The 461373-nt window shown below is 30.3% G+C and carries 417 protein-coding genes, 17 tRNA genes, 15 rRNA genes, 10 riboswitches and 1 other annotated feature (2 of these 460 running past the window's edge); of the genes, 54 read left to right on the top strand and 395 right to left on the bottom strand.

Annotated elements, in window-relative coordinates; genetic code table 11:
* From M2214_RS02510 to M2214_RS02475, 8 genes are all read right to left on the bottom strand, one after another.
* A protein-coding gene (locus tag M2214_RS02510) for a response regulator transcription factor (RefSeq protein WP_248482499.1) crosses the window boundary here: on the bottom strand, window positions 1-382 show its 5' portion. Its footprint begins 314 nt before the window's first position; only the first 382 of its 696 coding nucleotides appear in the window; the start codon lies at window positions 380-382; its stop codon lies beyond the left edge, outside the window.
* A complete protein-coding gene (locus M2214_RS02505) occupies window positions 360-1844 on the bottom strand; it encodes a sensor histidine kinase (protein ID WP_248482496.1) in 1485 nt (494 codons plus the stop codon). The genes M2214_RS02510 and M2214_RS02505 overlap by 23 nt, the downstream gene beginning before the upstream one ends.
* 100 nt (window positions 1845-1944) lie before the next feature.
* Complete coding sequence (locus tag M2214_RS02500; RefSeq protein ID WP_248482494.1) at window positions 1945-5010, bottom strand: efflux RND transporter permease subunit; 3066 nt, start codon at window positions 5008-5010, stop codon at window positions 1945-1947.
* Window positions 5011-5024: 14 nt separating this feature from the next.
* Window positions 5025-6131, bottom strand: a complete 1107-nt coding sequence (locus M2214_RS02495) for an efflux RND transporter periplasmic adaptor subunit (RefSeq protein WP_248482491.1) — start codon at window positions 6129-6131, stop codon at window positions 5025-5027.
* A gap of 401 nt (window positions 6132-6532) precedes the next feature.
* The gene (locus M2214_RS02490) at window positions 6533-6859 is read right to left on the bottom strand and encodes a hypothetical protein (RefSeq protein WP_248482489.1); all 327 of its coding nucleotides are present in this window, start codon (window positions 6857-6859) and stop codon (window positions 6533-6535) included.
* Window positions 6860-7286: 427 nt separating this feature from the next.
* The gene (locus tag M2214_RS02485) at window positions 7287-7778 is read right to left on the bottom strand and encodes a prolyl-tRNA synthetase associated domain-containing protein (RefSeq protein WP_248482487.1); all 492 of its coding nucleotides are present in this window, start codon (window positions 7776-7778) and stop codon (window positions 7287-7289) included.
* 103 nt (window positions 7779-7881) lie between these two features.
* Complete coding sequence (locus M2214_RS02480) at window positions 7882-9051, bottom strand: MalY/PatB family protein (RefSeq protein ID WP_248482485.1); 1170 nt, start codon at window positions 9049-9051, stop codon at window positions 7882-7884.
* A 304-nt stretch (window positions 9052-9355) separates the two neighbouring features.
* Window positions 9356-9580: a hypothetical protein gene (locus tag M2214_RS02475; RefSeq protein ID WP_248482483.1), complete on the bottom strand. Its 225-nt coding sequence runs from the start codon at window positions 9578-9580 to the stop codon at window positions 9356-9358.
* A 216-nt stretch (window positions 9581-9796) separates the two neighbouring features.
* Here M2214_RS02475 and M2214_RS02470 point away from each other — a divergent pair, with 216 nt between their 5' ends.
* The gene (locus M2214_RS02470) at window positions 9797-11218 is read left to right on the top strand and encodes a rhodanese-like domain-containing protein (RefSeq protein WP_248482481.1); all 1422 of its coding nucleotides are present in this window, start codon (window positions 9797-9799) and stop codon (window positions 11216-11218) included.
* A 124-nt stretch (window positions 11219-11342) separates the two neighbouring features.
* Here M2214_RS02470 and M2214_RS02465 read toward each other — a convergent pair whose 3' ends face one another.
* The 11 genes from M2214_RS02465 to M2214_RS02420 all read right to left on the bottom strand — a co-directional run bounded on the left by M2214_RS02465 (window position 11343) and on the right by M2214_RS02420 (window position 21093).
* Window positions 11343-12083, bottom strand: coding sequence for a DeoR/GlpR family DNA-binding transcription regulator (locus M2214_RS02465; RefSeq protein WP_248482479.1), 741 nt, complete (start codon window positions 12081-12083; stop codon window positions 11343-11345).
* Between the two features lie 207 nt (window positions 12084-12290).
* Window positions 12291-13373, bottom strand: coding sequence for an RNA ligase RtcB family protein (locus M2214_RS02460; protein ID WP_248482477.1), 1083 nt, complete (start codon window positions 13371-13373; stop codon window positions 12291-12293).
* Window positions 13374-13655: 282 nt separating this feature from the next.
* Window positions 13656-14114, bottom strand: a complete 459-nt coding sequence (locus M2214_RS02455; RefSeq protein ID WP_248482475.1) for a YbaK/EbsC family protein — start codon at window positions 14112-14114, stop codon at window positions 13656-13658.
* Window positions 14115-14290: 176 nt separating this feature from the next.
* Window positions 14291-14416: a hypothetical protein gene (locus tag M2214_RS18115; RefSeq protein ID WP_256466697.1), complete on the bottom strand. Its 126-nt coding sequence runs from the start codon at window positions 14414-14416 to the stop codon at window positions 14291-14293.
* A gap of 13 nt (window positions 14417-14429) precedes the next feature.
* On the bottom strand, window positions 14430-15344 hold the full coding sequence (locus M2214_RS02450) for an anti-sigma-V factor rsiV (protein WP_248482473.1): 915 nt from the start codon (window positions 15342-15344) through the stop codon (window positions 14430-14432).
* A 15-nt stretch (window positions 15345-15359) separates the two neighbouring features.
* Window positions 15360-15896 (bottom strand): sigma-70 family RNA polymerase sigma factor, encoded by a 537-nt coding sequence (locus M2214_RS02445; protein ID WP_248482471.1) that lies wholly within the window; start codon window positions 15894-15896, stop codon window positions 15360-15362.
* A gap of 136 nt (window positions 15897-16032) precedes the next feature.
* A complete protein-coding gene (locus tag M2214_RS02440) occupies window positions 16033-16452 on the bottom strand; it encodes a hemerythrin domain-containing protein (protein WP_248482469.1) in 420 nt (139 codons plus the stop codon).
* Window positions 16453-16601: 149 nt separating this feature from the next.
* A complete protein-coding gene (locus M2214_RS02435) occupies window positions 16602-17510 on the bottom strand; it encodes a DMT family transporter (RefSeq protein WP_248482467.1) in 909 nt (302 codons plus the stop codon).
* 39 nt (window positions 17511-17549) lie between these two features.
* The gene (locus M2214_RS02430; protein ID WP_248482465.1) at window positions 17550-18989 is read right to left on the bottom strand and encodes a trimethylamine methyltransferase family protein; all 1440 of its coding nucleotides are present in this window, start codon (window positions 18987-18989) and stop codon (window positions 17550-17552) included.
* A 172-nt stretch (window positions 18990-19161) separates the two neighbouring features.
* Window positions 19162-19806, bottom strand: a complete 645-nt coding sequence (locus tag M2214_RS02425; protein ID WP_248482463.1) for a cobalamin B12-binding domain-containing protein — start codon at window positions 19804-19806, stop codon at window positions 19162-19164.
* A 12-nt stretch (window positions 19807-19818) separates the two neighbouring features.
* Window positions 19819-21093 carry a PocR ligand-binding domain-containing protein gene (locus M2214_RS02420; RefSeq protein WP_248482461.1) on the bottom strand — a complete coding sequence of 425 codons (1275 nt, stop codon included), beginning with the start codon at window positions 21091-21093 and terminating at the stop codon, window positions 19819-19821.
* Window positions 21094-21253: 160 nt separating this feature from the next.
* Between M2214_RS02420 and M2214_RS02415 the strand changes: the two genes are divergently transcribed.
* Window positions 21254-21622 carry an HsmA family protein gene (locus tag M2214_RS02415; RefSeq protein ID WP_248482459.1) on the top strand — a complete coding sequence of 123 codons (369 nt, stop codon included), beginning with the start codon at window positions 21254-21256 and terminating at the stop codon, window positions 21620-21622.
* A 73-nt stretch (window positions 21623-21695) separates the two neighbouring features.
* On the opposite strand, the gene M2214_RS02410 is transcribed toward M2214_RS02415, so the two are convergent.
* The 19 genes from M2214_RS02410 to M2214_RS02320 form a co-directional block, all read right to left on the bottom strand.
* Entirely contained in the window at window positions 21696-22256 is a 561-nt protein-coding gene (locus M2214_RS02410) for a class I SAM-dependent methyltransferase (RefSeq protein WP_248482457.1), read from the bottom strand.
* 42 nt (window positions 22257-22298) lie between these two features.
* Complete coding sequence (locus M2214_RS02405; protein WP_248482455.1) at window positions 22299-22829, bottom strand: (Fe-S)-binding protein; 531 nt, start codon at window positions 22827-22829, stop codon at window positions 22299-22301.
* Window positions 22830-22841: 12 nt separating this feature from the next.
* On the bottom strand, window positions 22842-23990 hold the full coding sequence (locus tag M2214_RS02400) for an aminotransferase class V-fold PLP-dependent enzyme (protein ID WP_248482453.1): 1149 nt from the start codon (window positions 23988-23990) through the stop codon (window positions 22842-22844).
* 214 nt (window positions 23991-24204) lie between these two features.
* Window positions 24205-24918, bottom strand: coding sequence for a metallophosphoesterase family protein (locus tag M2214_RS02395; protein ID WP_248482451.1), 714 nt, complete (start codon window positions 24916-24918; stop codon window positions 24205-24207).
* A gap of 15 nt (window positions 24919-24933) precedes the next feature.
* Window positions 24934-25245 (bottom strand): ArsR/SmtB family transcription factor, encoded by a 312-nt coding sequence (locus M2214_RS02390; RefSeq protein ID WP_248482449.1) that lies wholly within the window; start codon window positions 25243-25245, stop codon window positions 24934-24936.
* Window positions 25246-25400: 155 nt separating this feature from the next.
* Window positions 25401-27143: an arsenical pump-driving ATPase gene (gene arsA / locus M2214_RS02385; protein ID WP_248482447.1), complete on the bottom strand. Its 1743-nt coding sequence runs from the start codon at window positions 27141-27143 to the stop codon at window positions 25401-25403.
* Between the two features lie 19 nt (window positions 27144-27162).
* Window positions 27163-27525, bottom strand: coding sequence for an arsenite efflux transporter metallochaperone ArsD (arsD, locus tag M2214_RS02380; protein WP_248482416.1), 363 nt, complete (start codon window positions 27523-27525; stop codon window positions 27163-27165).
* 29 nt (window positions 27526-27554) lie between these two features.
* On the bottom strand, window positions 27555-28604 hold the full coding sequence (gene arsB, locus M2214_RS02375) for an ACR3 family arsenite efflux transporter (RefSeq protein ID WP_248482414.1): 1050 nt from the start codon (window positions 28602-28604) through the stop codon (window positions 27555-27557).
* A gap of 226 nt (window positions 28605-28830) precedes the next feature.
* A complete protein-coding gene (locus M2214_RS02370; RefSeq protein WP_248482412.1) occupies window positions 28831-29013 on the bottom strand; it encodes an SHOCT domain-containing protein in 183 nt (60 codons plus the stop codon).
* 55 nt (window positions 29014-29068) lie between these two features.
* A complete protein-coding gene (locus M2214_RS02365) occupies window positions 29069-31513 on the bottom strand; it encodes a heavy metal translocating P-type ATPase (RefSeq protein ID WP_305879805.1) in 2445 nt (814 codons plus the stop codon).
* Between the two features lie 43 nt (window positions 31514-31556).
* Window positions 31557-31835, bottom strand: coding sequence for a metal-sensing transcriptional repressor (locus M2214_RS02360; RefSeq protein ID WP_330651535.1), 279 nt, complete (start codon window positions 31833-31835; stop codon window positions 31557-31559).
* Window positions 31836-31914: 79 nt separating this feature from the next.
* Window positions 31915-33666: an urease accessory protein UreH domain-containing protein gene (locus M2214_RS02355; RefSeq protein WP_248482410.1), complete on the bottom strand. Its 1752-nt coding sequence runs from the start codon at window positions 33664-33666 to the stop codon at window positions 31915-31917.
* 271 nt (window positions 33667-33937) lie between these two features.
* Window positions 33938-35284 (bottom strand): sigma-54-dependent transcriptional regulator, encoded by a 1347-nt coding sequence (locus tag M2214_RS02350; protein WP_305879804.1) that lies wholly within the window; start codon window positions 35282-35284, stop codon window positions 33938-33940.
* The gene (locus M2214_RS02345) at window positions 35259-36716 is read right to left on the bottom strand and encodes a two-component system sensor histidine kinase NtrB (RefSeq protein WP_248482407.1); all 1458 of its coding nucleotides are present in this window, start codon (window positions 36714-36716) and stop codon (window positions 35259-35261) included. Before M2214_RS02345 ends, M2214_RS02350 begins: the two co-directional genes overlap by 26 nt.
* Before the next feature lie 115 nt (window positions 36717-36831).
* A complete protein-coding gene (locus M2214_RS02340) occupies window positions 36832-37116 on the bottom strand; it encodes a hypothetical protein (RefSeq protein ID WP_248482405.1) in 285 nt (94 codons plus the stop codon).
* 281 nt (window positions 37117-37397) lie between these two features.
* Window positions 37398-37745: a four-helix bundle copper-binding protein gene (locus M2214_RS02335; protein WP_248482403.1), complete on the bottom strand. Its 348-nt coding sequence runs from the start codon at window positions 37743-37745 to the stop codon at window positions 37398-37400.
* 171 nt (window positions 37746-37916) lie between these two features.
* Window positions 37917-38624, bottom strand: coding sequence for a DUF421 domain-containing protein (locus M2214_RS02330; RefSeq protein ID WP_248482401.1), 708 nt, complete (start codon window positions 38622-38624; stop codon window positions 37917-37919).
* An 11-nt stretch (window positions 38625-38635) separates the two neighbouring features.
* Complete coding sequence (locus M2214_RS02325; RefSeq protein ID WP_248482399.1) at window positions 38636-39334, bottom strand: YetF domain-containing protein; 699 nt, start codon at window positions 39332-39334, stop codon at window positions 38636-38638.
* Window positions 39335-39410: 76 nt separating this feature from the next.
* Window positions 39411-39863, bottom strand: a complete 453-nt coding sequence (locus M2214_RS02320) for a spore coat protein (protein ID WP_248482391.1) — start codon at window positions 39861-39863, stop codon at window positions 39411-39413.
* A gap of 170 nt (window positions 39864-40033) precedes the next feature.
* On the opposite strand from M2214_RS02320, the gene M2214_RS02315 reads away from it, so the two are divergent.
* On the top strand, window positions 40034-40237 hold the full coding sequence (locus M2214_RS02315) for a DUF1657 domain-containing protein (RefSeq protein WP_099191844.1): 204 nt from the start codon (window positions 40034-40036) through the stop codon (window positions 40235-40237).
* A 238-nt stretch (window positions 40238-40475) separates the two neighbouring features.
* Here M2214_RS02315 and M2214_RS02310 read toward each other — a convergent pair whose 3' ends face one another.
* The 5 genes from M2214_RS02310 to M2214_RS02290 all read right to left on the bottom strand — a co-directional run bounded on the left by M2214_RS02310 (window position 40476) and on the right by M2214_RS02290 (window position 43849).
* Window positions 40476-40829: a NusG domain II-containing protein gene (locus tag M2214_RS02310; RefSeq protein WP_248482389.1), complete on the bottom strand. Its 354-nt coding sequence runs from the start codon at window positions 40827-40829 to the stop codon at window positions 40476-40478.
* 402 nt (window positions 40830-41231) lie between these two features.
* Entirely contained in the window at window positions 41232-41642 is a 411-nt protein-coding gene (locus M2214_RS02305; protein ID WP_248482387.1) for a hypothetical protein, read from the bottom strand.
* Between the two features lie 266 nt (window positions 41643-41908).
* Window positions 41909-42730 (bottom strand): ATP-dependent sacrificial sulfur transferase LarE, encoded by an 822-nt coding sequence (gene larE, locus M2214_RS02300; protein WP_248482385.1) that lies wholly within the window; start codon window positions 42728-42730, stop codon window positions 41909-41911.
* A 14-nt stretch (window positions 42731-42744) separates the two neighbouring features.
* Entirely contained in the window at window positions 42745-43503 is a 759-nt protein-coding gene (locus M2214_RS02295) for a tRNA threonylcarbamoyladenosine dehydratase (RefSeq protein WP_248482383.1), read from the bottom strand.
* A 115-nt stretch (window positions 43504-43618) separates the two neighbouring features.
* Window positions 43619-43849: an SHOCT domain-containing protein gene (locus M2214_RS02290; RefSeq protein WP_248482381.1), complete on the bottom strand. Its 231-nt coding sequence runs from the start codon at window positions 43847-43849 to the stop codon at window positions 43619-43621.
* Between the two features lie 457 nt (window positions 43850-44306).
* Between M2214_RS02290 and M2214_RS02285 the strand changes: the two genes are divergently transcribed.
* Window positions 44307-44732 carry a SoxR reducing system RseC family protein gene (locus tag M2214_RS02285; RefSeq protein ID WP_248482380.1) on the top strand — a complete coding sequence of 142 codons (426 nt, stop codon included), beginning with the start codon at window positions 44307-44309 and terminating at the stop codon, window positions 44730-44732.
* Window positions 44733-44803: 71 nt separating this feature from the next.
* Here the strand turns inward: M2214_RS02285 and M2214_RS02280 are convergent, their stop codons facing one another.
* The 18 genes from M2214_RS02280 to ablB form a co-directional block, all read right to left on the bottom strand.
* Window positions 44804-45013 carry a heavy-metal-associated domain-containing protein gene (locus M2214_RS02280; protein WP_248482378.1) on the bottom strand — a complete coding sequence of 70 codons (210 nt, stop codon included), beginning with the start codon at window positions 45011-45013 and terminating at the stop codon, window positions 44804-44806.
* A gap of 40 nt (window positions 45014-45053) precedes the next feature.
* Entirely contained in the window at window positions 45054-45341 is a 288-nt protein-coding gene (locus M2214_RS02275) for a DUF2933 domain-containing protein (protein ID WP_248482376.1), read from the bottom strand.
* 12 nt (window positions 45342-45353) lie between these two features.
* The gene (locus tag M2214_RS18110; protein WP_256466696.1) at window positions 45354-45482 is read right to left on the bottom strand and encodes an LDCC motif putative metal-binding protein; all 129 of its coding nucleotides are present in this window, start codon (window positions 45480-45482) and stop codon (window positions 45354-45356) included.
* A 230-nt stretch (window positions 45483-45712) separates the two neighbouring features.
* Window positions 45713-46780, bottom strand: coding sequence for a DmpA family aminopeptidase (locus tag M2214_RS02270; RefSeq protein WP_248482374.1), 1068 nt, complete (start codon window positions 46778-46780; stop codon window positions 45713-45715).
* Between the two features lie 27 nt (window positions 46781-46807).
* Window positions 46808-47056 carry a hypothetical protein gene (locus M2214_RS02265; protein ID WP_248482372.1) on the bottom strand — a complete coding sequence of 83 codons (249 nt, stop codon included), beginning with the start codon at window positions 47054-47056 and terminating at the stop codon, window positions 46808-46810.
* 108 nt (window positions 47057-47164) lie between these two features.
* Window positions 47165-47881, bottom strand: coding sequence for a gamma-glutamyl-gamma-aminobutyrate hydrolase family protein (locus M2214_RS02260; RefSeq protein ID WP_248482370.1), 717 nt, complete (start codon window positions 47879-47881; stop codon window positions 47165-47167).
* Between the two features lie 27 nt (window positions 47882-47908).
* On the bottom strand, window positions 47909-48877 hold the full coding sequence (locus M2214_RS02255) for an ABC transporter ATP-binding protein (protein WP_248482368.1): 969 nt from the start codon (window positions 48875-48877) through the stop codon (window positions 47909-47911).
* A 3-nt stretch (window positions 48878-48880) separates the two neighbouring features.
* Window positions 48881-49867: an ABC transporter ATP-binding protein gene (locus M2214_RS02250; RefSeq protein WP_248482366.1), complete on the bottom strand. Its 987-nt coding sequence runs from the start codon at window positions 49865-49867 to the stop codon at window positions 48881-48883.
* Window positions 49868-49889: 22 nt separating this feature from the next.
* Window positions 49890-50789 (bottom strand): nickel transporter permease, encoded by a 900-nt coding sequence (gene nikC, locus M2214_RS02245; protein ID WP_330651534.1) that lies wholly within the window; start codon window positions 50787-50789, stop codon window positions 49890-49892.
* A 16-nt stretch (window positions 50790-50805) separates the two neighbouring features.
* Window positions 50806-51726: a glutathione ABC transporter permease GsiC gene (gene gsiC / locus M2214_RS02240; protein WP_248482364.1), complete on the bottom strand. Its 921-nt coding sequence runs from the start codon at window positions 51724-51726 to the stop codon at window positions 50806-50808.
* 65 nt (window positions 51727-51791) lie between these two features.
* Entirely contained in the window at window positions 51792-53372 is a 1581-nt protein-coding gene (locus M2214_RS02235; protein ID WP_248482362.1) for a glutathione ABC transporter substrate-binding protein, read from the bottom strand.
* A 41-nt stretch (window positions 53373-53413) separates the two neighbouring features.
* On the bottom strand, window positions 53414-54424 hold the full coding sequence (locus M2214_RS02230; RefSeq protein WP_248482360.1) for an asparaginase: 1011 nt from the start codon (window positions 54422-54424) through the stop codon (window positions 53414-53416).
* A gap of 222 nt (window positions 54425-54646) precedes the next feature.
* On the bottom strand, window positions 54647-54787 hold the full coding sequence (locus M2214_RS02225) for a hypothetical protein (protein ID WP_256466719.1): 141 nt from the start codon (window positions 54785-54787) through the stop codon (window positions 54647-54649).
* A 57-nt stretch (window positions 54788-54844) separates the two neighbouring features.
* On the bottom strand, window positions 54845-56203 hold the full coding sequence (locus M2214_RS02220) for a diadenylate cyclase (RefSeq protein ID WP_248482352.1): 1359 nt from the start codon (window positions 56201-56203) through the stop codon (window positions 54845-54847).
* 226 nt (window positions 56204-56429) lie between these two features.
* Window positions 56430-57968 (bottom strand): glycine betaine ABC transporter substrate-binding protein, encoded by a 1539-nt coding sequence (locus tag M2214_RS02215; RefSeq protein WP_248482343.1) that lies wholly within the window; start codon window positions 57966-57968, stop codon window positions 56430-56432.
* Between the two features lie 33 nt (window positions 57969-58001).
* Window positions 58002-59114 carry a betaine/proline/choline family ABC transporter ATP-binding protein gene (locus M2214_RS02210; RefSeq protein ID WP_248482341.1) on the bottom strand — a complete coding sequence of 371 codons (1113 nt, stop codon included), beginning with the start codon at window positions 59112-59114 and terminating at the stop codon, window positions 58002-58004.
* Window positions 59115-59550: 436 nt separating this feature from the next.
* A complete protein-coding gene (gene kamA / locus M2214_RS02205) occupies window positions 59551-60807 on the bottom strand; it encodes a lysine 2,3-aminomutase (RefSeq protein WP_248482339.1) in 1257 nt (418 codons plus the stop codon).
* Between the two features lie 31 nt (window positions 60808-60838).
* The gene (gene ablB, locus M2214_RS02200) at window positions 60839-61705 is read right to left on the bottom strand and encodes a putative beta-lysine N-acetyltransferase (protein ID WP_248482324.1); all 867 of its coding nucleotides are present in this window, start codon (window positions 61703-61705) and stop codon (window positions 60839-60841) included.
* A 233-nt stretch (window positions 61706-61938) separates the two neighbouring features.
* Here ablB and M2214_RS02195 point away from each other — a divergent pair, with 233 nt between their 5' ends.
* The gene (locus tag M2214_RS02195; protein ID WP_248482322.1) at window positions 61939-62295 is read left to right on the top strand and encodes a L,D-transpeptidase; all 357 of its coding nucleotides are present in this window, start codon (window positions 61939-61941) and stop codon (window positions 62293-62295) included.
* Window positions 62296-62364: 69 nt separating this feature from the next.
* Here M2214_RS02195 and M2214_RS02190 read toward each other — a convergent pair whose 3' ends face one another.
* The 4 genes from M2214_RS02190 to M2214_RS02175 form a co-directional block, all read right to left on the bottom strand.
* Window positions 62365-63039: a 4Fe-4S binding protein gene (locus tag M2214_RS02190; protein WP_248482320.1), complete on the bottom strand. Its 675-nt coding sequence runs from the start codon at window positions 63037-63039 to the stop codon at window positions 62365-62367.
* Between the two features lie 25 nt (window positions 63040-63064).
* Entirely contained in the window at window positions 63065-64456 is a 1392-nt protein-coding gene (locus M2214_RS02185; protein WP_248482318.1) for a Na+/H+ antiporter NhaC family protein, read from the bottom strand.
* Between the two features lie 124 nt (window positions 64457-64580).
* Window positions 64581-65456, bottom strand: coding sequence for an AraC family transcriptional regulator (locus M2214_RS02180; protein ID WP_248482316.1), 876 nt, complete (start codon window positions 65454-65456; stop codon window positions 64581-64583).
* Window positions 65457-65619: 163 nt separating this feature from the next.
* Window positions 65620-66642 carry a LysM peptidoglycan-binding domain-containing protein gene (locus M2214_RS02175; RefSeq protein ID WP_248482313.1) on the bottom strand — a complete coding sequence of 341 codons (1023 nt, stop codon included), beginning with the start codon at window positions 66640-66642 and terminating at the stop codon, window positions 65620-65622.
* A 223-nt stretch (window positions 66643-66865) separates the two neighbouring features.
* On the opposite strand from M2214_RS02175, the gene M2214_RS02170 reads away from it, so the two are divergent.
* The 3 genes from M2214_RS02170 (at window position 66866) to M2214_RS02160 (ending at window position 69765) form a co-directional block, all read left to right on the top strand.
* Window positions 66866-67453 (top strand): L,D-transpeptidase family protein, encoded by a 588-nt coding sequence (locus M2214_RS02170; RefSeq protein WP_248482311.1) that lies wholly within the window; start codon window positions 66866-66868, stop codon window positions 67451-67453.
* A gap of 183 nt (window positions 67454-67636) precedes the next feature.
* Complete coding sequence (gene mnmA, locus M2214_RS02165; protein ID WP_248482302.1) at window positions 67637-68731, top strand: tRNA 2-thiouridine(34) synthase MnmA; 1095 nt, start codon at window positions 67637-67639, stop codon at window positions 68729-68731.
* An 89-nt stretch (window positions 68732-68820) separates the two neighbouring features.
* Window positions 68821-69765, top strand: a complete 945-nt coding sequence (locus tag M2214_RS02160; RefSeq protein WP_248482294.1) for an L-lactate dehydrogenase — start codon at window positions 68821-68823, stop codon at window positions 69763-69765.
* A gap of 50 nt (window positions 69766-69815) precedes the next feature.
* On the opposite strand, the gene M2214_RS02155 is transcribed toward M2214_RS02160, so the two are convergent.
* The 7 genes from M2214_RS02155 to M2214_RS02125 all read right to left on the bottom strand — a co-directional run bounded on the left by M2214_RS02155 (window position 69816) and on the right by M2214_RS02125 (window position 76900).
* Window positions 69816-70592, bottom strand: a complete 777-nt coding sequence (locus M2214_RS02155; RefSeq protein ID WP_248482292.1) for an ABC transporter permease — start codon at window positions 70590-70592, stop codon at window positions 69816-69818.
* Window positions 70593-70595: 3 nt separating this feature from the next.
* Entirely contained in the window at window positions 70596-71210 is a 615-nt protein-coding gene (locus M2214_RS02150; protein WP_248482289.1) for an ABC transporter ATP-binding protein, read from the bottom strand.
* Window positions 71203-71529, bottom strand: a complete 327-nt coding sequence (locus tag M2214_RS02145) for a PadR family transcriptional regulator (RefSeq protein ID WP_248482287.1) — start codon at window positions 71527-71529, stop codon at window positions 71203-71205. The genes M2214_RS02150 and M2214_RS02145 overlap by 8 nt, the downstream gene beginning before the upstream one ends.
* Before the next feature lie 152 nt (window positions 71530-71681).
* Window positions 71682-73556: a molecular chaperone HtpG gene (htpG, locus tag M2214_RS02140; protein WP_248482285.1), complete on the bottom strand. Its 1875-nt coding sequence runs from the start codon at window positions 73554-73556 to the stop codon at window positions 71682-71684.
* A gap of 159 nt (window positions 73557-73715) precedes the next feature.
* Entirely contained in the window at window positions 73716-74870 is a 1155-nt protein-coding gene (locus M2214_RS02135) for an MFS transporter (protein ID WP_248482283.1), read from the bottom strand.
* A 253-nt stretch (window positions 74871-75123) separates the two neighbouring features.
* Window positions 75124-75573: a rhodanese-like domain-containing protein gene (locus M2214_RS02130; protein WP_248482281.1), complete on the bottom strand. Its 450-nt coding sequence runs from the start codon at window positions 75571-75573 to the stop codon at window positions 75124-75126.
* A gap of 178 nt (window positions 75574-75751) precedes the next feature.
* Window positions 75752-76900, bottom strand: a complete 1149-nt coding sequence (locus M2214_RS02125; protein WP_248482279.1) for an aminotransferase class V-fold PLP-dependent enzyme — start codon at window positions 76898-76900, stop codon at window positions 75752-75754.
* Between the two features lie 173 nt (window positions 76901-77073).
* On the opposite strand from M2214_RS02125, the gene yedE reads away from it, so the two are divergent.
* The 3 genes from yedE to M2214_RS02110 are packed head-to-tail and all read left to right on the top strand — an operon-like array spanning window position 77074 to window position 78610.
* A complete protein-coding gene (yedE, locus tag M2214_RS02120) occupies window positions 77074-78150 on the top strand; it encodes a YedE family putative selenium transporter (RefSeq protein ID WP_248482277.1) in 1077 nt (358 codons plus the stop codon).
* Between the two features lie 2 nt (window positions 78151-78152).
* The gene (locus tag M2214_RS02115; RefSeq protein WP_248482275.1) at window positions 78153-78359 is read left to right on the top strand and encodes a sulfurtransferase TusA family protein; all 207 of its coding nucleotides are present in this window, start codon (window positions 78153-78155) and stop codon (window positions 78357-78359) included.
* 14 nt (window positions 78360-78373) lie between these two features.
* Window positions 78374-78610 carry a DUF3343 domain-containing protein gene (locus M2214_RS02110; RefSeq protein WP_248482273.1) on the top strand — a complete coding sequence of 79 codons (237 nt, stop codon included), beginning with the start codon at window positions 78374-78376 and terminating at the stop codon, window positions 78608-78610.
* A gap of 262 nt (window positions 78611-78872) precedes the next feature.
* Here M2214_RS02110 and M2214_RS02105 read toward each other — a convergent pair whose 3' ends face one another.
* The 25 genes from M2214_RS02105 to M2214_RS01990 form a co-directional block, all read right to left on the bottom strand.
* Window positions 78873-79976 (bottom strand): ABC transporter ATP-binding protein, encoded by a 1104-nt coding sequence (locus M2214_RS02105; protein WP_248482271.1) that lies wholly within the window; start codon window positions 79974-79976, stop codon window positions 78873-78875.
* A gap of 11 nt (window positions 79977-79987) precedes the next feature.
* Entirely contained in the window at window positions 79988-80938 is a 951-nt protein-coding gene (locus tag M2214_RS02100) for a DMT family transporter (protein WP_248482269.1), read from the bottom strand.
* Window positions 80926-81669, bottom strand: coding sequence for an HAD family hydrolase (locus M2214_RS02095; RefSeq protein WP_248482267.1), 744 nt, complete (start codon window positions 81667-81669; stop codon window positions 80926-80928). Before M2214_RS02095 ends, M2214_RS02100 begins: the two co-directional genes overlap by 13 nt.
* Complete coding sequence (locus tag M2214_RS02090; RefSeq protein WP_248482265.1) at window positions 81659-83173, bottom strand: CehA/McbA family metallohydrolase; 1515 nt, start codon at window positions 83171-83173, stop codon at window positions 81659-81661. The genes M2214_RS02095 and M2214_RS02090 overlap by 11 nt, the downstream gene beginning before the upstream one ends.
* A gap of 23 nt (window positions 83174-83196) precedes the next feature.
* The gene (locus M2214_RS02085) at window positions 83197-84510 is read right to left on the bottom strand and encodes an ABC transporter substrate-binding protein (RefSeq protein WP_248482264.1); all 1314 of its coding nucleotides are present in this window, start codon (window positions 84508-84510) and stop codon (window positions 83197-83199) included.
* A gap of 29 nt (window positions 84511-84539) precedes the next feature.
* Window positions 84540-85427 carry a carbohydrate ABC transporter permease gene (locus M2214_RS02080; protein ID WP_248482262.1) on the bottom strand — a complete coding sequence of 296 codons (888 nt, stop codon included), beginning with the start codon at window positions 85425-85427 and terminating at the stop codon, window positions 84540-84542.
* Between the two features lie 17 nt (window positions 85428-85444).
* Complete coding sequence (locus M2214_RS02075) at window positions 85445-86332, bottom strand: carbohydrate ABC transporter permease (protein ID WP_248482260.1); 888 nt, start codon at window positions 86330-86332, stop codon at window positions 85445-85447.
* Between the two features lie 206 nt (window positions 86333-86538).
* Window positions 86539-87303 carry a DeoR/GlpR family DNA-binding transcription regulator gene (locus M2214_RS02070; RefSeq protein WP_248482258.1) on the bottom strand — a complete coding sequence of 255 codons (765 nt, stop codon included), beginning with the start codon at window positions 87301-87303 and terminating at the stop codon, window positions 86539-86541.
* Between the two features lie 251 nt (window positions 87304-87554).
* Window positions 87555-89222, bottom strand: a complete 1668-nt coding sequence (locus M2214_RS02065; RefSeq protein ID WP_248482256.1) for a methyl-accepting chemotaxis protein — start codon at window positions 89220-89222, stop codon at window positions 87555-87557.
* Between the two features lie 152 nt (window positions 89223-89374).
* Window positions 89375-90022 carry an alpha/beta fold hydrolase gene (locus M2214_RS02060; RefSeq protein WP_248482254.1) on the bottom strand — a complete coding sequence of 216 codons (648 nt, stop codon included), beginning with the start codon at window positions 90020-90022 and terminating at the stop codon, window positions 89375-89377.
* Window positions 90023-90248: 226 nt separating this feature from the next.
* Window positions 90249-90443 carry a YwbE family protein gene (locus M2214_RS02055; RefSeq protein ID WP_248482252.1) on the bottom strand — a complete coding sequence of 65 codons (195 nt, stop codon included), beginning with the start codon at window positions 90441-90443 and terminating at the stop codon, window positions 90249-90251.
* Window positions 90444-90573: 130 nt separating this feature from the next.
* Complete coding sequence (locus M2214_RS02050) at window positions 90574-91713, bottom strand: stalk domain-containing protein (protein WP_248482249.1); 1140 nt, start codon at window positions 91711-91713, stop codon at window positions 90574-90576.
* 96 nt (window positions 91714-91809) lie between these two features.
* Window positions 91810-93495 carry a sensor histidine kinase gene (locus tag M2214_RS02045; protein WP_248482247.1) on the bottom strand — a complete coding sequence of 562 codons (1686 nt, stop codon included), beginning with the start codon at window positions 93493-93495 and terminating at the stop codon, window positions 91810-91812.
* Window positions 93495-93899, bottom strand: coding sequence for a hypothetical protein (locus tag M2214_RS02040; RefSeq protein WP_248482245.1), 405 nt, complete (start codon window positions 93897-93899; stop codon window positions 93495-93497). Before M2214_RS02040 ends, M2214_RS02045 begins: the two co-directional genes overlap by 1 nt.
* 69 nt (window positions 93900-93968) lie before the next feature.
* Complete coding sequence (locus tag M2214_RS02035) at window positions 93969-95609, bottom strand: sensor domain-containing protein (protein WP_256466718.1); 1641 nt, start codon at window positions 95607-95609, stop codon at window positions 93969-93971.
* Between the two features lie 204 nt (window positions 95610-95813).
* On the bottom strand, window positions 95814-96722 hold the full coding sequence (locus M2214_RS02030) for a cache domain-containing protein (protein WP_248482243.1): 909 nt from the start codon (window positions 96720-96722) through the stop codon (window positions 95814-95816).
* A 441-nt stretch (window positions 96723-97163) separates the two neighbouring features.
* Window positions 97164-98399 carry a serine/threonine transporter SstT gene (sstT, locus tag M2214_RS02025; RefSeq protein ID WP_248482241.1) on the bottom strand — a complete coding sequence of 412 codons (1236 nt, stop codon included), beginning with the start codon at window positions 98397-98399 and terminating at the stop codon, window positions 97164-97166.
* Window positions 98400-98550: 151 nt separating this feature from the next.
* Window positions 98551-98703, bottom strand: a complete 153-nt coding sequence (locus tag M2214_RS02020; RefSeq protein WP_248482239.1) for a hypothetical protein — start codon at window positions 98701-98703, stop codon at window positions 98551-98553.
* Window positions 98704-99360: 657 nt separating this feature from the next.
* Entirely contained in the window at window positions 99361-99483 is a 123-nt protein-coding gene (locus tag M2214_RS18105; protein ID WP_256466695.1) for a hypothetical protein, read from the bottom strand.
* Between the two features lie 547 nt (window positions 99484-100030).
* The gene (locus M2214_RS02015; RefSeq protein WP_248482237.1) at window positions 100031-101026 is read right to left on the bottom strand and encodes a Gfo/Idh/MocA family protein; all 996 of its coding nucleotides are present in this window, start codon (window positions 101024-101026) and stop codon (window positions 100031-100033) included.
* Between the two features lie 255 nt (window positions 101027-101281).
* Complete coding sequence (gene rlmD / locus M2214_RS02010) at window positions 101282-102640, bottom strand: 23S rRNA (uracil(1939)-C(5))-methyltransferase RlmD (protein WP_248482235.1); 1359 nt, start codon at window positions 102638-102640, stop codon at window positions 101282-101284.
* A gap of 24 nt (window positions 102641-102664) precedes the next feature.
* Window positions 102665-103408, bottom strand: a complete 744-nt coding sequence (locus M2214_RS02005; protein ID WP_248482233.1) for a phosphatase — start codon at window positions 103406-103408, stop codon at window positions 102665-102667.
* 12 nt (window positions 103409-103420) lie between these two features.
* Window positions 103421-104143: a pseudouridine synthase gene (locus M2214_RS02000; RefSeq protein ID WP_248482231.1), complete on the bottom strand. Its 723-nt coding sequence runs from the start codon at window positions 104141-104143 to the stop codon at window positions 103421-103423.
* 9 nt (window positions 104144-104152) lie between these two features.
* Window positions 104153-105478: an RsmB/NOP family class I SAM-dependent RNA methyltransferase gene (locus tag M2214_RS01995; protein ID WP_248482229.1), complete on the bottom strand. Its 1326-nt coding sequence runs from the start codon at window positions 105476-105478 to the stop codon at window positions 104153-104155.
* 12 nt (window positions 105479-105490) lie between these two features.
* The gene (locus M2214_RS01990) at window positions 105491-105820 is read right to left on the bottom strand and encodes a DUF1904 domain-containing protein (RefSeq protein WP_248482227.1); all 330 of its coding nucleotides are present in this window, start codon (window positions 105818-105820) and stop codon (window positions 105491-105493) included.
* Window positions 105821-106217: 397 nt separating this feature from the next.
* On the opposite strand from M2214_RS01990, the gene fba (M2214_RS01985) reads away from it, so the two are divergent.
* A complete protein-coding gene (fba, locus tag M2214_RS01985) occupies window positions 106218-107081 on the top strand; it encodes a class II fructose-1,6-bisphosphate aldolase (RefSeq protein ID WP_248482225.1) in 864 nt (287 codons plus the stop codon).
* A 383-nt stretch (window positions 107082-107464) separates the two neighbouring features.
* The gene (gene fba, locus M2214_RS01980) at window positions 107465-108406 is read left to right on the top strand and encodes a class II fructose-1,6-bisphosphate aldolase (protein ID WP_248482223.1); all 942 of its coding nucleotides are present in this window, start codon (window positions 107465-107467) and stop codon (window positions 108404-108406) included.
* Window positions 108407-108440: 34 nt separating this feature from the next.
* On the opposite strand, the gene M2214_RS01975 is transcribed toward fba (M2214_RS01980), so the two are convergent.
* The 7 genes from M2214_RS01975 to M2214_RS01945 form a co-directional block, all read right to left on the bottom strand.
* Window positions 108441-109424: an ABC transporter substrate-binding protein gene (locus M2214_RS01975; protein ID WP_330651533.1), complete on the bottom strand. Its 984-nt coding sequence runs from the start codon at window positions 109422-109424 to the stop codon at window positions 108441-108443.
* Window positions 109425-109582: 158 nt separating this feature from the next.
* On the bottom strand, window positions 109583-110338 hold the full coding sequence (locus M2214_RS01970; protein ID WP_248482216.1) for an ABC transporter ATP-binding protein: 756 nt from the start codon (window positions 110336-110338) through the stop codon (window positions 109583-109585).
* Window positions 110325-111206: an ABC transporter permease gene (locus M2214_RS01965; protein ID WP_248482213.1), complete on the bottom strand. Its 882-nt coding sequence runs from the start codon at window positions 111204-111206 to the stop codon at window positions 110325-110327. The genes M2214_RS01970 and M2214_RS01965 overlap by 14 nt, the downstream gene beginning before the upstream one ends.
* A 431-nt stretch (window positions 111207-111637) precedes the next feature.
* Complete coding sequence (locus M2214_RS01960) at window positions 111638-112366, bottom strand: hypothetical protein (RefSeq protein ID WP_248482212.1); 729 nt, start codon at window positions 112364-112366, stop codon at window positions 111638-111640.
* 446 nt (window positions 112367-112812) lie between these two features.
* Window positions 112813-113298, bottom strand: a complete 486-nt coding sequence (locus tag M2214_RS01955; protein ID WP_248482210.1) for a hypothetical protein — start codon at window positions 113296-113298, stop codon at window positions 112813-112815.
* Between the two features lie 11 nt (window positions 113299-113309).
* Window positions 113310-113873, bottom strand: a complete 564-nt coding sequence (locus tag M2214_RS01950) for a 5' nucleotidase, NT5C type (protein ID WP_248482208.1) — start codon at window positions 113871-113873, stop codon at window positions 113310-113312.
* Between the two features lie 229 nt (window positions 113874-114102).
* Entirely contained in the window at window positions 114103-114834 is a 732-nt protein-coding gene (locus M2214_RS01945) for a hypothetical protein (protein ID WP_248482207.1), read from the bottom strand.
* A 220-nt stretch (window positions 114835-115054) separates the two neighbouring features.
* Here M2214_RS01945 and M2214_RS01940 point away from each other — a divergent pair, with 220 nt between their 5' ends.
* Complete coding sequence (locus tag M2214_RS01940) at window positions 115055-115216, top strand: hypothetical protein (protein WP_248482205.1); 162 nt, start codon at window positions 115055-115057, stop codon at window positions 115214-115216.
* A gap of 96 nt (window positions 115217-115312) precedes the next feature.
* Window positions 115313-116239, top strand: a complete 927-nt coding sequence (locus M2214_RS01935; protein ID WP_248482203.1) for a DMT family transporter — start codon at window positions 115313-115315, stop codon at window positions 116237-116239.
* A gap of 407 nt (window positions 116240-116646) precedes the next feature.
* On the opposite strand, the gene M2214_RS01930 is transcribed toward M2214_RS01935, so the two are convergent.
* The 12 genes from M2214_RS01930 to M2214_RS01875 all read right to left on the bottom strand — a co-directional run bounded on the left by M2214_RS01930 (window position 116647) and on the right by M2214_RS01875 (window position 131589).
* Entirely contained in the window at window positions 116647-117087 is a 441-nt protein-coding gene (locus tag M2214_RS01930; RefSeq protein WP_248482201.1) for an S-ribosylhomocysteine lyase, read from the bottom strand.
* A 13-nt stretch (window positions 117088-117100) separates the two neighbouring features.
* Window positions 117101-117772 carry a hypothetical protein gene (locus tag M2214_RS01925; protein ID WP_248482198.1) on the bottom strand — a complete coding sequence of 224 codons (672 nt, stop codon included), beginning with the start codon at window positions 117770-117772 and terminating at the stop codon, window positions 117101-117103.
* A 16-nt stretch (window positions 117773-117788) separates the two neighbouring features.
* A complete protein-coding gene (locus M2214_RS01920; protein WP_248482196.1) occupies window positions 117789-120161 on the bottom strand; it encodes a homocysteine S-methyltransferase family protein in 2373 nt (790 codons plus the stop codon).
* 5 nt (window positions 120162-120166) lie between these two features.
* Entirely contained in the window at window positions 120167-121024 is an 858-nt protein-coding gene (locus M2214_RS01915; RefSeq protein WP_248482194.1) for a methylenetetrahydrofolate reductase, read from the bottom strand.
* Between the two features lie 93 nt (window positions 121025-121117).
* A riboswitch (SAM riboswitch) is annotated at window positions 121118-121222 on the bottom strand.
* Window positions 121223-121303: 81 nt separating this feature from the next.
* Complete coding sequence (locus M2214_RS01910; RefSeq protein WP_248482192.1) at window positions 121304-122803, bottom strand: glycoside hydrolase family 26 protein; 1500 nt, start codon at window positions 122801-122803, stop codon at window positions 121304-121306.
* Between the two features lie 108 nt (window positions 122804-122911).
* A complete protein-coding gene (locus M2214_RS01905) occupies window positions 122912-124219 on the bottom strand; it encodes a 2-hydroxycarboxylate transporter family protein (protein ID WP_248482190.1) in 1308 nt (435 codons plus the stop codon).
* Between the two features lie 104 nt (window positions 124220-124323).
* Window positions 124324-125496, bottom strand: a complete 1173-nt coding sequence (locus M2214_RS01900) for an NAD(P)-dependent malic enzyme (protein WP_248482187.1) — start codon at window positions 125494-125496, stop codon at window positions 124324-124326.
* Window positions 125497-125832: 336 nt separating this feature from the next.
* Entirely contained in the window at window positions 125833-126507 is a 675-nt protein-coding gene (locus M2214_RS01895) for a response regulator (protein WP_248482185.1), read from the bottom strand.
* Window positions 126504-128090 (bottom strand): ATP-binding protein, encoded by a 1587-nt coding sequence (locus M2214_RS01890; RefSeq protein WP_248482183.1) that lies wholly within the window; start codon window positions 128088-128090, stop codon window positions 126504-126506. The genes M2214_RS01895 and M2214_RS01890 overlap by 4 nt, the downstream gene beginning before the upstream one ends.
* Before the next feature lie 264 nt (window positions 128091-128354).
* Window positions 128355-128867 (bottom strand): methylated-DNA--[protein]-cysteine S-methyltransferase, encoded by a 513-nt coding sequence (locus M2214_RS01885; RefSeq protein ID WP_248482181.1) that lies wholly within the window; start codon window positions 128865-128867, stop codon window positions 128355-128357.
* 20 nt (window positions 128868-128887) lie between these two features.
* Complete coding sequence (locus M2214_RS01880; RefSeq protein ID WP_248482179.1) at window positions 128888-130615, bottom strand: ABC transporter ATP-binding protein; 1728 nt, start codon at window positions 130613-130615, stop codon at window positions 128888-128890.
* Between the two features lie 236 nt (window positions 130616-130851).
* Window positions 130852-131589: a PLD nuclease N-terminal domain-containing protein gene (locus tag M2214_RS01875; RefSeq protein ID WP_248482177.1), complete on the bottom strand. Its 738-nt coding sequence runs from the start codon at window positions 131587-131589 to the stop codon at window positions 130852-130854.
* Window positions 131590-131759: 170 nt separating this feature from the next.
* On the opposite strand from M2214_RS01875, the gene add reads away from it, so the two are divergent.
* Window positions 131760-132755 carry an adenosine deaminase gene (gene add, locus M2214_RS01870; protein ID WP_248482175.1) on the top strand — a complete coding sequence of 332 codons (996 nt, stop codon included), beginning with the start codon at window positions 131760-131762 and terminating at the stop codon, window positions 132753-132755.
* Window positions 132756-132838: 83 nt separating this feature from the next.
* On the opposite strand, the gene M2214_RS01865 is transcribed toward add, so the two are convergent.
* The 7 genes from M2214_RS01865 to aguB all read right to left on the bottom strand — a co-directional run bounded on the left by M2214_RS01865 (window position 132839) and on the right by aguB (window position 141940).
* Window positions 132839-134278: a methyl-accepting chemotaxis protein gene (locus tag M2214_RS01865; RefSeq protein ID WP_248482166.1), complete on the bottom strand. Its 1440-nt coding sequence runs from the start codon at window positions 134276-134278 to the stop codon at window positions 132839-132841.
* Between the two features lie 108 nt (window positions 134279-134386).
* On the bottom strand, window positions 134387-135706 hold the full coding sequence (locus M2214_RS01860) for a sigma-54 interaction domain-containing protein (RefSeq protein ID WP_248482164.1): 1320 nt from the start codon (window positions 135704-135706) through the stop codon (window positions 134387-134389).
* Window positions 135707-136027: 321 nt separating this feature from the next.
* Complete coding sequence (arcC, locus tag M2214_RS01855; RefSeq protein WP_248482162.1) at window positions 136028-136966, bottom strand: carbamate kinase; 939 nt, start codon at window positions 136964-136966, stop codon at window positions 136028-136030.
* Between the two features lie 84 nt (window positions 136967-137050).
* Window positions 137051-138427 carry an APC family permease gene (locus M2214_RS01850; RefSeq protein ID WP_248482160.1) on the bottom strand — a complete coding sequence of 459 codons (1377 nt, stop codon included), beginning with the start codon at window positions 138425-138427 and terminating at the stop codon, window positions 137051-137053.
* Window positions 138428-138478: 51 nt separating this feature from the next.
* The gene (aguA, locus tag M2214_RS01845; protein WP_248482151.1) at window positions 138479-139609 is read right to left on the bottom strand and encodes an agmatine deiminase; all 1131 of its coding nucleotides are present in this window, start codon (window positions 139607-139609) and stop codon (window positions 138479-138481) included.
* A gap of 143 nt (window positions 139610-139752) precedes the next feature.
* Entirely contained in the window at window positions 139753-140799 is a 1047-nt protein-coding gene (gene argF, locus M2214_RS01840; RefSeq protein ID WP_248482149.1) for an ornithine carbamoyltransferase, read from the bottom strand.
* Window positions 140800-141064: 265 nt separating this feature from the next.
* Window positions 141065-141940, bottom strand: coding sequence for an N-carbamoylputrescine amidase (aguB, locus tag M2214_RS01835; protein WP_248482147.1), 876 nt, complete (start codon window positions 141938-141940; stop codon window positions 141065-141067).
* 349 nt (window positions 141941-142289) lie between these two features.
* On the opposite strand from aguB, the gene speE reads away from it, so the two are divergent.
* Entirely contained in the window at window positions 142290-143147 is an 858-nt protein-coding gene (gene speE / locus M2214_RS01830; RefSeq protein WP_248482145.1) for a polyamine aminopropyltransferase, read from the top strand.
* Window positions 143148-143564: 417 nt separating this feature from the next.
* Here the strand turns inward: speE and M2214_RS01825 are convergent, their stop codons facing one another.
* The 15 genes from M2214_RS01825 to M2214_RS01755 all read right to left on the bottom strand — a co-directional run bounded on the left by M2214_RS01825 (window position 143565) and on the right by M2214_RS01755 (window position 161607).
* Entirely contained in the window at window positions 143565-145223 is a 1659-nt protein-coding gene (locus tag M2214_RS01825) for a glycoside hydrolase family 13 protein (protein ID WP_248482143.1), read from the bottom strand.
* 11 nt (window positions 145224-145234) lie between these two features.
* Window positions 145235-146047 (bottom strand): carbohydrate ABC transporter permease, encoded by an 813-nt coding sequence (locus tag M2214_RS01820; protein WP_248482136.1) that lies wholly within the window; start codon window positions 146045-146047, stop codon window positions 145235-145237.
* Window positions 146047-146910, bottom strand: coding sequence for a carbohydrate ABC transporter permease (locus tag M2214_RS01815; RefSeq protein ID WP_248482134.1), 864 nt, complete (start codon window positions 146908-146910; stop codon window positions 146047-146049). Before M2214_RS01815 ends, M2214_RS01820 begins: the two co-directional genes overlap by 1 nt.
* Window positions 146911-147011: 101 nt before the next feature.
* Window positions 147012-148310 carry an ABC transporter substrate-binding protein gene (locus M2214_RS01810; RefSeq protein WP_248484727.1) on the bottom strand — a complete coding sequence of 433 codons (1299 nt, stop codon included), beginning with the start codon at window positions 148308-148310 and terminating at the stop codon, window positions 147012-147014.
* 153 nt (window positions 148311-148463) lie between these two features.
* Window positions 148464-149483: a LacI family DNA-binding transcriptional regulator gene (locus M2214_RS01805; RefSeq protein ID WP_248482132.1), complete on the bottom strand. Its 1020-nt coding sequence runs from the start codon at window positions 149481-149483 to the stop codon at window positions 148464-148466.
* A gap of 131 nt (window positions 149484-149614) precedes the next feature.
* Window positions 149615-150727 (bottom strand): ABC transporter ATP-binding protein, encoded by a 1113-nt coding sequence (locus tag M2214_RS01800; protein WP_248482130.1) that lies wholly within the window; start codon window positions 150725-150727, stop codon window positions 149615-149617.
* Window positions 150728-150746: 19 nt separating this feature from the next.
* Complete coding sequence (locus M2214_RS01795) at window positions 150747-152414, bottom strand: glycoside hydrolase family 13 protein (protein WP_248482128.1); 1668 nt, start codon at window positions 152412-152414, stop codon at window positions 150747-150749.
* A 303-nt stretch (window positions 152415-152717) separates the two neighbouring features.
* Window positions 152718-154190, bottom strand: a complete 1473-nt coding sequence (locus tag M2214_RS01790; RefSeq protein ID WP_248482126.1) for an amino acid permease — start codon at window positions 154188-154190, stop codon at window positions 152718-152720.
* A 511-nt stretch (window positions 154191-154701) separates the two neighbouring features.
* Window positions 154702-155406 carry a FadR/GntR family transcriptional regulator gene (locus tag M2214_RS01785; protein WP_248482124.1) on the bottom strand — a complete coding sequence of 235 codons (705 nt, stop codon included), beginning with the start codon at window positions 155404-155406 and terminating at the stop codon, window positions 154702-154704.
* A gap of 238 nt (window positions 155407-155644) precedes the next feature.
* Window positions 155645-156745 carry an NAD/NADP-dependent octopine/nopaline dehydrogenase family protein gene (locus M2214_RS01780; protein ID WP_248482122.1) on the bottom strand — a complete coding sequence of 367 codons (1101 nt, stop codon included), beginning with the start codon at window positions 156743-156745 and terminating at the stop codon, window positions 155645-155647.
* 403 nt (window positions 156746-157148) lie between these two features.
* On the bottom strand, window positions 157149-158564 hold the full coding sequence (locus M2214_RS01775; protein ID WP_248482120.1) for a sodium:solute symporter family protein: 1416 nt from the start codon (window positions 158562-158564) through the stop codon (window positions 157149-157151).
* 298 nt (window positions 158565-158862) lie between these two features.
* A complete protein-coding gene (locus M2214_RS01770; RefSeq protein WP_248482118.1) occupies window positions 158863-159591 on the bottom strand; it encodes an ABC transporter ATP-binding protein in 729 nt (242 codons plus the stop codon).
* Window positions 159572-160567, bottom strand: a complete 996-nt coding sequence (locus M2214_RS01765) for an ABC transporter substrate-binding protein (RefSeq protein WP_248482116.1) — start codon at window positions 160565-160567, stop codon at window positions 159572-159574. Before M2214_RS01765 ends, M2214_RS01770 begins: the two co-directional genes overlap by 20 nt.
* A gap of 1 nt (window position 160568) precedes the next feature.
* Window positions 160569-161342: an ABC transporter permease gene (locus tag M2214_RS01760; RefSeq protein WP_248482114.1), complete on the bottom strand. Its 774-nt coding sequence runs from the start codon at window positions 161340-161342 to the stop codon at window positions 160569-160571.
* Complete coding sequence (locus M2214_RS01755; RefSeq protein WP_099191607.1) at window positions 161314-161607, bottom strand: thiamine-binding protein; 294 nt, start codon at window positions 161605-161607, stop codon at window positions 161314-161316. Before M2214_RS01755 ends, M2214_RS01760 begins: the two co-directional genes overlap by 29 nt.
* Window positions 161608-161687: 80 nt before the next feature.
* Window positions 161688-161797: riboswitch (TPP riboswitch) on the bottom strand.
* 249 nt (window positions 161798-162046) lie between these two features.
* On the opposite strand from M2214_RS01755, the gene M2214_RS01750 reads away from it, so the two are divergent.
* On the top strand, window positions 162047-162694 hold the full coding sequence (locus M2214_RS01750; protein WP_248482106.1) for a 4Fe-4S binding protein: 648 nt from the start codon (window positions 162047-162049) through the stop codon (window positions 162692-162694).
* Window positions 162695-162774: 80 nt separating this feature from the next.
* Here the strand turns inward: M2214_RS01750 and ilvB are convergent, their stop codons facing one another.
* The 9 genes from ilvB to M2214_RS01705 all read right to left on the bottom strand — a co-directional run bounded on the left by ilvB (window position 162775) and on the right by M2214_RS01705 (window position 173678).
* Window positions 162775-164421: a biosynthetic-type acetolactate synthase large subunit gene (ilvB, locus tag M2214_RS01745; RefSeq protein ID WP_248482104.1), complete on the bottom strand. Its 1647-nt coding sequence runs from the start codon at window positions 164419-164421 to the stop codon at window positions 162775-162777.
* A 24-nt stretch (window positions 164422-164445) separates the two neighbouring features.
* Window positions 164446-166095: a dihydroxy-acid dehydratase gene (ilvD, locus tag M2214_RS01740; RefSeq protein ID WP_248482102.1), complete on the bottom strand. Its 1650-nt coding sequence runs from the start codon at window positions 166093-166095 to the stop codon at window positions 164446-164448.
* 27 nt (window positions 166096-166122) lie between these two features.
* On the bottom strand, window positions 166123-167115 hold the full coding sequence (gene ilvC, locus M2214_RS01735; protein WP_248482100.1) for a ketol-acid reductoisomerase: 993 nt from the start codon (window positions 167113-167115) through the stop codon (window positions 166123-166125).
* 124 nt (window positions 167116-167239) lie between these two features.
* Complete coding sequence (locus M2214_RS01730) at window positions 167240-167461, bottom strand: ACT domain-containing protein (protein ID WP_248482098.1); 222 nt, start codon at window positions 167459-167461, stop codon at window positions 167240-167242.
* An 89-nt stretch (window positions 167462-167550) separates the two neighbouring features.
* Window positions 167551-167813: a binding site (T-box leader), on the bottom strand.
* 202 nt (window positions 167814-168015) lie between these two features.
* Window positions 168016-169707, bottom strand: a complete 1692-nt coding sequence (locus M2214_RS01725) for a putative bifunctional diguanylate cyclase/phosphodiesterase (RefSeq protein WP_248482096.1) — start codon at window positions 169705-169707, stop codon at window positions 168016-168018.
* A 413-nt stretch (window positions 169708-170120) separates the two neighbouring features.
* A complete protein-coding gene (locus M2214_RS01720; protein ID WP_248482094.1) occupies window positions 170121-170813 on the bottom strand; it encodes a metallophosphoesterase in 693 nt (230 codons plus the stop codon).
* Between the two features lie 177 nt (window positions 170814-170990).
* Window positions 170991-171785, bottom strand: coding sequence for a GTP pyrophosphokinase (locus M2214_RS01715; RefSeq protein WP_248482092.1), 795 nt, complete (start codon window positions 171783-171785; stop codon window positions 170991-170993).
* Between the two features lie 116 nt (window positions 171786-171901).
* Window positions 171902-172804 carry an MBL fold metallo-hydrolase gene (locus tag M2214_RS01710; RefSeq protein WP_248482090.1) on the bottom strand — a complete coding sequence of 301 codons (903 nt, stop codon included), beginning with the start codon at window positions 172802-172804 and terminating at the stop codon, window positions 171902-171904.
* 151 nt (window positions 172805-172955) lie between these two features.
* Complete coding sequence (locus M2214_RS01705) at window positions 172956-173678, bottom strand: YkgJ family cysteine cluster protein (protein WP_248482088.1); 723 nt, start codon at window positions 173676-173678, stop codon at window positions 172956-172958.
* 77 nt (window positions 173679-173755) lie between these two features.
* Between M2214_RS01705 and M2214_RS01700 the strand changes: the two genes are divergently transcribed.
* The gene (locus M2214_RS01700; protein ID WP_248482086.1) at window positions 173756-174001 is read left to right on the top strand and encodes a hypothetical protein; all 246 of its coding nucleotides are present in this window, start codon (window positions 173756-173758) and stop codon (window positions 173999-174001) included.
* Complete coding sequence (locus M2214_RS01695; protein WP_248482084.1) at window positions 174001-174915, top strand: diacylglycerol/lipid kinase family protein; 915 nt, start codon at window positions 174001-174003, stop codon at window positions 174913-174915. The genes M2214_RS01700 and M2214_RS01695 overlap by 1 nt, the downstream gene beginning before the upstream one ends.
* 148 nt (window positions 174916-175063) lie before the next feature.
* Here the strand turns inward: M2214_RS01695 and M2214_RS01690 are convergent, their stop codons facing one another.
* A complete protein-coding gene (locus M2214_RS01690) occupies window positions 175064-175252 on the bottom strand; it encodes a hypothetical protein (RefSeq protein ID WP_248482082.1) in 189 nt (62 codons plus the stop codon).
* Between the two features lie 231 nt (window positions 175253-175483).
* Window positions 175484-176125: a hypothetical protein gene (locus M2214_RS01685; RefSeq protein WP_248482080.1), complete on the bottom strand. Its 642-nt coding sequence runs from the start codon at window positions 176123-176125 to the stop codon at window positions 175484-175486.
* A gap of 138 nt (window positions 176126-176263) precedes the next feature.
* Here M2214_RS01685 and uvsE point away from each other — a divergent pair, with 138 nt between their 5' ends.
* Window positions 176264-177172 carry a UV DNA damage repair endonuclease UvsE gene (uvsE, locus tag M2214_RS01680; protein WP_248482078.1) on the top strand — a complete coding sequence of 303 codons (909 nt, stop codon included), beginning with the start codon at window positions 176264-176266 and terminating at the stop codon, window positions 177170-177172.
* Window positions 177173-177208: 36 nt separating this feature from the next.
* Here the strand turns inward: uvsE and clcA are convergent, their stop codons facing one another.
* From clcA to M2214_RS01665, 3 genes are all read right to left on the bottom strand, one after another.
* Complete coding sequence (clcA, locus tag M2214_RS01675; RefSeq protein ID WP_330651532.1) at window positions 177209-178801, bottom strand: H(+)/Cl(-) exchange transporter ClcA; 1593 nt, start codon at window positions 178799-178801, stop codon at window positions 177209-177211.
* Window positions 178802-179010: 209 nt separating this feature from the next.
* Entirely contained in the window at window positions 179011-179343 is a 333-nt protein-coding gene (locus M2214_RS01670) for a hypothetical protein (protein WP_248482074.1), read from the bottom strand.
* A gap of 11 nt (window positions 179344-179354) precedes the next feature.
* On the bottom strand, window positions 179355-180167 hold the full coding sequence (locus tag M2214_RS01665) for a hypothetical protein (RefSeq protein ID WP_248482072.1): 813 nt from the start codon (window positions 180165-180167) through the stop codon (window positions 179355-179357).
* A gap of 68 nt (window positions 180168-180235) precedes the next feature.
* Here M2214_RS01665 and M2214_RS01660 point away from each other — a divergent pair, with 68 nt between their 5' ends.
* Window positions 180236-181396 carry a hypothetical protein gene (locus tag M2214_RS01660; RefSeq protein ID WP_248482070.1) on the top strand — a complete coding sequence of 387 codons (1161 nt, stop codon included), beginning with the start codon at window positions 180236-180238 and terminating at the stop codon, window positions 181394-181396.
* A 24-nt stretch (window positions 181397-181420) separates the two neighbouring features.
* On the opposite strand, the gene M2214_RS01655 is transcribed toward M2214_RS01660, so the two are convergent.
* On the bottom strand, window positions 181421-181927 hold the full coding sequence (locus tag M2214_RS01655) for a hypothetical protein (RefSeq protein ID WP_248482068.1): 507 nt from the start codon (window positions 181925-181927) through the stop codon (window positions 181421-181423).
* Window positions 181928-182043: 116 nt separating this feature from the next.
* Between M2214_RS01655 and M2214_RS01650 the strand changes: the two genes are divergently transcribed.
* Window positions 182044-183006: a DMT family transporter gene (locus tag M2214_RS01650; protein WP_330651531.1), complete on the top strand. Its 963-nt coding sequence runs from the start codon at window positions 182044-182046 to the stop codon at window positions 183004-183006.
* Window positions 183007-183061: 55 nt separating this feature from the next.
* Here the strand turns inward: M2214_RS01650 and M2214_RS01645 are convergent, their stop codons facing one another.
* The 8 genes from M2214_RS01645 to M2214_RS01610 all read right to left on the bottom strand — a co-directional run bounded on the left by M2214_RS01645 (window position 183062) and on the right by M2214_RS01610 (window position 188791).
* Window positions 183062-183838, bottom strand: coding sequence for an ABC transporter permease (locus M2214_RS01645; RefSeq protein WP_248482066.1), 777 nt, complete (start codon window positions 183836-183838; stop codon window positions 183062-183064).
* Window positions 183828-184526, bottom strand: a complete 699-nt coding sequence (locus tag M2214_RS01640) for an ABC transporter ATP-binding protein (protein WP_248482064.1) — start codon at window positions 184524-184526, stop codon at window positions 183828-183830. The genes M2214_RS01645 and M2214_RS01640 overlap by 11 nt, the downstream gene beginning before the upstream one ends.
* A 12-nt stretch (window positions 184527-184538) precedes the next feature.
* Window positions 184539-184898 carry a GntR family transcriptional regulator gene (locus M2214_RS01635; protein WP_248482062.1) on the bottom strand — a complete coding sequence of 120 codons (360 nt, stop codon included), beginning with the start codon at window positions 184896-184898 and terminating at the stop codon, window positions 184539-184541.
* 85 nt (window positions 184899-184983) lie between these two features.
* Window positions 184984-185304, bottom strand: a complete 321-nt coding sequence (locus M2214_RS01630) for a heavy metal-binding domain-containing protein (RefSeq protein WP_248482060.1) — start codon at window positions 185302-185304, stop codon at window positions 184984-184986.
* Window positions 185305-185465: 161 nt separating this feature from the next.
* Window positions 185466-185987 carry a CPBP family intramembrane glutamic endopeptidase gene (locus M2214_RS01625; protein ID WP_248482058.1) on the bottom strand — a complete coding sequence of 174 codons (522 nt, stop codon included), beginning with the start codon at window positions 185985-185987 and terminating at the stop codon, window positions 185466-185468.
* Between the two features lie 18 nt (window positions 185988-186005).
* On the bottom strand, window positions 186006-186332 hold the full coding sequence (locus M2214_RS01620) for a hypothetical protein (protein ID WP_248482056.1): 327 nt from the start codon (window positions 186330-186332) through the stop codon (window positions 186006-186008).
* Between the two features lie 9 nt (window positions 186333-186341).
* Entirely contained in the window at window positions 186342-187286 is a 945-nt protein-coding gene (locus M2214_RS01615) for a TIGR01212 family radical SAM protein (RefSeq protein ID WP_248482054.1), read from the bottom strand.
* Between the two features lie 194 nt (window positions 187287-187480).
* On the bottom strand, window positions 187481-188791 hold the full coding sequence (locus tag M2214_RS01610) for a stalk domain-containing protein (protein WP_248482051.1): 1311 nt from the start codon (window positions 188789-188791) through the stop codon (window positions 187481-187483).
* 196 nt (window positions 188792-188987) lie between these two features.
* Between M2214_RS01610 and M2214_RS01605 the strand changes: the two genes are divergently transcribed.
* Window positions 188988-189272, top strand: a complete 285-nt coding sequence (locus M2214_RS01605) for an ArsR/SmtB family transcription factor (RefSeq protein WP_248482049.1) — start codon at window positions 188988-188990, stop codon at window positions 189270-189272.
* A 63-nt stretch (window positions 189273-189335) separates the two neighbouring features.
* Window positions 189336-191804 (top strand): CoA-disulfide reductase, encoded by a 2469-nt coding sequence (gene cdr / locus M2214_RS01600; protein WP_248482037.1) that lies wholly within the window; start codon window positions 189336-189338, stop codon window positions 191802-191804.
* Window positions 191805-191846: 42 nt separating this feature from the next.
* Here cdr and M2214_RS01595 read toward each other — a convergent pair whose 3' ends face one another.
* The 11 genes from M2214_RS01595 to M2214_RS01545 all read right to left on the bottom strand — a co-directional run bounded on the left by M2214_RS01595 (window position 191847) and on the right by M2214_RS01545 (window position 201868).
* The gene (locus M2214_RS01595; RefSeq protein WP_248482035.1) at window positions 191847-192779 is read right to left on the bottom strand and encodes a DMT family transporter; all 933 of its coding nucleotides are present in this window, start codon (window positions 192777-192779) and stop codon (window positions 191847-191849) included.
* 165 nt (window positions 192780-192944) lie between these two features.
* Window positions 192945-193934: an ornithine cyclodeaminase family protein gene (locus M2214_RS01590; RefSeq protein WP_248482032.1), complete on the bottom strand. Its 990-nt coding sequence runs from the start codon at window positions 193932-193934 to the stop codon at window positions 192945-192947.
* 411 nt (window positions 193935-194345) lie between these two features.
* A 5S ribosomal RNA gene (gene rrf, locus M2214_RS01585) occupies window positions 194346-194462 on the bottom strand.
* 15 nt (window positions 194463-194477) lie between these two features.
* Window positions 194478-194553 (bottom strand) — tRNA-Phe (locus M2214_RS01580).
* Window positions 194554-194562: 9 nt separating this feature from the next.
* Window positions 194563-194639: transfer RNA gene (locus M2214_RS01575), tRNA-Ile, on the bottom strand.
* Window positions 194640-194647: 8 nt separating this feature from the next.
* Window positions 194648-194733 (bottom strand) — tRNA-Tyr (locus M2214_RS01570).
* Window positions 194734-194739: 6 nt separating this feature from the next.
* Window positions 194740-194814: transfer RNA gene (locus tag M2214_RS01565), tRNA-Thr, on the bottom strand.
* Window positions 194815-194850: 36 nt separating this feature from the next.
* Window positions 194851-197246, bottom strand: a 23S ribosomal RNA gene (locus M2214_RS01560).
* Window positions 197247-197378: 132 nt separating this feature from the next.
* Window positions 197379-198893 (bottom strand): 16S ribosomal RNA (locus M2214_RS01555).
* The 16S, 23S and 5S rRNA genes sit together here with 4 tRNA genes alongside, the layout of an rRNA operon.
* Window positions 198894-199423: 530 nt before the next feature.
* Window positions 199424-201184 carry a M3 family oligoendopeptidase gene (locus tag M2214_RS01550; protein ID WP_248482030.1) on the bottom strand — a complete coding sequence of 587 codons (1761 nt, stop codon included), beginning with the start codon at window positions 201182-201184 and terminating at the stop codon, window positions 199424-199426.
* A gap of 99 nt (window positions 201185-201283) precedes the next feature.
* Window positions 201284-201868, bottom strand: coding sequence for a DUF4230 domain-containing protein (locus M2214_RS01545; RefSeq protein ID WP_248482028.1), 585 nt, complete (start codon window positions 201866-201868; stop codon window positions 201284-201286).
* 74 nt (window positions 201869-201942) lie between these two features.
* Between M2214_RS01545 and M2214_RS01540 the strand changes: the two genes are divergently transcribed.
* Window positions 201943-203538: a putative manganese-dependent inorganic diphosphatase gene (locus M2214_RS01540; RefSeq protein ID WP_248482027.1), complete on the top strand. Its 1596-nt coding sequence runs from the start codon at window positions 201943-201945 to the stop codon at window positions 203536-203538.
* Between the two features lie 29 nt (window positions 203539-203567).
* Here the strand turns inward: M2214_RS01540 and M2214_RS01535 are convergent, their stop codons facing one another.
* From M2214_RS01535 to M2214_RS01500, 8 genes are all read right to left on the bottom strand, one after another.
* Complete coding sequence (locus M2214_RS01535; RefSeq protein WP_248482018.1) at window positions 203568-204089, bottom strand: peptidylprolyl isomerase; 522 nt, start codon at window positions 204087-204089, stop codon at window positions 203568-203570.
* Between the two features lie 71 nt (window positions 204090-204160).
* The gene (locus M2214_RS01530) at window positions 204161-205174 is read right to left on the bottom strand and encodes a hypothetical protein (RefSeq protein ID WP_248482016.1); all 1014 of its coding nucleotides are present in this window, start codon (window positions 205172-205174) and stop codon (window positions 204161-204163) included.
* A gap of 16 nt (window positions 205175-205190) precedes the next feature.
* Window positions 205191-205808 (bottom strand): metallophosphoesterase, encoded by a 618-nt coding sequence (locus M2214_RS01525; protein ID WP_248482014.1) that lies wholly within the window; start codon window positions 205806-205808, stop codon window positions 205191-205193.
* Between the two features lie 112 nt (window positions 205809-205920).
* Complete coding sequence (locus tag M2214_RS01520; RefSeq protein WP_248482012.1) at window positions 205921-206511, bottom strand: AAA family ATPase; 591 nt, start codon at window positions 206509-206511, stop codon at window positions 205921-205923.
* An 81-nt stretch (window positions 206512-206592) separates the two neighbouring features.
* Window positions 206593-207393: a patatin-like phospholipase family protein gene (locus M2214_RS01515; RefSeq protein ID WP_248482010.1), complete on the bottom strand. Its 801-nt coding sequence runs from the start codon at window positions 207391-207393 to the stop codon at window positions 206593-206595.
* Between the two features lie 52 nt (window positions 207394-207445).
* A complete protein-coding gene (locus tag M2214_RS01510) occupies window positions 207446-208744 on the bottom strand; it encodes a M18 family aminopeptidase (protein ID WP_248482008.1) in 1299 nt (432 codons plus the stop codon).
* A 26-nt stretch (window positions 208745-208770) separates the two neighbouring features.
* The gene (gene pcrA, locus M2214_RS01505) at window positions 208771-210939 is read right to left on the bottom strand and encodes a DNA helicase PcrA (protein WP_248482006.1); all 2169 of its coding nucleotides are present in this window, start codon (window positions 210937-210939) and stop codon (window positions 208771-208773) included.
* Window positions 210940-211130: 191 nt separating this feature from the next.
* Complete coding sequence (locus M2214_RS01500; RefSeq protein WP_248482004.1) at window positions 211131-211601, bottom strand: DUF456 domain-containing protein; 471 nt, start codon at window positions 211599-211601, stop codon at window positions 211131-211133.
* A gap of 269 nt (window positions 211602-211870) precedes the next feature.
* Here M2214_RS01500 and M2214_RS01495 point away from each other — a divergent pair, with 269 nt between their 5' ends.
* A complete protein-coding gene (locus tag M2214_RS01495) occupies window positions 211871-214213 on the top strand; it encodes a sensor histidine kinase (protein WP_248482003.1) in 2343 nt (780 codons plus the stop codon).
* A gap of 290 nt (window positions 214214-214503) precedes the next feature.
* On the opposite strand, the gene rrf (M2214_RS01490) is transcribed toward M2214_RS01495, so the two are convergent.
* The 4 genes from rrf (M2214_RS01490) to M2214_RS01475 all read right to left on the bottom strand — a co-directional run bounded on the left by rrf (M2214_RS01490) (window position 214504) and on the right by M2214_RS01475 (window position 219419).
* Window positions 214504-214620, bottom strand: a 5S ribosomal RNA gene (gene rrf, locus M2214_RS01490).
* A gap of 58 nt (window positions 214621-214678) precedes the next feature.
* Window positions 214679-217599, bottom strand: a 23S ribosomal RNA gene (locus M2214_RS01485).
* Window positions 217600-217757: 158 nt separating this feature from the next.
* Window positions 217758-217833: transfer RNA gene (locus M2214_RS01480), tRNA-Ala, on the bottom strand.
* 70 nt (window positions 217834-217903) lie between these two features.
* Window positions 217904-219419, bottom strand: a 16S ribosomal RNA gene (locus M2214_RS01475).
* 260 nt (window positions 219420-219679) lie between these two features.
* Between M2214_RS01475 and M2214_RS01470 the strand changes: the two genes are divergently transcribed.
* Window positions 219680-219904, top strand: a complete 225-nt coding sequence (locus M2214_RS01470; RefSeq protein ID WP_248482001.1) for a hypothetical protein — start codon at window positions 219680-219682, stop codon at window positions 219902-219904.
* Window positions 219905-219912: 8 nt separating this feature from the next.
* Here the strand turns inward: M2214_RS01470 and M2214_RS01465 are convergent, their stop codons facing one another.
* The 17 genes from M2214_RS01465 to M2214_RS01385 form a co-directional block, all read right to left on the bottom strand.
* On the bottom strand, window positions 219913-222240 hold the full coding sequence (locus M2214_RS01465; RefSeq protein WP_248481999.1) for a heavy metal translocating P-type ATPase: 2328 nt from the start codon (window positions 222238-222240) through the stop codon (window positions 219913-219915).
* A gap of 27 nt (window positions 222241-222267) precedes the next feature.
* A complete protein-coding gene (locus M2214_RS01460) occupies window positions 222268-222633 on the bottom strand; it encodes an ArsR/SmtB family transcription factor (RefSeq protein ID WP_248481997.1) in 366 nt (121 codons plus the stop codon).
* Between the two features lie 113 nt (window positions 222634-222746).
* On the bottom strand, window positions 222747-222899 hold the full coding sequence (locus M2214_RS01455) for a methyl-accepting chemotaxis protein (RefSeq protein ID WP_326521604.1): 153 nt from the start codon (window positions 222897-222899) through the stop codon (window positions 222747-222749).
* Window positions 222900-222978: 79 nt separating this feature from the next.
* Entirely contained in the window at window positions 222979-223686 is a 708-nt protein-coding gene (locus tag M2214_RS01450; protein ID WP_248481995.1) for a cobalt-factor II C(20)-methyltransferase, read from the bottom strand.
* A gap of 16 nt (window positions 223687-223702) precedes the next feature.
* A complete protein-coding gene (locus M2214_RS01445) occupies window positions 223703-224437 on the bottom strand; it encodes an ABC transporter permease (protein ID WP_248481993.1) in 735 nt (244 codons plus the stop codon).
* Window positions 224438-225286 carry an ABC transporter ATP-binding protein gene (locus tag M2214_RS01440; protein WP_248481991.1) on the bottom strand — a complete coding sequence of 283 codons (849 nt, stop codon included), beginning with the start codon at window positions 225284-225286 and terminating at the stop codon, window positions 224438-224440.
* A 15-nt stretch (window positions 225287-225301) separates the two neighbouring features.
* On the bottom strand, window positions 225302-226750 hold the full coding sequence (locus M2214_RS01435; protein ID WP_248481989.1) for an ABC transporter substrate-binding protein: 1449 nt from the start codon (window positions 226748-226750) through the stop codon (window positions 225302-225304).
* Window positions 226751-226805: 55 nt separating this feature from the next.
* On the bottom strand, window positions 226806-227711 hold the full coding sequence (locus tag M2214_RS01430; RefSeq protein ID WP_248481987.1) for a sirohydrochlorin cobaltochelatase: 906 nt from the start codon (window positions 227709-227711) through the stop codon (window positions 226806-226808).
* 46 nt (window positions 227712-227757) lie between these two features.
* Window positions 227758-228513, bottom strand: coding sequence for an ABC transporter ATP-binding protein (locus tag M2214_RS01425; RefSeq protein WP_248481985.1), 756 nt, complete (start codon window positions 228511-228513; stop codon window positions 227758-227760).
* Between the two features lie 17 nt (window positions 228514-228530).
* On the bottom strand, window positions 228531-229595 hold the full coding sequence (locus M2214_RS01420) for a FecCD family ABC transporter permease (RefSeq protein WP_248481982.1): 1065 nt from the start codon (window positions 229593-229595) through the stop codon (window positions 228531-228533).
* A gap of 104 nt (window positions 229596-229699) precedes the next feature.
* Window positions 229700-229877: riboswitch (cobalamin riboswitch) on the bottom strand.
* 203 nt (window positions 229878-230080) lie between these two features.
* The gene (ahbB, locus tag M2214_RS01415; RefSeq protein WP_248481980.1) at window positions 230081-230563 is read right to left on the bottom strand and encodes a siroheme decarboxylase subunit beta; all 483 of its coding nucleotides are present in this window, start codon (window positions 230561-230563) and stop codon (window positions 230081-230083) included.
* A gap of 6 nt (window positions 230564-230569) precedes the next feature.
* The gene (ahbA, locus tag M2214_RS01410) at window positions 230570-231022 is read right to left on the bottom strand and encodes a siroheme decarboxylase subunit alpha (RefSeq protein ID WP_248481978.1); all 453 of its coding nucleotides are present in this window, start codon (window positions 231020-231022) and stop codon (window positions 230570-230572) included.
* Window positions 231015-232013, bottom strand: coding sequence for a radical SAM/SPASM domain-containing protein (locus M2214_RS01405; RefSeq protein ID WP_248481970.1), 999 nt, complete (start codon window positions 232011-232013; stop codon window positions 231015-231017). Before M2214_RS01405 ends, ahbA begins: the two co-directional genes overlap by 8 nt.
* Window positions 231988-233184: a radical SAM/SPASM domain-containing protein gene (locus M2214_RS01400; protein WP_248481968.1), complete on the bottom strand. Its 1197-nt coding sequence runs from the start codon at window positions 233182-233184 to the stop codon at window positions 231988-231990. The genes M2214_RS01405 and M2214_RS01400 overlap by 26 nt, the downstream gene beginning before the upstream one ends.
* 130 nt (window positions 233185-233314) lie before the next feature.
* A 5S ribosomal RNA gene (gene rrf, locus M2214_RS01395) occupies window positions 233315-233431 on the bottom strand.
* Between the two features lie 58 nt (window positions 233432-233489).
* Window positions 233490-236410, bottom strand: a 23S ribosomal RNA gene (locus M2214_RS01390).
* A gap of 87 nt (window positions 236411-236497) precedes the next feature.
* A 16S ribosomal RNA gene (locus M2214_RS01385) occupies window positions 236498-238013 on the bottom strand.
* A 270-nt stretch (window positions 238014-238283) separates the two neighbouring features.
* Here M2214_RS01385 and M2214_RS01380 point away from each other — a divergent pair.
* Together M2214_RS01380 and M2214_RS01375 are read left to right on the top strand one after the other, a co-directional pair.
* The gene (locus M2214_RS01380) at window positions 238284-239555 is read left to right on the top strand and encodes a YjiH family protein (RefSeq protein WP_248481966.1); all 1272 of its coding nucleotides are present in this window, start codon (window positions 238284-238286) and stop codon (window positions 239553-239555) included.
* A gap of 206 nt (window positions 239556-239761) precedes the next feature.
* Complete coding sequence (locus M2214_RS01375) at window positions 239762-240229, top strand: S1 RNA-binding domain-containing protein (RefSeq protein WP_248481965.1); 468 nt, start codon at window positions 239762-239764, stop codon at window positions 240227-240229.
* Window positions 240230-240273: 44 nt separating this feature from the next.
* Here M2214_RS01375 and hemL read toward each other — a convergent pair whose 3' ends face one another.
* From hemL to M2214_RS01270, 21 genes are all read right to left on the bottom strand, one after another.
* Entirely contained in the window at window positions 240274-241569 is a 1296-nt protein-coding gene (hemL, locus tag M2214_RS01370; RefSeq protein WP_248481962.1) for a glutamate-1-semialdehyde 2,1-aminomutase, read from the bottom strand.
* Between the two features lie 15 nt (window positions 241570-241584).
* Complete coding sequence (gene hemB, locus M2214_RS01365) at window positions 241585-242550, bottom strand: porphobilinogen synthase (protein WP_248481960.1); 966 nt, start codon at window positions 242548-242550, stop codon at window positions 241585-241587.
* 2 nt (window positions 242551-242552) lie between these two features.
* Complete coding sequence (cobA, locus tag M2214_RS01360) at window positions 242553-244061, bottom strand: uroporphyrinogen-III C-methyltransferase (protein WP_248481958.1); 1509 nt, start codon at window positions 244059-244061, stop codon at window positions 242553-242555.
* Complete coding sequence (gene hemC / locus M2214_RS01355) at window positions 244049-244954, bottom strand: hydroxymethylbilane synthase (RefSeq protein WP_248481956.1); 906 nt, start codon at window positions 244952-244954, stop codon at window positions 244049-244051. Before hemC ends, cobA begins: the two co-directional genes overlap by 13 nt.
* Entirely contained in the window at window positions 244932-245528 is a 597-nt protein-coding gene (locus M2214_RS01350) for a precorrin-2 dehydrogenase/sirohydrochlorin ferrochelatase family protein (protein WP_248481954.1), read from the bottom strand. Before M2214_RS01350 ends, hemC begins: the two co-directional genes overlap by 23 nt.
* Window positions 245529-245543: 15 nt before the next feature.
* Window positions 245544-246779, bottom strand: a complete 1236-nt coding sequence (hemA, locus tag M2214_RS01345) for a glutamyl-tRNA reductase (RefSeq protein ID WP_248481952.1) — start codon at window positions 246777-246779, stop codon at window positions 245544-245546.
* A 62-nt stretch (window positions 246780-246841) separates the two neighbouring features.
* A complete protein-coding gene (locus tag M2214_RS01340) occupies window positions 246842-247606 on the bottom strand; it encodes a cobalt-precorrin-6A reductase (protein WP_248481949.1) in 765 nt (254 codons plus the stop codon).
* Window positions 247603-248328, bottom strand: a complete 726-nt coding sequence (gene cobJ / locus M2214_RS01335) for a precorrin-3B C(17)-methyltransferase (RefSeq protein ID WP_248481941.1) — start codon at window positions 248326-248328, stop codon at window positions 247603-247605. Before cobJ ends, M2214_RS01340 begins: the two co-directional genes overlap by 4 nt.
* On the bottom strand, window positions 248325-249359 hold the full coding sequence (cbiG, locus tag M2214_RS01330) for a cobalt-precorrin 5A hydrolase (RefSeq protein ID WP_248481939.1): 1035 nt from the start codon (window positions 249357-249359) through the stop codon (window positions 248325-248327). Before cbiG ends, cobJ begins: the two co-directional genes overlap by 4 nt.
* Window positions 249343-250095, bottom strand: a complete 753-nt coding sequence (locus tag M2214_RS01325) for a cobalt-precorrin-4 methyltransferase (protein ID WP_248484725.1) — start codon at window positions 250093-250095, stop codon at window positions 249343-249345. Before M2214_RS01325 ends, cbiG begins: the two co-directional genes overlap by 17 nt.
* Window positions 250095-250619 (bottom strand): decarboxylating cobalt-precorrin-6B (C(15))-methyltransferase, encoded by a 525-nt coding sequence (locus M2214_RS01320; RefSeq protein WP_248481937.1) that lies wholly within the window; start codon window positions 250617-250619, stop codon window positions 250095-250097. The genes M2214_RS01325 and M2214_RS01320 overlap by 1 nt, the downstream gene beginning before the upstream one ends.
* Window positions 250620-250644: 25 nt before the next feature.
* Entirely contained in the window at window positions 250645-251253 is a 609-nt protein-coding gene (locus M2214_RS01315) for a cobalt-precorrin-7 (C(5))-methyltransferase (protein ID WP_248481935.1), read from the bottom strand.
* On the bottom strand, window positions 251250-252359 hold the full coding sequence (cbiD, locus tag M2214_RS01310) for a cobalt-precorrin-5B (C(1))-methyltransferase CbiD (RefSeq protein WP_248481933.1): 1110 nt from the start codon (window positions 252357-252359) through the stop codon (window positions 251250-251252). The genes M2214_RS01315 and cbiD overlap by 4 nt, the downstream gene beginning before the upstream one ends.
* Before the next feature lie 25 nt (window positions 252360-252384).
* Window positions 252385-253017 (bottom strand): cobalt-precorrin-8 methylmutase, encoded by a 633-nt coding sequence (locus M2214_RS01305; protein WP_248481930.1) that lies wholly within the window; start codon window positions 253015-253017, stop codon window positions 252385-252387.
* Window positions 252992-253891, bottom strand: a complete 900-nt coding sequence (locus M2214_RS01300) for a GHMP family kinase ATP-binding protein (RefSeq protein WP_248481928.1) — start codon at window positions 253889-253891, stop codon at window positions 252992-252994. Before M2214_RS01300 ends, M2214_RS01305 begins: the two co-directional genes overlap by 26 nt.
* A 1-nt stretch (window position 253892) precedes the next feature.
* The gene (locus M2214_RS01295) at window positions 253893-254954 is read right to left on the bottom strand and encodes a pyridoxal phosphate-dependent aminotransferase (RefSeq protein ID WP_248481926.1); all 1062 of its coding nucleotides are present in this window, start codon (window positions 254952-254954) and stop codon (window positions 253893-253895) included.
* Window positions 254951-255424: an ECF transporter S component gene (locus M2214_RS01290; protein WP_248481925.1), complete on the bottom strand. Its 474-nt coding sequence runs from the start codon at window positions 255422-255424 to the stop codon at window positions 254951-254953. Before M2214_RS01290 ends, M2214_RS01295 begins: the two co-directional genes overlap by 4 nt.
* A complete protein-coding gene (cbiB, locus tag M2214_RS01285; protein WP_248481923.1) occupies window positions 255421-256368 on the bottom strand; it encodes an adenosylcobinamide-phosphate synthase CbiB in 948 nt (315 codons plus the stop codon). Before cbiB ends, M2214_RS01290 begins: the two co-directional genes overlap by 4 nt.
* Complete coding sequence (locus tag M2214_RS01280; protein ID WP_248481921.1) at window positions 256365-257723, bottom strand: cobyrinate a,c-diamide synthase; 1359 nt, start codon at window positions 257721-257723, stop codon at window positions 256365-256367. The genes cbiB and M2214_RS01280 overlap by 4 nt, the downstream gene beginning before the upstream one ends.
* A 95-nt stretch (window positions 257724-257818) precedes the next feature.
* Window positions 257819-258002: riboswitch (cobalamin riboswitch) on the bottom strand.
* 104 nt (window positions 258003-258106) lie between these two features.
* Window positions 258107-258835 (bottom strand): DUF1638 domain-containing protein, encoded by a 729-nt coding sequence (locus M2214_RS01275; protein ID WP_248481919.1) that lies wholly within the window; start codon window positions 258833-258835, stop codon window positions 258107-258109.
* A gap of 16 nt (window positions 258836-258851) precedes the next feature.
* A complete protein-coding gene (locus tag M2214_RS01270; protein WP_248481917.1) occupies window positions 258852-260588 on the bottom strand; it encodes an ASKHA domain-containing protein in 1737 nt (578 codons plus the stop codon).
* Between the two features lie 322 nt (window positions 260589-260910).
* On the opposite strand from M2214_RS01270, the gene M2214_RS01265 reads away from it, so the two are divergent.
* The 7 genes from M2214_RS01265 (at window position 260911) to M2214_RS01235 (ending at window position 267372) form a co-directional block, all read left to right on the top strand.
* On the top strand, window positions 260911-262107 hold the full coding sequence (locus tag M2214_RS01265; protein ID WP_248481915.1) for a phosphotransferase enzyme family protein: 1197 nt from the start codon (window positions 260911-260913) through the stop codon (window positions 262105-262107).
* Window positions 262108-262188: 81 nt separating this feature from the next.
* The gene (locus tag M2214_RS01260; protein WP_248481913.1) at window positions 262189-263184 is read left to right on the top strand and encodes a DMT family transporter; all 996 of its coding nucleotides are present in this window, start codon (window positions 262189-262191) and stop codon (window positions 263182-263184) included.
* Between the two features lie 5 nt (window positions 263185-263189).
* On the top strand, window positions 263190-263471 hold the full coding sequence (locus tag M2214_RS01255) for a hypothetical protein (protein WP_248481911.1): 282 nt from the start codon (window positions 263190-263192) through the stop codon (window positions 263469-263471).
* 166 nt (window positions 263472-263637) lie between these two features.
* Window positions 263638-265074, top strand: coding sequence for a trimethylamine methyltransferase family protein (locus M2214_RS01250; RefSeq protein WP_248481909.1), 1437 nt, complete (start codon window positions 263638-263640; stop codon window positions 265072-265074).
* Window positions 265075-265228: 154 nt separating this feature from the next.
* Complete coding sequence (locus M2214_RS01245; RefSeq protein WP_248481907.1) at window positions 265229-265852, top strand: corrinoid protein; 624 nt, start codon at window positions 265229-265231, stop codon at window positions 265850-265852.
* Between the two features lie 53 nt (window positions 265853-265905).
* Entirely contained in the window at window positions 265906-266703 is a 798-nt protein-coding gene (locus M2214_RS01240) for a methyltetrahydrofolate cobalamin methyltransferase (RefSeq protein ID WP_248481905.1), read from the top strand.
* Between the two features lie 51 nt (window positions 266704-266754).
* Entirely contained in the window at window positions 266755-267372 is a 618-nt protein-coding gene (locus M2214_RS01235) for an HAD family hydrolase (RefSeq protein ID WP_248481904.1), read from the top strand.
* A gap of 75 nt (window positions 267373-267447) precedes the next feature.
* On the opposite strand, the gene M2214_RS01230 is transcribed toward M2214_RS01235, so the two are convergent.
* Window positions 267448-268803: an S-layer homology domain-containing protein gene (locus tag M2214_RS01230; RefSeq protein ID WP_248481902.1), complete on the bottom strand. Its 1356-nt coding sequence runs from the start codon at window positions 268801-268803 to the stop codon at window positions 267448-267450.
* Window positions 268804-268984: 181 nt separating this feature from the next.
* On the opposite strand from M2214_RS01230, the gene M2214_RS01225 reads away from it, so the two are divergent.
* The gene (locus M2214_RS01225; RefSeq protein ID WP_248481900.1) at window positions 268985-269380 is read left to right on the top strand and encodes a hypothetical protein; all 396 of its coding nucleotides are present in this window, start codon (window positions 268985-268987) and stop codon (window positions 269378-269380) included.
* A gap of 141 nt (window positions 269381-269521) precedes the next feature.
* Here M2214_RS01225 and M2214_RS01220 read toward each other — a convergent pair whose 3' ends face one another.
* On the bottom strand, window positions 269522-270469 hold the full coding sequence (locus tag M2214_RS01220; protein WP_248481898.1) for a calcium/sodium antiporter: 948 nt from the start codon (window positions 270467-270469) through the stop codon (window positions 269522-269524).
* Window positions 270470-270548: 79 nt separating this feature from the next.
* Entirely contained in the window at window positions 270549-271628 is a 1080-nt protein-coding gene (locus tag M2214_RS01215) for a hypothetical protein (RefSeq protein ID WP_248481896.1), read from the bottom strand.
* A gap of 253 nt (window positions 271629-271881) precedes the next feature.
* On the opposite strand from M2214_RS01215, the gene M2214_RS01210 reads away from it, so the two are divergent.
* The gene (locus M2214_RS01210; protein ID WP_248481894.1) at window positions 271882-272607 is read left to right on the top strand and encodes an HAD family hydrolase; all 726 of its coding nucleotides are present in this window, start codon (window positions 271882-271884) and stop codon (window positions 272605-272607) included.
* Window positions 272608-272731: 124 nt separating this feature from the next.
* On the opposite strand, the gene M2214_RS01205 is transcribed toward M2214_RS01210, so the two are convergent.
* From M2214_RS01205 to M2214_RS01115, 18 genes are all read right to left on the bottom strand, one after another.
* Window positions 272732-273226 (bottom strand): hypothetical protein, encoded by a 495-nt coding sequence (locus M2214_RS01205; protein ID WP_248481892.1) that lies wholly within the window; start codon window positions 273224-273226, stop codon window positions 272732-272734.
* 9 nt (window positions 273227-273235) lie between these two features.
* The gene (locus M2214_RS01200) at window positions 273236-273814 is read right to left on the bottom strand and encodes a J domain-containing protein (RefSeq protein WP_248481890.1); all 579 of its coding nucleotides are present in this window, start codon (window positions 273812-273814) and stop codon (window positions 273236-273238) included.
* Window positions 273798-274640, bottom strand: a complete 843-nt coding sequence (locus tag M2214_RS01195; RefSeq protein WP_248481888.1) for a DUF5685 family protein — start codon at window positions 274638-274640, stop codon at window positions 273798-273800. Before M2214_RS01195 ends, M2214_RS01200 begins: the two co-directional genes overlap by 17 nt.
* A gap of 164 nt (window positions 274641-274804) precedes the next feature.
* Window positions 274805-276169 carry a flavodoxin gene (locus M2214_RS18245; RefSeq protein ID WP_326521603.1) on the bottom strand — a complete coding sequence of 455 codons (1365 nt, stop codon included), beginning with the start codon at window positions 276167-276169 and terminating at the stop codon, window positions 274805-274807.
* 424 nt (window positions 276170-276593) lie between these two features.
* Window positions 276594-276740: a FeoB-associated Cys-rich membrane protein gene (locus tag M2214_RS01180; protein WP_248481887.1), complete on the bottom strand. Its 147-nt coding sequence runs from the start codon at window positions 276738-276740 to the stop codon at window positions 276594-276596.
* 17 nt (window positions 276741-276757) lie between these two features.
* Window positions 276758-278752: a ferrous iron transport protein B gene (gene feoB, locus M2214_RS01175; RefSeq protein ID WP_248481885.1), complete on the bottom strand. Its 1995-nt coding sequence runs from the start codon at window positions 278750-278752 to the stop codon at window positions 276758-276760.
* A gap of 152 nt (window positions 278753-278904) precedes the next feature.
* Window positions 278905-279189, bottom strand: coding sequence for a FeoA family protein (locus M2214_RS01170; RefSeq protein ID WP_330651529.1), 285 nt, complete (start codon window positions 279187-279189; stop codon window positions 278905-278907).
* A gap of 208 nt (window positions 279190-279397) precedes the next feature.
* Window positions 279398-279781: a transcriptional repressor gene (locus M2214_RS01165; RefSeq protein ID WP_248484721.1), complete on the bottom strand. Its 384-nt coding sequence runs from the start codon at window positions 279779-279781 to the stop codon at window positions 279398-279400.
* A 185-nt stretch (window positions 279782-279966) separates the two neighbouring features.
* On the bottom strand, window positions 279967-280395 hold the full coding sequence (locus M2214_RS01160) for a flavodoxin (RefSeq protein ID WP_248481883.1): 429 nt from the start codon (window positions 280393-280395) through the stop codon (window positions 279967-279969).
* A gap of 329 nt (window positions 280396-280724) precedes the next feature.
* Window positions 280725-284492: a phosphoribosylformylglycinamidine synthase gene (locus M2214_RS01155; RefSeq protein WP_248481882.1), complete on the bottom strand. Its 3768-nt coding sequence runs from the start codon at window positions 284490-284492 to the stop codon at window positions 280725-280727.
* Between the two features lies 1 nt (window position 284493).
* On the bottom strand, window positions 284494-285747 hold the full coding sequence (purD, locus tag M2214_RS01150; protein ID WP_248481880.1) for a phosphoribosylamine--glycine ligase: 1254 nt from the start codon (window positions 285745-285747) through the stop codon (window positions 284494-284496).
* 23 nt (window positions 285748-285770) lie between these two features.
* Window positions 285771-287303, bottom strand: a complete 1533-nt coding sequence (gene purH, locus M2214_RS01145; protein ID WP_248481878.1) for a bifunctional phosphoribosylaminoimidazolecarboxamide formyltransferase/IMP cyclohydrolase — start codon at window positions 287301-287303, stop codon at window positions 285771-285773.
* Complete coding sequence (gene purN / locus M2214_RS01140) at window positions 287296-287886, bottom strand: phosphoribosylglycinamide formyltransferase (RefSeq protein ID WP_248481875.1); 591 nt, start codon at window positions 287884-287886, stop codon at window positions 287296-287298. The genes purH and purN overlap by 8 nt, the downstream gene beginning before the upstream one ends.
* On the bottom strand, window positions 287880-288908 hold the full coding sequence (gene purM / locus M2214_RS01135) for a phosphoribosylformylglycinamidine cyclo-ligase (RefSeq protein WP_248481873.1): 1029 nt from the start codon (window positions 288906-288908) through the stop codon (window positions 287880-287882). The genes purN and purM overlap by 7 nt, the downstream gene beginning before the upstream one ends.
* 1 nt (window position 288909) lies before the next feature.
* Complete coding sequence (gene purF / locus M2214_RS01130; RefSeq protein ID WP_248481871.1) at window positions 288910-290268, bottom strand: amidophosphoribosyltransferase; 1359 nt, start codon at window positions 290266-290268, stop codon at window positions 288910-288912.
* Window positions 290269-290298: 30 nt separating this feature from the next.
* Entirely contained in the window at window positions 290299-290997 is a 699-nt protein-coding gene (gene purC / locus M2214_RS01125; protein WP_248481863.1) for a phosphoribosylaminoimidazolesuccinocarboxamide synthase, read from the bottom strand.
* A 29-nt stretch (window positions 290998-291026) separates the two neighbouring features.
* A complete protein-coding gene (gene purE / locus M2214_RS01120) occupies window positions 291027-291503 on the bottom strand; it encodes a 5-(carboxyamino)imidazole ribonucleotide mutase (RefSeq protein ID WP_248481861.1) in 477 nt (158 codons plus the stop codon).
* 109 nt (window positions 291504-291612) lie between these two features.
* Entirely contained in the window at window positions 291613-292962 is a 1350-nt protein-coding gene (locus M2214_RS01115) for an NCS2 family permease (RefSeq protein WP_248481859.1), read from the bottom strand.
* Between the two features lie 85 nt (window positions 292963-293047).
* A riboswitch (purine riboswitch) is annotated at window positions 293048-293149 on the bottom strand.
* 297 nt (window positions 293150-293446) lie between these two features.
* On the opposite strand from M2214_RS01115, the gene M2214_RS01110 reads away from it, so the two are divergent.
* Window positions 293447-294049: an accessory gene regulator B family protein gene (locus tag M2214_RS01110; protein WP_248481857.1), complete on the top strand. Its 603-nt coding sequence runs from the start codon at window positions 293447-293449 to the stop codon at window positions 294047-294049.
* A complete protein-coding gene (locus M2214_RS01105) occupies window positions 294033-294179 on the top strand; it encodes a hypothetical protein (RefSeq protein WP_248481849.1) in 147 nt (48 codons plus the stop codon). Before M2214_RS01110 ends, M2214_RS01105 begins: the two co-directional genes overlap by 17 nt.
* A gap of 16 nt (window positions 294180-294195) precedes the next feature.
* Here the strand turns inward: M2214_RS01105 and M2214_RS01100 are convergent, their stop codons facing one another.
* The 6 genes from M2214_RS01100 to larB all read right to left on the bottom strand — a co-directional run bounded on the left by M2214_RS01100 (window position 294196) and on the right by larB (window position 301196).
* The gene (locus M2214_RS01100) at window positions 294196-295476 is read right to left on the bottom strand and encodes a sensor histidine kinase (protein WP_248481848.1); all 1281 of its coding nucleotides are present in this window, start codon (window positions 295474-295476) and stop codon (window positions 294196-294198) included.
* 190 nt (window positions 295477-295666) lie between these two features.
* A complete protein-coding gene (gene guaA / locus M2214_RS01095; protein WP_248481846.1) occupies window positions 295667-297202 on the bottom strand; it encodes a glutamine-hydrolyzing GMP synthase in 1536 nt (511 codons plus the stop codon).
* 1 nt (window position 297203) lies between these two features.
* A complete protein-coding gene (guaB, locus tag M2214_RS01090; protein WP_248481844.1) occupies window positions 297204-298670 on the bottom strand; it encodes an IMP dehydrogenase in 1467 nt (488 codons plus the stop codon).
* 357 nt (window positions 298671-299027) lie between these two features.
* Window positions 299028-299129: riboswitch (purine riboswitch) on the bottom strand.
* Window positions 299130-299224: 95 nt separating this feature from the next.
* The gene (gene larC2 / locus M2214_RS18390) at window positions 299225-299653 is read right to left on the bottom strand and encodes a nickel pincer cofactor biosynthesis protein LarC2 (RefSeq protein WP_456300431.1); all 429 of its coding nucleotides are present in this window, start codon (window positions 299651-299653) and stop codon (window positions 299225-299227) included.
* A gap of 8 nt (window positions 299654-299661) precedes the next feature.
* A complete protein-coding gene (larC, locus tag M2214_RS18385) occupies window positions 299662-300426 on the bottom strand; it encodes a nickel pincer cofactor biosynthesis protein LarC (RefSeq protein ID WP_408648298.1) in 765 nt (254 codons plus the stop codon).
* Between the two features lie 20 nt (window positions 300427-300446).
* The gene (gene larB / locus M2214_RS01080; RefSeq protein ID WP_248481842.1) at window positions 300447-301196 is read right to left on the bottom strand and encodes a nickel pincer cofactor biosynthesis protein LarB; all 750 of its coding nucleotides are present in this window, start codon (window positions 301194-301196) and stop codon (window positions 300447-300449) included.
* A 153-nt stretch (window positions 301197-301349) separates the two neighbouring features.
* On the opposite strand from larB, the gene rocF reads away from it, so the two are divergent.
* Window positions 301350-302252, top strand: a complete 903-nt coding sequence (gene rocF / locus M2214_RS01075) for an arginase (protein WP_248481835.1) — start codon at window positions 301350-301352, stop codon at window positions 302250-302252.
* Between the two features lie 14 nt (window positions 302253-302266).
* Here rocF and M2214_RS01070 read toward each other — a convergent pair whose 3' ends face one another.
* From M2214_RS01070 to M2214_RS01025, 10 genes are all read right to left on the bottom strand, one after another.
* Entirely contained in the window at window positions 302267-303472 is a 1206-nt protein-coding gene (locus M2214_RS01070; RefSeq protein ID WP_248481833.1) for a SpoIIE family protein phosphatase, read from the bottom strand.
* A gap of 255 nt (window positions 303473-303727) precedes the next feature.
* On the bottom strand, window positions 303728-305359 hold the full coding sequence (groL, locus tag M2214_RS01065; RefSeq protein ID WP_248481831.1) for a chaperonin GroEL: 1632 nt from the start codon (window positions 305357-305359) through the stop codon (window positions 303728-303730).
* 34 nt (window positions 305360-305393) lie between these two features.
* Window positions 305394-305678, bottom strand: a complete 285-nt coding sequence (groES, locus tag M2214_RS01060; protein ID WP_248481830.1) for a co-chaperone GroES — start codon at window positions 305676-305678, stop codon at window positions 305394-305396.
* A gap of 264 nt (window positions 305679-305942) precedes the next feature.
* Window positions 305943-307433, bottom strand: coding sequence for a cardiolipin synthase (gene cls, locus M2214_RS01055; RefSeq protein ID WP_326521602.1), 1491 nt, complete (start codon window positions 307431-307433; stop codon window positions 305943-305945).
* 3 nt (window positions 307434-307436) lie between these two features.
* Window positions 307437-308315 carry a DNA-3-methyladenine glycosylase family protein gene (locus M2214_RS01050; protein ID WP_248481828.1) on the bottom strand — a complete coding sequence of 293 codons (879 nt, stop codon included), beginning with the start codon at window positions 308313-308315 and terminating at the stop codon, window positions 307437-307439.
* Window positions 308316-308568: 253 nt separating this feature from the next.
* Window positions 308569-310131 (bottom strand): BCCT family transporter, encoded by a 1563-nt coding sequence (locus M2214_RS01045; RefSeq protein WP_248481826.1) that lies wholly within the window; start codon window positions 310129-310131, stop codon window positions 308569-308571.
* Between the two features lie 33 nt (window positions 310132-310164).
* Window positions 310165-311940, bottom strand: a complete 1776-nt coding sequence (locus M2214_RS01040; protein ID WP_248481824.1) for a choline/carnitine O-acyltransferase — start codon at window positions 311938-311940, stop codon at window positions 310165-310167.
* Between the two features lie 31 nt (window positions 311941-311971).
* Window positions 311972-313135: a UxaA family hydrolase gene (locus tag M2214_RS01035; protein WP_248481822.1), complete on the bottom strand. Its 1164-nt coding sequence runs from the start codon at window positions 313133-313135 to the stop codon at window positions 311972-311974.
* Between the two features lie 28 nt (window positions 313136-313163).
* Window positions 313164-313514: a UxaA family hydrolase gene (locus tag M2214_RS01030; RefSeq protein WP_248481814.1), complete on the bottom strand. Its 351-nt coding sequence runs from the start codon at window positions 313512-313514 to the stop codon at window positions 313164-313166.
* A gap of 334 nt (window positions 313515-313848) precedes the next feature.
* Entirely contained in the window at window positions 313849-315237 is a 1389-nt protein-coding gene (locus M2214_RS01025; protein WP_248481812.1) for a sigma-54 interaction domain-containing protein, read from the bottom strand.
* 492 nt (window positions 315238-315729) lie between these two features.
* Window positions 315730-315904, top strand: a riboswitch (cobalamin riboswitch).
* A gap of 108 nt (window positions 315905-316012) precedes the next feature.
* On the opposite strand from M2214_RS01025, the gene cobT reads away from it, so the two are divergent.
* Window positions 316013-317059: a nicotinate-nucleotide--dimethylbenzimidazole phosphoribosyltransferase gene (gene cobT / locus M2214_RS01020; RefSeq protein ID WP_248481810.1), complete on the top strand. Its 1047-nt coding sequence runs from the start codon at window positions 316013-316015 to the stop codon at window positions 317057-317059.
* Window positions 317060-317063: 4 nt separating this feature from the next.
* On the opposite strand, the gene M2214_RS01015 is transcribed toward cobT, so the two are convergent.
* Window positions 317064-317420, bottom strand: coding sequence for a response regulator (locus tag M2214_RS01015; RefSeq protein WP_248481808.1), 357 nt, complete (start codon window positions 317418-317420; stop codon window positions 317064-317066).
* Between the two features lie 223 nt (window positions 317421-317643).
* Between M2214_RS01015 and M2214_RS01010 the strand changes: the two genes are divergently transcribed.
* Window positions 317644-318300: a deoxynucleoside kinase gene (locus M2214_RS01010; RefSeq protein ID WP_248481806.1), complete on the top strand. Its 657-nt coding sequence runs from the start codon at window positions 317644-317646 to the stop codon at window positions 318298-318300.
* Complete coding sequence (locus M2214_RS01005; RefSeq protein ID WP_248481804.1) at window positions 318300-318974, top strand: deoxynucleoside kinase; 675 nt, start codon at window positions 318300-318302, stop codon at window positions 318972-318974. Before M2214_RS01010 ends, M2214_RS01005 begins: the two co-directional genes overlap by 1 nt.
* 141 nt (window positions 318975-319115) lie before the next feature.
* On the opposite strand, the gene M2214_RS01000 is transcribed toward M2214_RS01005, so the two are convergent.
* From M2214_RS01000 to M2214_RS00950, 11 genes are all read right to left on the bottom strand, one after another.
* A complete protein-coding gene (locus M2214_RS01000) occupies window positions 319116-320027 on the bottom strand; it encodes an amidohydrolase family protein (RefSeq protein ID WP_248481803.1) in 912 nt (303 codons plus the stop codon).
* Between the two features lie 260 nt (window positions 320028-320287).
* A complete protein-coding gene (locus tag M2214_RS00995; RefSeq protein WP_248481801.1) occupies window positions 320288-320527 on the bottom strand; it encodes an HPr family phosphocarrier protein in 240 nt (79 codons plus the stop codon).
* A 38-nt stretch (window positions 320528-320565) separates the two neighbouring features.
* Window positions 320566-322419, bottom strand: coding sequence for a sensor histidine kinase (locus tag M2214_RS00990; RefSeq protein WP_248481799.1), 1854 nt, complete (start codon window positions 322417-322419; stop codon window positions 320566-320568).
* A 398-nt stretch (window positions 322420-322817) separates the two neighbouring features.
* Window positions 322818-324188, bottom strand: a complete 1371-nt coding sequence (gdhA, locus tag M2214_RS00985; protein WP_248481796.1) for an NADP-specific glutamate dehydrogenase — start codon at window positions 324186-324188, stop codon at window positions 322818-322820.
* 153 nt (window positions 324189-324341) lie between these two features.
* Window positions 324342-325145 (bottom strand): Asp23/Gls24 family envelope stress response protein, encoded by an 804-nt coding sequence (locus M2214_RS00980; protein ID WP_248481794.1) that lies wholly within the window; start codon window positions 325143-325145, stop codon window positions 324342-324344.
* Between the two features lie 201 nt (window positions 325146-325346).
* Window positions 325347-325712, bottom strand: a complete 366-nt coding sequence (locus tag M2214_RS00975; protein ID WP_248481791.1) for a DUF1667 domain-containing protein — start codon at window positions 325710-325712, stop codon at window positions 325347-325349.
* Between the two features lie 2 nt (window positions 325713-325714).
* Window positions 325715-326956 (bottom strand): NAD(P)/FAD-dependent oxidoreductase, encoded by a 1242-nt coding sequence (locus M2214_RS00970; protein ID WP_248481789.1) that lies wholly within the window; start codon window positions 326954-326956, stop codon window positions 325715-325717.
* A complete protein-coding gene (locus M2214_RS00965; protein WP_248481787.1) occupies window positions 326946-328400 on the bottom strand; it encodes an NAD(P)/FAD-dependent oxidoreductase in 1455 nt (484 codons plus the stop codon). The genes M2214_RS00970 and M2214_RS00965 overlap by 11 nt, the downstream gene beginning before the upstream one ends.
* 248 nt (window positions 328401-328648) lie before the next feature.
* Window positions 328649-330172, bottom strand: a complete 1524-nt coding sequence (gene glpK, locus M2214_RS00960; RefSeq protein ID WP_248481785.1) for a glycerol kinase GlpK — start codon at window positions 330170-330172, stop codon at window positions 328649-328651.
* Between the two features lie 16 nt (window positions 330173-330188).
* Window positions 330189-330992, bottom strand: a complete 804-nt coding sequence (locus M2214_RS00955; RefSeq protein ID WP_248481783.1) for an MIP/aquaporin family protein — start codon at window positions 330990-330992, stop codon at window positions 330189-330191.
* Between the two features lie 276 nt (window positions 330993-331268).
* Window positions 331269-331823 carry a glycerol-3-phosphate responsive antiterminator gene (locus tag M2214_RS00950; protein WP_248481781.1) on the bottom strand — a complete coding sequence of 185 codons (555 nt, stop codon included), beginning with the start codon at window positions 331821-331823 and terminating at the stop codon, window positions 331269-331271.
* 216 nt (window positions 331824-332039) lie between these two features.
* A riboswitch (Fluoride riboswitch) is annotated at window positions 332040-332111 on the top strand.
* Window positions 332112-332184: 73 nt separating this feature from the next.
* On the opposite strand from M2214_RS00950, the gene M2214_RS00945 reads away from it, so the two are divergent.
* Window positions 332185-333498, top strand: a complete 1314-nt coding sequence (locus M2214_RS00945) for a voltage-gated chloride channel family protein (RefSeq protein WP_248481779.1) — start codon at window positions 332185-332187, stop codon at window positions 333496-333498.
* 57 nt (window positions 333499-333555) lie between these two features.
* On the opposite strand, the gene M2214_RS00940 is transcribed toward M2214_RS00945, so the two are convergent.
* Window positions 333556-334737, bottom strand: coding sequence for a cation:proton antiporter (locus tag M2214_RS00940; RefSeq protein ID WP_248481777.1), 1182 nt, complete (start codon window positions 334735-334737; stop codon window positions 333556-333558).
* Between the two features lie 392 nt (window positions 334738-335129).
* On the opposite strand from M2214_RS00940, the gene M2214_RS00935 reads away from it, so the two are divergent.
* Complete coding sequence (locus M2214_RS00935) at window positions 335130-335300, top strand: 4Fe-4S binding protein (protein ID WP_099189927.1); 171 nt, start codon at window positions 335130-335132, stop codon at window positions 335298-335300.
* Window positions 335301-335343: 43 nt separating this feature from the next.
* Here the strand turns inward: M2214_RS00935 and M2214_RS00930 are convergent, their stop codons facing one another.
* Complete coding sequence (locus tag M2214_RS00930; RefSeq protein WP_248481775.1) at window positions 335344-335973, bottom strand: redox-sensing transcriptional repressor Rex; 630 nt, start codon at window positions 335971-335973, stop codon at window positions 335344-335346.
* Between the two features lie 214 nt (window positions 335974-336187).
* Here M2214_RS00930 and abc-f point away from each other — a divergent pair, with 214 nt between their 5' ends.
* A complete protein-coding gene (abc-f, locus tag M2214_RS00925) occupies window positions 336188-338098 on the top strand; it encodes a ribosomal protection-like ABC-F family protein (RefSeq protein WP_248481773.1) in 1911 nt (636 codons plus the stop codon).
* A gap of 66 nt (window positions 338099-338164) precedes the next feature.
* Here abc-f and tsaD read toward each other — a convergent pair whose 3' ends face one another.
* The 18 genes from tsaD to M2214_RS00835 form a co-directional block, all read right to left on the bottom strand.
* Window positions 338165-339184: a tRNA (adenosine(37)-N6)-threonylcarbamoyltransferase complex transferase subunit TsaD gene (gene tsaD, locus M2214_RS00920; protein ID WP_248481771.1), complete on the bottom strand. Its 1020-nt coding sequence runs from the start codon at window positions 339182-339184 to the stop codon at window positions 338165-338167.
* A 2-nt stretch (window positions 339185-339186) separates the two neighbouring features.
* The gene (gene rimI, locus M2214_RS00915) at window positions 339187-339645 is read right to left on the bottom strand and encodes a ribosomal protein S18-alanine N-acetyltransferase (RefSeq protein ID WP_248481769.1); all 459 of its coding nucleotides are present in this window, start codon (window positions 339643-339645) and stop codon (window positions 339187-339189) included.
* Complete coding sequence (tsaB, locus tag M2214_RS00910) at window positions 339635-340351, bottom strand: tRNA (adenosine(37)-N6)-threonylcarbamoyltransferase complex dimerization subunit type 1 TsaB (RefSeq protein WP_248481767.1); 717 nt, start codon at window positions 340349-340351, stop codon at window positions 339635-339637. Before tsaB ends, rimI begins: the two co-directional genes overlap by 11 nt.
* Entirely contained in the window at window positions 340351-340803 is a 453-nt protein-coding gene (gene tsaE, locus M2214_RS00905) for a tRNA (adenosine(37)-N6)-threonylcarbamoyltransferase complex ATPase subunit type 1 TsaE (RefSeq protein WP_248481765.1), read from the bottom strand. The genes tsaB and tsaE overlap by 1 nt, the downstream gene beginning before the upstream one ends.
* A gap of 114 nt (window positions 340804-340917) precedes the next feature.
* The gene (locus M2214_RS00900) at window positions 340918-341586 is read right to left on the bottom strand and encodes a hypothetical protein (protein ID WP_248481757.1); all 669 of its coding nucleotides are present in this window, start codon (window positions 341584-341586) and stop codon (window positions 340918-340920) included.
* A gap of 170 nt (window positions 341587-341756) precedes the next feature.
* Entirely contained in the window at window positions 341757-342293 is a 537-nt protein-coding gene (locus M2214_RS00895; RefSeq protein ID WP_248481755.1) for a YcdB/YcdC domain-containing protein, read from the bottom strand.
* Between the two features lie 109 nt (window positions 342294-342402).
* A complete protein-coding gene (locus tag M2214_RS00890; RefSeq protein ID WP_248481753.1) occupies window positions 342403-343179 on the bottom strand; it encodes a hypothetical protein in 777 nt (258 codons plus the stop codon).
* A gap of 96 nt (window positions 343180-343275) precedes the next feature.
* Window positions 343276-344685, bottom strand: coding sequence for a sensor histidine kinase (locus M2214_RS00885; protein WP_248481751.1), 1410 nt, complete (start codon window positions 344683-344685; stop codon window positions 343276-343278).
* A 5-nt stretch (window positions 344686-344690) separates the two neighbouring features.
* Window positions 344691-345353, bottom strand: coding sequence for a response regulator transcription factor (locus M2214_RS00880; protein ID WP_408648297.1), 663 nt, complete (start codon window positions 345351-345353; stop codon window positions 344691-344693).
* Window positions 345354-345540: 187 nt separating this feature from the next.
* Complete coding sequence (locus M2214_RS00875; protein WP_248481747.1) at window positions 345541-346143, bottom strand: ECF transporter S component; 603 nt, start codon at window positions 346141-346143, stop codon at window positions 345541-345543.
* 89 nt (window positions 346144-346232) lie between these two features.
* Window positions 346233-346349, bottom strand: a riboswitch (FMN riboswitch).
* Between the two features lie 91 nt (window positions 346350-346440).
* Window positions 346441-347595, bottom strand: a complete 1155-nt coding sequence (locus M2214_RS00870) for an amidohydrolase (RefSeq protein WP_248481745.1) — start codon at window positions 347593-347595, stop codon at window positions 346441-346443.
* A complete protein-coding gene (locus M2214_RS00865) occupies window positions 347583-349163 on the bottom strand; it encodes a sensor histidine kinase (protein ID WP_248481743.1) in 1581 nt (526 codons plus the stop codon). Before M2214_RS00865 ends, M2214_RS00870 begins: the two co-directional genes overlap by 13 nt.
* A 10-nt stretch (window positions 349164-349173) precedes the next feature.
* Entirely contained in the window at window positions 349174-351234 is a 2061-nt protein-coding gene (locus M2214_RS00860) for an ATP-binding protein (protein WP_248481741.1), read from the bottom strand.
* Between the two features lie 5 nt (window positions 351235-351239).
* On the bottom strand, window positions 351240-353384 hold the full coding sequence (locus tag M2214_RS00855; RefSeq protein WP_248481739.1) for a Tex family protein: 2145 nt from the start codon (window positions 353382-353384) through the stop codon (window positions 351240-351242).
* Between the two features lie 262 nt (window positions 353385-353646).
* Window positions 353647-354111 carry a flagellar export chaperone FliS gene (locus M2214_RS00850; protein ID WP_248481737.1) on the bottom strand — a complete coding sequence of 155 codons (465 nt, stop codon included), beginning with the start codon at window positions 354109-354111 and terminating at the stop codon, window positions 353647-353649.
* 16 nt (window positions 354112-354127) lie between these two features.
* A complete protein-coding gene (locus M2214_RS18225; RefSeq protein WP_305879803.1) occupies window positions 354128-356086 on the bottom strand; it encodes a flagellin N-terminal helical domain-containing protein in 1959 nt (652 codons plus the stop codon).
* Between the two features lie 67 nt (window positions 356087-356153).
* Window positions 356154-356282 (bottom strand): hypothetical protein, encoded by a 129-nt coding sequence (locus M2214_RS18100; RefSeq protein WP_256466694.1) that lies wholly within the window; start codon window positions 356280-356282, stop codon window positions 356154-356156.
* Window positions 356283-356293: 11 nt separating this feature from the next.
* Complete coding sequence (locus M2214_RS00835; protein ID WP_248481735.1) at window positions 356294-358993, bottom strand: DUF6240 domain-containing protein; 2700 nt, start codon at window positions 358991-358993, stop codon at window positions 356294-356296.
* 198 nt (window positions 358994-359191) lie between these two features.
* On the opposite strand from M2214_RS00835, the gene M2214_RS00830 reads away from it, so the two are divergent.
* A complete protein-coding gene (locus M2214_RS00830) occupies window positions 359192-359638 on the top strand; it encodes a YaaR family protein (protein WP_248481733.1) in 447 nt (148 codons plus the stop codon).
* A gap of 38 nt (window positions 359639-359676) precedes the next feature.
* Here the strand turns inward: M2214_RS00830 and prfB are convergent.
* The 37 genes from prfB to M2214_RS00645 form a co-directional block, all read right to left on the bottom strand.
* Window positions 359677-360781, bottom strand: a protein-coding gene (gene prfB / locus M2214_RS00825) for a peptide chain release factor 2 (RefSeq protein WP_248481732.1) whose coding sequence is annotated in 2 segments (ribosomal slippage) — window positions 359677-360705 and window positions 360707-360781 — 1104 coding nt in all. Because the reading frame shifts where the segments join, the coding sequence is not laid out codon by codon here.
* 12 nt (window positions 360782-360793) lie between these two features.
* On the bottom strand, window positions 360794-363469 hold the full coding sequence (secA, locus tag M2214_RS00820; RefSeq protein ID WP_248481730.1) for a preprotein translocase subunit SecA: 2676 nt from the start codon (window positions 363467-363469) through the stop codon (window positions 360794-360796).
* Window positions 363470-363630: 161 nt separating this feature from the next.
* Complete coding sequence (hpf, locus tag M2214_RS00815; protein WP_248481727.1) at window positions 363631-364164, bottom strand: ribosome hibernation-promoting factor, HPF/YfiA family; 534 nt, start codon at window positions 364162-364164, stop codon at window positions 363631-363633.
* Window positions 364165-365259: 1095 nt separating this feature from the next.
* A complete protein-coding gene (locus tag M2214_RS00810) occupies window positions 365260-365457 on the bottom strand; it encodes a YjfB family protein (RefSeq protein WP_248481725.1) in 198 nt (65 codons plus the stop codon).
* A gap of 14 nt (window positions 365458-365471) precedes the next feature.
* Window positions 365472-365972: a flagellar export chaperone FlgN gene (gene flgN / locus M2214_RS00805; protein WP_248481723.1), complete on the bottom strand. Its 501-nt coding sequence runs from the start codon at window positions 365970-365972 to the stop codon at window positions 365472-365474.
* An 8-nt stretch (window positions 365973-365980) separates the two neighbouring features.
* Complete coding sequence (gene fliS / locus M2214_RS00800; RefSeq protein ID WP_248481721.1) at window positions 365981-366361, bottom strand: flagellar export chaperone FliS; 381 nt, start codon at window positions 366359-366361, stop codon at window positions 365981-365983.
* A 25-nt stretch (window positions 366362-366386) separates the two neighbouring features.
* Window positions 366387-368027 carry a flagellar filament capping protein FliD gene (gene fliD, locus M2214_RS00795; protein ID WP_248481719.1) on the bottom strand — a complete coding sequence of 547 codons (1641 nt, stop codon included), beginning with the start codon at window positions 368025-368027 and terminating at the stop codon, window positions 366387-366389.
* 11 nt (window positions 368028-368038) lie between these two features.
* Complete coding sequence (locus M2214_RS00790) at window positions 368039-368401, bottom strand: flagellar protein FlaG (protein WP_248481717.1); 363 nt, start codon at window positions 368399-368401, stop codon at window positions 368039-368041.
* A gap of 218 nt (window positions 368402-368619) precedes the next feature.
* Window positions 368620-368769 carry a hypothetical protein gene (locus M2214_RS00785; RefSeq protein WP_248481716.1) on the bottom strand — a complete coding sequence of 50 codons (150 nt, stop codon included), beginning with the start codon at window positions 368767-368769 and terminating at the stop codon, window positions 368620-368622.
* Between the two features lie 196 nt (window positions 368770-368965).
* Window positions 368966-369319, bottom strand: coding sequence for a hypothetical protein (locus M2214_RS00780; RefSeq protein ID WP_248481714.1), 354 nt, complete (start codon window positions 369317-369319; stop codon window positions 368966-368968).
* A 541-nt stretch (window positions 369320-369860) separates the two neighbouring features.
* Complete coding sequence (locus M2214_RS00775) at window positions 369861-370067, bottom strand: hypothetical protein (RefSeq protein WP_248481712.1); 207 nt, start codon at window positions 370065-370067, stop codon at window positions 369861-369863.
* A 132-nt stretch (window positions 370068-370199) separates the two neighbouring features.
* Entirely contained in the window at window positions 370200-370619 is a 420-nt protein-coding gene (locus M2214_RS00770; RefSeq protein WP_248481710.1) for a DUF2920 family protein, read from the bottom strand.
* A gap of 37 nt (window positions 370620-370656) precedes the next feature.
* The gene (locus tag M2214_RS00765) at window positions 370657-370854 is read right to left on the bottom strand and encodes a hypothetical protein (RefSeq protein ID WP_248481709.1); all 198 of its coding nucleotides are present in this window, start codon (window positions 370852-370854) and stop codon (window positions 370657-370659) included.
* A 407-nt stretch (window positions 370855-371261) separates the two neighbouring features.
* Entirely contained in the window at window positions 371262-371972 is a 711-nt protein-coding gene (locus M2214_RS00760; RefSeq protein WP_248481707.1) for an acylneuraminate cytidylyltransferase family protein, read from the bottom strand.
* A gap of 4 nt (window positions 371973-371976) precedes the next feature.
* Window positions 371977-373149, bottom strand: a complete 1173-nt coding sequence (gene neuC, locus M2214_RS00755) for a UDP-N-acetylglucosamine 2-epimerase (RefSeq protein ID WP_248481705.1) — start codon at window positions 373147-373149, stop codon at window positions 371977-371979.
* Window positions 373146-374144, bottom strand: a complete 999-nt coding sequence (neuB, locus tag M2214_RS00750; RefSeq protein ID WP_248481703.1) for an N-acetylneuraminate synthase — start codon at window positions 374142-374144, stop codon at window positions 373146-373148. The genes neuC and neuB overlap by 4 nt, the downstream gene beginning before the upstream one ends.
* On the bottom strand, window positions 374145-374780 hold the full coding sequence (locus tag M2214_RS00745; RefSeq protein WP_248481701.1) for an acetyltransferase: 636 nt from the start codon (window positions 374778-374780) through the stop codon (window positions 374145-374147).
* A gap of 1 nt (window position 374781) precedes the next feature.
* Window positions 374782-375834 (bottom strand): nucleotidyltransferase family protein, encoded by a 1053-nt coding sequence (locus M2214_RS00740; protein WP_248481699.1) that lies wholly within the window; start codon window positions 375832-375834, stop codon window positions 374782-374784.
* 12 nt (window positions 375835-375846) lie between these two features.
* Complete coding sequence (locus M2214_RS00735; protein WP_248481697.1) at window positions 375847-377022, bottom strand: LegC family aminotransferase; 1176 nt, start codon at window positions 377020-377022, stop codon at window positions 375847-375849.
* Between the two features lie 33 nt (window positions 377023-377055).
* Window positions 377056-377532, bottom strand: a complete 477-nt coding sequence (locus M2214_RS00730) for a hypothetical protein (RefSeq protein ID WP_248481695.1) — start codon at window positions 377530-377532, stop codon at window positions 377056-377058.
* A gap of 17 nt (window positions 377533-377549) precedes the next feature.
* Entirely contained in the window at window positions 377550-377846 is a 297-nt protein-coding gene (locus M2214_RS00725; protein ID WP_248481693.1) for a hypothetical protein, read from the bottom strand.
* Between the two features lie 71 nt (window positions 377847-377917).
* A complete protein-coding gene (locus M2214_RS00720) occupies window positions 377918-378895 on the bottom strand; it encodes an NAD-dependent 4,6-dehydratase LegB (protein ID WP_248481691.1) in 978 nt (325 codons plus the stop codon).
* A 15-nt stretch (window positions 378896-378910) separates the two neighbouring features.
* Entirely contained in the window at window positions 378911-380083 is a 1173-nt protein-coding gene (locus M2214_RS00715) for a glycosyltransferase family protein (RefSeq protein ID WP_248481675.1), read from the bottom strand.
* A gap of 173 nt (window positions 380084-380256) precedes the next feature.
* A complete protein-coding gene (locus M2214_RS00710; RefSeq protein ID WP_248481674.1) occupies window positions 380257-382128 on the bottom strand; it encodes a motility associated factor glycosyltransferase family protein in 1872 nt (623 codons plus the stop codon).
* 10 nt (window positions 382129-382138) lie between these two features.
* A complete protein-coding gene (locus M2214_RS00705; RefSeq protein ID WP_248481672.1) occupies window positions 382139-384010 on the bottom strand; it encodes a motility associated factor glycosyltransferase family protein in 1872 nt (623 codons plus the stop codon).
* 85 nt (window positions 384011-384095) lie between these two features.
* Complete coding sequence (locus tag M2214_RS00700) at window positions 384096-384956, bottom strand: flagellin N-terminal helical domain-containing protein (RefSeq protein ID WP_248481671.1); 861 nt, start codon at window positions 384954-384956, stop codon at window positions 384096-384098.
* A 115-nt stretch (window positions 384957-385071) separates the two neighbouring features.
* Window positions 385072-385293, bottom strand: a complete 222-nt coding sequence (gene csrA / locus M2214_RS00695; protein WP_248481669.1) for a carbon storage regulator CsrA — start codon at window positions 385291-385293, stop codon at window positions 385072-385074.
* Between the two features lies 1 nt (window position 385294).
* Window positions 385295-385720: a flagellar assembly protein FliW gene (gene fliW, locus M2214_RS00690; protein ID WP_248481667.1), complete on the bottom strand. Its 426-nt coding sequence runs from the start codon at window positions 385718-385720 to the stop codon at window positions 385295-385297.
* Between the two features lie 310 nt (window positions 385721-386030).
* Window positions 386031-387353 carry a flagellar hook-associated protein FlgL gene (gene flgL, locus M2214_RS00685; RefSeq protein WP_248481665.1) on the bottom strand — a complete coding sequence of 441 codons (1323 nt, stop codon included), beginning with the start codon at window positions 387351-387353 and terminating at the stop codon, window positions 386031-386033.
* Window positions 387354-387366: 13 nt separating this feature from the next.
* Window positions 387367-389097, bottom strand: a complete 1731-nt coding sequence (gene flgK, locus M2214_RS00680; RefSeq protein WP_248481664.1) for a flagellar hook-associated protein FlgK — start codon at window positions 389095-389097, stop codon at window positions 387367-387369.
* Window positions 389098-389112: 15 nt separating this feature from the next.
* Window positions 389113-389601, bottom strand: a complete 489-nt coding sequence (flgN, locus tag M2214_RS00675; RefSeq protein ID WP_248481662.1) for a flagellar export chaperone FlgN — start codon at window positions 389599-389601, stop codon at window positions 389113-389115.
* A 1-nt stretch (window position 389602) separates the two neighbouring features.
* Window positions 389603-389884 carry a flagellar biosynthesis anti-sigma factor FlgM gene (gene flgM, locus M2214_RS00670; RefSeq protein WP_248481660.1) on the bottom strand — a complete coding sequence of 94 codons (282 nt, stop codon included), beginning with the start codon at window positions 389882-389884 and terminating at the stop codon, window positions 389603-389605.
* Between the two features lie 72 nt (window positions 389885-389956).
* Window positions 389957-390349, bottom strand: a complete 393-nt coding sequence (locus tag M2214_RS00665) for a flagellar protein (protein ID WP_248481658.1) — start codon at window positions 390347-390349, stop codon at window positions 389957-389959.
* Window positions 390350-390363: 14 nt separating this feature from the next.
* Window positions 390364-391080, bottom strand: coding sequence for a ComF family protein (locus tag M2214_RS00660; RefSeq protein WP_248481656.1), 717 nt, complete (start codon window positions 391078-391080; stop codon window positions 390364-390366).
* Window positions 391077-393299 carry an SF1B family DNA helicase RecD2 gene (recD2, locus tag M2214_RS00655; protein WP_248481655.1) on the bottom strand — a complete coding sequence of 741 codons (2223 nt, stop codon included), beginning with the start codon at window positions 393297-393299 and terminating at the stop codon, window positions 391077-391079. The genes M2214_RS00660 and recD2 overlap by 4 nt, the downstream gene beginning before the upstream one ends.
* A 179-nt stretch (window positions 393300-393478) precedes the next feature.
* Window positions 393479-394663, bottom strand: a complete 1185-nt coding sequence (gene metK, locus M2214_RS00650) for a methionine adenosyltransferase (protein WP_248481653.1) — start codon at window positions 394661-394663, stop codon at window positions 393479-393481.
* Between the two features lie 113 nt (window positions 394664-394776).
* Window positions 394777-394882: riboswitch (SAM riboswitch) on the bottom strand.
* 69 nt (window positions 394883-394951) lie between these two features.
* Window positions 394952-395395, bottom strand: coding sequence for a COG2426 family protein (locus tag M2214_RS00645; RefSeq protein WP_248481651.1), 444 nt, complete (start codon window positions 395393-395395; stop codon window positions 394952-394954).
* A 204-nt stretch (window positions 395396-395599) separates the two neighbouring features.
* Between M2214_RS00645 and M2214_RS00640 the strand changes: the two genes are divergently transcribed.
* The 3 genes from M2214_RS00640 (at window position 395600) to yyaC (ending at window position 399091) form a co-directional block, all read left to right on the top strand.
* Window positions 395600-396334, top strand: coding sequence for a tRNA 2-thiocytidine biosynthesis TtcA family protein (locus tag M2214_RS00640; protein WP_248481649.1), 735 nt, complete (start codon window positions 395600-395602; stop codon window positions 396332-396334).
* A 5-nt stretch (window positions 396335-396339) separates the two neighbouring features.
* The gene (locus tag M2214_RS00635; RefSeq protein ID WP_248481647.1) at window positions 396340-398367 is read left to right on the top strand and encodes a phosphodiester glycosidase family protein; all 2028 of its coding nucleotides are present in this window, start codon (window positions 396340-396342) and stop codon (window positions 398365-398367) included.
* A gap of 214 nt (window positions 398368-398581) precedes the next feature.
* On the top strand, window positions 398582-399091 hold the full coding sequence (gene yyaC, locus M2214_RS00630) for a spore protease YyaC (RefSeq protein WP_248481646.1): 510 nt from the start codon (window positions 398582-398584) through the stop codon (window positions 399089-399091).
* A gap of 116 nt (window positions 399092-399207) precedes the next feature.
* Here yyaC and M2214_RS00625 read toward each other — a convergent pair whose 3' ends face one another.
* From M2214_RS00625 to M2214_RS00565, 13 genes are all read right to left on the bottom strand, one after another.
* Window positions 399208-400146, bottom strand: a complete 939-nt coding sequence (locus M2214_RS00625; RefSeq protein ID WP_248481644.1) for an AEC family transporter — start codon at window positions 400144-400146, stop codon at window positions 399208-399210.
* Between the two features lie 521 nt (window positions 400147-400667).
* Entirely contained in the window at window positions 400668-401099 is a 432-nt protein-coding gene (fabZ, locus tag M2214_RS00620; protein ID WP_248481642.1) for a 3-hydroxyacyl-ACP dehydratase FabZ, read from the bottom strand.
* 95 nt (window positions 401100-401194) lie between these two features.
* Complete coding sequence (locus M2214_RS00615) at window positions 401195-401497, bottom strand: rod-binding protein (protein ID WP_248481641.1); 303 nt, start codon at window positions 401495-401497, stop codon at window positions 401195-401197.
* A gap of 13 nt (window positions 401498-401510) precedes the next feature.
* Window positions 401511-402305, bottom strand: coding sequence for a flagellar basal-body rod protein FlgG (gene flgG, locus M2214_RS00610; protein WP_248481639.1), 795 nt, complete (start codon window positions 402303-402305; stop codon window positions 401511-401513).
* Window positions 402306-402320: 15 nt separating this feature from the next.
* Window positions 402321-403421 (bottom strand): flagellar hook-basal body protein, encoded by a 1101-nt coding sequence (locus M2214_RS00605; RefSeq protein ID WP_248481637.1) that lies wholly within the window; start codon window positions 403419-403421, stop codon window positions 402321-402323.
* 106 nt (window positions 403422-403527) lie between these two features.
* Window positions 403528-404532 carry a rod shape-determining protein MreB gene (gene mreB, locus M2214_RS00600; protein WP_248481635.1) on the bottom strand — a complete coding sequence of 335 codons (1005 nt, stop codon included), beginning with the start codon at window positions 404530-404532 and terminating at the stop codon, window positions 403528-403530.
* Window positions 404533-404633: 101 nt separating this feature from the next.
* Window positions 404634-404897, bottom strand: a complete 264-nt coding sequence (gene spoIIID, locus M2214_RS00595) for a sporulation transcriptional regulator SpoIIID (RefSeq protein WP_248481634.1) — start codon at window positions 404895-404897, stop codon at window positions 404634-404636.
* Between the two features lie 94 nt (window positions 404898-404991).
* A complete protein-coding gene (locus tag M2214_RS00590) occupies window positions 404992-405759 on the bottom strand; it encodes a peptidoglycan DD-metalloendopeptidase family protein (protein ID WP_248481632.1) in 768 nt (255 codons plus the stop codon).
* Between the two features lie 85 nt (window positions 405760-405844).
* Window positions 405845-406822, bottom strand: a complete 978-nt coding sequence (gene spoIID / locus M2214_RS00585) for a stage II sporulation protein D (RefSeq protein WP_248481630.1) — start codon at window positions 406820-406822, stop codon at window positions 405845-405847.
* 56 nt (window positions 406823-406878) lie between these two features.
* Window positions 406879-408132, bottom strand: coding sequence for a UDP-N-acetylglucosamine 1-carboxyvinyltransferase (murA, locus tag M2214_RS00580; protein ID WP_248481628.1), 1254 nt, complete (start codon window positions 408130-408132; stop codon window positions 406879-406881).
* A gap of 16 nt (window positions 408133-408148) precedes the next feature.
* Window positions 408149-408922 (bottom strand): YwmB family TATA-box binding protein, encoded by a 774-nt coding sequence (locus tag M2214_RS00575; protein WP_248481626.1) that lies wholly within the window; start codon window positions 408920-408922, stop codon window positions 408149-408151.
* 65 nt (window positions 408923-408987) lie between these two features.
* Complete coding sequence (locus M2214_RS00570; protein WP_248481624.1) at window positions 408988-410559, bottom strand: glycoside hydrolase family 26 protein; 1572 nt, start codon at window positions 410557-410559, stop codon at window positions 408988-408990.
* 149 nt (window positions 410560-410708) lie between these two features.
* Window positions 410709-411884, bottom strand: coding sequence for a class I SAM-dependent methyltransferase (locus M2214_RS00565; protein WP_248481622.1), 1176 nt, complete (start codon window positions 411882-411884; stop codon window positions 410709-410711).
* A 164-nt stretch (window positions 411885-412048) separates the two neighbouring features.
* On the opposite strand from M2214_RS00565, the gene M2214_RS00560 reads away from it, so the two are divergent.
* Window positions 412049-412357: a hypothetical protein gene (locus M2214_RS00560; RefSeq protein WP_248481620.1), complete on the top strand. Its 309-nt coding sequence runs from the start codon at window positions 412049-412051 to the stop codon at window positions 412355-412357.
* Window positions 412358-412453: 96 nt separating this feature from the next.
* Here the strand turns inward: M2214_RS00560 and M2214_RS00555 are convergent, their stop codons facing one another.
* The 36 genes from M2214_RS00555 to M2214_RS00380 form a co-directional block, all read right to left on the bottom strand.
* Window positions 412454-412903: a Fur family transcriptional regulator gene (locus M2214_RS00555; protein WP_248481618.1), complete on the bottom strand. Its 450-nt coding sequence runs from the start codon at window positions 412901-412903 to the stop codon at window positions 412454-412456.
* A 564-nt stretch (window positions 412904-413467) separates the two neighbouring features.
* Window positions 413468-414730: a DUF4179 domain-containing protein gene (locus tag M2214_RS00550; RefSeq protein WP_248481616.1), complete on the bottom strand. Its 1263-nt coding sequence runs from the start codon at window positions 414728-414730 to the stop codon at window positions 413468-413470.
* Window positions 414731-414858: 128 nt separating this feature from the next.
* Complete coding sequence (locus tag M2214_RS00545; protein ID WP_248481614.1) at window positions 414859-415170, bottom strand: hypothetical protein; 312 nt, start codon at window positions 415168-415170, stop codon at window positions 414859-414861.
* 290 nt (window positions 415171-415460) lie between these two features.
* The gene (locus tag M2214_RS00540) at window positions 415461-415964 is read right to left on the bottom strand and encodes a superoxide dismutase family protein (protein WP_248481612.1); all 504 of its coding nucleotides are present in this window, start codon (window positions 415962-415964) and stop codon (window positions 415461-415463) included.
* Between the two features lie 144 nt (window positions 415965-416108).
* Window positions 416109-417935, bottom strand: a complete 1827-nt coding sequence (glmS, locus tag M2214_RS00535) for a glutamine--fructose-6-phosphate transaminase (isomerizing) (protein WP_248481610.1) — start codon at window positions 417933-417935, stop codon at window positions 416109-416111.
* Window positions 417936-418201: 266 nt separating this feature from the next.
* A complete protein-coding gene (gene glmM / locus M2214_RS00530; RefSeq protein WP_248481607.1) occupies window positions 418202-419548 on the bottom strand; it encodes a phosphoglucosamine mutase in 1347 nt (448 codons plus the stop codon).
* A 170-nt stretch (window positions 419549-419718) separates the two neighbouring features.
* Window positions 419719-420558 carry a YitT family protein gene (locus M2214_RS00525; protein ID WP_248481606.1) on the bottom strand — a complete coding sequence of 280 codons (840 nt, stop codon included), beginning with the start codon at window positions 420556-420558 and terminating at the stop codon, window positions 419719-419721.
* Between the two features lie 452 nt (window positions 420559-421010).
* Window positions 421011-421553, bottom strand: coding sequence for a 2-oxoacid:acceptor oxidoreductase family protein (locus tag M2214_RS00520; RefSeq protein WP_248481604.1), 543 nt, complete (start codon window positions 421551-421553; stop codon window positions 421011-421013).
* Window position 421554: 1 nt separating this feature from the next.
* Window positions 421555-422301 carry a thiamine pyrophosphate-dependent enzyme gene (locus M2214_RS00515; protein ID WP_248481602.1) on the bottom strand — a complete coding sequence of 249 codons (747 nt, stop codon included), beginning with the start codon at window positions 422299-422301 and terminating at the stop codon, window positions 421555-421557.
* A complete protein-coding gene (locus M2214_RS00510; RefSeq protein WP_248481601.1) occupies window positions 422301-423359 on the bottom strand; it encodes a 3-methyl-2-oxobutanoate dehydrogenase subunit VorB in 1059 nt (352 codons plus the stop codon). The genes M2214_RS00515 and M2214_RS00510 overlap by 1 nt, the downstream gene beginning before the upstream one ends.
* 29 nt (window positions 423360-423388) lie before the next feature.
* Entirely contained in the window at window positions 423389-423601 is a 213-nt protein-coding gene (locus tag M2214_RS00505; RefSeq protein ID WP_248481599.1) for a 4Fe-4S dicluster domain-containing protein, read from the bottom strand.
* A gap of 92 nt (window positions 423602-423693) precedes the next feature.
* Window positions 423694-424371 carry an ATP-binding protein gene (locus tag M2214_RS00500; protein ID WP_248481597.1) on the bottom strand — a complete coding sequence of 226 codons (678 nt, stop codon included), beginning with the start codon at window positions 424369-424371 and terminating at the stop codon, window positions 423694-423696.
* Between the two features lie 12 nt (window positions 424372-424383).
* Complete coding sequence (gene buk / locus M2214_RS00495) at window positions 424384-425457, bottom strand: butyrate kinase (RefSeq protein WP_248481595.1); 1074 nt, start codon at window positions 425455-425457, stop codon at window positions 424384-424386.
* Between the two features lie 50 nt (window positions 425458-425507).
* Window positions 425508-426413: a phosphate butyryltransferase gene (ptb, locus tag M2214_RS00490; protein WP_248481593.1), complete on the bottom strand. Its 906-nt coding sequence runs from the start codon at window positions 426411-426413 to the stop codon at window positions 425508-425510.
* Window positions 426413-427498: a butyrate kinase gene (buk, locus tag M2214_RS00485; RefSeq protein ID WP_248481591.1), complete on the bottom strand. Its 1086-nt coding sequence runs from the start codon at window positions 427496-427498 to the stop codon at window positions 426413-426415. Before buk (M2214_RS00485) ends, ptb begins: the two co-directional genes overlap by 1 nt.
* 115 nt (window positions 427499-427613) lie before the next feature.
* Window positions 427614-428810: a CdaR family protein gene (locus tag M2214_RS00480; RefSeq protein WP_248481589.1), complete on the bottom strand. Its 1197-nt coding sequence runs from the start codon at window positions 428808-428810 to the stop codon at window positions 427614-427616.
* Window positions 428807-429625 (bottom strand): diadenylate cyclase CdaA, encoded by an 819-nt coding sequence (gene cdaA / locus M2214_RS00475; RefSeq protein ID WP_256466693.1) that lies wholly within the window; start codon window positions 429623-429625, stop codon window positions 428807-428809. Before cdaA ends, M2214_RS00480 begins: the two co-directional genes overlap by 4 nt.
* A gap of 237 nt (window positions 429626-429862) precedes the next feature.
* Window positions 429863-429939 (bottom strand) — tRNA-Arg (locus M2214_RS00470).
* Window positions 429940-429948: 9 nt separating this feature from the next.
* A tRNA-Gly gene (locus M2214_RS00465) sits at window positions 429949-430023 on the bottom strand.
* Window positions 430024-430036: 13 nt separating this feature from the next.
* A tRNA-Leu gene (locus M2214_RS00460) sits at window positions 430037-430120 on the bottom strand.
* Between the two features lie 5 nt (window positions 430121-430125).
* Window positions 430126-430200: transfer RNA gene (locus M2214_RS00455), tRNA-Thr, on the bottom strand.
* Window positions 430201-430267: 67 nt separating this feature from the next.
* Window positions 430268-430344 (bottom strand) — tRNA-Asp (locus M2214_RS00450).
* Window positions 430345-430351: 7 nt separating this feature from the next.
* Window positions 430352-430427, bottom strand: a tRNA-Val gene (locus tag M2214_RS00445).
* 9 nt (window positions 430428-430436) lie between these two features.
* A tRNA-Glu gene (locus M2214_RS00440) sits at window positions 430437-430511 on the bottom strand.
* Window positions 430512-430515: 4 nt separating this feature from the next.
* Window positions 430516-430591 (bottom strand) — tRNA-Met (locus M2214_RS00435).
* 6 nt (window positions 430592-430597) lie between these two features.
* Window positions 430598-430686 (bottom strand) — tRNA-Leu (locus M2214_RS00430).
* Window positions 430687-430694: 8 nt separating this feature from the next.
* Window positions 430695-430769, bottom strand: a tRNA-Asn gene (locus M2214_RS00425).
* Window positions 430770-430773: 4 nt separating this feature from the next.
* Window positions 430774-430890: ribosomal RNA gene (gene rrf, locus M2214_RS00420) — 5S ribosomal RNA — on the bottom strand.
* 3 nt (window positions 430891-430893) lie between these two features.
* Window positions 430894-430967 (bottom strand) — tRNA-Gly (locus M2214_RS00415).
* Window positions 430968-431015: 48 nt separating this feature from the next.
* Window positions 431016-433936 (bottom strand): 23S ribosomal RNA (locus M2214_RS00410).
* 104 nt (window positions 433937-434040) lie between these two features.
* Window positions 434041-434116: transfer RNA gene (locus M2214_RS00405), tRNA-Ala, on the bottom strand.
* Between the two features lie 103 nt (window positions 434117-434219).
* Window positions 434220-435735 (bottom strand): 16S ribosomal RNA (locus M2214_RS00400).
* 625 nt (window positions 435736-436360) lie between these two features.
* Entirely contained in the window at window positions 436361-436897 is a 537-nt protein-coding gene (nrdG, locus tag M2214_RS00395) for an anaerobic ribonucleoside-triphosphate reductase activating protein (RefSeq protein WP_248481587.1), read from the bottom strand.
* Window positions 436898-436911: 14 nt separating this feature from the next.
* Window positions 436912-439266 (bottom strand): anaerobic ribonucleoside triphosphate reductase, encoded by a 2355-nt coding sequence (locus M2214_RS00390; protein WP_248481585.1) that lies wholly within the window; start codon window positions 439264-439266, stop codon window positions 436912-436914.
* Between the two features lie 220 nt (window positions 439267-439486).
* On the bottom strand, window positions 439487-440215 hold the full coding sequence (locus M2214_RS00385; protein ID WP_248481583.1) for an AIR synthase related protein: 729 nt from the start codon (window positions 440213-440215) through the stop codon (window positions 439487-439489).
* A gap of 3 nt (window positions 440216-440218) precedes the next feature.
* Window positions 440219-441748, bottom strand: coding sequence for a cobyric acid synthase (locus tag M2214_RS00380; protein ID WP_248481581.1), 1530 nt, complete (start codon window positions 441746-441748; stop codon window positions 440219-440221).
* A gap of 228 nt (window positions 441749-441976) precedes the next feature.
* On the opposite strand from M2214_RS00380, the gene M2214_RS00375 reads away from it, so the two are divergent.
* The gene (locus M2214_RS00375; RefSeq protein WP_248481579.1) at window positions 441977-443158 is read left to right on the top strand and encodes a pyridoxal phosphate-dependent aminotransferase; all 1182 of its coding nucleotides are present in this window, start codon (window positions 441977-441979) and stop codon (window positions 443156-443158) included.
* Window positions 443159-443868: 710 nt separating this feature from the next.
* On the opposite strand, the gene rrf (M2214_RS00370) is transcribed toward M2214_RS00375, so the two are convergent.
* From rrf (M2214_RS00370) to M2214_RS00285, 18 genes are all read right to left on the bottom strand, one after another.
* Window positions 443869-443985, bottom strand: a 5S ribosomal RNA gene (gene rrf, locus M2214_RS00370).
* A gap of 58 nt (window positions 443986-444043) precedes the next feature.
* A 23S ribosomal RNA gene (locus M2214_RS00365) occupies window positions 444044-446963 on the bottom strand.
* Between the two features lie 87 nt (window positions 446964-447050).
* A 16S ribosomal RNA gene (locus M2214_RS00360) occupies window positions 447051-448565 on the bottom strand.
* Between the two features lie 190 nt (window positions 448566-448755).
* A complete protein-coding gene (locus M2214_RS00355; protein ID WP_248481577.1) occupies window positions 448756-448938 on the bottom strand; it encodes a hypothetical protein in 183 nt (60 codons plus the stop codon).
* A gap of 200 nt (window positions 448939-449138) precedes the next feature.
* Window positions 449139-450635, bottom strand: a complete 1497-nt coding sequence (gene lysS, locus M2214_RS00350) for a lysine--tRNA ligase (RefSeq protein WP_248481576.1) — start codon at window positions 450633-450635, stop codon at window positions 449139-449141.
* Between the two features lie 17 nt (window positions 450636-450652).
* The gene (gene greA / locus M2214_RS00345; protein WP_248481574.1) at window positions 450653-451132 is read right to left on the bottom strand and encodes a transcription elongation factor GreA; all 480 of its coding nucleotides are present in this window, start codon (window positions 451130-451132) and stop codon (window positions 450653-450655) included.
* A 223-nt stretch (window positions 451133-451355) separates the two neighbouring features.
* Window positions 451356-452324, bottom strand: coding sequence for a tRNA dihydrouridine synthase DusB (gene dusB, locus M2214_RS00340; RefSeq protein ID WP_248484921.1), 969 nt, complete (start codon window positions 452322-452324; stop codon window positions 451356-451358).
* Between the two features lie 87 nt (window positions 452325-452411).
* Window positions 452412-453182, bottom strand: coding sequence for a type III pantothenate kinase (locus M2214_RS00335; RefSeq protein ID WP_248481572.1), 771 nt, complete (start codon window positions 453180-453182; stop codon window positions 452412-452414).
* Window positions 453183-453198: 16 nt separating this feature from the next.
* Window positions 453199-453780, bottom strand: coding sequence for an ECF transporter S component (locus tag M2214_RS00330; RefSeq protein WP_330651527.1), 582 nt, complete (start codon window positions 453778-453780; stop codon window positions 453199-453201).
* Between the two features lie 165 nt (window positions 453781-453945).
* Window positions 453946-454902 (bottom strand): P1 family peptidase, encoded by a 957-nt coding sequence (locus M2214_RS00325; protein WP_248481570.1) that lies wholly within the window; start codon window positions 454900-454902, stop codon window positions 453946-453948.
* Window positions 454895-455869, bottom strand: coding sequence for a biotin--[acetyl-CoA-carboxylase] ligase (locus M2214_RS00320; RefSeq protein WP_248481568.1), 975 nt, complete (start codon window positions 455867-455869; stop codon window positions 454895-454897). The genes M2214_RS00325 and M2214_RS00320 overlap by 8 nt, the downstream gene beginning before the upstream one ends.
* 110 nt (window positions 455870-455979) lie before the next feature.
* Window positions 455980-457209 (bottom strand): sodium ion-translocating decarboxylase subunit beta, encoded by a 1230-nt coding sequence (locus tag M2214_RS00315; protein WP_248481566.1) that lies wholly within the window; start codon window positions 457207-457209, stop codon window positions 455980-455982.
* A gap of 23 nt (window positions 457210-457232) precedes the next feature.
* The gene (locus tag M2214_RS00310; protein ID WP_248481564.1) at window positions 457233-457646 is read right to left on the bottom strand and encodes a biotin/lipoyl-containing protein; all 414 of its coding nucleotides are present in this window, start codon (window positions 457644-457646) and stop codon (window positions 457233-457235) included.
* Window positions 457630-458052, bottom strand: a complete 423-nt coding sequence (locus M2214_RS00305; protein ID WP_248481555.1) for an OadG family protein — start codon at window positions 458050-458052, stop codon at window positions 457630-457632. Before M2214_RS00305 ends, M2214_RS00310 begins: the two co-directional genes overlap by 17 nt.
* 17 nt (window positions 458053-458069) lie before the next feature.
* Complete coding sequence (gene mmdA, locus M2214_RS00300; RefSeq protein ID WP_248481553.1) at window positions 458070-459614, bottom strand: methylmalonyl-CoA decarboxylase subunit alpha; 1545 nt, start codon at window positions 459612-459614, stop codon at window positions 458070-458072.
* Between the two features lie 15 nt (window positions 459615-459629).
* Window positions 459630-460040: a methylmalonyl-CoA epimerase gene (gene mce / locus M2214_RS00295; RefSeq protein ID WP_248481551.1), complete on the bottom strand. Its 411-nt coding sequence runs from the start codon at window positions 460038-460040 to the stop codon at window positions 459630-459632.
* Window positions 460041-460311: 271 nt separating this feature from the next.
* Window positions 460312-461244 carry a methylmalonyl Co-A mutase-associated GTPase MeaB gene (gene meaB / locus M2214_RS00290; protein WP_248481549.1) on the bottom strand — a complete coding sequence of 311 codons (933 nt, stop codon included), beginning with the start codon at window positions 461242-461244 and terminating at the stop codon, window positions 460312-460314.
* A gap of 15 nt (window positions 461245-461259) precedes the next feature.
* Window positions 461260-461373 carry the end of a cobalamin B12-binding domain-containing protein gene (locus M2214_RS00285; RefSeq protein WP_248481539.1) on the bottom strand. 291 nt of this gene lie beyond the right edge of the window, so the window shows 114 of its 405 coding nt (coding positions 292-405); its start codon lies beyond the right edge, outside the window; the stop codon is at window positions 461260-461262.

The following is a 461373-nucleotide window of genomic DNA, read 5'->3' as shown; positions in this document are numbered from 1 at the left end:
TGCTTACTTTTTCAGTGAGCCTTTTATATCTATTTAAATGTGATTTTACCCTTGCTACTAATTCACTTGGACTAAACGGCTTGGTTATATAATCATCAGCTCCAAGTCCAAGCCCCCTTATTTTATCAACAGATTCACCTTTTGCAGATACCATCAATATTGGTATTTCTTTTACTTTTCTAATACTTTTACATATTGAAAACCCATCTATTTCAGGAAGCATTAAATCAAGTATTATTAAATCAAAATTTTCTTCACTAGCTTTTTTTAGCCCCGCAAGTCCTGTAGTCTCTATTTCAACATCAAAACCGTTTATTTCTAAATAATCTTTTTCAAGTTCAGCAATGCTTATATCGTCTTCAATTATTAGAATTTTTTTCATACTCATCATTCCTTTTGTATTTTTTTAATGTGAATAAAATACTTGTACCTACATTTGTTTCACTTTCAGCCCATATACATCCTCCATGTGATTCTATAATCTGTTTACAAATAGAAAGACCTAGTCCACTTCCACTTATAGAAGTATTTCTTGATTTATCTGCTCTATAGAATCTGTCAAATATAAAAGGTATACTTTCTTCTGGAATTCCCATTCCATTATCCTTAATTTCAATTATTACACATTCTTTGTTATCTATTAGATTGATATCAATTATTGGATTTTGCTTATCCATATATTTCATTGAATTTTCTACAATATTTACGATAACCCTTTTTAGTTTTTGTAAATCAGCAGTAACAAATATATTTTCTTTTTCATTATTGAAACTTATCTTTGCATTCTTTTTTTCTAAATCAAAACTCAAATCTTCAACACAGTATTTTAAGTAATCAACAATATTTATAGTTTGAAAGTTAAATGAAACCTTTTTTAAATCCAACTTTGAAAATAAAAATAATTCATCAATCAAAACTTCCATATCTGTAGCTTTTTTATAAATTGTATTTATATATTTGTCCATTTTTTCAGGAGAATCTGCAACTCCGTCTTTAATTCCCTCAATATATCCCTTTATAGACATTATAGGGGTTTTTAAATCATGCGATATATTTGATATTAAATTTCTCCTATTTTCCTCATACTTAAATTGTATATCCAACGACTCTTTAAGTTTAATTCTCATTTTCTCAAAATTAATACTCAAGTCACCAAATTCATCTTTTGAGTGTTCTTCAATTTTATAATTTAGATTTCCACTTTTTATTTCCTTAGAAGCATATTTTAGTTTATCTAATTTTTTTATAATATCTCTATAAATTGTAAAAGTCAAAACATTTGATGTTACTAATATTGAAATTATTATTATAGCAGAAAGTAATGTTCTAGCTTTCTTTATATCTTTTTGTAATAAATTAATGTTAAAAGCATAAAATACACTTCCTTTTGATCCATCATTAAAATAAAAATCATTTTGTGAAAAGATAACATATCCATTTTTTAAAAAAATATAATTATCTATATTATAATCAGAATTAAATTTTGGAAGTTCATTTAAAAATAAATCATTTTTTAGAATTTCTGAAGAATATAGTATTTGATCATCTCTTCTCAAAATAATCCCACTATAAATTCCATCTAATTCATTATCTAAAGATTCAAGGAAAGAAGTATCTTTAATTTTATCGCTATTATTAATAATATTTAAGTTTACTTTTCTTGAAATTTCACTATATTTTGTGAATACTTTTCGAGTAAAATGATATGGATTAGCTGCATTTACAATACTTTTATCATCTTCCCAAAAATACTTATCAAACATAAAATTAAAAATTGTAATCAAAATAACAGGTATAACAATCATTCCAAAAAATGAAAGTATTAATCTAGATTTGATAGACATAATTTCCCACCTTTAATAATTTAATAGGGTAAGTAAAACTTACCCTATTAAATCTTATATTATTATATTATCAAATTCAAATTATTATCATTAAAAATATTTAAAGTACAGTTTTAGTGTGTTTTTTCTCTTTTCTTCCTTCAACCATACTATAAACAGTCGGAACAACAACCAGTGTTAATAAAGTAGATACTATTAATCCACCTATTAAGGCAGTTGCCATTGGTCTAAACATCTCTCCTCCCCCTATTAATAGGGGTATAAGTCCAATTACAGTAGTTGTCGTACTTAAAATTATTGGACTAAATCTTCTATCAACAGCTTTTTTACATGCTTCATTTACACTTTCTCCATCTAGTCTTGCTCCATTAATATAGTCAATTAATACTATGGCATTATTAACAACTATACCTATTAAACTCACAACTCCCAGCATTGCAGTAAATGATAATGGTTGATTTAAAACAAACAATCCAAAAACAACTCCTATTAAAGCAAGTGGTACTGTAGATATTATAATAAGCGGCTGCATATAAGAATTAAACTGATATACTAGTACCCCTATTATTAATATTATTGAGAATATAGCCAAAACACCAAGTTCAGAAAAACTACCTTGTATATTACTCATTTCTCCGTCAAAATCAATTGTTACATCACTTAAATCTGATAAGCCTAATTCTCTGATCTTATTCTTCAATTGTTTTTCAACCTTACCTGGTGCATATCCATTTAATAAGTCACTTGAAACAACTGCACTTCTTTCACGGTTATATCTTGCAATACTTGGATGCAGTCTTTCAATATCAACAGTTGCAAGATTTCTTAATAATACTTTTTCTCCTGTCATAGATGATTTTATTGCTAGATTTTCTAATTCTTCTTTTGTTTCTATATCACTCTTAACTACAATATCATATTCATTTCCATTTTTTCTAAATGTAGATGAGTTTTTACCTCTTAGTGCAGTACTTACTTCTTTTTGTACATCATACTTTGAAATTCCATACATACTAGATTTATTTTCGTCAACATTTACACTAAATTGATATTCTTTATCTACGAAATCACTATCTACATTAATTGTTCCTTCAATTTTTTCTAATTCATCTACAATCAACTGAGTTACTTCATCTAATCTTTCCATCTTTTCTGCACTAACTCTAATTTGAATTGGACTTCCCCCGCCACTACCAGCATCTAATAAACTAGAAATAGCACTTCCACCTACAACATTCTTATCCAACTCCATTTGTATATGATTAAGCAGTTCTTCCTTAGTCTTAAATCTTTTGCCCTTCTTTAAATCAAATTCTACAAGAACCTGAGCAAAATCATTTGATGGAGATCCTGTTTTCACTGTCATATAGAATTTAGGAAGTCCATCTCCTACAGCTTGAGAATAACTAACTACTTCAGGTTGATTTTTTATAATTTCTACAACACTATCAGTAAGTCTTTCAGTTATATCAATATCTGATGCATTTTCTGATTTTATATTTATATACATAAGATTTTTATCTGCCTTTGGAAACATACTAACATCTAATTGTTTAACAAATACTCCTGTTATAAGAAACCCTATCATACAAACACTGATCATAGCCCATTTTTTCTTCATAGCTAACTGCTGAAGATTATCGAAAAATTTTCGTACTTTAGACGGTTCTTTATTCTTTTTCGGTTTGCTTTTTTTAAAGAATATATATGCTAAAGTTGGTGTAGTAATTATTGCACAAATATATGAACATATTAATGCTATAATAACAACAGATGGAACTCCAAAAACATATTCTCCTATTGATGACCCTATTAATAATAGTGGAGCAAATGCAAATACAGTTGTTAATGTAGATGTTAACATTGACATTGCAACATCCTTTGTACCTTTTACACATGCATCTAGTTTATTCATATCTTCATCAATATAGCTTTGGATTGAATCACTAACAACAATCGCATTATCAACTAACATCCCTAAAGCTATAATCAAAGCTGATATAGACATCTGCTCTAGTTTAATACCTAGTCCATACATAATAGTAAACGTCATACATATAGATAATGGAATAGTTGTAGAAACAATAATAGCATTTCTAGCACCCATACCAAAAAACACAACAGCAATAACAAAGAATATAGCTTCTATAAGGTTTATTATAAAATCATTTATTGATTTTTTAACATCATCTGGCTGAAATATTACTTGGTTAAATTTAATATCCTTTGGTAAATCACCTTTTAATTCTTCTAATTTTTCCTTAACTTCATCTCCCACTAGTACAACATTTTGACTATCTTCAAAATAACCAGAAAGTAATACAGATTTTACTCCATTATCTTTATATTTAGGTGATGAATTGTCTACTTCATAATATATATCTGCAACATCTTTTAAACGTAAAACTGTTTCATTTTGAGGTGAAACAGTAATAACAGTATTCTTTATTTCCTGAATTGATTCATAAGTTCCGTTAGATTTCACAGAAATTTTTGCCTTTCCATCGTCAACACTGCCAGAAGGTATATTTATATTTTGAGACTGGATAATGCTTGAAATATCATTTAAAGAAAGCTTATAATAGTTAAGTTTATCCACATCCGCTTCAACCATAATTTTCTTTTCTAAATCTCCATCTATTTCAAATTTTGATACCCCATCAATTTTACTTAACTCATTCTTAAATACCTTAGCATAATCAGCAAGTTCTTCATAAGAATAATTATCACTTGACATACTTATAATCATACCTACTGTATCTGTTAGGCTTGTATTAATTTGTATGTCCAGACATTCACTAGGTAATTCGCCTTGTACAGGCTGTAGTTTTTCTTTCAACTCATCCCATGCTTCATCTGGGTTTATATCACCTTTTATAAACATTGTGACTACTGATACTCCGTTTTTAGACTTGGAACTAGAATAATCATATCCCTCAACCTCTACAATTGCATCTTCAATTTTTTCTGTTACTAGTGACTCTACATCCTGTGGTGATGCCCCTGGATAAACAGTTGTTATAAGCGCAACAGGAGCACTTACATCTGGAGACTCTTGTCTTGGTAACATATAATAGCTATATAACCCAAAAATCATAGCAAATATAATTAGAAGTACTGTCATCTTCTTATTTTTTATAGAACCATAAGTTATTCCCTTATTCATTTAATCACCTTCTTCTATTTATTATTTGCTAATGTATTGTCGTTTATATTTACTAAAGCACCGTTTTTAACAGACTTCATTCCATTAAAAATTAATTTTTCTCCCGCTTTAAGTCCTTTAACCTTAGCTTGACTTCCTTTTGTTTTTTCTATAGTTACGGTCTTCTTAACAGCTCTGTCATCTTCAACAACATATACATAATCTATATTTGAAGATAAAATAGTATTAATAGGAACCCATATACCGGTTTCTTCACCAATACCAAACTTTACATTTACAATAGTTTCTAAATAATAGTTTGTTTCATCAAGTGAAATTTCTACATCATATGTCCTAGTTGTTTTATCAGGAAGTTTAGATATATTTGTTACTCTTCCCTTTGTTTCTTTATCATTAAACTCTATGTTTACTTCTTTTCCTAAACTAATTTTATCTAAATCTTTTTGAGTAACACCTGTTTTTACTATTTTTTTATCATTTCCTATAGTAATAATTTGTGCTCCTGGTGAAATCATTTCTCCTTCTTCATATTTAATATCTAATACATAGCCATCTATATCTGAAACAATAGTAGCATCATTAACCATTTTTAGCTTACTGTCATAGTCTATTTTTAGAGTTTCATAGTTTGATTTAGCTTGATTATAAATAGTTTTTGATGTATCAAATTCTAATTTAACCTTATCATAATCATCTCTTGATACAGCTCCGTACTCATACATTTCTTCAGTCTTTTCAAATAAATCCTTTTTGTAAATATAAGAGTCCTCCGCTTTTTTAATATCTAATTGTGCTGTATCTAATTTTGATTTTGTAGCGTTTAATTGTAAATTTAAATCTGCTTTATCTAACTCAACTAATCTCTGTCCTTTTTTTATGTGATCTCCCTTTTCAACATAAATGTTTAAAATTTTACCTGACGATTTAAAAGAAATTTCTTTCATTTCATCAGATTTAACTATCCCTGTATACTCAAGTTCAACAGGAGTAGTTTTCTGTTGTAAAACCTCCACATCTACCTTTTTAGATATCTCCTCAACTTTTTCAGCTTCTGCCTTTGTGCATGCAGATAAACTTAATAATAAGCATCCTAATAATAATATTAATGATATTTTCCTCATAATTATCCTCCCTAATAATAATTTCAATGTATTTTCTAAACTGATTTTTAACCTCATCATCTACTCTTAATATACTAAGATCTAATTCTAAATTAATAAGAAACAAATTATTAAATTTTTATTAACAAAATATAAACTATTTATTAATAAAAATTCGCTTTATGCTACCGCATAGCTCATGTCGCCAACGAGTCCTATGGACTCCGTTGCTCAAAATAGTTGCAAGTGTAGATTTTTAATCAATGTTATGTGTAACTTAAGAATCATATAATGTTCTATATATTAAAAAAGAGATATTCTTTCACAGAATCGTGAAAAAATATCTCTTTTTATTTTTATAGTATTATTTTGCTTATAATGAAGCAATAACACATTAGATTAAAAGATATATGCAACAATGACTAATCTATTTTAGTAGGTTTAGTTTTTTTAATATATTTATCCCTAAATACTGCACTACACAACAAAAATATAATCATAAGTATATCTATTATAATTCTAAATGATATTTCTTCCTCAGGAAAAAATAATGATAACAAAATATAAATCAAATTTATAATTCCTCCAAAAAAATAAAGCTTTCCAAAACATCTACATGCCTCTTCTAAATTTTGAATCTCTTGATTTCTTTTCAAAAACACAATGGTTTTATGCTTAAAAGCCTTATACGATGCTACAAATAGCATAATAACTGCAAATGTAGCTAGTATATTTATAAAAACCTCCACGTCTTACTCACCTCATTATTTATTGTTTTATTTTTTATTTAGCATTTTATAATCCCATTCTTAAAGATAACATTCTTTTTCATAGTTAATTATAATAGATTGTGTGTGTTTTGTTGTAATAATTTTGTTTTTTCACATTCATGTAATATAAATTACTTCTAAACTCAACTTCTTTATTAACAATACAAACTAAAAATGGATCTTATTGAAATGTTAGCTACTTTTAGGTCAATATTTTACTATGAAACTTAGATTACATCTACTAAATATACGTTAGAAACTTTTTTGTTTGACCATAGGGAGTTTAAAAGTTTTAGTATATTTAGTAAGTGTAGTCTTTAGTTTTATTAAGATATTGACTAAGTAGCGGTATTTCAATGAGACCCATTTTTCGCTTAACCACCAATTTTTTTTATAATTAAATAAACTATACTTCAATATAATTTACTTCATTACCTATAAATTCTAAAAATTTCTCAAAATCCTCATAAGAAATCGTAACAGTTGCAGTATTTACATTAGGATGAAAGCTTATATACTCAAAATTTTTTAAATCTTTATCTATCAACAGCTTCACATGCTTGTCCTTATCATTTATAAGTCCAAATGCAGTTACTGAGCCAGGCTTTAACTTTAAATATTTAAAAAGTCTTTCTTCTGATGCAAAACTTAAATTTGTGCTATTTATATCCCATGATAATTTCTTTAAATCTACCTTTTTGTTGTCTTCTATAATTATAAGATAGTGTTGTCTTCCTTTTCTATCTCTAACAAACAGGTTCTTGCAATGAGCTCCTTTTATATCTAAATTTAAATTGTCAGCTTCCTCTATCGTATATACAGGAATATGAGTGTACTTTTCATACTCAATACTTAGTTTCTCTAATATATCGTATACTGCTTTTTCATTTTCTATCATAATTCCCTCCTCGTTATAGTCTATAAATTATATACCGTTATTATATAACAAGTTCCTATATCAGAATATTAAAATATTTAAAAAGGTAGCCATTGGCTACCTTCTATTTAAACACAGATTCTAATCTTTTAAGAACCTCTTCTATCATAACTCTCGGACAAGCTACATTTATTCTTTGGAATCCTTCTCCCTCTTCTCCAAACCAAAGTCCATCATCAAAAGCAATTTTTGCTTCTTCTATAATTTTTCTTTCTAACTCACCTTTAGAAAGATCGTAATCTCTAAAATCAAGCCATGCAAGATAAGTTCCCTCAGGTTTTCTAACTTTTATCTTAGGAATATTTTCTTTTATATATCCTATCAAGTAATCTATGTTTTCTTCTAAATAAACTAATAATTCCTTAAGCCATGGCTCTCCTTTTTCATAAGCTGCCATGGTAGCTACTAAACTAAAAGGGTTGTTTCTTTTTAAATCGATTCTTCCTAAAGCTTCTTCAAATATATCTCTATCCTTAGAATTTGGAAACACTATAAAAGAAGAGTAAAGCCCTGCTATATTAAAAGTCTTAGTAGGAGCAAAACAAGTGATAGTATTTTCCTCAAATTCTTTTCCTAAGCTAGCAAAAGGCATATGCTTATTTTCTTTAAATATTAGATCCGAATGTATCTCATCAGATATAACCTTAACTCCTTTTTCAAAGCATATCTTTCCTAATTTCTCAAGTTCTTCTTTTTTCCAAACCCTACCTACTGGGTTATGTGGATTGCATAGAATTAAAAATTTAACATCATCATCTATTTTAGATATTAAATCCTCATAATTCATTTCGTAATATCCTCTTTCAGTTTCCTTCAAAGGGTTTAGAACTACCTCTCTATTATTTTCTTCTATAACATTATAGAAAGGATAGTATACAGGTGATTGAATAATTATCTTATCTCCTGGTTTTGTAAATTCCTGTATTATAATACTAAGAGCAGGTACAACCCCTGGACTGTAAGTTATATTTTTAGTTGAAACTTCCCAACTGTGTCTTTTCTTTAACCAATTACAAGCTATTTCATAGTATTCATCTGACCTATTAACATAACCAAATATACCGTGCTCAAGCTTTTCCCTCATAGCTTCTGTAATTTCTGGAGCTGTCTTAAAATCCATATCTGCTATCCACATAGGAATAAGATCATTCGTTCCAAATTTTTTATCCATCTCTCTCCATTTAGCAGAATGGTGTTCTTTTCTATCTATTACCTTGTCAAACTCATAATTCATGTTAATTCCTCCCTATTTATTATAAAATTTTTCTATATGAATAATAACATGTATTATTTATATCTATTTGTATTTCATTACATATAATGTTATTATTTGTCTGATAGTATCGATTAAAACAAATTTCTATAATTAGAAGGTGATAAACCATGATAAAAAATAAATATTATATAAGCTTAATATTTTTAATATGTTTTGCTTTAAATATTCTTACTGAATGTATGAAAACTTTCTCTAGTTTTCCAAGTATAATATATTCTAATATAGTAGGAACTACTCTGGCTGCAATAACACTTGGTCCTATTTATGGTTCACTTGTTGGAGGATTATCTAGCTTATCTTTAAGCACTATAGGTATTGGTAACTCTTCTTTTAGCATATTTTTTATAGTTAATATATTTGAAGGTTTTCTAATAGGTATAATTGCTTTTAAAAATAAATATTCAATAAAGGCAGCATTATTAACTTCAATATTTTTAACACTTACTATTCCTTTTATAGGTATCTTAATTAGCTCGTATCTATTCAATAGCATACCGAGTTCTGGATTTATATATATGTACAACCTAATTGTAAAATCAGCTCATTCATACATATTATTTTTAAACAAAAATTTTATTACAACATTTTTTAAATATATATCATCTTACATAATTTCTTTAATAATCCTGAAAACGTTTTCAAGAAATACTGTAATATATAAAAAAAGTAATAATAGTTAATTTTAAAAAGGAGGAAAAAAATCATGAGAAAGCTTATATCATTATTATTGGCAATAATTTCTATTTATTTACTTGCAGCATGTTCTGATACTAATATTAGCACTAATTCTAACGACCATCAATCTATCAAAATAAAACAAGCTCAAGAATTTTTATCAAAAGAAGATATTTTATTTGTAGACTTGAGATCTGAGGAAGAATATATAGGGTGGCCTATTGATATTGAAAGAGGAGGTCATATAAAAGGGGCTATTGATTTTCCACAAGAATGGTTTTCTTTATTAAAAAATGATAAAGAGCTTAGTAAGGAATTAAAAAGGAGAAATATAATAACTGATAAAAAACTTGTTCTATATACTAAAAATGGTGAAGTATCTAACGATATAATTCAAAGATTATCTTCCCTTGGATATAGTGATATTTCAGTTCTAGAAGAAGGTGTTCAAGCATGGGCTAAAGATGCTACACTTCCAATGGATAAAATGAAAAATTACGAATTGCTAGTTTATCCGAAATGGGTTCAAGATCTTGTAGATGGTAAAAATCCACATACATATGATGGTAAAGAATATAAAATTGTAGAGCTAAGCTTTGGAAAAGATGAATCAAAGTATAAAGAAGGTCATATAAAGGGAGCTATACATATAGATGATAAATTAAATCATGTTCCTGGCTCAAGAGTTTTAGCTGATTATGAATTTATACCAAAAGAAGAACAAGAAAAATTTTGGAATAGACCTGATGATAAGAAAATAGAAGAAACACTGTTAAATCTTGGAATAACAAAAGATACTATGGTAATTCTTTACGGTCCAAATACAACGGCAGCTTCTAGATGTGCAGCTGTGATGATGTATGCTGGTGTTGAAGATGTAAGAATATTAAATGGTGGAATAGATAGATGGAATATGGATAAAATGCCACTTGAACAAGGTGTAAATAATCCTAAACCTGTAGATACATTCGGAGTAAAAATACCTGCTAGACCAGATGTCCTTATAGATTTAGACGAAGAAATGGATATCGTAAACAATCCAAATTCAATAGTTGCATCTATAAGAAGTTGGCCTGAGTATACAGGTGAAATAAGTGGATACACTTATATCGGAGAAGCTGGAGATATACCTAATTCAAGATTTGGATATGCAGGATCTGATCCTTATCATATGGAGGATTATAGAAATATAGATAATACGATGTTTAATTACCATATGATTGCTGCTAGATGGGCTGATTGGGGAATAGTTCCGGATAAAAAAGTTTCATTCCATTGTGGCACAGGATGGAGAGCAAGTGAAACTTATATGTATGCACTTGCTATGGGATGGAAAAATATCACTATATACGATGGCGGTTGGTATGAATGGCATCTAAGTAAGGATAGACCAAGAAAAGAAGTCGGAGTACCAGATGATGCTCCTGAAATTCCAACTTTTAATTATTAAAAATTCATAACTTCCTTAGATATAAAAAAGCAAGGTAAATATTAAATATATTAATATTTACCTTGCTTTTAACAATCATTGTCACGCCCAAATAGGTAACGCCAATGAGTTGTATCTAATTATTTTATGGAAATACAACAGTTATTTTGTTCTCTTCAAAGATGTCCATAAAGTCTTTATCAGGAATTTTATCAGTAATTATTAAATCTATTTTTGATAAATCAGCAACTTTGAAGAATCCACTTTTTCCAAACTTTGTGCTATCTGCTAATACTATAACTTGTTCTGCTTGTTCAATCATTTTCCTTTTAACAAATCCATCTTCATTATCTTCATTCATTATCCCATTTTTTGTTATACCACCAATACCTATAAAGGCTTTGTGAGTATAATAATTAGAGAGCATTGATATAGTTTCTGTTCCATATAGATAACGATGTTTCTGATTTAATTTACCACCAACTAAATGTATATCTACATTTTTATTATTTGATAATATATCAGCTACATTTATTGAATTTGTTATAACTGAACAATCCTCTATGTCACCTAATAATTCTGCACATAACTGCATTGTTGTAGATGTATCCATAATTATTCTATCTCTACTTTTAATCAATGCTGCTGCTAATTTTGCAACTTCTTTTTTTGGCTTTAAATCTTGTTGAAGACGTTCTTCATAATTCTTAATTTTATTTTGAACCTTAGATAAAATTGCACCACCATGGGTTCTAAGTATCTCTCCATTTTTCTCTAGCTTTACTAAATCTCTTCGTGCAGTATCTCTTGAAACACCACATAAATTACAAATTTCTTCTACACTAATTCTTTTGTTAGTTTTTAAGTAATTTAGGATTACTTCCATTCGTTCTTGTTGGTACAAATATACCACCCCAATATTTAATTTATAATTTAATTATAATTGTTTTTAAGTTATTTTTCAAGTTATTTAATTGTTTTTATTTATTTATGCACTTTTTACTTATTTTTTTCTATATTCTCTTTATATTTTAAGTATTTAGTTTAAAGATAGTTAAAAATAACTCCGTAAAAAACGGAGTTATTTTATAAATTACCTTTTATAAGTTATCAACGGCTTTAGATTAGCTACAACCTTAATCATCTTCTCATCCACCATATCCTGTATTACTCTTTCTATATTCTTATAGGCCTCTGGAGCTTCTTCGTATATTAAATTTTTATCACTATATATCAAATTACACTTCATATTGTTTTGTCTTACATATTTTTTAGAATAAACTTTTTCAAGCTTTTCTTTACATCCAAACCTACTCCACTTTCTTCCCGAACCATGAGATATTGAAAAACAATAATCAAAAAGATTATCCATTGGTTTTACTATATAAGAGTTACTTCCTCTGGATCCAGCTACTACAATATATCCTATATCAGACGGTGCTGCTCCTTTTCTATGAATATAGTATATATCATCATCGATTTTCTTTTCAGTTATACTATTATGAACACTACCTAAAATCTTTCTACTTTCTTTTCCGTTTACACAACTCAAAATCTTATGAGCTATGATTTCTCTATTTAAATTTGCAAATTCAACAGCTTTGTTATGTTCACTCATGTATTCATTAAATGCATCAGTACCTAACTCTAATCCATTTTGACAAGAATATTCTTTAATATATTTGTTCAATATATACTCACCATATCTTCTTGAACCACTGTGAACTAATAAGTATATCTCATTCTTTTTTATTTCTATTTCATTTAAAACTTTTTCATCATATACCTTATTAATTTCCTCAAACTCTGCAAAGTGATTACCAGACCCTATTGTTCCTAACTTTTCTTTAAAAGGAAAATCAGTATCTTTAATAAAGTCATTTATATTTTCAAGGCTACTTAATTTTTCTAATTTTTTCATAGTCTTATCTATTTTAAATTTGCTTTTTTTAAGTCCAGTTGAAAATATACCTATTCCACATCCTATATCATTTCCTATTATATGAGGATATATAATATCCTTAGTCATATAGCTTGCTCCAACAGGAGTCTTTCCAACATGTAAATCTGGAAGTCCTACCGCATTAATTATTCCTTTAAGTGCCGCTATCTTTTTAAGCTGATCCACAGCATTGCTTTCTATCCACGATTTTTCGCTTTTTACTATCTTTATCATTATTATATTCTCTCCTCCATATTATCGTATCCTATGGCAAGAGAATAATACTATAACCTATATATATTCTCCCACCTCATATTTTAATAACATCATATCAATCACATCCTTTCAAAAATATTTATCCGAAAGCTAAAAGTTCTAAAACTCCATTCTTTTAAAGATGAAGTTAAGAACTTAACAGCTTCTGGATTAGTTCAACTAAAAATTCAATTGAAGTAAAAACTTCATCTGAATTAAGTTTCACTTTATACAATCATTTTATTATATTTTTAATAATCTTTATTTACATACATCAACCCATATTCCATTAGTTATTTCCTCTAATTCACTCGGCTTAATCTTTATAGATGAATTAACCGATCCTGCAGCAGGATACACATACTCAAAATCTTTAATGGAAATATCTAAATATATATCTAAAGGATTTTTTAATCCAAACGGACATACTCCACCAACTGGATGTCCAGTTATATCTAAGACTTCATCATACTTTAGCATCGTACACTTTGTCTTAAACTCATCCTTATACTTTCTATTATCTATCTTTGCGTCGCCTTTAGTAACTATAAGAATATCTCTATCTTTTAACTTAACAGCTATAGTTTTTGCAATAAGTTCAGGGGCTACTCCATGTGCTTTAGCCGCTAATTCTACTGTTGCTGTACTTTCCTGCATTTCAAATATCTCAAATTTCAAATCATTCTCTGTTAAAAAATCTCTAACATTTTCTAAAGACATTTCAATCAACTCCTTAACACTAAAAATAATTTATTAAGACACATTATATAACATAAAACAATATTGTAATACAGTTTTTTTATAATTTTACAATAAATTCAAAGACACTCATGAAAAATGAGTGCCTTCTTAATCTTATTTTGCAAATTTATCTAATTTTTCTTGTAGCTGTTCAGCTAGATCATCTTTAACGTTTTTTCTAATAATTCTTGATACAGTGTAAATATCTCGATCATCTTTCTATTTTCATCATGAAATATATTTTTAATCCATTCCATGGCTTTTTTAATATAACTATTCAATTATTCTCATATCCTATTTCAAATATCCTAAGTCAGAAATGTTATTTCCAAAAACAGAAGTATCAATTATAAATTCAGGCATCCCCATATAACCAGCTGATATTTCATATTCATTAAAAACTATCACGAGTTTGCCATTTTTATTTATATAAAAATTAGTCTTGTCATCTATAGTTTTGAATTCTTCTGGAAAATACCCAGCATCTTCTTTTTCTATTTCTTCTTTCATTTTCATTACTATTTCGTTATTTATAACACTTATATAATCATAATTCTTATTAAATAAACTACTTATATTGAGTAATTTGCTGTTTTTCAGATCAACATTATAAAAGTCAGCTGTTTCATAACCACTTGCTTTTATTTGAGTTGTCACAACCTTAAAAGACAATATATCATCACTGTTTCTAATTAATGTATAGCTTTGATCTACTATCTCAGGCATGAATGTCAAAAATCCTTTTTTCTGTGAATCTTCTTTTATTTTCTCCGAATTTTCAAGAGCCTTATCATAAACAGCTATAGCACGTTCTTTTAAAATACTGTTTATTTCCTTTTGAACTTCATTATCTTCAAGTCCTTCAATAGATGGTATTTCTATATTTATCTCCTTATATTTATCATACAGTGCCATTTTATTAACGGTTACAAGATTTACAATATCACCTATTACTGGAACATCCAGTAGATTTGCGGCAAATGCATTATCTATATTTACCATTCCTACAAAAACAGCACATATACAAGCAGCTGTTGTAAGACTTCTAATAATTATTTTTTTGGACTTACTCGCTCTCTTCATAGTTTTTTTTCTGAATTTATTTTTTATATTATTTAAATTTTCATTTGTAAACTCAGGAAGTTCACTTACAATCATATCAATATTTTCTTCGCTAAACTCAGATATCAGGTTATCATATTTTTTCATAGTTATCCTCCTAATTTATAATTTAATTTTTGTAAGCAAAGATTTTCTGCTATAGTATAGTCTATTACTCACTTCTTTCGATGTAATATTTAATTTGTCAGCAATTTCTCTAGGTTTTAACTGATAAAAATATCTAAGTAAAAAAATTTCACTATCCATTTGTTTAAGGCTCTTTGCAAAATTATAGATATCATTGATCATTTGTTTGTTCACTAATACTTCCTCTATATCATCAGTTTCTGCCTTTAAATCTTCATCATATGGAAGAGTTGTCCTTTTGTTTATTTTTCTTACTTTATCTATTGCTTTACTTTTTGTAATAAGACATAAGTATGATTTAATACTTCCCCTTTTGTGATCGTATTTTTCAGGATGCTCCCATAAATATGTAAAACATTCTGCTACACAGTCCTCAATATCTTCTCTACTTCCAACATTTTTAAGTACACCTGAAGCAATGATCCAAAGCAACTTACTATATTCATTAATTAGAAAATCATAAGTTCTAGGATTGCGATTGTGTATATCTTGTTGCAATTTCTCATCTATCATCTAGTATATTACCTCCCTGTTTTATATTGATTATAATCGATTACATAAAACAATACGAATAAAAAAGTGTTTTGACTTAAAAAACCGGGCTCAATATTTTATCTAATATTGCACCCGGTTTTTATCTTTATTTTTCTTAATTAACTTTTTCCAACAATGGATATAAATCTATATCTTCTTTATGTATTCTCTTTTGTATCATATCAAATGTATAATTAGATTCTTTTATAAATTCATCTAAATTATTTGTGATTTTACTTTTTGTATTAAATCTATTTTTATACTCAATAAATATTTTACATATATTACCCATTTCATCTATGTATTTATTTGCTTTGTCTTTTACTTCAGTACTGTCATGTTTTATTAATTTAGGATATAAAAATTTATCTTCAGTATCTAAATGTATTTTTAACTTACCTGAAAGCATGCTTATATTTTTTGCTATATCACTTGAATATTTCTCAAAATCATTATTTTTTATAAGCTTATCTATAATTTTTATAGTATCTATAACTTCAATATGTTGTCTTTTTAAATTTGATATATTAGCCATATTATCTATCCCCTTTTTCTATTTTATATGTAAATTATAACAATTAATCAATACGATTTATGTACCATATGTTACATTTCAATTTGAATAAAATTTTGCTTCATATATAAAAAAATAGACCCCTTAAAACAGGGATCTTAAACTGTATTTTAGTTATTTAACTCCTCTATTCTTTCTATATTATTTTGGTCTTTATTTAACAATAGTACTGAGGTTATTATTATAATCCCTCCTACGACCTGATTCATTGATGGTATTGTTCCATATAACAATAAAGATAATATTATAGTGATTACTGGCAAGAAATTCATAAATAAATTGGATAAAGTTACTCCTATATTTTTTATAGCATATATATTCAAGAAATACGCTATTGTAGAGTTGAATACTCCTAAAATTATCAGATTTATTATAACTTTTCCCATCATTAAGTGTCCCATACTTACTGGATAAACGAATATAAACGGTAATGTTGTTACAGCACCCACTGCTGCTTGATAGTTTAACATTACTGTTTTATCATATTTATCGGAGACCTTATCAGACAAGAAGCAATAAACTACCCATGATATTATACTAAGAAGGGTCAGTGAATATCCTTTAAAGTTAGTGGAAGCTAAATCATTAAAGTCTATTCCCATAAGAATATATACGCCTATCAAGGAAACAATCACACTAACAATACTCAACTTCGTTTTTGGTCTTTTAAAGAATATTGTATCTATTAATAATGAAAATACTGCCGCGAATCCAAATAATAGTGACGATACAGTAGGTCCAATAGCAGTTATACTTAAAACTGTTAATACATGAAAAAATGTTGTTCCAAATAAACCTGACAAGCATATAATAAATATATCTGATTTTTCTATTTTAAAATTATACTTTTTCACAACATTATATATAGTGAAAAGAACAGCCATAATAGTAAGTTGAAATCCAACTATTACTGTTGCATGCATATAATCATCAATAACATCTCTAGAAATATATGAAACTCCATATATTGTTACCACTATAATTATAGCAATCAAACCAAGGACTTTGCTTTTATTCATATTTTGCTCACATCCTTAATATTTTTTATGCATGATTTTTTATCTTACTATATCCTTTGCTTTTTCTATAGCCGCTTCAGCTATAGCATCTATTTTATCTTGTATATCCCTATCTAAAAGTTCTACATTTTTTGTTTCTTCAAGAATTTCACGAACTTTTTCTAAAGATTTTTGTGCTATATCTTTTTCTCCTTCATCTTTCCAAGATCCATAATTTCCTCTTTCCGTTAATTCACCTCTCCATAGCTCTTTTCTGAAGTAACGAACTGTATGTTTTGAACCTAAGAAACTTCCACCATGTCCAGTTTTTTCTATATTATCTAAATCTATTCTCTTGTTATTAAAATCTAATGCTCTTACTAGCCTTTGCAGCTGAGACATACATTCATTAGAGTATGGAAGATCTGCATAATCGACTACTAAATCCATATCTAATTGCATTGCTACTAAGAAGTCTGTTGTTAAAGCTCCAATAGTTCCAACCATACCTGTTTCAAATCCAGTTTGTGCATCTAGAACTTTTGAGTCACGTAAATTACATGGCATCTTTGTTGGAAGATCTAAGTAAAGTCCTAATTCTGCCATACAACTCTTCATTATGGCCGATTCTGGGCTAGACATTGCGACGCTTAGTGTTTTCATATCCATACTACGTACATAACTTGAATATATTACAGGTGCTCCAGGGTTAACCATCTGAGATAGTGCTATACAAGCAAGTGTTTCTGCATGAGTATGAATTATTGCACTTTCAATAGTTATAGGTGAAGATATTCCAAGTATTCCTCCAGAACTTATCACTGAAGGTATTTTATATTTACTAGCTTCCATAAGTACATTTAAAGTATTCTCATCTACTTTCATTGGAGGCATAGTTAGTACCCAAACAGATATAAACGGTCTTCTTAAAAATTCTTCTTCGCTACCTACTGCTAGTGATGCCATTTTTACTGCATCTCTAACGCCTTCTTTACCAACTACTCCACCTGTTATATGTTTTGTAGTATTCTTTATTGTTGTTGCCCAAGTATACCAATCAGAAGCTTGAAGAGGCACATCTTGAGGTGTAACAAGTCCACTTGCAATTGTTACGTTATCCAAAGTTTCTAATATTTTAGTAAGTTTAGCTAAATCTTCATTAGTAGCAGGGCGTCTTTCTCTTGTCTCAGGATCAATAACTGCTGTTGCCATAGTCATAGCTGCTAATGTTGGAGGTGCTTCACTTATTTTTACGTCATTTTCTGGTGTTCTTCCATAAAGTACAAATTCGTCTCTCTTTGGAACAGTTTCAAGTGCTCTAGCTATTAATTCTCTAGGAATTTTCACAATTTCACCTTCAACTGTCGCTCCTTCTTTTTTCAATATTTCACGTGCTTCTTCTGAGCATAGCTGCATACCCATATTTTCTAACATATCTAAAGCCATATTATGAACATTTTTTAAATCTTCATCAGAAAGAAATCTTAATAATGGTTTCATATTATTTTCACATCCCCTTAGTTTTTTTATAATTTCATTTGTTTAATACTATGAAAATATAACTTAATATTTAATAGCTTATTCCTGCTTTTTTTTGCTCGATCGTGCTTTTATTAATTTTATTCAAAATATATTAAAAGATAACAAAAAAAATCCCCTTTAAACGGGGTAATTATTCAATCACAAGCTTATGTAAATTTTTTTCTAAAAAACTTCTCAATTTAAATACATCTTCAAAGTAATAATCTGCTCCTATTCTATTTGCAAAAGTTTCTGTTACAGGAGTTCCACCAACAACGACTTTTACACTTTCTCTTAACTCTTTATTTTTTAGTTCTTCTATGACTTCTTTCATAGCTGGTAAAGTTGTAGTTAACAGAGCTGACATCATAAGCATATTAGGTTTTTCTTTATATACTGTATCTATAAAATCTCTTGTAGATACGTTTACTCCTAAATCAATTACATCTGCTCCATTAGCTATAAGTATAGTTTTCACCATATTTTTACCAATATCATGCAAATCTCCGGCAACTGTTCCTAATACAATTTTTACTTTATTATTTCTTTTATACTCTTTAAAATATGGCTGCAATATAGAAATTCCTGCATTCATAGCTCTAGTGGAAAGAAGCACCTCAGGAACTAATACCTTATCTTTACGAAATTTTTTAGCAATTTCATTAATTCCTAAAATTAAACCTTTTTCTAATATATACTCAGGTGGATATTTCTTAGCTAAAGCCTCTTTTGTTAATTCTATTACTGCTTCAGTATCTCCATTTATTATACATTCGCTTATTTTTTTATAGTACACTCATACTCCCCCTTAGAATAATTTATTTCTATATACAACTGGGTTAACATCGATATGTTTTTTAAATACCTTTGTAAAATAACTTTGACTTTTAAATCCTACACTAATTGAAATATCTTTTATACTTAATTCTCTTTTTTTCATTAATTCAACTGCTTTCTCTACTCTCACTCTTGTAATGTAGTCATTTACTGTGCAATCTAGTTCTTTGCGAAATAACCTGCTTAAGTGAGATTTACTTATAAAAAGATATTGTGCTACATCCTCTATTTTTATGGTCTTAGAATAGTTCTCCATAATGAAATTTCGTGCTTTTTTTAATAAACTAATATGCTTTTTATCTCCTAAAATAAATATTTTATCTAAAAAATCTCTCGTTATATCATATATTTCATAAAAAAAGCATTCTATATTATCAACTTTACAAATTTCTTTATTAAAATCTTCCATCATAGTCATTGCAATTTCTGCATCTAACCCTCCATCTACTGCAGCCCTTGAAATCAAAGATGCTAATTCTAGAATACGTAATTTTATTATATTTTTATCCCCTCCTGTTTTAACATAAAGGTCCCCCAAAAGATTTAGTAAAGTATTTTTTATCTTTACTTTATCTCCCAATCGAATATAGCTTAATAATTTTCTCTCTTTTTTTAAATAACTATTGTAATCATCATTTTTATGAAAATCAGATTTTTTTCTATCCTCTAATTCCTGCCTAATTTTTTGCATCAATAACCGTGAAGAATCTTTATTTTCTAAAATACAAATATTTCTTTTAACTAAATAATTAACTACTATAAATAATGTATCTGCTACTGCCTGAGTTTTATTCGGAGATACTATTTCAAGATTCATAGCTTTTTCTTTTAATGTTTCAAATTCTTCAATATATGGATTAAATTCTTTTAGTTCTTCAAAGAAAAATTCATCGGGCTCCCACATTAAGACTTGACCACACATTATACTTCCTACACTAACACCTTTAATTATAATAGGTACAGCCCAAATTACTATTCCAGCATGACATCTAAAAAAATATGGTTCTTCCCATTTCCCTGCTTCAATACTTGCTACTTTATACGATTCTTTGCATTTTTCATTACATCTATCATGGCTTCGAATAAACTTACAAAACTCACTTCGCTCTACATTATTTGCTTTAAAATAGCTTTCTCCTTCGTTATTTACAGCATCAATATATAAACCTGTAGCCTTAGAAAAACTGGACAAAACATCTAATAAATAGTTTTTATCTATATTTGCATCTTCTACATTTTCGTTCATGAATATCACCTTTCTAAATTTCAACCTGTTTCTATAAATTATATTTATATAGTTTGAAAATATTTCAAAAATAAAATAAACTGTTTAATATATCAGTTCTAGGGAAAAATATAACTTATATATTTGAATTTTAATAATTTATCTAGGAGGTATTAATGACATGTTAATGTATGCAATCATTTGTATGAATTTGGCTCTTTTATTTTATACAATAGGGGTTTGGAGTGAAAAAAAACAAGGCGAACTAAAAAGATGGCATCTAATAGTATTTTATACAGGACTTGTGTTTGATACGCTTGGAACGATAGTTATGGGTAAGATAGCTAGTGGAGGTTTTAAATTGAATTTTCATGGCATAACAGGTTTATTGGCAATACTATTAATGCTTTTACACGCACTTTGGGCAACAATTGTTTTAATAAAAAATAATGAAGAAATGAAAATCAAATTTCATAAATTTAGTATTGTAGTATGGTCTATTTGGTTGATTCCATTTATATCAGGTGCAATTTTTGCTATGACAAAATAAAAAACATACCAAGATTCCTTAAACAACTCGAAGGATTTTTGGTATGCTTTTATAATAATTAGTTTATTTAAATCTATACAATTCCTACAATTCCATAAAAACAATCTTCAAATTCAAGTTCTTTCTTTACCTCTAATTTCAAATAACCAAATAAATTTTCTATCTCTTCTTTAGAAAGTCTGTGATCAACAGGAGGGCCCATCTCAGTTACTTTTTTATCCCATTCAATTATAGCTATTTTAGAACCTTTTTTTGATATTCTAATTATTTCTTTCAATAATCTTTTTTTATCTTCAATCTCATGTAAAACATTCACTAAAATACTAAAGCTTACAGATTCATTCTCTATCTTTAAATCGTATTCATCAGTTTTCACTATTTGTACATTATCTATATTTAACTCGCTAGATTTTTCTTTGACATCCTCTAACATCTCATTAGAAATATCCATTGCATAAACCGTATCACTAATCTCAGACGCTGGTATTGTAAAATATCCTATTCCACATCCAATATCAGCAACAATATCATTTTTAGTTAATCCTAGTTTCTCAAGAGTTTCTTTAGGTGGCATTATATTTCTTCTCCACTCATTATCAAGTTTTTTTCTATTCTTTGCCTGAAACTTATGCATATATACTCCTCCTAAAACTAAATTTAATTAATTATACCATTTTTATTCATACCCCATAATCTGCAACATATTCTCTACCTTATCTAAGTTTTCCCTATTAGCTTCTTCATAAATATGTCCACATTTTTTTATTTTTTGTATACCCGATAGAAGTTTTGATGCAAATGCAAGACATGTTGATTCTCCACATTTTTTACAGTTTAATTTTGGTAAATATTTGTATACCTGTAAAATATCTGGTTTTTCTCTCATTTCATATAAAGGCTCTATTTCGTCTTTTCTTTCATAGGTCTTATTCACTAAATCTTTTACTAAATCCATTATTTCATAAGCTTCTGATTCATTAATCGCTTTAGATACAGCTAAATTAGTTCCATAAATCGTAATAATTCTAAATTCTTTTCTTATTGTTAAACTCTGAACCTTCTTATTATATATAGCATCTTTCACAACAGCATTTATATACGGTAATATTTCTGAAATATCGGTTGAAAATTTAGCCTTAAATCTTATTCTTGCAGCATCAGCTGTACAAGGTTGTATAAAATTCATTTTAACTTCTTCTAAGTACAAAAAATCTCCTCCCTAATTTTGATTGTTTATTTTTTTAAGTGCATCTACAAATAAATCAATATCTTCTTTTTCATTAAAATACCCTATTCCAATTCTCGCTGTTCCTATTTTTTTTGTTCCTATTACATTATGAGCACTTGGAGCACAGTGAAGACCTGCTCTTATCATTATCCCATGATTTTGATCAAGTTCATAAGCTACCTCTTCTGCAGATTTATCTTTTAAATTAAATGTAATTACACTTACTATTTTTTCAATATTCTTTGGTCCATAAATAGATATATCTTCCACTTCTTCTAATCTTTTAAATGCATATGATAATACTTCTTTTTCTTTATTTAAAATAGTATCTATCCCTTCGGCTTGTATAAATTTTATAGCTTCTAAAAGGCCCACTATTCCACCAACATTAGGTGTTCCAGTTTCTAATCTATTTGGAAAATAATTTGGCTGATATTCATAAGATGAATCTCCACCTGTTCCTCCAGATTTTAAAGGATTTATATCCTTGTCCCAATTTACAATAAGCCCTCCAGTCCCCATAGGCCCAAGTAAACTTTTATGCCCTGTAAAAGCTAATAAATCAATATTATCTTTTTTTACATCTATAGGGTATACTCCTGCTGTTTGAGCTGCATCCACTAAAAAAGGAATTTTATATTTTCTAGCAATAGCTCCTATTTCTCTTATTGGCTGTATTGTTCCAAGTACATTAGAAGCATGTGTAAAAATAATAAGTGCTGTATTTTCTTTTATGTATTTTTCAATATCGCTTGGATTTGTATATCCTTCTTTTGTACATGGTACTGTAGAAATACTTATTCCAATATCTCTTTCTAAAGTTTTAAGAGATCTCCATACTGCATTATGTTCAAGAGAACTTGTAATTACATGGTCTCCCTTTTTCAAGATTCCTTTTATAGCTAGATTTAATGATTCTGTTACATTTAATGTGAAAATAACTTTTTTAATATCATCTTGTTTAAACAAAGATGCAATATGTTTTCTTGTTTCGTAAACTAACCTGTCTGATTCCATAGCACTTTCATAAGCCCCTCTTCCAGATGTTGCTCCAATATTAACCATAAAATTATATACTGCATCTGCTACCTGTATTGGCTTTGGAAAAGAAGTTGCTGCGTTATCTAAATATATTCCCATATATTATCCCCCTTTGCCATTTATTCTATAAAATTCATATACTATTTATTTTTTTATTACATTTCTTTCCTACTTTTATTATACCTATTTAATTCTATTGTTACTATGATTTTCCAATTGAAGGATACTAAATATGGTAGAGAAAACTAAATCTCTACCATTTTCATTTAATATAATATTAAGTTGATTTTCACCTTATCTTTTGCAAATAATCTTATGCTCTACCCGTTCTTATAATTTCTGCAAATTCATTAGGTAATACACTTTCTTCTATAGCCTTTGCTGTTTTTTCAAAATCATAAGCAACTTCCACTATATCTATCTTTACATCATCTTCTTTAATATCTATTATTACATAGTTTGCGTCTGGGCTTCCTGTTTTAGATTTACCTACGCTTCCACTGTTTACAAGCATTTTATCTTCATACATTTTGTAATACGGTTTATGAGTATGTCCGCATACTAAAATATCTCCTGTGAATTCTTCCATAACTTCTTTAGCTTCTCTAGAATCCTCTTTTAAGTATTCATTTAACATTCTTGGGCTTCCATGAACAAATGTAATAGTCTTTCCTTCAAATGTCAAAGTCATCTCTTTTGGAAGATTTGCTAAAAATGCTTTATTTTCTTCACTTGTATTTTCAATACTCCACATAAGAGATTTTGTTGCATTTTCAGCATCCTTAGGATCTGGATAATCACATCCACATATAAATCTTATGTTTCCTACTGCATCATCATAGTTTCCCATCACAGTTAGTATGTTTTCATTTCTGATTAAATTTATAACTTCATTTGGAAATGTAGCATACCCTACCAAATCCCCAACACAAACTGCTAAATCTAAGTTTTTTTCTTTTATATCATTTACTACTGCCTCTAATGCATAAATATTACTATGAACGTCTGCTATTATTGCTATTTTCATATTAATTCCCTCCATTTAGTCATTACAATCTTTTTTTATTCCTTTACAAATACAATCTTCTTTAGGTGATGAAAGTATGTTTATATAATCTATTGATTTTTTTATAACTTCTAAATTTAAAGAATATCTCATCCACTTTCCTTCTTTTTTTACATTTACTAAATTTGCCTTTTGTAAAATCTTCATATGATGAGAAATAGTCGGTTGAGTTAAGTTTAATCCTTCTATAATATCGCAGGCACATAATTCTCCACATGAAAGCATATCTAAAATAAGGAGTCTATTTTTATCAGATAAAGCTTTAAATATTTCAACCATTTTGTCCATATTTTGTTTAACCTCCATATATGTATTTAAATCTATATATGAAGTATATCCATATAAAATTTAGTATGTCAACATAATTTTCCTATATATATAATAGTTCAATAAAAAAATCCACTATTAGAAAAATATTATTTTACTTATAGTGGATGTTTTGTTTACATTAGTAAATCTAATAACTTTTCACCTTTAATCTCTTCGTTATTCCATTTAATAACTGCAAGACTACCTTTTGAAATTTCATTAACTTTATTTATCCAAACTATTTCATTACTTGCTTTTGCTTTAAGAATTTTATTAGTTGTATCTGTAGCGAATAAACTTGAATTAATTATCCACCACTTGCTATTTATTCCTGCACGATTTAAATCATCTTGCAACCTCATAGCTTCATATACTGGCGTTGCTTCAGCTAAAGTTACTATTATAACTTCTGTTTCTTCTTCATTTCTCAATCTTGGTAAAAGTTTTTTTACTGATTTAGGAATATTGCCCTGTGAACGCTCAATTTCTTTATGATAGCTTTGAGTTGAATCTAAAAGTAGAAGCGTATGTCCAGTTGGTGCTGTATCTATTACGACAACTTCATTTTCGCATCTTTCAACTATCTGTGCAAAAGCTCTGAATACAGCTATCTCTTGAGTACAAGGAGACCTTAAATCTTCTTCTATATAAGCAAGATCTTCTTCTCCTATAGTTTCTCTTGCTTTGCTCAATACTTCCTTTTTATACTTTTCAAGTTCTTTTTTCTCATCAATATGGCTTAATGTAATTCCATAGCTTTCATCAAGTATAAATTTTAAATGAGCTGCTGGGTCAGTAGTTGTTAGATGAACTTTTTTACCTTTTTTAGCAAGGCCAAGTGCAATGGTAGCAGCTATAGTTGTTTTACCAACGCCACCTTTTCCCATTGTAAAAATAACCTTTTTATTAGAACTATATAGATTTTCAACAATATCCTTTAACTTAGGTATAACCTCTATGTTTAGAGTCTCATTACTATACTTAACATTATCTTCTTTTAAAAATGCTCTTATATTTTCTATACCAGTAACATTATATGGCCTAAGTGGAATTTCAAATATTTGTAATTCACTTAAATGTCTTGATATATTTTGTAACGCCTCTTGCTGTTTCTTAAAAATATTTGTAGATAAGTCATCATCAGAATCTTTAAGTAATCCATTTATTATAAGGATTTGATTGTTTATTTCTAAATCTAAAAGCTCCTTTGATGCTCTTTCCGCTTCCTTTAAAGGAGATTCTTCTGGACGAGAAACTAATATCAGAGTTGTTAAGTTTTTATTTGCTAAGATATCTACTGCATTTTTATAAACCTCTCTTTTACTCTCAAGTCCTGCTAATTGACCTAAGCATGATGCACCATGCTTATTGTCACTAATAAAATTACTCCAAGCCGATGGAAGTTGCAGCATTCTAAGAGTATGACCTGTTGGTGCAGTATCAAATATAATATGGTTAAATTCTTCTTTTGCTTTTTTATCCGTTATGAAATTTGAAAATTCATTGAATGCTGCTATTTCAACTGTGCATGAACCAGAAAGTTGTTCTTCCATATTTTTTATTACTACATCAGGTAGCTTTCCTCTATAAGGGCCTACAACACTTTCTTTATATTCTTTTGCAGCCTCCTCTGGATCAAAATTAGCTACTACTAGATTTGGAACTTCTTTTATCTGAACACCTTTATTATTTAAATCAGTATTGAATACATCCTGTAAGTTTGAAGCTGGATCTGTACTTATAAGCATAACCTTTTTACCTTGATCCGCTAAAGTTATGGCAGTAGCACAAGCTGTTGATGTTTTCCCAACCCCACCTTTTCCTGTAAAAAATAAGTATTTAGTTAAATCTATTTTATTAGGATTAAAGCTAGTCATCTATATCGCTCCTTTATAATTAGCAACATCCATCTTTACAATTGCATCCATTAGGTTTCGAAGCTTTAGATACATCATTTGCTAAATCTAATAATTTATAAAATTCCTCAGTTTTAAGATATTCCTTAGTCTTAACTACCTTATCATCTATAATTGTCACGGGTAAAATACCTACGCCTTCACTATTTAATAATTCATTTATCATTTTATTATCTACAAATGCCTGTGGTTCACTTGATAAATTATATCTTTCAACCATTACTCCATTATTTTTCAAATTATTAATAATCGTTGATACTCTCAGTAATTCTGGATCTACTGAAGGTCCACAAACTCCTGTTGAACAACACATTGCTGGGTCAAATATAATCATTTTTTTCATAAAAACTACTCCTTTTTATTAATTATTTTTTACTTAAACCAATGTTTAGTTTTATTTGCTATTTTAACAAGAGCAAGCATTAAAGGAACCTCAACTAATACTCCAACGACAGTTGCAAGAGCTGCTCCAGATTGTAAACCAAATAAAGATATTGCAACAGCTACTGCTAATTCAAAAAAGTTACTTGCTCCAATCATTGCTCCAGGTGCCGCTATATTATGAGGTAGTTTCCACTCTTTTGCCCAAAAATATGCAATAAAAAATATAAAAACTGTTTGAATTATAAGCGGTACAGCTATTAATGCAATATGCATTGGATTGTTAAGTATTACCTCTCCTTGGAAAGAAAATATTATAATTAAAGTAAGCAACAACCCTATTATTGTTATATTGTCAAATTTTTTAAGAAATATATTTTCAAAATACTCTATTCCTTTGTTTTTTATAATATATTTTCTAGATAAATACCCTCCAACCAAAGGAATAACTACAAATAAAGCAACTGATAAAAATAATGTATCATACGGTACTACTACATCACTTACTCCAAGTAAAAATGCAACTATAGGTGTAAATGCAAATAGTAAAATTAAATCGTTTATAGCAACTTGAACTACTGTATAAGCAGGATCCCCCTCTGTTAAATGGCTCCAAACAAATACCATAGCTGTACAAGGTGCTGCTCCTAAAAGTAATGCTCCCGCTAGATAATCAGATGCTAGATTTGCTGGAATTAAGTTCTTAAAAACTATTTTCAAGAAAAATCCTGCGATTAAATACATAGTAAATGGTTTTATTAGCCAGTTTGTAACGCAAGTTACTGTAAGTCCTTTTGGTTTTTTCGTAGCATTTACAATGCTTGAAAAATCAATTTTAAGCATCATAGGATAAATCATAATCCATATAAGTATAGCTACTGGAATTGATACTTTTGCATATTCAAATTTGCTTAATGCCCTAGGAAAAGCAGGAAAAATTTGACCTATAGATACTCCTACTATTATGCATATAGTCACCCATATTGTAAGATACCTACCAAAAAAGTCTAACCCTACATTTTTTTTGTTTTTTTCTTTCATTATAGAAATACCTCCTTCTTGTGTTTCATTTATAAAATTTATTTTGTGTTCTAATTTATATCCTTTTTATATAGATACATTTAAATATATCTATATACAGTATATGCGTATGTTCTTTAATGTGTCAATATTATTTTTAAAATATACAGTTTTTTATTAACAAATAGCCCAGTACTTTTTATACTGGACTATTTGTTATAGGTAAAGCAATTATACAATTTTCAATCTATGAATTTAATATTTTAAGTTTATGCTTATATTCTTCTTCTGTAATTTCACCTTTTGCATATTTTTCTTTTAGAATTTCTATAGCTTTATCGCTTTCATTATATCTTTTATTGTATGATAAACTATTGTTATTTAGTAAGTATATAATTAATACTACAATAAATAATAAAAATACCATCATATAATTCACCTATCTTTTAGCTATATTTTTAGATATAACTATCTAAATTTTCATATTATGCTTTAAATTTTCTCAGTCTTAAAGCATTAGTTACTACAGATACAGAACTTAAAGCCATGGCCCCTGCTGCAAACATCGGATTAAGCTTCGGTCCACCTAGTGCATAAAACACTCCTGCTGCAAGAGGTATTCCTGCAGTGTTATATGCAAATGCCCAGAATAAATTTTGCTTAATATTTCTTATAGTACTTTTGCTTAATTTTATAGCTGTAACAACATCTACTAAATCACTTTTCATAAGAACTATATCTGCTGATTCCATTGCTACATCTGTACCAGAACCAATAGCAATACCTATATCTGCTTGAGCTAAAGCTGGAGCATCATTTATACCATCTCCAACCATGGCTACAACTTTATTTTTTCCTTGAAGCTTTTTAACTTCATTTGATTTATCTTCAGGAAGTACTTCTGCTAAAACTACATCTATTCCAACTTGCTTTGCAATAGCACTAGCAGTTTTCTTATTATCACCTGTAATCATAGCAACTTCTATTCCCATATCATGAAGCATATCTATAGCTTTTTTACTACTTTCTTTTACTACATCTGCAACAGCGATAATCCCTTCTAGTTTATCGTCAACAGCCATATACATCGGTGTTTTTCCTTCACCTGCAAGCTTATCAGATTCTTCTTTCAAGCTTATGTCTATATTCTTGTCTCTCATTAATTTTTCATTACCTAAATATATTTGTTTGCTTTTTATTTCAACTTCTATTCCATGACCAGGTATAGCATAGAACTTATCCAAATTTAATAAAGAAATATTTTTTTCTTCTGCTCCTCTTACAATAGCTTCCCCTAATGGATGTTCTGATCCTTTTTCAGCAGAGGCTGCAATTTGAAGTAGTTCTTCTTGTGCGTAATTATCTAAAGTGATTATATCTGTAACTTCTGGCTTTCCTTCTGTTATAGTTCCCGTTTTATCAAATACAATTGTTTCTATTTTGTGAGCTGATTCAAGTGCTACTCCACTTTTAATTAAAACTCCATTTTCTGCTCCTTTTCCTGTTCCAACCATTATAGCTGTTGGAGTTGCAAGTCCTAACGCACATGGGCAAGCTACAACTAGAACAGATATGAATATAGTTAAAGAGAATATTAAAGACTCACCCGAAATATACCAAGCAACTCCTGATATTAAAGCAATTCCCATAACTATAGGAACAAAATAACCTGCTATTACGTCTGCAAGCTTTGCAATAGGTGCTTTACTTCCTTGTGCCTCTTCTACTAACTTAATAATTTGAGAAAGAGCTGTATCTTTTCCTACTTTAGTTGCCTTAAATTTAATTACACCATTTTTATTAATACTCGCTCCTACTACCTTATCTCCTGATTTTTTCTCAACTGGAATACTTTCTCCTGTAAGCATAGATTCATCAACAGAAGTATGACCTTCTATAACAACTCCATCAACAGGAATCTTTTCTCCAGGTTTTACTAGTACTATATCTCCTTCTTCAACTTCTTCAATAGCAATAGTTATTTCCTCCCCATCTTGAATAACTATTGCAGTTTTAGGCTGCATACCTACAAGCTTTTTTATAGCCTCTGAAGTCTTTCCTTTTGAAACTGATTCTAAGTATTTTCCAAGAAGTATTAGAGTTATAATAACTCCTGCTGTTTCAAAGTACAAATCCTTTGCATACTCTACATTTCCATTAATAATTTGATATATAGCATATAAACCATATACGATAGCTGAACTTGTTCCTACAGCTATTAGCGAATCCATATTTGGGCTTCCTCTAAATAGCGACCTAAACCCTACAGTATAAAACTTATACCCTGCTATTACTACAGGTATAGTTAAAAGTATTTGAACTAATGCAAAATTTAGTGGGTTATGCATAGGATCAATAATATTAGGTAGCGGTAACCCAATCATATGGCCCATCGCAATATAAAAAAGAGGTGTTGTAAATATAGCAGATAAGATAAACTTTTTAAACAATGTTTTTATTTCTTTTTCTTTTTTTTCTTTATCTTGATCTTGTATTTCCTCAGCTTCTATATCTAAAGGTGTATATCCAGCTTTTTCGATTGCATTTTTTATTTCTGAAATTCTTACCTTATCTGCATCATAAATCACTTTTGCTTTATTAGTAGCGATGTTTACATCTACAGATTTTATTCCGTCTAATTTGTTGATAGCCCTATCAACAGCACTTACGCAAGATGCTCAAGTCATTCCTTGTACTGGAATAACAATTTCTCTTATATTTTCATTAGTAATTGCTTTAAATCCAGCCTTACTTACAGCCTCTACGATTTCTTGTTCAGAAATAACATCTTCTTTATATTTTATTTCCATTTTATTTGTTGCTAAGTTAACGCTAGCTTCTTGTACTCCTTCCAATTTATGCATTGCTTTTTCTAGAGCATTTACACAAGAAGCACAATGTAGACCCTCTATATTAAAACTTTTATTCATAGCTAATCTCACTCCTTTTAATTAAATTTCATTATGCCCAAAACTACTTTCCTATAATTCGCTCTATTATTTTAGATACTTCTTCTATTTTTTCATATTCGTCATCTTTAAAAGAGTTTTTTATACAACTATTTAAATGATTTTTTAATATAGTCAAATTTGCCTTTTTTAATAAAGATTGAGCTGATATTATCTGATTTGATATATCTATACAATATCTTTCATCCTCTATCATTTTTAGAATTCCATCGATTTGACCTCTAGCCGTCTTTAAATTATGTACAGCAACTTCTTGGTTCTTATCCAAAAGCAACACCTCCATACCCCACCCCCCTATGAGGGGTGGTTGTAATTCCATTTAAACATATGCAGATATTCTTGTCAATACCATTAAATAAAAATTAATTTCCACAGCAGCCTCCACCATTTTGAATATTTTGATTTGCTGTTTCCTCTAATGATTTTAAATCTACATTATTTATATCATCTACTACAACTATTTTACCGCCTAGCATACCCATCCAGCATGTAAATTCAATTTCACCAGTTTCATTTGGTGTGAATTTCAATCCACTTTTTCCTTCTTTAACCTCTATTTTTGAATCAGTTCCTTTAATTATAATTGAGTTATTGCAATAGGTAACTTCCTCTCCATTTATAACCCAAGTAACAGGTATGTCCTTTTGTACAACTAAAATATTAGGACTATACCCACTAGAATTTACATTCATCTCAATAACTTGATTATTGTCCTTTATATCTGCAATTACAGCTTTATTTTCTGATTGAACGCTGCAAAGACCTGAACCACTAAATCCTTCATTATAGTTTTCTTTTGAATCAAATTCATTATTATTAACATCACTTAAATCATTAACTGCATACAATTTTGTTGTAATCATTCCCATCCAACAGCTTATAGTTATAGGGCCTTCTGTATCAGGTATAAATTCAATACTATTATCTTTGGTTAAATCTTTTTCTATTCCATATTTTGAAATTACAATTGGATTGTTACATCCATTTAAGCTTTCTATATCTAAATTTATTTTTACCGGTTCTCCTACTTTAACTACTTTAGAGTCTGGTATATATTGACTACTCTTAACCGTTAAATTAACTACTTGTTTTCCATTCTCTATTTTTGCTAGTTGCATATCTTTTTTTGAGTTTTCAAATCCTGGCATATCTAATGCTAATCCTGATAACGCTAGCCCTCTATTTGCCATTATTATACCCAATACTATAACTAATATAGAACTAATTTTTAATATTCTTTTATTAGATCTAGAATCTATGATTGAAGTTATCGCTCCAAAACCAAGCATAAGAGGAACTGTACCTGAACTAAATAAAAACATTGATAAAGCTCCTTTTACAAAACTTCCTGTTCCTAACGCATATAATTGCATCGTTTGAAGAGGTCCACATGGCATAAATCCATTAGCAATACCTATAAAAAAAGGTGTGAGAGTATTATTTTTATTTATATTATTAGTTATAAACTTTGGCATTACTACTTTAAATTTAAAAAACCTAGGAATATAAATTATATTTAGCATTTTTAAACCTAATAAAATCATAAATATTCCTGCAAAAACAGCAACGATACCCTTAAATTGACCTGAAGGTGTTATTATTTGTCCTAACCCACCAACTATACCTCCAATTAAAGTATATGAAATTACTCTTCCTATATTATAAAGTATAGAACTTCTTACTTTATTATTTGAATTACTATTTACACTTTGAGATAGAGCAATTCCTCCACACATGGCAATGCAGTGAATAGAAGTTAAAAGTCCAACTATAAAAATCAATCCATATCCCATTTCTTCATTTACTTCTGGAATGTAGTTGAATCCTACTGTATTTTTTACAATATAAAATATACTAAAAATTAATATTAACAACCCAAAAGTAGATTTTTTTGAATCATTCGGTTTTTCAATAACTTCATATCCTTCATTTTTAATAGTTTTCTTTAAGGTTTTCTCATTTACTTTGTTTTCATCATAAGTTATCTCAACATTAGAATTTTTAAATACTACATTAACTTTGATAACTCCATCAACTTCTAACAAAACATTTTCTATAATATTTTCACAGCTATTACAAACCATTCCATCCACATATAACTTAATTACTTTCATAACATCTCTCCTTCATTTTTTAATATCCTTTCTGTTTGTTATGTATTTAATATTATGTTATTAGCAATTAATGTCTGAAATATATTTACAGCAATTTCTGTGCCAATCTTTAATTTTTTATTTAAATAGTTCCAAATATTTGTAATGCTTAATTTTTAGATAATATTCTAATTAAATTTTTATAAATACGATTTTATATGTGTGATATGCTACACAGGATGTGTTTTCTAACACAATTAAAAATGAGAATCCTAATATTAGGATTCTCATTTTAGGTTATATTGTATTTTTCCATTCTATATATAAGAGTATGTCTTGTCACACCTAAAAGTTTAGCTGCTTTTGTTTGATTATAATCGCATATTTTTAAAGCTTGTAGTATAAAGCTTTTTTCTATTTCTTCTAAATTTATTCCGCTCGGAGGTAATTTAAACTGAAACTCTCTACTGCTTTCATATAGTATTTCTCTAGGTAAATCATTTTTATCAATCAATTTACCTTCGCTCAATATAACCAATCTCTCAATTATATTTTCAAGTTCTCTTATGTTTCCTTTGAAGCTATAATTAGTTAAAGTATTTATTGCCTCTGTACTAATCGTCATACTATCTCTTCCCATTTCTCTACTGTATTTTTCTAAAAAATACTCGACTAATAATTTAATGTCTTCCTTTCTTTCTCTTAGTGCAGGTAGTCGTATAGGTATAACATTTAATCTATAATACAAGTCCTCTCTAAATGTACCTTCTTCAACCATTTTTTTTAAGTCCTTATTTGTTGCGGCAATAATTCTAACATCTACATCAATCGTCTCAGTTCCACCTACTCTTTCTATCTGTTTTTCCTGCAATACTCTTAAGAGTTTTACTTGAACAGATAGACTTAATTCTCCTATTTCATCTAAGAAAATAGTTCCTTTATTTGCTCTTTCAAATCTTCCTAACTTTTTACTTACAGCTCCAGTAAAGGATCCTTTATCATGTCCAAATAACTCACTTTCAAGTAAGGTTTCAGGAAGAGCTCCGCAATTTACTGTTATATAGGGTTTATCACTTCTATCACTGCTATAATGAACAGCACTTGCTATTAATTCTTTTCCCGTTCCACTTTCTCCTGTTATTAATACCGTTGCATTAGTTTTTGAAACACGTTCTACTATTTCCATTACTCTTTTCATATGAGGACTATCACCTATTATTGGTTTTCCTGTAATATTTCTTATTTCTTCTTTAAAAAAATCTATTTGTTCCTTCATATCTCCAATTTCAAGCGCTTTTTTTATTTGAATTTTTAACTCATCTATATCAAATGGCTTTGAAATATAATCTAGAGCTCCAATTTTCATAGCCTCAATAGCAGATTCCATTGTGCCATGGGCTGTTATCATAATAACAGGTATTTTTGAGCTTATATTTTTTATTTCTTTTAAAACGTTCATACCATCCATTTTGGGCATTTTAAAATCTAAAAGTACAAGATCAGGTTCATGTACCTTAAACTTTTCTAGTGCTTCTAATCCATCTGGCGCTGTAATAATTTTATATTCTTTACCTTTTAATGCCCTTTTTATAGCCCAAAGCATATTTTGCTCATCATCTGCAATTAATATCTTTTTCAATTTTTTTATCTCCTTTCTCATTCTTAGATGGAATATAAATATCAAGTTTTGTTCCTTTACCAATTTCACTTTCTATATTTATATATCCCTTATGTTCTTCTATAATTCTATGAGTAATAGATAATCCAAGCCCTGTTCCTATATCTTTTGTAGTGTAGAAAGGTTCAAATATTTTTTCTAATTTATCCTTAGGTATACCAGTTCCCTCGTCTTCAAAAGATATGTTAACCCAATCTTTTTGTATACATAAGCTTATATTTAGATTTCCTCCACTTTGCATAGCATGTACAGAATTAAATATTATATTTACAAAAGCTTGTTTTAATTTTTCTCCATCTATTAATATATTTTTGTCTTCTTTGCAAATGTAGTTTATTTTCACATTTTGCTGCTTTGCATACTTATTAGTAATTAGTACTATATCTTTTAATAGTTTATCAATGCTTTGAACTTTTATCTGACATACACTTGGTTTTGCAAAATCTAGTAAACCTTTAATTACAGAATTGGCTCTATCAATCTCATGAATAATAATACCAATACCTTCTTTTATTTCTTCCTCTTCTATATTATCATCTTTAATATCTTCATTAATTGTTTGAGATATAGTTTTTATTATGCCTAATGGATTTCTAATTTCATGTGCTACTCCTGATGCTAACTCTCCTACGGCAGAAAGTTTATCTGCTCTTCTTACTTGATTTTCAAGTTTTTTAATTTCTGATATATCTTCTATTACAAGTACTAGCCCCTCTATTTTTTCTGTAGTATTTTTAAGAGGATATACAAGCAATTTCACATCTAAAATATTTCCATTTTTACCCTTACATTTAGTTTCAATATTTAACATTTTTTTATTTTCTTCAAGTACATCTGTTAGATCTTTCTCAACTTTTTTACAATCAACAAATAACTTATCTAATTTTTTTCCTAAATAATGTTCATCTAAATTAAATAATTCTTTGCCTTCCTTATTTATAGACTTTACTTTTAACTCTCTATCTACCGAAATAAGTCCATTCGTTATACTATTTAATATGTTTTGTGTATAATTTTCAAGATCTGTTATTTTTTTTATTTGGATTCGTAGCATTAATTTCTTTTTGAAATCTGATTCTGCTAAAAACCCTGTTATGCTACCTATAACAACAAACATTACTATTTCCAAAACCTGATTTAAACTGGCCATATTAATCTCTCTAAAATAAATTAGCATATGAGGAGCATAAAATAAGAAAACAATTAATGAAGCAAATATACCCCCTCTTAACCTAAATTTATAAGCAGATACAATTATTGGGATATAATATAGTCTTCTATAAAAATCATGGATATCCCATTTTGTAGCTGTAGTAAAATAATGAAGTAATGTTATAATGACTATATTTAGGCCAATAAAAATTAAATCTTTTTTGTTATTTTCATTTACCATATTATGTCTCCTTGTAATTTGTTATTATGTTTCTATTTTATCACTTAAATTATTGATATAACTATTTTTTTTAATGTCAAAAACTCTGGTAAATAGTTTTGTTACCAGAGCATATCTATTTGTCTAATTTATTTTCACAATAAGGACATACATTCCATGTTTCATGAACATTTGATTTACAAAAAGAGCATTTTTTTTCTTCTTTCTTAAAATACATTATAAAGACTAGCGCTATAATCGCTATTACAGCCAAATAATATAATCCCATATACTTTAATCCATGCATACCACTACCACACATACCGTTACTATATAAAAAATAATTTTGATTATAATACAATGATATAAATAATAAAATAATACATACAGTTATTGCCATTACAAATGTTTTTTTCTTCATAGCCATCCCTTCCTAGTCTAGAATATATAATATATGTAAAGCAATTATTGTGCCATTTTTATAATTATCAGCTAAAAATAAAATCTTAAAACCTTATAATTATTGTAACTTCTAATATTATTTATTTTTACTTTATTATGTTTTCGTTAGTATTAAAATTATTTGAAATTAAATATTGTAATATATCGTGATTTAGGTGTGTTAAATGCTACATCTTAAAAATTTCATAATTTCGTTATATTAAAAAGAACAGGATTTTAATCCTGTTCTTTTTAATATATTTATCCAGCCATTTTCTTACACTCATCTGCACATGTACGACAGATTTGTGCGCACTTTTTACAATGTTCTTGTGTAAACATTTCACATTCTTTAGCACAAGCTTCACATATTGCTGCACATTCTTTGCAAATATTCATTGCATGTTGACTTCCTCTTGACATATATTTTATTGATAACACACAAATATCAATACAATCTTGAAGAATTTGTATACAATTAATTCTATTTGCCACATCTGCTTCTTTTAAACATAAAGTAAGACATTCTTCACATGCTTGCAAACATTTCATACATTCATCTATGCATTTTTGCATATTTTCATTTCCTACAGTACCAACTAAACCCATAATTTTGTACCTCCATATTATCCATATTTATTGCTTACCTAAAACTTATTATTTCCTTCTAGATACAATTTATTAAGAAATTATTAAAATTCTTATATAAATAATTTTTAATAAAAATATATATTATATAAAAAACAAATTAATTTTATTTGTTTTCCTTTATTTTTTTTATTAATATTTTTTAGCAACATATATTTTCTTAAAACTATCTATAGTACAAAGATAAATATTTTTTATATCATCTATATTATACATAGCAAGATTATTCATAAGCCACGTTCTATCTACTCCTGATTTAACTAAATTTTCTTCAAATAATTTGCCATCATTTATAATAACTAAAGGTAAATCTGAAGGCTTAGCAAATAAATTAACATCTACAGGAGTAACTGGCCTATGTGATTCTTTTTTTATAATACTAAAATGACCATTTGGCTCTAAAATTGCATACTTAACTTCTGAAATATCAAAAATATTTTTAATTCTTAATTCACTCAAAAGCAAATCAATATTTATAAAGTGCTTTTTCATATTTTTTCTTATTATTTTTCCATTATCAACCATAATTATAGGTTTTCCATTGAAAAGTGAAGCTATTTTTCTATTTTTTAAAGATATATAATTAAATATAGAGTGCCATAAAAATAAAGTTAATAATGGGACAATTATATATGTAAATGAAATTTCTCCATCTAGTAATGGTGCAACTGTAAGAGCACCCAATATCCATGCAAGTACAAAATCATATGCAGTTAGTTGATTTATAGTTCGTTTTGGTATATATCTTCCTACTAAAAAAACTATACCACCTACTATAAAAGCTCTTATAACAAATCCAAATAGTGTTATTTCTTTTATAACCCCAAAAATCTGTGGCATTAAATTCCCTCCTACATATTTATATATAACTTTTTATTTGGAGTTAAAATTCCTAAATAAACATTTTCTATGTTGTTTATATTATTCAATTTAAGCTCGTTAATAATCCAATCATAATTTAGATTGTTATTGCTAAGAATTTTTCTATCTATTTTTCCCTTATAAATCAAAATTTGAGATAAAATATCTTGCGACGGTTCTATTCCCATATCTTTTTTTATTACAGGAAGAGTATTGTTATTTAATGCTAAACTGAAATCACCCGTTGATTCAAATATTAAATATTCTACTTTTTCAATATTAGAAGCATCTTTTTGTCTTAATATAGAAAATAGATTATCAATTGTTAACTTTGCTTTTGAAAGATTATTCTTTACTATTTTTCCATTTTTTATTAATATAATTGGTTTTTGAGAAACAATAGATGGAGCTTTAAAATATAAATATGATATAAATAAATTAATCAAAGTATATACAACAATTATAGACATTGCATCTACTAACCTTGCTTTTGGATTTACCATACGAGCAGCTGCAATATGACTAATTCCTGCTGCCATTAAAAAATTATATGAAGTTACTATTCCCGGCTGACGGAACCCCATCACTTTAGCCGATCCAAACAACATAAAATATAAAATAGATGTTCTAATAAATAACTCTAATATACCAAATTTTTCTCCTTCAAAGAAAATAGTATGTATATCCATAAAATCACCTTTTGTATAAAATTTATTTAAAAATAAGCTTAATAAAAATATTAAGCTTATCTTCAAACATTAAAATTTATTTAACACTATACATTCCATGACTATTCATATAATTGAAAAGTTCTTCTCCATGTCTTTGTTCATCTTGTTGAATATGTTGAAAAGCTTGTCTAACTGCTGGATTAGCAGATTCAAAAACAGCTGTATCATAAGTACTTGAAACATATTTTTCTGTAGATAGTAAATCTCCACAAAGATTTTTATCATTTTCATTATTCATAGTATCTTGAGAAGCAGTTTGATTTTGTTGCTGTTGAGGATGTGCCATATTTGGCTGCTGACCTTGAAGTAACTGATTAATCATGTCAAGATGATGCTGCTCCTCTGTAGCAATTTTATTGAAAAGCTGTTTTAATTGCTGTCCCTGAGCTTGTTGAGCATATTTTTGATATTTTTGAACACAAAGTCCCTCTTGAACTTTTCCATCTTCTAAGTACATTCTTTCTTTTTGACTAAGTTGTATTTGCATAATTACACCTCCTTATTATATTTTTATCAAAAATAAACATATTATTCATATAAAGCCAAATTTAATAGTAGGAAAACTGTTGATCATGGGATAAATTTCATCTCATTTTGAATAATTAAATAATTATATTTGCATATAATAATCATAAATATTATATAGGAGGAATTTATATGGCTACAGTTAATAAACTAGAACAAGCTTTAGCAAGTGCTCAAGGATTATCATCACAGCTTAAAACATTTTCTATGGATACAAATGACCAGCAAGCTAAACAACTTTTTAACCAGTTAGCACAAACTACTCAAAATACAGCTCAATCACTTCAAAGCAGACTTGATTTTGTAAAATCTGAAGAACCCCAATATAGAGAATAGTTATAAAGAAAAACAGCCCAGCATATACGATGGACTGTTTTTCTTTATACTAGGTCTACTTCTATTTTTTATGTCATTTGAAAATTCTTAGTTTAGAATAATTTCTATTACTACTAATATTCATTTTTTCTTCCTCATCTCCATTTGTAATTCCAATATATAAATTTAAGCAATTATTATACTAACTTCATTTTGAATATAATACAAAAAAATAAGAATGCCTATTTATAAAGCATTCTTATGTACTCTCAATCTTTACTAAAATTTTATTTGGTAAACAAACAATACTTTGGTATTTCTTATCTATCCATCCAATTTCAGAACAAATTTTTCGCGGACATATTCTTTTATCCATCTCAAGCATTCTTGCCCTTCCATTTTTCACTTCAACATATCCATCCTCATTATTAAACTTAAATTTATATATTCCTTCTGTTTTATTATCAACTAAAATCCTTTGTACTGTTTTATTTTCGACTTTTATTACTGCATACTTTCTATCCATACCCACACTTACTTTGTTAACAAATATCATTCCTCCAATACTAATAATTACTACTAATAAAATAATAATTATATCTCCTCTTTTCATTCTGTATAACTCCTTTTTATTATATCAAATATATTATATTTGTAAGTTTTCCAACATTAATTGATCTATATCCTACATAACATATAAAAATTCATCTTATTTTGACTATATATTTTTTATCTCATAAAATAAAAGATAGAAATTATCATTACGCCCATAGCTAATAATGTAAATTTAAAAAAATTTATGATCTTATTATAATTACTTTCTTTTTGATACTCCATTACAATACCTCCCTGTTTTTAAATCTATTGTGTTAAATCCACTAAAGATTGTAGTATATAAATCAGTACTACTTAATTATCCATAAAAATATTAAACCCAGCATATTAAAAATATACTGGGCCTATAAATAATATGAACTCTACTAGTGTAATATCATAATTTATTTAATTTTTCAAATTAAAAACCTCCCATCATATTATTATTGTATCCATGGCATGATTCTGATCCACCCATAGCGTTATGCATTTCTATCATATCTTCTCTGCTAACAGATTCCATCATGTTTGCCATAGACTCATATCCACCGTTTCTCATGATTTCAATCATTTTTTGATAATCATCGTTTGTCATGTTATTCATAAATTCATCCATCGCTTCATAATCTTTCTTTTCTAAAGCTTTTGCTGCATCTTTAAAATCATTTTTCTTCATAATTTTGATCATTTCTTTTTCATCTAATTTTTCTTCGATTCTTGATTTGTTTTCTTCTTTAACAATATTAGTTTTTGAATTAGCATATGAAAAACCTGTTATACCTCCAACCATTAGAATTCCTGATAATACAAATACGATCCCTCTTTTTTTCATAATTCTCCACTCCTTTTTATTATTTTTTATACATTTTTATATTAAGCAATATATATGCCATTTTTGTATTTTCTATAAAAAATTCGTCTAATTGCTACGCGCTGACTCATATCGCCAACAATCCTTAACGGGCTCCGTTGCTTAAAATAGTTGCAAGTGTAGTCCTTCCATCAATGTCATCCATAGAACGAAAATTTTATAATCCCTTAGTATAAAAAAAAAGTCGCTAGCTTTATATAACTAACGACTTTTTTACAAAATTCATATTATATTTTATCTTCTTCTTTTAAAACTTCATTCATGCTACCACTTCTATAACCAAGTAAATCTAAGGTCACATAATTAAAACCTATATTTTTAAATTTATTACCTATTTCATCCATTATTTTCAAATCAAAAATCTTTGTTCTTTCATCTGATGATATCTCTATTCTCGCAATATCTCCGTGATGTCTTACTCTAAATTGCTTAAATCCAATGTCCCTTAAGTAATTCTCAGCTTTATCTACCATTGAAAGTTTTTCTAAAGTAATTTCTTGCCCATATGGAAATCTAGAAGATAAACAAGCAAAAGCTGGTTTATCCCATGTTGCTAAATTTAATTTCTTAGATAAATTTCTTATATCGTCTTTAGTTAAACTGGCTTCTTTAAGAGGACTTATTACTTGTAACTCTTTTGCGGCCTTCATACCTGGTCTATAATCTCCTAAATCATCAAAGTTAGATCCATCCAAGACATATTTTACTCCATGTTTTTGAGCTACTTCTCCTACTTTAGAAAAAAGTTCATGTTTGCAATAATAACATCTATTTGGAGGATTTTTTCTAAATCCGTCTATTTCAGTCTCTTCTGATACAATTACAATCTGCTTTATACCTATTTCATGTGCTAGTTTTTGTGATTCTTTGAATTCTCTTTCTGGATAAGTCGATGACTTTGCTGTTACAGCTATCGCTTTGTCTCCTAGTACATCTTTACATACTTTAGATAAAAAAGTACTATCTACTCCTCCAGAAAAAGCTATTGCTACACTTTCTAAATTTTTAATAATATCTTTAAGTCTTATATATTTCTGTTCTAGATTCAATGTCTACCCCACCTTTAATTTTCTGTATATCCTATTATGTCTTTTACAACTTCTGATGCAATAATAAGCCCTGCAACAGATGGAACAAAAGATACGCTTCCTGGAATTTGTCTTCTTTCTACGCATGTTCTATCTTTATTTGGGCAAATACAGTTTGTTTTACAATCTCCACCTACTACTTTTGGTGTTATAGGCTTTTCCTTAGAATATATAACCTTTAATTTCTTTATCCCTCTTTTTCTTAGCTCACTTCTCATTACTTTTGCTAGTGGGCACATTGATGTTTTATATATATCTGTAACTTCAAGTCTAGTCGGACTTAACTTATTTCCTGCCCCCATACAGCTTATAATCGGTATATTTTTGTTAGTACATCTTTCTATTAGATCTAGTTTTGCAGAAACCATGTCTATAGCATCTATAACATAATCATATTCATTAGAAAGTAACCTTTCAGCGCTGTCTTTATTATATAGTTCTTTAAATATTCTCACTTCTACTTTAGGATTAATTTCTAACATTCTTTCTTTCATCACTTCTACTTTTGATTTGCCAACAGTCTTTCTCGTAGCATGAATCTGTCTATTAATATTTGTAAGACAAACATCATCATCATCTACTAATATAAATCGTTCAACACCACTTCTAACTAATCCTTCTATTGCAAAAGTTCCTACTCCACCTACTCCAAATATAGCTACAGTGCTCTTCTTTAATTTATCTAATTCTTCTGTCCCAATTAACATTTCTGTTCTAGAAAATTCATGTAACATTTTAACACCTCTTAATTTAGCTTTTGTCTTTTTATCATTTTGATAAAAAGATTATCATATTTGTTTATTTTAGTCAATTATATGTTATTGTAATCATTTCCCATAATTATAACCTTTAGCTTTTTTGACTAAGAATTTCTCTTTTCGTCTTATATTCATCTTCATCTATTTCACCATTTGCATATCTTTGACTTAATATTTCTATACCAGCATTACTTTTTTTATAATCTTTTTTAATCATATTTGCAATAAACCAAACAACTCCTATAATAAATAAAAACCTTAGTCCGATATATAAAAAGCTCCATGGCCCTCCTAATGTATATCCAAATCCACAATCAAACATATCTACTCCTCCTTATATTAGTTTTTATTTATATATAGCAATAATAATGCCAAATATTATAGTATGTTTAAATTACCAGGCAACAATTAAAAATTTTATTTTACTCTTGTTACTTGTCTTGATATAATCAGTAAAAAGCAATAAATGTAATTTATCCTAAAGCTAAAAGTTCTAAAACTCCATCTGAATTAAGTTTCGCTTCATTATTAGATATATTTCAGTTATTAAAGGAGTGCTCACGATTATTTTTACTGATTGTAGGTTTTGACACAGTTCTTGTGGCATATTCTTTATTTCTTTGTAAAAAATACTTAGTAATTATTTTTATTTTAATTCTTCTTATTATTTAAGTATCTTTATTTTTATAGGCTTCACTTTTAATAGCGCACATTCTATTTGTATTTTATTGACTTGGCATAATTTTTGCATATAAACTTATATAGAAAGGAGTGTTTTTATGGAAAACATAGGAAGAGTTGTGGAGACGAAAGATGATTTTGCAAAATTAGAAGTAAGAAGGGCAAGTGCATGTGGTGAAAAATGTTCTAGCTGTAAAGGTGGATGCAGTACTACTGGAATATATATAAATGTAAAAAATCCTATAAATGCTAAACCTGGTGACTTTGTGAAAGTCGAAACAGAAACAAAATCTATTATGAAGGTAGCATTTATAGTTTACCTGTTTCCTTTATTTATGCTTATATTAGGTATTTTTTCTAGTTCTTTTATCTATAAACAATTTAATATCACATTTTCATCAGAAATATTTAGTTTCCTAGTTGGGTTACTTTTTATGGGCATATCCTATATAATAATTAGAATTGTAGACTTAATATATCAATCTAAAGGAACACTTCAATATAAAATGATAAAAAAATTATAGATTTGTTATATAAATAAAAGATGGAATTAATTTAACAATATAAATTAATTCCATCTTTTTAATTCTGTTTTTTATTCTATTCCTACTACTTTATAACCAGCTTCAACAACTGCTTCTTTTAACTTCTCATTATCTACTTCATTTGCTAATTCTACTACTGCTTTTTTTTCTTCAGCACTTACCTCAGCACTTTTAACTTCACCTATACTCTCTAACTCTTTTTTTACTCTACCTGCACAATGTCCACAGCTCATTCCTTCAATATTAATAATTTTTTTCATTTAAATAACCTCCTTATTAATTACTAGTTTTTTTATATTATTATTTATTTTCTATTACTTTATAATCTTTCCCTTCTAATTCTAGGTATTCTTTATTTTCTTTCTCATAGCAATCTTTATTATTATGAGATTTTTTCATCATAAATATCATTCCAATATGCATTAAAGGACATAAAAGAAATGCGAATGATGAAAAAACACCTCCATTTATTCCAAACAAAGGTAATCCTAAAATTATCAATATAGGCAGCATACAGCATAGCATCATCAAAGCTCCATACTTTAACAGACCTTTACTATTTTTATCATTATTATTTGAACAATTCATAAATAAGTTCTCCTATTGTTTTTTGTTATGACTATTCTTACCTTTTTTATTTAATTCACAACAGTCTAATTTTCCATTACCAAAATTCTCTTTGTTAGCTTTTTCTAGTTTTTTTAAAAATTTCTCAAATAATTTTTTCATATTTATCACTTCCTATTTATAATCTATAATAATATAAAGCAATAACCATGCCATTTTATACTTATAAATAAAAAAGCAGAAGCTATAACACTTTTTAATGGTTATAGCTTCTGCTATTATTGATATTATTATGTTTTCTTCCAATATAAAAATCATATATATTATAGTTAAATACTTTAATATTATATATATCATAATTTTAGTGTGTTAAATACTACACCTTGTGTATGTTATGATTTTGACTTTTTAATAATTATATCAAGGTAGTCCTTTAATGAATATCTAACATTTTTACCTCTACCTACTGTTGTATTTGCAGTAATCATAGAATTTAAAACAGCTTCTTCTGTACACTCAGCAACAGCTCTAAAAGCTAAGTCCATATAATTTTCATTTAACATTTTTATATCTATTATTTCTTCTTTTTCATAATGTGAAACTCTATTAGCAGTAGAAAATGCAATAACTATTTCACCACTTCCATTACCTATATATGATCCTGTCCTACCAAGTCCTACTACTGACCTTTTTGAAATTCTTTTCAGCTGTCTTTCTGTCATTGGTATATCAGTAGATAGAATAATGATTATTGATCCTTTGTCGCTTTCTTCATCATTTAGACCATCTTTTTCAGATATTATTTTTCCAGCAGGAGTTCCATTAATTATTAAATCTTCTTTCTTCCCCATATTGGTTAAGGCTAATGACCCAATTTTGTATTCTTTATTATCAAATTTAAGTACTCTTGATGCTGTACCTATCCCACCTTTTAGCTTATAGCACGACATGCCCATTCCTGCTCCTACTGATCCTTCTTCAAATTCATCATCTGCACTTTCTATAGCTTTAAATATGTGCTCTTTTTTTATATGGCTTCCTCTTATATCATTTAAGTATGCATCATTACATTCACATACTATTGGATTAACTGTTCCTGTAGTTAACCCAATATCCTCATTATTATTTAGCATATATTTAATTAACGCATCACTAGCTGCACCTATACTTAGAGTATTTGTTAATATAATTGGAGTCTCAATCGTTCCTAATTCTTCTATCTGAATAGTACCCATTGTTTTTCCAAAGCCATTGATAACATGTGAAGATGCAAATACTTTTTCCTTAAATAAATTTCCGCTATGAGGTAAAATTGCTGTTATTCCTGTTTTAACACTATCTTTATTAATTGTAAAATGTCCTACTTTTACACCTTCAATATCCGTAATAGAATTTTTTTCCCCAGTATCCATATTTCCTATAGTAATTCCATAATCTCTAATTCTTTTTTGATTTTTCATTGAATCGTCTCTTTTCTATTTATTAGTTTATTGAATGACACCTTTAAGTGATAGTTCAATATTCTTGTTATTATAAATTTGAATAACTATATTATTATCCATTGTCTTAAAGCTTTTAATTTCATCTATAGAACATATTTCTCTTGTTTTCCATACTAGAGTTTTATGATAAAGTAAACCATCTTCAACAAAAAATCTACTTAAATTATTCTTCATTGTTTTTTCACTTAGATTCTTTATAGCTTTTTCAAGATTCTTTCTTTCCATCATATACATTAACTCAATTCCCCTTTTTCAATATATTTTTTTAAATATTGTATAGTATATTTTTGTTTTATTCTGTATGTTACTATTTTAGTCAATAAATAACCTATATATATTTGCTTAATACTGTGTACACGCTTGAACCAAAGCCTTAAATAACTTTAAAAAATCTGGATATTTAGTTGCCAAATCCTCTGGATGCCATTGAACACCTACTGCAAAATCTTTACTTATATGCTCTATTCCTTCAACAACTCCATCTACTGACCAAGCAGTTTCCTTGAGATTATTTCCAATCTTTTTAATAGACTGATGATGAAATGAATTTACACTTATCTTTTCTTCATCAAATATATCAAAAAGTATACTTTCGTTATCTATTTTCACTTGATGATAAAGGTTATTTACTGGTGTATCCTTTTGATAATGCCCTAAAGAATTTTCTATTTGTGTATTTATATCTTGATATAATGTTCCTCCTAATGCAACATTCATTACTTGTAGTCCTCTGCAAATTCCTAATACTGGTATGTTCAATCTAAGAGCTTCTAAAAAAAGTTCTTTTTCAAATATATCTCTTTGCTCACATATTAATTGGACTTTTTCCATAGGATTTTCTCCATAAATTAATGGCGATACATCTTCTCCCCCTGAAAGTATGATTCCATTTACTGATTTTAAATAGTTGTTTACTACTTTTTCATCTTCAACTAGTGGAATCAAAACGGGGATCCCTCCAGCTGAATAAACGGATTTTATATAATTATGACTAACTGAGTCATATGATTTTTTAGCCTTTTCTTCCCAAAATGTTGTTATGCCAATAATCGGTTTCATATTACATCTTCCTCTCATTTATTATTTTTAGTATAGATGACAAGCAACACTATGACCAGGTGATACTTCCTTTGATGTTGGGCTTATTTGTTTACATATATCCTTACAATATCTACAACGAGTGTGGAAAGTACATCCACTAGGAGGATTCAGTGGACTCGGTATACTTCCTTCTAATATTATTCTCTCCTTTTTCATTCTAGGATTTGGGATTGGTACTGCTGATAGCAATGCCTGTGTATACGGATGCAGCGGCTTTTCGTATAATATATCTTTATCTGCAATTTCAACTAATCTTCCTAAATACATAACTCCAACCCTATCACTAATATGTTCAACAACGCTCAAATCATGAGCTATAAATAAATATGTAAGACCTAGTTCATTTTGTAAGTCTTGCATTAGATTCAAGACCTGAGATTGAATCGATACATCTAATGCCGATACTGGTTCATCAGCAATTATAAGTTTAGGCTCAACAGCTAATGCTCTTGCAATACCAATTCTTTGTCTTTGCCCTCCACTAAATTCATGAGGATATCTTATAGAATGATACGAGCTAAGACCTACCATATTAAGAAGTGTATGTATTCGTTTTTTCATAGATTCTTTATCTTTGTACATCCCATGTACTATAAGCGGTTCAGCAATTATTTCACCAACTGTCATTCTAGGATTTAGTGATGCATAAGGATCTTGAAATATCATTTGAATATCTTTTCTAAGTGGTCTAACTTCATCTTCTGTCATTTTTGTTATATCTTTTCCTTTAAATAGTATTTCTCCATTACTAGATTCTATTAATTTCAATAACATTCTTCCTGTTGTTGATTTCCCACATCCACTTTCGCCAACAAGCCCTAATGTTTCTCCTTCATTTATTTGAAATGATACTCCATCCACTGCCTTGACATATTTTGTTGTCTTTTTAAAAAACCCTTTTTTTACTGGAAAATGCTTTTTTAGATTATCAACTTTTAATAGAGGCTTTTCCATAGACTATACCCCCTCGTGCAGATTTTCACATAGCCAGCATTTGCTCATGTGATTTTCTTCTATGCTATAAAACGAAGGCTCTTCTTTCCAACATTTATCCATAACTTCACCGCATCTAGGTGCAAATTTGCATCCTTTAGGCATATTTTTAGGGCTTGGCACATTCCCTGGTATAGAATCTAAACGATCAACTTTTTTACGAAGTACAGGAATTGACTTTAAAAGACCTTTTGTGTATGGATGCTTTGGGTTCTCAAAAATTTGAAATACATCTCCTTTTTCCACTACTCTTCCTGCATACATAACAGCAACTCTATCACACATTTCTGCAACTACTCCTAAGTCATGAGTTACAAACATTATTGCAGTTCCTACTTCTTTTTTTAGTTTTCTCATTAGATCCAGTATTTGAGCTTGTATTGTAACATCTAATGCTGTTGTAGGTTCATCTGCTATTAATAGTTTGGGATTGCATGACATGGCCATGGCAATCATTACCCTCTGTCTCATACCACCCGATAGCTGAAATGGATATTCAAAGTAAATACTTTCAGCACGAGGAATTCCAACTAGCTTTAACATGTTTATTGTATGTTCTTTAGCTTTTTGTTTATCATATTTTAAATGAAGCTCAATAGCTTCTTGAATTTGTTCCCCTATTTTTAATACTGGATTTAGAGAGGTCATTGGCTCTTGAAAGATCATAGCTATATCATTTCCTCTTATGTCTCTCATATCATCTTCTGTTATATCTAGTAAATTCTTATCTTCAAATCTAATTGTTCCATCTACTACTTTTCCTGATGTATCTTGAAGTAGACCCATAACCGAAAGAGATGTTACACTTTTCCCACTTCCCGATTCTCCTACTATTCCTAATGTTTCTCCCTCATTAACATAAATATCTACACCGTCTACCGCTTTTACAGCTCCATTGTCACTAAAAAAATATGTCTTTAGATTATTTATTTCTATTATTTTTTTAGGCAACACAATTACCTCCCTTCTATAACTAGTTATCTATTTTAGGATCTAATGCATCCCTCAGTCCATCACCTAATAAATTAAATGCTAGAACAGTAATAAATATTGCAAGCCCTGGGAAAAATGTTATATGTGAAGCAACCCCCAAATAGTCTCTTCCTGAACTTAGCATAGCTCCCCATTCTGGAGTCGGAGGTTGGGCTCCCATTCCCAAAAAGCTTAAGCTTGATGCTGTCAATATAGAAGTTCCTATTCTCATAGTGAAATACACTATTATGCTTGAAAAAGTACCAGGTAATATATGTTTGAACATTATTCTCTTATTCTTAGTACCTATGCTCTTAGCTGCTTCAACATATACTGTTTCTTTCATTGAAAGGGTACTACTTCTAACTATCCTTGCAAACATAGGTGTACTAAATACTGCTACTGCAAGTACAACGTTATAAAGCCCAGGTCCTAGTATTGCTATAATTCCTATAGCTAGTATAATTCCTGGAAAAGCAAATAAAACATCAGCTATTCTCATAATTACACTATCAATCCATCCTCCGTAATATCCACTTATAAGTCCTAAAATAGTACCTAATATAGCACCAAACGTAACTGAACTTAATCCAACAGCTAAAGATATTCTTGCTCCAACTATTACTCTACTGAATATATCTCTACCATAAGCATCTGTTCCAAACCAATGTAAGCCAGATGGACCTTCTAATATATGATCATAATCTGGTTGAACTGGATCATAAGGTACTACTTGGGGACCAATTATAGCAGTTATAATGAATAAGCATATAAATATCCCTGCAGCAATAGCTGTCTTCTGTTTTTTGAACTTTCTCCAAAATTCAGAAAAAGGAGATCTTATATCTTCCATCTCTTCTTTTTCTTCATAATTTGTTTTTTCTTCTACATACTCAGTCAATCTAATCCCTCCCCTACTACTTATAACTTATTTCAGGATTCAGTACTGCATACAATAGATCTATTATTAAATTGATAATTATAAACTGGAATGAAAAAATAAGTATCTCTGACTGTATTATTGGATAATCTCGAAATGCAACAGAATCTATTAATAAACTTCCCATACCCGGCCAACTAAAAACTGTTTCTACAACTACAGATCCTCCTAATAAAAAACCAAATTGTAATCCAACTATAGTAACTACAGGAATAAGAGCATTTCTTAATACATGTTTCCATACAACAATTTTTTCTCTTAATCCCTTTGCTCTAGCAGTTCTTACATAGTCTTCTTTTAAAATATCCATAATTGATGATCTAGAAAACCTAGCCATAACCGCTGCAACACCAGCCCCCAATGTTATAGATGGTAAAATATAATGTTTTAAAGTCCCATATCCACCAGTAGGAAGCCACCCTAACTTAACAGCAAAAATCTGTATCAGCATAAGTCCAAGCCAAAATGAAGGAAGAGAAATACCTGAGACAGCAGAAAACATCCCTATGTAATCTTGCCATTTACCTCTATTTACCGATGAAGCAACGCCTATCATTAGCCCAAAAATACCTGCCCAAAATATACTTGCAATAGCTAGAGTCATTGTTGGAACGAATCTATTTGATATTTCTTCAAGTGCAGGTTTTTTAGTTTTTAAAGATACTCCTAAATCTCCATGCATTATGCCTTTCATATAGTCAAAGTACTGAACGTATAACGGTTCATTTAACCCTAATTCTTCTCTAATAAGTTCAACATCAGCAGCAGTCGCATCTTCACCAGCAACAAGTCTAGCCGGATCACCAGGGATCATATGTATAAATAAAAACACAAAAATAGATATCAATATAAGAGTGGGTATAACACCAAGTATTCTTCTTATAAAATAATTTGCCACTTAATCTCCCCTCCTTTTTCAAGAATATAAGATAAGCACCTTACAGTGCTTATCTTATAAAAGTATTATTTAATTTCTGCTTCTTCTACGCTAAGAGCTCCATCTGGTAATAAATATACTCCTTCCAAGTAATCTTGTTTACCAGACATAGTTAAGTTAACACATAAGAATGCCCATGGAGCATCTTCCCACAAGATTTCTTGAGCTTTAGCATAAGCCTCTTTTCTATTTTCAGGATCTGCTGTAGCTATACCCTCTTTTATCCACTTATCAGCTTCTGGATTGCTGTAATATGCTGTGTTATATGAATATGGAGGGAATGAATCACTTGCAAGTAACGGTCTTATTCCCCAGTCAGCATCGCCAGTAGATGGAGACCAGCCCCCGTAATACATTTGAAGCTCTGCATCTTCTGGATTTTGTACACTCCATATTTTTTCAGCTCTTGTACCTGATTCCATAGGAACTACTTTTGCTTTTATTCCTATTTGAGAAAGTTGTTGTTGTAAAAACTCCATACCTTTTACAGTAGTATTGTTGTTATTTCCCCAGATTTCAGTTTCAAATCCATTTTCATAACCTGCTTCTTTCATAAGCTGTTTAGCTTTTTCTAAATTAAAATCATATGTTTCATCTTGTTTTGAATAATATTGTGTATTTGGAGCTAAAATAGAATCTATTTTTTCAGTATATCCATCATAAACTACCTTTGAATATGCTTCTTTATTAATTGCATAGTTTATAGCTTTTCTCACTCTAGCATCATTAAAAGGCTTTTTCATAGTATTCATTGATAAATATCTAGCTATAATTGATGGTTTAGTTTCTATGACAACACCATCTTTACCATCAATTGCTTTAATTTGCTCTGCTGGCACTGGATAAATAAAATCTGCTTCTTTAGTTTGTAACATTGCAATTCTACTTCCATTTTCTTTTACTGGTTTAAATGTAACAGAATCAACCTTTGGATAATCAGCTTTCCAATAGTTTTCATTTTTAACTACTTTTATATGATTCCCTGGAACCCACTCACTAAATACAAATGGTCCTGTACCAACAGGATTACGAGATACTTCTTTTCCATATTCTTCTAATGCTTTTGGGCTGTGCATCATAGCAGCTGGATGTGCAAAGTTATTTATCATAGCACCAAAAGGCTCTTTTAGAACCACCTTAACTGTATAATCATTAACTACCTCTGTTCTATCTACTAATGCAAATAAACTATGTCTTTTTAATTTGTTTTCTGGATTTGCCAAACGGTCAATATTAACTTTGACAGCTTCTGCGTTAAAGTCTGTTCCATCATGGAACTTAACTCCCTTATGTAATTTAAATGTGAACTCTGTTGCCTCTTCATTACTCTCATATTCTTCTGCTAGTACTGGAACAACATTCATGTCTTTATCAAAACCTACTAACCCCTGCATCATTGTCTTTTGAGCAGAATAAGACAATGTATCATTAGTATCATGTGGATCCATACTAACAAATGTATCCGCAACTGCTATTACTAGATTTTTATCCTCTTTTTTAGCCTCTTCACCAGTTTGTTGTTGTTCTTGATTTGTTTGACCACAACCAACTAAACTACCTACAATTAAAGCTAGGATAGTTAATAAAACAAGCAATCTCTTTAGCATTTAAAGTCCCCCTTGATATTATGTAATTTTATACAAAGCACCTAGTGCTTTTGCAGATTAAAAGATGTAATGATTTTTCCTACTTCTTCTTTACGGTTGTTATATATTTTTGGTGTATAATGATCTTTTAATTTTTCTAGTTCTTCTTTTTTAATCATATTTAATTGTTTTAATACTTCAACTGCAGTAGGATATACTGCTCTAAAATTTCCATCTTCAATTTTAATTGCAATTCCTATGCCTGTATCTTTATCTCCAATTGCATAAACTGCTTCAGCTCCTGCTTTTCCAACGAATCTTCCATTAGTGGCCTTCATAAAGTCAGTACAGAATCGTCCTGTTCCACCAACCATTTCAGGATACTCAGTCATAGCTGTAGTAATTCTTTTACACGCTTTAGCTCTTTTTAATCCAAAATTTTCAGGACATGCTAATCTAGCAAATGCATAAGCCAAATTATAAAGAGGTAGTGAATGTACTGGTACTCCACAACCATCTATACCTATTTCAATATCTTCAATTCTACAACTAGTCATTTGAGAAATGACATTTAAGATTCTTTGTTGTACAGGATGATTTATTTCATAATAATTTTCTATTGTTTCTCCCATATGTTTAGCTGTTAAAAGCATTCCTGTATGTTTACCTGAACAATTACTATACACAGGAGTAAGTTTTTTCCCTTTAACAATTAAATTTTCATATACATTCTTACCTCGCGGGATATGAGTTCCACATTTTAACATATTTTCTTCCATTCCATTTCTGTCCAATATTTCTAAAACCTTATTAGTATGCTGAGGTTCGCCACTATGTGATGCACACATTAATGCTAATTCATCATTACTTAATCTATATTTATTTGCTGTGCCAGTTTCTATTACAGGAATTACTTGGATTGGCTTTATTGAAGAACGTGCATATGTTATTCGATTAGGATCACCAGCAGAATACAATAGTTTTCCATTTGAATTTACAACTACTACGTGTCCAAAATGAGAACTCTCTACTTTCCTACCACGATATACATCAACTAACTTAGTAATATTCATCATTATCCCCCCTTTTCATTTTGATAAAATCTTAATATTTAAATATTATATAAATCAAGATAGTATAATATTACTCATTTTAAATATTAATTATTTTTTGTATACAATTTATTTTATACTGTACTATTATTGTAGTTTTTTTACATGCATCTTCTGTATATGCATAAAAAAAATAGAGGCATTATTTAGCCTCTATTTATATAGTTTTCTACCACCTATAAATTAATCTTCTAACTCAATATATATTCTTTTATTAATTTTACATTTACTTTTATAATCTACAACTCTTATTTTTCCAACCTCAATAGTATTCTTCATATGAGTTCCTCCATCTACTTTAAGGTCTAATCCTTCAATTTCAATAATTCTAACTTCACTAATTCCTTGTGGAAGATGATTTAAAAATATTAGTTACATTATTTAACCGATTTTAACCAATAATTTTCCTTTATTATATATGGTTATAGGCCCATCTTCTGAGATTTTAATTGAAGTTCCATATATACTTGAATTCCATGCTGCCGTACTTCTAGCCCCAGAAAAACGCCTTAAATTATTTATACCAAATAAACTCATATCCTCTTTTCTAGGTTCGGCAACCATGCATGCTACATCTAAAACTATTCCTTCTTTTGAAAGAACAAGTGCTCCATCAATTTTCGCTGCAGCCATTATTATTTGCCTATGCATTAATATATTTACATTTAATCCTTTAACTGAATTACGTACATCTTTATTAACTTTTTCTTTCTTAACATGATCAGGAACCATTTTTTCTATAAATTGATTTTTATCAGGTATAATAATTAATGCACCATGCCTCTCAAAACTCAAATCAAGAGATAATCTAAGTAATGAATATGCAAACTCTTCATCAAATAGTGTTGATAATATATTATGCACATGTATATAATTTAAATAATGCCACCTACCCTGTGTTTTATGAAAAATAGCACCATTTGGAAGCATTATATATATATCTCCATTAGCTGTAGTAATAAACAGTGCAGTACCAGGTACTAAAAAGTGACGTATTGCTCTCATGCTTTCATGTGGTGCAAAACTCAAACTGTCTCTATCTTCAGTTTCTGATGGTATATTAAATATTCCAATCAAATCTCCTTCATGGCCTAAACCAACCAAACCAACCCTATTCACATCTACAGCAGACCTTACCCATTTTTCTGATAGTAGTCCTTTTTCTAACTTAATAGATTCTGCAAATTTTACAAATCTATCCCTCAAAGCTTTTTCTATCCATTTTTCTTCATTAATCATAAATAAACAATACGTAAATGGATTTCCTTCATAACTAAGAGCTGTACTACTTTCAACTATTTGCATCCACTTTACCATAGGTGTAGTTATGAATGTGGAAAATTTAGCAATTGCTCTTTGAAACTGTGTTGGCCTAAGTGCAAACCAAAGGTCAGAATGTGTATGTGTATTTGAAATTGTTCGTATATCCTCATTAAAAACCCTACAAAAACAATTTCCGAAATCTATATCTAGCTGCTCAGGTCTTTGAATAACATCTAGCAAAACCCCACCTAATAGTTGTTCTTTGTTTTCATAGGAATAAATAACTGCAACTATGCACTTATGAGCTTCGTCCCAAAATAAATAAGGATTTTGAGATTCAATTTCATCTTTTTCATTCCAATATTTAATAATATCACGTTCATTAAGATATTTATGTTTATTAAATGCAAATATATTTGATAAAGAATTACGAAGCTCCTTTTTGATATCGTCACTAAAAACCCTTATACCTCTCATCATGCCTCATACATTCCTTCCCTATTATTTATATTTGTAAATATTTTCCACGATGGTTATTGTTTAAATATATACAGTTCAATCATAAAATAATATTCCTATTCATATAAATGTTAACCTTACAGCTAACAAAATATTCTAAATTTGCAATCCAATGCCCAAATTTCTTATATATAAAAAAGTCCTTTCCATTTACTGGTAAGGACTTTTTTAAAGTTATATTGAATTATTTAATTAAATTTTTACTTTTTAAGAAATCTGTAGCTATTGAATTTAAATCTTCTTTTTTAACATCTGCTCTATAATTTAATTTTTGCATTTCTTCATCATTTAAAATATTTTCCAACTTTTCTAAAAGTGGTCTAATTTCACTATTTTCTTCTAAAGTTTTATTATTAACTAAAGGTACAGCATAATATGGTGGAAAATAATCTTTATCATCTTTTAATACCACAAGACCTAATTCTTGCAATTTACCATCTGTAGAAAAAGCATCTATGACTTGAACCGAATTATCTTCAATAGCATTATAACGAAGTCCTGGATCTAATGCTTTTATGTCCTTAAAATTAAAATTATATAATTCTTTTAAACCAGGAAAACCATCTGGACGTTCTAAAATCTCTGCTGTTGCACCTAAAATGAACTTATCAGAGTAATTTGTCAAATCAGAAAAAGTTTTTAAATTGTATTTTTGAGAAATTTCTTTTTTTACTGATAAAGTATAAGTGTTATTAAATCCTAAAGGATTTAACCAAGTCAATCCAAATTGTTCATTATATTCTTTCTTTACAGTATCGTATACTTCTTGAGATGAAGGTATATCACCTGTCTTTTTAAGTATTGTAGTATATGCTGTTCCTGTATATTCTACATACATATCAATATTTTTTGATTGAATGGCTTTAAAAGTAGGTAGTGTCCCACCTAATTCAGATATTTCAGTTTTCAAATCTGTATTATTTTCAATATATACAGATAGCAACTCTCCCATTAAACGAGATTCCGTATAATTTTTAGTTCCAATCCTAATGACTTCATCTGATTCCATTGATTTGATGTAAGATATACTTCCTATAGCAATTATAGGTATAAGAGTAGCAACTAAAGCTCTTTTCATTATTTTTTTATTTGTTATTACATGTCCTATAGTACTAACTGGTAATTTATTTTCTACTAATCCCAATATAAAATCTACAGATAAAGCTAAAACTGTAGTAGGAACAGCTCCTGCTAAAATTATCCCTGTATCACTCATAGATATTCCTCTAAAAATAAAATCTCCTAGTCCTCCAGCACCTATTAATGAAGCTATAGTTGCTGTTCCTATATTGATAACAGTAGCAACCCTAATACCTCCCATAATTATAGGAAACGCCAAAGGAAGTGTTACCATAAGTAAAATTTGTCTAGAAGTCATTCCCATACCTCTAGCAGATTCAATAACTGCATTATCTATACTGTTAATTCCTATATATGTGTTTTTTATTATAGGAAGAAGTGCATATAAAAATAACACGATTACTGCAGGCTTATAACCTATTCCTCCTATTATAGGTAATGGTATAATGAATCCAAACAAAGCTAAACTAGGAATTGTCTGAAATACATTAGCTACTCCCAATATTAATTTTCCTAATTTTTTACTCCTCGATACAATAATACCTAAAGGTACTCCTACAACAACAGCAAATAGTACCGCAATCAAAGTAATTTGCATATGTTCTATTAATTTTTGTATAACTAATCCCATATTATTTAACATATAATCTAAAATCAATTAATATCAACTCCTTTGTTAATCTGTAATAATTAAATCTGATATAACATTTAATAAACTGCTCTTTGTAATTACTCCTTTAACTATGTTTTCACTATTTACTACAGGAAGAAATTTAACATGCTTGTTCTTCATAATATTAATAACTTCAACCATATTTAAATCTTCATGAACAGGTTCAATACTTGTATTTTTTATATCTTTCATTTTTACTTTAGATGCTTTATCTTTTAATTCTTTTATCGTAACATACCCTTCATAATTACCTTGTTTATTTACAACAGTTAAAAACTCTAACTTCTTTTCTTTCATTTTTTCTATAGCTTGGGCTGGAGTTCTGCTCAGTAAAACTTTTGGATAATCTTTTATCATTATATCTTTAGCTAGTAATAATTCTGGTTGTCTCCATAGACGATCTTTTCCAACGAAATTTTCTACAAATTCATTAACTGGATTAATTAAAATTTCTTCTGGAGAATCGAATTGAATTACTTTACCATTATCCATTACTGCTATTTTGTCTGCAAGTTTTATAGCTTCATCCATATCATGAGATACTAGTACAATTGTTTTACCTAACTCTTCTTGTAATCTAGTCATTTCATCTTGTAACTGTTCTCTTGTAATTGGATCAAGTGCTGAAAATGGCTCGTCCATTAATATAATATCAGGATTAACAGCAAGTGCTCTAGCAATACCTATTCTTTGCTGCTGTCCTCCACTTAGTTCGTGAGGATATCTATCGTAATATTCATTAGATGGAAGTCCCACTAAATCTAAAAGTTCTTTTGATCTTTTATTTCTTCTCTCAATATCCCAATGTTTTAGTAAAGGAACTAATTCTATATTTTCACCTACAGTCATGTGAGGGAATAGACCAACCTTTTGTATTACATATCCAATATTTTTACGAAGTTCGATAGGATTAACCTTAGATATATCTTTGCCATTTATATATATCTTTCCGTCAGTAGACTCTATAAGCTTGTTAATCATTTTCATTGTTGTAGTTTTACCGCATCCACTTTCTCCAATTAATACAACAAATTCGCCTTCTTTTATTTCTAAATTTAAATTTTCAATTACTACATTTTTTTCAAAAGCTTTTTTTACATTTTCAAATTTAATCAATATTTGTACCTCCTTTTTTTAACATAATAAAAAGCGCAAAATAAATATATATCTGCGCAAACAAATATTTTTCTATACACTATAAAATATTGCTCATAATGAACAATATAGGCTTTAAGAATATTAACTTTCAAAATTCATAAAACTATATATGAAAATATTATTCAAGTCTATATAAGCATTGTGAAAACTTCCAGAAATAACAACACATCAATTCTAACAACTTTATTATATCATACAAGTTGTTTGTTGTAAAATTTCTTTTATATTATTTTTATATTTCTTATTATAATATTTTCAATATAATTTTAGATTATTCTATAGAGCTGCATAGAACAAATCCAAAAAAATTCTAAAGCAATACTTAATTTTAACTTCATCAAAGAAACCCTCTTTTTTTAGTAGCTTACTATAGAGGGTTTCTTTTTTTATATATTTAAACAGGCTTTTTTGCTCTTATTTTTCTTTCTAAGTCTTTTGGTTCTATTGTCATTTTTTGATTATTAAGTAACCCTGAAACACCTAAAAGCGATTCTTCTTTTTCACCTTTACAAATTTCACAGCTGCACTGAGGATTATAATTATCGGGCTCTTTGTATGTTGTGATTACTCCTTCAAAATTTCTTAGTATAACTTTATTATGACTTTGAGAAACTACATAGTTTGGCATTACAGGAATCTTGCCTCCCCCTCCTGGAGCATCAACTACAAATGTAGGAACGCAGTATCCTGATGTATGTCCTCTTAATCCTTCAATTATTTCAATTCCTTTAGATACAGTTGTTCTAAAGTGCTTAAGTCCCATTGAAAGATCACACTGATATATATAATAAGGTCTAACCCTTATATTTACTAGTTCATTTACAAGTTTTTTCATTACATGAACACAGTCATTTACTCCTTTTAAAAGAACAGATTGGTTTCCAACAGGAATACCTGCATTTGAAAGCATTTCACATGCCTTTTTGGAGTCTGGTGTTATTTCATTAGGATGATTGAAGTGAGTATTTAGCCAGATAGGATGGTATTTTTTAAGCATATCTACAAAGTCCTTAGTTATCCTCTGAGGCATAACTACAGGTACTCTACTTCCTATTCTTATAATTTGAACATGCGGTATTTCTCTTAACCTTTTAATTATATATTCTAATTTTTCATCAGATAGTAATAGTGGGTCTCCTCCTGATATAAGCACATCTCTAATTTGTGAAGTATTTTTAATATAATCTATTGCATTGTCTATTTGATTCATAGGAAGAGCGGAATCCTTTTGTCCTGCAAATCTTCTTCTAGTGCAGTGTCTACAGTACATTGAGCATTGATCTGTAACTAATAAAAGTGCTCTATCTGGATATCGGTGAGTAAGTCCTGGAATAGGTGAATCTTCATCTTCGTGGAGTGGATCTAAAAGATCTGATTTTGACTTTTGTAATTCTAAAGAAGTAGGAATTGCTTGCTTTCTTATTGGATCATCTTTATCATTTAAATTAATTTGTGATAAATAATAAGGAGTTATAGACATCCTCAAGCTTTTTAAACACTGTCTAGCTCCCTTTTCTTCCTCTGATGTTAAGTTAATATATTTTTTCAATTCATCTACACTTTCAATTCTGTTTTTAACTTGCCATTTCCAGTCATTCCATTCTTTATCTGTAACATTTTTAAATAATTCTAATTTTTCGTTTATAACCATCTAATCCCCCCTAAAATAAATTAATAAAAACTTATATTACACATTCCATATCATTTTCTTCTTGATTAAGAGATTTATACCAAACATTCATTGTTTCTAAATCTCCTGATATATTAGTATTTTTTGTTAATGTACCTGTATAAATATATCCTAATTTTGAAAATGTAATATTCATTGCATAAGAAATAGAACGAGCTATTGTATAAGCTGTTTTTATACCTCTTTTTCTCATAGACTGCTCCATTTTATTTAAAAGAAATAAAGCAAATTTATTACCTCTATATTCTGGTAAGGTTGCAAAATCTGTCATTTCTACATTTAGATTTTTTAGATCCATTTCACAAGATGCTAAGGCAATAATATTCCCTTTATGCCATATTCCAAAATATTCAACATTTTCATTCATAGTTTCTTTAATGTAGTTTGGATCTTTAATTGGGAATGGATAAGTTTCAAAAACTTTATCATATAATCTAGCCATATCAGCTGCATCTTCTAATCTACATTTTCTATAATTAAATTCTTTATTCAAACCAGAAAATTTTTTATAATCATCTTTTTGTATTGCTGTTTTTAATATTTTATTAATCTTTCCTTTATTTTTTTTTGCTTCTCTATCCTTACAAAAATATTTTGCCATAAAAAATGCATCTTCTTTTCCTTTATAAAATTTAGGAATATGTGCCTCTATTATATAGTTCTTGTTTAAAAAAAACTTTGTTGCATAAGAAGGTACTTTAGCAAAGATTTTAGTATAAAAAAATTTTTTTGACATCTCATCTAATTTAGAAATAATATTTGGTAAATCACTTTTATGAAGTTTCATTAAATAAATGCGATCATTTTCTTTTCCATGTTGAACAATAGATTCTCCTATTTTTAAGATTTTATCACCCACTATTACCACCCCATTTTATTTTTTATATCTCAATAACAAACAACTTCATATTATCATCAAAGTTGTATCTCTGTCAAATAAGTTTTTATTAATTAGCTAATTATCTAAAAAACCCATATAATAAATTAAATGTAAAAAATTCGTCTAGTTGCAAGTTTAGCTCTTCCATCAATGTTATACACAGAATAAAAATTTTATAATCCTTTAGTATATAAAATAAGGTGGTGGCAATAATGTTTTTCTTTTCATTTAGAGCTCCAAATTATAAAATAAATGTCAACACAGCTCAACGAAGACTTACTTTATATCAAGATGGTAAATGGTTCAAATCATACCTTATAGCTGTAGGAAAACCTTCGACCCCTACCCCAAAAGGAACATTTACAATTGTAAATAAAGCAATCAACCCTGGCGGCCCTTTTGGTGTAAGATGGCTTGGTCTCAGTAAACCACATTACGGTATTCACGGCACAAACAATCCTTCTTCTATAGGAAAGGCTGTATCTAATGGTTGTATAAGAATGTATAATAAAGATGTTCTTGAACTTTCTAATTTAGTTCCAATTGGAACAGTTGTAGAAATCATATAATATATACAAAAAAGAGAAGAATAATAATATCATTACTCTTCTCTTTGAAATCAATCTACTTTATTTATTTTAAAAAGTTAATGGCTTTTCGATAGCTCCCACTGGACAGGCTACATAACATGAACCACATTCATCACAGCGCTCTCCTTTAATTTTATATGGTGATCCCTTTTCTACTGCTTTAAATGTACATACTTCATAACATTTTCCGCACTCTACACACTTATCATTAATAGAGCATCCTGCATTATTATAAGTCATTCCACCAAAGGAAAATCTTGTTCTTAACAGCTTATGATCACGTTTTTCTGACTTAAAATCATAGTCAAAAACTTCTCCCTTTCCTTTGTATATGCAAAAGCATCTTGTTGCAGGGTATTTATTAATATCATATACTGCCGTTTTAAAATCTGGATTGGTTTCGGCTTTTAATGTTACTTCTTCCATAGTTAATTCTTTAATATCTCCCGTAATCCTCAAAGTATATCCAGCTACAAAATCAGGTACTCCCTTATCATTATGACCTAATAGCTGTGTTGATGGATACATACCAGAAACAGTTACATTTTTACTTGTCTTTAGTTGATGATAAAATGGTTTAATAGTCATTGTTCTAAAGTATAACCCCTCATCATCAAATGCGAAAAAATGTGCAATCCTAGATTGTACATATCCATTATCTATTGTTGAAAAAGAAACGCATCCTATTTTATCAATATACTCATATATTTCATTCATATTCATTATTAAACCCCCCTTATAATATATTTTATCCAATTATTCCAATTGTTAAAAATCCAATACTCGCTATAACAGCAGATATAAGTGCATATGGCATTTGTGTTTTTACATGAGACATAACATCTATTTCAGCAATCATTGATGCCAATATTGTAGAATCTGATATTGGTGAACAATGATCTCCAAATACCGCTCCAGAAATAATAGCACCTAATACCAATGGCATATTTACCCCAAGTGCTGCTGCTAATGGCACTGCAACTGGAATTAATACTGACACAGTTCCACCACTTGTACCTGTTGCAAATGACATAAACATCCCTAGAATAAATATAATGAATGGAATCAACGATTTGCTAACACTATCACTAACGCCAGCTATATATGCTCCAGTCCCTAATTGACCAACCAAGCTACTTAAAGCAAATGCTAATGTTAGAATAACTGTTATCTCAAGATAACTAGCCATCCCATTCATTACCCATTTAGCATAGTTATCAATAGATGTTACTCCCTTTATCAAATAGTAAATTCCTGTTGAAATTAATGTAATAAGTACACCAATGTATATGCTTGAAGATCCATCACCTTTTAGTAAATTGCCATTACCTGTAATCATTAATATTCCAAATATACTTCCAACCAATATAATCAATGGTACTAACATGTTACTCGCATTTGGCTTAATATTTTTACTATCATAACTCCCAGTAATATCATTCTCTTTAATTTTAAATGTTTCGATTCCCAGTTCTGCTTCTATATCATTAAAATCTTTCTTTAATAAAATTGTTATTCCAACAATCAATATTGATACAATTCCATAAAATTGATAAGGCATTGCTGCTATTATTAAATTCATTGGATCTGCATCTATAAAACCTAGAGAAACTTGGCTGCTAACCATCGCCATTAAAAATGCTCCCGCTCCATTAAACGGAACTAACCAAGCTATCGGCGATGATGTTGAATCGGTAATATAAGCCAGTTTTGCCCTTGAAACATTAAATCTGTCAAACAAAGGACGTGAAGCAACTCCTGATATTACAATAGAGCTTGTTCCATCAATAAACATCAATAAACCTATTATATAAGCCACTAATTCCGCTCCTAGTTTTGACTTAATCATTTTCTTACGCTCTGTTAGTAAAATTACCATGCCATGAACACCGCCAGATGCCTCAATAACATAAACAAATGCACCAATCATTAAACAAAATAATATGGATTTTGCTGCCCACTCATCTTGAAATACCTTATATATGCTGTTTAATCCAGAAAATAATTGACTATCTTGAATATCAATAATAATACCTGCCGAAATGATACCGGATAATAATGCAACGAAAACATTTTTAGTAGTAAAGGCTAAAACAATAGCTAATACTACTGGTATCAATACTATCCAACCAAGTTCCATAATCTCACCCCTTAGCAATTCATCGTGTGTAATTAATTGTATTCTTATTTTCTATAATTCGACAGGTAAATTCGGATTCAAAAACTGTAAAAATGGCACCTTAATATTAAGGTGCCATTCAATGTTAAATATATATTTGCTGTTTTTTCCTAAACTCAGATGGAGTCAATCCTTCATAACGTTTAAAGAATTTTGTTAAGTTTGAAGGTTCATCAAACCCAGTAATTTCAGCTATCTCATTAACTGTTAAATCTCCTTGTGAAAGGTATCTTTTAATCTCCAAAATAACACGATCAATTATAAATTGTTTCGCAGATAAATCAACTGCCTTTCTAGTAATTGAGTTCACAGTTTTCTTTGAAACATACATAAGATCTGCATATTCTTGAACCGTCTTTTTATGTTTAAAATTATCTTCAACTAAATTCATAAATGTAATAAACTTTTCGTAAGTGTGAGCATCTATATTATTTTGATTTTCTAAACTATTTCTTTTAATCAACAACATCAATGTTCTTAGATGAGATTTTAAAATTTCAGGCTTTAACACATTGTTTTTATCAATATAGTATTTATATAGTGTATCCAATTGAATTCGTTCAAACCCATCACTATTATTATCAAATTTTACAATAGGATGAAGATAAGTAGATTGAAAAGGCTCTAAAAACTCAGATATATTTGAATGTAGATGACGATATAAAAAAGTATCTGTAAATAATATTAAATACCCATCAATATCTCCTTTTGGATAAAATCGTTGTACTTGATTTTTAGATATCAGCAGAATATCGCCTGCTTTATAAGGATATAGTTTAAAGTCAATTTCATGCTGACTTTTCCCTGAAGTTATACACAATATATTATAGAAATTAAGTCTATGAATATGAGTAATATATTTTATGTATTTATCTCCAAAAAAATCTTTTAATCGTATAATCTCAAAATCAAAGTTCTTATTTTTGTTTTTATAAAATTCAATTCTCTTGATTGTATCCATATCTACTCCTCAAATTATGTCTTTTTATTAGATATCTATCTCATCTATTTAAATAATATCAATTGAATATTTAATTATCAAGGGGTATTATCTAATATAAAAAAGCAAGTAGATTGTTAACAATCTACTTGCTTTTTTATATTAGATTAAATTTTTATTGAAACTAGAATTTACCGCTATTATTTTTCCACTCTTCTTTATTAGGAATATTTTCGATTACATCCCAATGCTCTGCTATTTTTCCATTTTCAACTCTAAATAAATCATAGTATGCTACCTTCTGTCCTCCGAAAGTTCCTTCACTTACTGATAAAACAAAATTACCTTGACCTAGTATCATATGATTTTTCTCATATACCATATTAATTCCTTGCTTAGCCATGGCTTCTATAGCTTGGCCTAAACCTGATAACCCGTCTGTAATTTGAGTATTATGTTGGATATAGTTATCTCCATCAAAATATTGTCCCATTGTTTCATATTTACCTTCTACTAATACGTTATTAACAAAGTCTTTAACTAATGCTTTATTTTTATCTGTATTCTCTAAATCAGTAACTTTAGTTTCTCCATCAAGTTGTGTTCTTCCACTTGGATTAGGATTTACACTTTTTTCAGCTAAATTATCCCAATGCTCTACTATTAAGCCATTTTCAAATCTAAATATATCAAACCCAACTTTTGGTCCAAAGAAGTTATAATCTGTCTGAGTTATAACATAATCTCCATCTTCAAATACTCTAACTACATCTACTGATGCACTTCCTTTAGGAAGCTTGCTAAGTAATTCTCCAAAACCTGCTAATCCATCTCCAGCAGATAAATTATGTTGAATATACTTTTCTGGATTAATATATGCAATTGCTGATGTATCACCTGTTTCAATACTATTTAATACTGCTACTACTTTTTCTGAATTTTTCATCTCTTTATTATTCTTAACTTCTTTAACCTCAGTTTTTGCTTCTTCATTAGTATTAATCTTTATTATTTGACCAGGGAAAATCAGATTTGGATTCTTAAGTTTGTTTATTTTTGCTAACTCCTGCCATGTTGTATCATGTTTATTTGCAATTTTCCATAGTACATCTCCACTCTTAACTGTGTAAGATGATTCAGCAAATGCATTAACTGATAAACTCAAAGCCATAGTAAGTCCTAAAGCTAAACTCATTCCTTTTTTCATAATTATTACCTCCGTTTTCTATTTTATATATATTTTTTAATCAAAATGTATCATTGCTTAGTATTATTTTACATTCATATATCTTGAAAAAAAATATTAAAAAGAACCATAAAAAGGTAATAATGAAACCTTTTTTAATTTTTTCCTAAGTGGTATAATACAATTTAACATTAAATCAATCTTTTTTTTGTAAATAATTGTAATAGGAGGAGATAAAGTATTTATGAAATTTTTTAAAATGAACAAATTTACAGGAATGTTATTAGTATTTGGTTTTATCTTTTCTGCTTTATCAGCATATTTATTAACGAATTCTAGAGATACTTTTGAAGAAATTGAAGTTGATCCACAAAATACTTTAATAAAGATATTCAAAAAAGAAAGAGTATTAGAATTATATGCTGATGGTCAATTAGTTGATAAATTTAATATAGGTCTTGGTTCTGCTCCTGTAGGTGATAAGAATAAAGAAGGAGATAGAAAAACACCTGTTGGAAAATATTATGTTTGTACTAGAAATGATAAAAGTAGATTTACTCTTTTCTTAGGACTAAGTTATCCTAATATCGAGGATGCTAAAAGAGGATTAGACAGTGGTCTTATAGACCAAGATACATTTAAAAAAATCGAAGAAGCAAATATAAACAAAGTACGACCACCTTGGAAAACTCTGCTTGGAGGAGAAGTTGGAATACACGGTGGTGGAAGTTCTTCAGACTGGACTTGGGGATGTATAGCATTATCTGATAAAGATATTAAAACACTTTGGAAATATGCTAAATTAAAAACTCCAGTTGAAATCTATGAATAATGATGAAAAATTTCTAGCTCTATATAATTAGTTCTTAAAATAAACATTCTCTTTCATAATATTAGTTCTTAATTTTGATTTTTTCATAATACCCGTTTATATTCTATAAAAATTCCAAAGAATATTAGTATATAACAAGTAAAACGAAACATTATTAATAAATAGAATAGAAAGGTGATATATATGGAAAAATCTCCTGAAAATACAAAAATAATATTAGGTATGTCTGGAGGAGTAGATTCTTCGGTAGCTGCTTTATTATTAAAAAAACAGGGTTATGATGTAATAGGATTGTTTATGAAAAATTGGCATGAAGAAGATGATGAAGGAGTTTGTACTACAACTACAGATTATGAAGATGTTCAAAAAGTATGCAATCAAATAGGCATTCCATACTATACAGTAAACTTTGTTAAAAAATATTGGGATAATGTATTTGAATATTTCTTGAAAGAATATAAAAACGGTAGAACTCCCAATCCAGATGTTCTTTGTAATAAAGAAATAAAGTTCAAGGCCTTTTTAGATTATGCATTAAAATTAGAAGCAGATTATATCGCCATGGGTCATTATGCACAAGTTGATTTTAATGATGGTAAATATACTCTTTTACGTGGAGCTGATCCTAATAAGGATCAAACTTATTTCTTATGTGGTTTAAATCAATATCAATTATCTAAGGCTATGTTTCCCATAGGTCATTTAACTAAAGACAAAGTAAGAAAACTTGCTGTTGAAGCTAATCTTGCAACTGCTAAAAAGAAAGATAGCACAGGTATATGTTTTATTGGTGAAAGAGATTTTGATGAATTCCTAAGTAGGTATCTGCCAGCCCAACCAGGGAAAATCATGACTTATGATGGAAAAGTCCTTGGGAATCATCATGGCCTTATGCATTATACTATCGGTCAAAGAAAAGGAATTGGTATTGGCGGAATAGGTACAGATGAGCCTTGGTTTGTTGCTGAGAAAGATATAAAAAATAACATATTATATGTAGTTCAAGGAGATAAGAATCCTAAGTTATTCTTTAGTGGATTAGTTTCTAATGATATAAACTGGATAAGTGGAGAAATTCCAAATGATTCTTTTGAATGTACTGCTAAGTTTAGATACAGACAAAGAGATGTAGGAGTAATCGTACATCCCAAATCTGATGGTAGTTGTACAGTAGAATTTAATCACCCAGCTAAAGCTATTACAGAAGGTCAATTTGTTGTCTTTTACCAAGGAGAAAAATGTTTAGGTGGAGGAATTATAGATAAGGCGGTAAGATGAAATAGTCAAAAAAGTTTAACCTTCATAAATAAAATTCCAAATAAAATATATACTAAAACCATACGTATAATTTAGAAGGGAAGATATTTATGAATAAACAAACTAATAAAGTTATTATTATAGGTACCGGATTTGTAGGTTCTACTACAGCTTTTACTTTGATGCACTCTAGTTTAATATCTGAGATAGTTCTTATTGATATAAATAAAGAAAAGGCAGAGGGAGAAGCCATGGATTTAAATCATGGTGTATCTTTTGTAAAGCCGATGGAGATAAGAGTTGGAGATTACTCTGATTGTAAAGATGCAGATATTATAATAATTACAGCGGGTCCTAGTATACAACCTGGTGAAACTAGGCTTGATCTTGCTAATAAAAACAGTAAAATCATAGAGAATACAATGAAAGAAATAGTTAAATATACAGAAGATGCCTTAATCATAATAGCAACAAACCCTGTTGATGTACTAACTTATGTAGCAGTAAAAAGTGTAAATTATGACAAAAACAAAGTAATTGGTACAGGTACTGTGCTTGACAGCTCAAGATTTAGATATTTACTTAGCAATAAATTTAACATAGATACTAGAAATGTACATGGCTATATAATAGGAGAACACGGTGATAGTGAGGTTGCAGTTTGGAGTCTTACTAATGTAGCTGGATCTAGAATTGACAAATCCTGCCCTCTTTGTATAAATAGCTGTGATATTAATACTCAAAAAATATTTGAACAAGTAAGAGATGCAGGATATGAAATTCTAAAAAGAAAAGGTGTTACTCAATATGGAATATCACTAGCAACAAGAAGAATTGTAGAAGCTATACTTAGAAATGAGAACTCTGTTTTAACGGTCTCAAGTGTTCTAAATGGAGAGTACAGTCTTTCAGATGTTGCACTAAGTATTCCTACAATAGTAAATAGACACGGAGTTAGTAAGAAATTAGATCTTAATCTAGAAGATGAAGAAATGAATAACTTAAAAAAATCATCTGATAAGTTAAGAGGTATTTTAGATAGTATAAATTATTAATCAAATATAAGTATAGAAATAGCTTCTATTTCTATACTTATATTTTTCTTTTATCTAATTGTTAAAATATCATATTCATCAAACATTTTTAAACCAGTAAGAATTAATGCTAAAATAGATCCAAAATACCTTACTATTAAAATAGCTATCATTATAGCTATCTGGTACTTTATTGCTGTTAATGGTATTGCCCCACCTAAAATCTGTCCTGTCATCATTCCTGGCAAAGACACCAATCCTATTGTTTCTATAGACGCTATTGTAGGATTTACAGAAGATAAAACAGCATTTTTAAAATATGGTTTCAAAGCTTCTATCTTATTTCCACTAATACTTAAAAAATAATAATACTCTTCTTTATTTTCTCTTATACTATTGTGAAAATTGTTTATACATATAATATTACCGCTTAAATTATTACCTAATAACATTCCTGCAATAGTAATCATATATTGAGCATTAAACACATTCTCCGTTCTTATAACAAAAACATTAAAAAACATTAATACAATTATATTTGGAATTATAAATGATGAAAATAATGGAATGATGAACTTTTTTATATTCAAACCACAAGATTTAACTGTTGAAAAACTAGCAATAAATATCATAAAAACTAAATAAGAAAAATTTAAATAAGGATTATTAATATCAAAAAGGTATTGCAAAAACACCCCAACTAAAGTAAGCTGTATTACCATTCTGCCTATAGAAAAAAACATTTTTTTATTTATATTAATACCCAACTTATTGTTTATTAGAATAATTGGGATTATAAAAAAAACTAAGCTGGCTATAGATAAATAAGAAATTTCATGTACATTCATTATTTACCACTCCTCTATTCTGACGATATTATTTTCACTCCAAATATTATCATGTGAAACTATTAAAACTGTCTTATCCAGCTTTAAAACATAGTCTACTACTCTTTGCTTCATATCTTTATCAAGTCCAGAAGTTACTTCATCTAAAAGCCATACTTTTCTATCTAATAATATACATATAACAAGACCTAATCTTTGTCTTTCTCCGCCTGAAAGCTCTCTTGCTTCCTTTTTTATGATATCTTTTGGTAGATCAAAATAATTTGCAACATCTAAAAACTTCTCTTTAGTAATTTTTATATTCTTATTATGTTTATAAGAAAAGACCTCAACAATTAAGTCCCAAATATTTTGATTTCTTAATTCAACATCTTGACTTAAATAAGCTATGTTAGTTCTAAAATACACAAGATTATTCTTCTCTAATTTCCTAGAATCAAATAATATTTCTCCTGAGTTTATCTTGTGAAATCCCAAAAGTAATTTAAGTAATGTTGATTTTCCTTTACCTGAAGGAGATTTTAAAAGTATTTTTTCCCCGTCCATAACATCCATATTAAAATTTTCAAATATAACCTTATCATCAAATCTTAAATTTATATTTTTAAATTTAATCAACGTCATCACCCTTTTCTTCTATTTCCCCAAATAGTTCACCTGCTTTCTCTTTTGCTTCATCTAAAATTTCTTCTCCTAGTTTTGTTGTCGTATAAAACTTTATTATTCTCCCGTCAACATTTTCTTCTGTTTTTAATAATAGACCTTCTTTTTCCATTCTATTTAACATAGGATATAAGGTCCCTGGACTAGTCTTATATCCATGCTCTTGCAATTCTTCCATAATCCATGTTCCGTATATAGGCTTTTCTTTAGCATGATGAAGTATATGTATTTGCATAAAACCTAAAAACAATTTTCTTAATATCTTATCTTTCATTTTTCTCTCCTTGTATAATTCATTTCGATATCGAACTACGATATCGTTTTATGATATTATTGTATTAAAAAAAATATATAATGTCAATTAACTTTCGGATAAAATAATAAACTCCTTGAATAAAATTCAAGGAGTTTATTATTTTATCATATCTATTTCATTATCTTACACATGTTATTAGTAAACTCTACAGGATCTTCTATAGGAAGTCCTTCTATAAGAAGAGCTTGGTTGTAAAGTAATCCTGTATATAACTTAAACTTATCTTTGTCATTTTCATAAGCATCTTTTAAAGATTTAAATATATCGTGATTTACATTTATCTCTAATACCTTATCCGCTTTTACACCTTGGCTCTCAGGCATAGCATTTAGTATTTTTTCCATTTCTATACTAAGATCCCCTTCATTTGATAAGCATACAGGATGCTTCTTAAGTCTCTTAGATGCTTTAACATACTTAACCTTATCAGCTAAAGATTCTTTCATAAAGTTAAATAAATCTTTGTTTTCATTCTCATCAACTGAAGTTTCACTATCATCTGATTCTATTCCTAAATCTTTACTAGATACAGACTTGAACTCTTTTTCTTTATAATTCATAAGAACTCTTATAGCAAATTCATCTACATCATCTGTAAAGTAAAGTATTTCATATCCTTTATCCTTTATAAGATCAGTTTGTGGTAGTTTATCAATTCTATCAATAGACTCTCCAGCAGCATAGTATATATACTTTTGATCCTCAGGCATTCTAGATACATATTCATCTAAAGTAACCATCTTCTTCTCTTTTGATGAATAGAACATAAGTAAATCTTGAAGTACTTCTTTATTAGCTCCAAAATCACTATAAACCCCATACTTTAAGTGTCTTCCAAATGATTCATAGAACTTCTCATACTTTTCTCTTTCATTCTTTAATAAGTTCTTTAACTCATTCTTTATTTTATTCTTTATATTCTTAGCAATAGACTTTAATTGTCTATCATGTTGTAGTATTTCTCTTGATATATTTAAAGATAAATCTTCAGAGTCTACTATACCTTTTACAAATCCAAAATAATCTGGAAGTAAATCAGAGCATTTTTCCATAATCATAACTCCGCTCGAATAAAGCTCTAAACCTTTTTCATACTCTTTAGTATAAAAATCAAATGGAGTTTTCTCTGGAATATATAAGATAGCATTATATCTTATCATACCATCAACACTAAGGTGAACATGCTTTAGAGGCTTATCAAATCCATAATGCTTTTCTGCATAAAAGTTTTGATAGTCTTCATCTTTAAGCTCATTCTTATTCTTTCTCCATATAGGAACCATGCTATTTATAGTTTCTTCTTGTACAACGTCTTCGAATTCACCTTCAGTTCCTTCTTTAGGCTTTTTAGTAGTTACATCCATCTTAATTGGGTATCTTATAAAATCAGAGTATTTCTTGATTATAGATCTTATTGTATACTCTTCTAAATACTTATCAAAATCTTCATCTTCTGTATTTTCTTTTATCTTAAGTGTAATTTCTGTTCCTACACTATCTTTAGTACATTCTTCTATAGTGTAACCTTCCACCCCTTTAGACTCCCACTTATAAGCTTCATCAGACCCAAAAGATTTACTTACAACAGTTACACTATCAGCTACTAAAAATGCTGAGTAAAAACCTACTCCAAATTGACCTATTATATCATGTCCATCTTTTATTTCATTATCCTTTTTGAACTGTAATGATCCACTCTTAGCTATAACCCCTAGATTATTTTCAAGTTCATCTTTATCCATTCCAATACCAGTATCTGATATTTTAACTACTCTATTGTCCTTGTCAACATCTATGCTTATATAGTAGTCGCCTTTATTAAATGTTATATTATCATCAGTCAATGCCTTGTAGTATATCTTATCTATAGCATCACTCGAATTCGAAATAAGCTCTCTTAAAAAAATCTCCCTGTGAGTATAAATTGAGTTGATCATAAGATCTAGTAATCTCTTAGATTCTGCTTTGAATTGTTTAGTTTCCAAATTTATCTCTCCTTTCACCCTTATGTATATAATCATTTTGTTAGCACTCTAAGTTGTCGAGTGATAACTCCTATCTTTTATATATCATATTTGAATTTTTATGTCAATATTATAGCGGCGGAATTCATCAAAATTCCGTCGCTATATAATTAATAACTTTTAATCTTTCATCTTATAAACTATAATCCCAACTATAGGTATAAGTACTCCCCCTATAATTCCAAATGCCGTTGCTATTCCAAAACTTTGAGCCATCAATCCAACAATCGGGAATAATACTAGCATAAATATGCTAAAACATACAGAATCAAATGATAGTATAGTTGCTCTATATTGTGATGGGATTAAAGAGTTTATATAATCACTAAAAATAGGTATCGTAAATCCACTTATCATACAAGATAATAAAAAGATTATAATAGAAAAATATCCTTTAAATACTGAGAATCCAATTAGTATAAAAATATTTGCAATACAAAGCATTGTAATAATAGTTTTCTTATTTAATCTTTTCTCTACAACATAAGCATACTTAGAGCTTATAGCTCCTAATACATTGGTTACTCCATAGATAATAGCTATTGAAGTTCTAGATATACTCATATTCTCAAAGTGCTTTTGACAATAAAAGTATACTGTAGTATCTATCGTAGATATAAAAGCGTAAAATAAAATCAAATATAGAGCTATTTTTCTTTCCTTTAATATCTTAAAGCTTTCTTTTAATTGATGTATAAATACATTTTCATTGTGACTCTTATGCTCTATATTAGGTTCAACATAAAATGTCGCACTACTTAATGCAAATATATCTATAAACAAGGCTAAACCATACGCATACACAAATCTAAAGTCAGAAAGTATTCCTCCAAGTAATATAGCCAATCCTCTTGCGATTTCCATGTAAAAGGATATTGATCCGTACGTCTTTTTGTATTCACCTTCTTTATTCAAAAGCTTCATGCTATCGTATATTATAGATTCTGCTGCTCCAGAATGTAGGTTATACGATAAAGCTGAAAATACAAAACTAAAAGCATACCCAGTAAAACTATCTGAACAAATCATAAGAACTGTTGATATAAAGCTAAAAATTCTACTTATTATAATACTTGTTTTTCGTCCATATATATCTGCAATAGCTCCAGTTGGAATTTCACATAAAAAGCTAGTTAAATGAAATATAGATTCTAATAAACCTATTTCTACCAAGGTAAGTCCTTTGAAGCTTAGGTATAGTACCCAAATAGCTGATGTTATATTAAAACTAAAGAAAAAGTTGTATACGTAACTTAATTTAATATTTTTTTGCATAAAAAATCACTCCTAATTTTGTATTGTTAAACATCGATAATTAGGAGTGTGCGTCTTTATATAAGGATTAAAAAATTACGACCTTATACTCGTAGTTTCTTAACAATGAACGCACTTCTCCCGTAAAAAAGAGATACGCCATTTTTTGAAACTGAACAACTATAAGCCATAATCTTCATTCTTAATCCTCCTTTACAATAGTATTTCCTTTATTATATATTATTTTGAATTTTTTTACAATTACATTTCTTTTCTATTTTTCTAAAAGCTCATCATAAGGCCATCCACCTTGACCATTTTCAAGTATGAAAAGTCTTTCAGCCTTTACACCACTTTTAATAAGATGGTCTATAGTTCTTTGAGCTCCACCTTTACCTCCTGGACACACTACTATTATCGGATTATCTCCTTCAAGTTTAGGTATTACAGCATCAACCTTAGCTCTTTCTTCATCAGTTTTAACTGGATAGGCTTTTGTAGATATAGCTCCTTTTATATGATGCGCATTCCACTCTTCTTCAACCTGTATATCCACAAGTGTTATATCATCACCATTTTCAATTGCTTCTTTAACCTGTTCTGCGGTATAGTACTGATACGTCTTTTCTTCTCCTGTATTTTCTTGTACCTCATTTGATCCACATCCTACTACAGATACAGCAAGGATCATCATTAATAACAATGCTAAAATTTTCTTTTTCATAGTCTTGTCCCCCTTTAATAGTTATCTTTCTAACTCGATATTATGTACAACTCACTTCATCTAAAGTAACGTCATGCTTATTATATAACCAAATTGTATATTTTTGTTATAAAAAAACTCTATGCTATCAATCATCGTGATAGAGTTTTTTTATTTGTTATAAATAAGTTTTTTACATCTATTTTAAGCACTTAACTATACTATTAATAGTGTAATTAACTTCATCAATAGTATTAAAATGACTAAAGCTGAATCTTACTGTGCCATCAGGAAAAGTTCCTAAAGTTTTATGTGCAAAAGGAGCACAATGAAGTCCGCATCTTGTCATAATACCAAAATCTTCATAAAGCTTATATGATATAGCTGCATTATCATACTCTTTAAAATCTATAGAAACTAAAGCTGTTCTTCCCTCTATTCCGCTTTTCCCTATTACCCTTATATTTTCTATATTATTAACTTTTTCTAAAAATACATTTAAAAGATTTAATTCTTTTTCTCTTATTGAATCTATTCCTTCTTCAAACAAATATTTCAAAGAAGCATTAAGTCCATATATTCCAGGAATATTCAAAGTACCTGCCTCGAATTTATCCGGCATATAATCTGGTTGAATTTCATGTTCTGATAAGCTTCCTGTTCCTCCTTCTATAAAAGTACTCATTTCATCTACTAATTTATCACTTACAACAAATCCTCCTATTCCCTGTGGTCCTAAAAGTGATTTATGTCCTGTAAAAGCTATAGCATCAGCATTTAACTTTTTATAATCTACATTTAAAAATCCAGCTGTTTGAGCAGAATCTATAATGAAAAATATATTATTATCTCTGCAAATCTTACCTATTTCTTCAAGATTTAATATTGTTCCACATACATTAGAAGCATGTGTCATAATAACGGCCTTTGTATTGGGCTTTATATTTTTTATTAAATCACTAGCATTTAATTCTCCAAATACACTACACTGTACCCTACAAAATTCTACACCTTGTTTCGTTAATGAATTAATAGGTCTCATAACAGCGTTGTGCTCCATAGAAGATACTATTATATGATCTCCTTTTTTTATTAATCCTTTTATTAATACATTTAAACTCTCTGTTACGTTTTTTGTAAAAACTACATTTTCTTCTTTATCAAAGTTAAATAACTTACAAATTAATTCTCTAGTTTCAAATACTATATTTTCTGCTTCAAATGAAGAACTATAAGCTCCTCTATTTACATTACAACCTATATTATCTAAGTAATTTAGAATACTTTTTGAAACACCTATAGCTTTTGGAAAAGAAGTTGCTGCATTGTCTAAATATACTGATTTCATATATATCCCTCCTATGTTTAATATACCTTTATTTTATAACATTACTTATTTTTACAATAATAGAAAATTATTATATATTTATGACAAATTATACATTTTTTCTATTTAACTTTATTTCAATATTCTGATAAAATCATGTTTGCAATATATTACATTTAAGGAGGTTTCGTAGAATGGAGTCAAAAAAAGGTATTATATTTACAGGTGCCATTGTTGGTATTATCGCTGTACTTCTAGTTAAACTTGGAAATCCAAAAAACATGGGTTTTTGTATAGCATGTTTTGTAAGAGATATCTCAGGAGGACTTGGTTTTCATAGAGCTGCAGTTGTTCAGTATTTAAGACCTGAAGTTATGGGACTAGTTTTAGGTTCTTTCGCAGTAGCTAGTTTGAAAAAAGAATTCAATGTTAAAGGTGGATCTTCTCCATTTATTAGATTTACCTTAGGTGTTACTGTAATGATAGGAGCTCTAATGTTTTTAGGATGTCCTCTTAGAATGGTTTTAAGACTTGCAGGAGGGGATTTAAATGCTATAGTTGGAATTATAGGTTTTACTTTTGGTATTATTTTAGGTATTGCTTCATTAAACAAAGGATTTTCTCTTAAAAGAAATTATAAATTACCTAAATCAGAAGGTTATATATTCCCTATAATGAATATATTCTTAGTAATTTTACTAATATCAGCTCCAAGCTTTATATTCTTTAGTGAAGAAGGACCTGGAGCTATGCACGCACCAGCTCTTATTGCTTTAGCTTGTGGATTAATAGTTGGTATTTTATCTCAAAGAACTAGACTTTGTATGGTAGGTGGAATAAGAGATTTAATATTATTTAAAGATACATATTTAATATCTGGATTTATAGCTATACTTGTATTTGCATTAATAGGAAATATTGCTTTAGGATACTTTAACATAGGGTTTGAAGCTCAACCTATTGCTCATTCCGATGGACTTTGGAACTTCTTAGGAATGGTTTTATGTGGATGGTCTAGTGTATTACTAGGTGGATGCCCTATGAGACAATTAATTTTATCTGGTGAAGGTAATACAGATTCAGCAATTACAGTTATGGGACTGCTTATAGGTGCTGCCATTTGTCACAACTTTGCTTTAGCTGCAAGCCCTAAAGGACCTTCTCCTAACGGCAAAATAGCTGTTATAGTTTGTCTTTTAGTTGTTGGCCTAATATCTTACTTAAATTCTGATATGGTTAATCTAAAATCTAAAGGTAAAGGAGTTGCTTAAAAGTGGTTAAAGTTGATGTAAGAGGTATGTCTTGTCCTCAACCTGTTCTTATAACAAAAAATGCTGTAAGTTCTAATCCAAAAGAAATTGAAATCGTTGCAGATGATAATACTGCAGTAAATAATATATCTAGGTTCTTAAAAAGCTCAGGATATAAGTATGAAGTAAAAGAAATCGAAGAAGATTATATTATAAATGCCCAAAAATAGAGCGAGGTAATACAATGAATGAATATATAGCAATATTTTTTACCCATTCAGGAGCCATTAAATTCGATAGATTCTGTAAGAAAAATAATATTAAAAGTGAACTAATGCCTGTCCCAAGAAAGTTAAGCTCTAACTGCGGCATATGTTCTAAGTTTTGTTATAATGATAAAATTGATAATTTAATTTCTAATGAAATTGAAAAAATATATGAAATAAACGAAAAAGAATATGTTTTACGTTATGAAGAATAATCAATAAATCAAAATGACGCTTGTTAACAAGCGTCATTTTATATTTATTAAACCTTAACTTTATAAAATTATGCATTTGTCCATGCTTGAATTTATTCTTCAGTGGCTAAAACATAATGTCCTTCACTCATAAGGTAAGATTCACCCAAGCTATAATCTATTCCACTTTTTTTATAATCATAATGTAGTGAAATTGAATTTCTTTCAATTTCTACTAAATTACCTAAATATATTACCCCTATTCTGTGTGAAATATATTTAACTATTGAAATATCCTTTCCTTAGTTTCAAATTCAAATAAATGAATCTTATCTAAATTAAAGTATAAACTAGATACTTGTCCTATTTTATTTATAGAAGATGATACTTTAGCTGTATATTTATTTTCATCTGACTTTAAGTATAAATATGTCTCTGAACCTAGGTTTTCAATATTATCAATTTTAAGCTTAATTTCTTCACTTAAGTTTAAGTCATTATTAGCCTTTTCATAAATATCTTCTGGTCTTATTCCTAAAATAGCTTTCTTATTTACATACCCTTTTTTTATTAATAAATCCGACATTTTATTAGAAAGTTTAAATTTAAAATCTTTAGATGAAATATATATCCCATCTTCTTCAATAACATCAACTTCTATTAAATTAATTTGCGGACTTCCTATAAATCCTGCTACAAATGTATTTTTAGGTTTTTCATATATTTCTATAGGGGATCCAACTTGCTGAACTATTCCTTGATTTAATACAACAATTTTTGTACCCATAGTCATTGCTTCTGTTTGATCATGAGTTACATATATAAAAGTTGTATTTAGTTTTCTATAAAGCTTACTTATTTCATATCTCATTGTTACTCTAAGCTTTGCATCTAAGTTAGATAATGGTTCATCCATTAAGAAAACCTTTGGATTTCTAACTATTGCCCTTCCTAAAGCTACACGCTGTCTTTGTCCTCCAGAAAGTTGCTTTGGTTTTCTTTTTAATAGACTTTCTATTCCTAATATCTGTGCAGCCTCTTTTACTTTTTGATTAATCTCTTTTTTATCAACTTTTTTTAATTTTAAACCAAATGCCATATTTTCTTCCACACTCATATGAGGGTAAAGTGCATAATTTTGAAATACCATTGCTATATCTCTATCTTTTGATGATACATCATTTACTAACTTATTATCTATATATAATTCACCTTCTGATATATCTTCAAGTCCAGCAATCATTCTTAGAGTAGTTGACTTTCCACACCCAGATGGACCTACTAAAACAACAAATTCCTTATCTTGTATTTCTAAATTTATATCCTTTACTGCATGATATCCATCTTCATAGTATTTATTTATATTTTTTAAAACTAATTCAGCCATTTGTAGACCTCCTAAACTTTTTTGACTATAAATCTATATTTTAAATTTTCTAGTTTTTTATTGTCAGAAATTAATACCGAAGTAATTATAAATACTGCACCTAAAATTTTATTTAAACCAATACTTTCATTTAAAATAAATACACCCGCTAAAAGGGATACTACTGGGATTAGATTCATATAAAGTGAAGACCTACTAGCTCCTATTTTTCTAAAGCCATATAAATAAAGATAATAAGCAATAGCAGATCCAAATATACTCAAGAATAATAAGTTTAATATTACTAATTGTATGTTATTTCCTTCTTTAATCCATGAAATCAAATTAAATTTCTCAATTAACAAAGATGGAGCTAAACAAATACTTCCCGCTATACTTTGATATGTTATAAGACTCAGTGATGAATATTTCTTCTCTAATTTTTTTGTAAATATAGTATATATAACCCATGAAAAGCACCCTATAACCATAAAAATATATCCATACAACTGACTTATTCCATATTTAAATTCTAAGTTTCCATACACTATTAGAAAAATTCCAGTTGTAGAAAGTGAAAATATAAATATATCTATTGTAGATAGCCTCTTTTTATTTACTATAGAATCTACAAATAAAGTCATTATTGGTATAGTTCCTGAAATTAATCCCGCTGTTGAAGCATCTACATACAAAAGGCCCAAGCTTTCAAAGTAATAGTATACTGATATTCCAAGTGCTCCCGTTTTTAAAATAATTAATAAATCTTTTTTATCTATTTTTGATTTTGGTTCCAAAACTCTTAGTAAAATTATCAAAATTATTGAAGCTAGTGAAAATCTAATAAAATTAGCTGTCATTGGTGGAAAATAAGTTACTATTACTTTTAAACTAACAATTGCAACCCCCCAGATTATTACACTAAACATAATTGATATTTTAGATAATAAAATAGAGTTTTTCATTTTTTCTACCTTTCCCATAACAGTTGATCATCTACTATAATCTCATCTACTGATTTAAATATAACATCCGATGTATCTATTAAGTCTTTTTCATCACTAACTCCAGATAATACTCCTATTGCCATGGCCGCTCCAGCATTTTTTGCAAACTTCATATCATTTTTTGTATCTCCTACGACTACAATTTGATTTTTCTGAATATCGTATTCTTTGCAAAACTTTTCTAAAATCTCTGGATGTGGCTTTGGCTTTATATATCCATCATCAGCTCCAATAAAATCAAAATAGTCAATTATTCCAAGTTTATTTAAACAAAATTCAGTTGCCACTTTTGTATCAGCAGTTGCAGTTCCAATTAATAAACCCTTCGATTTTAAATTATTTAAAAGAGATTTTAAATCAGCTAATTCTTTAAATTCAATAGAGCTATGCGTTGAATAATAGTCAAAATAATATTCTGTTAATTCTATTACTTTATCAAAATCTATACTATACCCATTTTTAGATAAGATCTTTGCAAATGCTTCTCCTGAATAGCTAGATGTATTACATGCTAATATTCCATGAGGATCAACTTTATCATTATCTATTCCTATTGAATTCAAAAGCTCATAAGTTAGTTCTGTCGTAGTTTCTATATTCAAATCTATTAATAAATTTTCAACAACTCTATTTGATATTTCAATCCATACAGAGTGAAAATCTATTAATGTTCCATCTTTATCAAAAAGTATTCCTTTAATTTTCATCGTTTACTTCCTCCAATGTATTTAATAAGTCTATCCATGTTTTTAGTTTAGATTCTTTTTCATTTAAGTATATTGGATTAACAAAGGAAACAAACTCACCTTTATCATTTCTTATTTCAATTCTAGCCCAATTATATTTACTTTTGTCCCATAACCTTTTAAATAAAACTTTTCCAGGCTTGTTTACTTCTTTTTTATCTACAACTTTTCCATTTTCAATAAATAAAATATTTAGTTTATCATTTAAATTATTTATTTCAACTTCATAATTTATCTCAATATCATTCAATTCTTTATTGAGACAATCTATTTTTGAACCAGGATAATATACACTATCATCTTGAGTTATTTTCAAATCCAAATTTATACCTCTTGAAATATAAACTCTTCCATTTTTAACTGAATTTAATATTGAATTAGCACTTAACCCATCTGCAAATACATATGTCCCTGGATCTCCAATTAGAGAAGGATCTTTTGAATTTTCATATATTTCATCTGGTAATAAGTGTGAATCACTTCCACCTACTCCCCATATTTTATGCCCATCATTCCATAGAATATCAAATAGTTTTATAGCCATATCATTTGATTTAGAGCTTGTATTATAAGTAGGATCACAACATATTTCAATAGTATTTATATTATCTAGTTTTGTATCTTTAAATTGCCAATGCCATGGATTCATCATACAGTGATTAACGCTACAAAGAGAATTCATATCTCTTGATTTTTCCATTATCATATCAATTGTTTCCTGAGTAAATATTTCTGTACCTTTAAACTTATCTCTTACATCTATATATTCTTTTATTCCAAGTATATTAAAATGCCCTTTAGTTGTAGTAACCTCCATACCTGGAATTACAACTGTATCTCCTTTTTTCCATCCTGTTGATACTATATTGTGTTCAGTAGTTACTAAAAAATCTAGATTCATTAATTTTGCTTGATTCATTGCCATTTCATTTGTCATACTTCCATCAGAAAGTTTAGTATGAGTGTGAAAATCTCCCTTGTACCATCTCTTTTGATCTGATATTAATTTATCCCAATCGTACTTATTTAAAGTAAGTATTTTATCTTCAAGCTCATAATCAACCCATAAATCTTCACCAAGGTTTAAAATTTTAGAACTATCTAAATTGGTATTATCCGAAATTGTAATTCTATATTCACCAAATAAATCGTCATCTGAATTTTCATTCATTTCTTTTGATGAATAATAAATAACATCTATTTTCCACTCTCCAGATACTATTTTTCCTGGATATGTTCCTATGCTTGAGTTTTCAATTTTCTCTGAAATAACTACTGTTTTATTAGCAACACCACTCAAATGTTGAACTCTTAATATTCCTCTTGAATCCCAAACTAAAAACATTAGTTCATGTTCAGTATCTATATTAAATTGGAGGGCATTAAGCCCTCCCTCAACACTAAACTTATGTATAAAGGGAACAGGCTTAGTCATATTTATTTTTCCTATTATTTTTTTATTCATTATTTCCCCTCCTTGATATATCTCTATTTATTAAGGATCTTATCTAATTCTCTTTGAGCGGTCTTTTGTGCTTCATCTAAAGCCTCTTTAGCAGATATGTTTTCAATTTGAACTTTATCTACAGCTATACTAATAGCATCATAAATTTTACCACCAGTTGGATCTATCCAACGTTTAGATGCATGTGTAGCTTGTTTTAGTGGGACTAATGCTTGTGGATTTTCCTGAGCATAAGTTTTAAAATCTTCATCATCAGTTGCTGATTTTCTAACTGCTATATATCCAGTATTCATAGACCATTTAGCTGTATTTTTTGTTCCTGTAAAGAACTTCATAAATTCATATGCACATTGCTTTTCTTCTTCACTTAATCCTATTGGTATAGCTAAATTTTGAGCCTCAGCAATAGGTCTTGCCTCATGTCCTTTCCATGCTGGTTGTTCATGTGCAGCAAGCTTATTAAAATCTAAATCTCCTTGATCTCCAGAAGAACCTGTATATCCTGCTGCTCTATCTTGCATTACATCATCAATTGTTGAATACCAATATTCCCATCCTTGTCCACCATAGTGTATTCTCATTATTTTATCATCATGCATCCACTTTCTAAATGACTCTAAAACATGCATCCATTCAGATGAATTTATCATAACTTTAGTTCCATCTTCACTTAAAAATTTTGCTCCATTGCTTAATGCTGAATCTATCATATTTAATCTTCCCCACATAGGTTCCCAACCGTAAAATACTACTTCATCTCCTTTTTTTACAGTTAACTTTCTTGCAGCATCAGCAAGACCTTCCCATGTATTTAAAGAATCTTCGGATATGCCAGCTTTTTCAAAAGCTTCTTTGTTGTAATATAATACCTGAGTAGTTCCATAAGCTGGAAGTGCATATAATTTATCACTATATCTTCCCTGATTTATAAAAGCCTCTACAAAATCATCTTCATTGAAACTATCATCATTTTTAACAAATTCATTTAGATCTTCAAGTAAACCTTTATTTGCCAAAGTATTAGTATAAGCATTGTCAAGTAAAACTACACCGGGAGCATTACCTGATGCTATAGATGCTTGAAGTGATTGATATGTTTCTGAATAACTTCCTTGAGCTATTCCTTTTATTACATATTTATCTTGTGATTTATTGAATTCATTAATTGCAGCTGCCATATTTTCTCCAAGCTTTCCACCTAATCCATACCAGTATTCAATTTCAATTTTTCCATCAATTGTTTTAGCTTCCTCTTTAGTTGAACATCCACTTAGTACACCTAATAAAATTGCTACTACTACTGATAAGCAGATAACTTTTTTAAATAAATTTTTCATCCCACTCTCTCCTTTATATTAATTATTGGTTATCCTTTAACACCTGTATCAGAAAATCCATTCATAAACCATTTTTGAGCTACTAAGAACAATATTAATAAAGGAAGTACTGTAAATGTACTTGCAGCCATAACTACTGGCCACTCAGTTCCATAAGCTCCTTCTTGAATAAAGAACTGTCTAAGTCCCATAGAAATAAGATTTAGTTCTGGATTTTTAATTATTAATGAAGGCCATAGATAGTTATTATAATTAGTAACAAAGCTTATTAACCCAAAAGTTATAAATGAAGGTTTCGTTAAAGGGAATAATATTTTCCAAAGTATTTGCCAGTGATTTGCTCCATCTATTTTTGCTGCTTCTACTAAGCTTTTATTTACTTGTAAAAATGCTTGTCTTATCAAAAATATTCCAAATATATTGACTGCATTTGATATTATTAATCCTGTATATGAATTTAGAAGATTTAACTTTGATAAAATTATATAACTAGGTACAAATGTTGCTGCACCTGGAAGCATATAAGTTCCAAGTATTATTCCAAATAAATATTTTTTCCCTTTAAATTCAAGTTGTGTTAATGCATATGCTATCATTGCAGAATTAACAACCTGTATCGCAACAATTGCAATTGCTGTAAATGTACTATTAAACATATATAATCCAAAAGGTGCTGAACCAAATGCTTCTATAAAGTTCTGCCACTGTGGAACTTGTGGAATCAATGACGGTGGAAACTGCCACATTTCTTCTTTTGTTTTAAGAGCACTTACTATCATCCATATAAACGGGAATATCATTATAATACTGAAGAATATAAGACTTAAATGAGTAAATAATCCTTTAATATTTAGTTTTCTTTTAGTTATATTTTTTTCTCTTGCCTTTAACCCTATATACTTTTGCACTACTTCCATATAAATACCTCCCCTCTTTAATAATGAACCCATTTTTTAGATGCAATGAATTGAATTAAAGATAATATTGCTGTTATAATAACTAATACTGTAGCTACTGCCGTTGCTTGCCCTATATTAAAGTTTTCAAATGCACTTTGATAATACATATAAAGTATTGTTCTTGTACTTCCAGCAGGTCCACCTTGAGTTAATATTTGTATCTGATCATAAGCTTGAAGTGCATTTATAGTTGTAATTATTGTTAAGAAAAAAGTTGTAGGTGATATCATTGGTAAAGTTACATTTTTAAATTTCTGCCATGAATTTGCTCCATCTATTGAAGCTGCCTCATAAAGTTCTTTTGGAACTTTTTCAAGTGCTGAAAGATAAAATATCATTGCCCACCCTATTCCCTTCCAAACTGTTACTACTATTATTGCTAACATTGCAGTTTCAGAGCTATGTGTCCACTCTAGCTTTGGAAGATTTAATAAACTAAGTATCCAGTTGGCAAGTCCATATCTTGGCTCAAATATCCATGACCATACAATTGATATTGCAACTGTTGGAGTAATCCATGGAGAAAATAATAGGGTTTTATATACTCCTGATCCACTTATTTTATTTTTTAAAATTAATGAGAGACAAAGACCTCCAACTATTGTTGGAATAACAGTACCAACAGAAAAATATAATGTATTTTTTAAAACTTTATAAAATTGAGGGTCAGTAAATAAGTCTATATAATTTTGAAATCCAACAAAGTTATAATCAATACTCATATAATCCCAATCTGTAAAACTTATATATACAGAATTAATCATTGGCCATATCCAAAATAATAAAAGAGGTATAAAAGCTGGCAATATATATATAAGTGCAGTCGTCTTTTCATTATTTTTTAACTTAGATATAAATTCCACAAAATCACTCCCTATTTCAATTTTTTATTTGTTATTTACTACAAGTTTATTTTAATATACTTTTGTTTGAATTTTATTAAGGTCTAGTTAAGTAAATGTTAAATTGCTATTAATTACACATAATCACACAACAATACAACTTGTAAAGTAATATTATTTATTATAAACAAATAAAAAGACCAGTGAAATAGTTCACTAGTCTTCTCCTATTTGTTTATAATATCAACACCTAAATCAAGATATTTTTGAAGTATATTTTTATTAAGTTTTGAATCAGTTATTATCATATCTATATCATCAAACGTTGCTACATTTAATAAACATGCTACATCAAACTTTGTACTCTGTGCAAGTACAATAGTTTTTTGTCCTATACAGATCATTTTCTTCTTTACTCCAACTTCTCCAAATCCATAATCCGTTAATTGTGCATTCACTGAAATTCCGCTCATACTTAAAAATGTTGTATCTATATGAAATTCATCTAATAAAGTTTCTGCTAAATTACCAACTAAACATCTTTCTTCATGTCTTAGCAATCCACCTACTAGAACTATATTATAGTTTTTCATATCAGACAGTTCCAAAGCTATATTAATCGAATTTGTAATAATAGTTAGATTATTAAAGTGATTTTTAAGTTCCTTTGCAAATTCATGATTTGTTGTTGAAACATCTAATGCTATTGAGTCTCCTTCTTTTACATACCTAGTAGCTATTTTTGCAATCTCTTTTTTCAAATCAACATCTTTAATCTCTCTTACTTTAAAATTTAACTCTTTACTATTTACTTCTTCTAATACTGCTCCACCATATACCCTTTTTAATAATCCTTCTTTTTCTAAATACTCTAAATCTCTTCTAACAGTTTCTATTGATACATTAAATAATTCTATTAATTTAGAAACTTTTATAGATCCTTGTTGATTTAACCTTTCTAATATTTTATTTTGTCTATCTCTTGCTAACAATATATCACCTACTTTTTAGCATTATTTTGTGATTTTAAGTGTTTATTTGGAATTTATTTTCTGTGAATACTATTATACCAAATAATATAAATAATTTAACTTTACTATAAATAATTTCACAAAAATTTAAAATAAAAAGCTTACTTAATCTATTTAACTTGAATATATATTAATATTATAGTAAAAAAAATATACAATAAAAAATATCCTATTATTTCTATAGGATATTTTTTATTTCATTCTAATAATAATTAAACCTTAAATTTATCTGATAATTTTTTCAATTGATTTGTCTGCATATTTAATCTAGTAATATTTTCTGTAATTGTTGTAAAACTCCTTGCTTGATTCACAATGATAGAGTTTATTTCATCTACTGATGCAGCATTTTCTACAGAAGTTTGAGTTACTTGATCAGTAGCATTTGAAATTTCTTCTGTTATTCGAGCTTGTTTATTAGATAATTCAGCTGATTCTCGTGAGAATTCTTTAATTTCATAAACAGATTCTAAGATTTTTTCAAACTGCTCTTTAGCTTCTTTTGCACGCTCAACAGAATTATTTGATTTAACATTTCCATCTTCTATAGCTTCAACTGCTTTTATAGATGCATCTTGGATATAATCTATTGCTTCAACAATAGATTGAACTGATGTTTTAGATTCTTCAGCCAATTTTCTCACTTCTTCTGCAACTACAGCAAAACCTTTCCCCTGCTCGCCTGCTCTTGCTGCCTCAATCGAAGCATTTAAAGCAAGAAGATTCGTTTGTTCAGCAATAGATTTAATTAAAGTGACAACATCTCCAATATTCTTACTTGATTTTCTAAGTTCGTTAATAATTTTTTTAGTATTTTTATTAGATTCCATAACTAAATTATTTGATTTTAGCACTTCCGTTACAGACTGATCTCCTAATCTTGTAAACTTCTCTACTTCTTGACTCTTTTTGGCATTTTCATTCATTTGGTCAGATATATTTTTAGCATTATGCTCTAATTCTACAATACTAGCATTTACTTCTTCTGATACACCAGCATTTGTTTGAGCAACATCAGATACCTCATTAACTTGATTAGATATATTATTGATACCATCATTAACTAAATCACTTGCTCCTTGTATATCATAAGTAGCAGTAGATATAAATTCAATATCTTCCTTCAGTTTATTAATAAGTATTTGGATTTTTTCTACAAAAATATTGAATGCATTTCCCAAGCTTTCAAGCTCATCCCCAGTATTAATATTTACTCTTGAAGTAAGATCGCCTTCTCCCTGAGCAATATCATTCATTTTAGATAGCAAATTATTAACCGGTGTAGTAATAAGCTTTTTACTAAACATAACACTAACAAAGAAAATAACAAATCCAAAGATCAACATACTAGCTTCAACAATTTTTAGCCACTTAATCTTATTATCATAACTTTTTTGATACATTAAAACTATATCATTAATTTCATTTTTTAATGGTGATGCATTAGCTATAATATGCTCTCTCAAATCCTCAGATATATTTCCATTTATTGCATTTTCAATAGGTTCAATATAATTATAAAGATTTTTATCTGCACTAATTACTTCATTTACAATATCTTGATTTGAATTCTTATTTAATCCAAGGGTTTTATCTCCCTCTACAAGACCATCCATAATCTTCTTATATTTTTCTAACTCAGCTGTCAATATTTCTTTTGATTTTTCTGTATTTTCTCCTCTTTCTATATCATCTAAATAATCTAATGTATACATACCTAACAGCATAGTTCTCATCCTCTGGCTGCCAGAAAGATTTATTGCAACACCATCATTTTCTAAATCTTTTAAAGTAGTAAATAAAAACATAACATTTAAAATAAATGGTACCATCAATAATAATAATATAAAAATAATTTTTCTCTTTATTGTTCTTAGCATAACTTCCCCCTATTTAAAAATTCTTATAATTGTTTTATTAACATGCTTTTTATTCATTATGCCAGATTTTTTCTATATATATAGTTTAATCTTTCGGAATCTATTTTCCTTATATACCCATTGATAATTAATATATTCAGATTTTGTGCTTTTTATTTATAAAAGGTACCATATTTTAGAAACGAATCAATCAATTCAACAGTTTCAAGTTGATAATGAATATCTTTATGTCCATAGGGAAGTTTGACAAAATCCTTTAAACCGTCAAACTTAACAGAGCTTATTGTAACTCTACCGTCGTTTTCTCCAGCTAGAAATTTGCCTAAAAATAGATTTTGTTTATTACCCGCTATTGCCCCAATTTCAATCTCATGATTATCTTTAAGGTTTAAAGCTTTTACATTTTCACTTTGAATAGATTTTAAAGTTTTAAAAATATTTGTAAATATTCTCATAGTGTTACCAACAATATCTGCTAGTTCACTCCCATTATTTGGTGTTGCTATTAATACACATTTATCTATTTTATCTAAGTACTTAGTAGTAGATAGCAAATGTCTTATAATTAACCCACCTGTACTATGTCCAACAAGATGTATTTTTTCATCTTCTTTTATATCTTTTGACATTTCAGAAATGATACTTTCTAATATGTTAGTAGAGTGTTCAATTTCTTTGAAGGTAAGTGGTAGATCTACTAAGGCACCTTCGTATCCAAGCTTTTCTAAATTATTCTTTAAGACCTTCATATCTTTAGATTTTTTATTATATCCGTGAATCAAAATAATTTTTTGTTTCATCATTACCACCTTTATATTAATCAAATTATTATATCGCTAAAAAAATTCGTCTAGTTGCTACTCACTGAGTCATGGCGCCAACAAGTCTAGCGACTCTGTTGCTTAGAATAGTTGCGAATGTAGTTCTTTCATCATTGTGATCTACAATTTGAAAATAATATAATTCCTATTAGTTATAAAAAACACCTAGCTTCTCAGCTAGATGCTCATTATTATAGTTACTTATTTAATTTAATATTTCTTTAACTCTACCTACAATCCCACTTTCAAGCATAACTTTAATCCCATGAGGATGTGTAGGTGATTTTGTAAGAATCCTTTGAACCACACCTTCTGTTAATTTCCCAGATCGCTGATCTTGTTTTTGAACAACACTTACCTTTATACCTGGTTTTATATCCGCTCTCTTCTGTCCATTCATAATAACTCACCTCTTTATCTATAACTTAACATATGATGATAGTATATCATATATTATCCTTATATATGAAAAGACGTTAAACTTCTTATATAAGAGGCTTAACGTCTTTATTAATTTATCTGTTTAGCTTTTATTTATTATTAATTGTAATTACACCAGTTTCATCCATTGATGCATCAGCTTGTAAAATATCAGATACAAACTTAAATGGTACATAAGTTGTAGAATCTTTAATTTCTGGAGCTGCTCCTAATGATCTCGGAGCCATTTTTGCGAAGAAATACTTATCTTCCCCTGGCTTAACACTTGTATACTGAGCTCCTTTTTTTATTTCTACTGATCTATCATCTTCATTCCATTTAACTTCGTATCCTAATTTTTCAGAAACAACTCTTAATGGTATCATAATAGTTCCATCTTCTTTTTGGTACACATTAGCTTTAATTCCTTCATTATTTACAACAAGTGCAAAGTTAAACTCTCCAATAGAATCTTGTGGCATCTCTATTTTGAATTCAGGATTTCCTGTAGCTCCAGGGGCTATTTCATATTTATCAAATACTATTACTGCATTACCATTTTCATAGTAGAATTTTTGATTATCTGAAATTCCTTTAAATCCATTTTCTCCATCAAAGTACTTATCTTTATTTTGCTCTATTTGATTTTTTATTTGCTCATCTGATATTTCTTTGTATTTTTCTCCAAGTAAGTCTTTAAGAGTTACTTCCTCTGCCTTATCTTTATTTGAAATATTATAAAAATCTATATCTGGGTTTCCAGTTCCACCGTTATTAAAAGCTTTAATAACTTCTAAAGAAACTATTGAATTATCTATTGCTGAATTATCTTTTAACTCAAATTGTACTGTAACTGTATTCGGTCTTACTTCCCAACCATTTTCTTTACAATCTTCAGCAAACTGCTTAGATTCTTTCTCAGCTTCATTTATGTATGCCATGGCCTCTTTCATTATAGTTTCATTTAAAGTTAATTGATATACACCATCTTTTAGTCCTTGTAACTGAGGTATTCTAGCATTCACATTTAAGTATTCACTTTCTGTTTTTATTTCTTGAACATCAACTTTAACAGTTTGAGCACTAATTGGAACAGCTGCTACTTCATCTTTTGCAAGCATTATTGTTGGTTTTGTAGGATCTAATTTTGAATAATCCATATTTGGATCATATATTGCATAAGAAGATGTAATTCCTCCTAATAATATACAACTAGTTAATCCTAAAGTAACAATTTTTTTCATTTTCATAATTAAACGCCTCCTAAATTTTAATTCTATACTTATTAGACGTTTAAGTTATATAAAAAGTTTACTATTTTTAATAAAAATTTTATTTTAAAAGCGTTAATATATGTCAGAAAATTCAATATTTGCTTTATCAATAATATCTGTAATTAATATATCTTTTTCTATTATTGAATCTTCTTTATAAAATTCTTTGTTAGGAAAACTAATTGTAAATTCACTCCCAATTCCTTCTTCACTTTCTAAAGTTATTGTACCCCCTTGTAATTCTACAAATGCTTTGACAAGCGATAACCCAATTCCACTTCCTTCACATTTTCTAGTAAATGATCTATCTTCCTGTATAAACCTGTCAAAAATAGTATTTTGCTTGTTTTTAGCAATACCAATACCGTCATCTTTTATACTAATATCTACTTTAGAATCTTTATCATAAATATTAATATATATATTCCCATCACTTTTTCCATACTTGATAGCATTGGATAAAAGATTAAGCATAATTCTTTTAATAAGATCAGTATCACATTCTATATATTTTTCTTCAACTTCAGTATCAAAAACTACATTCATATTATTTAATTTAATATACGGTGATACAGAAAATGTTATTTCTTCTATCAAATTAACTATATTGTGTATATTTAAATTTGATTTAAAACATCCTAAATCGATTTTAGTAATATCTATTAAATTATTAATAACCCTTATCAATCTATAACAATTTTGTTTAATAATTTTATTGTATTTTCCAATTTTATCTATATGTTTTTGATTATAATCCCTTTCAATAACTTGAACTGCACTATATATAATATTTACAGGTGTCCTAAGCTCATGTGAAATATTTGAAAAAAATTCTGTCCTTAATCTATCAGTTTCAATTTCCTTTTGTAATTGCATTTTGATTTGATCAGATTTTATTTTGTCAGTTATATCTTTCATAATCAAAAGTATGTATTTTTCACCCTTAAATTCTGTAAATGTTGAGGAAAACTCTAAATATAATTTATCCCCATCTAATCTAGTAATACTCCCTTGTACTCCCCTGACAAAACCTTTTTCCTCTACACCTTTTATGATTTCATTTAAATTTATATTGTCACAATATTTTATTATGCTTAACATATCCGTTCCTATAATATCCTCTTTTTTGTCTATAGCTAACAATTTATATGCAGCTTCATTTGCAGATTTAATTTTATTATCTTTTATAAGTATATTAGCTTCTGGCATAACTTCAATAAGCTTTTCATATGCTTGTCTATTTTTTTCCAACTCATTAACCTTTTCTGTAATTTCATACTGATATATAATATTTCTTAAATCCCCCTCAATAATATCCTTAAATTGATATATAAGTTCCTTATAAACTGAGGAATACTCTCTTTCTTTTGTATCTAATATACATATTGTTCCAAAAATATTCCCGTCAGGCCACTTAATAGGAATTCCCAAATATGATATCATATTATATTTTAAATCAGGATTATTTATCCATCTCTCATCTTCTAACGCATTTTTTATATGTAAAATATTCTTAGTATTAATCACTTCTTCACAATATAATCCACTAAAAAGCTTCATTTTATCTTTTATATTATATGGATTTCCTTCTGTTTTGCTACTAATAAGAACTTCTAATGATTCTTCATCTTTTTTCATTATTAGTCCTGCAGGAACATTATAAAGTTTAGCCATCATATCAACAGTTTTCTGCCATTTATCTAAAAAATTATTCAATATATATTTATCTATAAAGCTGTCAGTATTTAAGTTATTCATCATATCCCCCTTAAACTATGAATATTATATATTTCATATGAATCTTTTCCTTCTATATCAAATAAAATACCTCTATTTGTTATGTCATTTAATAATTCTAAAATAACCTTTCCATCTTCAACTTTTATTGGGATTGCTGTAAGCATATAAACTTTATCCCCATTATATTCAATCTTTATAAAACGTTCATCCTCGTTATAAGCTCTTACAGAAACGCAATTTTGGCATACCTTATTTTGTTTCCAAAATTTATAACATCCAGCATTAGTAGTTTTTATGTTATCTTCACTAAAGTCAAGCACCTTCTTTTTTATAGGATCAATAATTCTTATAACATCATATAATTTATTTAAACTACTAATACTATTAATTAGATTATTCAGATTTATCTCTTCTTTTTTCATTATATCACCTATCCTTTTTAGAGGTTTTGTCCTTTTGTAATTATAAATAAATCTCTTATTTATTAATTTTTAAGCTTGTGAATTCTCCATACTTTCTATATATAACTTTTCAAAATCACTTTTTAAAGCAGGAGGGCTATAATAATAACCTTGCACTTCATCACTTTTATTTTTCTTTAAAAATTCTAATTGTTCTTTAGTTTCTACACCTTCTGAAACAACCTTAAATCCTAAATCATGTGCCATATTAATAATTATTTTAGACATTAATCCATTATCTTTTTCTGGGTAGTTTTTTATAAATATACGATCTATTTTCAACTTATCTATAGGTAGATTTTTTAAATGAGCTAAAGAAGAAAATCCTGTACCAAAATCATCTACAGAAATAATAACTCCCATTTTTTTTATATCTAATAGTTGTTTTTTAACATCATCTAATCTATCCACTAATAGAGTTTCTGTAATTTCAACCTCTAAATACTCTCCATCTATATTATATTTTTTTAAAGTATTTTGTATTAAATTAACCATATCACTGTTCTTAAATTGAAGCGGAGATATATTAACAGCTACGCTTAAATTATCTAAACCCTTTTCATGCCAAATTTTTAACTGCTTACAAGCTTCTTCTAAAACCCACTCTCCTATTTGTATTATTAACCCTGTCTTTTCTGCAATAGGTATAAATCGTTCAGGCGAAACATACCCTAGTTTACTATTTTTCCATCTAATCAAAGCTTCAATACCAGATATTATTTCTGTATTGTTATTGACTTTGGGTTGATATGTTAAGAAAAATTCATTTTTATCTAAAGCAGTTCTAAGTAAATTTTCAAGTTCAATTTCATCAATATAAATTTCTTTAATTTTATTATTAATAAACAAATAATCATCTATCCCCTGCTTTATAGCATATTCTTTTGCTATATTTGATTCCTTTATCAAAACATCAATACTTTTGGTATCTTCTGGATAAATTGCAATACCTGCCTTTAATCCAAAATATATCTCTTGTTCATCGATTATAGTACTTTGTTTTGTCTTAATAAATAAATTATCTAGAAATTCTATTATTTCTTTTCTATTTTTTGCATGATTCAAAATTAGCATATACTCATTTTTACCCGTTCTTGATAATACATCCCCATTTTTTAATAACCCTTCTATTATATGAGAAATTTTTAAAATCAATTTTTCTCCAGCATCAAAACCAAACTTTTCATTAATAAATGTGAATTTATCGATTGTAAAAGATATAACTGAAAAGAATTCAGATCTTGAATAAATTCTATTGTTTAAAATTTCATAAAACAATTTTTCATTTGGTAAATTAGTCAGTGCATCATAATTTCTAAGTTTTATTATATTTTCTTCAGTTTTTTTTCTTTCTGTAAGATCTTCAAAAATTCCTATGTAAATAATATCTTTATCTAGATTTACCTTATTAATTGTTAAATATTTTGGATAAAGTTTACCACTTTTATTTTTATCCCAAATCTCACCACTCCAAGCATATTTTTGATTAATATCTTCCCACATTTTTCTATAAAAATCTTTAGAATGCTTACCCGATTTGAATTGTGCTGTTTTTTTCCCTAAGACATCTATTCTTTCATATCCTGTAATTCTACAATATGCATCATTTACATAAATAATTTTAGTTTCTTTATTTGTAATTAAAATAGCTTCATTTGTATTTTTAGATATTGACTCTGATAATTTTAATATTTTAGAACTTTCTTTTCTTTTTTCTATTACAATAGAAAAAAGAAATAATATTAATGTTAAAAGTACTATAATTAAAAATTCAATATTTATTATTTTTCTAAATTCTTTATTATTAAATATATGTAATTGCTCATAATTATAAAAAGATACAACTTTAAAAGAAAAATTATTTTTACCTACAACTTAGTAATTACTCTCTTTTTTTTCAAAGCTATGTAATGGATTAATTGTATTATAATAATAAATTATATCGTTATTATAAATAGTTCCTTGTTTTGATGAAACAATAGAATTCCATAAATATTTAAATTCATTTTTAAAAGATATATCTTTTTTATCTTCATACATAAATGCAAAATCTTTTTCAATGTTGTCACTTTTAATCCAATATCCATCATTATTCAATAACATAATATTTAAGTCTTTATTGTTTTTTATAAAAAGCTCAACTAAATTTAGTATATCTTGTGCTTTATAATTCAGTACTATTACTCCCTTTTTCTCACCGCTATCAGAAAAAACTGGTGCTACAAATCTAATAACTTGATTTATAGGATTTTGTATTCTACCATTTTCTATATTAAGATCAATAGGCGATATATAGATTTGACCTTTATTTAAATTCAACCCACTTTTAATGTAGTATCTATCACTTTTATCCTGTAACTGTTTTTCATCTATAATATCTGCATTTCCATTATTATCTGCATTAACTCTTAAAATTTCCATTCCTTTAATATCTAATAATCTAATTTGATCATATATTCTTTTAGACTCTGAAAAATTTACAAAGGTTTCTATTAATTCATCACCTTTTTTATTTTGAAATGTTTGAAAATAATTATTTACACTATTGGAATTACTTAAAAATATTAAATCAGAAACAACATCATATAACATCTCATCTATAATGCTTTTAAGAACTCTTACTTCATTTTTCTGCTTAATCGATACTATCTCTTTTTCTTTTTTTATTTGCCAATTAAAATACAATCCAAAAACAATTAAAATAATTCCTATAACGGGAATAAATAATCGAACAAATCGATATAATATATTTTTTCTTTTATTGCTTTTTATATCAATATTCATTGAAACCCTCCCTCTCAATTCGAATTCGCCACAATATACTTACCCCATATTAGTTATATTAAAAACTCTTATGATATATACTTAATGTAAATTAAGTGTATTTAGACTAGAAATAAAATATCTAAGCATAAATATCTATATTTCCTGAGAAATAATTATTATATAATAAATTTATACAAAATAATTCATCATATAATCTCATTTATTTTGGTTTTAAAGTTTTTTTAGGACTTTAAAATAAAAATGACGATTATTGAAATGTCTTTTCTAATATTTCAATGATCGCCATTTTTAATTGCCATTCTTAATCCTGCCATTAATTCATTTTACCAAGAAGCATAACAGCGTCCATATAATTAAGAATTTATAAAAAAATAAGCCCTCTATCGTAGTTTCATAACTACAATAGAGGACTTTATCAGGTGTCTAAGCACCATATTATTATTGTTTAGTTATAGCAATTTCCTTTCCTTCTTTTCTCCACTGTGCAAATTCAGCAACAGCAGTGAAAAGTGCATCTGTTGAAGAGTTAAGTGCAGTTTCGCAAGAATCTTGAATAACTCCTACAACGAAACCTACTCCAACTACTTGCATTGCTACATCATTTGGAATACCAAATAAACTACATGCAAGAGGAATTAGTAGTAATGAACCACCAGCTACTCCAGAAGCTCCACAAGCACTTACAGCTGAAAGTATGCTTAGGATTAATGCTGTACCCATATCTACCTTAATACCTAAAGTGTTAACTGCTGCAAGTGTTAATACAGATATTGTAATCGCTGCACCAGCCATATTTACAGTAGCACCTAGTGGAATTGATACTGAGTAAGTATCCTTATCTAAACCTAGTTCTTCACACAGTGTCATATTAACTGGAATATTCGCAGCTGAACTACGTGTAAAGAATGCTGTAATACCACTATCTTTTAAGCACTTTAATACAAGTGGGTATGGATTTTGACGAATAGCAACAAATGTAATAATAGGATTTACAACAAATGCCATAAAGAACATACATCCAACTAGTACAGCAAGTAACTGTCCGTAGCTAAGTAAAGATCCAATACCATTTGTAGCAATTGTATCAAATACTAGACCCATAATACCAAGTGGTGCAAAGCTTATTACCCATCTTACTACTTGAGCTAAAGCATCTGCAAAATTAGTAATCATTGTTTTTGTAGTGTCAGGTGCATTCTTTAATGCAAGTCCAAGAAGTAATGCCCAAGCTAAAATACCTATATAGTTAGCATTAGAAAGTGCTGTTACAGGGTTAGAAACTATATTCATAAGTAATGCTTTTAATACCTCTGAAACTCCTCCTGGAGGAGATACATTCTCAACTCCTGCTCCAAGTTCTAATGTTACTGGGAACACGAAACTTGCTACAACAGCAACAAGTCCTGCTAAAAATGTTCCGAAAAGATAAAGAATTACGATTGATTTCATATTAGTTTTCTGACCACTCTTATGTTGAGAGATAGCAGACATTACTAAGAAAAATACTAATATAGGTGCAACTGCTTTTAATCCACCTACGAATAATGATCCAAAAAGGCCTATTGGTTTTGCTGCCTCTGGAGCTACCATAGCTAAAATAATTCCGACGATTAAGCCTATAATGATTCTCTTAACTAAACTTAACTTATTCCATTGCTTTAACAAGTTTGTCATTATGATTCCCTCCTATGACTTTATTAAAATATGTTTGTCATAAATCAGAATGTATTCAAGTTAATTAGAAGATTTTATAATTCCAGTAAACGTTTTCCTTTTTTCATTGAATACTTCTAAAATTCTGACTACATTGACATCTTACCACAATTTATACTTCATTACAAGAAAATTTAATCATTATTTTTGTTTTTATAGACTTTTTCACACATTTTTCTGTATTTTTTTCATTATCAGAATAGTCTAAATTATTCTTTTTCATAGTTATTATATAGTCAATATCCATATAATAAAATTTATACATAATATTAATTTTATTATATGTTCAATCCATTCAAATCAGAGGATCTCAGACAATCTTTTTCCATAAATAACAATACACTTTTAGCCCATTCTGATGTATTCTAATCTATATTAAACGCTTGTAATAAGTTTATTTCTTCTTCAATTTCATAATTTCATTATTTTGTATATATCTTATGCACAAAAGGTATGTTTTCAAGTTACTCCAGACTTATTTAATATCAAAAATAATTTTAAATACTCAAAAAAATAAATTAAATTTTTAATTAAATTTATTAGCAAATTTATCACCATTTATATTTTAATTGTAGATTTAGTTAATCTAATTAATATTATTTTTGTAGAAATTATTTGCATATTAAAACAACCTAGAAAATATTGTATTTCTAGGCTATTCTAGTATTATCCAACAATATAAATGTATATATCTAAACTAATATCTACTGCTCTTTCTAATATATACATATTTATCTTACCTTTTTATTAGATATAGAAGATATCCACTTCTCATTAATATTAAATTAGTAAAAATTTTTGCGATTCTTTCATCCTCCTCTAACATCAGTCTTTTTTATCCATTTTTTTACAACGTGAAAAATATTATATAATCTTGATATTTAATGGTAGGCATTGAATAAGACCTATAGCTTAATTTATTTTAATCCATATCAAATTCTTTCACTTCTAATTTCACTATAAAATTCCTAGTTTTTTCATTATCTGTTACATAATTGAGAGAAAAATAAAGGTTATTTTTAATAATATTTATATATTTCTTCATATTTTTACCTCTTTTAATTCACAATATAAAACTATTTTCTTTTGGGCTTAATAATAAAATTAATTATAATTCTCATCATGTTAGTTATAGTTCCTATTATAGCAGAACTAATAAATGCACCTAGAAATAAACTTCCAATGTTATCGGTGCCATCATTTGAATTTCATAAAGTATAATGAATATAAAAAATGCAATTATATAATCTAATTTTCTAATCTTCAAAGTTATCACTTCGTTTCAAAGTTGCTATACATAATTCTATTATTACGAAATAGATAATAACTAGAGTTTATGTATTACCATAGATCTTTCTGTATTTCATGATAAATAAACCTTTATATTTCCCGAGAAATTAACATTATATAAAAAAATTATACAAAATAATTTATTGTAAAAGCTTATTTATCTTACTTTTAAAGCATTTCTCATATCTTTAGATAAAAATTTGTAAATACTACATATTAAGTCTGAGAGGTATTTTATTTTGATCCTAGCTTATTCTAGTCAAATAAAAAAACTAAGAACTCATTGAGCTCTTAGTTTTTTATTACTCATTAAATTGCTTACTATCTGCTGCAAATACAATTCCAGCATCTTTTCTCCCCATTACTACTGTGTCTACAACGCTTAAAGAATGTTCTAATAATTTATAACACTTTTTCAAATCATTATTATAATACATATTTATAAATTCTATTACCTCATAAACCATCCTATTTGAAAATTTCTGTTCGTTATAAGTTTTAACTTTATCACCAATCCCAATTTCAAATGAAAGACATTGATTAGCAGGACTATTTAATTTTATGTATCCCTTTGTTCCTTGAATAATAACAAAGCTTGGACTATATGAATCTTTAGCTCCTACACACTCACATACAAAATCATCATATCTTAAAGTAGCGATCCCAGATGTATCAATTCCATTTTCAGCGATATTAGCAATATATTTTACTTCCTTTGCTTTTCCAAACATTCCAGTTACAAAGTGTAAATTATAAATATTAATATCTGCCAATGCTCCCCCAGAAAATACAGGATTGAATACATTTGTCACTATTCCTTCTAAAAACTTATCATATCTACTTGAATACTGAGAATAATTACATTGAACTAATTTTATTTCACCTAAAGTTTCAATCTGTTCTTTAATCTTATTATAGTTTGGCAAATGTAATGTTGTAATTGCCTCAAATAAAAACAAGCTCTTTTCTTTCGCTAATTCTATCAATGTTCCTGCTTCTTCAACAGTTGATGTAAATGGTTTCTCACAAATAACATTTTTCCCATTTTGTAATGCTTTTAAAGCATATTCATAATGCATACTGTTTGGAGATGCTATATAAACAAAATTTACGTTTTCATCTTTAAGTAATTTATCATAATCCGTATATATTTGTTTTATATTATAATTATCTGCTAACACTCTGGCTGTTTCTTCCTTTCTTGAATAAACAGCTGTACATTCAACATTTACTACTTCCTTTACTGCATTTAAAAATTCCTCTACAATTACACCTGTTCCTACTGTTCCTATTTTCATAATGCTTTCCCTTTCTTTATACATCATAAGTCTATATCTTATTTTTCACTTTATAACTTAATTTTATAATATTATTTTTAGAAGTGTAAATATAAATTCAGTTTTTTTAAAATCTACTTTCTAATATATAAAAATCAAAACAAAATATAAAGCTTATTAAAATATTAGAAAATGATTTAAATGCTTTATAAAAACATTTAATACATTTGTGGTATTTTAATAAGCTTTATTTGGATTTAAGCACTATACAATTTTCTAATTCTTTTTACGAAGAAGTACAACAGTCTCCATATGAGGCGTATTAGGGAACATATCCATTCCTTTAACCTGAACTATTCCATATCCCCCATCTTCAAATCCAACCAAATCCTTAACCAAAGTCTTAGGATTACAAGATATATAAAGAATCTCTTTAGAATTAAATCCTACTATATCCTTTAAAGCATTCTTGTGAATACCTGGTCTTGGTGGATCAACTATAATTAAATCTGGTTTTTCCTTTATAGATTTAACCTTCTGAGCCACATCACCTGCTATAAACTCACAATTAGTTATATTATTTATTCTAGCATTTTCCTTAGCAGCCTCTACAGCCTCTTCAACAATCTCAATACCTATAACCTTCTTAGCACTCTTTGATATCATTTGAGCTATAGTTCCAGTTCCACTGTATAAGTCAAATACAACCTTATCCTTTTGATCTCCTATGAATTCAGAAGCTATTTGATAAAGTCTTTCTGCACCCTTTGTATTAGTTTGGAAGAATGAAAATGGAGATATCTTAAACTTAAGTCCAAGTAACTCTTCATATATATAATCTCTTCCATGAAGTACATTCAACTTATCACACTGAACCGCATCCGCAAGTCCATCATTTTCTGTGTGAAGAATACTTACCATCTCACCATCAGTATCAAGACCTAATAACATATCCTTATACTCAGTCATATCGAAATCAGCTTGAGTAGAAGTTACTATATTAACCATTATCTCTTTAGTATTAAGTCCTTTTCTAACAACTAAATTTCTAAGATAGCCTGTATGCGGCATAGTCTTATAATATGGAAGACCTTTCTCTGCAAAATATTCTACAGTACTCTTAAGTATCTTTCTATAATCTTCATCTATTAAAATACAAGTATCAACCGTTATTATATCAAGAGCTCTTCCCTTTTTGTGAAAACCAAGTGTTAAAGGTCCATCTTTTTGCTCATCACCAAAAGTATACTCCATCTTGTTTCTATACTCATGATTCTGAGGACTTCCTTCAACTCCTAAAAACTTAAATCCAACAAAATCTTCTTGTGAGAATAAATCAAGTATTTGCCCCTCTTTTATTTCAATTTGCTCTTCATAAGGAACAGAAAGCATTGAACATCCACCACAAAATCCAAAATGCTCACAAGTATCACAAGTCTCCATATCAGACTTCTCTATTAATCCAAGTGACTTTCCTTCTATCTTATTCTTTCTAATTTTCTTTATTAAAACCTTAAGAGTCTGTCCAGTAATACCACCCTTAACATCAACTCTTTCACCTTCAATAAATCCATATGAATTTCCACCAAAATCCATACCCTCAATCTTAAGTTGCACTATATCTCTCTTTTTCACACCTAACCTCCACCGTACAGTATTTTAAATAAGTTCTTTGAAATCCTTAATATTTTTCTTTCCTTTAGAATCTAAATAATCTATAAAACTCTCCAAAGAGTTATTTACCACAAGCTCATCAGGAATTCCAGCTTCCTTAAATACTTCCTTAACATGATCAAATCTTCCTATTTGGAATGCTATATGAGTATCTGTTCCTGCAACTAATTTGACGTTCATCTCTTTAGCCATCTTAGCTATTTTGATACAGTTTTCTCTACTTCCAGGTCTACTCTTCCCAAATGAACTGTTGTTTATCTCTATTAGTACATTGTTGTCCTTTGCAGCTTGTAAAACTCTCTCTGCATCTATATCAAATGATGGGTTTCCAGGATGTCCTATTATATCTACATACTTGTTTTCTATAGCTTTAATAAGTGCATTAGTGTTCTCTTCCTTAGTTCCAGGCTTTATACAAACATCATGAAGACTTGCAAGCACTAAATCAAGCTCTGGTAAAAACTCTTCATCCATATCTAACTTTCCGTTATAGTCGATAATATTCGCTTCAACTCCTCTTAAAACGAATACTCCATCTATAACTCTAGGTATTACTTTTTGATTAGCTATATGGTATACATGTGGTCCACCTGGCATTGCTGGTGCATGATCTGTTAAAGCAAACATCTTAAGGCCTACATTTTTAGCCTCTCTTGCTAAATCATGAACCGTACTATATGCATGTCCACTGGCAATCGTATGACAGTGTGTATCAAATTCAAACTTCATAATTATCAGCTCCTATTTAGTCTCTAGTAATTCTAGTTCTTCTTTAGTTAACTCTCTGAATTCTCCAAGCTCTAAACTTTCATCTAATTTTAATTTACCCATTTGTATTCTCTTTAAATATACTACTTTTTTGCCTACACTTTCAAACATTCTCTTAACTTGATGAAACTTTCCTTCATGTATAGTTAGGTTTATCTCAGATATATCATCACTTTTTAATATTTCAAGTTCTCCTGGTAAAGTCTTATATCCATCATCTAATACTACGCCTTCTTTAAAAGCTTCAATATCTTCATTTGTTACCACTCCATCAATCTTTGCATAATACGTTTTTGGAACGTGCTTTTTAGGAGATAATAATCTATGAGATAGTTTTCCATCATTAGTAATTACTAAAAGTCCTTCTGTATCCTTATCAAGTCTTCCAACTGGAAAAGGATCGAATGCTATTTGTTCCCTATCTAATAAATCAATAACAGTTTGATCCCACTTATCAGTTGTTGCTGAAATGCAACCTGCTGGCTTGTTCATTATTAAATATATAAATTCTCTATAATTGATTTTTTCTCCGTTAAATAATATCTCATCATTTTCTGGATCTACTTGAGTTGAATTCTTTTTTACAACCTCTCCATTAACGACAACTAATCCTCTTTTGCAAGATATATTAATCTCCGTTCTGCTTCCATATCCGATATTAGATAATACCTTGTCGATTCTCATTTTTTTAGCCATAATATCCTCCTACACCCATCTCCATGATTTTTCATATCCGTTCTTTAAAGTACCTCTATTTAATTTTCCAAATCCAAGTGGGTATCCATTTACACATATCAGGTTGAACCCATTCTCACCATCTGTAAATATTGTTTCTCCCTTTAAATACTTTATAACGTTTGGATCGCCCACGTCTAAGTTTATCACTCTTTTAAAATCTTCTTTTTTAAGTGCCATAGCAAGCGCCTGTGACGGCTTAAATCTATTCTTAACCACTTTACCAAGTAAAAGACCTGTTCTAACAGCTTTTAAATTCTTAGTCTGTATCATATCCTTTGGAGCTAAATATAGATTGTCATTTATAGTTATAAAGTTCCCGTTTAAAGTTGTATTCATGTTCTCTTTTTCAAATTCTTCAAAGCACTCAGGCTTCTTCTTATCCTTTAAGCTCTTGTACTCTTTATTTTCTCCATCTGTCTTTTGTAAAAGAGCTAAGAAATGTCCTTCTCCATTTAACTTATGAGGCCATAATCTTCCAACTTCTTCAAGTCCTAAACCTTCAGAAATTTCACCGATTTTTTCTATATTAAGTAACTCAAAGTTATCGTTATTATCTAAGAACTCTTGTATCATATTTTCATTTTCATCTTTATTAAAAGTACAAGTAGAGTATACTAACTTTCCTCCAACCTTTAACATCTTGGCTGCTTCATCTAGTATTTCTCTTTGCATATCAGGGTATATACTTATATCGTCTTTTTCCCAACTCTTTATGAGTTTTTCATCTTTTCTAAACATACCTTCACCAGAGCAAGGTGCATCTACTAAAACTCTATCAAAGAATCCTTCAAAGTTTTTGCAAAGTCTATTTGGAGAATCATTAACAACTAATACATTAGATACTCCATACATTTCTATATTCTTAACAAGAGGTTTTACTCTACTTGAATTTATATCATTAGTTACAAGCATTCCCTCACCTTGAAGTCTTGATGCTATTTGAATACTCTTTCCACCAGGCGCTGCACATAAATCCAGTACTTTATGTCCTCTTTTAACATCTAAAAATTCAACAGGAGACATAGCAGATGGTTCTTGTATGTAATATAGCCCTGAATTATAAAAAGGCGATTTAGCAGGTCTTACATCTTCTTCGTAGTAAAATCCATCTCGGGTCCAAGGAATTTTACTCAAATTAAAAGGAGAAATCTTCAAAAATTCCTCCACTGAAATTTTAAGTGTATTTACTCTAAGTCCATAATACCTTTTTTCGTCATAGCTTTTTAAAAAAGCATCGAATTCATCATTTAGTATTTCTTTCATATTGTCTAAAAACTTAACTGGTAATTTCATATATATCTTCTCCTAGAAATGCTCAGCATTTTCATAGTATTTTTCTTTTTCAAATGTAGTAAAAGCTAAGTCTAAACTTTCAACGTTAAGACCGTCTCTTATACTATCAGTTATAATCTTTGCTACCTTATCTTGAGTCTCTTGTCCTCTATCAAACCAAGCAATCTCTATAAACGGATACACCTCTTCTATTTGTCCATTTCTTATAGCTACTGATTGAATGCACTCTATCTCAAAATAATCTCTTGGGCACTTAACAACTTCAACTAATTCATCTACCATTTTCTCACTTATTTTACAAACCTCATTGGCTTGAATTCCTCTTATCTTAATTTGTGGCATACTTTTTTCCTCCTACACACTCTATATCAATTATTGTCAAATATTATTATACTTTTTATTCTCGATGATTACAATATAAGCGACCTTTATCCGAAAGCTAAAAGTTCTAAAACCCAAGTCTCTTAATACTGGAGTTAAGAACTTAACATCTTCTGGATTAGCTCAGCTAGAAATTCAGTTGGAGTAAAAGCTCCATCTGAATTAAGTTTCGCTCTATCTCAGTTTAAAATGATTTTTTCAAATGAATTTTCTATTTTTCTATTTTAAAATTTAAAAATAAAAAATTTTATATTTCATATTTTATAATTTTAGATTATAATATTGAATATAAAGAGAATAATACATATATATTGTTTTCTATTAAATCTATTTAAATTCAAAATTATGGAGGTATTCTATGTTAGTTTCAGCAAAAGAAATGTTAGTTAAAGCTAGAGAAGGTAAATATGCAGTAGGTCAATTTAATATCAATAACTTAGAATGGACTAAGGCGATTTTATTAACTGCTCAAGAGAATAACTCACCAGTTATACTTGGTGTATCTGAAGGTGCAGGTAAATATATGGGTGGATTTAAAACTGTAGTTGGAATGACTAAAGGTTTAATCGAAGAATTAAGTATCACTGTTCCTGTTGCAATTCACCTAGATCACGGTAGCTATGATGGTGCTCTAAAAGCTATGGAAGCTGGTTTTTCTTCAATAATGTTTGATGGATCTCACTATGATATAAAAGAAAATATAGCTAAGACTAAAGCGATAATAGATATAGCTCACAATAGAGAACTTTCAGTAGAAGCTGAGGTTGGTTCTATAGGTGGAGAAGAAGATGGTGTTGTAGGTTCTGGTGAGATAGCTGATGCTGCTGAGTGTAAGGCAATAGCTGAATTAGGTGTTGATATGTTAGCAGCTGGTATTGGTAACATTCACGGTAAGTACCCAGAAAACTGGTCTGGACTTAACTTTGAAGCTTTAGGAAATATTCAAGATGCTACAGGAAACATGCCTCTTGTACTTCACGGCGGAACTGGTATCCCTGAAGATATGATAAAAGAAGCTATCTCTTTAGGAGTTGCTAAGATCAATGTTAATACTGAATGTCAATTATCATTCGCAGCAGCTACTCGTAAGTACTTCGAAGCTGGTAAAGACTTAGAAGGTAAGGGATTTGATCCTCGTAAAATATTAGCTCCTGGATTTGAAGCTATAAAATCTACAGTTAAAGAAAAAATGGAGTTATTCGGATCTGTAAACAAAGCTTAATTAACATATAACAAGCATAAGAATTTCATAATTATATTTCAAGAGCATAGAATTTATTTTCTATGCTCTTTTACTTTTCCTAATTTAGGTGTATAATGTTTAGTTGTAATTCAAATTCCGTATAAAATGGGTTTAGAATTTAAATTCATTCTTTACAATACGAATTAAAATTTTATATATTAAAAAATTATAAAAAAGTCTTTCTTTGAAAGATTCTAAATGTAGACTTTTTTGAAACTCATAACGGAATTTATATCTATCCACAATTTAAATATGAATATAATTTCCTATTCGTTATAAAATTTTAGTTTTATAGATATCTTTGATAACACAACTGCGTTTTTAATTATTTAAACTACATATATTAAAGGAGGAATTTTATTATGCCATTAGTTACTACTAAGGAAATGTTCAAGCTTGCTTATGAAGGAAATTTTGCTATAGGTGCATTCAATGTTAACAACATGGAAATAGTTCAAGGAATAATTGCTGGTGCAAAAGAGGAAAACGCTCCCGTAATTCTTCAAGCTTCTGCTGGAGCTAGAAAATACGCTAATTCTATATTCTTAAAGAAGTTAGTTGAAGCTGCTATTGAAGAAAGTGAACTTCCAATTGCTCTTCATCTTGATCATGGTGATAGCTTTGAAGTATGTAAGCAATGTATAGACGATGGATTCTCATCTGTTATGATAGATGGATCTCACCTTCCATTTGAAGAAAATATAGCTCTTGTTAAAAAAGTTGTAGATTATGCTCATGAAAGAGGCGTTGTAGTTGAGGCTGAGCTTGGAAAATTAGCTGGTGTTGAGGATGATGTTAATGTAAGTGCTGAAGATGCTACTTATACAGATCCTGCTCAAGCTGTTGAGTTTGTTGAAAGAACAGGTGTTGATTCACTTGCTATAGCTATAGGTACTAGCCATGGTGCTTACAAATTCAAAGGTGATGCTAAACTTGACTTTGCAAGACTTGAAAAAATAACAAACTTACTTCCTAACTTCCCATTAGTTCTTCACGGTGCTTCTTCTGTTCCTCAAGAATACGTTGAAATGTGTAATGAATTCGGAGGAAGTATACCAGGAGCTAAAGGTGTACCAGAAGAAATGCTAAGAGAAGCTGCTAAATACGGTGTATGTAAAATAAACGTAGATACAGATCTTAGACTTGCTATGACTTCAGCTATTAGAAAAGTATTAGCTGAAAATCCTTCTGAGTTTGACCCAAGAAAATACTTAGGACCAGGTAGAGATGCTATCAAAACTATAGTACAACATAAAATAAAAGATGTATTCGGTGCTTCTGGCGCTGCTTTAAAATTAAAATAATTATAGTAAGGGTGTCTATTTAGACACCCTTTTATTATAATGAATTTGTATTTATATAAACAATTCTTTCATCATCTGGTTTTTTTATAGAAAGATCTTTCAAAGTATCTTCATTTATAATTATTTCCATTTCTTTTCCTTCTTTTACAGGCATTTTAGAAATATCTTCTCCTTTTAGAACCTCAACTGCCATTTTTCCTGATTCATATCCTAGTTCATAATAATTAATACCACAAGTTGCTAATGCTCCTAATTCCACTGACCCTTTTTCAGATGCTATAATTGGAATTTTCTTTTCTAAAGTTTTTTGAACTATAATCGGCATTGAAGATACTACTAATTGATCTGTTGGTGCATATAATACATCTACTTTACTAACTAAACTACTTATAGCAGTATTTACTTCATTAGTGCTAGTAACTCCCGCTTCAACAACAGAGTAACCATATTCTTTACAGTATTTTTTTAATTCATTTACTTGAACCTCAGAATTAACTTCACTAGTATTATATATAACCCCTATTTTTTTAGCATATGGAATAAGAGTTTTTACTAATTCTAACTGCTTATTTACAGGTACATAATCACAAGTTCCTGATATATTTGTATTAGGTTCTTCTAAAGACTTAACAAGTCCAGCTGAAACTGGATCTGTTACAGCACTAATTACTATCGGTATATCTTTAGTTGAATTATAAGCTGCTTGTGCTGAAGGTGTTGATATAGCGAAAACTAAATCCTTATTTTGAGATACGAAATTTTTAGCAATAGTTTGTGTTGTAGATATGTCCCCTTGAGCATTTTGGAAATCTATATCTATGTTTTCTCCATCTTTGTACCCATTGTCTTCAAGTGCTTTAATGAATCCTTCTCTATTTTCATCAAGCGCACTGTATTCTACTATTTGAGTAATCCCTATTTTAATTTTATCATCGTCTTTTGTTCCACATCCAGTTAAAACAGTAATTCCTACTAATCCCATTAAAATCATGTTTTTTATTAATTTTGTTGTTTTCATAAATATACCTCCCTAATATAATTTATAATTCTATATGAAACTATAACTTTGTTTTCTGAATAACCTGTTAGAATAGCTATGCTTGCAACTATTTTTAAGCAACGGAGCCCGTAGGACTCGTTGGCGACATAAGCTATGCGATAGCATAAAGCGAATTTTTATACTGCATACTCAAATTTTTTGAGTATATCTTCGATAGTTAATCTCTTTTTCATTTCTTCATCTGCGTCTAATATTATCTCCCCCTTATGTAGCATAATTAATCTATTTCCATATTTAAGTGCGTGACTTAGGTTGTGTGTTACCATTAATGTTGTTATATTCTTTTCTTTTACAATCTTATTTGTTAACTCCATAATCTCATTAGATGTCTTTGGATCTAAAGCTGCTGTATGTTCATCTAAAAGAAGAAGTTTTGGATCGTTTACACAAGACATAATAAGCGAAAGTGACTGTCTTTGTCCTCCTGATAAATATCTAGCTTCTACATCTAAATATCTTTTTAAATCAAGTGATATATCCTTTAAAAGAAATTCTAATTTCTGATTATCATACCTAATACATTTTTTGAAGTTCAATAAATCCCCTTTGTTTAAAGCAATAGATAAATTTTCTCTAACTGTCATTGAAGGGCATGTTCCCATCGATGGATTTTGAAAAACTCTGCTTATAATTTTAGTTTTCTCATGCTCTGGTTGTGATGTTAAATTTGCATCTTCTAAAAAAATTTCTCCTGAAGTTTCTTTTAAAACACCTGAGATAATATTTAATAATGTCGACTTTCCTGTTCCATTACTACCTATGATACTTACAAAATCTCCTTTATTTATTTCTAGTGAAAGATTTTGAAATAATTTATTATCTTGGCCATATGGATTTTGAAAACTTTTAGATAATTTCTTAATTCTTAGCATATACTCCCCTCCTTAAAATAGATATTTTTTGTTTACTTATAGGATTTTTAAACTCACCCACAGATAAGAATAAAATTATTATAAAAGAAGTAATAAGTTTTAAGTCTGTTGCAGTTAAACCTGCATTTAAAGCTACATATATAACAAGTTGATATAAAATAGTTCCTAAAATAATTATGCTAGTTTCTTTAATTTTGAATATTTTACTTATAAAAGACTGACCTATAATAATACAAGCAATTCCTAAAACAAGAGTTCCTATCCCCATAGATACATCTGAAAATCCTTGATATTGAGCCATAATACATCCTGAAAAACTAACTAATCCATTAGATATCATAAGTCCTAAAATTTTAATTTTCCCAACTTCTATACCAAGTGATTGAACCATTTGCGAATTATCTCCAACAGCCTTTAATGTATATCCAAGTCCTGTTTTTAAAAATAAATCTAATAGAATTTTGCATATAAATATAATTGCTAAAGAAATTATTATCGAAGAAAAACCTGATTTAAATATATGATTCGTGTTGAATAAAGCAACATTCGCCTTTCCCATAATTCTTAAATTAACTGAATATAAAATTCCCATTACCAATATTCCTGAAAGTAAATTTGAAATTTTTAATTTAACATTTAAAATTCCAGTTAAAAAGCCTGCTATTAAGCCACCCCCAATTGCTAATAAACATCCTGTAATAGGCGAAAAACCATTTTTTAAGGATACAGCTATAATTGCTCCTCCTAGTGAAAAACTTCCATCTACAGATAAATCTGGAAAATCTAATATTTTATAACTTATATACACCCCCAATACCATAATTCCTAAGATTAAGCTTTGTGTAACTACTCCAACTAATGCATCCATATACATTCTCCTTTCTTTTTTATATTTTTATATACAAAAAAACCGCATGGACTTTTTCATGCGGCTTTGGCTTTATATAATAATGGATATAAAAAAGCCGCATAGATTATCTATGCGGCTTTTATTCATATATCAAGAATGAATAATTTTTCAACTCTAATAGCCTACATAGATACAAACCCTAATGTTTAATCAATTTCGTTTTCGTACGAATTCGGGGCTTGCATCTATGTTTTTATTTTAAACTAGATACAAACCCTGTCTAAATTGGCTATTAAAAAAGAAACTATTTTTTATATTTACTAAATTATTCATTCTTCATCTCTCCTCAAATATTTTTCTCAAATTTATTTAACATTGATTCTATACTCGAACAAATCATTTGTCAAGATTTTTTTAGAATTTAATTAAACCGAAATAAGAAAATACTATCATCTTCCTAATTCAACCCCGAAAAAATTCCTATTACCTATTCTAACTTTATCGCCCTTATCACTAGTCAACACAATCTCATCAACAATGCCACTTCCAGATCCACTTCCAAAATTTCTATCCCAAATAACATTATAGTTATCTAAATTTAATAAAAATGATTTAGTCTCATTCCCTCGTAACTCAAAAACTACTCGTTTTCCATCAAAAGTATAAAAACTAATAGGCTCTATTCCATCTTTTCTGTGAAAATGATTATCAATACTCAAATAAAAAGTCTTTTTTTCATCACTATAATTCGTTAGTTCGAACTGAGCTGTAAATTCAACAAACTTATTATCTTCATAGCTGTAATTTATGTTACTATGCTTAGGATTATATCCTATTGTTAATAATCCTGAAGAATTCTTCTTGATATTGCTTGCCGTCATTCCTGTAATTGAATAAAACACAGTAGTTAATACTACAAAAATCAAAAATACACTCCTTCCTCTAATATTCAAATCATCTATAACATGCTTTTCTACTAGATGTAAACATATCATAAAAAGTATTCCAAAATATATTACAGTTAAATGTGTTCCACTATAATCACCAGTCCATGATCTTAATCCTATAAATTCCAATATGTAATCCCCTAAAGCACGAGTATACGAAGTTGTAAGCATCATATAAAAAGTAATTGACATTAAAAATATTAGAATTCCCGCTTTTATCTTATTATTCATTCCCACACCATCTTTCCATAAGCTAATTGCATAATTAAGTATATGTTACTATAAAACACCAAGTTATTTCAATTAATTTCCATATAATCGAAATATAATTAAGTTCTCACCCTCCAAAACTCATTTAGAATGGTTGTACTTGCGTTAGCATATGGTAGTTTAAAATTGATTACGGTAAGAATAGTATCCTTAAAACTTTCTATGAAAATGTTAGTAAATGCTTTTAGATATTTTGACTAATACAACTTAGATTTTATCGTTTAATAATACGTTTAAAAATTTATGTGTTTAACCGTAGGGAGTTCTTAAATTTTAGGGTTATTAATAAGATAAAAACTTAGTTGTATTCAAAATATCGTTGTATTTACGGTATTTTCATAGGAGGTTTTCGATAACCCACAGAACCAAAAATAAAAAATAGGCATCTCTAAAGAGATACCTATTTTCTAGTTGAAATACTTTGAAGAACCTTTTAATTGTCTTTTTGAAACTATTCTAGCTAGGTCGACTAACTTTGCAGTTTCTATATTTTTAAATGAAATACAAATTACAAACTTAACATCTGTAAAAGTTTCATCTAAATCGTAAATTTCATATTTGCATTTTATATCTTCATACTTGTATTCTTCTTGAAGATCATCTGCTACATCATCACATATTTCTTTTAAGTACATTTTTATATCTTCAAATAAAACTTGTAAGTACTCTTCTTGATCTACATCATATTGCTCATACTCTTCTTCTTCTAAAAATTCAAATTTAAAAACAGATTTATCTAATTTACAATCAAACACCATAATATCTTTTTGATTTATAGAATCTGATATATCCTTTACATATCCAAAGTCAGCCTTTAAAGTTAATATTTCTTCTACTGATTCACTTTTAACAGTTCTTGAGCCTTCTTTATTTTCAAAAGTTATCTCTATCAAAACTTTCCCTCCTATAAAGACATGTCATCTATTATATTTTTTATTTCCTTCCAGCTAGTAACTCTTGTTACATTTTCTAAATCTATATCCTTGTTATAATTTGCGTCCATTAAAAGTACTTGTATTCCAGACTGTGCCAAGTCTTCAGTATTATGAGGGTTATCTTCTATGAATAAATCACAGTCTAGCTCTTTAGCCTTATCAACCTTGTAATATCCTCCTAAATAATATACATCTATTTTAGGAAAATTATTAACTTCCATCCATTCCTCTGTTACATCCTTTAATCCTTCATTTCTAGCAGTTACAAAGTACAAATTATGCTTTTTATTAAGCTCATGCATAATTTCGCTGGCTGAATCTAGTGGACTTGCACTAAGATGTATATCATAACCTTTATAAGTATAAAATTCAAGTATTTCTTCAAGAGTAGTCTCATATAAATCTTCTAGTTTACATGTGTTCATATCTTCTTCTTTTAAATCTTTATTAAAATGCTCGTTAAAATATTCTATAAAATAATATGGATCAGTAATTGTTCCGTCTATATCTATACAAATGTTTAATTTCTTCATCTACTACCTCCGTAAAACGAACCTTAATTCAGATGACTATTTTACTCCAGCTGAATTTTTACTACTTATTATATTATTGTCTATTTTGATATAAAAATCAAGTAAAACAAAGACTCTTCTTATTTTTTAATATTTACTTATTGAGTAATATCTTGGAATCTATTTAAAATCTAAAAATTCAGACGGAATAAATGCTCCATCTGAATTAAATTCAGCTTTATATTGATTTTTATTTTTTTAAATTAGACTTGATCTTATTCACGTTATCTGTAAAACTGTGCACTAATTTATCTGATAGTTTTAAGCTGTCTTTTATTTTAATTATATACTTTGGATTTTTATTATCTAAAAACTCTATACCATAATCCATGGCCTTCTTCCTTATATAAAAAGCCTTCTGTATATCTAATTTTGCATCCTTTAAAAGTTTTGTATTTTCTTCGTCTTTAAACTCAGGTACCTTTAAATTTCTATACATTAATTCTACTTGATCGCATTTTTGTCTACTGTTTTGAGCTTCTTTCATCAACTCATTCATATCTGCCTTGCCCTTTTGCATTTTCTTTAAAACTCCATAACATTTTCTAAGTGGAACAAGACCCTTTTTCTCTATATCCTGCACTTCTTTTTCAAAGTCATTAAGTACTTTTAGCTCATCAACTTCTTCATTCTCTTCATCAGCCTTATTATTTAAGCTATCAACAACTTCTATTTGATCTTTATTCAAATTTTTATTGTTCGTTTTATCTATATTAATAACCTGTACATGAGAATTATCATCTTGAACTTTTTTTTCTAAATTTTCTTGGTCAAAGTTTATATTCTCATCTATTTCTTGTTTGGAGACAATCTTTTTCTCTGTATTTTTTTTATCATCTGTTTTTTTATTTATGTTATTTATACTCATCATAATTTTTATTTTATCATTTTTGTATTTAATAGCTTGTATGTTATCATTCATATCTGTATTCATGGAAAAAATTGACGAAACCGTCAGTATATATATTAGTGTAAACATATATTTATTTTTATTTTTATATGTTAAAATTATAATTATAGGAAATAAGTATACTATAAATAATAAAATTTTATTCATAAAATTTCACCTCTTAATATTTTCTAAGTATTCCTTTATTATTGTTTTATAGATGAAATTTTATACACTTTCAGGAGGTCTTATGATGAATGTTTCACCTATATATCAAATATTAAGTATGATTCTCTTAATATATATTATCTATTTCTTTATAACTAAAATAATTAAACTGCCTACAAGAGTATATAATTATTTAGATAATATGGACAAAATAGAAAATGACGTAGACTATTCACGAAAAAAATAGATATTTCAAATAATTGCCTCACTTGTATTTATTTATATTTTTAGATATAATATTTTAGTTTTCATATATCTGTATATTTACAAGGGAGGTTTTTAGTTGAACAATGACAACAAGCTTGGGTATTTAGCTGTTATTTTAAGCAATATAATTATTGGGCTTGCTTTTTTATTTACAAAAAAAGCTGTAACTGCTACTGATCCTATAACTACTTTATTTTTAAGATTCTTTATATGCTTTATAGTGATATCCTTAACTATTTTATTTAAAATAGTTAAAGTTAATTTAAAAGGAAAAAACTTAAAAAATCTCATTTTTATGTCTATATTTTTTCCAAGTGGATTTTTCTTATTTCAAAGCTTCGGACTTAAATATGCCTCATCATCTGAAGCTGGGATTATAAGTGCTTTAACACCTGCTATAATATTAATTCTTAGTATTGTATTTTTAAAAGAAAAAACAAATATAAAACAAATACTATCTATTATTCTTTCAATATTTGGAGTTATATATATTTTTTCAATGAAAGGTATGTCCTTAAACTTAGATAACTTCTTAGGAATACTCCTCATTTTTATTTCTTGCATATGCTTCTCTATATTCAGTATCTTATCAAGAAAATTTTCAAATGAGTTTACTCCTGTTGAGATATGCTTTTTTATGCAGTTGTTCGGATTTATGGTGTTCTTATTTCTGTTCATCGTAAACAGAAATAGTTTCAGCAGTGCAGTTTCATTGTTTAAAGATTTATCATTTATAGGTCCAATACTGTATCTATCTGTTTTATCAACACTTATAAGTGCTATTCTTAATAACTATGCTTTATCTAAAATTGAAGCCTCAAAGGTAGGAGTATTTTTTAATATATCTACTATAGTATCAATAGCAGCTGGAGCATTAATACTTAATGAGAAAATATTTTATTATCACATAATCGGATGTACTCTTATAATAATAGGAATAGTTGGAGCAAATTACTTTTCTCCTAATATAGATACCAAAAATACATCTAAAAAATCAGCATAAATCCTAACGTACTTTGTTCTTCAAGTAAATACATCAACTCTTTTGAGTGACAAAATGCTGGATATTAAAATACCGCAACTGTGTTAAATATTTTAATATCCAGCATTTTAAATTAGTTCAAATTTGCTATATATTTTCTGCTATCGCATTCTTCTTAAATTCATGTAACCTCTAACACTAAATCTAAAAAAGAGGGTTATTGAAATGTTAGCTACTTTTGGGTTAATGTTTTTCCATACACCTTAGATTATGTCTACTGAATATACGTTAAGAAACTTTTTTGTCTGACCATAGGGAGTTTAAAAGTTTTAGTATGTTTAGTAGACACAATCTTTAGTTGTATAAAAATATTGACTAAGTAGCGGTATTTCAGTAATCCTCTTTTTTCGCTTACCCCATAGATTCACTTATTTAAGCTTCTCTAAAACCCCCTTAGCATATTCCTTAGCTCCAAACAGTGACATATCTCTATAGTTACCACACTGTATTTCGTTAACTGCTGGAATCTCATCAGCTTTTAGTACTTTCTCAAGACTATTTATAAGTGCTTTTAAAACAGTTTCCTCATCTATATCACCAACTAGTATAAGGTAAAATCCTGTTCTGCATCCCATAGGAGACAGATCTATAACATCATCTAGGTCCTCTCTTATGAATCCAGCCATAAGATGTTCTATAGCATGAATTGACGCAGTTGGAATAGCCTCTTTATTAGGTTGAGTAAACCTCAAATCAAACTTACTTATTATATCCCCTTTAGGAGTTTGAATTCTTCCACATTTTCTCACAAACGGAGCTTTTACTTTAGTGTGATCCATTGTAAAACTTTCAACTACAATATTTTTCATATTAAATCCCCCTTTATTTTTTACATGCCCAAGTTCTACAATTTGAACATGAGTTTATTCCTTTACATATTTCTTTTTTATATCCAGTTGGATAATTTCTTTCTTTTATTTGATATGACCATCCTATAATTGCCGTTACTGATTTTATAGGTTGTAATAAAAAGTTGGAACTTACATTTATATCTTTATGAGTTTTTAATATATCTAATATATTTTTTTGATATCTTAAATCCCAGTCTCCATATCCAGGACTAAATCTTAAAGACGAATGAATTCCGCTTAAAATATTTTTGCTTATCAAATAATTATGAAATTTATCTATTAGTATTTCAACTGCATGTGAACCCAAGATATCGGCTACAGAGCTTTTTTTAAACTCTAAGCTATGATATTTTTCTTTAGAATATTTATTAAGATAATCTCCTATGCTAAGAACTATTAATGTTATCTTATGACATCCAGAAAGACCTTTTGCTAAATAAGCGCTGTCTATCTCAATTTCATCTAGTACTACCTTATCCTTTTCTATGCTTTTTATATTAATATCTTTATAATAAATACAAGGCTTTATATATTTTTTAATTTCTAAAACATCATCTTCTAACCCTTTTAGTTCATCTACCCTTTGACATATACTATCAATTTCTTTTTCTATATTAAAGTTATATAAAACATTTACGTCCATAAAATTTCTCCATATATCATATTAATGAATCTACAAGCCTAACAGCACCAACTGCATCTTCACTATATCCATTTGCACCAGATTTTTTTGCAAATTCCTCTGTAACTACTGCACCTCCAGCTATTATTTTGATATCTGGAAGTTCTTTTCTTATACAATCTATAGTAGTAGTTATTTCAGGCATAGTAGTTGTCATAAGAGCACTTAAAGATATTACATCTGCATTTTCTTCTTTAGCTGTTTTTAAAAACTTATCTGCTGATACATTCTTTCCTAGATCCACAACCTTATATCCATGGGATCTTAACATAACGCTTACCATGTTCTTTCCTATATCGTGTACATCTCCTTTAACAGTTCCTATAACTACAGTTCCCTTAGTTTTAATATCAAATCTTAAGGTATTCTTTATAATATCAAATATCTTTTCAACTATTTCTGCACTAAGCATTAATTGTGGCAAGAAATACTCTTTGTTTTCAAATTTTTGACCAACTATATTAAGTGCTTTTATAAGACCTTCATCTATTATCTCTGACTTATCTACTTTATTATCTAAAAGTTTTTTAGCTATATCTATTGCTTTATACGAACCGTTTACTATGCATTTTTTAAGTTGATCAACTGATATAATATCACTTGGTTCATCTATTTCAGTTTTTGAAATACTTTTTTTACTGTTTAAGTTTATATAATTAATAGCATTTTCATCTCTATTTGATAAAACAGATGCTGCTTGATAAGAATTCATAATATTTTCATCTAATGGATTGAGTATTGCAAGGTCTAATCCATTTAAAATAGCCATGGATAAGAATGAACTATTTAACTTACTTCTGCTTGGAAGCCCAAACGATATATTACTAACACCTAAAACTATGTTTACATCTAGTTCTTCCTTTATAATTTTTATAGATTTTAAAGTTTCAATAGCTGCGTTATTATCTGTAGATACGCTTATACATAGTGGGTCTATGTATATGTCTTTTTTAAGTATATTATAAGCAATACATCTATCTACTATTTTCTTAGCTATTTCAAGCCTTTCTTTTGCACTATTTGGTATCCCATTTTCATCAAGAGTAAGACCTATAACCCCCGCTCCATATCTTTTGACTATAGGAAGTATAGATTCAAGGCTTTTTTCTTCTCCATTAACAGAGTTTACTATCGCTTTTCCGTGATAGTTTTTTAAAGCTTCCTCTAAAACATCTTTATCTGTTGAATCAATTGATAAAGGTGCATTTACATTCTTTTGAATCAAGTTTACAATGTTTTTCATAACATCTACTTCATCTATTCCATCAACCCCAACATTAACATCTATCACGTGTGCTCTGTTTTCAACTTGAATTTGCGCTTCTTCTTGCGCTATTAAAAAATCTCCATCTTTTATCTTCTGAGCTAGTTTTTTATTAGCTGTAGGATTTATTCTCTCCCCTATTATTTTTGGAAGATAGTTTTTGCCTGTCTTTACTATTTCTTCTCTACTTGCAAGTGTTGATACTTCTTCTAATTCTCTTTTTACAGGTTTGAAATCTTTAATTCTTTCTTTTATAAACTTAGTATGATCTGGTGTTGATCCACAGCATGAACCAAATATATTAACTCCTATCTCAAAATATGGTTCAATCTTTTTTATGAAATCCTTACCGTCTAGTGGATAATATATGCTGCCATCTTTCACAACAGGAAGTCCTGCGTTTGGTTGGACTATGACAGGTAATGAAGTATTTTTACATATCTTTTTAGTGACTTCTATTAATTCCTCTGGTCCTCCCGAACAGTTTACTCCAACAGCACTTGCTCCTAAAGATTCTAAAACTATTGCCGCTGATTCTGGGCTAACTCCTGTTAATGTTCTATCTCCCTCATAAGTTAAGCTGCATATAACTGGTATATCACAAACATCCTTTGCAGCTAAAAGAGCTGCTCTTATCTCTCCTAAATCATTGAATGTCTCAAGAAGTATAAAGTCTGGATTTTTACTTGATAAAGCTTTTATCTGCTCTTTAAATATTTCATATATTTCATCAAAACTATTATTCCCTATAGGCTCTACAAATTTTCCAGTAGGTCCAACAGATGCAGCTACATACTTATTGTATTTACAAGCTATTTTTTTAGCTATTTCTACTGCTTTTGTATTAATCTCATAAACTCTATCTTCAAGACTGTACTCTTTAAGCTTTACACTACTTCCACCAAATGTATTGGTAGTTATGACATCTGCTCCTGCCTTCAAATATTTTTCATGTATTTTAATAACCTTATCTGGATAATCTACATTCATAAGTTCGGGACAGTGACCGGGCTTTAATCCCTCCTGCTGTAACATAGTTCCCATGGCACCATCAAACACTAATAAACCTTCTAAAATCTTATTCATATCTATCACCCCTGTAATAATTCTATAGTCAAATCATAATCCTTCATAGGGAATATATGAACCCCTTTTGATACACTCTTTATATGCGAATGTATCTCTTTTAATATTTTAATTTTTTCTGTTTTACAATCTTTATCAAGTCTATCTATGAGTTTATTAGGAACATCTATTCCTGGAACATTATTATTTAGATACCTTGCAAACTTTACTGACTTTAAAGGCATGAGTCCATACAATATTGGAATATCTATATGTTCAACTTTTTTTGTGAATTTTTCTAGTTTTTTAATGTCAAATATAGGCTGAGTTTGAAAGAAGTTTACTCCACTTTCTATCTTTTGGTGAAACTTATCTATCTCTTTTTCTAAATCATCGCTACATGGATTTACTACTCCCCCAATAAAAAAATCAGTTTTTTCTTCTAATTTATTACCACTAAAATCAAATCCACTGTTTAACTTAGATACAACTTGAGTAAGACCTATAGAATCAGTGTCAAATACTCCTGTTGCATTTTTGTGATCTCCAACCTCTGGTTTATCTCCTGTTAATGTTAATATATTTTTAACACCTAAGGCATTAGCTCCTAGTAATTCTGATTGGATAGATATAATGTTTCTATCCCTACATGCAAAGTGAAATATAGCTTCAAGATCAAGCTTACTTTGTATTATGTTTCCTAAAGCTATAGGACTCATTCTCATATTCGCCATAGGATTATCTGGTATATTAACTCCGTCTATTAAGTGAGCTAATTTTTGTATCCTATCTACCTCAGATTGTGAACTACCCGATTTTGGTGGTTCTATCTCTATAGTGGTTACAAATTTGTTTTGTTTAATTTTTTCCTTCAATGTCTTCATGTTAATCCTCCCTATCTTATTAAGATCAAAGAGATAAGAGTCCTAATAAACAAAAAAACCTCTTTCAACTGAAAGAGGTTACAATCCATAGAAAACTTATCTTTCAGCTAATTAGCTGCTGGATTTAGCACCGATGCACATTCGTGCCGGTTGCCGAGATTTCACTGGGCCAGATCCCTCAATCTCTCTTGATAAGAGTTTATTTTGTTTTTTTACATACTATATCATCTTGAAATATATGTCAAGTGTTTTTCAGAATATTTTATTCTTTTTAATAATTTATCTATACTTTTTAAGACCTTCTTTAAAAGCATTAATAGTATCTTCATTTTCATCTAATCTATATACCCTTGCCGGATTCATGTTGCTATCCCAGTCGATTCCGTTCCACCATATAGCAACCTTTATGTTTTTGAAATATTTAATATTCCTAAACATTTCGTCCATCCATTTTACTTTATCTCCTCCCACACTATTACATCCAAACTCTGTAATCATAAATGGTTTATTAAAGTTTTTAATATATTCATTATAAAGAGGTATATATATTTCATTAAAATTTCTCCACTTTTCCCCTTCATAATATGTTCCAGCATTATATCCTGTAAGACCTATTATATCTACATACTCGTCTCCAGGATAATAATTCAAGCAGTTATTCCACTTAAAATCCGGAAAAGATACATCATGTGGATTCCATACCCAAAGGACATTGTCTACTTCATTAAACTCAAATATCTTATATACATATTTATATACTTCTTTAAATATGTCTGTATCCTTAGAATAATAGTAACTAGAATATGTACACCAATCTCCATTCATCTCATTATTCAACCTAAACATTATAGGATGGTTAAATTTTTTTATTTTTTTTGCATAATCATTTAGAAAATCATCGTATTTGCCATTTAATATATCATACATAGCAGATGGATTATCTTGTTTATCTAAATACATAGTTTGAAGTGTTAACAATACATATCTATCATCATTGTATGCATTTAATATCTCATCCATAGGGAAAGATTTGCTAGAAAAAGATTGATAGCTAACTAAAAATTTAAAATTATAATCTAGCTTTTTTTCAAGAGAATTTAGAAAATCAAGACTTTTAGGAGCATTCTTTTCAAAAATTCCCCATTTCAATTCTTTGTTTTCTGAAAAATATTTTTCGTAAAACAGCATAGTTTCTTCATTTAAATTTCTATTCTTTAAAGCTTCAAATGTTTTTAAATGACTACTTCCATCTAAAATCTTAAAGCTACTTATAATCTTCATATAATCTCTAGGATGCTCAAATGGTTTTGATGATTTAATAATTATTGTATAAACTTCATTTTCATTCTTTATAAATTCTGCACTTACATAATAGTTTTTATCATTTTTTAATTTTGAAAGCTTTTCACGCCTCCACTTTAATAAATGCACCTTAATATTATTTATTTTTAAATTTTTATCAAGCTCTATTATATGGTTTTTATTATTTGCAAATTTATTACTATAATTTATGTAAGCTGTAGGTGAATTTATACTGTTTTTAAAATCATCATGGTATATTTCTATCTTTGTGTTTTTGTCATATATAACTGTTCTGATATTTTTTAAAGATTTGTCTATATGCATATTTTTAGAATATTTTAATGTGTACAAATTATTAGAATCTACATAATCAATGTATTCATCATCAGCATAATTTTTATATCTTGCAAAATTAAAAATAGTTAAAACTGATATTGTAAATAAAAATAATATAATTAATATTTTCCTTATATTCAAGTTATCCCCCCAGTTTTCATATTCTTAATTAATTTTATTTAAAATGGGGGGTAAACATTCCATAAAATGAAAGGAAGTACTTTTTCGTTATAATTTTAATATTATAATTTATACAAATAAAGATAATAAACTAGTCGCTAAAATCAACATAAATGCTCCACCAATACGTGATGAAATCTGAGCAAATGGCATTAATTCCATTCTCTTACTTGCAGAAAGTACTGCTACATCACCAGTTCCACCCATATTTGCCATACATAAACCTCCAGTTATAGATGCTTCTATAGGATAAAATCCAAGTAAGTGTCCCACAACGCCTGAGCCTACTGTAGCACCTACAACTGTAGTAAATACTAATATTATATATATTAGTGATAATGAGCTTATAACTGCATTTAAATCAGTATATGCTACACCAATTCCTACTAATAGTGCTGGTGTAAAGTTTGTCATAACAAACCTAAACCACTGAAATGCACCTTTTTCATACTTTTGAGGCACAATACCTAATACTTTTACAATGGCTACACTTATAATCATTAAAGCATAAGAGTGTATTGGAATAAACTTAGCAAGTATCTTACCCCATACGAAAAAAGTAGTAGAAAGTAATATTCCTATTCCCATCAATTTATAATCAAGCTTTATAACTTCTTTTGATTCTTCTTTAATATCCTCTTGTGACTTCATTAACTTTCCATGTCCAGTTAAATTCTTTCTTTTCTTACCTATTTTATCTAATAAACCAGCAACAACAATTGCCATGGCATTTCCTAACGCAAGGGCCGGAACCATCTTTGACATCATATTAGCAGGATCAACATCTAGCACCTGTCCAAACATTTCTGCTAGTGGAACTGCTCCTGCTCCCATACCTCCACCCATAATAGGTATAGCTATATAAAGTATTGCTTCCTTAGCTCCATATCCCATAATCATACCAACAAGTCCTGTTAATCCTAATGCTGCAATAACCCCTCCAATAATAACAGGTAAATATCTTATAGATGCGCTAATTAAAAGCTTTCTATCCATTCCCAAAATACTACCTGTTATAAGTGCTGCAATGTAAAAACTTAAAAATCCTTCACTTTTCATAAAGTTAGTCATAATTTCTTTTGAACTTTCAGGAAGTATTCCGTATGTTACTAATGCTGCAGATGCAAATATGATAACAATTGCACCTCCACCTAAATAATCTTTTATTATAGGTAAACGATTTCCTAATTCGTTCAGTGATGCACCTATAATCATCATAAGAGGTAGTGCTCCAATTATACCTTTAGGAAGTACTCCCATATAAGTTGCTGTTAAAACAACAATTGATAAAATTATAAACATAGGAAGTGAAATTCCCATTATCTCAAAGCCTTTATTTCCTGTCATATTTTTATCCTTACTTAAAGATGCTGACATACTATTTCCTCCTTCTTCATTTTATATAGACTCATATAATTTTTGAATTGTATATAACATTGATAAAAAACAGAAATGAGTTGTGCGTTAGCATAAAGCGAATTTTATATTCTTGAAATTCCAGTGTCTACAGCAGCCTTTTCAACTGCATTTGCAACAGCTTTCACTATTCTTGTATCAAAAGGTTTTGGAATAATATACTCCTCATTTAATTCACTATCTTGTATTATTTCTGCAATAGCATTAGCTGCTGCAACCTTCATTTCTTCATTAATATCACTTGCTCTTACTGCCAAAGCTCCCTTGAATATCCCTGGAAATGCTAAAACATTATTTATTTGATTTACAAAGTCAGATCTTCCTGAACCTACTACTCTTGCTCCTGCTTCCTTTGCTAAATAAGGCATAATTTCAGGAATAGGATTTGCCATAGCGAATACAATTGCATCCTTATTCATAGAAGCTACCATCTCTTTTGTTACAACATTTGGAGCTGAAACTCCGATGAATACATCCGCATTTTTCATAGCATCTTCTAATTTTCCTTTTTCGTTCTTAGGGTTTGTAATTTTAGCTATTTCTTCTTTTAATTCATCATTAGTTTCTTTACCTTCGTATAGTATTCCATTTATACCACATACTAAAATATTTTTAGCATTCATATTCAGTAACATCTTAACAATTGCTGATCCTGCTGATCCTGATCCATTTACTACAATTTTTATATCTTCCCATTTTTTATTTACTAATTTTAACGAATTTATTAACCCTGCAGTTGTTACAATAGCAGTTCCATGCTGATCATCATGAAATACTGGAATATCTAATTCATCTTTAAGTCTTCTTTCAATTTCAATACATCTTGGAGCTGAAATATCCTCAAGATTAATTCCCCCAAATGTAGGAGCTATTTTTTTTACCAAATCAACAATTTCATCTACATCCTTTGTATCAACACATATAGGGAATGCATCTACTCCTGCAAACTCTTTAAAAAGTACAGCTTTTCCTTCCATTACAGGCATTGCAGCCTCAGGCCCAATATCTCCAAGTCCAAGTACAGCAGTTCCATCACTTACAACTGCAACTAAATTTCCCTTTGAAGTATACTTATATACATCATCCTTATTTTTTGCAATTTCCCTACATGGCTCTGCAACACCTGGTGTATATGCTACACTCAATTCGTCCTTGTTAGCTACAGAGACCTTAGATATTACACTAATTTTTCCTTTATATTCTTCATGAATCTCTAATGCTTTTTTAGAATAATCCATATTTTCATCTCTCCTTTACATTTCCAAATTAGTTATACGTGTTCTTTTGTGTTAATTTAAATGGTATGTTTTTTCGTCATTATTTTCAATATTTACAACTTATTCTAAATATTTTGTGAATTAAAAATATATTGTTATTTTTTTTTCAAACTTAAAATCTCTTATACGCATTAAAAAACTCTTATTGATAATATATTATCAATAAGAGTTTTATTTTTTTTATAACGAATAGGAAATTATATTCCTCTTTAAATTGTGGATAAATATAAATTCCGTTATGAGTTTCAAAAAAGTTTACATTAAAGATTCTTTAGAGAATAACTTTTTTATTTCACTTTATTTATATTTATAGAGATATGAAGGCCTTCCCCTAGAACCATATTCTATCTTTTTATCAATACTTCCTATTTCATCTAGATAGTCTAAATATCTTCTAATAGTAACTTTTGACATCCCCATATTTTCTGATATAACTTCGCTAGATAGTAACTCATCTTTATTTTCTTTTAAAAAATTCATTATTCTATTTAAAGTAAATTTATGCAGTCCTTTTTTTAGATCTTTTTCCTTATTTTCATTGTATGATTTCATAAATAACTTGTCTATTTCCTTTTGTTCTACAAACGGTCTTTTTATTAATAGATTTTTTCTATCTTTATAATTTAATAATGATTTTTCTAATCTCTCAAATTCAAATGGCTTTACCAAATAATCTACTGCACCTAATTTTAATGCTTCGTTAATCTTATCTGTATCATTTGCAGCAGTAACCAATATAAAGTCTATATTTTCATTTTTATTTCTAACCATTCTAAACAGTTCCATACCATCGATTTTAGGCATATAAATATCTAATATTACTAAATCAATTTTAATATCATCTATTTTTTTAATAGCATCTTCTCCATTATTTGCAATACATTTAACCTTAAATCCATCTATTTTATCAATAAATCTTTTATTTAATTCTGCCAACATAGGATCATCTTCTACTACAAGTACATGAATCATCCTTTTTCCTCCTTAGGTATTCTAACTAAAATACTTGTCCCTTCTTTATACTTAGAGTCTATAAGTAGTTCACCGTTTAACTGGTTAATACTCTTTTTAACTAAGAATAATCCTATTCCACCTTCTCCCTCTTTTGTAGTGAAACCTCTTCTGAAGATTCGTTCTATATTTTCATCTTCTATACCAATTCCATTATCATGGACCTCTATTTCTATAAAATCATCAACATCTTCTATTCTAAAATATACTTCTCCATCTTCTCCTTTTCTCACGATAGCTTCCATAGCATTATCTAGTAAATTTCCAATAATAGTAAGTAAATTTTCATTTTGAATGTTTTTATAGTATTTTTCAAGATAACAATTTTCACATAATTCCATATCTACATTCAATTCTTTCGCTCTATTCAACTTACCTAATATAATTGCTGATATAGTTGGATTCTTTATATTTTTCGTGAGGAAAAACCTTATTTGCTCTTGTTCTTTTACAATATCTTTAATATAAATTCTTAATTCATCTATCTCATTTAGCTTTACAAGTCCTAATATAACATGTAATTTATTCATAAACTCATGCGTATTTGCTCTTAGTGCTTGGATGATTTGTGTTACCCCTGTAATCTCTTCTGCTAATCTCTTAACCTTTGTTCTATCATTAAAAGATGCCATAGCTCCTATAATTTTATCTCCATCCTTCATAGGGACCCTATTAGTTAATATAACTGTATCATTGATAATTTGTTCTTCGTTGTACTCACATTCTCCACTTTTTAAAACTTCTAATAATCTACTTGTTGGAAATACATCTAATACATATTCTCCTATTACATTTGGTTTCTTTATATTAAGTATTTTTATGGCATAATCATTAACTAAAGTAATCCTTCCCTTTGAATCAATAGCAATAATCCCTTCTATTATAGATTCAAGCATAGCCCTGTTTTCCTTATATAAATATACAATTTCATAAGGCTCTAAGCCTAAAAGACTATCTTTTGTTTTTTTCGCAATTATTAATGCACCTATTATTCCTAAAATTATTCCAAACAAAGTAAATCCACATATAGTTATGAGTGCATCTTCTCTAAATTCTTTAATATCCTCATATAGTACTCCAACCATTACAAACCCAATTTGCTCTTTTTTATAAAAAATAGGCTCAAAAGCTCTGATTGAAATTCCAAGTGTTCCCTTAGCTTGAGATATATAACCAACACCTTCATTTATAACCTTTACTTCATCTCCTCCTACAAAGCGTTTTCCAATCTTGTCTGGATTTGGATGAGCATACCTTATTCCATTCATATCAGCTATAGTAATAATATCTACTCCATCTAATTCATCTAATAATTCATGTGTGCTACTTTGAATTTTTGTAAAGTCCTTCTCCTTCAATGCATTCTGGATGTCAGGGGAATTGGCTAATATTACTGATATATTTTTTATATTATCTTCTACCTTATTTTGTATATTATCTAATGACCATTTTCCTACAAATAAAATACTCATACCTATGGATACAAGAATTAATACGATTATTAACATAGTAATCTTAGTTTGAAAAGAAATATTTTTCTTCATAATTAGCCCCTTATTAATTCTATAATTACCTATTATTAAGTTTATTACAATAATTCTTAAAAATCAAACAATTGCTCAATTAAGATTTATCTAACTACTATTATCCTTGTTCTAATATTTGTTCAGAGATATGAGTTTTATTTTTTTATAAGCAAAAACACACCATAGAATAACCTTTCTAAGCTCTAATCTATTAGTGTGTTTCTTATTAGTTTAATTGTATTTAATGTTCATATCCTCTCCAAATCTTCAATTTATAAAGATCTAAATACTCTTCTCTAATTTAAGAAGATTCTTTTTTAATTCTATACCTCCTACAGAAGAGAATCCTGTCATTTTTCCGTTACTTCCTATTACTCTATGACAAGGAACAATAATAATTATAGGATTCTTCCCAACTGCACCACCTACAGCACGGCTCTTTTTTGAATCTCCCAATTTTATAGCCATGTCTTTGTAGGTTAAAAGCTCGCCATATGGAATTTCTTCAAGTAGACTCCAAACCTGCTTTTGAAATGTAGTTCCTAATATGTCCAAAGTTAAATCAAAGAACTTTCTGTCTCCTTTAAAATATTCTTGTAATTGATTATAAGCATTTATATTTTTATCTTTATCCTTATAAATATTATCTTCATGAAAGTATTTGTTTAACCAAGATAGCTGTGTCTCATAATTCTCATCAACAAAATTAGCTATACATACTCCTTTATTAGTAGAAGCTATAAACATTTTTCCGAATGCTGTTTCAAATGTATAGTAATATACATTAGTTTTCATATAAAAAGTCCCCCTCTTAATTAATATTCATATACATCCTCGAACTGTAGCTTATAAAGATCACTGTAAATTCCTTCTTGTCCTATAAGATCCTCATGACTTCCACACTCTTTTATTCCATCCTTAGTAAGAACTATTATCTTATCTGCATTTTTTATAGTTGTAAGCCTGTGCGCTATTACTAATGTTGTCCTATTTTTAGAAAGATCATATAGAGATTTTTGGATAATTCTTTCTGTTTGAGTATCAAGTGCAGATGTAGCCTCATCTAGTATCAAAATAGGAGGGTTTTTAAGGAATATCCTAGTTATAGCAATTCTTTGCTTTTGACCTCCAGATAATCTTACTCCTCTTTGACCTATGTATGTATCGTATCCATTTTCAAGAGCTAATATAAACTCATGTGCATTAGCTTTTTTAGAAGCCTCTATTATTTCTTCATCGGTTGCACCGTACTTTCCATAAAGTATATTTTCTTTTATAGTACCTGAAAATAGGAATACATCCTGCTCTACAACCCCTATATTTTTTCTTAAATCGCTTATCTTCATATCCTTTATATTTATTGAATCTATCTTTATGTCTCCACTGCTTACCTCATAAAATCTAGGTATTAATCTTAAAAGTGTAGTCTTTCCAGCTCCAGAAGGTCCAACTATAGCTATTGTTTGTCCAGATTTAACACTCATATTTATTTCTGTAAGTACGCTTTTGTTGTTATTATATCCAAAGCCCACATTATCAAATTCTATGTTTCCTTTTAACTCCTCAATATCTACTGTATATTGCTTTTCTTGAATTTCAGGGTCTATGCTCATAATCTCTATAAACCTTCCAAAGCCTGCCATGCCTCTTTGGTAATTTTCGATTAATGTCGTTATCTTTCGTATAGGCTGTAAAAACATGGATACATATAATAAAAATCCTACTAAATCGCCTGTTGAAAGTTCGTTGTTGTATATAAGATATGATCCATACATTAGTACGACAAGATTTATAATATTTGAAAAAAATGTTATACCACTGAAAAATTGCCCTAATACCTTGTATGAATTTTGTTTTGTCTCTTTAAAGCTTTTATTTCCTATATCGAATTTATCTTCTTCGTATTCTTCATTGTTAAAAGCTTTTACAACTCTTATTCCAGATATAGAATCCTCGGCTTGGGCGTTTATCTCTCCGATCTTTACTCTTAAATCTCTAAATGATTTTTTTAATTCTCTATTTTTACTGATTGCGAATATGAGCATTATAGGGATTATAGAAAATATTACCAGAGTCATTTTGACATTTAATGTAAGCATTATAACGAATGAACCTAAAAAAGTTACGAGAGCTATAAATAAATCCTCAGGTCCATGATGTGCAAGTTCTGATATTTGATTTAAATCATTTACAAGCCTTGACATTATCTGTCCAGTCTTTACTTTATCAAAATACGAAAATGAAAGCTTGTTTATATGCTTAAATAATTCCCTTCTCATATCGTACTCTATTCTAACCCCTAGAGTATGTCCCCAATAATCTACTATAAATTGAAGTATGGCTCTTATTATGTACAGCGTTAAAAGCAATATCCCAAAGTACATAATCATTTTCATATTTTTATTTGGTAATAAATCGTCTATTATTTTTTTAGTCAATACAGGGAATACAAGATTCATTAAAGACATTATAAATGCACAAGTGAAATCGAATATAAATAAAGCACGATGAGGTTTGTAGTACTTAATAAACTCTCTTATCATCAAATCACTCCTTTCATAGTCTTTATTCTATTATAACAAAGTCTTTATTCTAAAGATTTTAGTTGTAGACTTTTTTGAAATTCGTAACGGAAATTATACATACAATTCAAATAAGAATATAATTTCTTACTCATTATAAATCTATTTTTATAAATGTGGTCTATATTTATTCATATATATTTCCTTAAATTCAAAATGCCATTGCTTTAATCAAAGCCATGGCATCTAATCTACTATTATTCCTCAGGTTCAAACTCCCAATCCACTTCATAGTACCCTTTAGTGTTTTCTCCAGTAGCAATAAGTCTATATATAGTATCTTTCTTAATAGGTATAACTATACTAGATTTTTCATTTGTTTTAAAAGTTTTAACTACTTCTCCATTGTATTTATAAAGTCCTATTCTCAAAGATCCTTTTTTAACCTTGGATGAATAATCTATTTTTAAATTTCCCTCCTGATGATACCTTATTTCAGTTTCTTCGCTTGAATTAAAGTTCAAATAACTACTCTTAAATGTATTCCCTGTCTTAATAACTTCACCATTAACAGCTTTTTTATAACTGTCAATTCCTCTATGTATCATCTTGACTGTTAATAATGATCCTCCAGCTAGTACTATAATTAAAATAAATATAACCAATATTTTTTTTACTATTTCTTTATCAATTTTTATACTTTTAGGCATATTTTTATTTTGTGAATTATATTCCACCTCATTGTAAAATCTATTATTATGACTAATTATCAGATATGCAAGAAACCCCAAATGATATGGCACAAATACAGTAGTTATAACCCAAAGTATAGTATCCAACCCTTTATTCTTACTATCTTTATATACATAAACAACTGTAAATATCCAAAATAAAAGTTTACATATGCTAATTATAATACTTACTCCAGCTAATAAAGATACACTTTTCATTGTATCTAAAACTATACCATCACTAAAATTAATATTATCGTACATTAAAATCACTCTTTCTTAATTTTCATCATATAATTATTATACACCAATTGTATATTTATGGTAATAAAATTGTTTTATATTTCTTTTCACAATTTTCTTTTAAAAACATATAGTATGAAACCGATTCCTATGGTACAATATCCTATAATATGAGTTAAGGGGTGATGTTGATGGATTTAAATAAAATACCTAAAATAGAGCTGCATTGTCATCTTGATGGAAGTGTTAGACCTAGTACAATATTAGATATTGCTGATAAAGATAATATAGATATTCCAACTAATGATATAGATGAACTAAAAAAATATATCACTGCTCCTAAAGAGTGTCACTCTTTAGACGAATACTTAGCTACATTTGATATAGCTAATAAAGTTATGCAGACAAAAGAAAATATCAAAAGGATTGCATATGAACTTCTTGAAGATGTTTCAAAGTACAATGTAAAGTATATAGAAATGAGATTTGCTCCTTTATTTCATATGGCAAAAGGGCTTAAATTTGATGAAATAGTTCAAAGTGTTTTAGATGGGATTAAAGAAGCTGAAAGCAAATTTGATGTAAGAGCAAACGTAATACTATGCTGCATGAGACATATGAGTGCTGATGATGCTATATTCGTAATAGAAGAAGGTAAAAAATTTTTAGAAAAAGGCGTTGTTGCTGTTGACCTTGCAGGTAGCGAGAGCTTATACCCACCTGAAAAGTTTAAAGAAGCATTCGATCTTGCTAAAAGTTATGGATATAATATAACAATTCATGCAGGAGAAACTGGAATTGGTGAGAATGTATTTAAATCTATTGAGATGCTTCACGCTCAAAGGATCGGCCATGGAGTATTCGCTAAAGACTGTACTAAATCATATCAAATGCTAAAGGATATGGGAGTAACACTTGAGATGTGCCCAACTAGCAACGTTCAAACAAAAGCAGTTAACGCATACGAAGAACATCCTATAAAAGATTTCTTAGATGATGATATAAGAATTAGTGTAAATACAGACAATATGACTGTATCTGATATAGATTTAGATAGAGAGTTTGAAATATTAAGCGAGGTTAAAAACTTGACTGAAGAAGACTTTAAGAGAATTTATCTATACAGCGTAGATGCATCTTTTGCATCTGATGAGGTTAAGGAAGAATTGAGAAAGTATGTGGATTAGAATAATTTTTTCGTAATTATATAAATAACAAAAACACTCGTGTATAATCCTATAGGATTATACACGAGTGTTTAAATATCTTTTTATATATCTTTCGTTATTTTAACCTTACGAAGTTTTTGATTTAATTCTTCAGCCATGTTCTCCAATTGACAAACTTCTTTAACAATACCCTGTATAGAATCTACTTGTCTTTCTAACACATCTAAAACACCCTGATTCCCTTGAGAAATATCTTTAAAATCTGAAGAGATTTTATGATTTAACTGGACTAAATCATCTCTTTTTTTGGAAATTTTGTCTAATACAAGTAACTGTGAGTTTGTATTTTCTGTAAATAAATCATAATCCTGATATAATTTTTCACAATATATTTTAAACTCTTCAATTATTTTCATAGATATGTTATTATTACTTTTATTATCCGAATTCAATATTATAGTATTAAACTTACATAAACATTGTAATATATTCTCTAAGCTATCTTTAGTTGTTTCAATAGAATTTAAAACATCTTTATACTCCATGGTAAAAGCTTTAGAAACTTCTTTATATAAAAGAAGTTCATTTAAACTTGTATCAAAAGATACTGAAGCATTTTTGTGTATATTGTACATCTGCTCTACAGCTGAAGCAATAATTTGACTTGAAGTATCCATTGTACTAATAAGTTCTAATATTTCATTACATTTAATTTCTAAATCTGTAGAATTTTTAGTTATAATTTCTATTAAATATCTAATACGCTCTGCCATTTTATTAATCGTCTCTTCTAGATCTTTCATCTCCCTAATTACAAATAATTTGTTATCATTAGTTACTGTTAAATCTCCCTCTCCAATTTTCTTTAAATCTGATACGAGACTTTTATAGTTATTACCTATTAATTTAGCAACTAAATATACTAATAGATTGCCTATTAAAATACATACGAAAAATAATAATATTGTTTTTTTAATTATTTCTCTCCTCATTAATTTAACTCTACTATTTTGAATGTCTACACCTATAATTGCATTAATTTCACCTTTTGAATTATAAATTGGTGCATACGCTGTATAGAATGTACCATAATTATCCGTAAAAGGCTTATCAGTAACACTTACCTTTCCATTAAATGCTTCTCCCATTTCTTTTCTATATATAGTAGATTTCATAAATGAACTTTTAGCATCATAAGATGCTAATACAAACTTAGGATTTAATTCATCGGTCTTTATCATTGTATAAACATCATAAACTCCAACTTTTTCTCTATATTTAGCTAAAATATTACACATATCCTTATACTCTTTAGAGTCCGCATCTGTTAAATTTTCATGCATATCACCATCTATTATATATTGAGCTGATATAGCAACCTTCTGTAATAAATCTTGTATATCTTCTATTAATATTTCTGATGAATACATATAGTACATACTTCCAAATAAACTAAGTGTAATTATAATAGTTAACAAAAATCCTATTTGTAGAAATGTTGTAAATGTTATTCCTTTCTTTTTAAATTTAATTAGTCTCATTATATCTTCTCCTATCATTTATCCTTTATGCTATTATAACTTTTTAGAAATTTATTAATTATTCATCTTGATCTCTTAAAATTATCATAATAAGTTTTTTATATTTAACTATTTATTAACCTTTCTATATATAGATGATCTGCTAATGCCTAATACTTCTGATGCTTTTTGTTTACCTTGCTCATCCCATCCAAAATAATCTAAAGCTCTCTCAATTGCTTTCTGTTCAAGTTCCTCAATTGTTTTGAATTTCATATCAGTTTTAATATTAGTATTATTTGAGAAGAATTGCTCAGGAAGGTTTTCTTTAGTAATATAACTACTTTCTTCAAAATTCATTGCATATTCAATTGTATTTCTAAGTTCCCTTACATTTCCTTCCCATTCATAATTTAAAAATATCTCAGCTACTTCTTCAGATAATCCTAATATCTCCTTTTTCATCTTATTCGAAAAAATTCTTATAAAGTGTTTACTTAATAGTAAAATATCATTACTTCTTTCTTTTAAATTCGGAATATTTAATTTAACTATGTTTAATCTAAAATATAAATCCTTTCTGAACTGACCTTTATTAACCATTTCTTTAAGATTGTAATTTGTTGCTGCTATTATTCTTATATCTAATGGTATTTCATCTAACCCACCAACTCTTGTTACTTTTCTATCTTCTAAAACTCTCAGTAATTTCATCTGTAAAAAGGTTGACATATTTTCAATTTCATCTAAAAATATAGTTCCTCCATTAGCTTGTTCAAACTTACCTTGCTTACCCTTTTGATTAGCACCTGTGAAAGCACCTTTTTCGTAACCAAATATTTCACTCTCAATCAAAGTATCAGGAATAGCTCCACAATTAATAGCAACAAAAGGTTTATCACTTCTTGTAGATATTCTATGTATTGCCTTTGCAAATACTTCTTTTCCTGTACCTGACTCACCCATAAGCAAAATTGTTGAATCTGTTTTTGAGGCTTTCTTAATTTTTTTCTTTAATTCAACAATCTCTTTGCTATTACCTATTATATCTTTGAGTATCATTTCATCCATTTTATTATGATCATTTAATTCATTTGATAAAAAAACCTCTTCAATAGTACAAATAATATATTTTATTTCCTTTTTCTCTTTTATCTTCTTTAAAGAAACTCTAATTTTCGTATTAAAATCGTTTATATAAATTTCTTCTTCAGTATTATTTAATAGAATTTCATCTTTTCTTATTTTATTCATAAAGTTTGTTATTTTTTGATTATCTTTATTAATTTCAAAAATCTTTTCTATAACTTCATTTATATATACTTTATCTGTAAACAATTCAAATATTAAAATGCCTTTATTATAGCTATTCATTATATTAATATAATCACTTATTAGCGGATTCATATTTGAATATTCTTTATCTCTAGCGTAAATTATATTGTACATATTTCACCTACTTATTGAATATTCTAAAGTCAAAATCAGGACTACAATTCTAACGGGTTATTTGTTCGAACTCTATAAGGTCATATTACATTCTTCGTCTTAAGACACTATAAATAGCCTGTCAACCTCTGTATCTTCTCAGTCTGCTTCTAAAGGGTTTATTTTTTCTTGCAATTGATTTTTTATATACTCTGATATTACTTTTCTATTGAATACAAATAAATATTTATTTATTTGTATTCAATAGAAAAGGTTTAATTCCTTCAATAAGTTATGTTAGCTACTTAAAAGAAGAGACCTAATTTTAGGTCTCTTCTGTTTTTACATGGAAATTAAAGTACCGGTTCTACCTTCGATTCCATATGCAGCCTTTTCTAAAGATGTAATTAAAGCTTTTCTACCTTCTTTAGAGTTAGCAAACTTAAGGGCAGCTTGTATCTTAGGAAGCATTGATCCTGGTGCAAAATGTCCTTGTTCAATATATGTTTCTGCTTCTTCAACAGATATTTTTTCAAGCCACTCTTCGTTCTCTTTTCCAAAGTTTATAGCAACTTTTTCTACTGCTGTAAGTATTATTAAATAATCTGCATCTAATATTTCAGCTATCTTTTCACTAGCAAAATCCTTATCTATAACAGCAGGTACTCCAACTAAAGAATTTCCTTCTTCTACAACAGGTATTCCCCCACCACCAACAGTAATTACAATGTGTCCTTTGTCAACAAGAGTTCTAACTGTTTCTTTTTCAGCAACATCTATTGGCATTGGAGATGGAACAACTCTTCTATAACCTCTTCCTGCATCTTCTTTTATATTATATCCTTTTTTAGCTTCAAGTTTTTTAGCTTCTTCTTCAGTATAAAAAGCACCTATTGGCTTTGTTGGATTTTCAAAGGCAGGGTCGTTTTTATTAACTATAACTTGAGTTACAACAGTAGCTACCGGTATATTCATATCTCTATTTAATAATTCTTCTCTTATAGCATTTTGAAGATGATATCCTATATATCCTTGACTCATAGCTCCACATTCAGGGAATGGCATTTCTGGAGTTTTAGCTTCTGATTTAGATGATGTTTCCATACCTAAATTTATCATTCCAACTTGAGGTCCATTTCCATGAGCTATTATTACTTCATTTCCTGCATCTATTAAATCAACTATTGGCTTAGCTGTATTTTTAACTAATTCTAATTGTTCTTTAGGGTTTTTCCCAAGAGCATTTCCTCCAAGAGCTACTACTATTTTTTTCTTATTCATAATAAACTCCCCTTTGTCTAATTACTTTATAATTTTCAAATAGTGTTTTTCAATAAATCTCATTAAACTTATTTACTAGACAATCTATTTAGCTACTTCAGCCTTAGCTCTATTCTTAACACCTCTAAACACAATAATCTCTTGAAGTATTATTGATATAATTACTCCTATTGTCAGTGGTATTTTTGTACTAAGTTCTTCAGGAGATGTACTCATTGGAACTACAGTAAATATAAGAGATGAAATAAGAAGTACCATTGGAATATAAGTTATTAACTTTAATTTAATACCACTGCCTTTTACTTTGAAAGGTCGTTCAGCATCAGGATCAATTCTTCTTAGCTTTAAAAAAGCAGGGAACATTGGAATATATGATGCAACCAATGTAACCGCACTTACTCCAAAGAAACTCCAGAAGATATCCTGACTAGGCATAAATGGTGATATTATTACCAAAATTCCTGCAAAGATACCATTAAATATTGTTGCATTAGTTGGTATTCCTGTTTTTTCACTTGTTTTACTGAATATTTTAGGCATATCATTGTTATCTGCTGCATATTTGACAACATAATTTACCCCATATGACCATGATACTAAATTTGCAAACAAAGTGAATATGAACATAATGCCAAGAATAGTTACAAGTATTCCTCCCCCAGTCAAATATCTTATACTGTCAAGAAATCCACTAGAAGCACTCAATTCATCAAGTGGTATTGCTACTCCTATTCCAAATGCAGAAAACATATAGAATATTGCTATAATAATTCCACCAAGTAACAAAGCTTGAGGAATTTGTTTTTGTGGGCTATCCATTTCAGGTGCCAAGGAGGTAATAATCTCTGCTCCACAAAAGTTAAAAATTATAACGGATATAAATGAAAGTCCTACAAGATCTAAACTAGGCAACATAGATTCTATTGTAAATTTTGTTGCCATACCTTTAGTTGCTGCAGTATATATTCCAAGTACACCAATAGAAAGCATTATTAGTACCTTAAATACTGCTGCTGTATTAATAATCCATTTACTTTCGCTTATTTTAAATAAACTTAAAGTTGTAACAATAACTATAAATAACAATTTCAATAATATTTCTACTCCAGTATTGATTTGTAAACCTGTTAATCCAACAAGTAAATCACAAAACAACACAGCCAATGAAGCCATCCAAAGTGGGAAATTAATCCAGTAGTTCCATGCGACTCTAGAAGCCCATTTATTCCCATATGCAGTTTTTACCCAGTCATAAAGCCCACCTTCACAATCATAAGTTGTTCCAAGCTCTGATGAGATTAAACCATATGGAATAAAGAATCCAACCAACATTACTATCCACCAGAAAAACTGTGAATTTCCTATTGATGCTGCTGGTGCAGCAGATTCAGCAACTAATATAATACATACAGATGCCATAACCGCATCAATTAATCTAAATTTTTTCTTTTTCTCAGGCATAGTACCCTCCATTCTGATGCACAATAGTACAACATTATACTGAATAAAAACTTAACTGTAACTTACTTGCTCACATTTATTTTCACCTAATGGTTGCTGCTGTGTAATACAGTGAATATTTCCTCCACCTAGAATGATCTCACGAGCATAAACTCCTACAACTTTTCTGTCTGGAAAAATTTCTTTTAGTTTTTCTTCAGCCAACTTATCGTATTTTTCATCATTGAATAACGGGAATATAATTGCACTATTTGCAATATAGAAGTTTACATATGAAGCCGCTTGACGATCTCCTTCTTCTCTAGGAAGAGTACCATCTACTGAATCTACACCTTCACTTTCTTCTTTTGTAATTACAATTGGATTTGGAATATAAAGTTTGTGAATTTTAAGTTTTCTACCTTTTGCATCAGTCTCATTAATAAGCAAATCATATGCTGATTTTGATCTACTATATTGAGGATCTTTCTCATCATCAGTCCAAGCAAGTATTATCTCCCCAGGTCTAGCAAAGCAACAAATATTATCTACATGCCCATTGGTTTCGTCATTATAAATTCCATCTTTAATCCAAATTACTTTCTCTACATTCAAATATTCCTTTAATGTTTCTTCAATCTCTTCCTTACTTAATTGCGAATTACGTCCTGCGCTTAGTAAGCACTCTTCTGTAACAATACATGTACCTTCTCCATCTACATGAATTGATCCGCCTTCTAGAATAAAACCATCTGTTCTATACTCATCAATATTCTCTATTTCACATACTTTTCTTGCAACGTTATCATCTTTGTTCCATGGGAAATACAAACCATCTACTAGTCCTCCCCACGAATTAAATTCCCAATCTATAGCACGAACTTCACCTTCGTCATTTACTAAAAAAGTAGGTCCAACATCACGCATCCAAGAATCATTGTTAGCCATTTCTACAACTCTAATACAATCTGGTAACATTTGTCTTGCATTAGAAAATTGTTCATCAGAAACAGCCATAGTTACAGGTTCAAATTCTGCAATTGCTGATGCAATCTTAACAAATGCATTTTGAGCAGGCTTTGCACCCAAACGCCAGTTATCTGTTCTTTCAGGCCAAATCATCCAACAACCATCATGTTCTTCAAATTCACCTGGCATTCTAAATCCATCTTTTTTTGGTGTAGAACTTAATTTTCTTGACATTTTTTCCACCCTTCCTTATACCAATTATTTAATTTTCAATAAGAAACCTAATGTAAATTAGGTTTCTTATTGATTTTGCTATAAATTAGAAAATGAATAGAATTTTTTGCATGAATTTATGTCCTTGAGCCTGTCAAAAATGCTTATAGAGTCTTTAAAAATCCTTCTATTCTATTTTTGTGTTTTACTAATGTTTCCTCAGTTGGCACAATATCAAACTTGTGAGTAAAGTAAACTAAAATTGCCATTTGTGCAGTTAAACGGTTTTCTGCTTGATCAAAAGCAACACTGTTGTTTCCTTCTAAGGCTTCACGAGTAACTTCTTCTTTGTCATTTGCTGGTAAACAGTGCATTAAAATTGCACCCGGAGCAGCTTTATCCATTAATTGTTTTGTAATTACATAGTCTGGCATAAACGTAGCTAAACGTTCTTCCTTCTCATCTAATTGTGTTGTCCAGTAAAAACTATCTCCGTAAATTACATTACATTCAGATACTTTTGAAATATCATCTGTAATTTCATATGTAGCTCCAGTTTCAGCACAGTTTTTATCTGCCACTTTTAACCATTCTTCTTGCATTTGATATTTCTTAGGTCCTATTTGTTTGAAGTTCATTCCATATTTAGTACATGTTAATAGTAATGAACGACATACATCTGTTGCATCTCCCATAAAAGCTACTGTTAAATCAGATAATTGTTTACCTTCTGGCATATGTTCCATCATTGTAAAAATATCAGCTAACATTTGTGTTGGATGATATACACAGTCTAATCCATTGATTACTGGAACAGTAGACATTTTCGTTAATGCTTCAGTTGTCTCACCAGAGTTTGTACGTGCCATAAGAATGTCACACATTCTTGATAATACACGAGCAGTATCGTCAATTGATTCTTTTCCACCTAAGTGAATATCACGTGGTGATAAGAATAAGGCGTGTCCGCCTAGCAATGTTGCTGCTGTCTCAAATGATACTCTAGTACGAGTTGAACCTGCTTCAAAAATCATTCCTAGCGATTTATTTTTAAACAAATGTGGTATAGCGTTATCACGTCTCGCATCTTTTAATAAGGTCATTAACTCTAACATATCGTCCATTTCTTTTCTTGTGAAATCATTCATGGTAATCATATGTTTCATATCTTTTTTGTTTAGATTCGTAGCACTTGAAGATGGTAATTTCATAACTTTATTCCTCCTAAATTGTATTTTTTATTATTAATATTGCTTTCAATAAATTATAAAAGCAATTTCTATGCCAATTTTTAGGAATGGCTTAAATACTAGAGTTTATAATTCTGAATATTTATTTTTTTCATATTTTTCTAAATCTTGTTTCATTTTGAAATATATCTTGTTTCATTTTGAAATAAAATTTCGCAAAAAAATAGAACTACAAAACTGCAGTTCTTAAAATTGCTTTTTAATTATATTAATCTCATCTGTTTTATTAAATTGAAGTAAGTCCATCATTAGTTAAGATAACTTTATATAGTTCTGGTCTTCGGTCTCTAAAAATACCCCAGTCTGCTCTTATCATATCAAGCTCATCCAAATCAAACTCTTCAATTAAAATCATTTCATCCGTACGGTTAGCTTCTATAATAATCTGACCTTGAGGTCCAGATATAAAAGATGATCCAAAGAAAGTAATCTCATATTCATCTATCTGTTCCTTTCCTATTCGATTAGATGCTACCACAGGAATAAGATTCGCAGCAGCATGCCCTTGCATACATCTTTGCCAATGATCCTTAGCATCTACAAATACATCTTCTGGTTCAGAACCTATAGCTGTTGGATAAAATAAAATTTCTGCTCCCATTAAAGCCATACAGCGAGCTGTTTCAGGAAACCATTGATCCCAGCAAACTCCTACCCCTATTTTAGCATAGCGAGTATCCCAAACCTTAAATCCTGTATCTCCTGGATTAAAATAGAATTTTTCCTCATATCCAGGTCCATCTGGAATATGACTCTTTCTGTATACTCCAAGTAATTTTCCATCTGCATCAATTACAGCTATAGAATTATATCTTGCATTATTTTTTCTTTCATAAAAACTAATAGGAAGCACTACTTCTAGTTCTTTTGCAATTTTTTTAAAATGTTTAATTGCTTTGTTATTTTCTACTTCTAGGGCATATTTATAAAACTCTTTTTTTTCTTTTTGACAAAAATAAGGCGTTTCAAAAAGCTCTTGCAGTAAGATAATTTGTGCTCCTTTAGAAGCAGCTTCCTTTACAAGCTTTTCTGCTTTTTGAATATTTTCTTCAATATTAGACGAACAACTCATTTGTGTTGCTGCTACTTTGACTTTTCTCATGTTTACATACCTCCATACTCAAAAAGATAAAAATTTATCTAGTATTTATACTAATATCATCATATATATCCCATTATACAATAATTATAGTCTCTTTCAATATTAGCTAAATACATATTTATAAATATAACTTATATTTTTTTAAGCAAGTTCACTTTGAATACCAAATATCTTCTTCTGCATAATTAATAATTATTGGCCATTAATGAAAATAGTAATGATGATAAATTTTCATAATATTTTTAATTGAAAAATAATTACATAAATCGTATAATAAAAGATAATATTCTTACAAAATATTATCTTTTATTATATCAATCAAAAATAAATTTATTAAGGTGGTATAAAAATGGAGCTTTGGTATACTCAACAGCAAACAGAAAACATTCGATTTTCTATGAAGGTAAAAGAACATCTTTTTACAGGAAAAAGTTATTATCAGCAAATAGATATATTTGATAGTGATGAAATGGGAAGATTTTTAATTATTGATGGTATTGTTATGCTTACATCTAAGGACGAATTTATTTATCATGATATGATTGTACATGTACCTATGGCCACAAATCCAGATATTAAGAAGGTTCTTGTGATTGGCGGTGGAGATGGAGGAACCGTTAGAGAACTTACTCGATACACAGGAATTGAAAAAATTGATATGGTAGAAATTGACCGTATGGTAGTGGAAGCTTGCCAAAAATATCTTCCTCTTACTGCAAATAAATTAGATGATAAGAGAGTTCAACTATTTTTTGAAGATGGAATTGAATTTGTTAGAAGATCTAAAGAAAAATATGATTTAGTTATCGTGGATTCTACAGATCCTATCGGTCCAGGAGAAGGATTGTTTACTATGGAATTTTATACATGCTGTTATAATTTGCTTAGCGAGGATGGTATATTAGTAAATCAATGTGAAAGTCCATTTTATGAAAAAAACGCAAAAGAAATGAGAAAAGCGGTACAAAAAATCAAATCATTATTTTCTATCTGTAAAATGTATCAGTATAATATGCCTACATATCCATCCGGTCACTGGTTTTTCGGTTTTGCATCAAAAAAATATGATCCAATTAAAGATTTCAAACCTGAAAAATGGGAATCTCTTGGATTGGAAACAAAGTATTATAATAAGAATATACATGTTGGTTCATTTATGCTTCCTACTTATGTAGAAAAAATGATTGAAGTTGTAGATAAAAAGTAATTTCAGAAAAAATCATTGAATATTCTAAACTTAAAAAAGTGTTTAAAAACTATTTTACAAGAAAATACAACGAGACTGATGTCTAAAGACATAATATATCTAATATAATGAGGTCAGGTTAAATTTTTCTATATAGTAAGATTATTATTAAAACTATCTATGAAAATATTAGCGAATACTTTTAGATATTTTGACTAATATAACTTAGGTTTTATTGTTTAATAATACGTTACGAAATTTATGTGTTCGACCGGAGGGAGTTCGTAAATTTTAGGATTATTAATAAGATAAAACCTTAGTTATATTCAAAATATCGTTGTATTCGCGGTATTTTTATAGGAAGTTTTTGATAACCCACAGCCCCTAAAAAATAACCTAGATTTCGTATATACGAAATCTAGGTTATTTTTTTAAATATTAAACAATCTTATAAACTCTAGCCTCATAAGGCTTTAACTTTATAACATCTGAATCAATCTCATCTACATCATAATTACTAATACATATCTCAAATCTTTTACCCTTATACTCATCAGGTATCTTAAACTCAACTTCCTTATCAAAGAAATTAAGTATAACTAAAACAACTTCATCATCTAATCTTCTAACATATGAGAATATATTCTCATCATCTTTATATATAACATCTAAATCTCCGTATACAATAACAGGATTTTCTTTTCTAAATTTGATAAGCTTTTGATAATAGTAAAATACTGAATTTTTGTCTTCTAGAGATTTCTTAACATTTATCTCTTTATAATTAGGATTGGCATTAATCCAAGGTGTTACATAACTAAACCCTGCATTTTCACTATCATCCCATTGAATAGGAGTTCTAGCATTATCTCTTGATGTTGGCCTTATTCTCTTTAGAAGTTCATCATGTGATACTCCTGCATCTATTTTTTCTTTATAGTAGTTTAGAGTCTCAACATCTCTATAATCCTTCATATCATCAAAATAGACGTTAGTCATACCTATTTCTTCACCTTGATATATATATGGAGTTCCTTGGAATGTATGAATTAAAGTAGCTAGCATCTTAGCAGATTCTACTCTATACTCTTTATCATTTCCAAATCTCGATACCATTCTAGGCTGGTCGTGGTTGTTCATAAATAGTGAATTCCAACCTCTATCCTTTAAGTCTTCATACCATCTCATAAATATATCTTTTACATCCTTTAGCTTCCAATTAGAATCTAAGAATTTATCACTTGGATTGTTAGGCATATCCATAAGATCAAAGTGAAATATCATGTTAAGCTCTTCTCTGTTCTCATCTACGTATAAGTGTCCCATAGAAGAAGGTACACAAGGAGCTTCTCCTACTGTCATCATATCGTATTTACTAAATACTTCTTTATTCATCTCTTTTACATAATCGTGTATCTTTGGTCCGTTTATATATATTCCATCAGGGCTATCTAATACATCTGGAAACCCTTCTTTTTTTGAATACATATTGAATACATCCATTCTAAACCCATCTATCCCTTTATCAAGCCAGTACTTCATCATCTTGTATATATCATTTCTCATATCTTCATTTTCCCAGTTTAAATCTGGTTGTTTCTTAGTGAATAAATGTAGATAATATTGACCTGTTTCTTCATGATACTCCCAAGCACTTCCTCCGAAGAATGATTTCCAATTGTTTGGATAACTTCCATCTTCTTGTGGATCTCTCCATATATAATAGTCCCTATACGGATTGTCTTTTGAAGAACAAGCTTCTACAAACCACTTGTGTTCATCAGAACAATGGTTCACTACTAGATCCATAAGTATCTTTATTCCTCTATCGTGTGCTTCCTTTAATAACCTGTCGAAGTCCTCCATAGTTCCAAACTCATCCATTATATCTTGATAATCGCTTATATCGTATCCATTATCATCATTTGGTGATTTATATACAGGAGATAGCCATATTACATCTATTCCAAGTAATTTTAAGTAATCTAGCTTTTCTATTATTCCATTTAAATCTCCTATTCCATCTTGGTTTGAATCTTTAAAGCTTCTTGGATATATTTGATATACTACTGCTTCTTTCCACCATGTTCTTTTCATATATATCTCTCCTATTTTATACTTCCAGCTGTAACACTCTTTATAATATGTTTTTGAGCTATAAAGTAGAATATTATAACTGGTATTATAGTTAATGTAAGTCCTGCTAGAGCTAAGTGCCACTGCTTAGTGTACTCTCCAAAGAAGAAGAATGTTCTAAGTGGTATAGTGTGAGTTTCTGGTCTATTTATAATTAGAGATGGAAGTAAGAAGTCATTCCATATCCAAACAGTATTCAGTATTGATACTGTTATAGTTATAGGCTTTAATATAGGGAATATAATGTACCAGAAAGTCTGCCACTTGCTACATCCATCTATAGTAGCTGCCTCATCTAATTCCTTAGGTATACCCTTTACAAATCCATGGTATAAGAATATTGAGAGACTGCATCCAAATCCTAAATACGTGAACATAAGTCCTGGTATGTTTAACATGTTAAGTTTTCCCATCATACGTATAAGCGGTAACATTACAGCTTGGAATGGTATTAACATCGCTGCTATAAATGCGAAGAATATAAATCCACTTAACTTTGTTTTTGTTCTCTCAAGCATCCATGCTGCCATTGCTGAACATATAACTATAAGTATTATACTTCCAACTGTTATAATAAGAGAATTTAAAAACACATGGAAGAAATCTAATCTGTCTAGTGCCTCTACGAAATTATCGAAATTTAATGACTTTGCCAATCCTAAAGTATCTTGGAATAATTCTTTTTTAGTCTTAAAAGCATTAACAACTATAATATAAAAAGGTGAAAGATATATTAATCCAACAATAGCACCTATTAATCCTAAAAGTAGTTTTCTAGTCTTCATTACATTTCCACCTCGCCTTTTTTAGTGATATATACTTGGCTTAATGTTATTCCCCCTATAACTAAGAAGAATATAACCGCTTTAGCTTGTGCTACACCCATGTTGTTGAATTTAAAAGCTGTATTGTAAATATTCATAGCGAGCATTTGAGTAGAGTTTGCAGGTCCTCCTCCTGTTAAAGACAAGTTTTGATCGTATAACTTGAATGAGTTTGAAAGAGTTAAGAACAAACTAACTGTAAATGCTGGTCTTACAAGTGGGAATATTATATTCTGCACTCTTTGCCAAGCATTAGCTCCATCTATTCTAGAAGCTTCTATCAATTCTTGAGGTATATTTTGAAGTGCTGCTATATATATAATCATTAAATATCCTGACATTTGCCAAGACATAAGTATTACAAGTCCCCAAAAGCCTGTTTCAGTATTAGATAACCATCCTAAAAGCCAAGTATGTCCAGTAGCTTCTCCTAATGCTGCAAAAGCTTTTGTAAATATAAACTGCCATATAAACCCTAATATAAGCCCACCAATTAAGTTTGGCATAAAAAATATTGTTCTAAGAACATTGCTCATTTTAAGCCCTCTAGTAACTAATAATGCTAGAGAAAAACCTATTATATTTATAGTAATCACAGAAGCTATAGTGAATTTAGTTGTGAATATAAATGAGTCTAAAAATCCCGTATCCTTAAATACTTCCATGTAATTTTCGAATCCAATGAATTTAATATTTGAACTTATTCCATTCCAATCTGTAAATGAATAATATATTCCGAATAAAAGTGGTATTACAACTATTAATGTGAAAGTAAATACTGCTGGCCCTACGAAGCCCCAAAATGCTAGTCTATTCTTTTTCATAAAATTCTCTCCTTTACTATGAACTTCAAGCCACCTATTTTTTTTACTTCTTTTTTAAAATAGGAAAGTCTAATTAGACTTTCCTATTTATATTTTATTATCTATTGTCTTGCTTTAGCCCAAGTAGCTTTAGCATTTTCAACTAATTCATCCCAAGTCATATCTCCTGCAACATATTTTTGTATATCTGCTCCAAGATTATCCATTCCCCAAGCTGATGGATATCCCATGAATACCCAAGGCATAGTTTTTCCTTCGTTAGAGTATCTTATTATTTCCTTAGCTAATGTATCTTTTGGTTGTAAATTATCTGCATCATATCCTTTTAATGCTGGTATAAACTTAAATTCATTTATTATTAAATCTTTTCCTTCATCAGAAGTATATAGCCAATTTAAGAAGTCTTTTGAAGCTTTCTTAACTTCTTCATCTTTACCATTATTTATTGACCAGTACATTGGAACTCCAACTGGTATAGAATCTTCTTTTACTCCTTCAAGAGGCATAGGAAGCATTCCTATATTAGCTGCTAATTCTTCATCAATACCTGCTACACTTCCATAAGCCCAGTTACCTTGTTGTATTATAGCAACTTGACCTAAAGAGAATAGTTCTTCAACTTGAGTTGAGTAATCAACACTGTTTAAAGAAGCTTTCTTTCCATCTGGCATATATGCATAATCAGCTTGTAGATCTAAAAGTTTTTTCAATGAATCAGCATATTTAAACTCTATTTCCTTTGCATTAAATGTATTAGTTATATCTCCAAATTCATTTGAGAAAGCAACATTTGATAAATGAAGTCCAGTTACCCAAGTTTCTTTTGCTGGGAATGCAAATACAGATTTAAGACCTAATTCTTCTTTTTTAGAATCAAGTAATTTAACTGCTTTTTCTAAATCAGCAAATGTCTTTATAGATTCTGGATCTATTCCAGCTTTTTTGAATAATTCTTTGTTATATATAAATCCATATCCTTCTTGATTGAATGGCATACCATATATTTTTTCATCTCTAGTTACAGGAGCTAAAGTTCCATCATACGCCTGAGATACCCAAGATTCAGTCGATAAATCTTCCAGCTTTTCACTCCAGTCGATCATATCTTGAGGTCCACCTATATTGAATATTGCAGGTTCTTCTCCAGATGCAAACTTAGATTTTAAAGCTGCACCATAGTCATCTCCTCCACCTACTGTTTGAATATTGATTTTTACATTAGGATTTTTCTCCATATACATATCAGCTGCTTTTTCTAAAGCATCTTTAGCTTCTACTTTGAATTGGAAAATATCTACATTAACTTTATCACTGGCACTATCTTGAGAAGAACCACAAGCAGTTAATGACAGCATTAATGCTAAAACACATGCAAATACCGAAAATACTTTTTTCTTCATTTTCACCTTTCACCACTCCTTTTGTAAAATTTAATAAATTCTTTGTGCAATCGTTTGCACTAGATTGTAAAAAAATATAGGCTATAGACTTATTGATCCATAGTAATCTATCTAAACCGAATAAAGTTTTTAAAAACTTTATTCGATTTAAAACTAAATTGATTTTGTAGAATCTCTTTCTATTATTTTGTGAGATATAATCTCTTTTTTAAATTCATTTTCATTTCCTTCTAATATGCTAAATAGTTTTTCACAAGCTCTCTTTCCAAGCTCAGTAGAGTTAATATCTATTGAAGTTATAGATGGATTTGAGTACTTTGCCAAGATACTGTTATTAAAACTGGCAAGCATTATATCCTCTGGAACCTTGTAATTTTTCTCTTTTATCTTCTTCATAGCTCCAAGACTCATAAGATCATCGGCAACTATAATAGCATCTGGAACATCATCTAAATTTAAAAGTTTATTAGTAAGTTTATATCCACTTTCTTCTAAGAATTTATCGAATATAAGATATTCATCTCTAAATTCTATATTATTATCTTTTAATGCCTTTTTATATCCTTCGAATCTGTTTTTGATAACTACTGAGTGAAGCTCTCCTCCTATAAAAGCTATTTTTTTTCTTCCTTTTTCTATTAAATAAGAAGTTAATTCATAGGATGCTTTCTCATTATCATTATCTACACTAGGTATATCATCATATTCAAGACAAGAACCTATAAGTACGAATGGAAATTTATTATCTCTTAAATATTTTATGGCTTCATCATGCTCATTAGAACGAGTAAGTATCAACCCATCAACTTTATTTCCTTTTATTAAGCACTTTAATATATCTATTTCATCTTCATTTTTATGACTTGTAGAAATTAATATATCATAGCACTTTTCAGATGAAACTATGCTTATACCTCTTAATGATTCTTGAAAAAATGGATTCATTAATATATCTTCTGTTCCATACGGCATTACAACACCTATAGTATCAGTCTTTTTATTTGCAAGTCTTCTGGCTATAGAATTTGGATAATAGTTAAGCTCTTGCATAACCTTTATAACTTTCTTCTTTGTATTTTCACTTATTCTAGTATCGTTTGATATAACCCTTGAAACCGTTGAAGGAGATACCCCTGCTTTTTGAGCTACATCCTTTATAGTAATACTCTTCATTCTACTACTCCTAACAAACTATTTTTAAGCTGTGCAATCGTTTGCATTAGTCTTTGTAGTGTCATTTTATCACTTATATTTTTTAAAATCAAGAATTAATTTTTAACTTTTCAGATTTTTCTACAAAGTTTTTACAATAGTATATTTTCTTCAGTTTCTATATCAAACAAGTGTATTTTATTACCATCCATAGCTAAAACTACTTCTTCATCATCCTCTATCTTGTATCTACCATTTATTCTAGCTGTTACACTTTCTCCATCTACATTTAAATATGCATATATTTCTGCTCCCATATTTTCCTGTATTTCAACTTTTGCATTAAAAGATGTCTCCTTAGACGCTTCTATAAACACATTTTCCATGTGAATATCTTCTGGTCTGATTCCTAAAATTACCTTCTTGCCTATATATCCTTTTTTCTTTAATACTTTACCTTTACCCATAGGTATACCTATTTTAACATCATTATATGAAGCTACTATATTTTCATTCTCTTCACTAATATTAACTTCTATTAAATTCATTTGAGGTGCTCCAATAAATCCTGCCACAAACATATTCTTCGGATTTTGATAAAGCTCTTGTGGAGTATCCATTTGCTGTACAACTCCATCCTTCATAACTACTATTCTATCCCCCATAGTCATAGCCTCAACTTGATCATGAGTTACATATATAAATGTAGTTCCAAGTTTTTTGTGAAGTTTACTTATCTCTGTTCTCATCTGAGTTCTAAGTTTTGCATCTAAGTTAGATAAAGGCTCATCCATTAAGAATACCTTTGGCTCTCTAACTATAGCTCTACCTAATGCTACCCTTTGTCTTTGTCCTCCTGATAATGCCTTTGGTTTTCTAGTTAATACGCTTTCTAAACCAAGTATTTTAGCGGCTTCTTTAACTTTCTCATCTATTTGAGCTTTAGGAACTTTTCTAAGCTTTAAAGCAAATGCCATATTGTCATAAACAGTCATATGAGGGTATAGCGCATAATTTTGAAAAACCATAGCTATATCTCTATCCTTTGGTGGAAGATCATTAACCACTTTATCTCCAATCTTAAGTTCTCCTGAAGTTATCTCTTCAAGTCCTGCTATCATTCTTAAAGTAGTAGACTTCCCACATCCAGAGGGACCTACTAAAACAACAAATTCCTTCTCTTTTATGTCTATATCTACGCTTTTAACCGCCTTATATCCATTGTCGTATTCTTTACATATATTATTTAATGTTACGTTCGACATAAAACCATCTCCCTTAAGTTTATTTAGCAACCTTATATAATCTCGCCTCATATGGCTTTAAGTTTATAGTAGATGTATTATCATGATGTTTTACATCATAATTAGATAATAAAAGCCCATCATAACTTAAATCAAAGTCATTGTATTCATATAAAGTATTAGTATCTTTTAGGTTACATATAACTACTACTTTTTCATTTCCTAAAGTACGAGTATATGAATATATTTTATCATGATTTGGTAAAATAATGTCATATTTTCCATATGTGAATATTTCATTTTCTTTCTTTATATTTATCATTTTTTTGTAAAAGTTTAACACTGATTTTGGATCATTCAACTGCTTAGCTACATTTATGTCCTTATAGTTAGAATTAACACCAATCCAAGGCTGTTCAGTTGTAAATCCTGCATTTTCTGTATCATCCCACTGCATAGGAGTACGGGAGTTATCTCTTGAAGTTGCCCATATAAGCTCCATTATTTCATTATGAGACATACCTTCATTTATTTTTATATTATACATATTTCTAGTTCTAACATCGTTATATTCATCTATATTTTTAAATGCTACATTAGTCATCCCAATTTCTTGACCTTGATAAATAAATGGTGTGCCCTGCATCATAAAATACATAAGTGCTAGTGATGTTGAACATTCTCTTAGATATTCTTTATCATTTCCCCAAGTAGATACGACACGTGGTATATCATGATTTTCAATATATAGTGCATTCCATCCCTTATCTTCAAGACCTTTTTGCCACTTACTAAGTACTTTTTTAAGCTCTACTATATCTAATTCTTTATTAGTTTGAGCATCCCATAAGTCTAAGTGTTCAAATTGGAATACCATGTTGAACTTACCTTGCTTTTCACCAACCCAAAGCTCTGCATCTTCAGTTTTAACTCCATTTGCTTCTCCCACAGTCATAATATCGTATTTTGCAAAGGTGTTGTCTCTTAGCATTTCGAGATACTTATGAATTCCATCTACATTCATATGCTTATCAAATGAAGGTACATATCTAAGACCTTCTTTATTAGGCATATCCTTTAATCCTTTTTCTTTATTTATATGGCTAATAGCATCTACTCTAAATCCATCAATACCCTTATCCAGCCACCAATTTATCATATTGTATACTGCTTGTCGTGCATCTTCATTTTCCCAATTCAAATCTGGTTGTTTTTTAGAGAATAAATGTAAGAAATATTCATCAGTCTTTTCATCATACTCCCAAGCTGATCCTCCAAAAATACTCTCCCAGTTGTTTGGTTCTTTTCCATCTTTGCCTTCATGCCATATGTACCAATCACGTTTCGGACTCTCTTTTGAAGATTTTGATTCTATAAACCATGGGTGTTCATCACTTGTGTGATTCACAACCAAATCTATTATTAGCTTCATATCTCTGTTGTGAACTTCATTTAATAAATTATCAAAATCATTCATTGTTCCGAATTCATCCATTATATCTTGATAATCACTTATATCATATCCATTGTCATCATTAGGGGATTTATACATTGGACAAATCCAGATTACATCTATTCCTAAATCTTTCAAATAATCTAATTTACAAATTATACCATTTAAATCGCCTATTCCATCTTTATTTGAATCCATAAAACTTCTTGGATATATCTGATAAGCTACCGCCTCTTTCCACCATACTTTTTTCATGTAGAACCCCCCTCAATATAATTTTATGCAAACGATTGCATAAACATTAAAAAAATATATTTGCTTACTAAGTTTATTATTAACTCTTTGTGCAAACGGTTGCATAAATGTGTAAAAAATATATCGAATTTTATACTTATTTGTAACTAATTTTCTTATTATAAGAATATTATAAATTTATAGATTCGTCAAGCGTTTTCCTTTAAATTTATAATATTTTTTAAATTTTCATTCAAATTTTAGTTATTATTTTCCTATAAAGAAAAAAATAGCTAAAGCTCTAAAGCTTTAGCTATTTTAATTTTATGCTATAACATCTTCACTTTCTGAACTATTTAAATCATCTGTGCTGTTTGTTCTCTTTGCTATTATAGGTAAGATTAATCCTAATCCTATAAGAATAAATGGAGTTAACACGTTAAGAGTAATTTGGAAGTACCACTGAGATGTATATGTTTCTACACCTTTTGGGAACATACCCATAATACATACAAATGCAGTAAATGCAAAACACCATAAACCAATTCCAAATCCTAACTTAGAATTCTTTACAAATTTATATTCTGAAGAATATTTTCCAGCAGCAGCTTTTCTTAAAGCCATATATGCTAAGAATACCCATAAATATCTCATTGGCATAACAACTGAATTTAAGTCTAATAACCAGTTATACAGTGAATTCATATCACCTATACCTAATGCAGGTATGATTATTAAAATACCAACTAAAACAGTAACCATTTTGTATCCATTAATTGGAGCTCCATATTTATTAGTTTTAGTTAATGCCTTAGGAATATATTTTGAATCAGCATCTGCTAATAATACTTTTAGTGGAGCATCGATTGATATCATTAATGCAGATATTTGAGCTGTTGTATTAGATAAAGCATATAAAATTAAGAATATATTTCCTAAACCATAATACTCACCTAATTTTTTAAATGCATAATATTGTCCATTCATCTTTAAATCTGAAGCAAGATTATTTGCATCAAACATCATTCCCATTGCATATGAACCTAATAATGCTGATATTGCTACCATTACCGCTAATGCAATCATTCCCTTTGGGAATCCCTTAGATGGATTTTTCATATTATTAATGTAAGGAGCTATTTTTTCTGATCCACCTACTGCAAATACTAGCATAGATATTGTAGTAAAGTATGCAAAGTCAAAGGTTGGAATAAATGTTTTAAAACTCATATCTGTTGTTGCAGGCTTAATACCTGTAATTGCAGGTGCCGTAATCATTAATAATATGTATAGTAGCGACATTACAAATACTGATGAACCTGCTATAGTTCCTATTCTCTTTAATGAAGTAATACCTCTTGATGCAATCCATACGAAACATATAAATACAAGTAATGAAATTGTTTGTAAAATCAACGGATCAATGCTTTTAACTATACTTCCATCTTGGAATACAGCCCAACTAAGTGCTATCATTACACTCTGAGGTTTCTGTGCTAAATAAGGTACATGCACAACCCAATAAGTCCATCCTGCTAAATAAGCTAATCTGCGACCCATTGTAGTTCCTATCCATGAGCTTACTCCACCTTTTCCCTCTCTAAAAGTAGATCCTAACTCTCCTACCATTAATGCATATGGGATAAAATACATTCCAATAATTAATATCCATGATACAATTACTTGTAATCCTTGATTAGCAAAGTTGTTAACAACATTACCAAATCCCCATACAATAGCGAAACACATCAAAGCGAGATTGCGCCACGTCATGTTTTTAGATTGATTATCACTCATAATATAAATTTCCTCCTGTCTAATTCAATTCTTGAAATCGTTTTCACGCACTATATGCTTTATTCGTTTTTCTATCCTCTTGATATTCCTTTTTAAGATTATCATTATTTTAACTGTTTTACAATCATTTTTTGCAACTTCGCTTGCATAACTTCACTCTTTATTGCTGTCTAAATTGCATTTTTTCTTAAGAATCTGCTTGAATTCCTTCTAAACCCCCTCATTTTTCACCTTTTTCTGAATTTTAACCAATTATATTTTAAATTATCATTTTTTGATTATTTGCAATTTATATTGCATATAATATTCAAAACTTGCATTTAATGAACTAATAGTTTTGTTAAACATAAAAAAACACCTGGTATTTTTCACAGGTGCTTAACTACTGAATTATCAAATTTTCATAGATTCTATTGTAACATTCATAAAATATTTTTTATTCTTTAAGAATATTATAATTTTCTTACATATAATAAAAATTATATGTAATTACCCATAACTTTTTAACATATTATTTTGAAAAATCATCTTTTATTAATTGTATTCTATTATTAATATGTGCATATATGCAATCCTGTGCTTTTTTTCCTTCTCCATTTTTTATGTACTCAAATATCTTTTTATGCTCTATAACTTCATTCGAAAGTATCTTGTAGTCAACATAATCATTAACATACATAAACCTTTGTGCATTAAGTTCATTGGTTATAGAGTGTAAAAATTTACTAAGTGTCTTATTTTTAGAGATTTCTGCAAGTGTCATATGAAATTCATGACCCATTTTTACAGTATATGATTTATTTTCTACAGCATTAATACTTTTTTCCAATATATTTTCTAATATTTTTATATCATCTTGATTGGCACGCTCAGCTGCTAAAAACGCTAATTGAGGCTCAATTATTAACCGTGTTTCCATAAGTTCAATAATTGAGCTATCACTTTTAAGTGACCACAACAAGTCCATCATAGCTATATTTTTTAGAGAATCTAAAGTCAAAAATGTTCCTCTCCCTGGTTTAGCTTCTACAACCCCTGATAATTCCAAAGATTTTAATGCTTCCCTTATAATATTTCTACTTACATTAAATGACTCAGATAAGGATAATTCACCTGGTATTTTATCTCCTGGAAGCCATTGACCCTCCTTTATCATTCGTATTATTTCCTTTATAACCTCTTCATACAAAGTTGTTTTACTGACTGGTTTTATCATTTAACTCCCTCCCCCTATTTAGTATATTATTTCTATTTTAATTACATGTCCAATTGTCATACATTAGCCTCATTAAAATTATAACATATTTTTTTGAATATTAGGAATTTTTTCCAAAATCAATATTCATATTTACTCACTCAAAAATAACTTATCCTTTACCTTTTGTTTAATTTTAAAAATACAGGTTAAAGGATAAGTACTCTTTATAATATATATACTAATTTAATTTTTATTCTTATTTTTTTATTCCTGTTTCTACATACTCTATAAGTTCATCAACTGATAAATCTTGTATTCCAACATTTTCAAGGGTTCTTCCCTCTTGAATATCATCTCCAAGCATATGTTTCGCAAGCTTTACTATCGTTTCCATTTTATCTACATTCACACCTGTCATCTTTCCTAGTGAAACTATAGGCAATAATGAGTTTGGAATATCTTCAAGTATATATCTAGTTTTAAGTGTTTTTTGACCCTTTATTCCATCGTACGCCTTAGTTGTTCTAACTAGTTCAGTAAGAGTTTCTCCTTTTGCATCATACATTTCCCTATATTGATCTTTTATAGGTGTTATTTTTACTCCAAACGCCTTTCCTATTTCAACTCTTTCCTTATCCATTTTTTCTACATATGCTCCAATTGATGGAGTAATTCCATCATAATAGTATAACCAATCTTCCTGTGATTCAATTTTAGATGTATTAAGAAGAGATGGACCTGGATGCATCATCGCATTTGTATTTTCAAGACTTGTTTTAATAACATTTTTTACTTCTTTAAACTGAGGAAATACTATATTTAAATTATCAATAACCCTTTTATTCTCTGTTGCTGGAAGCGCTGCTGTCATTACAGAATTTTTAACACCAAAAATATATGCACGACCGGGTTCTGTTGCTCTACAAGCATATAAAAGTGTATGAGCTTCTGCTACTACTACATCTGCACTACATTTTTCTTGTTCTAGGACATGTTTAAATTCCAATGCACCTAAAGTTGATCCTGGATGAATAAGAATTATTTGACCATTTTTTAGATGTGGTGCACATTTTCTTGCTATACTTGCATGATATAGAGAAGGAAGTACAACAACTACTATATCTGAATCTTCAAGTACCTTAGAAATATCTGTACTTGCTAAATCAACCTTTCCAAAGCCTTTAACTGCTCCATCAACATATATACCACCCTTATCATTTATAGCTTCAGTTGTCTCTTTATTTATATCATATAATTTTACTGGAAAACCCTTAATTCCTATATGTCCTGCCATTGACTGTCCTCCATTACCTCCACCTATAATAGCCCAATTAAGTTTTTTATTATTATTTTTCATTATAAAAACTCCCCCCTATATAAAGTGAAACTTAATTCAGATGGAGTTTTTACTCCAACTGAATTTTTAGCTTTTGGATAAATATGATTTAATTAAATAATTGTATGTATGTATAAATGTCCTACATTTACTAATAAAAAAATTCGTCTAGTTGCTACGCACTGACTCATGTCGCCAACAAGTCTCACGACTCTGTTGCTTAAAATAGTTGGAAATGTAGTTCTTTCATCAATGTTATCTACAATTAATCAATCATATAATTCACTTATAAGTAAAAAATATACAATTGTTTTATTGTTCAGTTGTATTACATTTATAATCATAAATAGTTATATAGATCATATTCAATTTTCCACATTATAAGTGAACATCTTAATTGACAAGTCTTATTTAATTGTCAGTTTTACTCAGCATCTATAATAGACTCTTCAGGACCTTTTTTTCTTGTTAATGCACTTATTATGATAAGTCCTAAAAAAGAACCAACAATACCAAATGCAGCATACGGTATTTGAGAGTGTATAATATTTCCATATACACATCCTATGGCTCCGCAGAACATACTTCCTATTGCCCCTTGAACTGTAAGGAATCCCTTATTTCTAAAAAAATAACCTACAAATATAGGACATAATAGTCCTGCAGCTGAAAAAGCATACGTAGCTACAAGCCATTTTAATGCATGTGGATAATATATTGCTAATGCAACAGCTGTGAACGTAACTACTACTGATAATACTCTTGAAAGAGTTACCATTTTCTTCTCATCACAATTCGGATTAATTATTTTGCTATAAATATCTCTTGTAAGATTTACAACTATAGATTGAACAGCACTATCTGTTGTAGACATTATTGTAGCAACAAGAAAACCTGAATATATAGCCATAAACCAGCTAGGAACCTGAGTTAAAAACCACCCTGCAGCCATTTCAGGCGCTAAATTTGGATTCATTGCTCTTATTGATAATCCCATAAATGATGACCATATATCTGCTGTCAAAATAACAACTGCACTTATTAAAAGACTCTTTTTTACCATACTAACTTTATCAACAGCATAAATACGTTGATAATACATTTGGTTTGTAAGACCACCTGGAAGAATAGATAAAGACCAAAGCAATACTGTGAATCCACCAACCGCTCCCATGCCCTTTGGAAATTCCCAAATTTCTGCCGGTACATTAGCAGCTATATTACTAATACCTCCACCCATTTTTATAGTGAATATAACAGATACTACTGACATTAAAAGCATCAAACATCCAAATATAAAATCTGTCCAAGCAACTGATGTTAAACCTGCTGGAAGGACATATGCCAAGCTTATTACTGCGAATACAGTAATTAATACTGGCATTGAAAAACCTGTCAGAGATGAATATAGCTTACCAAATGCAACTAACTGTGTGCATATCCATCCAAAAGGTACTATTACAGTCATAAATGTTGCCATTCCTAAAAGAAGCTTATTCTTTCCATATAACCTTTCTAATATTTCTGGAACTGTAGTAAAGTTTTCTTTTCTAAGCCATTCAGCTATTAAAGTAAGTATAACCAGTGTTGCTGATACTAAAAGTCCATATGTCAGTGCGGACCATCCACTTTTGTATCCAATTCCAACGTGAGCAACTAACATACCACCTCCCATGGCAGTAGCATATTGAGTCCCTACAATTACATACATTGGAAGAGAACGTCCTCCGACAGCCCAGTCTTCACCAGACTTTGTCTTTTTCCCCATGAAAAACGAGAGTAAACCTGTTCCAGCTAATACTATAGCTGTACTTATTGTCATTAACACTATAGGATTCATATAATTACCTCCAATCTGTTTTTTTATTATTAAGTTTTATATTTAATTGTACTACAACCATACATTAAATATTCCTTATTTTTTTAAATATTTTAAATTTTCAGAATTTGCATAAGCAAAAAAAAGATATTTGAATAACTTCTTTATCTAATAACAAACAATTATTTATTTTTATCCGAAAGCTAATACCCTAGGGGGTATATGATATATGAGTAGTATTGCCAAAAATTCACTTCTAAAATCAAAAAAAGGAGCATAAAAAACTTTTTTGAAAAGTTTTTTATGCTCCTTTAAATCCCTACATTATATCAAGAATGTATTTTTTTATCTCATTAAATCTTTTAGAAGTAACTATATCTTTACTCCTCTTTTTATCAAGATCTACAATTATCTCTTCTTTTACACTTGCAGGCTTATCAGATAGAATATATATTCTATCTGATAAGAGTATTGCTTCTTCAACATCGTGAGTTATAAACAATACTGATGTATTGAACCTTTCTAATACATTCAACAGCCATTCATGCATATTGGATTTTGTTATAGCATCTAATCCTCCAAATGGTTCATCAAGCAGCATTATATCCTTTGAGTTTATATAGGTTCTCATAAATGCTGCCCTTTGTCTCATTCCTCCCGATAGTTGAGATGGATATTTATATTCATATCCATCTAATGAGAATGCTTTAAAATAATCTTTTACTTTATCTCTAGCATTTTTTTTGCTATATCCTCTTATTGTAAGAGGTATAGATACGTTGTCTATTATTTTTTTCCACGGAAGAAGCAAGTCCTTTTGAGGCATATAGCTAACTCTTGAATCAGTATCTATTAAAACTTCACCTTCATTAGGCTTTATAAGTCCAGATATTATATTAAATATCGTACTTTTACCACTTCCACTAGGTCCTAATAACGATACAAATTCGCCTTCTTTTAGGTTTATATTTATATCATTTAATATTATTTTATCGTCAAAGTATTTTTTTATATTTTTTAATTCTATTTTATTTTGGTAAGTATTCATTTGTAAAAGCCTCTTTTACATCTAATTCGTTCTCTATTAATTTCTTTTCATACATCCAATTAGAGTAATTAGCCCATACACTATCCTTCATTTCTCCCCATCTATTAGCATCTGCTTTATATTCTTTAGCTAAATATTTTTGACTTTCAACAGCTATAGTCTTATCTATTTCAGGACTTTCTTTTAATAAAGATTCAACTGCATCTTCAGGGTTATTTATTGAGTATTCATATCCTTTAGTTGTAGCTTTTAAGAATTTTTTAACCATATCTGCATCATTATTTAATGTATCTTCATTTGATATTATAACAGGTGTATAGTAGTCAAGATTTTCGTCTAGGTCTTTAATAGATATAAAGTTTATAGGAATATTTTTCACATTTGCTGCTACTCCATCCCATCCATAGTATATCCATGTAAAGTCCACATTATTTTGAACACTTGTAAAGAAATCTTGCGATCCTATATCTACCATTTCAAGCTTGTTGTAATCTCCACCATCTTTTGTCATCAAACTCTTTATCATCTCTTGTTCTACTAAAGATCCCCAACCACCGTATTTCTTTCCTTCAAAGTCTTTTGGAGATTTTATATTTTTATCTACAAGTGATGCAAATCCAGAAGTATTATGTTGTATTATTGTAGCTACTGCTTTTATTGGAAGTGGATTTTTACTAGTTCTTGCATAAGTTACTTCTTCTTGATAACTTATCCCAAAATCAGCTTGTCCAGCTGCAACTAGTGCTGCTGCTCCACCTTGAGATGGTTGAATTATCTCAACATCTAGTCCTTCTTCTTTAAAGTATCCTTTATCCTTTGCAACGTAAAGTCCTGTATGGTTAGTATTTGGAACCCAATCAAGCACTACTGTAACTTTTTTAAGTTCATTATCTGAAGTTTTCTTATCTGCACATCCTGTTACTGAGATTATAATTAAAGTCATTATGCATATAATTGATATTAATTTTTTAATCATTTTATTTCCTCCTATTATTGTTTTTTTGCCATGGCATTAAAGCCTCCTGAACAACATCTATTACTTTAAACAAAATTATGCTAAGTACAACAATTATAAGAATAACTGCAAACATCTTATCTAAATTATACGAATGCTTAACCCTTAGCATATATACCCCTAAACCATAGCTTCCTCCTAACCATTCTCCAATAACAGCACCCATTATACTGTAGGTTGCAGCTACCTTAATTCCAGAAAAAAAGCTAGTCATAGAAGCTGGAAATTTAGCTATCTTAAATATCTGCATTTTAGATGCTCCCATAGTTTTTAACAGATTTATAATATCCTCATCAACAGATTCAAGCCCATCTAATAAGCTTATAACTATTGGAAAAAAGCAAACTAGAACTACCACTATAACCTTTGGCATAATGCCAAAGCCAAACCATATTACAAAAAGAGGTGCTATAGCAACTATAGGAACAGTTTGAGATACTATAACTAAAGGATACAAAGCTTTTTTTATTATCTTAAAATTATCCATAAGTATAGCTAAAACTAAAGAAAATGCTATAGCTATTATAAATCCTAAAAAAGCTTCATAAAGTGTAGTAACTATATGTACCTTAATACTTGGCATTATATCTATTAAAGCTGATATTACATCTGTTGGAGATGGCAATATATATCTTTGTACTATTCCTTTGTCTACGACAATCTGCCATATAAATAATATACTTATAAAAAATATAGCTGGGATAAATTTATTTTCTGTATTTCCCAATCTTTTCATGCATAGTCACACCTTTTGGCTTATAGTCTATTTTTACAATAGAAGCAACTCTACTAGCTCCTTCTTTTACGCATATCTCTTGAACTTCTTTTACAATATTTAAAAGAGTGTCCAAATCTCCTTCCATAGTAGTCTCCATAGGCCCAACCTCGTATTTTATATTACATGAATCAATGTACTCAATAACCTTATCAACGACATAATAAGTTTGTTCATCTGGTACCTTAGGTATAACTTGAATACTTACATTTGTAACTACTGACATAAAATCATCTCCTTTTATACTTTCCTTCATACATAAAAAAACCTTTACCCACATAGGATAAAGGTTTTATATACAAATAAACTTTACGAATATACATTCCCTACGCTGGCATTATCCATTTCAGGTTATAAGGGTCGAAATAACGCAACTTCCTCTCAGCCAAATTAATTTAGCTCCCCTCATTATTTAATTCATACTCATTTTATATATAAAATCATATTTAGTCAATATTAATATAGCTTTATTCAAAACCAAATCATACCAAATTCATTTAACTATATAAAAGTACAATTTAACTTAATATTAAAGGCTACTCTGTTGTTTAGTTTGTGTTTAATCAGATTAACTTATGCAAAATCATGTGTAACATTTAGAAGAAAACGAACATATTATTTAGTATACCCAGGTATGGTATATCAATAATAAAGGAGATGAGAATATGAATAATCTTTTAAGAGTTTGGAAGAAATACGGATATATTTTATTATTAATTTTTATAGTAGCTGGATTATTTGATAAACGAATTGCGTTAGCTGCAGTAATTTGTATGGTAGGACCTTTAGTCTTTGCCTTTTTTAATAAAGGAAGATTCTGGTGTGGAAATATCTGTCCTAGAGGAAGTTTTTTTGATAATATTATTTCTAAATTCAGTAATAATAAACCTGTGCCTAAACTTTTAAAATCAAATATCTTCAGAGTATTAGTTATTATTTTTCTGTTCTATATGTTTGGGAGTGGAATATATAAAAATTGGGGGAATACTGCAGGTATTGGAATGGTGTTCTATAGAATTATAGTAGTTACTACTTTAGTTGGAATATGTTTATCATTTTTTTATAACTATAGAAGCTGGTGTAATTTCTGCCCTATGGGAAGTATGACTGCATTTATATCTTATTTAAAGAAAGATAAAGAGGTACTTAATGTATCTTCATCCTGTGTTTCTTGTAGATTATGTGAGAAAAAATGTCCAATGGGTATTGTTCCTTATAATTATAAAGAAAATAAGTTAGATCACCCTGATTGTATTCAATGTGGGAAATGTATGACATGTTGTCCTAAAAATGCTATAAATTATAAACTATAACCAAACTGTCTACTCTATAGAGTAGACAGTTTAGTTTCATCAATATATTTTTAAATACATAGCAAAGTTTCAAATATATATTAAGCTTCTACCAGCTCATCTATATTTTTACCAGGTGGAACTATTGGATATACTCCAAAATCCTTATCTATATTACACTCTATAAACACAGGATCTTTTCCTAAATTACAATCACTTAAAGCTTCGTCTAGCTCCTCAATAGAATCTACGCTATATCCCTTCATACCGTATACCTTAGTAAGCAGTTTATAATCAGTATTAAAATCATTATCAGTTTCAGCGTATCTTTGGTCACAAAATAAATTTTGCCACTGTCTTACCATTCCAAGAGTTTTGTTATTTAAAAGAACTATTATAATTGGCAGCTTATATTTTGCTATAGTTAATAGTTCATTACAGTTCATATTGAAGCTTCCGTCCCCAGTAACTAACATAACCTGTTTATTTTTATTAGCTACTTGTGCACCTATAGCAGCTCCAAGCCCAAATCCCATAGTTCCAAGACCACCCGATGTTATAAATTGTCTATCATTTTTAAAATTGAAATACTGTGCAGTCCATAATTGATGTTGCCCTACATCTGTTGCTACTAATACATCTTTATCTAATTTCTTATTTAATGAACTAAATATATTTTCAGGATGAAATAAATCTTTGTCGACTCTATATTCTGACTTATAGTTTCTAATATTTTCTTTCCAATTTGTATTATCCTTTGCATGTACATATTTAGTAAGTTTTTGTAGTATTTTTTTTACATCTCCTACAACATGGTACTGAGATTTTTTATTTTTATTCATCTCAGTAGCATCTATATCTATATGTATTATATTAGCTTTAGGTGCAAATCCTTTAGAATTGCCTATAACTCTATCACTGAACCTTGCCCCTATAGCTATTATCAAATCGCTATTCGTTACAGCTAGGTTATTCTCTCTAAAGCCATGCATGCCTACAAGACCAAGTGATAATTCAGATTCTCTATCTATACTTCCAAGCCCCATTAAAGTATTTACAACAGGGGTATCCAATTTGTTTGCAAACTCGTTAAACTCATTGCTAGCATTTGCTATTTTAATACCTCCGCCTGCATATATAACAGGCCTTTTAGATTCGTTTATTATCTTTACTACATCTGTTAAATCCAAATCCTCTTCATATTCTTTAATCTCATCCTCATTTAAATTATCAAATAAACATTCTTCGTATTCTGCCAAGAATATATCTTTTGGAATATCTATAAGTACTGGACCCGGTCTTCCTGTAATAGCAATTTTGAAAGCCTCTTTAATTATTTCAGGTATATCCTCTACATTTCTAACTAGGTAGTTATGCTTTGTTATAGACATTGTGACCCCTGTTATATCTATCTCTTGAAAAGAATCTCTACCAAGCAATGTTGTTGGAACTTGACCTGTTATTACAACAAGCGGAATAGAATCCATAAAAGCTGTTGCAATACCAGTTACAGTGTTAGTAGCACCTGGTCCTGATGTTGCAATGCATACTCCTACCTTACCACTACTTCTTGCATATCCATCTGCTGCATGAATTGCTCCTTGTTCGTGGGCAGTTCTTGTATGATTAAAATGTCCATATTCATATAATGCATCATAAAACGGAATAACAGCCCCTCCAGGATATCCGAATAGTGTATCTACACCTTGCTTTTTTAGACAGTCAAGCAATAATCTAGCTCCATTCATAGTTTATCTCCTTCCCTTAATTATTTAAATACATACAGCTCCTTTTGAAGCACTCTGAACTATCTTTGAATACTTGCCAAGATACCCACTATAATTTTTAGTCTTTAAGTTCAAGCTTTCTCTTCTTATATTTAATTCTTCATCATCTACTTTAAGCTCAATAATACCTTTATCTATATCAATACTTATCAAATCATTGTCTTTAACTAAACCTATAATTCCGCCGTCTATAGCTTCTGGACAAACATGACCTATTGCCGCGCCTTTAGTTCCCCCCGAGAATCTACCATCTGTTATAAGTGATACACTATCATCAAGTCCCATTCCAACTAGTGCCGATGTAGGTGTTAGCATTTCTCTCATTCCAGGACCTGCCTTTGGTCCTTCATATCGTATTACTACTACATCTCCCTTTTCTATTTTTCCACTTAAAATACTTTCAACAGCCTCTTCTTCACTATCAAATACCTTTGCAGTAGATGCTGTTTTCATCATGCTATCTTTAACTGCAGATTTTTTTACAACTGCACCTTCCGGAGCTAAATTACCGAATAATACCTTTATTCCACCATCTTTACTGAAAGGATTATCTATATCCCTTATAACTTCACTGTTTTTTTTATCTTTTAATATATTTTTTAAAGGCTTTGAACTTACTGTAGGTACATTTAAATTTATTAAGTTTTTCTTTGACAGTTCATTCATCACAGCTAAAACACCACCTGCATTATCAAGATCTTCTATATGATAATTTCCAGCAGGGCTTAGTTTACACAGATTTGGGGTTTTAGAGCTTATGTAGTTTATATTATCTAAATTAACATCTATACCCGCTTCATTTGCTATTGCAGTTAAATGTAGAACTGTGTTAGTTGAACATCCAAGTGCCATGTCTACAGTTAATGCATTTTCAAATGATCTTTTTGTAAGTATATCTCTTGGAAGTATATTCTCTTTTAACAAATTCATTATTTGCATACCAGTCCTTTTTGCAAGTCTTTTTCTACTAGAATATACTGCTGGTATTGTAGCATTTCCATCAAGCGCCATTCCCAAAGCTTCTGTCATACAGTTCATAGAGTTTGCAGTAAACATTCCAGAACAAGATCCACAAGTTGGACATGCACTTTCCTCTAGACACTTTAATTCTTCCTCGTTCATTTTATTCGAACACACCTTACCAACACCTTCAAATACAGTTGTTAAATCTGCCTTTTCATTATTAAATCTACCTGCAAGCATAGGTCCACCGCTTACAACAATGCTAGGTATATTAATTCTTGCAGCAGCCATCAACATTCCTGGAACTACCTTATCGCAGCTAGGTATTAAAACTAACGCATCAAGACCGTGCGCCTTCGTCATTATCTCTATACTATCTGCTATTATTTCTCTACTAACAAGAGAATACTTCATTCCTTCATGGTTCATAGCAATACCATCACATACTGCTATTGATGGAAACTCAAGAGGGGTTCCTCCCTCCATTAGAACACCTCTTTTTACAGCTTCTGCAATCTGTCTAAGTTCAACATGTCCTGGTACTATTTCATTAAATGAATTTACAACTCCAATAAGAGGCTTATCTATTTCTTCATCTGTAAGCCCTGCTGCTTTAAGTAGTGATCTATGTGGTGCCTTAGTTATCCCCTGTTTTACTTTATTGCTATTCATATATAACCCTCCTATTTAGCTAATCTATTACTCTTCTATCCAAGACATCATACTTCTAAGCTCTTTACCAACTTCAACAATAGGATGCTCTAGTTCTCTTTTCTTAAATGAATTAAATACTGGTCTGTTTAGTTTATTCTCCATTATCCAATCCTTTGCGAATGCTCCAGTTTGTATTTCTCTTAAAACGCCTTTCATCTCTTCTCTAGTCTTATCTGTTACAATTCTTCTTCCAACCATATAATCTCCATACTCAGCAGTATCACTTATACTGTGTCTCATCTTCTCAAATCCACCTTCATATAAAAGGTCTACTATAAGTTTCATTTCATGAAGACATTCAAAGTATGCTACTTCCTTTTGGTAACCTGCATTAACTAATGTTTCAAACCCAGCTTTTATAAGCTCAGTTACTCCTCCACAAAGTACAGCTTGCTCTCCGAATAAATCTGTTTCTGTCTCTTCTTTAAAAGTAGTTTCAAGTACTCCAGCTCTTAATGCCCCTATTCCATAAGAATAAGCAAGACCTAACTCTTTAGCCTTTCCTGTATAGTCTTGATACACTGCAAGAAGTGCTGGAACTCCTTTTCCTTCTTGATAAACTCTTCTAACTAAATGTCCTGGTCCTTTAGGCGCTACCATAAATACATCTACATTTTTCGGAGGTACTATTTGGCTAAAATGTATATTGAATCCATGAGCAAATGCCAATGCATCTCCTTCATCTAAATTCGCCTTAACTTTTTCATCAAACACTTCTTTTTGCTTTGTATCAGGAACTAACATCATGATAACTTGACTAGCCTTAACAGCATCATCAACATTCATAACCTCAAGCCCATCTGCTTTTACTTTATCTCTTGATCTACTTTTTCCATGTAAGCCTACAACAACATCAACGCCGCTATCCTTTAAATTAAGTGCATGAGCATGCCCTTGACTTCCATATCCTAAAACAGCAACCTTCTTTCCCTTAAATACCTCTAAACTAGAATCCTTTTCATAATACATTTTACTCATCACAATCTCCCCTTTTCTTATAACGAATAGGAACTTATATTCATTTTTAAATTTTGGATAAATATAAATTCCGTTATGAGTTTCAAAAAAGTCTACATTTAAAATCTTTCAAAGAAAGACTTTTTTATATAACTTTTATCTCTTTTACATCTGCAAGCTTAGACATCTGCTTAACAACACTTCCAGTCAATCCTTCATCATATACAACTATATCCAAATCTATATGACTACTTTGAGACTTCATGTTAATCTCTTTTATATTAAATTCTTTTCTTCTAAGCACACTAGTTACTCTTATAAAAGAATCTATCCCCTGATTTAATCTCGCACAAACTCTACTTTCCACTTTATACACACCCTTTCTTTTTTATTAATTTAATATAATCTTAAAAATAAAAAAATCTTCCGTCCCTATAAATACATTTATTATGTATTTATAGGGACGAAAGATTATATTCGCGGTACCACCCTACTTGCAATCTCAAAAATTGCCTTCTCGATTCAGGTCGACCAAAGCTAAATACTTTAGTGAACCCTAACCATATATCGGTGGTAACCGTCCTTATTTACTCGAAAAATTTCTTTCAACTTAGCAACTCAGGAGTGATCATTACATACTCTGTTTAATCCAACTCTCAGCAAACGTTGGTTCTCTGTAATTAAACTACGAATATTTTTGTCTCCATCTTTGTTTTGAAATATTAACTTGTTTTGTGTTAATATGAATTATAAATGCTTTAACATTTAATGTCAATCATATTGTTTAATTTTTTTGAAAAAATATTATTTTATGAATTATCTGTATATTCATCATGCGAAATCAAATTTAATGACAACTTAGCTTTAACTACTCAAAGTTCTTTTTAGAATATAGAAAAAATAAAAGCAATCCAACTTAAGTTAAATTGCTTCTGTTTTTTCTATATTTTCAATTAGCATAATTTCAATTTTATCTACAGGAAGTGGTTTGCTAAATAAATACCCCTGGTATTCTTCACAATTTAGATCTTCTAAAAGTCTTAATTGTTTTTCTGTTTCGACCCCTTCTGCCAATACTTTTAGATTTAATGCTTTAGCCATATCAACTATAGCTCTCATAATAGAACTATCTATATTATTATAGCAAATCTTATCAACAAACGATTTATCTATTTTTAATATATCTATTGGAAAATACTTTAAATAACTTAATGATGAATATCCTTTTCCAAAATCATCTAATAGTATTTTTATTCCTTTCTCTCTTATTTGTTCTAAAACCTTATAAGCATATTCCTTATCTTTCATAGCTGCCGTTTCAGTAATTTCAATACTTATAAACGATGAGTCAATTCCAGTATTTTTCAATGTATATTCTATTTTTTCAAGAAAGTCATTTTCATAAAATGTTTTTCCAGAAATATTTACCGAAATATTTGGCGAAGTTATACCTTTATTTAACCACTCTTTAATTTGTAAACAAGATAATTCTAATATGTATTGATCAAGTTTTTTGATTAAACCTGTTTCTTCTGCTACTGGTATAAAATTATTTGGATAAATTAATCCTTTTTTAGGATGTTTCCACCTTACTAAAGCTTCTAATCCAGTAACTTTGTTTGTTTTAATATTTACCTTAGGTTGATAATGAAGAATAAATTCTTTTCTCTCTAATGCAACCCTAAACCTTTGTGCTATTTCAAGTTTTTTATCCATTTGCTCACTCATTATATCGTTATAAAATTCATAATTATTTCTTTGATTTTCTTTAGATTTATACATTGCTATATCAGCATTCTTAAATAAAGTTTCTACGTTATTTCCGTTATCAGGGAATATTGAAATTCCAATACTACAATTAATATCGACTTCTTTTTCTTTTAACGTAAAAGGGGTTTCAAAAATATCTATAATATTTTTAACTATATCTACTATTTCATTTAATTTATTAATCTCATTTAATATTAATACGAACTCATCTCCACTTGAACGAGCAATTGCATCTTCTTCTCTAATAATTACTCTTAATCTATTAGCAACTTTTTTTAAAATATAATCCCCAGCACTATGCCCTAATGAATCATTTATTAACTTAAATTTATCTAGGCCAATAAATAAAATTCCTACTTTAGCATTGTTTTTTGATGTTTTTTCAATAGATTCTGATAGTTTATTTTCTATAGCTCTTCTATTAAGTAAATTGGTCAATGGGTCACTAAATAGCAAGTAGTTTAGTTCTTTCAAAAGGATATTTTTTTCTTCAATAGCTTTATAAAAACCATATACAATTAATGCTATTCCTAATCCCAAAAAAGCTTTTTCAAATATAATGTTTTGCCACTCTGGAAATGAAATAAACTTAAGTTCATCAAGAGAATCATTGAATATTGAAATTGCAAAAACTGCAAACCCAATACTTAATGGTTTTACTTTAAATTCCAGTAAAATAATAAAACCAATTATAACTATAATAAAACAAATTCCTTCAAATATAAAATCACCAATATCTATATCCAAATTATTTTTTACTAATATAAAAGCTATTAATAAAAATAATGATATTAAAAAAACAAATATTTTTACAATATTTTTTTTATAATTTTTGTTATCCATAGACATTCTCCCATACCAAATTTAACATTATTAATTAAGTTAAATTTATAACAAATTCCAAAAGACTATTATCATATAAGATTCTAACTAACTAATTATATCAAATTCAACCAATAAAGACCATATAGAACAAATTTATACATATAATATAGTTAAAGTATTAAAACTTTTTTACATATTTCACAACTCAGAGATATGACAGTATATCACCAATCCATATATCAGATAATACAGTGATTGATCCTATTAAATGAGGAATTTTTTAACAACGCCATTTATTAAATCCAAAACAAATGTTTAAACAGCCACATTAAAAATCACGCCTATTGAAACGCTAACCAAGTAGCGTTATTTCAATGAGCGTGATTTTTCGCTTAAGTATTAAACTTTAGTTATTAAGAAAATAGTTTTCTCTAATCCATTATTTTAACTAATTTAAAATCCGTATAATCACATGATACCAAATGATACTCTATATTGTTTCTCACACCTCTAAGCCCTGCCTTAAAAGATTCTGTTCCATGTAGATGTCCATATATAACCCTTTCAACATTATACTCTTCATATATCTTAGTAAATTCAGATTCTTCTAGCTTGTCATTAGTTGGTGGATAATGAGTTATCACTATAAATTTTTCAAATCCAGCTTTTTTAGCACTGTCAAGAGATAACCTAAGTCTTTTAGCTTCTCTTTTATATACTTTTTCATCATCTTCATCAAATTTCACTTCATTAGGACAAAGCCATCCTCTAGTTCCACAAATTGCATATCCTTTATATTCATAAAAATTATTTTGTATAAATTTCATATTATCATAAAGCTTATTTAACTTGCTTATCGTGCTCCACCAATAGTCGTGATTTCCTTTTACTAATATTTTGTTACCTTCAAGTTCATTTATATCATCAAGATCTGGAATAGCTTGATTTAAGTTCATTCCCCAAGAAGTATCTCCAACTATAAGTACAGTATCCTCTGGATTCACCTTTTCCTTCCAATCAGCTATTATCTTTTCTTTATGTCCTATCCAGTTATCCCCGAATATATCCATTGGCTTGTCTACTACCTTACTAAGGTGTAGGTCCCCTATTGCATAAATAGCCAAATTTTATCACTCACCTTTTTCCATATTACGTCTTTATTATGAATTTAAAAGACCTTTTATTATTTTTACTACTATTCGTTTATATTATCCATTAAAAATTTTACTAAGTACTTTACATCTTGTCCAGTGCTTTTATAATAAAAATGTGCTTATAAGTTACTTATAAGCACATTTTTATTAGCTTTTATTGTATTTATCTAATATAGAATCTATCTCACTTCTTAACATTATGATTTCTTTTATATCCTCTATATCGTTTATCTTATCAAGTCTTACTTGGAAATCTAAAGCTTTTTCAGTTTCTCCTAAAATATACAGCTTTTTAATACTGTCTAGTATGTCTTTAACCGTAAGCGACTTCATTTCAAACATAACTTGAGCTCTCATTATCTCTTCTCTTATCTCACTCATTTCTTGATCAAGTAAAAACGCTGCATCTCCTGCACGTCTTAATCTATTAGCTATATCTTCAGGTATATCCTGTTGATATTTATATTTTAAAGAATGCTCTATAGTCCCCCAGAAATTCATAGCAAGAGTTCTTATTTGAATCTCAGCTAAAATTTCTTTTAATCCCATGGCAGTCTGTATAGGATATTTTATAATTATATGATAGCTTCTATAACCACTATTTTTATAATTTTTGATATAATCCTTTTCATATACTACAGTCATGTCTTGTCTACTGTTAATCAAGCTTACAAGACTATATATATCTTCAACGAACTGGCACATAATCCTAATACCAGCTATGTCTTCTATCTTTTCTTCTATTTCATCCATATGAACATCAAGTTTTTTTGCTTTTGCTATAATAGATGATATCTTTTTTACTCTCCCAGTTACGAATTCTATAGGAGAATATTCTCCATTATTTCTAAGCTCTTTTCTAATATTTTTGAATTTAACCTTTAACTCCTCTACTGCATATTCATATGGAGTTAATATGGTTTTCCACTCTCTTAATTCCATCAGCATCACCCTCTAGTCTGTATTTTCATAGTTGTGATTCCCCAATATATTTTAACATAAAGTATATAATGTTAACTACAATTACTTAAAATTTCCCATTATAATTTAGAAGATCATTACTTCATAAAATAATACATCTTCCCATTTTCGAATTGATAATCTATTTCTCCACCTTCCACAAGATATGAAATCATAGAAGATAGTGTAGAATTTGAAAAATAATATTCTTTATAGTTTAGTTTAAGCTCGTTGTATTCTATAATATCTTTTAACAAATCCTCTCTAGTATATGGCGTAGTCAAAAAATCTCTTATTTGATTTAAATATTTGTATATAACCTCTTTATTTATCTCTATTAATTTCAAAGCCTCTTCTTTATCTAGTAAAGCCTTTGAATGACCCATAACACAAAATTCAAAATCAATTTCCTTTATTTTATCTAGAGTATTTAGCTGCTCAGATATATCGAATAAAAAAGGGAAATTATATTTTTCTAAGATACTTTCATTAAATAAAGAGTCTCCAAGATATAATACCTTATCTTCTGTTAATACACCAATTGAACCTATACTATGTCCTTTAAGATCTATTATTTTAAACTTTTCGTTGTTTAGCTTCGTTTCACCTTCACAAACTACATCGTCTATACTAAACTTATTTTCTCTATTTTTAAAATAATCATCAAGTAATTTATTAGATCTTCCACCATATACATAAGTCGAAAACAAATACGGATTATCTATAAAAGTTTTTGCATCATTTGATGCTATAGACTTAGCTCCAGCATAATGATCTAATAATACTTTACTTGCTCCATAGTGATCTGAGTGTTCATGAGTATTAAATACATACTTTACACGAAGACCCTTGCTATCAAATAACTTTATAAGTCTATGAGCCCTAGAATTTGAAAGACCTGGATCTATAACAAGTACATATTTATCCTTAAATACATAAATCCCCGAATTAGTTCCCCCTTTTACATAATAGCTATGTCCTTTGATTTTCTCTAGTTCCATACTACCCCTCTTTTCTTAAAACAAAAAATTCGTCTACTCGCTAACGCGGTGACTCATGTCGCCAACGATCCTTACAGGCTCCGTTGCTCAAAATAGTCGCAAGTATCTCTTTCTTGACAAGTTCTCCATAAAACAAAAATGTTATAATTTCCTATAGAACAAGAGCCTTAACTCTTTTTAGTACTTTATATGAATTCTTCTTGGTTATATTCATTCTTATATTACTTGCAACATTGTTAAAAAAGATAGATTCTATAAAATACTCTACAATTCCTCTATCCCTAAAATCAATACCCATTATTCCCTTAGAATAAAGCTTCGAATCTATAACTATCCCCTTATCATAATAGTCCATTCTCTCATCTTTGTTCATATAATTTAAACTCGGTTTAAACTTTTCACAATACTCTATTTTGTAATTTAATATATTTTCATCTATCTTAATGTTATGCTCATCATTCATATATTTTGCAAACTCTATATTATCTTTTTTTATTCTGTCATAATTTTTATTGTAATCTTCTTTTGTCCAATGTCCATATATTCTACAATTAAGAGGTCTAACATCATATATTAAACACCTATTGTTTGAATCTTTAAATGGACATGGCATCTTCTCCTTGTACTCTAAGAAATAATAATCTAGTATTTTTTGCATGACAATATTATTTATATCTTTATTTTCATTTAAATAATTATATATATTTAAAAATTCTACTAAATTTGCACCAACAGATTCCATACAACATTTTCCACATCCTATACAGTCTCCGTTGGGTATACTATTATATAAATCATTAAGTTCTTTAAAAAGATCGTTTTTTAAGCAATAATCTATTCCTAAGTTGATATCACTCTTTTTTATACTAGGCATTAGACTCTCTCCTTGATATAATATTTTAATAACCTAAAATATTATATCAAATTTTAATTTACAATTGGAGGTATTTCATGAATAGGTACACAAAAGTAATAAGACCAATTGGTTCTTATTTCACTAAAGACTTTGAAAAAAAGAAAAAAGATTTAATAAAAGTAAGAGAAATTAAGGAAAGTACAGTAAAAAAATTCTTTTTAAATGGGGATTGTGAAGTTTTGGTTTATTTTGAAGAAACGGGTAAAGAAATTTTGATAGACTTCTTTAGTTCTAAAGAAGATATCAAAAAATATCTAGGCACTTCATTTATAAATAGATAATGAAAGTTAAAATAATAAACAACCCCTCTTCAGGAACCCAAACACTTCAAAAGAATTTAGAAATTATAGTCGGGAGATTAATACTTGATAATACATTAAAAGAAGTTGACAAAGTAGACACTACTATAGATTTTGACTACTCGGGTGAAGTTTTAAAAATGAAAGATGAAAATTACGATTTATTGATAATAGTAGGAGGAGATGGAACTGTAAATAATGTTATAAATGCAGTAGCAAAAAATGATATAGATGTTCCACTCTTAATCCTTCCAGCAGGAACTGTAAATGATCTTGGAAAATATTTAAATCTTCCAACTTCAATTGAAGGGGTATGCTCTATTATTAAAAATCATACAGTGAAGGAAGTAGACATTTGTAAGGTCAATGATAAATATTTTATAAACGTTGCAGCTTCTGGACTTTTAGCAGATATCGCTATTAAAACTCCAGTTAAATCAAAGACTGCATTCGGAAGCTTTGCATATTATGCACAAGGTATAAAAGAGGTCCCAAAGCAATTGTTTGAAACACTCAAGTTCAGATTTGAATATGACGGTGAAGCTCTAGAAACTGAAGCATTATTATTTTTAGTTTTAAACTCTAAATCAGCAGGAGGATTCTCAAACTTCGCACCAAAGGCTGATATAGACGATGGATTATTCGATGTATGTATAATCAAAAAATCTTATCCTTTAAATGCAGCAGGAGTATTCTTAAAGATATTCTCAGGAGAACATATAAACGACCCTAATGTAATATATTTACAAACTGATAACTTAAAGGTAGATTGCTTGAACAAAGAAAATTTACTTATAGACGTAGACGGCGAACACGGAGGTACATTCCCTGCTACATTTGAAATAAATAAGAGAGCTTTAAAGGTTATAGTCGGATCTAACAATAAACAAGAATAATAAATCCATAACTTATTCAAATTATGAATGGAACAAGAATTTAAAGAGCGAATCTATTTTTAGAATGGACTTGCTCTTTAAATTAATCAATTAGTAACCCCATTGATAAAGAGTCATAAAATTTATTATCAATTAAAAAATCTCTTTTTTAAACCCCTTCTCCAAAAGTTAAGCAATCTGATTCTTTACTAACTGAGTTAAGATAATTTACTAATTCATTTGCATCGGATTTTACAGCTTTTCTAATTATAATTTTCCTATTTTTTATTTGTACTTCTCCCATAATAGAGTTTCCTACTATCAACGGTTTAAATTTTTCTGATTTCGATACCCTCATATTTAATATATAGCCTCAGTCTGAATATTTTAGTTTCTAGTTTTTGTAGAACTATAAAGTCTCCTGGAACAAATTTATTTAGCATACCAATCACCCTTTTGATTTATAATCTTTTAAAACTATACACTAGAATGTAATTATATATGTTTTCTTGAATTCCTTTATAGAATCTAGATAGCTAAATTTAAAAATGCTGCTTAAGAAACCCTATATACTTTTTTTATTTATTCTTTATTTAATATTTTCTTCCCCATCAGCAGCTATAAAATCCTCAAGCTTTAAAAGCTCTTTTTTACCTCTGCTCCCTTTCGTTGTTTTCATAACCCCATTTTCATCCACTTTTTTTTCTATAAATTCTCCTGTTAATAAGTTGTAGTCTATCTCTTGTGTATACTCATTTGTGGAAGTATGAAAAGAACCTATTGTTGCTCCAATTAGATACCAATCATTATCTTGATATCTGAATCTATAATTACCATACCATCTCCAATTACTACCACCATAAAAACTAATTAAAATATATCCTTTATCTACTGATATTCCTTCAAATGGATCTCCCCAAACGCCACCCTCATCAGCTCTTAATATTGCACTTTTAGCTTTTATTGAAAGTGTATATGTACCATCTTTGTTTCCAAAAGCTATTAACAATTCCCTATTTGGAGCTTCATCCTCTATCTCACTAATTCCTTCTATTATAACTGCTATATCATCTATATTATCTTCATTTAAATCTCCTTTTACTTTTTCAAGTATATGCCAACCTTTTGGAATCAAATCAGATATTTCACTTCCATCATTCCTTTTAGTTGTATATGATGTTAAAATAGCGCACGCTATTAAAATTAATACTATATATTTTTTTCTATTCAATAAGCTCACTCCTCATATAATTCAAAAATTCACCATTAAAACATATCATAATTTAATTTGGATTTTGAAATTCTCCTTATATTATATTGTTTTTGTAGTAAACTAAGACTTAATCTAATTAAATAAGTAGGTGATAAAATGATTCAAAAGATAGGATATGCTTGTATAAATACACATTTAAAACCTAGAAGATTCAATGATTGTAGATTAAATTCAGTTTATAAATATGGAATAGATTATCTAAGAGATAAAATAATAAATAATCTATATCTAGTAAAAGATATTCTCCTTTGGAATATACAAAACGATATATATATGTATAGAGTGAGTAGTAGATTGTTTCCACTTGTAACTCATCCTGATGTTATAAATGATTTTGATTGGAATTGGAAACAAGATGATGAAATATTAAATATAATGAAAGATATATCAGACATAGTTAAAAGCCACAATGTAAGACTTTCAATGCATCCAGACCAGTTTACAGTCTTAAATAGTCCTAATGAAAAAGTAGTCAAAAATAGTATTATAAACATAAAATATCACTACGATATACTCAAAAGATTATCTGGAAATGATATGATAATTCACGCAGGTGGAGTGTACAACGATAAAGAATCTGCTACGAAAAGATTTATAGAAGTTTTTAATAAATTAGAGGATGATTCAAAAAATATGATAAGACTTGAAAATGATGACAAATCATTTACAACTGAAGATGTTCTTTATATAAGTTCAAAAACAAATATTCCAATAGTTTTAGATATACATCATCATAAATGCAACAATCCTAATGATATAGATATTCAAACTTATATATCTGATATAGTAAGCACATGGAAAAATACAAATCTAATACCTAAACTTCATATAAGTAGCGGCCGTGATAATAACTTCGATAAAAAGCACAGCGATTATATAAACAAAAAAGATTTAAGTCACCTTTTAAAAGTTATGGATACATTCGACTTTGATCTTATGGTTGAGGCAAAGCAAAAAGATAAAGCTGCACTTGATATAATGAGTATATTAAAAGACATTCCTTAGAACAATAAGGAATGCCTTTTATATGTATATAAACTCTTAACAGCTACTTATATTTTCTATATCGAAATTTCCTGCCATTGCTTTCAACTTCTGTGTTATTTCTGGAGCTTCGTCTTCATTTACAAGGGCTATTAAATAATCCCCTGCTGAAATAGTAGTTTTCCCTTTTGGTATTATTTCTACTTCTCCTCTTTTTATGGCTACTAATAAAGTATTGTGAGGCCATTTTATTTCTTTAACCATTTTACCATCAAGTTCAGTACCTAAGCATACTGCAACTTCTAAAAGTATTTTTTTAGATTTATCTCCTCGGAACTCATTCTTTCCTCTTTTATGCAAAGCTCTATCAAGTAATAATTCATATATAGGTTCTGAATTTAATATATCAATTACAATATACGATACTATAGAAACAATTGTTAAAGGAAGTAGGTGACTAAAAGATCCTGTCATTTCTGTAATCAAAATACTACCTGTAATAGGTGCCTTAACTATAGCTGTAAAATATCCTGCCATGGCTAATATTATAAAATTAGTTATATATCTACTATCTACATTTAAGTACTCGACAATAATAGTTCCATATAAATCTCCAGTTAAGGCTCCAATTACTAGTAAAGGTAAGAATATTCCTCCAGGTGCTCCCGATCCATAGCTTAGCATTGTAAAAATAAATTTAATTACTAAAATAATAAATATCATACTTTTTGTATACTTGCCTTCTACTACTGACCCTATAAGCTCATGTCCTCCTCCTAATACTTGTGGTAAAAATAATCCTAGTACTCCTGCTATTAAAAATGGTATCATAGGTCTAAATTCAACAGGAAGCCACTTTTTATTAATATAAAAATCCTGAGTTTTTATAAGAACTTTATTGAAAAACATCCCAAATATACCCAATACAATCCCTAATATAATTAGATATATATATTGATTTAGAGGCAAAGCATGAAGACTTCTAAAATCAAAAACTGGTTTTAGTCCAAAAAAGTTTTTAGATATAAAATCGGCTGTAAGTGACGCAGACATAGATGACAATAAAACTAATGGATAAAAGTTCTTATGAACTTCCTCTAGTGCAAAAATCACTCCAGCTAAAGGTGCATTAAATGCAGCAGCAAGACCTGCACTAGCCCCACTAGTAATTAAATATTTTTCTTCTATCTTCACTCTTTTGAAAACTCTTGAAAACCCTTGCCCAACAGATGCTCCTATTTGAACTGAAGGACCTTCTCTTCCTAAAGACAAACCTGCTCCTATTGATAAAACTCCTCCTATAAATTTCCCAATAATTACTCTAAGCCAATTTACATTCAACTTTCTAAGTAAAACTCCTTCTACTTGAGGAATTCCACTTCCACTAATCATTGGTTCTTTCTTTACCATAACTCCAACTATATACGAAAGCAAAGCTAATGTCATAAACCATATAGGAACTAGATAACTTTTTTGTGTTTGTAAAATATAAATCTTATGAGCTAAATTTCCTGCTTCTTCTAATAAGAATCTGTATAGTACTACTAACAAGCCAGATAAAACTCCTACTAATATACCTTGCATAACAAGCCTCAAACGAAAATTATGCCAATGAAATAGGGTATTATAAGTACTATTCCTATTTTTCATAATCATACACCTTTCTTTCTAATATTTTAAAATAAAAGATTCACTTTATGCTGTTACATAGCTCATGTCACCAACAAGTCTTATGACTCTTTTGTTATAAATAATTTATACTGTATACTTTAATCAACATTATCTATATCTTACAAATTATACAGCTTACTTATGAATGAAAAATGATCTATAATTAAATCCTATCTAAATCTTATGAGTTATTTATCAATCTTTTCTCTTATATACCTAATGTCTTTAGCCATCATAGGAATTATGCCTATATAATTAACCATAAATAATAATACAATATAAAAAGGTACCATTACTATCAAAAGAATAGGACCTACAACTATCAATCCTATTAATATCATAGGTATTACTATTTTAACTATGAATCTTAAAATAGACACCATGTCTTCACCATATTTAATTCTTTTTTCAAACTCTTCTTTTGAATCTAAAAAATCCTTACAATTTAAACAAACTTCTTCTCCGTTATATATTTCTTTTTCAATATGTTTTATCTCTTTTTTGCATCTAGAACAGTTCATACATCTTCTCCTTAAACGTAATAATCAATATGTTCTCCCTGTGCTTTTTTTGGCTTTTTTAAGTTTTTATAAATTTCAAATACAGATTTATTCACACATACTCCAAAATAATTTACTATGAAAATACTATATATTATTCCAAAGTCATCTAATACACTTATACAATATAGTGCAACACTTATAGGTAAATATAGTACTCCACATTGAAACATCATTTTTATAGTTAGCCCCAAATTATCCTTTAATACATTAAAACTTTCCTTTAAAGCTGAAATTAATGATATATCCTCTGCTACCATTATGTATTTTACATAGAGAAATGGTGTATATAAAATATATATCCATATCAAGTTTTGACTTATAAAGAATAATAGAAATGGTATAAAATTTATTATATCTAATATAAACAACCTATCCCAAAATCTATTTCCAAAAATTATAAAGTCCTTAAAAGAAGTTCTTTTATCACTCATATTGTTGATACTTCCTAAATATCCTCCCTTTATAAAACTCATAAGACATATTACTGTAAGAAAAAGAAATATATTAAACAATGTAAGTTCATTTATAATTCCAAGAAATGCTCCATTTTTATATTCAAATAAAGGGCTAGGAAAATTTTTAATTAAATACCTAATACTCGGAGGTGCAGATATTATAGAAAACTGAAATGAAGTCATACTAACATTAGGTATATAATCCGTATTAAATATTTTTTCATATGTAATTAAGCTTAAAATATCTATAATACAAGGCACTAATATTACCCATATAGACTTGTTTATACTTTTCACAGATTCTTTAAATATTTCTTTTAAATTCATTATTCACCTCTTGTTATAAAAATCTATATCAAATATAATCTAATTATACCATTAATTGGAGGAGAACTATGAAAAAGTACAGTTTTTTAATAGCATTTACACTACTCTTATTTTTAACTTTTTTATCTTATTCATATCAAAGAGAAAACTATGAAGATGTAATTAAACCTCATGTAAATATAGAATCTAAAAAGCTTGGTAAAATAACTAATATAGACTTTTGTAAGACTTATAAAAATCCTTGTTTAGTCATTACATCTACTAAATACGAAGATGATGTGCCTTATTCATACATATACCTACTAGATTTAAATACTGATGAAATAACGCAGCTTAATAAGTATAAGTCTCATAAATATTTAAATGATTTTCTAACTTTTGATAGTTTTGCATCAGATGATATAATAACTGCTTGCAATTACGGAGTAGTTCAAACAGAAGTAAGATATGATGATGATGGCTTAATTAAATTTAATTCAGAAAAACAAGATATATTTAAATTTGAAAATGCAGATAGCATGGATTTTAAAAATGGATCATTATTTTTTTCAAGCAAAGATGATGATTTAATATATAAACAAACCTTACACAATGATTTTTTCTCATCTTTTACAAACAATAATGCACCTAAACATCAAACTTTTTATAAAAAACCTCTATACATAGTCAACGCAAATTCACTTGATAATTGTTTATCTTATACTAAGATAAATAAAGACAAGCTGGACCTTTATAGAATGTACTATAGTGGAGAATATATAGATAAATTTAATGGACCTCTTATTAAAAACATAGTAAATGCTAGAGGACTATATAATGGTAATGGATTTATCGGTATGAATATAAATTCTAACTCTAAATTAAATATATTCATGAACAGAAATCAACGTAAAGATCAAGATAATTATAAAATTGATACTATTGACTACAATACAGATATGTTCGGGGCAGTTCCATCTATTGATTCACTAACATTTAACGAAGATTATACATTAATATATACATCGTATGACGAAAATCATAAAGGTAAGATACAATCTGTAGGATATAATAAAAATATTGAAACTGTTTTAGAAGATGAAAATTTATATGGGCCTGTTAGAATAGAAGATTTTAGAATAGATGATAATAAGATTAAGAAGATTATGTATTTTACATATGAAAATGGCTCTGCAAAAGTTAACATATGTGATATAAATGGAAATAAAATCAAAAGCATCATTTTATAAACTGATGCTTTGCTTTTTTATATTTTAATTATTAATTGCAATAATTCCATATTTAGATAAATCTTCTGATGAACCAAACCATATTTCTCCATTACCTACCATTACCCCTTGGTAATTTACGAATGTATCTTTAACATCTTGGTTTAAAAGAGCCTCTTTTACTTCCTTAGTAAATATGTTATCATAGTTTTTTGTAAATTCATCTGGAGTGTTAATTTCTCTGCTAGATTTATCATGATTTACTCTTAATGGATAAATAACATACTCAGAAATTTTATTTTTATCATCTTCAGATACTATTTTTTTCACTTCATTAAATATTTTTTCAAATTTAGCAGGATCATCAATTCCTCCTACATAGTATCTATTATCCTTATACGGATCATCATTTAAACTTTCATTATCAGTGCTTTCAGAAATAACTACATCATCTTTAGATATATCCAAATCTGATTTCTTCTCCTTATCGCACCCTACTAAAAAACTTATACTACATATACTTATTAAAATAATACTTATAATTTTATTCATATTATACCCCCTGTCAAAATTAATCAATTTTAATCACTTAATATTATCTTTATTTACAATTCTTCCCAAATATGTTTACTAATCTAGTATAATAACAATAACGTATAGAAACAAGTATGAATATACTGTTTTTATATTACACTCAAAACGATTTTACAAAATACGATAATTATTATACAATTGTATACACAATGCAATATTATTCGAAAGGACTTGATTTGATGAACAATAAATCAAAAGCAATTCTTTATATGCTTTTTTCATCGTTTTGCTTTGCTTTAATGGGGGCATTAGTTAAACTGGCCGGAGATGTTCCTACTATAGAAAAGACTTTTTTCAGAAATCTTATAAGCACTTTTGTAGCTGCATTCTTAGTTATTAAGAACAAGAAAAATTTCTTTGGTAAAAAAGAAAATCAAAAACATCTGATTCTAAGATCTATTCTTGGAACTATAGGTATGATTGCATATTTCTACACTATAGACCATATGTTACTTTCAGATTCTTCAATGTTAAATAAGTTGAATCCCTTCTTCGTAACATTATTTGCTCTATGGTTCTTAAATGAAAAGCCATCTCCTATACAAATACCATCTTTAATAGTAGCTTTTTTAGGTGCTCTATTTATAATAAAGCCACAATTCAATATAGAAGCATTTCCTGCGTTTGTAGGTATTATATCTGCTATATTCGCAGGTGCGGCTTATACTATGGTTAGGCTTCTTGGAGATAAAGAAGAATTTTACACTATAGTTTTTTATTTCTCATTTGTATCATCGTGTATAATGTTTCCTTTGATGATGATAAATTTTAAGCCTTTAAGCTTACATCAGTTTCTTATACTTATGATGACTGGAATAGTTGCATCCCTTGCTCAATTTAGTTTAACTTTAGCATATAAACTTGCACCAGCTGGTGAAATTTCAATATACAATTACACTAATGTAATTTTTTCAGGACTGTTAGGATTTATACTTTGGAGCGAACTTCCCGATGCTTTTAGCTTTATAGGCTATACATTGATAATAGGTTCTGGATTTGCTATATATTTATATAATATAAAACAAAAAAATGGATAAGACATCTTATCCATTTTTTATAATTAATAGTAAACTATATTTACATTTTATCTGATTATATTTCTATCTTTTTGTCATATATTTTGCATGTCACAAAATAAATAATACCTGCTAATAATAAAAGTATCAAAGAAGTTTCAAGAAACCCTAAACCAACTCTTTGTAATACCTCCATGATATCTTCTGCATTTATATATTCGCCTCCTTGAATAACAGTGAACATTGTTTTTTGCAAAGACTTAACTATAAAATCTATTACTCTTCCTCCTATAATTAAAATAGTAAAAAATAAGCCGAAACTGACTAATTTAGAATATTTTTTAAACATCTTTCCTGTTAAAGATGATAAAAATATTATACTAATTATATATATAAGCCCAGCTACCGAAAGAATATAGAAAAAACTTCCCATACTAAAAAGTCTTATATCAAATAACTGTTTCATTTCTTCAGCGTGAGGACTTCTATGAAAAAAGATCAAAAATTGAATACCAGTAATAGCAATTATCGATAAACTTGATACAGCATATTGAACTGTTACAGCTAAGAATTTACTTAAAAATATCTTTTCGCTAGATACAGGCAAACTCATAGTAAGATAAATAGTATTGTCTTTCCATTCTTGACCTATAAGCTTAGAACCTGACAGCAATAATGGTATTAAAAATGCTATTGGAAATAAAAATATATTAATAGCAACTGCAGACTCTATGTTCCACCCATTATAAGTTTTATAAAGAAAAAACATATTTATTATTAAAACTAAACCTAAAAATATTATAGTTTCTTTTTTAAATTTGATTAAATCTTTTTTAAATAAACTAAATAGCATTTCTATACACCTCTTTCATAACTTCACTTAAGGACATATTGTATTTCATTTTTATGTCATCTACATTTCCAGAAAGCTTTACTTTCCCTTTTTCCATAAATATAACATCTTCAAATATGTTTTCAGTTTCTGATATTTCATGAGTAGAGAATATTATAGTTTGTTCTCCTTCTCTATAATCTCTTATTACAGCTTCAACTATTTCTTCTCTTGTCAATATGTCAATTCCAGATAAAGGTTCGTCTAAAAGTATTATTTTTGCATTTCTAGAGAAAGCTAGTAAAAGTTTTATTTTTGCTCTCATACCTTTAGATACTTTTCCTATTATCATATTTTCTTCTAATTTCAAAACTTTAAGTAACTCTTCATATTTATTGAAATCCCAGTCATAATAAAATGAAGATATAAATTCTGCCATTTGTTTTATATTCATATTTGAATGTAAATAATCTATTTCTGGAAGATATGCAATGTCTTTTTTTGTATCAATACAAGGTTTCTGCCCACAAATTACTATTTTACCACTATCAGGTCTATTTAATCCTGCAATCATTTTTAATGAAGTTGATTTACCAGAACCATTAGGTCCTAATAGTCCTATAATTTTCCCTGTTTCTATTTTTAAATTTAAATCATCTAGAGCTTTTGTTTTTTTGAAAGTTTTATTAACATTTATAAATTCTATCATTATTCGCACCTCCTATAGTTTCTGTTGCCATTCTTTTATTAAATTTATCATTTCATCATCTTTAAATCCTAAAGATCTCATTTCTTGAATGAATTTAATAAGTATTTCACTCGCCATATCATTCTTTATTTCTACCAAAACATCTGTTTCTTCAGTTATAAATGTACCTTGCCCTCTTAATGTTTTTACAAGACCCATACTTTCCATCTCTCTATATGCTCTTTGAACTGTGTTAGGATTAACTTTTATTTCTTTAGCAAGTTCTCTTTGAGAAGTCATTTTATCTCCTAATTTTATATCTCCTCTAATTAACTTCTTTTTTATATCTTCGATTATTTGAGTATATATAGGCTTACTATTATCAAAGTTCATATCAACCCTCCTTTTAATTCAATTAGTATAAAGACTACTACACATATGAATTAATAGTTTAAGTAGCCTTTACTATCTATAGATTTTATTCAAAAACAACTGCCGTTCCTGAAACAGTAACCATAATCATTCCTCCGTTTTGGCCTAAAGTTTCATAATCCACTTTTAATCCAACTACTGCATTTGAGCCAAGAGCTGTAGCTTTTCTTTTTAGTTCTTCTATTGCTTCTTCTCTTGATTTTCCTAGTGTATTTTCATAGGCTTTAGACCTTCCTCCAACTATATCTCTAACTCCTGCCATGAAATCTTTTATTATATTAACACCTACTATAACTTCTCCAAATACTATTCCCTTATATTCTTTTATATTCTTTCCTTGTATTGTATTAGTTGTCGTAATTATCATATATAATTCCTCCTTGTAAATCTCATCATGTCTATAGTAATAATATAGTGCACTAATTAATTAGTACACTATAACAATATCGTTTATTTTGATTTTTGTCAATATTTTTCATAAAAAAAAAGATGTTAAAAACATCCTTTCAATCATTTAAATATATTTTTTTATATAATCATAAGAGCTATAAAGTTATTAATGGCATGAATACAACATACTACCCAATACGGATGCTTTTTCTTTTGCTTATATATAGTGTAAGCATATGCCCATATACTTCCTATCACAAACATATGAACTATATACCGAGGACTATAAGTATGTCTTGATCCAAATATTGCTCCAGATGCTAGAATTCCAATATACTTTCTATTATTAAACCACTTTATCTTATCGCATATATCGATAATAAGTTTTTGATATATAAGAGTTTCAAACAAAGGAGCCATGATAACTCCTACTATAAATATAACCTCCTTTGCTTCATTTCCATCAAAAGGAGCAGCTGCGTTATTATCGGGAAAGAGCATAATCAAAGGGCTAACAATTATAACAGATAAATACTGCATAAGTATTATAGATAAAATAAAAGTTACTACATCCATATTGTATAAATGCCTATTCAGTCTCAAAAACATATCTTTTATCTTATCAAGTATAGACTTTTTACAACTACTACATTCCCCCACTTCAAACCCTCCTCATAATTAAATACTAAACTCAACCCTTTCTTCTATCTGCTTTATATTAACAACCTTATCCTTATATTCTATTTCAAAGTTACTAAATGCAGAATATAAATCTATATCTCTTAACATATGGCAAGTCATTCTCGTTCCATTTTTGCTAAACCTTAAAAGCACAGCCCTTACCATTTGAAACTGTATCCTAGATATATTTAAATCATTATTTCCTATATTAAGATCTACACTTCTATAATTTATATCTATAAATAAATCCACATCCAATTCATCTTCTCTTATAACTCTTATTTCAAAATCACTATCTAGTTTCAAATTTCCATTTATATACATAGTATTCTCCTAAACAAATTTTTTGACACTTTTTCCATTTAAATAATCACACTTATCGCCTTGGTGTATATCATTATTATCCATATATTCATCTATCATATCTTTTATTTTCCACCAAGAGGTATTCCAATTGCAAAATAGTGTATCTTCTTCAGGTGCCCTACCTATAAGTCTGTGTATAACTACATCTTTTGATGTATACTGTAAAAATACACAAACTCTTTTTACATACTCTTCTAATTCTATCATTTCTATTTCTTCATTCTTGTACTCACAAGCCATCTTAGTTCCCTTCGCTATATAAAGTGAATGAAGCTTGACTCCATCTACTTTAAGCGCAGATAATACCTTAGCATTTTCTATTACATCATCCATATTATCATTTGGAAGATTTAGTATTAAGTGAACTGTAGTTTCAAATCCATATTTTTTTATTCTTATAACTGCATCTATTAACTCAGCTAGCGTATGTCCTCTGTTTATCTTTTTAAGTGTATGGTAATTTACTGTTTGAAGTCCAAGCTCTATAGATATGTTTACACCTTTTGATTCTATATTTTTTAATATTTTTAAATACTCATCATTTATAGCATCTGGCCTTGTAGAAACTGATATCTCAACTACATCATCAATAATCGCTTCATTCATATAGTTTCTAAACTTATCAATCTCCATATAAGTATTAGTGTAGTTTTGAAAATATGCAATGAACTTATTTGCCTTATATCTTCTTCTTATATAGTCCATATTCTTTTCTAACTGTTCTTTTACTGAGAGTGTATTCTCTAAAGACTCAAATCCAGCTCCAACATCTGCACAAAAACTACATCCTCCAACCCCAGCGGCTCCATCTCTATTAGGACAAGTCAACGGTAGATTTAGAGGAAGCTTGTACACCTTTTCTCCGTACTTTTCCTTTAAATATTTTGAATAAATTCTATATCTATCTTCCATAATATCCTCCAATTAAATTAATATCTTATTCATTATAACAAAATCTATATTTTAAAATATTCTAGTATGTAGATTTTGTTGAAATTCACTATAAAAATTATCTATATATATTCTCAATGGTAAATAATTTTATAGTTCATTATAACAAAAAAATAGCAGGAACATTCCTGCTATTTTTTGTTTAAATCTATTTATTATTCAACTATTATCTTAGTTGCATTTGTAATTGGAGGTAAACTTCTTGTCATAGCTCCACCGTGATATGCTACTACCTTGCTTCCTTCTTTGATGTCTGATTTTGATAATTCTTTTCCTTCTTTATCAACTATCTTAGTTTCATCAGTTATATTGAATTTTATTTGATCGTATAGTCCTTCACCTTCAACTAATATAGAATTCTTTTGTATAGTTTTAACATTACCTGTCATAGTATATACCCCTTTAACTACTATCTTCTTTGCACTAGTTATTGGAGGTAAGCTCATAGTCATTATATTTCCATAATATACTTCAACATCTGCTCCTTTAGTTAAAGCATCAGATGTTAATTTTTGCTCAGCTTCATTAACTATTACAGTTTTATCAGTTATGTTAAAGTTTATTCCATCATTCATGCTTCCTACAAGGAACATCTTTCCATTCTTTACATCAGTTATTTGTGATATCTTTCCATCCTTTACATTCAAATCAGCAACTACTATTTTTTGAGCGTTTGCTATAGGAGGTAAGCTTCTTGTCATCTTTTGATCATGATAAACAATTATTTCGCTTGCATCCTTTATATCGTCTTTTGATAATTTCATCCCATCTAAATCTACTATTTCAGTATCTTCATTTATATTAAATTTTATTTGATTATATAATCCTTCACCTTCAACTAATATAGTATCATTTTCTATATTAGTAACATTTCCAAACATTTTGTAAAGTCCTAACTCTTCATCAAAGTACTTGCTTCCTCCTGTATAAACATTATCATCTTTTTTATTTAATTTTACTGTGTCAGTTTTATCATCCCAAGAAACATCATATCCAAAAGTTTCGCATACAAATCTTAAAGGTACGAAAGTTCTGTTGCTTATTAATTTAGCTGATGAATCAAGTTCTACTTGTTCTCCATCTACTTTAGCATATTTTTTATTAACAGGTAGTTCAACTTTCTTACCATCTAGTTTAATCATAGCTGTCTTTGTATCCTCATCCCAAGAAACTGTTCCTCCTAGGTGTTCAGTTATAAATCTTACTGGAACTATAGTTCTTGATTCAGCTTTTATTAATATAGGTTTTTGGTCTGGGAAAGTTACTATTTTCCCATCTATATTTACATTTACACTCTTATTAGGTGCATTATTAATAAGTACTGGAACTGGCTTTTCTGCTGATATTAATACAGGTTTTAAATCCTTATCTTTATGTGGATTTTCATTTGCAAATACAGGCATCATATTTGTTAATAAACTTGCCCCTATTAAAGTTGTAGCTATTGCTTTATTTCTAATTTTCATTTTAAATTTCTCCCTTCATTTTGTTGTCTATACTCATTAGACGATACACAATTAAAAAAGTTCCATAAAAAATAAAAAAAATTTAATTATATTTTTATAATGTGTTTTGGTAATAATATCTATAGTAACAAATATAGATTGACAAATATATATTAATATCGTAATATTATAATATAACGTACTACAGGAGGAAGTCATGGAGAATTATAAAACTAACCCAGAATTATTTGATGAGTACTCAGAGCTTTTAAAAGCATTAGCTCATCCAGTAAGGCTTTGTATAGTTAAAGGTCTTTTGGAGGCAGGCTCTAGTAATGTATCTAATATGCAAAATTGTCTTGATATGCCACAATCAACTATATCCCAACATGTTTCAAAGTTGAAATCAGCAGGTATAATAAAGGGAGATAGAAATGGCCTTGAGATAATTTATAGTGTATCAAATGATAAAGTTAAGAATATAATAAAGGCATTATTTTAATATGTCTTTTTTTGAAATTTATATCATAATATTTTAATATATAAATATTGAAGGAGGTTTAATATGAGCAAGAAGATAGTTATAGTTGGAGGAGTTGCAGGAGGTGCTTCTACTGCTGCAAGACTTAGAAGATTAGATGAGAATGCTGAAATTATTATGTTTGAAAGAGGAGAGTATATTTCTTTTGCAAATTGTGGTCTTCCTTATTATATAGGGGAAACTATAACTGAAAGAGATGCTCTACTTGTTCAAACTGTTGAAGGTATGTCTAAGAAATTCAATATGGATATTAGAAATTTAAGTGAAGTTGTGAAGATAAATAGATTAGATAAAACTATTACAGTTAAAAATTTAAGAACTGATGAATCTTATGAAGAAAGTTACGATGTATTAGTGTTATCTCCTGGTGCTAGTCCAATTAAACCTCCAATTGAAGGTATAGATGATGCTAAAAATTTATTTACTCTTAGAAATATACCTGATACTGACAGTATCAAAAATTTTGTAGATAATAACCATCCTAAAAAAGCAGTTGTTGTAGGTGGAGGATTTATAGGTATTGAAATGGCAGAAAATCTTCACGATAGAGGTGTTCAGGTTACTTTAGTTGAAATGAGTAATCAAATAATGGCTCCAGTTGACTATGAGATGGCTAGTATTCTTCACTCTCATATAAAAGATAAAGGTGTGAATTTAATTCTTGAAGATGGAGTTAAGGAGTTTAAAAACAACGGAAAACAAATCGTACTTTCAAGCGGTAAGACAATAGATACAGATATGATTATACTATCAATAGGTGTTAGACCTGAAAGCTCACTTGCAAAAGATGCAGGTCTTGATATCGGTGAACGTGGAACAATAAAGGTAGATGATACACTTAGAACTTCTGACAAAAGCATATATGCTATTGGTGATGCTATAGAAGTTAAAGATTATATAAATAAAAAGCCAACTATGATTCCTTTAGCTTGGCCTGCTAATAGACAAGGAAGACTTACAGCAGATCACATAATGGGCAGAAATGTTAAATACAATGGAACTTTAGGAACATCTATAGCAAAAGTATTTGATATGACAGTTGCTTCAACAGGTAATAATGAAAAAACTTTGAAAAAACTAGGTGTTAAATACAAGGCTATACATGTACATCCAAATTCTCATGCTGGATATTATCCTGGAGCATTTCCTGTATCTTTAAAATTAATATTTGATCCAACTAATGGTAAAATATTCGGTGCTCAAGCTGTGGGATATGATGGAATTGATAAGCGTATAGATGTTATAGCTACTGCTATTAAGGGTGGTCTTAATGTTTTAGATCTTCCAGATTTAGAACTTTCATATGCTCCACCTTATTCATCAGCTAAAGATCCTGTTAATATGGCTGGATATGTTGCTTCTAATATAATTGAAGGCTTGGTTGATGTAGTTTATTGGGATGAAATAGATAAAATAGTTGAAAACGGAGGTCTTTTAATAGATGTTCGTGAGGCAATTGAAAGAGATATGGGATATATAAAAGGTTCTATAAATATACCTTTAGGAGAAATAAGAAATAGGCTTGATGAAATACCTAAAAATAAAGAGGTATATATAACTTGCCAAGTTGGACTTAGAGGATATCTAGCTTGTAGAATATTATCCCAACATGGATACAAAGTTAAAAACCTAGATGGAGGTTATAAGACTTATTCATCAGTATTTGAGCCAAGTTCTTCTAGTAGTTGTGACTGTGGTGTTACAGATTCTGGAACAACTAATATAGAGGAGGATTGCCTTATGGAAATAAAACCTACTGTATCATTAAATGCTTGTGGACTTCAGTGTCCAGGACCTATTATGAAGGTATATCAAAATATAGAAAATATGAAAGATGGAGAAGTTTTAGAAATAAGTGCAAGTGATCCTGGATTTGCAAAAGATATTGCTTCTTGGTGTGATAAAACTGGAAATACTCTTTTAAAATCTGATTTTGAAAACAACTCATTTAAAGCTTTAATCCAAAAAGGTCAAAGCGGTAATTTAAATAGACTAAATGATTCTAGTATGCTAACTGAAACAAAAGATGGAGCTACTATGGTTGTATTTAGTGGTGATTTAGATAAGGCTATTGCTTCGTTTATAATAGCTACTGGAGCAGCTTCTATGGGTAAAAAAGTTACTATGTTCTTTACATTCTGGGGATTAAATGTTCTAAGAAAGCATGATGCTCCTAATGTTGAAAAAGATACTCTTGAAAAAATGTTTAGCATGATGATGCCAAAAGGTCCTTCTAAGCTTCCTTTATCTAAGATGCAAATGGGTGGTATGGGTCCTAAAATGATAAATCATGTTATGGCAAAGAAAAATGTTGACTCACTTGAGACTTTAATGAAAAATGCCATGGATTTAGGTGTTAAAATAGTAGCTTGTTCTATGTCTATGGATGTTATGGGTCTTAAAGAAGAAGAATTTATAGATGGAGTTGAAATAGGAGGAGTTGCAAGCTATCTTGGTGCAGCTGAAGATTCTGGATTAAATCTATTCATATAAAAAATTCACTTTAATAACAAAAAAACTGATTACTTTTAGTAATCAGTTTTTTTGTTCACTTTCTTTTTCTACTTTTTTTATACTAACACCTGTATTTAATAATACTCCTGATATTATAAGAACAGCTGATACTAATTTTATAATACTTATGCTCTCTCCCAATATAAAATATGCTAGTATCATAGAAAATACAGGTACCAAGTTTATATATAAAGACGTTTTACTAGCACCTATTTTTTTTATAGATACTTGTTGTATTGAATATCCTATCACCGATGCAAATATAGACATGTAAAGAACTGACATCCAACCTTTCATGCTAGTATTTGGTAGATAAACCCAAGGTTTCTCCATTATAACAAATGGAATCAGCGATATTACACATACCAAAAAACTATAGCTTGTAACTATTATAGGCTTATACTTTTTAAGAGCTTTTTTAGATATTACAGAATATATAGCCCAACATACAACTGCAATTATCATAAGTAGATCTCCTATATTAAAATGGAAATTAGCCAATAATTTTAAATCTCCATCTGTTATTATGAGAGTTACTCCTAAAAATGATGCCAGTATAGATATTATGTTCTTTGGCTTTATATTTTCTTTAAAAAATACGAATGCCAAAACAGTAGTTATTATAGGGTTTGTAGCTGCTATTAACGAAGAATTTACAGCCGTAGTATACTTAAGTGCTAAAAAGAAAAATACATGATATCCAACCATACCTATTATTCCTAATTGAATAAATAAAAATATATCAGTTTTTTCAATCTTGTAATTATCACCTTTTTTAATTATAATTGCGAATGTTGTAATAACTGCAAAGAAAAATCTGAAAAATGTCAGCGAAAATACTGGAAACTCAGCTACAGAAAATTTTCCTGCAATAAATGCACCTGACCAAAATACAGTTGCTATTATCATGAGGTAGTTATCTAACTTATTATTCTTTTCTAAAACATCTTTCACCTTACTCCCCCCTAATACTTCAATATTATTAGATTATAGTTTATAGCATTTTATTATGCAAGTCTTAATGTAAATTTTTCCATATTAAAAAATAATGCTTATTAAACATTATTGCAGTAGCATCATTTTAATAAGCATTATTTTTGTTTAAATATTATATAATTTTTACATATCTACCTTTGATCCAATGCCTAATTCGATAGCTTTTTGATATATTTTATTAGCTGTAACTATATCTTGAACTGCTATTCCAACACTTTTGAATATAGTTATTTCTTCATCATTCTCTCTTCCTTTAATAGTTTCATTTATAACTTGTCCTAATTCACCGCTGATTTTATCTTTTTCTATCAATCCCTTATTTAAAGGTATTATTATATCACCTGCTTCTTCAAGACAAGCATCAACTGAATCGACATATAGTTTATCAGCATTTGATATTATATATTCATCCATTTCCTGCATTTGTGGTGTAAATGAACCTATTCCATTTATATGTGTACCTTTTTTTACGAGTTTACCGTTGAATACAGGCTTATTTGAAGATGTAGCTAGTGTTATTATATCTGCATCAATAACCGCATCATCCGCATCCTTAGCCGCTATAATTTGAGTTTTATATTTAGACAACTTTTCTTTCATTTCATCTATAAATTTTTGAGTCTTCTCTTTATTTCTTCCATATACCTTAACTACTTCTAATTCCCTAGCTTCAAGGACAGCCTCAAGCTGTTTATAAGCTTGTCCTCCTGTTCCAAATAAAGCTCCTACCTTACTATCTTTTCTAGCCAATATATCTGTTGCAGCTCCAGAAGCCGCCCCTGTTCTAAGCTGTGTTAAATAAGTTCCGTCTAATATACAATTAACTTCGCCTGTTATATTGTCAATAAGTATCATGCTAGCAGGTACTACTGGCTTATTTTTACTTGCATTGTCAGGAAATATAGATACTATCTTTATTCCTGCATTATCTAAACTTTCAGCATATGCTGGCATAAATAAATTTATACCATTGTTCTTTTTATTTTCTAGTTTAGTTCTTAAAGGAACTATGCTCTCACTATTTGAAAAAATCTCAAATGCTCTTTTATCTGCTTCTATTGCGTCTCCCATACTAAATACCTTGTCTATATCTTGTTTGTTTAATAAAAGCATTCTATCTCCTCCATATTATGTAATATAATCATCTATTTTAAAATAACACTACATTAGAAATAAGTAAACACTATTTTCATTAAAATATTTGTTTTATGGTTCTGATTCCTTTATTAAAATCAATTTATTAAGTATATTTTATAAGAATCATCCTTAGTATTATTTTTTATTTCTTACTCTCTTCAATCAATAACGTAAGTTTTTATTTAATCGTTGTGTCTATTGATATATTTACATACTAAAAAAGATGGTCATTTAAATGTTAGTGAATCTTTTAAATAGATTTAAACAAAACTTGTGTTGTATTGTTTAAATATACAATGCTTAGTTTTATAAATCTATTTAATGTATTCACGGTGTTTAAATAACCATCTTTATATTACCCAATAAAAAATTGTATAAAAAAAAATTACGTGGCTACGTCCTACTCTCCCAGGGGGCTGCCCCCCAAGTACCATCGGCGCTAAGGAGCTTAACTTCTGTGTTCGGAATGGGAACAGGTGTATCCTCCTTGCTATAATAACCACATAATCTTTTTAATTTTGGTGCCCAGAGGCGGAATCGAACCACCGACACGGGGATTTTCAGTCCCCTGCTCTACCGACTGAGCTATCTGGGCAAAAAAAAGTGGTGGGCCTTCAGGGACTCGAACCCCAGACCTACCGGTTATGAGCCGGGCGCTCTAACCAACTGAGCTAAAGGCCCACTTTTTTTGGTGGAGGGGACTGGATTCGAACCAGTGAAAGCGATGCTAACAGATTTACAGTCTGCCCCCTTTGGCCAACTCGGGAACCCCTCCATATTTTGGAGCTAGTGATAGGAATCGAACCTACAACCTGCTGATTACAAGTCAGCTGCTCTACCGTTGAGCCACACTAGCGTATATTATTTATTTTAAAAGTATTTTTTTGGCGACCTGGAAGGGACTCGAACCCTCGACCTCCAGCGTGACAGGCTGGCATTCTAACCAACTGAACTAAATCTTATCTTGAGGTTGGCTTCGCGCTTAGATGCTTTCAGCGCTTATCCATTCCATACATAGCTACCCAGCTATGCCACTGGCGTGACAACTGGTGCACCAGAGGTATGTCCATCCCGGTCCTCTCGTACTAAGGACAGCTCCTCTCAAATTTCCTACGCCTGCGACGGATAGGGACCGAACTGTCTCACGACGTTCTGAACCCAGCTCGCGTACCACTTTAATGGGCGAACAGCCCAACCCTTGGGACCTACTACAGCCCCAGGATGTGATGAGCCGACATCGAGGTGCCAAACCTCCCCGTCGATGTGGACTCTTGGGGGAGATAAGCCTGTTATCCCCAGGGTAGCTTTTATCCGTTGAGCGATGGCCCTTCCACGCGGAACCACCGGATCACTAAGCCCGACTTTCGTCCTTGCTCGACCTGTATGTCTTGCAATCAAGCTCCCTTTTGCCTTTGCACTCTTCGCACGATTTCCGACCGTGCTGAGGGAACCTTTGGGCGCCTCCGTTACATTTTGGGAGGCGACCGCCCCAGTCAAACTGTCCACCTGACAGTGTCCCAAGACCAGATTCATGGTCTATGGTTAGAATCTCAATATTACAAGGGTGGTATCCCAAGGATGACTCCACGAAAACTGGCGTTCTCGTATCTCAGTCTCCCACCTATCCTGTAATATCGAAATCCAATGCCAGGCTACAGTAAAGCTCCATGGGGTCTTTCCGTCCTGTCGCAGGTATCCGGCATCTTCACCGGAATTACAATTTCACCGAGTCTTTTGTTGAGACAGTGCCCAAATCGTTACGCCTTTCGTGCGGGTCGGAACTTACCCGACAAGGAATTTCGCTACCTTAGGACCGTTATAGTTACGGCCGCCGTTTACTGGGGCTTAAGTTCAATGCTTCGACCTTAGTCTAACACATCCCCTTAACCTTCCAGCACCGGGCAGGCGTCAGCTCCTATACATCGTCTTTCGACTTAGCAGAAACCTATGTTTTTGGTAAACAGTCGCTTGGGCCTATTCTCTGCGGCCTCTTCGGGCATACACCCTAATGAGGCACCCCTTATCCCTAAGTTACGGGGTCATTTTGCCGAGTTCCTTAACAAAAGTTCTCTTAATCTCAGTAGAGGCTTTTCTTGGCAGCATGAAATCGACTACTTCGCTACTTAAATTTCGCTCCCCATCACACCTCAGGATTGCACTGACGGATTTGCCTATCAATGCTCCCTTAATGCTTGGACCTACATATCCAATAGTAGGATAGCCTATCCTTCTGCGTCACCCCATTCTTCAAACGATTATCGGTAGTACAGGAATCTCAACCTGTTGTCCATCACCTACGCCTTTCGGCCTCGGCTTAGGTCCCGACTAACCCTGAGCGGACGAACCTTCCTCAGGAAACCTTGGGTTTTCGGCCCGTAGGATCTCTACCTCCTCATCTCTAAGCTTGAGGCTAGCCCTAAAGCTATTTCGGGGAGAACCAGCTATCTCCGAGCTCGATTGGAATTTCACCTCTACCCACAGCTCATCCCCGCACTTTTCAACGTGCGTGGGTTCGGACCTCCACGAAATTTTACTTTCGCTTCATCCTGGCCATGGGTAGGTCGCTCGGTTTCGGGTCTACGACAAGTAACTGAATCGCCCAGTTAAGACTCGCTTTCGCTACGGCTCCAGACCCTAAGTCCTTAACCTTGCTACTTATCGTAACTCGTTGGCCCGTTCTACAAAAAGTACGCGGTCACACTAAAAATGTGCTCCCACAGCTTGTAGGCATAGGGTTTCAGGTTCTATTTCACTCCCCTTCCGGGGTTCTTTTCACCTTTCCCTCACGGTACTATACGCTATCGGTCACCAAGAAGTATTTAGCCTTGGGGGGTGGTCCCCCCAGCTTCCCACAGGGTTTCACGTGTCCCGTGGTACTCTGGAGTATGCTCGAAAGTCTTCTTGTTTAATCTACAGGACTATTACCTTCTATGGTGGGTCTTTCCAAACCTCTTCAACTACAATACCTCTTTCTTGTGAGCATATCCGCAACCCCTATGAAGAAAACTTCATAGGTTTGGGCTCTTCCCCTTTCGCTCGCCGCTACTTAGGGAATCGATTTTTCTTTCTCTTCCTCGAGGTACTTAGATGTTTCAGTTCCCTCGGTTCCCCTCCTTAGACTATGTATTCATCTAAGGATACCTAGACATTACTCTAGGTGGGTTTCCCCATTCGGAAATCTCCGGATCAAAGATTGCTTGCATCTCCCCGAAGCTTATCGCAGCTTACCACGTCCTTCATCGGCTCTTGGTGCCAAGGCATCCGCCCTACGCCCTTAATAACTTAACCTAAATTTATTTAAATCTGTTCAATTTTCAAAGTACTAAAGTACGTCGCCAACGAATTAAAAATTCCGCCAGTCAAAGTACTAATTTTGAGGAATAAACCCTCAAAATTAAACAGTAGGTTATTTCTCCTTAGAAAGGAGGTGATCCAGCCGCACCTTCCGATACGGCTACCTTGTTACGACTTCACCCCAGTCATTGATTTCACCTTCGGCAGATTCCTCCTTGCGGTTGGATATCTGACTTCGGGCGCCCCCAACTTCCGTGGTGTGACGGGCGGTGTGTACAAGACCCGGGAACGCATTCACCGCGACATTCTGATTCGCGATTACTAGTAACTCCAGCTTCATGCAGGCGAGTTTCAGCCTGCAATCCGAACTGAGACTAGCTTTAAGAGATTAGCTTGACCTCGCGGTTTCGCAACTCTCTGTACTAGCCATTGTAGCACGTGTGTAGCCCTAAGCATAAGGGGCATGATGATTTGACGTCATCCCCACCTTCCTCCGAGTTATCCTCGGCAGTCTCTCTAGAGTGCCCATCCAAAATGCTGGCAACTAAAGATAAGGGTTGCGCTCGTTGCGGGACTTAACCCAACATCTCACGACACGAGCTGACGACAACCATGCACCACCTGTCACCTCAGTCCCCGAAGGGAAAGCTTCGATTAAGAAGCGGTCTGAGGGATGTCAAGCTTAGGTAAGGTTCTTCGCGTTGCTTCGAATTAAACCACATGCTCCGCTACTTGTGCGGGTCCCCGTCAATTCCTTTGAGTTTCACTCTTGCGAGCGTACTCCCCAGGCGGAGTGCTTAATGCGTTAGCTGCGGCACCGAGGGGGTAACCCCCGACACCTAGCACTCATCGTTTACGGCGTGGACTACCAGGGTATCTAATCCTGTTCGCTCCCCACGCTTTCGTGCCTCAGCGTCAGTTACAGTCCAGAGAGCCGCCTTCGCAACTGGTATTCCTCCTAATATCTACGCATTTCACCGCTACACTAGGAATTCTACTCTCCTCTCCTGCACTCAAGCCCTGCAGTTTCAAAAGCTTACTACGGTTGAGCCGTAGCCTTTCACTTCTGACTTACAAGGCCGCCTACGCACCCTTTACGCCCAGTAATTCCGGATAACGCTTGCCCCCTACGTATTACCGCGGCTGCTGGCACGTAGTTAGCCGGGGCTTCCTCCTAAGGTACCGTCATTATCTTCCCTTAGGACAGAGCTTTACGACCCGAAGGCCTTCATCGCTCACGCGGCGTTGCTGCATCAGGGTTTCCCCCATTGTGCAATATTCCCCACTGCTGCCTCCCGTAGGAGTCTGGACCGTGTCTCAGTTCCAGTGTGGCCGATCACCCTCTCAGGTCGGCTACCCATCGTCGCCTTGGTAAGCTTTTACCTCACCAACTAGCTAATGGGACGCGGGTCCATCCTATACCGCTAACGCTTTGACATTTCTAAGATGCCTTAAAAATGTATTATCTCGTATTAGCATATCTTTCGATATGTTATCCGTGTGTATAGGGCAGGTTACCCACGCGTTACTCACCCGTCCGCCGCTAAGATTAAAAAGCAAGCTTTTTAATCTCCGCTCGACTTGCATGTGTTAGGCACGCCGCCAGCGTTCATCCTGAGCCAGGATCAAACTCTTAAATAAAAGTTTGTCAGTACTCAGTAAACTGACTTTATGTGTTGTTTCCGAAAATCACTGTTGTGATTTATTTATAACCTACTGTTTAATTTTCAAAGTTCATATGTTGTGTTCATGTGTTTCTCGCTTGCCTCGTTGTCGAGGACAAGTAATAATATATCACCTTTAAAACATTTCGTCAACACTTTTTTAATATTTTTTATTGTTTTTTATATATTTTTGTATATATAGCTCTAAAAATGTATTTAAACGTAAAAAAACAAATATATAATGATTAGGTTCGCAACTATTTTTATATGCTTAGTCAAATTAAAAATCAGTTTCCATTGCTAATTTTTATGAAAATTTATCTAAGCATAATAATATAGTTTAATTATTATAAGTTCTTTATTGCAATAATTAGTCATTACTATTTATGTCAAACTTATAATAATAAAAAAATATATATGAACAGTATTTAGTAATACTGATACATATACATACTAATCATTATATATTTGATGTTATTTATAATCTGCATTTGTACATCATTTTATTCATATTTTTATAAATTTATTTATATCTTCTTCTATAACCTTAATAGAACCTCTCCAAAATTTTATATCTTCAAGATCTATCCCTATAAACTTTCCTATTTCTTTTATATTTTTTCTACCTGTTATAGACAAAAGTTCATTGTATTTATCTACAAAGCTCTCTTTTTCATTCAAATACATATTATAAAGTCCTTTTGAAAACAAAAGGCCAAACGCATAAGGGAAATTATAGAAATTCTCATCTGCATAATAATAATGGGGCTTGCATGCCCACATATATGGATGAAGATAATTTTCATCCAATCCATCTCCATATGAATTTTTTTGTGCTTTTATCATAATTTCTTTTAGTTCTTCAACTGATAAAGACCCTTCTTCTCTTTTTTTGATAAGCTCACTTTCAAATAAAAATCTGCTGTATATATCTACTATTACTTGAGCATTATCTGATATATCATTTTCTAATACAGTTACAAGTTTATCCTCTTCTAATTCCTCCATGGCTGCCTTTTTGACTATGGTCTCACAGAATATTGATGCAGTTTCTGCTATAGGCATAGGATATTTGCTATTAAGATACTTTTCGTCCTTAAGGCAATAATCGTGATATGCATGCCCAAGCTCATGTGCAAGTGTTACTACATCATTAAAGTTCCCTGTAAAATTTGATAATATTCTACTTTGTTTTACAGCATGTATATTTTCACAAAATGCTCCACCTCTTTTTCCTTCCCTAGGCGTTGCATCTATCCAATTATTTTGAAATGCATTATCTGCAAAGTTAGCAAGTTCATCACTAAATGTATTAAAGTTTTTAACTATATAATCTCTAGCTTCTTCATAAGTATATTGTTTATCAAATTCACCTACTGGCGCAAATAAATCATAAAATGGAAGTTTATTATGCCCAAGCATTTTAGCTTTTTTATCATAAAACTTTCTAAACATAGGCAGGCTTTCTTTTATTGCATCGATTAGGGTACTTAATATTTTTTCATCTAATCGAGAATCTATCAATGTCTTCTGAAGGACACTATCATATCCTCTTAGTTTGCATAATGTTATAGCCTCTCCTTTTATGCTGTTAAGGGCTGCTGCAGATGATTCTTCTATTTTCTTGTAGGATTTAATTTCTGCTTTATAAGCTTTTTCCCTAATATTTTGATCTTTATCATAAGCCATACTTCTTACAACAGAAAGAGGCTTCTTTTTGGTTTCACCATCTTCATCTATATCGACCATTAAAGTAGAAGTCAATAATTCTTGTAGCTTAGTCCAAGAATCAGACCCTGTATTTTTCATCTTGGCTATGCTCATTTCTTCTTTTTCTGTAAGTAAGTACTCATATTTATTTCTCAATTCTTGAATATAAAAAACATATTCTTTCATTATGTTCGAAGAGTTTATCAAAGTCTCTATATCATCTATTTCTCCTATATATTTTTCAAACTTAACTTTTGAACTAGTTATTTGAGTCACATCTTTTTCGAGTTTTTCAACCATACTAAGGGCTTTCTTATTTCTGGCATCTGCACTTAATGTAAGTTGAGCATACGATATTAATTTCATAAACAAATCAAAAAAATCATTGTAATTACTAAGTATATATTCTATCTTCTTACAATCATCATAAGAACTTAAATTTTCATAACTCCACTTATTTATATCTTCTATACATTTATAGAATTTATCTAAATCACTTTTGAATTCATCACTATCAAACGACTTGTATATATCATCTAAACTCCAAACCTGATCCATAAAAATCCTCCTCATTTATAATCTACAAAACCTATACTTTTTATTTTGTTTATATATCTAAAATTTTATTCATTTTTTAATAAGCTAAGCTTTGTTAATTTAATAAACTATTTGTATATTCTCATATCCAAGTCCCATTAATATATTTTCTAATAATCTTTCTGTATTCTTATTTGATTCTTCTAAAAAACCTTCTTTTATCATTTTTTCTTCTATACTCTTTTTTTCTTTGCTTATTTCTGTGAATACATCTTTAATTTGAAGTTTATTAAATAAAGAGGTTTTTTCGTCATACACATATATATTTTTTTCATCTATTGTATGACCTAATATCTCCGCTTTTTTTATTTTTAATTTTATATTGTTATTCTTATTTTCAATTATTTTTACATTATTTAAATCTATTCCTGTTCTTATTACTCCATCATATTTTATTAAAAATGATTTTTGAGTAAAAGGAATTTCTAAATCCTTTATCTTTTTATTCTGTTTAAAAGAGACTATATTTGTATAATAATATTTATTAACAGATAGTTCTTGTATTTGAGATATTTTACCTAATATAGTAGTAGAATCTTTTTCTTTATTTAGCTTTAATATGTTTCCACTCGTTAAAATTGTAAATAATATAAATATGGCAAAAAGAATCATCAAAATTTTATTTTTATCATTTTTATCTATCAAATTACCCTCTCCTTTTGATATAATAATGTTTTGAAGATTTAATATAATAATAAACATAGAAAGGAGAAATATCAATGTCAACTTTAATATTTGGTCATAAAAATCCAGATACTGATTCAGTTACTTCTGCTATAGCATTTTCTCATCTTAAAAATAAATTAGGCTTAGATACAAAGCCATGTGTTCTAGGAGATATAAGAAAAGAGGCTGAATTCGTTCTTAACTACTTTAATTTACCACATCCTACTTTTATAAATGATGTTAAAAATCAGGTTAAGGATTTAAATTACGATAAAATATCAGGAGTAAATCCTAATTCTTCAATTTTATCGGCTTATCAAACTATGGAGAAATCTAACCTAAAAACTCTTCCTATAGTTGGTGATAATAGTAAATTACTTGGAATAATAACTATGAAGGACATAGCTATGAATCTTGTAACAGGAAACATAGATTCCTTAAATACAACTCTTTCAAATATATCTTCTGATTTAAATGGTGATATACTTGTAAATTGTAATGATGTTGTAAACGGAAAATTATCTATAATAGCTTTTTATTATAAGACAATCCAAGGAACTCTATCTGACAAGGACATAATACTAGTTGGAGACAGATATGATGTTATAGAGCATGCTATTGAATCTAAGGTTCAATTAATAATATTAACTGGCGACAATGAAATACCTGAAAAATACTTAAACCTAGCTAAAGAAAATAATGTATCTGTAGTAAAAGTTCCAAACGATACTTACTCTACTTCAAAATTGATACATCAATGTAACTTTGTATCATCTATAATGAACTCTGATGTAGTTAAATTTAAAGAATGTGATTATGTAGATGATGTAAAGGAGGACATATTACATACTCCTTATAGACATTACCCTGTTATCGATTCTAACAACTTATTCTTAGGATTCTTAGGAAGAGACCATCTTTTAAATCCTAAGAAAAAGCAAGTTATATTAGTTGATCATAATGAAGAGGCTCAAAGCGTTGATGGATTAGATCAAGCTGAACTTCTTGAAATCATAGATCACCATAAGATAGGTGGGATATCTACAGCTGCTCCTATTAACTTTAGAAATATGACTGTTGGAAGCACATGTACTATAGTTTATACTATGTTCAAAGAGAATAATATAGAAATACCTTTTGAGATTGCAGGAGTTCTTATATCTGGTATATTATCAGATACTCTTTTATTCAGATCACCTACAACTACCGCTGTAGATAAAGCTGCAGTTGAAAATCTTAATAAGATTTTAAATCTAGATATTGAAAAATACGCTATGGACATGTTCAAATACGGAACTTCTCTTGATGGATTCTCAATAAAAGAAATAGTTAATATGGACTTTAAAGAGTTCAATCTTGAAGGATTAAAGACAGGTATAGGTCAAGTATTCACTTTAGATGTAGACTCTATATTTAACAAAAAAGATGAATTCTTAAATTATATAAATGATACAGAATATGATTTATGTGTTTTAGCTATTACAGATATAATAAAAGAAGGATCTTATTTAATATACAAGAGTGAAGATAAGTTAATATCTGAAGCATTTAACGTAGAAGCTTCTCAAGGTGTGTTTGTTGATGGAGTAGTTTCTAGAAAGAAACAATTAGTACCTAATTTAACTAAAGCTATAAAAGCTTCTAAATAGAAAAAACCAGCCAATGGCTGGTTTTTTTATTACATTTTTTCTACTTCTGGGTATTCAACTCCGAATGTATCCACTGTAACTTTTTTCATTCTTTGATCTTCATGAGGCTTATCAGAATAATCTGTATCTACTGATACTATTCTATCAACTTCTTCCATCCCCTCAGTAACTCTTCCAAAAGAAGCATATTGATTGTCAAGATGAGGTGATCTTGCAACCATTATAAAGAATTGAGATCCAGCTGAATTAGGGTTCATAGTTCTAGCCATAGAAAGAACTCCTCTTTCATGCTTTAAATTATTTGTATGTCCATTTTGAGTAAACTCACCTTTTATAGAGTATCCAGGACCGCCCATTCCAGTCCCTTCAGGGCATCCTCCTTGAACCATAAATCCAGGTATTACTCTATGGAATATAACTCCATCATAGTGTCCTTTTTTAATTAAAGATATAAAGTTGTTTACAGTATTAGGAGCTATATTAGGATAAAGCTCAGCCTTAATTATATTTCCATTTTCCATTTCAATTGTAACTATTGGGTTCTTTTCCATTTGTATCTTCCTCTCTTTTTAAATATAGTTATGTAATTTTACAATTGTGACTACATAATTATATCAAATTTTTAGGTTCTAGTTTTAATTATTTCTTTTTCTAAAGATTTTATATCATTTAAATCACTTTTTTGTATTTTATTTAATATTTCTTTTCTATATTTTTCTGATAGTAAATTCTTAGATTTTAAATTATCCTCTATTACATCAGTCCAGTTTATTTTTTTCCTATTATAGTAAACATCATAATCTACAATTCTCGTTCCACATTCTAAAAATTCAGCTCCTACTAAGATCTTTTTAATATATTTTGGATCATAGAAAGTGAAAAATCTAACTCTATATACGCCAACAGCCATGAATAATCTAGGATAGTCTTTAGTCCAAGATTCTCCAAGTATAACTCCAAGTTCTAATCCCTCTAGTATCTTTAATAATCTATCATAATGAAGCTCATAAGCTCCATATCTATCATATATCTTAATTTCTATTTCATACCAATCTTTATTATCAAGTCCAGCATTTAGATATCTTAATGCATCTGTTCTCATTTTTTTTATAAGTGTTGAATATTTTTCTTCTATATAAAGTGCCTCTTTATATATATCAGCTACATTAAATGTTTTTCTAAGAGGCTTATCTGTAAAGGCTACTACTGTTCCTTTATCATTATAATTTTCTAGTATATTTATAACGTCTCCCTTAACATAGCTTTCTTTGTTATCTTCTTCTATTTTTTCTATTATCTTATTTAAATCCCCGAATACTCTCATGAATATTATTCTAGGAGCAATTCTTGAATATGTTATATATTCTTTAACATCATTATTTAGTACATTACATAATATTACATCTGGCTCTTCTTGAATAATAAATATATCTAAGCATTCATTTGATTTTACAATATTTTTAGCTTTTTCTACTATAAATATTATCGTACACTCTTCATTAGCTTCTTGAAAAGCAGATGTTAAATCGCATTTTCTAGATGCATTTAATTGCTTAGCAAAGTATCTTTTTACCCCCAATACATTATTACTTTCAATTATTAATGATTTTGGTCCTCTTCTAACCATAGAAAACATGGTATCATCTCCTTCCTTATAGCCCTATTTTCCCCTTTCTAAGTCTCTCGTCATCTATCCCAAACGGATAAGCTAAGTATTCAACTTTTTTTGTGTCTGTATATATAATATTTATACTTTGAATTCCATTTAAGTATGTTTTTCCATTATCTATTGTATTTTTCATTTGTAGATTGTGACCATATAAATTATATTCTTGAGGATCTTTTATTATTTCATCTGAATAATGACTCATTCTGAGTTTTAAATTCTTTATACTTAAATTTTCACTTTTATCTATTATTTCTATCTTATCTGATATCTCCTGTAGTGTCTCTTTTTTATCATGATTACCTAAACATACATATATTTTCTTTGCATTAGATTTTGATAATATATCTATTAAAACTTCAACCCTTTTGCTATACCTATATAGAGAATAATGACAGAATTCAAGTTTTATATTATCTACTAAATCACCTGTATGAATTATGTATTCTGGATTTATTTTTTTAATTAAATTTTTTAAAGTATAAAAAAAGCTATAAGGTGTATCGGATATGTGAAGTATCACTTCTTCTGTTCTATTTCTGATATGTTTCGGAACATAAACTTTCCCTATTGATCTATTTAAAACAACTTTAAGTTTTTCCATTAAATCATTCCTTATACTTATGTATTTACTTAAATTATACTTTATATTTTTTTAATTTTCAAAATTTAGTTTTTTTTTGTAATAAAAAAACTACCTATTTAAAATAGGTAGCTTATTTTACATCAGCACATAATTCTTTTGTTTCTATATATTCTAAATCTAATATTTTTAATATTTCCTTAGCTCTTTCCTTAGTACTTCCACTAACTTCTATATAATCAACATTTTCTGCTTTTAAGAATGTAAGTATGGCGTCATCTACTTTCTTTGCTATTTCTTCATCTTGCCATCTTACTCCATCTTGAACGTATCCGAATTCTCTCGGTAGATATATTATGTGATCGTATTTAGGTATATCTTCTAACGCTAAACAGTATAGATCTTTTAATATTTCAGTTTCTTTTTTAGTTCTCTTTTTATTTCCAAGCATAAATCTTCCATAGATATAAGGTACGAATGTTGCATAGTCAGTAAGAGCATAGTCAAACTCGTTAAGCTTATCTTCTAATCTCTTTTGCCCTAAATATATACCATACTGTTCTGATATAGATTCAATCATTCCTTTATCTCTTAAGTACTCAGTTGAATATTCAAGTGCATATCCTGTATTAAGTCCTGCTATCTTCATTTCTACATAAAGATGTTGTATTAAAGTTGTTTTTCCACATCTTGGTCCACCTAAAACTGCAATTCTCTTAGCCATCTTTACTCACTCCATAATTTCATTTTTTTGAGACGACTAATATAGTATACTAGTTTTTTTCTAGTAATTCAACAAAATCCCCTAAACTTTTTGATATTTCCAATAATTTCGTTCATCATTTGTTGCTTTCTTGTAACCTTCATAGAATAAGTCTTTGCAGAATTCTTTTTCGAATCTAAGTGTATCATTAGGCTTCATATCTGTATCTGGTTCTATTACTACAATATCTTCTTTATTATAATGCTCTAATATATACTCCGGTATTACATATCCTTTTCTAAGAGCTATTATAAATAGTTTATTCACTTTTTTATATATAAATGGAGATAGTAAGTTATTATTTAGTATTCCTCCATCTAAGTTGTATCCTTCATATTCGCTATTTAATACATCTTGTTTGAATGTATCAAATACTTCTTTTGAGTCAAATTTATTTATAAATTGCTCAAAGGATACTTCCTCGTCTACCTTACAAGGAAGAAGAGAACTATACTTTATGTAAGACAAAGCCAACTGCTTATTATACCCTTTAACATTTGTAACTATTTCTCTTAGCTTATTATCTTTGACATTTACATAATTAACATAAAGATCTGTATTATATTCTATATTCTCATCTAAATTATTCAAATTGTTTATAAGTTGTGAATTATCTACGACTTTTCCACAGATTTTTTGATTTACTAATTCATTGTCATCAATATTTATCCACAATTCTTTGAGTTTTCTAACATTTTCTGTGTATATAAAGTATCCATTAACAGCTCCAACGGAAGTCCCAGTTACTATATCAAATTTGACACCTTTTTCATAAAGTCCATATATAACGCCTGCCGCAAAAGCTCCTTTTGCTCCTCCTCCAGGTAAACAAACTCCTAACATATAAATCACCCCTAGCAAAAAAATTTATATAGCCGCTTAAAGCGGCTATATTTTATACTTCATAAAATTTCATAAAACTCTTATATGCATAGTAGTGATCATTTACTCCTCCGAGTTCTCTGACAGAGTGCATAGCAAGTATAGATGTTCCTATATCTACGCTATTTATATCTAGATGAGTAGATGATATCGGTCCTATAGTAGATCCACCAGCTTGGTCTGATCTATTTACAAATTTTTGACAAGGTACTCCCGCTTCTTTACATATACCTTCGTATACAGCTATTGAATAGCTATCACTTGTATATTTTTGGTTGGCATTTATCTTTATAACAGGCCCTTTATTTATTACCGGTCTATTAGTAGGATCATGCTTTTCACCTCTATTAGGATGAACAGGATGAGCCATATCAGCTGATATTATGAAAGAGTTATATATACTTGTAAAGAATTCTTCTCTATTTTTATTTAAAGATATAGTTATTCTCTCAAGTATATTCTTTAACATATTAGAATCTGCACCTTGTTTTGTAGAGCTTCCTATCTCCTCATTGTCAAACATAACAAATACATTTATTCCTTTTGAATTGTTTGAATTTATTAATGCATGTAGGCTTGAATGAGCCATAGCTAAGTTATCCAACCTAGCGGACGAAATAAATTCCTCATCAAGTCCTACTAAATATCCCTTTTCATATTCATATAAGAATAAATCAAAATCTAGTATATCATCACAAGGCAAACCAATTTCTTTACTTATCTCTTTTAATAAAATATCATCTTTTTCTAAGCTTTCATTTACTATCGAAACAAGCGGAAGCATATCTGTTTGCTTATTTAGTTCAACACCTTTGTTTACATCTCTATTCATATGTATAGCAAGATTCGGAATAATACATATAGGCTTATTTATATTAACAAGTACTTCTCTTGGCTTTAATAAATTATCGCTTTTAACAGCAACTCTTCCTGCAATAGCTAAAGGTCTATCCATCCATGTGTTAAGAATTGGACCTCCATAAACTTCAGTATTTAATTTTAAGTAAACCTTCTCACTTACCATTTCAGGACTTGGCTTTATTCTAAAGCAAGGGGCATCACTATGAGATGCTATTATTCTAAACCCTTCCTCATCAACATTATCAGAGTTTATCTCAAAAGCTACAAGAGCTGAAGAATTCTTAGTCACAAAGTACTTGCCACCCTTTTTAATCTCCCACTTATCAGTTAACTTTAACTCCTTAAATCCTTCTTTTTCTAAAATATCAGCACTAGTCTTAACAGCATGAAAAGAACTAGCCCCCTTATAAGCATAATCTATAAGATCCTTAGCAAATTCTTTTTCTCTCATATTCAATACCACCTTTTTTATTTGTTTTATATTATATTTAACTTTACATAATCTAAGTTAATGCTCTTAACCCCTTTATTCTCAAAAGCTATACTAACAGTAGAGCCATTCTTTGCTACAACTGTTCCCGTTCCAAATGTTGGATGTTTAACCTTTGATCCAAGACTTACATTATTATTATCTACACTCTTAGTTTCTTTTTCCATATGTCTTTGCTTGTATTTTTCAACTAAGCTGTTCTGTTTTTTAAGTATCTTATTCTCCGGCTCATTCTTATTAAGACTTTTTAAGCAATCTTTAGGAAGTTCTCCTATAAATCTTGATATCCTAGAATAGTTAGTCTTTCCGTATATAGTTCTTGAAGATGCATACGTCATATATAAAGTCTTCATAGCTCTTGTAATTCCAACATAGCAAAGTCTTCTCTCTTCCTCAAGCTCTATCTCATCAGTTAAAGCTCTACTTATAGGGAATATGCCTTCTTCAAGCCCTGCTAAAAATACTACTGGAAACTCAAGTCCCTTAGCACTGTGTAGAGTCATTAAAGAAACATAGTCATCATCTTCATCAGAAGCATCCATATCAGATATAAGAGATATAGTAGCTAAGAATGTTTCTAAATCCTTCTCTTCACTTGTTTTTTCAAATTCCATAGCAACAGATAAAAATTCCTTTAAATTCTCTATTCTAGTTTGATTCTCTATGCTATCATCCTTTTCAAGCTCTTTTATATATCCTGTGTTCTCTAGAACCTTTTCTATAAGCTTAGTTACAGAATATACATCCTTCATAGCACTAAGAGATGATATTAAAGTTGTAAACTCTCTTAGCTTACTTTTAACTCTAGTAGATACGTCTATATTATCAGCATCATATAAAGAAAGGTACATGCTCTCCTTCTTTAAAAGAGCAACATCTTCTATTTTTTCAAGAGTTCTAAGTCCTATACCTCTCTTTGGAACATTTATTATTCTCTTAAGAGAAATATCATCTACAGGATTTTGTATTATTCTTAAATAAGCTATCAGATCCTTTATCTCTTTTCTCTCGTAGAATTTTATACCACCAAATATCTTATACTTTATATTTTGCTTTATCAAAGCTTCCTCTAGAGCACGTGATTGGGCATTAGTTCTATAAAGGATAGCACATTCTCTATACTCTATACCTTTGTCGTTATTTAATTTTTTTATACTATGAGCTATAAAATCTCCTTCTTCTCTTTCATCTCTTGATTTAAAAGTTCTTATTCTATCTCCTAAACAGCTCTCCGTCCATAACTTCTTATCTTTTCTAGTTATATTATTAGCTATAACCTTATTAGCAGCATCAAGTATAGTTTGAGTTGATCTATAATTTTGCTCAAGCTTTACAACTAGTGCATCTTCATAATCTTTTTCAAACTCAAGTATATTCTTTATATCTGCACCTCTCCAACCGTATATAGATTGATCATCATCACCAACAACACATAAGTTACCATGTCTTTTAGCCAGCATATTTACAAGCTTATACTGTGCCCTATTCGTATCTTGGTACTCATCAACCATTATATATCTGAACTTTCTTTGATAAAAATCTAAAACACCTTCATTATTCTCAAGTATCTCAATAGCCTTCATTATAAGATCATCAAAATCAAGAGCATTGTTTCTCATAAGTCTTTCTTGATATAAAGAGTAAACTTTTGCAATATTACTCATTCTGAAATCATTTTGGTGAATTTCTTTAAATCTCTTTGAATTTATCATCTTATCCTTAGCATCAGATATATGGCCCAGTACAGTTTTTGCTTCATACATTTTGTCATTTATGTTAAGCTCTTTTATACAATCCTTCATAAGTGTCATCTGATCCGATCTATCGTATATAACAAAGCTTCTTGTATATCCTATCTTGTCTATATCTTTTCTAAGTATTCTAACGCAACACGAGTGAAATGTACTTATCCACATATTCTGTGCATCTGATCCTATTATTCCCTCTACTCTTTCCCTCATCTCATTAGCAGCCTTATTAGTGAATGTAATTGCCAGTATATTAGAAGGATGTACTTCTAAATCATTTATAAGATGTGCTATTCTATAAGTTAAAACTCTTGTCTTTCCAGACCCCGCACCAGCTAAAAGAAGTAGTGCACCGTCCGTTTTAAGTACTGCTTTTCTTTGCATATCATTCAATGTAGATAAATCCATTTAATTTCTCCCTTCAAGTAAGTTTGTATATATCAAGTAAAAAATTTGCATTAAGTTGAAAAAACCTATAGACAATTTTCTATAGGTTTTAATTTTTGCTCATTATATTATTTTATCATATATACAGGAGTATATACAAATTTAAAAGCTACATCTTTTATAAGTTTATTTATTAAATCTTTCCTATTCTATTATATCAAAACTTTTAATAAAAATAATACAATTATCGTAAGTCCAATAGTTGTATTAATAGCTACTCCTGCAATATATCCAATCAATGAACCAACTCCAGATTTCATTGATAATTTCAACTCTTTTCCATAGTATAATTCTCCAATAAGCGTTCCAAAAAACTGTCCTATTAATAGTCCTATTATGTTAAATATAAATAAGCCAACAAACCCACCTAGAATTCCTCCAATAATTCCTGCTTTTGTAGCCCCAAATTTTTTTGCACCCATCACACTTGATATATAATCCAACATAAAAGCTGCAATTGTAAGAACTCCAAAAATTACAATCATAATAACACTTATTTCTTCAAATTTTGTAAAAATACCATATAGCAGAGTTGATAAGAAAATCAATCCGTTTCCAGGAATACCTGGTATAAAAATACCTATCATCCCAATAACCATCAGAATTATCGCTATAGCTAGCACAGTATCACCCCTTTATTTATTTTCTATAAAGCAAAACTTAATTCACATGGACTTTTTACTCAAGTGAATCTTTAGCTTTTAGATAAAAATTTCTATCAATGAAATAATATCATATTTTGTTCCCTTTAATTTATAAGTCTTAACTATTTATAATATGGTGAAAATTTTATGTGTAATCGACAAAATCATACTTTTTTCATCGGAGGTATATATTTTTTTATGTAGAAATGTATATTCATGTATTTTTTAACACAAAAGGAGATTTTTTTATGACAAATAGAAATAAATTTATATGTTTTTTTATATCAATCTTATTAATAAATACATTGTATTTATTTGATTCTTTCTCATTTGGAGAAGAAAAAGCAAACCATATATTGATTGTTAATTCTCAAAATTCATCAAATGATTATACTAACAATATTGTTAAAGGTATTTATTCAAGTTTAAATTGCCAAACTAATATAATTCATATAGAAAATATGGATATTCACATAAACAATGATGATGAATATTTTGATACGCTTTACAACTTGTATAAATCTAAATTCAAAAAATATAAATTTGATATTGTAATAGTTACTGACGAGGATGCTTATTATTTCTTCGAAAAATATAACAATAAATTATTTGCAGACTCACCTATACTTTTTTGCGGAATAAACGAACCCAGTATATTAAATAAAATAAATTCTAATGAAAGATATTATGTGCTTGAACAACCAATAGATATCAAGAAAGAATTATATTTGGTAAATAAACTTCACCCAAATAGTAAAATATTCATACCAGTTAACCCAGATTTACTAAGTCATCACTACATAAAATTACTTGAAGATCAAAAAAAGTATTATTCATCAAAAAACATAGATATAGTTATTTATTACGAATCTAATGTCGACAAAGTACTTGATAAGATAAATCATCTATCTTCCGATACAGCTCTTGTTCTTCTAACAGATTTTAAAACTAATTCTGATGATATTTATTCTTTATATAATTTAATTAAATATACTTCAAAAAATACACATATTCCAATATATAGTTTTTGGAGTACAATGATAAATAGCGGAATAGTAGGAGGTCCTTTATGTGATGCATTTGAACTAGGCAAGTCTACAGGAGAATTTGCATCAAAAATAATTAACAATCCAAACTATAGTATTCATAGGTTTTCAATGAAAAATAGATATCAATTTAATTATGATCAATTACAAAGATTTACTATTTTTATAGATAATTTACCTTATCGATCTGAAATAATAGGGAAACCGTCTAGCTTCTATAATATATCTAAAAATACTGTGTATACATTTGTCGTTTATATAATACTATTTTTGATTTTGGTAATATGCATACTTCTAATCAATATAAATAAAATAAAGAAACTCCAGAAAATACTTAAATCAAGCCAAGAAGAATATAAAAATTTAATCGAGTTTTTACCATTTGGAATATTAGTTCATAACAATGGTAATATAATATTTACTAATTCTACTGTACGTAAACTATTTAAAATTAAAGATCAAGAATCTATAAAAAATAAATCTTTATATGACTATATACATAAAGATTTTCATGAAAAAGTAAAACAAAGGTTAGAGGATCAAAAGAAAAATATATACTCACCTTATATAGAAGAATTAGGTATAACAGCTGATGGAGAATTTATAGATATAGAAGTTTGTTCTTACCCTCTTCTTGACAATAAAAGTTATTCACTTACAATAGTCAATGATTTAAGAGAAAAAAGAAAAGCTGAAAAGCTTAGAGAAAAAGTATTAGAAGAAGAGAAAAGGCTAAAACAGGCTCTTGAATACGATAAATTAAAAACCGAATTTTTTTCAAATTTATCTCACGAGCTCAAAACTCCTCTTAATTTGATTTTTTCTATCACTCAATTACTAGAAAGTAATTTAATAAACAGTCAATTATTGTCTAAACACAAAAATACAATACATCATATAAACATATTAAAACAAAACTGTTATAGAATGCTAAGGCTAGTAAATAATTTGATAGATATAACAAAGCTAGACTGTGGGTATTTCAATATAGAACTTCAAAATCATAATATAGTCAGCCTTGTAGAAAATATAACTCTATCTGTAAGCGAATATATAAATAATAAGGAAATATCTTTAATATTTGATACAAATGTTGAGGAAAAAATAATAGCTGTAGATCCAAATGCAATAGAAAGAATTATTCTTAATCTCCTTTCTAATGCCATTAAGTTCACAGATTCAGGAGATTCTATTATAGTTAATTTGCTAGCTGAAGCAGAATATGTAACCATATCTATAAAGGATACAGGAATTGGTATTCCAAATGATAAGTTGGAAATAATATTTGATAGATTTAGACAAGTTGATAAATCTCTAACTAGAAACACAGAAGGAAGCGGTATAGGTCTCTCTCTAGTAAAGTCTCTAATAGACATGCATAATGGTTCTATAGATGTTAAAAGTGATTATGGACACGGAAGCGAATTCATAATAAAGCTTCCTGTAACTACTGTAGATGATATAACTGAAATAGATACAGTTTATATAAAAGACAAGTATATAGAAAAAATAAATATAGAGTTTTCAGATATATACTCTATATAAAAAATTCGTCTAGCCGCTACGCACTGACTCATGTCGCCAACGATCTCTACGGGCTCCGTTGCTCAAAAATAGTTGTAAGTGTAGCTCTTTCATCAATGTTATCCACAATTTCCTTAAGCGTAAAAAGAACCTAGATTTCGTACAAATAAAATCTAGGTTCTTTTTTATACTCTGTGGGTTATCAAAACTTTCTATAAAAACACCGCGAATGCAACGATATTTTAAATTCAACGCTTTAAGTAGCACCTAATCTTTTTTGATTAACCACTACACAAAAAATAAAAAAGATTACGTGGCTACGTCCTACTCTCCCAGGGGGCTGCCCCCCAAGTACCATCGGCGCTAAGGAGCTTAACTTCTGTGTTCGGAATGGGAACAGGTGTATCCTCCTTGCTGTAATAACCACATAATCTTTTAGTTTTAAGTATTAAGATTAATACTTTCAAAATTGATCAGATTTAAAATTTGGTTAAGTCCTCGATCTATTAGTATTCATCAGCTGAACTCATTACTGAGCTTACACCTTGAACCTATCAACCAGGTAGTCTTCCTGGGATCTTACTCATAAAGATGGGAAATCTTATCTTGAGGTTGGCTTCGCGCTTAGATGCTTTCAGCGCTTATCCATTCCATACATAGCTACCCAGCTATGCCACTGGCGTGACAACTGGTGCACCAGAGGTATGTCCATCCCGGTCCTCTCGTACTAAGGACAGCTCCTCTCAAATTTCCTACGCCTGCGACGGATAGGGACCGAACTGTCTCACGACGTTCTGAACCCAGCTCGCGTACCACTTTAATGGGCGAACAGCCCAACCCTTGGGACCTACTACAGCCCCAGGATGTGATGAGCCGACATCGAGGTGCCAAACCTCCCCGTCGATGTGGACTCTTGGGGGAGATAAGCCTGTTATCCCCAGGGTAGCTTTTATCCGTTGAGCGATGGCCCTTCCACGCGGAACCACCGGATCACTAAGCCCGACTTTCGTCCTTGCTCGACCTGTATGTCTTGCAATCAAGCTCCCTTTTGCCTTTGCACTCTTCGCACGATTTCCGACCGTGCTGAGGGAACCTTTGGGCGCCTCCGTTACATTTTGGGAGGCGACCGCCCCAGTCAAACTGTCCACCTGACAGTGTCCCAAGACCAGATTCATGGTCTATGGTTAGAATCTCAATATTACAAGGGTGGTATCCCAAGGATGACTCCACGAAAACTGGCGTTCTCGTATCTCAGTCTCCCACCTATCCTGTACATGTAATATCGAAATCCAATGCCAGGCTACAGTAAAGCTCCATGGGGTCTTTCCGTCCTGTCGCAGGTATCCGGCATCTTCACCGGAATTACAATTTCACCGAGTCTTTTGTTGAGACAGTGCCCAAATCGTTACGCCTTTCGTGCGGGTCGGAACTTACCCGACAAGGAATTTCGCTACCTTAGGACCGTTATAGTTACGGCCGCCGTTTACTGGGGCTTAAGTTCAATGCTTCGACTAATGTCTAACACATCCCCTTAACCTTCCAGCACCGGGCAGGCGTCAGCTCCTATACATCGTCTTTCGACTTAGCAGAAACCTATGTTTTTGGTAAACAGTCGCTTGGGCCTATTCTCTGCGGCCTCTTCGGGCATACACCCTAATGAGGCACCCCTTATCCCTAAGTTACGGGGTCATTTTGCCGAGTTCCTTAACAAAAGTTCTCTCGCTAGCCTTAGAATTCTCTTCTCACCCACCTGTGTCGGTTTGCGGTACGGGTACCTTTAATCTCAGTAGAGGCTTTTCTTGGCAGCATGAAATCGACTACTTCGCTACTTAAATTTCGCTCCCCATCACACCTCAGGATTGCACCGACGGATTTGCCTATCAATGCTCCCTTAATGCTTGGACCTACATATCCAATAGTAGGATAGCCTATCCTTCTGCGTCACCCCATTCTTCAAACGATTATCGGTAGTACAGGAATCTCAACCTGTTGTCCATCACCTACGCCTTTCGGCCTCGGCTTAGGTCCCGACTAACCCTGAGCGGACGAACCTTCCTCAGGAAACCTTGGGTTTTCGGCCCGTAGGATTCTCACCTACGTCTCGCTACTCATGCCAACATTCTCTCTTCACTGCAGTCCACTAGTCCTTCCGGTCTAGCTTCAACCCGCAGTGAATGCTCCCCTACCCATTGACAAAGTCAATGCCGTAGCTTCGGTAGTAAGTTTTAGCCCCGATAATTTTCGGCGCAGGATCACTCGACCAGTGAGCTATTACGCACTCTTTGAATGAATGGCTGCTTCTAAGCCAACATCCTGGTTGTCTGTGCAATCCCACATCCTTTACCACTTAACTTACATTTAGGGACCTTAGCTGACGGTCTGGGCTGTTTCCCTCTCGACTATGAATCTTATCACCCACAGTCTGACTCCCAAGCAAAAGATAAAGGCATTCGGAGTTTGATAGTCTTCGGTAACCCACAGGGCCCCTAGGACATTCAGTGCTCTACCTCCTCATCTCTAAGCTTGAGGCTAGCCCTAAAGCTATTTCGGGGAGAACCAGCTATCTCCGAGCTCGATTGGAATTTCACCTCTACCCACAGCTCATCCCCGCACTTTTCAACGTGCGTGGGTTCGGACCTCCACGAAATTTTACTTTCGCTTCATCCTGGCCATGGGTAGGTCGCTCGGTTTCGGGTCTACGACAAGTAACTGAATCGCCCAGTTAAGACTCGCTTTCGCTACGGCTCCAGACCCTAAGTCCTTAACCTTGCTACTTATCGTAACTCGTTGGCCCGTTCTACAAAAAGTACGCGGTCACACTAAAAATGTGCTCCCACAGCTTGTAGGCATAGGGTTTCAGGTTCTATTTCACTCCCCTTCCGGGGTTCTTTTCACCTTTCCCTCACGGTACTATACGCTATCGGTCACCAAGAAGTATTTAGCCTTGGGGGGTGGTCCCCCCAGCTTCCCACAGGGTTTCACGTGTCCCGTGGTACTCTGGAGTATGCTCGAAAGTCTTCTTGTTTAATCTACAGGACTATTACCTTCTATGGTGGGTCTTTCCAAACCTCTTCGACTACAATACCTCTTTCTTGTGAGCATATCCGCAACCCCTATGAAGAAAACTTCATAGGTTTGGGCTCTTCCCCTTTCGCTCGCCGCTACTTAGGGAATCGATTTTTCTTTCTCTTCCTCGAGGTACTTAGATGTTTCAGTTCCCTCGGTTCCCCTCCTTAGACTATGTATTCATCTAAGGATACCTAGACATTACTCTAGGTGGGTTTCCCCATTCGGAAATCTCCGGATCAAAGATTGCTTGCATCTCCCCGAAGCTTATCGCAGCTTACCACGTCCTTCATCGGCTCTTGGTGCCAAGGCATCCGCCCTACGCCCTTAATAACTTAACCTAAATTTATTTAAATCTGTTCAATTTTCAAAGTACTACGCCATCCGCTATCGCGTCAGCTTAAGTATGTTGTCAACAATTTTACAAAAAAAAATTGCCAATCAAACTACTATTTTATTTTCTACATAATTAATGATGAAACCTGTAACTCCATCAAAATGGTGGAGACGAGGAGAGTCGAACTCCTGACCCCTTGCTTGCAAGGCAAGTGCTCTCCCAACTGAGCTACGCCCCCATATTATTCTATGATAATAAAGAGTTATTCATAAACCCTCAAAATTAAACAGTAGGTTATTTCTCCTTAGAAAGGAGGTGATCCAGCCGCACCTTCCGATACGGCTACCTTGTTACGACTTCACCCCAGTCATTGATTTCACCTTCGGCAGATTCCTCCTTACGGTTGGATATCTGACTTCGGGCGCCCCCAACTTCCGTGGTGTGACGGGCGGTGTGTACAAGACCCGGGAACGCATTCACCGCGACATTCTGATTCGCGATTACTAGTAACTCCAGCTTCATGCAGGCGAGTTTCAGCCTGCAATCCGAACTGAGACTAGCTTTAAGAGATTAGCTTGACCTCGCGGTTTCGCAACTCTCTGTACTAGCCATTGTAGCACGTGTGTAGCCCTAAGCATAAGGGGCATGATGATTTGACGTCATCCCCACCTTCCTCCGAGTTATCCTCGGCAGTCTCTCTAGAGTGCCCATCCAAAATGCTGGCAACTAAAGATAAGGGTTGCGCTCGTTGCGGGACTTAACCCAACATCTCACGACACGAGCTGACGACAACCATGCACCACCTGTCACCTCAGTCCCCGAAGGGAAAGCTTCGATTAAGAAGCGGTCTGAGGGATGTCAAGCTTAGGTAAGGTTCTTCGCGTTGCTTCGAATTAAACCACATGCTCCGCTACTTGTGCGGGTCCCCGTCAATTCCTTTGAGTTTCACTCTTGCGAGCGTACTCCCCAGGCGGAGTGCTTAATGCGTTAGCTGCGGCACCGAGGGGGGTAACCCCCGACACCTAGCACTCATCGTTTACGGCGTGGACTACCAGGGTATCTAATCCTGTTCGCTCCCCACGCTTTCGTGCCTCAGCGTCAGTTACAGTCCAGAGAGCCGCCTTCGCAACTGGTATTCCTCCTAATATCTACGCATTTCACCGCTACACTAGGAATTCTACTCTCCTCTCCTGCACTCAAGCCCTGCAGTTTCAAAAGCTTACTACGGTTGAGCCGTAGCCTTTCACTTCTGACTTACAAGGCCGCCTACGCACCCTTTACGCCCAGTAATTCCGGATAACGCTTGCCCCCTACGTATTACCGCGGCTGCTGGCACGTAGTTAGCCGGGGCTTCCTCCTAAGGTACCGTCATTATCTTCCCTTAGGACAGAGCTTTACGACCCGAAGGCCTTCATCGCTCACGCGGCGTTGCTGCATCAGGGTTTCCCCCATTGTGCAATATTCCCCACTGCTGCCTCCCGTAGGAGTCTGGACCGTGTCTCAGTTCCAGTGTGGCCGATCACCCTCTCAGGTCGGCTACCCATCGTCGCCTTGGTAAGCTTTTACCTCACCAACTAGCTAATGGGACGCGGGTCCATCCTATACCGCTAACGCTTTGACATTTCTAAGATGCCTTAAAAATGTGTTATCTCGTATTAGCATATCTTTCGATATGTTATCCGTGTGTATAGGGCAGGTTACCCACGCGTTACTCACCCGTCCGCCGCTAAGATTAAAAAGCAAGCTTTTTAATCTCCGCTCGACTTGCATGTGTTAGGCACGCCGCCAGCGTTCATCCTGAGCCAGGATCAAACTCTTAAATAAAAGTTTGTCAGTACTCAGTAAACTGACTTTATGTGTTATTTCCGAAAATCACTGATGTGATTTATTTATAACCTACTGTTTAATTTTCAAAGTTCATGTCGTCCGTGTCTCTCGGACAAATAATAATATATCATTTTTCGAAAGATTCGTCAACACTTTTTCTTATTTTTTTGTTTTTTTATATTTTTCCATGTGTATTTTTGGTTGAATAAAGAAAAAATATGAATAAGAATTTATATAAAAATTAAGGAGGTTCAATTATGTCACAAAAAAACCCAGAAGATAAAATAGACGAAACTTATGATAGTAAAGATCCTAAAACACCTGCTAGACCTTTAACAAATACAGTCATGCCTCTTAAGATGAAAGACGATTCAGAGTATGATTTAGATTATATGGACCCTTTAAGATCTTCAGAATATCATCCTTTTATTCCATCTAATAATAATTTGTCTAATAAGGAAATAGATAAAAAAACGAGATAGCCTAAAGGCTATCTCATTTTCATAACTCTCATACTATTTAAAACAGCTATTAAAGCAACGCCTACGTCCGCAAATACGGCTTGCCACATATTAGCTATTCCTAATGCACCTAATAACAATACTATTATTTTAACTCCAAGAGCAAATACTATATTTTGTATTACTATAACTCTTGTTTTTTTAGCTATTTGTATACTTTTTACTAATTTTGAGGGTTCATCTGTCATCAATACAATATCAGCGGCTTCTATAGCAGCATCTGAGCCAAGACCTCCCATAGCAACTCCTATATCTGCCATAGCCAAAACAGGAGCATCATTTATTCCATCACCAACAAATACAACCTTTGAACTAGATTTCATTCTGCCTTTTATCATCTCAAGTTTTTCTACCTTTTGATGAGGAAGTAATTGTGAATGAACTTCATCTATACCCAATTCATCCTTAACTTTATTAGCAACTAAAGCATTATCTCCCGTAAGCATTATAGTGTTATTTATACCCATAGCTTTAAGATCCTTTATACTTTGCTTTGAATCACTCTTTATCTCATCAGATATAAGTATATATCCACTATACTTACTATCTATTGAAACATATATTATAGTTCCTATCTCATTTACCTCAGTACAATCTATGTCTTCCCTGTTCATGAGTTTGTAGTTACCTACTAATACATTTTTTCCTTCTATATTCACCTTTATTCCATAGCCAAAAATTTCTTCATAATCACTTATAATATTTTCATCTATCTTTTTATTATAAGCATTTACTATAGATACAGCTATCGGATGATTCGAGTAAGACTCTGCATAAGCCGCATACTTAAGTAGTTCTTCATTTGAAATATTTAAACCATTTATACCTGTAACCTTAAATATTCCCTTGCTAAGTGTTCCCGTCTTATCAAATACAACAGTATCTACATTATTTAATGCCTCTAAATAGTTGCTTCCCTTTATAAGTATTCCATTTTTAGAAGCACCACCTATTCCACCAAAGAAACTAAGTGGTATAGATATAACAAGTGCACACGGACATGAAATCACTAAAAATATCAGCGCTCTATAGAACCAATCTTCAAATATAGCACCATCTATAACAAGAGGAGGTACAGTTGCTATAAACGCTGATAAGAATACAACCGTAGGAGTATAATACTTAGCAAACTTAGTTATAAAGTTTTCAGTCTTTGCCTTTTTGCTACTTGCATTTTGAACTAGATCAAGTATCTTAGATACAGTTGATTCTGAAAATACCTTAGTTACCTTAACCTCAAGAACACCATTTTTATTTATAAATCCTGAAAGTACATTATCTCCTATCTCTACATTTCTTGGAATAGACTCACCTGTCAAGTTAGAAGTATCTATAGTAGATTTTCCATTTACTATTATTCCATCTAGAGGTACCTTTTCTCCTGGTTTTACTATGATAATATCATCAACATTTACTATTTCAGGTGAAACCTTCTTAAGTTCACCATTTTCTTTTATATTTGCAAACTCAGGTTGGATTTTAAGTAACTCTTTTATTGACTTTCTAGAATTATTAACTGCTTTTGATTGAAAAAACTCACCTACTTGATAAAATAGCATAACTCCTGCAGCCTCTGGAAACTCTTTAACAGCAAAAGCACCAATAGTAGCTATACACATCAAAAAGTTTTCATCAAAAACTTGACCTCTAAGTATATTTTTAAATGCTTTTGATAAAACTTCTCCACCTATTAATATATATGCTATAAAGAATATAGTGAACTCTACAGCATTTGAAAATTTGCCTATAATCCCTATTCCAAAGAACAAAGCACCTATACCCATCTTAATTAACTCTTTCTTATCAAAATCTTCTTCATCATGTTCATGTAAATCATCTTCTCCCTCACTTATAACCTTTACATGAGGCTCTTTCTTAACTACTATCTCCTCAATCTGTTTAGAAACTTTTTCTAAATCAAATTTATTTTTAACTAAAACTGTTAATCTAGTAGATACAAAATCTAAGTTAGCATCTCTAACTTTATCTAAATTCGATACTTCTTTTTCTATCTCACCTGCACAATGAGCACAGTCTAGGTTCTTAAGAATAAAAACTTTTTTATAGTAATTATTCTTTTCTCTAACCTCAACATGAGGCTCAAGTTTTTTAACTATGCTCTTAGTAGCATCTATAGCTTCATCTACTCTACTCGAATCTCCAATTTCTATCGAAAGAGTCTTAGTGATAAAATTTAAAACAGCAGAATTTATATAAGATAATTTATTAACCTCTTCTTCTATCTTAGTTGCACAGTGAGCACAATCAAGACCTTCTAATATAACTTCTTTTTTCACTACAATTTCCCCCCTTATATATTAAAATTATCTATGATTTATATGTGTAAGACCAGTATCAAATATCTGCTTAACGTGATCGTCATCAAGAGAATAATAAGCTACCTTACCTTCTTTTCTAAACTTTACAAGTCTTGCATTTTTTAAAACTCTTAACTGATGAGATATAGCTGATTGAGTCATACCTAAAAGAGTAGCTATATCGCACACGCACATTTCTGACATAAATAATGCGTATATTATTTTTATTCTAGTTGTATCTCCAAATACCTTAAAAAGCTCAGCCACGTCATATAACGTTTCTTCTTCAGGCATTTTATTTCTAGCATTTTCAATAATATCTTCATGTATAACATTGCAAGTACAAGTCTGTATTTCTTTTTCTTTATCCATAATATCCTCCCTTTATATATGAATGTTTGTTCATATGTTTATATATTCATTATATTCTTTTGGATGTTTTTTTGCAATAAAAAATCTCAGATTATTTTTAAATCTGAGATTTTTTATATTAACTCTCCTATTTTATAAAAAACTTGATTCGTACCGTCTGATAATTTTCTTATTTTATCTGCAACTACTACAAATCCTTTACCAGCTTCACCAGCTCTTGCTGCTTCAATAGAAACATTAAGCATTAATTGACTTATTTGAATCAAAAAAGATGAGCATTAAAATATTAGTTACTTTTTAATGCCCATCCTTTTGAAACAGCCTACATAAAAACTTTTATATGTTTTATCCTACGCGCTTCTCTTCTTTATTTATCAATATAGTAGAAAAATAAGATATTTTATCTTGATCTAACTTATCTAAATTAGTATACACCTTCTCCTCATTTAAAGATGAATTACTAACAAGTATGGCATTATCTATTAAACCATTATCTTTAATCTTTTGTATTATACTCTTGAAGTTCTTATAAACCTTCATAAGAACTATAGAACTGTAATTTTCAAGTGCATAATCAAGTCTAGACTCATCTGTAGTACAAGGAACTACTATTAAAGGTTCTCTATCCATAACTAGTGGAAAATTTTGATTTGATGCTATGTTTGAGAAAGATGAAATTCCAGGTATCGTCTCAACCTCTACCTTATCTCTTACTCTTTCTAGTAAGTATACATATGTACTATATATCATAGGATCTCCAAGAGTTACAAATCCTACATTTTTCCCACATTTAACATCATTTTCTATCTCAACAGCTATTTCATCCCATGCTTTAGTTTTTTCTAAATCATCAAAATTCATAGGAAAATGTCTTTGCTTTATTTCAAGATCTTCTTTTAAATATTCTTGAACTATAGATAAAGCTAAGCTTTTTCCTTCCTTTTTAGGCTCTGGAGTATATAATATATCTAATTCCTTTAAAGTATTTACAGCTTTGATTGTAAGTAAAGAACTATCTCCTGGTCCTGTACCTATCCCATAAAATTTGCTCATTTTCTATTCATCCCCTTTACTTAATTTCTTTATAACTTACATAAATTCCAATTGAAAAAAACGCTATAAAATATATAAATAAGATTAATACTGATAAGTAATTAATCGTATCATTTAACGCAATCGATCTTAAACTCTGAGTTACATGAGTAAGAGGTAGTACCTTTATAATTTTTTCAACTGCAGCAGGCATTTTATCTAACGAAAAAAATGTTCCACATAAAAATGACATTGGAGTTATTACAAAAGTTGTAAATCTATTCATATCATAGTGATTGTCTATTACCATAGCCGCTACATATCCAAATGCTGAAAATAGCATACTATTTAAAATACATACTAAAAAAAACATAAAATTGACATTTATATAAACACCGAATAAATAAGAAACTATAAGTATTATAAATCCAGCATATAAACCTCTAAGGGCTCCTGCTATTATATACCCTAGTGTTAATAGATACATCCTAACAGGTGCTGTCATATAATATTCAAAACTTCTTTCATGCAATTTTGCAACCGTAATTCTTATAGCTACTGCATTAAAACTTGTATTCATAGTAGATAAAGCAATTATGCCAGGTATTATGAAGTATATATAAGTGTGCCCTTCTACTATAACTCCATCCCCAAGACCCCATCCAAATGCTATCAAATAAAGAAGTGGACTCATAATAGCTCCAGCCGTTATCTTAAATGCTTTTCTTTTAAAAAATATAAATTCCCTCCATAAAATAGTTGCAACTTCCATTTAAATTACCTTCCTATTTGTAAAATTATAGAAAACATCTTCAAGGCTTAAATCTCTAAGTATAAAACTGCCTTTAATATCATTTGAGAATTTATTAGCATTTTCTATTTCATAAAAATATTTATACTTAGTAACTTTATGCTCATCAAAATACTCTATTGTATATTTTCCAAGGCTGCTTTTGAGATTATCACTATTATCTTTGTAGAATATTTTCCCTTTATCCATAAGAGCTATTTCATCACAAAGACTTTCTGCTTCTTCTATATAATGAGTTGTAAGTATTATAGTCTTGCCCATATCCTTCATCAACTTTAATATATCCCATATTTTTCTTCTAGAATTTAAGTCTACCCCCACAGTTGGCTCATCTAAAAAAAGTATTTCGGGATCATGTATCAACGCCTTTGCTATCATAAGCTTTCTTTGCATTCCACCAGATAGCTTTCTTGACATTCTATCTTCAACTTTTTTAAGATCCATATGGGATAACAAATGCTCTATTTGTTCTTCTCTTTTTTTCCCTCTAATATTAAATAGTTTAGCTGATAATATAAGATTTTCCTTTACAGTCAAATCCTTGTCTAAATTCATATACTGAGGAACTATTCCTATTTGTCTTTTCAAGAATACATTGTTTCTATCCATCTTCTGATCCATTATGTATATTTGTCCACTTATAGGTTTTAAAAGTCCTATAAGCATATTTATAAGAGTAGTCTTTCCAGCTCCATTAGGCCCTAATAGTCCAAAGAAGCTTCCTTTTTTTATGCTTAAATTCAAATCATCAACAGCACAAAAATCACCATATTTCTTTGTAACATTTTCAATTCTTATAATTTCATTCATATCAACATCACCTTATTAATTAATAGAACTTAATAAATCTAGAGATTTTACTACCTCTTCTCCTGTAACATAAGCCTTAGGGTCAAATTTATTATTTTTGAGGTTCATAAGCTTATTATCTAATACTATCTGTACTATTTTTTTATTTTCAATATCTGATATATCAGAAACATTAACTTTAATATCTGCTGGCTTTATATCACCTATCATATATAAAGTTTTTGCAAATTCTTCTCTTGTGACCTTATTATCCGGATAAAAGAACTCTTTATTATTTTCTTTAAATCCTTCTATATATGCAGATGTAACTGCTGCTTCTATAAAATTAATTTTTTCATCATTAATATCTACATCTTCAAACATCCCATATGTATGTCCCTTATGCTCTTTTGTATAATATTTAGATGTAGGAACAAATACAGGTTCATGCTTAAATTTAACTACTATTTCAGCAAGTTCTTCTCTTGTTATTTCTTCATCTACATCGTATTTAGAATAATCATCGAATATTTCTGGATAAAACATTCTACACATTTCTTTTATACCATCTAGGTACCTAAATGTAGGGCTTGATATTATTTTTTGATTTATAACATACACCCTATCATTTTTTACAGCTTTTATAGTATCAAATCCCGGACGTATAGTTATAGAGTGCTTATTTCCACCGGCATTCATAACTCCATTTTGAGATACAAAAACATCTATATCATCAGCTTTTTCAAGGATTCTCTCTGTTCCATATGCAGCTATTGAACTACCTTCTTTTATAGGCTTTACATCACTTGCTATATTAATTCCTCCAGCTATATCAATAGCCATACCAGGCATTGAATCAACAGTTACAGTTTTATAATCTTGCTCGGATGACTCAAAGTATACATCTACCTTATCATCTATATTTTTAGTTTTTTCTTTTATATTATCTATTTGTGTATGAAAATCCTCTAATAAAGTTTTAGCTTTATCCTCAGTTCCAGTTAAAACAGCTAAATTATTTATATAATCATCAAATACGTCAAAAGATTCAGGATATAAAGATACAACATTAATTCCCGCTTTTTCTAAAGCTTGAACAAAATCTGGACGAGATCTATTTATAAAAGGCCTTATTAAAACTAAATCAGGCTCTTCCAGAATTATCTTCTCAGGATCTGCATTCTTATAGTCAAATTGTTTTTTTTCAAGAACCTCAGCTGGATATATATCACTCGTTCCAACACCTACTATTTCATCATCAAGACCTAATTTGTATAAATTTTCCGTATGTGCTGAATATAAGGATATTATCTTTTTAGCTGACTCTTCCATATTTATTTGCTTCTGGTCATCATCCACAAAACTTATTTTGTACTCTTTATTGTCTACTGAGTTCTCTTGAGTTGTATCTGAACATCCAGTAAATATGAACATTCCTATAAAACAAACCAATAATAAAAATATTTTGTTGTTATATTTTACCATATTTTACCTCCACGTATAAAAATCATCAGCAAATACTGATGATTTTTATTATTAATTATTCTTCTGTTGTTTCTTCTTTCATAGCTTTTTTTGCATGATTTACGTACATATCTTGTACTTTTTCATTTTCTCCTAAACCATGTAAATATGTTTCAACTACAAATCCTTCTTTCTTTAATATGCTCTTCCAAGAATCTTCTTCATCTCCTGCCATATCATTATTAGCATGATCACCTGCAACAAGCATTAATGGCATTAATGTAACTTTTTCTATATTATTTTTGTTTAATTTATTTATAACATTATCAAGTTCTGGATATCCTTCTACTGTTCCAACATATGCATTGATGCCCATATCTTCTAGTACATAATCTAAGCATGCATAAGTAGCATTAGCATAGTGATGAGTTCCATGACCCATAAATACTATAGCTTCATTATCTTTTAATTCTCCTATTTGAGTTTTTAAAGCTTCTGCTAAATCTTTATAATCTTGTACACTTGTAAGTAAAGGTGAACCCATTTTTATTTTATCAAAGTCATCTTTGTATTGATTTACAACTTCAGCTAAATCATCATATTCAGCTCCATTCATTACATGAAGTGATTGAACTACAACCTCACTGAATCCTTCTTCCTTTAATTTATCTAAAGCTTGAGTTGGATCGTCAACTTCTATTCCATCTCTTTCTTTAAGCTTTTTGATTATTATATTTGATGTAAAAGCTCTTCTCATTTCATAATCAGGAAATGCCTTGTCTATCTTTTCTTCACAAGCTTCTATAGTAACCTTGCGAGTATCTGCATAACTAGTACCAAAGCTTACAACTAAAACTGCCTTTTTGTTTGGATCTTTCTCAACTTCCTTTTCTTCTGTTCCAGCAGCACTTGAACACCCTGCTAAAACTCCCCCTAAAAGCATCATACTTACAAATAATGCTAAATACTTTTTAATTCTCATTTAAAACTCCTCCTTAATATATTATTACAATTTTATTATTATAAACTTAAGCTCTTATTAAAAATCCCTTATCCTCTACTTGATCTACCTGTATATCAAATACTTCTCCTATAAAGTCAGTTGTCATTACATCATTAGTTTTTCCATTTGCTACAACTTTTCCATCTTTAAGTACACAAACTTCATCACTAAACATATAAGCTAAGTTAAGATCGTGTATAACAGATATAACAGTTACATTCTTTGTATCTACTAATTTTTTAATGATTTTTAAACATTTAATTTTTTGAGATATGTCCATAGCAGAAAATGCCTCATCCAAAAACAGAACCTTTGGCTCTTGAGTCAATGCTTTAGCTATCATGACTCTTTGAAATTCGCCTCCACTAATCTGAGTTATAATAGAATTTGCAAACTTCAAAGTATCTGTACTCTCCATTGCCTTATAGACTATTTTTTTATCTATTTGACTAAGTTTATTGATTCTTTTTAAAAAAGGTTTTCTTCCCATCATAACTATTTCAAGACATGTAAATGGAAATTTTATATCTCCTTTTTGATTAATTACTGCAAAATTTTGTGATAATTCCTCTACACTATAATTTGAAATATTCTTACCCATATATTCAATGCTTCCTTTGTCAGCTTTTAAATATCCAGTCAATAAATTAAGTAGTGTTGTTTTGCCAGATCCATTTGGTCCTATTATAGATAGAAACTTCCCTTTATCTACATCTAAGCTTATACTATCTAATATCATCTTTTCATTATATTTAAAGCTAACAGCTTCAACCTTAATCATTTAACCACCCTCTGAATTTATTGTATACTCTTGTTTCTACTTACAAATATATATATAAAGAATGGACCCCCAAATAAAGTAGTTATAACTCCTACAGGAATATCTATATTAAATAATGATCTTGATATATTATCTGCCATTAAAAGCAATATAGATCCTAATAAAGATGATATTGGTATAAGATATCTATTGTCAGATGTCAATGAAAATCTAACTATATGAGGAACTACAAGCCCTATAAATCCTATTATTCCACTAACCGATACACAAACAGCAGTTATCAACGATGCAGATATTAAAAATATATTTCTTGTTCTTTTAGTATTAACCCCCAGAGATCTTGCTTCCTTTTCTCCAAAAGCTAATATATTCAAATCATCAGCAAAATATATACATACTAATGTACATATAAGAATAATAGGAAAACTTATAATAACTTGAGACCATGTTCTTGAGTTAAGGCTTCCCATAAGCCAGTATATAATGGCAAAAACTTGTTCTCCTGATGTGCTTTTTAAAAAGCTTATTCCCGCTGATAGTATAGAACTTACTATTATTCCCGCTATAACTAGATTAGATGAACTCATATAGCCATCTATATTTGCTATTTTCATAACTATTAGCAACGTCAGTATTGCCCCTAAAAACGCAAATGGTGTTATAGGCATAGGAGTTTTTACTATAAATATATTCATATATATACAAAGTACCGCTCCAAAAGCTGCACCTGTTGAAACCCCTATAGTATATGGATCTGCAAGAGGATTCATAAGAAGAGATTGAAATATTGCACCAGACACAGCAAGTCCTCCACCTACTAAGAGAGCTACTAAAATTCTAGGTAACCTTATATCCCATACAATAGCGACCTTAGACTTACTTATGCCTTCTAATATACTTGTATTTGATGTTATCTTTGCTGCAATAATTCTTACAACCTCCATTATCTTAATATCTGCTCGTCCTATGTTTACAGACATTATAAGAAGTAATAAAGATAAAAATAATAATACTCCTCCGATTAAAAATGATTTTTTTCTTTTAACTTCTAAACTGTTCATTATGTTGTTTTCTTTTATCATTACATACCTCTTCTTCCAAAAAAAAACTCCTATAGGAGTTTTTTGATATGTATAATTTCAGGATATAATTCACCTGTTATCATAACGCTCATCTCCCTCCGAAATAGCTTTTAAAATTATAGGCAGGTATCCTGACTCACAGTCATCCTACTTCCTCACCTTCCCAGTTTTACCCAGTGGTTTATCGAGGTTTCGTTACTGCTTACAGTAGCGGGGGCTGTGCCAGTTTTTCACTGGTCTTCCCTTTTAATTTTTAATAAAACCCATAATCTTCAATATTAAGTTTTTTATGTTACATCCATATTGTATATTAATATATAGTAAAAAGAAAGGATTTTTTTTATACATTTTGTTACCACATTTACCAATTAGCGACATATACGTTTCATTTTTACACTATTTTTTATTTTTAAATGTATGCAACAAATTAAAGTTAAATTTTTGAAACAATTTCGTCTATCATTAAGAACTTCTATCATTATTTTTTAGATTACTTTAATTAACCCTTCTAAATTCGGACTAGTTTTTTTTAATTCTTTCAATGTGTACAATACTTTAAATGAATAATTTTGCATATTATTTGATAAATAGTTTATTATTCTATCTACTTCATCTTTATTTATTCCATGAATCATAGTATATAAATTATATTCCCAACGTAAACATACTTGCCTTTCATATACATGACTTATACTCTTTATGTTCTTAATCATCTCTATAAAATATTCTATTTTATCTTTTTCTATCTTCCAAACAACCATAGCATTACTATCATAACCACTTTTTTGATGGACAATTATAGGTGATATACGCTTTAAGTAGCCTCTTTCATTTAATTTTTTTAATCTATTTATCAACTCATCCTCAGATATATCAAATACTTTTGCCATATCTTTATATAGGGTTTTAGTCAGCTCTATATCTTTAGATAGATGAACTATAATGTCTCTGTCTATTTTATCTATCAAGTTAAATCACCCTTTATTATCAAAATCAAGATATACCTTAACCTTGTGCCTATTTACGCAACTAAGGCTTATAATATCTTCACATCGTATTCTGTTTTTTATTTCCTTGAGTATATTTTCAAGTTCTTCTTTTGATGAAGCCATTAAAGTGAACCATATATTATAATCATCATCTCTTTGATAATTATGAGTTACTCCACTATATTCGTTTATTATTTTTGATGTGTTTTCTATATCTTTTGCCTTTACAGCTACAAGCGTGCTTTTTATTCCTAAACTCTGACTATCAAATATACCCCCAAACCTTCTTATATAACCTTTTTCTTTTAATTCATTTATTCTTTTAACTATTTCATCTTCTTTTATATTTAGTTTATCAGCTATATTTCTAAAAGGATTCTTTTCAAGAGGTATTCCATTTTGAACTTCATTTAATATCAACTTGTCTATACTATCCATTTATTTTCTCCTTTAAACAGAACACATCCTCATTCATATAATTCCCACTCGAACTGAATGCTCTAGCTCTACATCCACCACATATATTTATATTCTCACACTTACCGCAATTTCCATTATACTCCTTGTAATTTCTAAGTTTATTGAATATCTCTGCATTTTCCCATATATGATCAAAAGAATGCTCTCTAATACTTCCTACTTTAATTGGTAAATATGGACATATATGAACATCTCCATTAGGAAGTATACAGCAGTACTTAATTCCCGCTATACATCCTCTAGAAAATCTCATATTCATCCCCTTATTTTTTGCTTCTACCATAAACTGAGGTGCACAAGTTGGCTTAAGTTCTATATGAGTATCCTTTTGCTTGTCTAGTATCTTATTTATAATATCTTTATACTCTTTTTTGTTAAGACCATACTCTCCTATTTCCTTACCTCTACCTACTTCTACAAGAAAGAATGGATGGTGAGAATGCCCTCCAAGAGAAGATATATAGTCTGTGATTTCAGTTATCTCTTCATAATTCGATTTTGTTACGGTAGTGTTTATTTGAACTTTAAGTCCTGCTTCTATGCATGATTTTATTCCTTCTATAGTCTTATTAAAACTCCCCTCAACTTGTCTAAATCTATCATGTTTTTTTACATCTAAGCTGTCAAGACTTATAGCTACCGCTCTAACCTTAGATTCTTTTAGTTTTCTAGCAACTTCATCATCTATTAGTGTTCCATTAGTTCCTATACCACTTATAAGTCCAAGTGAACTTGCGTATTCTGTAAGCTCATATAAATCATCTCTTAGAAGGGGTTCTCCTCCACTAAATATCAATATCTTAAATCCAGCTTTATGTATTCCTCTTATAAGTTCTTTTCCTTCCTCTGTTGATAATTCATCATTTGAAGCAAGATTAGGTCCTGCATCTCTGTAGCAATGCTTACAATATAAATTACAATTTTTAGTCATATTCCACGATATAATCATCTACTTCACTCCTAATCTCATCATCTGTAAGATAGCAACTCGGATCCTCAGCCCATATATCATTATAATATCCATATGCTCTAGCTCTTAGATTTCCATTACATATATTAAGCCATTTACATTCCTTGCATCTTCCTTTTACCTTATCTTTTTTATTTCTTATTTCGTTTAACAGTCCTTCTTTATTTTCATTCCATATACTCGAGAATGAATCTTGCTTTATATTTCCAAGTAAGTGATTCTTAGAGAATTGATCTATATATACATTCCCTTTATAATCTATATTCGATATAGCAATCCCCGATCTATTTCCTCCATTTCTGCTTAATAAATCAAGTATCCTACTTTTTTGGTATTCATCTTTTTCCTTTAAATAAATGTATATCCCATCTGCAAAGTTTGCGACTGTAAGAATCTCTTTATCTATACCATTTACTATATTCTTTTTAACATAATCATATAGATTATCTAATACTTCTCTAGTTTGATCATGTGTTAACATATCATTTATTATATTTTGTCCTCTACCACTTGGGACTAAATGATAAAAGCATATTCTAGGTATATCTATTTCATCTACTAATTTAAGTATATCTGTTACTTCTTTATAATTTTTCTTTTGTATTGTAAATCTAAGCCCTACCTTTTGGTCTACTTCTTTACAGTTTTTTATAGCCTTTATTATAGAATCATATGATCCACTTACACCTCTAAATATATCATTAGTTTTTGAAGTTCCATCTAAACTAATACCAACATATCCTATGCCTAGATTCTTTAATTTCCTAGCTACATCTTTTGTTATAAGACTTCCATTAGTTGAAAGACTCACATTTATACCCTTAGATTTTATATACTCTATTATTTCAAATATATTTTCTCTCATCAAAGGCTCTCCACCAGATAATAAGATTACAGGAACATTAATTGTGGCTAAATCATCTACTACTTTCTTTATCTGCTCAAATGTAAGTTCTTCTTGATCTTTCGTGGCTGTTGCACTTGAATAACAGTGCTTACACTTGAAATTGCATACATTTGTTATATTCCATACTACAACTGGACCCATACCTTTTCTAACACCAGCTTTAGCTTTCGAACAGTCCTTTGAGTATCTTATACTACCTCTTTGTATATCATCTTTACTTAATAACTTGCTTAAATCTATCATGTATAGTCTCCTTTTGTTAAATTATGCTAGACTTTTTAATGATACCACAAAATGTATAGTTTCTAACAAAAAACCGCACGATATAATCATCGTACGGCTCTTTTTAGAATGTTATAAATAAAAAAAGATTACGTGGCTACGTCCTACTCTCCCAGGGGGCTGCCCCCCAAGTACCATCGGCGCTAAGGAGCTTAACTTCTGTGTTCGGAATGGGAACAGGTGTATCCTCCTTGCTGTAATAACCACATAATCTTTTAGTTTTAAATATTAAGATTAATACTTTCAAAATTGATCAGATTTAAAATTTGGTTAAGTCCTCGATCTATTAGTATTCATCAGCTGAACTCATTACTGAGCTTACACCTTGAACCTATCAACCAGGTAGTCTTCCTGGGATCTTACTCATAAAGATGGGAAATCTTATCTTGAGGTTGGCTTCGCGCTTAGATGCTTTCAGCGCTTATCCATTCCATACATAGCTACCCAGCTATGCCACTGGCGTGACAACTGGTGCACCAGAGGTATGTCCATCCCGGTCCTCTCGTACTAAGGACAGCTCCTCTCAAATTTCCTACGCCTGCGACGGATAGGGACCGAACTGTCTCACGACGTTCTGAACCCAGCTCGCGTACCACTTTAATGGGCGAACAGCCCAACCCTTGGGACCTACTACAGCCCCAGGATGTGATGAGCCGACATCGAGGTGCCAAACCTCCCCGTCGATGTGGACTCTTGGGGGAGATAAGCCTGTTATCCCCAGGGTAGCTTTTATCCGTTGAGCGATGGCCCTTCCACGCGGAACCACCGGATCACTAAGCCCGACTTTCGTCCTTGCTCGACCTGTATGTCTTGCAATCAAGCTCCCTTTTGCCTTTGCACTCTTCGCACGATTTCCGACCGTGCTGAGGGAACCTTTGGGCGCCTCCGTTACATTTTGGGAGGCGACCGCCCCAGTCAAACTGTCCACCTGACAGTGTCCCAAGACCAGATTCATGGTCTATGGTTAGAATCTCAATATTACAAGGGTGGTATCCCAAGGATGACTCCACGAAAACTGGCGTTCTCGTATCTCAGTCTCCCACCTATCCTGTACATGTAATATCGAAATCCAATGCCAGGCTACAGTAAAGCTCCATGGGGTCTTTCCGTCCTGTCGCAGGTATCCGGCATCTTCACCGGAATTACAATTTCACCGAGTCTTTTGTTGAGACAGTGCCCAAATCGTTACGCCTTTCGTGCGGGTCGGAACTTACCCGACAAGGAATTTCGCTACCTTAGGACCGTTATAGTTACGGCCGCCGTTTACTGGGGCTTAAGTTCAATGCTTCGACTAATGTCTAACACATCCCCTTAACCTTCCAGCACCGGGCAGGCGTCAGCTCCTATACATCGTCTTTCGACTTAGCAGAAACCTATGTTTTTGGTAAACAGTCGCTTGGGCCTATTCTCTGCGGCCTCTTCGGGCATACACCCTAATGAGGCACCCCTTATCCCTAAGTTACGGGGTCATTTTGCCGAGTTCCTTAACAAAAGTTCTCTCGCTAGCCTTAGAATTCTCTTCTCACCCACCTGTGTCGGTTTGCGGTACGGGTACCTTTAATCTCAGTAGAGGCTTTTCTTGGCAGCATGAAATCGACTACTTCGCTACTTAAATTTCGCTCCCCATCACACCTCAGGATTGCACCGACGGATTTGCCTATCAATGCTCCCTTAATGCTTGGACCTACATATCCAATAGTAGGATAGCCTATCCTTCTGCGTCACCCCATTCTTCAAACGATTATCGGTAGTACAGGAATCTCAACCTGTTGTCCATCACCTACGCCTTTCGGCCTCGGCTTAGGTCCCGACTAACCCTGAGCGGACGAACCTTCCTCAGGAAACCTTGGGTTTTCGGCCCGTAGGATTCTCACCTACGTCTCGCTACTCATGCCAACATTCTCTCTTCACTGCAGTCCACTAGTCCTTCCGGTCTAGCTTCAACCCGCAGTGAATGCTCCCCTACCCATTGACAAAGTCAATGCCGTAGCTTCGGTAGTAAGTTTTAGCCCCGATAATTTTCGGCGCAGGATCACTCGACCAGTGAGCTATTACGCACTCTTTGAATGAATGGCTGCTTCTAAGCCAACATCCTGGTTGTCTGTGCAATCCCACATCCTTTACCACTTAACTTACATTTAGGGACCTTAGCTGACGGTCTGGGCTGTTTCCCTCTCGACTATGAATCTTATCACCCACAGTCTGACTCCCAAGCAAAAGATAAAGGCATTCGGAGTTTGATAGTCTTCGGTAACCCACAGGGCCCCTAGGACATTCAGTGCTCTACCTCCTCATCTCTAAGCTTGAGGCTAGCCCTAAAGCTATTTCGGGGAGAACCAGCTATCTCCGAGCTCGATTGGAATTTCACCTCTACCCACAGCTCATCCCCGCACTTTTCAACGTGCGTGGGTTCGGACCTCCACGAAATTTTACTTTCGCTTCATCCTGGCCATGGGTAGGTCGCTCGGTTTCGGGTCTACGACAAGTAACTGAATCGCCCAGTTAAGACTCGCTTTCGCTACGGCTCCAGACCCTAAGTCCTTAACCTTGCTACTTATCGTAACTCGTTGGCCCGTTCTACAAAAAGTACGCGGTCACACTAAAAATGTGCTCCCACAGCTTGTAGGCATAGGGTTTCAGGTTCTATTTCACTCCCCTTCCGGGGTTCTTTTCACCTTTCCCTCACGGTACTATACGCTATCGGTCACCAAGAAGTATTTAGCCTTGGGGGGTGGTCCCCCCAGCTTCCCACAGGGTTTCACGTGTCCCGTGGTACTCTGGAGTATGCTCGAAAGTCTTCTTGTTTAATCTACAGGACTATTACCTTCTATGGTGGGTCTTTCCAAACCTCTTCGACTACAATACCTCTTTCTTGTGAGCATATCCGCAACCCCTATGAAGAAAACTTCATAGGTTTGGGCTCTTCCCCTTTCGCTCGCCGCTACTTAGGGAATCGATTTTTCTTTCTCTTCCTCGAGGTACTTAGATGTTTCAGTTCCCTCGGTTCCCCTCCTTAGACTATGTATTCATCTAAGGATACCTAGACATTACTCTAGGTGGGTTTCCCCATTCGGAAATCTCCGGATCAAAGATTGCTTGCATCTCCCCGAAGCTTATCGCAGCTTACCACGTCCTTCATCGGCTCTTGGTGCCAAGGCATCCGCCCTACGCCCTTAATAACTTAACCTAAATTTATTTAAATCTGTTCAATTTTCAAAGTACTAATTTTGAGGAATAAACCCTCAAAATTAAACAGTAGGTTATTTCTCCTTAGAAAGGAGGTGATCCAGCCGCACCTTCCGATACGGCTACCTTGTTACGACTTCACCCCAGTCATTGATTTCACCTTCGGCAGATTCCTCCTTACGGTTGGATATCTGACTTCGGGCGCCCCCAACTTCCGTGGTGTGACGGGCGGTGTGTACAAGACCCGGGAACGCATTCACCGCGACATTCTGATTCGCGATTACTAGTAACTCCAGCTTCATGCAGGCGAGTTTCAGCCTGCAATCCGAACTGAGACTAGCTTTAAGAGATTAGCTTGACCTCGCGGTTTCGCAACTCTCTGTACTAGCCATTGTAGCACGTGTGTAGCCCTAAGCATAAGGGGCATGATGATTTGACGTCATCCCCACCTTCCTCCGAGTTATCCTCGGCAGTCTCTCTAGAGTGCCCATCCAAAATGCTGGCAACTAAAGATAAGGGTTGCGCTCGTTGCGGGACTTAACCCAACATCTCACGACACGAGCTGACGACAACCATGCACCACCTGTCACCTCAGTCCCCGAAGGGAAAGCTTCGATTAAGAAGCGGTCTGAGGGATGTCAAGCTTAGGTAAGGTTCTTCGCGTTGCTTCGAATTAAACCACATGCTCCGCTACTTGTGCGGGTCCCCGTCAATTCCTTTGAGTTTCACTCTTGCGAGCGTACTCCCCAGGCGGAGTGCTTAATGCGTTAGCTGCGGCACCGAGGGGGGTAACCCCCGACACCTAGCACTCATCGTTTACGGCGTGGACTACCAGGGTATCTAATCCTGTTCGCTCCCCACGCTTTCGTGCCTCAGCGTCAGTTACAGTCCAGAGAGCCGCCTTCGCAACTGGTATTCCTCCTAATATCTACGCATTTCACCGCTACACTAGGAATTCTACTCTCCTCTCCTGCACTCAAGCCCTGCAGTTTCAAAAGCTTACTACGGTTGAGCCGTAGCCTTTCACTTCTGACTTACAAGGCCGCCTACGCACCCTTTACGCCCAGTAATTCCGGATAACGCTTGCCCCCTACGTATTACCGCGGCTGCTGGCACGTAGTTAGCCGGGGCTTCCTCCTAAGGTACCGTCATTATCTTCCCTTAGGACAGAGCTTTACGACCCGAAGGCCTTCATCGCTCACGCGGCGTTGCTGCATCAGGGTTTCCCCCATTGTGCAATATTCCCCACTGCTGCCTCCCGTAGGAGTCTGGACCGTGTCTCAGTTCCAGTGTGGCCGATCACCCTCTCAGGTCGGCTACCCATCGTCGCCTTGGTAAGCTTTTACCTCACCAACTAGCTAATGGGACGCGGGTCCATCCTATACCGCTAACGCTTTGACATTTCTAAGATGCCTTAAAAATGTGTTATCTCGTATTAGCATATCTTTCGATATGTTATCCGTGTGTATAGGGCAGGTTACCCACGCGTTACTCACCCGTCCGCCGCTAAGATTAAAAAGCAAGCTTTTTAATCTCCGCTCGACTTGCATGTGTTAGGCACGCCGCCAGCGTTCATCCTGAGCCAGGATCAAACTCTTAAATAAAAGTTTGTCAGTACTCAGTAAACTGACTTTATGTGTTGTTTCCGAAAATCACTGTTGTGATTTATTTATAACCTACTGTTTAATTTTCAAAGTTCATTTTGTGTTTCGTGTTTGCCTCGTTGTTGAGGACAAGTAATAATATATCACCTTTGAAATAATCCGTCAACACTTTTTTTGAAGTTTTTTATAGAATATATTATACAACGTATTAAAAGTGAGTTATAAAATATAACCAAATTCACTATATATAATAAAAGGGGGTTATAAAATATGATTAAATTCATTATATATAATTTCATAGGCATATTCATATTTTTTATACCTATAAAGTTAAACGGTAAAATGACAATATCACTAGATCATATTATTATATATATCTATAGTCATTTCTTAAATTATGTTTGTGTCTATACTTTAGCTCTAATTATACTAGGAGTTTTTTATCCTTTTATTACAAAATCATGGAATAACAATAGATTTAATAAAATAATTTCTTTTTTTAATTTTTTGAGTATATTTATATGTGTAATATTTATTTTTAATTTAGACAAATTTTACTTTATTTCTAAAGATATGTTGTCTATAATCTTTAACAACATAGCCATTCCTATTAGTATTGCTATACCTATAGGATCTGTTTTCTTAACTTTTCTAGTAGATTACGGTATTCTGGAATTTATAGGTGTTTTAATGCATCCTATAATGAAACCACTTTTTAAAACTCCAGGAAAATCAGCAGCCCATGCTTTAGCATCTTTTTTAAGTAACTACTCTATAGGAATTTTAATTACAGATACTATATTTAAAGATAGTAAATATAGTATTAAAGAGGCTAGTATTATAGTTACAGGATTTTCTACCGCATCTATAAGTTCGATGATTATTATAGCTAAAACTTTAGATCTTATGAGTATGTGGCATGCTTATTTTGTAATTACATTTATAGTAACTTGTTCAGTTACCTCAATCACAGCTAGAATACCTCCTCTTAGTAGAAAAAGTCATTCTTATATTTCGTCTAATTCTGTTATAGAAACCAGAATTTATAAAAACTTTATTCAAAATGCATGGAATGAAGCTAGTAAATCTATACATAAATCTACTAGTGTTTATGAAAACGTATATAGAAACTTCAGAAATGGTTTAATTGTAACTATAGCCGTGTTACCGTCAATAGTCTCAATAGGTACCGTTGGTTTAATTTTAAGTAAATATACTTGTTTTATAGATTTATTAGCTTATATATTTTATCCTGTATTAAAAATACTACAACTTCCAGAACCTATGTTAACTGCCAAATCTGCATCTATCGGTATAATAGATTTATTTTTACCATCATTTTTTGTAATCGATTCTTCGTTTTTAACTCGATTTATAATAGGTGTAGTGTCAGTTAGCTCTGTATTATCCTTTTGTGCATGTATACCTTGTATTTTATCTACAAAAATTCCATTATCTATTTGGGAGTTGTTTTTAATATGGATAGAAAGAGTGATATTTTCTTTTATAATAGTTACCCCTATAGTTACTTTAATTATTTAACTTTTTATATGTCGAATTATATGTAAAAAACTTAATTATATTTTTATGTTTAAAGGTTGCAAAAAAGCGTAAAAATATATATTATAGATAGTTGAAAAGATAATTTAAAATTTGTTTTTTGTTAAAGTTATATGCTATATTAATTAATATAAGTAACTCGAATTTTAAAATTATTTATAAACTATAAAATTTTTAGGAGTGTGTCTATGTGTAAGAAATTTGAAATCGGTAATATTATTGAAGGTACAGTAACAGATGTTAAGCCTTTCGGTGCTTTTGTGGCTATAGATGAAAAAACTAAAGGATTAGTTCACATTTCACAAATTAGTCATAACTTTATAAACGATATAAATGAACATATTTCAGCTGGGGATAAAGTTAAAGTTAAAATTATAAGCATTGATGAAGAGTCTAAAAAAATATCTCTTTCAATTAAGCAAGCAAAACCGTTTACTCCAAAACCTAAAGATAAACCTTCTTATAGTTCTAATTCTAATTCTGGATCTAGTTATAATTCTAACTCAGGTTCTAACTATAGAAATAGGGATGCATCTAAAGGTAAATTCCAAGCAAAACCAAAAAAAGAAACTTCTCTTGAAGATAAATTAAAAGATTGGTTAAAGCAGTCAGATGACCGTCAAGCTACTTTAAATAAACGTAGCAAAAGAAGATAATCTTTTAAATAAAAAACGCCGACGATGTGTCGGCGTTTTTTTAGCTATTTATTAAATGCTATCTTCATAGCTTCATAACTTGCTTTTATTGTGCAGTCTATATCTTCATTCGTATGAGCATTAGATAAAAACATAGCTTCAAATTGCGTTGGAGCAAGTAGTATTCCTCTTTCTATTAATTCTTTGAAATATATATTGAATTTTTCTACATCACAGTTCATTACATCTTCGTAATTTTCTATAGGTCCTTTTGCAAAGAAGAGACATACTAAAGATCCAGCTCTATTTACAGTTCCTTCTATATTAAGCTTTTGAAGATTTTCTTTAAGTCCATTTTCGAGTCTTATAGCCTTTTCTTCAAGCTCTTTATATATGTTTTGATTATTCTTTAATATACTTATATTTTTATATCCCATATACATAGCAAGAGGATTTCCAGATAATGTTCCTGCTTGATATACAGGACCAACTGGAGATACCATGTCCATTATCTCTTTCTTACCACCATAAGCTCCAACAGGAAGTCCAGCTCCTATAATCTTTCCAAGGCATGTCATATCTGCTTTTATTCCATAATGCTGACCCGCTCCACCAAATGCTAATCTAAATCCTGTTATTACTTCATCAAATATTAATACAGATTTGTATTCGTTAGTTATATCTCTAAGTCCTTGTAAAAATTCTTTTTTACCTGCAACTACACCCATATTACCTGCAACCGGCTCTACTATTACAGCTGCTATGTCTTGTCCATGTTCTTTAAATATTTCTTTTACTGAGTCTAAATCATTGTATCTACATACAAGTGTATCCTTTACTACATCTGCTGGAACTCCAGGGCTTGTAGGTACTCCATATGTTATTGTTCCAGATCCTGATTTAACAAGTAATGCATCAGAATGTCCATGATAACATCCTTCAAATTTTAATATTTTATTTCTCTTAGTGTAAGCTCTTGCTACTCTTAATGCACTCATAGTAGCCTCTGTTCCTGAGTTTACCATTCTAACCATTTCTATTGATTCATATGCTTCACATATTAATTTTGCCATTTTTACTTCTATTTCTGTAGGAACTCCATAGCTTGTTCCTCTTCTTATTATATCTTCAACGCCACTTAAAACTTCTTCATTACTGTGACCTAACATTAATGGTCCCCAAGAACATATATAGTCTATATATTCATTTCCATCAACATCATATAATCTCGAACCCTTAGCATGGTCTGCAAATATAGGGTTAAGTCCAACTGATTTAAATGCTCTAACAGGACTGTTAACTCCACCAGGTATGTATTTTACAGCTTCACTATATATGCTTTCAGATTTAGTAGTCTTCATAATAGTCATCCCCTTCTATTTTCTAAGCATTCTAGCTATATCTTTTGCAAAGTAAGTTATTATTATGTCTGCTCCAGCTCTTTTTATAGATAAAACACTTTCCATTATAGCTTTTTCATCTAGTAATCCATTCTTAACAGCAAGTTTTAACATAGAGTACTCTCCACTTACATTGTACGCTGCTATAGGCATGTTGAAATTGTCCTTTATTCTTCTTATTACATCTAAGTATGAAAGTGCAGGTTTTACCATAACTATATCTGCTCCTTCTTCTATATCAAGTTCTACCTCGCGAACTGCTTCATCTGTATTTGCAGGATCCATTTGATAAGATCTTCTATCTCCAAAAGATGGTGCAGAATGAGCTGCATCTCTAAAAGGGCCATAGAATGAGGATGCATATTTAGCGCTATATGCCATTATAGGTGTATTCTCATATCCTGCTTCGTCTAAAGTTTTTCTCATATGAGCTATTCTTCCATCCATCATATCAGATGGAGCTACCATATCGGCTCCTGCCTTTACATGGCTTAAAGCTATTCTTGATAGATACTCTAATGTCTTATCATTATCTACATATCCATTTGGACGTAGTATTCCACAGTGACCATGGCTTGTATATTGACACATACAAACATCAGTAACTACATATATATCATTAGTAATTCTCTTTATCTCTCTTGCAGCCTTTTGAACTATTCCATCTTCTGCATAAGCTTCTTTTCCATACTCATCTTTTTCATTTGGAACACCAAATAACATTACATACTTTATTCCAAACTCTTTTAATTCTTTTACTTCTTCTTCTAATTTATCTACTGATATATGATAAACATCAGGAAGTGATGGTATCTCTTTTTTTATATTTTCTCCCTCAACAATGAATAGAGGATATATTAAATTATCCATCTCAATTCTAGTTTCTCTAACTAAATCCCTTACAAGGTCACTACTTCTAAGTCTTCTAGGTCTTTTAATCACAGCTATTCCCCCTTAATATCTTCTATAATAGTATTCAAAATTCCATCTATAGTGTAATCCTTAGCTTCTTTATAAACCTCTAAATTAAAATCTCTAACAGTATTTGAAGTTATAGGTCCTATAGATATTAATTTTGAATTTTTAAGCTTGTCTATATTCTCTTTTCCTACTATATTAATAAGATTTTTAACTGTTGATGAGCTAGTGAATGTTATATAATCCAATTTATTAGAATCTAGCATCTCAAGTATTTTGTCTTTATTTCCATCACCTAACACAGTATTATATATCTTAACCTCTTTAACATAACATATTTTATCTAATTTATCTACCAAATAATCCCTAGCTTCACTAGCTCTTGGAATCAATATTTTATCATCCTTAACTAGTAAGTCCTTCAATTCATCATATATAGCTTCAGCAACAAACTTTGGAGGCACTATATCAGCTATTATCCCCTTTGCCTTAAGATCTTTAGCCGTAGCTGGTCCTATCGCCACTATCTTTTTATTAGCTAGTTTTCTAACATCAAAATCTAACTCATTTAATCTATTAAAGAATATCTTAACAGTATTTTGGCTTCTAAATATTATATAACTATATTCTTCTAGATTTTTTATTTGTTCATCTAACTCTTCATTAGGAATTATCTCTTCTATTTTTATAGTTGGAAACTGTATAGGGTTACCACCTAAGTCCATTACTTTCTCTAATAATTTACTATTTTGAGCTCTAGCTCTTGTAACAAGTATACTCTTTCCAAATAAACTTTTTTGCTCAAAGAAATTCAGCTTGTCTCTAAGATTTACAACATCGCCTACAACAATTAAACTAGGTGGCTTTATATTTTCTTTAATAGCTATATCGTATATATTTTCAAGGTTTCCAGTTACTACCCTTTGATTATATCTAGTTCCCCAGTTTATAAGAGCAACAGGCGTATCCTTGCTCTTACCTTCATTAATCAAATTAGTGCATATATTATTAAGGTTCTTAACTCCCATTAAGAATACTAAAGTTCCATTCAGATTAGATAGGGATTTCCAATCAAGTTCCTTTTCTTCATCCTTTAGATGGCCAGTTATAACATGGAATGAAGAAGCATAATCTCTGTGAGTTATAGGTATTCCAGCATAGCAAAGTCCACCTATGGCAGAAGTTATACCTGGAACTACTTCAAATTTAACTCCTCTTTCAAGAAGATACTCTCCTTCTTCTCCTCCTCTACCAAAAACATAAGGGTCTCCACCTTTAAGTCTTGTTACAATCTTACCTTCTTTTGCCCTTTGGCATATAACTTCATTTATTTCATCTTGAGTTAATGTGTGATTGCTAGATGCCTTTCCAACATATATAAATTCACAGCCTTCTTTGGACTCATTCAGCAAATTTTCATTAGCCAATCTATCATATACTATTACGTCTGCCTTTTTAATACACTCTAAACCTTTTAATGTGATTAATTTATAATCTCCAGGCCCTGCCCCTACTAAATATACTATTCCGTACATGGCTTCATCTCCTCTAGTATAATATCAGCAAGCTTATGTCCTAACTCTTTTGCTTCACTAACACTACCCTCTATAAATGTCCTTACAATCCTACTTCCATCCTCTGTTCCAAATAAACCTTCAATCTTTATTCTATCTTCATCTACAGTACAAAATGCTCCTACAGGTATATGACATCCTCCATCAACTCCATGCAAGAAAGCTCTTTCTGCCTCTACCTCAATACAAGTCTTATCATCTTTTATAGATGATACTATCTTTTCTATATCTCCATTATTTTCTCTTATTTGTATAGCTAAAGCTCCTTGTGCTGGAGCTGGAAGCATTATATCAGTCGGTATATAAAAGCTTATTTCATCTTCTATATTTAACCTATGAAGTCCAGCAGCCGCTAAAACTACACCATCAAGATTTTCTTCTTTAATTTTTCTTATTCTAGTTCCAACATTTCCTCTTATAGAAACGACCTCTAAATCTTCTCTGTACTTAAGTAATTGATATTTTCTTCTTTTGCTTCCTGTCCCGATTTTAGCTCCTCTTGGAAGGTCATATATAGTCTTATATCCCTCCTTCAAAACTAATACATCTCTATAATCTTCTCTTTTAGGAACTGCAGCAAATTTAAGTCCATCAGTAACATTAGATGGCATGTCCTTCATACTATGAACTGCTATATCAATTTCTTTGTTTAAAAGCTGCTCTTCTATCTCTTTTACGAATAACCCTTTATCGCCTATCTTATCAAGTGCTATATTCTGAATTCTATCGCCTTTAGTCTTTATTATCTTAATTTCAAATTCTACATCGGGATTTGAATTTCTAAGGTTCTTTATAACCCATTTAGTTTGACTTAGGGCAAGATCACTTCCTCTAGTTCCAACTATTATTTTCATAATCAAGTCTCCTCTTTTTTAGTTCTTCTATGTCTAAGTTTACTAACTCATTTAGTATTCTCTTCTTTTCATCCTTATCCGTACATTTTTCTAAAACTAAATCTCTTATATCTCCTAAAATATTTACATATTCTTCATACTCAATGCCATAGTTGCTCTCAAGCTCTTTTCTTATCTTTGATGCAAGAGATGGACTATTTCCCATGGTCGACACACTAATAACCAAATCTCCTCTTTTAACGCTTGAAGGTACTATAAAATCAGATAAATCTCTATTATCAGCTCTATTGCACATAATATCATTTTCTTTACAGTAACTAGATATATCCTCATTCACCTTTTTATTAGATGCAGCCGCTATAACTATAAAGGATTCTTTCAAATAATCTTCTTTATATTCATCATTTATAAGCTTAACATCTATACTATCAAAATCTTTTATGAACGAAGGACTTACGACTTTTATGTCGCAATTAAACTCCATAAATTTTTTTGCCTTTCTAAATGCTACTTTTCCGCCTCCTACTATAGTTACCTTCTTATTATCTAGTTTTATCATCATAGGATAAAACATTATACCACCTCTAACCTAAAGATCGAATAATTCTTCAATTATACTAGTGTAATCCTTTACTTTTCCCTCATCTTTAGTAGATTTAAGCTTTATAATCGGTTCTCTAATAACCCTTTTTAAAGCAGAAGTCAACATTTTTTCTATTATCTTCTTTTCTCTACAGTCAAGGTCTAACTTTCTGTATATATAATCAAGTGTATCACTTTGTATATCACTACATCTTTCATTTAAAGATTTTATAGTTGGGTCTACCTTTATACTGCTCATCCAGTCTAAAAACTCATTTATACTCTCATCTATAATTTCTTTAGCTACCTTAGATAGCTGGATTCTTCTTTGTTCATTTTCATCAGATATTTTTTTAAGATTATCTATATCATAAACATTAATATTTGGAAGCTCACTAACAGACTCTTCAACATCACGGGGAAGAGCTATATCCATTATATAAATTTCATTATCTATATCCATCATCTCATCTTTTTTTATTATAGTATGAGGAGATGCTGTTGCAGTTATAACAATATCTACATCCTTTAATATCTCATATCTTTTTTCATATTCTATAGGTTTTACCATAGGAAAATCATCGCTTAAATCCAAAACCTTTTTATGGGATCTATTTGTCATATATATCTCATCTAAATCTTCCTCTATTAAGTGCTTAAGAGCTAATATGCTCATTTTTCCAACACCTATTATAAGGGCTTTTTTATTTTTTAATGATTTGAGTTTCTGTTTTAAAAATTTAACTCCTATATAACTTATAGACAAAGGATTCTCTGATATTTTAGTCTCATTTTTTATATTCTTACTAGTAGTTATAGCTTCTCTAAAAAGCTTATTTAAAATTTTCCCGCTAAAACCTAGTTCCATAGAAAATAGCATAGCTTCTTTTGCCTGACCAAGAATCTGATCTTCCCCTAAAACTAATGAATCAAGACCTGAAGCAACCTCATATATATGATTTATAGCTTCTTTATGTTTTTTATCAAATAAATACTCTCTTATATCTTTTTCATCAAAATAGTCTTCATAAAAATCTTTAACTATATCTACCTTTGAATCTATATCTTTTCCGACTATATATATCTCACTTCTATTGCAAGTTGATAAAATAATCACTTCTTCTATACCGTTATCAAGCAAAAAATTTGAGCCTTCTATTTTCTTTGATTCTGTAAAAGATACCTTCTCTCTTATTCTAATAGGAGCAGTATTATGATTCACCCCTACAACTGCTACTTTCATAATTTCGCCCTCCATAAAAATTCGTCTAGTCGCTCCGCACTGACTCATGTCGCCAACGATCCCTAACGGGCTCCGTTGCTCAAAAATAGTTGCAAGTTTAGTTCTTCAATATCATCTATCTTTTCTGGATAATCAAGGCTGGGTCTTAGTATTACTATAGTTTTTATATTTGAGTCAATACTCGCTCTTAATTTTTCTTCAAATCCTCCCGCTACTCCACTTTCTTTTGTTATAACCAAATCACAATTATAAAACTTGTATAAATGCTTGTTTATATCATAAGAAAACGGTCCTTTCATAGCTACTATATTATGAGCTTTTAAACCTAAACTCTCGCAAGATTTTAAGACTTCAGATGTCGGGAGAACCCTAGCTATAATATTTTTATTTTTCAAGTTGTGAACAAATTGCCCTAAATTTTTACTTCCTGTAGACAAAAATATATTCTCACCTATTTTATTGGCAATATCACAAGCTTCTTTTATGCTATCAACCTTTATTATGCTCTCATGCTCCAATATATCACTTGAACATCGTTCATATCTTATATATTTTACGCCTAGTTCACGGCTTGCATCCATGGCGTTTTGCGATACTTCTAAAGCATATGGATGAGTTGCATCTATAATAATTGTTATATTATTTTTCCTAGCAAATTTAATCATATCATACTTATCTAGTCTAGCTACATTAATGTCTTTGCAGTAATTTTTGGAAATTTCTCTTCCATAGTCAGTTGCAACAGATAGAATATATGATTTACCCATTTTATTGAGTAAATCACATATTTTTAGGCTATCACTAGTTCCTCCAAGAACTAGTATCATATAACATAACCCCTTGGAGTTATCATTTTATCTTCATGTATATAAGTGGATTTATTTCCTATTATTACAATAGTAGTCATATCAACTGTTTCAAAATCTACATCCTTGTATTTTACAACTTGCTTACACTGACCATCTCTAGCTACGTCCTTAACTATTCCAACAGGTATATCTCCAGACTTAAACTCACCCATTATTTCAAATGCTCTCTTTAAGTGGTCCTTTCTACCTTTGCTTCTAGGATTATATAAACATATTACAAAGTCAGCTTCAGCAGCAAGCTTTAGTCTTTTTTCTATAACATCCCAAGGAGTAAGTAGGTCACTAAGGCTTATATGACAAAAATCATGCATAATAGGTGCTCCAAGTACAGCTGCTGCTCCTATGCTAGCAGTAACTCCAGGTACAATTTTTACATCTATATCTAAGTTTTGTTTAGTCACAAGTTCAAGAATAAGACCTGCCATCCCATATATTCCGCTATCTCCACTACTTATAACAGCAACTTCCTTACCTTCTTTAGCCTTATCTATAGCATCTTGACATCTCTCTATTTCTTTTCTCATTCCATTTTGAACTACTTCTTTGTCTTTTATAAATTCTTCAACTAAATTTATATAAGTTTTATATCCTACTATAACTTCACTTTTTTCTAGAGCTTCTATAGCTTCATTAGTCATCAAATCTTTGCTACCTGGGCCTATTCCTATTACATAAATCATTTTAATCTCCCCAATCCAAAAGTTATTCCTTTATACTTTGTTTTGTTTGCAATCAAATTTTCGCCACTTAATATATACGAAACTGGCTCAACTACTGAATATACCCCAATAGATTTCTTTACAAACTCTGATTTTTCAAATTTATCTTCAACTTTTAGTATTTCTTCTCTAGATACTATTTCAAACTTTACTCCAAGCTTGTTTGCTAAATCAATTATAGCCTTCTCATATTTTTTAAGATCTACACTTCCAACTACCTTTATAGAGTTTATATCTATATCTTTTTTATTTAAAAAATCTTCAAAGGACTCATACATCAGATTAGAATCAATGTCTCTTCTACACCCGACTGATAAAACAATATTCTTAGGAGTTAACTTTATAATATCCTTATGTTTTATATCTATATATTTCTTATTAGTTATGTAAATTAAAGTATCTATATCTTTAATATTATTTTTATCTTTTATTAATACAAAACCCCTAGTATCTATATCATAATTTTCTTCCATGTATATACCTACTTTTTTGCCTTCTACAAGATATGAATTTACTCTTTTTACATTTTGTTTAAAATCATCTATATGAGCATCTATTTTTTTTATTATCATATCAAGCGCTGATTTATTGTTTACATCTGTAGCAGTAGTTATAACTGGATTAGAATTTAGATAATCACTTAGCTTTATAGTCATCTCATTTGCTCCACCTATATGACCAGATAAAAGACTTATAACATTATTTCCCTTCTCATCCATTACTATTATAGCTGGGTCTTGAGTCTTATCCTTTATATAAGGGCAAATACTTCTGACTACAATACCAGTTGCCATTATAAATATCAAATAATCGTATTTATAGAATATCTCTCCTACAAATTCTTTGAATTTTCCTTTTACAGGCATAGTGTTATCACAAAGGATCTTGTTATTTACGTATACATCGCACTTCATATACTTTTTTATGTTAAGTGCGAGATTTTTTCCATTTGAAGTAAGTGCTATTACAGCTTTATTACTTTCTGTATTCATGCTTAAATTCCTTATCGTACAATTTTGAGTAATTGTACTCTTTGCCAAGAAATTCTCCAACCATTATAAGAGCTGTTTTATTTATTCCTTCTTCTTTAACCTTAGCAGCTATATTCTTTAAGTTACCTTTAACTATTTTCTCTTCTTTCCAAGTAGCCTTATATACAACTGCAATTGGAGTTTCTTCTGTATATCCACCCTCAATAAGTCTAGATACAACCTTCTCTATTTCTTGAACGGATAAGAATATAACCATAGACGTTTGATGCTTTGCAAAAGACTCTATAGACTCTTTCTCTGGTACTGGAGTTCTTCCTTCCATTCTAGTTATGATAACACTTTGAGATATTTCAGGTACTGTGTACTCAACTCCAAGTGCAGATGATGCTCCAAGGAATGAACTAACTCCTGGTGTACAGTCATATCCTATATCTTCTTTAGCAAGCTCTTCTACTTGTTCTCTAATTGATCCATATATAGAGAAGTCTCCTGTTTGAAGTCTTACAACACTCTTATTTTCCTTAACTCCCTTTTTCATAACATCTACTATTTCTCCTAAATCCATATAAGCACTATTATGAATTTCACATCCTTCTTTACAGTAATCAAGAAGTTCTGGATTAACCAAAGAGCCAGCATATATAACAACATCGGCTTCGCTCAATAATTTGTATCCTTTCAATGTTATAAGTTCCTTATCTCCTGGTCCTGCTCCTACGAAATGAATCTTCATTATTATCTACCCCTTTTACATGAAATTATATATGTTGGATTTAAAGGCTTGAAATAATTTCCTTTACCTAATTTTTCAAGCCTTGATACACAAGCTTGTACACATTCTATATCTTCAAAACCTTGTTGTTCAAGTATTTTTAAAGACTCATTAAGTGTTTGAAGTATTATACAGTTGATGACTAAGATACCATCTTTATTCAATAGTTTTTTAAGCCATATTATTATATCTTCTAGATTGCCACCACTGCCTCCTATGAAAGCTGCATCTATTTTTTTATCAAAGCAATCTACTGGTGCGTAGTCTTTTATAACTTTTATATTATTTATATTGAATTTATCAATATTTTCATGTATGAGCTCAACTGCCTCTTCATTCCGCTCTATAGTAAATACTTCTAAACCTTTATTCTCTAAAGATGCTTGTATACTTATGCTTCCTGTTCCCCCACCTACATCTAGGAATGTACTGCAGTTCTTTAAATTTAGTTTACTTATAGATATAGTCCTTATTTCTTCTTTAGTCATCGGGACCTTACCCCTTATAAATTCGCTATCCTTCATCGTATATCACCACTACATTCATATCAAATTTGTCTAAATTCATTATATCTTCACAAGAGCCTATAGTTATTTTCTCATTTTCGTAAGAAAGGTTCTCCCCTACTACCATAGCCTTATTTAATTTTCTTTTTATTATCTCTTTAGCAATTTCCTTTGGACCAATTATATTATCTGTGACTAAAGCAACTTTTTTGTGAGATAATATATAATCAAAATCGGGTTGTTTGCCATGGCAACTACTTATATATATATCATTCATATCCATACTAATTCTTGAAAAAATATACTGGATAGAGCTTATTCCCGATACTATATTTACATTTTCGCTTCCAAGCTCACTAACCATATACTTTCCTATTCCATATATACTAGGATCACCGGAGGCTATTATCGATATGTTTTTATCCTTATTCTCATTTATATAATCTATAATTTTTTTAAGGCTTCCCTTTATCTCTATCTTTTCTCCATTAAAATCATTGAAACTATTTAAATTCCTCGTTCCACCTATTAATACATCACTTTTATGTACTACATTCTCACCTATCTTAGTCAGGTAATTTAAATTTCCAGGACCTATCCCAATTATGTTTATCATTCAAATACCTCCAACAGATTATCTGCACCCTCACTTTTTCCAAGCATATCAAGTTCCATAGAAAATATCATAATCTCAACCTCAATGTCATTATCTAGCCTTTGAATAATCTTATCTCTTCCTTTATTTGCTATAATATCGTATACTTCTTCATATCCATTCTCAGATATTATATCTATTGCAGCCTCTGTAGTTGGACAATTATATATTTCTTTTAAAACACTTATATCAGCACCCATTAAAGACAAATGAGTTATAAGTATCTCCATCCTACAATCAGCCATCTTACTGTGAGTATGAAAAATACCACCAGCTAGTTTTACAAACTTACCTAAATGACCTACCATAAGTATCTTTTCAAACCCAAACCTTTCAGCTTCCTTTATCATATATCCTATGAAATTACTAGTTCTAACAACATAATTAGAATCAATATTTAAAATATCTTTTACGAAATTCTCTCCATGATTTCCTGGAACGAGTATAATATTTTTAATTCCCTGCTTCCTTTTCATCCCCAGCTCAATAGAAAGAGACTTCTTCCAACCTTCCTCAGACATAGGCTCTACAATACCAGTAGTTCCTATTATAGATATACCGCCTTCTATTCCAAGCCTTGGATTAAAAGTCTTCTTAGCAATTTCCTTACCTCTTGGAATATAGATCAAAATATCTGCTCCTAAATCCCCTACAACTTCCCTAACTTCCTTTTCTATCATCTGCATAGGAACCTTATTAATAGCAGCATTTCCAATAGCAATATTAAGACCTTTCTTAGTTACCCTTCCAACACCAATACCACCATCTATATTAATACTTCCAGTATTATTTATAGTAACCTTTGCAAATATATCTAAATTATGAGTAGCATCCTTGTCATCTCCCCCATCTTTCTTGACAGAAGCCACAGCATAATCTTGTACTACTTCCTGATTCTCAACCTTTAAATCTAGCCTTATCCCTTTAGGTGTATCTATCTGAATGCTATCTACCTTTTCTCCTTTTAACGCCATAAAAGCCGCAGCTTTAGCTGCACCTGTAGCAGTAGATCCAGTAGTATAACCCCTTCTATACTTCTTCCCATCTATATAAACATACTTTTCCATAATATCCCTCTTCTCAACGCCGAGACTATATACTATAAAGTACTGCATTAACTATAGCAGCAGCTAAATTACTTCCACCTTTTCTTCCCTTAGATAATATATATTCATTATCGCTTTTTTCAAGATCATCCTTAGATTCAGCAGCTCCAACAAATCCCACAGGAACGCCTATAATTGCATCTGGGTTTAATTTTCCTTCTTCCTTCATTTCCATTACTTTATAAAGAGCAGTAGGAGCATTTCCCATTACAAATATCTTTCTTCCCTCTTCACTAGCAGCTTTTTCTACAGCTGCCATTGACCTTGTTATCTTCTTTTCTTTTGCAATCTTTGCAACTTCTTCATCTGCAACAAAGCACTTTATTTCACAACCTAGCGCCTTTAACTTTCTCTTGTTTATTCCAGATAAAGCCATATTTGTATCTGTATATATAGTTGCACCAGATTTTAAGGCATCTATTAATTTATCAACCGCATTATCAGATATCTTAAGTATGTCTAAGTATTCAAAATCAGCTGTTGTATGTATACATCTTTTTATTATCTTTTCTTCTATTTCATTCTTAAACTCATAGCCTGGTCTAATCTCATCGATTATACCTTGTATTATTTCAAAACTCTTAACCTCTATCTCACTTGGATTTTTTATGTACTTCATATGACCCTCCCCTTAATCCTGCTCTTATAACATTTAAACAGTATATTTTTTTATATTTTTTATTTATTTTATTCATAATCAATTTTTCTTTAAGCTTAGTTTCATCCATATCTTTATCTAGTATTATTCCTACAACAGTTCCACTATGAGCTATATTTACACCATATGCTCCATAATCTTCGCTTATTTTTATTATTTCGCTCAAGCCTTCCTTTTTGTGTATGTTTTCATTTAGTATAGAACTTATAGTTGCAGCTTTTCCAACTAAGCTTAAATCCTTATTTTCAAATCCTTTTTCTAATATATCAAAAGCATATTTTAACTTTTCCTCATTCGTCTTTTTTTTGATGAAATAATCCTGCCTCTTTCTTATATGTTGAGTATTTAATCTCTCATCAGGCTCAAGAGTTAGTATTTTTATTCCATCTATATAACCTAATCGCTTAAATATTTCACCTTTTAATGGATCAAAAATACAGTTGTTTTTTATGTATATAGAATCTGTAGGCTCAATTGTTGCTGCAATTTTTGATATTTCCTTATCTGTTATATCTTTATTTAAAAAGCTAAGTGTTGCTCTTATAGTAGCTCCTATATCAGCTGTAGAGCTTGCCATGCCTTTACCTAAAGGAATATTACTTTTTATTCTTAAAGATATATTTTTAGTATCATCTTTGCTAAGACCAAAATGTTCAAATACTGTTTCTAAAGCTCTTCTAGATTTAAAAGGGCCCTTATTTATATTCTTAGTCGTCTCATGAATATCAGCCCTTGAATACATATTTACAGCATAAGATACTAAATATTCTTTGTCCTTTATCATACCCTGGATAAATTCTCCACATGAGCCTGGGCAAATTCCATAGTGTTTCATGCTATACCCCCATTATTTCTCTCAATGCAGTTATTAACCTTTCGTTCTCTTCTCTTTTTTTAACTGCAACTCTTATATATTTTTTATCTAATCCCTTAAAATTGGATGCATCTCTTATTAATATATCTTTATTTATAAATAGTTTTTCTTTAATGTATTTTGAATCATACTTTTCTAATTTTAATAATATAAAGTTTGTATCTGTATGGAAGCATTCTATATCTTCTATCTTATTTAACTCTTTTAACATATAACTTATCTCTTCTTTAAAATAATCCTTCGTTTTTCTTATATAATTTGTATCTTTAAATATATATTTACATATATTTTCAGCAAATGCATTTACAGTCCAAGGCTCCTTGATACTCCATATACTGTGGATTATATCTTTATTACTAGTTATTCCATAACCAAGTCTTACTCCAGGAAGCCCAAAAAACTTAGTAACAGCCTTTATAATAAATAAATTACTGTACGTATCTATATATTTGACTAGTGAGTATTCATCACTATCATGTACAAACTCCATAAAAGTTTCATCAAGTATCATAATTTTATCGTGCTTTTGTAATAAATCTAGTAGTTCTATAAGATTTTGAACATTTCCACTTGGATTGTTTGGATTGCATACAAATAAAAAATCGAATTTATCTATATCTTTCTCTATACTTCCTATATCTACTTTAAAATCTTCATTTAAATATAAATCTACTACATCTAAATTATTTATAAAAGCAGCCCTTTCATATTCTGAAAATGTGGGATTTAAAATAGCTAGCCTTCCATTTAATACCTTCATAATCATATATATTATCTCACTGGCACCATTTCCAGGTACTATATATTCATAGTTTAAATTTAAATAAGAAGATATATTCTTTCTAAGTTTTAAATACTCTATATCTGGATATTTTATGCTATTTTTCAACCCTTCGAGTACATATTCTTCTATATTTTCAGGTTTATATGGATTTATATTAGAGCTAAAATCTAATATATTTTCACTTTTATTGTACTTACTTATCATCTGATTGACATCTGCACCATGCCCAAGCTTTATCATCTAGTAAATACCCCTTTTCTATATCTTTTATTTAATGACTTATATAAAATATATGCTAAATATATATTGGCGAACGAAACTATAGATAAAGGAATTATAAATCCTACACTCATCTTAAATCCTATTACTGGAATTAATATAAGAGGTGCTACAACTCCGTTTAAAAGAACTCCAAAAATTATAGGCACAATAATTTGCGTAAACTTATATACATATCCAAATATAAATACAAATAAAAACATTTGAACTCCGATTATACTATGTATAACAATTGTAAGCGGAAACCCACTCAAATATGCTGTAATCGCATGTCCTAAAACACCCACTATTCCTCCAGCTAAAGGAGATATAGATAAAGCTGCAAAATAAGCTGGCATAGAATCAAACGCTATAGATGTTCCTGGTATTTTAATTAATGACCCTATAAAACTTAAAGCTATTAGCATTGAAATCTTGACCAATTTTTTCATATAACCTCCTGTATAAAAGTAAAAATTATTAAGGTTAAAATTGAAGTTAAGTACATTATTCTATTGGTTTTTAATATATCTTCTGGTTCTATATTTCTCAACTTGTCTCCTATAGTAGGCTTGTACACTTCTTTACCAAAGTATATATTAGTCCCACCAAGCTGTATATTAAGTGCTCCAGCTACAGCCCCTTCTGGATATGCACAATTTGGGCTCTTATGATTCTTTCTATCTCTTATAAATACTTTGATGCTTCTTTTAAAGTCAAATCCTAAAAATAAAGAAGCAATAGCCATTATACAAGCTGTAATTCTAGCTGGTATAAAATTAAATAGATCATCAATCTTAGCAGATGCAAAGCCTAAATTCATATACTTATCATTTTTGTAACCCACCATAGAGTCTAAAGTGTTAACAGCCTTATACATCATCCCAAGAGGTGCACCACCTATGAATATATACATCATAGGTGCTATTATTCCATCTACTGTATTTTCTGCGACAGTTTCAACAGTGGCTCTTATAATTTCCTCTTTAGATAAGTTTTGAGTATCTCTTCCAACTATAAATGACAACTGTTTTCTAGCCTTTACTATATCATCTTCCTTTAATACCTTATAAATTTTAACAGCTTCATCTTTTAAACATTTTGTAGCAAATATAGTGTATATAATAAATGAATTTACAACTAAGTATAAGTAATAGTTTATATTAAAAGATGCTTTTATAATTAAGTCTGTTACAAAATAAGTTGTAATTACTACTATAAAGTTTAAAAAGAATCCTCCTATTTTAAGGCTTTTTTCAGTTTTAAATATCCTTCTTATAACTTTTTCTATATAATTTATGAATTTTCCTATGTATATAACAGGGTGTGGTAGACTATAAGGATCTCCAAATATGATATCTAGTACATATCCAGTATAAATTGATACTATATTCATTTGTTTTCTACCACCTTATTTAAGAAGTTTATAGGAATATTTAAATTACTGTAAAAATGAGTATGTAAATAAGTTGCTAATGTATTCTTCTTTTGATATCCACCCATCCACTCTTTTATTATTTTAGAGTCTCTCTCCTTTGTTACCTTATAAGCACATTTTTCATTAGTTATAAACTCAGAATGATGAAATTCATGTCCAAAAACCATATCTTCCTTTTTAGATATAGTAGTATCTATTAACGCACATCCTTTTGCATAACCAAATCTTCTAAGCGATTTTGTCATCTCACTTTTACCTTTTAATATTCCAACCATTTTGTATTCTTCATTATCTTTATCTACTATGCTCTCACCTAAATACATAAGCCCTCCGCATTCAGCATATATAGGCTTATTATTATCATGATACCTTTTTATATCTTCTCTTATAGACTTATTTTCCTCTAGTTCTTTTGCAAATATTTCTGGAAATCCACCACCTATGTATATTCCATCGCACTCAGGTAAATATTTGTCATTTAAAGGACTAAATGTCTTTATAGTAACCCCCATATCCTTTAGCATATCTATATTATCCCAGTAATAAAAATTAAATGCCTTATCATACGGTATAGCTATTGTTATATTTTCAAACCTAGGTAAATCATACTTAAAGCTTGATACTACATCTTCTGATTTTGATATTTCTATTAATCTATCCAGATCTATATGTTCTTCTATTATTTGTGCTAAATCGCTAAATTTTTGTTCTAATTCTTTCATTTCAATTGTGGGTATTAGTCCTAGATGTCGGGAGGGAAGGGAAAATTCTATATTTCTTGGAATATATCCAAGAACTTCAACGTCTGTATACTTTTCGATAGCTCGTTTAACTATCTCAAAGTGACTTTTAGATGCTATATTATTTATTATAACTCCTCTTAAATTAATGTCTTTATCTAAACTTTTATATCCTAAAACCATGGCTGCTGCAGATGTAGCCATACTCTTACCGTCTATAACTAATATAACAGGAGCTTTAAGTATTTTCGAAGTGTATGAGCTTGTACAAGAATTTATGTCTATTCCAAATCCATCATAAAGTCCCATAACTCCTTCTATTACAGAAATATCTGCATCCTTAGAATTTTTTAGATATAAATGCTTTATTTTCTCATCACCTAGCATAAAAGAATCTAAATTTCTAGAGTTTCGCTTAGTTATATAAGTATGATACGAAGTATCTATATAATCGGGACCTACCTTATAAGGCTGCACTTTTAGATTTCTATTTTTCAAAGCTGACATTATCCCCATTGAAACAGTAGTTTTACCAACGCCACTACTAGTTCCTGCAATCAATATCTTATTCAATTGATTCACCCCTTTTTAAAAAAAACCTAACCATTTAAGGCTAGGTTTTTATATTCACAATTTAAAATATATTATCACCCTTCCCTCCGAAGGCTTCCCATTTAATTAATTGAAAAGGTATCCTGACTTAGATTCATCCTACTCCCTTACCTTCCTACAAATAATTGAAGTGGTATATTTTAGGTTTCGTCTTTCATTACAGTAGCGGGGGCTGTAGAGGATTTTAACCTCTTTCCCTTTTACCAATTAATTTTTATATTCTAATTTTGTATAATATCCTTTTATGAATTCAAAAGCAACTTTCATAAAAGGTTAAATAAAGACTTTTTTATAATATCATATAGGATATTATTATTCAATATTTCAAACCTTCGCCCTTGGTTTTATACGTATTCATAACCTACGATATTGTCGTCTCCAGTTGAATATATTCTGCTATTTTTTTCAACCACCAAGAAGTCATCTTCATTCCAATACCCATTTATTAAATTCTCTATCATATCACTATTCCCCTTTATTTCTTCAAAATTCCATTGTCTTTTTTTAGATATATTTATAACATCATGAGAATAATTTTCTTTTACTAATTTATTTGTCACATATACAGCTTTATTATATCTTTTTATCCATTCCTTAGATATTTGTGACAGATATTTTGCTCCTTTTTTTCCGTATTTCTGCTCATAATACTCATAACTTTCTCCAAGTCCTATGCTTTTTAAATCCTGCATATCTTGATTTATACCGTTTTTTTCTATCCAAGATGACATATAGTACATAGAATTTGGACTTTCTTCAAAATACTCTTTGTATTTTCTCTTAGAGCCTATAAAAAGTGTTATACAATCATGTACCTTAGGTACAACTATTTTTATATCTCTAGTTTGTATTCCATTAAGTGCATTTCCACAAAGTCCAAACCCCATTAATATATAATCGTATTTAGATGAATCTACGTTATCAATCTTTTTTTGTATACTCTCCTTCATCTTTTGAGGATACAAATGGTTGTACGAATCCATAAGTTCTATATCCACTATATTATCGCTAAGTGAACTGTAATAATAAAAATCCCTAGATAAAACATCGCATATAAGTGCTTTACATCTCATATCGTTTCCCCCCTAATTATAAGTATATATTTTTCAAAAACTCTTCTTGAAAATTTTCATATTTAGCTATATCTATATGTTCTGTATTATCCATATAGTAATTTATATCTTCTTCTAACTTATCATTGCAAAGAAATTTCTTAGCTCCTTCTCCTGCTGCATTTCCAAGAGATATTATATTTTCAGAATCTATATTTGGAATAAGTCCAATTACTTTTGCACTTTCCTTATTTATAAAATTACCAAACGCTCCCGCTAAACATATATAATCTAAATCTTGTACAGTTATTTTTTCTTCTTGCATCAGTATATTTATTCCACTTCTTATAGCTGATTTTGCTAGTTGTAATTGTCTTATATCATCTTGAGTTATGGATATATCCTCAGTTATTTTAAATTCATATTTTTTATCTTTTTTTACTACTCTATTACTCAATTTTATATTTTTTATTTTTTGTGGATTGGTTATTTTTCCTGTTTTATTTATTATTCCTGCTTTTAGCATTTCGCTTACTATATCTACTAATGCTGAACCACATATTCCTCTCGCCTTTTTATTATTTATAGTTTCGTATTCTATATCTTCTTTTATCTTAAACTTATTTATAGCTCCATCAAATGCCTGCATCCCAAATTTTATATTGGCGCCTTCAAAGGCTGGACCAGCTGCTGTTGAACATGCTAAAAGAGATTCTTTAGTCGATAAAACTATCTCTCCATTCGTTCCAAGATCTATCAGTAATATGTTTTTATCATTATCAATCAAATCAGCTTCTATCATAGCAGCTACCGTATCTGATCCTAAAAAACCTGCTATATTAGGTAAAAACATCACAACAGCATTTTTATTCATGTTATCAAATAATATATTAGATCCCCTATCGTATAACATATCTCTATTAACAGGTATAAAAGGAAGCTTTGATAAAGTATATAGATTAAGTCCCCAGAATATGTGTGACATAGCAGTGTTTCCTACTATTACACATTTATACACATCCTCTTTAACTATGTTAAACTTATTTAAAATAAGTCCTATATTATAATCTATCTCTTCTATAATTTTTTGTTTTAATATATCAATCCCATTTCTATTTTCTATTGTATAGTTAATTCTAGATATAACATCGGCACCATATAATGACTGAGGATTTTGAAACGATTTGACACTCATTTGTTCCCCTGTATTTAAATTCAATAAGTATATTGCAACAGTTGTGGTCCCTATATCTATTGCAATACCGTATTTTTCATTGGAACAATTATCTTCTTTAACATCTATAATCTTATCTTTATATAAGATTATATTTATAGGTTCATTGTAGTTCATATTAGATATATTTTTCATTATTTCATTATCAATATATACATTTCCTAATTGTTTTTTTATTAAATCTATTATGCTTATTCCATTTTCAAAATCTATTTTTATATTTTTGTGCTTTAGCAAGCTTTCAATACCGTATTTTATTTTTTTTGAATCACTCTTACATTCATTTATGTCGTATTCTATTTCAACTTCTCCATCTTCAGTCATGTAAGTCTTACATGCAAGTCTTATTCCCTCTTTTATCTCTTTTTTGCTCAAATGTTTGATTTCTTCTTCAGTTATATTACTTGTACTATTTTTGATTTTAACCTTACATTTACCACAAATACCTTTGCCCGAACATGGTGCATAAAATGATATATTATTTTCTTTTACTCCCTGTAGTATATTTTGTCCTTTTTTTATATATACGTTTTTTTTCAAACCACATCGCCCCTAACTTTACTTTGCAATATGTATATTAATAGATTTTAATATATATTACATTTTGCCAAAATTCAGAAAATAGTACAGGCTGAATGTACTATTTTATATACATAGAGAATATATTAAATAAATATATAAAACCTAATAAGTCCTATAGGACTTTTCTCTTGTTTCTCTTACATTAAATTCTTATTATTTTCTCAAATATCAAGCTTCAACCTATCCGAAAGCTAAAAATTATAAAAATTAAGCCAGATTAAAAACTCCATCTGAATTAAGTTTCGCTTTACAATTAAATACTTTAAGGGGGAAGAATTATATGGATACTAGTAAAATGTTGTACTTTGGTGATATTGGAATAGACAAAAAAGCTGAGCTTTTCAATTGTTCTTCAGAGTTAAAAAATATAGCAGATAATTTTCATGATGCTATGGATAAAGCTTTGGTTAGAAGTCAAATTATAGAACTTGTTGAAAATCATTACGACATAGGTAAGGTTTTAGATGTTTATGAAGTATTTGGCGGATACATAAACAGAAGCTTTGCAATTTATGCTGAAAAAGATGGTCAAAAATATGAATACTTTGTTAGAAGATATAAGAATGGTATAACTGAAAACGAAATAAAGTTTGAACATTCTCTTATAAAATTCTCAATTGATAATGGACTCGATATTGCAGCTAATCTAATACCAGCTATTGATAACTCTACTTTTGTGAGAAAAGAAAGAAACTCGGGAGTTATTCAATACTTTGCTGTATACAATTATTTAGCTGGTGAAGATAAATATTCATGGGATAATCCTAACTGCAATGATGAAGAATATAAATCTTTAGCATCGATTTTAGGTCGTTTTCATAACGCTTCTCATAAGTTTAATCCTGAAGATCTTGAAAGAGCTGAACCTAAAATAATGGATTTATTGCCTACTTTACCATCAAAATATAAAGATTTCACTAAGAAAGATTTGAATACAAAGTTCCATAAATATTACATTAAAAATATAGATTATATATTAGATGTTATTGAAACTTCTCAGATTCCTTCAGAAGATGTAGATAAAATGCCTAAAAATCCTTGTCATAACGACTATCATCCCGGAAATTTAAAATATTTAAACAATAAGGTTGTGGGTATATTTGACTTTGACTGGTCAAAAATAGACCTTAGACTATTCGATGTATGTCTTGCTATGGCTTATTGCTGTAGTTCATGGGACGACGACCAAGATGGTGTTTTAAGACTTGATAAATGTCAAATTTTCTTAAAGTCATACCAGGATACATTAAAAGAAATAGATGAATTGTCTCCGCTTACTGATTTAGAGATAAATTATCTTCCTACAATGATGGCAGCCGCTAATATGTATCTTATAAATTGGGATGTTTGTGCTTATTATGATGGCGTTGATCTTAATGAGTATGAATACACAGCTTATCTTCAACACAATGTAAGACTTATGAAGTGGATAGAGAATCATAAAGACGATATAGCAAATATGACAAAATCACTATAGCTTAGTTATCTATAGCATTTCTCTCTATATCAAAACTTTTCTGTTTTAGATTAAGTAAAACTTAATTAAGGAGGAATATCTATGGATTTAAAATCCGCTAAGCAATCTCAAATGGAACTTGAACTTTCCCACGCTAAAAAAGGAATTGGTTTTGGTATATTCTCTGGTGCTTCATGGGGACTTAGTGGTGTTCTTTTGGGTATTGCACTCGGAATGGCGCCTTTTACAAATGGTATTAGCTTATACGCAGCTCCACTAGCTGGGGCTGCTCTTCATGATGGTTTTGCAGCATTTTGGGTATTTTTAGTTAATTTATTCAATGGCAAGTGGAAGGAATATGGAAGAACTCTTAGTACAAAACCTGGTAAAATTGTATGTTTAGCAGCTTTATTCGGAGGTCCTATAGGTATGTCTGGTTACTTGCTTGGTATAAATTTAGCTGGAACATCCTATGCTCTTTCAATAACTGCTACCTATCCTGCTCTTGGAGCTATACTCGGAGTCATTATTTTAAAAGAAAAGATATCGCCTAGAGTTTGGTTTGGAATTTTCTGTTGTATAGTTGGCGCAATAATAGTAGGATATGTTCCTCCTGAAGGAGGAAACTACCCTCATTTTTATCTAGGACTTGGTCTATCATTACTTGCAGCTTTTGGTTGGGCTACTGAAGGCGTTCTATCAACCTATGGTATGGATATGGTTGACCCTGATATATCTATTGGTATTAGGGAGGCTACATCTTTTATTGTATATTTAGTTGCTATACTTCCACTTGTAGCAGGATTCCCTGTATTCTTTAACGCTTTTAAGCAGCATAGCTTATATTTTGTAGCACTAGCTGGTTTAGCTGGAGGATTATCTTATATCGGCTGGTATAGAGCTCTTAATACAACTGGTGTAAGCCGTGCCATGGCTTTTAATATAACTTACGCCTTATGGTCTGTTTTATTTGGTTGGTTGTTTACAGACCTTCAAATCACTTTAAATCTAATAATAGGATGTTTAGTTATTACACTAGGTACTCTTTTAGTATCAGCTAATCCTAAAGATCTTTTAAATCTGAGAAATAAGGAGTGATTTAAATGGCAAAGCTTCCTATGAAATTTAGAATACTTCATCTTTTATCAAAAAAAGAAAATCTAACTATACACGACATTATGGACAATTTAAAAGATGAATATGGCACTGAAGGTCAATTTAAAAAAACAATTATAAGCTCATATATACAATCACTTAAGGCTGTAGGAATGATTGAGACTACTGATGTTTATTTTGACGATAATAATGAACTAACCGAGAAATACAATATAACCGAGTATGGACTAGGCAGACTCAAATATCTTCCTAAGGAATGGATAGATTAACATGATCCTCAAGTTTTGATATAGATTTGCTATAGATTTCTTTATATATTAACATACAGGTTCCTTCTATACGAGGGCCTGTATGTTATACATAATTTAATAAAGTCTTGATAAATATTTCGATAAAAATATTTCAAGTTTATATATATTTAGGGGGGAAATTATTATGCATTATGCTGATTTTTTTGATAAAGATCAAATATTAAAAATTCATGAGGCTTCACTTGAAATAGTTGAAGATATAGGGCTCATAGTTAGAAATGAAAAAGCTAGAGACATCTTTTCAAAGAATGGCTGTATAGTTGACAATAAAACTTGTATTGTCAAAATACCAAAAGACATAGTTGAGAAATATAGACAGTACTATGTTCCTGATTATATATTTACAGCTCAAGACCCTAAGTTTGATATAAATCTTAAAAACGATAGACCTGTTATAGTTACAGGAAGCTCTGCTCCTAATATTATAGATCCTAAAACAGGAGAAGAAAGACGTTCAACATCTACAGATATTGCAAATATTGCATATTTAATAAATGAACTAGATGGATTTGACGTATTCTCTATTTCGACACTAGCTGATGATGCCCCTAAGGATCAGATAAGTCTATCTCGTTTTTATCCAGCACTTAAAAACTGTAAAAAACCTGTAAGAAGTAATACTCCTACTATCAAAGATTTAGAGCAAGTATTAGAGCTGGGATACACTATAGCAGGTTCTAAAGAAGCTTATATGAAGAGACCTTTTATTAATCACCACTATTGTCCTGTAGTATCACCTCTTACTATGGATGTTGAATCTACAGAGGCTGTCATATACCTTACTCAAATGGGTCTTCCAGTTTACGGAACTATAGTTCCTAATGCAGGTATGACATCTCCTATGAATATGCTATCTACATTAGTTCTTGGAAATGCTGAATTCTTAGCACTTTCAACTCTTATTCAAATGATAAGACCAGGTGCTCCTATGATATATGCAGTTCTTTCTACTGTTGCAGATATGAGAACTGGTAACTATGCACCAGGTGCTATAGAAACTGGAATACTTCAAAGAGCTCATACTGAAATGGCAAGATTTTATAATGTTCCATCAGGAGGATATATAGGTCTTACTAACTCTCAAGTAAACGATGCTCAGTGTGGCTACGAAACCGGAATGAACACTACTGCTGCACTACTTGGTGGTTCTGATTTATTCAACATGGGAGGATTACTGGGAAGCCTTATGGCATTTGACTTTGGTAAAGCCGTTATAGATAACGAGATAGCTTTAATGTTAAAACAAATGAAACGTGGTGTTGAATTTAAAGAAAAGGATCTTAGCTTAGATCTTATAAAAGAAATAGGTCCTGGTGGAACTTATATGGATTGCATGCACACTATGAAAAACATGCGTAAAACTGCGTTCTATCCTACGGTTGCAACTCGTGATATGAGAGGAAAATGGATAGACCATGGTAAGGAAGACGCTCAAACTAGAGCTTTAAAAGTAGCTGATAAAATACTTTCTAAACCTAATAAATCTGCATTTGATTCTGAGATTGATAGTATCATACATGCTAAATTCAAAAATTTAGTAAAAGGAGATGTTATTTGGTAGAATCTTTTAGATTAAGTTTTCATATACATTAATATATCATTTTAATTTTATTCAAAAGTTATTAAGTTTCACTTTATCTAATAATGATAGCTTATCTTCAGATATAAATATAAGCTTATTAAATTAAAATTTATTTTATTAGGGGTGATTTTTTATGAGTATATCAAAGATTTATGATGCAGTTTTGGAGTTTGATGAGGAATTAGTAGTTGAATCAGTTGAAGAAGAAATTAGTAAAGGAACAGATATAACAAGTGTACTTAATGATGGGCTTATAAGCGCTATGGACGAGGTTGGTAGACTATTTAGTGAAGGCGAATTTTTTGTACCTGAAATGTTAATGGCTGCTCATTCTATGAAGGCAGGTCTTGATGTATTAAAGCCTCATATGAGTGCTGATGACAACGCTTCTAAAGGAACTATCGTAATAGGATCTGTAAAAGGAGATATGCATGATATAGGTAAAAACCTTGTTGCTATGATGATGGAAGGTGCTGGATTTAAGGTAGTGGATATAGGTATAGATGCTGATACTGAAACATTCTTAAATGCTGCAAAAGAACACGGTGCTGATGTTGTATGTATGTCTGCTCTTTTAACTACTACTATGCCAGCCATGGCAGAAGTAATAAATAAAATAAAAGAAGAGAAATTAGAATATAAAACTATGGTAGGTGGAGCTCCTGTAACTCAAAAATTTGCTGATCAAATCGGAGCTAGCGGATACAGTGAGGATGCTGCTGAAGCAGTAGAGCTTGCGCGTGAATTGGTAAAATAATTAAAAGGGTTCCTTTGGAACCCTTTTTGATAAATTAAAGGAGGATAATAAATATGATTATTGTTGGTGAACTTATCAATGCCAGCCGTAAATTAATAGGAAAAGCTATCGAAGAACAAGATTCTGATTACATAAAGAAAGTTGCTCGCGATCAAGCTGATGCTGGTGCCAATTATATAGATGTAAACGCAGGTATATTCGTAGGTCAAGAACCTGAATATCTGGAGTGGTTAGTTAAGAACGTTCAAGAGGAAGTAGATATCCCTTGTTGTATAGACTCTCCAGATCCTAATGCTATTGAAAGAGCTTTAAAGGTTCATAATGGAATAGCTATGATAAACTCTATATCTCTTGAAAAAGATAGACATGATAAGATACTTCCAATAGTTTCAGGAACTGACCTTAAGGTAGTAGCTCTTTGTATGAGCGATGATGGAATGCCTGAAACTACTGATGACAGACTTAAAATAGCTGATAAGCTTATAAATGGACTAGTTCAAAATAATGTTCCTTTAGATAATATATATGTAGATCCTCTAGTTCAACCTATAGCTACTAAGGATTCTTTTGGTGTAGAATTCTTAGATGCTGTAGAAAAAATAATGACTAATTTCAAAGGAGTTCATACAGTATGTGGTCTATCTAATATATCTTATGGTCTTCCAAAGCGTAAATTTATGAATAGTTTATTCGCTACTATGGCTATAGCAAAAGGGCTTGATGGCCTTTTAATAAATCCTCTTGATAAGCAAATGATGGCAAATATAATAGTTGCTGAAACTCTAGCTGGAAGAGATAATTTCTGTATGAAGTACTTAAAAGGATATAGAAAGAAAAAATTCGAATTTTAAACCAATCTCCCCTTTTAATAAGGGGAGATTCTTTTTTAAAGGGGGAAAAATATGAATCTAATAATGTTTGACTTTGATGGAGTAATAATAGATTCTCTAGAACAATTTACGAAAGACTTTATATCAGCTTGTAATGAACATGGTCTTTTATCTGTAAACTCTCAAAAGGATATGCTAGATTTATTCGATAACAATGTTTATGAAAGTATATTATCCCTGGGTATAGATGAATTTAGAATAGATGAAATTCTCTCTTCATACAAGAGAAATTCTCAAAATAATATATTTAATTCTAAGTTATTTGATGGAGTAAAAGACATGCTCCAATCTCTTAGTTTAAATAATAAAGTATTTATAATAACCTCTAATATTTCTTCTCTAACAAATGATTTTTTAAGATTAAACGGTGTAGACTGTGTCGAAGATGTAATAGGCGCTGATATAGAAAAGAGTAAAATAAAAAAGATCAAACACGTTATAGATCTTTACCCTAACCTCTCACCTTATTATGTAGGAGATACTAAGGGAGATATGATAGAAGGTAAAATTTCAAATGCTAAGACTATAGGAGTAACATGGGGCTGGCATACATTATCTCAGCTTAAAAATGGAGGAGCGGATTTTATAGTTAACTCTCCTGATGATATATTGGATATATTTAAAGTATAGTTTTTGATAACCGACAAAACAAAAAAATGATGCCTATTAGAAATAAGCATCATTTTTTATTAATCTATTCAGTTTCTATTGTTCGATACTTTCAATATCATCTTCGCTTATTTCAGGGAACTCTACATCTTCTCCAAAGTCATAGTACTTTGATTCAGCTGTAGATTTAGTTTCACTGTTCATTCCCATAAAGTTCATATTCATATCCATTTCCATTTTCATCTTATCATACATCTTAGTTTCTTTATCTATATAGTACTTGCACTTCATTTCCAATTGCATATTTTCGATTAGAGAATCTATAATTTGTTTTACCATTTCTTGATTGCCAGACTCGTCTATAAATTCATCTATGTCTTTTTTATCTTTGTTTTCTATATCTTCAACATTAGCAGCTATTTCAGTAGCCTTATCAGCTATCATCTTAACTATTTCTTTAAATGATTCATTGTCTATATCTATAGATACAACATAATAATCTTTGTCTTCTATTTTTTCGTCTGCTTCATACTTAGCATACATACCAAATACATCTAATTGCTCTTTAGTAAGTGTATTAGTATTCATACTACTTCCCATAACAGATTGTAACTCATTCATCATAGGATTCATATCCATTTTGATCCACTTTTCTTGTGCATCAGATTTAATGTACATTATTCTATCTTTCATATAAACCTCTGAAGTCATAATCATATCTTCATCCGTTTCTGGATTTTTCATAGTAGTAGTATCTTTTACGTATACTGTTTCAGGAGCTTCAAATTGTATTTCTTGAACCTTGCTCATATTTGTAACCATATCTTCTTCAGACTCTTCTTGTGATTTTATAGTACTTGTAGAAGTCGTATTAGTTGTAGCTTTGTAAGTCTTTTTCTCAAGCATATTTTGACTAGCCTTATCTAGCATATCATATACTGTTAATCCTTCTCTTTTTAACTCTGTGTTATAGTACTCAACTGCATTTTTTATCATACTATCGTAGTTTGCTTTAGTTAAAACTGCATTTGGATCAATACTGTTGTCTATTATTCCTTTATCCATACTATAAGCTATATAGCCCTTAGCCCAGTCTGATCCTTTTTCAATTCCTTGAATATCCATTCTTTGAGCAAATTTTTCTTCGCCCATTGCTCTTACTATCATAGCCATGGCCTCTTCGTTAGTAATAGCTTTATTAGGCTTAAAAGACTCTCCATATCCTGAGGCTATTTTTTCCTCTACTATAGTATTAATATATTGTGAATCTTCTGCTTTAATATCATTAAAAGAAGATTCTCCACCTTCTAATAATTCAATTTTAAATGCATCGATTATGCTTTTTGATAATTCTATTCTACTTACACTGTCATTTTCTTGAGCCATTGAAACAGTTGTAAAAGACATCAGAATAGATATTACTAAAGCGAACACTAATTTTAAAGTTTTCAACTTAAACCCCTCCTTATCCAATTAATTCCATACACGGAATATATTTATATTACCATATTTTATATTATTTTTATACTCTATTTATTCCTATATAAAAGATTTATTTTTGTAACAATTTTTATATTACTTAAATATATATATAGAGAGGAATAAAATTTTTTTTATCAGGGAGGTCTACCTTATGTATGATTATAGAAAATGCAACAAAAAATATAACGGTGGTATGGATATGGATATGGACATGGATATGATGGGTATGCAATATATGAACCCAATGATGGGAATGCAGGCTATGATGGGCATGAATCCTATGATGGGCATGAATCCTATGATGGATATGGACGATATGAATATGCCCGCTCCTATGGGATATATGGTATATGTTTATCCAATGGGCGCAATGCAGCAAGGCATGCAAGCTATGAATCCTATGATGGGTATGCCAGGTATGATGGGTATGCCAGGTATGATGGGTATGCCGGGTATGAATCCTATGATGGGTATGCCAGGTATGATGGGTATGGATCCTATGATGGGTATGCACGATATGGACTATTGCGAGGATGATGATGAGTAAATAAGCAAGGAGCTGTCTTAAAAATGATTTTAAAGATCATTTCAAAAGATAGCTTCTTTTTCTTTATATAATTTTTACATAAATAAAAATGGCTGTCTCAAAATAGAAATTAATTTCTATTTTGAGACAGCCATTACTATTCTAGTTTCTAACTATTATATAACTCATATATCCTAAATATAAACATACTAGAAATATTCCTTCTGATCTAAATACTGTTCTTTTAGTTATAGCAAATATGTATATTATTATAGTAACCAATAATAAAAATGCCATATCTACAAATATAATTGGATTTATTGGTATAGGTCTTATAGATGATGATATACCTAAAACAAGAAGAACATTGAATAAATTAGAGCCTATAACATTTCCCATAGCTATATCACTTTCATTCTTAAATGCTGCTACAATAGATGTTACGAGTTCTGGAAGTGAAGTTCCTACAGCTACAATAGTAAGTCCTACTAAATTTTTGCTCATTCCAAGGTCTATAGCGATAGATGAACTGGCATCAACCACCCATTCCGAACCATAAATAATTCCTAAAACTCCTATAATACTCATAAATATACTCTTGCCTAAAGATGACTTTTCCCCATCATCTTTATAATCTTCTCTTGACATTATAGCCATCTCTATAAGATAGTATAAAAATACTGAAAACAGAGAAAGAAGTATTAATCCATCTGCCTTAGATATAACATCCATGTGCGCTCCTTGAAGGCTTGTATCTGCGCATAAAATAAATAATACAATACTAGTTAATATTGCAAATGGAAATTCTTTTAATATAGTACCCTTTTGAATCTTCATAGGATTTATTATAGATGATATACCTATAACCAGTAAAAAGTTAAATAAATTAGATCCTACAACATTTCCAAGCGCTATCTCATTAGATCCCTTAAGAGCAGCATTAATACTAACAGCAGCTTCTGGAGCACTAGTTCCAAATGCAACTATAGTAAGACCTATAAGTATAGGAGGTATTTTAAAAGTTTTTGCTATTGATGAAGATCCGTCTACAAATAAGTCTGCTCCCTTTATCAAAAACACAAAACCTATTATTAATATAAAATAATCCAAACCTAACCATCCTCTCATTTATATACAATATTTAATATACATATACTATAATATATCAATCTAAAACACAACCAAATTATTAAATGTCATCTTCTATGAAATCGTAAAAATCATCGTATCCTATTTGTGCAAATTCATATATCAAAGAGTTTTCAAATTCATATTTACTATTTAATCCTATATATTCGCTATATTCTTCTATAAGTATTTTTTCTACTTTAGCTTCCGTATAATAATCATAAGTAGCAACTACCAGCTGTGTATCATTTATATAGTACATAGCATTTATATCTCCACTTATATAATATATGTCTTTATTCACATGTTTATTATTAGATTTAAACTCAGTCAGTAAAATACCACACTCAAACTCACTTTTCATAAATCCCGGATTATCATATATAAATTTCTCACAAAATATATTTTCTACATTATAAATACTTATATATTCCTTTTTTCTTAACTCATTTGAAACAATATTAAAATCTACTTTTTCTTTATCTGTGTATATTATAGAGTCTATTTTATAATATCCATTTAAATGAGATATATTAAAACCGATTTTAGACTTATAGTATATATCATCTTCAAATATAAACTCAGATATATATCTATTATTTTTCATAGGTACTACTTTATTTTTAAGAAGAACAGCTTCATTATCGGTAATATTCATATCATCAATATAATAATTTGAAAAAAAATTTAATGCTTCATAGTCACTTCCTATTATCCTCATAGTCATATAGTTTATAAACTCTATAGGAGTTTCTATTTTTTTTGATATTTTTAAAAATAAACTTTCATAATCTACATTATCTGCTTCATTTTTTATTATGTCTATATATTCTTCTTTGCATCCTGGTAACTCTTTATTATACTCCAAATTTTTATTACCAAAATGATTTATTAGATACATAGCTTCTTTCTCATTTATAGATATCCTATCAGATCCGAGTCCTCCCATCAGCCTTTCTTCTTCTTCGTATAAAGACCTCTCATTTCCATTTTTTATAGATACATAGTCTGCTATTCCAACTTTTTCTGCATCAAGTAAAAAATATTGATCTAACCTATCATTATCAATCTTTAATGCTGTTCTAAGTCCCATGGTTCCCATTAGCCTAGAATTAGTAATTTTTGCAAATAAAAAGCCCATTTACTCACCTTCTCATATATTATTTACATATTATATTTTAAGCATCAATTTTAATTATATAGCCAAATAATCTAAATTAATATAAGTTTTTAATTATAAAATAAGTTAATCTTTTTAAATTACTAATAAATATTGTTGAATTTTACATAATAATGTATATAATATTTATAAAGTAAAACTTATTTAAAATAGCTAAAATTAAAATTGGTCTAATTAATAGTTTATATAGAATTATTCTTAAGGTGGTGACTTAATGAAAAAAATAGCAGCTTTTTTCGATATCGACGGTACGTTATATAGAGATTCTTTAATGGTTGAACATTTTAAAAAACTTATAAAATATGATTTAGTAGATCCTTCTGTATGGCACTCTCATGCTAAGCAAACATTTTTAGATTGGGATAAAAGACAAGGAAATTACGATGATTATTTGCTTGAACTTGCAGAAATATATATATCCTCTATAAAAGGTCTTAAGAAAAAGGATATAGAATTCACAAGTAATCAAGTTATAAGTCTGAAAGCTGAAAGAGTTTATAGATATACTCGTTCAAGGATAAAATGGCATTTAAACGAAGGGCATATAGTAATATTCATATCCGGAAGTCCTGATTTCTTAGTTGAAAAAATGGCTAATAAATACAATGTCGCAGATTGCGTAGGAAGCGGATATATATTTAAAGACAACAAGTTTACAGGAGAGGTTACTCCAATGTGGGACTCTGAGAGTAAAGATAAAGCTATAGACAGTTTCGTTCAAAAATACAACCTAGACTTATCAAAATCATATGCTTACGGAGATACAAACGGAGACTTCTCTATGCTTACTAAAGTAGGTAATCCTATAGCTATAAATCCAGCCAAAGAGCTTTTATGTAAGATTCAAAACGATCCCTATTTATCTAAAAATGCTAAAATAATAGTTGAAAGAAAAGATGTAATATACAACCTAGACCCTAGCGTTAGTGTATCAATCTAGAATAAAAGTCTTTTTCTTAAATAATTAAAGTATAGAAGTTATACTTAAAAATGGTGTTTATTTAAATTTTAGCTTATGATTTAAATAAACACCATTTTTTTAATTAAACAAAAAACAAAAGATTCTATAACTTTATATTTCCCTTTATCTTATTGTAATAATAACTTATAAATAATCCATAAGCATAGTCGTATACCAAGAATATCACTTGTGGTAAAATAAACGCAACAACGTTTATTCTAAGATTTATAAATATTACATGCCTAAATATAAAATATCCTGCCATTAAAAGTACATTACATGATATTAATTTAAGTATATACTCAAATACAATATTTCTATCCTTTTCAATCAAATATTTTACAACTCCATATATCCCAAAGAAGAATATATATGGTATTAAATACACTTTATCTAAAATTATAATAAGCGATAATAAAGCTGATCCTATATAAAACAATATCCCGCTTTTTAATCCAAATTCTATTATTACTAAAGCAACTGGAAGTGACGCTATTCCTAGAAAAAATAGTCTATTTCCCGGTACTATACTAGAAAAAAACAGCATTATTTGGTTTATTCCTAAAAGCATTCCCAAAAAACTTATTTTTTTACTCATAATCTCCTCCTAGCAACAACCAATCAAATCTCCACCACAACACTCACAACAACAGTCTGCACAATAAAGAGTTGTACATACATTGCACATATCAGTTCCTCCATTATATTGGTATGTCTTAGATGAGTAAGCTCTTTGCCTGTTGATTATATTATCATGTGCCATTTTGTATTCCATATTATTTGGCTCCATAAAATGAGCTCTTTTTATAAAATCTGCTCCTTCATCATAAAGACCAAGTCTCATTGATGTAAGGCCCATAAGATAATACCACTCACTACTTCTATCATTCATATTAGAAAGCATATTTCTAGCCATTGAAAAATTTCCTCTGTTTATATACTGTCTTATTTCATAAAAATTATTACCTGAATTATTGTATTGAGCTCTACCTGAATTCTCAGATTCCTTCATTATAGTCTCATAAGCTTCATTTATCTCTTTAAATTTTTCTTGTGCTAATTCCGATAGAGGATTGTTCATATGCTTATCAGGATGATACTTCTTTGCAAGTTCTCTATAAGATCTTTTAACCTCTTCTTTAGAAGCATTTTTATTAACGCCTAAAACTTCATATGGATTTCTCATCATTATCTCTTCCTTTCATTATGTTAGTAAATCTCAAATACATTCCTGAATATATTATATTTTCTACTATTCCTTTATTATCACTTAATTCCAACTTCATAATATCTTCTTCTATAAACGATAATATAAGTAAAATTATATTTTCAACTTTATTTTTAAGCTCTTCTTTATTATCTATATAGTTCATAAAAGGATTATATCTTCCTAATTTAAAATCATCATCCAAATCCTCATATGCATCGAGTATATAAATATACTTTCCTATATTAAATCCTATATTACCTAATATATATGTATATTCATCATCTTTATAATGAAACACTTCTCTCATTATATCTCCAAATATATTGGATGTTTTGTCTATATTCATTGTATTATCTTTTTCTAATTCTGATAGTTCTTTTAGCTTATTTTGTATAAACTCTGATTTTTGTCTATATGTATTATTAATCTTTTTATATACACTTTTGTGCATGTAAAAAAGTAAGTAGTCCTTTATTCTTTTATCATCATCTATATTATCTTTTAATTTGTTATGAGTTAGTATGATATTCATGTTTGCTCCATATTCGGTTATATCATTTACTATCCTCAAATTCTTATTCATAGGCTTAACTAAGCATCGTTCCTTAGTTATTGAATTTTCGCTTTTATATATAGAAGATAATAATGTTATCAAAAATGTTACATCATAATTTAATGAAAGTCTAGATATTTCGCCAAAGTTTTCCTTTAGATACTTGCAAAGGCCACAGTAATACCCTCTATACTTGTAGTATTCTTTAATTTTAAGTTCCATTTTATTTATTCTTACGTATCCAAACATTTATATACCTTCCTATTTTTTTATAGTTAAATATTATTATACACTTAAAGATCTTCATATACAAAAAACTCGTACGTTAGCACGAGTTTAAATAACAAAACAAAAGTCCTACACTATCCGAATCTCAATAAGTAAATGTGACAGATATATTTCTTAACTAATAATTAAATACTAGCTAATTTCTTTCCTATTTCTTCACATTTATGTAAATCTTCATCTTCTGGCCTTAAATGAGCTATTAACCCTTCTTGTAATATATTAGCTCCATAATTTTTCATTCTCTCATCCCATTCTCTCATCCATTCTCCGTCGCCCCAATCATATGACCCGAATAAAATCATAGGCTTTTCGTTTAAACCTATATCCTTAAAAGAAGCTATAAATGGTTCCATATACTCAGATTCAAGCTCCTCAACTCCCATAGATGGGCAGCCAATAGCCACTGCATCAGCATTTAAAATATCTTCTTTAGTAGCATATTCTACTTTTACAAGCTTCACTTCCCTATTCCCTTGTGCACCTTTTGATATAGATTGTGCCATACTTTCTGTATTTCCTGTTCCACTCCAATAAATAACAGATATTTTTTTCATAAATATACCTCTCTTATAATCGATACTTATTTTTTTTCTTTTACATAGTAAACCTGTATCTCCTTGAAGGACGATTACAGAAGATAAAACCAATAGAATACCTGTTAATTTCCAGAAACCAAGGGCTTCACGGAAAACAAAATATGAAATGGTAACAGAAACCACGACTTCTAATGTACATATGATAGATGCTTTAGAGGATTCAATCCCAAAGGATAGTCCTGTAACATATAGACTGTAGGGTAGGATGGAGGTGATCAATCCTAGGCAAATAAAAAGAAGCCATATTTTTATATCGAATCCTACTTGAAGAACTTCTAGCGGATTTGAAAAGGGTAGTAAAAATAAAAATCCAAATACAAAATTATAAAACACAATGGTCCAAGAATTGTATTTATCTACAATAGACTTGCTTATAATAGGCATTAAAGCATAGCAAAATCCTGCACCTATACCCACAAGTATCCCTGAAAAATTCATCTTTAGGGCATCCACCCTTCCGCCTGTTACTGTTAGAAAGCATCCAATTATACACAGAAATAGAGAAATAATTTTAAAAGGAGTCAGTAATTCTTTGTAAAAAATTCTAGATAAAATCATGACAAATATAGGAGATGTATATAATAAAATCACTGCTGTAGCAATGGATGTAGCTTCAATGGCACCAAAATAAAATAGGTTAAATAGTGCTTGGCTAAATAGGCCTAAAAAAGCAACATGGATCAACCCCTTTTTATCTATTTTTAATAGTTGAGGGTTCTTAAGGGAAAGATACAAAAATAATAGGATAAAGCCAGAAAAGAGTCGAGATAATCCAACAGCTTGGGAAGATAATTGATAATGAAAAAGGATTTTTCCCAGCAAACCAAGAAGACCCCATAAACTACCTGCTCCTGCAACCATGAGATAACCTTGAGTTTTTTTATCAACATTCATCTAAAAACCTTCTTTCTTAGTAGGATAGTATTTTGTATGAGTCCATTATAAGAGATTCATACAAAATTTTCTATAACATAATGAAATAATTACAAATTATCCAAAATAAGGTTTACTACTCAGTCATTAAAATATTTTTTAAATTTTAAGATTCTTGTATTTTAGGGAGGGCCATAGCTATAAATCTAAGATAGGGATATAGGCATATGCCCATCAAGCTAAATAGATCAAAACAATAACTTCGTATAATACACAATATCATGTAAGCATTTCATATCGAGTAGGAGGAAAATAATTATTTTATTTTACGTCTTCTCATAAGATTTTTCATGTATTCTTATTTGTGCCTTTCCATGGAATATATAGAATATAAAAGACTGAGTGAAAATCCACTCAGTCTTTTATATATATTTATCTAATTTTTCTATTTGCAACAATTGCTTTTCTTATTATTGGATCCAGAATGCGGGCAACCAATACACTTGGCACCTTTTCTTTTTTCACTAATAACTTTTGCAGTAGATAAAGCAATAATTGACAATATCACTATTCCAACAATTATATTTTCCATAATTTTCTCCTATTCGCTTATGCTAAATTCTTTTGATTCGCCTTCTCATCACCTTTTTTCATAAGATATACAACATATCCCACCATTGCTGCAACTGCAACAAATCCAGGTATAAAAGCAGTACCTAAAGAACCTGTTGTAATCAACGTACCAATATGGTAAGTCATAAACGCTACGATATAACCCATTCCGAATTGGAATGCAATTCCACTCCAAAGCCATTTTCTATCTTCCATTTCAGAGTTCATAGCACCAATTGCTGCAAAACACGGCGGTGTGAACAGGTTGAACATAAGGTACGCCAGTGCAGCTACAGAAGTTAATCCCATAATGCTTGCAATATCTGCTCCACCTGCTACAAGTTCCAGTTCTTCAGTATCAATGAAATTTGTAATCGAGTACACTACAGCCAAAGTACCAACAACATTCTCTTTTGCGATGAAACCAGTAATAGCTGCTGCCGCAAGCTGCCATGCACCAAATCCAAGCGGAATCAGTAAGATAGCAAACGGAGATGCAATGCTTGCAAGAATGCTTGTGCTTTCAGCACCTTCAGCAACAACTTGGAACTGCCAGTTAAATGTTTGCATAACTTGTACAACTGCGTTACAAAGAAGTATAATAGTACTCGCTTTTATAATAAATGCTTTTGCTCTAGAGAACGTTGAAATTGTAGCCCTTTTGATGCTGGGGAATCTATATTCAGGTAATTCCATAATGAAATATGATCTTTTGTTTTTCTCACCAGTTATTTTTGCTACTATTAAAGCACTAATAATAATTATTGCGATACCCATAAAGTACATTGTTGTGCCAACCCATGACGCATCGTCAAAGAACACACCAGCGAATAATGCTATAACCGGCAGCTTCGCGCCGCAAGGCATGAATGGAGTCAACATTGCAGTAGTCCTTCTTTGCCTCTCATTTCTGATGGTTCTAGTCGACATGATGCCAGGAATAGCACAGCCAGTACCTATAACCATAGGGATAATTGATTTCCCTGATAATCCTACACGCTTGAAAAATCTATCCATTACTACAGCAACACGTGCCATGTAACCACAGTCTTCAAGTAATGCTAATAAGAAGAATAATACCATGATAAGCGGCAGGAATCCTACTACGGCACCTACCCCACCTATAATTCCATCCAACAGCAACGATTTTAGAATTGGCGATACTCCTTCTCCCATGGCGCCTTCTGCCAATGCGTATATACCATCGATCCAACCAACAAGTGTATCAGCCACTAGCGGTCCCACATGTGTTTGTGAAATCGCGAATACAGCCCACATAACTACTGCAAAGATTGGAATCCCAAACCATTTATGAGCCAATATTCTATCAGCAACATCTTGCTTTGTTTGACGGTTACTAACCGCCTTACGATTTTCAACTTTTGAGACAATCCCTTTCACAAACTCATAACGATTCTTATCCGAAGCTTTTACCGCTTCAACATTTGTAAGATCTACTCCCTTGCTGTCATATGGAGCAGTTTGACTTTTGCCTTTAACTTCCACAGCTTTGGAGATTAACTCTTGCAAACCATTGCTACTTGGTTTTGTTGCTACAGTTTTGATAACCGGGCACCCTAAAGCTTTGCTTAGTTCAGGTATATTAATTTTCGTTTTCTTTTTCTCATTCAAGTCACTCTTGTTGAGAGCTACAACTACCGGAATACCTAGTTCCGCAAGCTGTGTTGTGAAGAATAAACTTCTGCTTAAGTTTGTTGCATCAACAATATTTATGATTACATCTGGATTTTCATTTTTAACAAAGTCTCTAGTAATCGATTCCTCAGATGTGAATGGTGACATTGAATACGCACCTGGAAGATCAACTGCTGTAATCTCTATATCAGTTTTGTTCAGATTCTTTTTGATATTACCTTCTTTTTTATCAACTGTAACACCAGCCCAGTTACCAACATGTTCAATCTTACCTGTTATCGAATTGAACAATGTTGTTTTACCACTGTTAGGATTACCTGTTAGTGCTATTTTCATAATTCTCCTCCTAAAAAATTCTTTTATCAGTATTGCTAACTTAGAATAAATGCGAATTAATATTTTTTTTATATGAAATCAGATATCAGAGTTACCTTTAGTTAACTTTATTCCCAATTTAAAAGCTATATCTCTATAGCCTCAATAAAATTTTATACACTTATAGCTTGTGCCAATTCCAAATCAATACTATACCTTGCATCTTTTACTGATATTACATAGTTTTCAGCCAATACCGATATTACTGTAACTTTTTCACCTTCGTAACATCCCAGCGTAAATAAAAAACTCTTCATCTCCTCATCATCGGTCTCAATCGCTTTTATTGTATATTCCACATCCACTTCCGCTTCAGATAAATTTTTTATCGAACAATCACTTGTCCCTTCAAATTTACAAGCTTCATTCATCATTCCACTCACTAAAGTACCAACCATATGTATACCTCCCCTAATATATATCACTTTTTAATCTTTAAAGCAGTTTTTTCAATATATTTTCTGTTGCACGAATCATGCCTTCACTTGAAAAATGTTATATTCTATAATAATTTTTAATCTCAATTATTCTTACTCTTCATTTGATTATAATTATCATTATAATTATAAATTATATCTCTATCGATAGTGATTGTCAATGTCTTTTCTATATTTTCCCCAAGCATTTACTACACGTACCATAAAACTTAATATATCCACTAGTTATATCAAATGATTTATCACCTATTGTGTATTTTTTAAATTTATTATGGTCTATTATCTTTATTTTTTTTAAATCATTACATTTATTACATATAATTTCGCAATAATTCATATCACTTAGTTTAAACTTCCTTTTTCTATCATATATAGAACTACAGTATATTTTGCCCATACCTACAAGCTTTTCTATAGACCTATATACAGTTCTCTTGCTTATTGCTAATTTATCTTTATTTATAAAATTTAATATATCATTTATATCTAATTCTAAATTAGGATTTTCTTTAAACACCCTATATATTATTGACTTGTTTTTAGATAGATTCATACTAATCAACTATGCCTCCTTATAATTTATATTGATTATCATTGTCAATAAATCTATCATATTTTTTTATTTTTGTAAACACAAAATTTGCTATACATAAAAATGATGGGTATGAAAATGTTTAATGCAATATCATTATTTTCATATCCATCATTCTAAAATTAAAGTTATTTCTTAACTAATAATTAAATACTAGCTAATTTCTTTCCTATTTCTTCACATTTATGTAAATCTTCATCTTCTGGGCTTAAATGAGCTATTAATCCTTCTTGTAATATATTAGCTCCATAATTTTTCATTCTCTCATCCCATTCTCTCATCCATTCTCCGTCGCCCCAATCATATGACCCGAATAAAATCATAGGCTTTTCGTTTAAATCTATATTCTCAAAAGAAGCTATAAATGGTTCCATATACTCAGATTCAAGTTCTTCAGCTCCCATAGATGGGCAACCGATAGCCACTGCATCAGCATTTAAAATATCTTCTTTAGTAGCATCTTCTGCTCTTACAAGCTTCACTTCACTATTATCAGAAGCACCTTTTGATATAGCTTGTGCCATAATTTCTGTATTTCCTGTTCCACTCCAATAAACTATAGATATTTTTTTCATAAATATACCTCCTTTTTAATTGATAAGCATTATCATTATCAATTATAGCATATAGAGAAATTTTGTAAAGGTGTTATTTGAAAATAATTATCAACATCATTTATCCACATATCAACAGGCTTTTCTAAATTTAGTGATAAAATTTGCGTATCTGCCCGTAAGGGAGTTTTGTAAATTTTAGAATTATTAATAAGATAAACGGTTAGTTGTATTCAAAATATCGTTGTATTCATGGTATTTTTATAGACAGTTTTTGATTACCTACAAACTATAAAAAGAACCTAGATTTTTTATAAAAAATCTAGGTTCTTTTTATCAATCTTTTGATTTTATAACTTAAAATACTCTATTCCAGATTCAAATAATCTTTGATCCTTATTTCCATCTATATTCTTAAGAACATTATCTCCAATTCTCTCAGAGTGTCCCATCTTACCTAATATTCTTCCATCAGGACTTGTTATTCCTTCAACCGCATAGAATGAACCATTTGGATTAAAGTCTATATCGTATGTTGCATTTTTATTTCTATCAACATACTGTGTAGCTATTTGTCCGCTCTTTATAAGTTTTTCTATCATACTTTCATTACATACGAATCTACCTTCTCCATGTGATATAGGTATAGAATGTATATCTCCAACTTTTACATTAGACATCCAAGGAGATAGGTTTGACACTATCTTAGTTTCTACAGCCTTAGATTGATGTCTAGCTATATTGTTGTAAGTAAGCGTTGGATCATTTTCATCAATATCCTTTATCTCTCCATAAGGAAGTAGTCCAAGTTTTATCAGTGCCTGGAATCCATTACAAATACCTAGCATTAATCCGTCTCTGTTGTTTAAAAGTTCCATAATAGCTTCTTTTATTCTAGGATTTTTTAATACGTTTACTATAAATTTAGCAGACCCATCTGGCTCATCGCCTGCACTAAATCCACCTGGCAGCATTATTATTTGAGATTGGTTTATTTTTTTCACAAAATCATCTATGCTGTCTTGTATATCTTGTGATTTTAAGTTTTTGAATATACTAGTATGGCAATCTCCGCCTGCTCTCTCGAATGCTTTGATACAGTCGTATTCGCAGTTAGTTCCCGGGAATACAGGCACTAATACTTTAGGCTTTGATATAGTAGATCTTGGTTTTATTATATTTGATTTTTCATAGTGTAGAGTCTCTATCTTTTGATTTATATCAGTAGTTTTAGTTGGAAATACTTTTTCTAATGTATTGCTCCAAGCGCTATGCATTTTATCCATATCTAATTTTATACTGTTTATTTCAATATGATCACTAGAATTAGTATTTCCTAATATTCTGTAGTCACAGTTTTTAAATATTTCATCGACATCAACTTTATCTTCAATTTCAAGAACAAAACTTCCATAGTCAGGTAAAAATAACTCTTTATCACTCATTTCGTCTTTAAACTTAAATCCTATTTTATTTCCAAATGACATCTTACTTACAGCTTCACATATTCCTCCAACTTTTATAGGATAAGCAGATATTATCTTCTTATTCTTTATGTTTTTTGTTATAATATCTAAATTAGATTTTAAACAATCAAAATCTACAATATAATTATCATCTTTTCTTGTGGATAATAAGACAATCTTAGAGTTTGATTTTTTAAATTCTGGGGATATAACATAGTCTGAATCCACAACATCAACAGCAAATGATATTAATGTAGGAGGAACATTTATATCTTCGAATGTTCCAGACATACTATCCTTACCACCTATAGCTGGTATATTTAATCTTTTTTGAACTAAGTATGCTCCAAGCAGTGCACTGAATGGTTTTCCCCATTTTTCTTTGTTCTTTCCTATTTTTTCAAAGTATTCTTGTAACGTAAGTCTTATATTATTATAGTCTCCACCAACAGATACTATCTTACATATAGATTCAACTAATGCGTATATAGCACCATGGAATGGACTCCATTTTCCTATTTTAGGGTTGTATCCGTAAGCCATGGCAGTAGCTGTAGGTGTACTTCCCTTTAATACAGGTATCTTACATACCATAGCATCAGCAGGAGTTGATTGATACTTACCACCCAAAGGCATAAGTACAGTACCAGCCCCTATAGATGTATCAAACATCTCTATTAATCCTCTTTTAGAACATACATTTAAATCCTTTAATTTATTTATCCACTTATCTTCTAAGTTATCCCCAACTATTTCTGTATTTTCAAAATAATTAGTATCTTCATCTGTGGATTTTATTAATACATCTGTGTATTGTTTAGCTCCATTAGTATTTAAGAAATCTCTGCTTATATCTACTATAAGCTTTTCATTCCAACTCATTCTTACTCTATTGTCACCTGTTACAGTTGCAACATGAGTAGCTTCAACATTCTCTTCATGTGCATGTTTTATAAATTCCTCTAAATTATCTTTATCTATAACAACAGCCATTCTCTCTTGAGATTCAGATATAGCTATTTCAGTTCCATCAAGACCCTCATATTTTTTAGGTACCTTATTAAGATCTATATCTATACCATCTGCCAGCTCTCCTATAGCTACACATACTCCACCTGCACCAAAGTCATTACATCTTTTTATCATAGAACTTACTTTTTTATTTCTAAATAATCTTTGTATCTTTCTTTCTGTTGGAGCATTTCCCTTTTGCACTTCAGCAGAACAAGTAGATATAGACTCTTCGCTATGCTCTTTAGATGAACCTGTAGCTCCTCCACATCCATCTTTTCCAGTTCTTCCACCAACTAATATAACTACATCTGAAGATTCAGGAGTCTTTCTTATTACCTCATCCTTTGGTGTTGCAGCAATAACTGCTCCAACTTCCATTCTCTTTGCTACAAAGTCATCGTCATACACTTCATCAACAAATCCTGTAGCTACGCCTATTTGATTTCCATAAGAACTGTATCCATGTGCAGCTTCCTTAGTTATCTTAATTTGAGGTAACTTGCCATCAAGAGTATCACTTATATCTTGAAGAGGATTTGCACATCCACTTATACGCATAGCTTGATATACATAACTTCTTCCTGATAAAGGATCTCTTATAGCTCCTCCAAGACAAGTAGCAGCTCCTCCAAATGGCTCTATTTCAGTAGGATGATTATGTGTTTCATTCTTAAACATTACTAGGTATTTGTGGGTTTCACCATCTATTTCTACATCTACATTTATACTACATGCATTTATCTCTTCAGATACATCTAAATCTTCAAGTAGTCCTTTCTTTCTAAGCTCCTTCATAGATATAGTTGCTATATCCATAAGCGTTATATCTTTCTCTCTTGACTCGTATACGTAGCTTCTAGATTCCTTATACTCATCATAAGTCTTATTTATTATATCTGAATACTTTCCATCTTCTATCTCTACACTTTCTACCTTAGTTAAAAAAGTAGTATGTCTACAGTGATCTGACCAATAAGTATCTATTATCTTTATCTCAGTTATAGTAGGATTTCTCTTTTCTGTATTTTTAAAATAATCTTGTATCAACACTAGATCATCATATAGCATTGCAAGGCCTCTATCTTTTATAAACTCTTTTAAATCATTCTCATCCATGTCTATAAAGTTATCTATAACCTCAACCTCATCTACACGGTCAATTTCTACAACCAGCTTTTCCGGTTTATCTAATCTAGCTTCCCTTGAATCTACAGGGTTTATAAGATAATTTTTTATATTCTCAAACTCAGTATCATCAATTTTTCCCTCTATTACTATAGCTCTAGCAAAGTTAACTAAAGGTCTACTGTTTTGAGTTAATATTTCTATACATTGAACAGCCCAATCAGCTCTTTGGTCATACTGTCCAGGAAGATATTCTATAGCGAACATCTTTGAATTATCATCTATATCTATATTCTCATGATATACATTATCTATGTTGGGCTCAGAGAATATACTCTTAACAGACTTTTCATATACATCATCCGATATATTCTCTATATCATATCTATTTACAACTCTAATATTGTTTATATTTTTTACCCCTAAGTTTACTTTTATATCCCTAAGTAACCTTTGAGATTCTACATCAAATCCAGATTTTTTCTCTACGAACAATCTTTTTATATTAGACATATTACTCACACTCCCCAATATCTCTTCTATAATGCATGCCATCAAAATATATCTTATCTATGTTTTCATATACTTTTCTTGTAGCTTCCTTTAGAGTATCTGCCTTTGCGCTTACCCCAATGACTCTTCCTCCATTTGTTAATAGAAGCTCTTTTTCAATTTTAGTACCACTATGAAATAAAATTATGTCCTCGTCTAAATCATCTATGTTTATAACTTTTCCTTTTTCATAGTTATTAGGGTATCCACCCGATGTAAGCATTACACAGACAGTTTTCTTATCGCTCCACTTTATATGGGTATCACTTAATCTATTATCTAAAATGCTCTCTATTATATCTATCAAACTACTTTCGAGCCTTGTAAGAACTACCTGTGTTTCAGGATCTCCAAATCTAACATTAAACTCTAAAACCTTTGGCCCATCACTTGTTATCATAAGTCCTATAAAAAGTATACCTTTATATTTTAAATTGTCTTTCTTAAGTCCTTCCATTATAGGCTTTAATACTTTTTCATCTATCTCTATTTGCAACTTTTCATCATATATATCACTTGGTGAGAATGTTCCCATTCCTCCAGTATTCGGTCCAACTTCACCGTCAAATATTTTTTTATGATCCTTTGCACTTACCATAGGTACTATAGTTTCATTGTCTACGAAAGTCAATATAGATGTCTCTATGCCAGTTAAAAACTCTTCTATTATTACCTTTTCACCCGATATTCCAAATTTCTTGTTTTGCATCATATCCTTTAAGCTATCAACAGCTTCATTTTCACAACTAGCTATTATTACACCTTTTCCAGCAGCAAGACCATCAGCCTTAACTACAACAGGATATCCGTATATACCCACATTTTTTATAGCTTCATTTAAATTATTAAATTCTTTATATCTAGCTGTAGGGATATTATGTTTTATCATAAACTCTTTAGAATAAGCCTTACTTCCCTCAAGAAGTGCACATGCTTTATTAGGTCCAAATATCTTCATATTATTTTTTTCAAACTCATCAACTATTCCCATTACAAGCGAAAGCTCAGGTCCTACTATAGTAATATCTATATCTTTTTTCTTTGCAAATTCAACTAAAGAGTCTATATCGCTATCCTTAATATCAACAGTTTCAGCGATTTCAGATATTCCAGCATTTCCGGGAGCACAGTATATTTTATCAACCTTATCTTCATTTGATAGCTTATAACAAATAGCGTGCTCACGCCCTCCACTTCCAACTACTAAAACTTTCATAAAATCACCCCGTCGCTTATATTTTAGTGTTTAAAATGTCTAACTCCTGTACACACCATAGATATTCCTAACTCATCACAAGCCTTTATAGAATCTGCATCCTTAAGTGATCCTCCAGGTTGTATTATATTTTTAATACCGTATTTTGCAGCAAGTCTTACACAATCATCGAATGGGAAAAATGCATCTGATGCAAGTGTAGCACCGTTAAAGTCCTTGTCACAGTTATTATTTATACTGTTTTCAAGTGCCCATATTCTACTAGTCTGTCCAGGCCCTAAAGCGATAGTTTTTCCATCCTTAACTATAGCGATTCCATTTGACTTCATATTCTTAACTATCTTCATTCCAAACTTCATATCTTCTATTTCTTTGTCGCTTGGCTTACTCTCAGTTACAACTTCAAATTTATCAAGTAACTTCTCGTCCTCATCTTGTGCTAAAAGCTTTCCATCTAAATATTTAAAATCGTACCCTCTGCTACTTTTATTTAAGTCATCTATTTTAAGTATTCTAACATTCTTCTTTTGTGTTAATATTTCAAGCGCCTTATCTGTATAGTCATATGCTACAATTATCTCTAAGAATATATCATTTAACATCTTAGCTGTATCCTCATCAACAGTGGAATTTATTCCTACTATTCCTCCAAATATAGATACAGGATCTGATTCATAACATTTTTTGAATGCTTCATATGAATTTTTTCCAACAGCTACTCCACATGGGTTAGTATGTTTTACAGCAACTGCTGTTATATAATCTTCATCTTTAAATTCACTCATTATATTAAGACATCCGTTTAAATCATTTATATTATTGAAAGATAATTCTTTCCCATGTAATTTTTCAAAATCTAATATACTTTTTTGACTAAAGCTATCTTTATAATAGCATGCCTTTTGATGTGGATTTTCTCCATATCTAAGCTCATACTGTTTCTCAAACGTTAAATTTAAATATTGAGGATATTTTTCTCCCAAACTATTTGCAAAGTAAGTAGAAATTAAAGAGTCATAACGAGCTGTTATAGAAAAGGCTTTAAAGGCAAGATTTAGTCTATCTTCGACAGATAGAGAGTTATTTTTAATTTTATCTATTATGATATCATAATCCTTAGGATCAACTATTACAGTTACATCTTTATAATTTTTAGATGCCGCTCTTATAATAGTAGGGCCTCCTATATCTATATTTTCTATCATTTTGGCATGGTCTTCGTCTTTTTTAAGAGATCCTTCAAAATCATATAAGTTAACTACAACAATATCTATAGGACATATATTATGTTTTTTTATAGTATCTATATGTTCAGACTTATCTCTTTCAAACAGTATTCCTCCATGTATATATGGATTTAAAGTTTTCACTCTTCCATTTAATATTTCAGGAAAATTTGTTACCTCATCTATTTTAAGTGCATCTACTCCAGAATCTGTTATTACCTTATAAGTATTCCCTGTTGATACTATCTCATATCCAAGTTTTACAAGTTCTCTAGCAAAATCAACTATTCCTTCTTTATTAGTAACACTTATTAATGCTCTTTTATTCATTTATAAGCACTCTCCTTCCCCTAATTTCAAGTTTTTCATCACAGAATAACTTAACTGCTTTTTTTAGTATATTATGTTCCACATGAAGCACTCTTTTTTGAAGAGTATCTACAGTATCAACATCTTCAACCTCTACTGCTTCTTGGATTATAATAGGACCATTATCTGCTTTCTCATCTACAAAATGAACTGTAGCTCCAGTTATTTTAGCACCGTATTCAAGAACCTTTTGATGAACAATCTTACCATAATACCCCTTACCACAAAATGAAGGTATCAAAGACGGATGTATGTTTATTATCTTATCTTTGAACTCACTTACAAATTCTTCACTTATTATTTTTAGATATCCAGCTAAGACTATCAAATCTATATTTTCATTTTTTAACATTTCTATTATCTTTTTTTCATCTTTTTCATACACAGCTTTTATTTTATTTTCTCTAGCTCTTGTAAGTCCATAAGCTTCTTTATTATCAGATATAACTATCTTTATATCTCCATTTATATCATCCTTACAACCATCTATCAGACTCTGAAGATTGCTTCCAGAGCCTGATATCATAACGGCTATATTTAACATAGTACAACACCACTATTACCAGTTACTTCGCCTATTATATAAGCTTCTTCATTTTGATTTATAAAATCAACTATATCTCTTGCCTCATTCTTATCAACTATAATTACAAGCCCTACTCCCATATTAAAGCTTCTATATAGTTCTCTTTCATCAACTAAATCTAGCTTTTTTATAAGAGAATATATATCTAGTTCTCTCCATGAATTTTTGTTTATACTTAATCCTAAACCCTTTGGTATAACCCTTGTAACATTTTCTATTAATCCACCACCAGTTATATGAGCTATAGATTTTATATTATATTTAGATATTAAGCTCATTACTGTATTTACATATATTTTAGTAGGAGTTAACAATTCTTCTCCTAAAGTTTTTCCAAGTTCATCTACATACTTATCAAGTGTCCAACTTAACTTATCTAAGAATATTTTTCTTATTAGAGAGAATCCATTACTATGTATTCCACTAGATGATATACCTATGAGAACATCACCTTCTTTTACATTCTCTCCAGTTATTATATTTTCTTTATCACATATACCAACAGAAAATCCAGCTAAATCGTACTCATCTTCGCTGTACATTCCAGGCATTTCTGCAGTTTCTCCACCCACAAGTGCACATCCCGAATCCTTACATCCCTCTACAATACCTGAAACTATATCCTCTACTTGGTTTGATTTAAGACTTCCCGTAGCTATATAATCTAGGAAAAACAGAGGCTTTGCTCCCTGGCATATAAGGTCATTTACACACATTGCTACTAAATCTATTCCTACAGTATCATGCTTATCCATAATCTGAGCAATCTTAAGCTTAGTACCAACTCCATCTGTAGAAGATAATAAAACAGGTTCTTTCATACTTAAACAATCTTTTATGCTGTATAGACCACTGAAGCTTCCTAAATCGCCTAAAACATTTTTATTATAAGTAGACTTAACTTTTTCCTTTATAATATCTACAGCTTTATTTCCTTCATCTATATTAACTCCACTATCTCTATAAGTTATCTTGTTCATACTAATCCTCCTCGACCATAGGCTTTATTGGATATTTACCATCAAAGCAAGCCATACAGAATATATCATTACAATCTGCTGCTTTCATAAGTGCATCTGTAGATAAGAATTTTAAAGAATCTGCACCTATCTCTTTCCTTATATCCTCTACAGAATTTTGAGATGCTATTAACTGACTTCTTCTCGGTGTATCTATTCCAAAATAGCAAGAATATTTAACCGGAGGAGATGTTATTCTAAGGTGTACCTCTTTCGCTCCAGCTTTTTTAAGTGAGTCTATAAGTATCTTTGATGTCGTTCCTCTAACTATAGAATCGTCAATTAATACTATAGATTTTCCTTTAACTACAGAAGTCAGAGGATTAAGTTTTAATTTTACTCCTATCTCTCTCTCACTTTGAGTAGGTTTTATGAATGTTCTTCCAACATATCTGTTTTTAACTAGTCCTTCTTTTAAAGGTATATTGCTCTCTTTGTTATATCCTAATGCTCCGGGTATCCCTGAATCCGGAACAGGTATTACTATATCAGCTTTTATATCGTCTTCTTTTGCAAGTATTTGACCTGATCTTACTCTAAATTCATATGCATTAACGCCATCTATTATAGCATCATTCCTAGCAAAATACACATGCTCAAATATACAAGTCTTTTGCTTTTCCTTGTAATTATCTTTGTAATTATAAGATTTAACTTCTCCGTTATTTATAAGAACTATCTCTCCTGGCTCTATATCTCTTATAACTTCTCCTCCAAGTATATCTATAGAAGAACTTTCTGATGAAACTATATATTCATCACCTTTTTTACCAAGAACTAACGGTCTAAATCCATAAGGATCTCTAACAGCTACAAGCCCTTCTTCGCTAAGTATTACTAGAGAATATGCTCCTTTTATATAGTCCATAGTAATTTTCACACTATCTATAATGTTCCCTTTATAGTATCTAGATAATATATACAATATAACCTCAGAGTCTATAGATGTTTGAAACATAAATCCTTCTTCTTCAAGAGTTTCTCTTAAGTAGTCGTGATTTATCAAATTTCCATTGTGAGCTATAGATAATTTCCTTCTTCTACAAACTCCAGCTAGCGGTTGGCAATTAGATAAATGACTTCCTCCAGCAGTTGAATATCTAACATGGCCTATACCTATATGTCCACTTAGATTATTCAGCTCTTGTTCTTTTAAAACGTCTGATACAAGACCCATACCTCTATGATAATTTATATTGTTATCTTCATTTAAAACAGCTATTCCACAACTTTCCTGACCCCTATGCTGTAGGGAATAAAGTCCATAGTAGAGTTCCTTAGATACATCTTTATTTGAACTAATACCTATAATTCCGCACATATTTATCACCCTCTCTTGAGCTAAAAACATTTATAACTCGATTCTACTAAGAACCTCTTTATAAGCATCTATAACATTTCCTAAATCTCTTCTAAATCTATCCTTATCCATCTTTTCATTTGTATTAATATCCCATAATCTACAAGTATCAGGAGAAACCTCATCAGCAAGTACTATCTGATTATCTTGAGTTTTTCCAAACTCTAATTTAAAATCTATCAATCTTAAATCTAGCTTTTTAAAAAACTTCTTTAATATTTCATTTATTTTAAAAGCTTGGTTTCTTATATAATCTAATTCTTCTTTTGTAGCAATTTTTAAACCTATAGCATGATAATCGTTAATTAAAGGATCTCCTAAGTCATCGTTCTTATATGAAAATTCAAATACAGGAGACTCAAATTCTATACCTTCATCTACTCCAAATCTTTTACACATAGATCCAGCAGATACATTTCTAACTATAACTTCAAGAGGAACTATATCTACAGATTTAACTATCATTTCTCTATCAGAAGTTCTCTTTATATAATGAGTCTTTATATCATTGTTTTCTAAAAGTTCAAATACATAAGAAGATATCTTATTATTTATAATTCCCTTTTCATTTATTTCATCCTTCTTAACTCCATTAAATGCAGTAGCATCATCTTTATAATAAACTAAATATTCACCATCATTATCCGTTTTAAAAATTTTCTTAGCCTTTCCCTCATAAAGCATTTCCATATTATTTACCTCCCCATATAGTATTTATATTATAAATTTCTTACAATTTCATCATCTTCTAGTACTTTTTTAGCCATTTCTTTTCTATGATTTTCAAGTTCAGTTTTAAGATTTTCATATTTTAAGCTCATTATTTGAGATGCAAGTAATGATGCATTTAAAGAAGAATCTATAGTTACAGTTGCAACTGGGATTCCCTTTGGCATTTGAACCATAGAAAGTAATGAGTCCATACCATCTAAAGTTGAGGACTTAATTGGAATTCCTATTACAGGCTTCAAAGTATGAGATGCTACAACTCCAGCTAAGTGTGCAGCCTTTCCAGCAGCCGCTATTATTACATCTACATCATCTATATTTTTCATAAATTTCATCAATTCATCAGGTGTTCTATGAGCCGATAAAACTCTTTTTTCAACTTCTATGCCAAATTTTTTTAATAAATTTACTCCTTCTTCTAACTTAGGGTAATCTGACTTCGATCCCATTATTATAGCTACCTTCATAAGGCACCTCCTATAGTTTTATTTTATCCTATAAATTCCATTCTATCCTAAAATGGGTATAAAAATAGCCCTATATAGATTTTTCTATAAATTAGGGCTATTATTTAATTTAACCAGCGAATGCGTACTTTAATACGAAAAGTAAAGATAGAATATATAAAGTAGGTTGAATCTCGTGTTTTTTACCAGTTAAAAGTTTGATTGCAGTATATGAAACGATTCCAAATACCAATCCTTCAGCTATACTATATGCAAGCGGCATCATTATAACTGTTAAAAATGCTGGTATTGCTTCTGTGAAATCATTAAAATCTATTTTAAGAAGTGATGATGCCATCATTACTCCTACAAGTATTAATACAGGTGCTGTTGCTTGTGTTGGTATTGATGTAAATATAGGTGCGAATAAAGTTGATACTAAGAATAATATTCCTGCTGTAAATGCAGTAAGACCTGTTCTTCCACCTTCAGCTATACCTGATGCACTCTCAACAAATACTGTAACTGTAGAAGTTCCAAGCATAGCTCCAGCTGTTGTTCCTACAGCATCTGCAAATAATGCTTGCTTTGCTCTTGGAAGGTTTCCATTTCCATCTAACATATCAGCCTTACTAGCAAGACCAACTAAGCATCCTATTGTATCAAATAAGTCTACGAATAAGAAAGTAAATACTACTACTACCATATCCATACTGAATATTTCAGATGATGGTATATGTCTAAAGGCCATAAATATTGGAGATAAAGACGGTGGTGCATCTATTAACTTACTAGGTGCTACTACTATTCCAGTAACCATTCCTATTACTGATGTAGCTATCATTCCTATTAAAAAAGCTCCCTTAACATTTCTACTAATTAAAACAGATGTAAGTATAATACCAAATATTGCAAGTAATGCTAATGGACTTTTAACATCTCCAAGCTTTAATATCGCTCCTCCAGCTTCTACAAATCCTATACCTACAAGTCCTATAAAAGCTATAAATAATCCAATACCTGCTGTAACAGCATTTTTTAAAGTTTGAGGAATTGCATTTATTATTTTTTCACGAACGTTAAAAAATGTAAGTAATATAAATATGATACCTTCTATAAATACAGCAGCTAAAGCAAATTGCCATGAATATCCCATTCCTAAAACAACTCCATATGCAAAGAATGCATTAAGACCCATACCAGGTGCAAGTACCATTGGGTAGTTAGCTAAAAACGCCATAACAAAAGTTGCTATTACAGCTGCAAGTGCCGTTGCCATAAATACTGCACCCTTATCCATTCCTGCATCACCAAGAATCATTGGATTTACTACTAATATATATGCCATTGTCATAAAAGTCGTAATACCTGCAAGAACTTCTTTTTTAATAGTAGTTCCATTTTCTGAAAGCTTAAATATTTTATCTAGCATACCTTTTGGTTGCTCAGTAGATTCAACTTTTTTTTCTGCTAATTGCATTGATATCCCTCCTTAAAATTAATAAAGCTAGCTCAAACAATTCTTACAATTATATAAGAAAAGCTTTAAACTAGCTAAATTTAGTGGAATATAAAGCTTTTCTTATAGCTGGAATGTTTAAGGCTATTCCGTAGAAACTCCTCGACCATATTACGAGGATTATATAAGAAAGTTCGGCTATTAAGTTATCTTATGATTTAATAATAAATTATTGTTCGTTAATAGTCAAGAGTTTTTCATATATTTTTTTATTACATAAGTATAACATACGTCATGTAACGAACATTACCTATGTAACTCTATAAAATAACAAATATTTTTATGAATTTTTTTGCTACAATAGCATCATTTTTAATAATAAAATAGTACTTTTCTTTCAAAAATTTCTTTTATTATTTTATTTTTATATCCTCAATCATTAATCGTTTGAATTTTCTGTATTTTTTTGCTATAATTTAGTATATACGAAGGAAAGGTGTTAAATATGAGTTTTATTTACAAGGCAACTGATGCTATATTCGATTCAATGAAACCCTATATGGAGAATAAATCTGAAGATGATTTAGAAATTGCTAAATATGGGCTAAATCTTTTCTTAATGGAGCTTTATAAACTTCCTATATTTTTAGGACTTTCTTACTTTTTAGGTATATTTAAGTACAGCATTTTAAGTTATCTATTATTCGGGCTTATAAGAAGTAATGCTCATGGAATACATATGAAAAACGGAAAGATGTGTCTTTTTTACAGTTGTATAGCTTTTTTTACTTTAATTTATATATCAAAGCTATTATTTATTCCTATAAATATTAAACTATCTCTATCTATATTAATACTATATTTACTATATAAATACGCTCCATCAGATACAGAACAAAGACCTTTACTCAATGAATTAACTAGAAAAAGAAAAAAAAGATTTTCTATTTCAACTGGAATTATATATATTTTTATTTCTTTAATCTCTAATAGTCAAACAATAGCTAATATATTTTTATTTGTTTTGTTATTTGAGTGTATAGCTATACACCCTACTACATATAAAATATTTAACAGGAGGTATAAGAATTATGAAAATTTCGAATAAGTTAAAAACTCTGTTATGTACATTTGTATTTAGTACTGCTTTTTTCTTAGCTACTACATCTATAGGTTTTTGTTGTAGCAGAGGATTCATGGAAGAACCTACAGCTCCAAAATCATTATTAAAAAAATAGAACAACTTCGGTTGTTCTATTTTTTTAATATAAGTTCTATTTTGAATAAATCATATTCTATTCTTGTATTCATACACATATTAGTATACTTAGTTTCTGACAATTTCTTTACAGTATTGAGGCCTAAACCCCTATTTTCTCCCTTAGTGGAATATCCTTTATCAAATATTTTATTAATATCTGGTCTAGTTTTAAATGAGTTTGATATGGCTATAGATACTTTAGATTCTTCATTTGATATCCAAATATTTAATATTTTTTCATCTGATTCAACACTTGCTTCTATTGCATTATCAAGTAATATTCCTAGTATTTTGCACATGTCTATATCATTCACAAAAAATTCATTAATATCATTGCTTATATCTATGCTCAAATTTATTTTATTTGATATAGCCTTTGAAACTTTATAATTCATTAACCCTTTTATAGGGCTATTTTTTATCTTATTAAATCCATATAGTTTCTTATTATTTATCTTTTGATTTTTGCATATATCTTCATAGAAATACTTCTTTAAGCCCTCTATATCATCTTTTGCTAAGAATCCACTCATGGATAACAATATATTGTTTTGATCATGCTTGTATTCTCTCATACTATCTAAAGAGTCTTCTATAATCTTATTGTACATTTGTATATATTTTTTTTCATTTTTTTCGATATCCAATTTATTTATTACCATAAATATTAGATAACTTATAAAAAGAAAAAATAAAAGCACAAATGTAACAGTGATTATATTTTGCATATTTTTCGTACCACTGTACATATGTACATAACTCATATAAACTAATATAAAAATATTTATATATACCCAAAGGAATTTTTCTTCTTCCTCAACTAATCTCTTATTTATTTTCCTAAATTTCAACAATATATTACATAGCAATATAGATACCCCAATTACTAATACCATAGATCCTATTATATTAAAATATATATTTTCACTTAAAATTTTTGGCACCATATTGCTTTTATAGAAAAAAAGCCCTACACATATATCTGAGATTTGGAATACCCAAAATGTTAAAATGTATGATAAGAAAAAATTATCTTGCTTCTTTCTCATTATATAATATATAGCTATCTCTAAAAGTATATAGTATACTCCTAGCTTTATAGGCTTAATAGCTATCATATTCAATATAAAATCTATTAATGATATTAACAATATACATTTTATTTCTAAACCTAAATTATTATCTTTATACCCCTCTATTTTTTTGAATACATAAATAAAAAAGTAGCTAAACAAACTAGCCATTATAAAATCACATAAACTAATCATTTTCATTTATCAGTCCTTCACAAATTTGTAATGTATTACATTTTGTTATTCATCTGCAGTATAACTAAATTTTTCTTTATTTTATATTTTACACTATACGACAACAACTTTCTATATTTTGGTATTAATTAGTTTTATTTAAATTATAATTTCATATTTATAAAAAAAAAATAGATAGCCATTGGCTATCTATTTTTTATTCCCACTCAATAGTTCCTGGAGGTTTACTAGTTATGTCATAAACAACTCTGTTAACTCCATCAACTTCATTAACTATTCTGTTTGAAATTTTTTCAAGTGCATCGTAAGGCATCTTGTACCAGTCAGATGTCATTCCATCAGAAGATGTAACAGCTCTTAATCCTACTAAGTGAGCATAAGTTCTCTCATCTCCCATAACTCCTACTGTCTTAACATCTGGTAATGTTGCAAATGCTTGCCATATTTTATCGTATAAATCATTATTTTTAAGTTCTTGCATGTATATATCATCAGCTTCTCTTAATATATCAAGCTTTTCCTTAGTAACTTCTCCTATAACTCTTATTCCAAGTCCCGGACCTGGGAACGGATGTCTAAATATTAAATACTCAGGTATTTCAAGCTCAAGTCCTAGTCTTCTAACCTCATCCTTAAATAAGTCTCTTAACGGTTCTATTATCTCAAACTCTATATCTTCAGGTATTCCACCTACATTATGGTGAGATTTTATAGTAGATGCTCCACTTTCCCCTGCTCCACTTTCTATAACATCAGGATATATAGTTCCTTGAACTAAGAAGTCTATCTTTCCTAATTTATTAGACTCTTCCTCGAATACTCTTATAAATTCTTCTCCAATTATTTTTCTCTTAGCCTCTGGCTCAGATACTCCTGATAATTTGTTTAAGAATCTTTCTTGTACATTAACTCTTATTAAGTTCATCTTGAACTCTTTTCTAAATATCTGCTCTACTTGATCTCCTTCGTTCTTTCTAAGTAAACCGTGGTCTACGAATATACAAGTAAGATTATCTCCTACTGCCTTATGAATTAAGACTGCAGCAACCGAGCTATCTACTCCTCCACTTAAAGCACATAATACTTTTTTGTCTCCTACCTTTTCTTTTATTTCCTTTATCTTTTGATCTACAAAAGAATCCATAGTCCAACTACCACTTAAATTACATACTTTAAATAGGAAGTTCTTTATTATTTGATTACCTTGTATAGAGTGTTCAACTTCTGGATGGAATTGTACTCCATATAATTTCTTCTCTTCATTTTGAATTGCAGCTACTGGACAATCAGTAGTGTGTGCAATTATCTCAAAACCTTCTGGTGTCTTATCTATTAAGTCTGTATGACTCATCCAAGTTATATTTTTAGAATCTACATCTTTAAATAATAAACTTTCCTTATAGTTTATTTCTGTTTTTCCGTACTCTCTTTTCTCTCCTCTTTTAACATTACCACCTAGAGTGTATGACATAATTTGAGCTCCATAGCAGATTCCGAGTATAGGTATATTCATATCAAATATTTCTTTAGATATCTTAGGTGCACCTTCTGCATATACACTTGAAGGGCCTCCTGTGAATATTATACCTTTAGGATTCTTTTCTTTTATTTTTTCTAGAGAATAAGTATATGGAATTATTTCACAATATACATTGCAATCTCTAACTCTTCTAGCTATAAGTTGGTTATATTGACCTCCAAAGTCAACTATTAATACTAATTCTTTTTCCATATTAATTCTCTCCTTGTGCACTGTAATTTGGCGCTTCTTTAGTTATAGTTACATCATGAGGATGACTTTCTTTAAGTCCAGCTCCTGTTATCCTTGTAAATTTCCCATTCTCCATCAATTTATCTATAGTTGGTGCTCCGCAGTATCCCATACCAGATCTTATTCCTCCCGCTAATTGGAATAATATATCTTCAACATTTCCTTTATAAGCTACCATTCCTTCAATACCTTCAGGTACTAATTTTCTAGATCCTGTTTGGAAATATCTATCTTTAGATCCTTGTTCCATAGCTCCTATAGATCCCATTCCTCTATATGCCTTAAACGATCTTCCTTTGTATATTATCTTCTCTCCTGGACTTTCTTCAGTTCCAGCAAACATAGATCCCATCATTACAACAGATCCTCCAGCAGCAATAGCCTTAACCACATCACCTGAGTACTTAATTCCTCCATCTGCTATTATTGGGATATCGTATTTTTTAGCAGCTTCATAACAATCCATTATAGCTGTTACTTGTGGTACTCCAATTCCTGCTACCACTCTTGTTGTACATATAGATCCTGGTCCTATTCCTACCTTAATACAATCTGCTCCAGCTTGTATTAATTCTTCTGTCGCTTCATACGTTGCTACGTTTCCAGCTATAACTTGAAGTTCTGGATATTTTGCTTTTATCTTTTTGACTCCTTCTATAACTCCTTTCGAATGTCCGTGAGCTGTATCTAGAGTTACAACATCAACTTTAGCTTGTACTAAAGCTTCTACTCTTTCCATCATATCATGAGTTATACCTATAGCTGCTCCACATAATAGTCTTCCTCCTGAGTCTTTAGCTGAATTAGGGTGTTTTACTTTTCTTTCTATATCTTTTATAGTTATAAGTCCTTTTAAAAGTCCATCTGAATCTACTATAGGAAGCTTTTCTATTTTATTTTGTCTTAGTACCTTTTGAGCTTCTTCAAGAGAAGTTCCTTCTTCTGCAACTATTAAATCTTCTCTTTTAGTCATAACATTTTCTATTTTTCTAGAAAAGTCTTCTTCGAATCTTATATCTCTATTAGTTATTATTCCGATTAATTTATTATTATCATCTACTATTGGAACACCAGATATTCTATATCTTCCCATTAATTCATCTGCATCTTTTATAGTATGCTCTTTGCTTAAATAGAAAGGATCTACTATTAACCCATGCTCACTTCTTTTTACCTTATCAACCTCTAAAGCTTGTTCTTTAATAGTCATGTTTTTATGGATTATTCCTATTCCACCTTCTCTTGCCATGGCTATAGCCATCTTAGATTCAGTTACTGTATCCATACCTGCACTCATTAAAGGTATATTTAATTTTATTTTTTTAGTAAGATATGTCGATAAATCTACATCACTTGGTAGTACGTCCGATTTTTGAGGAATTAATAATACATCATCAAAAGTTAATCCTTCTTTTACAATTTTACTCATTTTAAATCCTCCTCCATTAGTAGTATATTTTAAAAAAATAAGAGAACTAATATGTCTCTTATTCAAACCTTCGTTGTATATAATTTTAGATAAAGCGAAACTTAATTCAGATGAAGTTTTTACTTCAACTGAATTTTTAGTTGAGCTAATCCAGAAGCTATTAAGTTATTATCCCAGCCTTAAGAGGATGGAATCTTAGAACTTTTAACTTTCGGATAAAAAAAAACAAGGACTTATATAATAATTTCTATTTAAAGCGAAATCATTATATAGGTCCTTGTATATATATATTTATTTAACAAGCAAACTCACAGGGATACTCTCAGCCTACAAACCCACTTTTTTATAAATAAATAACCTATAAATAATTTCACGCATAGTCAGGAGCTTTAAGGTCCCCCGGTAGATACTCTCAGTCCATATTACTGAGTATATATGAGTGAATATAGTTTTAACTTATGCTATATAATTTATCAAACATTTTTTTTATTGTCAATATCTTTTAATATCCATCAGCATTTTCGGAATTTTCTGTCGTTCAATAAGTTTTATAATCAAATATTTAAATACCTTTTCACATCATAATTTATATTATCATACACGTCTTTTAATGGAACATTATATTTTTGAGCTATAATTTTGCATTCTTCATATTCAGGTGCATATTTTACTATTTTATCTTTATGATATGCAAATTTTATAGATATATTACCATAAGTTGTTTTTAACTTTATAAATTTTCTATCTAAAGTCTCTCTTTTAAATTCATTAAATCTGATGCCAAACGTAGTCGTCTCTTTTAATATATATTCTATTATTTTATTTAAATTATCCTTTTCACATAATACACATAATTTAACTGCGGGTCTATTCTTTTTCATGTATATACTGTGAGTATATACATCAAGAGCTCCCATATTTAATATTTCTTCATATAAGTAAGAATATATCTCCGAGTTCATATCATCTATATTGGCATTTATCTCATATACTAAGCTCTCTTTTTTTTTTCACCGAGTATAACTCTTAGCATATTAGGTATTTCAAATTTCTTATGTCCCATTCCATACCCTATAGAATCTATTTCAAATTCAATATCATCTGAAAATTCATCGCTTAAAGTTTTAACTATAGCAGCTCCCGTTGGAGTAGTTGTTTCTCCTTTTACAGAATTTATTTTAACCTTAGCTTTTTTTAATATTTCAACTGTAGCTGGTGCTGGAACAGGTATTACTCCATGATCGCACTTTACGAACCCACTTCCAAGCGGAACTGATGAGCAGTAAATTTTATCTACATTAAGCATATCTATAAGTATTGCACTTCCTACTATATCAACTATAGAATCAGTTGCACCTACTTCATGAAAATGAACTTTATCAATTGTACTATTATGAACCTTAGCTTCTGCTGTAGCTACTTGCATAAATATATCTTTAGCTATTTCTTTAGCATTATCCGTAATATCAGCTTCATCTATTATCTTATGTATGTCATTTAAGTGTCTATGATGATGGTGGTTATGCCCATCATGGTGATGTTCATGTGTATGTTCTTTAACATTTACACAAACATTAGTACCATTTATTCCATTTTCTTGTTTATTTTTTATAACAATTTCAAACTCATCATTCATATTAAGCTTGTTAATCTCAGTTAAGAATTTATCTTTATTAAGACCTAAATCCAAAAGTGCGCCAAGAGTCATATCTCCAGAAACACCACATATACAATCAAAGTAAAGTATTTTTTCCATTTTGTCTTCTCCTTTAAAAGTTATAGTTTATTTATCATACTAGAAAGATATCCAGCTCCGAATCCATTATCTATATTTACAACAGATATCCCAGAAGCACAACTATTTAACATAGTGAGAAGTGCTGATAATCCATTAAAATTAGCACCGTATCCTACAGATGTTGGAACTGCTATTACAGGAACATCTACAAGTCCTCCTACAACACTAGGAAGAGCTCCCTCCATTCCAGCTACTGCAACTATAACTCTAGCATTCATTAAAACATCTCTATTATTTAAAAGCCTATGGATTCCAGCCACTCCAACATCATAAAGTCTTTCAACATCATTTCCTAAAAACTTCGCTGTATGATAAGCTTCTTCAGCTACAGGTATATCTGATGTCCCTCCTGTAACTACTACTATTTTTCCCTTGCCTATATTTTCTATAGGTTTATTCTGAATTTTTATAATTCTTCCAAACTCCTCATACTCGCAGTTTGGATATATTTCTTTTAATTTTTCATAAGTTTCTTTTTTTGCTCTAGTTCCAAGTATATTGGATTTTTTTTCATACATTTTTTCTACTATACCTATTATATGTTCATCAGTCTTTCCCTCGCAATATATAACCTCAGGATATCCATTTCTAATACTTCTGTGATGATCAACTTTAGCATAACCCAAATCTTCAAAAGGCAATGTTTTTAAATCTTCTAATGCTGAATCTACATCTACTTTTCCATCCTTTATATCTAAAAGTAGATTTTTCAAATTATTAATGTCCATTTTATTCACCTCTATCTTATAACTATAGTTCAAATTTCATTGAATATTTTATTTATTTTGTTATTTTCTTTTTTGTAAAAAATATGTAATAATTATAATATAATTTTAACATACTTTCTGCAAATAATTTAACATACTTAGGAGGTTTTTTAGATGAATGTAAATTTAATAGGAATTCCTTTATTCTATGGATGCGACAAAAAAGGACCTGAAGCCGCTCCCGATTTATTAAGAAATAACGGCATAGAATCTATTATAAGCAAACATGGTTACAAAGTTTATGACTTAGGAAACCTTTATGTAAAACCAGAATCAGATGATACTAAATTCAAAGCAAATAGTAATATGAAGTACCTAGACTCTGTTGTCGACGTAAACACAAACCTAGCTCATATGGTATATTCTTCACTTGAGTCAAATAGTTTTCCGTTCATGCTTGGAGGAGATCATTCTCTAGGTCTTGGTAGTATCTCAGGAATTAGCAAGCACGATGATAAATTCGCAGTTATATGGATGGACGCACATGGAGATATAAATACCCATGAAACATCTGGAAGTGGAAATACTCATGGTATGCCACTTGGAGCTTGTATGGGATTTGGTCACGAAAAGCTTACTAACTTGTATTTCAAAGGTCAAAAAGTAGATCCTAAAAATGTATTCATATTAGGAGCTAGAGACTTAGATGAAGGTGAAATGAATCTTATAAAGCAAAACAATCTTAATGTTTATTCGCCTGAAGATATGAAATCAAAAGGTCTTAAAGAAACAATATCTTCTATCATAAATACTCTAAGGCAAAATAATATAAGCAGAGTTCATTTAAGTTTTGATATGGACTTTATAGATTCTAAATTTGTTCCAGGCACAGGTACTCCTGTAGACAGTGGATTTGACATTGAAGAAACTAAGACTGTTCTAAAAGAAATATTAGAATCTAAGTTAGTTAAATCTATAGACTTTGTAGAATTCAATCCCAATTTAGATAATAATAATAAAACTTTACACTTAGCTGTAGACTTAATAGACTTTATGTTTGAAAACTTAAACTATTAAATCCATTAGGGATGCTATATCTGCATCCCTAATATACATATATCATCTTCATACTCTTGATCGCCTTTAAATAATACCAACTCTTCATTTATACCCTCTATAATCTCATGTATATTTTTATCTGATCTACTATTTATTATTTCAAAAACTCTATTATTAAATTCAATCCCAGAATTATTTTTAGTTTCCATTAATCCATCTGTATAAAATAAAATTTTATCGCCTTGTTTTAATTTAGTTTTATGCGATTTAAATTCTAATCCATCAAATACCCCTAACATCATTCCTTCACTTTCTTTAATCTCAATAACCTCCTTATCCCTTATAATCAATGGATAAGGATGAGAACATCTTATATATGTAAACTCTCTAGTCTTGTTATTATATACTCCATAAAAAGCTGTAAGATACATGTTCTCTGCTACATTTAATATTTTGTTATTTATATTCTCCATAAGCTTATCAGGTGTGTACAAAAGATCTTTACTAGTTTCAAGTATAGCCTTTACCATTGTAGTTATCATAGCAGCAGCTATTCCATGTCCAGATATATCACTTATAAATATGCCTACATTATCCTCATCTATATTTATAAAATCATATAAATCTCCCCCAACCTCATACAAAGGTTTGTAAACTGCCGTTAATTTTACCCCATTATATATAGGGGTTTTATATGGTATAAGACTCTGTTGAACATTTCTAGCAATAGATAATTCCTTTTTTATCTTATCATTATACTTTTGTATAATCTTATTATTTCTTTCAAGCTCTAATTTGCTGTTTTCAATCTCAGTTACATCGTCTAATATTACAAGTACCATATCCTCATCATTATAAGTCATATACTTTGTTGTAAACTGAAGATGTTTGTTTATAGAACTATCTTTGATATAGAAATCTCTATTCATAACCTGCTTCAAAGTATTTTTTTTATCTTGAAATGCCCTATTTATAGCCGTTCTTACACAGCACTTTCCACAGTTCGAAGTATTACCACATTCCTCACCTTCTTCAACAGTATAAATGCATCCTATAACATTACCACATAACCCATTTAATATTTCAACATCGCGTTTATTAAACAATACCTTGAATGTATCGTTAAACTCTTGTATTCTTACATTCTTATCAACCAAAAATATACCCGAAGTTATATTTTCAAATAAATTATTTAAAAAAGCATTAGACTCTTTCAGCTGATTTATAGATAATTTCATTCCTATCACCCCTAATAATTATCATAGCTTATTTTAACATAAAAAAGAATCTTTATTGTAAAGATTCTTAATGTAGACTTTTTTGCAATTCTTAACTTATTCTCCTACCCTTATAAGTCTTTTCATTTCTTTTTTTAGTATATTCAAAATTTAAGATCTACACTTAAAAAATAAATGGTATTTTAATACCATTTATTTTTCTCTCAACAATAAACTTTATCAAAAATAAAAAGAAGACCAAAAGGTCTTCTTTAATTACATCATTGGCATTCCGCCACCCATTCCACCTGGCATAGCTGGAACAGCATCATCTGACTTAATATCAACAACAGCAGCTTCTGTTGTTAAGAATACAGCAGCTACAGATGCTGCATTTTGAAGTGCTGATCTTGTAACCTTAGTAGGGTCAACAATTCCAGCCTCTATCATGTTTATATAAGTTTCATTAAGAGCATCAAATCCGATTTCAACATCAGAGTTTTTAACATTCTCAACTATAACTGCTCCTTCAAGTCCACAGTTAGTAGCAATTTGCTTTAATGGCTCTTCAAGTGCTTTTCTTATTATCTTAGCACCTATCTTTTGTTCTCCTTCAAGAGTTTCAATTAATTCTTCAACCGCAGGTATAACACTAACAAGTGCAGTTCCTCCACCTGATACTATACCTTCTTCAACAGCTGCTCTTGTAGCATTAAGAGCATCTTCTATTCTAAGCTTTCTTTCTTTAAGCTCAGTTTCAGTAGCAGCTCCAACCTTGATTACAGCTACTCCTCCAGCAAGCTTTGCAAGTCTTTCTTGTAATTTTTCTTTATCAAATTCAGAAGATGTTTCTTCTATTTGAACCTTTATTTGATTTACTCTGTCTTTAATTTCTAATTCATTACCAGCTCCATCTACTATTGTAGTAGTTTCCTTAGTTACCTTAACAGTAGCTGCTCTACCTAACATAGATAACTCAGCTTCTTTTAAATCAAGTCCCACTTCTTCAGATATAACTTGACCACCAGTAAGAACTGCTATATCTTGAAGCATAGCCTTTCTTCTATCTCCAAAACCAGGAGCCTTAACAGCTACAACTTCGAATGTTCCTCTTAACTTATTAACTACTAAAGTAGCAAGAGCCTCGCCCTCTACATCTTCAGCCACTATAAGAAGCTTTTTACCTTGTTGTACTATTTGCTCAAGCACTGGTAATATTTCTTGAATATTGTTTATCTTCTTATCTGTAATTAATATATATGGATTATCTAAAACAGATTCCATCTTCTCAACATCTGTTACCATGTAAGGAGATAAATATCCTCTGTCAAATTGCATACCTTCAACTGCATCAAGCTCTGTTAACATAGTCTTAGATTCTTCAACAGTTATAACTCCATCTTTACCTACTGTTTCCATAGCATCAGCTATAAGCTTACCTACTTCTTCATCTCCTGCAGAAATAGCCGCAACTTGAGCTATAGATTCTTTATTTTCTACATGTCTTGAAGTTTCTTGTAGTTTTGAAACAGAAATTTCTACAGCCTTTTGTATTCCTTTTCTAAGAAGTATAGGATTAGATCCTGCCGCTACATTCTTTAATCCTTCTCTCATTATAGCTTGAGCTAAAACCGTAGCTGTAGTAGTTCCATCCCCTGCTACATCATTAGTTTTAGTAGCAACTTCTTTAACAAGTTGTGCTCCCATGTTTTCATAAGCATCTTCAAGTTCTATTTCTTTAGCTATAGTTACACCGTCATTAGTTATAAGTGGTGATCCGAATTTTTTATCTAATATAACGTTTCTTCCCTTTGGTCCTAACGTAACTTTTACAGTATCTGCAAGTTTGTTAACTCCTTTTTCTAATGAACGTCTTGCTTGTTCAGCAAATTTAATTTCTTTAGCCATTTAAAACCCCTCCTAATTATGTATAATTTTTAATCTATTCTACAACCGCTAATATATCACTTTGTCTTAAGATAGTATACTCTTCGCCTTCTAACTTAATCTCTGTTCCAGCATATTTAGAGAATATAACCTTATCTCCAACCTTAACTTCCATTTTAATTTCTTTACCATCTACAACTCCACCAGGTCCTACTTCTACAACCTCAGCCATTTGTGGTTGCTCTTTCGCACTTCCTGGTAAAACTATACCACTTTTAGTTTTTTCTTCTGCTTCTAATTTCTTTATAACTACTCTATCAGCTAGTGGCTTGATTTTCATTATAACCCCTCCTCGTAATATGCATTGTATTATTTTCCTTTTAGCACTCACTCAACTCGAGTGCTAATTATAATTATAATATATCTAATTTGCAATGATTTTTCAAGAGTTTTCAGTAAGTATTTATTTACTTTTTTCACCGATTTTCGTAATTATATTGTAGCATTGTGTTTATAAATAAAATAATGCTTATTAAAATGTCATTAAATCATACATATTTTAATAAGCATTATTATTATCAGTTAATATTATTAAATGAATTTTCTATAGAACAGCAGAGAATAATCTCGCAGCTGATTCTTTTATTTTTTGGACTACAGATCTATTAATATAATCTTCATACTTTATCTCTTCACTATTTTCTATATCCTCCATAAAGTCCTTCTCAAGCCTTTTAGTGACCTTCTCATCATATATGAATCCATTTACTTCAAAGTTAATCATAAAGCTTCTAAGATCCATATTGGCACTTCCTACAGAACATATATCATCATCTATTATCAATATTTTTGAATGCATAAATCCTTTTTCATATAAATATACTTTTCCTCCTGTTTTTAATATTTCTTTGAAATACGAAGATGATGCTAAATGAACTATCTTATGATCCGCTATTCTTGGAAATATTATTCTTACATCAACACCACTTAAAGCTGCTGTTTTTAAAGCCATCAATACACTCTCATCAGGTATAAAATAAGGCGTTTGTATATATATTCTATTTTTTGCCTTTGATATAGCACTAAAATAAGCTTGATGTATTACCTCCCAGTCTGAATCAGGACCACTAGCAGCTATTTGAACTATACTATCTCCCTTATAAGATATAGATGGAAAATACTCTCCATCGAATATTCTATTTTTAGTTGCAAAATACCAATCTAGTAAAAATGTAAGCTGTAACATATAAACCGATTCACCTTTTATCTTCATATGTGTATCTCTCCAGAATCCGAATCTCTTATTTTTTCCTAAGTATTCGTCTCCTATATTTATACCTCCTGTATATGCTATCTTTCCATCTATTACAGCTATCTTTCTATGGTTTCTATAGTTTAATCTTCTATTTATAAAAGGAATTTTCGATTTTAAAAATGGATATATTTCTATATTGTGCTCCCTCATATCATCGAAAAACTTTCTATCAAACCAAAGTCTCCAACAGCCTACATCATCGTAAAGTATTCTAACCTTTACTCCCTCATCTGCCTTTTTTATTAATATGTTTTTTATTTTATTCCCTATATCTGAATTTTTTATGATGTAGTACTCCATGTGTATATGGTGCTTTGCCTTTCTTAAATCTCTTATCATCTCATCAAACTTTTGATTTCCGTTTGTTAATATCTTTATATCGTTGTTGAGTGTAAATGGAATTCTTCCAGTGTTCAGTAACAAACTCATAACTCTTTTTGAATTATCCATACTGCTATCATTAAATATAATATTATCAACTATAGCTTGCTTTTCTACAAACAATAGATTGTCAAATTCTTTTATATTACTGAATAAATGACTAACCTTTATATCTGAAAATATCTTCTGAGTCTTAAATATCTTCTTACGCCTCACATTTTGACCACAGAGTATATATATTATCAAACCACCTATTGGAAATACTGCAAAGATTAAAAGCCAAGCTATTGTCTTAGAAGGATTTCTATTCTCTAAGAATATTACTAACGATACTAACACTGTAGATACGGTAAATAATATTCCAAGTGCCCACATTATAGTGTCTATTATGTCAATCACCTCCTATTTTCTTCCTATACTAAGCTCCCTTGCATAGTAAAATAGATATTGTTGAGCAAACCCAGATAGATTTGAAAATTTATTTATTCCATATTCTCTTATTTTCTTTAAGCTAAGATTCTCGTCTACATAAAATTCTTCCATAACTCTTTTTACCCATACATCTACAGGAAATGTATCATACTTTTCCATAGAAAATAACATTATGCAATCTGCAACCTTGGGGCCCACTCCACAAAATTGTAAAAGTCCCTTCTTACACATATCGGTATTTAAGTTTTTGTATTTATATATATCTTCGTTATCAGTATTTATTATAAAAGTTGTATCCTTTATATATTGGTCTCTAAATCCAGTTCCACATTTTCTTATCTGCTCTTGTGTCAATGAATTCATCTTTTCAATAGATGGAAAAGCATAATACTTTTTACCTTTATATTCTCCTATATATTCTCCATGATTCATAGATAAATTTTCTATTGCTCTTTTTATCATAGATATCCTATTGTTAGCTGATATTATAAATGATATCAATATTTCCCATTCATCTTGATTGAGTATTCTTATACCGTATCCAAACTTTACAGCTTCATTTAAGTATTTGTCCATTTTAGATAATTCTTCTTTTATTTTAGAATAATCTCTATCTAAATCAAAATACTTATACCATATATTATGAAAATCTTCTAGATTTGTATTATTAAAATACACTAAATCTTCTTCTTTTTTTACATTGAGTATTCTTTTAAATGCTACTCCAGTATAAGATCCGTCATCTTCTTCATTCCATCTAAAGCATTGACCGCACTCAAATATATGCTTAGGTTCAAAATCATTCATACCTTCAACTACAACAGAATTATTTTCTTCATATATTTTCATAAATTTTCCACTCCTCATCTACACATCTTTATATTTTTAATTTACCCAAAAAATATATTTTTAAATTGAGTTATTCAAATTTTAAAGTTATATTAATTATAAAATAAAACTTAATTCAAATGGAGTTTTAGAATTTTAGCTTTGCAACAACTTTTCTATAGGAAAAAAGACAAAAAAATAATACCATATTCTCATAAAAGTATTACTTTACTAAAAGTAATCTAAAATGAGAAATGTGGTATTATTTTAATTTCTATACTATATCTTTAAATTCATCAATTACTATTTTTTGTTTTAATTTATTTTCTTTAATGTCTGATTTTACCATTCTTACGAAAGAGAACCCAGTCATTATAACAACAATACAAACTGGAATACCAAAAACCAGTGAAGCTGTTTGTAAAGTTTTTAAAGGACTTCCAAGAAGAATGAATCCAATAGGAATAAGAGCCAAGCTAAATGCCCATACTAATCTAAGCCATCTTATAGGTTCACCATTATCGTCTACTTTTGTTTGAGAATTAGCTGCAAGAATATAAGAAGCAGAATCATAAGAAGTAGCCATAAATGTAATACTAAGAACTACTACTAAAAATACAATCAATTTACCTAAAGGTAATGTTTCTAATATAGAAATAATAGTTTGTGGTCCGCCTAATTCATCAAGCTTAGCAACTACATCTAATTTTCCAGAAAGTTGAAGATCTAGCCCATAGTTACCTAAAACAGCAAAGAAAAGAACACATCCAGCTGATCCATAAACTAAAGATCCCATTACCATTTGTTTAATAGTCCTACCTTTTGAAATACGAGCAATAAACATACCTAAAAACGGTGCATATGCAGCCCACCACGCCCAATAAAAAACTGTCCAATATTGAGGGAACATTGACTTACCAGCTGGATCAAGCCAAGTACTCATTCTAAAGAAGTTTGTAGCTACAACACCAAGTGAAGTTGTTCCCATTTCAATTATAAATATAGTATTCCCAGCTAGAAAAACGAATAAAACAATACCTAAAGCTAATACTACATTTACATCACTAAGAACTTTTATTCCTTTTTTCAATCCAGAATAAGCACTAAATCCAAAAATACATGTTACAAGGAATAATATTCCTATTTGAAGACCAGGAGTTTCTTTAAGTCCAAATATTCTAGAAAGACCTGCTGTCACTAATGGTGATCCAAGTCCTAAACTTGTAGCAACTCCACCAACAATACCAAATACAAATGAAATATCGATTATCTTTCCAACAACACCATCAACTCTATTTCCTAATAAAGCACGACAAGCTTCACTTAACTTTAAAACATTACCTTTTCTTACAAAAATAATATATCCAACAGCACAACTTGTTACAGAATAAATAGCCCAAGCCATAGGTCCCCAGTGGAATATACCGTATGCTGCTGCCATTTCAGCTGCTTGCCACGAACCTACTTCAAGTCCAAGTGGAGGAGCTTTATAATAATAAACCCACTCAATAACTCCCCAGTATACAACTCCAGCTCCTACACCAGCACAAAATAGCATTGCAGCCCAAGAGAAACTGCTGAATTCTGGTTTTTCTCCTTCATCTCCCAGTACTATTTTTCCATATCTACTGAAAGATACCCAAATACAAAATATTAAGCAAAACAACCCAAACAAAATGAAGAAACTACCAAATTTAGTTATTATAGCATTATTAATTAAACCAAGCACCTTTCCACTTCTTTCTGGCATCATGATAATAGGTAATGCAACAGCTAATAACGCTATTAAAGCACCGAAAAAGACAGTTTTATCTATTCTAACTTTTTTTGTATCCATTAATATTCCTCCTTATAATATTATTTATATATTTTATTCATTCAATTCTAACATTCCGTTAATGCATTCTTGAAGATTTGCTATCATTTTATTCATTGTTTCTAAATCTTCTTTATAGGCTGTTATAATCATAAATGATTTAGGGCCTACATAATAGTAAATACCAAATCCTTGCTCCTGAACAGGAGGGAAATAAAGATATTTCATATCTGGGTGACCAAAAGATGTTGTTGATAAATGATTGTCACCTATAACTTTAAAAGCTTCTGTATTAAACAGATCTGGTTTTTCAACGATTCCCATTTCTTTACCGTAATCTTTATATACTGATTCTAGTACATATAAGTATCTATTTACTCCTTGTCCAGACTGACATAACTTAACACGTCTATGATGTTCATCCAATGCTTCTTTCATCATTTGATAAAGCTCTGTTTTTGATTTTTCTTTTTTTAGAAACTCTTTTGCAAAACTAACGCTCTCTTTTGATACAGGCCTATTGCTCTCAGTTCTTCCTCTAAAGAATCTTCTAGCATCTACTGATATATATGTGTTCTTAATACTTTCATAAGTCATATATTGCGCTACTTGAAATGCAAGATGAATGAATCCATCTCCAGAAAGAATTCCTTTTTCTTTCAGAACTTCCCTAGATAATCCATCAAAATCAACATATCTAGCTTCAAAACTATCCATACACTTATCAAACCCTTCTTTTAAATCTAAAAGGGCTTCTTTAATATCCTCTGAAAGATCAAAAGTTATCTCTTCTGCTATATTATTTGAAGTTAATTCTTCAAATGAAAATGTAGTTTCCTCAATATATTTCTTTAGTTTGTTAATAAAATAAACTTCTGTTCCACCATCTACAAAACAATGATCTGCAATAAAAGAGAAAACACCATTCTTTGTGCAAGAAAACTGAAATCCTTTTCCATGCCATCGGTTTACATCCTCTCTATTATAAGAAGCATTATCCAGTTCTTCATATACACCATTAATTTCTATATCATCATAATTCATAACTAGAATAGCATCTTTAATTTTTTGATATTCCTTTTGATTTTTATCATTTATCAAAATCTCTCCAAGTACTTTTCCTGCTTCATCTCTATCCACACCAACAGTTACATAATTAGCATTTGGTACAAGTGATTCCATCGTGTTTGATACAATATTTTTAAGGGTATTTACAATTTCACCAACAGAAACGACATTTTTATCCCTAATTACCTGAACATTATAAAGATGATTCTTATAAGAAAATACTATACACTCTGAACATTCATCATTGATATAGTATTCATCCATTCCTTCTTTTATATCATTGATTGATGCTAACAATCCATGAAATTCATCTGATGAATAACGTTTATTCTTAATCCAATATTCTCCTGCACCATTTTCCTTGAAATCTTTATATACAACAGCAGCAGAATGCATAAGTATAGCTATTCTCTCAAGAACTTCAAACTTTAGAAGTTTTTGATTTTCATATATAATAGGAACATTAGTATGAGGTGTAAGAGGAGCTCTCACTAATAAGTGGGATTTAACCCAGTAATCATAAATCCAACTATCTTCTTCTCTATTACCTAGTTCTTGTATTTTTTCTTCCAATTTTTTAGAATCTCCTGTGATTAGGAACTCTTCTACAGTTTTTTTAGCTTTTTCAAACTCTACTGAAGACACAAGAGGTTCAACCCATCCTAAGAACCTATCTAATGTATCTTTTAATATAGGTATTGGATATGATGGTAAATCATCAATATTTTTAATTGGAACATTATACTTTATAAAATCTTTCATTTTCCTAATCTCCTCCTATTAATTTTTTTATCTATCTTAGCCCCAAACACTGTTCAAGTCTTATATCTTTTTGATAAAGAGTACAATAAGAATAACCTATATCTTCAATATTAGTTTTTTCTCCATTTGCAACTTCAATTATTCTATCTAAAATTCTCTTTCCAACTTCATCAGCTGATTCTAAGCCTTTCATAATTTTAGTTGCATCAATATCAATATCTTCATTTATTAAATCTTCATTTCCACTAACTCTTATAACTGGTACTATTGAATTATTAAACCCTGCTCCACCACTTGTCCATAAAATAAGTTGAGCTCCAGCTGCTGCAAAATGCATTCCAGATCCACCACAAAGCATTGTTACATCTGATAAATACATTCCTGGTTTTGTAGGCTTTTCATGTCCTTCTTGGTTAAACTCAAGTATTCCTTGAATTGGTTTTGAACCAGTCTTATAAAGTGCACCTAATGATTTTTCTTCAATAGTTGTAAGTCCTCCTACACTATTTCCAATGCTCATTATTTCAGTATCCGAACCTACTCCCCATCTTTTTTCTTCATTTGAAATTAGAGTTTTTATTTTTTTTGCAACCTCATCATTTACTGCTCTTTTGCATAATATATCTTCACACCCAACAAGTTCCATTAATTCACCAGCTATAGCTATTGCACCTTTATCTACTAATAAATCTGCTGCTTTCCCTACACTTGGATTTGAAGCAATACCTGAACTTGTATCTGATCCACCACATTTAACACCAACAACTAATTTTGAAATATCTACTGGTTGACGTTTAAACGTTTTTGCAAAGCTTTCTATTTCTTTTGCTAGTTCAATTCCTTGTTCAATCGTTTTCTTTGTTCCACCATTTTTTATACATGTCAATGTTTTAGCTAATCTTCCAGTTTTATTTATAGGATCAGCTACAAGCTCTGGATCAATACTTCCACATCCCATAGCCAATACCAAAGCTCCAGCAACATTAGGATTACATCCAGCATTTATAATATTGCTTAAAGTTTCTTCATTTCCACCCAACATACATGTATAATGATTTGTAAGAACTATTGAATTTTCTATTTTATCAGATATTTTTCTTGCAATACCATCCATACATTCATCTACAGCAATAATTAAAATATTATTTCTAATTCCTACCGTTCCATCTGCTCTTACGTATCCATTAAATTTCATAAACCGCACTCCTTTCAGTTAAAACAACCTAGCCTACTGTTATTCCTTTTTCTTTAAGTCCCATTTGTCTAATAATTTCATCTATTATAACATCTGGAAAATTGATTCTTTCACTTCTCACATTGTGAACATGTACTAACTTCCCTTTTTCAATTTGTTTTGAGCTTTTTCCAATTGAATATCCGCATTTGATAATTTCTACATCAGCTTCAATATTACAAATTGCAATCTTATTACCAAAAGGGATTGGATCAATAGCCGTAATTACATCTAAAACTTCAGTTTTTTCAGAAAGAATTTGTACTTTTTCGTTTACATCAATATTTTCTAAAACAGTAGCAACATTATCATTTGGATGTTTTATTATTGCTTTTTTCAATTATTACACCTCTTTTCATATTTTTTTACTTTTTATGTCTACACTTATTTGTTTAGCAATAACCATGCCAAATTTTTATTTATTAAATTGACTAGGTTATACGGCTATATCATTTTATTTTTTTCTACAAATTTAAACTTTTTTTGACTCAAATCGTCATTTGCGACTCAAAATTCATCTAGTCGCTGCGCACTGACTCATGTCGCCAACGATCCCTCCGGGCTCCGTTGCTCAAAATATTTGCAAGTATAGTTCTTCCATCAACTTTATCAACAGAGCAAAAATTTTATAATCTCTTAGTCTATAAAAAAAGTACAGCTTATAGCTGTACTTTTTAAGGACAATACTTTCGTATAAGTCTAGTTGCTTTTGACTGACTTATATCTAAAGCTTCTGCCACTTTTCTAGAACTTTTAAATTTTTCATGGACTTTAGTTATTAATTCTTTTTCAAATTTCTCTTTTTCTAAATCAAAAGACTCAGGAAAAGCATTGTCTTTTTCAGATTTTGGTTCTTCAAAGAATATTTTAGGTAAATCAGAAACTCTTATTATAGGCTTTGAAGATGTAACTACTAAGCGCTCAATGATATTTTCTAATTGCCTTACATTTCCAGGCCAACTGTAAGTTACGAAAAACTCTAAACATTTTTCTGATAAAGAACAAGTATATTTGTATCTATCATTGAATTTATTTAAAAAATAATTACTCAAAGCAATAATATCTTTCGGCCTTTGTCTTAAAGAAGGTATTTCAATCTCAATTACATTTAATCTCCAATATAAATCTTCTCTAAATCTTTTGTTTTCTACCATTTCCATTAAATCACGATTTGTAGCTGCTATTATCCTTATATCAACTTTTTTCGCTTCTCTTCCTCCTATTGGAATGAACTGTTTGTCCTGAATTACATGTAAAAGTTTTGCTTGAAGTCTTAAAGAAAGTTCTCCAATCTCATCTAAAAATACAGTTCCCTTGTTAGCAAGTTCAATTAACCCAACTTTTCCTTTGTCACTCGCTCCAGTGAAAGCTCCTTTTACATAACCAAACAATTCTGATTCTAATAAATCTTCCGGAATAGCAGCACAGTTAATAGTTAATAAATTCATATCCTTACGATTGCTTTTTTTATGAATATGTTTTACTAAAACCCCTTTACCAGTACCCGATTCTCCTCTAATTAATATAGTCGAATCTACCTTAGAAACCTTTTCTGATAGTTCAATTATTTTTTTCATCTCTTGGCTTCTTGATATAATCTTCTCCTCTATAAATTCAATAATATTATCTTCAAAGTTATCTATTTTTTCGCAATTTAATAAACCTTCTTCTAACTTTTTTCTAACTACATCTATTTCATGTATTTTGTCTCTCACACTCATTACTACAAGTTCAACATCTCCATTTTCATCAAGTATCGGTACTGCAGTAGTTATTATAGTCTCACCTAAGTATGATTTTTGTTCAATAGTCATTCTTCTTTTTTCTTTATATATAATAGGCAATACAGATGGGTACCAGCATTTAAGCTCTAATAGTTCATAAAACGTCTTTCCAATTATTTCACATGGTTTCATTCCATAATGCCTCTCACATGCTCTATTTACATAAATAACACGATAATTATTATCATAAACAAAAATTTCATCAAAAGCATTATCTAAAATTTTTTTTAACACTTCATAATCTAACTTATTTTCTAATTCATTTTTCTTATTATCCATATTCATATCACCTCAATAATATATGAGTATAAAGTGAAACTTAATTTAGATTAAGTTTTTACTACAACTAATCTTTTAGGTTTCGGATGAATTTTTAATAGTTATATATCTTTTATTTATATATTTTTCCCATATTCATTATATTTAGCAATAATTATGCCAAAATATAATCTTCTAAAATTTTATACACTTTTTTAAAGCCAAAGCATTCATCTGACTAAATTATATAATAAGACAAAATAACCATTTCACATAATTCTATTTTTCTATAAAAATCAAAACGAGTCTTTTTTAATTCTCTTTTTAATCAAAAAAGACTCAGCGAGTCAGTTTCAACTCATTAATTCTTTTAAATTTATATTATTTAATTTTAAATATTATATATAACTCAACGCGCTTAAAAATTAACCATTTAAAAGTCATAATACATATGAATAATATACCAAATTTAAACCTAGAAAATAAAAAAGGAATTTACCACTAACACGTAGAATATAATATTCAGTACAAGGTGCCTTTAATAGGAGAATAGGGAATTAGGTTAAAATCCTAAACGGACCCACCACTGTAATGTGAAGCTATATCCATGTATCCACTGGTCCTTTCCGGGAAGGAGAATATAGCTATGAAACAAAGTCAGGAGACCTGCCTTGTATAGGGTTGATACGGATGACGGTAAAGTCCATATCTTTAATTTTTGATACCAAAAATTAAAGATATGGACTTTTTGAATTGTACTAATTGTACTATAAGTAAGAAGGGGGAAAATAAAAATATGAAGCTTTTAAACAAAACAATTAATTCTATAAGCAAAACTGATAGAAGGTATATGGATTTAGCTCAGCAAAGATTGGACAGTTTTTTTAAACCCGTAGGAAGTTTAGGAAAATTAGAAGATATCTGTGTACAGCTATCTGGTATATATGGAAAAACAGACTTTGATACTTCCAAAAAAGCTATACTAGCATTTGCAGCTGACCACGGTATTTATGAAGAAGGCGTTGCTCCAGATCCTCAGGAAATTACAAAACTTCAAATTCCTAATTTCGTAAAAGGAGTTAGTGGAGTAGGTTGTTTAGCTAAGAGTGCAAATGCAGATGTAATTGCAGTTGATATTGGTATAAACTGTGATGATTTAATAGATGGAGTTTTAGATTATAAAATAAGAAAAGGAACTTCTAATATGGCAAAAGGTCCTGCCATGACATACGATGAGGCTATTCGCTCACTGGAAATAGGTATTGAATTATCTAACAAACTTATAAATGATGGATATACAGTACTTGGAATAGGTGAAATGGGGATAGGGAATACATCAGCAACTAGTGCTATAATATCAGTATTTGGAGACTTAGACCCTTTCGATGTTACTGGAATGGGCTCAGGCCTTAATAATGATTCTATAATCAAAAAAGCAAACACAATAAAAAAAGCCATAAATATTAATAAACCTATTAAAGAAGACCCTATAGATGTATTATCTAAAGTAGGTGGCTTTGAAATAGGTGCTATGGCTGGAGTTATACTAGGTGCAAGCAGTAATAATATACCCGTTGTATTAGACGGTTTTATATCTTATGCTGCTGCTATCATAGCATATAATATTAATAATTTAAGTAAAGAATATATGATCGCATCTCATTTTTCAAAAGAAAAAGCAACAAGTAAAGCTCTTGAACTTCTAAAGCTAGAACCTATGCTTTATATGAATATGCGTCTTGGTGAAGGAAGTGGAGCAGCTCTTGCCTTTAACATAATAGAGTCCGCTAACTATATGTATAAAAACATGGCAAAGCGAGATGAAATTTGTAGCATTGTTTAATTATCTATACAAAAACTTTTTCTAATGATTCTTTTAATCTATCTGGGTGTACAGGCTTTATTATAAAGTCTGTCGCTCCACTTTTTATAGCTTCAATAATCTTCTCGTGTTGTCCTATATCAGATATCATTACAACTTTAGCGCTTTCATCAATCTTTATTATTTCCTTTAATGCTTCTATACCATTCATTTTAGGCATAGTTATATCCATAGTAACTATGTCAGGCTTTAATTTTATATATTTTTGAACCGCTTCTTTCCCATCACAAGCCTCTCCGATAACTTCAAATCCAAGCTTTTGCATATTATCAAAGAGAAAATTTCTCATAAAAGTAGCATCATCTACTATTAATATCTTCATTTTTTCACCCTTCCTAACCTCTAACTAGAACTATTTTACCATTTTTTTCATCAAAATTCAATCTAAGGTTATATTTTAACTATAATGCGTGCCATTTGTCACAATTATATTTTAATACATCATGCTATAATTTAGAAATGTATTTTTGATCAAGTTTTGTAGAATTAACTCTATTTTTTTGATACAATACTGTAGATATTATTTTTAGAAGGTGATTTTAATAATGAAAAATACAAAAAAGGGAATTTTTATTTCCATAGAAGGACCTATCGGAGTTGGTAAAACTACTTTATCTAATATACTCAACTCTCATTTTAATTCACATCATTTAAGAGAAATAGTTGAAGAAAATCCTTTTTTATCTCATTTTTACACTAATATTAAGGAATATGCTCTTCAAACAGAATCATTTTTCTTCTTTAACAGAGTCAAACAATTAGAAGATGTTGAAAAGGTTATTAAGCAAGGTAACATTGTAATCAGCGATTATAACATAATTAAAAATTTGATATTTGCAGGTCTTACACTCAACAAAAAGCAATTCCATAAATACAAGCAAGTCTATGATATATTCGTAAGTGGTCTACCTCAATCAGATATAATAATCTATCTTAATTCTAACACAGATACTTTGATGAAAAAAATAGCTCTTAGAGACAGAAATTTTGAAAGACAAATGGATAGAAATTATATAGACAACCTAAGAGAAGAATACGAGTATTATTTTAATAAAAGATCTTTAAAACACTATTTTGGCGAAAAAACACCTATTATAATTGATGTAGATAATACAAATATGGATTTTATAAACTGCCAAAAAGATAGAGAGTGGATGATTGAACAAGTAGAAAGTAGCATAAAAAATTTAGGAGGCATCTAATGTTAAAACTTATAAATAACAATATTTCATCAATCCCTAGAGATAAAAATGAAAATATATTTATAACTGTAGCTGGAAATGTAGGTGCAGGTAAATCTACTATAACAAAGTTATTATCTCAAAAACTTAATTTAAATTCTCACTTTGAAAAAGTAGATGATAACCCTTACCTAGATGATTTCTATACAAATCAAGAAAAATGGGGATTCCATCTTCAACTATATTTTCTAGCTCAAAGATTTAAACAACAAAAATCAATAGCATCAAATGGATTTAATAATATACAGGACAGAAGTATATATGAAGATGTTGAAATATTTGCAAAATCTTTATATGACAACGATAAAATGAGCAAGAGAGATTTTGAAACTTATAGAGATTTATTTTATGATATGATCCCTCACTTAAAAAAGCCAAATCTTATGATTTATCTGAATGGTTCTATAGATACTATAATAGATAGAATAAACTTAAGAGGTAGAGATATGGAGAAAAGAGTTCCTAGAGAATACTGGGAAAATCTTCATTCAAGATATGAAACATGGATAGATAGCTATACAGATTCTCCTATATTATACGTAAACATAGACAAGGTTGATTTAATTGAAAATCCTGAACAATTAGATATTATAGCTGATGAGATAAAAAAAATATTGGATTTATCCGAAAGCTAAAAGTTCTAAGAATCTACCCTCTTAAGGCTGTAGATAAGAACTTAACAGCTTCCGGATTAGCTCTACTAGAAATTCAGTTGAAGTAAAAACTCTATCTGAATTAAGTTTTTCTTTATTAATAATAAAAGATGCTTATAGAGTCTATAAGCATCTTTTATTATTCCTATAAACATACCCAATCTCATTGTCGTTTAAGTTACAAGCTTTTATTCCATTTTTTATCGCCATAGTAATAACATCTTCTTTTCTTATCCCAGATTTTATTAAATGATTCACCTCATCAAGTGTTCCTTGAACATGCTCCACCTTATAGCATCCACTATCGCTCCCTACAGCCATTTTAACTCCCATTGCATACGCTAGAGCTACTGAATATAAATGTTCTCTATACACCCTTTCTATTACATTAAAGAAGCTCTTAAATCTATTATCTCCCTTCATTAGATTTCCAAGAGGAGATAATGTTGGTATCCATATAATATCTCTTTCTGCCATTTTATAAATTTCTCTATCTTTTATAAAGTAACCATGTTCTATAGTATCAACACCACACTCAATAGCCATATCTATTCCATCGGATGAATTCACATGAACCATAACAGGTATTCCATTATCTTTTGATATATTTACAATTTCCTTAAGTTCTTTTTTATTAAAAAATATTTCGGTATGATTTATATATTTTTCAAAATCGACAAGACCACTCAAAACTATTTTAAGATGATCCATATCTTTAGACTTTAAATAATGAAATAAATTTTTGAAGTCATCTAAATCCCTCACAGGAGACCCTAAAAATTTACCATACATACCATGCTTATAGACGGCTTTGACAGGTGATTTAAATATAATTTTTTCTTCCCCTGCTATTTTTCTAGCTATACAAGATACTTCTAAATCATCTCCTCCATCTTTTAAAACATAAATCCCTATTTTTTTATATTCTTTAAATCTTTTTCTTATAATTTTTTCTATTTCTTCTGTTTTTGATAACTCTCTAGCTTTTTTGAAATCTATTCCATCAAGAGATATATGTATGTGACAATCTATCATATTTTATTCCCCTTTCAAACATATTTCCCGAGAAATACAAAAATTCACATTATATTTTCCAAGTAATTTTAGAAGTATTTTATTATATAAAATTCGTCTAATTGCTACGCACTGACTCATGTCGCCAACGATCCCTACGGGCTCCGTTGCTCAAAATAGTTGTAAGTGTAGTTATTTCATCAATATTATCCACAGAGCGAAAATTTTATAATTCCTATAGTATATAAAAAGACGACTTAAATTTTTAAGTCGTCTTTTTCTTATTCTTCTCTAAGATGAGATCCCTGCATTAAAAATGTTAATACTTGTTTCGCTTCTACTTCATCCTCAACTTCTACAACTATTTGATCAGGATTTTCATTTACTATATACATAGCTCCTATTATAGACTTCGCATTTACAGAATACTCTCCAGATTTCAAGTATACTTTACCTTTCAACTTAGATACGAATTCTACAAATCTATTTATATCCTCAACCTTCATAAAAGTTACTTTCATTTCATTTCCTCCTCTACTATTTATTGCCCTTAGTTTAATTATAATGAATATATATCTGAAAATTCAATGTTTATTTTTTCAACTAAGTCACTATTATAATTACATTCTTCCTCAATTTCACAATTATTATTACAATTATTATACGGTAATCTTATGACCGTTTGAGTTCCTACACCGACTTCACTTGTTACCGATATGTTTCCATTATGTTTTTCTACTAAAGACTTTACGAGAGATAATCCGACTCCACTTCCTTCGTGTTTTCTTTTTAAAGATCCATCAACTTGCGTAAATCTATCGAATATAGTGTCTATTTTATCCTCTGGTATACCTATTCCATTGTCTCTTATACTTATAAGCATATAATCAATATTATTACATATATTCACCCATATACATCCGCCTTTATCAGTATTTTTTATAGAATTCGATAATATATTTAATATTATCCGTTCTATTATATCTACATCACAAGGAATTATTTTTTCTTCTATATCAGTATCAAATATTATATCTATTCCATTTGATTTTGCAAATTCTACTACTGATTGAGTTATGCTTTCTATTATATATATAATGTTATAGTTCTTATATTTAATTTCAAAAGAATCATATTCTATTTTTGTAATATCCATAATATTATTGATAAGCCTTAATAGTCTAAGGCAATTTTGCTTACCCATATCTATATATTCATTAAACTTTTCAGGTTTTATTTTTATATAATTATCATTTTTATAAATACTCAACACTTGAATAATTCCAAGTATTACATTTAATGGAGTTTTAAATTCATGCGATATGTTACAAAAAAATTCAGTTTTTATTCTATCGTGTTCAATAGTTTTTGCGAGTAATTCTTCATTTTCTTCTATTATTTTCAGTAACTTATCATTAGCTTCTTTTCGCTGTGTTATATCTCTACCAATAGATAATATAACTTTTTTATTATTAAACTCAAATAAATGCCAATTTATCTCAACTGGTATTTTAATTGCGTCCTTAGTTACATGAATCGTTTCATATGTTATACATTTTGATTCATCTAATTTCATTACAGACTCTTTATACTTATTATATGATCTATCATCTCTTATATCATATGGTGTCATATTTAATAATTCTTCTTTAGTATATCCAAGCCTTTCACAAGCACTTTTATTAATTTCTATATACCTATCCATACGTCTATCATTTAATTGTATAAGCGCAATAGCATCTCCAGCATTATCGAATAAAGCCTTAAATTTTTCTTCACTCTGCTTTAAGTTTATCTGATTTTCTTTCATCTCTGTTATGTCTGTATACGTTCCCATAAATTTTATTATTCTGCCATTTTCGTCCCATATGGCTTGACCTCTATCTAATACCCATATATATGTTCCATCTTTTTTTTTCATTCTATATTCTATTTTAAATTCATCTATTTTTTTATCCATATAATCATATGTTTTTTTAAATACATAATCATAATCATCTGGATGTATCAATTTAAACCAATCCTCTTCCGAGTTTGATAGTTCATGATCTTTATATCCCAATATGCTTTTCCATTTATGTGGAAATAATATGTGCTTTTTTTCTATATTCCAGCACCAAAGACCACCTGTTGTATTATTTATTACAAATTTATATTGTTCATCATTTACTTGAATCTCATTTTTTAAATTTTCAATAATTCTAATATATTTCTCTATTAAAACATAAAAAGCTATAGAAGTTATAACTATACATATATTACATTTTACATAATTAAATATTATCAATTTATCCATACTTTTAAAAGTAGAACCTATTATATAGTCACTAACATAAACAAATACCTTTGCAACAATAGCATATATACATATGATCTTAATGGCATATATTCTTTCTTTTTTTATGCTAATCATTAATATCCCCCTAATAATATGTACTAAATTTTTCATAATTCCCATTAAGATAATACCATATAAACCATAATATTACATTATATAATAAAGATTTTATCTATTTATATTTATTTTTTTATATATAAAATGCGTATTATGTTATCTTATGTCATGAACGAATCTAATAGGATCCGTCGATTGAAATAAAAAATTTCCTTCATGCTACCAAAAAGTCCTCCGAGCTTTGTTCTCAAAATTCATATTAATTACGCCAACAAGCCTCATAACTCTGTTACTTAAAATAGTTGCAAATATAGATATTTAATCTATATTATCCACAAATTCAAAATCATCTGACTTTTTATAGCATAAAAAAATCAGATAGAGTTATTTAACTCTATCTGATTTGAAATTTATTATTAGTAGTTTCCTTGAGCTACCATTGCATCCGCAACTTTTAAGAATCCAGCTACGTTAGCTCCAGCAACTAAGTTATATCCAAATCCATATTCTTCAGCAGCAGCTTTAGCATTGTCATGGATATTTATCATTATGTTATGAAGTTTAGCATCTACTTCTTCCTTAGTCCAAGAAAGTCTCATGCTGTTTTGAGACATTTCAAGAGCAGAAACTGCAACTCCACCAGCATTAGCAGCCTTAGCAGGTCCAACTATTACTCCCTTTTCTAAGAAATAGTCAACAGCTTCGTTAGTACATGGCATGTTAGCACCTTCACAAACGTACTTAACTCCATTTTCTACTATTTGCTTAGCATGCTCTATAGTAATATCATTTTGAATAGCACAAGGCATTATGATATCAACTTTTTGTCCCCATGGCTTTTGTCCAGCTACGAATTCGCATCCAAACTTATCAGCATAATCCTTAACTCTTGCACCTTTGTTCTCGTTTAACATTTCTACTAAGTAGTTGATCTTTTCATCAGTTACGATACCATCTTTATCGTAGATGTATCCATCTGGTCCAGAAAGTGTAACAACCTTTCCTCCAAGATCTCTAACTTTTTGACATGCTCCCCAAGCAACATTACCAAATCCAGAAACTGCAACAGTTTTTCCTTCGAAAGTATCTCCTTCATGCTTTAATATTTCATTACAGAAGTAAGTTACTCCAAATCCTGTAGCTTCAGGTCTTATTAAACTTCCTCCGTATGGAAGTCCTTTTCCTGTAAGAACTCCGTTTTCGAAAGCTCCTCTTATTCTTCTGTAGTGTCCGTATAAGAATCCGATTTCTCTTCCTCCAACACCGATATCTCCAGCTGGAACGTCTACATCTGGTCCTATATGTCTGTAAAGCTCAGTCATGAAGCTTTGGCAGAATCTCATTATTTCTTGGTCTGATTTTCCTCTAGCATCGAAATCAGATCCACCTTTTCCTCCTCCTATTGGAAGTCCAGTTAATGAATTCTTGAATATTTGCTCAAATCCTAAGAATTTGATTATTCCTATATAAACTGAAGGATGGAATCTAAGTCCTCCTTTGTAAGGTCCTATAGCTCCGTTGAATTGAACTCTCATTCCACGATTAACTTGGATATTTCCTGCATCATCAACCCAAGGTACTCTAAATACTATTTGTCTTTCTGGCTCAGTTATTCTTTCTAATATGTTAGCTTTTATATATTCTGGACGTTTTTCTAAAACTGGAGCTAAAGTGTTTAATACCTCTTCAACAGCTTGTAAAAACTCAGGTTCTGCACTATTTCTTTTTGTAACATTCTCCATTACATTAGATATGTAATCTTTAGCACTTAAAACTTCTCTTGACATTTAAGTAAACCCCCTCTATTAATGTTAATCATTTGGTATTTCCGTTAAACGTTGTAGCTTGTCGAATCTTAGGGAAAATGTTTTCCCACTCCTTGAATAAATTATAACATACTAAAATTTAACTTGTAAACATATTATAAGTTTATTTATTTTTTAACAAATATCTACTACATGTATATTTATACCATTAACATTTAAAAGCGTTGTAAACTCTAGTATATTCATTATTTTCTCTTGTATATTTTCACATTGTCTTAATATTCCGAACATTTTAAGCTTGACCTTTATATCAACATTTATACCTGATTTATTATGTTTTATACTTATAGACCCAACTTGACATACATCTTCAAATTTAGTCATTTCATATGCAACTATTTGTTTTATAGCTTTTTGAGATATATAATACTTACCCATATAGCTAAATGTAGGTCTTATAATAGTTTTTTCAAACTCTTTTATTTCGCTGTTTTTATCTTTGAATAAAAGCTTAATAGGATTAGTAAAAAGACCTGAGAAATGTTTCTTTACTTCAAAAGTTGGAAGAGGTATTATATGAATCCCCTTTTCCATTCTACTTTTTCTAGCATCATCCATTTCTTCTTTTGTCGCTATATCTTCCATATTTATATTTTTGTAAATATCAGGCAACTCTAATCTATTTTTTATTCTGTTTATCATCTTCCAAGATGTTCCTATTATTAATATACTTTGAACATCATTTTCCTCTATAGCCTTTATCATATTTTTTCTATGCTCTAAATTTTCAAATATAGCCCTCTTAACAGCCTCCATCTTAGTAGAAGCATTCTTAGCTGAAATACCTGTTACTATACAGTTTTTATGTATAAGAATTCCATCATCTATTATATAATCTATATTATTTTCATGTGCTATACTTAGTGCTCTATAGCTCTTTCCCGTGCCACTAGGGCCACAAAGTGCATATACCTTCATAAAAATACCTCTCTTTATTTAGTAATATATATATTATAACCTTATTTAGGTATATTTTGCTTATTTTCAGTAGATTTAAATAGCACTTTTTTCAATTTAAGTTATTAAAACTATTCAAATTTTAGAAGCACAAAAAAAGAAAAATGAAGATCATTTTCATAACCTTCATTTTTCGATTAACCATTAATTAAACTTTTATTTTTAAGATACCTTACACATATCTCTACTAGCAACTATATTAATTCCAGTATCTAATACATTTTCAACAATTACATCTCCAACCATTACAGGTGCTTCAACCTCAACCTCATCAAGCAGTTCCATAAGGTCAAATATAAGCTCTTTTGGTATTGAATCACTAGTTTTCACAGGTACTAATCTTAAAGCTCCACCCTTTATCTTAACAGTAGTTGTAACCATTCTCTTAGGCGCTGTCATCTCTTCTACTCCGTATTTTTCTCCTCTTTTACATGTATTCCCTGTAACTGTATAAGTTTCATCTTCGTTCTTTTTAACTGTCATTCTACATCCTACAGGACACACTATACAAGTAATGTTTTTTCCCATTATTAAGCCTCCTCTACACAAACACTGATATTACCCTTTAGATTTTTAACAATTTCTGAGCTTAATTTTAAGTTTTCCATCTCTGAAGGTATCATATGAGGTCTTCTCTTTTGAAGTATTATTTCATCTCCATCTCTAACAACAAGTTTTTTATCGCTATATATGTTTCTAACTCTCATAAATAAGTTAACTTCTTCTCCTAGTTCAGTATCTATTTGTTGGGGTACTATATATCCTATCCCATCTCCAGGTTTAGTCTCTATAGTTTCGTTATTCTCTATTTTATCTAAAGCATATAGTGCAGCGTTCTTTCCTGCTATTCTACTTTCCTTAGTAACAAAATCAACTAAATCATGAACATGAACAACATTCCCACATGCGAACACTCCATCAACATTAGTTTGCATTTTATTGTTTACTATAGGACCTTTAGTTGTATTATGAAGTTCAACTCCTGTATCACTTGAAAGTTCATTTTCAGGTATAAGTCCTACTGATAATAATACTGTGTCACACTCTATTTCTCTATCAGTTCCTTCTATAGGATTTCTATTTTCATCAAGCTTTGATATAGTAACTCCTGTAACCCTGTCCTTTCCATGAATATAAGTTATTCCATGCTGTAATAAAAGAGGAATATCAAAGTCATCTAAACACTGAACTATATTTCTAGTAAGTCCACTTGAATGAGGGTTAACTTCAACTACAGCCTCTACCTTAGCTCCTTCTAAAGTCATTCTTCTAGCCATTATAAGACCTATATCACCAGAACCGTATATAATTACTTTTTTACCTACCATGTATCCTTCCATATTCATAAACCTTTGAGCTGCTCCAGCTGTATAAACTCCTGCTGGTCTATAACCTGCAAGGTCTATTGCACCTCTTGTTCTTTCTCTACATCCCATTGCAAGAACTATTGCAACAGCTTCAATATCTATAAGACCCTTTTCTCCAAGTGCTATTATTTTCTTATCTTCTATACTAAGCACCATAGTATTTAGCATATAATCTATATCATTTTCTTCTACCATTTTTATGAATCTATTTGCATATTCAGGTCCTGTAAGTTCTTCTTTAAATTCATGAAGACCAAAACCATTATGGATACATTGATTAAGTATTCCTCCAAGTTCTCTATCTCTTTCTATTATCAATACCTTATTTGCTCCATGTTTTTTTGCTTCAACAGCAGCTCCAAGTCCTGCTGGTCCTCCTCCAACTACAACAACATCATATTTCAACCTTCTCACCCCTTGATTCTTTTACTTTTCCTAATATCATTTTAGAGTTTTCATAGTCTTTTAAAATATCTTCCATATCTAAATTAAGTTCTCTAGCTAGTATTTCAACTACCCTAGGGCCACAAAATCCGCCTTGACATCTTCCCATACCTGGTCTTACTCTTCTTTTTACTCCATCAACAGTTCTAGCTCCAGCTGGTCTGTGAATTGCATCTATTATCTCAGCTTCTGTTGTAGTTTCACATCTACATATAATCTTTGAATGTTTTATATCCTTTTCAATAGCTTGTTTTCTTTCTTCATGATTCATATGAGAGAATGGCTTATCTTTTTTTCTATATGGATTAAAATCTTGTTTAGTTTCAAAATTTAATCCTTCTTCTTTTAATATATCTATTACATATTCAGCTATAGCTGGTGCTGCACTAAGTCCAGGAGATTCTATTCCTCCAACATTTATAAATCCTTTAGCTTTATTTGATGCAAATATCATAAAATCCTTAGTATTAGGAGTTGCTCTAACACCCGAAAAAGATGTTATAGTCTTTGATAGATCAAGAATTGGTATACTTTTTTTAGCATTCTTAGTTAAAAAGCTCAAACCATTTTTTGTTATAGATACATCTTCTGGATTTTTTACTTCTTCAGCAGTAGGCCCTAAAAGTACATTGCCATGGACTGTAGGTGTAACCAATACTCCTTTACCTTTTTTAGTAGGACATTGGAATAACACATGATTTACAATATTTCCTTCAGACTTATCTAAAACCTTATATTCTCCCTTTCTACTTATAATGTAATACTCTTCTCCACCTATCATGTTGTTTATCTTATCAGCATAAACTCCAGCTGCATTTATAACATATTTAGCTTGTATAGTTCCTTTTTTAGTTTCTATACTAAAATATTCACCTTTAGATATATTAGTTACTTCTGATTCTGTATTTAACTTAACCCCATTAGTAATAGCATTTTCCATTAAAGCAACAGTTAAATTAAATGGGCAAACAATGCCAGCACTTTTACATCTAAGAGCTCCCACTACCTCATCACTTATATTAGGTTCTACCTCTTTAACTTGTTCTTTATTTAATATTTCAAGGCCCTTAACCTTGTTTTTAATTCCTCTTTTATAAAGATCTTTTACTGTCTCCATTTCTTCTTCAGAAAATGCAACAACTAAAGATCCTATTCTCTTAAAATGAACATCTAGTTCATTACATAAATCTTCATACATTTCATTTCCTTTAACATTTAGCTTGGCCTTTAAAGTTCCATCAACAGCATCATATCCACCATGAATTATTGCGCTATTAGCTTTTGTAGTTGCTTGACAAACTTCAACTCCTTTTTCTAGTACAATTGTCTTTAAATCATACTTAGAAAGTTCTCTAGCTATACTGGCTCCTACAACACCAGCACCTATTACAGCTATATCAAACATATTTATTCCTCCTCATTGTAAAATCCTTAATCATTACTTAAATTAATATATTTTTAAATATTATATAAAGTTAAATATCAGAAACTTAGAATTTATATCAATAGGGTTAAAATTAATATAAATTGTAAATTCCCACAAATTAATACTTATAAAAAGACAGAGAGATAGCCCATATTAGGCTATCTCTCTTCTCCTTGCCTTAAACATTAAGTTTAAATTTATTTAATTAACTTAAGAAGTAGTATTTTTTATGCATTAGCCTCTTCAGCTAAATCTTCTTTTTCCCATTCCATAGCTCTTCTTACTGCTTTCTTCCATCCTCTATAAAGAGTACTTCTCTTTTCATCTTCCATATCAGGGTTAAATGTTCTATTTATAGCCCACTTCTCTTTTATTTCTTCTTTATCTTTCCAGAAACCTATAGCAAGACCTGCAAGGTAAGCTGCACCTAGAGCAGTAGTCTCTATAACTTCTGGTCTATTAACAGGAACATTTAATATATCTCCTTGGAACTGCATTAAGAAGTTATTAGCACAAGCTCCTCCATCAACTTTAAGTCCTTTAAGTTCTATACCTGAATCATCTTGCATAGCCTCTAAAACATCCTTAGTTTGATATGCTATAGATTCAAGAGTTGCTCTTACTAAATGCTCTCTTTTAGCTCCACGAGTAAGACCTACTATTGCTCCTCTTGCATACATATCCCAGTAAGGTGCTCCAAGTCCAGTAAATGCTGGAACCATATATACTCCATTAGTATCTTCAACTGATGTTGCATAGTACTCTGATTCTCTAGCATCATATATAACTTTAAGTTCATCTCTTAACCATTGAACAGAAGCTCCACCCATGAATATACTTCCTTCAAGAGCATATTCTACTTTACCATCTACACCCCATGCTATAGTAGTTAATAATCCATTTTTAGATGTAACTGGCTTTTCACCTGTATTCATAAGCATGAAACATCCAGTTCCATATGTATTCTTTGCCATACCTTCATCAAAACATGCCTGACCGAATAATGCAGCTTGTTGATCTCCAGCATCTCCTGCTATAGGTATTTGAGCTCCACCAAATGTATGCTCATCAGTAACTCCATATACACAGCTTGAAGGTTTAACTTCTGGAAGCATAGATGTTGGAATATTTAAAGCTTCAAGTAATTCATCATCCCACTTTAATTCTTTTATATTATAAATCATTGTTCTTGATGCATTAGTATAATCTGTAACATGAACCTTACCTCTAGTTAAGTTCCAAATTAACCAAGTATCTATATTACCAAATAATAAATCTCCATTTTCAGCTTTTTCTCTAGCTCCTTCTACATTATCAAGTATCCACTTAATCTTTGTTCCAGAGAAATAAGCATCAACTACAAGTCCTGTTTTATCTCTTACGCTTTCCTCAAGACCTTTTTCTTTTAATTCATCACATATATCGGCTGTTCTTCTACACTGCCAAACTATTGCATTATATATAGGCTTTCCAGTATTCTTATCCCAAACCACAGTAGTCTCTCTTTGGTTTGTAATCCCTATTGCTGCAACTTCTTCAGGTGATATACCTGTTTTTTCCAAAACTTCTCTGGCAACTCCACTTTGAGTTCCCCAAATCTCCATAGCATCGTGCTCAACCCATCCAGCTTTAGGATATATTTGAGTAAATTCTTTTTGAGATACACCTACTATTTTTCCATCTTTATCAAATAATATTGCTCTTGAGCTTGTAGTTCCTTGGTCTAAAGACATAATGTATTTTTTTTGCATAATAATACTTCCCCCCTTATGCTTTTTCTTCTAATTTTTTATTATTTTCAAAATAAACTCTTACTCCTTTATCATATACAAATCCACCAATTAATCCTCCTATAATTGGTCCTACAATCGGAACCCAGAAATAATTATTTACGCCTAATGCAATTTTGCCCCATCCAGATATCACAGCAAATAATTTTGGTCCAAAATCTCTAGCAGGATTCATTGCAAACCCTGTTAAACTACCAAATGAACCTCCTATTATAGCGATAGTTAAACCTATCATAACAGGTGCCAAATTCGATTTAGGTGCTCCTGAATTTTTATCATCTGTAACAGCAAATATTACCATAACTAAAAACATTGTTATAAATATTTCTACAACCATTGCTTCAAAGTTATTTAAATATGGTTTTGGATAAGTAGAAAATACACCTGCACTTGCTAAACTTTCAACACTTCCTCTTATAATATTATTAGCCTTCTCAAATTCAAAAAATGCATCTTTATACAATAAATATGTTGTCGCAGCTCCTGAGAATGTTCCTAAAACTTGAGCAACTATATAGCCTAATATTTTGCTTTTTGGGAAGTCCCTATACGCAGCTAAAGCTAGAGTTACCGCTGGATTTATATGAGTCCCTGATACTGCACCAGTTATGTATATAGCAATTGTAACCCCAAGCCCCCATATAATACTTATCTCCCATTGAGTAGCTGGCGCTCCATTTAAAACTAGTGATGCTACACAACCTGATCCTATAAATAGTAAAATCCATGATCCAATAAATTCTGAAATACATTCTCCTAAAAACGTTTTCCTCATTTTCATACATCCTCCTTTTTTTATTAAATATTTTTCCCCATCACGTCGAATTACATTTATGATATAACATCTATATAATTTTATATTATATACTTATCTATTAATATAACGATGTATCATATAACATTTTTAAACTCAAAAAAAGAGACAACTATAATATAAATAAATTTATTATTTATTATAGCTCTCTCTCGTCTCCAGCTTTTATTTATTAAATTATTGTATTTTTATTATAATTCAGTATTTTCTAAACGTCAATATTTTTTTGAAAATTCCATCAATTTACTCTTCCCATATACTTTGATTCGTAGTTGATATAGAAGATGCTCCACTTTTAAGAATTTCTATAACCTCTTCCTTAGTTTCAACAAGACCTCCTGATATAACCGGAATTTTAAGTTGAGAATTTACCTTTTTTATAACCTTTGGCATTATACCTGGCATTATTTCAACCGCTTGAGGTCTAACCTTCTTAATACTTTCAAGAGCACTATCTAAAGACATAGAGTCAAGTATAAAAAATCTTTGCACAGCTTTAATATTTTTATCTATAGCTCTTTTTATCATATTAACCCTTGTACTTATAATTCCTTCTACATTCATAGATCCTGCTATATAATCTATTATTATAGGGTTAGATGCAAGCCCTGTGATCATATCTAGATGAACAAAAACCTTTTTATTGTTTTTGTTTAAAAAATCAACCTTTTCTTTTAATGTAACCATATCTCCATATAATAAGAATATTATTTCACAGTCAGATTTTACTGCATCATGTAAGCCTTTATCATTTTTTACTGCTGCAATTATAGGATTGTATTCTAATAGATCTTTCAAATAGTTTCTCTCCTTTTTTATCCTGTTATTTGTATATACTTATTATATTTATATATTGAATAGTATATTACATTTACATATTATTTTTCAACATTTGTTTAAAATTTATCATTTTTTCAAAGTTTTCGATTTTTCTCTCTTTATTTTAAACATATATGTTAACTTTAATTTTAGATTGTGTTTTAAAAATGTATATGGTATACTTTATATATACTTTAAATATTTGGGAATGAAGTTTCCCTTGGATTATCCTAAACCACCATTACGGTTAATAACTTCTACAAAACCTTTGTTTTGTAGAAGTTTTTTTTATGCATGAAGTAAATTCTTTTATTCAAAATAATTTTATGGAGGGTATTTTATGAAAGAAACACAAACTCATTTTAAAAAATTGTTATCATATTTTTTTGATACTAGTAGTATTAAATTCTTAACTAAATGGACTTTCATGTCTTCCTTAGTTGGAGTTTTAAGTGGATGCTTATCAGCTTTTTTTCTTATAAGTTTATCAAAAGCCACGAGTTATAGAGTGACTCATCCGTACATGCTGTTTTTACTTCCTATTGGAGGAGCTTTTGTGAGTTTTTTTTATAAAAAATATGGTGAAAACAGTTTAAAAGGTAACAACTTGATACTAGAGCAAATACAGATTGGACATCAAAAAAATGAAAATGTACCTCTTATAATGACACCTCTTGTTTTGTTTGGAACAGTAGTGACTCATTTATTTGGAGGATCTGCAGGAAGAGAAGGTACAGCAGTTCAAATGGGTGGAAGTATGGCAGAGTTAGTAGGTAAAATATTCAAGGTTGATTCTATGGATAGAAAAATATTGCTACTTTGTGGTATAAGCAGTGGATTTGGATCTGTTTTTGGAACACCGCTTGCAGGTACTGTATTTGCTATGGAAGTTGTAGCAATTGGAGAAATGCAGTATTTTGCATTTATACCTTGCTTTATATCAAGCTTTGTATCAAACTTTGTAGCCCTAGCTTTAGGAGCTACTCACTCTCACTATGAAATGATTCAAGTACCAGATATGACTTTTATAGTTATATTAAAAATAATTATAGCATCTATATGTTTTGGTCTTTGTAGTATATTGTTTAGCGAATTAACTTCTACATTTAAATATTTATTTAACAAGTTTTTTGAAAATCCTGTTTATAAAAGTGCTTTTGGTGGATTAATAGTTATAATTTTAGTTTATGCTGTTGGAACCAAGGATTATATAGGCCTTGGTCTTCCTATGATTTCTAAATCTTTAACTGAACCAGTTTCTTCATTTGCATTTTTTTGGAAAACATTGTTTACATCTATAACACTTGGTTCAGGATTTCAAGGCGGAGAGGTTACTCCTTTATTCTATATAGGTTCAACACTTGGAAATGCACTTGGCCCAATACTTAATATATCTCCATACTTCCTTGCAAGTTTAGGCTTTGTGGCAGTTTTTTCTGGCGCTACTAACACTCCTCTAGCTTGCTTTATAATGGGACTTGAGTTATTTCACGGAGAAGGCGTAATATTTTTATTCATAGCTTGTATGGTAAGTTATTTATTCTCAGGACATCACGGAATATATAGCTCCCAAAAGATTTCAACTCCTAAGTATCCATGGATTAGCATTGACGAAACAGAGAGTTTATCTACTATAAAGCAAAAGTCAGTTTAAAATATTTTAATCAAAATTTATTACCTAGATTTTATACAAATAAGATCTAGGTCTTTTTTACTCTTGAACTAACAACCGCTTAGAAGATAACTTAATCCCCAACGCCCCAATAGGTGCTGTAAATAATATTGCAAGAACCCCTATTGCAAGTATTACATCTCCTGATTCAACTCCTAATGCTAATGGCATTCCAGCTATTGCAGCTTGTACCGTTGCCTTTGGTGTATATGATATAACACAGAATAACCTTTCCTTGTAGTTTAAATTCGTTCCATTAACTGAAATCAAAACACCTATGCTTCTTACTAAAAGCCCTATGCATATTATAATAATACCGTTAAAACCAGATTCAAATGCTACTGATGTGTTTACTTGTGCTCCCACTAGCACGAATAGAAATATTTGTGCAAATAACCATATATGATTGAATCCATTTGATATTATTTTAGATAACTTTGGTGATTTCTCTCTTATTATAAATCCCATGGTCATAACTCCAAGTAACGAAGCTATTTCAATTGTATCTTTTAAAACATCTTCCAAAGTTGTAAGTAATATAGCTACACCTAGAACTATCAAAACCTTTTTTGTATCATGTATATCGTAGATTTTGAGTATTTTAATTAGTATTATACCTATTATCAATCCAAGTAATATTCCAAGCAGTATAGACACAGGTATTCCAAGTAACTTCATAGTTATATTTATATGAGATCCTGAGTATAGTCCTAAGAATGTAGTAAATATAGTTATCGCAAATACATCGTCTATAGATGCTCCAGCTACTATTAGTGTAGGAATCCCCTTGTTAGTTCCAAGTTTGTTATTCATCAGCTCTAACATTTGAGGCACAACTACTGCTGGAGATACGGCTGCTATTATAAATCCTAATATACCTCCTTGTATAAATGAAAATCCCAACATTTTGGTAGATATAAATGCTATTGTAAACCCTTCCATTATTCCAGGTATACATGACAATTTAGCTGCACTCACACCTACTCTTTTAAGCTCCCCAGTGCTAATACCAAGTCCAGCACGAAGAAGTATAACTATAAGTGCTATCTTTCTCAAATCAGAAGATATATCTAAAACTCTATTGTCTATTATATTAAGACTATACGGTCCTATCACCATTCCCAAAATCAACATCCCAAGTAATCCTGGAAGTTTTATTTTCTCAAATAACTCATTCATTAAAAGACCTAATATTATAATTAAAGCTAAACTACCTGCCATTTTGATTACCTACCCTTTCCTATTCTTTACTTATTAACATTGTCCATATATAGATTTTTTTATACTTTTACATACAGAAATACTCCTATAGATATTAATATCTATAGGAGTATTTAGCATTTGAGTAGTTAAGGCGAACTCCATCGCCTATATCCTTCTTTTATTTATTGCATTTTTCATTTTTTATTTTAGAGAATTTTCATAAAATTCATTCTAGAAACTTTTTTCGCGAACTTAAACAGTATACGTTTTCCTATCGATCTCAAATTACAAAAAAATATGTTTAAAAACATACTTTATGTGTATAATAGTATTGTTAGCAGTTGTTATTTTTCTATATTTCTGCTATAATCAAATAGAAAATTATAAATTTTTCAGAGGAGGAATTTAAAATGGCTTACAAAATTAATGACGCTTGCATAAGCTGTGGAGCTTGTGAACCTGAATGTCCAGTTAGCTGTATATCAGCTGGAGATGACGTATATGTTATAGATGCTGATACTTGCATCGATTGTGGAGCTTGTGCTGGAGTATGCCCAGTAGATGCACCAAACCCTCAATAATACATAATAAAGAAGCTATCATTTGATAGCTTCTTTGTTTTTTCTAACTATTTTTTTCATTAAGTAAATAAGATAGAGTATATAGACTCTCAGTTAAGTGAACATTTTCTACTACTACATTTTCTGGTAAAACTAAATCCACTGGTGCAAAATTCCATATGCCACTTATTCCTGATTCAGACAATCTATCTGCTATGTCTTGAGCGCTCTCCTTTGGAGTACATATTACAGCTATTTGAATATCATTTTGTTTTATATATTCTTCTACGTCATCTATATCGAATATTTCTAAATCCCTTATCTTAAGACCTATAAGTCTAGGATTAGCTTCAAATAAAGCTTTTATTTCAAATCCAGACTTTTGAAATCCAGCATAATTTGCAATAGCCTGCCCTAAATTACCAGCACCTACTATTATAGTATTATACCCTTTATCTACACCTAATATTTTTCCGATTTCATTGTATAGTTCTTCAACATTATATCCGTACCCTTGTTGTCCAAATCCCCCAAAGTTATTCAAATCTTGTCTTATTTGAGAAGCTGTAAAACCAATTATTTCACTTAATTCTTTAGATGAAATTCTATATATATCTCTATCTAATAAGTCTCTTAAGTATCTATAATATTTTGGTAATCTTCTTATTACAGCCATCGAAATCTGTTTAGACATCCCTTCACCTACTTTGTATATAGTTTCTTTTGATATAATTATAACAAACTATTTCCCGTCTGTCAATTTTCATACTTACTATTATATCACAATTTTTGTCGATTAATACATATTTTTATCGACACCTCATAATCAATTATACAAAACTTGATTATATCTTATTTAAACTTTATAATTTTACTTAGCATTTGTTTTAAATTAGGAGGTTATAAATATGATTGTTCTATCTTGCAATAATATAAGTAAAAGTTTTGGAATAGATTGTATATTAAAGAATATAAGTTTTACAGTAAATGAAGGAGATAAAGTTGGTATCGTAGGAATCAATGGGACTGGTAAAACTACTTTATTTAAAATACTATCAGGTGAATATTCTTATGATAATGGAGATATATACTCATCTAAGAATACTGAAATAGGTTATTTAGAGCAGAATATGAATTTTGAATCTAAAAACAATATATTAGATGAGGTTTTAACAGTTTTTAATGATCTTATAGATATGGAACAGAACCTTCGAGATATGGAGGCTAATATATCAATTCAAAGCGAAAAAGCTGAACCTAAAGAGCTTGAAAAATTAATGAATGAATACTCTCATAAACTAGAGTTATTTTCTGATAAAAATGGTTATGGTTATAAGTCAGAGGTAAAAGGTGTTCTTAAAGGACTTGGTTTTTCCGATGATGATATGGACAAAAATGTTAATATATTGTCAGGAGGAGAAAAGACTAGAGTACTTTTAGCTAAGCTTTTACTTAAAAAGCCTACTCTACTTTTACTAGATGAGCCTACCAATCATCTTGATACCGATGCAGTGGAATGGCTTGAATTTTTCTTAAAGCAGTATAAAGGAACTGTCCTTATAATTTCGCATGATAGATATTTCTTAGATCAAACTGTTAATCGAATATTTGAACTTCATCACAAGACTTTAAGTGCATATAATGGTAATTATTCTGAGTTTGTAGAAAAATCTAAAATAGAAAAAGAAATAGAACAAAAAAAATATGAAGATCAACAAAGAGAAATTAAAAGACAAGAAGATGTTATAGAGAAATTAAAATCATTCGGAAGAGAAAAACAGGTTAAAAGAGCTAGAAGTAGAGAAAAAGCTCTTGATAAAGTAGATGTTCTAAAAAAGCCTGACGCCGCTGCTAAAAAGGCTCGCATTAGATTTGAGCCATGTGTTACTAGTGGAAATGATGTATTATCTGTTGAAAATCTATCTGTTGGATATGATGATAATGCATTGTTTAAAAATGTTGACTTCAATATATATAAAGGTGAAAAAGTAGCTCTTATAGGACCTAATGGTATAGGAAAGTCTTCTTTATTCAAGGTTTTGATGAATAACTTAGACCTTATAGATGGAAATTTTAAATTGGGTAAAAATGTTAATATAGGTTATTTTCATCAGGAGCAAAAGACTCTTAATTTAGATAATACTATAATTGATGAAATTTGGAATGAAAATAAAGCACTACAACAAAGTACATTAAGGACTATGCTTGCAGCATTTTTATTTGAAGACGAAGAGGTATTCAAAAAGATATCAACTCTAAGTGGAGGAGAGAGAGCTAGAGTCGCTCTTTTAAAGCTTATGCTTTCAAAGTCTAACTTTTTACTTTTAGATGAACCTACGAACCACTTAGATATTAACTCTAAGGAAGTATTAGAGGAGGCTTTATCTAATTATGAAGGTACTTTATTTGTTATTTCACATGATAGATATTTCTTGAATACTGTTGTAGATAAAATACTTCTTCTAGGCGCAGACGGAACAAAAGAGTATCTAGGTAATTACGATTATTATATAGAAAAGAAAAAGCAATTGGAAGAATCTGAAATTGAAGTATCTGAAGAAAAAACTAAAACTCAAATAAAAGAAGAAAAAAGAAAAGAAAGAGAAAAGAAAGAATCTGAAAAAAAGCTGAGGATTCAAAGACAAAACATCGAGAAAGAAATAATGGAAATTGAGTCCGAAATAGAAAATCTAAATGAACTTATGTGTCAAGAAGATGTGTATTCTAATCCTGAAAGATCAAAAGAGGTTACATCTAAAAAATCTGAACTTGAAGGGAAACTTGAAAGTTTATATGAATTATGGGAAGGGCTTATGTAATAAGCCCTTCTTTATTCTATAAGAAATTATATTATTTTTGAGCTATGAGGTAGCATAAAGAGGATTTTATTTTTGTCCAAGTTTTAAGTTTGGAACTGCATTTAAACTAAGGTCATCTACCTTACCGTTTATATAATCATAATAAGCTGCACATCCTATCATAGCAGCATTATCTGTGCATAAATCTAAAGATGGATATTTAACATCTATATTATATTTTTTGCATTCATTTACTAACATTTCTCTAAGGCCAGAGTTTGCTGCCACTCCTCCAGCTAAAACTATTTTGTCATAACCTTTTTCCTTAGCTGCTTTTATAGCTTTGTTTGTAAGTACTTCTACAACACTTTGCTGGAATGATGCTGCAACGTTTTCAACCACTATGTCTTCATTCTTCATTCTTTTGGCATTTAGGTAATTTAAAACTGATGATTTAAGTCCACTAAAGCTAAAATCGTAGCTATCATCTTCTAAGTATATTCTAGGAAATTTAATGCTATCCTTGTTTCCTATCTTAGACAATCTATCTATTATCGGTCCTCCTGGATATCCAAGCTTCATTGCGCTTGCTATCTTATCAAATGCTTCACCAGCTGCATCATCTCTAGTTCTTCCAAGTATCTCGTATTTACCATAGTCTTTAACCTCAGCAAGATGAGTATGTCCACCAGATACTATAAGGCATATAAAAGGAGGTTCTAGCTCTTTATCTTGTATAAAGTTCGCACTTATATGACCTTCTATATGATTAACTCCAACCAGTGGTTTATTTAGTGCAAATGATAAGGCTTTTGCAGTAGATAGTCCAACTAATAAAGCTCCTACAAGCCCCGGTCCATGAGTTACTCCTATTATATCTATATCATCAAATGTCATATTTGCCTCATCTAAAGCACTTTGAATTACTGCATCTATATTCTCTACATGCTTTCTCGATGCAACCTCCGGAACTACTCCTCCGAATTTTTTGTGAAGATCTATTTGAGTTGCAACTATATTAGATATAACTTCTCTTCCGTTTTTAAGTATAGCGGCAGAAGTTTCATCACAACTACTTTCTATTGCTAAAGTTATTATATCCTTCATATTTACTCTCCTTTTTCTATATCTTTCCACATAATAAGTGCATCTTCCTGAGTATCAGTGTAATATCCAGGTCTTATACCCGATAATTTAAAACCGTATTTTTTATATAAATTAATAGCCGTATCGTTTGATTTTCTAACTTCAAGAGTCATAGACGCTATATTACTTTCTCTGCATTCATCTATTAAAGCTTTAATTATTTTATTGCCATATCCTAGACCTCTATGTTCAGGATGTACAGCAACATTTGTTATATGCCCTTCATCTACTATTAGCCATATTCCTGCATATGCTACTATTTTAGAATCCTTTTCTATTACTTTGTACCTTGCAAGTTTGTTTTTAAGTTCTTTTTGTAATGAATGCTTCGTCCATGGCGAATGAAAACAAAGCTCTTCTATTTCAACTAAATCGTCTATATCTTTTTCTTGTAAATTTCTTACTACTATATTATTTTCCATCTTCCTTTAACCTCTTCATCTTTTCTTCATATTGAACCTCTGCTTGAGATTTTCTTATATAATAAGGTACTACTTCGTAATGAGTTTTTGTATCACCTTTTTTAAACTTTTCAATACCTATTTCACATATACTAGATGCTCTTGATGATCTATGAGAATTAGGAGCTATATATACGTTATCTATATTTTCAAAAACCTCTTTATGTAAATCTGCACCTTCTCCAACTAATACAAATTCTTCTAATGATGATTTAAATTCCTCGACTAAATCCTCTATTTTTTTAACATCTATATCTTCTACCTTTAGTAAGGAATCTTTATCCCAAGAATATTTACAAGTATAAACCTGCTTTTTCTGTGCATCTATCATAGGACATACAGTTTTATTTGTCATACTCATATTAAATGCAAGTGCTTCAAGTGAATTTACAACAACTACAGGTATGTCTCTTACGTGAGCTATAGCTTTAGCTGTGGCAACTCCAATTCTAAGACCTGTAAATGAGCCAGGACCTATACACACTGATACTAAATCTATATTATCAGCGCTAATTTCGTTTAGTTTAAACATATTCTCGATTATAGGCATGAGTTTTTGTGAATGTGTTTTATTGTTATTTATAGTGTATTCTGATATTAGTTTATCATCTTCCATAATAGCAACAGATGCAGCTTTTGAAGATGTGTCAATTCCAAGTACTTTCATTATTTAATTATCTCCTTTACTATGTTTTCGTAATGTTTTCCATGAGGAGTAATTATCATTTCTCTACCCTCATCTTTGTAATTAAGTTCTATATTCATATATTCATCTGGAAGTATATCTTCTATTAAATTAGCCCACTCTATAATACATATCCCATCACCGTATAAATACTCTTCAAATCCTATCTCATACATATCTTCACTAGATGATATTCTATAAACATCAAAATGGTAAAGAGAATATTTCCCATCATATTCATTTACTATAGTAAATGTAGGGCTTGTAATATAATCATCTACTTCAAGCGCTCTAGCTATACTCTTTGTTATAGTAGTTTTTCCAGCACCTAAATCTCCTATTAAACAAACTACATCACCTTTATTTAAAAGTTGTCCTAATCTATATCCAATTTCACTAGTTTCTTGTTCATTCTTTAAATATATCTTTTCCATGTTTTTGCTCCTATCCAACCTTAGTTTTGACCAAATAATTACTATGCACCTTATTATATCAAAAAACACTAAAAATTATAATAATACAAAAAAACAGAAGATATTATCTTCTGTTTAGTTAAGCTCTATTCCAGAGTTTGGTGTAATCTCATTTGCAATTATAGCTTTACCTTCTATTTTCGTTCCAGGTTTTACTTCTGATTGTACAGATGGATTAGATGGATAAGTTTTTCCATCAAATTTCATTTGAGCATAAAAGCTTTCAATTCCTCCACCTGATACGTACATTAATATATCATTCCATCCATTAGTTTTATTGTCACTTATTATTATAGGTGTCCTAACTAATGAAAATTTTGATACTAAGTTGTAATTATTATCAAATAGTAGTCCAGTTCCTCCGCCACTACCTGAGACGTATGATCCATATAATACTGTAAATATTTCTTCTTTTTTATCTCCATTAAGATCCACTTTGTTGTAGTAGTATTTTACAGGTCCATATGTCTCTTTATCATATTCTGGCATAGTCTTATGTATTGCCTCTTCCAATTTTTCGTCTCTATTTGTTTCATAATCTACATATTTTAAATTAGATAAGTCAATTCCATCAGATTCATTTACATTAGTATTAATTTGTGCATTTTCTGACTCTTCATTTTGAGACTGCTCAACTTCCACTTGATTTTGTTCTGTATTTGAAACATCATCTTTTGCACATGCTGACAGTCCAACTACACATAACATAATTAATAAAGTACTTTTAAATTTTTTCATATTCATATGTTCCTCTCCTTTATTGTATTGTTAATAAATGTATTCAACATCTTAATTATACTTATTTTTTTGATTTATATAGTTACAAAAAGGTTACAAAAAACTAGTTTCTAATTTACTATAACAAAGAAGTAGGTTTCAACCTACTTCTTTATACTTATATTGTTTTAATTCACTTATTTCTTATCTTCAACCTCTAAAACAAATCCGCATACCTTTTTAGTTTCACTATCTATATTAATATATATAACTTTATCTTTACCTGTTTCTTCATCTTTTCCATATGTAAAATCAAAATCTCCATCATTCCCGATTCTTGTGAAATTTATTTCTTCATCCTTATTTGCAAAATGTTTCTTAATAAACTCTGTTGCTATTTTTTTACCTTCTTCTTCGTCTAAAATAGAAGAAGTTTCTTCAGTACTTCTATAAAATATATCCTTAAGTTGTCCATTTTCTGTTAGACATGCATAATATTCGATATTAGATTCAGTATCTGCATATACTGTAATCCAATATTTATTACTATTCATATATTCAGTATTATCCATAATTTCTTTAATATCTAGCTTTTCATTAAAATATTTCTCAAATGAAATTTTAACAGTTTCCGCAACTTTTTCTTTTTCTACATCACTACTAGTTGTTCCGCATCCTACTAAAGACAATATTAATACACTTAAAATAGTTAATATAACAAACCTTAATTTCATAATCTTATTCCCCTCTTTAAGTTTTATAATAATTGTAAGGATATTATGTGTATTTAAAATTACATAATATCCTTATTCTCCTAAATGTAACTAAGTTAAAACCTAATTGCTAAATATCATTTTTTATATATTCTCTTTCTGCTCCATATCCTACAGAGAAATATGTTACTTTACCTGAGTTTCTATCAATAACTAGATTAGCTTTTTTAGACGAATCATTAGCATCTTGATAGAAAAACATTACTGTATCTTCCACATCATAATCAGCATCATTATGGTTTTTATATTCTGATTTTCCAGTAAGTTTCATATCTTTTATATTATCTAAATTGTTTTTAACTATAAAATCTTCTGCTGTTTTCTTCGCTTGTTCAATGCTAACAAAATTTTCTGGTTTTATTTTGTTTAAATCAACTTGTGTCTCATATATAACACTTAATATTTCTTTTGATTGATCATCAAAAGTCACAGAATACAGTTCATCATCCGAAATCCATGCCATACTTATTGTTCCAAACTTAATTTTGTTTTTCTCTTCTTCTAAATCTCTTATAAATTGTTCATCTTCTTTGAATTTACTTTTAGAATTTTTTATAAACTCAATTGTATCATTTATACCCGAAATTTGTTCTTCTAAGCTTTCCTCTGTATGCTTAAACTTTAATTTATTAAAATTTGGTGACTCTCCATAATATTTTTTTATTGCTTCCATGGCTACATTATTTAAATCTTTATTTTTTATTTCTTGACTTTTTTCTGCATAAACTACACCTGTTTTTAATACATTTAATGAAGCATTATTTTGTGCAAGGTTATAACAATTATATCCTCCACCAGCTAAAATTCCTGCTAATAAAATTCCCGTTACTATTTTTTTACCTTTCATATTTAATTACCTCCACTTTATTTATGATTTTCTTAACTTAAGTATAGATACTAAATATCATAGAGATTTTATAAAGTTGTCAAATAGTTGTAATCTTTATCTAAATATTATTTTTATAATTGTTCCTTTTCCAAGCTTACTTTCTATTTCAATATTTGAATTATGAATATCAGCTATTTTTTTGCATATAGAAAGTCCTAATCCCGCACCATTATTTTTTCTAGTTCTTGACTTATCAACCATATAAAAAGGTTCCATAACCTTGTCTAAATGTTCCTTGTCCATGCCTACTCCATTATCTTTTACTTCAATAATAGTTTTATCTTCATTTTTATATACACTCAAATAAATATTAGAATTTTTTTCACTAGCCTTTATTGCATTATCTACTAAGTTAGATAATAGTATTTTCATTAAATCTTTTTCTATTAACAGTTCACAATCTTTACCTTCAATTATTAAATCTATTCCTCTTTTATTTAACTTAGGACGCAAAGAACCTCTAACATCATAAAGTATATTCATTATCTTTTCATATTTCAAATCAAAATCATCGACTTTAAGCAGTATTAAATCCATCATCTTAAAAGATAACTGTTCTAATCTTTTTCCTTCTTTATAAATAAAATCTACTGATTCAAAAAATATCTCTTCACTTACCTTTGTTGTCTTAAGTAAATTTGCATATCCTATTATAGATGTCAACGGAGTCTTAATTTCGTGAGTTAGGTTATCTATAAATCTTTGCTTTTCATTATTATTTCTTTCAAGCTCATTTATTTTTTCTTCAATAGCATTAGCCATTATATTAAAATTATTAGACAAAATTCCTAATTCATCTTTAGAAATTGTCTCAACCCTTTCATGATAATTCCCTTTGGCTATGCTCTTAGTCGATCTTGTTAAATCATTTATTGGCTTAGTTATAAATTTGCTTATACTATACATAATAGCCGCAAAAATAAGACAAATATTTGCTTCAAATTTAAAGAAAAATTTATATTGATTTTTTCTTTCTTCATATATGTGAGAAATATTTCTTGAATATGATAACTTAAAACTTCTATTTCCTATATTCATAGCCCCTGCCACAAAAAGATAGTATTTATTGTCTATATTTCTTATAATATATTTTCTTTCATTTAGAACAAGACCATTTAATTCATCTCTTTTACTAGGAAGATTAAAATTTAAATTTGTAAAAAAAGTATTATTGTTCATATCTAAAATCTCAATATAAATTTCCTCTTCATTAAAATCTTTTAAATATTTATTTGTAACTTGATTTACAAAATCATTTATATCATTATTGTTTATTTGTAAATTATATTCTGAAAAATTCATATTTAATATATATGAAATGCTTTTTTGTTCACTTAAACCTCTTTGAACTTCTCTATTCAATGTTTCATTATGAATTTTTTCTATTATAGTAATACCTGCTATATTAAAGGTTAATAAAAATGCTATAAAAAAAAGTATATATATTTTCTGCCATAGCTTCATTTAACTTAATCCTCCAGTCTATACCCAACTTTATAAACAGTTTTTATATTTTCCATAAGATCTAATTTTTTCCTAATTTTTTGTATATGGGTATCTACCGTTCTTGTTTCTCCAAAATACTCATATCCCCAAACACTTTCTAATATTTGCTCTCTAGAAAAAGCTGTATTTTTATTTTTTAACAATAAGACTAACAATTCAAATTCTTTTAATGTTAAGTCAACTATTTCATTATTCTTTTTAACTATTCTATCTTCTAATAAAATAGTTAAATTCTTGAAATTAATAGTATTATCATTTTTTCCATATCTTCTAAAAACAACTTCAATTCTCGTAAGAAGTTCAATTGCCTCAAAAGGCTTTACAATATAATCTTCTGCTCCTAATTTAAGTCCATTCACTTTATCCATAACAGAATTTTTAGCCGTTAGAAATATAACTGGTATATCTAAATGTTTTATTTTTTGTAACAATGAAAATCCATCTATATTAGGAATCATCACATCTAAAAGTATTAAATCAAAACTTTTATTTTCTATTTTATTAAGTGCTTCTAATCCATCATAAGCTTGATCTGTTTCATAACCAGTTATATCCAAATGAACTTTTATTAAATTAGATATAGCTAATTCATCTTCTACTATCAATATTTTTTTCAAATAAATCACCTCATTCTTATATTCATATTTATATAAATATTATCATTTTATAAACACGTTTTACTTAATAAAAAAACATTCGTAAAAAAATAAGAATACAGAAAATCTGTATCCTTACTTTTTAAATTCTTTATCATTTAAATATATAACATTAATTTTATATATCTGTTACAAACTTGTAAAATAGTTGTAAAATCTACTTTATTATGCAAGAAACCTTCTTATACAATACGGCTGTAGCAACAGACATTACAATACCTTTAAATATATTAAAAGGTACTACTCCATAGTATATTAAAGTCTTAACATCTACTATATTCTTGTTTACAACAGTTCCCATTTGAACTATTGCATCTATTGGAAACATATTTGCATAAAACGGAATAAGCAGATATTGATTAGCTAAAGCTCCAACTATACTCATCCCTATTGTTGCTATTAAGCATCCAATTATAGCATTTTTCTTCGTCTTTCTAAGGTGATATATTCCAGATGATATAAATACGAAAGCTCCTCCTATTAGAAAGTTAGCTATTTCTCCAACACCACCTGTATCAGTTTTTGTTACAAAGTGTAATAGATTTTTTATAAGTTCTATAAATAGCCCAGCAACTGGCCCTAGAGCAAATCCACCTATTATAGCTGGCATATCAGAAAAGTCTAATTTTAAAAATCCTGGTGCAAATACTATTGGAAATTCAATAAACATTATCAAGTATGATATAACAGATAGAATAGCTATTTTCACCAATACAGGTGTAGTAAATAAATTCTTTTTTGTAGTAGCTTGATTGTACATATTTATACCTCCTAACAATAATAAAAGCCTGAAGAATATTCTTCAGGCTTGATAATCAAAATAGATACAGATATGTATACACACTCTCTTCTCATCTTCTTTCATCCAGACTTTACTGTCGGCCTTGGAATCTAACCAAGTCTGCCATAAAATGGCTCGCGGGCTTTACCGCCGGTCGGGAATTTCACCCTGCCCTGAAGATTATCTTCATATTTTTTTAATTTTAATTTATAATATTATATTAATACTTTTCTAATAGTTTGTCAAAATAATTTTATACATATAATATATTCTAAATTAAGCAGAGTAAACTACCTCACCATTTATTATAGTACACTCTACACTGCTTTGAATATCAAGTGGATGCCCATTCCATATAACTATATCTGCATCTTTTCCTACTTCTATAGATCCTATTCTATCATCAAGCCCTAAAACTTTAGCAGGATTTATAGTTATAGCTTCTATGGCCTTATCCTTGTCCATTCCAGCTTTTACTGCAAGAGATGCACACAGAGGTAGGTACTGAATTGGAACAACAGGGTGATCTGTCATTAGACAAACATTAAGTCCTGCATTTGATAGAATCCCAGGCGTTTCAAATGTTAAATTCCTAAGCTCTATTTTGCATCTTTCTGATAAAGACGGTCCTACAAGAACTGGGTAGTGTTCTTTAGATAAGTGCTTTGTTATTAAGTGACCTTCTGTACAATGATCTATAGTAAGATCTAGATCAAATTCTTTTGCTATTCTAATAGCTGTAAATATATCATCAGCTCTATGAGCATGAGCTTTAAGAGGTATTTCTTTTTTAAGAACAGGAATTAATGACTCTAACTTAATATCATATTCAGGTCTATCACAATCTTCATCTTCTTCATAATCTATCATATCTTCAAGATAGAATTGAGCTCTCTTTAATGTTTCTCTAAGTAATGATGCTGTTGCCATTCTTGTTTGTGGAGTTTTGTCTTCTTTTCCGTATGCTGATTTAGGGTTTTCTCCAAAAGCTATTTTCATTCCTATAGTTTTTAAAACCATATCATCTATTCTATCTCCATAAGTCTTTAAAGCAATGAATTGTCCTCCCATAACATTAGCACTACCAGGTCCACTTGCTACAGTAGTTACTCCGCCCTCATATGCTTCTTTAAAGTTTCTATCCATTGCATTAATACCATCAATAGCACTTAAATGAGGTGTTATAGGGTCTGTTTCTTCATTTCCATCAGCACCTTCATACCCCATTCCATCTTCCCACATTCCAACATGAGTATGAGGGTCTATAAATCCTGGAAATACATAGTTTCCTTTTGCATCTACAACTTTTACATCAAGAGGTACTACTATGTCTTTTCCTATTTCTTTTATTTTACCATTTTCGATTAATACATCTCCTTGTATGCTTCCATTTGTTACTGTATTTATTTTAGCATTTTTTATGCATAACACTCTGCATTCTCCTCTCTTATGGGCAGCCTTATTTCAAACTTAGACATCTGTCCTTTAATAGAAGTAGCTTCTATATTTCCTTCGTTGGCCTCTACATTTTTCTTAACTACGCTAAGGCCAAGTCCTGTACTTTTTTGTTTTGTAGTAAAAAATGGTTCAAATATTTTATCTAATATTTCTTTATCCATTCCTTTTCCTTCGTCCATTATTTCAATAAATACCTCATCATCTATATCATAAGTATTTATACATATATTTCCGCCTTCTTCCATAGAATCCACTGAGTTTAATATCATATTTACAATTGATTCTCGTATATCAGATTCTTGTACGAATACAGTTTTTTCACTCTTTAAATTCAATATTATGTCTATATTTCTGCCTTTTATATAAGTCATATTTTCCCATTTAGGCCTAGTAGTCTTTATGGCTTTTTTAATTATATCATTTATTAATACATATTTCTTATCTTCTTTTATATTTCTAGAAAAATCCTGCAAAGTTTTAACCTTATCTATAGCTTCATTAGCTCCATCCTCAATTATTTTTATATATTCTTTTATATTGTATGCCTGTTTGTTTATACCCAAAAGCTGGGTATACCCCTTTATTATCGAAAATATATTATTAAGGTCATGCACTATTCCTCCAGCAAGTTCACCAGTATATCTTATTCTCTTATCTGTTTTTTTGAGCAGTTTACCTTCTTCTTTTTCTCTTATAGCGTATATTATATCTCCCAAACTCTTGCATATAACGTCTATTATGTATTCATCTGCTTTCCCTTTATTATAATTCTCTCGATATCCAAGAGTTAATATTCCAACAATTTCTCCATTACAGTGTATTCTATAGCTGTAGGTCATATCTATATTAGAGTAAGAGTATTCTTTTTCTATTTTATTGCTACTAAATAATACTGTTATAGATCCATAATCTGCGTCAGTCATTTCAAGTACAGTCTCTATAGCAGTCTTTATTACTTTTTCAACATCACTCTCAAAGCTGAAGTTTATTATAGAGTTATTTAGAGTTTCCAAATTCTTTTTGTTCTTTTGAAGGTCTAGATTGTCTATTTTAGATTTTTTTATAGATTTTAATAAAAATTTTATATTGCTCATTTCTTTAGTATTTATCATCTGTCTTTTATTTTCATCTTCAAATATCAATTTATCATGAATAGCTAAAAATTTATCTATAAGGTCGAGTTCAAACTCCATTATGTTAAAAAATGTTAACAGCTTATGATTTTTATCTGTTATAATATCGAAATATTCCTCTATATTTTCTAAAATATCATATCTGTATTTATGTATCCAATCTGATGTCACAACTATATTCATATTAAAGTACTCTTTATCTATTTTATATTCTTCTTCAAATATATTATGTTCAATAATTATTATTTCAGCATCTCTATAATCGCCTATACTTTCTAGTAATTTCTTTTTTCCTAAGAATGCACATTTTATATTATTATCCAGCGCTTCATCTATAGTTTTTTTCATTAAATCAACTGCAAACAACTCAGATGAACCTATAACCCCTACATTTCCCCACTGAATCATTATACTCCTCCTAATTGAGCATTTGTAATATTTTTTTGATTTCCTCTATGCCAAATGGCTTTTCTAATATGTAATCAATCGTCGTATCATTATAATTATCTATATCACCCAACCAACCTGTCATTAAAACAAACTTTATATCAGGATATTTAAGCTTTACCTTTTTTGCAAGTTCTATACCATTTAAATTTGGCATAGCTAAGTCACTTATTATTAAATCGTATTTTTTAACTTCTAATTTTTGAAGAGCATCTTTGCCACTATAGCATATATCTGCTTCTTTTCCTATACTTTTTATTATTTCTCCGGTTGCCATGGCAACTGGTATTTTATCATCTACAACTAATATCTTATAGTACTTTTCATCTTTTTCTTCATTTTTAGTGTTTATACTTACAACCTCTTCTAAATGCATAGGAAGAGAGATTATAAACTTAGTTCCTATTCCTTCTTCAGTTTCAACTCTTATGCTACCACCATGATCCTTTATTATCTTATACGATACCGATAATCCTATACCATTTCCATTAACTCCTTTAGTCGAAAAAAACGGATCAAATATTCTAGATAGTATATTTTTAGGTATTCCATCCCCCGAATCCTCTATTTCTATATAAATATCCGTATCAAGATTATATGTCTTTATATTTATATTTCCACCACTCGGCATAGCATCTATAGCATTATTTAAGATATTTATTATAACTTCCCTTATCTCAAATTCTCTACCTTTAACATGTCCTTTTGCATTTAAATCCTTATTTATATTTATATCTATTCCAAGCATAGCACTATCGTTTACTCTAGGGTTTATCATATTTAGAACTATCTTCATAATTCTTTCAAACCTAAAAAATGAATTTTCTTCATCTCTTATGTTCTTAGTAAACTCTTGAATTCTTCTTAACATCTCGGCTCCATCAAGAGAAGCCCTTTTTATAATTTCTAGATATTCTCTAATATTATCATCTTGTCTTTTAGCAAGAGATAAATCAACATATCCAGATATAGTAGCCAATATGTTATTAAAATCATGTGCTACGCCATTAGATATTTCACCTAACGCCTTTAACTTCTCATTCTGACTTATTATTCTATCATTTTTTATTTTCTCTAAAAATGAATTTACTATATTTTTAGCGGAAGAAGCATATATCTCAAGTATTTCTTTATTTATACATTTTTGTCCATACTTATCAAAGCACAAATAGATAACAGTAAATTCATTTATATTCAAAAATACCATTCTCTTGCTTTCTGTCTCTACAGATTTTATCAGTTCATTTTCATTAAACTCTATATCTATGCAGCCTTTAATGCATTCACATGAATCTCCTAGCTCATAATGTATTTGAAAATTTTCAAATTCTGATTTAGTCAAAATACCACTTCTTTTACAGGAAGTTATACTACTTACAAGTTCTAAAAACTTCTTTAAAAAATCATCTAAATTACTTACCTTGTTTACATTCCCTAAAAAGGAGTTAAGTTTTTCTAGATCTTTTACATTATCATAAGTATTTTTCTTTGCTACAACAGAGGAACGTATACTTTCTAATATCAACTCAAGTTCCTTAATCTTTTTATTATTGTATACTTCAATTGTTTCATCATCTTCAAAAAATATAGCTTCATAGTAGACAGATAATTCAAGTACATTATAATAACAGCAGTATTTATATCCATTTTTTATAGAATTTTTTATCAACTCAGTTTTTATACTTATCTCTCTAGAACAAATACCTATTATATAATTTTTTTCATAACCCAACTTTTCACTATCCTGCCTTAACTCATAAAATAAGTTCATATCGTTTACAAACTCTTCACATTTTTTTACTATAATTCTATTAGATTGTATATGGTGATATAAACCATACTGTTTTAATTTATTTTCATCCATAAATTCTTTTTCATAGGCCTCATCAATTACTATAATTATTCTGTCTTCTTTGCGTAAAATAAAATTAATATATTTAAATAATATTGTATAATCTCTATAAAGTTTAGTGCTAAGTATCATACTGCTATTTAACTTACTCGCCATACTTAATGATCTACATATACTCATATATTTTAAATCCCCTTCATAGAAAGTGATACTTTATGCTTTTGTAAGTCTATTTGTATAACTTTAACATCTACTATATCTCCTATAGATACAATTTGCATTGGATCTTTAACGAATCTATCACTCATTTGTGATTTATGAACTAATCCATCATTCTTAATTCCAATATCGACGAAAGCTCCAAAATCAACTACATTTCTAACAGTCCCCTTAAGTATCATGCCTTCTTTAATATCTTCTATTTTTAAAACATCACTTCTAAATACAGGTTTTATACTTTCATCTCTAGGATCCCTTCCAGGCTTTTTAATTTCATTTATTATATCTTTTAAAGTTAAAACCCCCACATTTAGCTCTAAACTCAAATTTTCTATACCCAAATTCTTAATTTTATCGTCTATATCTTCTATCTTTTTGTCCTTTATATCATCAAGTGTATATCCTAATCTTTTTATTAGCTTTTTACATATATCATAGCTTTCAGGATGAACCCCTGTATTGTCTAGCATATTTTCTGAATCATCTATTCTTAAAAATCCTGCACACTGAACAAACGCTGATGGACCTAACCTTTTTACTTTCTTAAGCTCTTTTCTAGATTTAAATTCTCCAACTTCATCCCTATATATCACTATGTTTTTAGCTACAGATTTACTTATTCCAGCTACGCGCTCAAGAAGAGAATACGATGCACTGTTAAGATCAACTCCTACAGCATTTACACTGTCCTCAACTACACCATCTAATACTTCTCCTAGCCTCTTTTGATTCATATCATGTTGATACTGCCCAACACCTATATGCTGCGGATCTATCTTTACAAGCTCTGCAAGAGGATCTTGAAGCCTTCTTGCTATAGATATTGCCCCTCTTAAAGATACATTAATATCAGGATGTTCCTCTGTAGCTAAAGATGATGCAGAATAAATAGATGCGCCAGCTTCGCTTACTATTATGTATTTTATATCCTTATCTATTTCCTTTATTAAGTTAGCAACAAACATCTCAGATTCCCTTGATGCTGTACCATTTCCTATAGCTATTATATTTACATTATATTTATTTATAAGATCTATCAAAACCTTTTTAGAGCCTTCCTCATCATTTTGAGGCTTTGTAGGATAAATCGTAGTCGTATCTAATAATTTTGAATTTTCATCAACTATAGCTATTTTACATCCTGTTCTATACGCAGGGTCAAATCCCATAACCACATTTCCTTTAACAGGAGGTTGAAGCAATAATTTTTTTATGTTTTCTCCAAATACTTTTATGGCTCTTTCTTGCGCTTTTTCAGTTAAATGATTTCTTATTTCTCTCTCTATAGAAGGAAATATAAGCCTTTTATACGAATCATTTATAGCTTGTTCTATGTAGTTTGATATGTTATTCAATTTATTCTTTATATAAATATTTCTTATCTTATCTATAATCAAATCTTCATTAAGCTCTAATTTAACTTTCAAGAATTTTTCTTTTTCTCCTCTATTTATAGCCAAAGTCCTATGTGGTGCCATGGTTTTGACTTTTTCAGAGTAAGAATAATACATTTCGTATACAGATTTTTCATCTGTGCTTCCTTTACATGATATAACTCCATCATTTAAAGCTATTCTTCTTATAACCTTTCTAAGAGAAGCATCCTCAGATATAATTTCAGCTATTATATCAAGAGCCCCTTTTATAGATTGTTCTTCATTTTCGACTTCATTTTCTTCATCTATATATTTTTTAGCTTCACTGTATATATCATCTATATCATAATTCATTATAGATATAGCTAATTTTTCTAAACCTTTTTCCTTCGCTATAGTAGCTCTAGTTCTTTTTTTAGGCTTAAATGGAGCATAAATATCCTCAACTTCTTGTAATGTTTTAGCATTTTGTATGTCAAGCTTTATCTTATCTGTTAAGTTTCCGCCTTCTTGTATTATTCTAATAACATCTTCTTTTCTATTTTTCAAATTTCTAAGATAGTTTAATCTATCATAAAACTCTCTTAATACAACATCACTTAAATTTCCAGTCATTTCTTTTCTATATCTAGCAATAAATGGTATAGTATTTCCATCATCTATTAATTTTATAGTATTTACTACCTGAGAAGATTTTAAATTCAATTCTTCTTGAAGCATTTTTTCTATATTCATCTTGATCTCTCCTTTTTAAACTCACAAAATCATTATATCAAAAAAACTATACATTCAAAAACAAGTTTGGTGCAATATAATACTTTTTTTGAATTATTTTCAATTTTCAGACATTAATATTAGAATTATATTGTAACTATTTGTTCTATCCTGTCGGATAGCTCATATAAGCAATAAAATTTGAAATATTCTGATTTAATTACATAAAAAAAAGTCTCGCATTGTTACTAACAATGCGAGACTTTTTTATATATAATTTTATTTATCCTTTTTCCCATCGATCCTGATTATTCATTATACTTTCATTAACATATCCTTTGCCATATGTCATTCCAGCAACAAGTTTAGGACCTTTGTTTTCCTGTATATTATCCATATACATTTTTTCTCCAAGTTCATTCCATCCTTCATATAAAGGTGTAATAACCTTTATAGCTTCTTCAAATTTAGATTCATCCTTCATAATAAAACCTTCAGTTATAATATTATTAACATATAAATATATACTCTTATAGTTATTCGCTATTTCAGAATCTCCATTTAATGTAGCTATAAGTTCCGCTAATATATCTCTAGACTTATCCATTAAGGTATCTAAATTTTCTTTTTTATTTATATATGTTATACATTCATTAAATGTATCTATTAGACCTTCATACATAATAGCTACAAGCTGTGCTTCATTAGCTGCTGCAACCCTTGAAGCTAAATATTCTTTTTCTATCATCTAATTACCTCCAATCTTAACCAAGTAATTTAAGAATTGATTGTGGCTGTTGATTAGCTTGAGCAAGCATTGATACCCCTGCTTGTTGAAGTACATTTAATTTTTGATAATTAGCCATTTCAAGCGCCATATCAGTGTCTTCTATACGCGACATAGCAGCCGTTAAGTTTTCTGATGTATTATCAAGATTTGCAATAGTGTGCTCAAGTCTATTTTGAGTAGCACCAAGTTTTGATCTTTCAGATGCTATTTGAACTATAGCATTATCAAATACTTTAATAGCCGCAGAAGCTTTTTCTTCAGTTGTTACATCTAGCGCATATTCTGTCATACTTGAAGAAATCCCATCAGTAACAGTTGCTCCTGTCTTTACATAAGAAGCGCCCTTAACCCCTGGGTTTCTTGTTGGATTATCTGCACTTATTTTTAGATTTTTAGCTCTTATATCTCCTATCTGAAGTCTAAATTCTTGTCCTGTATTTGCTCCTACTTGAAGATTAGTTGTGAAATCTTCAGGAGTTCCTTCAAGATAAACTAAATTTCCATCAAACCCTGGTTTATTAAATTCAACAATTAATCTTGCATTAGTAGATGTTCCTGATCCTGAGTCAAATTTAGAATCCTCACTTAAAGTTACTCCATCTATTCCTGTTGCAAACTTGTTAACTATTTCATCTACAATAGCCTCAGCAGTAGTTTTTCCATTTATATCAATAGGTCTATTTGAACCTACGTATGGAGATACACTACTGTCAAAGAACTCTATTGTTTCATCTCCTATTTTTATAGTTGAACCAATTTCAGGAACTCCATCAAAGTAAAAACTTCCTGTTGCTGTATTTGTTGCATTTTCAGCTGTTCCAGTAGCAGGATTTTCTATTATTTTAGATTCTATAGGTGCAGCTGCTAAGTCAATACCTGCTTGTGTAATATCCATTGTACCTGCTCCTATTACAGTAAATTTACTCATATCTAATCCTGTTGGTGCTCCTGTTGTCGCGCCTTGAATTAACCCTTCTATATCTGCTGCTACATAGTTGTTTTTACTAGTATCCAGGGTTACAGTTAGAACATTTCCATTCCAAGAGACTGCTTCTGAACCTCCTTCTGTAAATTTAATACTAATATCACTCTTACCTTGATTTTCAGTACCAGCATAGATTGTCAAATCAACGCTATCTATTGTAGCTTCTCCAGTTGCTTGCGTCGGATCAAAAGCTGAATTAAACATATTAACTACAGTATTACTTCCTTTTATTTCTATATTACTTAATCCTCCAATAGAAGAAGTTGTTATCTCTATATGTCCATTTTTATCTAAAACCGCTTTTGCTGAATCTCCTAAAGCGTCATTTACTAGGCTCATAAAATCGTCTACTGTGCTAGAGCCATTTGTTTGTGTTAAGTTAACTACCTTTTCTTCTCCATCTACCCATATAGATAATTGTTCACTTTTTAAATCAAAACTTCCTACTGCTTTTAGATCTACATTACCTGTATATTGAGCAGGTTTTCCTGTAGACATTCTATGTTCTGAAGTATTACTATTCGGACCTTCATTTCCCTTTAATATATTTCTTGTATTATATTCTGTTCCATTTGCAATTCTATTTACCTCTGAAGTTAATTGATTTATTTCATCTTGTATAGCTTGTCTATCAGAATCTGCTGCCGTTCCATTAGCTGCTTGAACTGAAAGTTCTCTCATTCTTTGTAACATAGAATGAACTTCTCCCATAGCCCCTTCTGCAGTTTGAACTAACGATACACCATCAAGAGAGTTTCTTGAAGCCGTCTTAAGTCCATTTATTTGAGCTCTCATCTTCTCTGTGATTGCCATTCCAGCTGCGTCATCTCCAGCTCTGTTTATTCTCTTACCTGAAGATAATTTTTCAAGTGACTTTGATGCGAAGCTATTATTAACATTAAGTAATCTATGTGCATTCATTGCCGATATATTGTGATTGATTCTCATCTTAAGTAATTCCTCCCCGTATTATTAATAATTCTATCTATATTATCGTCTTATGCAACCTAAAACTTTAATCCTTTCTAATCCTTCTTTCGTCTATATTTTCAACAAAAAGTAGGACTTTAGATACAATGTCTATCAATTCTTTTGGAATGTCTTCATTTAAATCTTTTTCATTCTTTAAATTTTCAATATCCATGATTATCTCCTTTAAATCTTGATATCCAAAAATCCCTTAATATTACTTTCTATTTCCTGTTCTTCATTTAGACCAATTATATTATCTTTATCAAACTCAAATTCTACATCTTCTAAATCATACTCTATCTCTTCTAAAAAACTATTTAATATATCTTTATTCCCTTTTATATACTCTATATTATTCTTATCGTCTAATCCTATTTTTACTTTAACCTTAGCTTTATTTACCCCTAAGTGAATATTTATATTTCCTAAATTTTTAGTATCAAGGCTAATTGCTACATCCATATCATCCTTATCTATATTTTTAGATGAATTTTTTCTGTTTTTGTAGTACATATTTAAATTTGAAAAATGATCATTTATCACGAGAGGGTATTGAATGAATTTTTCATCTTTATTTGATGTGTAACTTCTCTCAAGCGATTCTTTTACTTCTTTATGTTTTTCATCAATATCTTTATTGTAATCCTTAGTTAAATCTATATCTTCTCTGAATTTTTTTATATCTTCTGATATATCTTCATATGCTTTGCGAGGTTTAAAATCGCCTTTTTTTATATTCTCAGAGTACTTTTTAATTGTCCCCTCTATCTTATCTGCGTAATTTTTTAATTGAGTATCTTCTTTCTCATAACTTTCATCAGTATTTTTTATTTTATCCAAAAAGTTTGATATCTTATGCCCTAGTTGATTCTTATTCTTTAAAAAATCAGATGTACTTTGAACTTCTTTTAAAGTCATATCTTTATTGTTTTTTATATTAAAAGCTATACAATTATTTTTTTCTCTATTTATATTTCTTATATTATCTGTTACTTGCTCAATATATTTATCTATTTTTATGTTTGCCCTATCAGCATTGCTAAACTCTTTTATGTAATCTCCAGCTTCTTTTAAGTTCATATTGTCTATAGGGTTATTCTGTTTAATACTTTCCTTAACCATATTACTTGTCAGGTTATCTTTTATGTATTCATATTGATTGTATGCACTATATACCTTTTGAATATTGGATTTACTTAAACTTAGTTTATTTTGAACCAAAGACTTAGCCACTTCAAATGCTTTATTTAAATCTACAGTTTTAGTATCATTATCTTGTGTTTTAAATAAACTTATATTGTCTTTTACATGTTTTTTTACTATATTTTCACTATTTTTTTCAAGCTTTATGACTTGTTTATTTATACTTTTATGAGATTTATATACATTATTCAATGTCATAGGTATTGAATTTCTTAAATTAAAAGATATCGCATTCAAATCTAAATTCTTTACATCATTAAAAACTTCTGTAATTTTACTTATAGATTGAACTGTTGTATTTATAATCTCAGTGTCTATATTAGAATTTGATATAACTTTATTCAATTTGCTTAAATTAAAATCTACGTCTTTTTTAATCAATTTAACTAAATCAGTTTCGTCTAACTCTTTTAGATTTTGTAGTTTTTCTATTATGTCAGATACTTCTTTTACCTCTATATCCGATGTTATATGAATATTACCTATATCCTTTAACTTATTTTCTATATCTCTTATATCCATCTTTTCTATATCTATGTCTTCTTTTATCATAGATGCTAGATTTTCTTTATTTAAATTTTTGATTACATACGCTAAAGCTTCCTTCATTTCATTTATGCTTTGAATGTTTTCTTTTGTCAGTTCTAATTCATTCTTTATCATTTTCTCAGAAAGCTTTATGTTATTATCCGTAATACTTACTTGCATTCTATCTAAACTTTCCTTTATATCCTCTTGTAGTAAATCTAGCTCCTTTTGTGTAACCTTAGTTAGCTTAGGTAAAAAAGATTCGTAAGCTTTAACAGATATAGAGCTTATCTTATCAGCAACCTTTATTGCCCCACTTTTTACGAAATTCTTTATATTGTACAAGTTATCTATTGTAGGACTTATATTATTCTTTACCGTATCTATAAACGTATCTTCTTCTGCATCTTGTAGTTTATCTAATTTATAAAATATGTCATTTACTTTTTCTATATTTCTTTTGGTTATCTTAACATTCTTTTTATGTAGAGTTTTTACTATATCAGTTATATCCTTCCCCATCTTACTTCCATACAATTTCTCAGTTATTTTCTCAGCTTCATCCATTGTGAGTTCTTTTTTATTTTTAAATAATTTTAAAAATGAGAAGTATTCCTTTTCACTTTTGACCTCTTTTATAGTATCTGCTATCTTTTGAAGTGAATCATTTTCAATATCCACTCCCTTATCCATTATCTTAACAGCACTATCGTAATCTAAATTTACTATAATATCATCTAATGATTTTTTACTATACACAAAGGACATAATATTTTCTTTAGTTATACTTATATCGTGGTTCTTAAGAGTCTTAACTGCTTCTAAATTTTCATCGTTCACATCCATATCTAATCTTTTGAGTATATCTGAGTATTCTATTTTATCATTTTCAGTTATTTTTTGATTCCTAATATCATCTGTTTTTTTGGATTCTACTATATTTTTTTTGTCTATTACTACTGCATCTCCGGCTTTTGCATTTATATTTTCCTTAACCTTTAAATTAAGAAGTTTCTTATCTCCAACATCTAAAGTTACATCATCTCCACTAATTTCAACAACTGTACCTCTAACCTTTGAAGTTGTATTCAAATTATTATAGGCATCACTTGCAGCACTATATGCTGCCTCAGCTGAAACGTTATTTATCATATCCTCACCCTTTTTAAATTAGTTATAATTATTTATCGACATCTATTAATTATAAGTTTATATGGTATTTTCAGACTATCCATTTGATCTACCAACTCAGCATAGGTTATATTTAAAATATACAAAACAATATATAAAATTTATATTTATTTTGCCGATAACATATAATATAATCGGTAAAAGAGGGGAGATGCGATTTTGAATAAGGTTAATCCAATTAATAATATAAATCAGATATCCAATGTTAATAAAGTTAATAAATCAAAAGAAATCAAAAGAACGGAATTTAAAGCTAAATTTGAAAATATAAAATCGGATAAAGTAAAAGAACATTTAACAGAGCTTTATGACAAGATAAGTGAGCAGTCTGATAAGATAGGAGAAAAATTATATCTTAAAGATTTGATTGAATACAAGAAGCTAGTAAAAGAATTCCTTAACGTAGCAGTTAATAATTCTCATTCCTTCTCTCAACAAAACTTTCTAGACAGAAGAGGTCGTCATAGGGTTTATGGAATTGTAAAAAATGTAGATAGAGAGCTTAGCTCATTAACTAAAGAATTTATAGGACAAGAGGTAGACAGACTTTCTGTAATAAAAAAGCTTGATGGTATAAAAGGTATGTTGGTTGATGTGATGATGTAGCTTACTAATAAATAAAAGGAAGAGACTTAGTCTCTTCCTTATTTTTTAGTATGTTTTAGATATTCATTCATGAATGGATCTAGATTTCCATCCATTACACCTTGAACATTTCCTATATCTAGGTTGGTTCTATGATCTTTAACTAATTTGTATGGTTGGAATACGTATGATCTTATTTGACTCCCCCATGCTATTTGTGAATACTCACCTTGTATATCTTCTATTTTTTCTTTCTGCTCCAGTTCTTTTAACTCTATAAGCTTTGCCATTAGCATCTTCATAGCCTTATCTTTATTTAAATGTTGCGATCTTTGATTTTGACATTGAACCACAACACCTGTTGGTATATGAGTTATTCTAACAGCCGATTCCGTTTTATTTACATGCTGTCCTCCAGCTCCTGAAGCTTTATACGTATCTATTTTTAAATCACTAGGATTTATATCTACACTTGTATCATCATCAAGCTCTGGTATTACATCTATAGATGCAAATGATGTATGCCTCTTTCCAGATGTATCAAAAGGCGATATTCTAACTAATCTATGAACTCCCTTTTCTGATTTTAGGTAACCATATGCATTAATTCCTTCTACTGACAATGTAGCACTTTTTATTCCAGCTTCAGGATCTGCTATTATATCTAATAATGATGCTTTATATTCCTTACTTTCTGACCATCTAGTATACATTCTAAGTAGCATTTTTGCCCAGTCCTGAGCATCAAGTCCACCTGTTCCCGCATGTATAGATATTATAGCATTATTTTTATCATACTCTCCATTTAAAAGAGTTTTTATTTTCATTTTATCTATATTCGAATATAAATTTTCTATAGATTTATTTACCTCTTTCTCAAGAGATAAATCATCTTCTTCAAGCGCAAGTTCTATTAATACATCTATATCCTCTAGAGAGTTTTCAAGGTTCTCAAATTCTTCTATACTCTCTTTTAGCATCTTGTTTTCTTGAAGTAATTTTTGAGCTTTTTCGTTGTCATCCCAAAAATTTTGCTCAGACATTTTTTCTTCTTGCTCCTGTATTTTATATTCTATTTTTGCTATGTCAAAGAGAAGCCCTCAATTCGTCTATTGAATTTTTCATTTCATCTATTCTTTGATTATATTCTTGAATATTAAGCATTTAACCCTCCTATTAGTTTCTTCCACAGCATTTTTTATACTTTTTCCCACTACCACAAGGGCATGCTTCATTTCTTCCAATTTCATCGCCCTTTACAACAGTCTTATTATCAGGTTCATCTGATGCAGTAGATAAATTGTCTATATCAACAACCTGTTTTCTTTCTATTTTCTCTTCCACTGTAAAGTTATATAGGTATTTGATAGTTTCTTCTTGTATAGATTTTATCATTTCTTCAAACATATCAAATCCTTCAAATTGATATGCTCTTACAGGGTCTTCTTGACCTATTGCTCTAAGACCTATACCTTGACGTAGCTGTTCCATAGCATCTATATGATCCATCCACTTAGTATCTACTACTTGAAGTAAAATAACTCGCTCTATTTCTCTCATTCTTTCAGAGTCTATTTCTCTTTCTTTCTGATCATATATATTAGCAGCTATATTCATTATATCTTCTTTTATCTTATCTCTATCAAGTTCTTCTATATTATTAAACTCTATACATCCCTTTGGTAAGAATATATTATATAAATGATCCTTTAATCCTTCTAAATCCCACTCTTCAGGATAATCACTATCTGCTGTGTATATCATAACCGAACTATCTATAGTGTTTTGTATCATGTTAGTTATATTTTCTTTTATATTTTCTCCTTCAAGAACGCTTCTTCTTTCTTTGTATATTATCTCTCTTTGTTTATTCATAACATCATCATATTGAAGAACGTGCTTTCTTATAGAGAAGTTCTTACCCTCTACCTTCTTTTGAGCCCCTTCTATAGATTTTGAAAGTATCTTATGCTCTATAGGCATGTCTTCTTCCATTCCTAATTTATCTACAACACCCATAATCTTTTCACTACCAAATAGTCTCATAAGATCATCTTCAAGTGTTATATAGAATCTAGATACTCCAGGATCTCCTTGACGTCCAGCACGACCACGAAGCTGATTATCTATTCTTCTTGACTCATGTCTCTCTGTACCTATTATACAAAGTCCTCCAGCATTTAATACCTCTTGTTGTTCCTTGTCTGTTTCCTGTTTTATTTCAGCGTATATTTTATTGTACTCTTTTTTAGCCATTTGAACATACTCATCATCAATTTCTATATGAGATGTTACAAGGGCTAATACTTCGTCGTTATATCCTTTTTTCTTTAACTCGTTCTTAGCTAAAAATTCAGGGTTTCCTCCAAGTATAATGTCAGTACCACGACCAGCCATATTAGTTGCAATAGTTACTGCTCCTATTTTTCCAGCTTGAGATACTATTTCCGCCTCTTTCTCATGCTGCTTGGCATTAAGAATCGCATGAGGTATACCCTTTTTCTTTAACATAGAAGATAAAAGTTCAGAGTTTTCTATAGATATAGTACCTACAAGAACAGGTTGCTTCTTCTTATGTCTTTCTTCTATCTCTCTTACTACTGCTTTAAACTTTCCATTTACAGTTCTATATATAGAATCTGATACATCTTGTCTTTCAATAGGTTTGTTAGTAGGAATCTGAACAACATCCATACCGTATATAGATCTAAATTCCTCTTCTTCTGTTTTAGCTGTACCTGTCATACCTGAAATCTTTTTATACATTCTAAAATAGTTTTGGAATGTTATAGTAGCAAGAGTCTTTGATTCTCTTTGTACTTTAAGACCTTCCTTAGCCTCTATCGCTTGATGTAGTCCATCTGAATATCTTCTACCAAACATAAGTCTTCCAGTAAACTCATCTACTATTACTATTTCTCCATCCTTAATTACATAATCAACATCCCTCTTCATTTGATTATGAGCTTTTAATGCCTGATTTATATGATGGTATATTTCCATATTAGACATGTCAGTTAAATTCTCAACCGCAAAGAATTTTTCTCCCTTGTGGATACCTTCTTCAGTCAGTGACACAGAATTAGCTTTTTCATCTACTACATAATCATCTTCATTCTTTAACATTTTAACAAACTGGTCTGCTGCAAAATAAAGTCCTGTAGATTTATCTCCTGCACCAGATATTATAAGAGGTGTTCTAGCTTCATCTATTAATATAGAATCTACCTCATCGACTATTACAAAGTTTAATTTCTTTTGAACCATCTGTTCCTTATGTATAACCATGTTATCTCTTAAATAGTCAAATCCAAACTCATTATTAGTACCATAAGTTATATCGCAAGCATATTGTGCTTTTCTCTCTTCTGGAGTTTGTCCATGAACTATAACTCCTACACTTAATCCCATATATTCATATAACTTAGCCATCCACTCTTTGTCACGTTTAGCAAGATAGTCATTAACGGTTATTACATGTACTCCATCTCCAGTCAGAGCATTTAAGTATACAGGTGCTGTTGCAACTAAAGTTTTACCTTCTCCTGTCTTCATTTCAGCAATTCTTCCTTGATGAAGGACTATACCTCCTACTAACTGAACTCTATAATGTCTCATTCCAAGAACTCTCTTTGATGCTTCTCTCGTAACGGCAAAAGCTTCAACTAATATATCATCCAGCGTCTCTCCATTGTTCAATCTTTCTTTGAATACATTAGTCATATTTTTAAGTTCTTCTTCACTCATACTTTCAAACTTGCTTTCTATAGCATCTATCTTATCTACAATCTTTTCAATCTTCTTTATTTCTTTTTTACCTGAAAATCCAAATAAATCTTCTAAAAAGCTCATATTGTATACCTCTCTCTTATATTAATTTCCATTATTATATATTTTAACATAGCCAAGTAAATAAATAAAATTATATTGTGGAATACATATAGATTATTTACAACTTCAAACTAATTATTATACTATACGAAAAAAAGATGGGATCTAAGTCCCACCTTTCATTATGCCTGTTCTATTATACCGTAATCACCTGATTTACGCTTATATGCTACATTCATTTCATTAGTCTCTGCATTTGTAAATACAAAGAAATTATGTCCTAAAAGTTCCATTTGAAGTATAGCTTCTTCCTCATTCATAGGTTTTATACCAAATTTCTTTCTTCTTGCTATATTTATTTCACTACCATTATCACTTTCAATTGAACTCTCTATATTATCAAATCTAATACTTGCGTTATCTTGATGTTTGTTTATAAGTTTTGTCTTATATTTTCTAAGTTGTTTACTCAACTTATCTACAACAACATCTATAGCTGCATATAAATTTTCTTCTGAATCCTCAGCTCTTATTATATTTCCGCTTACAGGGATTATAGTTACTTCTATAGTTTGTCTGCTTTTCTTAACTCTAATAGTAGCTCTAACATCTATATCATCGTTGAAATATCTTTTTATCTTACTTAATTTTTCTTCTACTGCTACTTTGATTCCTTCTGTTAATTCAATGTTTTTTCCCACTATAGTTAATTTCATAAAGCCATCCCCTTCCATTCTCTAAACTACTTAACATATATCACATAAATAATTATAAAAAAGTCTTCCTTTGAAAAATTTTAGATGTAGACTTTTTTGAAATTCATAACGTAAATTATATCCACCTTATAAATTCTAAAGTTTATAATTTACTATTAATTATAAAAATATTGGATATTATATATATAGTTAGATGTATATAATATATTCTTATAATTTTATTTATGTAAATATTGTTAAATCATACTTATTATAATACAAAATTTGGATTTTAAAAATAGATATTCTAAAATAAATTTTATTAATATTATTTTACCCACTAATATATTATTGAAACGCTTTTTTTAGAATTAAATTAATGCTTTTTTATTAAAATTTTACAACTAAAATTCACATTAAATATTTATCCGCAATTTAACAATTTTCAAAACTTCATCCTTTTAAATTGAATCTAAAAATTTAATAACTTCTGGATTAGTTTACCCAAAAAGGCACTTACTAAATTAAAAATTCAGCTGGCGTAAAAATTCCATCTGAATTATGTTTCACTTTATTAAAAAGCAAAATCAATTAATATTATATAATATATTAATTTAATACTATTAATAGTTAATCTTATTTAAATATGCAGTGGATAACTTTTAAGTTTACCTGTGGATAATGTGTATAAACCTGTGAATAAAGTTTATAACTGCTTTTTAGTTGTGGACTTTTTTGACAAAAGTCCACAAGGTTGTTAGTTTTTAATTTTTCTAAATTGTCGAACTTTTTGTTAACACACTAAAATATTCAAATTTCAACATTTAAACCAGTATATCTACAGTAAAAATTCCTATAAAAAAAGAGCATCTATATAGATGCTCTTTCTAATATTATAGCTGACCTGGTTTTTGACCCCACACTCGCCTGCTGGAGGTTTTGCTCGGGTTTGCCTCACTACTAACTCTCTCGATTTTTTATCGGCAGGGCTTACATCTAAGCCGCACCATGATCATTAACTCGCTTTTGAATTAACTTACGTGGATCCTTTTGCCTGCGACTGGCTTGGACTTTCAACCACAGACCTATAATATCAACCATAACATTTTATCAAATTTATAATTTAATGTCAATATTATTTCCTAAATGAGGTGTAACTGATTTTTCCATAGCTTTAACATTAGTATTTATCATTTCATTAATCATATTTGCATTTTGTTGTGATGTGTCCATAACATTTTTCATAACAGAAAGACTTACTTCTTGTGAAAGCTTGGCTTGACTAAGTCCAATTGACATAGCTGCTATATCCATACAATCTCCTCCTTTTATTTTTTATTATCTATAAATACACCTTGAGCATGATTGTATTTAGTATTATATCCTTTATAAGCTCTTACATTATTCTTTAAATTTTTTTTATCATTTTTTATATTTTTTATATTCTCTTTTACTTTCTCTAATTCTTCTTTTACTTTTTTAGTATTAATCTTATCTATCTCATCTATTTCTTTAGTTAATTTCAATATGTTCTCTATTTTAATTTTTAAATCTTTAATTTCAAGATATTTTTGAGTGTCTATATGTTCAATCGAATCTATATTTAAATCTTCTTTTAATTTTATGTATAAACTATAAAACTGCTTGTCTAATTTATCTACCCCATCTATTTTATCCTGTTTTTTTTCAATATAGCTAATAAGTGAATCTGAATTATCATTCTCTATAGCTATCTTTTGCACTTTAGTTATTTCGTATATATCTTTCATTAAATTATACTTTGTTTCGCTAATTTGAATTAGAAGATTTATCAACTCTCTTATGTTCATCAAATTACCTACTTTCCTTGTCTAGCCAACTTCATAGCTTCTTTCCAAGTATCTCTAAATTCAACTACAAAATCTTTAACCTCTTCAAGTATAGCTTTATCCTTTTTTAAATTAGCTTCTATTAACCTCTCCTTGAGATAATCATATAACATTCTTAAATTTTTAGATATTTCATAATCCATATTAAGAGTTATATTAAGTTCAGTTATTATATTCTGGGCTTTTATTATATTAGTATTACATTTCTCTATATTTTTTTCATCTATACCTATCATTGCTAAATTAATAAACTTAATACATCCTTCATAAAGCTTTAAAGTAAGCTCTTCCGGTGTTGCCGTATTTATTGATTGATTTTTATATTGTGCATATGGATTTGCCATCGCCATAATTAATTCCTCCTAATAAATTTATCTACATACCGCCCATTTGAGACATAAGCCACGAACTTTGAGAGTTCATTTGATTCATGGCCTTTTCCATTGCAGTAAACTGTCTCCAATATCTATCTTCAATGCTGCTTAACCTACTATTTTCTCTAGATATTTGTTTTTCAATATTAAGTACATCTTTATCTAATAAACTTATAGATCCACTCTTTGTTACAAAATCTATAAGTATAGTAGATTTTACCTCTCTATATAATAATGCATTATCTCCTGTTCCTGACTTATCTATAATATCCTTCATTCCATCTATCATATCATCATAAAGTCTATTTATAAGTCCTGTTTCTGCTCTTTTTTCTTTATCAGTTTTTGTTTCATCTGGAGTCTTAAATAATAAATCCATTACTCCATCAACATCATTAGTAATTGCTTCTTTTAATTTATCTTCATCTATTTTTAGTTTTCCTCTTTCTTGATAAGTTCCAGTAGTTATACCTATTTCAGTCAAGAAAGAAAATCCAGATAATTTTGTATCATTATCAAAATCACTATATACAGATTCATATAATCCAGATCTTGTATTACCAAGTAGTTTAGTTATATGTTCATTATTTTTTAAAAGTCCTGATTTAGCCTTTTCTTCCCAAAGATCTATAGTTTTTTCATCCATAGCCTCCTTTTGATCATCTGTTAAAGGTTTATAATCTCTATAGCTTTTTTCTCCTATTTTTTTATTCAACTTATCTAAAAGTTCATTATATTTATCTACAAAACCTTTTATTTTGTCATATACTCCATCTACATCCGTATCTACTTTTATAGTATGTTCAGTACCCGCATCAGCTGATTTTAAATCTATATTTATTCCATTTATAGTAATGTTATTTGATGAATATTTTATCCCATTAGCTCCATCAAAATCTATTATAGCATCTTTTCCTACATAAATAGCAGGATCACTTGATGTGATATCTCCTCCATTAGCACTCATATTTGTTTTTAAAATACTTTCTCCCGCACCTGCTCCATCTGGATCAACAAATAAATTATGTGTATCTCCCGTAATCTCAATTTTTGAACTTGAACCTGTAGAACTGGTATTTAAAAAAAGTCTTCCTATACTAGAATCATAACTTGCTTTTACTCCAGTCACATCCGTTTTGCTATTTATTGCACTTACTACATCTGACAACGTATTGCTTGAATCTAAAGAAATAGATTCTCCATTTATATTTATAGAAAAAGCACCAACAGCTCCAACTCCTAATTGGTCTACAGTCTTGTCTTCTCCTGAATTTTGTATAGCAGAGGCACTCCCTAAAGTAACACCTTCAGCTAATTGTACTACTTTTAAACTATGAGTTCCAGATGCAGCACTAGAATTAGCTGTAGCATCAAAAATACTCGTATCAGAAGATGTAGCTTTTTTAATCCATGATGCACTACCTATTGATCCACCAAAGCTAACTCCAAGTTCCTTTTTAGTATCTAATATAAAATTTGCTATATCTTTATTTACATCATTATAAGCTTCTTGAGTCCATTGTGTTATTTGCTTTTCTTGATTGTATTTATTAAGTCTAATTTTTTCAGCATCCATAAGCTGCTTAACCATAGTTTCTGTATCCATCCCACTTGCTATTCCACTGAATCTAATTCCCGACATATATACCTCCCCTATCCTTTTTGATCTACAAAAATACCTGATCTTTCACACATATCTGCAATCATATCTAATATCTTTTCTGATGGAATTTCTTTTATTACTTCTTCAGTTTCACTATCTATTATTTTTACAGCTATTTGTTTTGTTCTTTCATGTATAGAAAATTTAAGATGAGTATTTGTTCCTACTAGTTCTTTATTTGCTTTTTCTATAGCCTCTATCAATTTTTTTTCACCTGGAAATGATACATTTTCTTCCTTCTTCTCAGATTGCTTTGTTATATCTTCTTTATTTTTTGGTATATTTTTATCATTAACTATTTCTGATTTAGTTGGATTAATTTGACTACTAAACATAGAAGAATCTATTCGCATGATAAACACTCCTTTTATCTATTTTCTATTTTAGTTATCGGCAATAAATATATTTAAGTTTATATAAAAAAAGATAATCAATAACCTTATTCGCTACAAAGTAATAAAATCATTGATTATCCTCATATATTTTAATAATTATAAATAACTCTGCTTATGTTTCTTTTTCATTAACATCCTAATATTTATTGTATCTAAAAACTTTTATATGAAACTATTCAAATATCATATTCTGATATAGTTAATTTATTTTCAACTTTATTTACATCTATTTTTTCATATATATCTTTTAATTCTAAATTATTCACAGTAAATTCACATGTATCTTTTCTAAGATCAAATACATACAGTTTTTGGTCTTTATCCATATATTTTATTAATGCTCTTATGTAGTATCTAAATCTAAAACTATATAAAATATTATATAGTTTTAATTTTTTTGAATTAGTTTTAGCAAATCTTCTGTTTCTTTAATAATATCATATTTACTATGTAAAAAATGTATTTTCATTTCTATTACTATTATTTAATCTAATAGTTCAGTCAGCTTATTTATAATAAAGTCTATGAAACATATTGACCAACTTCTTTTTTTAATATTTCTTGCCACTCCTGAATTTTAGGTTTAATTTCATAATCTAGCAAATCTGATATTAATACTGTATCATTATTTTCTACAGCTTCAAAAATTTCATAATATACTTCATTTAATTCATTCGAATTTATACTGTGAAACTCTTTAGTTAAAACTAAAACTTTGTTAATCCAATCTAATCCATCTATTAATAATAACATTGTATTATTTGCATTTGCTTCTTCTCCTGATATATAGCCATTTGTTATTTGTTCTATGCCAATGAATATATTATCCATATATTCAACAGCTGTGTTTAAAGCTTCTATTGATTGTTTTTTCACACTAACTCATCTCCTTATAGAATTTATTCCTATTTATTTTATCGACAATAAAAAAATATCCTTAAGTTTAATCGATTATATTTTTTATTCTTACTTAACTTTTTATCTATTATTGTTAGATATTATATAATCCTTATTTATTATTTAAGGAAATAAAGAAAGTATCGTGATTGATTTATAAAGTTTTTTTCATCAAGATATTTCCCTTCCCTATATACTAGTTTTTAATAATATGGAAAATATAGTAATAAACATATCTATGTCGAATATTTATTACTATATTTTCCATTGTTAATTCATTAAATATTTATTTTATTTCTACTTTAAATTCATCTAATTTGTTTGACTTATTCCAAATATATATTGAACATCTATAATTATATCCAATCTCTAATTGTTCGTGATTCCGTAGCTCCTAAAATTTTTGATTTTCATAAAAACTTTTATCATTAGCAATTACAGCTCCACCTTATCCTATTGTAACAGTTTTTTCTTCATTCATTTTTAGTATTTATTTATAAAACTTTCCTTTTTGTTATAGTTATTTTAAAAACATAAAATTTGGTAAATTATCATCGTAATTTATTAAATATTCTCCTTTTTTAGTTTTTATAAAAATATCCTTTTGTAGATTTATTAAATGATCTTTTCCAAATTTATTAGCAAAATTTTCATAAGCTTGATTAAATAATCCTAAAAATTCTGCATCTAATCCATGATTCGTAGATTTGAATATGCTTCCATCCATCTCATTCGAAGTAACTTCATTATATTTATATTTTTTTATAGCATCACAAAAGCTTTTTTTATCCCTGTGGCTGATAAGATTATCCGTTACACTATGATAACAATCTATATTACACTCATTTTCGAATCTAGACTATAAATAAGGTAAATATAACATTTCCTTATCTATGTCTAATTTTTTAGCTAAATATTCCAATTTGATATTTAGTATATAATTTTTCATACTCGCAAAAGTCTGTCTATCATTTTTAAGATACATTGGATATATCCAATCTGAATTATCTATTATCAACGAAAATACAGTTGGTGCAAAAACATTATATAAATAAGCTAAATATGCACCATAAGAATGATCATATATAATTATCTTTTTTGCATTAAACTTGTACCTATTATTATATAATATAGCTATAACTCTTAATAAAGCTGTAATATTATCTAGAGCTTGAACCGCTCCCATATCATTAAAGTTATTTAAGTTTTCATCAAATAAATCAGCTTTACAATCTATACTTAAATTATATTTACTGGATATCTCCAAAAATCTACTCACCTCAGATTTTCTAGATTCATAAATATATTCTATATCTTCAGATGAAAAAAATTTTTTTTAATTCGTTCTTATCATAATCAAAGAAATGTATATTTTTTTCTTCTTGCATAAATCCCCATCCAAAATAATCACATTGAACAGTAACCATATTATATTTATCTGCAAACTCTTTTCTCATCTTTTTATATACATTTGAATTTGCATGTCCTCCAAAACCAGAAATTAACAATACCATTCAAGTTTCTAAATTAGCATCTAAATCAGGTATACAAAATATACTTTAATCTTCCTATTACTATAATTTTTAGTATATATGCTTCTATGTCCAGCCACTTCAAAACTATATTCTTTAGTCAACTCTATACCCCCATATAACTTTTTATATTATGTTATGTAGATTTTATTTACTATCTAGTTTCTTTTATCCGTTCTTCTAAAGTATGTTTTAACTTCCTATATATAAGATTTTAGATTTAGTATAATCACACTTTAATCATGGATATATTCCATACGATTTATACATGCAATAAAACTTCTAAAGTATTAGTTTCTTTATAGATTACATCATGTATTTAGATTAATTTCTTTTTAAAAAAAATCATTTTGTCTAAAAAATTTAGACAAAATGATTTTTTAATACACTCAAAAACTATTGTTTAATTTTGAAATATAAAATTCAGCAAGTTCAAAATCTTCTATTGTATCTATATCTATAGAACTTTTTTTATCCATAATATATGGTATTGTAAATTTTGTATCAAAACTTTTTTGTCTTATTAGTAAATCTGTTTTAGCTATATATATAGCACCATTTAATCTGTAAATTTTTTTGAAATCTTGTCTTCTTACAAATTTACTTTTGTCGTATTCTATGAAATCCTTTAAAAATCCATTCTTATCAATTTTTTTATTCCAATAAGGATTATGTTCAACTTCTGTAATGGAAATTAAAGACTCTGAATTTTCATTTTCTAAAATTAATTCTATAGATTCATCTATTTGCTTCTCATTTCTAAGAGGAGAAGTGCACTGTAAAAGCATAACATAATCCGGATTATAACCATAATCATTTTTCATACAATTAACAGCATGTATTACAGGATCTATTCCAGATGTATCATCTTTTGCAAGCTCTTTTGGCCTTAAGAAAGGAATTTCACATCCATATTTTTTAGAAACCTCAGCTATTTCTTTATCTTCTGTTGATACTATTAATCTATCTATATACTTAGACTTTTTAGCTGCTTCTATAGTCCAACCTATTAAATGTTTACCGTATAAATGCTTTATATTTTTTCGAGGTACCCCCTTAGATCCTCCTCTAGCGGGTATAATTGCAAGTATTTTTTTCATAAAATCACCTCACCTTTATATCATAAAAAGGCTTTTTTATATTTATTAGATCATCAAATAAATATCGTTTTATTTCTTTCATAATTTTATTGGATACTTTTCCATCTCCATACGGATTTTTGGTAAACTTTATTTCATTCTTAAATTCTCTAGAAAAAGCTTTTTCAAAACTATTTAAAATATCTTTTTTACTAGGCTTACAATTAATAACAGATTTAGCTTGTATTCTTCCTTTTTGCCTATCTCCTATATTAACTGTAGGAACTTTAAAAGAAGGAGCTTCTATTATTCCACTAGACGAATTTCCGACAACTGCATCTACATATTTCATAGCACTCAAGTATCTTAATTGTCCTAGCGATATAAATGCTATAGCTTTTTCTTTATTTTTATTAACATATTCATCTATTATTTTATTAATTATTCTTCCATTTGTATCTGAGTTTGCTTTTGTAAAAATCACCTTTAAATTTTTCATTTCATCTATTGCATCTAGTAGGTTTTGAAATTGTTTTCTCGAAGAGAACTTTTCTAATGTAACTGGATGAAATGTAACCAATATTGTTTTTTCTCCAAACTTAAAACCTATACTTTTTTGTAAATCTTCTTTAGACAGTAAATTCATATTTTTTATATTTTCTATACCTATAGCACCTACATTAAAAACTCGGTCTGGACATTCTCCTAACTGAATTACTCTATTTCTATATTCTTGTGTACTAGTAAAGTGAATATAACTCATTTTACTAATTGAATGTCTTATAGCTTCATCTACTACACCTTCAGTAACTTCTCCACCATGTAAATGAGAAATAGGTATTCTAGATATCATAGCACAACTTGCAGCGCAAAATATTTCATATCGATCACCTAATACAACTATCATATCTGGTTTTAATCTTTCATAACATTCTGCAAAACTTATCATAGCAAGTCCCATAGATTTAGATATTCCCACATTGGTATCTGAACTTAATAAGATTTCAATTTTTTCATCTATTTTATATCCATCTGTTTGTATTTCATTATAAGTAAATCCAAACTCTGGCGATAAATGCATTCCAGTAACTATTAATTGTAATTCTAATTCACTATCTTTATCTATTTTATCTATTAAAGGTTTCAATAGCCCATACTCTGCTCTTGTTCCAGTAATTACACAAACTTTTTTTTTCATATTTCAATCAACTCATCTTCTTTATAATCTTTATTGGCTACTTTACCTATTACTTCATTCCATCTCATAGGAGATATTCCTTTGCCTGGTCTTTTTGCTTGTATATTTTTTTCTGTAAAAATTTCTCCTTTTTTTATACTGCAATTTGCTACTAAACTTTTTCTAGCGATATCTTTATTTTTCAACTCTGATTTAGAAGGTCTTTTTATTCCATCTCCAATAGCTTTTTCTATATTCCTAATATATCTAACCATAGCTTTTAATTCTTGAGGATTTAAACTAGCTCTATGATCTGGTCCTTTCATGTTTTTATCTAATGTAAAATGCTTTTCTATTACTTTTGCTCCTAGGGCTACTGCTGCTATAGGAGCTTCTATTCCTAATGTATGGTCTGAGTATCCAACTTCTACTTTAAATGCTTCTTTTATAGTATTCATGGCTTTTAAATTTACATCTTCAATTGGAGTTGGATATTCTGTGTTGCAATGTAAGACTGTAATATCATATGTTCCATTTTCTTTTAAAATGTTTAATGCTTGTTCTATTTCTCCAAGTGTAGCCATACCAGTTGATAAAATTACTTTCTTTTTTAATTTCCCTATTTTTCTTAAATAAGGTAGATTTGTTATTTCTCCAGATGGTATTTTAAAAATTTCTAAACCCATACTATCTAATAAGTCTATGCTTTCCAAATCAAAAGGTGAAGATAAAAACATTATTTCTTTTGATTTGCAGTAATTAACTAAATCTTCATGTTTTTCATAATCTAATTCTAATTTTTTTATCATATCAAATTGATTTTCTGAAAAATCTGTAGTTTCTTTTTGGTATTGCGCTTTCTGTGCATTTTTTGAAACAAGTTTTTCAGTTTTAAAGCTTTGAAATTTGACTGCATCCACCTTTGCTTCTACAGCCACATCTATCAATTTTTTTGCAATATCTAAGCTCCCATTATGATTAACTCCAGCTTCAGCTATTATAAATACATTAGCCAATTAATATACCTCCTTACAAGGATTCCCATAAGCTTTAACATTATTTTTTATATCTTTTACTACTACACTTCCTGCTCCTATAATTGTATTACTACCTATTTTTCTATATTGTATAATAGTAGAGTTCGTCCCTATGTGGGTGTTTGTTCCAATTTCAACCCCTCCACTCAAAACACTCCCTGGAGCTATATGAACAAAATCTTTTATAATGCACTCATGATCTATTATACATCCCGTGTTTATAATACAATTTTTACCGATGTGCACATCTGAATTAATTATAACTCCCTTACCTATAAAAGAGCCTTCTTTTATCACTGTATTTTTAGAAATTATTGCACTTTTATCTATTATAAAAGGGAATTTATATCCTATTTTTTTCGCATTTTCATAAAGTTCAATTCTCAACTTAGGATTTCCTATACTTCCAACACCTATAAATGCATAGTTAATCCCTTTTTTGTGGAATTTAACCAAATCATTATCTGTTCCTATTATTTTTATGTTATTAATAAAACCGCCTATATTTTCTTTTAGATCCAATATTCCTACTATGTTAAATTCACAGCTGTCTTTTAATGAATCTATTATACTTTTACAATGTCCTCCTCCACCTATTAGTATAATATCTTTCATTTTACTTTAACCCTAACCTTTCAATCATATTTTCCATTTCTTTAAATTGTCCCATATCAAGCCATGATTTATCACTAACTGGATATGCCCCTACTTTTTCTCCTTTTTTAATATAATAATTTATTAAATCTGTAATATGATAGAAATCATTTTCTGGTACATCCTCTATAGTTTCTGGATCTAATATATACATACCTGTATTAACTAAAAAATCATATTCAGGTTTTTCAACTATATTTTTTATAGTTTCATCTTCATTCAATTTTATTACACCATAAGGAATAGCATAATGTTTAAGAGATGTTATCATTGTAATTTTATTTTTATTTTCTTTATGAAATCTAAGCATATCTGAATAATTACCATCTATTAAAATATCACAATTACTTACAAAAAATGTATTATTTATTTTTCCTTTTAATAAATGTAAACTGCCCCCTGTTCCCAAAGGCCTTTCTTCTTCAACATAATTTATTTTATAATCTTTTTTTAATTCGTTAAAATATGCTCTTATCATATTTTTTTTATAATTTACAGTTAAGTAAAAATCATCACAGCCATATTCTCTAAATCTATTCATAATTCTTTCAACTATAGGAATTTCTCCTATAGGAATTAGTGGTTTAGGAAAAATTTTTGTAAAAGGATAGAGTCTTGTTCCTTTTCCTCCTGCCATTATAACTACGGGATTTTGTATTTTATTAAAATAATTAAGCCTATCTTTAAATTTTTCATTCCAGAATATTACATTTACTACTTCTTTGTTTTTATTTACCACTGGAATACTTTCAATAAATTTTTCCTTCATCAATTTTTCTGCTAAGTGTTCATTTCCTATCGTTAAAAATACAGGCTTTTTATTCATTATTAAACTAACTGTTTTTGATAAATCTCCACTTCTTAATATCCAACGTCTTATATCTCCATCAGTTATAACTGCTTTTAATTTATTATATTCAGTAACAATTAGTATTTTTTTTGCTGTTTCATCTAACTTTTTTAAAGCTTCTTTTATGGTCATAGTCTCATCTATAAATAAATCTTGTAGTCTCATAAGTATCCCTTCTTATATACTTAGTTTTAAATTTGTTAATGCCTTAATTACCATTAAAACTTCTTCTTTACTCAAATTAGTACTACAGGGTATATTAATTATTTTTTCTAAATAATAATTTGCTTTTTCTATCTTATAAGATTGACTATTTACATAAGGTTTTTGCTTATGTATAAGTCCCCAAATAGGTCTTGTTTGTATTTTTTTTTCGCTAAGTTTTTTTAATAATTCGTCTCTATTTAAACCATATTTCTCTTTATTTATAACTAAAGAATAAAACCAATAATTTGATCTACAGTTTTGATTAAAATCTAATAAACTTAATCCTTCTATATTTTTTATTTTACTTTTATATAAACTATAATTCTTAGTCTTTATTTGTATGAATTCTTCTAACCGTTCAAGTTGAGCAACTCCTAAAGCAGCTTGAATATTGGTCATTCTGTAATTATATCCTATTTCACTATGATTATAATATAGCTGGTCGTCTTTAGCTTGAGTTGATAAATATTTAGCTTTTAAAACTAAATCTATATTTTTCCCTACTAACATTCCTCCTCCACCAGTAGTTATAATCTTATTTCCATTAAAAGAATAAACCCCAAAATCTCCTATTGTTCCTGCAAATTTACTTTTATATTTCCCTTCTGTACAATAAGTTCCTAAAGCTTCAGTTGCATCTTCTACTACTTTAAGCTTATATTTATTTGCTATATTCATTATTTTTTCCATATTAACCATATTACCAAATACATGAACAACTACTAAAGCTTTTATAATTTTTTTAGTTTTTTTATTTATTAATCCTTTTTCTGTTAAATAACATTCTTTTTCACAAAATTCTTCAAGTTTATCTAAATCCATATTTAAAGTATCATCGCAATCCATAAATATAGGCTCTGCCCCTAAATATTTCACTGGATTTACTGCAGCTATAAATGTAAGAGTTGGAACTATTACCTCATCACCATATTTCACTTCGCATAATCTTAAAGCCAAATGAAGACCTGCTGTTCCACTCTGACAAGCTACAGCATTTTCTATATTTAAATATTTAGCTATATTTTTTTCAAACTCATTTATATATGCTCCACCTGTAGATACCCATTCAGTTTCTATAGCGTTAGTAACATATTCAAGTTCTTTTCCTTTTAACTTTGGAACCGATAAAGGTATAAACTTATCCATATTAATTTCTCCTCGTTAAAATATATTAATTTTTTAAAAGTGATTTCTTTCCATGATTTTTTTTGCATATTGTGATTCACTATTCATTTCATATGCCAATTTAGCATGTTTATATGCCTCTTTAAAATAACCTATCTTTTCACTTGAAAATGCACATATTAGATTTATTTCAAAATCATTAGGATATATTTCTGTATATTTTTTAGATATTCTATACGATTCTTTAAATTGATTAGTTTCTAAATACATATTTAACATTAATTTTAAATTGATTATATCTTGATTATTCAATTCATCTACTTTATCTTCTGCTAACGGTATATTCAAGTCTCTATTTGAAAACACAACAATCAATGATATACCGTCTCTCCAAATATATTTTGCTCCTAAATCTTTAAAATCTTGAATGTCCCAACCAGATAAATGTTTTTCATTTGAGTTACTATGTAATTCATCTTGGTCATAGTATATATAAGGAGTATTTATTACCAAATTATTAGTTTTCTTCAAAGTATTTTTTATTAATGTTATAGCATTTTTTTTGTGAAATCTTCTATAACATCTGATATTAAAACCATATCATAATAAAAATCTTTATCTCTTATAAGATCATAAGCATCTCTTATATAAATTTCATCATATACATATTCATGTACTGGAGTTAAATATTTTTCAAATATCTCTATTCCATCAATTCTTCTTTTCCATTTAGCATAACTTCCATCTTCATTAATCTCATAATCTAACAACTCTCTAGCAACAAATCCATATCTTCCAAATCCAACTCCCACATCTAACATTGATTTTGGATTTATTGTAGCCAAAACTGTTAATATACTATTAAAAGATCCTCAATTACTAGTTCCCACAAAATCACCTCATTTATTTTTTTAATCTAAAGATTATAAATATCAACTTTATATTTATCTAAATTATTTTTAATCCACTCTATAGTTTCGGCAATTCCTTCTGTTAAACTATATCTTGTATCCCAGTTTGTAAGTCTTTTTATTTTTTCATTAGATCCAAGCAATCTATTAACTTCACTTTTTTCTGGTCTTATTCTTTGTTCATCACAAATTATTTTAGCATTAGGATTTATTTGATTTATAAGTTCTTGTGCTAATTCTCCTATTGAAATTTCTTTTTGAGTTGCTATATTTATCTCTTCTCCTATTGTTTTATCACTTTTAGCTATATCTATAAATCCTCTAGCGGTATCTTTTACATAGTTAAAGTCTCTAGTAGGTGTTAAACTTCCAAGTTTTATCTCTTCTTTCCCAGCTAAAAGCTGAGTTATTATTGTAGGTATTACAGCTCTTGCTGATTGTCTTGGTCCATATGTATTGAAAGGTCTTACTATACTAATTGGCATATTAAAACTTTTATAGAACGACTCTGCTATTCTATCTGCTCCTATTTTAGTCGCAGAATAAGGAGATTGTCCTTGAAATGGATGTTTTTCATCTATTGGTACATATTTAGCTGTTCCATAAACTTCTGATGTAGAAGTAACTAATACTCTTTTAGTATCTAAATCTCTAGCGGCTTGTAATACATTAAGAGTTCCTTTTATATTTGTATCTACATAAGAATCTGGAGAATGGTAACTAAATGGAATAGCAATAAGTGCGGCTAAATGATAAACCTCCTCTATTCCTTTCATAGCTTCCCTTACTCCATTAGGATCTCTTATATCACCTGTAAACACTTCAATTTCTTTTAATCTATCTTTAGGAAGGGTATCAAGCCATCCCCATGAATTAAATGAATTATAATAAGCAAATGCTCTTACATCATGTCCTTCTTCTAATAAAGCTTCAACTAGATGACTTCCTATAAAGCCATCTGCACCCGTAACTAAAACTTTCATAAATCCTCCTATAAATTATAATTTAATTTCATTTATTTTATCTACAATAAACTTAGCTCTATTTTCCCATGTATGATTTTCTAATGCCTTTTTTTGACCATCTTGAGCAATTTCAATTCTTTTGCTGTCATTATCTAAAATATCTATTAATCTATCAATACTTTCATTTAAATTGTCATAATCATAAAATAATATTTCTTTATTCTCTTTAAACTCTTTTCCTAAATAAATATTTCTATCTGTAAAACACACTGAACCATTCAACATACTAGAAAATATTCTTTCATGTCCTCCTTTTTTATAGGAAGGGGTACAATCTAAAAATACTTTTGATTTTTGCATCAAATGTAGTATATAGCTGAAACTTACACTTCCTTTTACGTCTAATTTATCAGCCAGTCCAAAATTTTCCCAACCTTTCCCATAGCATTCTACCTTAAGTCCTTTATTAATTAAAGAGTTTATAATATCTTCTCTTCTCTTCATTCTTATATATCTATCAATTTCTGTGAATATTTGATATCCTCCAGACTCCATCATGTCTTCAAATTCAAATCTTGATTTTAGAAAATCTATAACTATATTCTCTAAATATAATTCTTTTGAGCTCATTCCTAATTCTAGAATTTCTAACATATTTTTTCTAGTTGTTTCATCATAATATTTCCAATCATTAAAAATTTCATTAGAGTTTTCATAAGTACCAGCAAAGACAATAGGCTTATTTCTTTTACAAGAGTCTATACTTATTTTTGTTCTTGCTTCACAACCTCCATGAGGTGAAAAATATACATTTTTAGTATATAATTTTGCTATATCTATATGATTTTCATCCATACAAAATAAAACATCTTTATCTGATATATTTTTAACTCTATCATAATGAAGAATAGTGCTATCTACTAAAAAACCTACTGTTAAAAAATTAAGTTTATCATATATTTTGGTAAACCCTTTCAATACATTATTCATAATTAAATTAAATAAAAATACAAATTGTGTATCATTATCAATAAATGTTAATAATTTATATATATATTCATTTTTCTTTTCTTCAGAATCAAAATTACTAAATTCAATTATTCTAGTTTCATATCCTAATTTATAAAAACCTTTTTCTATATAATCAATAAATCTATTAACTACATCATACTGAAACTTACCTTTAAGCAAAACTATATTCTTCATTTTTCCCCCTTATTTATATTAAATTATATATATAAACTTCTTTAATTATATCCAATCCAATCCCACTACTTTTTTATCGATTAAATTAGCATACTAATGTTTTATTTTTTCCTATTATTGCAGATATAGCATATTCATCATAATAAATATTAGCTATAACATAACTCTAACCTTTAGATTTCACTTAAACATGTTTCTAATTTTTTTTTGTGATCTATTACTATATCTTTTAATTTTTCATATATTATTTTATTATTTTTAGCTATAATTAATCCTTTTTGTCTTTCATCTATATTTAAAATATTACTATTTTTAGTAATAGCAATTACTTCTTGTTCCCATTTAAATAATTCATAATTCATTAAAATTATTTCATCTTTTTTATTTTGTAAAAACTCTTCAAATTGATCAACTATAGCTATAATTTCTTTAATTTCTTTAATTTTATAATAATAATCATTTTTATCATAAATTAGATGTAGTTGTTCAATTTGTTTTAGTACTTGGTTTAATTTATTTTCTATATTTTTTATACTTAGATACATTTTTTCTAATTCTTTTACAAATCTATCCTTATTTTCATTGTTAATAATCGATTTTATTTTAAATATATTGTTAATAGTCATTCCAATATTGATTTTATTTTCAAATTCATTTTTAAGATTTTTTAAAGTTATATTCTTACACCCTTTAATATTAGCTCCACCTTCTGTTGCATTTATAAATTCTATTTTTTCTTTTTCCTTATATATTCTAGTCTCAAAATATTCTAAAAATCGTCTTAATGCATAATCAGTTTTTACTTTCCCACCATAATATCCATCAACAAAACTTTCAAATCCAAAATCTCCATATCTTTCATAATCAACATAATCATACATAGTATTTTGTGCATACTTTTTATCATCAGTATAAGCTAAATCTTGCCCAACAAAAACTATTGGATTAGCTCCTATTTTAATTAAAAAATCTAATGCACAAGTTGAAACAGAACCTTGTTCTTCTAAAATTCCAATATCCTCTCCAATTCTACTAAACAAATTCGATACAATATTTGAATCAAAATCATATATTATTTTCTTCCCTTTATGCTCTTCTAGAATCTTATAATATACCCTGTTTGTATACACTAAAGGAATATTACTAAAATCTAATCCTTTAATTTTATCATAATTCTTATATGTTCCATCTACAGAAATAACCATATGGGGATTTATGTCTTTTGTTATTAATGCTTTTAAAGAAGTATCTACAGCAATAATTAAACATTTATCTTTAAAATTCCTGATATATTCAATGTTCTTATCTAATGAAGGTCCTGCAGATACTAATATAGCCGGTATATTTTTGAATTTATTAAAAAAACATGATATATTTATGCTATTTTTTAAATGCTTTAAGTTTTTATAATCATTTTTTGTCCATTCTTCACTTGAATTTATTATTGTATTCTTTTGCGTAAGTATATCTATTTTAGCATTATTTAGGACGTTTAAATAATCTCTATATTCCTCTACAAAAGCATTTACATATGTTTGTAATTTTAAATATTTATAATTTATTCGCTGCAATCCTGTCTCCATTAAAATTTTTGATACTCTATCCTTAAAATGTTCATCATTATATAAAACTATGCTTATATTGTTATTTAAAATGATATTTTCTAAATCTACTACAGAAATAGTTTTTTTTAATACTTCTATACTAGGTTCAATAATAATCAATTTATTGTTTTGTCTTATTTTTTCTAATAAAAAATCAACATGGTATAAAAGGCCCATCCCAAAAACAAATATACAATCATTTTCTTCTATTTGGATATTTTTAGTCCATCTTTTAGCTTCTTCAATAGGCTTATATTTGCTATGAATAGTTATTTTTTTTCCCTTTTCTACTATTAAAGATATATTTCCATCTCTGGTTTCTATTACTTTAACTTTTTCATCATTATATTTATTATCTTCTAATACTTTAATGTACTCTGGATAATATTGCTTTAATAACTCTATGTTTTTTATATATATGTTTTTATTGATATTTTTCAATTTAATATACCTACCTTATTAATTTATTAATAGTAGTTTTTATTATGGGTATTATATATTCTATACTTTTAATAAGTTCTTGATATAGATATAAACTATTATCTAATGCTATACTTTTATTATTTTCATTCTCACTTTCATTAAGATTATTATTTCTTCTTATATTTAAAATTATATTGTTAGTAGCATTTGTCAAAACACTTCCAATAAAAATTGTTTCATTTTTAACATTCGATATCTTTCTATCATTTAAATCCAAAATCTCTAAATATTCTCTAATCAATTTAGAATCTATTTCATTTATTAAAATTTCACATATTTTTATATTTTCTTCTAAAATATTTTTGTACTTTATTAAATTAAAAAGTTCATCCTCAAATATACCGATTACTTCCTTTCTATATTCTTCATTAATAAAATATGTTGAATTTTCAAGTAAATTATTAAATCTTAAATTTAAATCCTTCGGTTCATTACAGTATCTATTTATAACATCTTCTAATTTCATTACTGTTGTCCCTTTAATATTAGCTCCACCTTCTGTAGCATTTACATATACTCTATTATTTTTATCTCTTTTTATAACATCTTCGAACCATTTCAAAAAAGTTAATAGACTTTCATTCGTTTTTAACAATTTCCCATCAATTCCTTCTACTAACTTTTCTTCTTGATCTATATAATTTTTAGAATCATCGTATAAAGTTCCTGTTGCATGTTTTTGGTTGTTCGAATAAGCTAAATCCTGGCCTACTAAGACTATAGGATTTGCATTCATAAAAATAGCAAGTGACAATGCATTGTTTGCAACAGAACCTCCACTAGGAAGATTAGATAATCCAATGTTTAGTTTTTTTAATATTTTACTTAACTCTTCATCATAAGCTGAATAAATAACTTTTTTACTTTTGCATTCGCTTAATATCTTATCATTAACTTTCACACTGTAGAACAGAGGTATATCTGCATATTCTGTATTTTCATATTTTTTATAATTTTTACAACTACCATCTACAGATATAACGAGATGGGGCTTTATATTGTTTTTTAACATAGGTTTAAGGGCAGTATCTGTACATATTATTATCCCTCTATTATCAATTGCCTTCAGCAATTGTATATTTTTATTAAGAGATGGACCTGCTGATATAATAAAGGCAGGAGTATTCTTTAAAAAATCTTCAAATATATTTACAGAATAACTTTCAAATAAATATGGTATATTTTTAATTATATTTTTACTCCAATCTAGCGAAAATCTAATCTCAGTATCTAAATTAGTTTTATTTTTTTCCAAAATATCTTTGAATTTTTTTAAAAAAATACTTATTTTTTTAGGATATATTTTATTGTATTGTTTATTAGTTTTAATATATATTTGTGAATAACTATAAACTACATTACTACAAACATAAGACATCAGACTTTCTAAATACTCATCATTTTCACCTAAAATTAGGACGACCTTATTACTATTTATTATATTAGTAATATCTTTTTTATTTATGACATCACAAAAAGTTGCTATATCTGGTTCAAAAACTATAATATTATCTATATATTCCTCATTTAACATATACTCTATTTCATACCCTAAGCCTAAACCTATTAATAGTAAAACATTTTTTTTCCCTTTTTTTACTTCTTTCAAATCATATTCTAATTTATTCTTTACTCTAGATAAAGGATTGTATTTGCTGTATAAATATATCTCTTCTTTATTTCTTTTAAGACTCATTGTTAAATTTCCATCTTTAGATTTTAATATATTTGAACTAACTTCTTTATTTTCTAAATTACAACTTTCTAGTAAATCTATTATATAAGGAAATCTTCTTCTTAAAGCTGATATATTATCAATATATGTATTATTTTCTTTCATCCAATCACCTTCTAATATGTAAATTTAACTAAAAAACTGACTGTATAATTCAGTCAGTTTTTTAGTTAAATTTATTTTTAAATTACTATCTTAATAATTGAAGTACACCTTGTGGTTGTTGATTTGCTTGAGCAAGCATTGATTGAGATGCTTGATTTAATATATTAAGCTTATTCATATTCATCATTTCTTTTGCCATATCTACATCTCTAATTCTTGATTCTGCACCTTGTAAGTTTTCAGAAGCATTATCTAAATTCTTAATAGTATGCTCTAATCTGTTTTGGAATGCTCCTAAAGAAGCTCTTTGAGCTGAAACATTGCTGATAGCTGTATCTAATCCTGTTAATAAGTTTGATATTGAGTTTCCACCAGCTCCAGCTTTTATAAGCGTTTGTACAGATGCAAGTGTTCCTGTCGTAGCTGTTGATGTTAAAGCAGAAGCATTCATTCTTTTAATTTGAACTGATATATTTTGTCCATCATTAGCTCCTATTTGTAAAGTAGCTCCTAGATTAGTTCCTGATAACCCTCCGCTTAGAAGGTTTTTAGTATTAAATTCTGTAGTATTAGCTATTCTATCTATTTCGTTAGTTAATTGTTCTACTTCTTTAGCTATTTGAGCTCTATCTTCTGAAACATTAGTATCATTCGATGCTTGTACAGTAAGTTCTCTAACTCTTTGAAGTATAGCTTGTGTTTCATTAAGTGCTCCTTCAGCAGTTTGTATCAAAGAAATACCATCTTGAGCATTTCTAGAAGCTTGATCAAGCCCTCTAATTTGCCCTCTCATTTTTTCAGAAATAGCTAATCCTGCTGCGTCATCTCCAGCTCTGTTTATTCTAAGACCTGAAGATAATTTTTCAATAGATTTAGCTTGAGAAGCATTTGCCATTCCCATATTTCTATGAGCATTCATTGCATTCATATTGTGGTTAATAATCATAATAAATTCCTCCTTGAATTTTTTTGGCATCCTTGCCTAAAATTTTTAAGTTATTGGCCAATAACTTTTACATATTATATATCGAATATATATTTAAATACTTTATAGTAATTTCTTATTTTTTTATTAAATTCTTTAAATTATTTATATCTATTTTTCCTACTGCCTCTTTATTTTCATTAACTACTGCTTCTTTAACTTCTTTTCTTAAAATTTCAACCTCTTTCGGTGCTTCTATTCCAACTTTTACTTTACCATCAGATATTCCAATTATTTTTATTTCTATATTCCCATCAATTATAATACTTTCATCTAATTTTCTACCAAGTATGAGCATACTACTCACCTACCTTTTCAAATATCATATATCTTAAAGGATATCTTTCATCTAATATTAATTGTTTTCCTTTTTTAGATTTATTATTTATAACAATAGGTCCTTGAAGATTAGTTCTCATTTCTTTTATATTTTCTGGTATAACAACTATTGTATATACCTCTACATCTTCTTGTTTTTCTATTTCTAGTTTTTTTATAGTATTGTCTGGTATCTTAAACTCATACTCTTTATTTACTAAGAATGGATTTATTATAGGAAAAGTTATATCTTCTTCTATTCCTTGAAGATAATCTATAATTAGTTCTTCTTCTTTTATTACTATAAATTTAGTTAAATGTTCAAATCCTGGCATTCCATCTTCAAATTGTATTATTTCATAATCATTTATTTCTATTTCACCAAAATTTTCAGTATTGATTTTCACCAAAATCACCCCATCTATAATTTGTTTTTTAATTTGCTTTATAATAATACATGATTATAAGAATACTATGTTTAAATAACTATACCTAAAAATCATGCTCATTGAAATGTTAGCTACTTTTGATTAATATTTTACTATAAAACTTGATTATAACGTTTAAATATCTGTTAAGAAACTTCTTTGTCTGACCGTAAGGGAGTTTAAGAAGTTTTAAGATATTTAATAAGTTATAATCTTTAGTTTTATTAAAATGTTAATTAAGTAGCGGTATTTCAATGAGCATGATTTTTCTACTAAGTATTAAACTAATTTATCTTATAAAATCTACAAGTGTAGGTTGTACAATTTTTGCCCCTACATTAAGAGAAGCTTGATATACACTTTGCATAGTCATAAACTTCATAGATACTTCTGCCATATCAGTATCCTCTGTCTGCGATAGTAACTTTGAAAAGTTAACCTCTGTCTGTTCTATTCTATCTTTTATTGTTTCTACTGTATTCATTCTAGCTCCTACTGCAGCTCTTACTTTAGATATATTATTCATATGTGCATCTATTTCATCTAATTTTTTTGATATATTATCTGTATCTCCATCTTCAAGGTTAGAAATAAGTTCATTCATCGTATCCATGATTGTCTTATCAGGAATTTCATCTCCATCGCTGTCTACTACAGGACCGAATACTTCATCTCCTTTTATATTTACAGAAATTGATGATGATATTCCTGTATTATACTCTACATTTTCATTACTTTCACATATGTTTCGTTTTTCAAGACCTAAATCTTTAAGCTCTAGTGTATTTGTTTCACTTTGTTTTATTGCAAATTTTTGGTTATCCTTTATTTCAGGATTTTTAATTACAATTTGATTGTTTTCTACTGTAACTTCAAATTTTTTATAATCTGTAGGTATACCATTGCCATCTTCATCTAATGCACTATTAAGCTGAGTCTGTATATCTGTAGCTAAATCATCAATAGTTTTCCCTGTAGTTCCATCATATTTTTGAGGGGTTAATGCAACTGTATACTTACCTGTATATTTTGTGCCATCAGACTTTGTAAGTCCTGTTATATTAATTTCAAATTCATTCTTACCAGCTAATATTTCAAGTTCATTTGTATTTGATATATTTAAAGCACCACTTCTAATTTCTTTATCTAAATTAATAGCATTAGTTCCATTTTCATTCAAATAAGGTTTGTCCGTTTGATATCCAGAAAATATATGTCTTCCTACGTAAGTATCATTAGATAATTTCACCATCTGCTCTTTTATCTGCTTTACTTCCTCTTTTATATTAATAGTATCTTCTTGAGTAAGTGTTCCATTTGATGCTTGGTTAGTAAGTTCCCTTACTCTTTGAAAAATATCATTTAATTCCTTAAGAGATGTTTCTGTTTTATCTAAAACAGAATAAGCATCATCTATATTTTTCTTAAATTGTTCATTTTCTGCTATATCAGTATGTATTTTAAGACTTCTAGCTACAAGTACAGGGTCATCAGAAGGTCTGTGTATCTTCTTACCTGTAGCATAATCTTCATACATCTTGTCCATTTTACTTAGATTTCGATTCATATTCATCATCATTCTATTTACCATCATAGAGTTGGTTACTCTCATACTACACTACCTCCTACATACCTACTTTTCCCATCCTATTGACTATAACATCTATCATTTCATCAACTGCGGTTATCATTCTAGCCGAAGCATTATATGCATGTTGGAATTTAATCATATTAGACATTTCTTCATCTATAGATACACCTGATATTGATTGTCTTGTATTATCTATTTGATTTACAAGAACAGCTTGATTACCAACCATTCTTTGAGCCTCTTGTGATTCTACTCCTAGGTTTGAAACTAATGATTTAACAAAATCATCTGGAGAACCCCATGCAAACATACTATCATCATGCCTTAAATCCCAAATAGCATTCATATTTGAATTATCTCCAGCTATACCTTTATCAGTATCAGTATGCTTTTTTGCAGCTGCTATATAGTCTACATCTTTGTCTATTTTAGATGATATTTGTAAGTCTTTAGCTGATAATTTCTCTACTTCATACCAGTTTCCCTGATCATCAGAAGCTAGTGTATATCCTTTATATGTATCTTCCCACTCTTTTATAGCTTCACTTTCTGTTTTTCCTAGTTTTTTCTGTTCATCTATATAGCTTTTAATAGATGTTACAGTCGGTGCAGGTGTTGATTTTATAACCTTAGTCGGATCGTGTATTTCACCTAAACCAAGCTTTCCATTAGTTATGAATTTAGTAGTATCACTTGTATCTTTTGATATGTCTCTATCTTTAAAAAACAAATTACCTGTTCCTGCTGAATCTAGTCCATATCCTGCAAAGTGCTGAACATCAAGTTCTGCTGCGAATCTATTTACAAATTCGTCTAATTTGTTCATATAATAAGGTATTCCTTTAGCTCCGTCTGCATCATTTAGGTTGTCTCTCATATCTATTTGACCCTTTAAAGTACCTTGTATGTTATCAGTATTTATTGGAGAACCTGATTTAAAAGCTATACCTCTAACATCAAATTCTATTCCCATCTCATCTTTATATTTATGAGGTTGTTTTTGGATAATTATAGGGTCTACTTTATCGTGAGATACTAATGGTTGTCCATTTATAGCTATTATCATCTTTTTAGAAAGATTATCACTTCCTTGACTAATCTCCTTTATTTCCACATCTACAAGCTCTGATAAATCATCTAATAAAACGTTTCTTTGGTCTCTTAAGTCATTCGCATTAGAGCCTCCCATTTCAGCTTGATATATCTGATTATTAAGGTGAGCTATATCATTTGCATACGTATTTATTTGATTTACTGTATATTCTATAGATGAATCTGTATCCTGTAACAAATTTTCAAACTGAGAATGCATTTGATTTATTGTATTAGTGAATGCTATAGCTCTTTCTCTAACTACTGTTCTAGTTGTTATTGATGATGGATCCTTTGATAATTCTTCAAATGAACTAAAAAACTCATCCATAACCTTTCTTATTCCACTATCCCCTGGTTCATTCATTATAGCTTCTATTTCTTCAAGAGATTTATTTCTAAAGTCCCATTGTCCATATACTGTATTTTCACTTCTGAATTTCACATCTAAGAATTCATTTCTTACTTGAGTAACATGTTTTGAGTCTACTCCCGTTCCTATCATTCCCGATCCATTTGGAGCACTTAAAGGATTACTCTCTGTTAACTCCACTCTTTGTCTACTATATCCACGAGTATTTGCATTTGCTATATTATGACCTACTGTATTTAATGATTTTTGAGCTGCAAACAATCCCGATTTTGCTATATTTAATCCGAAAAAACTAGACATAATTGCACCTTCCTTTTAATATTTCGCATCAAAAAAAGTATTATCTTTATTCTTTTGTTCATTTGCAGATTTTCCATATGTTTTTGGCTGTGCTCTTGATGTTAAAAGATTTATATTAAGGTCTAAGTATTCAAGTGTTATACCCAGAAGCTTGTTATTAAGATTATTGTTGTGCTGAAGATCTTTTAGCACAGTTCTAAGCTCTTTTGCTATTGAATCTACTTCTCTACTTTTTTCTTTATCTACACCCTCTATAACTTCTTTTATATTAGTTATCTTTTGTATTCCAAGCTCCTTTTGTATATTAAGAGTAAGTCCCGCTCTTAACTTTTCAAGTTCTATTATTCTCTTAACATAATTTTGTTCTTTTATCATAAAGCTTGAAAGTTCTTTTGATTTATTATTTATTATAAGGTCCTTTTTTTGTATAGATATTTCTAAAAGAATTTTGTTAATAATTAATTCTTCATTTAAAACTTGTATAAATGAATCTATGGATTTCATATTAACCTCTCCAATTCAAATCTTCTTTTATCATTGATTTTGCAAGCTTATGCTTATCTACTGTATAAGTTCCATTTTCTATTCTTATTTTTATATCATTCACCTTGTCTTCTCTTATATCTTCAACATCTTTTAATGCATCTATTGCAAATTGATAATCTTTTCCCTGTTGAGATATTTCTATTTTATCTTCTTTTAAAGAAACTTTATTTACGTTTTGGGTTTTATTAGTTTTATATGCATTCATAATTTTTTGTATATTGCTAACTCCATTTATCTTCATAAAAAAAACACCCCTCGATTAATCTTATGCTACTATTATCGACCAAATGGGGCGTTTTCTTTATATAAATTTTTATTTATTATTATAAGAATGATATGTTGCTTTAGATCCTTTACTTTCTTTTAATGATTTAGCAGCGTTAGCGAGTTCTTTTTTTATTTCCGCCTTACAAATTTCACAGTATCTACCTGTTTTTATACTTTTCCTACATCTTTCACATGAAAGTATAGCATTCTCATCCTCAACTATTTCTATTCTTTCTTGTTTTAAAAACTTTATTATCAATGTTTCTGATACTCCAGTTCCCTCTGCAACCTCCTGAACAGATGCACCAGGATTATCATATAAATACTCTCTTACTTTTTTAAATTCAGCATCATCATTAACTCTACATTTAGAGCAATAAAGTTCTCCATTTTGACTTCCAAACATCCTACCACATTCTTTGCAATTTACAAGTTCCACCTAATATTCCTCCTTTAATATATATTTTTACCTGTTGCAAATGTTATTACATATATTTTATTCACTCCAGAATCTAACAAAATTTTGGATATTTCATTCACTGTAGTGCCTGTTGTAAATATATCATCTACTATTAATACATCTTTTTTATATATTCTATTCTCGTTTTTGTCTAAGGTAAATACATTTTCTAATTTTTTTATTCTTTCTTTCTTGGATAGCTTTGATAAAAATTCTGTGTTCTCATTCCTAACAACTATATTTAATACTTCTTTTTTATTAATTTTTGATAGCTGTTTAGATATAAGTAGTGATTGGTTATACCCTCTTTTTCTCAACCTTTTTTTATGAAGTGGTACAGGTATAATGTAATCAAAATCTATACCTTCATATTTCAACTTATCATTCATAATTTCAGCAATATTATATGATAGATAAGTTTTTGCTCCATATTTGAACGAATATATTAGTTTATGAATATTGTCATCATATTCAACGCACGATAATGCTTTCGTAAAAACATATTCATTAGTTTCACAATTTAAACATATATCATTTTTATAGAAATCGGTTAATGGCTTCCCGCAAATTAAACATCCTTTATTTATAAAGTTTAATTTATTAAAGCAATCTTTACAAAGGGAATACGAGTTATTCTTTGATATTGGATTTTTGCATAATATACACTTTATATTCCTAGGATATATATAATCTATAAAATCATTTATCATTCTATTAATAGCCCTTCCTCTTTAAATCTTGAAAGTTTGATATTAAGGTTTGAGTGTCTATCGTATATTTTATTATTTTTTATCATATATTCTAAATATTTAACATCCCCCACTAAAACTACTAGTTTTTTAGCCCTTGTAACAGCTGTGTATAAAAGATTTCTAGTTAAAAGCATTGGAGGAGCCCATGTTATAGGCATTATTACTACAGGAAATTCACTCCCCTGACTTTTATGTATAGTAGTACAAAAGCTGTGGTCTATTTCATCGAGTTCGTTATAATCGTATTGCGCAATTTTATATTCATCAAATAGTATATATACTACTTTTTCTTCTTTGTCTATATGGTATATATATCCTATATCTCCATTATATACCCCTTCACCATCTTTTGTCTCGTCCTCATTTTTCCACTTCTTTGTATAATTATTTTTTATTTGCATCACTTTATCGCCTACTCTAAATGTCCTCTTTTGAAACTTTTCTTCTACTTTAAATTTATCGTTTGGATTTAGAACATTTTGAAGATATAAATTCAAATTAAATACTCCAGTATCTCCCTTTCTCATAGGAGATAATATTTGTATATCCTTCAGATTATCTATTTTGTAGTAATCCGGAAGCCTTTTATATGCTAGATTTACTATTTCTTTTAATATGTCTTCTTTTTCATACTTTGGAATAAAGTAAAAATCCTTGCCCTTGGCGTTAAGTTCTAGTTTTTCACCTTTGTTTATTTTATGCGCATTGACTACTATCATACTCTCTTTTGCTTGTCTAAATATTTCATCAAGTTTTACAACCTCTATTATATTAGAATCTATTATATCCTTTAATACATTTCCAGCTCCAACTGATGGAAGTTGATCTGAATCACCAACCAATATTACTCTGGTTCCAGCCTTTATAGCCTTAAGAAGATTATACATGAGTAAGATATCTACCATAGATACCTCATCTATTATAACAACATCTGCATCAAGTTGGTCGTCTTCCCCCTTCATAAATACCATTTCTTCATCTTCTGATGAGTATCCCATTTCAAGTAATCTATGTATAGTCTTAGATTCTTTTCCCGTTGTTTCGCTCATTCTCTTTGCAGCTCTTCCAGTTGGTGCTGCTAAATATATATTCATTTTTAAATTTTCAAATATCTTTATTATAGTATTTATTGTAGTGGTCTTTCCAGTTCCAGGACCTCCAGTTACTACCAAAACCCCTTTTTGCAGCGCTTGTATTACTGCTTCCTTTTGATTTTTTGCAAGAGTTATATCATCTTCTTTTTCTATTAAAGATATTTCTTCATTTATATCTAATTTCAAATCGTCGAATTCATATTGAGAAAGCTCTATTAATTTCTTACAGACTCCGTTTTCAGATATGTAATATGGAATCAAATATATGTTATCTTCTATAGGTCCCTTTTCTATTTGAATTTTTTGATCGAGTGCAAGTTTAAATATAACATCTTTTATATATTCAACTTCTATTTCGAGTAATTTAGAAGATTCTTTTAAAAGCTTACTTTTAGGTAAGTACGTATGTCCCTCGCTTAAACTTTGAGTTAGTGTATATATTATACCTTGTGCTATTCTATCTTTTGAATAAGGATCTATACCCATTTTTGTTGCTATATTATCAGCAAGCTTAAATCCTATACCTCTTATATCTTCCGCTAGTTTATATGGGTTTGTCTCCACTATCTGAATAGATTTGTTTTTATATTTTTTATATATTTTAAGACAGTAATTAGGAGTTATTCCGTACTTTGATAAACTTATTATCAAGTTTCTAAGTTCTCTATTATCTTGAAAGCTCTTTCCTATTGTCTCTGCCTTCTTCTTTCCTATTCCATCCACACTGGTTAGTTTTTCAGGATTCATTTGTATTACATCCAGTGTGTTTAGTCCAAATATCTCTACTATTTTTCTAGCCATCTTAGGACCTATCCCCTTTATCATTCCAGATGATAAATATATATATATTCCTTCCTCAGATTCAGGTGTGCAAGGAATAAATGAACTCACTTCAAATTGAGGTCCATACATCTTATGATTTATCCATTTGCCATCAACTTCAATAGTTTCACCTACTGTTATAGTTGGCATACATCCTACTATAGTAACTTCATCATTTGAGTGTTCAAGGGCGGCTACTGTATATCCATTATCATCGTTTTTAAATACAATCTCAACTACCATTCCCTTTATTTTTTCCATAATATCTTCTCCTAAATAATTATAATACTACTATTATATCAAATAATTGATGCTGTAATATTTTACTTTCTTTTATTTATGATATTGTCCATAAATTTTGAATTCTATAATCTTGTATTTATATATACTTTTAAGCAAAATAAAAGAGGCTTATTCAAGCCTCTTTTATAAAAAATATATTATTGTAATGCTTCTTTTTTAAGTATTTCAGCCTTATCAGTTCTCTCCCAAGCAAAATCAAAATCAGTTCTTCCAAAGTGTCCATAAGCTGCTGTATGTCTGAATACAGGCTTTTTAAGATCTAGATCTCTTATTATAGCTCCTGGTCTTAAATCAAAGTGCTTCTTAACAAGCTCTACTAGTTTTTCTTCTGAAACTTTACCAGTTCCAAATGTCTCAACCATTATAGATACAGGCTCTGCAACACCTATTGCATAAGCTAACTCTAGTTCACATTTCTTAGCAAGTCCTGCTGCAACTATGTTCTTAGCAACATATCTTGCTGCATAAGCTGCTGATCTATCAACCTTAGTAGCATCTTTTCCTGAGAAAGCTCCACCACCGTGTCTTGAGTATCCACCGTAAGTATCTACTATTATCTTTCTTCCTGTAAGACCTGCATCTCCACAAGGTCCTCCTATAACGAATCTTCCTGTTGGATTAACTAATATTCTAGTATCAACTAATAATTCTTCTGGTATAACAGGATTTATAACATGCTCTATTAAATCTTTCTCTATTTGTTCTCTAGTTACTTCTGGACTGTGTTGAGTTGATATTAAAACAGTATCTACTCTTACAACCTTATCTCCATCATACTCAACTGTAACCTGAGTCTTACCATCTGGTCTTAAGTAATTTAAAGTACCATTTTTTCTAACTTCTGATAATTTTCTAGATAATTTGTGAGATAAAGATATAGGCATAGGCATTAACTCTTCTGTCTCATCACAAGCAAATCCAAACATTATACCTTGGTCTCCTGCTCCTACTGCTTCAACCTCATCATCCATCTTTCCTTCTTTACTCTCTAATGCTTCATCAACTCCCATGGCGATATCAGAAGACTGCTCATCTATAGCAAGAAGTACTGCACAAGTATCTCCATCAAAGCCATACTTAGCTCTATCATATCCTATTTCTTTAATTCTATTTCTAACAACCTTTTGAATATCTACGTAAGCACTAGTAGATATTTCACCTGATATTAAAACAAGTCCTGTAGTAACTGATGTCTCACAAGCAACTCTTGAGTTAGGATCTTGCTCAAGTAATGCATCTAATATTGAATCCGATATTTGGTCACATATTTTATCTGGATGCCCCTCCGTAACTGATTCTGAAGTAAATAATCTTTTAGCCATTTTAGTACCTCCCTATTTTTATTTATCTATATTGTATTTTCAATATAATTTTTTATTTTATACATAAAAAAATCTCTTCCGCAAAAGAAGAGACTAATTCGAACTTAAATTAGACCTCATCTTCCAAAGCTTAGCTTTGTAGGAATTAGCACCATTCTCCATTACTGGATGGTTGCTGGGTTTCATCGGGCCTATTCCCTCCACCTCTCTTAATAAGGTATTAAGATTGTATTCAATTAACTGACTCAGTCTATAATACTATTTTAAAATTCATTTGTCAATCAGTATTTAAGTAAAATTTAATGTAATAAACGAAACTATCATTCCAGCTAATATATTACCAATAACAATTCCTAGTACAGCATCTTTAATCCTCATGTTGAAAACAGAGGCAACCATGGCTGCCGTCCATGTTCCCGTAGTAGGAAGAGGTATTCCAACAAATAGTATTATGCCCAATAATTTTCTTTTCATTATCTTATCACTGTTCTTATTTACCTTATTATCTAAGAAATCTCCAAACCATTTAAAATATTTATTCTTTTTTAACCACTTAAGTAAATCCTTAAAAAACATTATCAAAAACGGAGCTGGAATTATAGCTCCTATAACACACGATATGTAGACATATATAGGATTTAAATTTTGAATTATACCTACAGGTATAGCCCCTCTAAGTTCAATTATAGGAACCATAGATATAAGAATCAAATGTATATATTCTGAAATCATTGATATTGTCACTCCTCATTTTCAAAATTCAATACCTCTATTATATATTAAAATTTAATCTTATTGTAATTGAATTTATATTATTTTTAATATAAACTCATTGTATAGATTCAAATATTGTATACATACTAAAGTTTTCCACTTACATTATATTCTTTGTAAGGTAAATATTTGAATTGCAACTACATAACAAGGAGTGGCAAAATGAAAAAAATACTTGGAAAAATAAGGCGTGCCTGTGATGATTACACTATGATACAGGATAACGATAAAATAGCAGTAGGATTCTCTGGAGGAAAAGATAGTATATCTCTTATATACGCACTTAAATTATTTCAAAGATTCTCTCCTAATAAATTCGAGCTAGAAGCTATAACAGTAGACCCTGGGTTTGAAAATATGAATTTGGATGCTGCTAAAAAATTTTTAAAGGAAATAGATGTTCCCTATACTATAATCAAAACCGAAATATCTAAAATAGTATTCGATGAAAGAAAAGAGTCTAACCCCTGTTCATTATGCTCTAAAATGAGAAGAGGAGCTTTAAATGACGAAGCAAAAAAAAGAGGAATAAATAAAATAGCACTAGGACACCACCTTGACGATGGAATATCAACTTTATTTTTAAGCATGTTCTACGAAGGAAGAATTAATACATTCAAGCCAGTTACATACCTTGATAGAACAGATATAACTACTATTAGACCCTTAATATATATATCAGAGAAAAGCATAATAGAATCAGTTGAACGAAATAGTCTACCAGTTCTCAAAAGCCCTTGCCCTGTTGACGGCAAGACAAAAAGAGAATTTGCAAATGAAATTGTACGAGACCTAGGAGGTAAGGTTCCCGATTTTAAAAAGAAAATGCTTAAAGCTATGCAAAATAAAGAACAAACTCAATTATGGTTTAAACCTGAGTCATTAGAAAAGGAGTGATTTTTATGAATAAAAAACTTATAAGCTTTATGTTAGCAGGTTTCTTTATACTTTCATCTTCAACTAGTATATTTGCAAACTCAGTTATAAGAGAAAGTCAAAAAGAAATAATGCTTGCAAAGGGCGTAACATATAAAAATGTTTACTCTTTCACAGAAAGCGGTATACAAAATATAAATCTAGTTTATGTAGACTTAGATAATCCTGACATAAAATTAGATTTATTATTCAACAAAGACGGGTTTAGTAAGACTCAAAAAGTCAGTGATATGGTAAAAAATGATTCTCTAAATAAAGATAATGGCGATATACTAGCCGCTATAAACGGAGACTTCTTTAGTATGTCAAGTCCTGCATTTTCATTAGGGCCTATGGTTAAGGATGGTAAAGTCTTATCAAATCCTCATTATCAAATAAATAAGTACTCATCGTTCTTAGTTGATAAAGATAAAAATGTTTTCTTTAGTTACTTAAAACCAGATGTAAGTATAACTGATATAACAAAAAATACACAACTTCCGATAGCAGCTGTAAATAAACCTAGTACATATTACGGAAACATAGTTATGTATACAAGTGAATATTTCAAAAACTCACCAGGAGCTAATGATACTTACTACGACCTTTGTGAAGTAGTTGTTGTAGATGATGTCGTTACAGATATAAGATATGGACAACCTTCAATTGAAATACCAGACAATGGATATGTATTGTTAGCTGCTGGAAATAACGGCATAACACTTAGAGATTCTTTCAGTCTGGGTGATGAGCTAAAACTAAATTCTACATTCAGCCTTGATTATGAAAATAATATAGATCTTGCTTTAGGAGGCGGAAGCTTAATATTAAAAGACGGAGAGATATACCCCCCAACACAAAAAGTCTCTGGTAAAAGCCAAAGATCTGCAGTAGGTTTGACTTACGACAATCAACTTATCCTATTTACAACAGATGGAAGACTTCCTAATGTTATAGGTATGCAAGAAGAAGATGTTGCTAATTACATGAAATCTTTAGGTTGCAAGGATGCTATGCTTTTCGATGGAGGAGGATCTACCGATCTTATAGTAAAAGATACTATAGTAAACACATTAGTAGGTGGGGCCGAAAGAAGGATAGTTGATTCTTTAGCCATTAAATCAACAGGTGAAAAAGATGAGTTTGATTCTATAGAAGCATTCATAGACAAAGATTTTGGATATGTTGATGAAAGGTTCAAGCTTACTGTAAATACATTCGATTCAGACCTTGACCCACTTAATATACCTGTTGAAAATATAGATTTTAGTGTATCAGGAATAGATGGTACATTTGATAAAAATGTATTTACTCCAACTAGTTCAGGAGAAGGTATTATCCATGTAGAATATGAAGGTGAAGATGTCTCTATACCTATAACTATAGTTGGAAAATCAAATACAGACCCTAATTTAGTGGATGAATTGGGAGAGAAAGGTATAAATATAGCTTTTTTAAGCGATATGAATAAAGTTAACACACTACTTGATAATCTAATTCATATAAAATATAGACAAGATATAGAAAAAAATGCAGATAATTTATTATTATTATCTAATTCAAATGCAGCATTTGAAGAAAAACTAAATAAACCTTACTACAACTTTAATGGATCTTATTCAAGTCAAGTTGTAGACAACAACCTTATAATAAATCTTAACAGCTCAAATGGAGGTTTCTTTAAATCAGAGGGTCAATGGGACTTTTTTAGAAATTCACTAGATACTACACTTGATAATATATTCATAGTGCTTAATTCTAAAGAATCCTTAAAAATAAAAGATGAAGCTTATGAATTCAAAAGAACTCTACACGAAGCTTCAAAAGATAAGAATGTCTACGTTGTTTATAGAGGAAATGATTTTAATCAAACAGTAGAAGATAATGTAAGGTTTATAAGCATCCCAGACTACAAAGATGTATATAAAAACGACTTCTTAAATGATTATAGATATCTTCTAATTAATATAGACGGAACAGATATAGAATATACTTATAGAAAGCTCTTTAACTAAAGATTTTATAAAAGCTTGTCTGATTAAAAATTTAAATTTTATTAATAAGTACTGTCATCGTAAGTTCTCGAAAAAAACTATAACATAAAATTTTATACGCTTTTCAAGAACCATATCATAGTTTTAAGCATACCATGTAATATGAGGAAGTTTAGATTTAAACTTTCTCATATTTTTTTATTTTCTCCATATAATTAATTAGGAGGTGCTATCTGTGTATTTAGCTAAGGCAAATTATAAAGAAGAAAACGTCATTTGTGTTTTGAAAGAAATTTTAACAACTATAATCAACGATAACACGGTTATAATTTGTATAGGAACAGATAGATGCATAGGCGATTCTCTAGGTCCCCTAGTTGGAACTATGCTAAAGAACAGTGATTATAAATATCCTATTTATGGAACTTTGGATGATCCTATTCATGCCTTGAATATTCATGAATCACTAGATTATATAAAAAACAAACATCCAGAAGCTAATTTCGTAGCTATAGATGCTTGTTTAGGAGAAGTTAATAATATAGGCAATATTCAAATCAGAGAAGGCCCTATTCTTCCTGGAAAAGGAGTTGGAAAAACACTTCCTCAAATAGGCGATTATTCAATAGTTGCCATAGTTGATGAAATTGATGAAAATAGTAAATTTGCATTTAATAACATACGTCTTAGTTTTATCGTTCAGATGTCAGAGTTAATAGCAACGTCTATCATACTCTCATCATAAGGTTCGCATTATGCTAACGCATATGCTCATGTCGCCAACGACTCTTCACAGACCCCGTTGCTTAGAATAGTTGATGTTTTAGTACTCTAAGCTATGTTATGTATAATGCCAGAGTTTTATAAGTTACTATTCATCATGAAGACGATTAACGGTATTGTTATTACGGATAATAACGTTGTTATAAATATCCCTTGAGACGCTAATATATGGTCATTATCGTATTTAGTTGCAAATATAGCACAATTTGCAGCACTTGGCATTCCAGATACGATAGATGGTATACCTAATAATAAACCATTTAGATGAAATACATTCTTTAAAGTAAGATATACTATAAACGGAATAATCAAAAGTCTTAAACAAGAAACTATAAGTAAATACTTATTTCTAATTGCTTCTTTTATACTAGATTGAGCTAGTATTGACCCAACCAGTATCATAGACATAGGTGTCGTTGTATTTGCAAGCACATTTAATATATTATATATAGGAGTTGGTATCTTTATAGATAATAAAAACAAAGTATATCCTGTTATTATTGCAAACATACCCGGATTAAACACTATTTGTTTTATATTTACACTATTATCTTTATCAGAATGTCTAGACATTATCATAACACCTAAACTCCATACTAATATATTAAACGGCATATTAAATAGTGCTGTATAAAAAACACCAGAATCTCCATAAATAGAACTTATAACTGGATACCCCATAAAACCTACATTAGGAAATATAATTAAATATTGTATTATATCTTTAATCTTTCCCTTTACATCCAAGTTTTTTATAACAAAAAAAGATATTAATATTGACATTAAATACATCGATATAGATATTATTATTATTCCTATACTACTTTTTAACATTTCTTTCGAAAAATCATACTGCATAGATTTTATTATTAACGCTGGAAGAGTTATATATAAAACTATGTTACTAAGCTCTTTATTTAGATTTTGAGTTATAAGTTCTTTCTTATTTGCTGTATAGCCTATTAATATTAGTGCAAATAACATAAATACCTGATTAAATGTAGACATAAAATTCATAATTATACCCCCAAAGTTTATTATCCTACTATAATATACTATTTAAAGAAAATTTGTCTATAAATTCATCCATAATAAAAAATCTTTATTATATGTAAGTTATTAAAATATGTCTATAAAAATACCGCTAATATACTATATATTTCTCTAAGTCGTTAAGAGAAATATATAAAAGATTAGCTAACATTTTCATAGACATATTTTTAATTTTAATAACTATTATTGAATAAGATTTTCCTCAATATATAAAAAACTTTTATGAACATACTTAAACATTTAAGTATAAATATTAAAAATGAAGCTCATTAAAATGTTAGATACTTTTGATTAATATTTTTCTATAAAACTTAGACTGCGTCGTTTAAATACCCGTTAAAAAACTTCATTGTTTGGACATAGTGAGTTTATGAAGTTTTAGGGCATTTAATAAGACGCTGTCTTTAGTTTTATAAAAATATTAATTAAGTATCGTTATTTTAATGGGCTTCATTTTTCTCTTAAGTACTAACACTTTTGAAATTTTAGTTTTTATCTACCAATGCAAACATTAAAGTTCCACTACAAGCTAATTCTTCTCCAACATAAGCCTTAGCTTCTGCTTTTCCTATTCCTCTTCTCATAGCTATCATTTCAACTTCCATTTTAAGAGTATCTCCTGGTCTTACTTCTTTTCTAAATCTAACTTTATCTATTCCTGTGAAAACTCCTAATTTTCCCTTGTTTTCTTCTACTGTCATCATAGCAACTGCTCCCACTTGAGCCATAGCTTCAACAATTAAAACACCTGGCATTAAAGGATAATCCGGGAAATGACCTTGGAAGAAAGGCTCATTTACAGTTACATTCTTTATACCAACTGCTCTTTTACCTTCTTCTAATTCAACTACTTTATCCACTAGTAGAAAAGGGTATCTATGTGGTATTATCTTTTTTATTTCATCTACATTAAGCATATTTTAAAACCTCCTTATAGTATCTAGTACTAATTTTATAATTAGTATACCATAAAAAATATACAAAAAAACAGCCTATATCTATTAGATAATGGCTATTTTTTAATATATGTTTTATTAAATTGATCGTATATACTTTTAGCTAATCCTAAAGATGAACATTTTGAAGACTTAACTGCAAGTTCTTCTGCATATAAATCTTCAAAAATCTCTCTTCCTTGAGATTTCTCAAACAAAGAATCCTTAGGAATAGTCTTTTTCATTTCTTTTAGCATTATTTTTAAAAACTCTGCTTCTATATCTTCACAAGCTTTCATAAGCTTCTTATCATCTTCTTTGGTATTTTTAACCTTACTCTTTAATGTATCTAAGTTTGTATAATTATTTGTTATATTCACTTAAATCACCAACCTATCTTCTAAGGTTATTAGCCATCTGCATCATATCGTCAGCTGTTTGTATAGACTTTGAATTCATCTCATATGCTCTTTGAGCTGTTATCATCTTTATCATCTCATCTACTACTTGTACATTTGAAGTCTCTAAAAAACCTTGATACACACTAGTTTCAGAATCTTCTTCATCAAGAATTATTTCTTCTCCAGACGCACCTGTAGCCTTATAGAGATTTTTACCTGTAGCTTCAAGACCTGATGGATTTAAGAACTGAACAATCTTAATTTGACCTAGTTCTTCAGTTTCTCCATCCGCATTCTTGACAGTAATATAACCAGCTGCATCTACATTAAAATCCGTCTGACCATCCTCTATTATTATTTCATCATCGTCTGCAGATAAAACTGTATAGCCTTCTGTTGTAACAAGTTTTTTAGTGTCCTCATCTACACTTAATTTAAATGACCCATCTCTTGTATATAGATTTTGACCATTTGGGCTTTGTATTGCAAAGAATCCTTTTCCATCAAGAGCTAAATCGGTCGGGTTCTCTGTTCTTTCAAGGTTTCCATTTTCAAATATTCTACTAGTAGCAGATGTCATAACACCATGTCCTATTTGTAGATTAGATGGACTACCTTGTCCTTCTACCAAATTAGATTTTTTTATATTTTCGTATAATAAATCCTTGAACTCTATTCTTTGTTTTTTATAACCTGTAGTATTAACATTTGCTAAGTTATTAGAAACATTATCCATATTAAGTTGCTGTGCTTTCATTCCACTAGCAGCAGTCCACAGTGCTCTCATAATCTACACCCCCAATTAAACTTTTCCTATTTCATTTACTGCCTTTCCTAACATTTCATCATAAGCTTTTACCACTTTTTGATTACTTTCATACTCTCTGAACACAGTAATCATATCCACCATCTCATTTACTGAATTCACATTAGAAGTTTCGATAAATCCTTGAAGCAGATCTGCATCAAATTTTTGTTCATTTGGGTCTATTCCCTCTTCTACCTTATATAAATTGTTTCCTTCTTTTCTAAGGGCATTGACATTTAGTACATTTACTACATCTATTGTGTCATAGTATTCATCTGTACCATAGTATTCATCTTTTATATATATGTCTCCATTTTTATTTATCTTAAAGCCTTTGTCCATAGTTATTATGCCTTCTTTTCCAAGTACATAATTTCCATCTGCATTAACTAGTTCTCCTTTATCGTTTAGTAAAAAAGAACCGTCTCTTGTATATCTAATTCCATCCTCAGTTTGAATCTTAAAGAATCCTTTACCTTTTATAGCAAAATCTAATTTATTATCAGTTTGCTTCATCTGTCCTGAAATAAAGTTAGTTTGAATTCTATCAAGTCTTAGCCCTCCATTTATAGTTCCTATAACATTTTTAGACGGAGTATAAATAAGATTTGCTACTACATTTCCATTAGATATAATATTTCCACTTTTATCATCAACTTGAATATCATTATTATCAACTTTTATTTTGTTTTGTTCAGAATCTAATAAATAGAATCCTGTACTGGTGTCTATTCCTTTATCTATATCTCTAGTATATGTTTTTAAATATCCTTCTTCATCTACACTAAATCTTACTGATTTATTATAGCTTGTCCCCATAGGGCTATCTACAGTAAAAAAACCTTTATTAGATTTAAGATAAAATCCTTGTCCATCTCTTTGAATATCTAATTTCAATTTACCATTTGTATTGTTTATATCATTTTCCAATTTCCCATTTATCTTACTTATCAGCATTTCAGGAAAAGCTTCTGAAATTACTACATCTTTTTTAAATCCAGATGTATTAGCATTTGCTATGTTATTACTAATAACATCTAATTTTTTTTGATTAGTCTGCATACCTGATGTCACAGTGTAAAGGCCTCTAAACATAATATCACTCCAAAAAAGTTTTTGCTAACTATATTTCGGCATAAATAGTAGAAAAGTTTAATTAAATTTGATTAAACTATATAATACTTTAGACTTATTTGTTATGCTATTTTCTAATATTTTTTAATATACCAGAATTCACATATGCTCCTGTTCCCTTAGCAACGCAAGATACCGCATCATCTGCTATATATACATCTATACCCGTTCTTTGAGATATTAATTTATCAAGTCCCCAAAGTAAAGATCCTCCACCTGTCATTACTATCCCCTTATCACTTATATCAGCAGATAATTCTGGAGGTGTTTTTTCTAATACGCTATGTACTGCATCTGCGATTTGTGCTATACACTCATTTAAGGCCTCTAACATTTCGCTAGAAGTTATTTCTATAGTAGTAGGTAGTCCTGATACTAAATTTCTACCTCTTACCGACATAGTCTCTTCAACCTCTTTAGGATATGCTATCCCTATATTTATTTTAATCTGTTCAGCAGTTCTTTCCCCTATAAGTAAGCTATGTTTTTTTTTCATATATTTTATTATAGCTTCATCAAATTTATCTCCCGCTACCTTTATAGAAGTACTTACAACATTTCCACCATATGATATTACAGCTACATCAGTTGTTCCTCCACCTATATCTATAACCATATTACCTTCAGCTTGCGATATATCAAGTCCAGCACCTATTGCTGCAGCTATTGGTTCTTCTATTAAATCCACGTCTCTTGCTCCTGCTTCCTTCGTTGCTTCTTCAACAGCTCTTTTTTCAACTTCCGTAACTCCTGATGGAACACATACAACTATTTCTGGCTTAAAGAATTTGAAAAACCCTCTTTTCCCGATAACCTTATCTATGAAATATTTAAGCATTTTTTCTGTAACATCATAATCAGATATTACTCCATCTCTAAGAGGTCTTATAGCAATTATATTTCCAGGTGTTCTTCCAATCATTTTTCTAGCTTCTTCTCCAACCGCTAAAACCTTTTTTGTTCTTTTTTCTATAGCAACTACAGACGGTTCTTTTAAGACTATTCCCTTACCTTTTACATAAACAAGTACCGTTGCTGTACCCAAATCTATTCCTATATTCGGATTAACCATTAAGCATGTCTCCTACCTTTCGTTTGAATTATTCTACATTTCTTCCTTCTACAAAAATATACAAAATTTTGGATTTCGTCAAGAAAAAAATACAGGTATATTTATCCTGTATTTTTACTAGTGCTTTCATATTTTAATTTTGTAGCCATTCCTCCCCTTATGTGCCTTTCTGATTTGTTTTTATCTAATACATTTTTTACTTCTTCGGCAAGCACTGGATTTATAGATTCTAACCTTTCGGTTATATCTTTATGTACTGTACTTTTACTAACTCCAAATTTCTTTGCAGTTTCTCTTACTGTAGTCCTTTTCTCTATTATGTATTTAGCTATAGTTACTGTTCTTTCTTCTATATATGCCTTCAACGGTCCCCCTCCTTAAAGGAATAGTCTTTAATCATATATATGTGTTTTGTACGAAAAATAGAACAGGCTTAACCTTATTTAAAGGTTAAGCCTGTTAATTAGAATTTATTATAGATAAAGGATCTATATTTTTATTATCTTTTAGAACTTCAAAATGTAAGTGAGGTCCTTCTTTACTCTCTATTATAGATGTATTTCCTACATTACCTATAATATCTTTACACTTTATCATTTGGCCTTTTTGAACTTTAGTTTCTAAAGATAAATTGCTATAGACACTCACTATATTGTCTTGATGTTTTAATTTAACTGTTATACCTTGTACACTATCTTTTAATACCTCTAATACTTCTCCATCCATAAAAGCACTTACAGGAGTTCCTTCTTTAGCTTGTATATCTATTCCCTTATGTAACTCCCATTGTTCTAATGTAACAGAATAAGTCGGTGTATTATCAGAATAATCTCTTCCTAATTTTCCTTGAACTGGCATAATAGCTTTTATTTGTTTAGTTGTTGTTTTTGCAACTTCTGTGTCAGGGTCTTTTTTAGCTTCATTTTCCTGTCTTAATTTTTCCTTTGCATTAGCCAAGTTTTGTTTAGAATCGGTTGCTGTAGGTATAGCTTGATCGTCTTCTTTTATAAGATGAATTTCATCCTCCTCATTGCTAGCTATTTTATCGTCATCTATTAACTCTCCTTGTTCGTAGTTAACAAATCCATTCTGAGATGCTATATTATCTATACTGTTTTTAGTAACCCATACAGCAGTTAAAGCTACTAAACACACGCAGACAAATAGTACTAAATAAAACCCATCTTTCTCTAATAATTTTTTAAATTTATTTTTTTTGTTATCCATTAATTTCACCTCCATCTATATTCTTACCGAATTTTTAAATTATATACTTTTTACTACATAAAAAAAGAAGGACTTATTTAGCCCTTCAATACTTATTCTCTATACTTACTCCTTTAAAATAATGCTTTAATATTTCATCGCATTTATAGCCTTTGTGAGCCATCCCATTTGCTCCCCATTGACTCATTCCTACTCCATGGCCATACCCCTTCGTCAATATATTTATAAAGTCGCCATCTACTTTTATATCGAAATCCGACGAATTAAGACCCAGTATGCTCCTAACTTTACTTCCTTTTATAACATTATTACCTACTCTTATTTCTTTTACAGAACCGCCTTCGCTTCTAGACATAATCTCTATATCTTTGTCAATATTATCAGATACTACAATTCCAACGCCCTTAAATTTGTTTACAAAATCACTCTTACTTATCTTCATATTTGCTCTAAATTTTGGTGATTCTTCTTCATATGGACTTTCAACAGATCTTAAGTAAGGAAGACTTGAGCTAAATACTTCTTCAGAATTTTCCGTTTTACCTCCACTAGTTGAATGATATAAAGGCTGTATAGTTCTTTCTTCATACGTCAATACCATTCCCCTAGTATCATCTACGGCTTTCTTTATCTTAGGCCAAGACTTACTCATCCATTTTTCATCATGTAGTTTCTCAAGAGTATTAGTATCTAAGTATTCCTGACAATGTCTATGATCCGTACAAACTACAGCTCCCTTATGCTGAGGTATTTTATCTCCTCCATTTTCTATTTTATGAAAAACATAGGATCTTGCCGCTATAGCCTGTGCCTTTAAAGCTTCTTCATCAAAGCTTGCTGGCATTTCAGATGCAACTACATTATATAAATACTGCTCTATATCCATATCTTCTACCTTATCTGTTTTTGTATTGTAAACTTTTATATTGATGGATTCAGTTATTTTAGTTTGTACAATTTTTTCCTGAAATATATCATCCTTATATATTCCAATGGTCAATATCACAGGTAAAACTACTATAACTAAAAAAGTATACACAACAACTAAAAAAGGGTTTTTCATAGACTTTCCTCCTTTGATTATCTCTATCAATAAAGTCTATGAAAACCCTCATATTATTATTCCTCTATAATTTCTATATTAGCACCTAAACTATTGAACTTCTTATCTATGTCTACATAACCTCTAAATATATGATATGTATCTCCTATAACAGTTTCACCCTCAGATACAAGTCCTGCAAGTATTAAGGCAGCTCCTGCTCTTAAATCAGTTGCATTTACAGTAGACCCTTGAAGCTGTTCCACTCCTTGAACTACTGCACTTCTTCCTTCTATCTTTATATTCGCACCCATTCTATTAAGCTCTGATACATTCATAAATCTATTTTCAAACACAGTCTCTATAACTACACCAGTTCCTTTTGCGACACTTAAAAGTGCCATAAACTGAGACTGCATATCAGTTGGAAAACCTGGATGAGGAAGAGTCTTTATATCAGTAGGTTTTATTTCATCTGGACCTATAACTCTTACAGCATTATCCATTTCGTGAACTTCACATCCAACCTCTCTAAGTTTTGCAATAGTAGGTTTTAGATGGTCTATTAATACATTATCTACTAATACATCGCCCTTAGTTATAGCTGCTGCTACCATATAAGTTCCCGCTTCTATTCTATCAGGTATTACAGTATGAGTAGCTCCTTTAAGCTCCTTTACACCCTTAATTTTGATAGTGTTAGTTCCTGCACCTTTAACATTTGCTCCCATTTCATTTAAGAAATTAGCTAAGTCAACTATTTCAGGTTCTTCAGCAACATTTTCTATGATAGTAGTTCCCTCTGCAAATACAGCTGCCATCATAATGTTTTCAGTAGCTCCAACAGATGGAAAATCTAGATATAATTTAGTTCCTATTAACTTATCAGCCTTAGCTTCTATAAATCCATGATCCATTTCAATTTCTGCTCCTAAAGATTTGAATCCTTTAAGATGAAGGTCTATAGGTCTTGTTCCTATAGCACAACCTCCTGGCATTGATATTTTAGAGCTTTTAAATCTAGCAAGTAACGGTCCCATTACTAAAAATGATGCTCTCATCTTTTTTACAAGCTCATAAGGAGCTTCACATGTATCTATATTAGTTGCATCTACCGTAAGTACATCTTCATTGAATTCTACTTTAGCACCTAAATGTCTTAAAAGATCCGATATAACATGTACATCTCTTAAGTTTGGTACTCCTTTTAATACTGATTGTCCTTTTGCAAGAAGTGTTGCTGCTATAACTGGGAGTACTGCGTTCTTCGCTCCATTTATTTTTACTGTTCCTTTTAAAGGTTGGCTTTTTCTAACTACTATCTTCGACACTCGTTTCAGTCCTTTCCTAATATTCTAATGTTATAAGAGGTGTACCTATGTAAATAAAAGTCTTATCATCGTATTCACTATATCTGATAGAAGCATTTACATTTATCTTATCTTCACCGTACTTTATACAATCACTTAATTTTTTAGTATATCCTGTTGTTGACAATATATTAACATCTTGAATTTCATCTTTTTTTTGCGCATCTAAATTGGATAATATATTGTCCACTATATTATTATAACATTTTTCATCTATTTTTCCTTCAAAAAATCCTGATATACAAGAATATATATCTATATCTTTTGAATATTTTTTTAAATTATTTTTAAGTTTAATATAATCCTCTACTATACCTTTATACACTTGATTCGTGTTAATGTCAACTATAATGTGAGTTTGTTCCATACTTTGACATCTTTCGCTATCAATTATAATAGATATACCTCGTTCTGCTTTATTTTGTCTATTTTTGTCATATACGTATATTTGTCTAAAATCTGTTTGTTCACTTCTTGTATATTCGATATTTTGTTTATCAATATCAAATTTAGTTACAAGTTCGTCAACTATTTTATCCATTTCTTCAAAGCTTAAAAATTTGTTATCCATCATAGCATGGCCATTTATATTGTAATTATCAAAAGTAGAATTAGTCTTTTCAAAAGAGTCTATTATAAGTTCATAATCTTTCTTATCCTTTTGATTGTCTTCTACATTAACTTGCTCAGCTGATGATGCCATACTGAAAAATAAAACTAATATTATTATAAATCCAAATATTCTTTTCATAATAAATCCCCCTTTAAATTGTATCTATTTTGATTATTGACAATTTAAAGGGGGTTATACATGTATTATTTTATTTTTTGAAATCCATTTTTGAATGCATTCATTAAATCTTCATTCGTATCTAGTCTATATGTTCTAGCTGGGTTACCATTTCTATCCCAATCTATTCCATTCCACCATATAGCTATTTTAATCCTTGGATAATTTTGTATTGTATTGAACATATTGTTTACCCAATTTATCTTATCTCCACCGACATCATTAGATCCAAATTCAGTTATCATAAGAGGTTGTTTAAATAGTTTAGTGTATTCATCATATACAGGAGTATATATACTATCAAACTCTCTCCAAACCTCTCCTTTATAGTAGTTACCTGTATTATAACCTGTAAGCCCTATAACATCTACATACTCATCTCCAGGATAGTAGTTTAGATAATGATTCCAAGAAAAGTTAGGAAAAGACTTATCATTAGGATTCCATACCCAAATTACATTATCCAAGCCCTCATCTTCAAATATCTTATATATATATTTCCAAAGTTCATTAAATATTAATGTATCCTTTGAATAATAATAGCTAGAATAAGTACACCAATCTCCATTCATCTCATTGTTTAATCTAAATAAAACTGGCTTTCCAAACTTTTTAATTTTTTTAGCATAATTTTTCAGCCAATGGTCATACTCTCCATCCAATATGTCGTAGCTAATATTTTTATTCACCGGAAGGCTTAAATCTGCTTTTGATGTTTGAAGTGTAAGCTCAACTATTTTTTTATCATTATAAGCTCTTTTAAGCTCTTCTATATCTAGTTCTGAATCTAGAGACTGATATTTTACTAAAACAGAAAAATCATAATCTAATCTACTCTCTAAACTATGTAAATAATTCATATCTGTTGGAGCTGTAGGCTCAAATATTCCAAAACTTACTTTATCAGAACTAGTTAAATAATTTTTATAAAACTCTTTAGTAGAATAATTCCACTTTTTGGCCATATTATCGTACATCTTGTTTATTCTAGCAGTCCCCTTTGGCTCAAAGAACTTCATAGTTCCAATAAGAGATTCAAAATATTCTATAGGCTGTTGAGACTTTAAAATCACTGTATAAACTTCATTGTTATTTTTCTTTATCTCAGCACTTGCATAGTAATTATAATCTTTATCAATTCTTTCAAGCTTCTTTCTACTCCATTTTATAATTCTAACATTATGACCATTAATATTAACTCTTTTGTCAGTCTCTAGATTGTGATACTCTCTGTTGTATAAAAATTTATTGCTGTAATTAGTGTAAACATTAAAATTCACCTTATCATAATATACTTCCATTATACTATTCCCATCTGTAAAGCTACTCTTATACAAAGACTCACTTGTATCCAAATTCATATAATTTGCAAACTGTATTGAATATCCCTTTGGATAATTTATGTACTCATTAGTATATTCATTTATTTTAACTACTTGATGAAAGTCATCCCATTCATTAAATACATTAGTATCAGATATCTGTCCATTTAGTATGTTTACTGCATTATCTTGTCCATACTCTACAGCGTATGTTGCCTTTATATTAATGCTAAATATAAAAATAAATATAATTGCATATAAAGATAGTTTTCTCATCAATATCCCCCTTATTAACCTATGTAATCCACTATATTATAACTTAATTAGAGCTATTTTTAAACTATATATATCTTTTTTTGATGATTAAATTCATTTTATTCAATAATAATCTCTTTTTGAATCCTTCAAGCAATCTAAAAGAACAGCTATATTAGCTGTTCTTTTGATATAATGTTATTCTCTAAAAGTAACTTTTCTAAATAAGGACTTGCATTTAAGAATTTCTTAAATTGTTTATATTCATCGACAAGAGATTTATTTACTTTGTCTCTAGATTTAACACCTCTTATTAAAAGGTTCTTAGGAGTATGCTCAGTCTCTATAAATTCTAATATCTGAGTATTATATCCAAGTATCTCAAGAAGATTAGCTCTTATTGAATCTGTCGCAAGAGATGAAAATCTTTCTTTTATTATCCCATGCTTTAACATGGGACTTAACAAATCATTTTTTATCTGTGAATTTAACTCATGCTGACAGCACGGAACTGATAATATAACTTTACTATTCCAGCAAATAGCTTTAAATAATGCCATATCAGTAGCTATATCACAAGCATGAAGAGTTACTACCATATCAACCTCTGTAAATTCATTAAAATCAGATATATTACCTATTTGGAAGCTCAAATTCTCATAATTTAATTCCCTAGCAACCTTATTACAATACTCTATAACATCTTTTTTAAGATCAAGTCCTACTATTTCAACGTTGAATTTAGCTATCTTCACAAGGTAATAGTACATAGCAAACGTAAGATAAGACTTTCCACATCCAAAGTCTATAATCTTTATTTTCTTATTTTTATCAAAATTCAATTCTACATCCTTGACCATCTCTAAAAATCTATTTAGCTGTCTAAACTTATCTCTCTTTTGTTTTTTGACATTTCCATTTTCATTCATAACTCCTAGATACTGAAGAAAATCACACGGAACATCCTCTTCTAGTATATATTTTTTCTTTCTATTATGAGATGTATCAACAGGCTTTTTAGTTGCTTTCTTCTTTAACACAGTGGCCTTTAATTTTTTGCTTATAAGTATTTGATAGTCATTGTTGACACAATACATCTGAGCTTGCTTAAAGTTTCCGTTTATATTATCTATTATTTCATCAGTGCATTCTTTAGGTGATAAGTTTTTGTGTATTTCTTTATTAGCATATATATAGGTAAACTGATACATAAAGTCATTTTTTATTTCTATAGGTCTTATATTTATTTTGTTGTACTCTAACTCTTTATTTCTTTTATTGCTAAGAACTAATTGAATTAATTCTTTCTTATCTATAGTATCTTTGATTAAATCATTAGCATTCATAATATTATCCTCTTTCTAATTGTTATTAATTTAGTATATATGATATAGTATCATTTTATTTATATAAGTACAAATTTACTAATTTAATATATGGATTATCTAAAATATTATTTTTAATAATACTATTGCTTATGGGAATACTACAAGAAAAGGTGGTGATGTTTTTGAATATAGATACATCTATATCATGCCCAAATTGTAATGGCAAAGATTTTTCATTAAAATATGAGGCAAAGTATGTATATGTTTATAAAGTAGATATGAATAATGTTGAATCTATAAATAAGTCTTCTCATGTCCCTTTTTTATTTGATACAAGGGACAAAACTGACTCTAATCAGTATATAGAATGTGAAAGCTGCAAAGCTAGATATAAATGTGATCTTGAACACGATCATGAAAAAATAGATTTTACTATACTTCAAAGAGCGATTCGCTCAGATCATATACAAAAACCCGAATTTTTTGGTTAATAATAGAGGACATGTTAATTTATATTATAAATAACTAAATTTACATGTCTTTTTTTAATTACTTTTTCCTTTATTCCACTCTTTATTTTATTAATTTTACAACTTTTTATCCTCACTGCATTTATCACACAACCCTATAAGCATTATATTCGCATCATGTATTTGCAACTTTTCATTTTCTCCTATTTCTCTATTTAATTTCAAATATTTAATCTCTACGCTAGAATTATCAACATCTATTATACTATTACATTTATAACATTTGAAATGTATATGTAGGGGTTTTTTACTATACATTTTTAGTTCATAATAACTAATTCCATCTACATGAATTTCTTTAATTATGCCTATTGTTGTAAATAAATTCATAGTTCTATATACCGTTGCAAGACCTATATTGTTATTCTTTACCTTGCTATATATTTCTTTTGCAGTAAGATGAATATCTGCATTGAATAGTTCCTCTAATATTATTCTCTTTTGAATAGTGAATTTATATCCATTCTTCTCTATTAACTTTTTTATTGATAAAAATTCTTTCTTCATTAAATAATCTCCTTTTTAAGTTTTTAAATATACTTTTCATTCCTTGTCTACTTCATTTTTGGCATATGCTATTTTCAGTGTACCCCAATATTTTTTTGTTGTCAAATGCCAGTAATTTTCTTTTAGGCAAAAAATAAAACATGGCTTTGCATACAATTCTGTTTTTGCAAAGCCATGTTTTATTTATTAATGTCCTTTGTGCTTTTCTCTCTTTTTCTTCTGTTTTAGTTCAAATTTTCTTCTTTTTTCTTTTTTTTTATTTTTCTTTGAAGCCTTTTTGGATTTATTCTTTTATCCTTTTTCTTATCTGCATTTATTAGATCACTAAACTTTATATTAATTTGTCCACTCTCTCATATTTCTTTTTTCAACTATAGACTCCATTTGATATCCATAATAGTCCTTATCATACAAGAGTGATAATAAAATCATTTCAATTTCAGTCATATATAACCTCCTATTATAATATTAGAATAGTATCATATATGTTGTTTATAAATAATTGTATATAATAAAACCCATATAATTTTAGTTTGAAATCACATGAGTTTTATTATAATTTTTTTATTTAACCTCTATCTTAAAAGGTTTATTTATCAAATTATCATAATCGCTTATAGTTAGTGTTATAGGATTTTTGTACTTTACATCCTTATCTATCACATAATATATTTCTTTATAGTCATCTTCTTCTGAGTAACCTACACTGTAAGCACGAAAAGAAGCATTATCTTTATCTTTAAATTCAAAGCTAAAAGATATATCTCTATCACATTCAAATTTTAACTCATAATGATTTTTATTTTCTAAAAAAGAATCTTTTTCATCACTTACTTTTTTAAGTTTCAAATTAGATACTAATAATTTAATTAATTTTTTATTTTCTATATCAACTACTACCTCAAGTTTATCTTTTTCAAGAGCCTTTATACCACTACCATTTATATAAAGTTCTTCTCTATCCTCAAAATATGGACTTTCAAAATATAAAGATCTAGTAAATTCATCTTTATTAGAACTTATAATGCTATTTATCCCCAAGTTATATTCTTTATCCAAAGTTGATAATTTCAAATCTTTGATTTCAAATACTTCCATAGTATTATCTTCATCATATCTTATATCAAGAGTTGCAACAGTTGGATAAACAACAATATTATCTATAAATATATTTTGATTTTGAATATCTATAGTTTCATTTATATTATATATCTTTTCTTTAGCTTCAAATATCTTCTTATCTATAGGTATATACAGAGTATACATATAACTCGAATTATCTGAGTCGTTCATTTTATTAGAGTTCATTATTTCATCATATTCTTGTGAAGTATACTTAGATTCATTTAACGTTATATCCATCTTGATTTTTGATGGAGTTTTTATTTCTTCAGAAAGTATTATCTCGAAGCTATCATGTACTCTTTTCACCTTATTAAGATCTGTATCTTCATAAGATATATTAGGGCTTGTAGATCCTTCTATAGGTTCTTTATTTTCATCATATAAGCTATAGTATATTCTTTTAATATACCTATGATCTAATTTATTTTTTATAGTATAAAAAACTACAATTCTTTTTTTATCAACTATAATATTATCTACTGTAAACTCTAATCCATCTTGTTCTTGAGATTTTTTAACATCTTGTATAAAGCCAGATCCAATAGCCATCTGTACCCCTTTATCATCTACAGCATACACTCTATTAAAATCTATCTTAGATATAACAGAGTCTAAATACCAAGTTCTTTTATAAGCGTATGCAGATAAAGATATCAGAGTTAGTATAATTATAAATAAAATAACTGTTTTTTTATTAACCATATATAACCCCTCTCAATTAAATACTTCTCTATTATTATAATATAATTTTTCATATATGTTATATTTTGTTAAATATTATTTCTCATTTCTAATGTTGCACAAAAAAAGAGGCTTCCAGCCTCCTTATATCATCTACAACAATAACTATTATTATAGTAACTTTTCTTTTTTCCTTTACTTTTTCTTGTTTCAATTAGCTCTTCTATCTTATTAATATAATCTTCATCTTGTGAGATTCTTATTAAACTTGTTAGATAATAAAAATTTGTACTCTTTGGTATCTTTTTATTTACTACTAAATCAATAGCCATCTTTGCTGAGTTAAAATTTCTCAAATGAGTATGTCCATTACTAAAATCTTTTTTTAAATTATAAACAACATATCCTTTCTTTATAGGAAATATTATAAACTCTTTCTTTTCATAAACTTTACTGAACATACTACTCATTCCTTTCAATTTTTTTATAATAAGCTAAGCTTATATATTAAATTTTTCAGATTGAAGATGAGTACAGCTATTATTTATTAAGTTTTTTATATTTAAAAACATTATTCTTTTATCTACTTTTATTTTATGATATTGAATCCTTTTTATTATAAATTTCTTGTTAAATATAGTTTATATCTTGTTATTTGTATTAAAGTATATATTAATTATATATGTTAAATTGTAAAAAATTTTATCATTTGTATATTTGATATTAACGTTCTCATATGCACAAAGCTCTTTTACCATAAATATGGTATGCAAGAATTGTAAGTATTTATTATTCCACATGCAAGTCGTCTACCAGCATTTCCAGATGGTTGTGATCTGTAGTCATCTGGATTTTCATGAATAATTATAGACTTTCCAATAATATCTGAAATTTTGAATTTATTAGTAAAAAACCATATGATAGATTTTCCATCATTTGAAAACAACACTGGAAAGTCTCCTGCATGATTCCCATGTGGTTGATTTGTAGGATTCCAGTGTCCACCTGCATCTTTAAATGGTTCTTCAGATAAACCTACATTACAATTTCCAAATTCATGAATATGAAATCCATGTGGTCCAATAGGTGCCTTTTCTCCTTTTGCAGGTTGGTAATCTGGAAGACCTGTAATATTTACATATACTACAGTTCCGCCAGGTACATCTTGAAATAATACAACTCCTGTAATTTCAGGGGCTAAAGGTCCACCTTTTATATAAGAAACTGCACTCCTACATATATATTTCTTTCTCATCTAATTCACTCCATTTTTGTAATTAATATACTCTATATTATGTTATATAGACTTGGAGTGTTAAAAATAAATAGACCTATTATTGCAAATAAGCAATAATAGGTCTATTTATGACTTTATAAAAAATTTCTATTTAAGTATCTATTATTCAACTGTAACAGACTTAGCTAAATTTCTCGGCTTATCTACATCGCATCCTCTCTTAGTTGCAACATGATAAGAAAGTATTTGAAGTGGAACAACAGTTAATATACTAGATAATACATCATCAACATCTGGTATATATATAACATTATCTGCTGCCTTTTCTACCTCTTTATTTCCTTCCTTAGCAAGGGCTATTACATGAGCACCTCTTGCCTTAACTTCCTTCATATTAGAAACCATCTTCTCAAATAATCTATCTTGAGTAGCAAGCGATATAACTGGAGTACCTTCCTCTATTAACGCTATAGGTCCATGCTTTAACTCTCCTGCTGGAAAAGCCTCTGCATGTATATAAGATATCTCTTTTAACTTAAGAGCTCCCTCCATAGCAAGATAATAATCAAGACCTCTTCCTAAATAGAAAGCATCCTTAGAATCCTTTATTTTATCTGCTATCTTCTCTATCTCATCAGAATTATCTATTATCTGCTGTACCTTATCTGATGTTTCACCTAATTTGTTTATCATATCTTTATATTGCTCATTAGTTATAGTTCCTTTTTTGATTGCAAAATCAAGTGCTATCATGTATAAAGAAACAAGTTGAGTTGTATAAGCCTTAGTAGATGCAACAGCTATCTCAGGTCCTGCCCAAGTATAGAATACATCATCAGCTTCTCTTGCTACAGATGATCCTACAACATTTGTTATAGCTAAAATTCTAGCTCCCTTAGACTTAGCTTCCTTAAGAGCTGCTAAAGTATCTGCTGTTTCTCCTGATTGACTTACAACTATTAATAATGTATTTTCATCAACGAATGCATCTCTATATCTAAACTCAGAAGCTATATCAGTTTCTACTGGAATTTTTGCGAATTTTTCTATAGAATGCTTTCCAACAAGTCCAGCATAATAAGCCGTTCCACAAGCAACTATATATACCTTATTTATCTTATCAAGTTCAGCTTTAGTAAGCTTTATATCATCTAACTTTATGTTACCATTTTCATCAAGTCTTCTATTTAAAGTTTCTTTTATTCCGTTTGGTTGCTCATTTATCTCTTTTATCATAAAATGTTCAAATCCGCCCTTTGATGCAGCTTCTATATCCCACTTAACGTTATATACTTCTCTTTTTACTTCTTCTCTATCTTGATTAAATATCTTAACCCCATCTTTAGTTAAGTATACAACTTCTCCATTTTCTAAGAAGTAAACGTCTCTTGTATATTTTAAAAGTGCAGGTATATCTGATGCTATGAAGTTTTCATTTTCTCCAATACCTACAACTAGTGGACTCTCATTTCTAACCGCTACTAATTCATCTGGATTATCCTTAGATATTACCCCTAATGCATATGCCCCTCTTAACTTAGCCATAGCCTTATAAACAGCGTCTAATAGGTCTCCTTCATAGTAGTAGTCTACTAAGTGAGCTACAACCTCAGTATCTGTCTCTGATTTAAATACTTTCCCCTCCGATATTAACCATTCTTTTAACTGCATGTAGTTCTCTATTATACCATTATGAACTACAGCTATAGTTGAATCCATATTTAAATGAGGATGTGAATTAACATCTGATGGTGCTCCATGAGTTGCCCATCTTGTATGTCCTATACCTATATTAGATACTAAAGGATTTTCCTTTAAATCATCTGCTAAAACAGAAAGTCTTCCTTTAAATTTTCTAACAGATAAATTATCTCCTGAGTTTACAGCACAACCTGCTGAATCATAACCTCTGTACTCAAGCTTTGAAAGCCCTTCTATTAATACCTCTGTTGCTTGCCTATTTCCAATATAACCTACGATTCCACACATAACAAATAAACCTCCTTAAAATTTTTAAAAATTTAATTTATTTAAGGAGAAAGGTCTTTTTGCTCAAGCCTTTTTTGTACATACAATCACTCATATGCTTTGTTAAGCTCTAACGATGGCAAAATCACCGCAGGGCACCCGCCGATAATCGATACTCCCTGGCCTCGTCAACTAAATAATATTTAGCCCTAGCGCTTTTTTTGTAAAGTTTTAATTATCTTTAAAGGAGGCTTATATTTTTACAGCCTCCTTATATTAAACTTTACTTATGATAATTTTGATTCTATAAGATTAGCAAGTTCACTCGCCAATCTGTGTAATTGACCTTCCTCTTTACCCTCAAGCATAACTCTAACAAGTGGCTCAGTACCAGATGGTCTTATTAAAACTCTACCTTCTCCATCTAGTATTTGTTCTATTTTATTAATTTCTTCTATTATTTGTTCATCTTTTAAATACATATCTTTGTTTTCATTTTTTACTTTAGCATTTATTAGTACCTGAGGATACTTGTTCATTATACCACAAATGTCTGATAATGTCTTTTCTTCACTAACTAAGACATTCGATAAGAATAATGAGCTAAGTATTCCATCTCCAGTAGTTATATAATCTAAGAATATCATATGACCTGATTGTTCTCCCCCTAGATTATATCCTTCTTTTATCATCTCTTCTAATACGTATCTATCTCCTACTTTAGTAGATATAGTATTTATATTATTCTCCTTTGAAGCTATGTGAAGTCCTATATTACTCATAACTGTAACTACAAGAGTATCGTTTTTCAACTTACCTTGTTCTTTTAAAAACTTAGCACATATAGCAAGTATATAATCCCCATCAACTGTATTTCCTTTTTCATCAACTGCGATAAGTCTGTCTGCATCTCCATCGTATGCAAGACCTATATCTGCACCATTTTTAACTACTTCTTCTTGAAGAGATTTAGGATGAGTTGATCCACAATCTAAGTTTATGTTGCATCCATCAGGATTATTATTAATAGTTATAACATTAGCTCCAAGTTCTTCAAACACTATAGGTGCTGCTTCATATGCTGCTCCATTAGCACAATCAAGTACTACCTTTAAATTATTAAAATCAACATTAACTATTGTCTTTAAATAGTCTATATAATCCCTTATAGAATCTTTTTTATCTACTTTAGTACCTACATTTTCGCCTGTAGGATTATATTGTATCTTATTCATGTCTTCTATTAATTGTTCTATTTTTATCTCAATACTATCATCTAGCTTATATCCATCTTTATTAAAGAACTTTATTCCATTGTATTCAACTGGGTTGTGAGATGCAGATATTACAACTCCACAATCAGCATTGTAAAGCTTTGTTAAATATGCAACAGCTGGAGTTGGAACCACTCCCACACATACAACATTTGCACCAACAGACATCATCCCAGATATTAAAGACGACTCTAACATATCTCCTGATATTCTAGTGTCTTTTCCTATTACAACTTTTACATTTTCTTTTCCCTCAGCAAGAACATATGCACCTGCTCTTCCTAATTTATATGCAAGATCATTCGTAAGTTCAGTATTAGCTACTCCTCTTACACCATCTGTTCCGAAATATTTTCTCATCAAAAGCCTCCCCATAACTTTTTAAACCATCCATAATATATTTAAAATTTCACTTCATGCTAATTCATGGCTCGTGTTGTTCATATATCCTATTTATAAAAAAAATAAGGGTATAAATACCCTTATTATATTATCATATCATATATTGAATTTTCAATATAATGTTTTATTTATATAATGCTTTCCTTAAAACCTCTACCCTTTACCTCTTGGGTTTCATTTATAGTTATAAAAGCGTTTTTATCGTATTTTTCAACTATTTCTTTAAGTCTTGGTATCTCGACTGGATTTATTATAGTATAGATAACCTTTTTGCTATTCTTTGAGTAAGCTCCTTCTCCATTTAAAAAAGTTACTCCTCTTCCTAGGTCCTTCATTATCTCTTTTGATATGTCTTCAGATTTATCGGATATAACCATAGCTGATTTTTTAACATCCAGCATCATCTGTATCTTATCCACAACCTGATATCCTATATACATATTTATAAGAGTATACATAGCCTTTTGTATTCCAAATACAGCTCCTCCTGTACATACAATAATTAGATTAGCGCCCATAAGAGCTGTTCCTAAATTTATGTTCCACTTTTTCTTAGCAAGAGCGGCTATTATATCTGTACCACCTTGAGATCCTCTATTTCTAAATGTTATTGCCATTCCTACTCCATTTAATAATCCACCAAATATACATGAAAGTATTAAGTCATCCACAGCAATGTATGAACTTATATCATGAGTTATACCTATAAAGAGTGAATATATCAACATATTCACAAGGCTATACACAATAAAGTCTTTATCTAGCTTTTTATAAGCCATTAAAAATAGTGGTATGTTAACAAGTAAAACAATCAAACCTATATTTAAGTTAAATATATAGTTAAGTATTATAGCTATTCCTCCTACGCCTCCACTTAAAAGGTGATTTGGTGCTAAAAAACCGTTAATCGCTACTGCACAAAATAGACTTCCTAATGATAAGCTTAATATCCTATACAAGGGATACATGTTTTCATCTCCTTAAACTTTATATAATTTCACTTAGATTATACACCCTGCTTTTTCATTATACAATCTATTTTATCTTATATGCATGATTTTTTTCTTCCACTTCATATTTTGCAACTTTGGATTCATTTAAATATTTCATCATATTTTTTATATCTTCTTGGTTATTGAAATAGCTTACCTCTCAGCGTTTTGTAATATTTTACCTTAAATATGATTCTTTTATGAAAATTGAAGGATATTTGAAAGTAACATCATATATTTTTATAAAAAAATTCGTCTAGTTGCTACGCACTGACTCATGTCGACAACGATCCCTACGTGCTCCGTTGCTCAAAATAGTTGCAAGTATATTTCTTTCATCAATGTTATTCACACATAGAACGGAAATTTTATAATCTTTTAGGCATAAAAAAAGATTGCTAATAAAATTAGCAATCTTTTTATGTAAACTACTTAACAGCAGCTGCTCCTCTTTCAAGAGCCTCTTTATTAAGTGGTACAAATTTTTCTTTGCTTGGTCCGAAAACTTTCTTGAATGCTTCAAGAACAGATTCAACCTCAACAGTTTTAGTAATTTCAAGGTAAGCTCCAAGCATAACCATGTTAGCAACTTTTGCATTACCAAGTTCTACAGCTATTTCATTAGCTGGAATGTAGTAAGCTTCTACATCAGTTCTCTCTACTTTTTGATCTATTAAAGAGCTGTTTACAAGTACTTTTCCACCTTCAACAACATCTTGCTCAAATTTAACAAGAGATGGTAAGTTCATAACTATAGCAGTAGTTGCATCATCTGTTATAATAGGAGATCCTACTGGAGTAGAAGATACTGTAACTGCACAGTTAGCTGTACCTCCACGCATTTCTGGTCCATAAGATGGAAGCCAAGAAACTTCTTTATTCTCAAGCATTCCTGCGTAAGTCATTAACATACCCATAGACATAACACCTTGTCCACCGAATCCTGCACATATTATTCTTTCTGTTGACATATTATTTCGCCTCCTCTGGGTTTCTTAAGTTGCCTAATTGGTAGTAAGGCATCATATTTTCTTCTAACCACTTAAGAGAATCTACTGGATGTAATCCCCAGTTAGTTGGACAAGTTGATAGTACTTCTACTATACCAAATCCTTTTCCTTCTAATTGTATTTCAAAAGCTCTCTTTATAGCTTTTTTAGCTTTTCTTATGTTTGCTGGGTTGTGAACTGATACTCTTTCTACGAATACTGCTCCGTCTAAAGTAGCTAACATCTCAGACATTCTTATTGGCATACCAGCGTGGTCTACATCTCTTCCAAGAGGTGCAGTTGTAGCTTTTTGTCCTGGTAAAGTTGTTGGAGCCATTTGTCCACCAGTCATACCGTATATAGCATTATTTACGAATATAGTTGTTATCTTCTCTCCTCTTGCAGCAGCATGCACTATTTCAGCAGCTCCAATTGAACAAAGATCTCCGTCTCCTTGGTATGTGAAAACTACTTTATCAGGTTGAACTCTCTTGATTCCTGTTGCAACAGCAGGTGCTCTACCGTGAGAAGCTTCGTGCATATCACAATTGAAGTAATCATATGCAAGTACTGAACAACCAACTGGAGCAACTCCTATAGACTTTCCTAATACATCTAATTCTTCTAATACTTCTGCTACTAACTTATGGATTATACCGTGAGTACATCCAGGACAGTAGTGAGTTTGCTTATCTGTTAAACCTTCAGATTTTTTGTATACAACTGCCATTATTTTGCACCTCCTATTACTTCCATAGCTTTATTCATGATTTCACCTGGAGTAGGTATCATTCCACCTGTTCTTCCGAAGAAATCAACTGGTAATCTTCCTTCATTAGCTATTTTAACATCATCTATCATTTGACCTGTACTCATCTCAACTACTAATAAGTTCTTAGCAGCAGGGATTTCATTGAAAGCTTTGTGTGGGAAAGGCCATAAAGTTATAGGTCTTATAAGACCAGCTTTTATTCCTTGCTCTCTTAAAGCTTCTACAGTGTTCTTAACTATTCTTGAAGTTGTTCCATAAGCTACGAATACAAGCTCAGCATCTTCTGTCTTGTACATTTCGTACTTAACTTCATTTTCTTCTATTTCTTTATACTTTCTATCTAGCTTGAAGCAGTGATCTTCAAGAGCTTGAGGATCTAGGAATAAAGAGTTTATTATGTTTGGCTTTCTTTCTCCATTAGTTCCTGTTGTAGCCCAATCCTTCTTAGGTAAATCTCTCTTCTTAGGAGCTTTAAATTCTACTGGCTCCATCATTTGTCCTATCATACCATCAGCAACTACCATAACTGGTGTTCTGTAGTAATCAGCAACTTCGAAAGCTTCCATTACCATATCAACAGCTTCTTGAACTGTAGCTGGTGCGTAAACTGGAGTTCTGTAATCTCCGTTTCCTCCTCCTCTTGTTGACATGAAGTAGTCAGCTTGTGAAGGTTGAATTCCTCCAAGACCTGGGCCTCCTCTCATCATGTTTACTATAACAGCTGGAAGCTCAGCTCCTGCTATATATGTGATTCCTTCTTGCTTTAAAGCGATTCCTGGTGAAGAAGATGATGTCATAACTCTAGCGCCACAACCTGCTCCTCCGTATATCATGTTTATAGCAGATACTTCTGATTCTGCTTGAACGAATACTCCATCATTTTTAGGTAATTCTTTTGCCATATATTCTGGTATCTCATTTTGAGGTGTTATTGGGTATCCGAAGAAGTATTTACATCCAGCTTCTATAGCTGCTTTACCTACAGCTTCGTTTCCTTTCATTAAAACCTTAGCCATGTTCTTTCCCTCCTTAAATTATATATTGATTAGTCTCTCTCTACGCTTATTACTGAATCTGGACACATCATTGCACAGTTTCCACAACCTACACATTTATCTTCTTTCACTGTTGCAGGATGGTATCCTTTTTTGTTTATCTTTTCTTTGTCCATAACAACTATCTTAACTGGACAAACTGTTGTGCAAAGTTCGCATCCTTTACATCTATCTTGGTCAAAATGCACTCTACCTTTAGCCATTTCAAACCCTCCTTAATATATTTTTTAATTTAAAAACAATATATTATAAGTCTTTGTAAAGAGAGCCTAAAGCTCTCTTTTAGACTAATAAACTACATCCAAGATTCCCTCATGTACATTTTTATAGGGAATATCTCGCCTTCAATGTCTTTTGGTAAATCTTTTACTATTTTCTCCATACAAGCTACATACTTTATAGGTATGTTAGTTTCTTTAGAAACTGCTTTAACAAGCTCTTGACCTCTTAATACATCATCTACAGTAGTTTCTCTAACTAAGTGAGTGTTATTTATAAGTCCAGTAACTCTGCACTTAGAAGCTTCTTCTATTTTTCTTATATGATCTATAACTTTCTCAACTGTACATGATTCTTCTCTATTAGCATTTACAACACAGAACATATCGTATTCTTTACCTTCAAGAATATGAGCAAATCTACCTACAACCTTCGCTCCTATAAAGTCTCCACCTACATCCATTACATAGTTATAAGTTTCATCTTGAATAGGTGACATAACTTCTGCTGATACTGCAGGAACATCTACAGCAGCTGCTCTTACAGAAGAGTCTATAGGTCTTATGTTATTTTCAAGCAGCATATCTCTTTTTTCTCTTGTTCTAAAGTATACGTTTACTATGTCAAGGTCTGAAATCGCTATATTACCTTCTACTTCTTGTCTTAGCTTCATTACATAATTCATAGAGAATTCAGTTTTACCACTACCATAATGTCCTATTATGATTCTTATTCTCTTGTCATCTTTTATCATGAGATCACCTACTTAGTAAGTTTTAGCTTCCTCTTCACCTCTAAGAACTCTAAGTCCACCTTGAGCTAAAGCTGTCATTTCATCTTCACCAGCATATACTTTGATATCTCCAATGAAAGAAACTCTTTCTTTTATCCATTCTACCATCATCTTTGAGTAAGCTATACCACCAGTTAATACTATAGCATCAACCCTACCCTTAAGAACAGCAGAACATGCTCCAATTTCTTTTGCTACTTGGTAAGCCATTGCTTGGTATATAAGCTTAGCTTTTTCATTTCCTTCTTCTATCATGGCTTCAACTTCTCTAGCATCGTTAGTTCCTAAGTATGCTACTATTCCACCATTTCCTTTTATCTTTTTCTTTATATCATCTAATGTGTATTTTCCAGAGAAACACATTTTAGCTAAATCTCCAACTGGAAGTCCGCCTGTTCTTTCTGGAGAGAATGGACCTTCTCCATCAAGTGCATTTGCAACATCTATAACTCTACCATTTTCGTGAGCTCCAACAGATACTCCACCACCAAGGTGAGCTACTATTACGTTTATTTCTTCATATTTTTTACCTAATTCATCAGCTGCTCTTCTAGCTGTAGCTTTTTGATTTAGAGCATGGAATATACTTTTTCTCTCAAGTTCTGGCATACCAGATATTCTAGCAACGTCTTGAAGTTCATCAACAACAACAGGATCTACTATGAATGATGGAACATCTATTTTTTCAGCTATTTCTTTTGCTATTATTCCACCTAAGTTTGACGCATGCTCTCCTAAAACTCCAACTTTTAAGTCTTCTATCATTCCTTCAGAAACTGCATAAGTTCCTCCAGCTATAGGCTTTAAAAGTCCTCCTCTTCCAACTATTGCATCTAAATCTTCTATTTTAACTCCATTTTCACTTACAGCTTCTTCTATTACATTTCTTCTAAAATCAAGTTGGTCTGATATTTTCTCATATTGACCTATTTCTTCAGCAGAATGTCTTAATGTTTTTTCAAATACTAATTCTTCACCTGCATATACAGCGATCTTAGTAGAAGTTGAACCCGGGTTTATAGCAAGAATTTTGAAATTTTTACTCATAGAAATTATTCTCTCCTTAGTCAATATATTATTTTTATTTATTATATTAATTACCCAATCTTAGCAGCTGTTAAAACAGCAAGTGCTATTGAGTTTAATTTAGTTTCTTCATTGTCCGCTCTTGAAGTTAATATTATCGGAGCCTTAGCACCAACTATAACTCCTGCATTCTTAGATTCTCCAAAGAATACCATAGATTTATAAAGTATATTACCAGCTTCGATGTCTGGAGCTAATAGGATATCAGCTTTTCCAGCTACCGGATGATCTATTCCTTTATGCTTAGCAGCTTCTATAGATACTGCATTATCAAGAGCAAAAGGTCCTCCAACTATACATCCAGTGATTTCTCCTCTTTTGTTCATCTCTTCTAATTCTTTTGCATCTACAGTGTCTGGCATCTTAGGGTTAACTTTTTCTTTTGCACAAAGAACAGCTACCTTAGGTTCATCTATATCTAATGCATGAGCTATTTGACAAGCATTTTCTATTATTTGCTTCTTAGTATTTAAGTCTGGAGCTAAGTTCATAGCTGCATCTGTTACGAAGAATAATCTATCATAAGCTTTTAAATCAAATACTGCAACATGACTTAAAACGCTTCCTGCTCTAAGGCCTATTTCTTTATCTAAAACAGCTTTTAATATTATTGAAGTATCAACTAGTCCCTTCATAACCATATGAGCTTTTCCACTTGAAACTAATTCTACAGCTTTTCTAGAAGCTAATGTTAAGTCTGCTTCTTCTATTAGCTCATAATTATTTAGATCTATATTAATTTCTTGTGCTATTTCTTTAGTTTTTTCCATATCTCCAACAAGTATAGCATTAGCTATTCCTTCTTTTCTAGCCATCTCAACAGCCATTAAAACTTCTTTATCTTGAGAGCAAGCTACAGATATAGTTTTAGGTCCTCTTTCTTTAGCAAATTTGATTACTTCTTGAAAATCTCTCATTAGAATGTCACCTCTTCTTCGTATATTTTAGCGTTTTCTTCATCATTTATAACTCTTAATGCTCCCTCATTTAAAGCCATCATTTCATCTTCACCAGGCTCAACTATTACAGGTGCAATAAAATCTACCATATTTTTTATATAATCTATTAAATACTCAGAGTACGCAAGTCCTCCAGTAATTACTATTGCTTTTATATCTCCGTTTAATACTGTTGCCATAGATCCTATTTCTTTTGCTATTTGATATCCCATAGCTTCGAATATAAGTTTTGCTTTTTCATCACCTTCATTTATCCTCTTTGTAACCTCTCTAGCATCATTTGTGTTAAGGTATCCTACAAGTCCACCCTTGCCTTTAAGCTTAGCTTTAATCTCTTTGTAAGTATATTTTCCTGAAAAACACAATTTAGCTAAATCTCCTATTGGAAGTCCGCCCGTTCTTTCTGGCGAGAATGGTCCCATCTCATTTGCATTATTATAATCTACTGACTTTCCTTTTTTTAAAGGAGCAACACTTATTCCCCCTCCAAGGTGAGCTACTATCATGTTTATACCTTCAAAGTTTTCACCTAGTTTTGTAGCAACTCTTCTTCCAACCGCTTTTATATTTAAAGCGTGTCCTAAAGATCTTCTTTTAATTTCAGGAATTCCAGATATTCTAGCAATTTCCTCAAATTCATCTACTGCAACTGGATCAACTATAAAGCTTAGTATGTTTTGCTCATCAGCTATTGATTTTGCTATTATTCCACCTAAATTTGATGCATGTTCTCCTTGAACCCCTAATTTTAAATCATCTACCATCTTAGGCGTAACCTTATATGTACCACCTGGCATAGGTCTTAACAAACCACCTCTACCAACTACTGCTATAAGGTCTTTACATGTATAGCCTTCTTCTTTTAACCAATTTATTATAATGTCTTTTCTCATTTCAAATTGGTCTGCTATTTTATCATATTTTTCTATTTCTTCTGTTGAATGAGTTAGATTTTTTTGGATAACGTTTTCATTTTCTTTGAATAAAGCCACTTTTGTCGAAGTTGAACCTGGATTAATAACAAGAACATAATTCTTTGACACAGTATCACCCCATAAGAAATTTTTCTCTACGTATATTATGATATATTGAAATAAAAAAAAATGCAATAAGAATTGCAATATCATTTCGCAATTTTTTTACATTTTTTTTTATTAACTATTCACCTATTACAACGTATTCAGGGTCAATTTGTACACTTTCGACCTCAATCGGTATATTGTATTTTATTCTAAATTTTGCAGGATCAGAATTCAATTCTTTCATATTGACAAATATTTGTACATCTTTTTCACTCACATCTCGCCCGATTTCTTCTATATATGTAACTTTCACATTTATATCATCAGGTAAGTTATTTTTTGAAATATCTAAATTGTGTATGTTGTCTTTGTATTCGATTCTTTTTGATGGTATTGTTAAATTTTTGCTTACTAATTTAGCAACTTCAAAACTCACATTTACACTTTTAATATCACTATCTATATTTTGCGGAATATTTATATTTAAATTTATATTTCTGCTTTCTCTCAAATTAGATATGTCTATTTCTTGTGTATATATGTCCTTTATTGCATCTATTTGCTCTATTTTACCAGTTATATTTATAGTTTTTAAATTTAAATCATAGCCTAATAACTTATATTCTTCCCCAATTTTTCCTTTTAAATTCAAAACTAGAGGTACTTCTTTAGTTTTAGTAAACCCTATATCAACATACGTGTACTGATCCCTTATATTTATACCTTCTACTGTTTTACCATTCTTATCTACAGGTATAATTTGAGCTTTTGAATTAAAATCTTTACTCTTATTTTTTAGATTAACTTTACATATTAGTTTATCCACCTTTTCGACAAGGCTTTTAGGACCCTCAATAAATGTACTTTTAGGAGAATATGATATCTTATCTACTTTCAAATCTTCATTTGATCCATTTGTAGTTTTAATTACTATTTGTTTTTTAGTATATATATTTTCTTCAACATTTAAATCTATACTACTTGGAATAATTGTATAACTTATATTACTAGGTACATCTATATCTAGGTCTAATTTATTTTTGCCTATTTTCGGAGATTTTAAATTTGTATCTATCTCTAAATCACTTTTCTGAATATCCTTTATTGAAGACCTTCTACCTCTTAGTATTATTTTTGACTTTAAATTAGGTTCTGGATATAATACCATATCATTTTCTTGTAGTATATCTATATTATTGATTTTTACAGGTACTTCATCATAATCTTTTAATATTATAGGATCTACCTCTGCCATTACATATATCCACATGAAAAAGGCGAAAAATATAGATATTATCTTTATTTTTAAGTTTCTTTTAAAAATATCTATCATTTAAAAAATACACCTCTTTTAAAAATTCTTTTATTTTCTCCCTGTTTTTTAAAGTTTTGATTCAGTATGTTTTTTATATATTCTTTTGATATAGACTTGTATAATTTACCATTTTCTGCTATTGATATTGTTCCAGTTTCTTCTGATACTATTATAGATATGCAGTCTGACCTTTCACTTATACCTATACCCGCTCTATGTCTAGTTCCCAATTCTTTGTTTACATACTTACTATCTGTAAGAGGTAAAAAACAACCCGCTGCTCTTGCTCTATTATTTTTTATTACCAAAGCTCCATCATGAAGCGGAGTATTCGGAATAAACAAATTTATTAAAAGTTGCCTTGTTATTTTAGCATCTATAATTGTTCCCGTTTGAATTATATCATTTATACCAGTTTCTCTTTCTATTATTATTAAAGCTCCTATTTTTTGTCTCGACAAAGAATATATAGCCTCCACTAACTCTTCTATTATTTCATCTATATTTTCTTCATCAAATTCACCTATGGGCTTTGATATAAATTTCGTTCGCCCAATGTATTCAAGTGCCCTTCTGAGTTCAGGCTGAAATACTATAAGTATAGCTATTACTCCTATCGATATAGTGTTCGCTAGTACCCAGTGCACAACATGCAACTGTAAAAGTTCACTTAATTTAGTAGCTACTACAAGTACAAATATTCCTTTTATTAATTGTTCTGCACTAGTTTCTTTTATTAACATGTACAGTTTATAAAACACATAAGCTACTATACTTATATCTATTATATCTAAGATAGTTATGTTCATTATGATATCTTTTATATCCCACAATTTAGTAACCTCCTATAATATTTGTTATTATATATTATTTTACGGATTAATTATTTCATACATTGAGAAATAATTCAATAAGCAAAGCACATATATTTTGCAATATAAGTAAAAAGTATTATTTTTGCTTAAAATAGTTGCTACTTCAGACCGTTTATCTATGTTTTCCATAAATCGAAATCATGTAATTTTTTAAATAAAAAAGCTTAACCATTTAAATGATTAAGCTTTTTGAAATGGCGTACCTGCAGGGATTCGAACCCCGGACACGTGGCTTAGAAGGCCACTGCTCTATCCAACTGAGCTACAGGTACATATTAAATTGGAGCGGAAAACGAGATTCGAACTCGCGACCCTCGCCTTGGCAAGGCGATGCTCTACCACTGAGCCATTTCCGCTCATATGATATTTTGGTGCGGGTGGAGGGACTTGAACCCCCACGCTAAAAGCGCTAGATCCTAAGTCTAGTGCGTCTGCCAATTCCGCCACACCCGCATGTGTGGAGCTAGTGATAGGAATCGAACCTACAACCTGCTGATTACAAGTCAGCTGCTCTACCGTTGAGCCACACTAGCATATATTTTTTTGTAAAATAAAAACCCAAAGATATTTAGCATCTGTGAGCTTGTTCTTCAAATTATTTGGCGACCTGGAAGGGACTCGAACCCTCGACCTCCAGCGTGACAGGCTGGCATTCTAACCAACTGAACTACCAGGCCAAATAATTGGTGGGCTCAACAGGGCTCGAACCTGTGACCCCCTGCTTGTAAGGCAGGTGCTCTCCCAGCTGAGCTATGAGCCCAATTATTAATGGTGACCCCTAGGGGAATCGAACCCCTGTTACCGCCGTGAAAGGGCGGTGTCTTAACCGCTTGACCAAGGGGCCATACTGGTTGCGGGAGCAGGACTTGAACCTACGACCTTCGGGTTATGAGCCCGACGAGCTGCCAACTGCTCCATCCCGCGTTATTGTGGTGCCGAGGACCGGAATCGAACCGGTACGATCTGTAAGGACCGCAGGATTTTAAGTCCTGTGCGTCTGCCAGTTCCGCCACCTCGGCATTTTTTTTGGCTCCAAGGGTGGGGCTCGAACCCACAGCCTATCGGTTAACAGCCGATTGCTCCACCATTGAGCTACCTTGGAACATACGTGGCTACGTCTTACTCTCCCAGGGGGCTGCCCCCCAAGTACCATCAGCGCTAAAGAGCTTAACTTCTGTGTTCGGAATGGGAACAGGTGTATCCTCTTTGCTATAATAACCACATATTGGAGCGGGTGAAGGGAGTCGAACCCTCGCAGCCGGCTTGGAAGGCCGGAACTCTACCACTGAGCTACACCCGCATATTAAGTATTAAGATTAATACTTTCAAAATTGACCAGATTTAAAATTTGGTTAAGTCCTCGATCTATTAGTATTCATCAGCTGAACTCATTACTGAGCTTACACCTTGAACCTATCAACCAGGTAGTCTTCCTGGGATCTTACTCATAAAGATGGGAAATCTTATCTTGAGGTTGGCTTCGCGCTTAGATGCTTTCAGCGCTTATCCATTCCATACATAGCTACCCAGCTATGCCACTGGCGTGACAACTGGTGCACCAGAGGTATGTCCATCCCGGTCCTCTCGTACTAAGGACAGCTCCTCTCAAATTTCCTACGCCTGCGACGGATAGGGACCGAACTGTCTCACGACGTTCTGAACCCAGCTCGCGTACCACTTTAATGGGCGAACAGCCCAACCCTTGGGACCTACTACAGCCCCAGGATGTGATGAGCCGACATCGAGGTGCCAAACCTCCCCGTCGATGTGGACTCTTGGGGGAGATAAGCCTGTTATCCCCAGGGTAGCTTTTATCCGTTGAGCGATGGCCCTTCCACGCGGAACCACCGGATCACTAAGCCCGACTTTCGTCCTTGCTCGACCTGTATGTCTTGCAATCAAGCTCCCTTTTGCCTTTGCACTCTTCGCACGATTTCCGACCGTGCTGAGGGAACCTTTGGGCGCCTCCGTTACATTTTGGGAGGCGACCGCCCCAGTCAAACTGTCCACCTGACAGTGTCCCAAGACCAGATTCATGGTCTATGGTTAGAATCTCAATATTACAAGGGTGGTATCCCAAGGATGACTCCACGAAAACTGGCGTTCTCGTATCTCAGTCTCCCACCTATCCTGTACATGTAATATCGAAATCCAATGCCAGGCTACAGTAAAGCTCCATGGGGTCTTTCCGTCCTGTCGCAGGTATCCGGCATCTTCACCGGAATTACAATTTCACCGAGTCTTTTGTTGAGACAGTGCCCAAATCGTTACGCCTTTCGTGCGGGTCGGAACTTACCCGACAAGGAATTTCGCTACCTTAGGACCGTTATAGTTACGGCCGCCGTTTACTGGGGCTTAAGTTCAATGCTTCGACTAATGTCTAACACATCCCCTTAACCTTCCAGCACCGGGCAGGCGTCAGCTCCTATACATCGTCTTTCGACTTAGCAGAAACCTATGTTTTTGGTAAACAGTCGCTTGGGCCTATTCTCTGCGGCCTCTTCGGGCATACACCCTAATGAGGCACCCCTTATCCCTAAGTTACGGGGTCATTTTGCCGAGTTCCTTAACAAAAGTTCTCTCGCTAGCCTTAGAATTCTCTTCTCACCCACCTGTGTCGGTTTGCGGTACGGGTACCTTTAATCTCAGTAGAGGCTTTTCTTGGCAGCATGAAATCGACTACTTCGCTACTTAAATTTCGCTCCCCATCACACCTCAGGATTGCACCGACGGATTTGCCTATCAATGCTCCCTTAATGCTTGGACCTACATATCCAATAGTAGGATAGCCTATCCTTCTGCGTCACCCCATTCTTCAAACGATTATCGGTAGTACAGGAATCTCAACCTGTTGTCCATCACCTACGCCTTTCGGCCTCGGCTTAGGTCCCGACTAACCCTGAGCGGACGAACCTTCCTCAGGAAACCTTGGGTTTTCGGCCCGTAGGATTCTCACCTACGTCTCGCTACTCATGCCAACATTCTCTCTTCACTGCAGTCCACTAGTCCTTCCGGTCTAGCTTCAACCCGCAGTGAATGCTCCCCTACCCATTGACAAAGTCAATGCCGTAGCTTCGGTAGTAAGTTTTAGCCCCGATAATTTTCGGCGCAGGATCACTCGACCAGTGAGCTATTACGCACTCTTTGAATGAATGGCTGCTTCTAAGCCAACATCCTGGTTGTCTGTGCAATCCCACATCCTTTACCACTTAACTTACATTTAGGGACCTTAGCTGACGGTCTGGGCTGTTTCCCTCTCGACTATGAATCTTATCACCCACAGTCTGACTCCCAAGCAAAAGATAAAGGCATTCGGAGTTTGATAGTCTTCGGTAACCCACAGGGCCCCTAGGACATTCAGTGCTCTACCTCCTCATCTCTAAGCTTGAGGCTAGCCCTAAAGCTATTTCGGGGAGAACCAGCTATCTCCGAGCTCGATTGGAATTTCACCTCTACCCACAGCTCATCCCCGCACTTTTCAACGTGCGTGGGTTCGGACCTCCACGAAATTTTACTTTCGCTTCATCCTGGCCATGGGTAGGTCGCTCGGTTTCGGGTCTACGACAAGTAACTGAATCGCCCAGTTAAGACTCGCTTTCGCTACGGCTCCAGACCCTAAGTCCTTAACCTTGCTACTTATCGTAACTCGTTGGCCCGTTCTACAAAAAGTACGCGGTCACACTAAAAATGTGCTCCCACAGCTTGTAGGCATAGGGTTTCAGGTTCTATTTCACTCCCCTTCCGGGGTTCTTTTCACCTTTCCCTCACGGTACTATACGCTATCGGTCACCAAGAAGTATTTAGCCTTGGGGGGTGGTCCCCCCAGCTTCCCACAGGGTTTCACGTGTCCCGTGGTACTCTGGAGTATGCTCGAAAGTCTTCTTGTTTAATCTACAGGACTATTACCTTCTATGGTGGGTCTTTCCAAACCTCTTCGACTACAATACCTCTTTCTTGTGAGCATATCCGCAACCCCTATGAAGAAAACTTCATAGGTTTGGGCTCTTCCCCTTTCGCTCGCCGCTACTTAGGGAATCGATTTTTCTTTCTCTTCCTCGAGGTACTTAGATGTTTCAGTTCCCTCGGTTCCCCTCCTTAGACTATGTATTCATCTAAGGATACCTAGACATTACTCTAGGTGGGTTTCCCCATTCGGAAATCTCCGGATCAAAGATTGCTTGCATCTCCCCGAAGCTTATCGCAGCTTACCACGTCCTTCATCGGCTCTTGGTGCCAAGGCATCCGCCCTACGCCCTTAATAACTTAACCTAAATTTATTTAAATCTGTTCAATTTTCAAAGTACTAAAGTACGTCGCCAACGAATTAAAAATTCCGTTGCTCAAAGTACTAATATAGTATATAAAATACTAAATGGTGGAGACGAGGAGAGTCGAACTCCTGACCCCTTGCTTGCAAGGCAAGTGCTCTCCCAACTGAGCTACGCCCCCATATTGTATTTTTTTGACGAAATATATAATAACAAATTTATTAAAATTCGTCAAGAGTTTTTTATAAACTCTCAAAATTAAACAGTAGGTTATTTCTCCTTAGAAAGGAGGTGATCCAGCCGCACCTTCCGATACGGCTACCTTGTTACGACTTCACCCCAGTCATTGATTTCACCTTCGGCAGATTCCTCCTTACGGTTGGATATCTGACTTCGGGCGCCCCCAACTTCCGTGGTGTGACGGGCGGTGTGTACAAGACCCGGGAACGCATTCACCGCGACATTCTGATTCGCGATTACTAGTAACTCCAGCTTCATGCAGGCGAGTTTCAGCCTGCAATCCGAACTGAGACTAGCTTTAAGAGATTAGCTTGACCTCGCGGTTTCGCAACTCTCTGTACTAGCCATTGTAGCACGTGTGTAGCCCTAAGCATAAGGGGCATGATGATTTGACGTCATCCCCACCTTCCTCCGAGTTATCCTCGGCAGTCTCTCTAGAGTGCCCATCCAAAATGCTGGCAACTAAAGATAAGGGTTGCGCTCGTTGCGGGACTTAACCCAACATCTCACGACACGAGCTGACGACAACCATGCACCACCTGTCACCTCAGTCCCCGAAGGGAAAGCTTCGATTAAGAAGCGGTCTGAGGGATGTCAAGCTTAGGTAAGGTTCTTCGCGTTGCTTCGAATTAAACCACATGCTCCGCTACTTGTGCGGGTCCCCGTCAATTCCTTTGAGTTTCACTCTTGCGAGCGTACTCCCCAGGCGGAGTGCTTAATGCGTTAGCTGCGGCACCGAGGGGGGTAACCCCCGACACCTAGCACTCATCGTTTACGGCGTGGACTACCAGGGTATCTAATCCTGTTCGCTCCCCACGCTTTCGTGCCTCAGCGTCAGTTACAGTCCAGAGAGCCGCCTTCGCAACTGGTATTCCTCCTAATATCTACGCATTTCACCGCTACACTAGGAATTCTACTCTCCTCTCCTGCACTCAAGCCCTGCAGTTTCAAAAGCTTACTACGGTTGAGCCGTAGCCTTTCACTTCTGACTTACAAGGCCGCCTACGCACCCTTTACGCCCAGTAATTCCGGATAACGCTTGCCCCCTACGTATTACCGCGGCTGCTGGCACGTAGTTAGCCGGGGCTTCCTCCTAAGGTACCGTCATTATCTTCCCTTAGGACAGAGCTTTACGACCCGAAGGCCTTCATCGCTCACGCGGCGTTGCTGCATCAGGGTTTCCCCCATTGTGCAATATTCCCCACTGCTGCCTCCCGTAGGAGTCTGGACCGTGTCTCAGTTCCAGTGTGGCCGATCACCCTCTCAGGTCGGCTACCCATCGTCGCCTTGGTAAGCTTTTACCTCACCAACTAGCTAATGGGACGCGGGTCCATCCTATACCGCTAACGCTTTGACATTTCTAAGATGCCTTAAAAATGTGTTATCTCGTATTAGCATATCTTTCGATATGTTATCCGTGTGTATAGGGCAGGTTACCCACGCGTTACTCACCCGTCCGCCGCTAAGATTAAAAAGCAAGCTTTTCAATCTCCGCTCGACTTGCATGTGTTAGGCACGCCGCCAGCGTTCATCCTGAGCCAGGATCAAACTCTTAAATAAAAGTTTGTCAGTACTCAGTAAACTGACTTTATGTGTTGTTTCCGAAAATCACTGTTGTGATTTATTTATAACCTACTGTTTAATTTTCAAAGTTCATACGTTGTGTTCATGTGTTTCTCGTTTGCCTCGTTGTTGAGGACAAGTAATAATATATCAGCTATTGAATAATTCGTCAACACTTTTTTTGAAATAAATTTTAAGTTCTATTATTTTCGCATATTTAATTAAGCGGCAAAACGTTTATATTTAAACATTCAAACGGATTTTTTTACATTATACGATTTTTCAAAAAAATTATTATAATTTTATATGAAATAGTCTAAATTAGTCATTAAAAACATTTATTTTAAAGATTAACATGTATATTTTCTTTGATTTTATGACGTGTATACAAAATTTTTTTATAAAAACAACGAATTAATTGGATATTTTTAGTTTTACATCCTATTTTTCAATACAGCATTCCCTATTTAAGAGAAAAAAACTCTATAATTTATTATTTAATCTATGCAAACACTAAAAATGCAAGTTCAAAAATGGCACTCATTTAAATATTATCTTCTTTTAGTTAATATTTGAACGAGTGTCATTATATAAAAATAAAAGAGAGGCTTAAGCCTCTCTTTTATTTTGCTATATCCATATCTTCATTGTAATCCACATGAAGAACAGCTCTTTTTAATTGTAATGACTTTTTAACATCTAATACTCTTTGATTTGATGATCCTCTGTACTTTAAGAGCATACTCTTCTTTTCTTCTACAAATTTGCCATCGATTAATACATCTATCTCATTTAATAGATTCTTCCATTTGAAATATCTTTCATTTTTAATATCGGTTAACTGTTCAAATGTATATCCACTATAAGCCCAAACATCTAGTCCAAGTTTTCTTGCTTCTTTGCATATCTTCACAAGAGCATCTGGTTGTTCAAACGGATCTCCTCCGCTAAGAGTTATTCCCTTTTGTAGCCTCAATTCTTTTAAAGTATCTATTATAGATTCTACTTCTACCTCAAATCCCCCATTAAAATCATGAGTTTGCTTATTGTGGCAGCCCTTACAGTTATGCTTACAACCTTGGGTCCATATTACAGTTCTAAGTCCAGGTCCATCAACTATGCTGTCTGATGTCACAGAAGATGCTAGTCTTAATTTCATAATATCACCCCTTTTTAATTATGTTTTACTCTATCTTTAACCTCAGCTCTTTTGGCATCGTTAAATCTATCTACAGTACCAACTAAGTATCCTGTTATTCTTCTTATTCTTTCGAAGTATATACCATCTTCTCCATCTTTTCTTCCACAAGCTGGACAAGTATCATCTATAACTCCATTAAATCCACAAACTGGATCTCTATCAAGCGGATGATTTATACTTCCATATCCAATTCCAGCTTCCTTCATAGCTCTTACTATACTTTCAAATGCTTCTATATTATCAGATGGGTTTCCATCAAGTTCTATATAGCTTATATGTCCTGCATTAGTAAGCGCATGGTATTTAGCTTCTTTTTCTATCTTTTTGAATGCAGATAACTTATGATAAACAGGTACATGGAAAGAGTTTGTATAATAATCTCTGCTTGTAACTCCTTCTATTTCTCCAAACTCTTTTTTATCTATTTTAGTGAATCTTCCACTTAATCCTTCAGCTGGAGTTGCTATTAAAGAGAAGTTTAATCCATATTTTTCGCTTGCTTCATCCATTTTATCTCTCATGTATTTAATTATTTCAACACCTAAGTCTTGAGCAGAATCACTTTCTCCGTGATGCTCCCCTATCAATGCTTTTAGGCACTCAGCAAGTCCTATAAATCCAACTGTTAATGTTCCTTGCTTTATAACGTCTCTTAAATCATCTTCCCAAGATAATTCTTTAGATCCAAGCCATACACCTTGTCCCATTAAGAAAGGGAAGTTTTTAGCTTTTTTATTTGCTTGTATTTCAAATCTTTCTATTAATTGATCTATTACTAAGTCTATTTTTTCTTGAAGTTCTTTATAGAATCCTTTTATATCAGTTTCTTTATTCTTTAATACTCCATGTTTTATTCCTAATCTTGGAAGATTGATAGTCGTAAACGAAAGATTTCCTCTACCGGTAACTATTTCCTCTCCACATACATTTCCAAGGACTCTTGTTCTACACCCCATGTAAGTAGCTTCTGTTTCAGGACGTCCTTCTTTATAGTACTGAAGATTAAATGGAGCATCTATGAAACTGAAATTAGGGAATAATCTCTTTGATGAAACTTTACATGCTAATTTGAATAAATCATAGTTTATATCTTCTTTATTTAAGTTTATCCCTTCTTTTACTTTGAATATTAGTATTGGGAATATAGCTGTTTCTCCATTTCCAAGTCCTTTTTCTAAAGAAAGTAGTAAGTTTTTACTTACCATTCTGCCTTCTTCACTTGTATCTGTTCCGAAGTTAACGCTTGAAAACGGAACTTGAGCTCCAGCTCTTGAATGCATTGTATTTAGATTGTGTATAAAAGCCTCCATAGCTTGATAAGTTTTTCTATTAGTCTCTCTTAAAGCTTCTTTACTTGCAAATTTTTGTATCTTTAAGCACTTCTCTTCATCTAATCCATATTCTTTAATTAATTCTTGCTTAATTTTATCGTTTATTTCTTTATCTATACTTAAAGATATCTCTTTACTTAAAGATTTTTCTACTTCATTAAATATATCAGTTATAGTTTTTATTTGATCATCTTCAATATCTTTTTCTATACTTATACCTTTATATATATTTTCTATATATGCTCTTTTAAATGTTTTCTTAACTCCGTTTGCCATTCCATAATCGAAAAATGGTATACTTTGACCTCCATGTTGATCATTTTGATTAGATTGAATAGCAATAGCTGCAAGTGCAGAATAACTTAATATATCTTGCGGCTCTCTTAGGTGCCCATGACCTGTTGAAAAACCATTTTTAAACAATTCAGCTATATCTATTTGACAGCAAGTAAGTGTACCCATATTTAAAAAATCCATATCATGTATATGTATATCTCCATCATCGTGTGCTTTTGAATGATTAGGTTTTATGACAAATTCTTTACAAAATTCTTTAGATACTGCACTTCCATATTGAAGCATAGTTCCCATAGCAGTATTTCCATCTATATTAGCATTTTCTCTTTTTATGTCTGCATTATCTGCATCTGAAAAAGTTATTTCTTTTATAGATTGTATCAGTCTTGTTTTTGAATTTCTTATTCTACTTCTTTCAGCTCTGTATAATATATACGCTTCACTAGTTCTTGCATGTCCATTTTTTATTAAAGTTTTTACAACAGCATCCTGAACATTTTCGACAGTTGGCACTTGTCCTATATATTTTTTAGTTAAAAGACTTAATACCTTCTCTGCTAGTTTTTCCGCCATTTCGTAGTTTGCTGTTTTTCCTTCTTTTTGTGCAACCTCACTAGCAGCTAAAAATATAGCTCTCGCTATTTTGTCTTTACTAAAGCTAATTATTCTTCCGTCCCTCTTTTTTACATTTTCAATCATACTACTGCCCCCTTGTACATTATGTAGTGTATATTTACTTTATCCATACCATATATAGTGTCGTCAATCAAAAAAAATACCCTTTAACCTCGTTAAAGGGTCTTCGTATATTTGCTATATTTAGATTATCAAAATTAATCAAATTAGTCAAACATGCTCAAAGTATTGAAATTACAAGTTCATTTTTTTGAAAGCAAGTATTTATAATGGGTCTATTTTTTTATGAAATTTTTCCTAAAATTTTTATAGGGCAGTTTATATTTCTTTTTAATTCGTCTATATAATCTTCTGAAATAGTTGTTATTACACATGTAGACGGTCCAGCTGGTTTATACAAATCAATTTCAATATCATTGTAATTTATACTCATATTAGTTATTTTTTCTATAATAGAGCATTCATGTTTTATTCCTTTAGAACCTACAGGTATTATAGAAGTTATATAGTTTAAATCCAATAATTTTTTGAATTCATAAAATGATATTATTTCTTGATCATTATTTATATCTATTTCATTTCCTACCTTAGGTAAACCTATAGAAAGTACCAAACTCCCACTCTTCACACTATGGTTTAATTCTTCTTTTTTCATTATTCCAATTGCCGTTGTTCCTAAGAATGTCTGAAGAGTTTTAAAATTTTCTTCTGTGCTCCCATTTATAGGTATATCTAGATTGATATCATTCAAAAACCCTTTTATACCATCGATTATTGCTTTTCCTCCATCGTCCATAGATACTCCTAAATTATCTACTATAGCTATCGGTTTTGCTTTAACAGACATTATTTCCATTAAAGCTACTCTAGTTGTAAAATAAGATACAATACCTAGTGGAACTTTTATTTCATCTAGTTCTTTATTCCCAACACCTGCACATGAATCACATGATATAACCATATATTCATCTTTATTTATATCTATAAATGTCAAATCTCTATAGTTTTTCAACTACTATTCCTCTCCCTTTAATATAGAGTATATTTTGTCCATATCAAGGTTCGATCTAACTATATTAGCCAATTTATCGTATTCTTTCTCTTTAAATTCTTTAAACGATTTAACTTCACTTTGTATTTCATCTAATCCTCTATCTTTTCTTATGTTATTTAATAACCCTCTTGTAAAGTTTATATTATCGAATATTCCATGTATGTAACTTCCTGCCACATTACCTTGTAAATTTATAGCTCCTTCTAACTCATCTATATTTTGGTTCATTCTTTTAATCATTTTATTTAAACTTCTAGACTCTTTTCCTACTACACTTCTTCCCATATGTATTTCATAACCTTCAACTTTCATCCCTTCAAGTGAAGATAGCAATCCTCTTACATTATTTTGAACAACAGCCTCTACTTGTGTAGTTATTTTTTCTCCTTCAAATGTAGTTTCTATATCTAGAAGTCCAATTCCATCTATTTCTTTTATTCCACATTCTATTCCATCTGGATCGTATAATTTCTTTCCTAAAATTTGATACCCTCCACAGATACCAAATATTAATTTCCCTTTTTTATGTAAATCCTTTATTTCTCTTTCAAGCCCACTTTCTCTTAAATAAATAAGATCCTCTATTGTATTCTTACTTCCAGGTATTATTAATATATCTGGATCACCTATAGATTCACCCTTCATAACATATCTCAAGTTAACATCTTCTTGAGTTTCAAAGACGTTTAGGTCTGTAAAGTTAGAAACGTGAGGCAGATATAAAACTTCTATATTAATTTCCCCACTTTCCTTTGATTTTTTATTTCTAAATCTATCTGTCAAACTATCTTCATCTTCTATTTTAAGATTGCTGTAAGGTATAACACCAAGAACCGGAACCTTTATTATATCTTCAATCATTTTTATTCCTGGCTTTAGTATTTCTACATCTCCTCTAAATTTATTTATTATGACTCCCTTGACTCTTTTTCTTTCTTCTTCTGTTAAAAGTAGCATAGTACCTGCTAATGATGCAAATACTCCCCCTCTATCTATATCTCCAATTATTATAACAGGTGAGTCTGATAGTTCTGCCATTCCCATATTTACTATATCATTTTCTCGTAAATTTATTTCAGCGGGACTTCCAGCTCCCTCTAGAACAACTACATCATGTTTATTTTCTAGCTGATCATATATATCTTTTATCATATTTGAAAGCTGTGGTTTAAATTTGTGGTAAGTAACAGCATCCATATTATCATATACTTTTCCATTTATTATCACTTGAGATTTTTTGTCTGTTGTAGGTTTTAAAAGTACAGGATTCATTCTAACATCAGGCTCTAATCCTGCTGCTTCTGCTTGGAATACTTGAGCTCGTCCCATCTCATCTCCATCTTTTGTTATAAATGAATTAAGAGCCATATTTTGTGATTTAAAAGGTGCTACGCTTAATCCATCTTGCTTAAATATTCTACAAAATGCAGCTGTAAGTAAACTCTTTCCTACATTAGAAGCTGTTCCTTGAAGCATTATAGATTTTCCCATTATTTAATCCCCCTTGTATTTTATATTTATTTAAATTTGATATATAAATATTAACATTTTTAATTAAGTTAATCCAATTATATTATAACTTATATATGTTCATATGGTTAATAAGTTTATATTCATTATAAAAAAATTCGATTACATATAAAAAATAATATTATATTTAATATAACAATATTAGTATGCTATAATTTATTAAACTAAATCTAATCGAGGAGTGATTAAATGATTTCTAACAAATTGAAAAATATAACACCATCTTATACTATAGGTATAAGCTCAAAAGTAGCTAAGCTTCAAGAAAAAGGTTTTGATATATCTAATTTAAGTATAGGGGAACCCGATTTTAATGTTCCTACAAAAGCCAAAGAGGTAGCTATTGATGCCTTAAATAATAATAAGACTAAGTATGATATTGTTTCGGGTCTTAATGAATTAAAGCATGAAATTATAAAAAAGTTACAACACGAAAATAATGTGGATTATAATTTAGATGAAATAGTTGTTTCAAGCGGAGCAAAACACGCTATAACTAATACTTTGATTTCAATATTAAATCCAGGTGATGAAGTTTTGGTTCCTAAACCATACTGGGTTAGTTATCCTGAAATGATAAAATTATGTTCAGGTGTGCCGGTTTTTGTAGATACTGATAAAAAAAATAATTTCAAGATAACTGTATCTGATATAAAAAGACATATAACATCTAAAACAAAAATGTTATTCATATCTAATCCATCAAATCCTACTGGAGCTATTTATACAAAAGAAGAGCTTGAGAATATAGTTGATATATGTATTGAAAACAATATATATATACTATCAGATGAAATTTATGAAAAAATATCTTATGAAGATAATTTTGTTAGTATAGCATCTTTATCTAATGAAGCTAAAAATATAACTATAACTATAAACGGTTTTTCTAAATCTGCAGCCATGACTGGTATGAGAGTTGGTTATTCTGCTTCAAATAAAGCTATTTCTAAGGCCATTTCTACAGTTCAAGGACATCTAGTTTCACATCCATCTACTATATCTCAATGGTGCGCATATGGAGCCTTAAAATACTGTTTAAATGATATAGATGATATGGTTAAAATATATAAACAAAAAAGAGATTTAGCCATAAATATGCTCTCTAAAATAGACTATATAGACTATATTCATCCACAAGGTGCTTTTTATATGTTTATAGATATTTCTAATTTAAAGTCTAAACTTGATTATAAAGATAGTTTTTCAGTTGAATTCTGCGATAAGCTTTTATCTAATAATAATGTAGCAGCAGTTCCTGGAATAGCATTTGGAATGGATGATTATATAAGAATTTCTTATGCTTGTAGTGAAGAAAATTTAGTTAATGGAATTAAAGGTATTGAGGAATTCGTTAAATCTATAATCTAACCTATAAACCCAATCATAATATACTTCTATAGTGTATAAGCTAAAAAATATACTTATTAAAATACCGCTCATATATCAAATATTTAAATAAAACTAATCATTACAGCTTATTAAATATCCTAAAAGTTCTAAACTCGCTGTGCTCAGACAACGAACTTTCTTAACGGATATTCAAACACTGTAATGCAAGTTTTATTGAAAAATATTTAGTAAATTCGCTAACATTTTAATAAGTATATTTTTTTAATATTCATACTGCTATCGCAACTTCTATAGATAACCGTTATTTCTTAAAGCGATAGCTTATTTTCTATATCTATATTTCCTATTAAAAAAAGTAAGCTTACGCTCCTCCAAGGAATCTAAATATTTTTATCTTTTTATACAAATTTTATCTCTTCAAATAGCCACGTAATATCTTTTATCTTTAATCGTTAGCTTTATTGGTATATCTACATACTAAAAAGATGGTTATTTAAATGTTAGTGAATCTTTTAAATAGATTTCAATAAAACTTGTGTTGTATCGTTTAAATATACGTTAAAAAATTTCTTATGTCTGAGCCTTAGCGAGTTTAAGAGATTTTAGTATATTTAATAAGATAGAACATTTAGTTTTATAAATCTATTTAATGCATTCACGGTATTTAAATAACCATCTTTTTCGATTAACCTCTATGCAATAAATAAAAAAGCGCATAAAAAAAGATTACGTGGCTACGTCCTACTCTCCCAGGGGGCTGCCCCCCAAGTACCATCGGCGCTAAGGAGCTTAACTTCTGTGTTCGGAATGGGAACAGGTGTATCCTCCTTGCTATAATAACCACATAATCTTTTAGTTTTAAGTATTAAGATTAATACTTTCAAAATTGATCAGATTTAAAATTTGGTTAAGTCCTCGATCTATTAGTATTCATCAGCTGAACTCATTACTGAGCTTACACCTTGAACCTATCAACCAGGTAGTCTTCCTGGGATCTTACTCATAAAGATGGGAAATCTTATCTTGAGGTTGGCTTCGCGCTTAGATGCTTTCAGCGCTTATCCATTCCATACATAGCTACCCAGCTATGCCACTGGCGTGACAACTGGTGCACCAGAGGTATGTCCATCCCGGTCCTCTCGTACTAAGGACAGCTCCTCTCAAATTTCCTACGCCTGCGACGGATAGGGACCGAACTGTCTCACGACGTTCTGAACCCAGCTCGCGTACCACTTTAATGGGCGAACAGCCCAACCCTTGGGACCTACTACAGCCCCAGGATGTGATGAGCCGACATCGAGGTGCCAAACCTCCCCGTCGATGTGGACTCTTGGGGGAGATAAGCCTGTTATCCCCAGGGTAGCTTTTATCCGTTGAGCGATGGCCCTTCCACGCGGAACCACCGGATCACTAAGCCCGACTTTCGTCCTTGCTCGACCTGTATGTCTTGCAATCAAGCTCCCTTTTGCCTTTGCACTCTTCGCACGATTTCCGACCGTGCTGAGGGAACCTTTGGGCGCCTCCGTTACATTTTGGGAGGCGACCGCCCCAGTCAAACTGTCCACCTGACAGTGTCCCAAGACCAGATTCATGGTCTATGGTTAGAATCTCAATATTACAAGGGTGGTATCCCAAGGATGACTCCACGAAAACTGGCGTTCTCGTATCTCAGTCTCCCACCTATCCTGTACATGTAATATCGAAATCCAATGCCAGGCTACAGTAAAGCTCCATGGGGTCTTTCCGTCCTGTCGCAGGTATCCGGCATCTTCACCGGAATTACAATTTCACCGAGTCTTTTGTTGAGACAGTGCCCAAATCGTTACGCCTTTCGTGCGGGTCGGAACTTACCCGACAAGGAATTTCGCTACCTTAGGACCGTTATAGTTACGGCCGCCGTTTACTGGGGCTTAAGTTCAATGCTTCGACTAATGTCTAACACATCCCCTTAACCTTCCAGCACCGGGCAGGCGTCAGCTCCTATACATCGTCTTTCGACTTAGCAGAAACCTATGTTTTTGGTAAACAGTCGCTTGGGCCTATTCTCTGCGGCCTCTTCGGGCATACACCCTAATGAGGCACCCCTTATCCCTAAGTTACGGGGTCATTTTGCCGAGTTCCTTAACAAAAGTTCTCTCGCTAGCCTTAGAATTCTCTTCTCACCCACCTGTGTCGGTTTGCGGTACGGGTACCTTTAATCTCAGTAGAGGCTTTTCTTGGCAGCATGAAATCGACTACTTCGCTACTTAAATTTCGCTCCCCATCACACCTCAGGATTGCACCGACGGATTTGCCTATCAATGCTCCCTTAATGCTTGGACCTACATATCCAATAGTAGGATAGCCTATCCTTCTGCGTCACCCCATTCTTCAAACGATTATCGGTAGTACAGGAATCTCAACCTGTTGTCCATCACCTACGCCTTTCGGCCTCGGCTTAGGTCCCGACTAACCCTGAGCGGACGAACCTTCCTCAGGAAACCTTGGGTTTTCGGCCCGTAGGATTCTCACCTACGTCTCGCTACTCATGCCAACATTCTCTCTTCACTGCAGTCCACTAGTCCTTCCAGTCTAGCTTCAACCCGCAGTGAATGCTCCCCTACCCATTGACAAAGTCAATGCCGTAGCTTCGGTAGTAAGTTTTAGCCCCGATAATTTTCGGCGCAGGATCACTCGACCAGTGAGCTATTACGCACTCTTTGAATGAATGGCTGCTTCTAAGCCAACATCCTGGTTGTCTGTGCAATCCCACATCCTTTACCACTTAACTTACATTTAGGGACCTTAGCTGACGGTCTGGGCTGTTTCCCTCTCGACTATGAATCTTATCACCCACAGTCTGACTCCCAAGCAAAAGATAAAGGCATTCGGAGTTTGATAGTCTTCGGTAACCCACAGGGCCCCTAGGACATTCAGTGCTCTACCTCCTCATCTCTAAGCTTGAGGCTAGCCCTAAAGCTATTTCGGGGAGAACCAGCTATCTCCGAGCTCGATTGGAATTTCACCTCTACCCACAGCTCATCCCCGCACTTTTCAACGTGCGTGGGTTCGGACCTCCACGAAATTTTACTTTCGCTTCATCCTGGCCATGGGTAGGTCGCTCGGTTTCGGGTCTACGACAAGTAACTGAATCGCCCAGTTAAGACTCGCTTTCGCTACGGCTCCAGACCCTAAGTCCTTAACCTTGCTACTTATCGTAACTCGTTGGCCCGTTCTACAAAAAGTACGCGGTCACACTAAAAATGTGCTCCCACAGCTTGTAGGCATAGGGTTTCAGGTTCTATTTCACTCCCCTTCCGGGGTTCTTTTCACCTTTCCCTCACGGTACTATACGCTATCGGTCACCAAGAAGTATTTAGCCTTGGGGGTGGTCCCCCCAGCTTCCCACAGGGTTTCACGTGTCCCGTGGTACTCTGGAGTATGCTCGAAAGTCTTCTTGTTTAATCTACAGGACTATTACCTTCTATGGTGGGTCTTTCCAAACCTCTTCGACTACAATACCTCTTTCTTGTGAGCATATCCGCAACCCCTATGAAGAAAACTTCATAGGTTTGGGCTCTTCCCCTTTCGCTCGCCGCTACTTAGGGAATCGATTTTTCTTTCTCTTCCTCGAGGTACTTAGATGTTTCAGTTCCCTCGGTTCCCCTCCTTAGACTATGTATTCATCTAAAGATACCTAGACATTACTCTAGGTGGGTTTCCCCATTCGGAAATCTCCGGATCAAAGATTGCTTGCATCTCCCCGAAGCTTATCGCAGCTTACCACGTCCTTCATCGGCTCTTGGTGCCAAGGCATCCGCCCTACGCCCTTAATAACTTAACCTAAATTTATTTAAATCTGTTCAATTTTCAAAGTACTAATTTTGAGGAATAAACCCTCAAAATTAAACAGTAGGTTATTTCTCCTTAGAAAGGAGGTGATCCAGCCGCACCTTCCGATACGGCTACCTTGTTACGACTTCACCCCAGTCATTGATTTCACCTTCGGCAGATTCCTCCTTACGGTTGGATATCTGACTTCGGGCGCCCCCAACTTCCGTGGTGTGACGGGCGGTGTGTACAAGACCCGGGAACGCATTCACCGCGACATTCTGATTCGCGATTACTAGTAACTCCAGCTTCATGCAGGCGAGTTTCAGCCTGCAATCCGAACTGAGACTAGCTTTAAGAGATTAGCTTGACCTCGCGGTTTCGCAACTCTCTGTACTAGCCATTGTAGCACGTGTGTAGCCCTAAGCATAAGGGGCATGATGATTTGACGTCATCCCCACCTTCCTCCGAGTTATCCTCGGCAGTCTCTCTAGAGTGCCCATCCAAAATGCTGGCAACTAAAGATAAGGGTTGCGCTCGTTGCGGGACTTAACCCAACATCTCACGACACGAGCTGACGACAACCATGCACCACCTGTCACCTCAGTCCCCGAAGGGAAAGCTTCGATTAAGAAGCGGTCTGAGGGATGTCAAGCTTAGGTAAGGTTCTTCGCGTTGCTTCGAATTAAACCACATGCTCCGCTACTTGTGCGGGTCCCCGTCAATTCCTTTGAGTTTCACTCTTGCGAGCGTACTCCCCAGGCGGAGTGCTTAATGCGTTAGCTGCGGCACCGAGGGGGTAACCCCCGACACCTAGCACTCATCGTTTACGGCGTGGACTACCAGGGTATCTAATCCTGTTCGCTCCCCACGCTTTCGTGCCTCAGCGTCAGTTACAGTCCAGAGAGCCGCCTTCGCAACTGGTATTCCTCCTAATATCTACGCATTTCACCGCTACACTAGGAATTCTACTCTCCTCTCCTGCACTCAAGCCCTGCAGTTTCAAAAGCTTACTACGGTTGAGCCGTAGCCTTTCACTTCTGACTTACAAGGCCGCCTACGCACCCTTTACGCCCAGTAATTCCGGATAACGCTTGCCCCCTACGTATTACCGCGGCTGCTGGCACGTAGTTAGCCGGGGCTTCCTCCTAAGGTACCGTCATTATCTTCCCTTAGGACAGAGCTTTACGACCCGAAGGCCTTCATCGCTCACGCGGCGTTGCTGCATCAGGGTTTCCCCCATTGTGCAATATTCCCCACTGCTGCCTCCCGTAGGAGTCTGGACCGTGTCTCAGTTCCAGTGTGGCCGATCACCCTCTCAGGTCGGCTACCCATCGTCGCCTTGGTAAGCTTTTACCTCACCAACTAGCTAATGGGACGCGGGTCCATCCTATACCGCTAACGCTTTGACATTTCTAAGATGCCTTAAAAATGTGTTATCCCGTATTAGCATATCTTTCGATATGTTATCCGTGTGTATAGGGCAGGTTACCCACGCGTTACTCACCCGTCCGCCGCTAAGATTAAAAAGCAAGCTTTTTAATCTCCGCTCGACTTGCATGTGTTAGGCACGCCGCCAGCGTTCATCCTGAGCCAGGATCAAACTCTTAAATAAAAGTTTGTCAGTACTCAGTAAACTGACTTAATGTGTTTTTCCGAAAATCACTGATGTGATTTATTTATAACCTACTGTTTAATTTTCAAAGTTCATTTCTCGTTCGCCTCGTTGTCGAGGACAAGTAATAATATATCACCTTTAAAACTTTCCGTCAACACTTTTTTAAAATATTTTTTGATTTTATTTTTTATTTAGCTATTTTATCAGTATAACTTGACGTTTTAGAGTATTGATTTTGATGAGATTCTCTCCTTTTTCTTTTAACGGTTTTATTTCCTTTTACATCAGATAAAGCATTGAAGTAAAGAAAAATCATTACTTGGGCCACAAGAGATACTATACATATTAGACATATCCAATTTATTAACATCTCACTCCCTCTTTTCTTAATATTATATAAAATATTTAATATATAAAATATTTAATCTAAATTTTCACATTCTTATTACATTCTCTATAATATCATACTTTCCTCTATTAATTAATATTCAAATTTCAACATTTTCCCCCATTTATTTCATTTGATAAAAAAGTCCCAGACTTTATCAAAGTCTGGGAGTGTATATATTCCTATTCTTCTGTATTCTCAGCTTTATCTACTATAGGTTTCATAGTTGGGAATAATATTACGTCTCTTATAGAGCTTGAGTTAGTTAAAAGCATCATAACTCTATCTATTCCTATTCCTAATCCACCTGTAGGCGGAAGACCTACTTCTAATGCATTTAAGAAATCTTCATCTAACATATGAGCTTCGTCGTCTCCTAATTCTCTTTGTCTTAATTGAGCCATGAATCTTCCTCTTTGGTCAATAGGATCATTAAGCTCAGAGAATGCATTAGCTATTTCCCAAGTGTTTACAAATGCTTCAAATCTATTAGTTATAGATGGATCTTCTGGATTACGCTTAGCAAGAGGAGATACCTCTACTGGATGATGAGTTATAAATGTAGGTTGAATTAAATGCTTTTCTGCATATTCTTCAAATAAATCATTTATAACATGTCCTCTTGTCATTTCTGGCTTTATTTCTAATCCTTTTTCCTTTGCTATTTTCACAGCTTCTTCATCTGTCTTGATTTCATCAAAATCAACACCAGCATATTGCTTTACGGCTTCTTGCATAGTCATTCTATTCCATGGCGGAGTAAAATCTATCTCAGTACCTTGGTAATTAATTTTAGTAGTACCAAGAGCATTTTGAGCAGCATATGCAACTATATTTTCAGTCATTTCCATCATATCTTTGTAATCAGCATAAGCTTCATATAATTCTATACAAGTATACTCAGGGTTGTGCTTTATAGACATTCCTTCATTTCTAAACATTCTACCCATTTCATATACTTTCTCAAATCCACCAACTATTAATCTCTTTAGGTAAAGCTCATTAGCTATTCTTAAGTACATATCTATGTCTAAAGTATTGTGGTGAGTTATAAATGGCTTAGCAGATGCTCCACCAGCTATAGTGTTAAGTATTGGCGTATCAACTTCTAAATACCCTCTATTGTCTAAGTATTCTTTAATAGCTTTTGTAGCCTTATTTCTTATTAAGAAGGCTTTTTTAACTTCAGGATTAACTATTAAATCTACATATCTTTGTCTATATCTTAAATCTGGATCTTTAAGTCCATGGAATTTTTCTGGAAGTATTTGAAGTGACTTACTTAAAAGCTTTACTTCATTCGCCTTTACAGATATTTCTTCTTTTTTAGTTTTAAAAACTTCACCTTTTATTCCAACTATGTCTCCTATGTCGTAAGTTACAAATAGATCATAATCCTCTTCACCTATTCTATCTTTTCTAACATAACATTGGATTCTTCCATCTTGATCTTGTATATCAACAAAAGATGCTTTACCTTGAACTCTTTTGCTCATTAAACGTCCTGCTATTGAAACTTCTTTTCCTTCTAATTCTTCAAAGTTATCTTTTATATCTATACTGTGGTGAGTTAAGTCGTATTTTTCTACTTTGAAAGGATCCTTATCCATTTCTTGAAGTTTTGATAACTTTTCTCTTCTTATTTTGAGCATTTCATTTAAATTTAATTCTTCAGCCATTTAATTTCCCTCCATATTTATCTTTTTATTTCTAAAATCTCGAACTTAGCTATTCCGTCAGGAACTTGAACTTCTACTACTTCTCCTACTTTTCTTCCTAAAAGAGCTTTTCCAACAGGAGATTCATTAGAAATCTTAAATTCATATGGATCTGCTTCTGCTGAACCCACTATAGTGTACTCTACAACTTCATCAAAGTCGATATCATTTACTTTAACTACAGAACCTATAGTAACTATACTCAAATCTATTTTACTTTCATCTATTATAACAGCTTTTCTAACCATATTTTCAAGCTTTAATATTCTCTCTTCAAGTTGAGCTTGTTCATTTTTAGCCTCATCATACTCTGAGTTCTCAGATATATCTCCAAAAGATATAGCTATCTTGATTCTTTCTGCTACTTCTTTTCTTCTTACCGCCTTTAAAAACTCTAATTCTTCTTCTATTTTATTATAACCTTCTTGAGTTAATAATACCTCTTTATTAGTATCCATTTCCCCACATCTCCTTTTTTATTCAGATTTATACAATCCGATTTATTTTAAATTTAATTAATAGTAAGTTTCACTCTATTCAAAAGTCACTTACACAACTAGAAATTCAGTTGGATCAAAACTTCCATCTGAATTAGGTTTTGCTTTATGTTAAATAAATAATGTTTGATTTAAATTGAATATTATTTTAGCATTTGCGAAATATTATAAATTACTATTTTTGCTATGTCAAGGACTCTTCTAAATAAGATGTTAATTTATCCTTAACTTTTTCATAACTTTCAAGTCTATTAATTTCGTCTCTGACTTTAGCAGATCCTTTAAGACCTTTCAAATACCACCCTAAATGCTTTCTCATTTCTCTTATACCTACATACTCACCTTTTAACTCTATTGACATATTTAAATGTCTAATAGCTGTAGTTAGTTTTTCCTGTTTAGTAGGCTCAGGAAGTAATTCTCCTGTTTTCATATAATGCGAAACCCTCTTAAATATCCACGGGTTTCCCTGTGATCCTCTTCCTATCATTACAGCATCACAATTTGTCTTTTTTATCATATTAACAGCATCTTCAACTTCAAATATATCCCCATTTCCTATTATAGGTATACTAACAGCTTCTTTTACATCCTTTATTATATCCCAGTCTGCTTTTCCTGAATAGAACTCTTCTCTTGTTCTACCATGAACAGCTATAGCACTAATACCTGCATCCTCTGCTATTTTTGCTATCTCAGTAGCATTAATACTTCTATCATCCCATCCTTTTCTTATCTTAAGCGTAACTGGCTTTTGAGAATTCTTAACTACTTCTTTTAGTATATCTGATGCAAGTTTTGGGTTTTTCATAAGAGCTGATCCATCTCCGTTTTTCACTATTTTGGGAGCAGGGCAACCCATATTTATATCAAGCAATTCATTTGGATACTCATTTAATATATATGCAGCCTTTCCCATATACTCAACCTCTGATCCAAATATTTGAACATTAACAGGATGTTCTTTAGGATTTATTTTAAGCATAAATTTTGTATTATCATCATCATAGCAAAGAGCCTTGGCATTTATCATCTCTGTATATAATAGACCACAATCCATTTCCTTACATAAAAGTCTAAATGGAAGGTCTGTAACTCCAGCCATCGGAGCTAAGAATACTTTATTATCTATGCCTACATTTCCAATTTTCATAAAATCACCTTCATTCATTTGCAATTTATTAATATAGTTTCCTTTATAGACAAAAAGAATTGGGCTTTTGACCCAATTCAATTATAGCTATTCCTTATTTCTATCATATATTATTCTAAGACCTTCTAATGTCAAAAACTTATCTACACAATCTATGCTATCAGATTCTGAAGCTATAAGTGTAGATAACCCTCCTGTTGCAACCACCTTTACATTATCGCTCTTAAGCTCTGATTTCATCTTTTTAACTATATTATCTACAAGACCTGCATATCCATATATTATACCTGATTGCATAGCCGATACAGTATTTTTACATATAGTCATTCCAGGTTTTATAAGCTCTACTCTAGGAAGTTTTGATGCTTTTTGGAATAAAGCTTCACTAGATATATTCACTCCCGGACATATAGTTCCTCCTAGATATTCTCCTCTATCAGATACTGCACAAAATGTCGTAGCTGTTCCGAAATCAACTAATATAAGAGCTGTTTTATATTTTTCATATCCTGCAACAGCATTAACTATTCTATCTGCTCCTACCTGCTTTGGATTATCATATTTTATATTTATACCGTTCTTTACTCCAGGACCAACTACTAAAGGTTCTCTCTTACAGTATTTCTTTGAAAAATTTTCTAATGCATGCATTACATTAGGTACTACAGACGATATTATAACGTCTTTTATATTATCAAATTTAATATTTTCATAGTTAAATAAATTATTTATAAGCATTCCATATTCATCTGAAGTTTTATTCTTATCTGTGCTTATTCTCCAGTGATGTTTTAATTTTTTTCCGTCATAAACCCCTAATACTGTATTTGTATTTCCTACGTCAAATACAAGTAGCATATTACTTACCTTCTTTCTATTTTGATATGAACTTAAGTCCTCTCATTACGCCTATTACTATTAAAATAGCAACTATCATCTCTGGTGTACCATTAGTTATTCCTATTCCCATGATTATTTTACCTACTGAACTTATATCTTGTCCTATAGCTTCAACGAATCTTACTCCATAAAGTAAGTAAATCATAGAAAGAACTCCTACAGTATTGGTTAATGTCCCTATCGCTCCAGTAAAAGCTACTGCCAATGTATCATTTTTTATTATTTTTTTGATTGATGCATAAGAATAATAAGATACTATACCAATTAGCACTCTTGGAACTACAGATACTAATGGATTCCAAAATACAAATGATACTACTGTTGGACTTGTTATACTTTGTATCATACTAAATATACCGAATATAAGGCCGACAATAGCTCCAACTAAAGGACCCTCAATCATAGCTGCAATAATTACTGGTATATGCATTATAGTGGCCTTAGTAGGTCCTATAGGTATAAATCCTAGTGGTGTCATCCCCAGTACTATAGAAATAGCTCCTAGCATTCCTATAACTGTCATTTTTTTTGTTGTTAAACTTTTTGTAGCAATCAATTTCTACACCTCCGGTTCTAGCTCATATAGATGCCAGACTTTTTTTTTATTTAATTTAATTTCATACTGATATGGTCAGACTCTTATTTAGATGTCAGCCATAACTATTTAATTTTATCAATATTGTATACAAGTTTCAACAGTGAATTTTTGATTATTTAATCTTTATATATTCATATCTTTAAATGAAGGGATTCCTTTTATTGAATCTGCATTTTTTACCGCATTTATTATACTTTGTTCAACTACTTGCGCTGCTAATGTTCCAACTAAGTTTACATCTGCTTGTATTTCTCCTGTGGCCATGGCAAATATAGTATCACCATCATACATAGTATGTATAGGTGATATAGCCTTAGCATAGCCATTATGAGCCATTTGGGCTAATTTACTACATTCAGCCTTATTAAACTTAGCGTTAGTAATAACAGCTCCTATAGTAGTGTTTTGCATAGAAAAATCTTTTGAATTAACTCCAGCTTTCATAAGATCTACAGTATTCACAAATTTTTTCTTATCATCATCAAGACAACCTGCAATTATATTATCACCTTCATATACATCTCCAAATGGATTAGCTGCAATTATAGCACTTACAACCAAACCATTATCAAGCTTTATAGAATGACTTCCTATTCCACCCTTTGTTGCGTAATCAATTCCTTTAAACTTACCAATAGTAGCTCCACAACCCGCACCATAATTCCCCTGCTTTAACTTGGTACGTGAAGCCGCTTCGCAAGCTCTATATCCCATATTATAATCAGGTCTTATAGTATAGTCTCCAACATGGAGATCAAACAATACAGCCCCTACTACTATAGGTACCTTAGTGACACCTACATCAAACCCAACATTCTTTTCCTCCAAATACTTTGCAACTCCACAAGTGCACTCAAGTCCAAATGCAGAACCTCCAGACAGTACTATAGAATGAACCTTATCTACCATATTTATAGGATTTAAAAGATCAGTTTCTCTCGTTCCAGGTGCCGAACCTCTAACATCGACACCACAACAAGCTCCTTTTTCACATATAATGACAGAACATCCTGTAATACCTTTTAAATCTTCAACTTGTCCTACTTTTATTCCATCAATGTCCAATATATTGTTATACATAATTATGTTCTCCTCTTATAGACACTTCTCCAGATATTAATTCTTCAATATCATTATCTTCATTGATTATTACAAGATTGCCTTCTTCATTTAGATCTATACACTTTACCTTTCTTTTTTTATCAGCATTTATTATATATATATTCTTTCCTAATATAGCAGAACTTTCTTTACATATTTTTATACAATTAGACTTATCATTTTTTTGTATATAATCTAAATATAATTTTTCAAATTCTTCTAATATATTCTTTAATATATCTATTCTTTTCACATTGTAACCTTCTTTGAATATAGAAGTTGCTATATTCTGTATATCACCAGGAAAATCCATAGTTTTAACATTCATTCCCATACCAAGAACTATATAATTTATTCTATCTATCTCTGCACCAAGTTCCGTTAATATTCCACTCACTTTTTTATTATTTACTATAATATCATTAGGCCACTTTATAGACGCGTCTATTTTGAGATTTCTAAGAGCTTTCACAATACTCGCTCCTGCTATTTGAGTTATAAAAGGAGCATTATGTGGGTATATATCTGGCTTTAGTATAATACTTACCCATATACCATCACCCTTAATAGAATGCCATTCTTTACCCCTTCTTCCTCTTCCACTTGTCTGCTCTTCTGAAACAATAATAGTTCCATCACTTGATTCTAAAGCAACTTTTTTAGCATAATCATTAGTTGATCCTATAGTATCAAAGTGTATAACTTCTTTGCCTATAAACCTTGTATTCAAATCATGCTTGATAACACCACCGCTTAATAAATCAGGACACCCAACTATCTTATGTCCTTTTCTAGTTATAGACTCTATTTCATAACCTTGATTCTTTATATTCTTTATATGTTTGCTTACAGCACTTCTTGTTATACCTAGCTTTTCAGATATATATTCTCCAGATACAAACTCATTTCTATTCTCTAATAGGATCTTTATTATCTCACTTCTCATACAATCCCTCTTTTCATTTTACATAGTATAACAAAACTATACCAAAAGAAACTCAGTTTAGAAAGGCCCCATATAAAAAGACTACCAACAAAAGTTAGTAGCCTTTTAAATTAACCAAATAAACTAAGTAGTACCCCAGCTGCAACAGCTGAACCTATAACTCCAGCAACATTAGGTCCCATAGCGTGCATCAAAAGGAAGTTTCCTGGGTTTTCTTGTTGTCCTACCTTATTAGAAACCCTTGCAGCCATAGGGACTGCTGACACTCCAGCAGATCCTATAAGTGGATTTATAGGGTCTTTAGAGAATTTATTCATTATCTTAGCTAAGATAACACCACTTGCAGTTCCTATACTAAAAGCTATAACTCCAAGTGCAAATATTTTAAATGTCTGCCAAGTTAAAAAAGCATCTCCAGTTGCAGTAGCCCCAACTGAAATTCCTAAGAATATAGTAACTATATTCATAAGCTCATTCGATGCAGTCTTTGACAATCTATCAGTAACTCCACATTCTTTAAATAGATTCCCAAGCATTAACATACCTATTAACGTAGAAGCAGATGGCAATATTAAAGAAACTATTATAGTAACCATTATAGGGAATATTATTTTTTCCTTTTTAGATACTGGTCTTAACTGATCCATAACGATATTTCTTTCTTCTTCACTAGTTAAAGCCCTCATAATAGGTGGCTGAATTATAGGAACTAATGCCATATAAGAATAAGCAGCAACTGCTATTGGTCCTAGTAATTCCGGCTTTAACTTTGTAGCTAGATATATAGAAGTTGGGCCATCTGCTCCTCCTATTATACCTATTGATGATGCCGCTTGAGCATCAAAGCCAAAAAGTATAGCTCCTATGAATGTAAAAAATATTCCAAACTGTGCAGCAGCTCCTAGAAGCAAACTTTTAGGATTGGCTATTAACGGACCAAAGTCAGTCATAGCTCCAACCCCCATAAATATTAAAGGTGGAAATATACCAAGTTCGTCCCCTTGATATAGATAATGAAGAAGACCTCCAGGAAACTTATTCTTAATATCAACAGCCCATATTCCCTGTTGCGCCTGTATTGCTGCCTCTTTAGTATCTATAGGATGTATATTCAAAAGAGTCTGAGGATGACTCATAATATCTGATAAAGGTAAATTCGTAAGAATCATACCAAATGCTATTGGAACCAATAAAAGAGGCTCAAACCCTTTATTTATAGCTAGATACAATAATAAGCAACCTACGCCAATCATTATTATCTGCTTATAGTACATTCCAAAGTCTGTGATAACATTGTATATACCCGTACTTTGTATGAAATTAAATACAACTTCTCCCATGGGTAATCCCCTTTCTTACTTTTTTAAGAAATACCTATAATAATATCACCCGCACTTACAGATGATCCTTTTGTAACATGAATATCTTCAATAATTCCATCTGCTGGTGCCATTATCTCGTTTTCCATCTTCATAGCTTCAAGTATTAAAAGAACTTGACCCTTAGTAACACTGTCTCCCTTATTAACCTTTATTTCATTTATAGTTCCAGGCATAGGAGCTTTTACTGTATTAGTAGAACTTGAGTTGCTAGATATATTTTTATTTAGCTTAACTTCTTCTTTTACAGGAATATTTTTTTCTACTTTTGTCTCAACCACTTTAGCCTCATTATTATATGACTTTTTGGATTTTGAAGAATTACCACTTTCCTTTATTTCTTCTACCTCAACATCGTAAGAAACTCCATTTACCTTAACATTAAATTTTTTTATCATATTCATATCCCCCTAGCATTGAACTCATTTGCTCTATTCTTCCAAGTTTTGACCACGCACTATCACTATTTTCACTTCTCTTTATTTTTCTAATAACAATATTATTAGTAGTCGTATTTAAAGCACAAGCTATAGCTGAACTTATAACTGCAACTATCTCTTTATCATCTTGATCTTGTTTTATATCTTGTTTAGTATCTTCTTTTATAATTATTTGCTCTTTCTCTTTTTTAGGTTTAGAGCTAGATTTTGTCATTATTTTTACAGCTGCCATTATAACCATAAGAACCACAAATACTATACACATAGAAAGCAGCGTAACAACTAAACTAGCAATCAATTGTTCAGATTTTGTAAGCGCCGTTATATCAGTTTTCATTACATCTAATAAATTAGTCAAATTCATAGTTTCACCCTCTTATTTTAAAGTGGAATATTTCCATGTTTCTTAGGAGGTCTGCTTTCTCTTTTAGATTTTAAAACATCAAAAGCATCACAAAGTCTAATTCTAGTTAAAGATGGTTGTATAACATCATCTACAAAACCTCTTTGAGCTGCTTGATAAGGATTTGCAAATTCTTCTCTATACTCCTTAACCTTTTCAGCCCTAACTGACGCAGGGTCATCAGAAGCTTTTATATCTTTTCTAAATATTATATTGGCTGCTCCATCTGGTCCCATAACTGCAACTTCAGCACTTGGCCAAGCATATACAATATCAGCTCCTAAATCCTTAGAGCACATAGCAAGATAAGATCCTCCATAAGCTTTTCTAGTTATTATTGTAACCTTTGGAACAGTAGCTTCACTATATGCATAAAGCATCTTAGCACCATGTCTAATAACCCCACCATACTCTTGAGACGTACCAGGTAAGAATCCAGGAACATCTACAAAGTTCAAAATAGGTACATTAAAGGCATCACAAGTTCTGATAAATCTAGAAGCTTTATCAGATGCATTTATATCAAGACATCCAGCCATATATGTAGGTTGATTGGCTATTATTCCTACAGATTCTCCATTAATTCTTGCAAAACCCGTAAGTATATTTCTTGCAAAATAAGGTTGAACTTCAAAGAAATCATTATCATCAACTATATTTGTTATTATATCTTTCATATCATACGGCTTATTTGAATTATCAGGCATTATAGTGTCTAGAATATCTATTTTTTCATTAATATCATTGCAATCCAATATGGGAGCTTTTTCTAAATTATTAGAAGGTAAGAAGCTAAGTAATTTTCTAATTCCCATTATGCAGTCCTCATCAGAGTTAGATACAAAGTGTGCCACTCCCGAAGTAGCATTATGAGTCATAGCTCCACCAAGATCTTGTGCACTAACTTCTTCTCCAGTAACAGTTTTTATAACTTGAGGCCCCGTTATGAACATTTGGCTAGTTTTATCAACCATAAATATAAAGTCAGTAAGAGCTGGCGAATACACTGCTCCTCCTGCACAAGGTCCCATTATAGCAGATATTTGAGGAACAACACCAGAAGCTATAGTATTTTTATAAAATACTTTTCCATACCCAGCTAGTGCATCTACTCCCTCTTGAATTCTAGCTCCACCAGAATCATTAAGACCAACTATAGGTGCTCCCATTTTAAGAGCCATATCCATAACCTTTTCCATTTTCTTAGCATGCATCTCTCCAAGAGATCCTCCTAAAACAGTAAAATCTTGAGCAAATGCATAAACTAATCTACCTTCTACCTTACCATATCCTGTTACAACCCCTTCTCCAGGAGCATCTACTTTTTCCATACCAAAATGATTACATCTATGTTTTACAAAAGCATCTAACTCAATAAAAGAACCCTCATCAAACAATATATTAAGTCTTTCTCTTGCTGTAAGCTTTCCAGAATCATGTTGCTTTTGTATTCTTTTTTCTCCTCCACCAAGCTCTATCTTAGCTCTCTTTTCTAAAAGAACATCTAGCTTATTTTGTGACATTTTAGCTCCCCCCTTCTAATCCCTTTGGCTTAGTTCAAGTAATATGCCATGAGTACTCTTAGGATGACAAAATGCAATTTTTGCTCCGCCCGCTCCATATCTAGGCTTTTCATCTATCATTCTATATCCTTTTTCCTTAACTTCTTCTATAGCCTTTTCTATATCATCGACTCTTACAGCTATATGCTGAAGTCCATTTCTTCCACCATTTTTTTCAATGAACTTAGCTATAGGTCCATCTTCAGAAGTAGATTCTAAAAGTTCAAGTTCGGTATCTCCAACAGGTAAAAATGCAACCTTAACCTTTTGATCTTCAACAACCTCAGTTCCATGGCATTTTATTCCAAGAACATCCTCATAAAATTTTAAAGTCTCATCAAGATTTTTAACAGCTATTCCTATATGATCAACTCTACTTATATTCATATTAAAATCCCCCTTTTTAATTAAAATTCGTCTAGTCGCTACGCACTGACTCATGTCGCCAACAAGTCTCACGACTTTGTTGCTTAAAATAGTTGCAAGTGTAGCTATCTTAACAAGTTATCAGCAAAATAAAAATTCTAAGTTTCACTTTATCCGAAAGCTAAAAGTTCTAAGACTCCATCCTCTAAAAACTGGAGATGAGAACTTAACAGCTTCTGGATTAGTTCAGCTAGAAATTCAGTTGGAGTAAAAACTCCACCTGAATTAAGTTTCACTTTATAAGCTTATTGAATATTTTTTCACTCACAGTATAAGGATCAATTTCTTTACTTAATGTCTTGATTATCATACCCTCAACTTCTTTTTCATTTTGTATATTTTGAATTTTATCTTCTATTTTTCTATGTATTATCTCTCTTATCTCAGATTTATTTCTCTGAAGCACCTTTCTATTTAACACATCATTTTTTTCCTGATAATCTTTATGATTTATAATATTTTGAAGTAATTCATCTACTCCACTTCCATCATTTGCAACAGCCATTGTAACAGGAGGTCTAAAATCCCAATCCTTCTTAAAATCTAACATCATCTCTATCTCAAGTGAAGTTCTCTTAGCACCTTCTTTATCTGCTTTATTTACAACAAATACATCTCCAATTTCCATCACTCCTGCTTTTATAGCTTGTATATCATCTCCAAGACCAGGTACCATAACCATAACTGTAGTATCAGCAGTTTTAACTATATCAACCTCCGATTGTCCAACCCCTACAGTTTCAACAAATATATAATCACATCCATAGGCGTCCATAACTTTTATTGCACCATAAGTAGCTTTGGATAAGCCTCCTAAATAACCTCTAGTTCCCATTGACCTTATAAATACTCCTGGATCTAAATTCAAATCACTCATTCTTATTCTATCTCCAAGTATAGCTCCCTTAGAGAAGGGGCTAGTTGGGTCTATTGCTATAATGCCAACCTTTTGCTCCTGTTCTCTAAGTTTTTTTACCAATTTATCAGTTAAAGTTGATTTTCCTGCTCCCGGAGGGCCTGTTATGCCTATTACATAAGCTCCTTTTGTATTCTTATGTATGTCTTTTAATATATTAAAATAACCTTCTTGTTCGTTTTCTATTATGGAAATAAGCCTAGCACAAGCTCGCTTATTTCCTTCTAATAAACTTTTTATTAGATCCATATTTTCACAACCTTATTAAGCCATCGATTTTTTTAGATTTGCTTTTATAAAATCTATAGTAACAGTAGTAGGTGTTCCTGGAGTAAATACTTCTGCTATTCCATTTTCTTTAAGATATGGAATATCATC

This window comes from Tepidibacter aestuarii (assembly GCF_934924865.1).
GTDB classification, from domain to species: domain Bacteria; phylum Bacillota; class Clostridia; order Peptostreptococcales; family Peptostreptococcaceae; genus Tepidibacter_A; species Tepidibacter_A aestuarii.
Note: the sequence above shows the minus strand (reverse complement) of the source record. Positions and strands in the feature narration are given on the sequence as shown.

Excerpts from the sequence above, each read along its gene's own strand:
- M2214_RS02445 (WP_248482471.1), bottom strand. The coding sequence starts at position 15,896 with ATGATAGATGAGAAATTGCAACAAGATATACACAATCGCAATCCTAGA.
- nrdG (WP_248481587.1), bottom strand. The coding sequence starts at position 436,897 with ATGAAATTAAGACTAGCATCTTCTGTGACATCAGACAGCATAGTTGAT.
- clcA (WP_330651532.1), bottom strand. The coding sequence starts at position 178,801 with ATGAAAAATAGGAATAGTACTTATAATACCCTATTTCATTGGCATAAT.
- M2214_RS00635 (WP_248481647.1), top strand. The coding sequence starts at position 396,340 with ATGAATAAAAAACTTATAAGCTTTATGTTAGCAGGTTTCTTTATACTT.
- M2214_RS02220 (WP_248482352.1), bottom strand. The coding sequence starts at position 56,203 with ATGAGAGGTATAAGGGTTTTTAGTGACGATATCAAAAAGGAGCTTCGT.
- M2214_RS01265 (WP_248481915.1), top strand. The coding sequence starts at position 260,911 with ATGGATACTAGTAAAATGTTGTACTTTGGTGATATTGGAATAGACAAA.
- M2214_RS01610 (WP_248482051.1), bottom strand. The coding sequence starts at position 188,791 with ATGAAAATTAGAAATAAAGCAATAGCTACAACTTTAATAGGGGCAAGT.
- glpK (WP_248481785.1), bottom strand. The coding sequence starts at position 330,172 with ATGCAAAAAAAATACATTATGTCTTTAGACCAAGGAACTACAAGCTCA.
- M2214_RS01450 (WP_248481995.1), bottom strand. The coding sequence starts at position 223,686 with ATGAGCAAATTTTATGGGATAGGTACAGGACCAGGAGATAGTTCTTTA.
- M2214_RS02290 (WP_248482381.1), bottom strand. The coding sequence starts at position 43,849 with ATGTTTGATTGTGGATTTGGATATACATTAGGAGGGCCATGGAGCTTT.
- M2214_RS02155 (WP_248482292.1), bottom strand. The coding sequence starts at position 70,592 with ATGAATGTACATGAAATTTCTTATTTATCTATAGCCAGCTTAGTTTTT.
- M2214_RS02465 (WP_248482479.1), bottom strand. The coding sequence starts at position 12,083 with ATGGAAGTAATCCTAAATTACTTAAAAACTAACAAAAGAATTAGTGTA.
- M2214_RS01755 (WP_099191607.1), bottom strand. The coding sequence starts at position 161,607 with ATGTCAGTAGTTACAAATGTAAGTATTCAAGTTATACCTAAGGTACCA.
- M2214_RS01245 (WP_248481907.1), top strand. The coding sequence starts at position 265,229 with ATGAGTATATCAAAGATTTATGATGCAGTTTTGGAGTTTGATGAGGAA.
- mce (WP_248481551.1), bottom strand. The coding sequence starts at position 460,040 with ATGAATATAAGTAGAGTTGATCATATAGGAATAGCTGTTAAAAATCTT.
- M2214_RS02110 (WP_248482273.1), top strand. The coding sequence starts at position 78,374 with ATGAATGAATATATAGCAATATTTTTTACCCATTCAGGAGCCATTAAA.
- cbiB (WP_248481923.1), bottom strand. The coding sequence starts at position 256,368 with ATGAATATAGTATCAATTTATACTGGATATGTACTAGATATCATATTT.
- M2214_RS00510 (WP_248481601.1), bottom strand. The coding sequence starts at position 423,359 with ATGGCTAAGGTTTTAATGAAAGGAAACGAAGCTGTAGGTAAAGCAGCT.
- M2214_RS01255 (WP_248481911.1), top strand. The coding sequence starts at position 263,190 with ATGGCAAAGCTTCCTATGAAATTTAGAATACTTCATCTTTTATCAAAA.
- M2214_RS00380 (WP_248481581.1), bottom strand. The coding sequence starts at position 441,748 with ATGGGAAAATCTATAATGCTTCAAGGAACAGCTTCTAATGTAGGAAAG.
- M2214_RS02130 (WP_248482281.1), bottom strand. The coding sequence starts at position 75,573 with ATGAAAAAGAAAATTTTAGCATTGTTATTAATGATGATCCTTGCTGTA.
- M2214_RS00765 (WP_248481709.1), bottom strand. The coding sequence starts at position 370,854 with ATGGTATTGTTAATTTCTGGTTTTGGAGGACATGCAAATTCAAATGTA.
- M2214_RS02040 (WP_248482245.1), bottom strand. The coding sequence starts at position 93,899 with ATGAAAAAAGAAGAGATAAATCTGAATAATCTAATTAATAGTATTAGT.
- M2214_RS02060 (WP_248482254.1), bottom strand. The coding sequence starts at position 90,022 with ATGAAACAAAAAATTATTTTGATTCACGGATATAATAAAAAATCTAAA.
- M2214_RS00715 (WP_248481675.1), bottom strand. The coding sequence starts at position 380,083 with ATGAAGAATATAGTTTTGCTTAAAGGTAAGTTTCAGTATGATGTAGTT.
- M2214_RS01915 (WP_248482194.1), bottom strand. The coding sequence starts at position 121,024 with ATGAAGACATTGAAGGAAAAAATTAAACAAAACAAATTTGTAACCACT.
- M2214_RS01445 (WP_248481993.1), bottom strand. The coding sequence starts at position 224,437 with ATGGAAGTTGCAACTATTTTATGGAGGGAATTTATATTTTTTAAAAGA.
- M2214_RS02435 (WP_248482467.1), bottom strand. The coding sequence starts at position 17,510 with ATGAATAAAAGCAAAGTCCTTGGTTTGATTGCTATAATTATAGTGGTA.
- M2214_RS02420 (WP_248482461.1), bottom strand. The coding sequence starts at position 21,093 with ATGAACGAAAATGTAGAAGATGCAAATATAGATAAAAACTATTTATTA.
- M2214_RS02020 (WP_248482239.1), bottom strand. The coding sequence starts at position 98,703 with ATGTATAAATTTTATTATATGGATATTGACTATATAATAACTATGAAA.
- M2214_RS00505 (WP_248481599.1), bottom strand. The coding sequence starts at position 423,601 with ATGGCTAAAGGTAGAGTGCATTTTGACCAAGATAGATGTAAAGGATGC.
- metK (WP_248481653.1), bottom strand. The coding sequence starts at position 394,663 with ATGGCTAAAAGATTATTTACTTCAGAATCAGTTACGGAGGGGCATCCA.
- M2214_RS01105 (WP_248481849.1), top strand. The coding sequence starts at position 294,033 with ATGAAAATTTCGAATAAGTTAAAAACTCTGTTATGTACATTTGTATTT.
- M2214_RS00375 (WP_248481579.1), top strand. The coding sequence starts at position 441,977 with ATGATTTCTAACAAATTGAAAAATATAACACCATCTTATACTATAGGT.
- M2214_RS00995 (WP_248481801.1), bottom strand. The coding sequence starts at position 320,527 with ATGAAAGTAACTTTTATGAAGGTTGAGGATATAAATAGATTTGTAGAA.
- M2214_RS02370 (WP_248482412.1), bottom strand. The coding sequence starts at position 29,013 with ATGATGGTATTTTTATTATTTATTGTAGTATTAATTATATACTTACTA.
- M2214_RS02045 (WP_248482247.1), bottom strand. The coding sequence starts at position 93,495 with ATGAATAACTTAAATACTGACAGCTTTATAGATAAATATATATTGAAT.
- M2214_RS01225 (WP_248481900.1), top strand. The coding sequence starts at position 268,985 with ATGTATGATTATAGAAAATGCAACAAAAAATATAACGGTGGTATGGAT.
- M2214_RS02315 (WP_099191844.1), top strand. The coding sequence starts at position 40,034 with ATGGCTACAGTTAATAAACTAGAACAAGCTTTAGCAAGTGCTCAAGGA.
- cobA (WP_248481958.1), bottom strand. The coding sequence starts at position 244,061 with ATGTACGGAATAGTATATTTAGTAGGGGCAGGGCCTGGAGATTATAAA.
- M2214_RS00355 (WP_248481577.1), bottom strand. The coding sequence starts at position 448,938 with ATGTTAATAAATTGGATATGTCTAATATGTATAGTATCTCTTGTGGCC.
- M2214_RS01520 (WP_248482012.1), bottom strand. The coding sequence starts at position 206,511 with ATGGCTAAGAGAATTGCAGTTTTAGGTGGACCAAGATGTGGAAAAACA.
- M2214_RS02055 (WP_248482252.1), bottom strand. The coding sequence starts at position 90,443 with ATGAATGGACAGAAGAGAGCGGATATAAAACCAGGTATAAAGGTAAGT.
- M2214_RS01825 (WP_248482143.1), bottom strand. The coding sequence starts at position 145,223 with ATGAAAAGAACATGGTGGAAAGAAGCAGTAGTATATCAAATATATCCA.
- M2214_RS01180 (WP_248481887.1), bottom strand. The coding sequence starts at position 276,740 with ATGGAAAATATAATTGTTGGAATAGTGATATTGTCAATTATTGCTTTA.
- M2214_RS18105 (WP_256466695.1), bottom strand. The coding sequence starts at position 99,483 with ATGAAGAAATATATAAATATTATTAAAAATAACCTTTATTTTTCTCTC.
- M2214_RS00500 (WP_248481597.1), bottom strand. The coding sequence starts at position 424,371 with ATGATAAAAGATGACAAGAGAATAAGAATCATAATAGGACATTATGGT.
- M2214_RS02085 (WP_248482264.1), bottom strand. The coding sequence starts at position 84,510 with ATGAAAAATTTATTTAAAAAAGTTATCTGCTTATCAGTAGTAGTAGCA.
- M2214_RS02470 (WP_248482481.1), top strand. The coding sequence starts at position 9,797 with ATGAGAAAGCTTATATCATTATTATTGGCAATAATTTCTATTTATTTA.
- ahbA (WP_248481978.1), bottom strand. The coding sequence starts at position 231,022 with ATGGATAGTATAGACAAGTTGATATTAAATGAAGTTCAAAATGGAATA.
- tsaE (WP_248481765.1), bottom strand. The coding sequence starts at position 340,803 with ATGGAAAAGATATATTTAAAGAATGAACAAGAAACTAGTGAAATTGGA.
- M2214_RS01660 (WP_248482070.1), top strand. The coding sequence starts at position 180,236 with ATGAAAAAGTACAGTTTTTTAATAGCATTTACACTACTCTTATTTTTA.
- M2214_RS00865 (WP_248481743.1), bottom strand. The coding sequence starts at position 349,163 with ATGATTCAGTGGGGAAATGTAGGGGTTATAGGTTCATCTGAGTTGTTT.
- M2214_RS02335 (WP_248482403.1), bottom strand. The coding sequence starts at position 37,745 with ATGGGTTTAGTTGGTACTGTAGGAAATGAAAATATGCAAAAATGCATA.
- M2214_RS01780 (WP_248482122.1), bottom strand. The coding sequence starts at position 156,745 with ATGAAAAATAATAATAAAAAACTTAATTGGGCTATTATAGGTGGAGGT.
- M2214_RS01110 (WP_248481857.1), top strand. The coding sequence starts at position 293,447 with ATGAGTTTTATTTACAAGGCAACTGATGCTATATTCGATTCAATGAAA.
- rocF (WP_248481835.1), top strand. The coding sequence starts at position 301,350 with ATGAATGTAAATTTAATAGGAATTCCTTTATTCTATGGATGCGACAAA.
- flgK (WP_248481664.1), bottom strand. The coding sequence starts at position 389,097 with ATGTCTAGTTTTTTCGGATTAAATATAGCAAAATCGGGATTGTTTGCA.
- M2214_RS01815 (WP_248482134.1), bottom strand. The coding sequence starts at position 146,910 with ATGAAAAAGAATAGACTAGCATTTTGGGGCTTCGTAGGGCCAGCAGTA.
- arsB (WP_248482414.1), bottom strand. The coding sequence starts at position 28,604 with ATGAAAGAAAAAAACAAAAAAAATGTAGGGTTAGACTTTTTTGGTAGG.
- M2214_RS02355 (WP_248482410.1), bottom strand. The coding sequence starts at position 33,666 with ATGAAAGTAATTAAGTTATATGTGGATGGAATGGTTTGTAATAGCTGT.
- M2214_RS01615 (WP_248482054.1), bottom strand. The coding sequence starts at position 187,286 with ATGGAAGATAGATATAGAATTTATTCAAAATATTTAAAGGAAAAGTAC.
- M2214_RS01900 (WP_248482187.1), bottom strand. The coding sequence starts at position 125,496 with ATGGATTATTCTAAAAAAGCATTAGAGATTCATGAAGAATATAAAGGA.
- fliD (WP_248481719.1), bottom strand. The coding sequence starts at position 368,027 with ATGTCGGGAATTAGATTCAGTGGAATAGCAAGTGGGATGGATACAGAA.
- M2214_RS00555 (WP_248481618.1), bottom strand. The coding sequence starts at position 412,903 with ATGAAGAAAGAATTTTTATCAATAAAAAAGTTAATAGAGAAGAATGGA.
- M2214_RS01875 (WP_248482177.1), bottom strand. The coding sequence starts at position 131,589 with ATGTACGATAATATTAATTTTAGTGATGGTATAGTTTTAGATACAATG.
- M2214_RS00885 (WP_248481751.1), bottom strand. The coding sequence starts at position 344,685 with ATGAAGCTATGGCAGAAAATATATATACTTTTTTTTATAGCATTTTTA.
- M2214_RS01930 (WP_248482201.1), bottom strand. The coding sequence starts at position 117,087 with ATGAAAAATATTGTAGTTGAAAGTTTTACAATGGATCACACTAAAGTA.
- M2214_RS00660 (WP_248481656.1), bottom strand. The coding sequence starts at position 391,080 with ATGATAAATGATTTTATAGATTATATATATCCTAGGAATATAAAGTGT.
- M2214_RS01760 (WP_248482114.1), bottom strand. The coding sequence starts at position 161,342 with ATGAAAAGATTGGGAAATACAGAAAATAAATTTATCCCAGCTATATTT.
- M2214_RS00520 (WP_248481604.1), bottom strand. The coding sequence starts at position 421,553 with ATGTCAACAGAAAGAATAATATGTGCAGGATTCGGTGGACAAGGTGTT.
- M2214_RS00850 (WP_248481737.1), bottom strand. The coding sequence starts at position 354,111 with ATGATAGAAAAAGAATATTTAGCTTCAAGGGTTGCAGCAGCTAATGAA.
- M2214_RS01165 (WP_248484721.1), bottom strand. The coding sequence starts at position 279,781 with ATGAATCTATCTAAAAACAAGTCAATAATATATAGGGTGTTTAAAGAA.
- M2214_RS01885 (WP_248482181.1), bottom strand. The coding sequence starts at position 128,867 with ATGAAAACTAATGTATATTACTATACATTTGAAACAGCATTCGGAAAA.
- M2214_RS01645 (WP_248482066.1), bottom strand. The coding sequence starts at position 183,838 with ATGCTATTTAGTTTATTTAAAAAAGATTTAATCAAATTTAAAAAAGAA.
- M2214_RS02180 (WP_248482316.1), bottom strand. The coding sequence starts at position 65,456 with ATGGATACAATCAAGAGAATTGAATTTTATAAAAACAAAAATAAGAAC.
- M2214_RS00735 (WP_248481697.1), bottom strand. The coding sequence starts at position 377,022 with ATGGATAAGTTTATACCTTTATCGGTTCCAAAGTTAAAAGGAAAAGAA.
- cobT (WP_248481810.1), top strand. The coding sequence starts at position 316,013 with ATGAAGCTTTTAAACAAAACAATTAATTCTATAAGCAAAACTGATAGA.
- csrA (WP_248481669.1), bottom strand. The coding sequence starts at position 385,293 with ATGCTCATACTTGGTAGAAAATTAGATGAAAGTATTATAATTGATGGG.
- M2214_RS00720 (WP_248481691.1), bottom strand. The coding sequence starts at position 378,895 with ATGAAAGTTTTAGTTACGGGTGCAGATGGCTTTATAGGAAGTCATCTA.
- M2214_RS01905 (WP_248482190.1), bottom strand. The coding sequence starts at position 124,219 with ATGTCAGCATCTTTAAGTAAGGATAAAAATATGACAGGAAATAAAGGC.
- M2214_RS00540 (WP_248481612.1), bottom strand. The coding sequence starts at position 415,964 with ATGAGAAAGAAATATATATGTAGGAGTGCAGTTTCTTATATAAAAGGT.
- M2214_RS01010 (WP_248481806.1), top strand. The coding sequence starts at position 317,644 with ATGAAAAATACAAAAAAGGGAATTTTTATTTCCATAGAAGGACCTATC.
- M2214_RS01340 (WP_248481949.1), bottom strand. The coding sequence starts at position 247,606 with ATGATACTAGTTCTTGGAGGAACTAGTGATAGCCTAAAAATATGTGAT.
- flgG (WP_248481639.1), bottom strand. The coding sequence starts at position 402,305 with ATGAGAGCACTGTGGACTGCTGCTAGTGGAATGAAAGCACAGCAACTT.
- add (WP_248482175.1), top strand. The coding sequence starts at position 131,760 with ATGGATTTAAATAAAATACCTAAAATAGAGCTGCATTGTCATCTTGAT.
- sstT (WP_248482241.1), bottom strand. The coding sequence starts at position 98,399 with ATGACAAACTTGTTAAAGCAATGGAATAAGTTAAGTTTAGTTAAGAGA.
- hpf (WP_248481727.1), bottom strand. The coding sequence starts at position 364,164 with ATGAAATTAACTATAGTGGGAAAAAACATTGAATTAACAGAAGGAATC.
- M2214_RS01250 (WP_248481909.1), top strand. The coding sequence starts at position 263,638 with ATGCATTATGCTGATTTTTTTGATAAAGATCAAATATTAAAAATTCAT.
- M2214_RS02395 (WP_248482451.1), bottom strand. The coding sequence starts at position 24,918 with ATGAAAATAGCAATAATAGCAGACGTTCATAGTAATATTTATGCATTA.
- M2214_RS02230 (WP_248482360.1), bottom strand. The coding sequence starts at position 54,424 with ATGAATATTACTAAGTTAGTTGATGTATATCGTGGTAGGAAAGTAGAG.
- M2214_RS00990 (WP_248481799.1), bottom strand. The coding sequence starts at position 322,419 with ATGATTAGCATAAAAAAAGAAAGAATATATGCCATTAAGATCATATGT.
- speE (WP_248482145.1), top strand. The coding sequence starts at position 142,290 with ATGGAGCTTTGGTATACTCAACAGCAAACAGAAAACATTCGATTTTCT.
- M2214_RS02340 (WP_248482405.1), bottom strand. The coding sequence starts at position 37,116 with ATGAAGAAAAAAACATTTGTAATGGCAATAACTGTATGTATTATTTTA.
- M2214_RS02400 (WP_248482453.1), bottom strand. The coding sequence starts at position 23,990 with ATGGGAATATATTTAGATAACGCAGCAACTTCTTTTCCAAAGCCAATA.
- guaB (WP_248481844.1), bottom strand. The coding sequence starts at position 298,670 with ATGAGTAAAATTGTAAAAGAAGGATTAACTTTTGATGATGTATTATTA.
- M2214_RS01235 (WP_248481904.1), top strand. The coding sequence starts at position 266,755 with ATGAATCTAATAATGTTTGACTTTGATGGAGTAATAATAGATTCTCTA.
- M2214_RS01515 (WP_248482010.1), bottom strand. The coding sequence starts at position 207,393 with ATGTTAGGAGTTTGTTTACCTGGAGGAGGAGCAAAAGGAGCTTTTGCG.
- cbiD (WP_248481933.1), bottom strand. The coding sequence starts at position 252,359 with ATGGAAAAGTATGTTTATATAGATGGGAAGAAGTATAGAAGGGGTTAT.
- M2214_RS00310 (WP_248481564.1), bottom strand. The coding sequence starts at position 457,646 with ATGATAAAAAAATTTAATGTTAAGGTAAATGGAGTTTCTTACGATGTT.
- M2214_RS01925 (WP_248482198.1), bottom strand. The coding sequence starts at position 117,772 with ATGGACGTAAATGTTTTATATAACTTTAATATAGAAAAAGAAATTGAT.
- uvsE (WP_248482078.1), top strand. The coding sequence starts at position 176,264 with ATGATTCAAAAGATAGGATATGCTTGTATAAATACACATTTAAAACCT.
- purH (WP_248481878.1), bottom strand. The coding sequence starts at position 287,303 with ATGAATAAAAGAGCATTAATAAGTGTTACTAATAAAGAAGGAATAGTT.
- purM (WP_248481873.1), bottom strand. The coding sequence starts at position 288,908 with ATGAACAAGATAACTTATAGAGATAGTGGAGTTAATATAGATGAAGGA.
- M2214_RS01005 (WP_248481804.1), top strand. The coding sequence starts at position 318,300 with ATGTTAAAACTTATAAATAACAATATTTCATCAATCCCTAGAGATAAA.
- purD (WP_248481880.1), bottom strand. The coding sequence starts at position 285,747 with ATGAAAGTTTTAGTAGTTGGAAGTGGAGGGCGTGAGCACGCTATTTGT.
- M2214_RS02310 (WP_248482389.1), bottom strand. The coding sequence starts at position 40,829 with ATGAAAAGAGGAGATATAATTATTATTTTATTAGTAGTAATTATTAGT.
- M2214_RS00940 (WP_248481777.1), bottom strand. The coding sequence starts at position 334,737 with ATGGCAGGTAGTTTAGCTTTAATTATAATATTAGGTCTTTTAATGAAT.
- M2214_RS01605 (WP_248482049.1), top strand. The coding sequence starts at position 188,988 with ATGGAGAATTATAAAACTAACCCAGAATTATTTGATGAGTACTCAGAG.
- M2214_RS00325 (WP_248481570.1), bottom strand. The coding sequence starts at position 454,902 with ATGTATAACAATATATTGGACATTGATGGAATAAAAGTAGGACAAGTT.
- M2214_RS01995 (WP_248482229.1), bottom strand. The coding sequence starts at position 105,478 with ATGAAATTACCAGTTAAGTTTTTAGACAATATGAAAGAAATACTAAAT.
- M2214_RS01770 (WP_248482118.1), bottom strand. The coding sequence starts at position 159,591 with ATGAATACTTACCAAAATAAAATAGAATTAAAAAATATAAAAAAATAC.
- M2214_RS02030 (WP_248482243.1), bottom strand. The coding sequence starts at position 96,722 with ATGAATATTGATATAAAAAGCAATAAAAGAAAAAATATATTATATCGA.
- M2214_RS18225 (WP_305879803.1), bottom strand. The coding sequence starts at position 356,086 with ATGAGAATCAATCACAATATATCGGCAATGAATGCACATAGATTACTT.
- M2214_RS01000 (WP_248481803.1), bottom strand. The coding sequence starts at position 320,027 with ATGATAGATTGTCACATACATATATCTCTTGATGGAATAGATTTCAAA.
- M2214_RS01890 (WP_248482183.1), bottom strand. The coding sequence starts at position 128,090 with ATGAAGAAAAATATTTCTTTTCAAACTAAGATTACTATGTTAATAATC.
- M2214_RS01805 (WP_248482132.1), bottom strand. The coding sequence starts at position 149,483 with ATGAAGAGTATTACTATAAAGGATGTAGCTCAAAAAGCAGGGGTATCT.
- M2214_RS00935 (WP_099189927.1), top strand. The coding sequence starts at position 335,130 with ATGGCTTACAAAATTAATGACGCTTGCATAAGCTGTGGAGCTTGTGAA.
- M2214_RS00775 (WP_248481712.1), bottom strand. The coding sequence starts at position 370,067 with ATGGATGGAAGCATATTCAAATCTACGAATCATGGATTAGATGCAGAA.
- M2214_RS01115 (WP_248481859.1), bottom strand. The coding sequence starts at position 292,962 with ATGCAATTAGCAGAAAAAAAAGTTGAATCTACTGAGCAACCAAAAGGT.
- M2214_RS01860 (WP_248482164.1), bottom strand. The coding sequence starts at position 135,706 with ATGTACAATATAATTTACGCTAGAGATAAAGAATATTCAAATATGAAT.
- tsaB (WP_248481767.1), bottom strand. The coding sequence starts at position 340,351 with ATGAAAGTACTTGGAATTGACACATCTTCAAAAGCTGCATCTGTTGCT.
- M2214_RS02280 (WP_248482378.1), bottom strand. The coding sequence starts at position 45,013 with ATGAAAAAAATTATTAATATTGAAGGAATGAGCTGTGGACATTGTGCA.
- M2214_RS00525 (WP_248481606.1), bottom strand. The coding sequence starts at position 420,558 with ATGTATCCCTTGTATAGGATATTAAGCTTATCATTAGGAAGTCTATTT.
- M2214_RS02440 (WP_248482469.1), bottom strand. The coding sequence starts at position 16,452 with ATGGCTAATATATCAAATTTAAAAAGACAACATATTGAAGTTATAGAT.
- M2214_RS02080 (WP_248482262.1), bottom strand. The coding sequence starts at position 85,427 with ATGGAAGTAGTGCAAAAGTATATAGGGTTAAAGGCAAGAGAAAAAAAT.
- M2214_RS01790 (WP_248482126.1), bottom strand. The coding sequence starts at position 154,190 with ATGAGTGATAATCAATCTAAAAACATGACGTGGCGCAATCTCGCTTTG.
- M2214_RS01155 (WP_248481882.1), bottom strand. The coding sequence starts at position 284,492 with ATGTCTAATATAAAAAGATTGTTCGTAGAGAAAAAATCTGGATTTGAT.
- M2214_RS18245 (WP_326521603.1), bottom strand. The coding sequence starts at position 276,169 with ATGAATGTTGATAAAAAAACTCAAGGTTATCTCATGGTTGCAGGAGCA.
- M2214_RS18100 (WP_256466694.1), bottom strand. The coding sequence starts at position 356,282 with ATGGATATTGAAAATTTAAAGAATGAAAAAGATTTAAATGAAGACATT.
- M2214_RS00980 (WP_248481794.1), bottom strand. The coding sequence starts at position 325,145 with ATGAAGGTATATGCACTTTGTGGCCCTAGTGGCACGGGAAAGAGCTAT.
- M2214_RS02170 (WP_248482311.1), top strand. The coding sequence starts at position 66,866 with ATGAAATTTTTTAAAATGAACAAATTTACAGGAATGTTATTAGTATTT.
- glmS (WP_248481610.1), bottom strand. The coding sequence starts at position 417,935 with ATGTGTGGAATCGTAGGTTATATTGGAAATAGGCAAGCAACAGAGGTA.
- larC (WP_408648298.1), bottom strand. The coding sequence starts at position 300,426 with ATGGAAAAAATACTTTACTTTGATTGTATATGTGGTGTTTCTGGAGAT.
- M2214_RS01975 (WP_330651533.1), bottom strand. The coding sequence starts at position 109,424 with ATGAAAACAACAAAATTAATAAAAAACATGATTTTAATGGGATTAGTA.
- M2214_RS00605 (WP_248481637.1), bottom strand. The coding sequence starts at position 403,421 with ATGTTTAGAGGCCTTTACACTGTGACATCAGGTATGCAGACTAATCAA.
- M2214_RS01160 (WP_248481883.1), bottom strand. The coding sequence starts at position 280,395 with ATGAAAAAAATATCTATAGTTTATTGGAGTGGAACAGGAAATACAGAA.
- M2214_RS00320 (WP_248481568.1), bottom strand. The coding sequence starts at position 455,869 with ATGAGAAGTGAGATAATAAAGATCCTATTAGAGAATAGAAATGAGTTT.
- M2214_RS02360 (WP_330651535.1), bottom strand. The coding sequence starts at position 31,835 with ATGGAGGTGTTGCTTTTGGATAAGAACCAAGAAGTTGCTGTACATAAT.
- argF (WP_248482149.1), bottom strand. The coding sequence starts at position 140,799 with ATGAAATTACCATCTTCAAGTGCTACGAATCTAAACAAAAAAGATATG.
- M2214_RS01525 (WP_248482014.1), bottom strand. The coding sequence starts at position 205,808 with ATGGAAAAACTTAAAGTTGTTTTAAATAGATCAATAGGGAAAGTTTAT.
- M2214_RS02275 (WP_248482376.1), bottom strand. The coding sequence starts at position 45,341 with ATGAATTGTTCAAATAATAATGATAAAAATAGTAAAGGTCTGTTAAAG.
- M2214_RS01015 (WP_248481808.1), bottom strand. The coding sequence starts at position 317,420 with ATGAAGATATTAATAGTAGATGATGCTACTTTTATGAGAAATTTTCTC.
- M2214_RS01820 (WP_248482136.1), bottom strand. The coding sequence starts at position 146,047 with ATGAAGACTAGAAAACTACTTTTAGGATTAATAGGTGCTATTGTTGGA.
- M2214_RS00900 (WP_248481757.1), bottom strand. The coding sequence starts at position 341,586 with ATGAATATGAAAAAATTTAAAAGTACTTTATTAATTATGTTATGTGTA.
- M2214_RS01100 (WP_248481848.1), bottom strand. The coding sequence starts at position 295,476 with ATGAAAATGATTAGTTTATGTGATTTTATAATGGCTAGTTTGTTTAGC.
- M2214_RS02255 (WP_248482368.1), bottom strand. The coding sequence starts at position 48,877 with ATGGAAAAGCCTCTATTAAAAGTTGATAATCTAAAAAAGCATTTTCCA.
- M2214_RS01205 (WP_248481892.1), bottom strand. The coding sequence starts at position 273,226 with ATGAGTAAAAAAATAAGTTTTTTGGGAATGCTTTTAGGAATAAACCAA.
- M2214_RS01375 (WP_248481965.1), top strand. The coding sequence starts at position 239,762 with ATGTGTAAGAAATTTGAAATCGGTAATATTATTGAAGGTACAGTAACA.
- glmM (WP_248481607.1), bottom strand. The coding sequence starts at position 419,548 with ATGAGAAAATATTTCGGAACAGATGGTGTAAGAGGAGTAGCTAATACT.
- ptb (WP_248481593.1), bottom strand. The coding sequence starts at position 426,413 with ATGAGAGATTTTCAAGAAGTAATCAAATTTGCTAAAGAAAGAGGACCT.
- M2214_RS01665 (WP_248482072.1), bottom strand. The coding sequence starts at position 180,167 with ATGAATTTAAAAGAAATATTTAAAGAATCTGTGAAAAGTATAAACAAG.
- M2214_RS00700 (WP_248481671.1), bottom strand. The coding sequence starts at position 384,956 with ATGATTATTAACCACAATATGAATGCAATGAATGCTCATAGAAATATG.
- M2214_RS02485 (WP_248482487.1), bottom strand. The coding sequence starts at position 7,778 with ATGATAGAAAATGAAAAAGCAGTATACGATATATTAGAGAAACTAAGT.
- purF (WP_248481871.1), bottom strand. The coding sequence starts at position 290,268 with ATGTGCGGAATTATAGGTATTAGTTCAAATAAAGATGTATCTAAGGAA.
- M2214_RS01810 (WP_248484727.1), bottom strand. The coding sequence starts at position 148,310 with ATGAAGAAAAAAGTATTTTCGGTATTTGCATGTGTTTTAGCATTAATG.
- M2214_RS01400 (WP_248481968.1), bottom strand. The coding sequence starts at position 233,184 with ATGATAGATTTAAGCAAGTTATTAAGTAAAGATGATATACAAAGAGGT.
- larB (WP_248481842.1), bottom strand. The coding sequence starts at position 301,196 with ATGGACATTAATAATTTGAAAAATCTACTTTTAGATATAAAGGATGGA.
- M2214_RS01210 (WP_248481894.1), top strand. The coding sequence starts at position 271,882 with ATGAAAAAAATAGCAGCTTTTTTCGATATCGACGGTACGTTATATAGA.
- M2214_RS02125 (WP_248482279.1), bottom strand. The coding sequence starts at position 76,900 with ATGAAATCAGTATATTTAGACAATGCAGCAACTTCTTTTCCAAAAGCT.
- M2214_RS01695 (WP_248482084.1), top strand. The coding sequence starts at position 174,001 with ATGAAAGTTAAAATAATAAACAACCCCTCTTCAGGAACCCAAACACTT.
- M2214_RS01305 (WP_248481930.1), bottom strand. The coding sequence starts at position 253,017 with ATGAAGTACATAAAAAATCCAAGTGAGATAGAGGTTAAGAGTTTTGAA.
- hemC (WP_248481956.1), bottom strand. The coding sequence starts at position 244,954 with ATGAAAATAATAGTTGGAACTAGAGGAAGTGATCTTGCCCTAAGTCAA.
- M2214_RS01960 (WP_248482212.1), bottom strand. The coding sequence starts at position 112,366 with ATGAATAATAAGATAAAAGCGGGAATTCTAATATTTTTAATGTCAATT.
- M2214_RS01775 (WP_248482120.1), bottom strand. The coding sequence starts at position 158,564 with ATGAATCCTATAGTGTTAATGACAATAAGTACAGCTATAGTATTAGCT.
- M2214_RS01700 (WP_248482086.1), top strand. The coding sequence starts at position 173,756 with ATGAATAGGTACACAAAAGTAATAAGACCAATTGGTTCTTATTTCACT.
- fabZ (WP_248481642.1), bottom strand. The coding sequence starts at position 401,099 with ATGCTTAATGTAGATGAAATAAAAAAGATAATACCACATAGATACCCT.
- M2214_RS01510 (WP_248482008.1), bottom strand. The coding sequence starts at position 208,744 with ATGAGAGAAAAAGAATTTGCTAAGGATCTTATAGATTATGCTTATAAG.
- M2214_RS00705 (WP_248481672.1), bottom strand. The coding sequence starts at position 384,010 with ATGAAAGAAAATAATACATATATTGATAATATATCAGCTTTAAGAAGA.
- M2214_RS02135 (WP_248482283.1), bottom strand. The coding sequence starts at position 74,870 with ATGCAAAAAAATATTAAATTAAGTTACGTATACAACTTTTTCTTTAGT.
- M2214_RS02495 (WP_248482491.1), bottom strand. The coding sequence starts at position 6,131 with ATGAGGAAAATATCATTAATATTATTATTAGGATGCTTATTATTAAGT.
- meaB (WP_248481549.1), bottom strand. The coding sequence starts at position 461,244 with ATGGATCTAATAAAAAGTTTATTAGAAGGAAATAAGCGAGCTTGTGCT.
- M2214_RS00625 (WP_248481644.1), bottom strand. The coding sequence starts at position 400,146 with ATGAATTTTATGTCTACATTTAATCAGGTATTTATGTTATTTGCACTA.
- M2214_RS01750 (WP_248482106.1), top strand. The coding sequence starts at position 162,047 with ATGAATAATCTTTTAAGAGTTTGGAAGAAATACGGATATATTTTATTA.
- M2214_RS01405 (WP_248481970.1), bottom strand. The coding sequence starts at position 232,013 with ATGATTATATCGTGGAATATGACTAAAAATTGTAATTTATATTGTAAG.
- M2214_RS02065 (WP_248482256.1), bottom strand. The coding sequence starts at position 89,222 with ATGCTAAGAACAATAAAGAGAAAAATTATTTTTATATTATTATTATTG.
- M2214_RS01550 (WP_248482030.1), bottom strand. The coding sequence starts at position 201,184 with ATGGATCAGGTTTGGAGTTTAGATGATATATACAAGTCGTTTGATAGT.
- cobJ (WP_248481941.1), bottom strand. The coding sequence starts at position 248,328 with ATGATTTATGTAATAGGAATAGGCCCAGGTAGCAAAGATTTGATGACT.
- M2214_RS00785 (WP_248481716.1), bottom strand. The coding sequence starts at position 368,769 with ATGGATAAAGACCAAAAACTGTATGTATTTGATCTTAGAAAAGATACA.
- M2214_RS02095 (WP_248482267.1), bottom strand. The coding sequence starts at position 81,669 with ATGAAAATTAAAGGAATACTTTTTGATAAAGATGGAACATTAATAGAT.
- pcrA (WP_248482006.1), bottom strand. The coding sequence starts at position 210,939 with ATGGATTTATCTACATTGAATGATATGCAAAGAAAAGCAGTACTTAAA.
- M2214_RS02260 (WP_248482370.1), bottom strand. The coding sequence starts at position 47,881 with ATGAAACCGATTATTGGCATAACAACATTTTGGGAAGAAAAGGCTAAA.
- M2214_RS02450 (WP_248482473.1), bottom strand. The coding sequence starts at position 15,344 with ATGAAAAAATATGATAACCTGATATCTGAGTTTAGCGAAGAAAATATT.
- M2214_RS02505 (WP_248482496.1), bottom strand. The coding sequence starts at position 1,844 with ATGTCTATCAAATCTAGATTAATACTTTCATTTTTTGGAATGATTGTT.
- M2214_RS02500 (WP_248482494.1), bottom strand. The coding sequence starts at position 5,010 with ATGAATAAGGGAATAACTTATGGTTCTATAAAAAATAAGAAGATGACA.
- arcC (WP_248482162.1), bottom strand. The coding sequence starts at position 136,966 with ATGAATAAGAAAAAAATAGTAGTAGCTCTTGGAGGAAATGCTCTTGGG.
- M2214_RS02160 (WP_248482294.1), top strand. The coding sequence starts at position 68,821 with ATGAATAAACAAACTAATAAAGTTATTATTATAGGTACCGGATTTGTA.
- M2214_RS00975 (WP_248481791.1), bottom strand. The coding sequence starts at position 325,712 with ATGGGAAAAAACATTACTTGTATAGTGTGTCCTGTAGGATGTAGAATG.
- M2214_RS01590 (WP_248482032.1), bottom strand. The coding sequence starts at position 193,934 with ATGCTTTTATTAAACAAACAAGATATAGACAAGGTATTTAGTATGGGA.
- M2214_RS01635 (WP_248482062.1), bottom strand. The coding sequence starts at position 184,898 with ATGAACTTTGATAATAGTAAGCCTATATATACTCAAATAATCGAAGAT.
- groL (WP_248481831.1), bottom strand. The coding sequence starts at position 305,359 with ATGGCTAAAGAAATTAAATTTGCTGAACAAGCAAGACGTTCATTAGAA.
- groES (WP_248481830.1), bottom strand. The coding sequence starts at position 305,678 with ATGAAAATCAAGCCACTAGCTGATAGAGTAGTTATAAAGAAATTAGAA.
- M2214_RS01240 (WP_248481905.1), top strand. The coding sequence starts at position 265,906 with ATGATTATTGTTGGTGAACTTATCAATGCCAGCCGTAAATTAATAGGA.
- M2214_RS01535 (WP_248482018.1), bottom strand. The coding sequence starts at position 204,089 with ATGGAAAAGAACCCAATAGTTACAATTGAAATGGAAAATGGAAATATA.
- M2214_RS02455 (WP_248482475.1), bottom strand. The coding sequence starts at position 14,114 with ATGTCTTTAGAAAATGTTAGAGATTTTTTAACAGAGAATGATTTGAAA.
- flgN (WP_248481723.1), bottom strand. The coding sequence starts at position 365,972 with ATGAACATAAGAGAGTTGATAAATCTTCTAATTCAAATTAGCGAAACA.
- M2214_RS01715 (WP_248482092.1), bottom strand. The coding sequence starts at position 171,785 with ATGGAATTAAGAGAGTGGAAAACCATATTAACTCCATATGAATATGCA.
- M2214_RS01690 (WP_248482082.1), bottom strand. The coding sequence starts at position 175,252 with ATGAGGGTATCGAAATCAGAAAAATTTAAACCGTTGATAGTAGGAAAC.
- M2214_RS01200 (WP_248481890.1), bottom strand. The coding sequence starts at position 273,814 with ATGAGAAATCCATATGAAGTTTTAGGCGTTAATAAAAATGCTTCTAAA.
- M2214_RS01640 (WP_248482064.1), bottom strand. The coding sequence starts at position 184,526 with ATGATAGAATTTATAAATGTTAATAAAACTTTCAAAAAAACAAAAGCT.
- M2214_RS00760 (WP_248481707.1), bottom strand. The coding sequence starts at position 371,972 with ATGAAAAAAATACTTGCAATTATACCCGCTAGAGGAGGATCTAAGGGG.
- purC (WP_248481863.1), bottom strand. The coding sequence starts at position 290,997 with ATGGAAATGCTTTATGAGGGAAAGGCTAAGAAAATTTTTAAAACGGAT.
- M2214_RS01430 (WP_248481987.1), bottom strand. The coding sequence starts at position 227,711 with ATGAGAATTAAAAAGTATTTAGCATTATTTGTAAGTATGATGCTTTTA.
- M2214_RS00565 (WP_248481622.1), bottom strand. The coding sequence starts at position 411,884 with ATGAATGCTAATGATTTAATCAAAGATACTATAGATAAGAAAGAATTA.
- M2214_RS01620 (WP_248482056.1), bottom strand. The coding sequence starts at position 186,332 with ATGTATATAAATGGAAATTTGAAACTAGATAGTGATTTTGAAATAAGA.
- flgM (WP_248481660.1), bottom strand. The coding sequence starts at position 389,884 with ATGAAGATAAATGGAGTTAGCAATATACAAAAAATTATGAATGCATAT.
- M2214_RS01295 (WP_248481926.1), bottom strand. The coding sequence starts at position 254,954 with ATGATAAAGCTTGGGCATGGTGCAGATGTCAATCAGATGATAAGTAAG.
- lysS (WP_248481576.1), bottom strand. The coding sequence starts at position 450,635 with ATGGCTGAAGAATTAAATTTAAATGAAATGCTCAAAATAAGAAGAGAA.
- M2214_RS00390 (WP_248481585.1), bottom strand. The coding sequence starts at position 439,266 with ATGATTGAAAATGTAAAAAAGAGGGACGGAAGAATAATTAGCTTTAGT.
- M2214_RS00810 (WP_248481725.1), bottom strand. The coding sequence starts at position 365,457 with ATGGATATAGCAGCTATGTCAATTGGACTTAGTCAAGCCAAGCTTTCA.
- M2214_RS00895 (WP_248481755.1), bottom strand. The coding sequence starts at position 342,293 with ATGAAATTAAGGTTTGTTATATTAACTATTTTAAGTGTATTAATATTG.
- aguB (WP_248482147.1), bottom strand. The coding sequence starts at position 141,940 with ATGAGAAAAGTCAAAGTAGCAGCAACACAAATGAGTTGTTCGTCTAAT.
- M2214_RS01380 (WP_248481966.1), top strand. The coding sequence starts at position 238,284 with ATGATTAAATTCATTATATATAATTTCATAGGCATATTCATATTTTTT.
- M2214_RS01920 (WP_248482196.1), bottom strand. The coding sequence starts at position 120,161 with ATGAATAAGATTTTAGAAGGTTTATTAGTGTTTGATGGTGCCATGGGA.
- tsaD (WP_248481771.1), bottom strand. The coding sequence starts at position 339,184 with ATGAAGGATATAATAACTTTAGCAATAGAAAGTAGTTGTGATGAAACT.
- greA (WP_248481574.1), bottom strand. The coding sequence starts at position 451,132 with ATGGATACTAATAAAGAGGTATTATTAACTCAAGAAGGTTATAATAAA.
- M2214_RS01290 (WP_248481925.1), bottom strand. The coding sequence starts at position 255,424 with ATGAAAAAATTGGTCAAGATTTCAATGCTAATAGCTTTAAGTTTTATA.
- M2214_RS02270 (WP_248482374.1), bottom strand. The coding sequence starts at position 46,780 with ATGAAAAATCAAAAAAGAATTAGAGATTATGGAATTACTATAGGAAAT.
- M2214_RS00965 (WP_248481787.1), bottom strand. The coding sequence starts at position 328,400 with ATGTTTGATATAGCTGTAATAGGTGCTGGTGTTGTAGGAGCCAGTATA.
- M2214_RS01965 (WP_248482213.1), bottom strand. The coding sequence starts at position 111,206 with ATGGATGCATTAGTTGGAGTAGTTACACAAAGCTTAATCTTAGGAATT.
- M2214_RS02325 (WP_248482399.1), bottom strand. The coding sequence starts at position 39,334 with ATGGATATACATACTATTTTCTTTGAAGGAGAAAAATTTGGTATATTA.
- M2214_RS01945 (WP_248482207.1), bottom strand. The coding sequence starts at position 114,834 with ATGAATGATAACATACAAGCTATTAAATACAAAAATGATAAAATAAAA.
- M2214_RS00305 (WP_248481555.1), bottom strand. The coding sequence starts at position 458,052 with ATGAATTTGACTAATTTATTAGATGTAATGAAAACTGATATAACGGCG.
- guaA (WP_248481846.1), bottom strand. The coding sequence starts at position 297,202 with ATGGAAAAAGAATTAGTATTAATAGTTGACTTTGGAGGTCAATATAAC.
- M2214_RS01045 (WP_248481826.1), bottom strand. The coding sequence starts at position 310,131 with ATGGATACAAAAAAAGTTAGAATAGATAAAACTGTCTTTTTCGGTGCT.
- cdr (WP_248482037.1), top strand. The coding sequence starts at position 189,336 with ATGAGCAAGAAGATAGTTATAGTTGGAGGAGTTGCAGGAGGTGCTTCT.
- M2214_RS01170 (WP_330651529.1), bottom strand. The coding sequence starts at position 279,189 with ATGGTTGGTACTTTAGTGAGTGGAATGATGAATGAAGCTTGTAAATTT.
- M2214_RS02145 (WP_248482287.1), bottom strand. The coding sequence starts at position 71,529 with ATGAAAGATAAGATATTAAGAAAATTGTTTTTAGGTTTTATGCAAATA.
- ilvB (WP_248482104.1), bottom strand. The coding sequence starts at position 164,421 with ATGAATGGAGCTAGATTATTGCTTGACTGTCTAAAAAAGCAAGGTGTA.
- M2214_RS00955 (WP_248481783.1), bottom strand. The coding sequence starts at position 330,992 with ATGAAAATGAGGAAAACGTTTTTAGGAGAATGTATTTCAGAATTTATT.
- buk (WP_248481595.1), bottom strand. The coding sequence starts at position 425,457 with ATGAGTAAAAATTTCAAAATTCTTGCTATAAACCCGGGTTCAACTTCT.
- M2214_RS01495 (WP_248482003.1), top strand. The coding sequence starts at position 211,871 with ATGACAAATAGAAATAAATTTATATGTTTTTTTATATCAATCTTATTA.
- recD2 (WP_248481655.1), bottom strand. The coding sequence starts at position 393,299 with ATGGAAAAAATAAAGGGAATGGTAGTTGAGATTGTATTTAAAAACGAT.
- M2214_RS01070 (WP_248481833.1), bottom strand. The coding sequence starts at position 303,472 with ATGAAATTATCTATAAATCAGCTGAAAGAGTCTAATGCTTTTTTAAAT.
- purN (WP_248481875.1), bottom strand. The coding sequence starts at position 287,886 with ATGTTAAATATAGCCGTTATGATATCAGGCTCTGGAAGCAATCTTCAG.
- M2214_RS02235 (WP_248482362.1), bottom strand. The coding sequence starts at position 53,372 with ATGCTAAAGAGATTGCTTGTTTTATTAACTATCCTAGCTTTAATTGTA.
- M2214_RS00790 (WP_248481717.1), bottom strand. The coding sequence starts at position 368,401 with ATGCGAATAGATTCTTCTATGTTTAGTAGTCAAATTAATCCAACTAAA.
- M2214_RS02320 (WP_248482391.1), bottom strand. The coding sequence starts at position 39,863 with ATGCAAATACAACTTAGTCAAAAAGAAAGAATGTACTTAGAAGATGGA.
- M2214_RS01425 (WP_248481985.1), bottom strand. The coding sequence starts at position 228,513 with ATGATTAAGGTTGAAGCTGTTAGCTTTAAATATAATGAAAAGATGATA.
- M2214_RS02265 (WP_248482372.1), bottom strand. The coding sequence starts at position 47,056 with ATGTATATGATGGAAAGAAAGAATCTTGAAAAAGCTATAAAGAATCTA.
- M2214_RS01530 (WP_248482016.1), bottom strand. The coding sequence starts at position 205,174 with ATGTTTTCTATGGTTAGAAGAGGACCAAAATCATTAATAATTGAAAGT.
- feoB (WP_248481885.1), bottom strand. The coding sequence starts at position 278,752 with ATGAAAATAGCACTAACAGGTAATCCTAACAGTGGTAAAACAACATTG.
- M2214_RS01035 (WP_248481822.1), bottom strand. The coding sequence starts at position 313,135 with ATGAAATTTAATGGATACGTAAGAGCAGATGGAACGGTAGGAATTAGA.
- cbiG (WP_248481939.1), bottom strand. The coding sequence starts at position 249,359 with ATGAATACAGAAAGTAATAAAGCTGTAATAGCACTTACTTCAAATGGA.
- M2214_RS01460 (WP_248481997.1), bottom strand. The coding sequence starts at position 222,633 with ATGGATAAAGAAAAAGAAATACAGACTTGTACTTGCAATGTTATACAT.
- M2214_RS02390 (WP_248482449.1), bottom strand. The coding sequence starts at position 25,245 with ATGGACAAAATGGTTGAAATATTTAAAGCTTTATCTGATAAAAATAGA.
- M2214_RS00480 (WP_248481589.1), bottom strand. The coding sequence starts at position 428,810 with ATGATAGATATTTTTAAAAGAAACTTAAAAATAAAGATAATATCTATA.
- M2214_RS02410 (WP_248482457.1), bottom strand. The coding sequence starts at position 22,256 with ATGCATAAGTTTCAGGCAAAGAATAGAAAAAAACTTGATAATGAGTGG.
- secA (WP_248481730.1), bottom strand. The coding sequence starts at position 363,469 with ATGAGCTTTTTAGAAGATTTATTTGGATTTTCAGGTAAAAAAGAAATA.
- M2214_RS00890 (WP_248481753.1), bottom strand. The coding sequence starts at position 343,179 with ATGAAAGGTAAAAAAATAGTAACGGGAATTTTATTAGCAGGAATTTTA.
- M2214_RS02330 (WP_248482401.1), bottom strand. The coding sequence starts at position 38,624 with ATGCCACAGATTTTTGGGGTTATAAAAGAAATAACACTATTTGGATTT.
- M2214_RS01880 (WP_248482179.1), bottom strand. The coding sequence starts at position 130,615 with ATGATAAGAGAGTTTATTAAGTACTACAAACCTCATCGTGCTTTATTT.
- M2214_RS01470 (WP_248482001.1), top strand. The coding sequence starts at position 219,680 with ATGTCACAAAAAAACCCAGAAGATAAAATAGACGAAACTTATGATAGT.
- M2214_RS01655 (WP_248482068.1), bottom strand. The coding sequence starts at position 181,927 with ATGAATAAAATTATAAGTATTATTTTAATAAGTATATGTAGTATAAGT.
- ilvD (WP_248482102.1), bottom strand. The coding sequence starts at position 166,095 with ATGAATAGCAATAAAGTAAAACAGGGGATAACTAAGGCACCACATAGA.
- fba (WP_248482225.1), top strand. The coding sequence starts at position 106,218 with ATGTTAGTTTCAGCAAAAGAAATGTTAGTTAAAGCTAGAGAAGGTAAA.
- flgL (WP_248481665.1), bottom strand. The coding sequence starts at position 387,353 with ATGAGAGTAACCAACTCTATGATGGTAAATAGAATGATGATGAATATG.
- M2214_RS01040 (WP_248481824.1), bottom strand. The coding sequence starts at position 311,940 with ATGAAAGATTTTATAAAGTATAATGTTCCAATTAAAAATATTGATGAT.
- kamA (WP_248482339.1), bottom strand. The coding sequence starts at position 60,807 with ATGGTTATAAACGAAAAATTAGAATTATTTAAAAATGTTACAGATAAA.
- M2214_RS02185 (WP_248482318.1), bottom strand. The coding sequence starts at position 64,456 with ATGGAACTTGGTTGGATAGTATTGATACCAGTAGTATTAGCTATTGTT.
- M2214_RS00315 (WP_248481566.1), bottom strand. The coding sequence starts at position 457,209 with ATGGGAGAAGTTGTATTTAATTTCATACAAAGTACGGGTATATACAAT.
- ilvC (WP_248482100.1), bottom strand. The coding sequence starts at position 167,115 with ATGAGTAAAATGTATTATGAAAAGGATTCTAGTTTAGAGGTATTTAAG.
- M2214_RS02000 (WP_248482231.1), bottom strand. The coding sequence starts at position 104,143 with ATGGCTAAAAAAATGAGAATCGACAAGGTATTATCTAATATCGGATAT.
- M2214_RS01795 (WP_248482128.1), bottom strand. The coding sequence starts at position 152,414 with ATGAAAAAAGTATGGTGGAAAGAGGCGGTAGCTTATCAGATATATCCA.
- M2214_RS02105 (WP_248482271.1), bottom strand. The coding sequence starts at position 79,976 with ATGGCTGAATTAGTTTTAAAAAATATAAATAAATACTATGAAGATGGA.
- M2214_RS01705 (WP_248482088.1), bottom strand. The coding sequence starts at position 173,678 with ATGCCTAGTATAAAAAAGAGTGATATCAACTTAGGAATAGATTATTGC.
- M2214_RS00515 (WP_248481602.1), bottom strand. The coding sequence starts at position 422,301 with ATGGCAGTTGTATACAAAAAATCTGAAGGTTTAACAGATAAGCAAACT.
- spoIID (WP_248481630.1), bottom strand. The coding sequence starts at position 406,822 with ATGAAAAACCCTTTTTTAGTTGTTGTGTATACTTTTTTAGTTATAGTA.
- M2214_RS00740 (WP_248481699.1), bottom strand. The coding sequence starts at position 375,834 with ATGAGACTACAAGATTTATTTATAGATGAGACTATGACCATAAAAGAA.
- fba (WP_248482223.1), top strand. The coding sequence starts at position 107,465 with ATGCCATTAGTTACTACTAAGGAAATGTTCAAGCTTGCTTATGAAGGA.
- M2214_RS00640 (WP_248481649.1), top strand. The coding sequence starts at position 395,600 with ATGAAAAAAATACTTGGAAAAATAAGGCGTGCCTGTGATGATTACACT.
- M2214_RS00570 (WP_248481624.1), bottom strand. The coding sequence starts at position 410,559 with ATGAGAAAACTATCTTTATATGCAATTATATTTATTTTTATATTTAGC.
- aguA (WP_248482151.1), bottom strand. The coding sequence starts at position 139,609 with ATGTCAAGAAAATTAAGTTCTACACCAAAAAAAGATGGATTTAGAATG.
- M2214_RS02175 (WP_248482313.1), bottom strand. The coding sequence starts at position 66,642 with ATGAAAAAAGGAATGAGTTTAGCTTTAGGACTTACTATGGCTTTGAGT.
- yedE (WP_248482277.1), top strand. The coding sequence starts at position 77,074 with ATGGAGTCAAAAAAAGGTATTATATTTACAGGTGCCATTGTTGGTATT.
- M2214_RS01765 (WP_248482116.1), bottom strand. The coding sequence starts at position 160,567 with ATGATTAAAAAATTAATATCAATTATATGCATAATGACTTTAATTATA.
- M2214_RS01440 (WP_248481991.1), bottom strand. The coding sequence starts at position 225,286 with ATGAATGAAATTATAAGAATTGAAAATGTTACAAAGAAATATGGTGAT.
- M2214_RS02215 (WP_248482343.1), bottom strand. The coding sequence starts at position 57,968 with ATGTTAAATAATATGGGATTAGTTATACAAAAATTAATAGAACATATG.
- M2214_RS01195 (WP_248481888.1), bottom strand. The coding sequence starts at position 274,640 with ATGTTTGGATACGTAAGAATAAATAAAATGGAACTTAAAATTAAAGAA.
- M2214_RS01970 (WP_248482216.1), bottom strand. The coding sequence starts at position 110,338 with ATGCTAAGAATTAAGAAATTATCTAAAAGTTTTCAAAATCCATATGGC.
- M2214_RS00645 (WP_248481651.1), bottom strand. The coding sequence starts at position 395,395 with ATGATTTCAGAATATATACATTTGATTCTTATATCTATGGTTCCTATA.
- M2214_RS02460 (WP_248482477.1), bottom strand. The coding sequence starts at position 13,373 with ATGATAAAGATAGTAAAAAGCGAAAAATCGTGGATAGAAAGCAATGCT.
- M2214_RS01320 (WP_248481937.1), bottom strand. The coding sequence starts at position 250,619 with ATGACTAAAGAAGAAATAAGGACTATATCTATAAGTAAACTAAATTTA.
- arsA (WP_248482447.1), bottom strand. The coding sequence starts at position 27,143 with ATGACTAGCTTTAATCCTAATAAAATAGATTTAACTAAATACTTATTT.
- M2214_RS01785 (WP_248482124.1), bottom strand. The coding sequence starts at position 155,406 with ATGATAAAACCAGTCAGTAAAACAACTTTGTATGAAGAGGTTATAAAG.
- M2214_RS01260 (WP_248481913.1), top strand. The coding sequence starts at position 262,189 with ATGGATTTAAAATCCGCTAAGCAATCTCAAATGGAACTTGAACTTTCC.
- M2214_RS02090 (WP_248482265.1), bottom strand. The coding sequence starts at position 83,173 with ATGAATAAAAAAATAATAGGAAAAATAAATATGACTAAGCCTGTTCCC.
- M2214_RS02295 (WP_248482383.1), bottom strand. The coding sequence starts at position 43,503 with ATGTTACATGAATTTTCTAGAACAGAAATGTTAATTGGGACAGAAGAA.
- hemL (WP_248481962.1), bottom strand. The coding sequence starts at position 241,569 with ATGAAGACTACTAAATCTGAAAGCATATATAGTGAAGCTGTAAAATAC.
- M2214_RS01315 (WP_248481935.1), bottom strand. The coding sequence starts at position 251,253 with ATGATAAACATAATTGGGATAGGTCCTGGAAATTTAAATTACCTGACT.
- rimI (WP_248481769.1), bottom strand. The coding sequence starts at position 339,645 with ATGGAAAATAATATAGTAGTAAGAAATTTACAAGAAAAAGATATAGAC.
- M2214_RS01540 (WP_248482027.1), top strand. The coding sequence starts at position 201,943 with ATGTCAACTTTAATATTTGGTCATAAAAATCCAGATACTGATTCAGTT.
- M2214_RS00945 (WP_248481779.1), top strand. The coding sequence starts at position 332,185 with ATGAAAGAAACACAAACTCATTTTAAAAAATTGTTATCATATTTTTTT.
- M2214_RS00575 (WP_248481626.1), bottom strand. The coding sequence starts at position 408,922 with ATGAAAAGAATATTTGGATTTATAATAATATTAGTTTTATTTTTCAGT.
- M2214_RS00590 (WP_248481632.1), bottom strand. The coding sequence starts at position 405,759 with ATGGATAACAAAAAAAATAAATTTAAAAAATTATTAGAGAAAGATGGG.
- M2214_RS02305 (WP_248482387.1), bottom strand. The coding sequence starts at position 41,642 with ATGAAAAAAAGAGGGATCGTATTTGTATTATCAGGAATTCTAATGGTT.
- M2214_RS00745 (WP_248481701.1), bottom strand. The coding sequence starts at position 374,780 with ATGAAAGATATTATACTAATAGGTGGAGGAGGACATTGTAAAAGTATA.
- M2214_RS02430 (WP_248482465.1), bottom strand. The coding sequence starts at position 18,989 with ATGAAACCATTATTAAGATTTCTTTCTGATGAAGATTTAAAAAATGTT.
- M2214_RS01800 (WP_248482130.1), bottom strand. The coding sequence starts at position 150,727 with ATGTCGAACGTAACATTAAATAATATATGTAAAGAATACGACAATGGA.
- M2214_RS00930 (WP_248481775.1), bottom strand. The coding sequence starts at position 335,973 with ATGTCTAAACAGATTTCGATGGCTGTAATAAGAAGATTACCAAAATAT.
- purE (WP_248481861.1), bottom strand. The coding sequence starts at position 291,503 with ATGAAGGTAGCTATAATAATGGGATCGAAGTCAGATTACCCTAAGTTA.
- M2214_RS01990 (WP_248482227.1), bottom strand. The coding sequence starts at position 105,820 with ATGCCACAAATTAAGATAAGAGGAATTCAAGCCAATGAGGTTTGTAAA.
- abc-f (WP_248481773.1), top strand. The coding sequence starts at position 336,188 with ATGATTGTTCTATCTTGCAATAATATAAGTAAAAGTTTTGGAATAGAT.
- M2214_RS00550 (WP_248481616.1), bottom strand. The coding sequence starts at position 414,730 with ATGGTTAATAAAAAAACAGTTATTTTATTTATAATTATACTAACTCTG.
- M2214_RS00855 (WP_248481739.1), bottom strand. The coding sequence starts at position 353,384 with ATGAATATAGAAAAAATGCTTCAAGAAGAATTGAATTTAAAATCTTCT.
- M2214_RS01950 (WP_248482208.1), bottom strand. The coding sequence starts at position 113,873 with ATGAAGAAATTAAACATTTGTATAGATATAGACGGAACAATTACTGAT.
- M2214_RS01895 (WP_248482185.1), bottom strand. The coding sequence starts at position 126,507 with ATGATTCATGTACTTGTAGTAGAAGATGATCCTATGTTGGCAGAATTA.
- hemA (WP_248481952.1), bottom strand. The coding sequence starts at position 246,779 with ATGAAAGTAGCAGTTGTAGGGGTGAATCATAATACTGCTCCTATTAGA.
- M2214_RS01420 (WP_248481982.1), bottom strand. The coding sequence starts at position 229,595 with ATGATAAAAGAAAACAACATAATGAACAGTTTAGAAGTTAAAAGAAAA.
- arsD (WP_248482416.1), bottom strand. The coding sequence starts at position 27,525 with ATGAAAAAAATGATTATATTTGACCCAGCAATGTGTTGTTCAACAGGA.
- M2214_RS01940 (WP_248482205.1), top strand. The coding sequence starts at position 115,055 with ATGAATGTTTCACCTATATATCAAATATTAAGTATGATTCTCTTAATA.
- mreB (WP_248481635.1), bottom strand. The coding sequence starts at position 404,532 with ATGGTTAATCCGAATATAGGAATAGATTTGGGTACAGCAACGGTACTT.
- M2214_RS01275 (WP_248481919.1), bottom strand. The coding sequence starts at position 258,835 with ATGAGATGTAAAGCACTTATATGCGATGTTTTATCTAGGGATTTTTAT.
- M2214_RS00860 (WP_248481741.1), bottom strand. The coding sequence starts at position 351,234 with ATGAGTATATGTAGATCATTAAGTATGGCGAGTAAGTTAAATAGCAGT.
- M2214_RS00335 (WP_248481572.1), bottom strand. The coding sequence starts at position 453,182 with ATGCTACTTGTATTTGACGTAGGAAATACAAATACAGTATTAGGGGTT.
- M2214_RS02345 (WP_248482407.1), bottom strand. The coding sequence starts at position 36,716 with ATGGTAAATGAAAATAACAAAAAAGATTTAATTTTTATTGGCCTAAAT.
- M2214_RS02190 (WP_248482320.1), bottom strand. The coding sequence starts at position 63,039 with ATGAATATGAATGAAATATATGAGTATATTGATAAAATAGGATGCGTT.
- M2214_RS01050 (WP_248481828.1), bottom strand. The coding sequence starts at position 308,315 with ATGAAAATATATGAAGAAAATAATTCTGTTGTAGTTGAAGGTATGAAT.
- M2214_RS01025 (WP_248481812.1), bottom strand. The coding sequence starts at position 315,237 with ATGGATAATAAGAAAAATGAATTAGAAAATAAGTTAGATTATGAAGTG.
- gdhA (WP_248481796.1), bottom strand. The coding sequence starts at position 324,188 with ATGTCAAGAGAAGTTTTAAGTGCTAAAGATTACATATCTAATGTAATG.
- M2214_RS01710 (WP_248482090.1), bottom strand. The coding sequence starts at position 172,804 with ATGGAACTAGAGAAAATCAAAGGACATAGCTATTATGTAAAAGGGGGA.
- M2214_RS02480 (WP_248482485.1), bottom strand. The coding sequence starts at position 9,051 with ATGAATTATGAGTTTGACAAGGTAATAGATAGAAAAGAACACCATTCT.
- M2214_RS01435 (WP_248481989.1), bottom strand. The coding sequence starts at position 226,750 with ATGGTAAAATATAACAACAAAATATTTTTATTATTGGTTTGTTTTATA.
- fliS (WP_248481721.1), bottom strand. The coding sequence starts at position 366,361 with ATGGCGATGGCAAATCCATATGCACAATATAAAAATCAATCAATAAAT.
- M2214_RS01725 (WP_248482096.1), bottom strand. The coding sequence starts at position 169,707 with ATGGATAACAAAAATTATAAAAAAAATATTGTAAAAATATTTGTTTTT.
- M2214_RS01215 (WP_248481896.1), bottom strand. The coding sequence starts at position 271,628 with ATGGGCTTTTTATTTGCAAAAATTACTAATTCTAGGCTAATGGGAACC.
- M2214_RS00545 (WP_248481614.1), bottom strand. The coding sequence starts at position 415,170 with ATGTTCAGTAAAGTTTATGAAAAGAAAGAGTTTATAATATTTCCTATA.
- M2214_RS18110 (WP_256466696.1), bottom strand. The coding sequence starts at position 45,482 with ATGAAAAAATTATTTGAGAAATTTTTAAAAAAACTAGAAAAAGCTAAC.
- M2214_RS02285 (WP_248482380.1), top strand. The coding sequence starts at position 44,307 with ATGGAAAACATAGGAAGAGTTGTGGAGACGAAAGATGATTTTGCAAAA.
- M2214_RS01350 (WP_248481954.1), bottom strand. The coding sequence starts at position 245,528 with ATGTTTTATCCTATGATGATAAAACTAGATAATAAGAAGGTAACTATA.
- M2214_RS00875 (WP_248481747.1), bottom strand. The coding sequence starts at position 346,143 with ATGTACAATCAAGCTACTACAAAAAAGAATTTATTTACTACACCTGTA.
- M2214_RS02100 (WP_248482269.1), bottom strand. The coding sequence starts at position 80,938 with ATGGGAAAGGTAGAAAAAATGAAAAACTCTATTTTATTATCTAAAATA.
- dusB (WP_248484921.1), bottom strand. The coding sequence starts at position 452,324 with ATGAAAATTGGAAATGTAGGCATAGATAATAAAGTATTCTTAGCTCCG.
- M2214_RS01630 (WP_248482060.1), bottom strand. The coding sequence starts at position 185,304 with ATGATAATTACGACAACTAATACAATACAAGGAAAGAATATAAAAGAA.
- flgN (WP_248481662.1), bottom strand. The coding sequence starts at position 389,601 with ATGAAATCCATAGATTCATTTATACAAGTTTTAAATGAAGAATTAATT.
- M2214_RS02005 (WP_248482233.1), bottom strand. The coding sequence starts at position 103,408 with ATGAAGTTTGAATTTGATACACACTGTCATACGATTGCCAGTGGACAT.
- M2214_RS02050 (WP_248482249.1), bottom strand. The coding sequence starts at position 91,713 with ATGAAAATGAAAAAAATTGTTACTTTAGGATTAACTAGTTGTATATTA.
- M2214_RS01650 (WP_330651531.1), top strand. The coding sequence starts at position 182,044 with ATGAATATACTGTTTTTATATTACACTCAAAACGATTTTACAAAATAC.
- neuC (WP_248481705.1), bottom strand. The coding sequence starts at position 373,149 with ATGAAAAAAAAAGTTTGTGTAATTACTGGAACAAGAGCAGAGTATGGG.
- M2214_RS02015 (WP_248482237.1), bottom strand. The coding sequence starts at position 101,026 with ATGAAAATAGGAACAGTAGGAACAGGTGTAATTGTAGAGGAATTTTTA.
- M2214_RS01865 (WP_248482166.1), bottom strand. The coding sequence starts at position 134,278 with ATGAGACTAATTAAATTTAAAAAGAAAGGAATAACATTTACAACATTT.
- mnmA (WP_248482302.1), top strand. The coding sequence starts at position 67,637 with ATGGAAAAATCTCCTGAAAATACAAAAATAATATTAGGTATGTCTGGA.
- M2214_RS01670 (WP_248482074.1), bottom strand. The coding sequence starts at position 179,343 with ATGAACTGTTCTAGATGCAAAAAAGAGATAAAACATATTGAAAAAGAA.
- M2214_RS00835 (WP_248481735.1), bottom strand. The coding sequence starts at position 358,993 with ATGATAAATAACGTTTCAGCTGAGGCAGCATATAGTGCTGCAAGTGAT.
- M2214_RS02195 (WP_248482322.1), top strand. The coding sequence starts at position 61,939 with ATGTTTTTCTTTTCATTTAGAGCTCCAAATTATAAAATAAATGTCAAC.
- M2214_RS01300 (WP_248481928.1), bottom strand. The coding sequence starts at position 253,891 with ATGAAACACTATGGAATTTGCCCAGGCTCATGTGGAGAATTTATCCAG.
- M2214_RS01850 (WP_248482160.1), bottom strand. The coding sequence starts at position 138,427 with ATGCCTGAGAAAAAGAAAAAATTTAGATTAATTGATGCGGTTATGGCA.
- M2214_RS02415 (WP_248482459.1), top strand. The coding sequence starts at position 21,254 with ATGTTAATGTATGCAATCATTTGTATGAATTTGGCTCTTTTATTTTAT.
- mmdA (WP_248481553.1), bottom strand. The coding sequence starts at position 459,614 with ATGTCACAAAATAAGCTAGATGTTCTTTTAGAAAAGAGAGCTAAGATA.